335 protein-coding genes, 2 tRNA genes, 1 other RNA gene and 11 pseudogenes (1 of these 349 running past the window's edge) are annotated in these 383,333 nt (G+C 49.9%); 252 read left to right on the forward strand and 97 right to left on the reverse strand.

Going from position 1 to position 383,333, the window contains the following annotated elements:
• The 5 genes from ACX1DY_RS05000 to ACX1DY_RS05020 all read left to right on the forward strand — a co-directional run.
• Positions 1–609, forward strand: the 3' portion of a protein-coding gene (locus ACX1DY_RS05000; protein WP_458963095.1) for a deoxynucleoside kinase. Its footprint begins 15 nt before the window's first position; only the last 609 of its 624 coding nucleotides appear in the window; the start codon falls outside the window, past its left edge; it ends in the stop codon at positions 607–609.
• Positions 606–1,253, forward strand: coding sequence for a deoxynucleoside kinase (locus ACX1DY_RS05005; protein WP_458963096.1), 648 nt, complete (start codon positions 606–608; stop codon positions 1,251–1,253). Before ACX1DY_RS05000 ends, ACX1DY_RS05005 begins: the two co-directional genes overlap by 4 nt.
• A 129-nt stretch (positions 1,254–1,382) precedes the next feature.
• Positions 1,383–2,564 (forward strand): MalY/PatB family protein, encoded by a 1,182-nt coding sequence (locus ACX1DY_RS05010; RefSeq protein ID WP_458963097.1) that lies wholly within the window; start codon positions 1,383–1,385, stop codon positions 2,562–2,564.
• 27 nt (positions 2,565–2,591) lie between these two features.
• Positions 2,592–3,542 (forward strand): nucleoside hydrolase, encoded by a 951-nt coding sequence (locus ACX1DY_RS05015; protein ID WP_458963098.1) that lies wholly within the window; start codon positions 2,592–2,594, stop codon positions 3,540–3,542.
• A gap of 140 nt (positions 3,543–3,682) precedes the next feature.
• On the forward strand, positions 3,683–4,927 hold the full coding sequence (locus ACX1DY_RS05020) for a stalk domain-containing protein (RefSeq protein ID WP_458963099.1): 1,245 nt from the start codon (positions 3,683–3,685) through the stop codon (positions 4,925–4,927).
• 64 nt (positions 4,928–4,991) lie between these two features.
• On the opposite strand, the gene ACX1DY_RS05025 is transcribed toward ACX1DY_RS05020, so the two are convergent.
• Both ACX1DY_RS05025 and ACX1DY_RS05030 read right to left on the reverse strand, forming a co-directional pair.
• Positions 4,992–5,531 (reverse strand): GNAT family N-acetyltransferase, encoded by a 540-nt coding sequence (locus ACX1DY_RS05025; RefSeq protein WP_458963100.1) that lies wholly within the window; start codon positions 5,529–5,531, stop codon positions 4,992–4,994.
• 1 nt (position 5,532) lies between these two features.
• Entirely contained in the window at positions 5,533–6,342 is an 810-nt protein-coding gene (locus tag ACX1DY_RS05030) for a polysaccharide deacetylase family protein (RefSeq protein WP_458963101.1), read from the reverse strand.
• 195 nt (positions 6,343–6,537) lie between these two features.
• Between ACX1DY_RS05030 and ACX1DY_RS05035 the strand changes: the two genes are divergently transcribed.
• From ACX1DY_RS05035 to ACX1DY_RS05050, 4 genes are all read left to right on the forward strand, one after another.
• Entirely contained in the window at positions 6,538–7,491 is a 954-nt protein-coding gene (locus ACX1DY_RS05035) for a radical SAM protein (protein WP_458963102.1), read from the forward strand.
• A 188-nt stretch (positions 7,492–7,679) separates the two neighbouring features.
• Entirely contained in the window at positions 7,680–8,690 is a 1,011-nt protein-coding gene (locus tag ACX1DY_RS05040) for an L-rhamnose/proton symporter RhaT (RefSeq protein WP_458963103.1), read from the forward strand.
• 194 nt (positions 8,691–8,884) lie between these two features.
• Complete coding sequence (locus ACX1DY_RS05045; protein WP_458963104.1) at positions 8,885–10,918, forward strand: methyl-accepting chemotaxis protein; 2,034 nt, start codon at positions 8,885–8,887, stop codon at positions 10,916–10,918.
• Between the two features lie 293 nt (positions 10,919–11,211).
• Positions 11,212–12,696 (forward strand): Kelch repeat-containing protein, encoded by a 1,485-nt coding sequence (locus tag ACX1DY_RS05050; protein WP_458963105.1) that lies wholly within the window; start codon positions 11,212–11,214, stop codon positions 12,694–12,696.
• Positions 12,697–12,967: 271 nt separating this feature from the next.
• Here ACX1DY_RS05050 and ACX1DY_RS05055 read toward each other — a convergent pair whose 3' ends face one another.
• Positions 12,968–13,849, reverse strand: coding sequence for a hypothetical protein (locus ACX1DY_RS05055; RefSeq protein WP_458963106.1), 882 nt, complete (start codon positions 13,847–13,849; stop codon positions 12,968–12,970).
• Positions 13,850–14,080: 231 nt separating this feature from the next.
• Here ACX1DY_RS05055 and ACX1DY_RS05060 point away from each other — a divergent pair, with 231 nt between their 5' ends.
• The 7 genes from ACX1DY_RS05060 to ACX1DY_RS05090 all read left to right on the forward strand — a co-directional run bounded on the left by ACX1DY_RS05060 (position 14,081) and on the right by ACX1DY_RS05090 (position 22,648).
• A complete protein-coding gene (locus ACX1DY_RS05060) occupies positions 14,081–15,382 on the forward strand; it encodes a helix-turn-helix transcriptional regulator (RefSeq protein ID WP_458963107.1) in 1,302 nt (433 codons plus the stop codon).
• Between the two features lie 601 nt (positions 15,383–15,983).
• Positions 15,984–16,253 carry a CD3324 family protein gene (locus ACX1DY_RS05065; RefSeq protein ID WP_458963108.1) on the forward strand — a complete coding sequence of 90 codons (270 nt, stop codon included), beginning with the start codon at positions 15,984–15,986 and terminating at the stop codon, positions 16,251–16,253.
• 389 nt (positions 16,254–16,642) lie between these two features.
• Positions 16,643–17,479, forward strand: coding sequence for a BglG family transcription antiterminator LicT (licT, locus tag ACX1DY_RS05070; RefSeq protein WP_458963109.1), 837 nt, complete (start codon positions 16,643–16,645; stop codon positions 17,477–17,479).
• A gap of 120 nt (positions 17,480–17,599) precedes the next feature.
• Positions 17,600–19,501: a beta-glucoside-specific PTS transporter subunit IIABC gene (locus ACX1DY_RS05075; RefSeq protein WP_458963110.1), complete on the forward strand. Its 1,902-nt coding sequence runs from the start codon at positions 17,600–17,602 to the stop codon at positions 19,499–19,501.
• A 25-nt stretch (positions 19,502–19,526) separates the two neighbouring features.
• On the forward strand, positions 19,527–20,978 hold the full coding sequence (locus ACX1DY_RS05080) for a glycoside hydrolase family 1 protein (protein ID WP_458963111.1): 1,452 nt from the start codon (positions 19,527–19,529) through the stop codon (positions 20,976–20,978).
• Between the two features lie 497 nt (positions 20,979–21,475).
• Positions 21,476–22,297, forward strand: coding sequence for an Rpn family recombination-promoting nuclease/putative transposase (locus ACX1DY_RS05085; protein ID WP_458963424.1), 822 nt, complete (start codon positions 21,476–21,478; stop codon positions 22,295–22,297).
• Positions 22,298–22,396: 99 nt separating this feature from the next.
• Positions 22,397–22,648 (forward strand): hypothetical protein, encoded by a 252-nt coding sequence (locus ACX1DY_RS05090; protein ID WP_458963112.1) that lies wholly within the window; start codon positions 22,397–22,399, stop codon positions 22,646–22,648.
• Here ACX1DY_RS05090 and ACX1DY_RS05095 read toward each other — a convergent pair.
• Both ACX1DY_RS05095 and ACX1DY_RS05100 read right to left on the reverse strand, forming a co-directional pair.
• Entirely contained in the window at positions 22,611–23,093 is a 483-nt protein-coding gene (locus tag ACX1DY_RS05095; protein WP_458963113.1) for a hypothetical protein, read from the reverse strand. The genes ACX1DY_RS05090 and ACX1DY_RS05095 overlap by 38 nt on opposite strands.
• Positions 23,094–23,567: 474 nt before the next feature.
• A complete protein-coding gene (locus ACX1DY_RS05100; protein ID WP_458963114.1) occupies positions 23,568–24,842 on the reverse strand; it encodes a histidine--tRNA ligase in 1,275 nt (424 codons plus the stop codon).
• A gap of 18 nt (positions 24,843–24,860) precedes the next feature.
• Here ACX1DY_RS05100 and ACX1DY_RS05105 point away from each other — a divergent pair, with 18 nt between their 5' ends.
• From ACX1DY_RS05105 to ACX1DY_RS05120, 4 genes are all read left to right on the forward strand, one after another.
• On the forward strand, positions 24,861–25,082 hold the full coding sequence (locus ACX1DY_RS05105; RefSeq protein WP_458963115.1) for a hypothetical protein: 222 nt from the start codon (positions 24,861–24,863) through the stop codon (positions 25,080–25,082).
• Between the two features lie 61 nt (positions 25,083–25,143).
• Positions 25,144–25,797, forward strand: coding sequence for an HD domain-containing protein (locus tag ACX1DY_RS05110; RefSeq protein WP_458963116.1), 654 nt, complete (start codon positions 25,144–25,146; stop codon positions 25,795–25,797).
• 42 nt (positions 25,798–25,839) lie between these two features.
• The gene (locus ACX1DY_RS05115; protein WP_458963117.1) at positions 25,840–27,285 is read left to right on the forward strand and encodes a DEAD/DEAH box helicase; all 1,446 of its coding nucleotides are present in this window, start codon (positions 25,840–25,842) and stop codon (positions 27,283–27,285) included.
• Between the two features lie 49 nt (positions 27,286–27,334).
• Positions 27,335–28,525 (forward strand): M20 family metallopeptidase, encoded by a 1,191-nt coding sequence (locus ACX1DY_RS05120; protein WP_458963118.1) that lies wholly within the window; start codon positions 27,335–27,337, stop codon positions 28,523–28,525.
• A gap of 85 nt (positions 28,526–28,610) precedes the next feature.
• Here ACX1DY_RS05120 and ACX1DY_RS05125 read toward each other — a convergent pair.
• Positions 28,611–29,721: pseudogene (locus ACX1DY_RS05125) on the reverse strand (ABC transporter ATP-binding protein).
• Positions 29,722–29,836: 115 nt separating this feature from the next.
• On the opposite strand from ACX1DY_RS05125, the gene ACX1DY_RS05130 reads away from it, so the two are divergent.
• A complete protein-coding gene (locus tag ACX1DY_RS05130) occupies positions 29,837–29,938 on the forward strand; it encodes a YjcZ family sporulation protein (RefSeq protein ID WP_458963119.1) in 102 nt (33 codons plus the stop codon).
• 143 nt (positions 29,939–30,081) lie between these two features.
• The gene (locus ACX1DY_RS05135; RefSeq protein WP_458963120.1) at positions 30,082–31,311 is read left to right on the forward strand and encodes a CynX/NimT family MFS transporter; all 1,230 of its coding nucleotides are present in this window, start codon (positions 30,082–30,084) and stop codon (positions 31,309–31,311) included.
• Positions 31,312–31,353: 42 nt separating this feature from the next.
• Here the strand turns inward: ACX1DY_RS05135 and ACX1DY_RS05140 are convergent, their stop codons facing one another.
• Both ACX1DY_RS05140 and ACX1DY_RS05145 read right to left on the reverse strand, forming a co-directional pair.
• Complete coding sequence (locus ACX1DY_RS05140) at positions 31,354–31,971, reverse strand: LysE family translocator (protein ID WP_458963121.1); 618 nt, start codon at positions 31,969–31,971, stop codon at positions 31,354–31,356.
• Positions 31,968–32,435: an Lrp/AsnC family transcriptional regulator gene (locus ACX1DY_RS05145; protein ID WP_458963122.1), complete on the reverse strand. Its 468-nt coding sequence runs from the start codon at positions 32,433–32,435 to the stop codon at positions 31,968–31,970. Before ACX1DY_RS05145 ends, ACX1DY_RS05140 begins: the two co-directional genes overlap by 4 nt.
• A gap of 221 nt (positions 32,436–32,656) precedes the next feature.
• On the opposite strand from ACX1DY_RS05145, the gene ACX1DY_RS05150 reads away from it, so the two are divergent.
• Positions 32,657–32,740 (forward strand) — tRNA-Leu (locus ACX1DY_RS05150).
• Between the two features lie 116 nt (positions 32,741–32,856).
• Here ACX1DY_RS05150 and ACX1DY_RS05155 read toward each other — a convergent pair.
• Positions 32,857–34,014 (reverse strand): epoxide hydrolase family protein, encoded by a 1,158-nt coding sequence (locus ACX1DY_RS05155; protein WP_458963123.1) that lies wholly within the window; start codon positions 34,012–34,014, stop codon positions 32,857–32,859.
• A gap of 109 nt (positions 34,015–34,123) precedes the next feature.
• Here ACX1DY_RS05155 and ACX1DY_RS05160 point away from each other — a divergent pair, with 109 nt between their 5' ends.
• The 4 genes from ACX1DY_RS05160 (at position 34,124) to sigJ (ending at position 37,767) form a co-directional block, all read left to right on the forward strand.
• Positions 34,124–34,975, forward strand: a complete 852-nt coding sequence (locus ACX1DY_RS05160; RefSeq protein WP_458963124.1) for a helix-turn-helix domain-containing protein — start codon at positions 34,124–34,126, stop codon at positions 34,973–34,975.
• Positions 34,976–35,037: 62 nt separating this feature from the next.
• On the forward strand, positions 35,038–35,505 hold the full coding sequence (locus ACX1DY_RS05165) for a VOC family protein (RefSeq protein ID WP_458963125.1): 468 nt from the start codon (positions 35,038–35,040) through the stop codon (positions 35,503–35,505).
• A 179-nt stretch (positions 35,506–35,684) separates the two neighbouring features.
• A complete protein-coding gene (locus tag ACX1DY_RS05170) occupies positions 35,685–36,872 on the forward strand; it encodes an NAD(P)/FAD-dependent oxidoreductase (RefSeq protein WP_458963126.1) in 1,188 nt (395 codons plus the stop codon).
• A 34-nt stretch (positions 36,873–36,906) separates the two neighbouring features.
• Complete coding sequence (gene sigJ, locus ACX1DY_RS05175; protein ID WP_458963127.1) at positions 36,907–37,767, forward strand: RNA polymerase sigma factor SigJ; 861 nt, start codon at positions 36,907–36,909, stop codon at positions 37,765–37,767.
• 65 nt (positions 37,768–37,832) lie between these two features.
• On the opposite strand, the gene ACX1DY_RS05180 is transcribed toward sigJ, so the two are convergent.
• Entirely contained in the window at positions 37,833–38,606 is a 774-nt protein-coding gene (locus ACX1DY_RS05180; protein WP_458963128.1) for an alpha/beta fold hydrolase, read from the reverse strand.
• 177 nt (positions 38,607–38,783) lie between these two features.
• On the opposite strand from ACX1DY_RS05180, the gene ACX1DY_RS05185 reads away from it, so the two are divergent.
• From ACX1DY_RS05185 to ACX1DY_RS05210, 6 genes are all read left to right on the forward strand, one after another.
• Positions 38,784–41,126: a PAS domain S-box protein gene (locus ACX1DY_RS05185; protein ID WP_458963129.1), complete on the forward strand. Its 2,343-nt coding sequence runs from the start codon at positions 38,784–38,786 to the stop codon at positions 41,124–41,126.
• 128 nt (positions 41,127–41,254) lie between these two features.
• Positions 41,255–41,440, forward strand: a complete 186-nt coding sequence (locus ACX1DY_RS05190; RefSeq protein ID WP_458963130.1) for a DUF6954 family protein — start codon at positions 41,255–41,257, stop codon at positions 41,438–41,440.
• A 480-nt stretch (positions 41,441–41,920) separates the two neighbouring features.
• Positions 41,921–42,406, forward strand: a complete 486-nt coding sequence (locus ACX1DY_RS05195; RefSeq protein WP_458963131.1) for a GNAT family N-acetyltransferase — start codon at positions 41,921–41,923, stop codon at positions 42,404–42,406.
• A gap of 291 nt (positions 42,407–42,697) precedes the next feature.
• Complete coding sequence (locus tag ACX1DY_RS05200; RefSeq protein WP_458963132.1) at positions 42,698–43,150, forward strand: MarR family winged helix-turn-helix transcriptional regulator; 453 nt, start codon at positions 42,698–42,700, stop codon at positions 43,148–43,150.
• Positions 43,151–43,272: 122 nt separating this feature from the next.
• Entirely contained in the window at positions 43,273–44,166 is an 894-nt protein-coding gene (locus tag ACX1DY_RS05205) for a (Fe-S)-binding protein (RefSeq protein ID WP_458963133.1), read from the forward strand.
• A gap of 102 nt (positions 44,167–44,268) precedes the next feature.
• Complete coding sequence (locus ACX1DY_RS05210) at positions 44,269–44,661, forward strand: NusG domain II-containing protein (protein WP_458963425.1); 393 nt, start codon at positions 44,269–44,271, stop codon at positions 44,659–44,661.
• Here the strand turns inward: ACX1DY_RS05210 and ACX1DY_RS05215 are convergent.
• From ACX1DY_RS05215 to ACX1DY_RS05225, 3 genes are read right to left on the reverse strand one after another with little or no spacing between them, the layout of a single operon-like run.
• Positions 44,654–45,529, reverse strand: a complete 876-nt coding sequence (locus ACX1DY_RS05215) for a TIGR03943 family putative permease subunit (protein WP_458963134.1) — start codon at positions 45,527–45,529, stop codon at positions 44,654–44,656. The genes ACX1DY_RS05210 and ACX1DY_RS05215 overlap by 8 nt on opposite strands.
• A gap of 36 nt (positions 45,530–45,565) precedes the next feature.
• Positions 45,566–46,555 carry a permease gene (locus ACX1DY_RS05220; protein ID WP_458963135.1) on the reverse strand — a complete coding sequence of 330 codons (990 nt, stop codon included), beginning with the start codon at positions 46,553–46,555 and terminating at the stop codon, positions 45,566–45,568.
• Positions 46,556–46,591: 36 nt separating this feature from the next.
• Complete coding sequence (locus tag ACX1DY_RS05225; protein ID WP_458963136.1) at positions 46,592–47,623, reverse strand: CobW family GTP-binding protein; 1,032 nt, start codon at positions 47,621–47,623, stop codon at positions 46,592–46,594.
• 203 nt (positions 47,624–47,826) lie between these two features.
• Between ACX1DY_RS05225 and rpmG the strand changes: the two genes are divergently transcribed.
• From rpmG to ACX1DY_RS05265, 8 genes are all read left to right on the forward strand, one after another.
• Positions 47,827–47,976: a 50S ribosomal protein L33 gene (gene rpmG / locus ACX1DY_RS05230; RefSeq protein WP_458963137.1), complete on the forward strand. Its 150-nt coding sequence runs from the start codon at positions 47,827–47,829 to the stop codon at positions 47,974–47,976.
• Between the two features lie 54 nt (positions 47,977–48,030).
• Positions 48,031–49,239, forward strand: a complete 1,209-nt coding sequence (locus tag ACX1DY_RS05235) for a GTP-binding protein (RefSeq protein ID WP_458963138.1) — start codon at positions 48,031–48,033, stop codon at positions 49,237–49,239.
• Positions 49,240–49,245: 6 nt separating this feature from the next.
• Complete coding sequence (locus ACX1DY_RS05240; protein ID WP_458963139.1) at positions 49,246–49,953, forward strand: metal ABC transporter ATP-binding protein; 708 nt, start codon at positions 49,246–49,248, stop codon at positions 49,951–49,953.
• Positions 49,899–50,729, forward strand: a complete 831-nt coding sequence (locus ACX1DY_RS05245; protein ID WP_458963426.1) for a metal ABC transporter permease — start codon at positions 49,899–49,901, stop codon at positions 50,727–50,729. The genes ACX1DY_RS05240 and ACX1DY_RS05245 overlap by 55 nt, the downstream gene beginning before the upstream one ends.
• Before the next feature lie 21 nt (positions 50,730–50,750).
• On the forward strand, positions 50,751–51,788 hold the full coding sequence (locus ACX1DY_RS05250) for a metal ABC transporter substrate-binding protein (RefSeq protein WP_458963140.1): 1,038 nt from the start codon (positions 50,751–50,753) through the stop codon (positions 51,786–51,788).
• A 39-nt stretch (positions 51,789–51,827) separates the two neighbouring features.
• Entirely contained in the window at positions 51,828–52,097 is a 270-nt protein-coding gene (gene rpsN / locus ACX1DY_RS05255; protein WP_458963141.1) for a 30S ribosomal protein S14, read from the forward strand.
• A gap of 277 nt (positions 52,098–52,374) precedes the next feature.
• Positions 52,375–53,133 carry a GNAT family N-acetyltransferase gene (locus ACX1DY_RS05260; RefSeq protein WP_458963142.1) on the forward strand — a complete coding sequence of 253 codons (759 nt, stop codon included), beginning with the start codon at positions 52,375–52,377 and terminating at the stop codon, positions 53,131–53,133.
• A 228-nt stretch (positions 53,134–53,361) separates the two neighbouring features.
• Positions 53,362–53,985 carry a class I SAM-dependent methyltransferase gene (locus tag ACX1DY_RS05265; protein WP_458963143.1) on the forward strand — a complete coding sequence of 208 codons (624 nt, stop codon included), beginning with the start codon at positions 53,362–53,364 and terminating at the stop codon, positions 53,983–53,985.
• A 104-nt stretch (positions 53,986–54,089) separates the two neighbouring features.
• Here the strand turns inward: ACX1DY_RS05265 and ACX1DY_RS05270 are convergent, their stop codons facing one another.
• Positions 54,090–54,674 (reverse strand): helix-turn-helix domain-containing protein, encoded by a 585-nt coding sequence (locus tag ACX1DY_RS05270; RefSeq protein WP_458963144.1) that lies wholly within the window; start codon positions 54,672–54,674, stop codon positions 54,090–54,092.
• A gap of 198 nt (positions 54,675–54,872) precedes the next feature.
• Between ACX1DY_RS05270 and ACX1DY_RS05275 the strand changes: the two genes are divergently transcribed.
• The 10 genes from ACX1DY_RS05275 (at position 54,873) to ACX1DY_RS05320 (ending at position 61,622) form a co-directional block, all read left to right on the forward strand.
• A complete protein-coding gene (locus ACX1DY_RS05275; RefSeq protein ID WP_458963145.1) occupies positions 54,873–55,160 on the forward strand; it encodes a Dabb family protein in 288 nt (95 codons plus the stop codon).
• Between the two features lie 190 nt (positions 55,161–55,350).
• Positions 55,351–55,791 (forward strand): DUF86 domain-containing protein, encoded by a 441-nt coding sequence (locus ACX1DY_RS05280; protein WP_458963146.1) that lies wholly within the window; start codon positions 55,351–55,353, stop codon positions 55,789–55,791.
• Between the two features lie 54 nt (positions 55,792–55,845).
• Entirely contained in the window at positions 55,846–56,511 is a 666-nt protein-coding gene (locus ACX1DY_RS05285; RefSeq protein ID WP_458963147.1) for a helix-turn-helix transcriptional regulator, read from the forward strand.
• 98 nt (positions 56,512–56,609) lie between these two features.
• Complete coding sequence (locus ACX1DY_RS05290) at positions 56,610–57,071, forward strand: YtxH domain-containing protein (RefSeq protein WP_458963148.1); 462 nt, start codon at positions 56,610–56,612, stop codon at positions 57,069–57,071.
• 223 nt (positions 57,072–57,294) lie between these two features.
• Positions 57,295–58,101, forward strand: coding sequence for a glutamate racemase (gene racE / locus ACX1DY_RS05295; RefSeq protein WP_458963149.1), 807 nt, complete (start codon positions 57,295–57,297; stop codon positions 58,099–58,101).
• Positions 58,102–58,353: 252 nt separating this feature from the next.
• Complete coding sequence (locus ACX1DY_RS05300; RefSeq protein ID WP_458963150.1) at positions 58,354–59,562, forward strand: M14 family zinc carboxypeptidase; 1,209 nt, start codon at positions 58,354–58,356, stop codon at positions 59,560–59,562.
• Positions 59,563–59,676: 114 nt separating this feature from the next.
• Positions 59,677–59,928 (forward strand): hypothetical protein, encoded by a 252-nt coding sequence (locus tag ACX1DY_RS05305; RefSeq protein WP_458963151.1) that lies wholly within the window; start codon positions 59,677–59,679, stop codon positions 59,926–59,928.
• A 125-nt stretch (positions 59,929–60,053) separates the two neighbouring features.
• Positions 60,054–60,356, forward strand: a complete 303-nt coding sequence (locus tag ACX1DY_RS05310) for a HesB/IscA family protein (protein ID WP_019911862.1) — start codon at positions 60,054–60,056, stop codon at positions 60,354–60,356.
• Between the two features lie 41 nt (positions 60,357–60,397).
• A complete protein-coding gene (locus tag ACX1DY_RS05315) occupies positions 60,398–60,637 on the forward strand; it encodes a YuzB family protein (RefSeq protein WP_019911861.1) in 240 nt (79 codons plus the stop codon).
• Between the two features lie 160 nt (positions 60,638–60,797).
• Positions 60,798–61,622 carry an aldo/keto reductase gene (locus tag ACX1DY_RS05320; RefSeq protein WP_458963152.1) on the forward strand — a complete coding sequence of 275 codons (825 nt, stop codon included), beginning with the start codon at positions 60,798–60,800 and terminating at the stop codon, positions 61,620–61,622.
• Positions 61,623–61,708: 86 nt separating this feature from the next.
• Here the strand turns inward: ACX1DY_RS05320 and ACX1DY_RS05325 are convergent, their stop codons facing one another.
• Complete coding sequence (locus tag ACX1DY_RS05325; RefSeq protein ID WP_458963153.1) at positions 61,709–62,848, reverse strand: THUMP domain-containing class I SAM-dependent RNA methyltransferase; 1,140 nt, start codon at positions 62,846–62,848, stop codon at positions 61,709–61,711.
• Between the two features lie 185 nt (positions 62,849–63,033).
• Between ACX1DY_RS05325 and ACX1DY_RS05330 the strand changes: the two genes are divergently transcribed.
• On the forward strand, positions 63,034–63,663 hold the full coding sequence (locus ACX1DY_RS05330; RefSeq protein ID WP_458963154.1) for an O-methyltransferase: 630 nt from the start codon (positions 63,034–63,036) through the stop codon (positions 63,661–63,663).
• Positions 63,664–63,666: 3 nt separating this feature from the next.
• On the opposite strand, the gene ACX1DY_RS05335 is transcribed toward ACX1DY_RS05330, so the two are convergent.
• The gene (locus ACX1DY_RS05335; RefSeq protein ID WP_458963155.1) at positions 63,667–64,884 is read right to left on the reverse strand and encodes an MFS transporter; all 1,218 of its coding nucleotides are present in this window, start codon (positions 64,882–64,884) and stop codon (positions 63,667–63,669) included.
• 228 nt (positions 64,885–65,112) lie between these two features.
• Between ACX1DY_RS05335 and hemE the strand changes: the two genes are divergently transcribed.
• From hemE to ACX1DY_RS05390, 11 genes are all read left to right on the forward strand, one after another.
• Positions 65,113–66,165, forward strand: coding sequence for a uroporphyrinogen decarboxylase (hemE, locus tag ACX1DY_RS05340; RefSeq protein WP_458963156.1), 1,053 nt, complete (start codon positions 65,113–65,115; stop codon positions 66,163–66,165).
• 5 nt (positions 66,166–66,170) lie between these two features.
• Positions 66,171–67,127 (forward strand): ferrochelatase, encoded by a 957-nt coding sequence (hemH, locus tag ACX1DY_RS05345; protein WP_458963157.1) that lies wholly within the window; start codon positions 66,171–66,173, stop codon positions 67,125–67,127.
• Positions 67,124–68,602 carry a protoporphyrinogen oxidase gene (gene hemG / locus ACX1DY_RS05350; RefSeq protein WP_458963158.1) on the forward strand — a complete coding sequence of 493 codons (1,479 nt, stop codon included), beginning with the start codon at positions 67,124–67,126 and terminating at the stop codon, positions 68,600–68,602. The genes hemH and hemG overlap by 4 nt, the downstream gene beginning before the upstream one ends.
• 477 nt (positions 68,603–69,079) lie before the next feature.
• The gene (locus ACX1DY_RS05355) at positions 69,080–70,456 is read left to right on the forward strand and encodes a CapA family protein (protein ID WP_458963159.1); all 1,377 of its coding nucleotides are present in this window, start codon (positions 69,080–69,082) and stop codon (positions 70,454–70,456) included.
• A gap of 13 nt (positions 70,457–70,469) precedes the next feature.
• Entirely contained in the window at positions 70,470–71,201 is a 732-nt protein-coding gene (locus tag ACX1DY_RS05360; protein ID WP_458963427.1) for a glycerophosphodiester phosphodiesterase, read from the forward strand.
• Between the two features lie 38 nt (positions 71,202–71,239).
• Positions 71,240–71,863: a fumarylacetoacetate hydrolase family protein gene (locus tag ACX1DY_RS05365; RefSeq protein ID WP_458963160.1), complete on the forward strand. Its 624-nt coding sequence runs from the start codon at positions 71,240–71,242 to the stop codon at positions 71,861–71,863.
• A gap of 23 nt (positions 71,864–71,886) precedes the next feature.
• Positions 71,887–72,687 (forward strand): DUF92 domain-containing protein, encoded by an 801-nt coding sequence (locus ACX1DY_RS05370; RefSeq protein WP_458963428.1) that lies wholly within the window; start codon positions 71,887–71,889, stop codon positions 72,685–72,687.
• 72 nt (positions 72,688–72,759) lie between these two features.
• On the forward strand, positions 72,760–73,365 hold the full coding sequence (locus ACX1DY_RS05375) for a TetR/AcrR family transcriptional regulator (protein WP_458963161.1): 606 nt from the start codon (positions 72,760–72,762) through the stop codon (positions 73,363–73,365).
• A 48-nt stretch (positions 73,366–73,413) separates the two neighbouring features.
• Positions 73,414–75,351 carry an ABC-F family ATP-binding cassette domain-containing protein gene (locus tag ACX1DY_RS05380; protein ID WP_458963162.1) on the forward strand — a complete coding sequence of 646 codons (1,938 nt, stop codon included), beginning with the start codon at positions 73,414–73,416 and terminating at the stop codon, positions 75,349–75,351.
• Complete coding sequence (locus ACX1DY_RS05385) at positions 75,352–75,837, forward strand: tetratricopeptide repeat protein (RefSeq protein WP_458963163.1); 486 nt, start codon at positions 75,352–75,354, stop codon at positions 75,835–75,837.
• A 180-nt stretch (positions 75,838–76,017) separates the two neighbouring features.
• The gene (locus ACX1DY_RS05390; RefSeq protein ID WP_458963164.1) at positions 76,018–76,497 is read left to right on the forward strand and encodes a DL-endopeptidase inhibitor IseA family protein; all 480 of its coding nucleotides are present in this window, start codon (positions 76,018–76,020) and stop codon (positions 76,495–76,497) included.
• A gap of 88 nt (positions 76,498–76,585) precedes the next feature.
• Here ACX1DY_RS05390 and ACX1DY_RS05395 read toward each other — a convergent pair whose 3' ends face one another.
• The 6 genes from ACX1DY_RS05395 to ACX1DY_RS05420 form a co-directional block, all read right to left on the reverse strand.
• Positions 76,586–77,419 (reverse strand): hypothetical protein, encoded by an 834-nt coding sequence (locus ACX1DY_RS05395; protein WP_458963165.1) that lies wholly within the window; start codon positions 77,417–77,419, stop codon positions 76,586–76,588.
• Positions 77,403–78,446: a M42 family metallopeptidase gene (locus ACX1DY_RS05400; protein WP_458963166.1), complete on the reverse strand. Its 1,044-nt coding sequence runs from the start codon at positions 78,444–78,446 to the stop codon at positions 77,403–77,405. The genes ACX1DY_RS05395 and ACX1DY_RS05400 overlap by 17 nt, the downstream gene beginning before the upstream one ends.
• Positions 78,447–78,475: 29 nt before the next feature.
• Complete coding sequence (locus ACX1DY_RS05405) at positions 78,476–78,796, reverse strand: LapA family protein (protein ID WP_458963167.1); 321 nt, start codon at positions 78,794–78,796, stop codon at positions 78,476–78,478.
• An 85-nt stretch (positions 78,797–78,881) separates the two neighbouring features.
• Positions 78,882–80,672, reverse strand: coding sequence for an oligoendopeptidase F (gene pepF / locus ACX1DY_RS05410; protein WP_458963429.1), 1,791 nt, complete (start codon positions 80,670–80,672; stop codon positions 78,882–78,884).
• A gap of 303 nt (positions 80,673–80,975) precedes the next feature.
• Positions 80,976–81,146: a hypothetical protein gene (locus ACX1DY_RS05415; RefSeq protein ID WP_458963168.1), complete on the reverse strand. Its 171-nt coding sequence runs from the start codon at positions 81,144–81,146 to the stop codon at positions 80,976–80,978.
• 2 nt (positions 81,147–81,148) lie between these two features.
• Entirely contained in the window at positions 81,149–81,382 is a 234-nt protein-coding gene (locus tag ACX1DY_RS05420; RefSeq protein ID WP_458963169.1) for a hypothetical protein, read from the reverse strand.
• A gap of 172 nt (positions 81,383–81,554) precedes the next feature.
• On the opposite strand from ACX1DY_RS05420, the gene ACX1DY_RS05425 reads away from it, so the two are divergent.
• The gene (locus tag ACX1DY_RS05425; protein WP_019911834.1) at positions 81,555–81,752 is read left to right on the forward strand and encodes a cold shock domain-containing protein; all 198 of its coding nucleotides are present in this window, start codon (positions 81,555–81,557) and stop codon (positions 81,750–81,752) included.
• A 225-nt stretch (positions 81,753–81,977) separates the two neighbouring features.
• On the opposite strand, the gene ACX1DY_RS05430 is transcribed toward ACX1DY_RS05425, so the two are convergent.
• Positions 81,978–83,213, reverse strand: coding sequence for an MFS transporter (locus ACX1DY_RS05430; RefSeq protein ID WP_458963170.1), 1,236 nt, complete (start codon positions 83,211–83,213; stop codon positions 81,978–81,980).
• Positions 83,214–83,408: 195 nt separating this feature from the next.
• Between ACX1DY_RS05430 and ACX1DY_RS05435 the strand changes: the two genes are divergently transcribed.
• Together ACX1DY_RS05435 and pfkA are read left to right on the forward strand one after the other, a co-directional pair.
• Positions 83,409–84,491: a tetraprenyl-beta-curcumene synthase family protein gene (locus ACX1DY_RS05435; protein WP_458963430.1), complete on the forward strand. Its 1,083-nt coding sequence runs from the start codon at positions 83,409–83,411 to the stop codon at positions 84,489–84,491.
• A gap of 29 nt (positions 84,492–84,520) precedes the next feature.
• Positions 84,521–85,492: a 6-phosphofructokinase gene (gene pfkA, locus ACX1DY_RS05440; protein WP_458963171.1), complete on the forward strand. Its 972-nt coding sequence runs from the start codon at positions 84,521–84,523 to the stop codon at positions 85,490–85,492.
• An 89-nt stretch (positions 85,493–85,581) separates the two neighbouring features.
• On the opposite strand, the gene ACX1DY_RS05445 is transcribed toward pfkA, so the two are convergent.
• The 5 genes from ACX1DY_RS05445 to ACX1DY_RS05465 all read right to left on the reverse strand — a co-directional run bounded on the left by ACX1DY_RS05445 (position 85,582) and on the right by ACX1DY_RS05465 (position 89,722).
• On the reverse strand, positions 85,582–86,946 hold the full coding sequence (locus ACX1DY_RS05445) for an MATE family efflux transporter (protein WP_458963172.1): 1,365 nt from the start codon (positions 86,944–86,946) through the stop codon (positions 85,582–85,584).
• 123 nt (positions 86,947–87,069) lie between these two features.
• The gene (locus tag ACX1DY_RS05450) at positions 87,070–88,293 is read right to left on the reverse strand and encodes a putative glycoside hydrolase (protein WP_458963173.1); all 1,224 of its coding nucleotides are present in this window, start codon (positions 88,291–88,293) and stop codon (positions 87,070–87,072) included.
• On the reverse strand, positions 88,290–88,517 hold the full coding sequence (locus ACX1DY_RS05455) for a hypothetical protein (RefSeq protein WP_458963174.1): 228 nt from the start codon (positions 88,515–88,517) through the stop codon (positions 88,290–88,292). Before ACX1DY_RS05455 ends, ACX1DY_RS05450 begins: the two co-directional genes overlap by 4 nt.
• Before the next feature lie 11 nt (positions 88,518–88,528).
• Positions 88,529–88,717 (reverse strand): hypothetical protein, encoded by a 189-nt coding sequence (locus ACX1DY_RS05460; RefSeq protein WP_175374354.1) that lies wholly within the window; start codon positions 88,715–88,717, stop codon positions 88,529–88,531.
• A gap of 177 nt (positions 88,718–88,894) precedes the next feature.
• Positions 88,895–89,722: a YitT family protein gene (locus ACX1DY_RS05465; RefSeq protein WP_458963175.1), complete on the reverse strand. Its 828-nt coding sequence runs from the start codon at positions 89,720–89,722 to the stop codon at positions 88,895–88,897.
• A gap of 321 nt (positions 89,723–90,043) precedes the next feature.
• Between ACX1DY_RS05465 and ACX1DY_RS05470 the strand changes: the two genes are divergently transcribed.
• Positions 90,044–91,672 carry a DEAD/DEAH box helicase gene (locus ACX1DY_RS05470; RefSeq protein WP_458963176.1) on the forward strand — a complete coding sequence of 543 codons (1,629 nt, stop codon included), beginning with the start codon at positions 90,044–90,046 and terminating at the stop codon, positions 91,670–91,672.
• Positions 91,673–91,744: 72 nt separating this feature from the next.
• On the opposite strand, the gene ACX1DY_RS05475 is transcribed toward ACX1DY_RS05470, so the two are convergent.
• Positions 91,745–91,837 (reverse strand): YjcZ family sporulation protein, encoded by a 93-nt coding sequence (locus ACX1DY_RS05475; protein WP_232231484.1) that lies wholly within the window; start codon positions 91,835–91,837, stop codon positions 91,745–91,747.
• A gap of 178 nt (positions 91,838–92,015) precedes the next feature.
• Here ACX1DY_RS05475 and ACX1DY_RS05480 point away from each other — a divergent pair, with 178 nt between their 5' ends.
• From ACX1DY_RS05480 to ACX1DY_RS05490, 3 genes are all read left to right on the forward strand, one after another.
• Positions 92,016–92,828: a YesL family protein gene (locus ACX1DY_RS05480; protein ID WP_458963177.1), complete on the forward strand. Its 813-nt coding sequence runs from the start codon at positions 92,016–92,018 to the stop codon at positions 92,826–92,828.
• A gap of 104 nt (positions 92,829–92,932) precedes the next feature.
• A non-coding RNA gene (gene ssrS / locus ACX1DY_RS05485) (6S RNA) lies at positions 92,933–93,125 on the forward strand.
• Positions 93,126–93,287: 162 nt separating this feature from the next.
• The gene (locus ACX1DY_RS05490) at positions 93,288–93,677 is read left to right on the forward strand and encodes a DUF1499 domain-containing protein (RefSeq protein ID WP_019911819.1); all 390 of its coding nucleotides are present in this window, start codon (positions 93,288–93,290) and stop codon (positions 93,675–93,677) included.
• Between the two features lie 86 nt (positions 93,678–93,763).
• On the opposite strand, the gene tpx is transcribed toward ACX1DY_RS05490, so the two are convergent.
• Positions 93,764–94,282, reverse strand: a complete 519-nt coding sequence (tpx, locus tag ACX1DY_RS05495) for a thiol peroxidase (protein ID WP_458963178.1) — start codon at positions 94,280–94,282, stop codon at positions 93,764–93,766.
• Positions 94,283–94,398: 116 nt separating this feature from the next.
• On the opposite strand from tpx, the gene ACX1DY_RS05500 reads away from it, so the two are divergent.
• Complete coding sequence (locus ACX1DY_RS05500) at positions 94,399–95,025, forward strand: rhomboid family intramembrane serine protease (RefSeq protein WP_458963179.1); 627 nt, start codon at positions 94,399–94,401, stop codon at positions 95,023–95,025.
• Positions 95,026–95,038: 13 nt separating this feature from the next.
• Entirely contained in the window at positions 95,039–95,953 is a 915-nt protein-coding gene (locus ACX1DY_RS05505; protein WP_458963180.1) for a LysR family transcriptional regulator, read from the forward strand.
• A 37-nt stretch (positions 95,954–95,990) separates the two neighbouring features.
• Here ACX1DY_RS05505 and ACX1DY_RS05510 read toward each other — a convergent pair whose 3' ends face one another.
• Together ACX1DY_RS05510 and ACX1DY_RS05515 are read right to left on the reverse strand one after the other, a co-directional pair.
• The gene (locus ACX1DY_RS05510) at positions 95,991–96,668 is read right to left on the reverse strand and encodes a zinc metallopeptidase (protein WP_019911815.1); all 678 of its coding nucleotides are present in this window, start codon (positions 96,666–96,668) and stop codon (positions 95,991–95,993) included.
• Positions 96,669–96,700: 32 nt separating this feature from the next.
• Positions 96,701–97,132 carry a MerR family transcriptional regulator gene (locus ACX1DY_RS05515; RefSeq protein ID WP_458963181.1) on the reverse strand — a complete coding sequence of 144 codons (432 nt, stop codon included), beginning with the start codon at positions 97,130–97,132 and terminating at the stop codon, positions 96,701–96,703.
• 557 nt (positions 97,133–97,689) lie between these two features.
• On the opposite strand from ACX1DY_RS05515, the gene ACX1DY_RS05520 reads away from it, so the two are divergent.
• From ACX1DY_RS05520 to ACX1DY_RS05530, 3 genes are read left to right on the forward strand one after another with little or no spacing between them, the layout of a single operon-like run.
• Complete coding sequence (locus ACX1DY_RS05520) at positions 97,690–99,087, forward strand: ammonium transporter (protein WP_458963182.1); 1,398 nt, start codon at positions 97,690–97,692, stop codon at positions 99,085–99,087.
• Between the two features lie 24 nt (positions 99,088–99,111).
• Complete coding sequence (locus ACX1DY_RS05525) at positions 99,112–100,194, forward strand: DUF294 nucleotidyltransferase-like domain-containing protein (RefSeq protein ID WP_458963183.1); 1,083 nt, start codon at positions 99,112–99,114, stop codon at positions 100,192–100,194.
• Positions 100,191–100,940: an exonuclease domain-containing protein gene (locus ACX1DY_RS05530; protein ID WP_458963184.1), complete on the forward strand. Its 750-nt coding sequence runs from the start codon at positions 100,191–100,193 to the stop codon at positions 100,938–100,940. The genes ACX1DY_RS05525 and ACX1DY_RS05530 overlap by 4 nt, the downstream gene beginning before the upstream one ends.
• On the opposite strand, the gene ACX1DY_RS05535 is transcribed toward ACX1DY_RS05530, so the two are convergent.
• A complete protein-coding gene (locus ACX1DY_RS05535; protein WP_458963185.1) occupies positions 100,922–101,398 on the reverse strand; it encodes a M67 family metallopeptidase in 477 nt (158 codons plus the stop codon). The two genes, ACX1DY_RS05530 and ACX1DY_RS05535, sit on opposite strands and share 19 nt — an antisense overlap.
• Positions 101,399–101,543: 145 nt before the next feature.
• Between ACX1DY_RS05535 and ACX1DY_RS05540 the strand changes: the two genes are divergently transcribed.
• Positions 101,544–102,113: a TlpA family protein disulfide reductase gene (locus ACX1DY_RS05540; protein ID WP_458963186.1), complete on the forward strand. Its 570-nt coding sequence runs from the start codon at positions 101,544–101,546 to the stop codon at positions 102,111–102,113.
• Positions 102,114–102,215: 102 nt separating this feature from the next.
• On the opposite strand, the gene cimA is transcribed toward ACX1DY_RS05540, so the two are convergent.
• Complete coding sequence (gene cimA, locus ACX1DY_RS05545; protein ID WP_458963187.1) at positions 102,216–103,835, reverse strand: citramalate synthase; 1,620 nt, start codon at positions 103,833–103,835, stop codon at positions 102,216–102,218.
• Positions 103,836–103,947: 112 nt separating this feature from the next.
• Between cimA and ACX1DY_RS05550 the strand changes: the two genes are divergently transcribed.
• The 3 genes from ACX1DY_RS05550 (at position 103,948) to ACX1DY_RS05560 (ending at position 107,340) form a co-directional block, all read left to right on the forward strand.
• Positions 103,948–105,288 (forward strand): DNA polymerase IV, encoded by a 1,341-nt coding sequence (locus tag ACX1DY_RS05550; protein WP_458963188.1) that lies wholly within the window; start codon positions 103,948–103,950, stop codon positions 105,286–105,288.
• Positions 105,289–105,448: 160 nt separating this feature from the next.
• A complete protein-coding gene (locus tag ACX1DY_RS05555) occupies positions 105,449–105,691 on the forward strand; it encodes a ferredoxin (RefSeq protein WP_458963189.1) in 243 nt (80 codons plus the stop codon).
• Positions 105,692–105,879: 188 nt separating this feature from the next.
• Positions 105,880–107,340, forward strand: a complete 1,461-nt coding sequence (locus ACX1DY_RS05560; RefSeq protein ID WP_458963190.1) for a L,D-transpeptidase — start codon at positions 105,880–105,882, stop codon at positions 107,338–107,340.
• On the opposite strand, the gene ACX1DY_RS05565 is transcribed toward ACX1DY_RS05560, so the two are convergent.
• Complete coding sequence (locus ACX1DY_RS05565; RefSeq protein ID WP_458963191.1) at positions 107,337–107,474, reverse strand: hypothetical protein; 138 nt, start codon at positions 107,472–107,474, stop codon at positions 107,337–107,339. The two genes, ACX1DY_RS05560 and ACX1DY_RS05565, sit on opposite strands and share 4 nt — an antisense overlap.
• Positions 107,475–107,685: 211 nt before the next feature.
• On the opposite strand from ACX1DY_RS05565, the gene ACX1DY_RS05570 reads away from it, so the two are divergent.
• The 8 genes from ACX1DY_RS05570 (at position 107,686) to ACX1DY_RS05605 (ending at position 118,157) form a co-directional block, all read left to right on the forward strand.
• Positions 107,686–108,780: a quinone-dependent dihydroorotate dehydrogenase gene (locus ACX1DY_RS05570; RefSeq protein ID WP_458963192.1), complete on the forward strand. Its 1,095-nt coding sequence runs from the start codon at positions 107,686–107,688 to the stop codon at positions 108,778–108,780.
• 28 nt (positions 108,781–108,808) lie between these two features.
• Positions 108,809–109,621: a GTP pyrophosphokinase gene (locus ACX1DY_RS05575; RefSeq protein ID WP_458963193.1), complete on the forward strand. Its 813-nt coding sequence runs from the start codon at positions 108,809–108,811 to the stop codon at positions 109,619–109,621.
• Entirely contained in the window at positions 109,611–110,075 is a 465-nt protein-coding gene (locus ACX1DY_RS05580; protein WP_458963194.1) for a DUF309 domain-containing protein, read from the forward strand. Before ACX1DY_RS05575 ends, ACX1DY_RS05580 begins: the two co-directional genes overlap by 11 nt.
• A 57-nt stretch (positions 110,076–110,132) precedes the next feature.
• Positions 110,133–111,677 carry an RsmB/NOP family class I SAM-dependent RNA methyltransferase gene (locus ACX1DY_RS05585; protein WP_458963195.1) on the forward strand — a complete coding sequence of 515 codons (1,545 nt, stop codon included), beginning with the start codon at positions 110,133–110,135 and terminating at the stop codon, positions 111,675–111,677.
• Positions 111,678–111,680: 3 nt separating this feature from the next.
• A complete protein-coding gene (locus ACX1DY_RS05590; RefSeq protein WP_458963196.1) occupies positions 111,681–112,445 on the forward strand; it encodes a pseudouridine synthase in 765 nt (254 codons plus the stop codon).
• Between the two features lie 57 nt (positions 112,446–112,502).
• Positions 112,503–113,303 carry a Cof-type HAD-IIB family hydrolase gene (locus ACX1DY_RS05595; protein ID WP_458963197.1) on the forward strand — a complete coding sequence of 267 codons (801 nt, stop codon included), beginning with the start codon at positions 112,503–112,505 and terminating at the stop codon, positions 113,301–113,303.
• Positions 113,304–113,516: 213 nt separating this feature from the next.
• The gene (locus tag ACX1DY_RS05600; protein WP_458963198.1) at positions 113,517–117,680 is read left to right on the forward strand and encodes an HNH endonuclease signature motif containing protein; all 4,164 of its coding nucleotides are present in this window, start codon (positions 113,517–113,519) and stop codon (positions 117,678–117,680) included.
• A 21-nt stretch (positions 117,681–117,701) separates the two neighbouring features.
• On the forward strand, positions 117,702–118,157 hold the full coding sequence (locus tag ACX1DY_RS05605; RefSeq protein WP_458963199.1) for a YrhA family protein: 456 nt from the start codon (positions 117,702–117,704) through the stop codon (positions 118,155–118,157).
• Between the two features lie 163 nt (positions 118,158–118,320).
• Here the strand turns inward: ACX1DY_RS05605 and ACX1DY_RS05610 are convergent, their stop codons facing one another.
• Entirely contained in the window at positions 118,321–119,715 is a 1,395-nt protein-coding gene (locus ACX1DY_RS05610) for an RsmF rRNA methyltransferase first C-terminal domain-containing protein (protein ID WP_458963200.1), read from the reverse strand.
• Positions 119,716–119,903: 188 nt separating this feature from the next.
• Here ACX1DY_RS05610 and ACX1DY_RS05615 point away from each other — a divergent pair, with 188 nt between their 5' ends.
• Genes ACX1DY_RS05615 through ACX1DY_RS05625 form a run of 3 tightly spaced genes read left to right on the forward strand, consistent with a single transcriptional unit; the run spans position 119,904 to position 125,687 of the window.
• Entirely contained in the window at positions 119,904–121,040 is a 1,137-nt protein-coding gene (locus ACX1DY_RS05615; protein WP_458963201.1) for a glycosyltransferase family 4 protein, read from the forward strand.
• Between the two features lie 4 nt (positions 121,041–121,044).
• Positions 121,045–122,430 carry a metallophosphoesterase family protein gene (locus tag ACX1DY_RS05620; protein ID WP_458963202.1) on the forward strand — a complete coding sequence of 462 codons (1,386 nt, stop codon included), beginning with the start codon at positions 121,045–121,047 and terminating at the stop codon, positions 122,428–122,430.
• A complete protein-coding gene (locus tag ACX1DY_RS05625; protein ID WP_458963203.1) occupies positions 122,427–125,687 on the forward strand; it encodes an AAA family ATPase in 3,261 nt (1,086 codons plus the stop codon). The genes ACX1DY_RS05620 and ACX1DY_RS05625 overlap by 4 nt, the downstream gene beginning before the upstream one ends.
• A gap of 26 nt (positions 125,688–125,713) precedes the next feature.
• On the opposite strand, the gene ACX1DY_RS05630 is transcribed toward ACX1DY_RS05625, so the two are convergent.
• Entirely contained in the window at positions 125,714–126,832 is a 1,119-nt protein-coding gene (locus tag ACX1DY_RS05630) for a YkvI family membrane protein (protein ID WP_458963204.1), read from the reverse strand.
• A gap of 179 nt (positions 126,833–127,011) precedes the next feature.
• On the opposite strand from ACX1DY_RS05630, the gene ACX1DY_RS05635 reads away from it, so the two are divergent.
• The 3 genes from ACX1DY_RS05635 (at position 127,012) to ACX1DY_RS05645 (ending at position 128,345) form a co-directional block, all read left to right on the forward strand.
• A complete protein-coding gene (locus ACX1DY_RS05635) occupies positions 127,012–127,584 on the forward strand; it encodes a xanthine phosphoribosyltransferase (protein WP_458963205.1) in 573 nt (190 codons plus the stop codon).
• Between the two features lie 104 nt (positions 127,585–127,688).
• Positions 127,689–128,006 (forward strand): hypothetical protein, encoded by a 318-nt coding sequence (locus ACX1DY_RS05640; RefSeq protein WP_458963206.1) that lies wholly within the window; start codon positions 127,689–127,691, stop codon positions 128,004–128,006.
• Between the two features lie 120 nt (positions 128,007–128,126).
• Complete coding sequence (locus tag ACX1DY_RS05645; protein ID WP_458963207.1) at positions 128,127–128,345, forward strand: hypothetical protein; 219 nt, start codon at positions 128,127–128,129, stop codon at positions 128,343–128,345.
• Between the two features lie 62 nt (positions 128,346–128,407).
• Here ACX1DY_RS05645 and ACX1DY_RS05650 read toward each other — a convergent pair whose 3' ends face one another.
• A complete protein-coding gene (locus ACX1DY_RS05650; RefSeq protein ID WP_458963208.1) occupies positions 128,408–128,863 on the reverse strand; it encodes a hypothetical protein in 456 nt (151 codons plus the stop codon).
• Positions 128,864–129,040: 177 nt separating this feature from the next.
• Between ACX1DY_RS05650 and ACX1DY_RS05655 the strand changes: the two genes are divergently transcribed.
• Positions 129,041–129,124: transfer RNA gene (locus ACX1DY_RS05655), tRNA-Leu, on the forward strand.
• Between the two features lie 71 nt (positions 129,125–129,195).
• Here the strand turns inward: ACX1DY_RS05655 and ACX1DY_RS05660 are convergent.
• The gene (locus ACX1DY_RS05660; protein ID WP_458963209.1) at positions 129,196–131,100 is read right to left on the reverse strand and encodes a BglG family transcription antiterminator; all 1,905 of its coding nucleotides are present in this window, start codon (positions 131,098–131,100) and stop codon (positions 129,196–129,198) included.
• A 160-nt stretch (positions 131,101–131,260) separates the two neighbouring features.
• Here ACX1DY_RS05660 and ACX1DY_RS05665 point away from each other — a divergent pair, with 160 nt between their 5' ends.
• From ACX1DY_RS05665 to ptsP, 7 genes are read left to right on the forward strand one after another with little or no spacing between them, the layout of a single operon-like run.
• Positions 131,261–131,569, forward strand: a complete 309-nt coding sequence (locus ACX1DY_RS05665) for a PTS sugar transporter subunit IIB (protein WP_458963431.1) — start codon at positions 131,261–131,263, stop codon at positions 131,567–131,569.
• Positions 131,570–131,596: 27 nt separating this feature from the next.
• Entirely contained in the window at positions 131,597–132,814 is a 1,218-nt protein-coding gene (locus ACX1DY_RS05670; RefSeq protein WP_458963210.1) for a PTS sugar transporter subunit IIC, read from the forward strand.
• A 20-nt stretch (positions 132,815–132,834) separates the two neighbouring features.
• Positions 132,835–133,182, forward strand: coding sequence for a PTS lactose/cellobiose transporter subunit IIA (locus ACX1DY_RS05675; RefSeq protein WP_458963211.1), 348 nt, complete (start codon positions 132,835–132,837; stop codon positions 133,180–133,182).
• Positions 133,183–133,200: 18 nt separating this feature from the next.
• On the forward strand, positions 133,201–134,640 hold the full coding sequence (locus tag ACX1DY_RS05680) for a glycoside hydrolase family 1 protein (RefSeq protein ID WP_458963212.1): 1,440 nt from the start codon (positions 133,201–133,203) through the stop codon (positions 134,638–134,640).
• Positions 134,641–134,685: 45 nt separating this feature from the next.
• Positions 134,686–135,267, forward strand: a complete 582-nt coding sequence (locus ACX1DY_RS05685; protein ID WP_458963213.1) for a YczE/YyaS/YitT family protein — start codon at positions 134,686–134,688, stop codon at positions 135,265–135,267.
• Between the two features lie 18 nt (positions 135,268–135,285).
• Positions 135,286–135,567: a phosphocarrier protein HPr gene (locus ACX1DY_RS05690; RefSeq protein ID WP_458963214.1), complete on the forward strand. Its 282-nt coding sequence runs from the start codon at positions 135,286–135,288 to the stop codon at positions 135,565–135,567.
• Positions 135,552–137,273, forward strand: coding sequence for a phosphoenolpyruvate--protein phosphotransferase (ptsP, locus tag ACX1DY_RS05695; protein WP_458963215.1), 1,722 nt, complete (start codon positions 135,552–135,554; stop codon positions 137,271–137,273). Before ACX1DY_RS05690 ends, ptsP begins: the two co-directional genes overlap by 16 nt.
• A 27-nt stretch (positions 137,274–137,300) precedes the next feature.
• Here the strand turns inward: ptsP and ACX1DY_RS05700 are convergent.
• Positions 137,301–138,094, reverse strand: a pseudogene (locus ACX1DY_RS05700) (LysR family transcriptional regulator).
• Between the two features lie 129 nt (positions 138,095–138,223).
• On the opposite strand from ACX1DY_RS05700, the gene ACX1DY_RS05705 reads away from it, so the two are divergent.
• The 6 genes from ACX1DY_RS05705 to ACX1DY_RS05730 all read left to right on the forward strand — a co-directional run bounded on the left by ACX1DY_RS05705 (position 138,224) and on the right by ACX1DY_RS05730 (position 143,814).
• A complete protein-coding gene (locus tag ACX1DY_RS05705; protein ID WP_458963216.1) occupies positions 138,224–138,940 on the forward strand; it encodes a GDSL-type esterase/lipase family protein in 717 nt (238 codons plus the stop codon).
• A 143-nt stretch (positions 138,941–139,083) separates the two neighbouring features.
• On the forward strand, positions 139,084–139,968 hold the full coding sequence (locus tag ACX1DY_RS05710; protein ID WP_458963217.1) for a stalk domain-containing protein: 885 nt from the start codon (positions 139,084–139,086) through the stop codon (positions 139,966–139,968).
• Between the two features lie 172 nt (positions 139,969–140,140).
• Complete coding sequence (locus ACX1DY_RS05715) at positions 140,141–140,620, forward strand: RNA polymerase sigma factor (protein ID WP_458963218.1); 480 nt, start codon at positions 140,141–140,143, stop codon at positions 140,618–140,620.
• A complete protein-coding gene (locus ACX1DY_RS05720; RefSeq protein ID WP_458963219.1) occupies positions 140,610–141,254 on the forward strand; it encodes a DUF4367 domain-containing protein in 645 nt (214 codons plus the stop codon). The genes ACX1DY_RS05715 and ACX1DY_RS05720 overlap by 11 nt, the downstream gene beginning before the upstream one ends.
• Positions 141,255–141,371: 117 nt before the next feature.
• Entirely contained in the window at positions 141,372–142,280 is a 909-nt protein-coding gene (locus tag ACX1DY_RS05725; protein ID WP_458963220.1) for a GNAT family N-acetyltransferase, read from the forward strand.
• Between the two features lie 187 nt (positions 142,281–142,467).
• Positions 142,468–143,814 (forward strand): FAD-dependent oxidoreductase, encoded by a 1,347-nt coding sequence (locus ACX1DY_RS05730; protein WP_458963221.1) that lies wholly within the window; start codon positions 142,468–142,470, stop codon positions 143,812–143,814.
• A 3-nt stretch (positions 143,815–143,817) separates the two neighbouring features.
• Here ACX1DY_RS05730 and ACX1DY_RS05735 read toward each other — a convergent pair whose 3' ends face one another.
• Positions 143,818–144,657, reverse strand: a complete 840-nt coding sequence (locus ACX1DY_RS05735) for a YihY/virulence factor BrkB family protein (RefSeq protein WP_458963222.1) — start codon at positions 144,655–144,657, stop codon at positions 143,818–143,820.
• 147 nt (positions 144,658–144,804) lie between these two features.
• On the opposite strand from ACX1DY_RS05735, the gene ACX1DY_RS05740 reads away from it, so the two are divergent.
• The 3 genes from ACX1DY_RS05740 (at position 144,805) to ACX1DY_RS05750 (ending at position 147,854) form a co-directional block, all read left to right on the forward strand.
• Entirely contained in the window at positions 144,805–145,728 is a 924-nt protein-coding gene (locus ACX1DY_RS05740; protein ID WP_458963223.1) for a hypothetical protein, read from the forward strand.
• Positions 145,729–145,765: 37 nt separating this feature from the next.
• Positions 145,766–146,869, forward strand: a complete 1,104-nt coding sequence (locus ACX1DY_RS05745; RefSeq protein WP_458963224.1) for a glycerol dehydrogenase — start codon at positions 145,766–145,768, stop codon at positions 146,867–146,869.
• Between the two features lie 88 nt (positions 146,870–146,957).
• On the forward strand, positions 146,958–147,854 hold the full coding sequence (locus ACX1DY_RS05750) for a divergent polysaccharide deacetylase family protein (RefSeq protein WP_458963225.1): 897 nt from the start codon (positions 146,958–146,960) through the stop codon (positions 147,852–147,854).
• Here the strand turns inward: ACX1DY_RS05750 and ACX1DY_RS05755 are convergent.
• Positions 147,841–148,545, reverse strand: coding sequence for an N-acetylmuramoyl-L-alanine amidase (locus ACX1DY_RS05755; protein WP_458963432.1), 705 nt, complete (start codon positions 148,543–148,545; stop codon positions 147,841–147,843). The two genes, ACX1DY_RS05750 and ACX1DY_RS05755, sit on opposite strands and share 14 nt — an antisense overlap.
• Positions 148,546–148,833: 288 nt before the next feature.
• On the opposite strand from ACX1DY_RS05755, the gene ACX1DY_RS05760 reads away from it, so the two are divergent.
• Entirely contained in the window at positions 148,834–149,022 is a 189-nt protein-coding gene (locus ACX1DY_RS05760) for a YqzE family protein (protein WP_458963226.1), read from the forward strand.
• Between the two features lie 86 nt (positions 149,023–149,108).
• Here ACX1DY_RS05760 and ACX1DY_RS05765 read toward each other — a convergent pair whose 3' ends face one another.
• The 3 genes from ACX1DY_RS05765 to ACX1DY_RS05775 form a co-directional block, all read right to left on the reverse strand.
• On the reverse strand, positions 149,109–150,188 hold the full coding sequence (locus ACX1DY_RS05765) for a hypothetical protein (RefSeq protein WP_458963227.1): 1,080 nt from the start codon (positions 150,186–150,188) through the stop codon (positions 149,109–149,111).
• Between the two features lie 138 nt (positions 150,189–150,326).
• A complete protein-coding gene (locus ACX1DY_RS05770; protein ID WP_458963228.1) occupies positions 150,327–151,325 on the reverse strand; it encodes a YqhG family protein in 999 nt (332 codons plus the stop codon).
• Positions 151,322–153,067 (reverse strand): DEAD/DEAH box helicase, encoded by a 1,746-nt coding sequence (locus tag ACX1DY_RS05775; RefSeq protein ID WP_458963229.1) that lies wholly within the window; start codon positions 153,065–153,067, stop codon positions 151,322–151,324. The genes ACX1DY_RS05770 and ACX1DY_RS05775 overlap by 4 nt, the downstream gene beginning before the upstream one ends.
• 371 nt (positions 153,068–153,438) lie before the next feature.
• Here ACX1DY_RS05775 and ACX1DY_RS05780 point away from each other — a divergent pair, with 371 nt between their 5' ends.
• Positions 153,439–156,087: an adenosylcobalamin-dependent ribonucleoside-diphosphate reductase gene (locus ACX1DY_RS05780; RefSeq protein WP_458963230.1), complete on the forward strand. Its 2,649-nt coding sequence runs from the start codon at positions 153,439–153,441 to the stop codon at positions 156,085–156,087.
• Between the two features lie 721 nt (positions 156,088–156,808).
• Here ACX1DY_RS05780 and ACX1DY_RS05785 read toward each other — a convergent pair.
• Positions 156,809–156,958, reverse strand: coding sequence for a hypothetical protein (locus ACX1DY_RS05785; RefSeq protein WP_458963231.1), 150 nt, complete (start codon positions 156,956–156,958; stop codon positions 156,809–156,811).
• A gap of 1,101 nt (positions 156,959–158,059) precedes the next feature.
• On the opposite strand from ACX1DY_RS05785, the gene ACX1DY_RS05790 reads away from it, so the two are divergent.
• Positions 158,060–166,159 carry an S-layer homology domain-containing protein gene (locus ACX1DY_RS05790; RefSeq protein WP_458963232.1) on the forward strand — a complete coding sequence of 2,700 codons (8,100 nt, stop codon included), beginning with the start codon at positions 158,060–158,062 and terminating at the stop codon, positions 166,157–166,159.
• Positions 166,160–166,281: 122 nt separating this feature from the next.
• Here the strand turns inward: ACX1DY_RS05790 and ACX1DY_RS05795 are convergent.
• A pseudogene (locus ACX1DY_RS05795) lies at positions 166,282–166,566 on the reverse strand (transposase); the annotation flags it as partial.
• Positions 166,567–166,861: 295 nt separating this feature from the next.
• Here ACX1DY_RS05795 and ACX1DY_RS05800 point away from each other — a divergent pair.
• From ACX1DY_RS05800 to ACX1DY_RS05825, 6 genes are all read left to right on the forward strand, one after another.
• Entirely contained in the window at positions 166,862–167,899 is a 1,038-nt protein-coding gene (locus ACX1DY_RS05800; protein WP_458963233.1) for a LacI family DNA-binding transcriptional regulator, read from the forward strand.
• Between the two features lie 51 nt (positions 167,900–167,950).
• Positions 167,951–170,251: a helix-turn-helix domain-containing protein gene (locus ACX1DY_RS05805; RefSeq protein WP_458963234.1), complete on the forward strand. Its 2,301-nt coding sequence runs from the start codon at positions 167,951–167,953 to the stop codon at positions 170,249–170,251.
• Positions 170,252–170,477: 226 nt separating this feature from the next.
• A complete protein-coding gene (locus tag ACX1DY_RS05810) occupies positions 170,478–171,398 on the forward strand; it encodes an ABC transporter permease (RefSeq protein ID WP_458963235.1) in 921 nt (306 codons plus the stop codon).
• Positions 171,399–171,413: 15 nt separating this feature from the next.
• Positions 171,414–172,349: a carbohydrate ABC transporter permease gene (locus ACX1DY_RS05815; RefSeq protein WP_458963236.1), complete on the forward strand. Its 936-nt coding sequence runs from the start codon at positions 171,414–171,416 to the stop codon at positions 172,347–172,349.
• Between the two features lie 98 nt (positions 172,350–172,447).
• The gene (locus ACX1DY_RS05820; RefSeq protein ID WP_458963237.1) at positions 172,448–174,016 is read left to right on the forward strand and encodes an extracellular solute-binding protein; all 1,569 of its coding nucleotides are present in this window, start codon (positions 172,448–172,450) and stop codon (positions 174,014–174,016) included.
• 146 nt (positions 174,017–174,162) lie between these two features.
• A complete protein-coding gene (locus tag ACX1DY_RS05825; RefSeq protein WP_458963238.1) occupies positions 174,163–176,058 on the forward strand; it encodes an RICIN domain-containing protein in 1,896 nt (631 codons plus the stop codon).
• Positions 176,059–176,166: 108 nt separating this feature from the next.
• Here ACX1DY_RS05825 and ACX1DY_RS05830 read toward each other — a convergent pair.
• Positions 176,167–177,947 (reverse strand): annotated as a pseudogene (locus ACX1DY_RS05830) (alpha-mannosidase); the annotation flags it as partial.
• 119 nt (positions 177,948–178,066) lie between these two features.
• On the opposite strand from ACX1DY_RS05830, the gene ACX1DY_RS05835 reads away from it, so the two are divergent.
• Positions 178,067–179,665: a response regulator gene (locus tag ACX1DY_RS05835; RefSeq protein ID WP_458963239.1), complete on the forward strand. Its 1,599-nt coding sequence runs from the start codon at positions 178,067–178,069 to the stop codon at positions 179,663–179,665.
• A 275-nt stretch (positions 179,666–179,940) separates the two neighbouring features.
• Positions 179,941–180,534: a beta-1,3-glucanase family protein gene (locus ACX1DY_RS05840; RefSeq protein ID WP_458963240.1), complete on the forward strand. Its 594-nt coding sequence runs from the start codon at positions 179,941–179,943 to the stop codon at positions 180,532–180,534.
• Here the strand turns inward: ACX1DY_RS05840 and ACX1DY_RS05845 are convergent.
• A complete protein-coding gene (locus ACX1DY_RS05845; protein WP_458963241.1) occupies positions 180,511–180,942 on the reverse strand; it encodes a hypothetical protein in 432 nt (143 codons plus the stop codon). The genes ACX1DY_RS05840 and ACX1DY_RS05845 overlap by 24 nt on opposite strands.
• A gap of 78 nt (positions 180,943–181,020) precedes the next feature.
• On the opposite strand from ACX1DY_RS05845, the gene ACX1DY_RS05850 reads away from it, so the two are divergent.
• Positions 181,021–181,431, forward strand: a complete 411-nt coding sequence (locus ACX1DY_RS05850; protein ID WP_458963242.1) for a hypothetical protein — start codon at positions 181,021–181,023, stop codon at positions 181,429–181,431.
• A gap of 5 nt (positions 181,432–181,436) precedes the next feature.
• Positions 181,437–181,664 carry an S-layer homology domain-containing protein gene (locus ACX1DY_RS05855; RefSeq protein WP_458963243.1) on the forward strand — a complete coding sequence of 76 codons (228 nt, stop codon included), beginning with the start codon at positions 181,437–181,439 and terminating at the stop codon, positions 181,662–181,664.
• 296 nt (positions 181,665–181,960) lie between these two features.
• On the opposite strand, the gene ACX1DY_RS05860 is transcribed toward ACX1DY_RS05855, so the two are convergent.
• Positions 181,961–183,406 (reverse strand): cellulase family glycosylhydrolase, encoded by a 1,446-nt coding sequence (locus tag ACX1DY_RS05860; RefSeq protein ID WP_458963244.1) that lies wholly within the window; start codon positions 183,404–183,406, stop codon positions 181,961–181,963.
• A gap of 244 nt (positions 183,407–183,650) precedes the next feature.
• Here ACX1DY_RS05860 and ACX1DY_RS05865 point away from each other — a divergent pair, with 244 nt between their 5' ends.
• From ACX1DY_RS05865 to ACX1DY_RS05935, 15 genes and pseudogenes are all read left to right on the forward strand, one after another.
• Positions 183,651–185,414: a sensor histidine kinase gene (locus ACX1DY_RS05865; protein ID WP_458963245.1), complete on the forward strand. Its 1,764-nt coding sequence runs from the start codon at positions 183,651–183,653 to the stop codon at positions 185,412–185,414.
• Positions 185,407–187,020, forward strand: a complete 1,614-nt coding sequence (locus tag ACX1DY_RS05870) for a response regulator transcription factor (RefSeq protein WP_458963246.1) — start codon at positions 185,407–185,409, stop codon at positions 187,018–187,020. The genes ACX1DY_RS05865 and ACX1DY_RS05870 overlap by 8 nt, the downstream gene beginning before the upstream one ends.
• A gap of 359 nt (positions 187,021–187,379) precedes the next feature.
• Positions 187,380–188,054: an ABC transporter permease subunit gene (locus tag ACX1DY_RS05875; RefSeq protein ID WP_458963247.1), complete on the forward strand. Its 675-nt coding sequence runs from the start codon at positions 187,380–187,382 to the stop codon at positions 188,052–188,054.
• Between the two features lie 13 nt (positions 188,055–188,067).
• Complete coding sequence (locus tag ACX1DY_RS05880; protein WP_458963248.1) at positions 188,068–188,976, forward strand: carbohydrate ABC transporter permease; 909 nt, start codon at positions 188,068–188,070, stop codon at positions 188,974–188,976.
• An 87-nt stretch (positions 188,977–189,063) separates the two neighbouring features.
• Positions 189,064–190,635, forward strand: a complete 1,572-nt coding sequence (locus ACX1DY_RS05885; protein WP_458963249.1) for an ABC transporter substrate-binding protein — start codon at positions 189,064–189,066, stop codon at positions 190,633–190,635.
• Between the two features lie 255 nt (positions 190,636–190,890).
• Positions 190,891–192,156 carry an RICIN domain-containing protein gene (locus ACX1DY_RS05890; protein ID WP_458963250.1) on the forward strand — a complete coding sequence of 422 codons (1,266 nt, stop codon included), beginning with the start codon at positions 190,891–190,893 and terminating at the stop codon, positions 192,154–192,156.
• An 86-nt stretch (positions 192,157–192,242) separates the two neighbouring features.
• A complete protein-coding gene (locus ACX1DY_RS05895) occupies positions 192,243–192,545 on the forward strand; it encodes a hypothetical protein (RefSeq protein ID WP_458963251.1) in 303 nt (100 codons plus the stop codon).
• A gap of 170 nt (positions 192,546–192,715) precedes the next feature.
• Positions 192,716–192,826 (forward strand): annotated as a pseudogene (locus tag ACX1DY_RS05900) (sugar ABC transporter permease); the annotation flags it as partial.
• Between the two features lie 16 nt (positions 192,827–192,842).
• Positions 192,843–193,692, forward strand: a pseudogene (locus ACX1DY_RS05905) (carbohydrate ABC transporter permease).
• A 49-nt stretch (positions 193,693–193,741) separates the two neighbouring features.
• Positions 193,742–195,142, forward strand: a complete 1,401-nt coding sequence (locus ACX1DY_RS05910) for an ADP-ribosylglycohydrolase family protein (protein WP_458963252.1) — start codon at positions 193,742–193,744, stop codon at positions 195,140–195,142.
• Positions 195,143–195,393: 251 nt separating this feature from the next.
• A pseudogene (locus tag ACX1DY_RS05915) lies at positions 195,394–195,480 on the forward strand (hypothetical protein); the annotation flags it as partial.
• Positions 195,481–195,528: 48 nt separating this feature from the next.
• Positions 195,529–195,693, forward strand: a pseudogene (locus ACX1DY_RS05920) (IS5/IS1182 family transposase); the annotation flags it as partial.
• Positions 195,694–196,682: 989 nt separating this feature from the next.
• Positions 196,683–197,651: an NAD(P)H-dependent flavin oxidoreductase gene (locus ACX1DY_RS05925; RefSeq protein WP_458963253.1), complete on the forward strand. Its 969-nt coding sequence runs from the start codon at positions 196,683–196,685 to the stop codon at positions 197,649–197,651.
• Between the two features lie 14 nt (positions 197,652–197,665).
• Entirely contained in the window at positions 197,666–198,091 is a 426-nt protein-coding gene (locus ACX1DY_RS05930) for a MarR family winged helix-turn-helix transcriptional regulator (protein WP_458963254.1), read from the forward strand.
• Positions 198,092–198,143: 52 nt separating this feature from the next.
• Complete coding sequence (locus ACX1DY_RS05935) at positions 198,144–199,247, forward strand: Gfo/Idh/MocA family protein (protein WP_458963255.1); 1,104 nt, start codon at positions 198,144–198,146, stop codon at positions 199,245–199,247.
• Between the two features lie 84 nt (positions 199,248–199,331).
• On the opposite strand, the gene ACX1DY_RS05940 is transcribed toward ACX1DY_RS05935, so the two are convergent.
• Both ACX1DY_RS05940 and ACX1DY_RS05945 read right to left on the reverse strand, forming a co-directional pair.
• On the reverse strand, positions 199,332–199,676 hold the full coding sequence (locus ACX1DY_RS05940) for a winged helix-turn-helix transcriptional regulator (RefSeq protein ID WP_458963256.1): 345 nt from the start codon (positions 199,674–199,676) through the stop codon (positions 199,332–199,334).
• A gap of 330 nt (positions 199,677–200,006) precedes the next feature.
• Entirely contained in the window at positions 200,007–200,885 is an 879-nt protein-coding gene (locus tag ACX1DY_RS05945; RefSeq protein WP_458963257.1) for an ROK family protein, read from the reverse strand.
• A gap of 193 nt (positions 200,886–201,078) precedes the next feature.
• Between ACX1DY_RS05945 and ACX1DY_RS05950 the strand changes: the two genes are divergently transcribed.
• The 12 genes from ACX1DY_RS05950 (at position 201,079) to ACX1DY_RS06005 (ending at position 216,087) form a co-directional block, all read left to right on the forward strand.
• A complete protein-coding gene (locus ACX1DY_RS05950; protein ID WP_458963258.1) occupies positions 201,079–202,542 on the forward strand; it encodes a GH32 C-terminal domain-containing protein in 1,464 nt (487 codons plus the stop codon).
• 53 nt (positions 202,543–202,595) lie between these two features.
• On the forward strand, positions 202,596–203,930 hold the full coding sequence (locus ACX1DY_RS05955) for an ABC transporter substrate-binding protein (protein ID WP_458963259.1): 1,335 nt from the start codon (positions 202,596–202,598) through the stop codon (positions 203,928–203,930).
• Between the two features lie 91 nt (positions 203,931–204,021).
• Complete coding sequence (locus tag ACX1DY_RS05960) at positions 204,022–204,897, forward strand: carbohydrate ABC transporter permease (RefSeq protein WP_458963260.1); 876 nt, start codon at positions 204,022–204,024, stop codon at positions 204,895–204,897.
• Between the two features lies 1 nt (position 204,898).
• Positions 204,899–205,732 carry a carbohydrate ABC transporter permease gene (locus ACX1DY_RS05965; RefSeq protein WP_458963261.1) on the forward strand — a complete coding sequence of 278 codons (834 nt, stop codon included), beginning with the start codon at positions 204,899–204,901 and terminating at the stop codon, positions 205,730–205,732.
• Between the two features lie 14 nt (positions 205,733–205,746).
• Entirely contained in the window at positions 205,747–206,835 is a 1,089-nt protein-coding gene (locus ACX1DY_RS05970) for a glycoside hydrolase family 172 protein (protein ID WP_458963262.1), read from the forward strand.
• A 44-nt stretch (positions 206,836–206,879) separates the two neighbouring features.
• Positions 206,880–207,872 carry a LacI family DNA-binding transcriptional regulator gene (locus ACX1DY_RS05975; protein ID WP_458963263.1) on the forward strand — a complete coding sequence of 331 codons (993 nt, stop codon included), beginning with the start codon at positions 206,880–206,882 and terminating at the stop codon, positions 207,870–207,872.
• 168 nt (positions 207,873–208,040) lie between these two features.
• Positions 208,041–209,648 (forward strand): response regulator, encoded by a 1,608-nt coding sequence (locus ACX1DY_RS05980; protein WP_458963264.1) that lies wholly within the window; start codon positions 208,041–208,043, stop codon positions 209,646–209,648.
• 8 nt (positions 209,649–209,656) lie between these two features.
• Complete coding sequence (locus ACX1DY_RS05985; protein WP_458963265.1) at positions 209,657–211,444, forward strand: cache domain-containing sensor histidine kinase; 1,788 nt, start codon at positions 209,657–209,659, stop codon at positions 211,442–211,444.
• Between the two features lie 178 nt (positions 211,445–211,622).
• Positions 211,623–213,059, forward strand: a complete 1,437-nt coding sequence (locus ACX1DY_RS05990; protein ID WP_458963266.1) for an ABC transporter substrate-binding protein — start codon at positions 211,623–211,625, stop codon at positions 213,057–213,059.
• Positions 213,060–213,268: 209 nt separating this feature from the next.
• Positions 213,269–214,075, forward strand: a complete 807-nt coding sequence (locus tag ACX1DY_RS05995; protein ID WP_458963433.1) for a carbohydrate ABC transporter permease — start codon at positions 213,269–213,271, stop codon at positions 214,073–214,075.
• Positions 214,072–214,905: a carbohydrate ABC transporter permease gene (locus ACX1DY_RS06000; protein ID WP_458963267.1), complete on the forward strand. Its 834-nt coding sequence runs from the start codon at positions 214,072–214,074 to the stop codon at positions 214,903–214,905. The genes ACX1DY_RS05995 and ACX1DY_RS06000 overlap by 4 nt, the downstream gene beginning before the upstream one ends.
• A gap of 21 nt (positions 214,906–214,926) precedes the next feature.
• Entirely contained in the window at positions 214,927–216,087 is a 1,161-nt protein-coding gene (locus tag ACX1DY_RS06005) for a glycoside hydrolase family 172 protein (RefSeq protein WP_458963268.1), read from the forward strand.
• Between the two features lie 207 nt (positions 216,088–216,294).
• Here ACX1DY_RS06005 and ACX1DY_RS06010 read toward each other — a convergent pair whose 3' ends face one another.
• A complete protein-coding gene (locus tag ACX1DY_RS06010) occupies positions 216,295–217,269 on the reverse strand; it encodes a carbohydrate kinase family protein (protein WP_458963269.1) in 975 nt (324 codons plus the stop codon).
• 22 nt (positions 217,270–217,291) lie between these two features.
• The gene (locus tag ACX1DY_RS06015) at positions 217,292–218,335 is read right to left on the reverse strand and encodes a LacI family DNA-binding transcriptional regulator (protein WP_458963270.1); all 1,044 of its coding nucleotides are present in this window, start codon (positions 218,333–218,335) and stop codon (positions 217,292–217,294) included.
• A 422-nt stretch (positions 218,336–218,757) separates the two neighbouring features.
• On the opposite strand from ACX1DY_RS06015, the gene ACX1DY_RS06020 reads away from it, so the two are divergent.
• The 13 genes from ACX1DY_RS06020 (at position 218,758) to ACX1DY_RS06080 (ending at position 241,688) form a co-directional block, all read left to right on the forward strand.
• The gene (locus ACX1DY_RS06020) at positions 218,758–219,717 is read left to right on the forward strand and encodes an ABC transporter permease (protein ID WP_458963271.1); all 960 of its coding nucleotides are present in this window, start codon (positions 218,758–218,760) and stop codon (positions 219,715–219,717) included.
• Positions 219,718–219,731: 14 nt separating this feature from the next.
• Positions 219,732–220,613: a carbohydrate ABC transporter permease gene (locus ACX1DY_RS06025; RefSeq protein ID WP_458963272.1), complete on the forward strand. Its 882-nt coding sequence runs from the start codon at positions 219,732–219,734 to the stop codon at positions 220,611–220,613.
• Between the two features lie 20 nt (positions 220,614–220,633).
• Positions 220,634–222,253, forward strand: coding sequence for an ABC transporter substrate-binding protein (locus ACX1DY_RS06030; protein ID WP_458963273.1), 1,620 nt, complete (start codon positions 220,634–220,636; stop codon positions 222,251–222,253).
• 31 nt (positions 222,254–222,284) lie between these two features.
• Complete coding sequence (locus ACX1DY_RS06035) at positions 222,285–223,733, forward strand: glycoside hydrolase family 32 protein (protein ID WP_458963274.1); 1,449 nt, start codon at positions 222,285–222,287, stop codon at positions 223,731–223,733.
• A gap of 92 nt (positions 223,734–223,825) precedes the next feature.
• Positions 223,826–224,728, forward strand: coding sequence for an aldo/keto reductase (locus tag ACX1DY_RS06040; RefSeq protein ID WP_458963275.1), 903 nt, complete (start codon positions 223,826–223,828; stop codon positions 224,726–224,728).
• 141 nt (positions 224,729–224,869) lie between these two features.
• The gene (locus ACX1DY_RS06045; RefSeq protein WP_458963276.1) at positions 224,870–225,838 is read left to right on the forward strand and encodes a LacI family DNA-binding transcriptional regulator; all 969 of its coding nucleotides are present in this window, start codon (positions 224,870–224,872) and stop codon (positions 225,836–225,838) included.
• Between the two features lie 198 nt (positions 225,839–226,036).
• Positions 226,037–226,954 carry an ABC transporter permease gene (locus ACX1DY_RS06050; RefSeq protein ID WP_458963434.1) on the forward strand — a complete coding sequence of 306 codons (918 nt, stop codon included), beginning with the start codon at positions 226,037–226,039 and terminating at the stop codon, positions 226,952–226,954.
• Between the two features lie 13 nt (positions 226,955–226,967).
• A complete protein-coding gene (locus tag ACX1DY_RS06055) occupies positions 226,968–227,864 on the forward strand; it encodes a carbohydrate ABC transporter permease (RefSeq protein ID WP_458963277.1) in 897 nt (298 codons plus the stop codon).
• Positions 227,865–227,972: 108 nt separating this feature from the next.
• The gene (locus tag ACX1DY_RS06060; RefSeq protein WP_458963278.1) at positions 227,973–229,598 is read left to right on the forward strand and encodes an ABC transporter substrate-binding protein; all 1,626 of its coding nucleotides are present in this window, start codon (positions 227,973–227,975) and stop codon (positions 229,596–229,598) included.
• 23 nt (positions 229,599–229,621) lie between these two features.
• Positions 229,622–232,090, forward strand: a complete 2,469-nt coding sequence (locus ACX1DY_RS06065; RefSeq protein ID WP_458963279.1) for a PfkB family carbohydrate kinase — start codon at positions 229,622–229,624, stop codon at positions 232,088–232,090.
• Positions 232,087–234,366, forward strand: a complete 2,280-nt coding sequence (locus ACX1DY_RS06070) for a GH32 C-terminal domain-containing protein (protein WP_458963280.1) — start codon at positions 232,087–232,089, stop codon at positions 234,364–234,366. The genes ACX1DY_RS06065 and ACX1DY_RS06070 overlap by 4 nt, the downstream gene beginning before the upstream one ends.
• Before the next feature lie 119 nt (positions 234,367–234,485).
• The gene (locus tag ACX1DY_RS06075) at positions 234,486–240,242 is read left to right on the forward strand and encodes a GH32 C-terminal domain-containing protein (protein ID WP_458963281.1); all 5,757 of its coding nucleotides are present in this window, start codon (positions 234,486–234,488) and stop codon (positions 240,240–240,242) included.
• A 3-nt stretch (positions 240,243–240,245) separates the two neighbouring features.
• Entirely contained in the window at positions 240,246–241,688 is a 1,443-nt protein-coding gene (locus tag ACX1DY_RS06080) for a GH32 C-terminal domain-containing protein (protein ID WP_458963282.1), read from the forward strand.
• A gap of 124 nt (positions 241,689–241,812) precedes the next feature.
• Here the strand turns inward: ACX1DY_RS06080 and ACX1DY_RS06085 are convergent, their stop codons facing one another.
• On the reverse strand, positions 241,813–242,697 hold the full coding sequence (locus tag ACX1DY_RS06085; RefSeq protein WP_458963283.1) for a LysR family transcriptional regulator: 885 nt from the start codon (positions 242,695–242,697) through the stop codon (positions 241,813–241,815).
• 133 nt (positions 242,698–242,830) lie between these two features.
• Between ACX1DY_RS06085 and ACX1DY_RS06090 the strand changes: the two genes are divergently transcribed.
• From ACX1DY_RS06090 to ACX1DY_RS06100, 3 genes are read left to right on the forward strand one after another with little or no spacing between them, the layout of a single operon-like run.
• Entirely contained in the window at positions 242,831–243,676 is an 846-nt protein-coding gene (locus ACX1DY_RS06090) for an alpha/beta fold hydrolase (protein WP_458963284.1), read from the forward strand.
• Positions 243,677–243,700: 24 nt separating this feature from the next.
• Positions 243,701–244,489: a glutamate racemase gene (gene murI, locus ACX1DY_RS06095; RefSeq protein WP_458963285.1), complete on the forward strand. Its 789-nt coding sequence runs from the start codon at positions 243,701–243,703 to the stop codon at positions 244,487–244,489.
• A 57-nt stretch (positions 244,490–244,546) separates the two neighbouring features.
• Entirely contained in the window at positions 244,547–244,756 is a 210-nt protein-coding gene (locus ACX1DY_RS06100; RefSeq protein WP_458963286.1) for a hypothetical protein, read from the forward strand.
• Positions 244,757–245,070: 314 nt separating this feature from the next.
• Here ACX1DY_RS06100 and ACX1DY_RS06105 read toward each other — a convergent pair whose 3' ends face one another.
• The 4 genes from ACX1DY_RS06105 to ACX1DY_RS06120 form a co-directional block, all read right to left on the reverse strand.
• Complete coding sequence (locus ACX1DY_RS06105; protein ID WP_458963287.1) at positions 245,071–246,456, reverse strand: sugar porter family MFS transporter; 1,386 nt, start codon at positions 246,454–246,456, stop codon at positions 245,071–245,073.
• A gap of 202 nt (positions 246,457–246,658) precedes the next feature.
• Entirely contained in the window at positions 246,659–247,996 is a 1,338-nt protein-coding gene (locus tag ACX1DY_RS06110) for a response regulator (protein ID WP_458963288.1), read from the reverse strand.
• Positions 247,974–249,419, reverse strand: coding sequence for a sensor histidine kinase (locus ACX1DY_RS06115; RefSeq protein ID WP_458963289.1), 1,446 nt, complete (start codon positions 249,417–249,419; stop codon positions 247,974–247,976). Before ACX1DY_RS06115 ends, ACX1DY_RS06110 begins: the two co-directional genes overlap by 23 nt.
• Positions 249,416–250,411, reverse strand: a complete 996-nt coding sequence (locus ACX1DY_RS06120) for a sugar-binding protein (protein WP_458963290.1) — start codon at positions 250,409–250,411, stop codon at positions 249,416–249,418. Before ACX1DY_RS06120 ends, ACX1DY_RS06115 begins: the two co-directional genes overlap by 4 nt.
• Before the next feature lie 591 nt (positions 250,412–251,002).
• On the opposite strand from ACX1DY_RS06120, the pseudogene ACX1DY_RS06125 reads away from it, so the two are divergent.
• Positions 251,003–251,559: pseudogene (locus tag ACX1DY_RS06125) on the forward strand (LysE family translocator).
• Between the two features lie 25 nt (positions 251,560–251,584).
• Positions 251,585–251,965 (forward strand): AraC family ligand binding domain-containing protein, encoded by a 381-nt coding sequence (locus ACX1DY_RS06130; RefSeq protein WP_458963291.1) that lies wholly within the window; start codon positions 251,585–251,587, stop codon positions 251,963–251,965.
• 130 nt (positions 251,966–252,095) lie between these two features.
• On the opposite strand, the gene ACX1DY_RS06135 is transcribed toward ACX1DY_RS06130, so the two are convergent.
• The 4 genes from ACX1DY_RS06135 to ACX1DY_RS06150 all read right to left on the reverse strand — a co-directional run bounded on the left by ACX1DY_RS06135 (position 252,096) and on the right by ACX1DY_RS06150 (position 257,534).
• The gene (locus ACX1DY_RS06135; protein WP_458963292.1) at positions 252,096–253,856 is read right to left on the reverse strand and encodes an ABC transporter ATP-binding protein; all 1,761 of its coding nucleotides are present in this window, start codon (positions 253,854–253,856) and stop codon (positions 252,096–252,098) included.
• Positions 253,856–255,607, reverse strand: coding sequence for an ABC transporter ATP-binding protein (locus tag ACX1DY_RS06140; RefSeq protein ID WP_458963293.1), 1,752 nt, complete (start codon positions 255,605–255,607; stop codon positions 253,856–253,858). Before ACX1DY_RS06140 ends, ACX1DY_RS06135 begins: the two co-directional genes overlap by 1 nt.
• Before the next feature lie 200 nt (positions 255,608–255,807).
• Complete coding sequence (locus tag ACX1DY_RS06145) at positions 255,808–256,863, reverse strand: sensor histidine kinase (protein ID WP_458963294.1); 1,056 nt, start codon at positions 256,861–256,863, stop codon at positions 255,808–255,810.
• Positions 256,860–257,534, reverse strand: coding sequence for a response regulator transcription factor (locus tag ACX1DY_RS06150; RefSeq protein WP_458963295.1), 675 nt, complete (start codon positions 257,532–257,534; stop codon positions 256,860–256,862). Before ACX1DY_RS06150 ends, ACX1DY_RS06145 begins: the two co-directional genes overlap by 4 nt.
• 297 nt (positions 257,535–257,831) lie before the next feature.
• Here ACX1DY_RS06150 and ACX1DY_RS06155 point away from each other — a divergent pair, with 297 nt between their 5' ends.
• Both ACX1DY_RS06155 and ACX1DY_RS06160 read left to right on the forward strand, forming a co-directional pair.
• Complete coding sequence (locus ACX1DY_RS06155; protein ID WP_458963296.1) at positions 257,832–259,319, forward strand: DUF5605 domain-containing protein; 1,488 nt, start codon at positions 257,832–257,834, stop codon at positions 259,317–259,319.
• A gap of 242 nt (positions 259,320–259,561) precedes the next feature.
• A complete protein-coding gene (locus tag ACX1DY_RS06160; RefSeq protein ID WP_458963297.1) occupies positions 259,562–261,547 on the forward strand; it encodes a beta-galactosidase in 1,986 nt (661 codons plus the stop codon).
• A 92-nt stretch (positions 261,548–261,639) separates the two neighbouring features.
• On the opposite strand, the gene ACX1DY_RS06165 is transcribed toward ACX1DY_RS06160, so the two are convergent.
• Complete coding sequence (locus ACX1DY_RS06165) at positions 261,640–262,542, reverse strand: AraC family transcriptional regulator (RefSeq protein ID WP_458963298.1); 903 nt, start codon at positions 262,540–262,542, stop codon at positions 261,640–261,642.
• A gap of 104 nt (positions 262,543–262,646) precedes the next feature.
• Between ACX1DY_RS06165 and ACX1DY_RS06170 the strand changes: the two genes are divergently transcribed.
• Both ACX1DY_RS06170 and ACX1DY_RS06175 read left to right on the forward strand, forming a co-directional pair.
• On the forward strand, positions 262,647–265,310 hold the full coding sequence (locus tag ACX1DY_RS06170) for an alpha-L-rhamnosidase (protein ID WP_458963299.1): 2,664 nt from the start codon (positions 262,647–262,649) through the stop codon (positions 265,308–265,310).
• A complete protein-coding gene (locus tag ACX1DY_RS06175) occupies positions 265,307–265,798 on the forward strand; it encodes a GNAT family N-acetyltransferase (protein ID WP_458963300.1) in 492 nt (163 codons plus the stop codon). The genes ACX1DY_RS06170 and ACX1DY_RS06175 overlap by 4 nt, the downstream gene beginning before the upstream one ends.
• An 84-nt stretch (positions 265,799–265,882) precedes the next feature.
• Here the strand turns inward: ACX1DY_RS06175 and ACX1DY_RS06180 are convergent, their stop codons facing one another.
• A complete protein-coding gene (locus ACX1DY_RS06180) occupies positions 265,883–266,725 on the reverse strand; it encodes a YheC/YheD family protein (protein ID WP_458963301.1) in 843 nt (280 codons plus the stop codon).
• A 104-nt stretch (positions 266,726–266,829) separates the two neighbouring features.
• Here ACX1DY_RS06180 and sbnA point away from each other — a divergent pair, with 104 nt between their 5' ends.
• On the forward strand, positions 266,830–269,088 hold the full coding sequence (gene sbnA, locus ACX1DY_RS06185) for a 2,3-diaminopropionate biosynthesis protein SbnA (RefSeq protein WP_458963302.1): 2,259 nt from the start codon (positions 266,830–266,832) through the stop codon (positions 269,086–269,088).
• Between the two features lie 20 nt (positions 269,089–269,108).
• Positions 269,109–270,074 carry a 2,3-diaminopropionate biosynthesis protein SbnB gene (locus ACX1DY_RS06190; protein WP_458963303.1) on the forward strand — a complete coding sequence of 322 codons (966 nt, stop codon included), beginning with the start codon at positions 269,109–269,111 and terminating at the stop codon, positions 270,072–270,074.
• Positions 270,075–270,161: 87 nt separating this feature from the next.
• On the opposite strand, the gene ACX1DY_RS06195 is transcribed toward ACX1DY_RS06190, so the two are convergent.
• Positions 270,162–270,554: a RidA family protein gene (locus ACX1DY_RS06195; protein WP_458963304.1), complete on the reverse strand. Its 393-nt coding sequence runs from the start codon at positions 270,552–270,554 to the stop codon at positions 270,162–270,164.
• A gap of 104 nt (positions 270,555–270,658) precedes the next feature.
• Between ACX1DY_RS06195 and ACX1DY_RS06200 the strand changes: the two genes are divergently transcribed.
• Both ACX1DY_RS06200 and ACX1DY_RS06205 read left to right on the forward strand, forming a co-directional pair.
• The gene (locus ACX1DY_RS06200; protein ID WP_458963305.1) at positions 270,659–270,997 is read left to right on the forward strand and encodes a winged helix-turn-helix transcriptional regulator; all 339 of its coding nucleotides are present in this window, start codon (positions 270,659–270,661) and stop codon (positions 270,995–270,997) included.
• Positions 270,998–271,034: 37 nt separating this feature from the next.
• Positions 271,035–271,724, forward strand: coding sequence for an aspartate/glutamate racemase family protein (locus ACX1DY_RS06205; protein WP_458963306.1), 690 nt, complete (start codon positions 271,035–271,037; stop codon positions 271,722–271,724).
• A gap of 33 nt (positions 271,725–271,757) precedes the next feature.
• On the opposite strand, the gene ACX1DY_RS06210 is transcribed toward ACX1DY_RS06205, so the two are convergent.
• Both ACX1DY_RS06210 and ACX1DY_RS06215 read right to left on the reverse strand, forming a co-directional pair.
• On the reverse strand, positions 271,758–273,080 hold the full coding sequence (locus ACX1DY_RS06210) for a sugar phosphate nucleotidyltransferase (RefSeq protein ID WP_458963307.1): 1,323 nt from the start codon (positions 273,078–273,080) through the stop codon (positions 271,758–271,760).
• Positions 273,081–273,093: 13 nt separating this feature from the next.
• Positions 273,094–273,909 carry a DUF6492 family protein gene (locus tag ACX1DY_RS06215; RefSeq protein ID WP_458963308.1) on the reverse strand — a complete coding sequence of 272 codons (816 nt, stop codon included), beginning with the start codon at positions 273,907–273,909 and terminating at the stop codon, positions 273,094–273,096.
• Positions 273,910–274,401: 492 nt separating this feature from the next.
• On the opposite strand from ACX1DY_RS06215, the gene ACX1DY_RS06220 reads away from it, so the two are divergent.
• Genes ACX1DY_RS06220 through ACX1DY_RS06230 form a run of 3 tightly spaced genes read left to right on the forward strand, consistent with a single transcriptional unit; the run spans position 274,402 to position 276,839 of the window.
• Positions 274,402–274,875: a DUF6323 family protein gene (locus ACX1DY_RS06220; RefSeq protein ID WP_458963309.1), complete on the forward strand. Its 474-nt coding sequence runs from the start codon at positions 274,402–274,404 to the stop codon at positions 274,873–274,875.
• A complete protein-coding gene (locus ACX1DY_RS06225; protein ID WP_458963310.1) occupies positions 274,872–276,248 on the forward strand; it encodes a DUF6179 domain-containing protein in 1,377 nt (458 codons plus the stop codon). The genes ACX1DY_RS06220 and ACX1DY_RS06225 overlap by 4 nt, the downstream gene beginning before the upstream one ends.
• An 18-nt stretch (positions 276,249–276,266) precedes the next feature.
• Positions 276,267–276,839, forward strand: coding sequence for an AlkZ-related protein (locus tag ACX1DY_RS06230; protein ID WP_458963311.1), 573 nt, complete (start codon positions 276,267–276,269; stop codon positions 276,837–276,839).
• Between the two features lie 48 nt (positions 276,840–276,887).
• Here ACX1DY_RS06230 and ACX1DY_RS06235 read toward each other — a convergent pair.
• Positions 276,888–277,487, reverse strand: a pseudogene (locus tag ACX1DY_RS06235) (SDR family oxidoreductase); the annotation flags it as partial.
• An 18-nt stretch (positions 277,488–277,505) separates the two neighbouring features.
• Between ACX1DY_RS06235 and ACX1DY_RS06240 the strand changes: the two are divergent.
• A pseudogene (locus ACX1DY_RS06240) lies at positions 277,506–277,784 on the forward strand (winged helix-turn-helix transcriptional regulator); the annotation flags it as partial.
• A 51-nt stretch (positions 277,785–277,835) separates the two neighbouring features.
• Here ACX1DY_RS06240 and ACX1DY_RS06245 read toward each other — a convergent pair.
• The 6 genes from ACX1DY_RS06245 to ACX1DY_RS06270 form a co-directional block, all read right to left on the reverse strand.
• On the reverse strand, positions 277,836–278,627 hold the full coding sequence (locus ACX1DY_RS06245) for an energy-coupling factor transporter transmembrane component T family protein (RefSeq protein ID WP_458963312.1): 792 nt from the start codon (positions 278,625–278,627) through the stop codon (positions 277,836–277,838).
• 10 nt (positions 278,628–278,637) lie between these two features.
• Positions 278,638–279,519, reverse strand: a complete 882-nt coding sequence (locus ACX1DY_RS06250; RefSeq protein WP_458963313.1) for an ATP-binding cassette domain-containing protein — start codon at positions 279,517–279,519, stop codon at positions 278,638–278,640.
• On the reverse strand, positions 279,504–280,346 hold the full coding sequence (locus tag ACX1DY_RS06255; RefSeq protein WP_458963314.1) for an ATP-binding cassette domain-containing protein: 843 nt from the start codon (positions 280,344–280,346) through the stop codon (positions 279,504–279,506). The genes ACX1DY_RS06250 and ACX1DY_RS06255 overlap by 16 nt, the downstream gene beginning before the upstream one ends.
• Positions 280,343–280,855: a CD3072 family TudS-related putative desulfidase gene (locus tag ACX1DY_RS06260; RefSeq protein ID WP_458963315.1), complete on the reverse strand. Its 513-nt coding sequence runs from the start codon at positions 280,853–280,855 to the stop codon at positions 280,343–280,345. The genes ACX1DY_RS06255 and ACX1DY_RS06260 overlap by 4 nt, the downstream gene beginning before the upstream one ends.
• A complete protein-coding gene (locus ACX1DY_RS06265) occupies positions 280,845–281,423 on the reverse strand; it encodes a CD3073 family putative ECF transporter S component (protein ID WP_458963316.1) in 579 nt (192 codons plus the stop codon). The genes ACX1DY_RS06260 and ACX1DY_RS06265 overlap by 11 nt, the downstream gene beginning before the upstream one ends.
• 320 nt (positions 281,424–281,743) lie before the next feature.
• Complete coding sequence (locus ACX1DY_RS06270; RefSeq protein WP_458963317.1) at positions 281,744–282,337, reverse strand: TetR/AcrR family transcriptional regulator; 594 nt, start codon at positions 282,335–282,337, stop codon at positions 281,744–281,746.
• A 195-nt stretch (positions 282,338–282,532) separates the two neighbouring features.
• Between ACX1DY_RS06270 and ACX1DY_RS06275 the strand changes: the two genes are divergently transcribed.
• The 5 genes from ACX1DY_RS06275 to ACX1DY_RS06295 all read left to right on the forward strand — a co-directional run bounded on the left by ACX1DY_RS06275 (position 282,533) and on the right by ACX1DY_RS06295 (position 288,491).
• A complete protein-coding gene (locus tag ACX1DY_RS06275; protein ID WP_458963318.1) occupies positions 282,533–284,533 on the forward strand; it encodes an oxidoreductase in 2,001 nt (666 codons plus the stop codon).
• 311 nt (positions 284,534–284,844) lie between these two features.
• A complete protein-coding gene (locus ACX1DY_RS06280; RefSeq protein ID WP_458963319.1) occupies positions 284,845–285,267 on the forward strand; it encodes a MarR family winged helix-turn-helix transcriptional regulator in 423 nt (140 codons plus the stop codon).
• Positions 285,268–285,361: 94 nt separating this feature from the next.
• Complete coding sequence (locus ACX1DY_RS06285; RefSeq protein ID WP_458963320.1) at positions 285,362–285,943, forward strand: NAD(P)H-dependent oxidoreductase; 582 nt, start codon at positions 285,362–285,364, stop codon at positions 285,941–285,943.
• Positions 285,944–286,092: 149 nt separating this feature from the next.
• A complete protein-coding gene (locus ACX1DY_RS06290) occupies positions 286,093–286,452 on the forward strand; it encodes a hypothetical protein (protein ID WP_458963321.1) in 360 nt (119 codons plus the stop codon).
• 179 nt (positions 286,453–286,631) lie between these two features.
• Positions 286,632–288,491 (forward strand): LTA synthase family protein, encoded by a 1,860-nt coding sequence (locus ACX1DY_RS06295; RefSeq protein ID WP_458963322.1) that lies wholly within the window; start codon positions 286,632–286,634, stop codon positions 288,489–288,491.
• A 47-nt stretch (positions 288,492–288,538) separates the two neighbouring features.
• Here ACX1DY_RS06295 and ACX1DY_RS06300 read toward each other — a convergent pair whose 3' ends face one another.
• Both ACX1DY_RS06300 and ACX1DY_RS06305 read right to left on the reverse strand, forming a co-directional pair.
• Entirely contained in the window at positions 288,539–289,006 is a 468-nt protein-coding gene (locus tag ACX1DY_RS06300; RefSeq protein ID WP_458963323.1) for a MarR family winged helix-turn-helix transcriptional regulator, read from the reverse strand.
• 281 nt (positions 289,007–289,287) lie between these two features.
• Complete coding sequence (locus ACX1DY_RS06305; protein ID WP_458963324.1) at positions 289,288–290,058, reverse strand: DeoR/GlpR family DNA-binding transcription regulator; 771 nt, start codon at positions 290,056–290,058, stop codon at positions 289,288–289,290.
• Between the two features lie 221 nt (positions 290,059–290,279).
• Here ACX1DY_RS06305 and ACX1DY_RS06310 point away from each other — a divergent pair, with 221 nt between their 5' ends.
• Genes ACX1DY_RS06310 through ACX1DY_RS06325 form a run of 4 tightly spaced genes read left to right on the forward strand, consistent with a single transcriptional unit; the run spans position 290,280 to position 294,621 of the window.
• On the forward strand, positions 290,280–292,046 hold the full coding sequence (locus ACX1DY_RS06310; protein ID WP_458963325.1) for an L-fucose isomerase: 1,767 nt from the start codon (positions 290,280–290,282) through the stop codon (positions 292,044–292,046).
• Between the two features lie 31 nt (positions 292,047–292,077).
• The gene (locus ACX1DY_RS06315; protein WP_458963326.1) at positions 292,078–293,505 is read left to right on the forward strand and encodes a rhamnulokinase; all 1,428 of its coding nucleotides are present in this window, start codon (positions 292,078–292,080) and stop codon (positions 293,503–293,505) included.
• A gap of 19 nt (positions 293,506–293,524) precedes the next feature.
• Entirely contained in the window at positions 293,525–294,175 is a 651-nt protein-coding gene (locus tag ACX1DY_RS06320; protein ID WP_458963327.1) for a class II aldolase/adducin family protein, read from the forward strand.
• 14 nt (positions 294,176–294,189) lie between these two features.
• A complete protein-coding gene (locus tag ACX1DY_RS06325) occupies positions 294,190–294,621 on the forward strand; it encodes an RbsD/FucU family protein (protein ID WP_458963328.1) in 432 nt (143 codons plus the stop codon).
• Between the two features lie 115 nt (positions 294,622–294,736).
• Here the strand turns inward: ACX1DY_RS06325 and ACX1DY_RS06330 are convergent, their stop codons facing one another.
• Both ACX1DY_RS06330 and ACX1DY_RS06335 read right to left on the reverse strand, forming a co-directional pair.
• Positions 294,737–296,284 (reverse strand): serine hydrolase domain-containing protein, encoded by a 1,548-nt coding sequence (locus ACX1DY_RS06330; RefSeq protein WP_458963329.1) that lies wholly within the window; start codon positions 296,282–296,284, stop codon positions 294,737–294,739.
• A gap of 266 nt (positions 296,285–296,550) precedes the next feature.
• Positions 296,551–296,784, reverse strand: coding sequence for a ferredoxin (locus tag ACX1DY_RS06335; RefSeq protein WP_458963330.1), 234 nt, complete (start codon positions 296,782–296,784; stop codon positions 296,551–296,553).
• 299 nt (positions 296,785–297,083) lie between these two features.
• On the opposite strand from ACX1DY_RS06335, the gene ACX1DY_RS06340 reads away from it, so the two are divergent.
• On the forward strand, positions 297,084–298,130 hold the full coding sequence (locus tag ACX1DY_RS06340; RefSeq protein ID WP_458963331.1) for a Rieske 2Fe-2S domain-containing protein: 1,047 nt from the start codon (positions 297,084–297,086) through the stop codon (positions 298,128–298,130).
• Between the two features lie 313 nt (positions 298,131–298,443).
• Positions 298,444–299,352, forward strand: a complete 909-nt coding sequence (locus ACX1DY_RS06345) for a hypothetical protein (protein WP_458963332.1) — start codon at positions 298,444–298,446, stop codon at positions 299,350–299,352.
• Positions 299,353–299,406: 54 nt separating this feature from the next.
• Here ACX1DY_RS06345 and thiD read toward each other — a convergent pair whose 3' ends face one another.
• Entirely contained in the window at positions 299,407–300,219 is an 813-nt protein-coding gene (thiD, locus tag ACX1DY_RS06350) for a bifunctional hydroxymethylpyrimidine kinase/phosphomethylpyrimidine kinase (protein WP_458963333.1), read from the reverse strand.
• Between the two features lie 343 nt (positions 300,220–300,562).
• A complete protein-coding gene (locus ACX1DY_RS06355) occupies positions 300,563–301,324 on the reverse strand; it encodes an SGNH/GDSL hydrolase family protein (RefSeq protein WP_458963334.1) in 762 nt (253 codons plus the stop codon).
• 426 nt (positions 301,325–301,750) lie between these two features.
• Here ACX1DY_RS06355 and ACX1DY_RS06360 point away from each other — a divergent pair, with 426 nt between their 5' ends.
• A complete protein-coding gene (locus tag ACX1DY_RS06360; protein WP_458963335.1) occupies positions 301,751–302,257 on the forward strand; it encodes a DinB family protein in 507 nt (168 codons plus the stop codon).
• Here the strand turns inward: ACX1DY_RS06360 and ACX1DY_RS06365 are convergent.
• The gene (locus ACX1DY_RS06365) at positions 302,254–303,093 is read right to left on the reverse strand and encodes a sugar phosphate isomerase/epimerase family protein (RefSeq protein WP_458963336.1); all 840 of its coding nucleotides are present in this window, start codon (positions 303,091–303,093) and stop codon (positions 302,254–302,256) included. The genes ACX1DY_RS06360 and ACX1DY_RS06365 overlap by 4 nt on opposite strands.
• 91 nt (positions 303,094–303,184) lie before the next feature.
• On the opposite strand from ACX1DY_RS06365, the gene ACX1DY_RS06370 reads away from it, so the two are divergent.
• Positions 303,185–304,156 carry an acetylxylan esterase gene (locus tag ACX1DY_RS06370; protein ID WP_458963337.1) on the forward strand — a complete coding sequence of 324 codons (972 nt, stop codon included), beginning with the start codon at positions 303,185–303,187 and terminating at the stop codon, positions 304,154–304,156.
• A gap of 11 nt (positions 304,157–304,167) precedes the next feature.
• Here ACX1DY_RS06370 and ACX1DY_RS06375 read toward each other — a convergent pair whose 3' ends face one another.
• Positions 304,168–305,256, reverse strand: coding sequence for a low temperature requirement protein A (locus tag ACX1DY_RS06375; protein ID WP_458963338.1), 1,089 nt, complete (start codon positions 305,254–305,256; stop codon positions 304,168–304,170).
• Positions 305,257–305,393: 137 nt separating this feature from the next.
• Between ACX1DY_RS06375 and ACX1DY_RS06380 the strand changes: the two genes are divergently transcribed.
• The gene (locus tag ACX1DY_RS06380; RefSeq protein ID WP_458963339.1) at positions 305,394–305,771 is read left to right on the forward strand and encodes a YkvA family protein; all 378 of its coding nucleotides are present in this window, start codon (positions 305,394–305,396) and stop codon (positions 305,769–305,771) included.
• Positions 305,772–305,853: 82 nt separating this feature from the next.
• Here the strand turns inward: ACX1DY_RS06380 and ACX1DY_RS06385 are convergent, their stop codons facing one another.
• On the reverse strand, positions 305,854–306,249 hold the full coding sequence (locus ACX1DY_RS06385) for a winged helix-turn-helix transcriptional regulator (protein WP_458963340.1): 396 nt from the start codon (positions 306,247–306,249) through the stop codon (positions 305,854–305,856).
• Between the two features lie 145 nt (positions 306,250–306,394).
• On the opposite strand from ACX1DY_RS06385, the gene ACX1DY_RS06390 reads away from it, so the two are divergent.
• The 3 genes from ACX1DY_RS06390 (at position 306,395) to ACX1DY_RS06400 (ending at position 308,407) form a co-directional block, all read left to right on the forward strand.
• Complete coding sequence (locus tag ACX1DY_RS06390) at positions 306,395–307,066, forward strand: NAD(P)H-dependent oxidoreductase (protein WP_458963341.1); 672 nt, start codon at positions 306,395–306,397, stop codon at positions 307,064–307,066.
• A 232-nt stretch (positions 307,067–307,298) separates the two neighbouring features.
• Positions 307,299–307,721, forward strand: coding sequence for a CidA/LrgA family protein (locus ACX1DY_RS06395; RefSeq protein ID WP_458963342.1), 423 nt, complete (start codon positions 307,299–307,301; stop codon positions 307,719–307,721).
• The gene (locus ACX1DY_RS06400; protein WP_458963343.1) at positions 307,718–308,407 is read left to right on the forward strand and encodes an LrgB family protein; all 690 of its coding nucleotides are present in this window, start codon (positions 307,718–307,720) and stop codon (positions 308,405–308,407) included. Before ACX1DY_RS06395 ends, ACX1DY_RS06400 begins: the two co-directional genes overlap by 4 nt.
• A gap of 6 nt (positions 308,408–308,413) precedes the next feature.
• On the opposite strand, the gene arfA is transcribed toward ACX1DY_RS06400, so the two are convergent.
• Positions 308,414–309,922, reverse strand: coding sequence for an arabinosylfuranosidase ArfA (arfA, locus tag ACX1DY_RS06405; RefSeq protein ID WP_458963344.1), 1,509 nt, complete (start codon positions 309,920–309,922; stop codon positions 308,414–308,416).
• Between the two features lie 148 nt (positions 309,923–310,070).
• Here arfA and ACX1DY_RS06410 point away from each other — a divergent pair, with 148 nt between their 5' ends.
• From ACX1DY_RS06410 to ACX1DY_RS06450, 9 genes are all read left to right on the forward strand, one after another.
• Positions 310,071–310,973 (forward strand): ArsR/SmtB family transcription factor, encoded by a 903-nt coding sequence (locus ACX1DY_RS06410; protein WP_458963345.1) that lies wholly within the window; start codon positions 310,071–310,073, stop codon positions 310,971–310,973.
• A gap of 123 nt (positions 310,974–311,096) precedes the next feature.
• Positions 311,097–311,270 carry a hypothetical protein gene (locus ACX1DY_RS06415; RefSeq protein ID WP_458963346.1) on the forward strand — a complete coding sequence of 58 codons (174 nt, stop codon included), beginning with the start codon at positions 311,097–311,099 and terminating at the stop codon, positions 311,268–311,270.
• Positions 311,271–311,450: 180 nt separating this feature from the next.
• A complete protein-coding gene (locus tag ACX1DY_RS06420; protein ID WP_458963347.1) occupies positions 311,451–312,518 on the forward strand; it encodes an LLM class flavin-dependent oxidoreductase in 1,068 nt (355 codons plus the stop codon).
• Positions 312,519–312,666: 148 nt separating this feature from the next.
• Positions 312,667–312,852, forward strand: a complete 186-nt coding sequence (locus tag ACX1DY_RS06425; protein ID WP_458963348.1) for a hypothetical protein — start codon at positions 312,667–312,669, stop codon at positions 312,850–312,852.
• Between the two features lie 236 nt (positions 312,853–313,088).
• Positions 313,089–313,622: a putative ABC transporter permease gene (locus ACX1DY_RS06430; protein WP_458963349.1), complete on the forward strand. Its 534-nt coding sequence runs from the start codon at positions 313,089–313,091 to the stop codon at positions 313,620–313,622.
• A gap of 191 nt (positions 313,623–313,813) precedes the next feature.
• Positions 313,814–314,269 (forward strand): hypothetical protein, encoded by a 456-nt coding sequence (locus tag ACX1DY_RS06435; protein ID WP_458963350.1) that lies wholly within the window; start codon positions 313,814–313,816, stop codon positions 314,267–314,269.
• A gap of 45 nt (positions 314,270–314,314) precedes the next feature.
• Positions 314,315–314,788, forward strand: a complete 474-nt coding sequence (locus tag ACX1DY_RS06440; protein WP_458963351.1) for an NUDIX domain-containing protein — start codon at positions 314,315–314,317, stop codon at positions 314,786–314,788.
• A gap of 30 nt (positions 314,789–314,818) precedes the next feature.
• Positions 314,819–315,205 (forward strand): ribosomal maturation YjgA family protein, encoded by a 387-nt coding sequence (locus ACX1DY_RS06445; protein WP_458963352.1) that lies wholly within the window; start codon positions 314,819–314,821, stop codon positions 315,203–315,205.
• 185 nt (positions 315,206–315,390) lie between these two features.
• Positions 315,391–316,182: a lipid II flippase Amj family protein gene (locus tag ACX1DY_RS06450; protein WP_458963435.1), complete on the forward strand. Its 792-nt coding sequence runs from the start codon at positions 315,391–315,393 to the stop codon at positions 316,180–316,182.
• Positions 316,183–316,246: 64 nt separating this feature from the next.
• Here ACX1DY_RS06450 and ACX1DY_RS06455 read toward each other — a convergent pair whose 3' ends face one another.
• Positions 316,247–317,059, reverse strand: a complete 813-nt coding sequence (locus ACX1DY_RS06455) for a hypothetical protein (protein ID WP_458963353.1) — start codon at positions 317,057–317,059, stop codon at positions 316,247–316,249.
• Between the two features lie 263 nt (positions 317,060–317,322).
• Here ACX1DY_RS06455 and ACX1DY_RS06460 point away from each other — a divergent pair, with 263 nt between their 5' ends.
• The 15 genes from ACX1DY_RS06460 (at position 317,323) to ACX1DY_RS06530 (ending at position 331,507) form a co-directional block, all read left to right on the forward strand.
• Positions 317,323–318,324 carry a beta-ketoacyl-ACP synthase III gene (locus ACX1DY_RS06460; protein ID WP_458963354.1) on the forward strand — a complete coding sequence of 334 codons (1,002 nt, stop codon included), beginning with the start codon at positions 317,323–317,325 and terminating at the stop codon, positions 318,322–318,324.
• Complete coding sequence (locus ACX1DY_RS06465) at positions 318,314–319,549, forward strand: ATP-grasp domain-containing protein (RefSeq protein ID WP_458963355.1); 1,236 nt, start codon at positions 318,314–318,316, stop codon at positions 319,547–319,549. The genes ACX1DY_RS06460 and ACX1DY_RS06465 overlap by 11 nt, the downstream gene beginning before the upstream one ends.
• Positions 319,546–320,538 carry an NAD-dependent epimerase/dehydratase family protein gene (locus ACX1DY_RS06470; protein WP_458963356.1) on the forward strand — a complete coding sequence of 331 codons (993 nt, stop codon included), beginning with the start codon at positions 319,546–319,548 and terminating at the stop codon, positions 320,536–320,538. The genes ACX1DY_RS06465 and ACX1DY_RS06470 overlap by 4 nt, the downstream gene beginning before the upstream one ends.
• Positions 320,535–321,389 carry an MBL fold metallo-hydrolase gene (locus ACX1DY_RS06475; RefSeq protein ID WP_458963357.1) on the forward strand — a complete coding sequence of 285 codons (855 nt, stop codon included), beginning with the start codon at positions 320,535–320,537 and terminating at the stop codon, positions 321,387–321,389. Before ACX1DY_RS06470 ends, ACX1DY_RS06475 begins: the two co-directional genes overlap by 4 nt.
• On the forward strand, positions 321,386–322,702 hold the full coding sequence (locus ACX1DY_RS06480; RefSeq protein WP_458963358.1) for a F390 synthetase-related protein: 1,317 nt from the start codon (positions 321,386–321,388) through the stop codon (positions 322,700–322,702). The genes ACX1DY_RS06475 and ACX1DY_RS06480 overlap by 4 nt, the downstream gene beginning before the upstream one ends.
• A complete protein-coding gene (locus ACX1DY_RS06485; protein ID WP_458963359.1) occupies positions 322,699–323,841 on the forward strand; it encodes a GNAT family N-acetyltransferase in 1,143 nt (380 codons plus the stop codon). Before ACX1DY_RS06480 ends, ACX1DY_RS06485 begins: the two co-directional genes overlap by 4 nt.
• 68 nt (positions 323,842–323,909) lie before the next feature.
• Positions 323,910–324,776 carry an SDR family oxidoreductase gene (locus ACX1DY_RS06490; protein ID WP_458963360.1) on the forward strand — a complete coding sequence of 289 codons (867 nt, stop codon included), beginning with the start codon at positions 323,910–323,912 and terminating at the stop codon, positions 324,774–324,776.
• A gap of 139 nt (positions 324,777–324,915) precedes the next feature.
• A complete protein-coding gene (locus ACX1DY_RS06495) occupies positions 324,916–325,317 on the forward strand; it encodes a DUF4265 domain-containing protein (protein WP_458963361.1) in 402 nt (133 codons plus the stop codon).
• A 29-nt stretch (positions 325,318–325,346) separates the two neighbouring features.
• Positions 325,347–325,844: a signal peptidase I gene (gene lepB, locus ACX1DY_RS06500; RefSeq protein ID WP_458963362.1), complete on the forward strand. Its 498-nt coding sequence runs from the start codon at positions 325,347–325,349 to the stop codon at positions 325,842–325,844.
• Positions 325,845–325,896: 52 nt separating this feature from the next.
• On the forward strand, positions 325,897–326,361 hold the full coding sequence (locus ACX1DY_RS06505) for a hypothetical protein (RefSeq protein WP_458963363.1): 465 nt from the start codon (positions 325,897–325,899) through the stop codon (positions 326,359–326,361).
• 223 nt (positions 326,362–326,584) lie between these two features.
• Positions 326,585–327,619, forward strand: coding sequence for an HD-GYP domain-containing protein (locus ACX1DY_RS06510; RefSeq protein ID WP_458963364.1), 1,035 nt, complete (start codon positions 326,585–326,587; stop codon positions 327,617–327,619).
• Between the two features lie 286 nt (positions 327,620–327,905).
• A complete protein-coding gene (locus ACX1DY_RS06515; protein WP_458963365.1) occupies positions 327,906–328,643 on the forward strand; it encodes a GTP pyrophosphokinase in 738 nt (245 codons plus the stop codon).
• A 20-nt stretch (positions 328,644–328,663) separates the two neighbouring features.
• Positions 328,664–330,289 (forward strand): glycoside hydrolase family 9 protein, encoded by a 1,626-nt coding sequence (locus ACX1DY_RS06520; protein WP_458963366.1) that lies wholly within the window; start codon positions 328,664–328,666, stop codon positions 330,287–330,289.
• Positions 330,290–330,967, forward strand: a complete 678-nt coding sequence (locus tag ACX1DY_RS06525) for an HAD family hydrolase (protein WP_458963367.1) — start codon at positions 330,290–330,292, stop codon at positions 330,965–330,967. It abuts the gene before it with no gap.
• Positions 330,968–330,982: 15 nt separating this feature from the next.
• Positions 330,983–331,507: a YfiT family bacillithiol transferase gene (locus ACX1DY_RS06530; protein ID WP_458963368.1), complete on the forward strand. Its 525-nt coding sequence runs from the start codon at positions 330,983–330,985 to the stop codon at positions 331,505–331,507.
• Positions 331,508–331,590: 83 nt separating this feature from the next.
• Here ACX1DY_RS06530 and ACX1DY_RS06535 read toward each other — a convergent pair whose 3' ends face one another.
• Positions 331,591–332,454 (reverse strand): alpha/beta fold hydrolase, encoded by an 864-nt coding sequence (locus ACX1DY_RS06535; RefSeq protein WP_458963369.1) that lies wholly within the window; start codon positions 332,452–332,454, stop codon positions 331,591–331,593.
• Between the two features lie 163 nt (positions 332,455–332,617).
• On the opposite strand from ACX1DY_RS06535, the gene ACX1DY_RS06540 reads away from it, so the two are divergent.
• Positions 332,618–334,210 carry a sensor domain-containing diguanylate cyclase gene (locus ACX1DY_RS06540; protein WP_458963370.1) on the forward strand — a complete coding sequence of 531 codons (1,593 nt, stop codon included), beginning with the start codon at positions 332,618–332,620 and terminating at the stop codon, positions 334,208–334,210.
• 154 nt (positions 334,211–334,364) lie between these two features.
• Positions 334,365–335,105 (forward strand): cupin domain-containing protein, encoded by a 741-nt coding sequence (locus ACX1DY_RS06545; protein WP_458963371.1) that lies wholly within the window; start codon positions 334,365–334,367, stop codon positions 335,103–335,105.
• A 19-nt stretch (positions 335,106–335,124) separates the two neighbouring features.
• On the opposite strand, the gene ACX1DY_RS06550 is transcribed toward ACX1DY_RS06545, so the two are convergent.
• Positions 335,125–335,967 (reverse strand): SDR family NAD(P)-dependent oxidoreductase, encoded by an 843-nt coding sequence (locus tag ACX1DY_RS06550; RefSeq protein ID WP_458963372.1) that lies wholly within the window; start codon positions 335,965–335,967, stop codon positions 335,125–335,127.
• 193 nt (positions 335,968–336,160) lie between these two features.
• Positions 336,161–337,153 carry an acrylyl-CoA reductase family protein gene (locus ACX1DY_RS06555; RefSeq protein ID WP_458963373.1) on the reverse strand — a complete coding sequence of 331 codons (993 nt, stop codon included), beginning with the start codon at positions 337,151–337,153 and terminating at the stop codon, positions 336,161–336,163.
• Between the two features lie 123 nt (positions 337,154–337,276).
• Between ACX1DY_RS06555 and ACX1DY_RS06560 the strand changes: the two genes are divergently transcribed.
• The 10 genes from ACX1DY_RS06560 to ACX1DY_RS06605 all read left to right on the forward strand — a co-directional run bounded on the left by ACX1DY_RS06560 (position 337,277) and on the right by ACX1DY_RS06605 (position 349,428).
• Positions 337,277–337,873: a TetR/AcrR family transcriptional regulator gene (locus ACX1DY_RS06560; RefSeq protein ID WP_458963374.1), complete on the forward strand. Its 597-nt coding sequence runs from the start codon at positions 337,277–337,279 to the stop codon at positions 337,871–337,873.
• A gap of 122 nt (positions 337,874–337,995) precedes the next feature.
• Positions 337,996–339,405: a malic enzyme-like NAD(P)-binding protein gene (locus tag ACX1DY_RS06565; RefSeq protein ID WP_458963375.1), complete on the forward strand. Its 1,410-nt coding sequence runs from the start codon at positions 337,996–337,998 to the stop codon at positions 339,403–339,405.
• Positions 339,406–339,571: 166 nt separating this feature from the next.
• Positions 339,572–340,129 carry an AAA family ATPase gene (locus tag ACX1DY_RS06570; protein WP_458963376.1) on the forward strand — a complete coding sequence of 186 codons (558 nt, stop codon included), beginning with the start codon at positions 339,572–339,574 and terminating at the stop codon, positions 340,127–340,129.
• The gene (locus ACX1DY_RS06575) at positions 340,130–340,573 is read left to right on the forward strand and encodes a GNAT family N-acetyltransferase (protein WP_458963377.1); all 444 of its coding nucleotides are present in this window, start codon (positions 340,130–340,132) and stop codon (positions 340,571–340,573) included. It abuts the gene before it with no gap.
• 109 nt (positions 340,574–340,682) lie between these two features.
• Positions 340,683–342,290, forward strand: coding sequence for a DcuS/MalK family sensor histidine kinase (gene dcuS, locus ACX1DY_RS06580; RefSeq protein WP_458963378.1), 1,608 nt, complete (start codon positions 340,683–340,685; stop codon positions 342,288–342,290).
• Complete coding sequence (locus tag ACX1DY_RS06585; RefSeq protein ID WP_458963379.1) at positions 342,287–342,994, forward strand: response regulator; 708 nt, start codon at positions 342,287–342,289, stop codon at positions 342,992–342,994. The genes dcuS and ACX1DY_RS06585 overlap by 4 nt, the downstream gene beginning before the upstream one ends.
• Before the next feature lie 177 nt (positions 342,995–343,171).
• Positions 343,172–344,521 carry a 2-hydroxycarboxylate transporter family protein gene (locus ACX1DY_RS06590; RefSeq protein WP_458963380.1) on the forward strand — a complete coding sequence of 450 codons (1,350 nt, stop codon included), beginning with the start codon at positions 343,172–343,174 and terminating at the stop codon, positions 344,519–344,521.
• Positions 344,522–344,710: 189 nt separating this feature from the next.
• A complete protein-coding gene (locus tag ACX1DY_RS06595) occupies positions 344,711–345,892 on the forward strand; it encodes an NAD(P)-dependent malic enzyme (protein WP_458963381.1) in 1,182 nt (393 codons plus the stop codon).
• Between the two features lie 78 nt (positions 345,893–345,970).
• Positions 345,971–348,631, forward strand: coding sequence for a pyruvate, phosphate dikinase (gene ppdK / locus ACX1DY_RS06600; protein ID WP_458963382.1), 2,661 nt, complete (start codon positions 345,971–345,973; stop codon positions 348,629–348,631).
• Complete coding sequence (locus ACX1DY_RS06605; protein WP_458963383.1) at positions 348,628–349,428, forward strand: pyruvate, water dikinase regulatory protein; 801 nt, start codon at positions 348,628–348,630, stop codon at positions 349,426–349,428. Before ppdK ends, ACX1DY_RS06605 begins: the two co-directional genes overlap by 4 nt.
• Before the next feature lie 320 nt (positions 349,429–349,748).
• On the opposite strand, the gene ACX1DY_RS06610 is transcribed toward ACX1DY_RS06605, so the two are convergent.
• The 3 genes from ACX1DY_RS06610 to ACX1DY_RS06620 all read right to left on the reverse strand — a co-directional run bounded on the left by ACX1DY_RS06610 (position 349,749) and on the right by ACX1DY_RS06620 (position 352,467).
• Positions 349,749–350,552, reverse strand: coding sequence for an ABC transporter permease (locus ACX1DY_RS06610; RefSeq protein ID WP_458963384.1), 804 nt, complete (start codon positions 350,550–350,552; stop codon positions 349,749–349,751).
• Complete coding sequence (locus ACX1DY_RS06615) at positions 350,549–351,379, reverse strand: ABC transporter permease (RefSeq protein ID WP_458963385.1); 831 nt, start codon at positions 351,377–351,379, stop codon at positions 350,549–350,551. The genes ACX1DY_RS06610 and ACX1DY_RS06615 overlap by 4 nt, the downstream gene beginning before the upstream one ends.
• Positions 351,380–351,651: 272 nt before the next feature.
• Positions 351,652–352,467, reverse strand: a complete 816-nt coding sequence (locus tag ACX1DY_RS06620) for an ABC transporter ATP-binding protein (protein ID WP_458963386.1) — start codon at positions 352,465–352,467, stop codon at positions 351,652–351,654.
• 440 nt (positions 352,468–352,907) lie between these two features.
• Between ACX1DY_RS06620 and ACX1DY_RS06625 the strand changes: the two genes are divergently transcribed.
• Complete coding sequence (locus tag ACX1DY_RS06625; protein WP_458963387.1) at positions 352,908–353,390, forward strand: DinB family protein; 483 nt, start codon at positions 352,908–352,910, stop codon at positions 353,388–353,390.
• A 9-nt stretch (positions 353,391–353,399) separates the two neighbouring features.
• On the opposite strand, the gene ACX1DY_RS06630 is transcribed toward ACX1DY_RS06625, so the two are convergent.
• Entirely contained in the window at positions 353,400–355,073 is a 1,674-nt protein-coding gene (locus tag ACX1DY_RS06630) for an ABC transporter substrate-binding protein (RefSeq protein ID WP_458963388.1), read from the reverse strand.
• A 114-nt stretch (positions 355,074–355,187) separates the two neighbouring features.
• Between ACX1DY_RS06630 and ACX1DY_RS06635 the strand changes: the two genes are divergently transcribed.
• From ACX1DY_RS06635 to ACX1DY_RS06685, 11 genes are all read left to right on the forward strand, one after another.
• Positions 355,188–356,717, forward strand: coding sequence for a DUF4153 domain-containing protein (locus ACX1DY_RS06635; RefSeq protein WP_458963389.1), 1,530 nt, complete (start codon positions 355,188–355,190; stop codon positions 356,715–356,717).
• Between the two features lie 230 nt (positions 356,718–356,947).
• Positions 356,948–358,642, forward strand: coding sequence for a methyl-accepting chemotaxis protein (locus ACX1DY_RS06640; protein WP_458963390.1), 1,695 nt, complete (start codon positions 356,948–356,950; stop codon positions 358,640–358,642).
• A gap of 192 nt (positions 358,643–358,834) precedes the next feature.
• Entirely contained in the window at positions 358,835–359,419 is a 585-nt protein-coding gene (locus tag ACX1DY_RS06645) for a TetR/AcrR family transcriptional regulator (protein ID WP_458963391.1), read from the forward strand.
• A gap of 139 nt (positions 359,420–359,558) precedes the next feature.
• Entirely contained in the window at positions 359,559–360,047 is a 489-nt protein-coding gene (locus ACX1DY_RS06650; RefSeq protein WP_458963392.1) for a flavodoxin domain-containing protein, read from the forward strand.
• A 13-nt stretch (positions 360,048–360,060) separates the two neighbouring features.
• Positions 360,061–360,981 carry a cysteine synthase A gene (cysK, locus tag ACX1DY_RS06655; protein ID WP_458963393.1) on the forward strand — a complete coding sequence of 307 codons (921 nt, stop codon included), beginning with the start codon at positions 360,061–360,063 and terminating at the stop codon, positions 360,979–360,981.
• 21 nt (positions 360,982–361,002) lie between these two features.
• Positions 361,003–361,962, forward strand: a complete 960-nt coding sequence (locus ACX1DY_RS06660) for a hypothetical protein (protein ID WP_458963394.1) — start codon at positions 361,003–361,005, stop codon at positions 361,960–361,962.
• Positions 361,963–362,010: 48 nt separating this feature from the next.
• Positions 362,011–362,733 carry an amino acid ABC transporter ATP-binding protein gene (locus ACX1DY_RS06665; protein ID WP_458963436.1) on the forward strand — a complete coding sequence of 241 codons (723 nt, stop codon included), beginning with the start codon at positions 362,011–362,013 and terminating at the stop codon, positions 362,731–362,733.
• Positions 362,734–363,059: 326 nt separating this feature from the next.
• Entirely contained in the window at positions 363,060–363,884 is an 825-nt protein-coding gene (locus ACX1DY_RS06670; protein ID WP_458963395.1) for a sensor histidine kinase, read from the forward strand.
• On the forward strand, positions 363,881–364,546 hold the full coding sequence (locus ACX1DY_RS06675; protein ID WP_458963396.1) for a response regulator: 666 nt from the start codon (positions 363,881–363,883) through the stop codon (positions 364,544–364,546). The genes ACX1DY_RS06670 and ACX1DY_RS06675 overlap by 4 nt, the downstream gene beginning before the upstream one ends.
• A gap of 30 nt (positions 364,547–364,576) precedes the next feature.
• Positions 364,577–365,215 carry a YcnI family copper-binding membrane protein gene (locus tag ACX1DY_RS06680; RefSeq protein ID WP_458963397.1) on the forward strand — a complete coding sequence of 213 codons (639 nt, stop codon included), beginning with the start codon at positions 364,577–364,579 and terminating at the stop codon, positions 365,213–365,215.
• A 199-nt stretch (positions 365,216–365,414) separates the two neighbouring features.
• Positions 365,415–365,981: a hypothetical protein gene (locus ACX1DY_RS06685; RefSeq protein ID WP_458963398.1), complete on the forward strand. Its 567-nt coding sequence runs from the start codon at positions 365,415–365,417 to the stop codon at positions 365,979–365,981.
• A gap of 379 nt (positions 365,982–366,360) precedes the next feature.
• On the opposite strand, the gene ACX1DY_RS06690 is transcribed toward ACX1DY_RS06685, so the two are convergent.
• The 3 genes from ACX1DY_RS06690 to ACX1DY_RS06700 are packed head-to-tail and all read right to left on the reverse strand — an operon-like array spanning position 366,361 to position 368,907.
• A complete protein-coding gene (locus ACX1DY_RS06690; RefSeq protein ID WP_458963399.1) occupies positions 366,361–366,816 on the reverse strand; it encodes a hypothetical protein in 456 nt (151 codons plus the stop codon).
• Positions 366,817–366,866: 50 nt separating this feature from the next.
• A complete protein-coding gene (locus ACX1DY_RS06695) occupies positions 366,867–368,198 on the reverse strand; it encodes a sensor histidine kinase (RefSeq protein WP_458963400.1) in 1,332 nt (443 codons plus the stop codon).
• On the reverse strand, positions 368,173–368,907 hold the full coding sequence (locus ACX1DY_RS06700) for a LytR/AlgR family response regulator transcription factor (protein WP_458963401.1): 735 nt from the start codon (positions 368,905–368,907) through the stop codon (positions 368,173–368,175). Before ACX1DY_RS06700 ends, ACX1DY_RS06695 begins: the two co-directional genes overlap by 26 nt.
• A gap of 406 nt (positions 368,908–369,313) precedes the next feature.
• On the opposite strand from ACX1DY_RS06700, the gene ACX1DY_RS06705 reads away from it, so the two are divergent.
• Both ACX1DY_RS06705 and ACX1DY_RS06710 read left to right on the forward strand, forming a co-directional pair.
• Entirely contained in the window at positions 369,314–370,564 is a 1,251-nt protein-coding gene (locus ACX1DY_RS06705) for a purple acid phosphatase family protein (protein ID WP_458963402.1), read from the forward strand.
• Between the two features lie 201 nt (positions 370,565–370,765).
• The gene (locus tag ACX1DY_RS06710) at positions 370,766–374,434 is read left to right on the forward strand and encodes a X2-like carbohydrate binding domain-containing protein (protein ID WP_458963403.1); all 3,669 of its coding nucleotides are present in this window, start codon (positions 370,766–370,768) and stop codon (positions 374,432–374,434) included.
• A 174-nt stretch (positions 374,435–374,608) separates the two neighbouring features.
• Here ACX1DY_RS06710 and ACX1DY_RS06715 read toward each other — a convergent pair whose 3' ends face one another.
• Complete coding sequence (locus ACX1DY_RS06715) at positions 374,609–375,349, reverse strand: SDR family NAD(P)-dependent oxidoreductase (protein ID WP_458963404.1); 741 nt, start codon at positions 375,347–375,349, stop codon at positions 374,609–374,611.
• A gap of 364 nt (positions 375,350–375,713) precedes the next feature.
• Here ACX1DY_RS06715 and ACX1DY_RS06720 point away from each other — a divergent pair, with 364 nt between their 5' ends.
• From ACX1DY_RS06720 to ACX1DY_RS06740, 5 genes are all read left to right on the forward strand, one after another.
• Complete coding sequence (locus tag ACX1DY_RS06720) at positions 375,714–377,117, forward strand: transposase (RefSeq protein WP_458963405.1); 1,404 nt, start codon at positions 375,714–375,716, stop codon at positions 377,115–377,117.
• Between the two features lie 579 nt (positions 377,118–377,696).
• Positions 377,697–378,590: a LysR family transcriptional regulator gene (locus ACX1DY_RS06725; protein ID WP_458963437.1), complete on the forward strand. Its 894-nt coding sequence runs from the start codon at positions 377,697–377,699 to the stop codon at positions 378,588–378,590.
• Positions 378,591–378,720: 130 nt separating this feature from the next.
• Positions 378,721–379,659, forward strand: coding sequence for a bacteriophage abortive infection AbiH family protein (locus ACX1DY_RS06730; RefSeq protein WP_458963406.1), 939 nt, complete (start codon positions 378,721–378,723; stop codon positions 379,657–379,659).
• A gap of 565 nt (positions 379,660–380,224) precedes the next feature.
• Positions 380,225–380,848: a hypothetical protein gene (locus ACX1DY_RS06735; RefSeq protein ID WP_458963407.1), complete on the forward strand. Its 624-nt coding sequence runs from the start codon at positions 380,225–380,227 to the stop codon at positions 380,846–380,848.
• A gap of 118 nt (positions 380,849–380,966) precedes the next feature.
• The gene (locus tag ACX1DY_RS06740) at positions 380,967–383,156 is read left to right on the forward strand and encodes an alpha-galactosidase (RefSeq protein ID WP_458963408.1); all 2,190 of its coding nucleotides are present in this window, start codon (positions 380,967–380,969) and stop codon (positions 383,154–383,156) included.
• The last annotated feature ends 177 nt before the right edge of the window (positions 383,157–383,333 follow it).

The following is a 383,333-nucleotide window of genomic DNA, read 5'->3' on the forward strand; positions in this document are numbered from 1 at the left end:
TTTATTGCAGTGGAAGGCCCCATCGGAGCCGGCAAAACAACACTCGCCACCATGCTGGCGGAGGAGCTTAAGCTTCCGGTGATCAAAGAAATCGTAGAGGAAAATCCTTTTCTGGACAAGTTCTATCAGAATATGGACGACTGGAGCTTTCAACTGGAAATGTTTTTTCTCTGCAACCGCTACAAGCAGCTTGAGGATACCGTGAACCGGTACATAGATAAAGGGAAGCCGGTTATCTCGGATTATCATATTTATAAGAATCTGATCTTTGGCGAGCGTACACTGAAGGGAACAAAACGTGAGAAGTACCGGGAGATTTATCATGTGCTGACCGATGATCTGCCGAAGCCGGATATTATTCTCTACATTCGTGCGGATCTGGACACTCTGCTGAAGAGAATTGCCAAGCGCGGACGTACTTTTGAAGAAGATATTGCGCCAGCATATCTGCAGCAACTGATTGAGGATTATGACGAAGCGATGGCTTCGCTCGCTCTCACTGAGCCGTCTACGCGGATTGTCACCATTGATGGAAATCAGGTTGATTTTGTGGAGAACGTAGAAGACTTTACTGCAATCGCCGCACACTTAAAGGAGCTTATGAAATGAACCCATACAACATCCCGGATAATGCCATTATCACTGTAGCCGGAACGGTGGGTGTCGGAAAATCGACGCTGACCGCGGCCCTGGCGGAGCGCCTGAATTTCCAGACATCGCTGGAGCAGGTGGACCACAACCCGTATTTGGAAAAATTCTATCATGATTTCGAACGCTGGAGCTTCCATCTGCAAATCTACTTCCTGGCCGAACGTTTTAAGGAGCAGAAGAAGATGTTTGAGCTGGGCGGCGGTTTTGTGCAGGACCGTTCGATCTATGAGGACACCGGTATTTTCGCTAAAATGCATGCCGATCAAGGCACCATGTCCAAAACGGACTATGAGACCTACACCAGCCTGTACGAGGCTATGGTCATGACCCCGTATTTTCCTCATCCCGATGTGCTGATCTATATTGAAGGCAGCCTGCCGTCGATCCTCACCCGGATCAAAGAACGCGGACGCGAGATGGAAATTCAGACCGATGTGTCCTACTGGGAGCACATGCACGGGCGTTACTCGCAGTGGATCAATGAATTCAGCGCCTGTCCGGTGCTGCGGCTGAACATAGATGATTATGATGTAAACGATCCTGCATCCATGGCGGAAATTTTGAAGCAGGTGGGCGGGGCGATTGCGCAGGCAAAAAAATAAAATCAATTGGAGCGGCGCCTTGGGGCGCTGCTTTTTTGAAATGGCGTGCTGAAGCCGCTCAAGAAGGGTGCCGGCAGCGTCTCCCCGTGATACAATAATTGAACAAGCAGAAAGGATGGGTGAATTTAGTTGAAGTATGATTTTAACCGTGTCATTGACCGCCGCAATACCCGCTCTTACAAATGGGACCAGTCCGAGAAGCTGTTCGGGAACAAGGATATTCTGCCGCTTTGGGTAGCGGATATGGATTTTGAAAGCCCGCCCGCTGTGAAGGAGGCCATTCTGCGCCGGGTGCAGGAAGGCATTTACGGCTATAGTATTGCGAGTGAATCCTACAAGGAAGCCATTAAGGATTGGTACCGGAGACGCCATGATTGGGATATTCAAAAGGAATGGATCAGCGATTCGCCGGGGATCGTCACCTCGCTCAGCCTTTCAGTCGAGCTGTTCAGCAAGCCGGGGGATCAGGTGATTCTGCAGTCTCCGGTATATTATCCTTTCTATGATGTCATTCGGATGAATGACCGCAAGGTGGCTATCAATCCGCTGATTCTGGAAGAGGGCCGGTATGTTATGGACTATGCCCAGCTTGAGGAGCTGATGATCGGCGGAGCCAAGCTGCTGCTGCTATGCAATCCGCATAATCCGGGCGGAAGGGTGTGGGAGCGGGAAGAGCTGCTGCGGCTGGGAGATTTATGCCTGCGGTACGGTGTTACCGTCATCTCGGATGAAATCCATTGCGATATGATAATGCCGGGCCACAAGCACATTCCGTTCGCCTCCTTGTCAGAGGAGCTGTCGGATATTACCCTGACGACGCTTGCGGCTACCAAAACCTTCAATCTGCCCGGACTGCAAACCTCCTATATCGTCACCTCGAATCCGGCCTTGAAGCGTAAATTCGACCTGAAGCTGAAGACGCTGAGCCTGCACATGGCTGCTTTTTTTGCAGCGGAAGCGGTGGAGGCAGCCTACAATGAAGGTGAAGAGTGGCTGGACGAGCTTACACTGCATATCAGCGGAAATGCCGAATATGCCCTTGGCTATTTGGCAGAGCATCTGCCACAGGTAACGCCGATGAAACCTCAGGCCACCTACCTGCTGTGGGTGGATTGCCGGGCGCTTGGACTGGATAGCGATGGATTGAAAAAGCTGATGTACCGCGAGGCTCAAGTAGCCTTTAACGAAGGCTCTGTCTTCGGCACAGAGGGACAAGGCCATCTGCGGATCAATCTGGCTTGTCCGAGATCCATTCTGACGGAAGCGCTGGAGCGTTTCTGTAAGGCCGCTGCCCCTTATGCAGTGAAGTAAGAGTTCCGAGGAGTGGAGAACATATAGATGGCAGCAACCCGAATAATAATTGATTGCGATACCGGCATTGACGACGCCCTGGCCATTCTGTACGCTTTGCGTGCTCCGGGCGTTGTTGTGGAAGGTATTACAACGGTTTTTGGCAATATTGATGTCGCACAGGCGGCTGACAATACACTGCGGCTGCTGGCGCTGGCTAATCCGGGGTATGAGATCCCGGTCGCCATCGGCGCCTCAAAAGCGCTGGTCCGTGAGCTTACCGGCTTTTCGACCCATGTGCATGGTGAAAATGGCATCGGTGGCGTTCAGTTGCCACCGTCAAGCCAGCGTCCGGTCAGCGAGACGGCGGCTGAATTTATCGTGCGGCTGGCGAATGAGCAGCCCGGGGAGATTGTGCTGGTTACACTCGGCCGGTTGACCAATTTGTCGCTGGCGCTCGACCTGGACCCTGCGCTGACCGGAAAGCTCAAAAAGGTAGCCGTTATGGGCGGTACGATCTTTAAGCCCGGCAATGTAACCCCGGTAGCAGAGGCCAATATTTGGGGCGATCCGGAGGCGGCTGACCGGGTGTTCACCTCTGGACTGCCTGTGCTGATGGTCGGCCTGGACGTTACGCTTAAGACGCGTATTACTTCAGAGCATCTGGAGCTTCTCAAGCGTTTTGGACGGGAAGACTGCAAGGAAGTTATCGAATTCATGGACCAGTCGCTGGTGCATTATTTTAAATTCTACCGCGAAGCAAATTACCTTATTAACAGTGCACCCCTGCATGATCCGCTCGCGCTGATGGCCGCACTGCAGCCTGATCTGCTGACCTGGCGGCAAATGAAGGTCCGTGTGGAGCATCAGGGAGAACATACTGCGGGTATGGTGGTTGCGGATCTGCGGGCACAGCCCAAGATTGGCGAGTTCATTGAGGTAGCTGTGGATGTGGATGCCGAGCGGGCGGTTGGAGTCTTTTTGAGCGCGTTCATGTAAAATGCCAGGCTGGAGGATAGAAAGGGATTGCTCAATTGTGACAATCTATTAATTTGCTAATAATATCTAGTTTGGTAAAATGATAGAGGTATATGGTTGAGAGATTATTGATCTTATCCTACAGAATGGAGAATCGAAGCATGAAACGTTTTGCCAAAATAATATTATGCGCAGCAATTTCAGCAGCAGGCTTCTCGGCTCTTCCGGCCACCGGAGCACAGGCCGCAGCAGGCGGCGTCAGTATTGTGCTGGACGGCTACCCGCTGCCATTTCCGGTAGAACCGGCAGTGATGAGCGGAACTACGATGGTGCCGTTCCGGGCCATATCCGAAGCACTTGGTGTAAAAGTAGAATGGAATCAGACGGCCAAGCAAATCACCGCGACGAATACCGACGCTTCAGGCGCCAAGAAAGTCATACTTACCTTGGGCAGTACAAATGCATCGGTGAACGGCGCAGCCGTGAAGCTGGCTGTCCCGCCGCAGAATGTCAGAGGCACAACGATGATTCCGCTCAGCTTCTTCGGCCAGCAGTTCGGCGCAGGTGTGTCCTGGAATCAGTCTACCAAGACGGTATCCATCACTTCGCCGAAGAAGGACATTTATACGCTGGGCTTCTATGCACAGGGAGCGTACAGTGAGGTTTCGCTGATCCCGAATTTCGATGCGGTTGCCTTTGGCTGGAGCCGGATTGACCGCAGCGGACAATATACTACAGCCGGCACTGAATTCAGATGGCCGCAGGCTGCCGGTGAGGTTACGCCGGAATCCATTGTCCAGAATGCCGCAGCCGGGGGCACAGCCCCTTATCTGATGGTCTACTCCGGGGACAAGGAGCTGGAGCTGACCAAAAATGTCGAGGATCTGCAGCTTCAGCAGAAGACCATCGCCGGCATCGTCGATACCGCATCGCAGAAGGGATTTCAGGGTATTGCCCTTGATCTGGAAGGGTTAGGCATGACCGGGGACAAGAAGCTGGTGCAGAGCCAGTATAATACTTTTGTCAAGAATCTTGCCGTCAAAGCACGGGCTGCAAATCTGAAGCTTACCGTCATTCTCCATCCGCTTAATAGCTCCTATAAGGGGTACGATTACAAGACGCTGGGCTCTATCGCCGACGATCTGGTGATTATGGCCTACGCTTATGAGGGTGAGACCGGACCGGAGCCGATGAACAAAGTCGATGAATCCATCCGTCTTGCCCTGCAGCAGGTCAGCAAGGACAAGCTGATTCTCGGCATCTCGGTTTACAGCGAGAATGAGAGCTCCGTCAACGCCAAGATCGGGCTGGCCAAACGCTATGGCCTTAAGGGTATTGCGGTCTGGCGTCTGGGTCTGATCGGACAGCCGGTATTGAGCCAAATGGGAGAATCGATAGAGTTATAATTTTGTGTGTGCCGAAACAGGACAGGAGCCCCGATGGTGATGGGGCTCCTTCTTAATAATATGGCTATGATAAATCACTTTGATTGATATGAAATAAAACATGTTTGTTTAAAGGACTGCTTTTCTCAACTTTGGGGTGATTGAAGGTTTTAACAAAGCTCATACCAATTTTTATCATTACGTTTTTCGAAGGGTTATTAATATCGGCTGTAAAGCTATAGACGTCAGTTAATCCCAATTTGTTAAATCCATATTGTAAACAAGCTTCTGCTCCCTCAGTTGCATATCCTTTTCCCCAAGCCTCTTTTTTCAGCCGCCATCCAATTTCTATACAAGGTGTAAAATCAGCCTCGAAAGTTGCCCTATGAAATCCAATAAACCCTATAAACTCTTTATTTTCTTTTACTTCTACGGCATATAACCCAAACCCACATTCTTTAAACTCGGATACAATTGCTTTATAGAACACATTTGTTTCTTCGGTTGATAAGGTTTTAGGAAAATACGTCATAACCTCTTCGTCCGCATTTAGCCGGCTAAATGGCTCTAAGTCCGTTTCTTCCCAGTCGCGTAATCGCAATCTCGCTGTCTCTAAATATATCATACTATACCAGCTCCTTCAGCTCGCCCGGCTTGATCTCAACCGGTGACTGATCCACTGTGATCCAGACAGAGATGGCGCTCGGGTTGTGGACAATGGAACGGTCTGCCGAGAATTGCAGCCTGCCGAGGGCATTCTGATAGTCAATAATCTCCATATTGGTGGCGAACCAGATATCCTTCTGCGCGGACATCATGCGGCAAAAGCTCTCAATCTCATGCCAGTTGCCATGATTCTCAAATTCATAGCTGTGCCCCCATACGTACAGCAGTGACAGCTTTCTTTTCCAGGGCATGTCTCCCGTTAAGGCGATAAGTTGCTCGCCAGCCTTCAGCATGGCGTTGTGATGGCAGGTAGGATTCCACTCCAGCGGATGCTGCGGCATGGCAAAAGAACCGGTGGAATGGACAGTCCGGGAGTATTCGATCCCGAGAGCAGGCAGGAGCTTAGTGACTTCCTCACTGTAGCTGCCGTAAGGATAGGACATGCCGCGCACCGGATAGCCGCTTAAGTGCTCCAGCGCCCGCCGGTCATCCAGCACTTCATGAATGATAGCCTCTTTCGGCAGCTCATCCAGGAAGGGATGGGATACGGTGTGTACTGAAATCTCATGCCCTGCATAGAGCGACTTAACCTCTTTGGCAGAGACATATCCCTCCTGGTCCAGTATGCCGGAATTTAAGTGGAAGGTGGCTTTGATCCCGTATGCATTCAAGATGGAGACCAGCCGGATGTCATGGAGGGTGCCGTCATCGTAGCTCAGTGTAAGCGCTTTGAAGACTCCTCCGGGAAAACAGTTGAAGCGGATGTTCATATCTGTCCCTTCTTTCTGATAAAAGTACATAAATGATTCAGCAACAGGTTACTACCTGAGCCGCAAAAGTGCAACCTGCAATTGAAATGAGGGGGCATAACAACAAATGTCACATTAACCTGTGCCGCAACCCTTTATAATTTATAAGGTTACCCTTTAATCAGACTATTTTATTTTCAGGAGGACTACTAGAGCATGAGCATAAAATATAAATCATTGGAGCTGGACAAACCGCTGACTTATGACCTGGAAGGACTGGAGGTCGGGGTTACCTCGAACTGCAATTTCCGCTGTGATTACTGCTGCGCATATAACAGAAATGACGGCCAGAGTATCAAAGGCAAAGAGGTGATCCGAATTCTGGAGGATTTGCCTAATCTGAAGCGGGTTCGTCTTTCCGGCGGCGAAGTGACTCTTAAATTTGAGGACTGTGTAGAAATTGTAGCCTACTGTAAATCCCGGGGCATTCAGACCCAGCTCAACTCCAACGCCAGCCTGCTGAACGCCGATCGGATTGAGCAGCTGGAAGCGGCAGGACTGACCACGATTCATATTTCTTTCAATTTTACGAATGCCGAGGCCTTCTCGCGCTATTATAATATTCATACCAGCATCTATGACAAAATCAGAGAGAACATTACGATGTTCGCCAAAACAAGCGTGGATGTCGTGCTGGAGACGCTTCTGTTCAGCGAAACCCAGGACAACATGCAGGAAATTAGCGAGCATGTCTATGCAATGGGTGTGCGGACCCACGAGATTCAGAACAGCATCATCATGGGCCATACCGGCTGGAAAGCGATTGCTGCCCGTGAACAACTGAAGAATGCTGTAAACGAGCTGATTGCGAACAAAAAAGAGGATACAACGCTCTACTTCACCTGTATGGACCGCTTTATGGAGAAGCTTGGTTTCCAGGAGAAGCCTGGAGTCTACTTCCCGCATTGCATCGAAGGCAAGAAGCAGCTTCATCTGCACGGCAATGGTGATATCCTGATCTCCGAGCTGTGCCATCCGGTCATTATCGGCAATATCTATAACGGCACTTCGCTAAAAGATATCTACACCAACATGCCTGCACCGCTCTCGAAATTCCTTGAGAAGCAGCCTTGTCCTGCGCTTACCGCTTTGTTCCCGCAAGAAGATTAGCATATCAGCGGCAGACTATTCTGCTGAATAAGACCGTAGCCCAACCGCTGCGGTCTATTTTTCTGACATATTTCATCCCAAATTGAAAGTTTTCATGTATAATCATCACCATGTGCAGGTTAATAATGCAGAGCTAATCTGCGTGATAACAATATAGAAATTGACTAGAGGGCTGGGAGGATTTTGTAATGATTTACGGATTTTTGCTGTTATTGCTTGCTTGCTGCTTTCAGGGCAGCTTTGGACTGGGGATGAAGAAATACCAGCCATTCTCCTGGGAAGCCTTTTGGGCGATCTTCTCCTTGGTAGGGATTCTGATCATTCCGGCCTTGTGGACCTGGATTGAAGTGCCTGATTTCTTCAGCTATATCCGGCAGACGCCTTCAGATGTGCTCTGGACGGCTTCTTTTTGCGGCTTTCTGTGGGGCATCAGCTCCATTATGTTCGGCAAAGCCATTGACTCGATCGGTGTATCCCTTACATACGGTGTGAACATGGGAATATCGGCATCGCTGGGTTCATTGATTCCGCTGTTTATCTTCGGCAATATTCCGGCGGCAGGCTCTTTTACAGTGCTTCTAATTGGTACGGCGATCATGCTTACAGGTGTAGTTGTAATTACCAAGGCAGGATTGTTAAAAGAAAAGATTATCACTGCCTCCGGCCAGGGAAGCGGCACCGGCAGCAATCTGACCAAAGGCCTGATCATAGCTTCCGTAGCCGGACTGGGCTCAGCAGCAATGAATATCGGGTTCTCCTATGCGAATCAGACCGTAGATATAGCTGTTGCCGCTGGCACAGCCAAAATCAGCGCCAGCCTGATTTCCTGGGTAATAACCCTGTCGGGCGGCTTTGTCGCCAACTTCGTCTATGCGGTCATTCTGCTGATCAAGAACGGCACATATCGGGACTATGCCCTCAAAGGCGCGGGCACAGCGTATGGCAAAGCCCTGCTGACCGCAGCTATCTGGTATTTGGCGCTAGGCTTTTATGCCAAAGCAACGGCGCTTCTCGGACCGCTGGGCGCTGTAGTCGGCTGGCTGGCTTTTAACGGATTATCCTTGATCATCAGCAACGCGTGGGGCCTTAAGGACGGGGAATGGAAAGGGTTTGCCGCGCCCAAGAAGCTGCTGCTATGGGGGAATGTGATTCTGATTCTTTCCTGGGTCGTTGTGGGCATTGCCAACAGCATGGCCTAATCTGATCTTGTTTATGTCCCTTGATTTTAGATGAAATCTGAAATTTCGACAAAATCCGATATAATCCTACGAAATTCCCTACGACATCTTCACTGCTTGACAGGTAAATCCGATAATAATTGTAACAAATGTAACAGTGTTTATAAAAAACTAAGGATGCCTAGAGAGATCATGGCGGGAGGATGTAGGAGAAGATGAAGATTCGGATGAAGCTGTCGGTTATGCTGATCGCAGTTGTATTTATTTCTACGGCATTAATGGGGATTTTTACGTATAGCAAATCTACAGGCACTATCCTGGATCTAACTGAAACCTCAATGAAGCAGGTCAATACGAACAAAGCGCAGACCATTGGTGCGATGATTGACAAAGAGAAGCGGAGCATGGCGATTGTCGCCGATGATACGGAAATTGCTGAGCTGCTGCTAAAGGCCGGTAAAGGCGGAATAACTAGCGGAGACGCGCTTCAGGCTAAGATTAATGCCAAGCTTCAGGGACTGGTCAAAGATGCGGGCAATCTGGAACATATGTTAGTACTAGATATGAAAGGGGTTGGCGTGGCAGATAGCGATGTCAAGCTGGTGGGGACAGACTTCAGCGAGAGAAACTATACGAAAAATGTGCTCAAGACCAAGCAGCCTGTGATCAGCGAAACATTGAAATCCAAATCCACAGGTGCGTATGTGCTGGTATTTGCTCATCCTGTGACAAGCAATGGCAAGATGATTGGCTTCGTGGCTTCGGCTGTCAACGCGAACAGCATTATCAAATATTTGGCTGACGCCAAGGTGGCGAACGCCCCTTCCTCGTACGCCTATCTGGTGGATGAGACAGGGAATATAATCTATTCTCCAGATGAGAAGAAGATTGGTTCTCCGGTGGAGAATGCCCAGATCAAAGCTGTCGTGGAACGGGTGAAAGCCGGAGAGACGGTTGCTGACGGCAATGTTGAGTATAATTATAGAGGAACGGAGAAAAAAGCCGCCTATACCGTTCTGCCGGAGACGAGATGGACGCTGGTACTGACCGGGGATATCGACGAAGTCATGCAGCCGGTTCACAGCATGACGAATTATATCATTCTGCTGGGGCTGGGCAGCCTGCTGCTGACCTTGGTGATCGGGATTATGGTTGCTACACGCATCTCTTCGCCGATCATTAAGCTGACCGAGATGATCAACCGCACGGCGGAGCTGGATCTGAAATACGACTCGCAATATGAGTATCTCTTGAAGAACAAGGACGAGACCGGAACCATCGCCAAAGCCATGTTCCATACCCGCGCGGTGCTGAGAGAGACGGCAGGAAGCTTGTTAACGATCTCCTCCAAGGTGCTGGACAATGCGGTGACACTGGAAAAGCTCTCTGTTGACGTCCGGGAGAACGCACACGATAATTCGGCGACTACAGAGCAGCTATCGGCAGGCATGGAGGAGACGGCGGCATCAACGGAGGAAATGACAGCGGCAATTCATGAAATCGAGAACAATGTTCGCGTGATCTCCAGCCGGGTCAAGGAGGGAGCGGGTGTGTCCGGGCAGATCATAGAACGGGCACTGGTGCTGCAGCATGATGCTACCCAGTCTACGGACAACGCTAAGCGAATCTACGAATCGGTACGTGTGGAAATGGAGCAGGCTATCGAGCAGTCAGGCGCGATCAATGAAATTAACACCTTGGCCGACACGATTCTCTCCATCACCAGCCAGACCAATCTGCTCGCACTTAATGCGGCGATTGAAGCGGCGCGGGCAGGAGAGGCGGGCCGGGGCTTTGCGGTAGTGGCCGGTGAAATCCGCAAGCTGGCGGAGAGATCCTCCGAGACGGCGGCAGGTATTCAAGACGTCGTCAAGAATGTTTACTCTTCCGTCGAGCAGATGAAGGAACAGTCCGAGGCGCTGCTTGGCTTTATTGATCATAATGTTCTGAGTGACTTCGAACGTCTGACGGAGGTCAGCCAGCAGTATAACAGCGACGCTTCGACAATCAACGAGCTGATGAACCAGTTTGAAGAGGCGGCGGACCATCTGAATGAGACGATATCCGGCATTGCCACTGCAGTGAACGAGGTAGCAGCCACGATCAACGAAGGCGCCATCGGTGTGCAGGATATTGCCGAGAAAACGGCGGACATTGTCGAGAAGACCTTCCACGAAGCCGCAATGGCCGACGAAAATACCCAAAGCGCCAAAGAGCTGCAGACCTTGGTAGAAAAATTCAAAATCTAAGCCGCTTAATGCAATCTTTAGGCTGCGTTCATCTGCTTTTAAGCTTGGGGGTATATATTAATCTCATAACCCCCCTTTAATATATTCTTTGGCCCCGCCGGTTGTTGGCGGGGTTCTTTTTTTGTCTCAAGTATTTTATATAAATAATAGAATTCATTGAATGGGATAAAAAAGAAAAATATCTATATAAACACAAAATTGAAAATATAGAGATAATTGTTTTGACGATGGATGGAAAAATATGCAACTATGTATTGTGTTCACAATACATCACATAAGAAGGAGCTTTAATAATGAAATACTTAAAATCTGTAGTATTAGTTATTTTTTTGTGCCTTGTTTTAAATCCGAATTTTGCATCAGCAGCTACAGCTACATCAAAACCTGATACCTGGGTGAATAAAGCAAGTATGCCTTTTGGGATTAGAGATTTTGGCATTGCTGAAGTAAGTGGGAAGATTTATTTATTTGGCGGTTATTCTAACAATGGAAGCGGTAATGTATATAACAACAAAGTCATAAGCTATGATCCCGCAAGTGATACTTGGACAGATGTCGCACCTATGGCTACTCAAAATAGAACCCCATATGGTGGTGCTGCTACTGTGAACGGAAAAGTGTATGTTATTGGGAGTACTAATGGTGATCTCAGGTTGGTTGAAGAATTTGATCCTTCAACCAAGGTTTGGACAACAAAAGCCTCCATGCCAGCTCCTAATAGACTTTACAGTGGTGTGGCAGTGGTAAACAATAAAATTTATGTTGCAGGTGGTTCAAGTGCTAGCAATAAATTAGAAGAATATGATCCAGTTAATAATACTTGGACAACTAAAGCCGATATACCTACACCAACAAGTGCGGCTTCGGTTGTAAGTATTAATGGTAAAATACTGGTATTAGGTGGAAAAAATCAAGAGGGAAAATTACAAAAGATTGTTAACGAATATGATCCCTCTACAAATTCTTGGACAAGAAAAGCAGATATGCCTATTGAAACACAGGCGACTCAAGCCACCTCGCTTTATGGAAAAGTTTATATTATGGGTGGTGCAAGTCCTACAGATTACATATCCAGTGTTAATGAGTATGATCCTGCAACAGATAAATGGACTAGCCGAAAAAATATGTCAACTATAAGATTTGCAGGTGGGGCAGTTGCAGTGAACGGAAAGATTTACGCAATGGGAGGAGAAACGCCAGTAGGACAGTATTATCCTATTATTGAGGAATACACCTCACTTCAAGTGCCAAGCTCCATTTCTTTAACTGCATCGGGTGGGCAACAAGTAATTAACCTCAATTGGACTGCTGCAGATGGAGCGAGTGGCTACGAAGTTAAGCGTTCAACAACTACTGGAGGTCCTTATACAACTATTGCATCTAATGTGCAAGGGACCACATTTGCAGATAAAAATGTTGAAAATGGGAAGACGTATTATTATGTTGTCACTGTTAATACGTCATCCGGAGAAAATGGAACTTCTAACGAAGCGAATGCTACACCTCAAGGATCTACAACACCACCCACAAACGAAAATGGTCGAGCAATATTAGAGGTTACTTTAAATAATGGAATCCAAAAAGAATTTGATCTTTCAATGAGTGAAGTAGAGGCGTTTGTACGTTGGTACGAGGAAAAGGCTTCGGGTAATGGACCGGCGTCATTTGTAATTGATAAACACAGTAACAATAAAGGACCATTCAGCAGCCGCAAGGAATATGTAATCTTCGATAAAATACTAACCTTTAGTGTGGATGAATATACTGCAAAAGAATAGCATTTAAACATTGTTCCTTTCACGATAAATTGAATGTAACGGAAACACCGTACCCTGCCAGCATTGGCGGGGTATTTTACATAAGGGGGTGATCAATTGAGCAGTACATAATTGGTTCTATGGGCTAACACCGCTCTACTGGCCGCAGCACTAGATGGCTGAACAGCCTGGGATCCGTCTCCAGCAGCATAGGAGATATAACATAGAAAACCTCCTCAATCCAATTATAGCGTTTGGCTATAGTAGATTGAGGAGGTAAGTGTTGGGAAGGTTATTGTGTTACGGTATACTCACTTATTTCAAAGGTGAGGATTTTATCAAATATGACGTAATTTTTGCGCTTACTGAATGGGCCTTTATTGTTATTATGTTTATCAATTGCATACATACCTGGACCTCTACCAGCATCACGGGCATCGTACCAATTTACGAATGCTTCAACCTCGGACATTGGGAGATCATACTCTTTTTCTGTTCCGTTAACAAATGTAATCGTAAGTAGTGCTCGATCACCAGTTGGTTGTTCTGGTGTTGCTGTTGGTTTCGGAGTCGGAGTCGCTGACGGTGCTGGGGTTGCAGTCGGCACTGGAGTCGATGTTGCTGTCGGTGACGGAGTAGCAGTTGGTGAAGGTGTTGGTGTTAGTGTTGGTTTAGGTGTAGCTGACGGTGTTGGTGAAACAGTAGGCTTCGGTGTTAAGCTACCGAAAATATCAAAGTCATTGATTTTAATGGGGCCGCTACCAATATTCATCAGTGATACAAATTTTACTGATTTAGCTGAGAGCCCAACTTTATTTCCATTTGTATCATCAATAATTTTATGAGTCACAATATAATTACCATTAGGATCATGTAAAGATAAGGCTAAATTGGTCCCTTGCATAGAAATCTGATAAGAGTCTAGATCTACAGGAGTATCAAAAATGTACCATATAGTATAAGGATTTTGACCGGACGAATCAGGTAAAGAAAGTATCGTCGAATTATCTCCATCTGTAGCTACCTTAGTAGTTCCACCAGTATTTGAGTTAAGCCCTCTCCCCATGGTCATTGTTTTTCCATCTAAAAGCCCACCTTGATAGGCAAGGGCATTATGTAGAGGGAAAGCAGTGAAAATAAGTAAAAACATCAAAATAAATTTAATTTTTTTCATCGGATACACTCCTTATTATGTATTATCACTATTGACTTTACAAAACTTAACAAGGAATGTCTAAACAAATATGACTATATCTGCAATTAAGTGAGCGAATACAATTATTTTCTTTTTATGAAAATAAGCTCAACCAAACTATAGAAATTGTGAGTTGAGATCGAGGGGTTATTTTAGTTTTTTTGCCCATACTGATAGCAAAGACTTCAGTTGCTGGAGGTATGGACATTAATGTTTGAAATCATGCAGGTGGCTGACAAGAAGGGCAGCCGTAACAGTATTACAGCCACAATCTATCGGGAGGCTGCGGGCCTGCGGATTGTCCCGGAGGCGCCGAGCGGAAAGAGCGGGCAGCTTCGGCAGATGCAGGAGAGCTTTATGCTGCAAATGGTCAAGGATGAGTGCTATAGCCTGGCGGCCATGAAGAAGCGGTTGCAGCAGCTCCAATTGGCTCCGCTGGCGGAGGATGATCTGCGGCTGCAATTTGCGGCTGTGGAGATGAAGCTGCCAGCAGGAAGAATAGTGAACCGGCAGAAGCGCCGGGAATTGCTCCAGCTCGCTTTTCAAATGCTGTGCCGGGAGATGGCCGGCCACTGGAAAGGGATCTATCCATTCGGCGATGCTACCAATCCTGCGATGATGGTTTTCCTCGTCATTATGAAGCAGGGGCCGAAGCATGCCCGGAAATCGCAGTTGTTCGTAGAGGAGCTGCAGCGGAACATCGCAAGCTGCCTGAAGCTTGAGTGCGTAACGGGGATTGGCGAGGAAGTGAAGGGACTTAAGCGGCGGAAGAACGGCTTTGCCTCCTGCATGCTGTCCTGGAGCCGGAACGCCGTCTCCAAGGACAGGAATATGCCGGAGCTAACTCAGACCTTCACCCCGGAGATGGAGCGGAATCTTACGCAGGCGATTGAAAATTTCGATGCGGGCGCCTTGAGTCATCAGCTCGATGCCATGTTCAGCAGCCATGAAGAGGCACCGCTATCCTATTGTACCTTGCTGGCGTTGCGGCTGCTGCTCCTGCTCCACTCCATTGCCAGAAAGTTCGAGCCCCGCGGCTCCGCCTTGCAGAAATATTTGTGGAACTGCCAGAAGACCATAGCCGGTGAACAGTCCCGTGAAGGGATACGGAGGCAGATTGAAGAGCTTGTGCGGCTTGTTATGGAAGAAGTGAAGAAGATCCGCTGCTCTAGCGGTCCGCAGATGGCCGAGGCGGTCAGAAAATATGTGGAGGAGAACTTTTACTATGAGTTGACGTTTTCTACCCTGGCGGATAAGTTTCATCTGCAGGAGAGCGAACTGCCGGGCCTCTTCAAGCAGCATGTAGGCGTTGCCTTCAGCAATTATGTCACCAAACTGCGGATGGCCAAGGCCGAGCAATTGCTGCAAGAGAACGAACTGAGACTTGCCGATATCTCCATGCTCGCCGGTTATTCCAGCACCAGCCATTTCAGCGCCTCCTTCAAGAAATACAGCGGTACATGCCCCAAGGACTACCGGAAGCGGTATTGGGAGCGGCATGCTCAGGAATAGGGAGCTGCACCGTTGTTGGCTTTTTCCTGGACAAGAGGTTTTGTTCAAAATATAAGGATTTATATGTTTCACACCATAAATCATCCTTCTATTTCTCGCTGAAACGGATACCGTTTTTTTTAAGGACGGCGTAGCCGTTTCCACTTGCCTCCCCATTGATGCTACAATAGAAGAAACTTATTCCATGTAAAGGCTATATAAATTGAACTTTAGATTATCATATTGGGGTCTGGTCGTAACTGCGGGGAATGTTTGGACTTCCGGCCGCTGTTGTCTGCAGATTTCTTGATTACTACCGCTGTTCGCGGTGGAAATCCGCAGACAAAGGCGGTCGCTACCGCTCCTCCAGTTCCAAACTTCCCCTCCGCACTTCTACCCGTTTTATGCCTTCTTTATTTCAATTTATATAGACAAGGAAAGGAGGGTTTGCGATGACAAGATTAAAGATCTGCTCTATGCAAAGTCTATGGATGATGAACAACGGCGGTTGTTTGCATAGAGCTGGAAGCATGGTACCGCTCTAATTACTCACTGGAGAATCGCTGTTTAACCTGTAGACTTTGCTCCCTTAAAAAGTTCATTTATTTTAAGGAGCGGAGCTATGAAAAAATATATTAATGCAGATATCGTCTTGCCGGAAGAATTGCTTAAGGAAGTACAGAAATATATTCATGGCGGAATGCTCTATGTTCCGAGGCCGGAAGGCTTGCGGACCAAGTGGGGCGAGAACTCGGGCGGCAGAAAATATCTGACTGTCCGGAATAATGAAATTCGTCAGCAATATTCCATAGGTATCCCGGTTCAGCAGTTGGCAGAGCAATTTTGCTTGTCCTGCGACAGCATCAAAAAAATTGTATATGGTAAAAAATAGACGAAAAGCCACAGCGGAGCCTGCTCCAACGTGGCTTTTGCCGATTGATTTCACCTAAAAAAGAAAGCGCATACTTTTTTCTTGTCAAACGGCTGACTTCATGTTATTCTGACTTTGGGATTGTTACTGAAAAGGCAAAACCCAGGACATGTACTTGACATGTTTTGGGTTTTGCCTTTTTTTAATCCCAACTCTGGTGTCCTGTCTCGCGATAGATATTACGAAACGGAGTGGTTGATGAGTAAAACCGGCCCATATTGGAAACGCTTAAATTATGTGCGAAGCAATGACGAAAATTCTATCAGCAATGTTGTGATCCGTCTGAAATTTTTTCGTCCAGCGTCTTAATCCTAGTTATAACTTATTACGGGATGAAGGAGGGCAGTTGGATGATCATCAAGAAAATCTTTAACAATAACGCGATTGTCGCCAAAGATTCGCAGAAGCAAGAGCTTGTTGTTATGGGCCGTGGCATTGGATTCAAAAAAAGCATTGGCGATGAGGTCGAGGAGGGCTTAATTGAGAAGGTCTTCATCCTCAAACAAAAAGAAGCTTCGGAAAAATTCAAGCTGTTATTGGAAGATGTTCCCTCAGAGTATGTGTCGTTATGCTATGACATCATCGAGTATGGGAAAAACATGCTGGAGACGCCTTTGAGTGAGTATATATATGTTACTCTAACAGACCATATCAACAATACACTGAAAATGTACGATGAGGGGATTCGCAATCCCAATCCGTTAATTTGGGAGATCAAGAAATTGTATCCCAAAGAATTCAAAATTGGACTTAAGGCATTGGAATTTATTAATGACAGCGTAAATAAACAACTGACCGAAGATGAAGCAGGCAACATAGCCCTTCATTTGATCAATGCCCAAATCAACAGCCCGTATCATAAAATATCAGATATCGCAGGGCAGACCGAGAAAATTCAGGACATCCTGAACATTATCAAATACACGTATAATATAACGCTTGACGAACAATCCGTCAGCTTTGAACGATTTATTACTCATTTAAGATTTTTCTTTCAACGGATTCATCAGAAGAAGAAGATGGAGCTGGATGATGATTTTTTACTAAAGCAAGTCAAAGCCAAATACAAAAAAGCCTATAACTGCATGCTGAAGATAGAGAAGTATTTAAACACCGAATTGTCGGATGAAGAAAAGCTGTATTTAACCATTCATGTCCATCGGGTAACGGAAAAACAAATTGAATAAAAATTTTGGATTGTTACTGGTAAGGCAGGCGAGACCAAAATAGATAAGTACTCTTTTTGTAGTGCTATCTATTGGGTCTCGCCTTTTTTATAAGGAAAATTATATGAAGGAGCGATCAGCATGAAATACGAAAAGCTCGCCCAAGACATTATCAGCAATGTCGGTGGCAAGGAAAATGTAAACAGTCTGACGCATTGCATTACCCGCTTGCGTTTTAAATTAAATGATGAGAGCAAGGCTAACACGGAAATTCTGAAGAATATGGATGGGGTTGTGACGGTCGTACAGAGCGGCGGACAATATCAAGTCGTTATAGGCAACCATGTCCCTGAGGTCTATGCGGAGGTTGCGGCTGTAGGCGGATTCCAGACGGCATCTGCAGAACCATCCGATGAAAAAGTGGGATTGTTCAACAGATTCATTGATATCATTTCCGGTGTGTTCACCCCGACGCTTGGCGTATTGAGTGCAACAGGGATGATCAAAGGGTTCACCGCACTGTTCATCTCTCTGGGTGTACTGACCAATACTTCGGGCACTTATCAAATTCTGAATGCGATCGGGGACTGCTTGTTTTACTTCTTCCCGATATTCCTTGGATACACGTCCGCCAAAAAGTTCAATGCCAACATCTTTATAGGCATGGCTATCGGGGCAACGCTGGTCTATCCTACGTTCTCTGGATTAACCGCTGCAGGGAAGCCGTTATACACCTTATTTAGCGGGACTGTTATCGAATCGCCGGTATATTTAACTTTTCTCGGTATCCCGGTAATCCTGATGACTTATTCGTCAAGCGTTATTCCGATTATTCTGTCCACCTATGTAGGCAGCAAGATTGAAGGTTTCTTTAAAAAGATTATTCCAAGCGTAGTCAGAACCTTCCTGGTTCCCTTCTGCACCCTGCTGGTGATCGTCCCGCTTGCTCTAATCTTTATCGGACCTGTTGCAACCTGGGCAGGACAGCTTCTTGGCGCAGGTACTTTGTCTATCTATAATTTGAGCCCGGTTATTGCCGGGGTGCTGCTCGGCGCGTTCTGGCAGGTATTCGTTATCTTCGGCTTGCACTGGGGTTTTGTGCCGATTGCCATCAACAACCTGACCGTGCTTAAATTCGATCCGATTCTGGCCGGCGTATTCGGTGCTTCTTTTGCCCAGACAGGTGTAGTATTGGCGATTATGCTGCGGACCAAAAACATTAAATTGAAATCGCTTTCTATTCCGGCCGTGATTTCGGGTATCTTCGGGGTTACAGAGCCTGCCATCTACGGGATTACTCTGCCGCGTAAAAAACCGTTCATCCTAAGCTGTATAGCAGCTGCAGTCGGTGGCGGGATTATTGGAATCATGGGAACCAAAGGTTATATCCTGGGCGGTCTGGGTATCTTCGGAATCCCGAGCTATATCAGCCCGGAGGGAATGGACAGAGGCTTTTATGGTGCGATTATCGGGATTACGGTCAGCTTCGTGCTTGGCTTCCTGCTGATGTTCTTCGGCGGATTTAAGGATGATGAAGTCAAGGAAGACAACACAAAAGGCCAAGGCCATAGCGGCGAAACCATGGTGAAGCAGGAAACCGTAAGCAGTCCGTTAAAAGGTGAAGTAATCGCATTGTCTGACGTCAAGGATGAAGCATTCTCAACCGGCGCACTTGGCAAAGGGATTGCTATTGAACCTGCAGAAGGCAAGGTGTTTGCTCCGGTAGACGGGGTTTTAACCTCATTGTTCTCGTCCGGCCATGCCATAGGCATTACAAGCGACCACGGTGTGGACATTCTTATTCATGTGGGCAAGGACACGGTTAAATTGAAAGGCAAATATTTTACCCCCAAAGTCAAACAAGGCGATGCAGTGAAAAAAGGCGATTTGTTAATGGAATTTGATATGGAAGCCATTAAAGCGGCGGGCTACATTTTAACCACTCCAGTAATCGTTTCCAATTCGAATAATTACCTGGATGTGATTGAAACCGGGAAGAAAAACATTGGGTATAAGGAAGATTTATTAACGGTAATGATCTAGTTCACATATACGAGGAGGAATATTAATGAATGACGTAACCAAATTTCCGGAAGGATTTTTATGGGGAGGTGCAACGGCTGCTAATCAATTTGAGGGCGGCTATAATGAAGGCGGCAAAGGCCTCAGCACTGCGGATGTAATTACAGCCGGAACGCATACGACCCGGAGAAGAATTACACCTGAGCTGGAGCAGGGGGCGAACTATCCGAGCCACGAGGCTATTGACTTTTATCACCACTATAAAGAGGATATCGCGCTGTTCGCAGAAATGGGCTTCAAGGTCTTCCGGATGTCCCTGGCCTGGTCCAGAATATTCCCGAACGGGGACGATGCACAGCCGAATGAGGAAGGCCTGAAGTTCTATGACAACGTGTTTGCCGAGCTGAAAAAGCATAATATCGAGCCCTTAGTGACCATTTCCCATTACGAGGCCCCTTTCAATCTGGCGCAAAAATATAATGGCTGGTCGAACCGCAAGGTAGTGGATTTCTACGTTAACTATTGCGGGGTTATTTTCAACCGGTATAAGGATGTGGTCAAATATTGGCTGACCTTTAACGAAATTAACATTCTCACCATGCCGTTTGGATCATTTATGGCGGGAGCGATCATGCCGGAGGGCAACGCGGAGTTTGGCAATGCGGCGGGGGATGATGAGCAACAGCGTTATCAGGCTCTGCACCACCAGTTCCTGGCAAGCGCAAAGGCGGTAAAGCTGGGGCATGAGATCAATCCGGATTTTAAAATAGGCTGCATGATCGCTTATATGTGTTCCTACCCGCTGACCTGCAATCCTGAAGACATTCTGCTCGCGCAGCAAAAAGACAACTTATCGAATTACCTCTGTTCCGATGTTCAGGTGAGAGGTGCGTATCCCGGTTTCGCCAAACGGTATTTTATGGAAAAGGGCATTGAGCTGGTCATGGAAGACGGCGATGAGGAGATTTTGCGGGAGGGCTGTGTAGATTTCTACACCTTCAGCTACTATTCATCCACTTGCGTAAGTGCTGACCCGAATCAGGAGCAAATTGGCGGGAATTTATCCATGGGCTTGAAGAATCCTTATCTGAAGGCCAGCGCCTGGGAATGGCAGATTGATCCGAAGGGCTTGAGATGGTCCTTGAACAACATTTACAACCGGTATCAGATTCCATTAATGGTTGTGGAAAATGGCCTTGGCGCTGTAGATACCGTAGAAGAAGACGGCTCCATTAACGACGATTACCGGATTGATTACCTCAGACAGCATATTGAAGAAATGAAGGAAGCCATTGCAGATGGAGTAGACCTGGTGGGCTACACCCCTTGGGGATGTATCGACCTCGTAAGCGCCGGAACCGGCGAAATGAAGAAACGTTACGGCTTCATCTATGTGGATAAAGACAACGAAGGCAAAGGAACCCTGGCCAGATCGCGTAAGAAGAGCTTCTTCTGGTATAAGGGGGTTATTGGCAGTAACGGTGAGGTGTTGGAGTAGTAGTAGATCTTTCTACGAAAGAAACAGCCCCTCGCCATTGCAGTTCGTAAGAAAGAAAAAGAGCAGGGCTTCTCCCTCTACTGGGGAAGTTCTGCTCTTTGTTTTTGGTCTACTTCAGCATCACTATTCCATCTTACCGGAAATAATAAGTGCTTGAAATTAAATTCCGAGTTTTTGTATTCCTTAAAATAATAAATAAACTTTATCTATACGGGAGGTTGATGATTAAAGAAAAAAATGTCGAACATATTACTGTATTCTACAATATAGTTAGTTTTTCGACGAATTATCACCATTTTCAAAATTAAGGGAGTGTCATATGATTGTTGAGGAGTTCTTACGTGATTAACCTGAAGGGGAACCAGGAAACGCGTTCCAAGCAGCAATTGGATGTTTATGGTATCGTGAATTCGCCGTGCCTTAGCCAAGGTGAGTATATTCAATCGGAAAGGATAAAATGTTATAATGAAGATAATCAGGAATGGATTGAGTTGCTCATGCTTGAACTGCTTGATCCGCGTGTAGATGTTATTTTTAAACGAATATTCGGTAGTGAGCATAACAAGGATGTACTGCTGGCCTTTTTAAACAGCACATTCCGCGAGGCAGGTGAACCGCCGCTGACTGAAATTGTGTTGCTCAATCCGTACACCGAGCCAGATAGTCCGAATGATAAGCAGTCGATCATGGACATTAAGGCCAGGACAGCTAAGGGTGAACTGGTGAATATCGAAATGCAACTGTTCAACCCGTATCATATGGAAAAACGGACGTTGTTCTATTGGTCTGAAATGTACTATCATCAGATACCTAAAGGCGGCAATTACAACACATTAAAGAAATGTGTGACCATCAATATACTGAATTATTCATGTCTTCCTAATGACCGTTATCATAGTGTGTTTCATCTGCGAGAGGATCGCACCGGAATTCCGCTGCTAGATGACATTGAAATTCACATCATTGAGCTGACCAAGCTAAGTGAGCATGCGGCAGAGCTTGAAGATGGAGGGCTGGTGAACTGGCTACTGTTTTTAAAGGGAGTCGATAAATCGAATTGGGAGGTGCTGACGATGAAGGAGCCGATGCTGAAAAAAGCAATGGATACGCTGGAGTTTTTGAGCCAGGATACGGCAGCGCGCTTGGCTTATGATGCTCGAATGAAGGCACTGAGCGATGAGCATTCCCGTATCGAAGGAGCCAAGGCCGAAACAAGTAAAGAAATTGCCATCAGACTTTTGAATAGAGGTGTAGACTCGCAAACGGTTTCGGAATCAACCGGCTTATCTATTGAAGAAATTAAGGGATTGAGACAGTAAGCTAAAGCGAAGTGATTGCCTTATAAAAATTTACGCATCAAATTTCGACAGCCATAGGGCTGTCTTTCTTTTTGCTCAAAATTAGGTTAGGGGGGTGCTATGAGCTATGTGAGAAAGGGGAAGCAGCGGGGATTAAGGACGTACGCTCTAGCCCGCATACTCTCCCGGCATACCTTTGCCAAGCTGTATATTATGAATGAAGGTGATCCTTACAGCCTGCAGGATATTTTGGGACATACCTCGCAGGACATGGTCAAGAAATACGTGAATTTATGGCGGCCGGAGATGCGATCCAAGCATGCGAAATCGTCACCTATGAGGCGATTGTATAAGGAGAAATTATTGGATTGAAAAAGAGATGTTGCTCAGAGGAGGTGAAATTGTACCTTTCCCTTGGAAAAGCAAGCGGGCCTGAAGAACACGAAGGCCCACTGCGGTGCAAGGAGTGCGTCGAATTGTTTGATCCCTCCAATCCCTCGTTTTCGCTTAATAGAAAAACCAGGTCCCGTTTCATCTCTTCGAATTGATTAATGATCGTATTCAAGTTTTTTTCAATATTCTCCACCTGAATCGCATTGATCTTGCCGTGATTATAGGCAATAAGCCGTTCCAGTACGATGGTATAAGACCAACTTTCCCTATACCGATCTTCATTACGAATTGCAAAACCAATTGGCAACAAGTCGTTTCTCATGCCGAGTGTCAGCATGTTTGGGGATATACCCAGGTAATCTGCTGCAATTTTAATAGTAACTTTGGACATGTTTCTGATCTCTTCATCCGAATACTTCGCCATACGTTTAACCCCTTTATCAGGGCGTATTTCTTCCAGATTTATTATTGCTGGTTTCACCTTTATCATACTACATTGAAGTGCGCCGGGTAGTTGTTTTTGAGGGTTTGATTATACGTAACCTCTATCCTGAGGCAACAATAGATAGAAGGATATGATGCCATTACTGCCGAAATTTTATAAACGCGTCGATGACTGGAGATGGCATAAGGCAGGATATTAACAAGCCTATCGGCGCAAGAAATTCTATACTAATGAGGGAATGTGTGACGAGTATGAAATTGTTCGACATTATTCCGGATCGACTGTTTACGCTAGATTGAACTGATGTGAGTACTACATCGAGAATTTCATTGATGATGTTGTGTATTTGGAAGAGAAGCAGCAATGAAAGGATTCACAGTTCCTAGTATAGACAACCATCCACATTCTTCTGGGATGGTTGCCTTTTTAAAACAGTTCCAATGAGCAGCAGACTTACCCAGCAATCCGCCGGGCCGCCTCTTCCACTGTCACCAGATCTTCACTTTGCTGCAGCATATCCTTAAGCAGAAGCTTGCCGGCGGCGGCTTCATTCTCTCCAATAAGAAGAACATAACGGATGCCCTTCGCAGAAGCTGAAGCCAGCGTTTTCTTGAGCTTGCGCTTCCCGGTGTCTATGGCGGTGCGGATGCCTGCGGCACGAAGTGCGGCGGCTGCAGTTAGGGCCTGCTGCAGATATTCCCCAATGGGAATGACCAGCACGCCCGAAGCCTCCTCCCGGACAGGGCGCTCACCGAGCAAAGCCATGATCGACTCCATGCCGAAGGAAATGCCGACCGTAGGGTATTCAATGTCGTCTCGCCCAACCAGCTTTCCGATGATGGCGTCATATCTTCCACCGCCGCCCAGACTGGAGGTGTATACTCCTGAAGCGTCAAAGATTTCATAGACCGTTCCCGTGTAGAACGACAAGCCGCGTGACAGAAAAGGGTCGAAGACGCAGGTTCCGGCGAGCCCAATCTCTGTGATCAGCCGCTGCAAGTCCAGAACCTCCTGAGCGCCGGGCTTTCCGGCCAGTCCATACTTGTCAGCCAGCTCTTCAAACGACGGAGCATCCATGTCCAGCAATTCCTTAAGCGTATCTATGGCAGCCGAGGTCAGTCCTTTCTCGTTAAGCTCAGCCAGCACCCCGCTGCTGCCGATTTTGGCGAGCTTGTCGAGGCTCAGCATCACGGACAGGTGCTCCTCCGGAGGCACGCCTGCCGCTTCCAGAATTTCGCCTAAGAAACGCCGGTTGTTCCATTTCAGGATGATAGGAATCTCCAATCTGCGGAAGGCCTCTGCCGCGAGCATCATCAGCTCCGCTTCTCCTTGCGGGCCGGAAATGCCCACCATATCCGCGTCGCATTGCAGGAATTCGCGCAGACGGCCTTTTTTGACCGGACCATCCCGGAACACCTTTCCGATCTCGTAGCGCTTATAGGGGAATTCAATGCCCGGATTCAGAGCAATCACCTTGGCAAAAGGAATCGTGAGATCGTAGCGCAGCCCAAGCTGGCGTCCGCGCTGGTCAGTCAGCTGGTACATTTCACGGAGAATCTCATCTCCGCCGGCGTATTTAGAGGTCAACAGTTCCAATTCATTCAGCAGGGTTGTATCCATAGATTCAAAATCGTAGACCTCGAACAGCTCTGTCAGCGTGGAGCGGACTTTCTGGCGGATGGCCTGCTCCCGGCCGAAATAATCATAGGTTCCTTTAACGTTTTGCATGTTCAGCAGCTCCTTTGAATGGTTGATATGAAAAAATCTCCAAATAAAAAACGCGCCGGACCTCTTGGTCCCGCGCGCTTCAGTATGCTGCAGGGAGGTCAAACGCGAAATGCGTTAGCCCTCCCTGAGAAATGTTCAGGAGTGCTAACGCTGCTTGTGATGATGAAGCTGATTCAGTATGATGGTAATGCTGTTCATGCGAATCATATCCCTTCAAGGCTGGATTACAGCACATTATAGACGATTCGGAGAAGCCATGCAAGCTATGGAGCAATATCACACAATAAGGAGAGTGTTTTCCATGAATTCTACCCCAATCATTGCCGAAGCCGAAAGCTTCGCCAAAGAGCAATTAGGTCAGGACAAAACCGGCCATGACTGGTTCCACACGGACCGTGTGCGCAATATGGCGGCGTTGATCGCGGAGATGGAGCAGGCGGATGTTTTTATCTGCACAATAGCTGCTCTGCTGCATGATGTTGCCGACGAGAAGCTGAATCCTTCCAAGGAAGCGGGACTGCTCAAAGTACATAACTGGCTTGCGGAGCATTTGAGTGACGAGGGACAAATCAAGCATATTATGCAGATTATCGAAATGATGTCCTTCAGCGGCGGCGGGGGAGCACCGATGTCAACCCTGGAAGGACAGGTGGTGCAGGATGCTGACCGGCTGGATGCGCTGGGGGCGATAGGCATCACCAGAACGATGGTTTTTTCGGGAGCCAAGGGGCGTCCGGTGTATGACCCGGAGATTGCGCCGCGTGATGAAACCCTGCAGAAGGAGTACCGCGATTACTCCAAAGGAACGGCGGTCAATCATTTTTATGAGAAGCTGCTGAAGCTGAAGGACTTAATGAATACGCCTTACGGACGCAAGCTCGCGGAGGAACGGCATGATTTCATGCTGAATTTCCTGGAGCAATTTTATAAGGAATGGAATCAGGGCAGCCATTAGCTGCTATAATAAGGCAATGCATAAGACGGAAGGAACAACTACATGAGTGAATTACAATTCAGAGATTACGGGCTAAATGAAGAGATTATCCGGGCACTGGACGTGCTGAACTATCTGGAGCCCACCGAGGTGCAGAGCAAAGTTATCCCGGTAGCACTGAAAGGGCAGGATCTGATCGTCAAATCGCAGACCGGCAGCGGAAAAACTGCATCGTTCGGCATCCCGCTCTGCGAGCTGGTGGATTGGGAGGAGAACAAGCCGCAGGCTTTGGTGCTGACGCCGACACGCGAGCTGGCCGCACAGGTCAAAGAGGATATTACCAACATCGGACGGTTCAAGCGGATCAAGGCAGTCGCATTGTTCGGCAAGCAGCCGTTTGCCCCGCAGAAGATCGAGCTTAAGCAAAAAACACATGTCGTTGTAGGCACGCCGGGACGTGTGTTTGACCATATTGAGCGCGGCACGTTGCCGCTGAACCGAATCAAATACCTGGTGATTGATGAAGCGGATGAAATGCTGAGCATGGGGTTCATCGAGCAGATTGAGCAAATCATCCAGAAGCTGCCCCGGGAACGTGTAACGATGCTGTTCTCTGCTACGCTGCCGGATGCCGTGAAGAATTTGTGCCGCAAATATATGACGGAACCGGCGGACATTGAGATTGAAGCCAGCGGGTTGACGACGGCGACGATTGAGCATGCCTTGATCGAAGTCAGACAAGCCGCCAAGTTTGGTGTGCTTCTCGACCTGCTGACGGTAGAGAATCCGGAGAGCTGCATTATTTTTTGCCGGACGCAGGATCAGGTGAACGCGCTTTTCCGGGGCATGGCGGATCTGGAGTTTCCGGTGGACAAAATCCATGGAGGCATGATGCAGGACGAGCGGTTTGAGGTCATGAATGCTTTTAAAAGAGGCCAGTTCCGCTATCTGATCGCCACCGATGTAGCCGCGCGGGGCATTGATATTGAGAATATAACTCACGTGATCAACTACGATATTCCAATGGAAAAAGAGAGCTACGTGCACCGCACCGGACGTACCGCACGCGCAGGCAAAAGCGGTAAAGCGATCACACTCGCCACGCCGAATGAGCACAAATGGGTTCAGGACATTGAGAGCTATATCGGGTTCAGTCTCCCGGTGATGAAGGCTCCTTCGGAGGAAGCTGTGGCTTACGCCAAGCCTGCTTTTGAGGAGAAGCTGGGCATGCGGCAGGTCCGCAAGAAGGGCAAAACCGAGGTCATGAATCAGGATATTATGAAGCTGTACTTTAATGGAGGGAAGAAAAAGAAGCTGAGAGCCGTCGATTTCGTCGGCACAATTGCGAAGCTGGAAGGGATCACCGCTGAGGACATCGGGATTATCACGATTCAGGACAATGTGACTTACGTGGATATCCTGAACGGCAAGGGGGCGCTGGTGCTGCAGGCGATGAAGAACACCACTGTGAAGGGCAAGCTGCTGAAGGTACACATCGCGAAGAAATAAAGCGGCAGGAATTGCAAAGGAAACTTCGGACTACCGGGAGGTGTGCAAAATGAAGGATGTGAGCAGCCGGGAATTTGCCGTTCCCTTTTTGCAGCGTTTGATTGAGGTGGATACCTGTAATCCGCCGGGCAATGAGCACCATTTGTCAGTGCTTTTGCAGGATTTTTTGCGGGAGCTTGGTGTGGAGAGCAGCGTTACCGGAATTGAGCAGGGGCGGAGCAATCTGGAGGCCGTATTTCAAGGGAACGGGAGCAGGAAGCTGATGTTCTGCGGCCATCTGGACACCGTTAGCCCCTGGATTGCCGCCGCTGGAAGCTATTCTCCGCATGGAGCAGTGATCGTTGGCGGCCGGATGTATGGGCGGGGAACCTCCGATATGAAAAGCGGCCTCGCCGCCATGCTGCTCGCCGCAGCTTCGCTACACCAGGAAGGCATCCGGCTGGGCGGTGAACTGGTATTCCTGGCGACTGCGGGGGAAGAGGTCGATAGCTGCGGAGCTCGGATGTATGCCGGCCAGAACAGCCCGCTGGATCTGGACGGCATTGTGATCGGAGAGCCGACTGGCAGCCGGGTGGCGGTGGGCCACAAAGGGGCTTTGTGGCTACGGATAACGTTATTCGGGCGCAGCGCCCACGGCTCGATGCCGCAGCTTGGCCTGAATGCGGTGGAGGGGATGATGGAGGTGATTGCGCTGCTGCGCAGCCATGCGCTGGAATGGCAGGCCCATGATGCCGTGCTTGGCACAAGCAGCCTGTCGGTGAACAAGATAGAAGGCGGAGTGCAAACCAATGTCATCCCGGACCGCTGCACCATTGATGTGGATATCCGTACAGTTCCGCCGCTGCAGCATGCCTCGCTCCTTGAGGAGATTGAAGCCAGGCTGCAGCAAATTCAGCAGTTGCACCCCGGCTACAGGTATGAGTTGGAGCAATTGCTGGACCGCAGTGTGGTCTACACAGACCCCAGCCGGGAGCTGATTGCGACAGCGCTGGAGGTTGCCGCTTCGCTGGGAGGAACGGAACAATCCGAAGAAGAGGTCCGGGCGGTGCAGGGCGTTCCCTATTACACGGACGGCTCTGTGCTGCATGACAATGGCAGATTGCCCGTTCTGATCTATGGCCCCGGCGACCCCGCCTTGGCCCACCAGCCGGATGAATGGGTAGACATTGAAGCCTATCTGGCATCCATCAGCTTCTATAGAGAGCTTGCAATCCGGTTTCTGGGGACAGCAGAAGATTAAGGCCCATAGAGCATAGCAAAAAACCTTCCTCCATCCGCCTATGTTCATAAGGCGATCCAGCGGAAGGTTTTTTTTGCAACTTTACCTACGCATTGTATTGTGCTTGGTACAGGCGGCTGTAGGCGCCGCCGGTGTTAAGCAGCTCCTCGTGACGGCCCTCCTCGGAGATGCCTTCCTCATTCACGACAATGATCCGGTTGGCATTCTTGATCGTCGTAAGCCGGTGAGCGATCACAAGGGTCGTCCGGCCTACGGACAGCTCCGCCAGCGACTGCTGAATGGCCGCTTCTGTCTCTGTGTCCAGCGCCGAAGTGGCTTCATCCAGAATCAGTACCGGCGGATTCTTGAGGAACATACGGGCGATGGCAAGCCGCTGCTTTTGCCCGCCGGACAGCTTCACGCCGCGTTCCCCGATCACGGTGTCCATCCCGGCCGGCAGGCTGTTGATCAGCTCCTCCAGATGCGCGCGTCTCGCCGCTTCCCAGATTTCAGGAAGCTCCGCATCCAGCTTGCCGTAGGCGATATTCTCGCGGATAGCGCGCCGCAGATCATCACGACGATGGTAATCAGGCGGGTCATCATATAGCTGACCGACGAGCTTTTGGCCATCAGCTTATACGCCATCAGCTTGGTTTGACGGAACATTTGGTTATCGGCGGCAAACAGCTTTTTCTCATGCTCCTCATTGGCAAAAGATTGCACAACCCGGATTCCCCCGACATTATCCTCAATCCGGGCATTGAAGCTGCCTACATTGCCGAACAGCCGGCCATAGGTGGCGGTCATGCTGCGTCCGAAATAGATAATGATCCAGGCCATAACCGGAACAATAATAAAGGTGATCCGATATCATTCAGGTCATTGGTGATGCGTCCGATCAGATGACCGGTTTTGTTGTTGTCGAAGTATCGGAAGGACAGCTTCTGGATATGATCGAACATTTTTTTGCGCATATCGGTTTCAATATTGATCCCCAGCATATGTCCCCAATAGGTCACAATATATTGCATTGCTGTATTCAAGGCGTAAATCGCCATCAGCGCAATACAGGCAATCAGAATCAGCGGCCAGTCCTGTCCGGGCAGCAGATCATCAATGAACTTGTTGACGGCCACCGGAAAAGCCAGTTCGAGCAGCCCCGCACCCACAGCACAGGTGAAGTCGAGAAAGTTAAAGACGGGGAAGGTATTTGTCAACGGAAAGAAGTTTTAAATAGTACATTCTTCAGGCAGATTTTTGCTGCTTTACCCAATCCCAAGTACTCTTTTCAACATATCTTAGCTATATGCAAGTACAAAGGAGGAGTTAATCATGGGCGAAAATGTTGGAGCATTTGGCGGCTTTACTTCTGCTGGCGCTATTCTGGTTCTGTTCATCCTGCTCGTTATCATTACTAAGTCTTTCTGGGTATAAAACGGTTTTTTCCTGCAGACTGCCAGTCCTTTGGACTGGCGGTTTGTTGAAATATAAGACTTGGGTTCAAAATATTGTGCAATGCCGGGAGTGAAGGGATATAATTATTCAATGTGAATACATAGGTCACCAGGAGGAGCATCATGAAAGTAAAGCAACAAGAAGCACTTATTCAAAAGCTGGACAAGTCCCGGCCGGACTCCGGAGCCAGCCGCATTCTGCTTGGTGTAGGCATTATTTGTATTGCTGCGGCGCTGCGGGCTCCATTCACTTCCGTTGGCCCTCTGCTGGGAATGATCCGCGATGATCTGGGATTATCGGGCACACTCTCGGGAGCAATAACGACGCTGCCGCTATTGGCGTTTGCGCTGCTGTCGCCGTTTGCGCCACGGTTGGCCCGCCGATTTGGTACCGCGAACGTGCTTATGCTGGCTATGCTGGCATTGTCCCTGGGCATTCTGATCCGTTCGTCCTCGGGAGCGGCAATGCTGTTCCTGGGCACAGCAATGATTGGGCTGTCCATCGCTGTCTGCAATGTGCTGCTGCCGGGGCTGATCAAAGGCAGATTCCCCGAGCGCATCGGACTTATGACCGGGGTCTATACCGTCTCGATGAATTTATGTGCAGCCGCCGCCTCGGGTATCAGCGTTCCATTGGCGCAGCAGAGCGGATTCGGCTGGCGGGGCACACTTGCTATATGGTTTATCGTGGCTGCGCTGGCCACGCTGTTCTGGATTCCACAGCTGCGGAATCTGGCCCAAGACAGCGCTGCGGGCAAAGGTCATTCATCAGGTAAAATATGGCGCTCCCGGCTGGCCTGGCAGGTGACGCTGTTCATGGGTCTGCAATCATTGCTCTACTATGTGCTGATTGCCTGGTTTTCGGTAATTTTGGTCGAGAGGGGCATGTCCTCCAGCCAGGCCGGCTGGATTCTCTCGCTTATGCAACTGGCCCAGTTGCCGTTTACCTTTTTTGTACCGCTGTGGGCAGGCAAAATGAAGGACCAGCGACGTCTGGTGCTGGTTACCTCCATACTCTTCATTATTGGGATTCTCGGAGTCTGGCTTGGCACAAGCTCCTGGATGGCGGTTTGGGCCATCTGTATCGGCATTGCCGGGGGCTTCGCTTTTGGCCTTGTGATGATGTTCTTCAGCCTGCGCACCCGAAATGCCCAGGAAGCGAGCGAGCTGTCGGGGATGGCCCAATCTCTCGGGTACTTGCTGGCTGCGATGGGTCCCGCATTGTTCGGGCTTTTGCATGATGTGACTCACAGTTGGAATATTCCGCTGGCTTTATTGGCTGTGGCGAGCATTTTGCTTTTCGTAGTTGGACTTGGCGCGGGTAACGACCGTTTTGTAGATGATAAAAGATAAGCTTCGGTGCAGTTGTGAAGGGGAGTGTGCTTCGAATTCCGCTTACTCTCCAAGCCCGGTTAGTGCGGTGAAGATGCCGTACAGGCTGTACAGGATCAGGATGACCGATGAACAGAGGTTCAGCGAGCGGATGAAGGAAGCAGGAAGCTTGCCTCTGATCCAGAAAATTATGGTGCTAAGCAGCAGCCACCAGCAGCCGGAGCCAAGGGCGATGCCCGCAGGCAGAAACCAGGAACTGCCGATGGCAGTCCCCAGTGAAGCTGCGAGTGCCATGAAGCTCAGGATGGTAGACGGATTCGCCAAAGTCAGCAGGAAAGAAGAGGCCAGAGAATAGGAAACGCCGACGTGCATAGTTTCTGCGTTCGAGCTGGAACTGGCGGGCAGCAGGGCTCTTATGCCCAGATAGCCGAGGAACAGGCTGCCAAGCAGCCGGAGCGGCAGAGCATACATGGTGGTGAAATTATTCACGACCTTGAAGCTGGACACTGTCACCAAGGCATAAAACATGTCGGCAAGTGCAATCCCGAGGCCGGTGGCCAATCCGGCACGGAAGCCTTGCCGCAGGGTCCGGTTCATACAGAGCAGTGACATGGGGCCGACGGGAGCGGCTATGACGAAGCCGAAGCCAAAGCCGCTTAGCAGGGCTGACCAGACGATCATGGAGCATGCTCCACAGGCGGCAGCGGCACATTCGGAGTTTCCTTAACCGTCCCTAAAATAATGGTCGTGCGTGTCCGCACAATGCCGGGGAGACTCTTGAGCTGCTCGCTGATGATCCGGTCTAAATCGCGTGTTCCCCGGCAGCGCACCTTCAGCACATAATCGTCATCCCCAGCGGTATGATGGCATTCCTGGATCTCCGGCAGCATCTGCACCAGCTCCAGAAAAGCTTCACGGTGCGCAGGCCGCTCCAGCGAGACGGCAATGAGCGCTCCCAGCCCGCTGCCTGCGGATTCAGCGTCGATCAGAGCCGTATAGCCTTTGATCAGGCCCTGCTCTTCGAGCTTGCGCACGCGGTCCGCCGTTGCCGGTGAGGAGAGGCCCAGATGACCCGCCAGCTCGGCCCAGGTGATTCTCCCGTTCTCCATTAGTGCATTGAGAATCTTGTAATCAATGGCGTCCATTCTACTTCACCTTTCTTTGTTAAGTGTTACTCATAAAATACTTCATTTAATTAATTTGAACAAGTATTTTTATTTTGTTGAGAAAGTTGAATGGCAATAGACGCTTTATTAATTCCAGAGACTTCATACGGACAATACATTTTGAAAAAATCATTTGCAATTTGTAGCTAAAGAGAGTATAGTCTTATTTATAGTGATCAAATCGCTATGATACATAATATGCGGTCGTGGCGGAATTGGCAGACGCGCACGGTTCAGGTCCGTGTGGTAGCAATACCGTGGAGGTTCGAGTCCTCTCGACCGCATCATATCGTAAGCGAAAGGTTCTGGATCTGCTTTCATTGGCAGAGAAGGGACCTTTTTTTAATCTGTTGTTAAACATTTCTTGGATATGTTGTTACGATTCGCTTGATTGGCTTATTTAATTATTTTTCGGTCTAATAGGTCTGTAGAATGCGCGAATGTCATTGGCCAGCAGCTCGGGTTCTTCCATGGCTGTAAAATGCCCGCCGGAAGGCATAGCGGTCCAACGAGTTACATTCAGATTGCGCACAGTCCAGGATTTAGGGGGCAGCACGATATCCGCGGGAAATATGGCCATGCCTGTCGGAACTTCTATTCGACCTAGTGGTGGCAAGGAATGCGAATTTTCGTAATATATACGTGTTGATGATCCTATGGTGTTGGTTACCCAGTAGATCATAATATGGGTCAACAACTCATCCTCGCTGAATTTTTGCTGGAGGTCCCCCTTGCAATCACTCCATGCGCGAAATTTCTCAATGATCCAAGCGGCCAAACCTGCCGGCGAGTCGGAAAGTCCGTAAGCCAGAGTTTGAGGTTTGGTCGATTGAATGGACATATAGCCTCCCTCATGGGAAATCCACTCGGAAGCATTTTTCTTATATTGTCGTTCTTCTTCAGAAAATTCCAACTCATCATGTGAAGTCATGAGACTCCTTATTATGCCGACATCAGTTAGATGGATTCCAACTAATAGTTCAGGATAGTTTGCTGCCAGGTATCTTGTAACGCCGGAGCCGACATCACCACCTGCAGCAGCAAATTTTTTGTAGCCTAATTCTTTTGTCATTAGCTTAGCCCACATCTGAGAGATACGAAAATTGTTGGTGCCAGGTTGGAGAGGACTACTGGAAAATCCAAATCCGGGTAATGAAGGAACAATGACATCGAAAGAGTCCTCAGGATTACCTCCGTGACTGGCCGGATCCGTAAGGAGTGGAATGATTTTTTGATAACGAAGGTAACTGTCGGGCCATCCATGAGTAAGAATAATGGGTAGAGGGTCAGGTCCTTTGCCGCGCTCGTGTACGAAGTGCACATCTATTCCATCAATATTACAGCGAAACTGGGAAAAGCGGTTCAACTTGGATTCTTGTGCGCGCCAATCGTAATGATCTCTCCAATATGAAACGAGTGACTTTAAATAACTTAAATCTGTACCTCGCTCCCAATTCGAGCCTTCTAATTGATCGGGCCAACGGATGTGATGCAGTCTGTACTGTAGATCGTCAAGAATTTCATCGGAGACATGAATGTGAAAACGTTCAACAGTCATTATGATTTCCCCCTTTTTGTAGATTCACAATGTAATTATATCCTTTGAGCTTGTATGTTACACTGTCATATGTGAAGCAACCAACTACACTATTTGACAGGTGACCAATATGCCACAAATTGACCGATACAAAAAACGTGACGTGTATATAGAGTTTAATGCGTTGGAGAATTTTACGGACTTTCCTTATCATGAACGGTATACGCTAATTTTGATTACGTCTGGAAGTATAAAAGGGATATTGAACGAACGTCCGATAGCAATAAGCTCTCCTGGTGTTCTTTGCTTGGCTGAAGGCGATAAGGTGCAGATCCTTGAGAAGCTTAACGTGGCTGCACAATCCTTTTGTTTTCATCCCGAATTTCTTAACACGATAACGCTTGCCGAAACGGAGGAGCACTTTCCTATAGTTCCTAGAATACAAACGGGCCTTTCCCTTTTTCAAAGAGATTTGCATACGGGTGTGCCTCGTGTGACCGAGAAAGCATATCCGCTATTGTTTGAATGGTTTTTTGTGCTCGGCACAGAAGTTCAGGCGCAAAGTGATGCACTCTGGGTGTGCAGAATAAAAAAATACCTCATTCAAATTATGGGGTTGCTTGAGGAGCTGAGCCGAAACAGTGAACATTCACCTGTCGATGCGGTGTTAGATTATTTGCATACGAATTATTCGCGTAAGATTTTATTGGAAGATTTGACGAATTATGCTCATCTAAACCGTGTGACTTTGAATAAGATGTTTCAGGAAAGATGCGGGAATACTGCGATTGGTTACCTGCTTTCCTATCGCTTAAAGGTTGCGGGTGATCTTTTGACACATACAGATATGAACCTTAATGAAATAGCGCGCGCCACTGGATTTGAGTATGACACCTACTTCATCAAACAGTTTACAGTTAGAAAAGGGATATCACCGACGAGGTACCGAACTATCTCCCGTAAGTTGGCTACTGTCCAATAACAAAAAGCCTCCCATGCGAAGTAAAGTTAACAGAAAATTCATTTTTACTGAGGTGAAGCTCGATGATAAAAGGTTTGTTCGAAACCCATATCCATGTATCCGATTTAGAGAAATCGTCGGAATTTTACGGGAAGATATTGGGCATGCCGGTGGCCTATGAGGACGCAAGGCGCTGCCGATTCTTTTGGATCGGTGAGCCGAGAAAAGCGATGCTTGGCCTGTGGGAGAAAGCCCCGGATCAAATCGTCAGCCAGCATTTTGCATTTGAGACTACCGCAGCGGACATGGCCGGCATTGTTCCTTGGCTGAAAGAACGCGGCATCGCTGTACGCAACTTTTTAGATGATGGGTCAGAGGACCCTTTTGTATTCGGATGGATTCCCGCTGTTTCCATTTATTTTCGTGATCCTGATGGTCACTCGTTGGAGTTCATTGCCTTGTTACCCGATGAGCCGCAGCCGGAGCTTGGGGTAGTGGCTTGGGACGAATGGGAGAGAAGTCACGGAAGAAGCCTTTCTTTGAAAAAGTAATGTTCGTTTCCGCGTAAGTCACAAATTGACTGTATTTTTGGAAAAGAGGCTCGCAATTGCTTCGGCAGTTGCGGGCCTTTTGTGCGTGAGTTGCAGACTCTTAGAAGGCAGTGTCCACTGTGTCACATTTAAGCCCGCTACCTCGTTCTATGTACAAACCAACAGAAGGAGTGGCTAATATGAAAACTTTGACATGTGCCGTTATTGGTGCCGGGTATGCGGGAATTCACGCTGTAAAAGAAATCAATAAGCTGTTCAAGGATCAGGTGGACAAGCATCCGTTGCGGCTTATTCTGATTGACAAAAATCCTTACCATCTGCGCAAGGTACTGATGTTCAGGCCAGCAGCCACGGACGAGGAAATCCGAATCCCGCTGACCCGGCTATTCCCGGACGGAGTGGAATTGATACAGGCGACCGTTACAAAAATCGAAGATGCGAAGAAGCAGCTGCTATATCTGGATACTGCAGGAACGGAGCAGATGATGCCCTACGATATGCTCGTTGTAGCGGCGGGCAGCGTCATTCGGCAACCCGATCCGGAACAGGGCGGAATTGCGCTCGCATCGCTGGACAATGCGTTAAAGATTCGGAGTGCCTGGCTTGCCAATCTGAAGCAGGCTGCCACGGAAGACAACCCCAAAGAACGTGAACGGTTAATGAGCATCGCAATTGCAGGAGCAGGGATTAGCGGCATGGAAACCGCAGCGGAGCTGGCATATTATGCCCGCAAGGATGCGGAACTGCTGGGACTTGATCCACAAGCGGTGAAAATCGCTTTATACAATACACAACAGCGCCTTTTTCCAGATGGGCCTTCCAAGGTGGGAGTCAAATTGGAGCGTATCCTTCTCGGTGACGGAATTCAGGTTGTTCATGAAAGACGTGTCATCAAGGAAAAGGACGGAGAAGTCTGGTTGTCAAACGGAGAGAAGCGGCCTGCTGGCCTGTGTATCTGGTCGCTAGGTCTACAGCCCAATCCGATGTTAAGATCACTTGGTCTGCCGGTGACACCGGAGGGCTACACGATTGTCGATGCAAGTTATCGGGTGAGGGATATGCACGGCGTGTACAGCATTGGTGACTGTGCCAGGATTGTCGATCCGAACAGCGGACGTGCCGACGGCATGACCTGTAAGGAAGCGATTCCTCAAGCGGCAAATCTTGCTAAAATTCTGCTGGCGGACCTTGAAGGACGTCCGGCTCCTGTGCATGAGAGCTTCATGACACTGTTCTGTATCGGACTTGGGCCGGACAAAGGATTGACCTGGGTGAATAAATGGGGACTAGATATTGTCATTACAGGCAAGCTGGGCAGTAAAATAAAAAAGTATACCACGGACACAGCCAGTCTGCTGATAAAATAAACGACAGGTGAAGCCAGAAACGGAGGTGGTGAGGGTGGATAAATTATACAACCAGTATAAGGGGCTGCTGCTCACACTGGCCTATCAAATGACCGGTATATGGTCCGATGCGGAAGATGTTGTGCATGATGTCTTCCTGAAGGTCTATGATGTGAGCCCGGCTGGTCTAGCGGAGGAGCCGAAGGCGTATCTATGCAAAATGGTCGTCAATCGCTGCCGCGATCTCTACAAATCGGCGCGCAAACGACGGGAGCAGTATTTCGGGGAATGGCTTCCCGAACCAGTCCCCACTTCAGAAGATGGGCCGCTTGATTTTGTTGTGAGAGAGGAGCTGTTGTCTTATGCAACGCTGGTCTTGTTGGAGAAGCTGTCACCTGCTGAACGAGCGGTGTTTGTGCTGCGGGAGGCACTTAGCCTTGAATATGCCGGCATAGCCGAGATCATCAGCAGGAGCGAGGTCAATTGCCGAAAGCTGTTTAGCCGTGCGAAGGGGAAGATGAATATCAGCGATGAGAGGCCCGTTCATGTAGAATCTGCAAGAGAGGAGTGGGTCCGCCAATTCGTTGCAGCACTCGAAAAGGATGAGCTGGAGCAGGTCGTATCCATGCTGGCGAGCGATGTCGTGCTCATTTCGGACGGAGGCGGCAAGGTGTTCGCAGCCGTTCGCCCGATCGAATCCCGCGATGCTGTCTCCGGATTTTTGCTGGGTCTTACCCGTAAGGCGCTGTATTTCAAGGGCGACATCCAGTTGGAGCTAAGTGAGATCAACGGTCAGATCGGGCTTATCGTCCGCTCGGGGGAGCAAATAGACTCTGTCATCCTGCTAAACATCTCGAGCCGTTCGGTTCGCAATATTTATATGATCAGGAATCCCGATAAGCTAAGCCATTTTTAACTTGACTAACTTTTTGAGCTGAAAACAGGTTCTTGGAATGGCGGCTAAGCCAAGGAGCCTGTTTTTTATTTCTGGCAATGATGAATAAACTGCTTGATCAATTCGTTCAAGGGACCCGCAGCTTTAGTAGGTACCTGGTGTTTGGTATTTTTGATAAAAATCAGTTCACTCTTGGGCAAGCGTTCCTTCAGCAGACTGGCGTACGGATGGAACATGGTATCCTTTTCCCCATAAACGAGCAAAACGGGCTGAAGGATATTTCCCAATTGCGCCGTACAGTTATAGTGCAGACTGTATTGATAATATTGTCCGGCGTTTTTGGCGTTAGCTTTTCTGGCGTCCTTAAACAAGGACCGGAACAAAGCCAGCTTGGGCTTCGCTTGCCCCCAGGCCGTGGAGAGCGCAATTGCAGAGGTCGCGCCGATTCGGGACAAGAAGTGACCGCGCAATATTTTGTTTCTCAGCTTCTTATCGTTAACTTCCGACATCCCGCCAATGACAATGCCGCCGAGTGCCCGTTCAGGAAAGGTCAACATAAAATCGAGCACGACCCCGCCTCCGGTTGAATATCCGCATAAAAATGCTTTTTCAAGCTTCAAATGATCCATTAGCTGCCTGATATCCTCGGTGATTAACGGATAAGTAATTTCTTTCTTGGAAGCTTCACTTTGTCCGTGGCCGCGGATATCAAAAGTGATTAGCCGAAAATCCGCCGACAATTGCCTCTGATACTGAAAATTTAAGCTTGTCAATACCGGAGGATGGATGAATATGATCGCAGTTCCTTTTCCGCAATCCTGATAATGCATTAGATGTCCATTTATGCAGTTGTCGGGCATTAGAATTCACCTTTCTTAATTGCAGGATGTAGGCTTTGATTATGTAATCTTTATGTTGTGTACGATCCGGTCTCCTCATTCATGGAATAATGTGTGCTTAGACATAAGCATCTTTATCAAAAAAAATGTATACTAGTGTTAGTCTTAGTCCCCACTTTTACAGAGGAGGCTCTATCATTGACCGACACTATATATAAGCAGCTGTATTTGCGATCATCTATAGGTTACGCGGTAGTCTCCACGAAAGATGACACGATACTAATGGCAAATCCTGCACTTTGCACGATGCTTGGCTATACTGAAGCGGAGCTGACGGAGCTCCGTTACCCGGATATTGCTTACCCGGAAAATGAGCATGCGGAGGATCATGAGCTTACTGCGGAATATTTCCTGCGGAGTCCCGGCATGGCTGTAGATAAAGAAAAGCGGTTTGTACGCAAAGATGGCGGGATCATCTGGATAGCCTTGCGTATCTTTTTGACTTTCGACGAGTCAACAGGCGCTCCTGCCCATAGGATTGCGGAAATGACGGATATCACCGGACACAAGCAATATGAATTGAAGCTGCTGGAGAGCGAGAACTGTTACAAATCCTTGTTTGAGTATAACCCTTCGGCGATTTGCGCCATGGATCTGCAGGGGCAGGTTCAGTCGCTGAACGCCAGCCTGCAGCAGTTGACCGGTTATTCGCAGGAGAGCCTTCTGCAGTCCGGCTACAACGAGATTATTGATTCGGAGGAGCTGGAATTTGTAGAACGGCGTTTCGGGCTGGCTGCCGGCGGACAGGCCCAGACCTTCGAGAGCAGGCTGATTCACCGGGAAGGTTATCCGGTTGAGGTCAGTATGATCTATGTGCCTATCATGGTGAACAGCAAGGTTGCGGGTGTATTCGGCATTACTAGTGATATTACCGAGCGCAAGCGCCATCTGGAGCAGATAGAGAAGCTGAGCTACGAGCATGCACTTATATTGAATTCCGTCTCAGAAGGTATCTTTGGCATGAATCTTGAGGGTGAGATGATGTTTATTAATCCTGCGGCATCGACGATGCTTGGCTACGAGCCCGGCGAACTGGCAGGGAGCATCAAGCTGCATACGATTGAACAGACCTGGCTGAATGCCGAACCTTATGGCAGCGGACGGAGAACGTTGTCGGAGTCGCTGTCAGAGCATCTTTCCTATGAAGAGGAAGAAGGAATATTCTGGAGGCAGGATGGCTCCAGCTTCCTGGTCAAATACCGGATGTCGCCGCTGTTCGACAATGGGGAACGGAAGGGAGCCGTGGTTGTCTTCCGGGATATTACCGAGGAGAAGGCCGTTGTGCGCGCCAAAGAGTCTGCAGAGCAGGCAGACCGGGCCAAGTCGGAGTTCCTGGCCATTATGAGCCATGAGCTGCGCACACCGCTAAATGGCATCATCGGCATGGCCGATTTGCTCGACGGAACAGAGCTGGATGAAGAGCAGCAGTATTACACACAGATCATTAACAAAAGCAGTGAGGCCCTGATGCATATTTTGAATGAGGTTCTGGATTTCAGCAAGGTTGAGGCCGGCATGATGACGCTTGAGCTGCAGCCGGTTGATCTCCGCGAAGTGCTGCAGCATGTGACAGAGCTGTTTTATCCCAAGGTCAAGGAGAAGGGTCTCGTGCTGCACACCGATATGGCCCCTGATCTGCCGCCGCTTGTAGTGACGGATGAGACCAGACTGCGGCAAATTCTGGTGAACCTTCTCGGCAATGCGGTGAAATTCACCGATGAAGGAGAGATTAGCCTCTCGGTGATGCTGCAGTCTATTGCCGATAATGGCGATCTTGTTATCAAATTTACAGTTAGAGATACAGGAATTGGCATCGCTCAGGGCAGCCAGGGAATGCTCTTTCAATCCTTTTCCCAGTTGCATCCTTCGATCAACCGAAAATATGGCGGAACCGGTCTGGGTCTGGCGATCAGCAAGAAGCTGTCCGAGCTGCTTGGTGGAGGAATCGGCGTGGAGAGCTCTGAGGGGGAAGGGGCGGAATTTCATTTCACAATTCAGGTCTTCCTGCCCCATGCGGAGCCTGGAAAAGTGCAGGACTCCTTACCCGTTGGAGATATGCAGATTATGAAGAATACAATAGGGGCGGAATCCCTGGAAGGTGAATACGGCCCGCTGTCGATATTGATCGCCGAGGATCATCCGGTGAATTTGCAATTGCTGCAGGCCTATCTGAAACAGCATGGCTATTATGCCGATGTGGCTTTGAACGGGGAAATGGCAGTCGAGGCTGTACGCTCACGGCATTATGATATCATCTTCATGGATATTCAAATGCCGCTTATGGACGGTATTGAGGCTACCGAAAAAATCCGTGAGGAGATGGAGCTGTCTCCGGTTATCGTTGCCGTGACGGCTTTTGCCCGCAAAGAGGACATGGAGCTGTGCCGCAGAGCAGGGATGCAGGATTTCATTTCCAAGCCGGTGTCCCCGGGTGAAGTGGAGCGGGTGCTCAGAGAATGGTCGGTCGGCATCAGCAAGTAAAAATCACTCCGCTGGACATGAACTACTGACTATTCATCGCAAGCAAAGGCTATTCTGGAGTAGAGGGCTTCTACACCGGATAGCCTTTTAGCATTGGCGGGAACGGTGGCATGAAAGGAGGAGATGGAATGAAAGTCGCTCTGTATGTGCTGATCGCAATACTGTACATATTGAATACACTGTTCGGCCTGGGTCCGGTGCTGTTTGCCGACGGTTCCGCCAGGGAACGGCTGGTGACGTTTATCGCAGTTGTGTTGATTTATGCGGTGATTACTGTATGCCTGCGGATGCTTCTAAAGCGGCGGAAACGTTGACAAAGTCGCTGCAGCCGACTATATTTATATTAATCGTAATTATTACGAATATGAATCTGCATACGTTAAACTTGAAAATTTCATAAAAAAGGTAGGAGTGCGGAGGAGAAGTTTGGAACTGGAGGAGCGAATGCGTCCGCCTGAGAGCTTTCCGTAGGAAAGCTCGCTATCTGCAGCATAAGCTGTCTCCGGATTTCAACCGCTCTAAGCGGCTTGAATCAGGAAATCCGGAGACAACGGCGGCCGGAAGTCCAAATATTCACCGCTGTGGGGACAGATCCTTTTCTCTAAAAATTATAAATTCAAACTATATAAAAGTATAAGCTTTTAGGATTATAGCTGCAATTACAACCTATTCGGCAAGCCTGAATGAACGGCTGAAATGCCATTAATGTTGATCGGATGAGAACCCGGTGGTTATGATAGAGTACATCAGGAGCGGCATGCTAATGACATAGAATGGCTGGGAGGCTGAGCAAGTTGAAGATTAGATACATAGAGCGCAGAGACAATGCGGCGATTGAGCAGATTATCAGAGAATGCCTGATCGAATTCGGCGGCAACCGGGAAGGGTTGGCCTGGGCCGATGACAGCATGCATGACCTGTATCATTATTATAATAGTGCAGAGAACCGGGCTTACTGGATTGTTGAAGAAGACGGGGAAGTGCTGGGCGGCTGCGGAATTGCACCTTTTGCCGAATCGGACGGGATCTGTGAATTGCAGAAAATGTACCTGTCCTCAGGCATCCGCGGGCGGGGTGTTGCTGCTGAGCTGTTGCAGACGGCCTTGCAATTCGCCGCGCAGCATTACAGCCAGTGTTATCTGGAGACGCTGCAGACCATGCAGGCCGCCGGCCGGTTCTATGTTAAACACGGATTTCAGCTGCTGGATGCTCCGCTTGCGGGTTCAGAGCATTATGCCTGTGACGCGTGGTATACCCAAGAACTGTCCAATATAGAATGAACTTGAGTACGAATATACCGCAGCAGGCCCAGTCCTCCTTGAGTAATCAGGGAGGATTTTTGTCACATTCCAGAATAAACCATGGGGATTATAACACTCGGGTGTAAGCGCTGAACCTTACTTGATACCGGCCATGAATGGAATGGCTTAAGGGATTTTCCTTATTTTTTGAGTCAAACACTTTAAATGGAACTTCATTCATGACACAAGCGCCTGTGATAAATAGCTCTGACAAATCGGATCAAGTTTGAAATAGTGTACATACACGATATAACCGGAGGAGAACAATCTATGACAACTACCAAAGCCCAGTCTTCGCCCAAAATCCGCTTGGCTTCTGTCTGCAGCTGTATTAATCTGCGCAGAGCATCAACAGCGGTTACGGGATTATACGACAGATATCTTGCAGCCAGTGGTCTGAATATCAGCCAATTCTCATTATTGAAGCATATTTATTCGCTTGGACCGGCAAGTGTTAGCGATCTGGCTCTAGAGATGCGACTGGACCGGACAACTGTTGTCCGCAATCTGAAGGCGCTGGAGCAGATTGGCTACGTGAAGGATATTTCTCAACAAGGAAGCCGGAACCGCCTGTTAATTCTGACGGAGAGCGGTACAGCGAAATACATGACTGCCGGATGCGATTGGGAACAAGCACAGAGTTTTTTACAGGAGGCACTAGGTGAGGAAGACCTCGCGGCACTGACTGCGCTGTTATCCAAAGTAGAACAACTGATGTCTTGAACATAACTGCGTGGTTCATCAGTCCGTTTGCAACAGAAAGCGCACCTGCAGTTCTTTACAGCTTAATCGTGTATATACTCGGAAAATCTGCACACAAAAACAACTCTAAGGAGGAGAAGATCTTGAATTTGAACCACGCTAAAGTTAATGGAAGAACGGCTGATGAACTGAAGCAGCTAATTATTGCAGCGATGAAGTCTTTCGTGAAGGAAAGTCCGGTGAATTGGTCTGAGGCGCTTCAGGGACCTTATTATGATGAACCCATCGTTCAATTCGCGTCAGCAGATGATCCGTTATTCTGGGAATATAAAAGTATCATTGGTCCTGACCATGCAACGCCAAAGGAGGTTATAGAGCGTTCATATGGCCCTGGAAGCTACAATGGGGGTTCGGTGATTAGTGTCGTGCTGCCGATTCATGAAGCCATCCGCAAGGCTAACCGCCAGCAGAAGGACAGAGCTTCTAGAGAGTGGGCGCTGCTTCGTACGTTTGGGGATGAGTATTTTTTGCAGGCAGCCCGTGTCCATCTGACGGAATATCTGGAAAGTCTGGGCCACCTTGCGGTTGCCCCGTTGAATACGGACTGGTACAGCATTACCGGCACTGCAACAGGCCCGGTCTCTAATTGGTCGGAACGGCATATCGCTTATGCGGCTGGGCTGGGTACGTTCAGCATCAACGACGGGTTCATTACTGAGAAGGGAATTGCCATCCGCTTATTATCAGCAGTAACAGACGTACAGCTTGAGCCTGATCCCAGAACCGCAGCAAGCCATACGGGGAACTGCCTATTGTGCAGCAAAGGGAACTGCGGAGTTTGTATCACACGCTGCCCGGTGCAGGCCATCAGCAAAGACGGTCATGACAAAATTACCTGCATGAAATTTGTGTACGGCCAAGGCTCAAGGGACTGGGCGGTTGAGAGCGGCGGAGAGGCTAAATCGGGAGCCGGCTGCGGATTGTGCCAGACCAAGGTGCCATGCGAGAGCAGAAATCCGATGCGTAATGCCAGGTGAACAGCAGCGGCTGGAAGTCCAAACATTCCCCGCAGTCACGGTCGAAACCGATTTGATAATTTTTTTATTCTAGCCAGCGAGAAGGAGTCAACATTGGAAAAAATGAAACGAGGAGACTTTATTCTTATCCTGCTGGTATTGCTTGTGGCGGGCTCGATCTATGGGGTCAAATGGTATAACAACCACGATGAGCAATACGTACAGGGGAATTTGAAAGCGGTCATTACGGTAAACGGCAAAGAGTTCAAGACCGTAAACTTGACCAAGGAAGAGCAAACGATTCATGTTAAAACAAAGTTTGGACACAACATCCTGAAGGTGTACGACTACGGGATTCAAATGACTTATTCGGATGCGCCGCTCCCGATTGCGCTTAATATGGGGTTCATCTCCAGGCCAAAACAGCAGATTATTTGTGTTCCGGCCCGGCTGATGGTAGAGGTCTTCAACCCGCTCCCATCGGGCGGTGATGACGAGCTGGATGCGGTTATTTAGCCTGGAGCTTTTCTTGATGGATTGCCTCCCAGGCGGCTGTAGCGTCAGCATTGGTGTAAATGTAGGGCGTGGATGGCTGTGGAATGGGCGTGATCGACTCGGCAGTAATTTGCATGATTTCCTTGCCCTTGTATGGTGCGGCATGAAGCTTGCCCCGAACCTCAATCCAGGTATCGGCGGGCAGGCTTATTTGCGTGTGCGGGTCAAGCAGGATTCCAAAAGGCGCAGCATCAGCCGTGCAGCACTGCACCAGAAAACGGCCCACCGCATAAGCATTCTTCATATCCGCGCCGGATTCCTGGTACAAAAAGCCCGAGACGGCAATGCTTTTGCCCTCGAATTGTTTTTTATACAGGTCAATAGCCCCTAAGGTCTCGGAGAAAATCTCCGGGTACACGGTAATAACGGGCTGGGCATAGAGCTTGCCTGCCAGCTCCGCGAACTCTGCCTGATAGGGACTTTCGGCGGCGAATGCCGCACGGACAGCCTGCTCTGGATGGCTATAGGACAAAGCGATGCCTTTTCTGGCTGCCGCTGCGCTGCCGAGGGCGCGGTCAGGAAGCAGGAAGCCGAGCAGCAGCGGGAACAGAAATAGGCCGTACAGCACTGTACTGCCCAGCCCGGAACGGGGGAGGCGGTGCTCGCAGTCGCAGAGCAGACTGCTCTTGCCGAATACAGCCTGAATGCCGAGACTTAGCGCCATCAGCGTAAGCGGAATCGGGCAGAGCCTGATCCAGCGCGCCAGCTTGGGGGCGACATAATAATGCAAGGCGTCCTGCTCAACCAGATGCCCGATATAGAGCGCGAAGAGCAGCAGAAGGAGCGCCCTGCAAGCATAGTGCAGCCGGATGCTCCGGGAGTCATTCATGCGGGAACCTCCTGAAAGTTCATGAACAGGTCAGCGTCATAACCAGAATGAGGCCAGGACTGACCCGATAAATACAGCCGAGAAGATCAGGAAAAACAAATAAAGCGCAAATTTCGTCTTGAACAGCGAGAGCAGCATCAGCGAATTTTTGAAATCGAGCATCGGTCCGAGCACCACGAAGGCCAGCAGCGACCCTGAAGGGAAGGTATGCAAGAAGGTGGAGGCGACAAAGGCATCCGAGGTGGAGCATAGCGAGAGCACAAAGGCGAGTCCCATCATGAACAGGTAGGAGCCAAGCGGTTTTCCGCCGATGGCGGCCAGACTGCCTTGATCCATAAAGGTCTGGATACCGGAGGTGAGCAGACAGCCGATGATCAGATATTTGCCCATTTCAAAAAACTCGTCCGACGTATGCACGAAGACGGCAACCAGCCTGCCGCCGCGGGTGCTGCGGGCATGAGGTTCTCCGCTTTCACGTTCAATGGACAGTCTCAGCGGCGATTTGCGGACGGTGGCCCAGATTACAAGACCGATAAGCGCCGCAACCGCGAAGGCCAGTCCCATTCGTGCATATGCTAACTCGGGATGGGCGCGAAATGCCGTCATCGTCGCTCCATAGACGACTGGGTTCAGGATCGGACCGGATAAAATGAAGACGACCGCTACGTGCAGCGGCATTCCCTTGCGCATCAGCCGGCGGACCAGCGGAATCATCCCGCATTCACATACGGGGAAGAGGATGCCGAGCAGGCAGCCGAACAGAATCGCCGGGATGGGCCGGCGCGGAATCCAGCGGGAGATCAGCTCATCCGGCACAAACACTTGGAGCAGTGAGGAGAGCAGCGCACCCAGAAGCACAAAAGGCAAAGCCTCCAGCAAAATTCCGATGAAGGCTGTCTTGAATGTGTCGGTATACGAGTTGTCCAGAAGTTGCGGGTGATCCGGGAGCCAGAGGATGCCGATGGTAATCAGAAAAGCTGCGGGGAAGAGCAGCGGCAGTATTTTGATCGGATTAAAGGTTGTCAAGGCTTGGGTAGCTCCTTCCCGCAGCAGCGCGTACTGTTAGCTGAACAGGGCCGACCAGCGGTCTGCCAGCAGCTTCTCATCCAGATTCAGTCCGATGAACACCACATAAGGCTGGCCCGGATACCGTGACGCATCCCATGTACAGTGGCTTCCGGCGTATTGCACAAGCTGGACCGTCTCCTGTCCCGCTAACCGCACATGCCCTTTGGCCCTTAGCAGACTGTCTCCCCATCCGTGAAAAAAATCCTCCAGCTCTTCCCGGCCGATTCCGCCCTCCCCCTCTTGCGGGAAGGTCAACGTCACAGCCGATACCTGCGAATAAGAGGCCTGCTGTCTTAATTCCGGTTCCTGCACGGCAGTTGCACTCTGCGCATAGCTGCCGCCCATTCGCTTCAGCGGTGTGCCGCTTATGGCCCGGTTTCCGCGCTGCACGGCTGCTGCGCGGGGCTGACGGGGAACAACACCTGCCAGCAGCGGGGCGAGATTGATCTCGCTGTAGTGTGTAAATACAATCTCGGCCTCCGTGTTATGCTTGCTGATCATTTTTTCGATCCGCCATAAGGTATCCTGCTCGACGAGATCGCTTTTGTTGACAATAATCAGATCGGCGCTGGCAAGCTGCTTGCGCAGTGTCCGCACGAGCTGTCTGTCGGCAGAGAAGCGGCTGCTGTATTCCAGCGCGTTCTCCGCGTCCAGCAGCGTTATGGAATAATGCAGGGCCAGCCGCCCGCTGAGTGCGGGCTCCTGCAGTGTTTTGGCGATTTCTTCGGGATCGGCAACGCCGGTAAGCTCGATATAGATGATATCCGGCTGCCGTGCAAGCAGCGCGTTAAGGCTCCTCGGCAGCTCCTCCTTGCGGCTGCAGCAGACGCAGCCGTCCAGCAGCTTTTCCACACTTGTGCCGGTATGCTCCTGAAGAATATAGCCGTCCACGTCCCTTTTTCCCAACTCATTCATCACTACGCCGGGATTCAGCCCCCGTGCCTTGCTCTCCTTGAGCAGGGTGAGCAGCAGGGTTGTTTTACCGCTCCCCAGAAATCCGCCAAGTACAATTACCGGAATCTTCATTTCCCTCACTCCTACTCCCATCTTGCAATTGCAAGAATCATATTTTCATAATCCATCTATACGTAATGTCCGCGCCGGAAAGACCACAAATCTGAGAGAGCCTTAGATTTTTTTGGAGTGGTGCTGTTGACAACGGGCAGAGATAACATGTAGAATGTGTAAATCGTAAATATTACGATTAAACAAAAGGGAGCTGATCAATAGTGAGAGTAATCATTACACTCGCCTGTACGGAAACCGGTGACCGCAACTATACCACCACCAAGAATAAGAAGAACCAGCCCGGACGGATTGAGCTGAATAAATATTGTCCGCGACTGAAGCGGGTCACCTTGCACCGTGAAACCCGCTAAGCCCTTTGCCCGAAGTGCCAAATCAACAATTCCAAAAGCGTAAGGAGCAAACACATGAATAAAATTCCTGTCACCGTGCTCAGCGGTTATCTGGGCTCCGGCAAAACCACACTGCTTAATCACATTCTGCACAACCGCGACGGCCTGAAGGTAGCGGTGATTGTCAACGATATGAGCGAGGTCAATGTCGATGCCGGATTAGTCAAATCTGGAAATACACTTTCCCGGACAGAAGAAAAGCTTGTGGAAATGTCAAACGGCTGCATTTGCTGCACATTGCGCGATGATTTGCTGCGTGAGGTGAACAAGCTGGCGATGGAGGGCCGTTTCGATTACATCCTGATTGAGTCCTCCGGCATCAGCGAGCCTGTTCCGGTGGCGCAGACATTTACCTACGCGAATCCCGAGCTGGACATTGATCTCACTGAGCTGGCCAGACTTGACACTATGGTGACTGTAGTCGATGCCAACCGCTTCTGGCATGATTTCGCTTCAGGCGACAGTCTGCTTGACCGTAATGCGGTGGCCGGTGAAAATGATTTCCGCGATATTGTCGATCTGCTCATAGATCAGATCGAAACCTGTGACGTGCTGCTGCTGAATAAATGCGATCTGGTGGAGGAAAAGGAATTGAACAAGCTTGAGGCTGTGCTGCGCAGACTTCAGCCGGGTGCGAAAATCATCCGCACGGTGAAGGGTGTGGTTGATCCGAAGGAAATCCTGAACACCGGACTGTTCGATTTTGAGAAGACAAGCATGTCCTCCGGCTGGATTGCGGAGCTGAACAAGGAGGACCATACGCCGGAGACGGAGGAATTCGGCATCGGCTCGTTCGTCTACCGCCGAAGAACGCCGTTCCATCCGCAGCGGTTAAGCTTTTTCTTCAGCAATTGGCCGGAGGAGGTTGTCCGGGCCAAAGGGCTGGTCTGGCTGGCGGCAAGGGGCGATCTGGCCGCAACGATAAGCCAGGCGGGACCTTCCATCCAGTTCGGACCCGCCGGCTATTGGCTCGCCACGCTGCCGCGGGAGCAGCAGCTTAAAGTTCTGGAGAACGAGCCTGATGTCAAGGCCAGATGGGATGAACAGTGGGGCGACCGCCTGAATGAGGTCGTATTCATCGGAATTGGCATGAACAGGGCGGATATTGAAGCCAGACTGGACAGATGTCTGCTGACAGAGGAAGAGATGAAGCAGGACTATAATACCTTCAACAATCCGCTGCCGTGGCCTACGGAAGAGCTGCTGGCGGCTTCGCAGGAGTAAGGGGCCGTGATTTTGTCATCCATGCGGGATGTTGTGTTCGGGTACGGGAATGAGCCGGTCATTGACCGCCTTTCTCTGGATATTGAAGCCGGGCAGTTCATTGGGATCACCGGTCCGAACGGGGCGGCCAAAACGACACTGCTCAAGCTTTTGCTGGGCCTGCTCAAGCCGTGGAGCGGAACGGTCTCCCTGAACCGGGAGATCACTGGCGGCGGGAAGCTGGGCATCGGCTATGTTCCGCAGCAGGTGGCTTCGTTCAATGCCGGTTTTCCCAGCAAGGTGATCGAGCTGGTCCGTTCCGGCTGCTACTCGCGGCTGGGATGGTTCGGACGTTTCACGAAGGAGCAGGAAGAGCTAGTGGAGCAGAGCCTGCGGCAAGTGGAAATGTGGGAATACCGCAACCGCAGGATCGGCGAGCTGTCCGGCGGACAGAAGCAGCGCATCTGCATCGCGCGGGCGCTGGCCCAGCAGCCGCAGGTGCTGGTGCTTGATGAGCCGGCAACGGGCATGGATGCCCAGAGCCGCACCGGGTTCAACAAGCTGATGCGCCATTATGTCAGCGAGCACGGGCGGACGGTGATCATGGTTACACATGGTCTCGATGAGACAAAGCCCTATCTGGATACGGTGATTAGTCTGGAACGGGAAGAGCAGGAGGGCTGGAAATGCTTGGTTACGAATTCATGCAGCGCGCATTTTGGGCCGGAGGCCTGATTGGGATCATCGGTCCGCTGCTCGGCGTGTACCTGATGCTGCGGCGGCAGGTGCTGATGGCCGATACTCTGTCCCATGTGTCGCTTGCTGGAGTGGCGCTGGGTTCGGTACTGCAGCTTAATCCGGCACTCAGTGGTTTTGCCGTAGCGGTAACCGGAGGGATTGTGATCGAACAGCTTCGGCGCTCCTATCGTACATACAGCGAGCTTCCTGTAGCGATTATTATGACCTCCGGCCTGGCGCTTGCCGTCGTGCTGATGAGCCTGAAGCAGAATCTCAGCAAAAGCTTCAGCTCTTACCTCTTCGGCTCCATCGTCGCCGTCAGCGATACCCAGCTTAAGCTGATCGCTGCCGTAGCTGCTGCCGGTCTTATTTATTTCATTGTTTTTCGCCGGCCGCTCTATAGCCTTACCTTTGATGAAGAGACGGCCCGCATCGGCGGTGTGCATACAGGCCTGCTGTCCTTTTCATTTGCTGTGCTGACCGGCATGACTGTTGCCGCGGCAATGCCTGTTGTAGGCGTACTGCTGGTTTCCGCACTTATTGTGCTGCCGGCTTCAATCGCTCTGCGGATTGCCTCAGGTTTTACCGCTGCGATAGTGATTTCGGTCGGTGTTGGCCTCATCGGGGTATTTAGCGGCCTGACCGCTTCTTATTACATCAACACGCCTCCCGGGGGCACAATTGCCCTCATATTGCTGATTTTCCTGCTGATCGCCATTGCGGTACAGAAGCTGGTTGCGTTCAATTACCGCCGCCGCATTAAATCCATTTGAATAAAGGAGCAAAAAAATATAATGATACAACTCCGTATGCGTCACCTTGCCGCTCTGTCCCTGACCGCTATGCTTATAGTCGCTGGCTGCGGCAATAACAGCAATACTGCGGCTAATACGGGAGCCGCTCCCAGCGCCCCAGCCGCAACAGATGAGCCAGCTTCCGCTCCACCTGCAGACAGATTGGACATCAAGGTAAGCTTTTATCCTATGTATGAATTCACCTCCAAAATCGTCGGGGATCTGGCCGATGTGGAGACATTGATTCCGGCCGGAATCGAGCCGCATGATTGGGAGCCGACAGCGCAGGACATGGCTGAAATCTCCGCCGCTGATGTGCTGATCTACAACGGTGCCGGAATGGAAGGCTGGGCGCAGCAAGTGCTGGACAGCGCTTCCGGCAGCAAGCTGGTTGCTGTGGAAGCTAGTAAGGGCCTGAACATTATGGAAGGCGCGGAAGAGGAAGAAGTAGATCATGAACATGAGCATGAGCATAAGGAAGGCGGGCATGCCGAAGAGGGGCATGACCACGGCGGCCTGGACCCGCATGTCTGGCTTGACCCTGCTCTTGCGATCAAGGAGGTGCGCGCAATTGAAGCCGCTTTGTCCGCCGCTGATCCCGGGCATGCCGCTGCTTTTAAGGAGAACAGTGATGCATATGTAGCCGAGCTTGAGCAGCTCAACCAGGATTTCAAGGAGGGGCTGAAGGATACAAAGCGCAAGGACTTCATTACCCAACACGCGGCTTTCGGCTATCTGGCCCGGGAGTACGGCTTGACTCAGGTGCCGATTGCCGGACTCTCTCCCGAGCAGGAGCCTTCTGCAGCCAAGATGGCAGAGATCGTGAAATTCGCCAAGGAGCATGAGGTGAAGACGATCTTTTTCGAAACCCTGGTATCTTCGAGTGTTGCCGACACGATTGCCAAGGAAATTGGGTCCAAAGCGGCGGTTCTGAATCCAATTGAAGGTCTGACAGATAAGGACCGCAGCAGCAATCTTGATTATATCGGCATTATGCGCCAGAACCTGGAAGCACTTAAAACGGCTTTGAACGAATAGCAGTTGCTTATCCTATATCGAAAGAGGTGAATACTTAACATGGCGAAAAAATCAAAGGTCATCAAGGAACTGAAGCGGCAGGAGCTGGTTGCAGCTTACGCAGAGAAACGCCGCGAATTGAAGGCAAATGGGGATTATCTGGCTCTGCAGAAGCTCCCGCGCGATTCCTCGGCCACCCGTCTTAAAAACAGATGCTCCGTATCCGGCAGACCAAGAGGTTATTTAAGCAAATTCAAGGTTTCACGGATCGTATTCCGCGAGCTGGCGCTCAAGGGTCAAATACCCGGCATCACCAAAGCAAGCTGGTAAACCCGCCCCGCAAGCGGCACAAAATAAACGGCTGATTCTCTGAACTGCAGGGGATTGGCCGTTTTTGCTATGGGGTTAGTCTTTGCCTGAACCTGCGGAGTGAACTAATATAGTAGACAAGATTGCTCAAGCGCTAAAGGAGGGTCCTGATCATGAGTTACACCGATACGTTCATCCGCGTCGCCGAAGATTGTCCTGTCGAGACAGGAGTGGTTCCAGTGTCCGGCCGCCCGCTTGCTATGCGCAATAAACGAAGCTGAGAAGGAGATGGATGTTATTGCACAAGTCGATTGAAGAGCTCACACTGAACACTTGGCCTGCTGTGCAAAGTGTGCTTTTGGAGGGCTGGATTCTGCGCTTCGCTGCAGGCTACACCAAACGGGCGAATTCAGTCAGTCCGCTATACGGACCTGAAGGGCAAACCGCACTAGATGTAAAACACAAAATACTGCTCGCAGAGCAGTACTATGAAGCTGCCGGGCTAAAGCCTGTGTTCAAAATCACTCCGTTTGTCCAGCCCGCTAATCTCGACGGAATACTGGCAGAGCAGAGCTACAGTATAGTGGAGCCTTCATCGGTCAGGCTTCTGGATCTGCAGGAGCTCCCGCCTGTCCCCGGGCAGTATAGCGTCCAGATCGGGGAGGAGCTGACGGAGGACTGGCTGGCGGCATTTGCCGGAATGTCCGGGCTGTCCGCTGCTAATCGTGACACGCTGCGCAGAATGCTGTCCTCGTCCTGCTTGAAGATGGGGTATGCCCTTTTGCTGAAGGAAGGTACTCCTGCCGCCTGTGGGCTTGGCGTCATTCAGCACAGGCACATCGGTCTATATGATGTATGCACAGCTCCGGCGTTCCGGCGGCAAGGAATGGCGGAGGAAATGCTGCTGTCCCTGCTGCACTGGGCCAAAGATCAGGGCGCGGCGCAGTCCTTTCTACAGGTGGTGCAGACCAACAGCGGAGCCTCCGCATTATATGACAAGCTGGGTTATAAGGAGATTTATAAGTATTGGTATAGGGTTAGAAGCGTGGGAAACTAAAAGCTGAATTGAAGAACTATATAAAAGGCATAAGTGGCGGAGGGGAAGTTTGGAACTGGAGGAGCGAATGCGTCCGCCTTTATGTTTGGATTTCTACCGCGATCAGCGGTTCCAATCAGAGAAATCCAAACATAACAGCGGCCGGAAGTCCAAACATTCCCCGCAGTCACGACTAAAGCCGTTTAGGTAAATCTGTAATTCTGTTTATTATAGAAAGGAATGAGTCTTATGTCCGAATATTGGAGCGACAGATTTGCACGTGAAGGCATGATCTGGGGGGATCAGCCTAGTCCTACAGCCCTGCGGGCCCGGGAATGGTTTCTTGAACAGGGGGTGCAGTCCGTCCTGGTTCCGGGTGCGGGGTACGGCAGGAATACGAAGGTGTTCTCGTCCGATTTTGTGACTTATGGCATAGAACTAAGCGGTGCAGCCCTGGAGCTGGCAACAGAATGGGACTCTAAGACACTGTTCACAGAAGGATCGGCATTGGAACGTCAATTAGACTTCCAGGTGGATGCCGTCTATTGTTATGATGTGCTGCACTTGTTTCTTGCGGAAGAGCGGCGCAGTCTGATCGCTGCAAGCCTTGAACAGCTTCGCCCCGGTGGCCTGCTCTACTTCACCAGCTTCTCGGATGAAGACCCCAATAACGGCTGTGGAAGACAACTGGAGCAGGGGACGTATGAGTATAAGGAAGGAAAATACGCCCACTTTTTCAACGATGCTGATTTGAGGGCCCATTTTGCCGGAACCGATATTATCGGGACAGAGGTTTGGGAGGAGACTCTGCATAGTTTGCAGGGAGGAAGTCATAAATACATACTGAGAGAGATACGCGCGCGCAAGAGATAGTCATTGGGAGATAGGCCGGGAGCACCTCAATAGGCCCTCCTCAATTGCGAGAAGGGCCTTAAGTGGGGCACACGCGAATATCGTATGTACCTTGAGGATTTTGGTTAACGCAGCTCACAATCGGCGAACAGTATATTTCGCGGAATGTGGAAGAAATTCTCCGCCTTTTCCTGCAAAGCGAGCGTTGGCAGATGGCATTGGTGCAGCCATTTGCGGAAGGTTCCGGGATGGACACCTATCCAGATGCTGACATCCGTTACAGAGAAATCGTAGACCATACATAGCCCGGTTAGAATAACATTGCTATGCGGAGAATGCGCATTCGTTCTTTTCATGAAACGTGAGGGCGTCGGCTGGCATACAATCGGACTTTGCCGCAGGAGAGCCTCATTGAACAAGATGTGGGGCGGATAGCCAAGAATTCGGCATACCTTCTCCAGATTGGTTCTGGAAGGAATGCGGCCTTCGTACACCCAAGCGCTTACGCTGCGTGAAGATACGGAGAGCTCTTCCGCAAGCCGTGACAGCTTCATATCCTTGGCCATCAGGATGGCAAGCAGCACGCGGTTGCGGATCTGGCTTCTCTTCGGCTTGCGGAATCTTTTGACCCGAACGCCTTGTCCAAGATATTTGCGGTTGATCAGAGACCAGGCCTGGATTTTGTGTGGCTCTTGCTGATTCTTAGGCATAATTCCTCCGATTTACAGAATTGATAATGTGGTAAATGTTCTGGTTTGGCTTTATATGACTTTAACATTTTGATAATACGTTCGTCCAGATGAAATGCATGTAGCCTCCCCGAAGCTTAAGTTTCTTTCAGAAGTGGTGCGGGTATGATATATTTTTAGTAATCAATTTACATTATTCAGGAGCAGGGAGCGATATAGATGATCAAGCATATTGTATTCTTCAAATTAAAGGACCGTTCCCCGGAGCAAGTGGCGGCTACAGTGGCGGTGCTCCGGAACATGGAAGGCAAGATTCCGCAGCTCATCTCCATCGAGGTTGGTGCCGACATCGTTCATTCCGAGCGCTCTTTTGATATTGCTCTGGTGACGGTGGTAGCTTCAATGGACGATCTGCAGGCCTATCAGGTACACCCGGCGCATAAGGAAGTCATTGCCCATATCAATGAGGTCAAGGAGCTTTCGATTGCTGTTGATTACGAAATTTAGAGCCGGAAGTAGGGAAGAGCGGCAAGCGCTATCTTAACCGGAAGGTGTGAAGCATATGCGGGAGCTTGAATATCCGATGGAAGCACTAACCTACCTGGCCATATTTCTGGCAGCCTGCTTCATAATGCTGTTCTGGCTGAAACGCCGCGGCAAACGCGGAAAATAATGCTATTTTCTTGGAGGGTCAGTTGTGTATTATGTCAACCGGAAGCAAATTGAAAGTATACTGGGGCAGATTCCAGATATTAATACCGGGCTCCGCCAGGCGGCGGCCTCATGGGATGGAAGCACATTGATGGGCCTGGTGCAGGAACGCTGCCTGCATTTGGCGATAGAGGTCGTTACCGACGTAGGGAGTTGTCTGATTGACGGGTTCATTATGCGTGATGCCGGAAGCTATGAGGATATTATTTCCATTATCCATGAAGAGAAGGTTTTTGGCGGTAGCGGGCTTTATGGGCTGCTAACACAGCTTGTCGCTCTACGCAAGCCGCTCGTGCAGGAATATTATGCCTGGGAGCGCAGCCTGCTGCATCCGCTCACACTTGAGCTTCCCGGGGCGCTGGAGCAGTTCGCCGCAGAGGTGCACAGCTATTTGGAGCAGGAGCTGGGTGCAGAAGCTTCGCAATAATCTATTTTTTTTACAATGAAAAAGGCGTCAGCCGTGTAAGAGAGGAGGTCCATTATGGTGAAGAAGGGTCAGGAAAGCGGTTCAACAAGGCGCATGATAATGACGCTCCTGAAGATGAAAGGGCCGCTGACGATCGGCGCGCTCGCGGAGGAGCTGAAGATTACTGAAATGGGTGTCCGCCGTCATGTGCTGCAGCTGGAGCAGGAGTCCCTTGTCAAAACCAAGGTCGTTCGTCAGGCCATGGGACGCCCGCTGCATGTCTATTCACTGACCGAGCGTGCAGAAGACCATTTTCCGAAAAGCTATCATAATCTGGCGCTGGAGCTGCTGCGAGAGCTGGATCACGGCAGCGGTCTGGAGGCCGTCAACGTGCTGTTTGAAGGCCGGCGGAAGCGGATGCTTGCCCAGTATGCTCCGATGATGGAGCACCGCAATCTGGAAGAACGGGTGGCCGAGCTGTCCTCCATTCAGAATTCCGGGGGTTATATGGCAGAATGGAGTCAAGAAGAAGACGGCTCTTATACGATGCGCGAGTATAACTGTCCCATCCGCCAGGTGGCTTCCCAGTACCGCAAGGCATGTCAATGCGAGCAGCATTTATTTGAGGAACTACTTGATGCTAAAGTGACGCGCACGGAGTGCATGGCGGAAGGCGGCCAATGCTGCCGGTATGCCATTACACCCCGCAAGAAAGACAAAACTTCAGAATTGAGCCTTTAATCAGTCACAGGTCAAGCTCCCATTGCTTATGATATAGCAGAACTAGGCGATAGCCCGGGTGGCCGGGCAGAGATTCAATGAATCCAAAGGAGAGATGAATGATGAAAAAGGATACCAAAAGCCTGCTGTGGGGCGCACTGGTTGGCAGTGTGGTCGGTTCGGTGACAGCATTGCTGTTCGCCCCGAAGCCGGGTAAAGAGCTGCGCAAGGATATTGCGGAAGGTACTTCGGTTGCCGTTGATAAAGTGCAGGAAATTGCCAGCGCAACTGGCGAGAAGACCACGGAGCTGTATGGCAAAGCCAAAGACGCGGTGGGGTCAGTAGTTACCGAAGTTAAAGAATGGGGTAAGCACTACACTTCCTCCGATGAAATAGAACTGGTAACGGTTAGTGCAATTGCTGCTCCTGAAGCTGCGGAGTTGGATGAAGCCGGGGCGGAGGCCGAAGCTGATATTGTAGCTGAAGCTGAAGCGGATGCTGAAATCGGCACTGCAGCCGACGTGGAAGCCGTTTTGGAAGATGACACGCAGAATGACAAAGGCGGCAGCGGTATTCTGTAGGCTTACTGATGCTATTTTCCTAGAGCTATTTGCTCTTATAGGGTTTTCCGGCGAGAGCCGCTTTTCGCATTCTGGCGGGAGGCGGCTCTTGGCAGGAAAGAGCCCCGAAGCTTGAACTGTTGCGGCAAATGGAGTATTATCTGCAATTGGGGCTCAAATCCAGGTACATTTTGTTTTGGCCTTACATAAGCTACACAAAACAAGTAGAAGGAAGCGTGTGTTCGTGCAGCAAGCTATAGCGATACTAGACTCAGGTGTAGGGGGACTCACGGTTGTCAAGGAAGTAATGAGGCAGCTCCCTCGGGAAAAAATCATTTATTTCGGAGATACAGCAAGGGCACCGTACGGACCCCGTTCGACAGAGGAAGTGAAATTGTTCACCGAACAAATCGTGGACTATTTAATTCAATTTAATCCTAAAATGATCGTTATTGCCTGCAACACAGCAACAGCGGCCGCTCTCGATTATATTTCAGCCAAAGTATCCATTCCTGTCATTGGTGTGATTCATCCCGGAGCACGTGCGGCCATCAGTGCCACCAAAACCGGTCAGGTGGGAGTCATAGGCACGATAGGCACGATTAATAGCGGGGCTTATACCACTGCGCTCAAGCAGCTTTCCCCGTTTGTTCAGGTTGTCAGCCAGGCTTGTCCGGCGCTTGTTCCATATGTTGAGCAAGGCCTGTTCCGCACAGAAGAGAGCCACATCGCAGTAGCGGAGTCTTTGAACGGCATCAAATATGAGCCGATAGATACCTTGATCCTCGGCTGCACCCATTATCCTTTCCTGGTTGAGCCAATAGGGAAAGTGATGGGGCCTGGGGTCAAGCTGATCAGCTCAGCGGATGAAACTGCGCGGGAAATCAGCACAATTCTGTATGACAAAGGCAAGCTGGCGAGCGGAGATGAAAGTCCAATCCACCAATTTTTCTGCAGCGGAGATGCGGAGATGTTCCAGCGGATCGCCCGGGACTGGCTCGGAGAGCAGATCAAGCGTACGCCCGTAGTATGGCAGGTATCGTCATTGTAAAGCATGGCTATGGGTGAATTGAATAGGGACAAACCTCTAATTTCGGGAGATATTAGAACTGTAAAATAAGGCCGGGACAGCAATGCTCCGGTCTTTTAGTATTGTGCGGCAGCGGTCCGGCTCAATTCTTTCATGGTGGACAGAAGGGGCTGCATACAATAAGACCAGAGGGCTGTGTCCGGTTGTCTCCGCGGTAATGCCCGGCTGACGGCAGTGGATGACGGCGTACTTGAGGCCGAGAGGATGAGACATATGCAGCAATATATTGCCCGCAGGGGAGACACCGTCAGCCGGATTGCCGCAAAAGCCGGACTGACGCCGGAGCATGTTATTCAAGGAAACCCATGGGCGGGAAGGCAGCCTTACTTGTATCCGGGACAAATCCTGTTCCTGCCTTCCGCTCCACGCAAACGCTATGCTGTGCAGGAGGGTGACAATGCGGAGCTTGTTTCCGCCCTGTTTGGCGTGGATGTATGTGAGCTTGAGAGGCTAAATCCGGGCGTGACCTCGGCACACTGGTGCGCTCCCGGCAAAGTGCTGGTCATTCCTCCAGCCACCCCCCATTCAGTGGTGCACCTGCGCGGTGAATACGGGCCTAACGAGGTGGAGGAGGATATTGCAAAGTTAACCAGCCAATACCCCTTTATCCAAAAAGACAGCATCGGCACCAGTGTGCTGGGCAAGCCCCTTCATTTGCTGCGGATTGGCAATGGCCCCCGCCATCTTCATGTGAATGCTGCGCTGCATGCCAATGAATGGCTGACATCGCCTTGTCTGATGTCTTTTGTAGAGAAATATGCTGCGGCTTATGCCGAAGGCAAGGAGTGGAACGGTCACCATCCCGAAGAGTGGTATAGCGGCTGGACGTTATGGGCAGTGCCGATGGCCAACCCTGATGGGGTCGAACTGGTACAGGAAGGCGTGCTGTCCGGGCATCCCTGTTACGATGAGCTGATGAAATGGAACCACGGCCGGCGCAGCTTCCGGCACTGGAAGGCCAACATCCGGGGTGTGGATCTAGGGGACCAGTTCCCCGCCCACTGGGAAGAGGAACGGGCCCGGCGGGGTGTGGGGGAGCCTGGGCCGCGTGATTTCAGCGGGAGGGCGCCGCTCAGCGAGCCGGAAGCGGCAGCGCTTGTACGGCTGGCAGAAGAGGTTCCCGGCGATGCCGCCGTATCCCTGCATAGCCAGGGAGGCGAGATTTACTGGAATTATCGGGGTTATGAGCCGCCGGAGAGCAAGGCGCTTGCGGTCAGGCTGGCGGCGGCAAGCGGCTATCGGCCGGTGGAGCTGACCGGCAGCGACGCCGGTTACAAGGATTGGTTCATCCAGCGCTTCCGCAAGCCCGGCTTCACCGTGGAGCTGGGCAGCGGTAAGAATCCGCTGCCGCTGGCTGATTTTGAGGATGTGGCGCTGGATACCAGCCTTATTTTGGCGGCTATTCTTTCAAATTTCAAATGAAAATGAAACAATACCTGCAAATTTGCGTAATATAACAGCAAAGGGTATGGCCGCAGTTTTCTTTTAGAAGCTCTCAGCGGCTGTACCCTTTTCAAACTTTTGGGAGGGCCGTTAATGAAACTGAGAAAACTGCTGTCACTGAAGATGTGGTCCCGGCTTTTCCGCAATTCCTGGCAGTATGTCATATCGCCCGATGTTGCGCTAACGGACAAGCTGCTGTTCACAGTTCCGGTGCTGCTGTACTGGGTGCTGCCGGATTTTATGCCTTTTCTGCCGATTGACGATATTGGGGTAACAATGCTGCTGACGGGCTGGTTCGTATCACGGATGGACCGCAAATACCCGGCGCTGAGAGCCGGAAGATGAATATTTAGAGAATCTTTAGCGCGGCTGCAGCATCTATTTCACTAATATGGTTGCTTTTGCAGGCTCATTTCCTTAAAATGAATTATTGAGTATTTAAACTATAGATGCCTGGGAGATGGATAAGGATGAACGTCAAAATTACCCGCAATGCGGCTAAAGTGATAAAGAAAACAATGGAGCTTGAAGGCAACAGCGAGCTGAAGCTGCGCGTAGCCATTACGCATGCCCACGGCGATCATGCCCACTACGGCCTGGATTTGGACACGCCTAAAGAGAATGATGTGGTTGTTACGACAGACAAAGAGATTGATGTCATTCTTGACCCGAACCAGCCGCTGCTGGATGGTGTGAAGATTGATTACCTGTACTTCCCGGAAGAAGGCTTTGTTATCACTAATCCGTCAAAAGGAAATCATGGCGATCACTAAGCGTTCGCCTGATCTTTACGGACATAAAGAAGGGTTGCTTCATGGCTAACGATATACGGATTTGCGACGAATGTAATCATATCAAGATGAAAAGTATCCTGCCTAAGCTGCGCAAGATGGCGCCCGATGCCGAGATCAAGACCGGGTGCATCTCCTATTGCGGGCCTTGCGGCAAACGGCCGTTTGTGTATATAAATGGACGGTATGTCAGTGCTCCGACCGAGGATGAAGTGCTGGCGAAAGCTGAGGCTTTTGTCAAAAAGCCAGTCATCAAGGAATAATACTAACCTAGAGAAGTATCGCCTCCGCAATGGTTTGCGGGGGCTTTTTGCACGTTATAAGCCGTCTTCACTTGAGGGATGTCCGCATCTTCCAGCAACTACATGTTATAATGGAGCTGTTGTCGAAATTAGAGACCTACATAGGAGGTAGTGGAGCTAAATGAAGCATATTACCGATGGAACGATTTTGAATAACGGGATTGTCATGCCCCGTTTTGGACTGGGCACCTATAAAGCAGCAGGTGAAGAGGTCGCCAAAGCTGTAACTACTGCGCTCGAGCTGGGCTACCGCAGCATTGATACCGCAGCGCTTTATGGCAACGAAGAAGAGGTTGGGAGCTCGATAGCCGCCAGCGGCGTCGCACGGGACAGCCTGTTCGTAACGACCAAGGTATGGAATGCGGATCAGGGCTATGATCAGACGCTTAGAGCCTTCGATACCAGCTGCAAGAAGCTGGGCCTGGATATTATTGATCTGTACTTGATCCACTGGCCGGGCGTAGACAAATATAAAGATACCTGGCGTGCGCTGGAGCGGCTGTATACCGAAGGCCGAACCCGGGCTATCGGCGTCAGCAATTTTCAGATCCATCACCTGGAGGAATTACTTAAGGACAGTGAAATTGTACCTGCTGTGAATCAGGTAGAGCTGCATCCGCGGTTTATCCAGAAGGAGCTGCATGAGTACTGCGCCAGCCGCGGAATTCAGATTGAAGCCTGGGCTCCGCTGATGAAGGGCAGACTGCAGGATAACGAGCTGCTGCAGAGTATCGCTGGGAAGCACGGCAAGACGGTATCCCAGGTTATTTTACGATGGGGACTGCAGAATGACATCATAATTATTCCGAAATCGGTAACTGCATCGCGGATCAAGGAAAACAGTGAGATCTTCGATTTCGAGCTGTCGGCGGAGGAGCTTGCGGCGATAAGCGGACTCGATGCCGGGGAACGCGTTGGCTCCCACCCGGACAAGGTATTGTTCTAATTCATGCTCAAATTTCATTTACAAGCGTTATTTACAACAAATAGCCTTAAGCACTCACAGCAGCTGTGGGGCTTAAGGCTATTTGTTTATTGCGGATTGCGCGGAGGGAGCGGCCCGAGGTATTGATAATACTGGCACTCAATCCGTCCGTTGAACAGCTTGCGCCGTTTGTCCGCCTTGCGTCCGTAGAATTGCTCGAACTCCTTATACGGGCTGATGGCGAAAAAGGACCAGGTCGGCAGATATAGCATCATTTCGCCGAATTGGCGGGTGAGCTTCTCCACCTCTTTGTCGCTGCTGATCCGCTCCCCGTAGGGCGGATTCGTGATGATGCAGCCGTAATCGCCTTGCGGTCTGGCTTTGGCGGCAGCGATGGTCTGAAAGGTGATCTCACCGGAAAGTCCGGCGCTCTTCGCGTTGGCTTCAGCGATTTCAATCGCGGCAGGGTCGATGTCGCTGCCGGTAAGCTGCAGCGGGTAGTCGTCGCGCACGGCGTCGATGGCCTCCTCGCGGGCTTCTTCCCAGAGGCGCTTCGGGATTACGGGCCAATGCTCCGACGGGAACGAGCGCCGCAGGCCTGGCGCGATATTCCAGGCGATCATCGCCGCTTCAATAAGCAGCGTGCCGGAGCCGCAGCAAGGATCGTACAGCGGACGGTGGCCGTTCCAGCGGCTGAGCTGGATCAGCGCGGCGGCCATCGTTTCCTTCAGCGGCGCTTCCGTTGCCTGGCGGCGGTAACCGCGTTTGTGCAGCGCCGGGCCGGTAGTATCCAGTGTAATCAAGGCGATATCATTCAAAAGAATCACTTCCACAACATACCGGGGCCCGTTCTCCGGGAACCATTCGGTATGGTGCGAAAGCTTCAGCTTTTCAACAATGGCTTTCTTGACAATCCCCTGGCAGGCGGGTACGCTGGTAAGCTGGGATTTATGCGACCGTCCTTCCACCGGGAATTCTCCGTTCTCGGGAATCCAGTCCTGCCAGTCGATGGCTTTGACGCCCTCGAACAGCTCGTCGAAGGTTCTGGCCGGGAACTGGCCCATCTTCACCAATACACGGTCAGAGGTGCGCAGCCATAAATTGCAGCGGCAGATGTCGATGTAATCCCCGCTGAACAATACCCGGCCATTTTCGGTTGTAGTCTCATAACCCAGTTCATTTAATTCGCGTGCTACGACTGCCTCCAGCCCCATCGGGGCGGTGGCGATCAATTGTAATTTGCCCAAATGCTCTCAACTCCGTTTAACTTGTAGGTAAATATGAAAAGCCAGTACAATAAGTGAAGCAGTAATTCTAGTATGCCTAACTTGTATGGCTAACCTGAGCTCCGCTTTGACGGCGGCTTGTCTTTTCAAGTATAGGGGAATGCGGGACACAGCACAATGCCACTAATAATCAAAGGAGAATACCCATGCCTAATCAGGAAGAATACAGTGAGCAGCTTTACATAGAGGACGAGCTGCTTCTTAAGGTCAAACAAGCGATTATCGACAACCACATGCCGGAGGTTTCCATTGCACCGGGCTACGGGCGGCTGCTGACGATGCTGGTCAGAATGTCCCGCTCGGCTTCCATTCTGGAGATCGGGGCCCTTGGCGGGTACAGCGGCATTTGCCTGTGCCGCGGACTTGCGTCCGGCGGGCGGCTGACGTCGCTGGAGCTGAAGGCCGAATATGCGGAGCTTGCGCAGCGCCATCTGCAGCAGGCCGGCTTCGGCGAAGCTGTGGAATACAAGCTCGGCCCTGCGCTGGACAGCCTGAAGCTGCTGGAGGCGGAGGGCCGGAGGTTTGATTTCTTTTTTATCGACGCCGACAAGGAGAATTACCCGCATTATTTGGAATATGCGATCAGACTGGCTTCGCCGGGAGCGATTATCGCCGGGGATAACATTTTTCTGCGCGGACGGACACTCAACCTGGAGAAGAATGGGCCGGCCGTGCAAGCCATGCGGCGCTTCAATGAAATGATTGCCCATGATGAGCGGCTCATGACCACGCTGCTGCCCGCCTACGACGGTCTGGCATTGGCTATTGTAAAATAATTGCTAACGGAATAAACGCGGCGCATGCCCTTTATACAGCTTCAGCCGTACCCAGACCGTGTTGACCAGCAGGAAGCCGCCCGAAATCAGGAACAATCCTTCAATTCCGATGTATCCCGCTAAAAATCCGCCAATGACCGCTCCCAGCATGTTCCCGAGGGCCAGCATACTGCTGTTGAAGCCGAAAGCTCGGCTGTCTTTGCCTTCAGGGGTATAGGAGCGGATCAGGGCGTTGACGCTTGGCAGCAGACCTCCCATGAAGACCCCCATCAGAAAACGGACAACGATGAGCTGCCAGACACTCGTAACAAAGGCTTGGGGAATGATGAACACGGCAGCGCCGACCAGCGCGTAGGTCAAGATGCGGTGAGCGCCGACCTTGTCGCTAAGCTTGCCCAGCAGCGGAGAAGCCAGCATGTTGGAGATGCCGGTAACAGCGCTGACTACTCCGGCCCAGAAGGCGATGTCTGTCGCTGAGCCGTGCAGCTTTTCTACATACAGCGGAAGCAGAGTCATGGGGCTGATCATGGCAAACTGCAGGAGGAATGTTACCCCGAACAATGCCGGAAGCTGCGGGACCTTAGCCAGTTCCTTGAAGCCCTCCATTACGGAAACCTGCGGCGCCTTGGCGGCCTGGGTACGGTCGAACTTCTCCTTGACCAGGAACAGCGCCAGCAGGGAGGCTGCGAACAAGAGCGCACCCACGATATAAAAGATTGGGCGATACCCGATCCAGTCAGCCATCGCTCCGCCGATCAGCGGTCCAAGAATGGTTCCGGCGACTGAGCCGGACTGCATCAGCCCCATGGCAAAACCCATGCGCTCCTTTGGCGTATTGCCGGAGACGAGTGCGATGGAGGCCGGATTGAAGCCGGAGATCGTTCCGTTAAGCAGCCGGAGCAGCAGAAGCTGCATAGGCGTCTGTGCGAAGCCCATCATCACGATGACCAGCGCCATGCCGAAGCTGGAGCGAAGTAGCATAATTTTGCGCCCGTATTTGTCGGCCAGCTTGCCCCACAGCGGCTGAAACAGAAACGAGGTCAAAAAGTTTGCGGCAAAAATAAGTCCGGCCCATATCCCGAGCGAATTTCCTTGGACTCCCAGGTCTTTGGCCAGATATAAAGACAAGAATGGGGTAATCATAGTCATTCCGGCATTGACCAGAAACTGTCCGAACCAAAGCACAATGAGGTTGATTTTCCATGTCTCCCAATTCTTCAAAGTGCTTTCACTTCCTTTCAAGAAATTAAACGATCAAAAGTTCAAGAAAAAAGGCATTCTATCAGTATATCATATAATTTAGCTCACTCACTGCAACACTTGTCATAGTAATGTCATTGGATTGTCATTCCCTTGGCTTTCGCGGCGGTTGTTCCGAACTTTTAAAAAGAGCATAATAAGTGATAAGCGTTTACTTAATCAACTATCAAATCTAATGGAGATCTTATCATGACCTACAATGACACTTTTATCCGCGCATGCAAGAAGCAAGACACGGAGCATATTCCCGTATGGTACATGCGGCAAGCTGGTCGTTATGATCCCGAATACCGTAAAATCAAGGAAAATTACTCGCTGCTGGAGATCTGTGCGCAGCCGGAGCTTGCGGCAGAGGTTACTATGATGCCTGTCCGCAAGCTGGGGGTTGATGCAGCTATTCTGTACTCCGACATCATGAACCCGGTGGCTTCCCTTGGAGTGAAATTTGATATTGTCAAGAACATCGGTCCGGTTATCGAGAATCCGATCCGCACCGCAGCCGATGTGGACAGACTGAAGCCAATTGATGTTGAAGGCGACCTCGGCCACATTCTGAAGACGATTGCTATTCTCGACAAGGAGCTCGACGTGCCGCTGATTACTTTTGCCGGAGCGCCTTTTACGATTGCCAGCTATCTGATTGAAGGCCGGCCTTCGAAGAGCTATCACCGCACCAAGGAACTGATGTACAGCCAGCCCCAGGTCTGGCACAAGCTGATGGATAAGCTCGGTGATATGGTCATCGCCTATCTGCGCAGCCATGTCGTTAGCGGGGGCAAAGCCTTCCAGCTGTTCGATAGCTGGGTCGGTGCGCTTGCCCCCCGTGATTTCGAGCAATTTGTGCTGCCGACCATTTCCCGTATTTTTGCCGAGCTTTCGGATCTTAATGTGCCGAAGATTTATTTTCCCGGTGTAAGCTCTGGAGAGCTGCTGTCAAGCCTGACGAATCTTCAAGCTGATGTGATTGGCCTGGACTGGCGTGTGAGCCTCAGTGAAGGCAGACGCCGGACAGGCGGAGCTTTTGCCATTCAGGGCAACCTTGACCCTTATCTGCTGACTGCACCGATGGAGCTGCTGAAGGAACGGGCCAAAGAGCTGATTGATGAAGGCATTCAGGAGCCGGGCTACATATTTAATTTGGGGCATGGATTATTTCCTGAGGCTTCACTGGACACGCTAAGAGAGCTGACGGAGTATATACATGATTATTCGCGCGAAGCCCTTAAGAACAGAAAGGAATGAAAACCGTGAACACAAAAATTGGTGTACTCGTGATGTCGTACGGCACGCCTGAAAGTCTGGAGGGAGTGGAAGCCTACTACACCCATATCCGCCGCGGCAATCCGCCTTCCGCAGAGCAGCTTAAGGAGCTGAAGGACCGTTATGAGGCTATCGTCGGCGGTGTTTTTCCGCTGCGGGAGAACACGGACCGTCAAGTAGCGGCATTGCAGGCTGCGCTGAACAGCGGCCATAACGCAGAGGGTGTGGAATATGTCTGCTACCAGGGACTGAAGCACGCCCGCCCTTTTATTGAAGATGGTGTAGAGGCTATGCTGCAGGACGGCATTACCAAGGCTGTCGGCGTTGTGCTAGCCCCGCACTATTCCGTAATGAGTGTTGGCACCTATATCAAGCGTGCTCAGGAAAAAGCTGCAGCCAGCGGAGTTGAAATGACATTCGTGGAGAGCTACCACCTGCATCCAGAGCTGATTGATGTGCTCAGCCGCAGAGTGGCAGCGAAGCTGGACCTCTTTGAGGAAACGGGGGCGAAGCGCGAAGAGGTTCGGGTGCTGTTCAGTGCGCACAGCTTGCCTGAGCGGATTCTGTCCATGGGTGATCCGTACCGTGATCAGCTCCTGGCAACCTCTGAAGCCATTGCCAAGCAGGCGGGAGTAACCTCCTGGCAGTTCACCTGGCAGAGCGCGGGCCGGACAGCCGAGCCGTGGCTCGGTCCAGACATTCTTGAGACGCTCCGTGAGCTTAGTGAGTCACAGGTGAAATATGTCCTGGCAGCTCCAATCGGCTTCGTGTCAGACCATTTGGAGGTGCTGTACGACCTCGACATAGAAGCCCAGGCACTGGCCTCCGAGCTGGATCTGCGGCTGCTGCGGATTGATTCACTCAACAGCGATCCGGCATATATGTCGGTGCTCAGCGATGTGGTGCAAACTGCGGCAAAAGAGCTGAAGGTGAGCCAGTCATGACCGGTGCAGCCCGTAAGGTAGTGATAATCGGCGGTGGCCTCAGCGGCCTCAGCGCCGCTTTTTATGTCCGCAAATATTACCGGGAAGCCGGAATTCAGCCGGATATTGTCCTGGTTGAGAAGGACAAGTCACTTGGGGGCAAGATTGAGACGCTGCACCGTGAGGGCTTTGTGATCGAAAAGGGGCCGGACTCTTTTCTAGCCCGCAAAACAGCAATGAGCGACCTGGCCAAAGAGCTGGGGATTGACCATGAGCTAGTGACTACTAATCCGAATGCCAAGAAGACGTACATACTGCAGCGGGGCAAGCTGCATCCGATGCCGGCCGGTCTGGTGCTTGGTATTCCCACGGAGCTGAAGCCGTTTCTGAAGAGCGGCCTGGTTACATTCGGCGGCAAGCTGCGGGCAATGATGGATTTCGTGATTCCGCCGCGCCGCAGCTCCGAAGATGAATCGCTGGGTGAGCTGATCGAACGCCGCCTTGGTACCGAAGTGCTGGAGAATATGACGGAGCCGCTGCTGGCAGGCATTTATGCCGGCGACATGCGCAAGATCAGCCTTCAGGCCACTTTCCCGCAGTTCGGAGAGGTGGAGCGTAAATATGGAAGCCTGATCCGCGGTATGACTACAGGGCGCAAGCCGACTGAAACACACACCGGCACCAAAAAAAGCGCCTTTCTGACCTTCCGCAAAGGCTTGCAGAGTCTCGTGCAGGCTCTGATCCACGAGTTACATGATGTGGAGCAGCGGACCGGAACGGGTGTGAAGTCGTTGCATCTGCTGAGCGGTGCCGGAGCTGGCACATCGGCTTCGGCGGGCGGTACCTCCCCGCGCTATGAAGTGGAGCTGGATGACGGGGAACGGCTGCAGGCGGATGATGTGTACGTCACCGTACAGAATTTTGCCGCTGCCGGGCTGCTTCGTCCCCATGTGGATGTGTCGGCGCTGGACGCTGTGAACTATGTATCGGTGGCCAATGTGGTTATGGCCTTTGCCAAGAAGGACATTGTTACGGAATATGATGGTTCAGGTTTCCTGGTCCCGCGAAAAGAAGGCCGAAATATTACGGCATGTACCTGGACGTCTACCAAGTGGCTGCATACAAGCCCCGACGACAGGGTGCTGCTGCGCTGTTATGTCGGGCGTTCGGGGGATGAACAGAATGTCGGGCTCCCTGATGAGGCACTGGCGGGTCTGGTGCGCAAGGACCTGAAGGAGATTATGGGCATCAACGCTGACCCGTTGTTTACGGAGATTACCCGGCTGAAGCATTCCATGCCGCAGTATCCGGTAGGGCATCCGGCTGGTATTGCCGGACTGCGCAGCGAACTTGCCCGCAAGCTGCCGGGGGTGTACGCCTTCGGGGCCGGCTACGACGGAGTCGGCATGCCGGACTGCATCAAGCACGCCAAGCTGACGGCGGAGAGCGCAGCAGGCAGCCTCAGGCAGCAGAAGCCAGCGGCAGCACTGAAATAGAATTAACGGTGAAGCGGAGCAGGGTGCGCTTCATCGTTTTTTATTTAAATCTAAGGATTTATATGTTTCACGCCGCCATAAATCATCCTTCTATTTCTCGCTGAAACGGATACCGTCTTTTAAGGACGGCTTAGCCGTTTCCACTTGGCAACAACGGCAGAAATGCCGTTATGTAAGCTCGACTGGTTGATTGGTTCAGCAACAACGGCAGAAATGCCGTTATTGGAGCCCGACCGGTAAATTTGTTCAGCAACAACGGCAAAAATGCCGTTATTGAAGCCCGACCGGTAAATTTGTTCAGCAACAACGGCAGAAATGTCGTTATTGGAGCTCGAACCGGTAAATTTCTCCTTTCAAGCTCACCTCCAGTGAAAGTGTTCTGACTGATGTGCCGCTGATAACTGTCTATTTGGAGGAGGGAGTCCGACTTATGCTATAATAGAAACAATTTACGGGTAAAGGAGATTTGCGTGTACCATGTATCCGCCGCGATCACGTACCAGACAAAAGCAGAAGCGCAGAAGCAGACAAAGGCGCAGAACGGCTTGGATATGGTTGAATGTAAGTCTGCTATTATTGATTTCTGCTATGCTAGTCTATTATTTTATCGGCGATAACGGTAGAAGCGGCGAACTGCAGCCGCCAGCCGCCGAAGCGGTGAGCTCGCCTTCACCGGATAACGGGGCGGCTGGGCCAGAGGTCGCCACCGCTCAGCCTGAAGCTTCGGCAACCCCAACGCCGGAGTCTTCGCCAGAGCAAACACCAGAGCTCTCGCCATCCCCGGGGCCGGATAGCGTTTCAGAGACGCCGGAGGCCAGCAGCGTCCCTACGGATGATGCAGCCGCGAGCGGGGAGACAGATGCTAGTGGTATTGTTTCCGGATTGCCGAAGGACGCCGCAGGGAAGACGGTTAAGCTTAATTTTGCCGGAGATGTTATCTTTTCAGGTAAGGTTGGAGAACTGCTGGAGAAGAAAGGCTACGATTATTCTTACGCCGCTCTGGACGGGCTGTTCAAGCGGGATGATCTGACTATTCTCAATTTGGAGACTCCGATTACCACCGGCGGTGTTGGCGCCGCAGACAAGCAGTTTGTGTTCAAGGGAGCGCCGAAGGCGCTGGATTCATTGAAGGCAGCGGGCGTAGACGCGGTCAATCTGGCTAACAATCATACCCTTGACCAAGGGGAAGAGGGGCTGCTGGATACTCTTAGCCATCTGAGGAGCCGGAGCATTCCCTATGTAGGGGGCGGGGCGAATGCCACAGAAGCATACACTGCCAAGTATTTTGAACGCCAGGGTATCCGAATCGCCTTGCTCGGCTTCACGCGTGTGATGCCCCGCAGTGACTGGATGGCCGGAACGAACAAACCGGGGGTTGCCTCGGTTTATGACAGTGCAGAGGCATTAAAGGCCATCGCCGCAGCCAAGAAACAAGCCGACCTGGTGGTCGTAGTGGTGCATTGGGGCAAAGAGCGCATGGAGCAGTATGATAAGACCCAACAGGCGCTGGGCCACAGCTTTATTGATGCGGGAGCGGATCTGGTTATGGGCGGACATCCGCATGTGCTGCAGGGAATTGAGCCTTACAAGGGCAAGTGGATCGCTTATAGCACAGGGAATTTTATTTTTACGCGTTCCTCTGTTAAATCTACCTGGGAAACTGCTATATTTCAGGCAGAATGCAACATTACAGGCCAGTGCTCGCTGAAGCTGAATCCGATGGATGCCGAGCTGGGCCAGCCGGTGCCGATGAACGAGGTGGACGGACAGCTTTTGCTGCATAAGGTTGAAGCTCTGTCCTCGGGTCTGGTGAAGATCGGCAATGATGGCAGTGTTGTTCAAGCCGGTAAATAGAGGTGCTCTTATGATGAAAAATATGTGCGTTGCCCATCGCGGATTTTCCGGTAAAGCCCCGGAGAATACGCTCGCTGCGGTCCGCATGGCGATGGCTCTGCCGTTTGTCCGCTGGATAGAGATTGATGTGCAGCTTTCGAAGGACGGCGTGCCTGTAGTGATCCATGATTTTACGCTGGACCGGACGACCAACGGGCACGGCAAGGTGAAGGATATGGATTACGAGCATATCCGGCGCCTCGATGCGGGAAGCTGGAAAGGGCGCGCTTTTCGCGGAGAACGTGTTCCTTCGCTGGAAGAGGTGCTTGCGCTGGCCTCCGGCAGGCTGCACCTGAACATTGAACTGAAGACCAGCGGAGAGATGTATCCCGGCCTGGAGAAGGCGGTCATTGATCTTGTCAATTCGCTGGGCATGCGCGATAAGGTGGTGCTGACCTCATTCGATGCCGGAGCGCTGCAGCGGAGCAAAGAACTGGACTCCCGTTTTCAGACCGGACTGATCTACGACTCAAGAGGCGGTGATCCTGCGGGGAAGCTGCAGGAGCTTGGCTGCTCTATGTTGTCTATCAGCTTCGACCGGCTGGATTCGGCTCTGGCGAACCTGCTTGTCGGGCGGGAGATAAAAATTATGGCCTGGACGGTGAACAAAGCCAAGGATATGCGCCGTTTGGCCGAGATGTCTTCGGAAATAATGATTTGTACGAACCGTCCGGATATATGGGGCGATACGTTTCTGGAAGTCTAAATGAACTCTAAATCGACGGGAAAGAGAGCTGAAGAACAATGTGTGCTGATGTTAACAATATCTACTGCGTTGGACGCAACTATAGACAACATGCGGAGGAGCTGGGCAATAAGGTGCCGGTGGAGCCGCTGATCTTTCTGAAGCCATCCCATGCGGCAGTTCCCCTCGATAAGGCGGTCATTCAGCTCCCCAAGGATGCCGGGCTTATTCATTATGAAGGTGAGATTGTTCTGCGGATTGCGCGGGACTATGTGCCTGGAATGAGCGTGCAGGAGCTTGTGGACGTGATGGCACTCGGCCTCGATTTCACCCTTCGTGATGTGCATAATGATCTGCAGAAGAAAGGCCTGCCGTGGACGCCTGCAAAAGGGTTCAAGAACGCTGCCCCGCTGACTCCATACATTGCATTTCCCGAAACGGAAGAGCTGGAAGCTACAGATTTCACTGTGCGCAAGAACGGCGTGGAGGTGCAGCGCGGGAATGTGAAGAACATGATTTTTTCGCTGCAAAAAATTGTGGATTTCATTGCCTCCCGCTATGGACTCGGCAAAGATGATATCATTTATACCGGTACTCCTGCCGGAGTAGGTCCTGTTGTATCTGGTGATTCGTTTGAACTCTACTGGGGCGATACCCTGCTGGGTACTTGCCTGATCGGTTAGCGATGCCGGCGGTAATTGAAGTGCTGCGATGGGGGATCGGCTTCTGCGGCGCTCTGCTGGTAGCTGGGGCTGCTTACTATAAGCAGTCGCTCAGCTTCTCCGGCATGCTGGCGGCGATCGCGATGGGAACGATTTATTTCGGAGCAGGGAATGCCTTCTGGTTCGGTGTTCTGCTGCTGTTCTTCATCTCCTCCAGCCTGCTCTCGAAGCTTCACCATGAGAACAAGGCGGAGCTGGAAGCCACCTATGACAAAACAGGACGCCGGGACGCAGGCCAGGTCTTCGCTAACGGCGGCCTGGGCATGCTGCTGGTACTGCTGAACGCTATTTATCCCCTGGAGATATGGGGGTATTTGTTCATCGGCGTCATGGCTACCGTAACCTCAGATACGTGGGCAACGGAAATTGGCACGCTCGCCAAGAAGCCGCCCCGGTCCGTGCTAACGGGGCGGATATTACCGCCCGGCACCTCCGGCGGCGTTTCGCTGCCGGGAACCCTGGCCGCCGCTTGCGGCGGCGCCCTGATCGGCGCTGCCTCCTGGCTGCTGCGGGCAGCCTCAGGCATGCCGGACCATCCCTTCCTGCTGCTCACGCTGGCAGGACTCCTGGGCGGTCTCGCCGGCGCCTTCGCCGACTCAATCCTGGGCGCAACGGTACAGCGGATGAACCGCTGCACCGTGTGCGGCCGCGAGGTGGAGGCCTCGCGGCATTGCGGGCAGCCTACCGTGTACGCCCGGGGCTGGCGCTGGATGGACAATGACGCGGTGAACGCGGCCAGTTCAATCCTCGGCGGCGTTGTAGCCCTGCTGATCGGCAGTATTTGACGGCATCAGCCGCCAGGTTGTTTATGCATGCCGTTGTAAGATTAGACACACAATCTTTGAGGAGGTGAACCGGTGAGCGGTGCATCCATTCACAAGTATACAGCGATACTGGATGCCGCTTATGAGCTCTTCGGTTCAGGAGGCTTCTACGAAACGAAGATGTCCCAAGTGGCGGAACGTGCGGGTATTGCCAAGGGCACGATATATTTATATTTCAAGAATAAAGAAGACTTGTTCATGGCGGTCACACGCCGCGACTGTGAAGGCTTCCTTCAGCAGCTTGAGGGCAAGCTGCTCGCTTGCGGCAGCCTGACAGAGAAGCTGTCGGTGATTGCGGAGCATCATCTTTTCTATTATTATGAGCGCAAGCAGCATACGAAGCTTTTTTTTCGGGCGCCTAACAACAACCCGGAGCTGGTGGCCTACATGGCGTTGTTTATGGAAGAGTACATGCAGGCCGTGGTGAAAGTGCTGCTGGAAGGCGGGGCATCCGAGCCGGAGCTAATGGCGCAGTCGTACATTGGCATGCTGGACCGGCTCAAGATGGATATTTTGTTCGACCTCTCCTTTACGGAGGAGGATGCACACAAACGGGTGAAATTTGCAGCCGGCCTTTTTATCCGGGGGGCAATCGGCAGCCTGAACATGGTACTGGGAGATCAACCGGAGGAATCGTAAGCTGAAGTAGAATCCGGTTTCAAAATATAAGGCAAGCGAGGACAGAGCATGAATATTATGACCGTGGAACATCTTTCCAAAAGCTATGGGGAGAAAATATTGTTCCGTGATGCGTCGTTTGGCATGGATGACCGGGACAAGATCGGTGTCATCGGCGTGAACGGCACGGGTAAATCAACCTTTCTGAAGATTATCGCCGGGCTGGATTCTCCGGATGACGGGCAAATCGCCATCGGAAATGCGGTACGGGTGCAGTATCTGGCGCAGAATCCGCCGTATGAGCCGGATAATACCGTGCTGCAGCAGGTCTTCGCCGGAGACGAGCCAGAGCTTGCGACAATGCGGGAATACATGGAAACGATGTCTCTTCTGGAAAAAAGCCCAGGCAGCCCCGAGCTGGAGAGCAGGCTGGTGCGGATAGGGCAAGCCATCGACGCGGCAGGCACGTGGCAACTGGAGAGTGAAGCCAAAACGGTGCTGACGAAGCTCGGGATCACCCGGTTCGATGCACGGATGGAGACACTCTCAGGGGGCCAACGCAAGCGTGTGGCGTTAGCGGCGGCGCTGATCACACCGTCTGAGCTGCTTATTCTGGATGAGCCGACCAACCATATTGATACGGATTCCGTAGCCTGGCTAGAGCAATATTTGCAGAAACGGCGCGGCGCGCTGCTGATGGTAACGCATGACCGCTACTTCCTGGAACGGGTAGCCAGTGTCATGCTGGAGCTAGATGGCGGACAGTTGTACCGCTATGAAGCGAACTACTCGCGGTTTCTGGAGCTGAAGGCCGAACGCGAGGAACGTGAGGCTTCGGTGGAGCAGAAACGCAAAAATCTGCTGCGCACCGAGCTGGCCTGGATTCGGCGCGGGGCCAAAGCCCGCTCCACGAAGCAGAAGGCGAGAATCGACCGCTTTGAGAAGCTGAAGGAGAGCCAGGGACCTGCTTCGGCAAGCCAGCTGGATATTTCCGTGGCTTCAACACGTCTTGGCCGGAAAATCATCGAGCTCAAGGATCTGACCAAGGTGCTTGGCGGCCGGACGCTGATCAAGGATCTGACCTATATCGCTGTTCCGCAGGACCGGGTAGGGATTGTCGGTCCGAACGGGAGCGGCAAATCTACGCTGCTGAATCTGATTGCCGGCAAGCTTCAGCCGGATAGCGGTGAGGTTCAGCTTGGCGCTACCGTTAAGCTGGGGTACTTCACACAGGAGCACCAGGAGATGGATGATACCCAGCGGGTCATTGAGTACATTAAGGAGGAGGCAGAGATTATCCGCACAGCCGATGGCAGCGTCATTACAGCGGGCCAGATGCTGGAGCGGTTCCTGTTTCCGCCGGTGATGCAATGGACTCCAATCGCCAAGCTCTCGGGTGGCGAGAAAAGACGCTTGTATTTGCTGCGGGTGCTGATGGGTGCGCCCAATGTGCTGCTGTTGGATGAGCCGACCAACGATCTGGACATCAGCACGCTTGCCGTGCTGGAAGATTATCTTGAGGAGTTTCCCGGTGTTGTCTTCACCGTATCCCATGACCGGTTTTTCCTGGACCGGACCGTGGATAAGCTGATTGCTTTTGAGAATGGAAGCATCCGGCTCCATGTCGGCGACTACAGTGAATATGAGGAGTGGCTGGCCAAGAATGTTCCGGCCCGTGGCGGCGAAGCCGCCAAGGATGAGGGAACCGGCAAACGCGGCTCAACGCCAGAGCAGGGACAAAGTGCTGCGCCCGCACCTCCGTCCAGAGAGAAGCTGAAGTTCACCTTCAAGGAACAGCGGGAATTTGAGAGCATTGACGAGCAAATCGAACTGGCTGAGCAGCATCTTGCGGACATCAGCACACAGATGGAGGCGGCCTTTGCTGACTCCGTTAAGCTGCAGGAGCTGGTAGAACAGCAGCGGCAGGGAGAAGCGGAGCTGGAGCGCCTGATGGAGCGCTGGACGTATCTTAATGAGCTTGCAGAGAAGATTGCGGGGAAGGCTTAGATGGTTCATTCAATCGAAACTGCCGTCGCCCTGCGCAGTGCCGGTCAAGCCGAGGAAGCGAGAAGTCTGCTGCTTCGGCTTCTGGCAGAGGATGAAGGCAATGCGGAGCTGCATTATCAGCTTGCCTGGACCCATGATGTGCTGGGCCTGGAACGGGAGGCTGTTCCATATTATGAGCGCTCCCTGTCGCTTGGCCTGCCCCCGGAAGAGCGGATGGGTGCGCTGCTCGGACTTGGCAGTACCTACAGAACGCTGGGGGAATACGCTCAGTCAAGGAAGGTGCTGGAGCAGGGCATCGGCGAATTTCCGCAGAATAAGGAATTTGCTGTGTTCCTTGCCATGACACTGCATAACCTAGGCGAACACAGCGAAGCGATGAAGCTGCTGTTGACGCTGCTCGCAGAGACCTCCTCTGACGAAGGCATCGCCAGCTACCGAAAAGCTATTCTGTTCTACTCGGATAAGCTGGAGCAGGTGTGGAAGTAAATTACTCTCTTATTTGGTCATAACGGCTGTGCCATCCCTTAAAGGACGGCACAGCCGTTTTATGTTCTTGGTTCCCTTTCTACTGTTCCCTTTGCAACCCTACAATGAGTGTCTCCTCGTGGACTAGTACACAAGCGCATTACCAAGCTTGTAATACTATATTGCGAGGAGGAGATATTAATGGTGAGAGCAACCCAAACGGACAGTGAACTGAAAGCCTTCATTACCGCTGCGGAGAGGGTTTGGTTCGATGTGTATGATTCTGCTGATGAGAACAGGGTTATCACAGTGGACGGGGTAGAGTATAAGCGGCTGCCGCTGAAATTCAGCACAAGGGCCAAGGTGATCGCTTACTTCCGGAAATACTGGGGAATCGCGATGAGTGGCAGAATGTTCTGCAATCTGCAGACCGTTTCGAGGAACAATAGGCTTTACGTTATTGTAGGTGATACTGGCGTTATTCCCTTTGTTCCCTTGCGCATCAGAGTAACAGAGCGAAATGCTACGCGAATTAGGTTGACAGCCGTTCTCTCGGTGGATGGAATAGAGGAAGAAGACTCGGAGAGTGTCCACTATCTTATTGCCAAGTCGGGAACGACACTGCGGATTCTGAACAGGGATAAAAAAAATACCGATCCCCGGTATCAGACATGCGGCTAAGCGCATCTGTTGACCCCTTTTAATATTAGAAAAAGGGTACGGATTTCAGCGCAAGATCACTGAATCCGTACCCCATATAACCTACATCCTACGGCTGCTCCGCTCCCGCCACGGCAATCATCTGCACGACCGGGCGTGAATCGCCGGTCAGCACAGCCTCGTCGGCGTTCATCTGTGAGGAGCCGTCGCCGTCGAGAAAAATGCCTTCCCGCCCCTCGCCGGGGACGGTCTCCAGAACGGCTGTACGGAATTCCTCTGCCGTACAGCGCGCCTGCGTGACGATCAGCCACAGCTTCCCGTCCTGGGCGTAGACCAGCCCTGAGCGCATCCGCTGCTCGTCCGCAAAGGGAAGCTGCTCTGCGGCTGCAGCCGTCTGCCACAGCTCCTCGTGCTGCAGATTCATGCTGATACCGCCCTGCGCCCAGTAATGCCCGCGGTCACTGACCTCCAGCTCGTCTCCAGAGGAGACAACCTGTACCGATAATGTGCCGCTGGCTCCATCCCAAACGAGCGTTCCACGCGGATATTTAGCGTTGAACCAGCCAGAGCCATAAGCCCTTGGCGCTCCGTTCACCGGGCGGTCATTCATAATTGCCACCGACAGGAGGTCGCTGCCGTAGAAGAAGCCGCCGTTAATCCCGTATGCGGCAATAGGGCGCAGTGGCGTGCCGGCTTTGCGCAGCACGATGTCTTCCGGCGCGACCAGCATCATATGTAGCTTTGCCTTACTTGAGCTGTCCGCTTGCAAGTAGCTGTATTTGTGAGGCAGGCCGTCAAAGGCCTCTTTCTTATGCGAATGAGCCAGCATCACCACAGCTATGGTGATGGCTATCCCTAGCAGAACGGCTGCGGCAATCAGGTATGGCTTGCGCAGCCATTCCCGCCACTTTTTGCCGAAGCTGGCTTCAGTTCCCGCCCACATATGCGGCGAGCAGCTTCGCCGTGTTCAGCACGGCTTGCTTGTGGGTGCGCTCCATGGAGTGGGAGGCATGTACGCCCGGGCCGATCAGCGCGGCACGGATATTGTTCCCGCCCCGCAGCGCTGCGGAGGCATCGGAGCCATATTGCGGATAAATATCCACCGCAAAAGGAATCGCCAGCTTGTTCGCCAGCTCAATCAGTCGTCCCGTCATGGCGTAATCATATGGGCCGGAGGAATCCTTGGCGCAGATGGAGACATCGGTCTCCTTGCAGCTCAGATCATCGCCCATAGCGCCCATGTCGACGGCGATCATCTCACTGATCTCGCCAGGAATCCAGGCTGCGCCGTGACCTACTTCTTCATAATTGGAGATCAGCAGGGAGAGATTGTACAGCGGTTTCCAGCCTTCGCGCTTCATGCTTTCCAGCAGGCCGAGCAATGCGGCAACACTGGCCTTATCGTCGAGATGGCGCGACTTGATATAGCCGCTTGACGTAATCACTGCACGCGCATCGAAGGAGATGAAATCGCCGACAGAGATGCCGAGCTTCAGCACATCATCCTTGGTCGAGACCAGCTCGTCGATGCGGACCTCCATATTTTCCTCTGCCCGCTTGAAGTCCCGCGCATCCGCGTACACATGGACTGAAGGGTGGCTCGTCAGAATAGTGCCCGTGTAGGTTAAGCCAGAGCGGGTATGAATGACACAATACTCATTTTCGATGCTGTTCATCGCAAAGCCGCCGACTGAGGTCAGGCGCAGTGTACCGTTTGGCTTAATCGAACGCACCATGGCTCCGAGCGTATCCACATGGGCGCTGATGCCGATGGTTCGTGAAGGATCGAGGCCCGGAACGGTGAGGATAACCCCGCCCTTTTCGTTCCAGCTGAGTGGCACGTTCAGTGCCGCCGCCTCCTCAGCGACCAGACTCATGACTTGTGCTGTAAAGCCGCTGGGGCTGGGGGTATCGAGCAGTTTTTTTAGTATGGATAGAATGTACTCTTCATTAGGTTGAATGGTAAGCAAGGTATAGTCCTCCTGTTCTTTGTATACTCTTAGAGCTCAGGCAAGTTGTTTGAGGTAAGATTGTCCTTAAGGTTCGGCATGACATCCAAAGAATTACCCGCGTCACGGAGCTTGTTCAGCTCTGCCGTAAGCACTTTGATTTGCTTCTGCAGCTTGTATTGGCGGAAAATTCCGTAGGACCCGACAATAACACCGCCGATTAGCGCACAGCCGAGTATAACCAGAATCAGCGGAAGGCTGACTTGATCAAAATAAAAGTTAACCTGAACCGGATCTACATTGATAACTGCAAAAACGGCTGTCAGCAGGGCGAAGATCAGACCTAATATTAGTGACCATTGCAATTTCAAATAACTTCCTCCTCTGAACGTGGTGGCACTAGAAATCCCCTGCCCGCACCGGGCAGGGGACTACGGTAATACTATGCTTTATGCCTTATTTGGTCAACTGTTCCATCTGCTCAATCACGCTCTCAAACACACTCATAGCTTCACGAATCGGCTCAGGAGAGGACATGTCGACTCCCGCCTTGGATAGAATGTTGATCGAATAGTCGCTGCCGCCGCTTTTCAGGAAGCCGAGGTAACGGTCCACCGCCGGTTTGCCTTCCTCCAGAATCTGCTTGGCGAAGCTGGTTGCCGCCGAGAAGCCGGTAGCATATTTATAGACATAGAAGCTGTTGTAGAAATGCGGAATCCGCGCCCACTCCATCTCGATATCCTTATCCACAACCATATTCTTGCCATAATACTTGACGTTAAGGTCATAGTAGATGGACGAGAGATCCTGCGGAGTCAGCGATTCGCCGTCTTCGGCACGCTGGTGGATGATCTTCTCAAATTCGGCGAACATCGTTTGCCGGAACACGGTGGTACGGAATTGGTCGGCGTAATACGTGAGCAGATACATTTTTTCCTTCGGATCAGTTGACTTGTTCAGCAGATAATCCATCAGCAGCGCTTCGTTGGTCGTGGAAGCCACCTCTGCAAGGAAAATCGTGTACTGCGCATCCCGGTATTTCAACGCATTGTCAGAATAGTAGGAATGCAGGGCATGGCCCATTTCATGTGCCAGGGTGAACATGCTGTTCAGATTATCGTTGTGGTTGAGCAGCACATAAGGGTGAGTGCCGTAGGCTCCCCAGCTATAGGCGCCCGTGCGTTTGTTCTCATTTTCATAAATATCAATCCAGCCGTTGTCATAGCCCTCTTGAAGCACACCCAGATAATCTTCGCCGAGCGGCTTCAGACCTTCTTTGGTAATCTTCTTGGCTTCTTCAAAGGTAATGTCCAGCTTATATTCATCCACCAGCGGTGCGAACAGGTCATACATATGTAGCTCGTCGACGCCCAGCAGCTTCTGGCGCAGCTTCATGTAACGGTGCATCAGCGGCAGGCTCTCATGAATGGTGTCGATCAGGTTCGTGTACACTTCCTTAGGAATGTTGTCGCCATAGAGCGACATTTCCAGAACGGAAGGATATTTGCGCACACGCGAGTAAAATACATTCTTATTCACATTGGCGCTCAGTGTGGCGGCAATTGTGTTTTTTTGCTTGGCGTAAGTTTCATAGACCGCCTTAAAAGCATTCTTGCGAACCTCACGGTCCGGGCTCTCCAGGAACTGAATGTAGCTGCCGTGCGTCAGCTCCACTTCCTTGCCTTCCTCGTTCTTGATCTTAGGGAACTTCAGATCCGCATTGTTCAGCATGCCAAAGATCGTCTGCGGCGCTTGAGAGATATTGCCGACCTGTGCGAGCAGGGCTTCTTCCACTTTGGAGAGGACATGCGCTTTCTCACGCTTCATTTCCGTTAAGGTGAAGGTATAGTCCTTCAGGCCGGGATCAGCAATGAACTGGTCGAGCTTCTCATTGGGCAGAGCCAGAATTTCCGGTGTGACAAAAGAAAGGGCTTCCCCGGCTTCAACGCCAAGCTTTTTCGCTTTAGAGGAGAGGGCTTGGTAGACTGGTGCAGCCGTATCCTCATCCTGGCGCATATGCGCGTAAACATAGAGGCGTTCGGTCAGCAGGGACAGCTTATCATCCAGCTCAAAGCACTTCTTAAGCGCTTCAGGGGAGTCCAGCTTGCCCTGGAAGTCAGCGGCGCTCTTGATGAGCTCCTTTGCTTCCTTATATTCTGCATCCCATTGATCTTGTGAGGCAAACATGTCTTCAAGCTTCCAGCGGTTTTCGGCGGGCACTTCACTTCTTTTCAATAACTGTTCCATAGAAATCCTCCTCGGATGATGGGATGTAGTAGGCATAGTCTTCTGCGGTGCTGCTGACATTGCGAGATCGCCCGGCAGCAGGCTTAAGGCAAGCAGAAGCGGGAGGGACTTGGCGAAAAAGGACATTGACGGCAGCCTCCTGACATTTAAGGTCGGCTTAGTATGCCCTGCCAAATCCTGATTATTAAAAATATAAGAAAGTATAAGTTTCACCCTATACTTTATCCTTATATTTCTCGCTGAAACGGATGCCGTCCTTTTAAGGACGGCGTAGCCGTTTCTACTTGTCCAATGCCGCGGAAGTTATGCCAACAAGCTATAAATAATGAAGATAAAAGCCAAGGCGATCAATATGACCGCAGTCAGGGCCATCCCCCGCTTCAGGCGGGGAGGCACCTTGTCCTTGCCCATAATCAGAACTGCTCCGAGACAGAGAACGACAACTACGAAGATGGCCAGACTTTCGTTACCCATAGTTATACCTGCTTGAAGGCAGCCATGATGTTCTTGTACTCTTCCTCATTATCCTTATATGATTCTTTGTTGAAGCGGTTATTAACCCATTCCATCATGGCCGGACGGCTCATAAAGGTATGCGTTTCTTCTCCCCATTGATCGGAAATCTCGCGCAGGACAATATAACGGCCCTGAACCTCCACCGTCATCATATTCCATTTGTCCGTTTTGTATATTTCATGTTTTTTTATCATTATCATTACCACCCTGGCGATTTTTGGCTTTTGGGTCAATGATAACGCAGAGGGGAAGTGAAAAGCAAATATTATCACGCGCGAAGGGAAATGATGGATTGCTTTGCAGGCAGAGTTGGGGTATAATGTAAGCATACGTCATATATGGCGGTATTTTTAGGAGGTTGTTCATTTGAAAGGTACAGTAAAATGGTTTAACGCAGAAAAAGGTTATGGTTTTCTTCAAGTAGAAGGCGGCGAAGATGTATTCGTTCACTTCTCAGCAATTCAAGGTGACGGATTCAAGACTTTGGATGAAGGCCAAGCAGTAGAATTCGACATCACTGATGGTAACCGCGGTCCTCAAGCAGCTAACGTAGTTAAATTATAAGAAACGGCTGGACAGTTGTTCTGTCAGTCCCAATATATATTTGATATGGCAAGCACTTGAATGAGTGGTAACCAGTAATTCAAAGCACACAGTTCTTTCGGGAACTGTGTTTTTTTGTTTTGAAGCTGTACAAGCCAAGCCGATACGGCCGCTATCTGCTGTACTGGTGCAGATTGCAGCCGTGTCGACGGATATATTCAAGCTTAGCCCTGAAGACATCCCGGGCTAATTGCTCTTTTTGCGGAAATACCGCCCGGCCCCGATTCTGTTATCATCCAGCAAGTGCTTGGACAGAAAACCGACAAAGGCCAGCAGCGAAAAGCACATAGCCACGATGTAGAAAATTGTGCGTCCGGCATTCTCGTAGATCACCCCGCCGAATGTGCCGCTAAGCAGACCGGATGCGCTGGACCAGACGACAGTAAAGATCGCCATGCCTGTTGCCCGGAGATGATCGGGGATGATCCGCGTGATGTACCGGACAGCCGTCACATAATATGTGCCGAACGAAATGCTGTGCATAGCCTGTATGGCAATTACGGCAACCGGGTCATTAGCCAGGGACATGAACAGAAAGCGCAGAGCAAACATCAGGCTGGCAAAGGCGAGCAACGGCAGCTCTTTGAACTTATCTCCGTATTTGCTAAGTGCAAAAAAGACCGGAATTTCACTCAGTGCCGAAGCGAGCAGCGCCCAGCCGACTATCTCATCACCGGCGTGCATCTCTTTAAGGCTGATAGTAAGGAAGGCTTCGTTCATTCTATAGCCGACCGCAAGCACGAAAACGCTGCCGAAAAACCACAGTACTTCCTTTTGCAGCAAAATTTGCTTCAGCCCTTCGCCCTTGGGAGATTTGCCTGGGGCCTTGGGGGAGCTTGGCGCGTCACCTTCGGTCCGTTTGACATCCTTCAGTCCTAAAGTAATCAGCAGTGCGACTGCAACAATTACGATACAGACCGCAATGCTTGAGGATGTTCCTGCTGCTCGAAGCACATAACCAATGGTAAGCGCGAAAAAGGAGTAACCCAGCGAGCCGAATACACGGATGGTAATGAAATTACGCCCGTGGCGCTGGGCGATTTTGATTGCCATCGTATCTGCAAGAGGAAATATTGGATAATAGAAGAAATATAAAAGGGATAAAATAAGCATAACACTTGAAAAATCCTCAGCCCTTGCCAGCATAAAAGCGGTTACCAATTGTCCGGCCAGCAAAATAGCCATAATCTTCCTGATCGTGCCCAGCCTGTCGCTGATCATGCTCCAGAACAGATTGGACAGAATGGAAATCAGCGGTCCGATGGAATACAGGACGCCTACCTGCTGGTTGCTGAAGCCCAGATGAGTGTAAAATAGCGGAAAATATGAAACTACCAGCACGCTTGTGCCATAAACCGTGAACATAAAGGATCGCAGCCAGTTCTGATCGCTGTACTGGCCGCCGGTCCGTCCTGAATACATGAACCTGCACTCCTCCGAATATGAAATACGCCTAGTATATCACATAGAATAGAAGCTATGTTTGAGGAAAATGGCGTATTTCAGAATCTTTCACTGGTTTTGCGAAAGTGATTTTGTTGTTTGTACAAATGTGGGTGATCATATTATAATAAATGGTGATTTGGATAAGGAGACAACAATGTGGAGGCACTGTCATTGAATGAATTTGAGCAAGGCCGTTACCTTAGCCCTCGCGGCCCGATTGGGCTGATGAACAGGGTCTACAAGTACGTGCTGCCGGAAGTGCGGGAATGTCTACATTTCTGGCGTGAAGATGCGGAGGGGATTCCCGATCCCGAGCTACGGAAGCAAGCGCTTGCCAGCATTGAAACCAAACAGTTTCACTGCGAAGGCGGCGGGATCTATGCCGCCGGCAATTTGTCGATGAGACATATACTGATTCCGCTAATTGTTGCCTATCAAACGATCAGTGATTATCTGGACAACCTGTGTGACCGCAGTACTTCGCTTGACCCTGCCGACTTCAGGCTGCTGCATCAATCCATGCTGGATGCGATTAATCCCGAGGCTGAACTTGTCAATTATTATGCGCTGCGCAGCGAGCAGAACGACGGCGGATACTTGCACAGACTTGTCCGCAAATGTCAGGAGATGACCTCGCTTTTGCCGGGGTACGCTGCGGCTGCTGCAGAAATACATGATTTGGCTGTTCTGTATACGGATTTGCAGGTTTATAAGCACATCCGCCCAGAGCTCCGGGAAGCTGCCTTGAAGGAATGGTGGGAGGAGGAAGGGAAACGTGCTCCGCACCTGCAGTGGAATGAGTTTGCGGCCGCAACGGGTTCTACCCTGGGCGTATTTATGCTTTTTCTGGCTTCATGCGACCCCAAGCTGAGCACATCGGCATCGGCTTCGATTCGTGCTGCGTATTTTCCGCATCTTTGTGGACTGCACATTATGCTGGATTATCTGATTGACCAGGACGAAGACCGGGCTGGCGGAGACCTCAATTTCTGCAATTATTATGACAATACTGATACCATGCTGAATCGGATCGCTTCCATTGTGGAGTGGGCCCGCAGGGACGTCCAGAATCTTCCGGAGACCTCAATGCACCGCATGGTCATCGAGGGGCTGCTGGCACTTTATTTATCCGATCCAAAAGTCAGCGAACAGCGGGAGGTTCGCTCTGTATCCAAACGTCTGATGAGAAGAAGTCCGCTGACAAGACTGTTCTTCTTCGTGAACAGCCGCTGGATACGCAAGCATATGTATTAGATGCACAATTTTAAGGAGGAACAAACAGGATGGCAAACGTAAAAAAAATCGCAGTATTAACCAGTGGAGGAGATTCGCAGGGCATGAATGCCGCAGTTCGCGCTGTTGTGCGCAGTGCAATCTACTTTGGCATTGAAGTGTTTGGAATCCAGCGCGGATATCAAGGCCTGCTGAACCGGGACATCTTCCCGATGGATCTGCGCAGTGTCGGTGATATTATCCAGCGCGGGGGCACCATTCTTCAGTCTGCCCGCTGCCTGGAGTTCCAGACACCTGAAGGACAGCAAAAGGGTGCGGATATCCTGAATGAAATGGGTATCGACGGTTTGGTAGTTATCGGTGGAGACGGTTCTTACAAAGGCGCCAACAAACTCAGCAAGCTGGGCATCAACACCATGGCTCTGCCGGGTACCATTGATAACGATATTTCCTTCACGGACTACACCATTGGTTTTGATACTGCGGTAGGAGTCGTTGTTGATGCGATCAACAAGCTCCGTGATACAATGTCCTCCCATGAACGTTCATCCATCGTAGAGGTAATGGGACGCCACTGCGGAGACATCGCCCTCCATGCAGGCCTTGCTTCCGGAGCGGAAACGATTCTGGTGCCGGAAATGCCGTATGACTTGAACGAGGTAGCTGACCGTATGCGCGATAACTTTGCCAAAGGCAAACGCCACAGTATTGTTATTGTTGCTGAAGGCGTGGGTAAGGGTGAAGATGTGGCTCAGGCGCTGAAGGACCGCCACGCTTCTCTGGACGCGCGTGTTACCGTTCTGGGACATATTCAACGCGGAGGCACACCAACTCCAGGAGACCGCAATCTGGCCAGCCGCCTGGGTGACTTTGCCGTACGTTCGCTGATCGAAGGTCAGTCCGATAAAGCTTGCGGAATCATCAAGGGTGAATTGGTGCTCACGGATATCGACCTGGTTGTAAACACCAAAAAAGACTTTGACAAAGAGCTTTATGAATTGGCCTCCCGTCTTTCTCAATAAAATCGTTGCAGCCGTGTAGCTGCTTATGAAGGTCCACAAAAAAAGGAACAGTTGCGGAATGATCCGCGCTGTTCCTTTTTTTGTTGTTTTTAAACACTCTTTGACTTGAGGAGTGCATAACGCCGCTGCACCTTGACGAGCCGGGACAGGAGCAGAATGGCCCCTATGGCTAAACCTGTGATCAGTCCGATCCAGTAGCCGTAAGCTCCCAGATCTGTATAGGTAGCCAGCAAATAGCCTGTAGGAAGACCGATAACCCAATAGGCTGCAAAACAGATGATGAAGGCCGGATTTACATCCTTGTATCCCCGTAGTACCCCTTGTGTGGGGGTAGCGATGGCATCGGATATCTGGAAGAATATCGCATAGATCAGAAAATGCTGGATTAGTGCGATGACCTCAGGCTCATCCGAATACAGGCCGGCAACATGGTTCCCTGCGAACAGCAGGACCAGTGCTGTAGCCAGAGAGAGCACAGCAGCCGAGCCGATTCCCAAAATTCCGTATTGGCGGGCATCCTTTAATCTGCCGGACCCGCTCTCAAAGCCGACGAGTATCGTCAGGCTCATGCTGATGCTGAGCGGAATCATATACAGCGTTGAGGCGAAATTAATCGCTGCCTGGTGAGCGGCGATAGTCACCGTATCAAAGCGGCTCATGAGGAGCGTTACCGCCGAGAAAACCGCCGACTCGAAAAAGATAGAGAAGCCGATAGGCACACCGATTTTCAGCAGTTCTTTGAAGCTCTGCAAAGACATAGCGTAGAATCTGCGGAACAATTGCAGGCTTTTGAAGGGCTCATAGCGGTAAACAATGAGCAGTGATATGGCAAAAATCACCCAATAGGTTATAGCTGACGCCACTCCGGCCCCTACACCGCCAAGGCGGGGAAAGCCGAATTTTCCGAAGATAAGCAGATAGTTCAGCCCGACATTCACCGGTAGCGCGATCAGTGTAATGAGCATGGAGACACGTGTCTGTCCCAGCGCATCAATGCAACTGCGCACTACGGTATAGCCGAACAAGGGAATCACCCCAACCGAGATAGCACACAGGAAACGGAAGGCGATATCACGTACGTGCGGCTCTAAATTCATGAAGTTAAGCACAGGAGTTAGAGCGAAGCCTCCGATTACCAGTACAAGCACTGATACCAGCAGTGAGAGCCATATGCCCTGAGTCACCTGATAGGCCACATCCTTGTTCTTCCTGCTGCCGATAAGGTGGGAGACGATTGGTGTCATGCCCATAAGAATGCCGCTGAGGCCTGTCTGAATCGGAAACCACAGGCTGGTGCCAATGGCTACTCCTGCCAGATCGCTCGTACCATATTTGCCGGACATATTCGTATCGAAGAAGGTTATCGCTGACAATGCAATTTGTGTAATAAGAATGGGAATCAAAATATGCAGGAACTGCCCAGCTTTTTGCTTGATTGAATAAGTTTGTATCATTAGCGTATGCCTCGTTATCCATATTTTCTTTACTGGGGATAATCCCCAATAAAAAACCCAGCAAGACGCCGGGTCCTTATCAATTATATGATGATTATGCTAATGAGAGATAATTGCTGTAACCTATTTTTCGTAATCTACGCCTGATGTGTAGCGGTTGTTGGCGTTCCAGAGCAGATATTCATCGACTTTCTGCTCTTTCATGGCGCGGATCTGGTCTTCAACCTGCTGTTTGCCATATTTGACATAATGTCCGCTTCCAAGCCAGCTTGCGGTGAAGTCCTGAATCCAAGGCCGGATGATCGGCTTGCGGCTGCCTAGAGGGTTGAGCTTTTTGTGCGTATCGACCATAGAGCCTTTGATCGTTGCGTATGGATTTTTGTCGGGATCTTTTACATTAAACCACCCGGTTGAATAATGGCTCGGGTAGACCATAGGGCTGATGACATCGACATTCTTCGATATCTTCACGAAATCCTGGCCGATTCCCTCTGCAGCAGGGACAGAAGCGGCATAACCGAAGATGTCAACCGATACGCGGACACCGAGCGGGCCAAGCTCCGATCTGGCATATTTGACAAAATCGGAGATGATCTCGACGCGTGGACGGTCGCTTTTCGTATATTTCAGTGTATCTGCGCGTTTTTCGAAGCCTTCAGGGAAGCGGACATAATCGAATTGAATTTCTTTAAAGCCCAGCTTAACGGCTTCCTTGGCAATGTCTACATTGTATTTCCATACATTCTGATTATAAGGGTTAACGAAGCTGTCGCCGCCTTTATTGGTCCAGACAGAGCCGTTCGGATTTACAAAGGATAATTGCGGATTTTTCTTGGCAAGTACGGAGTCCTTAAAGACAACAATTCGCGCAATTGGATATACATTATGCGCCTTCAGACGTGCCATCAGCTTGTTGATATCTCCGATGAAGGGCTGTGGTTGGCCCATTTTCTGAAGCTCCGCGTTATCCGTTTTGTAGGTTATGTACCCGGCATCGTCCTTGATGTCAATGACCATGGAATTCAGCTCAGTTTTGTCGAGCAGGGCGAGCAGGGATTCCATCCGGGATCCTCCGGCACTGTACGCTGTTACGTATATGCCTTTAACCTTCGGGGCATCGGGCTGTGGATCGGTATAAGCGGTGTCCGTTCCCGGTGAGGCCCCGGTGCCCGGTGTGGTGCCCGGAGATGGTGCAGGTGCTGCTGTGCCAGAATTCTCGGTGTGTTGTGCGACAATGGGGGGATTCGAGGCAGATTGCAGTGCGGCTGCCACATCGGCGTCTTGCGCATTATGCTGAACGCCAACGCCCCCTAGAGCCATCATCAGTAAAGCCCAGGTGATGTTCATTCGTTATTCTCTCCCTTTATATACATTCCCGTTAAGTATAAAGGAACGGCAGCTTCCAAAAAGAACAGACTTGTAACAATCCCTGTAATTTTGACTGTAAAATACTGCTCTTGTTGTTTACGTACGGGATGTACAGATTTTTTAAAACTCTGCCTGAAAAAGTAAATGCCGCCTGGAGCCGGCGCGTGGCCGAATCCAAAGCGGCAACTATCCAAATCTGACATCTGGCGCTTGCTTAATGAAGATACGCAGAATTCTGATGCTCGCAAATGCTGTAATGGATGATATCCATGGCATCGGCAGGCTCCAGAATACTCAGACCGTCACGCAGAACGATTACGGAATTCAATTCGTCCTGTTTTAGAAAAGGCATCATATCCGGATACCATCTCATGACGATTGCTGACAGTTTTACCGTTTCCATTTCCACAAAAATCACCCTTTCCTTTTTCGAATCGAACTGAATTGAAATTCAAGGTCCACCCGGAAAACGAAGTGCTTGGAAAAAAGAGGGTAAATCACAATCTTCATGAAATTGTTAAGGGTCCTGCGTGGTTCTAATATATCATATATTCAATATATGCGCATTTCTTTTGAGGATTTACCTTTTGCGGAATGAGCCCATGACTCCGACCGTTTCCACAATATTGACAAAAGCCTGAGGATCGCTAGTTCTGATGATCCGCTTCAGCTCTGCAAGCTCATAACGGGTTGTTACTGTCATTAGCATGTCCCTTTCCACATGAGAATAAGCGCCCTCTGTCTTGATCTTTGTGACTCCGCGCTGTAGCCCGAGCAACTGCTGCAGCAGCTCGTCCGTCCTTGTAGTTACAATGTATACGGTAACTTTAATGTGACTGACGTGGATCAGATCAACAACCTTGCCGCTGACATAGATGGATATCATAGAAGCGAGCGCGAGGTTCCAGTTGTTGTCAAAATAAGCTGCGGCGAGAATTACAAGCCCGTTCAACCCCACCAGCACATTGCCGATGGGAAAGTCGCGGTAACGCGTGATAATGGAGCCAAGAATATCGAACCCGCCGGAAGAACCGCCTACCCGGAAGGATATTCCGGCGCCGACGCCCACAAGCACTCCCCCGAAGACGGAGGCCAGCAGCATATCCGATGCCACTGTAGCTGTGGGAATTAGTGCCATCAGCCAGGTAGTGGCGCCTACAGAGAGGATGCTGAGAGTGATAAATCTCCGGCCGAGCTGGAACCAGCCTGCCACCAGCAGAGGCACATTGAACAGCAGGTACAGCAGGCTGATATTAAACGGTGTAAAATAGCCCACCAGCATGGCGAGCCCGGATACCCCGCCACTGAGCAGCCTGTGGGGGATGAGGAACAGGTTAAAGCCGCAGGCTATCATCGCCGAACCGAAGATGACAGCCAGGTAATTTCCGATTAGTCTTAAGCTTGACAAGCAGGTTCACCTCTGTCTTTAAATGTAAATAATGAAAGAAAGGAATGTACTGGTATTCCTAAAGGGGTTTGTGATATAATGTATAGGATATTCTTGAGTAGGACGTTACAATGGTATTTTTGCATTGCTTAGAATGCGAAATTACAATTGTTCAGGCGGATATAATTGGCCTGATCTAAGGACAGCTTTTGGTCCCAAACGCGCACGTTAAACCATGCAGAGAATCCGGCATGATTGGACAGCCTATAAGTGTGTTTACCGCTACTTAAGAATACAGACAAGCATGTGGAATGTCCACTATATAGAAGGAGCATGAATAATTTGAAAACATTCGCAGAATTCGGCTTGGAGCCAAAAGTGCTACAAGCAATCTTGGAGCTTGGATTTGAGGAAGCAACACCTATTCAGGAGCAAGCCATCCCGATTGCTCTGACTGGATCGGACATGATCGGACAGGCACAGACCGGTACAGGTAAAACCGCAGCTTTCGGGATTCCCCTCATTTCCAAAATCGCCCGTGAAGAAGAAAAAATCCTTGCGCTGGTTATGACGCCTACACGCGAGCTGGCTATTCAGGTAGCTGAAGAAATCGGCAAGCTTACCCGCTTCAAGGGACTTCGTTCACTGGCCATTTACGGTGGGCAGGATATCGGCCGCCAAATCCGCGGACTGAAGAAGAAACCGCAAATCATTATTGGTACACCTGGACGCCTTCTCGACCACATTAACCGCAAAACCATCCGTCTTGATGACGTGCAGACCATTGTACTGGACGAAGCCGACGAAATGCTGGATATGGGCTTCATGGAAGACATCCAGACAATCCTCAAACTTGTACCGGAAGAACGCCAAACCATGCTGTTCTCAGCTACAATGCCTCCTAACATTCAACGTCTTGCCCAGCAGTTCCTGAAGAACCCGCAGCATGTTTCGGTTATCCCGAAACAAATCAGCGCACCTCTGATTGATCAGGCCTACATTGAAGTTCCTGAGCGCCAGAAGTTTGAAGCCCTGAGCCGTCTGATTGATATGGAATCCCCTGATTTGGCTATCGTATTCGGCCGTACCAAACGCCGGGTTGATGAGCTGGCTGAAGGCTTGCAAAAACGCGGCTATTCCGCAGACGGACTGCATGGCGACTTGTCCCAGAACCAGCGTGATGCGGTAATGCGCAAATTCCGCGACGGCAGCATTGATGTCCTGGTTGCTACTGACGTAGCGGCACGCGGACTCGACGTTTCCGGTGTGACTCACGTTATCAACTTTGACCTTCCGCAAGATCCGGAAAGCTATGTACACCGTATCGGCCGTACCGGCCGCGCGGGCAAGGAAGGTACCGCCTGGTCTTTCGTAACTCCACGCGAGATGGATCACCTGCATTTGATTGAGCGTGTTACCCGTCACCGCATTACACGCAAGCCGCTTCCGACAATGGCTGAGGCTATTGAAGGCAAGCAGCGCGTTACAGCCGAACGTTTGCTGGCAGTGGTTGAAGCCGGCGGTGAGCTGAACGAATACAAAGGCATCGCTATCCAGTTGCTTGAGCAATACGATTCGGTACAACTGCTGTCCGCAGCAATGAAGCTGCTTACTGGTGAAACCAAGGATGCCCAGGTTGAATTGACACCGGAAGATCCGATCCGTGTTAAACGCCGGGGCGGCAAAAATGATATCCGCAGCGGCCGCAAGCCTAACGGCGGATATGGCGGCAACCGCACAGGTTCCGGAGGCGGCGGATACCGTGGCAACCGTGACAACGCAAGCGGCGGCAGCCGTGGCGGTTATAGCAGCGGCTACGGCAGCGGAGGATACGGCGGCGGCTATAAAGGCAACCGTGATTCCGGAGCTGGCCGTGACGCCGGTGCCGGACGCAGCGGAGACCGCAAACCGTCTACACGTCCAAGCAGCACAAGCACGCGTCCTGCTAAGCGCGAAGATTACGACATTTAAGCAGCAGATTTGCTCATAAGGAGAAGACGAGTAACCGGATGGCGGTTCTCGTCTTCTTTTTTTACTTTCGTATTAGATAAATGTGCGGGTGATGATTACGAGCAGAATGAACAATACAAGGATAGTGCCGGTAGATGTAAACGGGTTGCAACAAGGATTGGACATTCGGTTAACCTCCTTTAGGTGAGTGGTTAGCGTGGTTACGATTCTAATATATGGACTCTCCGCTAAGTCTGCGTAGACAATAACCTAGTATTCGTCAACTTGGGCGCTGGAAAAGTCCGGGGCAAATAAGGTATAGTAAAGGTACGCAGTATGCGCGAGACAGACAGGAGGAAGGGAATTGGAGTTTAAAGGAGCAATGGGCGGTTTATACCGCATCACAGAGTGGATTTCACGCATCGCCTTCAGCAATATTTTGTGGGCGTTATGTTCGGTCCCGTTTCTGTTCATGGCAGTGATGAAGATGATTATGCTGGGTTCAGACGCAGGTGGGCCAAATGAGCAGATTACGCTCAACTGGGCGCTTGGCATTTTAGCGCCGTTCACTGTGTTTCCGGCAACAGCGGCGCTGTTTACAGTGGTCCGCAAATGGGTTATGGGCAATACGGATGTTAGTACGTTCCGCACTTTTTTTCAAGGGTACAAAGAGAACTATTTCAAAAGCATGCTCGGGGGGGTTATCTACACCTTACTGTTTGTCGTGATGTACGTTGATGTGACCGTATACATGACTCAGATGGCCAATTTTAAAATCGTCGGCATACTGATGCTGGTGCTGATGATTATTTTGTTCGTCTCCATGTTCAACTTCTTTTCGATTGTGGTCCATTACCAGATGACCTTCAAAGAAGTGGCGACCAATTCTATTCTGCTGACTATCGCCCGTCCGATCCGTGTGTTCTCCACTCTAATCGGCTCGGCGGTTCTTGCTTATATTGGTCTACGGTATTCGGTGCTGTATGTGATCTGTATTCCGACATTGATTGCTATGCTGGCCTTCTTTAACTTCTTTGCTACTTATAACAAGCTGCAGATGCAGGTTGAGAAGAAGAAGCAGGAAGAGGAGCTTGCCGCCCTGGAAGCCGCTGAGAAAGAGGCAAACGAGCAGCAGGACGAAGAGGATGACACGGATCAGGACCATAAGAAGATTTAACATAGGGGTAACACTGGCCGTCCATAGTGGGCGAAAATTGTAATCCGTTACTAATTAAAGCGCATACAGGTTTACTTTTTTGTCAAAAAGCAATATAATAGCTATAAATCCTGCGATGTGCGTTTACGGTTGCTCGTTGTTTTGAACCAATGATAATGTCTTGGGAGATCTATATGAAGCGCAGCTGAACAGCCCTGTCTATATGACTTGGGGAATTCAAAAACGACTTCTGCGGCCACCCACCTGCTATAGCAGGTTCAGAAGACACTGTAGCCGGACGGCATAGGCGGGTTTCAACTGTTTTTGACAAGGTGCCCTGTTTTCCCGCGTTGCTGCGGGTGCAGGGTACCTTTTTATGTATGGAGATCATTTGATAAAGTGAGCAATGCCCTTTTGTTCCGGGGATAAGAATGTTACACTTAAGGTAATGAACTTGGGATTTGAAGAGGGGGAAGTATTTTGTCGTTGAAAAGAACCTTGGTCGGTTTATTTCGCAGTCATGACGGAACAAGCGACCGTGCAAAAGATCCGGCATTAAAGACGCGTTATTACACTCTTTCAAGAGACAAGGCGTGGGAGGAAATATCCTCAACGCTGAAGAAGATTCCTGGATTCAAGGTGCTTCATGAGGTGCAGTCTGTCGGAGAAATTATTCTTGAGAAAAGAACCGGATTCGGCCGCACGCTGGATATCACCGTTTCTGTGCTGAATACTACGCCGGTGCGTTGCGCGATTGATATTTATTCCGCATCGAGAGGATCGCTTGGCGATCTTGGCGCTAACTACCGCGTCATTCAGCGTTTGTACCAGTCACTGGACAAGAAGCTGGGCAAATATAAGATCGACTAATATAAATTCATCCATAAGCAAAAAGCGGGAGAAGGAGGTCCTTCTGCCGCTTTTTTTCTCAGCATATATTTGGTTGGCTACAATAATTACAGTAGTTCCTTCACAGCGGCTATAGCAGCTTCATAGTTAGGATGCTCGGTCATTTCGGCTAAGTACTCGACATATGCCAGTGTGTTGTTCTTGTCCACTACAAAGATCGAGCGCATATCCAGACGGAATTCTTTGATCAGCACGCCATAGGCTTGTCCGAAAGATGCTGCTTTGTGGTCGGAAAGTGTAATGACACGATCAATGCCTGCGGCGCCGCACCAGCGGGCTTGGGCGAATGGCAGGTCCATGCTGATGGTGAGGATGACCACTTCATCTCCGAGCTCTGCTGCTTCAGTGTTGAAGCGGCGGGTCTGCGCATCGCATACACCGGTATCCAGAGAAGGTACAACGCTGATTAGCTTGATTTTACCGGCATAATCGCTAAGCGACGCGTCTTCCAGCAGATTCTTGCTCACCACGAAATCTGGCGCGGAATCACCGGCTTTCAGCTCTGGTCCTACGAGAGTGATGGGGCTACTTTTAAATGTGGCTGCGCCTGTTCTTTCTTGCGTCATTTCCTTGTTCCTCCTTGAATTGCATTATTGGATTCTTACTGCCAGAATAAATTATAATCTTTTTAGAAGCTTCGTGTCCAACCGGACAAGAACAAGATACATAAAGGGATGGTGCTATGATATTCATAAGGTATGAGAAATGGAAAGGGTACATTCGCTATTACCCGGTAACCTGTACTTTAATTCTGTTAAATGTAATCATGTTTATTGTGTTGACTGCGAACGGCGGCTCTACCAATCTGCAGACACTGCTGGATTACGGGGCTACTCTGAATGCGGGTCCCGAAAAAGATGAGCTGTGGCGTTATGTCGCTGCGACTTTTTTACATAACGGGTTTGCCCATTTATTCTTTAACTGCTTTGCATTATTGGTGTTTGCCCCGCCGCTTGAGCGGTTGATGGGCTGGTGGCGCTATGCGCTGCTCTATTTGGCCGGAGGGTTCATCGCTAATTATTTGGCGGTTGCAATCAGCAGCCGTTCGGTTGTTGACGTGGCTACAGTCTCCGTAGGCGCTTCTGGCGCAATCTACGCCATCTATGGTGCCTTTCTCTATATTGCCTTACTGCAGCGCGGGATGATGGATGAGGGCTCCCGCAAGACGTTGTACGGCCTTCTGGTGATGGGGGTTATTATGTCCTTTGCCACGCCAAATGTGAATTGGATGGCCCATCTCAGCGGACTCGGAGCAGGTTTTTTCCTCTATGGATTAATTATCCGTATATTCAAAAAAAGCCGACGATAAAGAGGGTGAAGATGTGGAGCTTAGACAGCTTCAGTATTTTTTGAAGGTTGCCCAAAAGGAACATGTTACAAGAGCTGCAGAAGAACTGCATGTAGCGCAGTCTGCGGTCAGCCGCCAGATTCATCAGCTCGAGCAGGAGCTTGGCGTAGATTTGTTCATGCAAAAAGGCCGCAACCTGCAGCTGACGCCGGTAGGACAGCTCTTTTGCAAAAGGGTCGAGTCCGTGCTGAAGGAGCTCGAGCGCTCTGTGGCGGAGGTGCATGAATTTCTGGACCCGGAGCGCGGCGAGATCCGTATCGGCTTTCCGCACAGCCTGGGGACTCATCTAATCCCTTCGATTGTTGCGGAATTCCGGCGCCATTACCCGCATGTCAAGTTTCGCTTTAAGCAGGGAGCATATCCCTCCTTGATTAAGGATGTGCTCTCAGGCGAAGTTGACCTCGCCTTCATCTCGCCTTTCCCGGAGAGTGCCGAGCATATCGCCGGAGATATTGTTATGACAGAGGAGCTATTCGCCATCCTTCCGCAGAATCATCCGCTGGCTGGTGAGAAGCTCATTCGCCTCGAGCAACTGCGCGACGAGAAATTTGTCTTGTTCAGCCAGGGATATTCCTTGAGGCCGATTGTATGGCAGGCCTGTGTGCAGGCTGGCTTTAAGCCGCAGATTGCCTTTGAAGGCGGGGAAACGGATACTATACGCGGCCTGGTTGCCGCAGGAATGGGAGTGAGTCTCCTTCCGGAAATGGCCTTGTATCAGACCAATCCGATGCAGCCGGCACAGGTGCGCGTTGTAGAACCTGCTGTAACAAGAACGGTGGGGCTTATTCACCGCAGCGACGGTAAGCTGCCGCTGGTGGCCCGTTCTTTTCGCACTTTCCTGTTAACCTATTTTAAAGACAGAAATAACAATACCCCGGTTGGCTCGTAGCCTTCCGGGGTATTGTTTATGCCTGCGGGTTGCAAGCTTAGTCACGGTTTCCAAGGAACATGGCAATCAAACGGATCAACTCAAGCAAGGAGACTAAGGCTGCAGCCACATAAGTCAAAGCTGCCGCATTCAGAACTTTGGCTACGCCGCGTTCTTCCTCGTTGCGAATGTAGCCTTGCTCCACCATCACCTGGCGCGCCCGGTTGCTTGCGTTGAATTCAACGGGGAGAGTCACAAGCTGGAAAGCCACGGCAGCCGAGAAGAAAATGATACCTAGACCGATAAGGTTAAGGGAGCTGAAGATGAAGCCGGCCAGCAGCATGAATGGCGCAACCCCGGAGGCGAAATTGACGACCGGGAACATCCGGTGGCGCAGAGTAAGCATTGGATAGTGTACCTTATGCTGAATCGCGTGGCCGACCTCGTGGCAGGCCACAGAGATGGCGGCTATAGAGCTTTCATAATACACTGGCTCTGACAAGCGCACAACCCGGTGAACGGGGTCGTAGTGGTCGGAGAGCGAGCCGCGTACTGGTTCGATTGGAACGTCACTAAGGCCGTTCGCATCAAGCATACGCCGGGCGGCATCGTAGCCGGTCATACCGCTCATGTTGGCTACCTTAGCCCATTTATTGAAGTTGCCCTTAACTCTGAATTGAGCCCATAAGGAGAATAGAAACGCAACAATTACTAACAGATACATCAAAGAATTCATATGTCATTCCTCCACTATAATTTACATGCAGTTTACATTGGCGGCCCCTGCATCAGCAGAAGCCGGATCGCTTCCATACAGGCAACTCCTTGTGGAAGCAGTGTAGCCAGCGCCCGTCTGGCTTGAACGGGCTTCAACCCGTTGATGATCGGTTCCAGCGCCTTCACCTCACGCTCAAGCCGCTGCATATGAATCTCAAGCTCGACCAGTTTGTCCGAAACATCAGTTTCAGGGGTAGCTGCATTCCACTTGCTCATCATGGATTTGATCTCTTCCAAAGTATATTTCTCTTGCTTTAATTGATTAATACGCTCCAAAGCAATCAGGGTTTCATGGCTGTACAGCCGATAATTCTTCATGCTTCTGGATTCTGGCGAAATCAGTCCCAGCTTGGTGTAGTAATCAATTGTCCGCTCACTGATGTGAGCGGCTTTGGCCAGCTCACCGATCCGGTACAAGTTCATATCCCCAAGTTATCTCACCTCGCTAACCGAAGCCGGTTCTGTTTCTGTACACCGTCTTCTTACTATATAAAATATGGAATATCTTAATGATACCAAATGACAAACCGTACAGTCAAACGTCACACTTACTTTTAGTATATGCTATGCGGTGAGCAAAGATGCTTCAAATCCTTTGTTCTTACAATAAGGATACACCCTTTAATCGTGAGACATCAAATACCTGAAAATACATAACATTAGATGTTATGTTTATTGAAGGAAGGTTTTTTTGATGCTGTTTTTCGATGAGTATTAATAAAAATTCATATAAATGAATTCAAAATATAGAAGCATATTGAATGCGTTCTCATATCTGAGAGCACTAAAAGCCTGTAAATCTGCGGGTTATCGGCAATTTTAGGGTGGCCAAGTTAAACTGTGAAGAAATCGTGCGCTTCCATAAATAAATTAAAGTATCCAAAAAAATAGTCTTGTCAATTTACCTGACTTCTGATTATAATGACATTAAGAGTTTCACGCTTTGTTAGAAAATATGACATTGGGGAGTGGGGTAAAGAATGAAGAAAAAGATGATAATGATGTTCCTGGCCATGATCACACTGATGGTCTACCCGGTTAGCGCCTTTGCTGCTGATGGTCCTGCGGCACCGGATTTGCAAATCGGATTGGATACGGCGTTCACCTTCCTGGCATTTATCTTAGTATTCTTTATGCAATCAGGGTTTGCAATGCTTGAAGCCGGATCAGTCCGGATGAAGAATGCCGGCCACGTAGCCGGTAAGACGGTGTTGACACTGGCTATTGCAAGTTTGTGCTTCTGGGCTCTTGGTTTCGGTCTTGGCTTCGGTAACGGTAATAGCTTCTTTGGAACTACGGGGTTTTTGTACGGTGGGGATACACAAGCTGCTTCATTCGATAATGCCCTAGGTTTCTCTGATGTAACTCTTAACGTTAAATTCTTGTTCCAAATGGCTTTTGCCGCAGTTTCCCTGGCTATCGTATCCGGTGGTATGGCTGAACGTGCGAAGCTGAGCGTATACATTGTCTTCGGTATTCTGTTCTCGGTAGTTATCTACCCTGTTGTAGCACACTGGGTATGGGGCGGAGGCTGGCTGGCCGAACTGAAAATGCAGGATTATGCTGGTTCGACGGTTGTCCATCTTACAGGTGCAACGGCGGCGGTTGTCGCAACCATCTTGCTCAAACCACGTCTCGGCAAGTTCAATAAAGAAGGCAAACCGGTTATTATTCCTGGTCATAACCAAGTATTCACTGTACTCGGTGTAATCATCCTCTGGTTCGGATGGTTCGGATTCAACCCGGGCAGCGCACTGTCTCCAATGGGAGGGTTCTTCGGGCACGTAGCTCTGACAACTAACATTGCGGCTGCCGCCGGCGGTCTGGCTGCCTTGATCGCTTCCTGGCTGTACTTTGGAAAGTCTGATATTCCGGCAATGCTTAACGGGGTCCTGGCTGCGCTCGTTGCTATCACTGGTGCCTGCGCATATGTAGAGCCTTGGGCTGCTATTATCATCGGTTTGGTTGCAGGAGCATTCACATTCATGACCTCGCAATGGCTGGAAAGAGCGGGTCTGGACGATCCAATCTATGCATTCTCTGTACACGGTATTGCAGGGATGTGGGGAGCATTGTCCACGGGTCTGTTCGCAGCACCTGATCTGATCACTAAGGGCGCTCTCGTCGGGGAAGCGGGTTTGTTCTACGGCGGCGGCTTCCACCAGCTTGGTGTTCAAGCACTTGGCGTAGCGGGAACCTTCGTATTCGTAGCGGTAATGTCCTTCATCATTCTGTATGTAATGAAGCTGGTCATAGGCCTGCGTGTAACAGAAGAGGAAGAATTGATGGGTCTGGATATCAGTGAACATGGTACTTACGGATATCCTGAGCAAATGAAGCTGATCGCAGATTCGGAATCCAAAGCCCATAAACTATAAAATTCTCGTTGGGAGGCGGACCGAGTGGCTCAGGTGGAATCGGCAGACTGGAACGAAGATAAAAGATATTTGTCCATCACAACAGCCGGTTCGCCGCAGGAGCTGAAGGCAAGGCGCAGTGCCTGCCAAGATGTACTGCTGGAGCAGTTAAACGTTATCCCGATCGAGGAATGGCTGTCCCGGGTCAATGCCATGCATGACCGGATTGCCGGGACAGCAGTCGGCATATGTGAGGCGCAGATGAAGAAGGCGGGCTACGGCCCGCCTCCCTGCGCCTATTCCTTTATTGTCTTCGGCAGTGCCGGAAGGCAGGAAGCTACGCTGTGGAGTGATCAGGATAATGGCCTAATTGTTGAAGGTGAACCGGATGGGCACAAAACAAGATATTTTGAGGCCTTCGGGGCAATGTTGTCCGATGTGCTTGAAGAAGCAGGCTATGAGAAATGTGAAGGTAAAGTGATGTGCTCAGAGCCGTTGTGGCGCAAAACAATGCCAGAATGGAAGCGGCAACTGGAAGGCTGGATGAGCCAACTGGAGTGGGAGCCGATCCGATATCTCATTATTGCTTCCGATATGCGTCATGTAGCCGGAAGTGCGGCGTTGTCCACGGAGTGGCGTGAAGCTTTTCATGCCGGATTCGTAAATAATGCGAAGCTGTCTACGGCAGTGCTCCGCAATACGGTCCGTCATAAAGCGACACTGAATCTGCTCGGGCAGGTACTTACGGAACGTTTTGGCGATTATGCCGGAGGATTTGATGTTAAATATGGTGTTTATATCCCGCTGGTTAATATTGTAAGGCATTTATCGTTACTGCACGGTGTCTGGGACAGCTCGACACTGAAGAGGCTTGAATTGCTGGCTGGGCTGAATGAGTATCAGCATCTTGAGGATATCCGCCGCGCCTTTTTAACTGCTCTGCGCATGCGTGTAAATACACCCTATACCGTTCAGGACGGCTTGTTATCCAGCAGTGACTACATTGCTGAAAGTGATCTGAAGAATAAGCAGCTCTTGTCTGAGCTGCGGGAAAGTCTGCTGCTTGTCAGGCGTCTGCACAAGGCCCTGCAGCGTCAGCTCCGTTCAGCGGAAAGGAGGCAGTCATGAAGGAGCCGAACAAAGGCGGAGGATTCTGGAACAACCTGAGACAGGGCGGAATGCCATCGGCCATCGCTTCCATGAGGGGCGGGGAATCGGCGCAGCAAACCGCACAGCAAATGGCGTTTATTCGCTCCCTTATGCGGGAGAAGCGGCGTCCTGAAGTACTGCATACCCCGCTATCTGAACTTGAGACCGTTATTTTCGATCTGGAAACTACAGGTTTTTCCCATCAGCATGGGGATGAGATTATATCTTTTGGCGCCATTAAGGTGGTGGGAGAGCAGATCAAGGAAGAGGAATGCTTCTACACTCTGGTGAACTGCCAGACAGCAATTCCAGAGGATATTACGAAGCTTACGGGAATTTCGGAAGAGATGACAGCAACAGCACCGTCCTTGATGGACGCACTGCATAATTTCATGTCATTTGTCGGCCAGCAGGTGCTGGTGGCACATGGCAGCAATCATGATAAGTCTTTCTTAAATGCGGCTCTGTGGAAAACCTCCAAGGTTCAGCTTACCCACAGAGTGCTGGATACAATCATGCTGGCCCGCTGGCTGGAGCCGCACCGCAGCAACTATACGCTGGATGAGCTGCTCGCCGTCCACGAAATTCCTATTCATGGCCGGCACAACGCGCTTGAGGATGCCAAAATGACGGCCAAATTATGGGTATCCTACATGCGTGAGATTTCTCAGAAACGACAGATAGAGACCCTGGGGGACCTGTACGCTTATTTAAGCAGACCATAGATTGGCGCATGCAGCAGCCTAAGGTTGAGCTTTCCGTTAGCTTCTGGCTGCCGGTCGATATAAAACCCATTCAAGCGCGGAAGTTCCTTGCTATTAGATCCGGGAGAACCGATCAGATACACCTTGAATTCGGAGCCTAGGGAAGGTAGGCCCTGAATATCGGCGGTGGAGGGCCAGGGGACTGAGTTTGGATGGGAATGAAACAAACCGATGGGGGCGGGATCGAGGAAGAGTGCTTTAACCCATTCCTGCGGATCGGGAACAAAGGCATGCAGCGGGTCAGGCGCTACGTTGCGCATGGGCACATAGTCGTCGATGCGCATGCCGCCCGCTGCGGCAGCACCCAGCAGTACTCCGCAGGCCTCCTGCGGATAACAGGATAGCAAGTGCTTCCCCAGCACAAGCTGTACGGAGGAACTCAGCGCTATGGGCTGGATTTTTCCCTGGAATGCTGTCATTTGTTCACCCCTCTCTCTTCATAGGGTTTCGTCTTTGGCGAAATCCTCTTTTTTATTCTTTTTTGCAGATAATGGATGGTTTGAAACAGAGGGTAATGGGGGTACAATAGGAGAAACCCATCCCATTTGCAAAGGATAAACCTCTATGAAAGCTGTGAATAAACGTAATTTAACGGTCCTGGCCGTTATTGTATTTTTGGTCTTTCTGGCGGTAGAGCATAGATTGAAGCCTGAGCCGGAGGCGGTTCCCGCAATTCAGCAGCAGCCAGCCTCGGAGCTTAAGAGCGGTACCGGTGAGGGTCTGCTGGCGCCGGCGTTCTCTATGCAGGATAAAGACGGCCACAGCTATAAGGTAGGCGGGACCAGGGAAAAGGCGGTCTTGCTTAACTTTTGGGCTTCCTGGTGCGACCCTTGCCAGAAGGAGGCGCCGGCTCTAAATGCGCTGGCACTGAAATACAAAAATGTGCTGGATATTTACGGAATTAACGTGACCAGTCAGGATTACAAGCCGAATGCGGAACGTTTTGTCAGAAAGTATATGCTGGCGTTTCCAATCATGTATGATCTTAAAGGCGAGGTGTTTGATAAATATAAAGGCGTGGTATTCCCCACCAATGTGCTGGTTGACAAAAATGGGGTAGTCGCCGAAGTGATTCTCGGTTTTCTGTCCCCTGATGAGCTGGAAAAGAAAATTATTGCCCTTACAGGCTCCTGATAAGCAGCAATTAAGCAATTACTGAAGCAAAGCCCCTCTGCATCACGGGAAGTTCCGGCTGCAGGGGGGCTTTGTTTAGTCTGGAAAAGGCGTGAGTCAGGATTAGTGATTCACAAGTCCGCGGGGTTCACTACTCTCTTCCTTGTCGTTCTCCAGCGATATTTGTCCAAGCAGGGCATAACGCATACTGTCGACCAGCGCTTCCCAGCTGGCTTCGATAACGTTGCTGGATACGCCGACGGTACTCCAGGTATCCTTGTAGTCTTTGGACTCAATCAATACGCGCACCTTCGCAGCGGTCTGATCCTTCTCATCCAGCACACGCACCTTGTAGTCGGAGAGATGCATATCCTTAAGCTGCGGAAAGTAGGTGAGCAGCGCCTTGCGCAGCGCGTTGTCGAGCGCATTAACTGGGCCGTTGCCTTCAGCAGCGGTATAGAGGTTCTGGCCGCCTACTCTTAGCTTAACGAACGCCTCGGAAACTACGGGGTGTCCGGCTGTTTTTTCTACAAGCATCTTGAAGGATTCGAAGGTGAACAGCTCGTTCATCTCTCCGGTTGCTTCGCGAAGCAGCAGCTCCAGGGAGGCATCGGCGCCTTCGAATTGGTAACCCTGATGCTCTAGAGTTTTGATTTTGTCGATCACCTTGCGGGCCTGCTCGCTGCTTGGGTCAAGGCTGAGCCCCATGTCCTGCGCTTTGGACAGAACATTGCTCTGTCCGGCCAGCTCGGATACGAGCACTCTTTGCTTGTTCCCGACCAGCTCCGGGGCAATATGCTCATAGGTGCGGGAATCGCGCAGGATTGCGGATACATGAATCCCGCCTTTGTGCGCAAAAGCGGCATTTCCAACATATGGCTGATTCACCGGCAGGTTCACATTGGCGACCTCGCTGATGAAATGGGCCGTATTCGTAAGCTGAGGTAACGAATCGCCAGGGATGCAGTGATACCCCATTTTGAGCTGCAGGGTGGGAATGATTGAGCACAGGTTGGCGTTCCCGCAGCGTTCGCCATAGCCGTTGATTGTGCCTTGAACCTGACGGACCCCAGCTCCGATTGCACTAAGCGTATTGGCGACCGCGAGCTCACAGTCGTTATGTGTATGAATGCCGAGTGAAGCTCCAGGGAGCTGAAGGGCAATGCCGGAGACAATCTCCTGAATTTCAAAAGGCAGAGTTCCGCCGTTGGTATCGCACATCACCAGCCAATCGGCACCTGCGCTACGGGCTGTCGCCAGCACGGCAGCAGCGTATTCGGCATTGTTCTTATAACCGTCGAAGAAATGCTCGGCATCAAAAATGACTTCAAGTCCCTTGCGTTTGAGGTAGGAGATGGATTCGCCGATCATGGCGAGGTTTTCTTCAAGTGTAGTCTGCAGCGCAGTATGCACATGGAAGTCCCATGATTTGCCGACCAGTGTGGCTGCGGGAACACCGGCGTCGATCATTCTTTGCAGGTTGTCGTCATGCTCGGTAATGGAGTTCTTGCGCCGGGTGCTGCCGAATGCGGTGATTTTGGCATTCAGATGCAGCTCCTTTACTCTTTTAAAAAACTCAATGTCTTTGTTGTTGCTTCCCGGGATGCCACCTTCAATATAGTGAACACCCAGATCATCGAGTTTCTTGGCAATTTTCAGCTTGTCATCCGCCGACAGACTGATACCTTCACCTTGGGTGCCGTCACGCAGCGTCGTATCGAAGATGGAAATGGACTTAGACATGAGAGTCCTCCTAAAAGTTTGAATTTTTATATTATAGCATTTTTACGCGGGAATGTAACAAAGAACTTTACAGCAGGCCAAGATTTGTTGACCTTCCGCCAGAGGAAGAGGTATGCTGAAATCAACACTTCGGAACCCTGAATATAAGAAGGTCGATATTGTGCAGAATGTGGATCAATATTATCCAACAAGCGGCAGGGTTATTTTGCATGTGGATATGAATGCTTTTTATTGCTCTGTGCATGAGGCGGAGGACCCTGATCAATACAAGGGAAAAGCAACAGCGGTTGCAGGCAGCGTGGAGCTGAGGCGGGGGATTATCGTTACCTGTTCCTATGCAGCGCGCAGGCAGGGGATTTCAACGGGAATGCAGGTGCAGAAGGCGTTGCGCCTTTGTCCTTCGCTTATTCTGATTAAGCCGGATTTCCATCTATACCGCAAGTATTCGACTGCGTTCATGCAAATTGCCTACAGCTATACACCGCTGCTCGAAGCCGTCTCGATCGACGAATGTTATCTCGATATTACCGGCTCACGCCAATTCGGGACACCGCTGGAAATCGCTGAAGCCATTCAGCGCCGGATTATGGAGGAACTCGGACTGCCCTGCTCCATCGGTATTGCACCCAATAAGCTGCTGGCCAAGATCGCATCTGATCTGAAGAAGCCTAACGGTATTACCGTACTGCGGCTGCGCGATGTGCCGGATGTCCTGTGGAACAAGCCCTGCAATGAAATGTTCGGTATTGGCGGCAAAACGGCGGAGAAGCTTCGAAGGCTGGGCATCTACAGTATTGGGCAGCTGGCCGCTGCGGAGGAGAGTATGCTGGTCGAGCATTTTGGCGTGATGGGCTCATGGCTGAAGCGGGCGGGCAACGGGATTGATCATGGTGAAGTGAACCCTGAACGGGAGCAGAGCAAGTCAATCGGGCATACGACGACACTGCCGCGCGATGTTGTCGGCTTAGCCGAGGCCCGGCCGATTCTGCTGAATCTCAGTGACCAGGTAGCGCGGCGGCTGAGAAAGCAAGGATTGGTGGCGGCGGGGGTACAGCTCACGATACGCACACCTGAAATGAAGACCATCACCCGCTCACGCCAGCTTGACGCTCCAACGGAAAATGCGGATGACATCTACAAGGCGGTCTGCGACCAATTTGCGCGGCACTGGAAGGGTGACAAGCCCATTCGCCTGCTGGGTGTAACTCTGCAGGGGCTGACCCCCAAAGAGGATTCTGCGATTCAACTGGATCTGTTCGATTACGAACGCCAGCCCAAGAAGGAGTCGCTCACCAAAGCGATGGACCTGCTGCGCAATAAATTCGGCGAGAATGCAGTTCTGACAGCAGGGATGCTCAGCGACAGCCATTCGGCGCGTCTGCGCAACCATAAGGAGCGCGGGACCTCCCTGCAGAAGGACAATCTCCATGAGGTTGACCCTGCTGATGACTGAATAGGCCGTTTTAGAATACGGCGGCAGTGAAGCTGCATATTGCGTCAATATTGGAAACGATCTGAAAACTCATTGAAATTGTATTCTATTTATATTAATATGAGAAAAATAACAGGCTGCTATTGCAGTGCTGTATTGTTCAACGGGAGGCAGAGGAAAAATGGCTAAATACACTTGGGTCGAAAAAGATACCTGCATCGCATGCGGTGCTTGTGGAGCGACGGCCCCTGATATTTATGATTATGATGATGAAGGCTTGGCAGAAGTGATCTATGAGAATGACAGCAACCGTGGTGTAACCGCGATTCCTGATGACTTGTTCGATGATCTGCAGGATGCTGCCGATGGATGCCCAACGGACTCCATCAAAATTGCGGATGCTCCTTTTAACAAAGAGGGTTAAGACCCTAAGGTATTCGTATCTGCGCAAAATATAGGATTGAATGAAGGGTGGAATCTCCCTTTAGGTCCTTATATTTCCATAAAGACATCTCTTTGCTGCGATAAATGCGGCTAGGGATGTCTTTTTTTGATGATTCAGCCGATATAAACTAATAAAGATTAAAAGTAATTCATAACCCGGAGGCCCCGATGAAAAACTCGCAGCATCTTAAAGCATATGTGCAGATGCACCCTGATAATAAGATGGCATGGTACTTGCTTGGTAAGGAATATTATAAGAACGGCCAGCATGGGAAGGCTAACTACTGCTTCAACCAGGCGGGCGGAGTATATGAAGCTTTCGAGCACAGCAAGGTTCCTGCGGAAATGCTGCGTGAGTATGAAGAAGGACTGCTCAATACAGCACGGCAGCGGCATGAGTCCAAGCTTAGAAGGCATAGGGTTATGCTCGTGCTTGTGCTGCTGTTGCTGCTGTTCATACCCTCGGCGATAGCCCCGGAAGGAAGTCCGGGTGAACCCGGCGAGGCGGCATCGGCGAATGCGGCCCTAGGGCTGGAAGACCCGGAGGCCCCGGTATCGGCACAGGAGTCGGCCCCGGCAGTGGAAGAAGAGAAGTCTTCAAAGCCCGCGGCAATGGGATTCACGGCGACAGGTGAAGACGCGGCTTCGGTGGGCCAGGCCTTGGCCAAGACGGTGCAGAGCGGGCAGGATACCTCCAGAACGGCTATACTGACCATGAAGCGGTCGGGACAATGGCTGCTCTGGAAGAAGAACCTGCCGCTTACCGCTACGATTGAGAGGGGCAAGGAAGGGAAGGTTGTATATCAGTCCTATGATCCGGTTGACTGTGCCTGCAAGCCGCCGGAAGCAGGCGGACTGAAGAAGCAGGCCGGATCATGGCAGAGCAGCCAGGAGGAGCTGGCTGTGCTCTGGAGCGCCATCCGCTCTTACAAGAACAGTAAAGGCGCGTTGCCGGAGTCACTGCAGGAGCTGACCAAGCCTTTCCCGGAGAATATTCTGGGCGGAACGACTCCGCTGATGAAAAAGAAGTTCGCTGCATTGCGCGCGGCGGCAGCTCCCCAGTCTCCAGAAGCTTCGGCAAAGCCTGCTGGGCCTGCGGCATCGGCTGTCCCGGCGGCGGGCCAGGGAAACGGCAGTGGGGCAGGTGCGTCCGGCGGCGGGAAATCAGCGGAGCAGCCTTTTTTTACAAGTCCGCTTAGGATTATTGTAGATAAACAAAAGCACCGTCTGGCAGTGATCAGCGGCAACATCATTCTGCGGAACTATGAGGTTGGGCTTGGAGGGGGCAGGACACCGGAAGGGGAGTTCGAAATCTCTGATAAGGTGGTCAATCCGAACGGGCGCGATAACGGGGAATTTGGCAGCCGCGGCATGCAGCTCTCGGATACCAACTATGCTATTCATGGTACGAATGAGCCGGACAGCATCGGCAAGGATGAGTCCAAGGGCTGTATCCGGATGAAACGCGAGGATGTGGAGGAGCTGTTCGCGATGGCGCCGATGGGAACGAAGGTCGAAATTACAAAAGGGGTTCTGCCTGATGAGCCGCTGCTTCCAGAGGAACGATTCCCGTCCGGTGCACCGCAAAATCAGACCAACCCCCACAAAGTCTACCATTGGCTGGATTAATTTCCTGCTACTATAAATAAAACAAGAATCAGAAGAACCAGGAGCACCAGACTGACACTGATCCATAGGATTGCTTTGCGGTTGACTTCTTCTTTCTTTTGCTGCAATGTGGGTGGCTTGCGTTTTGTGGACATATCGTTCATCCCTCTTTCTCTCTTAATCAATGATTACCCTTACATTGTAATGCGTTTACAAGAAAAATACTATACTCGGCGTTTCGCTCCGGAGCACTGCAGGGTAAAAAACTTTTCTTTTCCCCCGGAAACGGCTAAAATTAAGAAGAAACCTACAGAATCGGGGAGTTACCTGCATCACTTAAGGGTTCCCTTAGAAGGAGCGAGAACGGTGCTGTATCGACATTTAGGCAAACCTATTTTCTTTAAAATGGACCCGGAGAAAGCGCACCATCTCGTTGTCGGCGGACTGAACAAATCAAGTCTCGTGCCCGGCGGAAACGCTGCAATGCGCCTGATGTACGGCGTTCCCGAAACGGCCGATTTGGCAGTGGACCTGTTCGGACTGCATTTCCCGACTCCGGTGGGACTGGCTGCGGGCCTGGATAAAAATGCTGAAGCGGTGGGGGGCTTCTCCTCAATCGGATTTGGATTTATGGAAGTGGGCACGGTGACACCGAAGGGCCAGCCGGGCAACGACAGCCCGCGGTTATTCCGCCTTCTGCCTGACGAAGCGCTGATCAACCGGATGGGCTTCAATAATGAAGGCGCCGATGCGATGGCGCAGCGGCTGAAGGCGCTGGGGAAACGCCGGATTCCAGTGGCCGTGAACATCGGCCGCAACAAAACGACGCCAAACGAATCGGCGCATGAGGATTACCGCCAGTGTATCCGTACGCTATATCCGTACGGTGATTTTTTTGTGGTCAATATCAGCTCGCCGAATACGCCGGATCTGCGCAGTCTGCAGCACGGCAGCGAGCTGTCGAATTTGCTTGCACAGGTTAAGGAAGAAATGGAGCTTCAGCGTGTGCAGAGCGGTACCGCCAAAAGCCTGCTGGTCAAAATTGCTCCCGATGTCAGTGACGCCGAGCTGGAGTATATGGTACATACGCTCTCTGAAGCCGGAATGGACGGCGTGATTGCCACGAACACTACGCTTAACCGTGAAGGGCTGAAGAGCGACAAGGCAGGGGAGACAGGGGGCCTCAGCGGCAAGCCGCTGCGTGACCGTTCGACTGAAATTATCCGCAGAATCTACCGCCAGACTGGCGGCAAGCTGCCGATCATTGGTTCAGGCGGTATTTTTACCGCTCAGGACGCATATGACAAGATCCGGGCAGGCGCAAGCCTGGTCGAAATTTATACAGCTCTCATCTATGAAGGACCGGAGGTTAACCGCAGAGTGCACGCCGGACTACGGCAACTGCTGCGGCGCGACGGATTCTCTCATATCCTGGAAGCGGTGGGTGCTGATCATCACTGAAGGATGAATGGACAGGAGGACTAAGGCGATGGACGTCAGGGACTGGGGAACATTTTTGCTTCCATATGAACAGACAGTGGAAGAATTGAAGGTTAAATTCAAAACAATGCGCGCGGAGCTTAAGAAAAGAGAAGAGTACACACCAATCGAGTTCGTGACAGGACGCGTGAAGCGGCTCTCAAGCATTCTTGAGAAGGCTAAGCGCTTGAATGTAAAAATGGAGGATCTGGAAACGGGCATTGAGGATATCGCCGGCATTCGCATTATGTGCCAGTTCGTCGAGGATATCCGCAGAGTCGCGGAATATATCCGTGCCCGCAAGGACCTTGAAGTCCTCTACGAGAAGGACTACATTACGAATTATAAGGAAAGCGGCTACCGCAGCTTCCATATGATTATTAAATACCCGGTACAGACAGCCCTGGGACAAAAGATCGTGCTCGCCGAAATTCAGATCCGCACCTTGGCAATGAACTTCTGGGCAACGATTGAGCATTCCCTGAACTATAAATACCGTGAGAGTCTTCCGGATGAAATGCGCCTGCGGCTGAAAACAGCAGCGGAAGCCGCTTCGATTCTGGACAGCGAGATGTCCAGCATCCGTGATGAAATTCTGGATGCGCAAAAAACATTCGAGGATAATTCGAACACTACAACGCAGGTGCTGAAGTCGATTCATCAATTGTATTTCTATCACTTGGTCAATGAAGCCATCGAAAGCCAGGAGCGCTTTAATCAAATCTGGCAGGCGCAGGATATGGAAGCAATGAAAGCACTGCTGGAGCATGTGCGGGAGCTGCTCTCGAACGCCAAGAAGGACAGTCTGCCGGATGGCTTATGAACCGCTGTACCTGGCTTACCTGGTCTACTTCAACCGGGACAGGGATTATTTTGAATGCCATGAGGTGCTCGAAGAACTGTGGTTGGCAAAGGATCGCGATCCGCTCTACAAGGCTCTGCTTCAAGTAGCGGTAGGGCTGTATCATTTCCGCAATAACAATGTGCGCGGCGGCAGAATCATGCTGAACCAGGCGCATGAAGTGCTGCAGCGCTATCCCGCAGACGCACTCGGCATTGATCTTGCCAGGCTGGCAAGAGAGGCTCAGGAGTACGCCCGGAGTCTGGAGACCTATGCGGAGCAGCCGTTCGATTATTATGATCTGACGATTGTGCTTGTGGACCAGGGGCTGGCAGAGGAGGTTGCTGCTGCAGCGCTCGAGATTATACCCAGCAACCCGCAGCGGCGCGGTCCTCAGAGACCGGCAGCATCCCACCGCAAGCAAGGCATTGAATAGCAAGGCTACCACAGGAGCACCCTCAGGGGTGTTCCTTGATTATTGGAGGAAAGCACCATGGCGGCACAACTGCCCGGCTCTTTCATGCAGCGTATGAAAGAAATGCTGGGAACGGAATACGAGCAATTTGCGGATTCGTATAAGGAAACTCCCTATGGCGGAATTCGCGCCAACCTACTAAAAATTTCGGTAGAGGAGCTGCTGGCTCTCTCCCCTTTTACACTTGCGCCTATTCCCTGGTGCCCGTCAGGGTTCTATACGGAGGAAGGAGCAAGACCGGGCAAACATCCTTACTACCATGCCGGCCTGTATTATATTCAGGAGCCAAGCGCGATGGCCCCAGTGGAGCTGCTGGACGTGCAGCCAGGCGACCGCGTGCTGGATTTATGTGCGGCTCCGGGCGGCAAATCGACGCAGATTGCGGCCAAGCTGCAGGATGAGGGCCTTCTGGTCAGCAACGATCTTCACCCGGAGCGGACCAAAGCTCTGGCCAAAAATCTGGAGCTGTACGGCGTACGCAACGGAATAGTGCTTAATGAGAATCCCGGGCGGATCGCGGCGGCTTTTCCTGGATTTTTTGACCGTATTCTGATTGACGCGCCATGCTCAGGTGAAGGCATGTTCCGCAAGGATGAGGACATGGTGAAGCAGTGGGAGCCGGAAACACCGCTGAAATATGCCGCCATGCAGCGTGAAATTCTGGAATCGGCTGTAGCAGCGCTCAAACCGGGCGGCACTGTGGTGTATTCGACCTGCACCTTTGCCACTGAGGAGAATGAAGGGATTATCGGCGGGTTCCTGGACAAGCATCCAGAGTTTTCGCTTGTTCCTGTGGGCGGCACCGGTTCTTTTGCGCCTGGAATTGGCGGGCTTCCGGGCGCGGCCCGGCTGTGGCCGCATAAGGTCAAAGGCGAAGGGCATTTTATGGCTGTTCTCCGCCATGACGGCAGCGGCAGCTCTGACGGGGAGCATGCAGAGAGACTGGAGGAGGCTGGTCAGGAGCAGGCGCTGGCTATTTCTTCACGAAGCAAATCTGCCAAGCCTGCTTCCAGGTCAAATCCTGTGCGGGCGGAAGGCGGGCGCGGCGGTAAAGGCAGCCGATCTTCCGGCAAGTCCGGCGGGGGAGCCCTAGGCCGCCAGCTTCCGGGAGCAGGAGGAGAAGAAGCTGCAATGGCAGCGTATGAGGAATTCGCCAAAGACCAGCTCGGCTGGCAGCCCTCGGGATATCCGGTGCTGTTCGGCGATCATTTGTATATCTCCCCGCTGCCCAAGGCGGCACTGGACGGGCTGAAGACTATTCGCCCGGGCTGGTATGTTGGACATATCCGCAGCGGCAGATTTATTCCCGGGCATCCGCTTGCTACCGCGCTGCATCCGTCTGAAAGCATCCGCAGCCTCTCGTTGTCTAGCGCTGACGGTGAAGCAGTCTCCTATCTGAAGGGGGAGACTCTGTCCGTCCCTGAGGATCGCCTGTCCATACAACCGGGGAATCCCGCGAAGGGTTATGTCCTGGTCTGTATTGACGGTTATAGTGCAGGCTGGGCCAAATGGCAGGACGGTATGCTGAAGAATGAATATCCCGCAGGCTGGAGGTGGACATAAACTATGAGTGCATCAGGTAATTCTGCAAAAAAACAACGGATTGACAAGGTTCTGTCCCACATGGGCGTAGGCTCCCGCAGCGATATCCGCAAGCAGGCCAAGCAGGGGCTGATTACCGTGAACGGCGTTGTAGTCAAAGACAGCGGCTTCCATGTTGATCCCTACCTTGACAGGGTAGAGGTCAATGGCGAGCCTGTGTTATACCGTGAATTTATCTATCTGATGATGAATAAGCCTCCGGGTGTATTGTCTGCTACGGAAGACAAGCGGGACCGCACGGTGCTTGACCTGCTTAAGCGGGAATACGCGCAGTTCGAGCCATTTCCGGTCGGAAGACTGGACAAGGATACTGTGGGCTTATTGCTGTTGACCAATGATGGGCAGCTTGCCCATGAGCTGCTCTCGCCGCGCAAGCATGTACCAAAGACCTACGAGGCTACGGTCGAAGGCGAAGTCGATGCCGCCGATGTGGCTGCTTTTGCTGCCGGTGTGGAGCTTGACGACGGTTATGTGACTCTGCCCGCACAGCTAACCATCCTTGGCAGAGAACGGGGTACTGTGACCCTGTCGCAGATTTCGCTCACGATCACCGAAGGTAAATTCCATCAGGTGAAGCGGATGTTCCTGGCGGTGGGCAAGAAGGTGGTCTTTTTGAAGCGGGTAGCCATGGGTGGTCTTAAGCTGGATGAGAGCCTCACACTGGGCGCTTGCCGGGAGCTGACTGCCGAGGAGCTGAAGCTGCTGGGCGGCGGAGAAACGGAGCTTTAATAGAGAGATTTATGGAATGATTGTATACAGATAAAAGACAGACAAGGATGGTGGAGTATGAAATACAAGCTGATTGCACTGGATGTGGATGGAACGCTGTTGAACGACGATCACCAGCTCAGCTCCGAGAACAAGGAGGCAATTGCGGAGGTTACGCGGCAGGGCGGACTAATCGTTCTTTGCACGGGCCGCAGTCCGCAGAATTCAATTCCGTTCATGGAGGAGATGGGCCTGTCAGGGTATGTGCTGGGCCATAATGGAGCAGCTACGGTACGGGTGGAGGACCGCGAGGTACTGCATATTTACGGACTGGATGCGCGCGGGTTGGACCCTTACATCGAGTACTGCCGTGAGCGTGATATCCATTATGATATCAATACGGCTTTTGACATGTATGTAGATAATGTGGAGAACCTGACTGAAGAAGCCCTCTTTATGTATGAGCATTTCCGGGTTATGCCGGCGTCGCTTCCTGCATGGGAGGATTTCCGCGAACCGGTTGTTAAGTTAACGGTATTCACTAAGTCGGATGTTCTGGATGAAGCACAGCGCGAGTGGGCGACCTGGACGCAGCAGTATAATATTTTGCGCAGCGGCGAATTTTTTGTAGATTTCATGCATCCGGACGCCTCTAAGGGCAACGCGCTGATGAACCTGGCAACGCAGCTCGGAATCCCTCAGGAGGAGGTCTTGGCGATCGGGAATTATTATAACGATATTTCGATGCTAACCTATGCCGGTCTTGGCATTGCCATGGACAACTCCCCGCTTGAGGTGAAGGCGGCAGCGAACGTAATTACTGGCACTAATAATGACAATGGGGTGCGTGACGCACTGGTTAAGTATTGCTTATCGTGATACGGACAAACGGATGATGTACTGGTTGCAAAAGCATAGAATAGGGTCCTTAACGGCTCTGTTTTATGCTTTTTTGTGTTGAAGTCCGATTGTGTAATGATCCTGATTCGGTGAACATTTCCAATAAAAGGTTGTTTGTCCTATCCGGCTGTAAAAATCGCTGTAGAATTCACATCTTCTATAAGACCGATTTTTACAGAGGGGGGACCCAGCTTGCAGACTCAGGTAAAGGTGAGCAAGGAAAAGGAACAGACTTCCGTTCACCATAAACCATACAGCTATGAGCCAACGTATACGAAACCAGCGGCTGCACGGCAGCCGGACCCGGTGGAGATTATCCGGCGTATCCGCAAGAATCCGGCTTCGTTGACACGAGAGGATCAGATGGCGCTGAGGCGCATTCTAGGCAACCGCGCCGCCGTTCAATTGTTATCCGAGCTGAACAAGAACGGCAAGAAAGAGGAAAAGAAGGACGAGGCAGGCGGAAAGCAGGAGGGCAAGGGGTCTGAAGGTCAGGCGAAGGCCAGTGAGGGTCAGGAGGTTCAAGGGGGAGAGGCGGCTCAAGCTGCACAATCTGAACCTGAACAACCTGCACAGGCAGAAGAAGCACCAGTGGTTAAGGTGGAGCAGCGGGCGAGTGAGCCGCAGCCGCAGAGCCAAGGTATGGCACAGGCGGCGGTGAAACAGAGCGGTGCTATTGAGCAGCAGCCGAATCAGAAGGTGAAGACCAGTGACAGAATCAAAGGCTTTCTAAAGAAGAATCTGCTGGAAAGCTCTGTAATCGGGAAGACTTCGCCTGGCAGTGTAGGAGGCGCTGGGCCATTGAATGGGGAGGGTAAAGCAGCAGCACAGCAAAAGGAAGAATCGAGAGCCGCTTCGAGTGCGGAAGGCAGCGGGAAGGAATCGGAGGCAGAATCGGCTGAATCGCAGCTAGCGGACGGCAAGGTTGGAGAGGATGCCAAGGAGGGCAAAGGTGAAGGCGACAAAGGTAGCGAGGGCGTTAAGTCCGAGAAGGGAGCCCAGAAAGGCAAAGCTCCCAAAGGGGGCAAGGGTGCCAATGACACCCCGGAAAAAGCCGCGTCAAAGGAGCCTTCATTGGGAGCTGCCCTCGGCGCTATAGCCGGAGACGGCAAGGAAACCCCAGCCAAGGGCAAAAAGGTCAACATCCGCGGCGAAGATCCGGGGCAGATCCTGGACCAGCTGAACCATGTTCAGCCTACCCAGATGGGGGATGCCTATGCCCAGGCTGTTGACGTTTCCGCAGGAGCTTTTGCGAAGCAAAAGCAAAAGGCAAAGCAGTCTCTTCCGGTCATTCCCGCACCGACCGGACTGAAAGGGAAAGTGCTGAAAGCCCGGAGGAAGCCCGTGCCGCTGAAGCTTGCTGCTCCAGAGGGCTATAAGAGCGAAAAGTCCGGGGGAGCCGCTCCGGGGAACCTGGAACGGATGAACATCGGCTCTTCCGGCTCAGAGGGAAATCCCGAAGCCATTATGAGCGAAATCCGCTCCGCCGCTGCCCAGCCTCCAGGCATCAGCATGACCGGGGAAGCCGATCCTTCCCAAGTGGAGGGCTTTGGTCGGGAAGCCTCCCAGCAAGTAGGCGCAGCGAAGCAAGCGGAGATGGGTCAGATTAACAACCCGTTCGGTGAGAATGACATCTTCCCCGAACCGGATGGTTCGACCCTGAAGGCTGGCGCAGAGCTGCAAGGCGGTAACACTCCCGCTGCCAAAAAGCTGCCAGGTTTAGCGATCCCGGGAGAAATGACCGCAGGCCTTAACAAGTCGCTGGCCCCGGAGATGAACAAGCAGTTCGGGGTCAAGCAGGCCGAATACAGCAAGGAAAAAGAAAAATTCGACAGCAAAGTTACGCTTTCCAAAGCGGACAGCCAATCGCAAATCCAGAAAGCGGAAGCCGAAGCCAAGGAGCAGCAGCTCAGCCAGCAGGCCGGAGCCAAGGCCGAAGTGAATGCCCTTCGGGGCGAGTGGAAAAACGAACTGGATGCCGCCGAAGCTGACTATGCCGGACAAGCCGGAGTTGCAGCCCAGCAGAAAAAAAGCGAAATCAACACCGTACGGACCGAAAAAGAACGCGAAGCCCAAAAGCGGCAGTCCGAAGCCGAACAAGAAGCTACAACCGCCTACAGCAAAGCCAAAAAAGAGACCGACGGGAAACATGAAGAAGAAAAAGCCAAGGAAGAGAAAAAAGGCGGCTTCCTTGGCTGGGTGAAAGACAAACTCGAAGCAGTGGTTGAAGTTGTCAAGAAAGCCGTCAACTTCATTTTCGAGGGTCTGAGAAAAGCGGTTAAGTTTATTTTTGAAAAAGCGAAACAAGCTGTACTGGGCATCATCGAGCTGGGTCGCAGGCTGATCACGGACCTGATCAAAGGCCTGGGTACCCTCCTCAAAAAGCTGGTCTCGGTGGTCTTCGCCAAATTCCCGGGCATCGCGGCCAAGATTTGCGGCAAAATTGATGCTGTCGTGAACAAAGCAGTGAAAGTCGTCAACCAGCTCGCGCAGAAGCTCAAAACAAAAGTCACCCAGGTCATGGACTTCCTGGCAACCAAAGTGGATCAGGCCTTAGCTGTGGTGCAGAACTTCTACACCAAATTGATCTCCACTTTGGGCAACCTCCTGATCACTGTGTTCCTCGATGTGATGGAACGGATTGGGGCACTCGGTAAGGCGGCGAAGCGGTCCTTCAGCCATTTGGAAGGCAAGATGTGGGAATATCTGCTTGGTGTGGACATTTCAAAGCCGCTAGGCGCAAGTGCAGCAGAAGGCGGAGCAGAGCAAACCCAGGAAGCGGGAGAGCCGCAGCCGGAAGAGAAGCTTACCGCAGACGATATCGAAATGGAATCGGTGGAAGTGGGCGAAATGGACCCAGAGCTGGTCCAGGATATTAACCTCAAGGACGGCGAAACCAAGCAGCTGCCGGGCAGCAGCGATCCGCATACGATGGATAGCATTATGGCGGATTTTGATACCGGAAAAGCGGACCAAAGCCTCGGCGGCAAAATCGCAGATGGCGTGTCGCTGCGGGCAAACAATGCCAAAATGGTGTTTGACCAGATCAAAACATATGTAATAAAATGGATGAAGAGTAATGGATTGAAGCTTTTAGCGGCGGTCATCGGATTATTGGTGGGCGTAGTTGTCGCAGAGATTGTGACAGGTGGCGCGATTACGGCGGCACTTCCAGCGATTATACAGCTAGTGAGCTTGTATCTGCAAGCCGATGCGATTAAATCCGTGGCGCAGACTCTTGCCCAAGCCTCGGGCTATATCGGCACGTACCTGAGCCAAGGCTGGCAGAAGATGATCGAACCGGCGGCGATCGCGCTGGCAACAGCAATGGCGATGGGGCTGGTGGAACTGGCAATGGAGCTGGGCTTCAAGGGCCTTGGCAAGGGACTCAAGAAGGCCGGACAAGCCGTGAAGAAAGGCGCAGCAGCAACGGCTAGAGGTGTGAAGAAAGTAGCTGGCGTCGGAGCCAAGGGCATCAAGAGCCTGCTGAAAACCGGAGCAAAGCTGGCCTCCAAGAGCGGCAACATGATCATCCAGAGTGGCAAAATCGTAATCAAGAGCCTGCAAAAAGGGCTGATGAAGGGGACCAAGAAGCTCAAGGGCCTGCTTGACCGGATTCTTACGAAGTTCAAGTTCAAGAAGTTTAAGCTGGAGCGCAAGGGAAAACATATCCGACTGTATGGCGAGGTTAATCCTTGGGTATTGCTCGCAGACGGAACAATCGAAGAAGTCGATGAACAAAAACTGAAGCAGCTTGAACTTGATGGTAAGAAACCGATCACCCTTAGCAATGCTGAGCTAGAGAAACTCAATAAATTAGATAAGGATCAGCGGGCAAAGATCTCCAAGGGTGCGGATGGAGATAAGAGTAGGATAGATTTTGATAGTATTAAAGAACCGGGAGTAGCTGGTAATGATTTTGTAGGTACATTGAAGGGAGAACAAGTGACTCTTTCCGGTGTGAAGACAAAAGAAATAGTATATACGAAAAGACTTCCGGAGGATACGGCGCAACTTCGTAGAGAATTTGACAGTACTGTGAGAAAAAAATTCCTAAAAGAATTTGCGAATGATTCCGTTAAAATTGAGAAACTTGGTAAAGCAGGTCTATCAGAATCTGATATTGCAAGAATGAGGGATGGTTTTGTACCAAAAGGATGGCAAGTACATCATAAGTTACCATTAGATGCTGGTGGTACGAATTCACTTGATAATCTAATTTTAATTAAAAATGACCCCTACCATAAAGTGATCACAAATGCACAAAATGAACTAACAAGAGGTTTGGAGGCAGGACAAAGTAAAAAGATAAATTGGCCAATTCCAGAGGGGGATATTTATCCTCCAGGGGAATAATTTGATTAGGAGGGGTAAGTAATGATAGATAGTTTATTAATTGAAATTCAAAAAATTGAAGAACGATATGGGGGTAAGCTTAGAGAACCGGCAGCTAGTAAGGATCTCAAGAAGTTGGAAAAGGTTATTAAGGATAGATTCAATGGATTAATATTACCTAGCGAGTTCATTGAGTTTCTTACGAAAGTAAATGGACTGGATTTTAATGGATTGGTAATATACGGGGTTGATAATTTTTTATTGACTTCACAAAGTGAGGATGAAATAAATGGTTTTGTTGAAATGAATGACCTTTGGCATGAAAATGAATGGCAAAGAAAATTCGTTTTCTTTGGGGATTCAGAAATTGCTTGGTATTGTTACGATTTAACTGATGAAATTTTTTTGGAACTTGATAAACCATCCGGTACTAAAATGAACACTTTTATTAACTTTAATGATATGCTAGTGAATGCACTTGAAAATAGGCTGAGTTAACCTTTTAAATTTACTTGACACTTTTCTTTCGTAACCCAAGAAACCTTGAGTAGCTCTGTGCCACTCAAGGTTTCTTTTTCAGCAGAATTCAAGATGGTATAACGAGCCAGAGCGTTTATGCGCGGCGTTGCTGGGATTATGGAAGTACATGAAAGTCAGCAGTCTATTGCTCGTCAGTGAGGGATTTTTGAATCCGCAGGCCTTTGGGCAGGTGATTCTTGAGCTGTCCCGCGCTGGCCTTGCCCCAACTGACCGGCAAGCCGTGGACGGTTACCAGCGTCCAGCCTTGCAGCTGAGGCGGAACAGCCAGGCTCTCGCCGCGCAGCCAGGCCTGAATGTCCAGACTATCCGCTGCCAGATCATAGGTGCGTGCTGCCTGTTCGGGCTTAAGGGCCATGGCGAGGGCATGGGCCGGCTCGATCCGGTTTTTCTTCAAGTGAGCCACGTGCAGGCCCGCGCGCGGCACTTTCAGTCCTTCCAGCAGGCCGGTATGCAGACTGGCGCTAAATGCCTCCGGCAGCAGGTACAGGGATTCACCGAAGAGCAGAGGCACGCCCTGGCCGGTAAATCCGGGTAGCTCAGCGGCCGCCCAGCTCATAAATTGCTGATAGGCATCGCGGACGGTGGAAAGTGGCTTGGAAGCATTTTTGCCACGTCCGCTGCTGCGTTTGCTGCGGCTCTGCACGGCTTCCTCTGAGACGGCTTTGCGCAGCAGAGCGACAAAATGGCCTTCGCCTTTTTCCAAATGAGGCCAAAGGCGTTTCTCCGCAACCAGCTCCATATCGGGATAACTGTCCAAGAAACGCAGGATTGTTTCTTCATTTTCTGTACGGTTGAAGGTGCAGGTTGAGTAGGCGAGGCTGCCGCCCGGCTTCAGCATGAGGTAGGCATCCTGCAAAATGTCCCATTGTCTTGCCGCACACATCTTCACATGCTCAGGAGACCACTCGCCTATCGCTGCGGGGTCCTTGCGGAACATCCCTTCGCCGGAGCAAGGGGCATCCAGCATGATCCGGTCGAAGACCGCCGGGAACCGGCGTGATAAATCCCCCGGCGCCGCACTTGTAACAATCGCATGCGGGATGCCTAGACGCTCCACGTTTTCCGCCAGTATTTTGGCCCGCTCCGGGTGGATCTCATTGGCTATAAGCAAGCCTTCTCCCTTCATCAGGGCAGCGATATGCGTCGTTTTACCGCCTGGAGCGGCTGCAAGGTCAAGCACAGTTTCACCGGGAAGCGGCGCCAGCAGCTCGGCTGCGGACATTGCCGACGGTTCCTGAATATAATATAGTCCGGCAGCATGAAAGGCGTGGCGTCCGGGCCGGGCGGGTTCTTCATAGTAATATCCTGAGGGACACCAGGGCACGGGCGTAAGGCCGAACAGTGAGATTGCATGATCCGCCGCAGCCTGTCCTGCTGCCGAGGCGCTTTTTAAAGTGTTGAACCTCAGACCCTGGGTCCGCCGTGCATTATAGCTCTCCAGAAAAGCGTCCGCCTCTTGCCCCAGCAGCTCTCTAATTCGGGCAGTGTAAGCGGCGGGCAGCCGTTCTTCATTCATATGTCATTCTCCTCTTGTCAAAATCTAAGATAGGTGTTAAGGCTCTTCTTAGTTGCTGTTTCAGGTGGATACCGATAAAATCAAGGTAGGGTACCTAAGCGTACCTGTAAATTTATATGTACATATATAACTATATCATAATTGCCGGGTCGCACCGTATACAGGGCAATTATAAAGGGGATGTCCTTATGAACTTGCTGCAAGCGCTATTCTTCCCGCCGGAGCAGCCTGGTGGTGTATCTTCCATGATTCCGTATTTGCAGGAACGCTTTCGTTCGAGCCGCTGGGATATGGATTTGTTCTGGCTGCCCAAGCGGATTCGGGGCAAGGGGCGTGAAGAGATCGTATTTGAAACCTTTGACTGGACCCTATATGGCGAAAGTCCGGTTGTGCAGAAATATATTCAAACCTACAGGGATTATATATGGTGGACAAAACTTCGGATGAGCAAAAAATATGACCTGATCCATGCCCACCATCCGATTGCAGGTCTTGCGATGAAAAAAATTTATCCCGAGGTTCCGCTCATTCAGACACTGCATTCCAGCTACGAACGCGAGCTGATTCTCAATGGAGTGATTGCGGAGGATGGTCCGGAGCATCAGTTCCTCGTGTCGATCTACCGTGAGCTGGAGCATGTAAGCGAACGTCTGATGACGGTATCGCACTCTTTTGCCGAATATTTAGCTCCCTATATTGATCAGCCTTCGAGGATCGGAGTGATTCCGAACGGTTTTGACGAAAAAAGATTCAAGCCTGTGCCGCACGACAATGATATTCCGCAACTGGTTACAGTAACCCGTCTGGTTCCGGCTAAAGGCATCGACACGTTGTTCAAGGCATGTGCGGAGCTGAAAAAACGCAATCATGAATATGTGCTGCATATTATCGGAGATGGTCCTTCACGTGCGGAGCTGGAGCTGCTGGCTCAGAATCTTGGCATATATAATGAAACGATTTTTTATGGCTATACCCTGCACCCGGAAGAGTTTATGCCGTTCTTTGATATTTTTGTGCTCCCGTCCCGGGCGGAAGCCTTCGGATCAGTGTTCGCGGAAGCAGCACTTAGCTGTCTGGCGCTGGTTGGCACCAATGTAGGCGGGATTCCCGAGCAGATTGAAGATGGTGTAAACGGTCTGCTGGTTGAGCCCGACGATGAGCTGGCCCTAGCGGATGCCCTGGAGAAGGTGATCAGCGATCCTGGCTACCGCTACGAGCTGTCCCGTTCGGCTTGGGATAAGGCGAAAAGCCAGTATTCCCTGACGCGTGTAGCCAATGAGCTGAAAAAAACCTATCTGCAATACCAGCAGGGAATGAAAGGGTGAGGTTATGATTCCTTTTCGTTTCCTGCATGCTGCGGATCTGCATCTGGACAGCCGTTTTGCCGGACTGGTGCAGCTTCCGCAGGCCATACGCTCCTATTTGCGGGAGTCAACCTTCGCCGCCCTCGGGCGGCTTGTTGGCGTAGCTGTTCAGGAAGAGGTGGATTTTGTCGTCATCAGTGGCGACGTGTATGATGTCTCAGATGCTTCACTGCAGGGGCAGCTTCGTTTTCAGGAGGCGCTTCAGGAGCTGGGAAGACACGGCATTGCGGTATATCTGATTCACGGCAATCATGATCCGCTGGATGGGCCACGTCTGAATTCGGAACCTCCGGGGCATGTAACGGTATTCGGCAGCGGTGAGCCGGGACAGGCCATCGCTTGCCGCCGCTGCGATGGCCAGGAGGTGGCTGTGGTCAGCGGCATCTCCTATCCAACGGCCAAAGTTACGGAGAATACAGCGCTGCTCTTCAACCGTAGACCGGGCAGCAGTCTGTTCCATATCGCCTTGCTCCACGGCAATGTGGACGGAGACCTCCAGCATGAGACCTATTCACCCTGCACCCGCAGAGACTTGATCGGGCGGGGCTTTGACTACTGGGCGCTGGGACATATACATAAACGAAGTATTCTGCATGAGCGTCCGGCGATTGTATACCCGGGCAATATCCAGGGGCGCAGCGTCAAGGAAACAGGGCCGAAGGGCTGTTACATCGTGGATGTGGACAGCGAAGGCCGGACGGAGCTCCGGTTCCATGAGCTGGATTCTATCCGCTGGCAGGTTCGTGAGCTGTCCATTGAAGGCTTGGAGGATGAAGCGCAGTGGACGCAGTCTGTAGAGCAGGCCGTCGAAGAGATCAGGGATGAGCTTCCGCAGCTGATGTCTGTGGTGCGTTTCCGGCTTACGGGGCGCGGCGCTCTGCATAAGGTACTGGCCGAGAAAGGGGCGGCGGATGATCTGCTCGCCGAGCTGCAGCGGAGAGAGACGATTCGTGCAGAGCACTCAGACTATGCAGGTCTGGTCTGGACGGAAGGGTTCACGGTGGAAACTGGCCTCGCCATTGACCGGGAGCGGCTACTGCAGGAGGACAGCTTCCTTGGAGAAATGCTGCGGCTGGCCGGGCGAAGCGGACAATCGGCAGAGGAGCTGGAGGAGCTGATTGGCAGTGCGCTGAAGCCGCTGATGGAGAACCGGGAGCTGCGTCGTTTGCTCTCTGCGGCGGGAGAAGAGGAGAAGCTGGGCTGGCTAAGAAGTGCTGCTGAGCTTGGCATTACACTGCTTGGCGGAATGGATGAAAATGATGGGCTTGCAGGTGGCATGCTGCCGTCCGAAGCCGGAGGCCAGGATGCAAACGCTGAGGCGGTAACACCGGAGCGGGGGAGATCTGAATGAGAATTGAGGAGCTGCAGATTGGCGGTTTTGGCCGTCTGCATAATCGGGAGTTGAAGCTGGGCGAAGGGATCACCGTTCTTTATGGCCGCAATGAGGCCGGTAAAAGCACAACGCTGCAGTTCATCCGCGCCATGCTGTACGGAATTTCCAGCAGAGCTAACCCTGCGGAACGTTATGAGCCGTCACAGGGCGGGCAGCATGGGGGCATGCTGGTTGCGCGCGACCGCGAAGATGCGCTCTGGAGAATCCGCCGGTATGCGGCAGGAGGGGATACGCAGAACAGAGGCGAACGGCTGCAGATCACCGTCAGCTATCCGGTTGGAAGAACGGAGAAAGCGGATCAGGGCGAGATGGAGCGCCGTCTGCTGGGCGGGATTTCCCGCAGCATGTTCCGGCAGTTGTTTGCCGTATCGCTGGATGAGCTGCAAGAGCTTGGAACGCTGCAGTCCGAGGAAATGAGCAGCTACCTGTTCCATGCGGGCATGGGCGGAGGCGGTGAAATTTTGCGGGCGGAGCGCCGGCTGCTTCAGGATGCCGAGAAGCTGTACAAGCCCCGGGGTAAGGTGCAGGAGGCGGCAAAAATTCTCCAGACGATTGAAAAGCTGGAGAGGGAGGTCGCTGAGAGCCGGTCCTATTTACCAAGATATAATCTGAACACGGCGGCTCTTGAAGCTGCGGAGCGTGAGCTTGCAGGGCTGGAGGAGCGGCGCCGGAGCGAAGGAGAGCGGCTGGTCAAGCTGCGCAAGGCACAGGATATTCGCGGGCTGTGGCTGAAATGGACGGAAGCCCGGCTGGAGCTGGAGGGGCAGCCTGTTATTGATTCTTTTCCGGAGGATGGCGCCGCCCGCTGGCAGTTGCTCGAAGGAGAAGTCCGCAGTGCCGAAGGCGCGGTACATCGTCTGAAGCGGCAGCACAGCGAGCTTGCCGAAGGCCTGGCGCACAATCCGCCGAATCGGCTGCTGGAAGCGCAGGGGCCGCGGCTTGAAGCACTCGACCGCCGCCGCAGCAGCTATGAGGATAGACAGGTGGAACGTCAGCGGCTTACGGGAGAGCTTGCCGCGCTGGAGGGGCATCTGGAGCACGTGCTGCGGGGAATCGGCGCTGGATGGGGAGCTGCCGAGCTTACGGGCTTCTCCGGTGCGGCGGCAGACCGTGAAGCCGCTCGGCGTTTCGCTGCGGCCTTCGCCGGCTATGACCGCCGCATGGAGGCCCGTGAAGCGGAGCGGCAGAGCCTCCGCTCCCGCCTGGCCGCCGCCGCCGCTGCGCTGCAGGCGGCGGAGCGGGCACTGGCGCGCGAGCACGCCGCCAGCGCCGAAGACTTCGCGGGCCTGGCTGCGCGCAGCCCGCGTGAACTGCTGCAGCTCTGGGACGAGCTGCAGCAGGCTGCCGAGCGCTGGCGCGAAGCGCAGCTCGGCGAAGGGCCGCTGCGCGGCCGCGCAGCCGGCGGCGCCGGCAGCGACGGGCGCCGGGTGCTGCGCTACCGGCGCCTCCTGCTGGCGGGCGCAGCGCTTACGCTGCTGCTGCCGCCAGCGCTGTGGCTGACCGGCGCGCCGCCGGTCAGCGCCTGGGTCGCGCTCGGCCTGCTGGCCGCAGCCGACCTGGCCCTGTGGGCCGCCCTGGGCGCGGAGCGCAGGGCGGACGCTTCCCCGCCGGGGCACGGCGGGGAGGGCAGCGCAGCCGCAGCGGAGATGCTGCGGCTGCGAGGGCTGCTGCTCTCCGGGGCGGAGCCGGAGAGCGGGCTAAGCCGGCCGGGACGGAGGCCGGCGGGCCCCAGCCCTGACGCAAGCGGGCTGGAGGCCGGGATGAAGGAGCTTCGCAGGCTCATGGAAGCCTGGAGCGCCTGGCGGCAGCGCGTGGAACGGCTGGAGGCCCAGCAGGATGCCTGCCGGATGGAGCTGGATGCGCTGACGGGACAGGAGCGGGCGCTGGCCGGGGAATTGGAACGCGCCGAAAGCGAGTTCACAGAGCTGAACGGGCGCTACGAGGAGTGGCTGCAGCAGCACAAGCTGCCGGAAGGCTTGTCGCCGGAAGGATTGCCGGATATCTTCGTCCGGGTCGAGCAGGGCAACGAGCTGCTGCGCCGCAAGCATAAGCTTGCTTCGCGGCTTAAAGAACTGGAAGCAGAGTGCTCCGCCTATGAACACGAAGTACTGACATTGATGAATGAAGCCAGGGCGGAGCTGGAGGAAGCATCTGTTCTCCCGGCTTCAAGTGAATCTGCTGCAGCGAAGCAGCCGCAATCGGGGGTGCAGATGAGCATTCGGGACGAGGTGTCCCTGCTTAGCTGGCTGGAGCAGAGCAAGCGGGAGTGGGATCTGCTGCAGATTGAACTGCTGCGCCGGGAAGGGACCTCAGCACGGCTGCTGGAAGTGGAGGCAGAGCTTGCCGAGAGCAGCCGGGTGCTGGAGGAGCTGACTCAGCGCTGCCGCGAGCTGCTTGAGGAAGGTGGAGCAGAAGGCGGGGAGGAATTTCTGCGGCGGTCCGCGGCTGTACAATTGCGGACGGAACTGACGAGAGCGATCCGCCAGTGGGAGCTGGCCATGTTCGGAGGCTGGGAACATACAGGCGTCTCCGAGCTGCTGGCATTGCTGGAGCATCATGATGCTTATGCGCTGGAACAGGAGCGGAACGCTGCAGAGAATGCTGCAGCAGGCATTGAGGAGGAGCGGAATGCCCTGCTGGAGCACCGGGGCAAGCTGCTTAAGGAACGGGAGCATTTGACGGAACGCTGCAAGGAGGATTCGGTGCTCCAGCAATTGGAGGAGCAGCGGGCGGCGCTACGGATGATCGCGGGCCAGTATGCGGTAACCGCGTTGGCGGCGGAGCTTATGGGCAGAACGCGGCGCATTTACGAACAGGAGAAGCAGCCGCAGGTGCTGCTGCTGGCATCCAATTATTTTGCCAAGCTTACAGAAGGGGAATACCGGCGGGTAGTCATGACGCTTGGCCACAAAGAGCTTAAGGCGGAGCACAAGGATACAGGGCTGCTGGACAGCGGTCTGCTCAGCCGCGGGACGGCGGAGCAGCTCTACCTGGCGATCCGGCTGGCGCTCGCGGAGACAATGGCGCGGCAGGCCAAGCTGCCGCTGCTCTTTGACGACCTGTTCGTCAATTTTGATGAGCACCGTCTACATGCGGCGTTGTCCCTGCTGGGTGAACTGTCAGCCTCCCGGCAGATTGTGATGATGACCTGCCACAGACATGTAGCTGAAGCGGCGGCTCGAATGATTCCTGCAGCATCGGTCGTTTCCGTTTAAATTAGTTATCGCTGCCGCAGCAATCATCATCGCCTAATCCGAATTACAGGCTTCACAGCAGCGATAGTGATGCCTTTGCCTCCGGAACCGGGAGGATCGCCCTTGCGCGGAGGAGGCGACATCGGGGCACGCAGCAGCATTACTGCCCATACCAGCGACAGAGCGCCGAAGATTGGATAGAACACGCCAAGCAGCGAGCTGAAGCCGAACTGGCTGAAGAGATAGCAGATAAGCATCAGCAGCGGGGTTACAAGGACGGGAGCGATGGGCAGACGCTGCTGTAGCTGCACGCCGACACCATAAATATTCGCCACAAAGGTGCTGAAAATTTCCATAAATATGAGCAGCAGATAGATGAGCTGCACAATGGGGCCCAGGCGAAACGCGATGCTGCCCATTGGGATTTCGAACTGCAAAATTCCCGGCATTTGCGAGCTCATGGCAAAATGCGCGGCCAGCAGCATGAACCCAATCCCCACTCCGCCCAGAATGCCGCCCAACCAAAGCGGCTGTTCATCATCCGTATGCCGGGCCAGCGGCACCAATACGGCTTGGGCCATCCCGAGGTTGAAGGCGGTATAGAGCAAAGGGGACATCCAGGCATCAAAGATGTTGTGGTCTGTTCTTAAGAACAGAAAACGTTCCGCGCCCGGGACCCCGAGCGTATTAAAAGTAATAATTAGCGACAGAGTAAGCATTAAAGGGACGACAAGGCTGTTGATCTGCAGAATGCCGGAAATGCCGCGCTTCAGCAATAAGTAGGAGCCGAATATGGTCAGCAGCAATCCCGCCTGAAAGGGCAGCCTGAGACGCTCCTCAAAAATAGCACCGGCCCCTGCCAGCATAATGCTGGTGACGCCGATCAGGATAATCATCGTAAACAGGCTGATGATGCTTCCCGCACGTTCTCCAAAAAGATACCGGTTGAAATCCTCATAAGAATCCGCTTCAATGCGGCGGGCGATGACCATCATTTTCGTTCCCAGCCATATAAAAAGTACGCTTGAGAGCAGAATGGTCAGCACTGCCCAGTGCCCGTACCTGGTGAAGAAACGGAGGATTTCCTGGCCGGTGGCGAAACCGGCGCCTACTATGGTGCCAATATAGGTAAAGGCGATTTGCATGGTGCGGACACGGGATTTCATGACTCCCCTCCTAAAAGTGCTGCATTGATAAAAAAGGCGATGCTCAAAGGATAGCCTTGTGCAGTCCATATAGTACAGGTTATGATGATGAGCAGAGGGACATGACTTCTGCCTAATGCTTAAGTGGGGTTATTATAGTAGAACGTCTGAAATATAAAGGGTAATGGAGGTTCATAGCCATGGAATTATTGAAACAACGGATTTTGCAGGAAGGGGTCGTCGTTTCCGATCAGGTGCTGAAGCTGGATGCACTGCTCAACCACCAGGTAGACCCTGAGCTGACGATGGAAATGGGACGGGAGTTTGCCGGGAGATTTGCTGATGCTGGAGTAACACGGGTAGTTACCGTGGAATCCTCGGGTATTGCCGTGGCATTTGCCACCGCTTACGAGATGAAAGTGCCGCTTGTTTTTGCCCGCCGCAAAAAAACGCTGCTTGCCGATCCCGACGCCTTGTGCGAGAGAGTGCCTTCATTTACGAAGGGTATCGTTACAGATATCATGCTGTCCCGCCAGTACATTTCTCCGGACGATAAAGTCCTCTTTATCGACGACATTATCGCCAATGGGGATGCTGCGCGCGGCTTGATCAAAATCATCCAGCGCTCTGGCGCTGAACTGGTCGGACTGGGTGTGGTTGTGGAGAAAAGTTTCCAGGCCGGGGCAAGAACGATCAGGGAGCAGGGCATCCGGCTGGAGTCGCTTGTCAGAATTACGTCTCTTAGCGAAGGAACAATTGTCTTTGACAATTAAACAGTGACAAATACAGGAACGCAGCCTAATTTTGCAACAACTGCTTTTCACCCTATAACTTTTCCTTTATAATGGGTATCAGACATGAGAGAGGAGGCGTCACAATGGGGAAAGAACCGGTGACAGAGCAATTTTTTATTGATAAATTAACCGAGGCCAAGGATCATTTCGAGCGTGCGCTGGATTGCAAACATACGGAGTTCGACGATCTGTATCCCTATATGATTGAACATCCTCAGTTTTTCTGGTATAAACGTTATGTTGCTTGGTCGGAGCTTCTGACCATCACAAGTTTGTGTGAAGAGCTGTCCTTCAACTGGAGACAGAATTTCACGGATCATCAGGTGGAATACTTGGAAGAACGTGTGATGTCCGCTAAAGTTCTTGACTTCTGGTTTGAGAAGAATGAAGCGCTGATATAGGAACTTCATAAGATATACATTGATGTGATTGGCAAGCAATTAGACCCGAATGGTTTATCATTTGGGTCTTTTTCATGAGTGGAAAGGGTAGATTAAGTGTAGAAAGGAGACTTTGGACGCATGATCAGTGATGAACAGCTGGATGCTTACCGGATATCCGGAGAACGTATACGTGTTGTGCGTGACGGCTTGGAGAGCAATGATGTAAAAGGTATTGTCCTGGCCTGGGACGAGTCTCAGGTGATGATCCGCCGCCCTAATAAGCGGATAGTGAAGCTGGACCGCAACTATATATACCAGCCTTATACCGAGCCCAGACAAACCCCTGAGAATTTATAAAAAGCACAAGCAGCCCCGTCCGGTTATGGACGGGGCTACTGATCTATAGACGGCAACAGTTCTTAAATTGACAAAGCCATCTGTTCTGCCGTTTCTTCCCGGGGAATACTGTGAATCTCCGGGGACAAGCCGAGATAGGCGCGCATGCGCTGCATCATTTCATTGCGGAAGCCGGGCCACGGGATATTCATCTCACCGGTATATCCCCGGCAGGAATACTGGGCCTCTACGCCGCGTTGATCCTGGCGGACAGTGGTGATCTTCAGATTATGCGCGTTAAGCTCACGGGTGATCTCCTGCAGCATCAGCGAAGTTTTCTTCGTTGCACCGGATACCAGCTCCATGTATAGCTGAGGAGTCTTGAACAACCCGCTTTTGCCGATTACCCGGCAATCACGTTCAAATACTTTATGAATAAACGTTAGCAGCAGATAACTTCTGACAAGGGACATTTCGCTAGGGGTTATTTCTTCAGGGAGTGCTACAGAGTGTAGTGGATTTCTCTTGGTAGTCGCCACATAAATCACCTCATTTATAGTATGCGAACCTTTGTTCTTATTATACCCTGATTCCACAAATAAAAGCAATTATTATACAAAAAATTCATTTACATAAAATCATTATAAAAAGATTGACTTCACGATCTCATCGTGGTATGATCTATCTTGTGGCCGCGAAAATGGTCATCTAAATATGCGGTCGTGGCGGAATTGGCAGACGCGCACGGTTCAGGTCCGTGTGGTAGCAATACCGTGGAGGTTCGAGTCCTCTCGACCGCATCAGCTTTTCAATGAATGAGCTTCTGAATTTCCTTTGTTGGAGATTCAGAAGCTTTTTCGTTCTTATGGGATTATTCCCAGCAGGCGATTAGTTGATTGACAAAATCATCAAAGTGCTCCAGGGATGACAACAGATTCACATTTTTGTCGTCCGTTAATATGGTGGCGTGTGCATCGAATACGTCGCGGAATATTTTTCGATCCTCCCCGCTGACGGTGATTAACAAAACAATTTTCACGGTAGAATGATCCCACTTGATGCCATTTGGATTCAAATAAATGAACATGCCCGTTTTGCGGGATTCCATTTTGATCGCATGAGGAATAGCCACTTGTCCGAACGCGGTAGAGGACATCGCTTCCCGTTCCATAATTTTGGTGAAAAAATCTTCATCCGTATAACCGTCCCGGTTCATAATTTGACAGATAAACCGTAAAACCTCTTCTTTCCCGGACCTTGCCGTAGAGCTGCAGAAATGCCTTTCGTCCAAAAAAGATTGTAGATGGAGCTTAAATTGATTTTTCTTTTTTTGCTCTTTTAGCTCAAATATTTTGTTCGACACTTTCTCCCGGTCGCTTTCGACAAAAAACGGAGTAATTACGACATACGGGACTTCCGGAATTTTGTGCAATTGGGCGGAAGAAATAATAAAATCGCTGGATGCATGATTCAAATCGCTTTCGTCCGTGACAATTGAATGAATTGAAATATCGTCGCCAAAATACTGCTGCAATTTATTGATCATTTGCACATTCATGTTGTAGTAGAGCGGAAACAGCACCGTGCACGAAATTTTTATGTTCGATTGCCGCTGCAATTCAATGGCATACCCCAGGTGAAAAGCCAAATAAGCAATTTCATCGTCGCTGATCCTAAACCCGGTTTTTTCTGTAATCACATGGGAAGCGTGCACGGCACAATCGTAAATGAGCGGGCATTCCCTTTTGATCGTGTTCGTTAACGGATTTTTCGTTGAATGGTTGTTTTTTAAGCGCATCAGCAGGTTTTTTACATGCAGCGTAAAACGGGTAATAAAATCGGCATCGGCAATACTGATATAGTAATACTTATCCAAGTCGGAGGCGATTTCGCTGACCAAATCAATACAGTCTTTCCCGGCAATCTCTTTTAGGTCGCTGACTTCAATTTGCGTAAAGTTGACGTTTGTCCCATTGCACGTAATCAAGAGCGCCAAATCGGCGATTTCCTCTTCCGAGTATGACACATGAAAATAGGCTTCCAGTTTAAAGGCGATTTCCTTGGCGATTACATACGCGGTGTTGTCGGCATTATAATTTAAGGTCTTATTTAAAAACTGAAAATCATGCTTCATTCTGTCTAGCGCAATGGTGATATGGATGATCACATTGGTTAAATAAAAATCATTGGTGAAAAAGTGATGGGAAGAAAAGGCTTCAATAACGACTTTCCGAATGTAATCTACATTCAATTCATCATAAAACCTTTTAATTTTATCTATGTCGATAAAGCTTCCGTCGGCCTCCTCGTACAAAATGCTGCTCATTAGTTTACGCTTGTCCTTTTCATTGCCGCTCAAACTTAAGTGATCCTTAACTAAACTCAATTCCAGGTTATTTTTGGCAAGTTTTTCCTTAATCAGCTTTAAATCCAGCCTCAGCGTGGACTCGCTGATAAACAGGGCATCGCTTAAATCATAAATATATATAGGCTGATTGGTGTGCACCATTTTTTTCAGAATATAAGCGATTCTTTCAGATTGCGTTTGCGGGATCGCTCTTTGTTCGTTGGTCAGAAAAGTGTTTACCTGATCCGTATCGACTTTATAGCCTGTATTCGACGACAGGATTAACCCGCGTTGAAGCTGATTAATTTCGCTGATATAAGATTTGATGGTACGTTTGGACACGCCATACTTATCCGCCAAACTTTGCGACGAAATCCAATGGTTGCAGGAGCTTAAATATTGAATTAAATCAATATACTGTGTTTTCATAGGCGTTTCCCCACTTTAAAATGTTGCACCTAAGGGGTGCAGTTTTTTATTTGAGACCGGTTTTGGATTTGTAATATAGTTTGGTTGTAGCAATGACAGCGCTGTCACACCACGATTATAAAGAAAAGCGAGGAGGATTACCATGGCAAATGCAGGCGAAGTGCTTAACGTGTTACTAATCTGCGGGTCGGGAGCAAGCTCCGGCTTTATGGCTGCCAATATTCGCAAGGCCGCAAAAAAAAGAAACTTGAATATGGACATCAAAGCCAGAGGGGAAGCGGAAATCGAAAATTACATCCATGATATTGATGCTTTATTAGTCGGTCCCCACTTGGCATATATCATGGATGACATTAACGAGGTTACCAAGGATACCAATGTTAGAGTGCTCTTAATGAAGCCTTCTTATTATTCCACTTTGGATGGGGAAGCGGCCTTGGATGATTTGCTGAGTGAGTTGAAGAGCTAAAAAGGGGATGAAGAAATGAATAAATTAATGGAATGGCTCAAAAACGATTTCGCTCCGAAGATGAATAAAGTCAATAACAATGTATGGATCATCACGCTCAAGGATTCCGTTATGCAACTGTTGCCTTTCATTCTTCTGGGATCGGTATTTTGCCTGCTCACTATCCCCGGCGATATCTATCATATCAAAAACTACCCTAATTTCTGGGTTCCGTTCGGATGGACGATGGGTATGCTCTCGCTGCTGATTTCTTTCCTGATTCCGTTCAATTTGATGGAGAAAAAGAAGCTGAGAAAGCAACGCTTTATCGCCGGCTGCACCAGTTTGATTGTTTTCCTGATTATCATTACTCCTCAGGTCGTCAAAGACGGTACGGTTGGCTTTTCCCATAGTTCTTTGGGAAGCGGAGGCATGTTCGTTGCTATCATCGCCGCTATTTTCACCGGATATATCATGAGCCTGTTTGGAAAATTCTCTTTTTTCAAAGAAGATTCCGTCATTCCGGATTTTGTCAGAGCCTGGTTTGATTCCATGCTGCCCATCGGGATCACTTTGGTGATGGCTTGGGTGTTGGTTGATATCGTTCATGTTGATATATACAACATCATTTTAAATATTTTTATGCCTTTGGCGGGCGTGGTAGAGACGCCTTGGGGATTCATCCTGATTATATTTTTATACTGTTTCTTATATTCCATGGGGATCTCCAGCTGGGTGTTAACCCCTGTCACCAAACCGATTTTTCTGGCGGCCATTACCGCAAACGCGACCATGGGGGCGCATAATCTCGTAACGTCTGAAACGATTTTTTCGGCATACCTGTTTGCAGGCGGTGTGGGCTGTACGTTGCCCCTGGTTATTATGCATATGTTCTCTAAAAGCACCAAGCTAAAAGCGCTGGGCCGGGCAAGCTTTATACCCGCCATCTTTAATATCAACGAGCCTTTGGTGTTCGGTTCGATCGTATGGAACCCCCTATTGATGCTGCCGATGTGGATCATCGGGATCATCTTGCCGGCGCTCGCTTGGATAGGGACGAAAGTCATTCCTTTCGGCTCCATCCCGAAAGTGCTCTTCGATCTGTGGTACGTTCCTTTTCCGATCTCCACGTGGATTACGACAGGGACGGTCACAGGCATTATTTTGATGCTGATCTGCGTTGCGGTAGCTACGCTGATTTGGTACCCATTTTTCAAAACCTACGAAAAACAAGAGCTTGAAAAAGAATCGCCGCAAACCAATTAATCTGTTAAGGGGACTTTATTATGACATCGGAACAAGTGGCTCAAGAGGCGATGCAAATCATTTTGCACGCCGGGGAAGCAAGAAAGCATTGCACGGATGCGTTAAAGGACATTGAGAATAGCGACTTTGCCGGAGCGAAGGAGAAGATGAAATTAGCCAACGACGAAATTGTAATCGCCCATCGAGTGCAAACGAACTGCATCCAAAAGGAAACGGAAGGCGAACAAGGAGAGTACTCGGTCTTATTCGCCCATGCACAAGACACGCTTATGACGATTTATAGTGAAATTAATATTGCCAAGCGGTTAATCGACATTTTCGAGAGCTTTAATCAGAGGCTGACCCAATTAGAAATGATCAATAAATAAAGGGAGGAAGTAATCCAAATGAAAAATATTCCACCAGGATTTCCAGCCGATTTTTTATGGGGAGGAGCTATTGCTGCCAACCAGGCAGAAGGCGCTTACAATGTGGACGGAAAAGGGTTAAGCGTAGCAGATATTAATGAATATACGGCTGAAATTCCTTTAGATAAAAAGTACAATACAGAGCTGACTATGGACTATATTAAGGAAGCTATGCAGAATGAAGAGCGGATTTTTCCAAAACGTTGGGGAATCAATTTCTATCACACTTATAAAGAAGACTTGAAATTGCTCAGCGAGCTTGGACTGAAAACCTTTCGCACCTCGATCAATTGGACAAGAATTTTTCCGAACGGAGACGAAGAGCAGCCTAATGAAGAAGGCTTGAAATTTTATGATAACCTGATCGACGAAATCATAGCAAACGGGATGGAGCCGATGATCACCCTGTCCCATTACGAGATGCCGCTTCATTTAGCACTGGCTTATAAAGGCTGGTACTCCAGAGAAATGATCGAATTTTTTGTCCGCTTTAGCCAAGTGATTCTTGACCGGTACCATAAAAAGGTGAAATATTGGATTATTATTAATCAAATCAATTTAATTGTTCATGAATCCTTTAACCATCTGGGCATTGCGGAGGATGTAGTGGATGATTTAGCCTCCGCCAAATATCAGGGTGTGCATAATGAAATGGTAGCATGCGGTTTGGTTACGAAGTATGCCAAAAGCCTGGATTCCGACTTGCAAATCGGGATGATGCTCTGCGGGGGACCAGCCTATCCGGCTACCAGCAAACCGGAAGATGTATTCGCCACTGTTCGCAATAATCAAATGGAGTACTTTTTCTCCGATGTTTTAATGCGCGGATATTATCCTGGCTATGCTTTCCGTTACTTCCACGACAACAATATTACCGTTGAATTTGCGGAAGGCGACGAAGAAGCCTTGAGAAATACGGCTGACTTTATGTCATTTTCCTACTACTATACCCGCATTTTTGATGCAGAAAGCTTGAAAAACAAAACAGGACCTTACCGCAATTTTGAGCTTCCGGCCAATTCGTGGGGATGGACGATTGATCCTACCGGTCTTCGCACCATGCTTAACCTGTTCTATGACCGGTATCAGTGCCCTATTTATATCACGGAAAACGGGGTTGGCTACCATGACAAATTAGAAGAGAATGATTCGGTTCATGATCCTTATCGGGTTGACTATTACCGGGCTCATATCGAGCAAATGAAAGAAGCCATTAAGGATGGGGTAGATCTAAGAGGCTATTATGCTTGGGGGCCTATTGATATCATTAGCTGTTCTTCTTCGGAAATGAGCAAACGCTACGGATTTATTTACGTAGATCAGGATGATTACGGCAAGGGCAGCAAGAAGCGCTTGCGTAAGGACAGCTTTTATTGGATGCAGAAAGTAATCGCTTCCAATGGAGAAAACTTGGACTAAAGGATGCGTAAATACCCGATAACTATGACATTTGGCGGACGATTGGTGATTGTTGCCGTTGCTATAGGGTTAACCGCGCTGGCAGTCAATTTGTTTATCGAATGCAATATAGGGTCCGATACATTAACGGTTTTGTTGGATGGATTGCATAGAAGCACCGGAATGAGTGTAGGCTTGGCCAGCTTTTTAGTAAGTATTATTTTTCTGGCAGCGGGTCTTTGGCTAGACCGCCGCTCAATCGGTTTTTCTTCCATCATGTATTCCTTTTTGGTAGGGCCCTTCATAAATTGGATTCATCCGTTCATTGCCAATATGGAGCTGGCAGATTTACCGCTATTCAACAAAATCGTCATCGTCATCCTGGCTAACCTTTGTTTCTCCATCAGTTATGTATTGTTGATGAATTTCGGCGATGGTATGTATGCGATAGATGCGGTTTTGCGATATCTGGAGTCAAAATTCGGATTAAAGTATGCTTTTGCCAGAATCGGCGCAGATGCCGTCTTTTTAAGCAGCGGATTCTTGTTCGGCGGGATCGTGGGGATCGGAACAGTGATCGCTTTTGCATTAACGGGGCCGGGAACCGTAATGCTCCAAAAGATACCAATAAAGAGGAATTTTGCATAGAAAGAGGAGATAGAAACTATGGTGAAAAAAACATTTACAGTCATTGACGAGGTAGGCATTCACACGCGTCCGGCTTCTATCCTGGTTCAAGCCGCAGGCAGGTACAATGCGGAGGTGAACATTGAATATAACGGCCGGACCGTTAACCTGAAATCCATTGTGGGCGTGCTGTCTTTGGGGGTTCCGCAAGGAGCTCAAATTCAAATTGATGCGGCTGGTTCCGATGAGGATAAGGCGATCCAAGGGATTGAAGAAGCATTGAAAAAGGAAGGGCTCGGCGAACCATGCGAAATCATCTGAAAGGAATCGGCGCTTCAGCCGGTATAGCGATCGCCAAAGCCTACCGCCTGGAGGAGCCGGAGCTGCAAATCGTAAAAAAGAGCACCCGGGACAAGGATGCCGAAAAAAGGCGATTGGAGCAGGCTATCAGCCGCTCCAAAGCGGAGCTTGAAAAAATTACGGATTACGTAAACCGCGAGCTTGGCGCCGATAAAGCGGAAATTCTCGCTGCCCAGCTATTAGTGTTAAATGACCCGGAGCTGTTAAATCCGGTGTTCGAGCGGATAGGCACGGAAGGCGTAAATGCTGAATTTGCCTTAAAAGAATCAGCCGACAGATTTGTTTCCATGCTGGAAGCGATGGATAACGAATATATGCGGGAACGCGCCAAAGACATCCGCGATGTAACGAATCGGGTAACCGCCCATTTATTAGGTGTGCAAATTTCCGATCCCAGCTTGATTTCCGAAGAAGTTGTCATCATCGCCGGGGATTTAACACCTTCAGATACTGCGCAGTTAAATCGCCGATATGTGAAAGGGTTTACGACGGATATCGGCGGCCGCACCTCCCATTCGGCGATCATGGCCCGCACGATGGAAATCCCGGCTGTTGTCGGTACAAAAGAAGCTACGTCCAGGATTGAACACGGCGCCCTGGTCATTGTTGACGGATTAGAAGGCGAAGTCATTATCGACCCGTCACCAGAAACGCTTGCCCGATATGAAGCGAAAAAAGCAAAATACGAAACGCAAAAAGCGCAGTGGGCAAACCTGGTTCATGAGCCGACGGTAACGAAAGACGGCGTGCACGTCGAACTGGCCGCGAACATCGGTACGCCGGCTGACCTTACAAGTGTGCTGGAAAACGGAGGGGAAGCGGTCGGGCTTTACCGTACGGAGTTCCTTTATATGGGAAAAGACCGGCTACCGACAGAGGAAGAGCAATTTAACGCCTATAGAATCGTGCTTGAAAAAATGCAAGGAAAGCCGGTGGTGGTCCGTACTTTGGACATCGGCGGCGATAAGGAGCTGGCTTGCTTGAAGCTCCCCAAAGAAATGAATCCGTTTTTAGGCTTCAGAGCGATTCGTTTATGTCTGAATGATCAGGCTATTTTCCGTACACAATTACGCGCCCTATTGCGTGCCAGCGTCTATGGCAACTTGAAAATCATGTTTCCTATGATTGCGACGCTTTCTGAGTTTAGAGAAGCTAAGGCAATTACTTTAGAAGAAAAAGAAAAGCTTGCAAAAGAAAATATAAAAGTAGCGGAACAAATTGAAATCGGCATGATGGTGGAAATACCATCTACCGCTGTCATGGCCGATCAATTTGCCCAAGAAGTCGACTTTTTCAGCATTGGCACCAATGATTTGATCCAATATACCATGGCTGCCGATCGTATGAATGAACGCGTATCCTACTTGTATCAACCCTTTAACCCGGCGGTTTTGCGGCTGATATCCATGGTCATTGACGCAGCGCATAAAGAAGGAAAACGGGTTGGCATGTGCGGGGAAATGGCCGGCGATCCTCTGGCCATTCCTATATTGCTCGGCCTGGGGCTCGACGAGTTCTCCATGAGCGCAACCTCGATCCTTCCGGCACGCGCGCAAATCAAGGAGTTAGCCAGTGAGCAGGCAAAAAGCGTTAAAGATGCCGTCCTGTCCTTGAAAACGTCTGAAGAGGTCGTTGAGCTTGTAAAAAAGACATTTTATATTCCATAACTCTTATATGAAGACAGCTCCTCGAAGCTATAAGCTCCGGGGAGCTTTTTTGGTAACATCATTTGTACTAAGCTTAGAAAAATAGTCAACAGCAAACTGACGAAACAATCGCGCTGCCTGTGGCAGATAGCGTTCTACAGTATATGAGAGTGATATGGTTCTTTCACAAACAGGTTCTTCAATATGTAAAAGCTTCATAGAAGATCCCGTAGATCCTCCCCACGTAATTGCAGGCATAAATGCGATACCCTGTCCTGCTCTAATAAGACCACGAACAGTTGATGGATCGTCGCTTTCAAAAATAATATGAGGGGTAAATCCGGCATACTGGCAAAATCTATCAGTGACTTCCCGAAGACCCTGACCTGCTTTTAGGCTGATGAAATCCTCGCCTGCAACCTCACTTAGATGGATACTCGTACGTGTAGCAAGAGGATGTTCAACGGGAACTGCGAGAAAGATTTCTTCCTTTACAATAGGAATACTATTAGTACCTTCAAGCTTAATGGGGGATGAGGAAATACATAAGTCAAAATCTGGTTTGGTTATTGAACCGGGGAACCGGCTAAATCATTTAGTTCATTTTTGCCAGCTTCTATGGCAGTCAATGCTTGTTCTACTTTTTTTAAGAACGCTTTACCATATTGATTTAGCTGTATATACTTTCCGCGGCGGTCAAACAATAAAACTCCGAGTTCCTTTTCTAAAAGTGAAATAGTTTTACTAAGTGCCGGTTGAGGGATATGAAGTTCTTCGGCAGCCCGCGTTACGTGTTCATAACGGGCAACGGTTTGAAAATATTTAAGCTGTAATAATTCCATAATTAATCCTTTCATACATTCAAATGTATATATATTATATACAATTATATATTAGACGCTATATATTTCGGGCTTATAATAAAAATAAAGTAGCGAATTTCAGTCTATTGAAACGGAGTGATGATTGTTATGACAACAAACAGAATGGTGGAACTTTTACAAGATCCGGAAATTAAAGAAGCAATAGAACAAATGGAGTACAATAATTTCCTTGAATACAAGAAAGGTTTAATAAAGAAGTATAAGATGCGTAATCAGTATATTAAAAAGGGGCAGGTTTTATTTGTAGGTTCCTCCTTAATGGAGCATTTTCCTATAGATGAAATGCAGTCTGTTGTAGGCTTAGACCGTGTAATCTATAATCGTGGAATTGGCGGCATTACTACAAATGAACTGCTAACCATAATGGATGAGTGTATTTTTGATTTAGAACCATCAAAGATTTTTATTAATATTGGATCAAATGATATTGGTGGCGGTTTAGAGGACGGCAAAAAAGAAATATTACTAGAAAACTATAATGAAATTTTGAGTCAAATTAAAAAACAATTGCCTAAATGTGAAGTATATGTGATGGCTTATTATCCGGTAAATTCAAAGGGGGATTTTGGGTTAGAGCCGGAAAGCCAGAAAAACATGTTTGCTTCACGTAATAATGCCAATATTAGGATGGTAAATGAAGAAGTAAAAGCATTAGCTATGAAATTAGGGCTCAATTTTATTAACGCTAATGAAGGTTTGACAGATGATGAGGGGAATTTGAAAGCAGAGTTTACTGTGGAAGGCGTTCATATGTGGCCAAACGCATATTATGTCATTCTTGAGAATATGAAAAGGTATTTATGAGCTGGTGATCCCTTAATACACCATAATCCACAATGGGAAAAATATAGTCACAATTCAAGAGCTCATGCAACAATTCTCCCGCGCCAGTTGTATATAAAGTGCAGAACCGATTGAACGGTTCAAGATGAAGGGAGAACTTGACTATGAAAAAACTATCTACTACCATTGTGGCTTGTGCGCTTACGGTTGCAATGCCCATGTCCGCCCTGGCGGCTGGAGCAGCGGAGAACATGCTGATTGCCTCCCATCATGTATCCCAAGCTGCTGTACAACAAAAAGAAATCAAGATGCAGGCGAAGGTTATAAATAAAGTAGTTATGGTACCTGCACGGGCTGTTTTTGAGGCTCTTGGCTTTACGGTTACCTGGAATGCAAAAGAGAAGAAATTACATGCGGAAAATGGAGAAAGAGAGACTGACGTAGTGCTTGGGGACGACAATTACTTCGCCTACAGCACCAAATCCATTGGCATGACGGCTCCCGTTCCCCTCGGCGCCGCTCCCGTTAAAATCGGAGGCTCCATCTACGTGCCTGTGAAGCTGTTCAGCATTGTGCTTGGTAATCAAGCAAATCCGGTAGTTGTAAAGGGAGGAAAGATCATCGTTAACAGCGGCAGCAAGATGGAGAATACACAGATTCCGAACCCTTTTATAAACTATGATAGCGTAGATGCTGCAAGAAAGGCTGCAGGTGCAAATTTTGCAGTTCCTACCGAACTCCCCGAAAACTACAAGCAGGACGAAATCTCTGTGCTGGGCAGTACCCGAATGGCACAGATCGTCTATACGAACGGAGAAAATACTCTGTTCTACCGTGTATCGCAGGAAACCGGGGATATTAGCGGTGATTACAATGTCTATGATAGTATAAAGACAGTTGCCATCGGGAAGCTTCAGGTTACCCTGAAAGGTAACAAAGGGCTTGTCTCCGTCGCTTCATGGGAAGCGGATGGCTTTAATTACTGTTTGATGGCTGACAGCGCCCTTACCGCTGAACAAATGCAGAAGACTATTCTCAGCATTAAATAATACTATGACGAATAGCTTTGTACGGCTGCGACCGCCCTTAAAATGCATTAACGTGCTAGAATTTGTTGTCCGCTTCATTTTATCTTTAAGGCGTCTTTTGCTGGTTCCTCTACTCACGCTTCGCTATGAGTCAAGGCTTGATTCGGATAGGATACCGTTACAAGACCAAGAGATGAATCAGCAGTGGGCGGAGGCTGTACTGAAAGAACACGGGAATGCCATCCTGCGGCTCGCCCACTCCTATCTTCATAATATGGCGGACGCTGAGGACATGCTGCAGGAAGCACTTTTGCAAATGCTCAGGAAAGCGCCGGCTTTTGATAACCCGGACCACGAAAAAGCATGGCTGTTTCGGGTGACCATCAATCTTTGCAAAAACAAAATAAAATATAATCAGCGCCGCCGCTGGGAGGATCTGTCTGAATCCCTTGCTTGTGAGGTCCGTGAGGACCTCACATTTGTGTGGGAAGCTGTCAGCTCGCTGCCGGTTAAGTACCGTGAGGTAATACACCTGTTTTATCAAGAGGATCTGAGTACTGCCCAGATAGCCAGCCTGCTGAAAAAGCAGGATTCTACCATCCGTTCCTTGTTGCACCGGGCCAGATTGATTTTGAAGGAGCAATTGATGGAGGTGTATGACTTTGAAGAATAAGTATCAGCAGGTGCAAAGCTTGATTTCTGTAACCCCTGAGATAGAACAACGGATTTTAGCCCGCTTGGCACAGGCGGATCACAATATGTCCCGGCTAAGGAAGCCTGCTTTCTTTCGCTTTTCACGTAAGACCGTGATTTTTATTGCTGCTTGCTTTGCTCTCGTGATTTGTATTGTAGTAGCAGTGCCATCTCTAAAGACTCCAGAAATTTCGGCCCCTCCCGTAGAGAATAGCTCTCCATTCATAGACTATAAGAACCTGGCTGAGCTGTCCAATAGCCTTTCGTTCCCACTCTATGTGCCTGCTGATTTGCCTGAAGGCTATAAACTGGAGGCCATCTCTGCTTTATTCGGAGACACCGCCCAACTGAGCTACACGGACGGAACCAGCAAGATTACGTTTCGGATGAGAGAGGGCAAGGAGGATGTGAGCGGAGATTATAACAAATATGCTCAAGTCGAGGCTGTTCCTATGGACCGTGGAGAATTAACCCTGAAAGGCAGCAACGGACTCTTTTCAATCGTAACATGGGTAAAGGATGGCTATTCCTTCTCCATTTCAACCACCAAGCCCCTCTCAAGGGAGGTTATACTTAAGCTGGCGGAAGGCGTCACTCCATACTCTTCCAAATAAAAACCTGATTTGGTGGGCTGATCGATTCCAAAGAGGCAATTTGATATACCAGATCATCCGCTCTGCACTGTGATATAATAAAAGCTTATGAGAACTAACAGGAAGGATGGAGAGCAGATGAGGATTGAAACGTTAAGCAGTGAGCGGAAGGGCGAGTTTTTGGATTTTTGCCGGAAGCATCGTGCGGGCCTTGATGATTCCTTTCTAAATGAAGAGGATCTTGCCGGTTTTGACCTGTCGGAGGAGAACCCCACTTATGTTGCAAGAGATGCCTCAGGCGCACTGATTGGAGCAGCTTCGCTGATTCTGAATGACTATAGCCGCCGAGGGCGGCAGGCAAGGTTCAGGATTTTTTATGCGGATACCGACGATCGTACCATTTACCGGGAGCTCCTGCAGGCCATATTGCGGCATACGGAAGGCCTGGACAAGCTGAACATTTTTGTTCCAACCGTAAATACAGCGGTAATGGAAATCAAGCCTGATCTCGGTTTTGAGGTGGAGCGCTGTTCTTATTTGCTTGTAAGAGATGTACAGACATTGCCTGATTTCAGCCTGCCCGCCGGGTACGAGATAAGGCCGTTTCAGCCGGGAGCAGATGAAGCGGCCTGGTGCGAGATTAGGAATACCGGTTTTGCCAAGCTCATGGGGAGCGAAACACCGGTCACACCGGATATGGTTACTGGGATGATCTCAGGCCAGAGCTACATAGAAGGCGGGTTATTGATGCTGTACAATGGCGGTAAAGCCGTAGGCATCGTGCGGGGATCTGCGGATGAGTATGAAGGCTCCCCGATTATGAACATTGGGCCGCTGGCTCTTTTGCCGGAATATCAGGGAAAGGGTCTGGGAAGGATTTTGTTGAGGGCGGCACTGCGGTTCGCCAGTGACCATGCTTACACCCGGGTAATTCTATGTGTGAATGGGGAAAATGAGCGGGCCAAAGCGCTGTATATCGGAGAGGGCTTCAAGGAGTCCGAGGGGGCGGCCTGCTTCGCATACGATCTGACAGCTAGAGCGCAGTGAGGAGAACGTCCGGGAAACCGGGCGTTTTTTGCATTCTATTTTACGCACGGGATATAGCATTTTGCTGCAGCAGCAAGCATATATAGTTAGAATGCCGAATTTGGAGGTAGAAATTATTGTAGGCGGTGTAATTACTTTTAAGGAATGAATAGCTTTATTGCAAATAAATCTCTTGGGAGGGAAGCGCATGGGCAGCTACAGTATGAGCAGGGAAATTCCGCTTCAGGCTTCGTGGGATGTCATTGTTGTCGGGGGAGGACCGGCCGGATGTACCGCCGCCGCTGCGGCGGCGCGGGAAGGTGCAAGAACACTGCTCATTGAAGCAACGGGCAGCCTTGGCGGAATGGGGACGTCGGGACTTGTTCCGGCGTGGTGTCCTTTTTCGGATATGCAGACCATCATCTACAGAGGGCTGGCGGTGAAGGTATTTGAGGCCTTGAAGGCGCAGATGCCGCATGTCAGCAAGGAAGCGATGGACTGGGTGCCCATTGAACCGGAGAAGCTGAAGGTCGTCTACGATGAGCTGGTTCAGGAGGCAGGGGTTACGGTTCTGTTCATGACGCAGCTTGGAGCTGTAGATACGGATGAGGCGGGTAATGTAACGGCACTGATCACAGCCAGCAAAAGCGGTCTCCAGGCTCTGCAAGCCAAGGTATATATTGATTGTACGGGGGATGCTGATGTTGCCGCATGGGCGGGAGCGGAATACCTCAAGGGGGATGCTGAAACGGGCGAACTGATGCCCGCCACCCACTGCTTCACTTTGGGGAATGTGGATGAGTATGCGTATCATCATGGACCGATGCTGCACAACAACAATAAAACCAGTCCGATCTATGATATTCTCGCCTCTGGCCGCTATTCCTCAATCCCGGACTCACATATTTGCAACAATATCGTCGCGCCCAGAACAGTAGGGTTCAATGCCGGACATTTATGGGACGTGGACAATACAGAGGTGTTATCCATATCTGAAGCGCTGATGCAGGGCCGCAAGCTGGCCGCAGCCTATAGGGATGCACTTGCGGAATTTCTGCCCGCCGCCTACGGCAACTCATATGTAGCCAATACCGGGTCGTTGATGGGGGTCAGGGAGACACGGAGAATTGTAGGAGATTATGTGCTTAGCGTTGATGATTATGTCAGCCGCCGCAGCTTCGAAGATGAAATCTGCCGCAACAGCTATTTTATTGATATTCACGGGACGGAGAAGGAAGAGAAGCAGGCTGGCGGGAAGCCTGAGGTAATTAAGCGCTATGGCCCGGGCGAATCGCATGGCATTCCATACCGCTGTCTGACCCCCCGTTCGCTGAAAAATGTGCTCGTTGCCGGGCGCTCCATTTCCTGCGTGCGCGAGGTGCAGGGCAGCGTCAGAGTCATGCCGGTCTGTCTGGCGATGGGCGAGGCTGCCGGAATTGCCGCAGCCATGGCCGCCGTGCTCCCGGAGCATAATGTGCACGCCGTGGATATCCCTGCGCTGCGCAGACGCCTGCAGGAAGAAGGCGCGTATCTGCCGGATACGGAGGCTGAGTGAGAATTACGGCCGCTTCACAGCACGCTTCATCAGGATGGCATTGATCTCGCCGCCTGCCAGGATGATGATGGAGCTGATGTACAGCCAGATCAGCAGAACCATGACGCCGCCGAGGCTGCCGTAGGTTTTGGTGAAATCGCTGAACTGATTAACGTACAGGGAGAAGAGAATGGAGGTTGTGATCCAGCCGATGGTTGCAAACATCGCGCCGGGCATAACCTCTTTTAGCGTCAGCCTGCGGCTCGGAGCAATCCAGTACAGCAGGGTAAAGACCACGAACAGGACAAGCAGCGGGACGGCATATTGTAGCAGGTCCCATATTTTCTGGAGCCCGTAGGGAAGATCGGCCAGCAGAAATACCTTCGTCTTCAGCCAGGTGCCGAGTACGAGCAGCAGAATACTGAGCAGCACGACAAAGCCGATGATCAGCGTAGCCAGAAAAGCTATGCCCCGCACCTTCCAGAACGCCCTGTTCTCTTCAATATCATAGGCACGGTTAAGGCCTTTGATAATCGCATTGATTCCTTTGGAGGCGGCCCATAGTGTAGCCAGCATCCCGAAGGAGAGCAAAGCCTGACTCCGGCCCTCGGAAACGTCTTTTAGAATTTCTTCAATAATGGAAATGGCTTCAGCCGGCATGATTTGCTCCAGATCACGGATCTTATCCTCCAGCGAAATATTGGCATACCCGATCAGCGTCATAATAAAGATCAGAAAAGGGAACAGGGAAAGGATTAAATAGTAGGTTAGCTGCGCGCCGATTCCTTGTACATCATCGAGCTTGATTTTCAGGAACAATTGCTTCGAGAAGTCATACGTTCTCCTGAAGGCTGAATTCCTCATAAGTCCCTCCTCTGCTTTTCTATACCCCCGTTACTCAATAGCTTATGTTAAGCAGCAGGTTAAATCAATCATAGCAATCCAGGTGAGAGTCCTTTTTAATAAAAGTTAGCAAGAATATCAACCATTCCGTACCCGAGGAGAATGTTAATGAATGTATCGGAGCAGGATTTCAAAGCTATAAGAAACTGGGTCTATCGCAATGCCCGTCCGGTTGATCTGGCCAGATGGAAATTTCATTTCGAAGCAGGGCCGGTCTCTGCTGTGCTGGAAGCGTTAGCGGCGTATCAGAATGAGGATGGGGGATTCGCACATGCGCTGGAGGCCGATTCGTGGAACCCTTATTCTTCGCCGGTTCAGACAGCCAATGCCGTTGAGAAGCTGCTGGAGGTTCACTTTGAGGATGGAGCTCACCCAGTGGTTCAGGGGATTCTGAAATACTTGGATAGTGGAGCGGATATGGAAGGCGGCTCGTGGAACAATGTTGTGGAATCAAGCAACGGATATCCCCATGCTCCCTGGTGGCATACAAGCTCGAACAGCTCTGCCCGCAGCATCTTCAATCCAACGGCGATTCTGGCCGGATTCATTCTGAAATTTGCTGACAGCAGCAGCAGACTCTATGAGCGCGGAATGAGTATAGCCAGGGAATTAAGTGAGCTATTTCTGGCAAATTCAAATATTGAAATGCATCCGCTAAAGTGTGTCATTACGCTGCTGGATTGTATTGCGGAGACAGGCCTGCGGGAGACAATTCCTTATGTGGAGCTGCGAGAAGCTGCGACAAGGCAGATTACAGTGCTGCTACACCGGGAAGCCGGGAATTGGAGCGGATATAGCTGCAGACCTTCGTTTTTTATCAAATCACCGGAAAGCCCGGGTTATGAGGATAACGTTGATTTACTCCACCAAGAGCTGGATTATCTTCTGGCGGAACGGAACCCGGAGGGAATCTGGAATTTGACCTGGAGCTGGGGAGCCTATGAGCGGGAGTTCGCCATCAGCGAGAACTGGTGGAAGACTGAAATTACCATTGAGAAGCTGCTGCTACTGCGCGCTTTTGGACGTTTGTAACAGTGAACTGCATGAGTGGTAAAAGGAGGAGTTACATATGACGCAAATCATCAGCTCTCCGTCAAAGTATATTCAGGGCGGCGGCGAGATCAAGAGGCTTGGATTATACTGTTCACAAATGGGGGCGCAGGGGGCTTATGCCCTTATAGATCCGTTTATTCTCTCCCTCTACGGAGAGGAGATTACGCAGAGCTGTGAGCGATATTCCGCCCGGCTTGTGCAGCATGAATTCAGAGGAGAATGCTCCCTTGAGCAGGTCCGCAAAATTGTGGCTGATGTCGAAGCGGGCAGCATAGGCGTAATTGTGGGGATCGGCGGCGGCAAAACACTGGATACGGCCAAAGCCGTCAGCCACTTCGCGAACCTGCCGGTCATTCTCGTTCCTACCGTTGCTTCCACGGATGCGCCATGCAGCGCCTTATCTGTGCTGTATACGGAGGACGGCAGATTAGACCGCTACCTTCCCTTGCGGCGCAGCCCGGATGTCGTGATTGCGGACATCGATATTATTGCCAAGGCTCCGCCAAGACTGCTGGCTGCCGGGATGGGCGACGCCTTGTCCACGTATTATGAAGCCAGAGCCTGCCGCCGCTCCGGCGCGCTTACCCAGGCCGGGGGCAGCGGCTCCATCGCCGCCTTCGCCCTTGCCAAGGCTTGTCATGACACGCTGCTTGAGGACGGCGCAGAGGCGCTGCGGGATTGCCGGGAAGGCCGGGGTTCGGATGCTGTCGGGCGGATTGTTGAGGCCAATATTTATCTCAGCGGCATCGGCTTTGAGAGCGGAGGGCTGGCAGCGGCTCATGCGATTCATAACGGACTGACGCTGCTGGAGGAATGCCGCCATGTGCTGCACGGCGAGAAGGTCGCTTTCGCCACGCTGGCGCAGCTCATGCTGGAGCAAGCCCCGGCAGCGGAGATTGATACGGTTGTTGACTTTTGCCGGATGACAGGACTGCCGGTAACCTTAAGTGAAATGGGCCTGTCCGGCATTCCGCAGGAAAAACTCGCAGAGGTTGCTTCGGCAAGCTGTGCGAAGGAGGGGCCGATGTCGTGCATGCCATTTACTGTCTCGCCGCAGCAGGTACTGGAAGCGATACTTGCCGCAGATAAGCGGGGCGGCAGGGGGCCTGACGATTGTTAATTATTGCGTAGTCGCTGCCGTACATATTTATCCTTCGTGTTCCAAACAATGAGAACAATGGCTTACCAACACGAAGGAGGCGTTCCCTTTGAAGATTATTAAGAGAAATATACTTGTTGCAGCCGTGGTCGCCATCATGACCACGCTCGGCTTATCAGCGCCGCCCGCACTTGGCGCAGATATTGCTGCGCAAGGCTCCTATGGCAGCGGGACGACGCTGCAGGCAGAGCCGGCTCCGGGCAGCGGTACGCTCGAGCAGCCGGGGGAGAACGCTGCCTCCCGCAGCCGGGTAGCACTCATTATAGATGACTTCGGCAACGGCATGCGGGGTACAGAGGAGATGTTCGCGCTTCCGGTCAAATTTACCGTTGCGGTCATGCCATTCCTGCCTACGTCGGAGAAGGATGCGCGGCGTGCCCACGAGCGGGGGCTAGATGTGCTGGTGCATCTGCCGATGGAGCCGCGCCAGGGCAAACCGGAATGGCTGGGACCCGGAGCGATCCTGACCCGAATGAGCGATGCAGAGGTCCGACAGCGGGTGGAGGCGGCGCTGGACAATGTTCCGTTTGCCATCGGAATCAACAATCATATGGGCTCTAAGGTGACCGGAGACGAGCGGGTGATGGGCATTATTCTGGCCGTTTGCAAGGAGCGGGGGCTGTTCTTTGTGGACAGTCATACCAATTACCGCTCGATCGCCGGAAGAGTGGCCCGGGAGATGGGATTGCCTCCGGTCGAGAATCACATTTTCCTGGATGATGTTCATACGGCAAGCCATGTTGTGAAGCAAATGCGGCTGGTGAAGGAAAGAGCACTGAATCAAAAATACTGTGTAACGATTGGCCATGTCGGCATTCATGGCAAAGAGACCGCTGCAGGTATCCGCAGCGGCATTGCCGAACTAAAGAACAGCGTCGAATTTGTCGGAATCTCCGATTTGGTTAAAAACCAGTGGAAATGGAGCTCCCATGTCACACTTCCATAAGATACGCAGCAATGCCGCCCGCAATGGCTTCTGCGATCTCCTCTTGGCCCTTCGGACTGCACAGCTTTTCCCGGTCAGCCGGACTGCTGATGAATCCCGCCTCAACGATAACTGTTGTGGCGGTTATTTTGTTGAGCAGATAAAAGGGCTTGCCCGGCATGGAATCAGTCTTTACACCGTAAAGCTGATTGAGCTGGTCCTGAATCGAATGGGCAAGCAGGTAGCTGCGCCCTTCCTGGCGGTATAGGACTAGCGGTCCGTGTTTTGCCGGTGAACGGGCCCAATTTACATGAATGCTGACCACTACATTCGCAGGCAGCGTTTCCGCCAGCTCTTTGCGTTGGGCCAAGTCGCGCATATGACGTGAGGAGCTCCGCAGCCAGCGGTTATCGTCGCTTGGCGCATAGTCGCCGGTCCGGTTGAGGATGGCGTCAAAGCCGTCGCTGCGCAGCAGCAGGAACAAGCGGCGGGAGATGGCAAGCGTAATGTCCTTCTCCAGAATGGAGCCATGCGAGGTTCCGCCGTCAATTCCCCCATGTCCGGCATCTATAAGAATGATCCGCTGGTCATGGCCAAGCATTCGCTGGCGGTCCGGCTTTGTGCTATGATGTGACGGCTCTGCAGAGGTCTGTGCACCCGCAGTAGTGCCGGTCAGCAGGGACAGCAGCAGCCCGGAGGCAGACAGGAGCAGCCATAAACGGCGAAGCGGCCTGTCAGCTCCTGCGGCCGTCTTTTTATGGACGGCACAGATGTTTCTGCTTGAATGGATTAAGGTTCTCAAGTGAACGGCCTCCTTGTCCATGAATGGTCTTACAGCTTGTCTTCATTGAATTCTTTGTTAGAATGTACCGGAGCAGGCAATACTATGCGAATCGCAAATTCATAGTTTAGATCAAAGCGCAATGGAGCACACTAGAATCGTGGAGACTTAGAGCATAGCTGCGGGGATTTCTATTTGAGGGAACAGGAGGGACAAGGGATGGCTTCCGGTGGGGATGAACTGGTAAAATACATTACGGAGAAGGTAGTTGTCTATATGGAGGACCCGCGGGCCAGCCGGGAACGCAGGAAGGCCCGGAAGCAGCCGTGGGCAGAGAAATGGTTCGGCATGCTCCCGCTTAGCTGGTCCATCTGGCGCAGTCAGCGGACGCACAGCAACAAGAAATAGCTTCACGAAACAGCAAACAGCCTTCCCAGAGCCGTTAACACGGCAGTCCAGGAAGGCTGTTTGCATGTATGCATATATGTGGTGAGCTATTCCCGATTGGAACGGTCTGTCTTTGCTACAGTGGTGCTGGGGGCTGAACTGCCGGAAGACGGCACCTTGTGGAAAGTCCCATTCTCCAGCAGAGCCGCAAGAGGGAGATAACGCCTGCCCTCCGGCCCGGAAAGGGCGTACACGATAGCTGGGCGGCGGCCTTCGTCCTTGCTGCCGGAGGAGGTTAACTGCCAGCTCTGATAGCCCGTTACCATAAAAGGCGCACCTAGGGTGTCATTGCGGCCGGCAGCTTGGAAGGCAAGACTGCCGCTTGCAGCCAGCAAAGCTGCAATGCTGTCTCCGCTCACGGACTTCAGTGACGGTGCTGTGAGCCACAACAGGTCTGCATACGGATCATCCTGGCCTCCGCTCCGGTAAGCCGGAAGGGGTGAACGGCCTGTATCCAGGCTGGATAGAGATGAGGCTCCATCAAGCGTTCTCTTAAGGACCGCTTCCGCCTGGCTAGGGCTCCACGGCATAACCTGCAATACTGAAGCGTTGATATATAGTGTTGACTGGTCCATTGTTATTTTCCACAGCGGCAGCAGCGGAGCGTAGAGCGCTGTTAATTCAAGTTTTCCGGAATAATCGGATGGGATAAGTTCCTGCTGCACCAGAAACTGGCGCAGATCTTGCAGACTGTAAGGGAGACCGTAGCTTCCGGCCCCGTATTCGCTGAGCATATAACCGCCCTGTTCCGTTGCGGAGATGACGAGATACCCAATCCTCTGTTCCCCGTTCACCACATTAACCAGCCAGCTATGTGTCCCCGGACCCAAGGGGAAATATTCGGTTCCGGCATCTGCCCAGGCTGTAAAGGGAGCATCGGCTGAGAGCTTGCGGATGATGCGGCGGGTAAAGTCCTGCAGGGATTCAGGTGAAGGAACGGACTTCAGCGTGAGCAGGGGCAAATGATCCTTGGATACCGCCTGTGTGACCGTAACCTTGCTTCCGGTAGCGGCCAGCGCCGGAGGGAAAGCTGAGACAGCCGAGAATCCGACCAGTCCAAGACACAGACAGAGGACGAGACGCACACGCCGTCCGAAAATGTCCTTCTGCCTTGCTGTTATCTTCATGTGATCGCTCACCTTTCTTAATAATAGTACTGATGCTTATTGTAGAGGACAAGCCCTGAAAAGGCTGTTGCTTGCTGTCCGCCGCGGTGCGGGAAATTCACTGTTTTTTTGCCTGCTTTTAGCGAGCAGGGTCGCATCTTATGTGCTCCGCAGATGGAACAGGCCGTAGGTTACGGCAGAAACTGCAATTTGCGGTTCGTACTGCCAGGTTGTCTCTTTGCGGCGGCGGTTGTACTGCTCCTCTATAGCCAGCCGTTTCCCCTCATCCTGCTCCTTGAGCAGCTCCGCGTAGTAAATGTCCACAATCCCCAGCTCCAGCTCCAGCCGTTCGCGGGCTTCCTCGGCCCAGGTGTAGTCCATTAGCGCCAGCTTCGAGGTCAGATAGCCCTCCAGCCTCTCTGCTCCGGCAGCAACTGTCAGCTCCGAGGGCTGAATGTGAACATTCTCGGGCAGGCGGGGCGTCAGCTCCCGTGAGGCCAGCCTGGCTTCAAAGTCAGGGACAATCAGGCCGGTGGTGAGTGAGACACCGATATAATGCAGCTCCTCACGCTTCAGATCGCAGGTCATCTCCACCTTGTAGCAGACGCCGAGCCACGGCTCGTAGGCTGCCGAGAACAAGGTCAGCCGCTGCCTGCGCCCCGGGTCCTCGAAGAGCTGCAGGCATTTGCCCTCCTCCCGGGCTGCAGCCCAGATTTGCCGCAGCCGCTTGCTGCCATAAATGACATCCTCGCGCCTGATCATGCCCGGACCGATCCGCGGCAGCGCCGGAACGTTCCCGAAGTAACGGGCGAGGATGCTGTCCTGCGGATCAGTCGCACCCCCTGGCGGAGCCGCACCCCCTGGCGGAGCCGCGCCTGCTGGCGGCGCGCCGCCAGTCACACTGCCGCCAGGCACACCGCCGGCGGCCAGGCTGTCGTACTTCTCCGGCTCGAAGACGAACGTGAACGACAGCGTCTCAGGCTCTACGCCTGTACGCTCCACGAACCCCCAATAATAGGGCCGTTCGGTGAGCATCCGGTCAGCGCCCGGCGAGAGCTTCACCGTCACATGCAGCGGCGACGCTTCGATAATCGAGCATTCCGTCGCCTCCAGATAATCCATGACCTGCTTGCGTATCTCCTGCACAGATAGGCTCATAGCGCAGCTCCGCCCTCCTTCTGAATGCTGTGGGTCAGCTCGCTGAGCGATTCGCCGATGTGGTCCAGCCCGCTGCGCAGCTCCTCGTCACTTCGGGCTTCGAGCATGATTTTGTACAGGCTTTTCTCCAGAGACTCCTTCTTCTCGAAACGCTCCAGAATCACATCCAGCCCGCCGATGACCATCTCGAACATGTTGATCTTCTCATGCAGCAGGTGGAGGATATGCTCTTCAATCGTGCCTTCCGTCGAGAGGTTGTAGATCACCACATCGTTTTCCTGGCCCAGACGGTGCACCCGGCCAATCCGCTGCTCGACCCGCATCGGGTTCCAGGGCAGATCGAAATTGATCATATGGTGGCAGAACTGCAGGTTGATTCCCTCGCCGCCCGCTTCGGTTGCAATCATCACCTGGGCGCGTCCCCGGAAGAGGTCCATCATCCAATCCTTTTTACCCCGGTTCATCCCGCCGGAATAGGTGACGGACTGCAGTCCGTGCTCACGGAAATACTGCAGCAGGTATTCCTGAGTGGCCCGGTATTCGGTAAAAACGATCACCTTTTCGTTCATTTCACGAATCAGCTCCATCGTTTTTGCAGCTTTGGTATTTGTCTTGACCGTGCGGATGCTCTGCAGCAGGCCCATCATCTTGTCACGCTTCGGAGAATCTTCGGGAAGCTTCTTAATAAGGTTGACCAGGGTCACGAATACGGCATCCCGGCTACTGCAGACCTCGCGCTGAAGCGTAACCAGGGAAAGCATGCTGCTGAGATTGCCGCCCGCTTCCTCATATTGGTCTTTGACAAAGGCGGTAACGCCGTCATATAATACTTTCTCCTCGGGTGAGAGCGTGAGCGGAATATTGCGCACCTTGCGCTTCGTGAAGCTGACCGGACCTTCGCCGCGCCGGTTGCGGATCATAACCTTAGATAGCTCATCCCGGAGCTGGACCTCGTTCTTCGGCTGGCGTTTGTCAACCACGAAATTGGCGGCAAAATCCCCCTGATTCCCGAGCTGGCCCGGCTTCAGCAGCGTGATCAGATTGAACAGCTCGCCGAGGTCGTTCTGCACGGGAGTAGCGGTGAGCAGCAGGCAGTATTTTTTGCGGAGCTGCTGAACGAATTGGTAGTTGGTCGATTTCTTGTTCTTAAGCTTATGGGCCTCGTCGATAATCAGCATGTCATACTCATTGCTTAGCAGAGTTTCCTTATGCGGATCACGTTTGGCAGTATCCATGGAGGCGACCACAATGTCGTTGTCCCAGGAATACGCTTTTTTTTGTGCAACGGCGGAAATGCCGAACTTGGTATTTAGCTCCCGCACCCATTGCAGCACAAGGGAGGCAGGAACTAGGATCAGCACCTTGGTCACCAGCCCGCGCACCAGATATTCCTTGAGCACCAGCCCGGCTTCGATGGTTTTGCCAAGGCCGACCTCGTCGGCCAGAATGGCGCGGCCCGACATTTGGAACAGCACCTTATGTGCGGTATCAAGCTGGTGGGGGAGCGGGGATAACCCGGACAGATGCTTCATGCACTGCAGCTCATCAAAGCTGGTGACCAGAGCAGAGGCTTCGCCTTGAACGGCCAGCCGGGATAAACGCCAGTCTCCCCAAGGTCCCCCCTTGTCCAGCCTTGACTCTAAGTCATGCAGCCAGTTTCGTTCAAAAGACAGAGGAACAGGCAGCAGCGGGGCAGTAGGGATGCCTTCCTGCGGCAAGGAATTGCGGAATAATTGCGTCATGTAGCAGTCTCCTCCGGCGCTTGTTTCATATCGAAATACGTAGGAGTAGTATGCTCGTAAAAGAGAGAATTCATAACCTGCTATTTTCGGCCCCATGCTGTAAAATAACGAGCAAGAGGGAGTAAATGTGCCATCTTTTGCCGATATTTCGCCGAGATGCAGCATTTTTCGAAAAAGACCTTCCACACAATATGTGGTATAGTTGAAAAGCTGACTGACACAATATATTGTTACAAATGCTTGAAAACTTTGATTATACCGGGCATTTTCCGGTTGTTTTTTATTGACATTGAATACTTCAAGCGTACAAGGCAGCCAGCCTGTATTTCTTGAAAAGGAATTACATATCACAATACCGGGAGGTTTTTCTATTGAGTACAGAGGAACGCAAACAGCGTCTTGAAGGATTGAGCGAGAAAATATTTCTGGACCGCTACGCCTGGAAGGATGCCGACAGCAACAATGCGAAGGTTGGCGATGTGGTGCTTGTGCTGACGAAGGACGATCCTAAGTTTCCTACCAAGGAAGTAGGGGAGATCGTTGCACGCAGCGGCCGTACGGTTACGGTGAAGACACGCAGCGGAGAGCTTGTAGAATCGGATGTAGAAAAGCTGACGCTTAACATAGAGAAGACACCGGAGGAAATGTGGGACCGTCTCGCTTCCGCTATGGCTTCGGTAGAGAAAACACCTGAGCTTCAGGAAGAATGGACAGGCAAATTCCGTTCGATTCTCGATGACTGGAAGCTCGTTCCGGGCGGACGGATCGCCGCAGGCGCCGGGGCGAGTGAAGAACTGACCCTGTTCAACTGCTATGTCGTGCCTTCGCCAAAAGACAGCCGGGGCGGCATCATGCAAACCCTCTCGGAAATGACTGAGATCATGGCCCGCGGCGGCGGTGTCGGGATCAACCTGTCCTCGCTGCGTCCGCGCCGTGCCATCGTCAGAGGCGTCAACGGCTCGTCCAGCGGTTCTGTATCCTGGGGCGGACTGTTCAGCTACACCACCGGACTGATTGAGCAGGGCGGAAGCCGCCGTGGTGCGCTAATGCTGATGATCAATGACTGGCATCCCGATGTCGTCGATTTCATCACCGTGAAGCAGACGATGGGCCAGGTAACGAACGCCAACCTGTCGGTATGCGTAAGCAATTCTTTTATGAAGGCTGTGAAGGAGGATCTGGACTGGGAGCTGGTATTCCCGGATACCACAGACCCTGATTACGATACAGTGTGGGACGGAGACCTGGATAAATGGAAGGCGGCTGGCCGCGCAGTTATTCCGTACCGGACAGTCAAAGCCCGCGATGTCTGGCATACAATTATTGAATCGGCCTGGAAATCGGCTGAGCCGGGCGTTGTGTTCATGGAATACTACAATCAAATGTCCAATAGCTGGTACTTCAATCCGATCATCTGCACGAATCCATGCGGTGAGCAGGGGCTGCCGGGCTGGGGCGTGTGTAACCTGTCTGCCATCAACCTCTCCAAATTCTACGATGCAGAGAATCATGATGTGGATTGGGCCGATCTTGCCACAACCACCCGTTATTCCGTGCGGTTCCTGGACAATGTTATCGACAAGACACCTTACCACTTCCCGGAAAATGAAGCCAATCAGCGCAAGGAGCGCCGCGTAGGTCTCGGGACAATGGGCCTGGCCGAGCTGATGATCAAGCTGAACATCCGTTATGGCAGCCCGGAATCGCTGGAGTTCCTGGACAAGCTGTACGGCTTCATGGCCCGCGAAGCATATCTGGCTTCCTCTGAAATTGCCGGGGAGAAGGGCTCCTTCCAGGCGTTTGACACCGAGAAATACCTGCTGAGCGGATTCATGAAAAATATCGCCGAAACCTACCCTGAGGTGGGCGAATCTATCCGCAAGCACGGCATGCGCAACGTTACCGTTATTACCCAGGCGCCTACAGGCAGCACGGGTACAATGGTCGGCACATCGACCGGCATCGAGCCTTATTTTGCCTTCAAATATTTCCGTCAGAGCCGTCTTGGCTACGATGAGCAGTTCGTGCCGATTGCCCAGGAATGGCTGGAGGCCCATCCGGGTCAAGAGCTTCCCGAGTATTTCGTTACTTCAATGGATCTGTCCGCCAAGGATCATATTCGTGTGCAGGCTGCGATCCAGCGCTGGGTGGACAGCTCAATTTCCAAGACCGCGAACTGCCCGTCCGACTTCACCGTCGAAGAGACGGCAGAGCTGTACGAAATGGCCTTCGATCTGGGCTGCAAAGGCGTAACGATTTACCGTGACGGCAGCCGCGATGTACAGGTGCTCGAAACGTCGAAGAAGGAAGACAAGAAAGACGCTGCAGCAGCGGAAGCCGCAGCTCCGGTTGCTGAGCCTGCTGCTCCTGCTGTAACAGCAAGCGCGACAGCTCCTGCACCGCAAGCCATTGCCGCAGGCAGTGCAGACAAACAATACAAAAAACGCCCGCAGGTGCTGCGCGGCGCTACCTATAAGATCAATACACCATTCGGCATGGCGTATATCACCATCAATGATCTTGACGGCATTCCGGCCGAGATCTTCCTGAATGTCGGCAAGGCCGGCTCCGACGTCTTCGCTATGGCGGAAGCACTGGGCCGTGTCTGCTCGCTGTTCCTCCGCTACGGTGACCACGGCGAGAAGGTTGAGCTGCTGATCAAGCATCTCAAGGGCATCGGCGGCTCCGGCGCCATCGGCTTCGGCGCGAACCGCGTCGAGTCCATCGCCGACGCGGTGGCGAAGGCCCTCGAAACCCATGTGCAGAACAATGCACATGACGACCATGTGGCCGCTCCAATCGCGGCCACCCTGGAACTGGATTTGGGTGAGGCGCTGAGCGCCGAGCTGAAATCCAGCATCTCTGGCGCAGCGTCCACCGGCGACAGCCACGGCGGCCATGACGCTCACAGTCACGCCACCGCCTCCCGCGACCTCTGCCCATCCTGCGGCAGCGCCTCGCTGGTCAACATCGAAGGCTGCAAGACCTGCAGCAATTGCGGGTATAGCCGGTGCGGGTAAATAGTGATGGGAATGAATCAGTATAGTTGAGTGTGAGGGATCAAAGAAGCTGCAAAAATGACCACAAGTGATGATAATAGTGGCTCACAGAATGTGCTAATTTTAAAACTATTCATTTATTTGCATTAATATTCATTTAAGAATTAATATGCAAAATATTGTATGTATATTAGTTGTTTGTTGTGCCTGATCTATTTTTTGTTTTTTCGTTACCCCCAAATAAGAATTTGGATTGTCACAGCCTGAGCCTTTAATGGTTCAGGCTGCTTTTTTATTTTAAGACAATAGAGAAAATAAAGTATTTGACTGAAACATAAAGTATTAAGACTAAGGAAATAAAGTTGTAGACTGAAGCGGCTCCGAAATGGATAACTGCGTTTGAAAACCATCGCTGAACGTCGCTCCAATCCGATCGGTTTGAAGCCTTGTCCTGCCGCACTTGACCTGGCTTCTGACCCTTTCTTTTGCTCTTGTTCTTGTTTTAAATGTCTGCTCTTTCGGAATGGCTTATCATTTCAAACTTCTTGCTTTTTTTGAACGACTTCGGCAAAGAAGGAAAATCAGGTCAATGGGACCTATGGCCACTTTGCCGCAGCTCTTGGCAGCTTAGTGGCCATCGTTCGCTTGGTCCGTCCTTCTGAACGAGCCGGGGGATCCCAAATGTATCTTTTTATGAAGGACTAGAAAATAGTGGATATAGTATATTAATGATGATCAACTTTTAGTGGCTCTCCAGTTCTTTTATTCGTATTTCTAAGCTATTGTACTCGGCGTTTGAAGGAACATTGAGCTTATGAAGTTCCCGTTGGAGCCACACGTCCACGGCTTCTTTAAATGCCTGCTTCTGATTCTCTTGTTCATCTTTAGCCATGATCTGATGCTCATGTCCAATGTGTTTTCTTTGCTAACCGATAGGTCAACTCCTCCTCTTTGAAAAGTAATAAATCAGCAGGTTTCAACCTATTTAATAGTATTGCTTAACTTGATGAATGTGTCATATCAATGAAATATTGCAGATTTACTTATAAAATGTTTAAAAAAAGTTAATCCTTATAGAGTTTATGATTGATGCATGAATCTTTGCATGAAAGTAGCCTTAGGTTCTAACTAATGTGTCCGTACGAAAGGAATTTTATACCCATGGAGGGGTTGGGATGATGTATAAAGAAATATATGACCTTCACATGCAATTACTCTTGATCTATGAAAAAAATCGTAACTCCTCAAGTCCATATGAAAGAGAAATCAATTATTACAAGCGACAGTTCTACATTGCACAAGATATGGTTCAGAGAATTTTTGTGTTGAATCAGTTAATCATCCTTCATGAGAAGAGCAGAGCAGAACAGATAAAATGGTGTTCAAAAGAGTATTTTAATTGAAGTATGGCAGGGGATAATGAAAAGTAGAGTGTCACGAGAATTTGGTACGAAGATCATACGTGTAGATAAGAGAGATTTCGAGAAATTACTGAAAAAAAGAATATCGATCTTTGGAAGATAAAAACGTGGAAATCTCAGGTTCTAATTTTACTGAATTTGCACAAATGTACTTTATGCATAAATACTGCATAACTACAAATGTGTTTTTTTTCGCCCGAATCAGCCGAACCTATCATGAAATTATGAAGCGTAACCGGAAAATATAAGAATATAAACATCAAAGAAAGCGTTGACATCTTTAATAGAGTATTCATATAATAGGTTTGAAATCGATTTCATTTGCAACCTTATTCGCTTCAACTGGTTTATAAGGTTTTGAGAGTGGGAGGAATGAACAGGGGGGAATCTGTTTTTTTATATCGAAATGAAATCGATTTCAAGAAAATGAGAGTCCAATGGAGTCATGCTACATTGGATGACTTAGGCACTCAAACTTTTTATACGGTTGAGAGAGGGAGGAATGAAAAAATAATTCTGTTTTTTTTTAAAATGAAATCGATTTCAAATAAAGAGAGTCGAAAGGAGTATGTATGCAGTCCATAAGCAAATCGGTAAAGCGCAAGCGGGGGCATAACAAATATTTCGCGGCGGTCATGGCACTGGTCTTGCTGTTCCCGGTAGTATTCGGGGGAATAGCACGAGATACCGCTTACGCGCAGGAGACACCACCGCAGACACCGCCGCAGACGCAGACAGACAGCAAGTGGTATCAGAACTTTGAGCAGGCCGGGGAGGGGAAGACCTATGGGGTTTCTGCCGTCGGTACCTCATCAACAGCGTCGGTTACAGACCGGACACCGGGAGGCGGAAGTCGGGGAAGTGTGCGCCTGATCCAGACGAACGACAATAATCCCAGCGGCGGAGCCTGGAACACCGATATTTACGGATTCACGGTAACGCCGCAGAAGGACACAGTTACAGAAGGGACCTATTATGATGCTTCTGACTATAGCTATCTAAATTTTTACGTTCTAGACACCGATGTTCATAATCCGAATGTTGTCATCCGGGATGCAGACGGGAAAGAATGGAATGCCAATACAGACCAAACCCTGTCGGTGAAGGATCAGTGGACTAGGCTTTCGATTCCGCTGGATAAGACAAAACTCGATTTTTCGCGGATTGTCTCCATTTCGCTGGGCGAGTATTGGGGCTGGGGCAACATCTATTATTTTGACGAGATGTACTTTTCAAAATCTGCTGCCGCTCTACCGCCGACTTATCCGGATGATGGCAATGAGCCGTCGGCGCCTGTCATGTACCAGAGCTTCGAGCAACCCGGTAGTGATGGCAGCTATGGCTTGGCAGGTCTGGGAACCGCGACGGTCGCCCAGCGTGTCACTACGGATGCTGCTTATTCCTCAAGCTCCGGCAGTCTTAAAATGGTGCAGAATTCCTATACGGACGGGGAAGGGAAGGAACGGAACGAAGCCTGGAACACAGGCGTTTATGGAGCCGGAATTAAACCGGAAAGCTCGACTGTATCCGGTGCAACTTATATAGATGCTTCCCCTTTCAGTTATCTGTTGTTCTACGTTAAGGATACGACAGCCGCCGCCGGATCCAGTATACATGTTGTATTCAAGGACACCGAAGGCGGGGTCTGGGATACGGAAACAAGCGCAGCGGTCAAGACGCAGTCGAAGCAATGGGTAAAAATGACTGTGAAGTTGGACAAATCAAAAATTAATTTGTCCAGACTGCAGCAAATTGAGCTTGGGACGTACTGGGGTTACGGTAATGTGTACTACTACGATGATCTTTATCTGGCCCAGAACGAAACAGATGCTTCGCCTGCCGTTAAGCCAGAGCGCACGGCCTTGTTCAATGATTTCGAGAGCCAAACCGGCTACTCTGCAGGCAGCGCTACTACCGCCGAGACCTCAGCAGATATAGCCAACGCAGCGGGCATGGCCGGTGTCAAGGTCACGACTGTCAAAAATGACTGGCCTTATGCGGCTGGGAGTTACTTGAGCGTACAGCCCAAAGCAGGCGGGACGTTCGATGCGTCAGCTTATTCATATCTTGCTTTTTATCTGAAGGATACCCAGGGCAGCAATGGTGTGGAATTCCGTATCAAGGATGCCAACGGGGGCGTCTGGGACACGTGGGGAACCTCCAAATCGACCAAGAATAAATGGGTAAAGATGCAGCTTCCGCTGGAAGGAGCCTCGAAGATTGACCTGACAAAAATCGTATCCGTCGATATCGGCTTTTACAATGCCGGAGTGTATTATCTCGATGATATGTATTTTGCCATGGCCGAAGACGATGTACTGGCCGGCTTCATCAGCGGAACCCAGAATATCGGAGCGGTCTGGTATCAGAATTTCGAGACGAAAGGGCAGGACGGACAATACGGGATTACGGCAGGTACAGGGGTGAGCACCGCGCTCAGCATGGAGAAGTCAGCGAATGCATACAACTCTGCGAGCATTCGGGCTGTGCTGTCCCAGGATTCGACCAACCCTGCCATGAACGGCATAACCGTCAGACCGCAGGCGCTCGAAGAGTCTCCGGACAAGAACCAGCCTTACGACTATAAGGCGGAGTTCGACGCCACAAATTTCAGCCATCTGGTCTTTTATGTGTGGGATGAGCAGGGCGGTCAGACGCTGTCCGTACAGTTGAAGGATGCTGGCGGCAAAACGGTAGACTGGCAGACCGAAAAGACGACAGCAGCCGGCTGGAACCGGATCGTCATGCCTTTGGACAAGAGCCTGAACTTCCAATTTGCACGTCTAAGCACGGTGACGGTGACGCCCGGGAAAGCGGGGACCTATTATCTGGATGAGTTTTATTTCGCTAAAAAAGATAGCGCAGGTTTCCCGAATGCCGGCTTTACGCAATTAGTGCTGAAGGATGTGGACGGCGAAGCGATGCCTTATTCGGGCAGCCTGCCGTTGGGTTCTTTCGAGAAGCAGAAGGACAGAACGTACCTCTCCTTAAACGGGGACTGGAAAAAAGAAAGAACCACGCTGGATTCCAATCTGTCAGCAGCACCCCGGGACAGTGCCAGAACTGCCGGCCTTGAAGATGAGGCGGGCGGCAGACAGGAGACTGGCTACAACGATTCCGGCTGGGCCGGCAAGACGCTGCCTCTCCCGGAGGATGAGAGCACAGCTTACGAATCGCTGAGCGGACCGGAGAACAAGAGTGACAAGTCGGGTTATCAGGGCGGGGTATGGTACCGCAAGCATTTTGAGGTGAATAGCTCTCTTGCGGGGCAGCCTGCACAGCTTACTTTCCTCGGCGTCAACTATTTCGCGGATGTATGGATCAATGGCAAATATGCGGGCGGGCATCAAGGCGGTTACACGCCGTTTGCACTGGACGCATCCAATCTATTGAACTATGGCGGCGACAATGTGATCGCTGTGCGGGTTGACAATCCGAAATGGGACAAGTTTAATAACGGGGAAATCCTGCCGTACGCGACGTCCGACTGGTTCAACTACACAGGAATCCTGCGGGACGCCTACGTTGAATTTATGCCGGACACCTATGTGGTGCGCAGTGATGTGCGTACGCTGGATACGGATGGAGATCTGTCAGTCCGCACCTTTCTGAATCATACGGGTAAAACGGCGGAGCAGGTTCAGCTGTCCTATACAATCTATGAAGCGAAGATCGCAGAGAGTAACCGGCTCAGCGAATATGCGCAGGATCTGACGGGAACGGAAGCGACAGCGGCGCAAGGAAGCGCATTAACGGTTTCAGCCAACGGGCAGGCGGTACAAACGCTCAAGGTAAAAGTACCTAAACCAAAGCTGTGGAGTCCGTCTGAACCGAATCTGTATATTTTAAAGGTAGAGCAGAAGACCGGCGGAGCAGTAACCGACACCTTCTATACCCAGTTCGGTATCCGTACACTGGAAGCGGATGGTGTACAGCTTAAGCTGAACGGAGAGTTGGCCCCGTTCCTCACCGGGGTAGGTTATACGGAGGACAGCAGCGACAAAGGACCTTCACTGGATGATGCAACCCGGTACAGCGACCTGCAGAAGATCAAGGAGGAGCTGAAGGCTAATTTCGTCCGGACCGGGCATTTTCCGCACAGCCTGCCGACCTATCAATTTGCCGACCGGATCGGTCTGGCCATCTGGCAGGAAATTCCGGCCTATTGGTTCAGCGGAGAAGCCTTCGACCTGCAGCGTCAGCGGGGCCAGGCCAAGCAAATGATGGAGGAAATGATCTTCAGTAATTACAACCGACCTTCCGTCTGGTTTGACGGGGTCAGCAATGAGTCAGGCGGGCAGCTGGAGCGTGTCAACTTTATCCAAGAGCTGCGGGATGCTGCACATGCCATCGATGGAACAAGACTGGTCGGCCAGTCCGCCGTGGCGAATCCGTACAAAGGGGTGAGCGACCATTCGCATTCCCCGGCCGATATCATCGGAATGACCATGTATTTCGGCGCCTTTTACGGTGCAAATCCAGACTTGGAGACACAGGAGGAAATTGAGGCCATCCATGCACTGCATCCGGGTAAGCCGATTATTGCTACAGAGTACGGCTACTGGTCAGGGGATGAAACCGCCTCGGACACAAGGCAGACGACGCTGTTCACCGGTACGTTCAATGCATTTGCACGGACAGCTACACGGGCGGAGGACGGAACGCCGAACCCGGGCGGACTGTTGAGCGGTGCAGCCTGGTGGACTGCATATAACTGGTATACCAATATTACAGGCCTGCAAACGATGGGCTTGTATCATATGGACCGGACAACGCCGAAGCAGGTGAAGGATATTCTGGCCGAGCGGTATAACCGGTATAACCGGATTTCAGCCGGAACGCAGCCGAAGCCGGCCGGTATTTCGGCTTGGTTCCAGAGTTTTGAGTCAGGCCGGGGGTATTTATCTTCCTCCCCTCAGCTGCAGCTGGAATCAGCAGCAGACAGTGCGGCCGGCAACGGCACGAAGAGTCTCAAGATCACAGCGGGCTCCGGAGCGGACGGGACATATGCCGCATTTGTTCCGCAGGGCGGCGCGATCAACAGTGATCTGACAGGCTACAATTACCTGAACTTCTACGCCAAGGACAGCGTGGGGGACAGACCTCTTTCAGTTACGCTCGTGGATGCCGAGGGGCATTCCTGGACAACGGAAACGGATGGGAAGACGATGAAAAACGCATGGACACGGCTGAGTGTTCCGCTTCTGAAGTCGCAGGGCGTTCCACTGTCCAGCCGTCAGCTGAATACGCTGGCGATTACCCAGATCAGGATCGGCATGAACGCTTCTGAGCAGCTATGGGTCGACAACTTCTTCGCGGCAACCTACAAGACCGGCGTGGAGCCTGCTTCGTATCCTGTTGGTTCCAGCGGCTGGTTCCAATCCTTTGAGGAGCCAGATGTGCAGGTCGGCCAGGGTGTGAACGCCACCGCGGCGGTGGACCGGACCTTCGGGGTCAATCCTGGAGGAACAGGAAGTGTGAAGCTGGAAGTCACTGGAGACGCCGGCTCACCGGGAGCGGATAAGCAATCTGTCATCATTAAGCCACAGGGCGGCGCAGCTTCCATAGATGCTTCCGGCTTCAATTATCTGGCCTTCTATGTAAAGGATATGCAGGGATCGAACACTGTCCATGTTACCTTTGTGGATACGGACGGCACGGTTTCGGTGAACAACTGGACCGATGTCAGTTCAGTCAAGGGGCAGTGGACAAAAGTGTATCTTCCGCTGATGAAGACCTCTGCGGATATCAGCGGTCTGAAGGAAATCCGGTTGTCGGAGTGGAATCCCGGCACCTATTATTTTGACGATCTGTACTTCGCTGAGTATCCGTCGGATGAAATTCCCGCCACATACACGGAGAAGATTCCAGAGAAGAACCGCCCGGAAGGTCAAATCAAGGTAGCAGCGGTCGGAGATAGTATTACAGCGGGAGCCGGGCTGAAATATGCCGGGGTAACGAGTTATCCGGCACAGCTCCAGTCGCTGCTCGGCAGCAACTTTGCCGTCAAGAACTTCGGCGTCAGCGGCCGCACGCTGCAAAAGGACGGTGACGATCCGTACTGGAATGAAGCCGCATTTGCGGCCAGCAAGACCTATGCTCCTGACGTCGTGGTTATCCAGCTGGGTACCAATGATACGAAGGCCTGGAACTGGAAGGAGGGGCAGAATCACTTCCTGAGCGATTATACAGAGCTGATTCAATTGTATCAGGCACTGCCAAGTCATCCGAAGGTCTTTGTCAATCTGCCGCCGGCAATATTCAACGACGATCCGAACCAGGCTTATGGCATTGTCAACTCCGTCCTGCAAAACGGGGTCATTCCTCTGATCCGGAAGGCGGCCGAAGCGACAGGCGCAACCCTGATCGACGTGAACGCGGCCACAACCGGAAGCAGCAGCGACTTCCCGGATAAGATTCATCCGAATCCGAAAGGCGCCTGGACTTTAGCTGATACAGTGGCCAAAGCGATTCGGGGCAGACTTTTCAACATCGGGGATACGGAGGTCACCACCTGGAAAGACGGCAAGGCCGGTGCGTATTCGATTATGTATGATGATGGTATCTACGAATCTGATTTACGGTTTGCCGGATTGCATGAAAAATACAAGCTGAAAGGAACGCTCGCGCTGATCAGCGGCTGGATCGACAATGCCTATAATGACACTGGCGCTTCCACGGGCACCTGGGAGCAGTGGAAAGCGCTGCTGGATAAGGGGATTTTCGATGTAGCAAGCCATACGGTTACTCACCGCAATCTGACCACGCTCAGCGCGTCAGAGATGTCCTCTGAGTTCAAGGATTCTGTCGCCCGGATCAAGGAGAAGACCGGCTATAAGCCGGAATCGCTGGCGCTCCCGTACAATACGGGCAATGCAGCGGTTGCGGCAGAAGCAGCCAAGTATTTCGTTGCTGCACGCCAGGGAGGTAACAATGCCGGCAACGCCAGCAGCACAGAGCAGTATTACAATCTGAGCAGTACAATGGTTGAAAGTACGACAACAGCTGTCCAACTGGATGATTGGACCGACTTTGGTATCGCCAAGGGCAACTGGCTGATTCTGACCGGCCATGGCAATGATGGTGAAGGCTGGTCCTCACCTCCGCTCAGCCTGTATGACAACCATTACGGATATGTAGCCCAGCGGAAAGATGCTCTTTGGAACGGTACCTTTGCTGAGGTGGGCAAATATTTGCGTGAAAGACAGAACGCTACAACTAAGGTTACAAAAGCCGCTTCCGGTGCAATCGAGGTTAAGCTGGAGGGTACACTGGACCCGGCAGTTTACAATGAGCCGCTAACCCTGAGAACGAAGGTTCCGGCCGAGTGGAACGAGGTTACTCTCACAAGGGGAGCCACTTCTTATAACCTGAAGCCGGTCCGGGAAGGTGAAGGTACATTCGTCTATTACGAAGCCGTGCCTGGAACGCAAATGCTGGTTATCAGTAAGAAGGGAACGGACATTCCGACTCCGACTCCGACTCCCACTCCTGATGCCGGAACTCCCACACCGCCCCCTTCCGTTTCCGTAGCTGCAACAGACAGTACGAAGTCTGTTCTTGCTCCCGGCACAGAGGAGCTTACGAAGGCGCTCGCCGCCGCTCAGGCAGATGCCAATGGAGTGCGGACGCTTACGTTTAAGGCTGGATCAGCTGCGGGTAAAACAACATTCGAACTGCAGCTGCCTGCCTCATATCTGGCTTCGATGAAGCAGGTGCGGATCCAATTCATTACTCCTGCAGGAAGTCTGCTACTTCCGGGGGATATGTTTGCAGGTATGGCTAAAGACGCGAAGCAGATTGCTGTGTCCGTTAAGCTCGCGGATCTGTCCGGTGCGGATGGGGACGTCAAGCAGGCTGCGGGCAGCCGTCCGGTTGTCGAGCTGGGCGCAGCCGTGGACGGCAGCCCTGTCAGCTGGAAGAACAATCTAGCAGCGGTTACGTTCCGCACGCCTTACCAGCTTTCCGCCGCCGAAGCGCTCAACCCGTCTCAGCTGACGTTCTGGCAGATCGGGGCAAACGGCAAGGGACAGCCGGTAGTCAGCGGACGATATGACAGCACAGGCAGTGAGATGCAATTCACCACACATCACTTCAGCCGCTATGCCGTTGTTTCTGTAGCCAAGAGTTTCAGCGATCTGGGCCGCTACGACTGGGCGCAGGCAGCGGTGGAAGCTCTTGCCTCTAAGGGGGCTATCCAGGGAGTCTCAGAGCAATCGTATTCGCCTGCTCAAACGATTACCCGCGCAGATGCGGTGGTCATGATTATGCGGCTGTTTGATCTGCAGGCGCAAGCCTCCCATTCCTTTACGGATATAGCGCAGGCTGATTATTACTATGAAGATGTGAATGCTGCCCGGACATTGGGCATCGTTCGCGGTACGGGCAGTGATGAGTTCCGGCCGAAGCAGCCGGTAACCCGTCAGGAAATGATGTTGATGCTGGACAACGCCATGCTTGCGGCAGGCAAGGAGCACTCCGTGGGCAGCGGGGAGGTATTGCCGGAATTCAGGGATGCTTCTAAGGTATCCGCTTATGCCAGGGAAAGTGTAGCCCGTGCGGTTTCGGCTGGTTTGTTCCAGGGCTATAACGGTTACTTGCAGCCCGTTTCGCCGATCACAAGGGCGGAAGCTGCTGTCACGCTTTACCGGTTGTATGGAATCATGTATTAGTTGAATTGGCGGGCCGTTTCTGTGAATGTTTTGCGGTGACGGGTCACCTTCAAGTTTAAAAGCATAAAAGTTAATAAGAGCAGCACTCCTCCAGTTATTGGAGGAGCGCTGCTCTTATGTTTTTAGTCCATGGCTACTCGCTTCAATAGATTATGTGCAAGTGAAAGCCAACCGACTTCGAGCGTCATTTTGTCGATGCCCTGAAGCAGAAAACGCCGGAAGCCCCGGTTATTTTTTAGCTGTCCAAATATACTTTCCGGCGCCGTCATTCGACGTACCGCTAAGGCGTAGCCCTCTTCACTCCGCAACTGTTCCCGCTCTTGGTACTGTATCAATAGCCATTCCAGACGGATGACCAGCTCCCGATTTCCTGCCGCTTTCGTGCAACGCTCCGTTAGGGGGCAGCCGTTGGAAATGCAGCATTTTCCCGGCTGGGCACGTCCAGTACTCCATTTCCCGCTTAAACAGCGGAGAGGACGGAACGAATGTGGAAAAGCGGCAGCGGTCGCCTTTGTCCCCGGATTTTCACCGCTAAGAAGAATAAATAAAATCTGGAGACAACAGCGATTGGAACAACGGTCCGTTCACGGAGCGTCGACCCAAGTAGCTTACGTATCTCCTATGTATAAAAAAGGGCTGAAAGAAGGGAGCGAAAGGTTATTGAAATCGATTTCATTGATGTTATAATGGGTTTATCAAACCTTGAAAGTATGTGAACTGATGAAGGATAGCAAAATTATCGATGTTGCCCGGATTGCCAATGTCTCGCCTGCGACGGTATCCCGCGTATTAAACGGCAGTCCTCTGGTAACCAAGGAAACGCAAAATAAGGTATTGAAGGCCATTCAGGAATTGAATTACACACCGAACGCCATGGGCAAGCAACTCCGATCCCGAAAGACCATGACGCTCGGCGTCGTCGTACTCGATATCGGGATATCTTATCATGCCGAGATTATCAAGGGGATAGAACAAAAGGCAAACGCAATGAATTACAAAATCCTCATCTGCAACTCACAAAATGAGAAGATGAAGGAACTGGAGTATTTGTCGCTGCTTCAGAACCGGACTGTAGACGGCATTATCCTGGTGTCGCCAATGCTGAGCGACGGGGAGATCGCATCCTTCGCAGGTGAAGGCTATGCCATTGGGGTTATCGGACGGCGCCTTGGACATCTTAACATTCCTTGCTCCACTACGGATAACTGGAAAATCGGCCATGATGTTGTCATTCACCTGGCGGCAAACGGGCACCGGCGGATTGCTTTTCTGAACGGCTACGAGGACGCGCTTGACAGTATCGAGCGGCTGGAAGGGTTCAAGGCGGGGCTGGCTGAAGCGGGATTACCTTTTCTGCCAACACTGGTTGACAAAGGGGATTTCTCCGAAGATGGCGGATACGCGGCTTTCCGTCGTTTATGGGAAGAGAGCAGCGATTTTACCGCGGTATTTGCCGCCAATGACGAGATGGCACTCGGAGTATACAAAGCTTGCTCTGAATATGGCATTGCAATTCCGGACCGCATGGCGGTGGTGGGTGTCGACAATATCCGGATTACCGACTATGTATCGCCTAAGATTAGCTCCGTTGAACAGCCGCTGTACGAGTTGGGGGGGCTACTGGCGGACAAGGTTATCGATCAGATCAACGGTGATCTCCAGCCGGGTCAAAGGGATTTTGTGATCAATTCCAGGCTGATTATCAAAGGTTCTTCGCAAAAAGGGGCTGATTCGAAATGAATGCCTACTCACGCAGCTGAAACATCACTATCCTTTGAGGGGGGATCATACATGAAAATGCCGCACAGAAAAGTAGATCGCTACTTCGGGAAGTTTTTTTCTGTAATGGTAGTTACGATATTTCTGACTATTTCCATACTGTCCATCATTCTGTATATGAATTTTGAGAAAATTGCGCTCGGCCAATCCTACGATCAGACGATGGACAGTCTGGCGCAGACGACTCAGGAAGCCTCCGTGATGGCTGTGACCGCCGCCACGTTCGCCAAGCAGATTCACAGCGACCAGAATGTCGCCAATCTGCTTAATTTTCCCGACCTCAGCGCTCAGGACATCGATAGTTCCATCCGCCAGTTAACCAATTACCGTGAAACCTCGCCGTTTATCGATTCCATCTATGTTTATAATGCCGAGGCACGCACCTTCTATATCACTTCGGATATGAGCGTACCCTCGGTGTTCAGCGAGGCGGAATTTTACGACCAGGAGCTGAGCAGTATGCTCCAGCATGTGAATGATTACAAAACACTGATGCCGATTCCCCGTAAGCTGAAGATCGACGGGCTCGTTGGAAACATCGCTGAGCGGGAAAGAGATACGTATACTTTCTTGCTGTATGACACGCTCAGCAAGAAGCCGCGGAAGAATGCGGTTGTCGTCAACATCAAGGAGACGCAGCTGCAAAAACATATCGACGGTTCGCTGACGAATGATCCGACGAATACTTTTCTGATCGACGAGAACGGCACGCTTGTCACGAACAGCTGGAAGACGCCGATGCTCACCAACCTTAAGGGTACCCCGTATATTGACCGGATCTTGCGAGAACCGGAGGGTTCCGGGTATTTTGCCGCTGAGGTGGATCATGTCAAAAGTCTAGTCACCTACAGCAGTCCGGACTATCTGGGCTGGAGATATATCCGCATTGTGCCTTATTCAGTGATCAGCCGGAATATCGATAGTATGCGGATCAAGACGCTGATCGTTGCCGGGGCCATCCTGTTCGCCGGACTTGCGCTGTCCTCACTGCTGTCCCAGCGGATCTTCAGCGGGCTGAACCATAAGCTCTCCCGGCTGGGTAAGCTGGAAACAGAACAGCGGGAGAGCGTCCAGGCGATGCGCTCGGAATATCTCCGCAGCCTGTTGAATGGATATACACAGATGAACGCCGGGCATGCAGCCGCCCGGTTTGAACGGTACGGCATTCCGCTGGATCCTGCACAGCCGGTCCGTGTCCTGCTGATCTTGGTGGACGATCACCTGCTGTTCGTGAACCGGTACAAAGCGGAGGACCGCAAGCTGCTGCTCTACGGAGTGCTCAACATTGCCCAGGAGCTGTTCGCAGCCGCCGGTATTCCAGCCGCCGCGGCGGATATCGGGGATGAACAGGCGGCGGTGCTGCTTCAGATGTCCGGCGAGGCCGAAGGTGACCGGGAGCGGTGCAAAGATTATGCTGCTTGGATTCAAACTGCGGTCAGCGAATATTTAAAGCTGTCGGTTACGGTATCCTCCAGCCTGAGCGGTCCGGGGATCGAAGCGGTGCATGCCCTATATCAGCAAGCAGTGGAAGCCTCATACAGCTGGGTATTCAGCGGAGCCGGCAGCCATATCGAAGCCGAAGAGGTGGAACGGAACAAGACCAAACGTTATGAATATCCGCTGCAGAAAGAGAAGCAGATGATTGATGAGCTGATGCTGGGGCGGATAGCTGATGTAAGGCAGCTGTTCCGTGAGATCATTATAGATACGGCTGATTATACCTATATATCCTACCAGTTTGCTGTTTCACACCTGACCTTTGCGCTGCAGAACGCACTGCGGATTATCCGGCAGCATTCTCCATTGAACGAGGACTGGGAGTTCATTAACCTGCACCTGTATATGCCTCACTCCCGGGCAGAGACGATGGGGCAGTTCATTGAACGTTGTATGTCCCTGTTTGATCAGCTGGAGAATCAGATGAATGAACGGAAGAAGAGCCGGCAGGATGAATTGCCGTGCCGGATCAAAAAAATTCTCGATGAACGTTATGCCGATCCGAATCTGTCTCTGGACATGCTGGCAGACGAGCTCGGCATGTCCGCCACCTATCTCGGGCGCGTGTTCAAACAGCATACGCTGCAGACGATACTCGGTTATATTCAGGAGGTGCGGATGAGCAGAGTGCGCGAGCTGCTCCTGCATACGGATGCCCCTGTCGGAGAAATCGCAGAACGTGCCGGCTTCTCGAACAGCCCGTATTTTTTTAAAGCGTTCAAGAAGTACAACGGTGTAACGCCTGCGGAATACCGCAGAACGGGCCGGGACCGAGCGGATGAGGACGGTGTAGAGGCAGGCATTGCTGCTGAATAGACGGGAAGGCGTTCCATGGCGGAAAAATCGCATAGGAACGCCTTTTTTAACGGATTGAGGTAGCAATTAAGCAGTCAGTTGGGGAAAAATTAGTCTGCTTTTTAAGCGGAAAGTGAGTCATATCGCATATGGTAAGTTGCCCGGAAATAGTCTCTCTCCTAGTATAGAGTTTGTAGCCGGGAGTACCGGCGGAACATACACACAGAAGGAGAAGGAGGCCGATTCGATGTCCGGAAAGGGCGGGATCATCCGGGAGCTGCGTCAGAGCAAGACGCTTCTGCTAATGATTGCACCAACCATTGTGTTTTTCATTGTGTTTAGTTACATCCCGATGATAGGCGTATATTACGCCTTTACGAAGTTTGATTTTGACGGAGGGCTGTTTGGAAGCCAGTTTGTCGGGATGGAGAATTTTAAGTTCTTATTTAGTACTGGAGTGCTGTGGAATCTGACCAAGAATACCGTGCTGTATAATCTGGCGTTCATTTTACTGGGTAATATCATGCAGATTATTTGTGCCGTATTCCTTGCTCAGCTGTCCGGCAAGCTGTTTAAGAAGACAGCCCAGTCGCTGATGTTTCTTCCCTATTTTCTGTCCTGGGTGCTGGTAGGCGCGTTCGTCTATAACCTGTTCTCAGATCTTGGGGTAGTCAACAGCGTACTCAAGCAGCTTGGACTTCATTCCTATGATTTCTACCTGCATACGGCACCGTGGAAGTTCATTATTGTGTTCTTTAGTGTCTGGAAAGGACTTGGCTATGGTACTGTCATTTATTTGGCGGCCATTATGGCGATCAGCGATGAATATTACGAAGCAGCGAAAATCGACGGGGCGACTATCTTTCAGCAAATCCGCAATATTACGCTGCCGTTGCTGAAGCCTACATTCGTTCTGCTGATTCTGTTCAGTCTAGGCGGCATTATGAAGGGGCAATTCGATCTGTTCTATCAGATTATCGGCAACAACGGTATGCTCTACGATGCCACAGATATTATCGACACATTTGTGTTCCGTTCCCTGACAGTCAATTTTGACATTGGTATGGGTACGGCAGCCGGTCTGTATCAATCATTCTTCGGCTTTGCTTTAATCATGATTGTCAATTACATCATCCGTAAGACGAACAAGGACTACTCCTTGTTTTAGAAAGGAGGTATACGCATGAGTACCCAAGTCAAACAACTAGCCAAAGCGGATGCCTCCAAAGGCAGCCGGATCAAACAGGACAAGGAAACCATCGTTTTTAATATCATCGGCTACACGCTGTTGACACTCGTTTCACTGATCTGTCTCATCCCCTTCTGGCTAATCGTCGCCGGTTCTTTTACCGATGAGCTGGAGATTATCTCAAAAGGCTTTCAATTGTTCCCGGACACGGTTTCGTTCGAGGCGTATAAGTCTGTATTCAGTACGCCGGAGCAAATATACCGGGCTTATGGTGTAACGATCGGTGTGACCATCGCCGGTTCGCTGCTGGGCATTTTCCTGACCTCGATGGCAGGGTATGTCCTTTCCCGCAAGGATTTTGCGATGCGCAACGGGATTTCGTTCTTTATTTACTTCACGACGCTGTTCAGCGGCGGCCTGATTCCCTGGTATATTCTTATGACCAAAAATCTGGGGCTCAAAGACAGCTATTGGGCGCTGATTCTGCCTCCGCTGATGAGTGCCTGGAACATTATCCTGATGCGCAGCTTCATGAAGTCGATCCCTGAATCCATAGTAGAGTCCGCCAAAATTGATGGCGCCGGTGATTTCAAAATCTACCAGAGGCTGATTCTCCCGCTGTCAACGCCGGGACTGGCCACAATCGGGCTGTTTCTCGCACTCGGCTACTGGAACGACTGGTTCAATGCCAATATGTTCATTACAACGGATAGTAAATATCCGCTGCAATTCCTGCTCTATAAAATCCTGTCCAGCGCAGCGGTGCTGCAGACGAATAACGGGGCCTATCTGGCCGCTAATGTCGTGCCGCCGACAGAAACACTCAAAATGGCCGTTGCTGTGGTGGCGACAGGGCCAATTATCCTGCTGTATCCTTTCGTTCAGCGCTACTTCGTGAAAGGGCTTACGGTTGGAGCGGTCAAAGGTTAGAACCGGCTTGCCGGCTAACATAGTATTTTTTGTAAGTAATAAAGGGCAAGGTCAGACAGGCTCGAAGCATTTAGCACATTAATTGAGGAGGAATCAAGTTGGGAAAAATCAAAAAAAGATGGACGCTGCTCGTCTCGCTCTCCATGCTGGCATCGCTGCTGGCAGGCTGTGGCGGATCGAATAACAATGCGGCGGAAAAGAACAATCCGGATCCGACTGGAAGCAATGCCAGCCCTTCGGCAAGTGAGGCTACAGCAAAAAAGGTAAAGCTGACCTGGTATCTGGTCGGCGATACGCACAAGGATATGGACAAGGTGATGGCCGAATGGAACAAGATGCTGGAAAAAGATCTGAACACTACGGTCGATCTCAAGTTTACTACCTGGAACGACTGGCAGACTAAATATAATCTGCTGCTAACCTCCGGTGAGAAGATTGACATGATCTTCGCATCAAGCTGGGCAGATTTCTACAAGCTGTCCAAGCAGGGAGCGTTCCTGGATCTGACGAAGCTGCTCCCTGAATATGCGCCGGTAACCTGGGGCAATGTGCCGAAGGATGACTGGGGCTCCGTCACGGTCGGCGGCGGTATTTACGCAGTGCCGAATACGAATCCGGAATACACGCCATCCGGCTACGTCTACCGGGAGGACTGGCGCAAGGAATTGGGCCTGCCGGAGTTTTCCGACCTGAATTCGATTGAGGCTTACATGGATGCCGTGAAGACGAAGAAGCATGTTACCCCGATCAATGGCTTGGTCTATGATAACGTGAACGTCCTGTTCAAATCCTGGAATGATTTCCAGATGATTGGCGGAAACGAGCTGATTGCAGCCACTTCTTACGATACTCCGCGTGATATTCAAATCGTACCGTTTACCGACAAGTACGAAGCCTGGGTCAAGAAGATGAAGGAGTGGGCAGACAAGGGCTACTGGAACAAAAACTCGCTGTCCTCGAAGCAGGAAGCCGGCGATTTCATCAAGACCGGACAAGGAGCGATCTACTGGCGCAACCCGTCCAGCGCCGGGGGCTTTATTAATGAGGTGAAGGCCAAAAAACTGAATATGGATATCGGCTACTTCCCATTCACCCGATTCCACAATTATGTAATGCCGACACTGCCAAGCTCGAACGCGATGGCTATTCCGAAGAGCTCGGAGAATCCGGAACGCTCGCTGATGGTGCTCGACAAGCTTCGCAACGACCCTGTTTACTTTGATCTGATGACCTACGGGATCGAAGGCAAGCACTGGGCCAAGGGCAAAGACCCCAAATCGATTGTCATTCCGGCACCGGGTGTCGATCTTAATGTGACGCCTCGTTACGATATCGCAAGCTGGGGCTGGCGCTATGAGCCTAACATGCTGAAAGAAGAAGGAGGCTGGGACGGTCTCGATAAACTGAAGGAAGAATTCAAGCCAATCAGCAAGCCGGATATTTTCGGACCTATTTATATGGATTATGATCCGGTCAAAACCGAGCTTGCAGCAGTTAACCAGGTGTTTGAGCAATACGGCAAACCGCTGATGCTCGGACTGATACCTGATGTGGACGCTGCACTCAAGACCTACCGCGACAAGCTGAAAAAAGCCGGAATCGAAAAACTCCTGGCTTATGTAAAGGAACAATCGAATCAGTATTTTGACGAAAAAGGAATTAAATAAAACTTGGAATCATGAGGAACAGTGGCGGAGGCAATTTCGCCGCTGTTCCAGTTCATAATCAGAGAAGAAAGGGTCAAGTCATCCAAACTGTTAGCACTATAAGGGCATTTTGAGAAGTTCATATTATCCAGGGAGAGTGAACTGTTATGTCAATCAAAAAAATGCTGACTCTGGCAGTTGTTCTGGCTATTTCCGTGCCCATGGGGGCGGTGTCCTCACCGCAGCAGGCGCAGGCTGCAGGTGAAAACGTACAGGTATGGTTGTCCAATCCCAATACAAATACTTGGTTGGCAAGACAATCGGATGTCAGCTTCTCTGCATCCAGCGCAGGTGCCGACTATACGATTGCTGTCAATGAGGGAAGAACGTATCAGACGATGGACGGTTTCGGAGCTTCACTCACAGATTCATCCAGCTGGCTGCTGCAAAATAAACTGTCTGCAGCCAAAAGAACCGAGGTCATGAACCAGCTGTTCAGTGCCGGCGGCATCAACATCAGCGCCCTCCGCCAGCCGATCGGCGCGAGTGACTTCAACTGGGAAATGTGGACCTATGATGATACGTACGGGAACAGTGATGATATGAACCTGAGCGCTTTCTCCCTCTGGAGGGATGAAGCCTATATCCGCCCTATGCTAAATCAGGCCTATAACGTTAATCCGGGCAGGATCAAGCTGTTCGCCGCCCCATGGAGTCCTCCCGCCTGGATGAAGACGCAAAAAAGCCTCTACGGTGATACGGGCGGCACCCTGCGTACGGATAGCTATGATGCCTATGCCAATTATCTGGTTAAATATCTGCAGCAGTATGCCGCACTTGGAACGCCTGTCTATGCCCTCTCCCTGCAGAATGAACCGAAAAATGCCCCACACTATCCTGGACTGCAAATGTCAGCCAGTGAACAAAGCAATCTGATCAATGTGCTGGGCCTGAAGCTGGCACAGAACGGACTTAACACTCAAATTATGGCCTATGACCATAACTATAACGATATTAGCTATGCCAAGTCAGTGCTGGATTCTACCGCATCTGTCTATACGCAGGGCAGTGCTTTTCATTATTATTCAGCCCTCAGCCATTCCAACCTGACCACGCTGCATGACCTGTTTCCGACCAAACGGATCTGGTTCACGGAAGGCGGCAGCGGAACGTGGATTGGCGGCGGGACGAACGCAGGAATGTTCCAGGATCTGATGATGCATACGATCCGCTTCCCCAGAAACTGGGCAAAGTCCTATATCATGTGGAATGTCGCGCTGGATCAGAATGGCGGCCCTGCGCTCGCCGGAGTTGATACGGCCAACCGCGGCCTGCTGACCATCCGCTCTGACACTACGGACTCAGTTACCTACAATCCGCAATTTTACGGTTTGGGGCACAGCAGTAAATTTGTCGACCTGAATGCGTCCCGCATTGATTCGAATACGTTTGAGGACAGCATGGAAGACGTAGCCTATAAAAATCCGGACGGCACCATTGCGCTTGTGTTGTCCAACCGACTCTCCAGCACTAAGACCGTCAAGATTCAATGGAATTCCCAGTCCTTCACGTACACGGTTCCTGCCGGTGGTGCGATCACATTCAAATGGTCGTCTAACTCGGCCCCGGTGACCGGCGGCACCTATAAGATTTTGAGCAAAGCAAGCGAAATGGCCCTGGATGTGACTGATGGTTCTATGGAGAATGGCGCGCTTGTCCAGCAATGGGAATATGCAGGCGGAAATAACCAGCGGTGGACGATCAGCGATGCAGGAAGCGGGTATGTCAACATCGTTAACACAGCCAGCGGTAAAGGCCTGGATGTGATAAACGGCTTCACCGAGGATGGTGTGGGCGTTCAGCAGTGGGCGCTTACCGGTACAGGAGGATATAATCAGCAGTGGAAGCTTGAAGCAGTTGGCGGCGGCTATTATAAGGTTGTGAATAGACAAAGCGGCAAAGTGCTGGATATTCCAAGGTCTTCAACCATGAACGGTACCAAAATCCAGCAGTGGTCCTATTTCGGAGCGGACAATCAGCTATTCTTCTTTGTGGCACCGTAAGGTTTGATTTGTACGCCAAAAAGCCCGCACAAACGCGGGCTTTTTGGTGTGTGGTGCGCCCTGCATGGGCGATAACCTGGCGGTGAAAGTTCGTTACAGGCTTGACAGTTAGCGCCACAAGTCGATTTCAAAAGTCTTAATCTCATAAGGTTCAAGGACAAAGCAGATGCCAGCATCGTTATGCATTTCGCCATCTGATTGTTCCATCAGGTTCGTTTCTCTCCATCCATGAATCTGCAGACCGCTCGTTAGCTCCAGCGTGTTGGAGCTTCCGGAGTAATCGTGAATACGCACGATGATGCAGTCTGAATCCTCTGCTTTTTTGACTGCCGGGATCATAGCAGTATCGCCCGACAAGGCGAACATGGAGCGGCTTGGCTGTTCTGCATGCCCCTTCGTATAGCAAATTGGGGCATTCAGGAACCAGGCTTGCTTGACAGTCTGTCCGGCCAGCCAATCCCCTTGATGCGGATCAGGGGCTGCACCGCTTTTGATCAGCGACAGCCGCAGGACATTGTTTTTAATATCATAACCGTACTTGGAGTCGTGCAACAGGCTGACACCATACCCTTTGTCGGACAGATCAGCCCATTGATGCCCGACAGATTCGAAGCGCGCCCAATCCCAGCTCGTATTCCAATGTGTCGGCCGTTTCACGTTGCCGAACTGAATATCATAGGTTGCCTCTGTTGACCGGATGCCAACCGGATGGCTGAACAATCTCGAATCTCAGTCATTTTTTCCTGATAGAAGATATCAATATCCCAAGCTTCATGTGCCAGAGGCTTATCCTCAAACACCTGCAAAAGATTACCGTTAGCTCCTTTAGCCAGTACTTCCCGCCGTGCTGCTTTATCGTAAATGCGGGTTAACTGCCCGGCTTCGTTCCATGCCAATTGATAAAAAGGGGTTTCGATTCCACGTTCTGTATGGACGAATGGTGCCAGCCCGGAATGGACGGATTCGGCATCGTCATGAAAATGTATCGTTGTATACCCGAGCGAAGGTATATCTTTCACTTCAATATACCAAATGCCTGTATCCAGCTGTGCATTCAAGCGCAGCCCTGCATCGCTTAACCAGTAGCCCTGCTCCATCCCCGTAGAAGCGGGAATAGCCACAAGCTCTGTAATACACCATGGAGAGGAATTCCATACTGAGAAGCTGCCTGCTGTTATCCCAGTAGCGATCGCAGCCCGGGCTTGTGTGTCGATCTGACTGCCGATCTGCCACGCTTCTTCGTATTCGGCTCTGCTATCTTCGTACACCTCTTGGATGGAAGAGCCGGGAATGATGTCATGGAACTGATTGCGCAGAATGATTTTCCAGCCTGAAATCAGCGGTTTGGCTTGATACAGATTCCAGTCTTCCTGCAAAATGCTTTGCAGTGCATTCAGCCACTCGGCTTCACGATAGGCCAGATCGAGCTTACGGTTCATCTGTTTGTTGTAAGCTTGGCTGGTATACGTTCCGCGGTGATACTCCAGATACAATTCGCCGTCCCAGGTATGAATGTATGAACCGGTATCCGCCACCGTCTGCTGCAGCTTGTCGAAATAGGCATCCGCACGTCCGGTAGTTACCTTTGGGAGCCCGGGCAACTGATCCAGCCGCCGCCGCATCTCGAGCATTTCATGGTTCACGCCGCCACCGCCGTCACCATAGCCATAGGACAGCAGCAGTTCCTGATTCATCTCTTTGTCGCGGTAGGCATCCCATATTCCTTTGACCGTCTTGGGGATGATCTTCCCGTTATAGGTGTAGAACCATGACCCTGGCTCCGACCACGGTTCAGGTGTTGTGATGAAATGGGTCAATACCTCCGAACCGTCAATGCCGCGCCAATGGAACGTATCGAAAGGCATCCGGTTATACTGGTTCCAGCTGACGCAGAGAATTAAGATGTACTATGGAAGTGATTATGGCATTCACATTGAAAGCAAGGAAGACATATTCACCAGTGTAAGCATGAGGCTGCCTTATCTAATATTATCCGGAGGGCTTATTAATGATGAGAAAAGTGCTTATCGTTGACGATGAGAAAAATATCCGTCTCGGCCTTAGCGCCATGATCAACCGCGAATTTCCGGAAAGCTATGCGATTGAATTCGCCTGCAATGGGGAAGAGGCTTTGGCGCAGCTTGTTGGTAACAAGGTGGATATTGTAATCACGGATATCCGCATGCCCGTCATGGACGGAATAACACTGATTAACCGGATTCAGGAGATAGATTCGCGGCCTGTGGTCATTATTCTCAGCGGACATGATGACTTTCACTATGCGAAGGAAGCGATTCGCTGTGAGGTAAAGGAATACCTGTTGAAGCCGATCATCCGCGACGAACTGACTCGTACCATGCTCCGATTGGAGAAGGAGATCAAGCAGAAGGAGCAGCTGCATAAGCAATTGACGAGCTCCATGGAGCAACGTGAGGCTTTTCGGGAGAGCCAGCTTAGCTATATGTTCAGATCTCCTCATCTGGGTGAAGAGGAGCTGCGCGATAAATTGCTGGGAATAGGGATGGAATGGTTGGACGAGGGGTTTCAGATAGGCATACTTCAGTATAAGGGAACGAACCAGGGTGTGAGACATGCCGAATTTCAGTCACACATACTTTTGGTGATCGAGAACGCTCCTGAGTGCTGCCGGGCGAGGCACGCGCATGTTTGGGACAAAGAGAACCAACTGGTACTGATCGCTGAGCATAGGGGGCTTTTTCAGTATTTGGTAGAACGAATCGCCGGATCGGGGTATTTTATCTACAGTATGGGGTTGAGCGTTCCTGTCAGGGGTGCGGATTGTTTACATGTCGCATACCAGGAGGCACAGCAGGCGCTGAAGTATACGTTTTTACTGTCGTCTCCTGGCATGGTGCGGTTCGAAAGCATCAGCCAAAAGAGCAGCGAATTCGTCCTACCCATCGAGACGATCAAGAAAATCGCCAACATGCTTGGAACCGACCGCGATAAGGAGATGGCGGGACTGCTTATGGAGGTACTCGATATCAAGACCGTTACCCGGTTCGATATAGCTTACCTGGAAGGCGTGAGCCGGGCCTTGAACGAGCATGTTTTTGATAAAGCATTTCACGTGTATGGGGTCGAGTCTATAGAAATTTTGCGGCTATTCAAAAAGGTAGGGGGTATCTCGAACTTTACCTATTTTCACGACTATTTTCGCAGTGCGGAAGGCTTGCTGCACAGGCTGAACGAGTATGTTAGAAGCATGAAGTCGTTCCATATCGATCATAAAGAGATGAAGAAAGCCGTGCAGTATATGAAGGAGCACTATCACAAAGAAGATCTCAATATGGCGATCGTTTCGAATCATGTGTCGCTGAACTATTCGTATTTCAGCCAGGCGTTTAAGGAATATACAGGTGAAAGCTTCGTCAATTATTTGAAAAAGCTGCGCATCGACCGGGCACGTGAGCTGCTCGCCTCGACCGATCACAAAATTTACGAGATCAACAAAATGGCAGGCTTCGAGAACACGAAGCATTTTAGCCGCGTCTTCAAGGATATGGTAGGCATCAGCCCGCAGGAATACCGGGATCAGCAGCAGATGATGGGCTTATGGAATGATTGCAAGACCTACAGTCAGTAAAGAAGCTTGCTTCAGTAAGGCTACTGAAAAAATCCTGATGATGAGAAAAAGGCACGGTCACTCAAAGATATTGAGAAGACTTTGCCTTTTTCTATATAGCTCCGTATACAAATTGGAGGGCTATCACCTAAAAAAAGGAAACCCATATCTGAAATTTGAATCCTTACATAACCAGTAGGAAGGACGTACAATGAGAGTAATAAAAGTGCTTACAAAAATGATGGAGGTATTGCCAAGGTAAGTGCACTAAAATTAGTTTGATAAGGAGCGTGTTTATGTTTATTAAAAAGAGATTTAAACGCATTTCTATTGTTCTTTTGGCCATGATGATACTCATCCAAGTGATAGTTCCTTTGGCAAGTGTAAGTGCAGCGTCAGATTATGCGTTGGCTTCTGATCGGGCTTATACGTGGCTAAAGGCGCAGCAGGATTTAACAATAGGTATGGCAGGCGACGGTATGGTGGATAGTTTTGACGATTGGTGGGATATGGCGAATCGCAAACAAATTGCTTACACTTATGATCAGGGTGTAGCGGCGATTGCGTTCATGCTCAAGGGTGATCGTGTCAGAGCGGAAAAGGTTTTAACCAAAATGTCTCAATTTCAAGATGCAGACGGATCCTGGATTAACTCTTACTGGTGGAACAACGGTTTCGGTGAAGAAATCCGCAAACATGTTACAGATAGCAACTGGAACGTTGTTGGCAATTATTATCAAGCTGCTCCAGCCAACTACTATTCAAAATTTTGGCATACTTACGGTATTAATGGATTGGCCTATGGCTTTCCTTATGACGATGTCAACAATCAAGCCGCTTATCTGGAAATTGGCAATCCGAAAGGTTTAATTATTAGGGTTGGATGGTAATGCAGCATTACTTGGAGCTGATAACCCGAGTCTCTCTTTTTGTTGGAACGCTTCAGAGATAGGAATATGAATTCCTGCTTCTGACAAATCTTGATTCAAGAAGGTTGTACGTTGTTTTAAACAAGCAGGAATATGTATCGTTGTTCTGAGCGGTAAAAGGCTAGGCTCTTGGTGTTTAATACGAAAAGGGAGGAAATTTATGAGGAAGTGGAAACGCAAGTTATCCTTGCTGTCAGCAGGAATTATGATCAGCTCATCGTCCGGTGTAACGGAAGCCCGCTCAGCTTGTACCATTTGACCAACCTTTTCTTCCAATGACATTCTGGAGAGCAAATCGCTGACTCGCTCCTCTACCGGTTTTGAACTATTCCAATAGGAAGCGAGCTCCGAGGAAGTTGGATTGTTCACCTCGTCGGCTAATGCCGCTGTTACGGATAATGATTTTTGACGTACAGCAATATTAAAGCCATTCAGCTGGATACTGGCTTGGCAAACGTTACGATTAATCCGGAGCTGGTTAGCAAAAATGGCGGAACTGCTGCATCCATCATCCACCTTACTGTGGGAGCGGTAGATGCAGCTAATCTGCCGGCAACCGTTAAGGGGCAGTTGAATGGAAGAATGGTCTATGATTTCAACCTTCGCATTGACGAAAAGAAGATTAACAACCTTGACGGAAATAGCGTGCAAATAGGTATCCCATACAAAATGAAAGCAGGGGAAAAGCCGAACAACATCATCATCTATTACATCGATGATACGGGTAAGCTCGAAGTCGTGAAGAACGGTAAATATAACCCGGCAACAGGCAACGTTGAATTTATGGCAAAGCGCTTTAGCCGGTATGCGGCTGCCTATTCTTATGCCTCCTTTACCGACATACTCGCGAGGAAATAGCGGTAATGATTCACAGGATTAGCAAGCAATTGAACCTTCCGCTTGCTTCCGGCCATCTTTCTGCTGCCTTCACTGATCAATCTCAGATTGCTGCCTATGCGAAAGCAGCAGTGGATGCCATTAAAAGCGCAGGCATCATCAATGGTATGGAAGATGGAAGCTTCGCACCAAAGAACCATGCTTCGAGAGCGCAGGCTGCAACCATGATCTTCAGATTGTTCCTTCAATCTTAATCCGCAATCATAGTAGATAAAACAAAACATCGTCATTTTCTTGGTTAATAAAACCAAAAAGATGATGGTGTTTTGTTATACCAACCTAAATGGGTATACCTGTAGTGCAATCAGTCAATCGGCGTTTCAGGCAATTACCAGAATGTAAAAAAGATCACCATCCATCTGGCCAAGCTGGCCGGATGGGGCGATCTTCTTTTTGTAAAACTTAATAAGTTTCAAGATTTGAGAACATTTGTACGCAATTGTTCGTTTTACAGTTTTAGCACAATGATCCTGACTTAATAGCTACAAGACTAATTTAATTGATACAGGTTCCACTTTTGTGCATTCGTGCCGTTGTCATCCCAAATTTGAACGTTCGTACCGTTCGCAGTGCCTGCAGAGTCTACATCCAAAGCTTTGCCGTTATTACTCAATTTATAAGCGCTTCCAACTTTGGTAATACTCCACTTCTGATTGGTTCCGTCGCCATAGCTCCATATTTGTACATTCGAGCCGTTTGCTGTACCCCAATTAGCTACATCCAAACCTTTACCACTGTTGACATTAATGACTTTATACAAACCGCCGCCAACATCGGTAATTACCCACTGCTGAGCACCAGTTCCGTTATCGTCCCAGATCTGTACATTAGTGCCGTCTGCAGTGCCAGCAGCTGCTACATCCAATGCTTTACCGCTGCCTACGTTAACCAGTTTGTAGGTTTTGCCTGAAACGATGCCATCGCTTGGAGGTTGGTTTCCAGACTTCATCTGATCTCTTACAAATTTGCCTGATGCCGTTAACTGCGCATCTGACCATCCGCCAGATGGGCCGGCACCTGGCATCAGTGCAGCGGATGCTTCCGTTTTATCGGCTAAAGACCAGTTGGCCCAGCTAAGCTTCCTGTCTTTCATAAAGTCCGTCCAGACCTTGGATTCGGCAAGGAATGGGCCGCCGTCGCCGGAGGCGTCACTTGTTCCCCACTCTGTGATGAAGACTGCCACACCTTTGCTTCTCGCATAATCGATACGATCTCTCAGCCATTGTCCGTGAGTTCCAGCGTAGAAGTGCGTTGTATACATGATGTTGCTATAGGAGAGCGGATTGTTCGCCGCATCATGCACATCCTGGCTCCACGTACCGGTTCCTACAATGATAATATTGTTCGGAGCAATGGAACGGATAACCGGAATGACTTCCTCTGCATAAGGCTTAATTTTATCATTCCACGTGGTGGCAGACCCATTCGGCTCATTGCAGATTTCATAAATCACGTTTGGATAATCCTTATACAAGTTGGCCATTTCACTAAAAAAGCCCTTTGCTTGTTGTTTATAGACGTTCGGATCTTGCTCACCCAACACATGCCAGTCGATGATGACATAGATGCCAAGATCAACCGCAGCCTGTACGACTTCTTTCACTTTGTTTTTTTGGCCAGGATCGTTGATATATCCGCCATCTTGCGTAAACATGGCCGCGCGGAATAAAGTCATTCCCCAGTTGTCTCTTAACCATTTCATACTATTGTAGTTCGCATACTGTCCGAACCACTGCAATCCATGGGAGCTCATCCCCTTTAATTGGATGGCTTGTCCCGCTTGATTGACCAATTGGCTTCCGGATACTCTCAATTGGCCGTTTTGGGATACGACCGTGCCAGTTTCCGCATTTGCCCTATCTGCTGGAACTAAAGTTACCGCTAGCATAAAGGTGATAACAAATGTGCATAGGATTGAAATCATTCTCTTCAGCATGTAAGTAATACCTCCTCAAAATGGTTAGTCTGATTCTCGGCTCTTACTCTGACAGCTTTCCTTTTCTAATCGCTCACCTCCTTCCTTAGTACGTATTTTTATTTTATCGATCCAAACTAAGGAACCTCTATCCGAAACGTGACACCTTAAACACTTTAATGACCTGTTTCAAGTAGAATGCACAGCATATGGAGAGAAAAGTAACAGAAGTGTTAGCTAGATATCAGAAACGAGGTATCATGCCATGAATTTTAAAAACTCAGTCAGATTCAAAATTGTGAGCGGATTCATATTAATTGCAGCTCCTCTTGTACTTTTTTTGTACTACAATAACATGTACTCGATGAATGTAGTCCGCGATCAAATTTCGCTGAATTATAGTAAGTTGCTCACCCATTACGTGAATGAAATGGATAACACGTTGAAGGAATTCGATTACTATTTTTTTCGGTTGGAAAGCGATCCTGAAATTGTTTCCATGCAAACGAATAGACCTTCTACGGATGATTATGTTTTAGCCAAACAAAAGGTATATAACAAATTTATGACTGATATTGGATATTACAATATGATTAATACTTTTTTCGTTTACTCCAAATTAAACGATGACCTGATGATCGTGACTCAGGAAAGCGGACATTTTCATGAGAGATACAAGACCATACAGAACTACCTTTCGCAAGCCTTAGATGAAATGGAACCCCACATGGGTAATGCTTGGCAGATCGTTCAATCGGATGAGCCCAATTTTCTCGTACAAATGAAGGATTTGGGCTCTGAAATGTACGCTGGCTGCCTTATCAATCTGGATAGTCTCGCGAAGCGACTCAGTGCATGGGATGTGGGCGAAGGCGGTGGAACGATGATCGTTTCAGACATCGGACAGCCCCTAACTGGACATTACTTCCAGATGCAAAATGATGCCGAGATGAAGAAGCACTTGAAACCTGCCAAAAAGGTGTACCAAATCACTCGAGACGAATCAAGCAATAAGGAAATCTTAGTGGTAAGCGAATCCTCCCAGTACGCGAAAATTCATTATCTTGTATTCGTTGCCGAGCAGAATATCCTGCAAAATTTGCCTTATTTACATAAGGCTATTTACTTTCTCCCACTTGTAGTCGCTTTGGTACTGGTGCTTTATCTTGTTTTTCTGCAAAAAATCTTTTTTAGACCGATGGGATTACTGATTCAAGGCATGAGGAAAATCGGGCGAGGTCAATTCGGTGTCCGCCTGAACGAAAGCAACTCAACCGAATTTGCGTTTCTGATTTCCACATTCAATGATATGGCCCAGCAAATTGAACATTTGAAGATTTCCGTTTATGAGGAGAAAATCAGAGTTCAGCAAGAGGAGTTCAAACATCTTCAGGTGCAAATTAATCCACACTTTTATATGAACTGTTTGAACATCATCTATAATTTGGGAGCGCTAAAAGACTATAAATCCGTACAGAAGATGGCGCTTCATCTTGCAGACTATTTTCGGAATCTCATTCACACTGACCGTACCTCTGTATCACTTGCAGATGAAATCCAGCACATCTCCAATTATTTAGAAATTCAGGTCATGAGATACCCCGATAGCCTGACTTTTGCCATAGGCATTGGGGAAACGTATCGAGATTATCAACTGCCTCCATTGACGATTCAGCCTTTTGTGGAAAACGCAGTCATCCATGGTTACCAAAAGAATTCTGAATGTTTTCTAGTGGAAATTGAGGCGTTTCCTGACCCGGATGATCCGGAACATTACTTTATTGTCGCTATTTCCGATAACGGGAAAGGATTTACGCCGGAAATGCTGTACGAGTTGAGTTCGGAATACTACGCCAATCAGGCGGAAGACGGACATTTGGGAATTTGGAACGTGCTTCGCAGGCTTCGAATGGGATATGGCGGCACGGCAAAGATCCAATTCGTTAATAAGGAACGATCGGGCGCCGAAGTCCGCATCTATTTCCCGCTTCAACATCATTTTAGACAGGGAGATGGTTCAAATGTATAACCTGCTTGTGGTGGATGACGAGAAATTAGCCGTTCAAGGTATTACGCAAGGAATCGATTGGTCTGACCTGCCGTTTATGCACATCTATGAGGCCTTCGATACGGAAGAAGCCAAGCAAATTATGAAGTCAAACAAAATTGAAATCATGATTTCTGATATTGAGATGCCAGGTGCAAGCGGCTTAAAGTTGCTGGAATGGGTAAAGGAACATTCTCCGTTTACGGAAACCATTTTCTTGACAGGGCACGCTAATTTTTCATACGCACAAAAAGCGATTCAACTTGGAAGCTTTAATTATTTGTTAAAACCGGTAGACCATGATCAGCTAAAAGAGATCGTCAAGAAAGCGGTTCGCAAAATTCAATCCGTGCAACAACAACTGGACTTTAACAAGACTTATGAAACTTATTACAATCATTGGATCAATCAACTGCCCATCCTTGTAGAACGGTTTTGGCAGGATGTAATAAGCGGCAAAATCCCCTTAACACAAGAAAGGCTGCACACTGCTTTCCAGATTTACAACATTCCGCTGGACGCACAGAGCCAAGTTATTCCTATTTTGATCAGTGTGGAACAATGGAGAGCAGAATTGAACGCAAGAGATGAGGAAATTATGGAATACGCCTTGCGCAAGGCAGGAGCGGAAATGATTCTTCAAGATGACCCCGGCTGTGTAATTCCGGACCAAAGTGGCTTCAACCTGGTGCTCATGTATATGCATAATGACGCTCCTAATGCTACGGAATTATACAGGAGATGCACCGAATACATTCAGGCTTGCAATCGTTTTTTTTACTGCGATTTATCGTGTTACATCGGGGAAATGGCCCCGGTACCCGAAATCAATCAAGTCCTGGGCACGCTACTCGGGATGGAACGGAATAATGTAACGAGAATCAATTGCGTTATGAATCTGCAGACCAGTGATGAGCAAAAAGGGAGCTTGCCGTCCTTTCCTTTGATTTCCGATTGGTTTTTGCTCTATGAACTGGGTAAACGAAATGAACTGCTCAGCCGAATTCATGAGAGCTCAGGTCGGATGCAAGAAAGCGGTGTACGTTCGGAATCGCTGGAAGCTTTATATTACGGATTGATCCATATGGTTTATTATGTTGCTCATAAGAAGGGCCTGCCGATTCAGAAAATGTTTCCTAACGGAGAGTTGCAGGATGTAGGAACTGCTACTCGTTCTCTAAACCAACTTCGAAGTTGGGCTATTCGTGTTGTATCGACGGGTCTGGAGTATATGAACAAGCATAATCAGGATGTTTCAGCAGTTATCGCGAAAGTCAGAAATTTTATGGATGATCATCTTCATGAAGAAGTGAATAGGGAGGATATTGCTGCTTTCGTCTACCTGAATCCCGCGTATTTGTCCCGCCTCTTTAAAAAAGAAACAGGACTCTCCATTTCTGAATACATGCTAAATATTAGAATAGACAAAGCCAAAAAACTGCTCGTGGGAACGGGAGATAAAATAAGCCATATTGCTGAAGTCACAGGCTATAGTCATTTCTCGCATTTTGCCAAAATGTTCAAAAGAGTGACAGGCATTTCTCCCCAAGAATACCGAAAAAAATTTCAGACTAACATGTCACAATAGTGTTTATATAGTCATTTATCGGATAGAGCAGCCCCCCCTCCCAAATAAGTAATATAAAGATATTGAGAGGAATCAACAGAGAGGGGAAGACAGAACAAAATGGTTTATTCAACCAGATTTTCGGCGAATCGGCAACACAACGGGAAAGCATCAGGACCTACGCCCGCATTTTTCAAGACAGTACGCAAATATTGGCTTTTCTATATGATGATGTTACCTGCAAGCCTTGTTCTGATCATTAATAACTATATTCCAAGGGAATTCTCCAAAGTCCCTGGATCGGCCTGCAAAATTTTGAGTTCTTGTTCTCAACGGAAACCGCTTGGACCATCACTCGAAATACCATCTGTTATAACGCCGTGTTTATTGTACTGAATCTGATTGTAGCCGTTGCTTTCTCTATTATGTTCAATGAAATGCGTAGCAGATTTCTTTCTAGATTTCATCAAAATACAATGTTTCTTCCATTTTTCTTGTCCATGATCGTTGTCAGCTATTTGGTCTACGCTTTTCTTGGACAAGATCACGTTTTTTTAAACACGGTTGTTTTTCCAAAATTGGGGATTGAGCCCATCGAATGGTACTCCGATCCGAAATATTGGCCATTCATATTGCCGATCGTAAACATTTGGAAAAACATCGGCTATTATACCGTCATTTACATGGCGGCTATCATCGGAATTGACAACGATTATTATGAAGCGGCGCTTATTGATGGCGCATCGAAATGGCAGCAAATCAAGAACATTATGATTCCTCTGATCGTACCCGTAATGATCGTGATGACCTTATTGCAAATCGGAAGAATTTTTTATGCGGATTTTGGTTTGTTCTTTCAAGTTACGAGGAATGCCGGGGCGCTTTATTCTTCCACGCAAGTGATTGATACATACGTTTATCAAACGTTTTTGTCAATGGGCGATATCGGGATGTCATCTGCGGCGGGATTATTTCAATCGGTCGTAGGATTTGTCCTTGTTCTGGGTTCAAACCTGTTTGTACGGCGTGTCAGTAAAGAGAACGCATTGTTTTGAGGAGGTGATTAGGGTGAAGAAGCACAGGCCAAATGAAATATCAAACACAGCTAATTTTATCATTAACTTAATTTTCTGGCTGAATACGGCGGCATGTATTTTACCGCTTCTGCTAGTGGTCATCGTTTCCTTTTCCGATGAAAAAAACATTTTGATACACGGCTATAACTTTATACCCGATTCCTTCAGTCTTTCCGCTTATCATTTCTTGTTTAAGGACTGGGAGCAAATCGTGCGATCATTTGGGGTTTCCATTTTCGTTACGATAGTCGGTACAGCAATCAGCGTAATCATCATGGCGATGTACGCTTACCCAATTTCACGCAGCGATTTTCTACATAAGAACGTGTTTTCCTTCTTTATGTTTTTCACGATGTTGTTTAACGGCGGCCTTGTTCCGTGGTATTTGGTCTATTCACAAATGCTGGATTTGAAAAATACGTTGGCAGCTCTGATCTTGCCTCTTCTGGTATCCGCGTTTTTTGTACTGCTTCTGCGGACATTTTTTGCGGGTACGATACCGCCTGCTCTGGTTGAATCGGCCAAGATTGATGGAGCCAGTGAGTTGCGCATATTTGCTCAAATCATTTTACCACTTTCGTTGCCTGTACTAGCGACCGTTGCCCTGTTTCAAACTTTAAATTACTGGAATGATTGGTTTATGAGCCTAGTCTTTATTACCGGCAGTAAAAATGTGAATTTGCAGTATTTGATGTATAAAACCATGCTTGATATCCAGTTCCTTACCACAAACACGCAGGCCTTACAGGCAATTAACCAATCGGGAGGCGTGCTGAATTTTCCGACGGAGACGGTGCGTATGGCAATGGCGGTTTTGGGAATCGGTCCGATTGTGTTCGCTTATCTGTTTTTCCAGAAATATTTTGTCAAAGGATTAAGGGTAGGCGCCGTAAAAGGGTGATAGATCCCGTTTGCCATGACGAGTAAGCTATAACCGCATCGTTCGGTTAAGCATAAATCGAAATACGAATAGGGAGGGTTCAACTCAATGAAAGCTGTAAGAAGAAACGTTCTTGTGTTACTCATGCTCTTACTATCCTTAACTTTATTCCTGGGGGGATGTGGATTATCTAGGGGCTATGGCAGCGAACAAGGGGTAGTAAAACCAGAAGCCAGCAGCAATACAGGCAGTGACAGTAAACCCGTTACAGATCAGAAACCGTATAAATTAAAATTGGTTTATCCCGGAAGCCTTCAACCGGACCAAGCCAAAGTCGAAGAAGCGATGAACAAGATTTTGCAGCCCAAAATCAATGCAACGATCGAACTGATGCCGATCGACTGGGGACAATGGGATAATAAAGCAAACCTAATGATCGCTTCCCGCGAAAAATTCGACATCCTTTTCACCGCTCAATGGAACGGGCATGCCGTCAATGTATCGAAAGGCGCGTTTCTTCCGCTTAATGATGATAAACTTGATAAATACGGAAATTTATTAAAAAAATACGGGCAAGGCATTCTCGACTCTTTGAACCCAACGTTCCTGGAAGGCGCCAAAATTAACGGAAAAAACTATGCCGTGCCGACGAATAAGGAACTGGCTGCTCAAGGGGGAGTCATCTACCGCTCGGATATTGCCAAAGAGCTAGGTCTGGATATGGCCAAAGTGAAGACGATCCAGGATCTTGAACCGATTTTTTCCGCTATCAAAGCGAAGAAGCCTGATATGACTCCATTGTTCCTTAGACAAGGAGACTCTTTCAACGCACATTACATTTTGCAAACCGACGCTCTTGGAGATGCTACAATTCCCGGTGTCATTCTGAAAGATCAAGATAGCGCGAAAGTAGTGAAAATTAGCGATCTTGATCGATATAATGAAACTTTAAAAATAACTCGTGATTATATGAAAAAAGGCTATGTCAACAAAGATGCGGCCACAACTTCGCTAGGCACAGGGGATGCTTTAAAGGCAGGCAACGTTTTCATGATCGTCTCATCTTTGAAACCAGGCAAAGATGCAGAGATGGCGAATGGCATCAACATGCAGGGCAAGCTCAAGCAAATCGAAATGACGGCCAAAACCGTTTCAACTGGGGAAACCGCAGGTTCCATGCTTGGAATTTCCACCACATCGGATGATCCGGCCCGTGCTATGATGTTTATCAATTTGCTGCATACGGATAAAGCATTGAACAACTTGCTTAACTTTGGGATTGAGGGCGTACATTATCAAAAGGTTTCCGAGAACATTATTAAAGCAACAGACGCTTCAAAGAATTACAACCCCGGCGCTTCTTGGATGTTCGGCAACCAGTTCTTAAACTATATCTGGGATACTGAGGATCCGCAAAAGTGGGATAAATTCAAAGAGTTTAACAAAGATGCTAAAAAATCCCCTGCATTAGGTTTTACCTTTAATGCTGAACCTGTTAAGACAGAAGTCGCAGCGCTTGTCAACGTAGGTAAAGAATATGATCCTGCACTTGATACCGGTTCCGTGGATTTGGAGAAGGTTCTACCAAAATATTTGGAAAAGCTGAAAGCGGCTGGTTTAGACAAAATATTGGCAGAAAAGCAAAAACAGCTCGATGCTTTCCTTGCAAGCAAGAAATAGGGGAAGAATATAAAAAACGGCAAAGTTGCAAGATTAATAGCTATGCCGTTTTTTATAGTATAAATGTTCATCAGGAAAGTAAAACCTGAAAAAAGTACAACATGACCTGAAAAAACGCGCCTAACATTTTAGCATCCGCTCGCTTAAAATGAGTTCAAGGAAGAGGTGGAACCAGCCGAAAGGGGGTGTTGCAACTATATATTCATATTGAAATATGGAGAATGGCGATTCATTTATGAAAAAGGAGGACATTCCATGATGAAATTGAAAATGATGTTTCTTCGCACTTTCGTATTGCTTATGCTATTCAGCCTGCTCTTGACACCGCTTTCTTCGATTAAGGCTGCGACAACTTGGAACTTGGTCTGGAGTGATGAATTTAATGGGAATTCCGGTACCGCGCCGGATGCTGGTAAATGGGATTATAATATCGGAGGTGACGGCTGGGGCAACAATGAATCACAGTACTATACAAACAGAAGAGACAATTCCTATTTGGATGGTAACGGTAATTTAATCATAAAAGCAATCAAAGAAAATTATGGTGGGAAATCTTATACTTCCGCACGATTGCTGACAAGCGGAAGATTCTCGCAAACATACGGCAAGTTTGAGGCACGTATTAAATTACCGTATGGCAAAGGGATCTGGCCCGCGTTCTGGGTACTTGGCGAAGATCCAAATTCAACGGGTTGGCCTAACAGGGGAGAGATTGACATTATGGAGAATCTGGGTCATGACTCTTCTACAGTTTACGGCACAGCGCATGGCACAGGCTATTCCGGTTCGGGTGGCATCGGCAAACCTTACACACTGCCGAACGGACAACAGTTCAAGGACGCGTTCCACGTTTTCTCCATAGAATGGGAACCGACACAAATTCGCTGGTACGTAGATGGCAATCTTTATCATACCTTTAACAAAAGCAGTCTTAGTTCAGGTCAAACTTGGGTATTCGATCATCCTTTTTTTATCATCATGAATCTGGCAGTAGGTGGGGAATGGCCGGGGTACCCGGATGCGAGTACGACGTTTCCACAAACGATGATGGTCGATTATGTTCGGGTCTATAAGGCTGGCTCAACGCCAGTAGAACCCGGAGCTGTGTATAAGCTGATTAATATGAACAGCGGTAAAGCGCTTGATATATATGCTGCTGGCACAACGGACGCTACAAATGTGCAGATCTATACGGATAACAATACGGCGGCTCAAAAATGGCAATTATTCACTAACGCGGACGGGAGCTTCAAGTTAATCAACCCAAACAGCGGTAAAGCATTGGACGTCGATGGCGCAGGAGTAACGGATGGCACCAATGTTCAGATATGGACGGATAATGGAACAGCTGCACAAAAATGGAGCATTTTAGATAATGGCGATGGCAGCTTCAAGCTGATAAACGTAGGAAGCGGGAAAGCACTAGACGTTAGCTCTGCCGGGACCGCCAATGGAACGAATGTGCAAATATGGTCTGATAACGGAACTAATGCCCAGAAGTGGAGATTAATTAAACTGTAGCCTGCTGCTGAATCGGGAACAAAGGTGAGAAAGAAAATCCCGATGGTAACGGAAAGGCAGACACGGTCGGAATCTCGGGTCCGCAATTGGGCGGCAAGATCAAAGCGGATTTTATTAATCCGAATAGCAACAACTATGGGTTTGACCCTATTTTTGCTGCATTCCATTCCTACCCGGGATATTGGCTAAAGGGTACTGATGGCAAAGCAACATATGGTTCCATACAGCCTGAAACGAAACAAGCGCTCTCCAAGCTTCGTGATTTCTATGCAAAAGGTTTAATTGATAAGGAAATGAGCATTCGCAAGGACGCACAGGAACTAATCAAGAATGGAACCGCGGGCATTTATTTTGGTGTATGTATCGCGATGAATCGAAATTCGACGTGAACGTTGCAATTAGTAATTATCCATTGCGCCCGGTCTTTGCCTCGATGGATGTTATGGATGTTACTTATAAAATGATGAAAGAAGTTTTAGCGGGCACCAAAAAGCCGGAAGAATTAAACCTTCCCGGATATAACTTATACGATATTCAATATTGGAACCCGAATGCAGATCAGTACGGATTGGCAACAGCAATGGGATTGTTAAAATCTGTTATTAGCTTTACTTTAATTACAACCTCCTACTTCTTGGCAGCTAAGTTTGCAAATTATCGTATTTTTTAAAGGAGCATTCATTACTATGGTTATAGAAAAAACACTGGGCTCCAAAGTATTTGATGTGTTGCTTGTCGTGTTCCTGGTTGGCACCGCGCTTTTGTGTGTTCTTCCATTATGGTACACGCTTGTGATCTCATTAAGTGAGAAATACGGCCGCTTCCTCGGGTCAAGTTGGATTATGGCCGGTGGGGTTTAATATCAACTCGTATCAAGAAATTATGAGCGACAGCAAATTCTTTCATTAGTTCTGGATTTCAATTCAGCGTGTTGTATTAGGATCTAGTCTTAATTTTGTAATCATCATTCTCACGGGCTATCCGCTATCCAAAACTACGAAAGATTTGCCCTTTCGGAATGTATTCATGTGGATTTTGGTTTTTCAGACTGTTAAATCACTCGGATTGATCAATAATATCTGGGCTCTTGTGTTAGGGCATAGTGTTCCGGTCTTTAGTGTTATTCTCGTCATTAACTATTTCCGCAATCTGCCTAAAGAGTTAGAAGAGGCAGCGTTAGTGGATGGAGCAAGCCCATGGTATATGCTTGTTAAAATATTTATTCCTCTTGCTGTGCCGGTACTGGCTACGGTTACTTTATTCAGCATAGTCCATCATTGGAATGAGTTTTTTAACGGTCTCGTTCTGATGACTAGTGCCGATCATTATCCGCTGCAGACCTATATTCAACAATTGGTCGTCATCATTGATGCGCAAACCATGACTGCAGAACAAATTCAAAAGATGAGTGAGCTTTCCAACCAGACATTGAACGTAGCCAAAATCTTCATTGCGATGATTCCCGTTTTAGTCATTTATCCATTTTTGCAAAGATTTTTTATCCATGGGATTACGTTAGGATCTGTTAAGGAATAACCATGATTTGGATATCCTCTGGTAAGTCGCACATTAGAAAGGAGATAACATGCTGCCATCACTCACTTACCTTAAACGTCAATTAGAGGGAATTTTACGCAACAAATTTGAGCAGGGTCATCAAACCTCAGGTTATTTGGCCAAGTTGGAACTGCTTCCCGCAAGCTACGATGTCTATATGGAATTCGCTCATAGCTTGGCTGCCATTCCAATGAGAGATAATTGGCCTTACTATGAGCCGAATGATTTAGAGGAGATATGGTGGGAATGTGATCCGGATCGACCGCTCGGTCAGGTTGGAATACTTAATTTAAAGGACAGCGCGAAACGGGTAGAGGCTGCATTTCTTGCGTCGGTTTGCGGTTCAATGTTGGGTAAGCCGATTGAGGTAAACCCCAGCTTGTCGGAATTGCGTCAAGCCATGGATTCCGTAGGGAAATGGCCACTGGACGATTACATATCTGATGATATTCTCCGTTCTTTAGGCCGTCGTCATTGGTCGTGGTATGAAACGACTTGGGGGCGGATACGTTATGCAGTACCTGACGATGATATCAATTACACCTTAATGGGAATGATGGTGCTAGAGCAATTCGGTACTGGTTTTACGAAAAGAAATTTAAGAGATTTATGGATCAATCATATTCCGATCAGTACAACTTGGGGTCCGGAGCGGGCCATTCTGCTTCGATCTGGAATTAGCTACTTGGAATATGATAAGGACGTATTCGATCATTCTGATATCGAGGCGTGGCCCGATTTCATGGTACAGGACACGGAACTATGCGGGGCGGCGATTCGTGCAGATGCTTACGGCTATGCCTGCCCAGGCCAGCCAGCTCTTGCTGCAGAGCTGGCTTGGCGGGATGCAAGTTTTACACATCGCCGGACCGGAATCTATGCTACGATGTTCATTGCGGCTGCGATTTCACTCGCGCAGGTCCTGCGCGATCCGGTTGAAATAATTCGTACTGCACTGCAATTCGTACCTAAACGGAGCCGCTTCTATGAGAGCACCAAGGATTGCCTACAGATGGTCGCAGATGCAGATAACTGGTTGGAAGCCTATGAACTCATAAACCAGAAGTATGCAAATTATTCCCATTGCCAGGTTTATCAAGAAATAGGCAATTTGATTAATACATTTCGATTTTCTGACAATGTTGGGGACGGGATATGCAAACAAGTGATGCAAGGCAACGATACCGATAGCTTTGGGGCTACAGCGGGTTCCCTGTTAGGAGTATATTTTGGCCCTGGCAGCTTGGAAACAAGATGGCTTGAACCTTTCCAAGATCGGATTTATACGGGGCTATCTTATTTTAATGAGCAAAAGCTATCCCGTTTGGCTGAACGAATGGGGCGATTGCCGGAGTTGCTATTCACTGGTGAACATCAAATTCAACCAAGCGAACTTTATGTCAACGAGAATACGGATTCCTGCTTTTGAAATAGTTTGCTTTGGCTGCGTGTCCCCCGAAAACCGTCATTGGCAGCTATTCACTGGTTGGCGATATTATCAACTATAGAAATACCATAAACTATAATAAACTTATCCCACGAGAAGACGATACGAGATACGAAATGATCAATGGGATCAAATAAAAAAATTATTTCTTCCTGAGCGAAAGCGCCAAGATGGACGAATTGCCTAAGATAACTGAATGATGCTGGAACGACATACTTTAGGTCTCAAGATCAGGAGCTCCGAGACGTGACCTAGCCGAACATTATGGTTCATGTAAAACGGTATACACTCGCTTTCACCCTTGGCAGATTGCAGGCATATGGGATGAAATTCTGGAACATGTGTCCGTTTTCCTGCTTTTGAATATTGATACCACTACCGTACGCTTCCACCACATGGCGCAGGCTCAAAAGGGGGGCAGCAATTTCAGGCTATCGGACTTCCCAGAGGCGGAATAACGACCAAAAATCCATGCCGTTGTAGATGCGCTTGGTAATCCGTTGCGCTTTGAGCTGACTACTGGCAAAGCCACAACTGCGTGAAAGGCTATGTAAGGATTCAGTTCTAGTACTTGTTATCCTCGCGATAGCTTTAGTAATTCTAGTAATTGAAAATCTGCACAATTCTTCGATTCAATAACTGGTAGGCTGAAAGTTATAGTTTTAATAGTCGTTCTCTTTGGATTAGTTCTTAAAGTAGTTTTAGGGTTTAAAGAATTGTAGATTCTCTCATTCTTCAAAAATAGTCAATCGGCTCTTATACAGACCTTGTTTTCTTGTGAATTAATAATAAAAAATGCTTACCGTTGGATTTTCTACGGTAAGCATTTTTTAATGTGTTTAATACGAATAAAGGGAAATAGAATGGAATATTGGTGAATATACATTTCCTTGTATAAATATACATTTCACCTTTTACGGATTTCTCATCAATTCTGAAAAACAGATCTTCTTCAGTAAATCTGGGTATAGAATTCTCAATAATTATGAAAATGGATCCTTATAAATCGAGGTTTTTCCGATGCTATTTTCTCAATAATTATGACACCACACAAGATAGGTGCATGCTGAAAAAGCCGAGAAGCCTTCTAATAAGGGTGATCGGCTTTTTTAGTGTTAACGTCCAAGATGCTTGGTTGGAAACTTTTACTTTGGGTTAAATTCGTATGACCAGGTGTAACTAATATTCAATTAATGTCCCATTATTTCTCGCTCCCTTCCCTAAGTACAAAAAAATGTACTATGTCCATTTAGATTGCCCTCTTTGCAAATGACTATAATGACTTTATGATTATTTCAACAAACCAAAACACAAAAGGATATGTCCTTTTTGGTTTAATATTTAGCAAGCTAAATAAGTCAAAACCTGAACTCTCGATTTTAGACTTTGTACATGTCGGCAGGGTTTCCGGAACGGGTGGCTGGACTATGTGGGCGTACTTTAAAGAAACTCATCCGTTTAGCCATATTAATCCCCCTGGAGATAAATCGCTGGTTCCATAGAACAAGAGGAGAAATTATCGATGAAAAACCGAATTACACAACTTCTGGGAATAGAGCATCCAATTATTTCAGCTGCGATGACATGGGTTACATCGGCGGAATTTGTTGCTGCAGTATCAAATGCAGGTGGAATGGGCGTATTGGGACCCAATGCAGGCCAAACAGAAAAAGCGACGAGTGCGGAAGATATGGCAGATCGCTTAACCAAAGAGATTCGCAAGGTTAAAGCATTAACGAATAAACCATTTGCAGTAAATTACATCTTTCCAATGGGGGGAGCTACAGAGGACCCGTTTACGAATGCAGTATTTGATGTGTTGGTTAAAGAAAATGTGAAACATGTTATCGCGATTGGACAGAATGTTGTAAAACGTGAACTGAAACGACTTAAAGAACATGGAATTATTGTAATTTACAGAGACTTGAGTCCTACAGTAGAAAAGCTAATAGATGCTGAGAAAACAGGCGTGGATGCGCTTATCGTTACAGGTTATGAGGCTGGCGGTCATATGAGTGATTATAAAATTAGTACACTTTCCCTTGTTCCGCAAATCACTTCCCGTTTGAAGATTCCGGTTATTGCCGCCGGAGGAATTATAGATGGCCGGGGAGCAAAAGCCGCATTTTCTATGGGAGCAGAAGGTGTGTATATGGGGACAAGGTTTATAGCGACCAAAGAAAATCCGGCTAGCATGGAAACAAAGCAGGCTATCATCAAGGTGAAAAGTGAAGAGTTTATTGAATTTAAATCAGGTACAGGACATTTGAGAACTATTCCAACCGAAGCGGGCAAAAAGGCGTTAGAACTTATTAACCAGGGGAAGCATGCAGAGGCATACAAATATTATGGAGAAGGATTCAAGATTGGAATGTTAGATGGTGATCTGATTAATGGGACCATTAGTGTATCTGAATCAGCTGGTGGTATTCAACAAATTCTAACGTGTCAAGAAGTGATAGAAGAAATTGTTGAAGCAATTAATATTTAGGGGCTGATTAATTAATGTCAGATCAAGTGGATTGTAATATCCGTCAATCGTTAGATCGAATCTCCTCGCAAATGCGTCGGAATTACAGCGAATCTCTAAGAGAACTTAACCTATATGTAGGTCAGGATAATTTACTGTATCGTTTGTGGTTAGGCGATGGGGTTACACAAATGCAGTTATGTGATCATTTAAAATGTGAACCGCCTACCGTAACGAATATGGTTAAGTCACTCGAACAGAACGGATTTATATATCGTAAACGTGATGAACAAGATGCAAGGATTATGCGTATTTATTTAACGGACAAAGGCAAAGAATTAGAAGGACCAGTTGATATTAAATGGAGAGAGCAGCAGGATAAATTGCTACATTCCATTTCTACAGAGGATCGGATGATATTAAGGCAGCTAATGCAAATAATGGAGAGTAATCTATCTTGATTTTTCAATGATTAAAGGAGTTTTACAAAATTCAAAATAAGGAGATGTTCATGTGAGTGGTAAAATTCGTACAGGCATTATAGGTGGGTCCATTAATAATGGATGGGCAAGCGGCACTCATATACCAGCTATTGAACATCTGGATGAATTTGAGCTTACAGCAGTTGCGACGAGCAGTATACAGAGTGCGATGAAGAGCGCTGAGGCTTTTGGTGCAAATCATGGCTTTGATAAAATGGAGGAACTGGCTCAACATCCTGAGGTAGACATGATAGTTGTCAGCATCAACGTCAAAGAACATTACAATGCAATAAAAGCTGTTGTTTCTGCCGGCAAACCGATTTATTGTGAGTGGCCCCTGGCCTCAAACACAGCTGAAGCGCTCGAGATGCAGGAGTGGGTGGCATCCCGGCAATTGCCGAATGCGATTGGTTTGCAGGCCAGACAGGCCCCTGCCATCAATTATGTGAAAGATCTATTGACAGAAGGATATGTCGGAAAAGTCCTGTCCGCAAATTTAAAGCTCTCTATTGATGGAATGGGCGGAGTGGCAGACAAGGCTACGGCGTACTTATTCGATCGGAAGATTGGGGGGAACCTGCTTACTATTGTAGGCGGCCATAATCTGGATGCCTTTACCTATATTCTAGGAGAGTTTAAAGAGCTTTCAGCTGTCACAGCGCAGCAATTCCCTGTAGTGGAACTTGTTGATACCGGAGAGGTCATTGAAAAAACGACAGATGATCAAATCCTGATTACAGGAAAATTGACAAGCGGCGCAGCAGCCAGCGTTCATATACAAGGGGGAGTGAAGCACCAAACGGGGCTTACGCTTGAAATCTATGGAGATAAGGGAACAATTATTTTGAATGCGCCTGCCTCTGTTCAATTTGGATCCCACCGGTTAAGGGGTGCAGGATCTGGTGATAATGAGCTTCATGAATTAATAATTCCTGATTCGTATTACCTGGTACCGGATTCTCTTAAAAATGACCCAGGGTTTATTCTAAATATTGCTCAAGCTTACAGGAAATTTTACCAAGATATCAAAGAAGGAACGTCCTTAACACCAAATTTTGCGGAGGGGGTAAAACTTCATCGGTTACTTGATGCAGTTGAAAAAGCAGCACAGACCGGTGAACGCCAGTATCTATAAGCTTTTTAAGGGTATTTTTGAAGGAAATATATTGAGCTCTGATGGATGCAGGGAAGTGACAATAAGTTCCAGAATGTACGACACTCAGCCGTATTCTTTACCGAAGTTCTCCATTTTCTCAAGGATCGGAAGTAGCTTGATTCCCTTATCTGTTAACGAATACTCTACTCGCGGAGGGACTTCAGGGTAAACATCACGTTTAATAACTTCATCGGCTTCCAACTCTTTAAGCTGCTTTGTGAGGGAGCCTTGTGATAAACCACCAAGAAATTTTTTTATATCCGTATAGCGACGTGTTTCTCCTTTTAAGTACCATAATATAAAGTATTTCCAACGTCCTGAAAGAACATTTTGGGTAAAGGCTATCGCGTACATATCCCGTTTTTCATCCATAAACTCTTTATCAAATCCTTCATTACAGACTCTCATTGATATCACTCCCAATCCAAAGGAACAAAAGACATTTATTTAGTAGGCTAAATATTATTATAACATAAAAGATGATTAACTCTAAGGGGCATTATTATGCATCTCGTGGTCCTTTGCCAATCCCCCCCTCTGAACAAGGACAGCCCGTCATTTCTCAAACTGGGGGAGGGAACGGCGAAGACAATTTATGAGAGTTAATCCTGAGGAGATTCCAAGCAAGGTTAGTTATCTTGGTTCCATGAGCTGCTGAGACAAGGGCTATCCATTCGTTCTTTCACAGATCAACCACTGGATTTTCTGTGTAGAAAATTCCTCCTCATAGAGGGTTCTTCAGTCCTGCAGAGCCTTTATCCCCAGCGCCAGAGCACCGCATAAGCCCGCATTATCCCCCAGGCCAGGAGGGACAATATAAGTATCCATTGCCTCCATGATTTCAGGCGCTGCAACATACCCGTTCAGGGCCTTGCGGACTTCGCTGCGGATTAGAGGAAACAGGTGCTCCTGATGCATTACGCCTCCGCCCAGAATCACACGCTTCGGAGACAACAGAAGGATCACGCCGGCGATGGCTTGGCCCAAATAATAGGCCTCCATTTCCCAGGCCGGATGGCCCGCCGGCAGCGAAGAGCCTTTGACGCCCCAGCGTTTCTCGATGGCCGGTCCTGCTGCCAAGCCTTCCAGACAGTCGCCATGGTATGGACATAGGCCTTCGAAATTATCCTCTGCATGCCGCCGGGTCAGCACATGGCCGCCTTCGGGATGAACAAGCCCGTGGATCAGTCTGCCCTCTGCATACACGCCCACTCCGACACCTGTCCCGATTGTAAAATAGACGCAGCTGTCCAATCCTTGAGCCGCGCCCCATCTGACTTCACCAAAGGCAGCAGCATTCACATCCGTATCGAACCCGATCGGCACAGGGAAATGCCGTTTCATAACCCCGACGAAGTCGAATCCTCCCCAGCCTGGCTTGGGCGTAGTGGTCACATGCCCGTACAAGGGGCTGGAAAGATTCAAATTCACCGGCCCGAACGATCCGATCCCAATAGCCTCAACAACCCCTGTATCTTTGAAATAAGCAATTGCCTGCTGCATGGTCTCCTCCGGAGTCTCTGTCGGAAAGCTGATCCGGTCCAGAATTTCTCCTTCCTCATTACCTACTCCGCAGATGAATTTGGTACCGCCTGCTTCAATCGCCCCAATGATCATTTTATGTTCTCCTCCTGGCAGGAAAGGGTAGCCCTTCCCATTTTATTTATTGGTAAACGTTTTACTTAATTTAATTTTACTCAGTATGTTATATACCTATAATCTCACTATACAAATAAATGTAACCGTTGACAAGAATAAAAATTATGTTACTATATGTTTGTAAAACGTTTTACTAATGGAGATGATGCTGATGAGAAAAGTATTCTACAGACCTGCGAATGGCTGGGTTGGTGATGTGATTCCGTTTTATGACAATGGGGAGTACAAGCTCTACTATCTTCACGATGAGAGAGTGGGGGGGGATTACGGCAACCATACCTCATGGAATTTGCTGGCCACCAGAAATGGGCTTGACTTTGAGGATTATGGAGAGGTTCTTCCGAACGGAGATGAAAGCGCTCTAGACCGGAATGCGTACACCGGCTCTGTCATCAAGGACAAGGAAGGCGTGTACCATCTTTTCTACACGGGACATAACCCGAACCCTGCGTTTTGCAAGGAGGGTAAGCCCTTACAGGTTGTGCTGCGGGCGACTGGTACTGACGGGATTCATTGGACGAAGGATAGCAGCTTCAAGCTTTACGGGGATGAAGTGATTTACGAGCAATATGATTGGCGTGATCCCTTTGTGTTCTTCAACGAAGAGAAGCAGGAATACTGGATGCTGGTCACTTCGAGAGAAATGAACTCCTCCGAGAAAAGAGGCGGGTGCATAGCACTTCTGACTTCGGATGACCTGCTGAACTGGAAATACCGTGAACCCTTCTACAGCCCGGACAAGTACATCACGATGGAATGTCCTGATTATTTCAAGATGGGGGAATGGCACTACCTGGTCTACTCCACCTTCAGTGAGAAGTTCGTCACCCATTATAAAAAGAGCAAAACGATCGATGGCCTGTACACCTCACCGGCGTTGGACACTTTTGACGGCAGAGGATTTTATGCAGCCAAAACAGCCTCGGACGGAGGGAAACGGTACGCTTTCGGCTGGGTTCCATCGAAGAAGGGCTCGAATGATTACGGGGATTGGGAGTGGGCAGGCACTCTGGTTGTCCATGAGCTGCACCAGAACGAGCAGGGAGAGCTGCTGGTGAGAATGCCGTCTTCCATCTATGGACATTTTAATAGGGAAGAACAAATTTTGCTGAAATCGGAGAAAAATTGCATTCAGCAGGAGAACAGGCTGCAGCTCTCTTCTCCGGATGGACTGGCTTATAGTGTGCTTAACCCATTGCCTGCTCAGGTCATGCTTGAAGCATCCTTTGCGGATTGGAAGCATGTGAAGGACTTTGGCATCGCAGTTCGCACAGACAAGGCGCTGGATAATGGTTATTTCATCAAATTTGATCCTTTTCACAACCGGATAACCTTTGATATGTGGCCAAGAAGGGAACCGGGATTCTTTCAATGGCAAATTGCCGGGGACAAGCCGCAAATGATTGAGCTGGAGCGTCCGTTTGATTTTGGAAGCCACAGCCGGATCCATTTCCAGCTGATATTGGAGGAAGATATCCTATGCCTCTATGTCAATAATGAAGTTGCAATGACTACACGGATCTATAACTTCAAAGACGGCCATTTTGGATTTTTTGCCAATGAGGGTGCTGTAAGCGTTCAGGACATTACCCTAAAAACGGCTGCAGAGCTTTGATCACAGGATGGTTTCACGGCACTTATAAGATAAATATATTGGAGGGGTTTAAAATGACAAAGAAAATGTCAAAGGTGTTCACTGGGCTTGCAGCTTTCTCCTTGGCCGGGGCCGCTCTGGCGGGCTGCGGCAGCTCCGCAGGCAACAATAGCCCGGACCAGGCCGGTGCCTCGAATGCGCCTAAGGAGCAAACCGTGACCTGGCTCTCGGCCAGACCGGAGAACGGGGCCATTATCCAGACGGTTAAGGAGCTTGCTGACAGGTTCGCCGCCGATCATCCCGGCTTTAAGCTGGACCTTCAGGTGACGGCGGACAGACCCTCTTATCTGACCAAGCTGAGAACGCTGGTTGCCTCGGGGCAGATGCCGGATTTCATTGACAGTGATGCCGACCCTTTTGCCCAGGAGCTTGTAAATGCGGGCTTGCTGGTGGACATGAAGAAATTCCTAAAGGATGAGGGGCTGTACGATAAGTTTTATGAGCCTGCGCTGAAATATCAGGAGCTGCCGGATGGAAGCCTGTATCTCCTGCCGATGGAATACCACATGGAAATGACCTGGTATAACAAAAAAATCTTTGCCGACAACAACCTTACGGTACCTAAAACCCTTGATGATCTGCTCGCAGTAAGCAAAGCGCTCAAAGACAAGGGGATTACGCCTATCGCAGTAGACGGCGTTGATGTGTGGCCGGTATTGCGTTATGCGGCAATGTACCCGTTCCGGACCACAGGCAATCAGTTCATCCGGGATTTGAGCCAGGGCAAAGCCAAAATGTCCGATGCGGCAGGCATGCAGGCGGCTAACTTCGCTTCGCAAATCGGAAAATACTTTCAGGATGGATTCGCTACAACCGATTATACGACAGCCAAGAATCTGTTCTTGAACGGACAGGCTGCCATGTACAACATGGGGACTTGGGAAATACCGTCCTTCGTGGAAGACAGCCTGCCGGAAGGACTCAAGGGCAATGTAGATTATTTCTATCTGCCGACAACAAGCAATGCGGTTACACCGGATAATGAATTCTTCGGCAACAGCGGGATCGGACTCGGAGCTTCAGCGAAAACGTTCGATGGACTGCCTAAGGAGTTCCTCAGCTATGTGCTGAAAAATTACAGCGACGTCTATGTGGCCAAACAACAAATGTCTCCGCTTAAGTTCACCATTGCTGACGAGTCCAAATTCTCTGCGCTGTTCCTGCGGATCAAAAAGGATATGGACAACTATGGCTCAGAGTTCGCTAAGCCTTGGGATACACTGCTTGATCCGAACACCAACTCGGTGATGAGCGACTTGATAACCAAACTGACCATGGGCTTTATGACTCCAGAGGATTTTGCCAAACAGATTGATGAGGCCATTGCCAAAAACACAGCCAGCAAATAAAATCCGGGCCTGATAAACCTCCGTCCGGTCCTTAAGGGCCGGGTGGAGATCTTCAACCAATAGTGTGATTACAGAAGCGGGGTGACTCTATATGAATGTGCTTAAAGACAAAAAAGCGTGGCTGATTTTCATTTTGCCGGCTTTGATATTTTATCTGGGAACGGTCTTTGTCCCTATTATCCAGTCCCTGAAGTACGGGTTTCAGCAATGGAATGGCATTCAGGAGCCGCGCTACATCGGCTTTGATAATTATATCGCGATGTTCAAAGATTCGTATTTCTGGAATTCTGTACAAAACAATCTGGTCTATGTAGTGATTGTGGTATTTATGCAGGTGTTCATCGGCTTATTTTTTGCCCTGATGCTTTCCTATGTCACCAAAGGCGCAGGAATCCTCAGAACGCTATATTATCTGCCGGCGGTTGTTGTAACCGTAGCTATTGCGCAAATGTTCCGTAATTTCTACTCCCTTCAGCCGCTCGGTCTGCTGAATATGTTCCTGGACTGGGTGGGGCTCAGCCATCTTCAGACCGCCTGGCTCTCCAATCCACATACAGCATTAATCGCCGTATCCATCCCTGAGGGGTGGCGGTTTATCGGGATGTATATGGTTATCTTTTATGCGGCGCTGATTGCGATCCCCAAAGAAATCGAAGAAGCGGCTACGATTGACGGTGTAAGCGGCTGGCAGCTGATTCGTTATATTAAGCTTCCGAGCATCATGCATGTGCTGAGCCTGTCTTTGATTATGTGTACCACAGGGGCTCTGCGGGGCTTCGATATTCCTTACATTATCGGTGTGCCGGGGTCGGCCACAGAACTGGTTACTACCTACATGTATAAGCAAGCGTTCTCCACCATCCAGTATGGATACGGAAGTGCGATTGCCGTCTTCATCGTTATCGAAAGTCTGCTCGCGGTACTGATCATCCGGGCTATTTTTAATTCAAGGAAAGGGGATGCCTGACATGCTGGCGAAGAAAAAGCTCTCCTCTTCTCTTTTATATATCCTGGTCATTGCGATTCTGCTGATTCAAATCTACCCCGTAGTCTGGCTGATGCTGTCCAGCTTCAAATCGAGCATTGAGCTGACTACACAGCCGTTTGCAATGCCTTCGTCCTGGTCGTTTGAGAATTATGCCAGTGTATTCCGGGAGAGCAGCCTGCTGGTGTATATCAAGAATACGGCCATTGTGACCTTTGCCTGCCTGGCATTGATCATCTTCCTAAGCGCGACTGCAGGCTTTGCCCTGGTCAAAATGATCAACCGGCTGAATTCGAAGCTGTTGCTGTTTTTTACGATCGGCATTATGATTCCGATTCAGGTTACACTGATTCCGCTCTTCATTATGTACAAAGATTACGGACTTCTAAATTCGTATCCGGCACTGATCCTGCCGCAGGTTGGTTTTGCGCTGCCCTTGTCCATTCTGATCTTCACCAGCTTCTACCGGTATGTGCCGGGTGAGCTTATTGAGGCTGCGGTGATCGACGGCTGCAACATCTATCAGGTATTCTTCCGGATTATTTCGCCGCTTACTATCAATACAACCATTACGGTGGCATCGATTAACTTCATCTTTATCTGGAATGATTTCGTGTTCTCCAATACGTTCACAAATGATAAAGCGTACAAGACGATTGCCGTCGGGCTGCAGGAATTTATCGGTGCCTTTGGGGCTACAGATTGGGGCCAGACCTTTGCAGCAATCAGCATCAGCATTATTCCCATTATTGTTACGTACTTGTTCCTAAATAAATATGTGATGGCCGGTGTGTCGGACGGTGCAGTCAAAGGATAAGGAGAAGATAAACCATGCAATCAATGAATCAGCTGTTTGGCAGAATGAAAGGCAAGAGCAGAGCGATTACAGCGGAGAATCCGCGAGGTCTTAAGGGGCAAGGCGGCCAGGCGGAAGGCCCACTGGGTGTTGCCCGCAAAGGCAAGGCGTTCATCCCGCTCGCGCAGGGAGAAACCGCAACGCTTGTTGATATTGAAGGACCGGGAATCATTCAGCATATCTGGATGACCGTTACTGATAAGACTGAATCGGGCTGGTTCGTCCTCCGTGATCTGGTGCTGCGCATGTACTGGGATAATGAAGAACAACCATCCGTTGAAGTGCCGCTGGGCGATTTCTTCTGCAACGGCTTTGGAGCGCGGGCGGTTGTCAATTCACTGCCGGTAGTCGTTAATCCGGTCGGCGGCATGAACAGCTACTTCGCTATGCCTTTCCGCCAAGCTGCCAGAGTAACCATTACGAATGAGCATCCGCAGAGCATTGAGGCGTTTTTCTATCAATTTGACTATACACTGGTTGATGAATTGGATGAGGATACCGAGTATTTTCATGCCCAGTACCGCAGAGAAAATCCCACTGTCCTGAGGCAGGATTATACTCTGATTGATGGAATTAAAGGAAGAGGCAAATATATCGGCACCTATATGTCCTGGACTTCTCTATCCCGTTATTGGTATGGTGAAGGAGAAGTGAAATTCTATATTGACGGCGACCGGGATTGGCCGACGATTTGCGGTACCGGGACAGAGGATTATTTCGGCGGTGCCTGGGGTTTTGTGAAATATGACAACGGAAACCCGGTGCAGGAGCAGACGTACTCAACCCCATTTATGGGTTTCCCTTATTTTGCAACGAGGGACAATACCCGGTCCCATATTTATGACGGTGCGGCTTGCCCGATGCGGGGCTTCTACCGCTGGCATATCCTTGATCCGATTCTGTTCGAAGAGGACCTGAAGGTGACTGTACAGCAAATAGGACATGACGGCCAAGCCTTATTTGAACGCAGCGACGATATCAGCTCGATCAGCTACTGGTATCAGACTGAGCCGCATCAGGCGTTTCCGGAATTTCCGGCAGTGATGGACAGACGTCCGCGGTAAGCGCGGGGGTACAGGGTCCAAGTAAATTCGCAGAGGTGCAGCAAATGGCAAAACAAAGAGTTACCTTAGTACAGGTCGCCAAAGATGCAGGCGTGTCGCCGGCAACGGTCTCTCATTTCATGAATGGCAATTTTCACCGGATGAGACCGGAGACCCGGGAGAAAATAAGCGACTCGATTACGAAGCTCGGGTACCAGGCAAACCCTGTTGCCAAAAGCCTGATTACCGGCAAAATGTATACCATCGGCCTCGTTCTGTCAAACAGCACTTATGATGGATATTTCGAAGATTTATATTTCCTGCACTTTGCCAAGGTGCTGAAGCAGCAGCTGAAGACTATGGGCTACAAGCTGATCCTCCTGGACTTTGATGAGATCTTCATGAATATCCAGATGGTGGATGGAATTATTGTAAAAGCGACCCTGGAGACGGAGAAGTTCATGCCAAGGCTCATGGATCTCAACGTTCCGGTCATCACCATCGGACGGCATAATTTATCCTACGGGGCGCATATCGTCCGGGTGAACGATTATCAGTGCGGCCAGACGGGAGTGGACCATTTAATGTCCCGGGGGTATCAGAAAATTATTATTCTGACCTATCCGCATGGCCAGGTTCCCGGATTCGACGACCGGTTGAACGGTGCCTCCCAGTCTATGCAGGAGAAGGGCAATCTCACAACGGTCATTACCGGAGATATGACAGAAAGCTTCGGATATGAAACGGTGATGCAGCTGCACAAAAATGGCCAACTGCCGCAGGCGTTGTTCTGCCTGAACGATATCTCTGCTATTGGGGTGCTGAAGGCCTGCAAGGATCTGAACCTATCCGTACCGGAGAACCTAGCAGTACTCGGTGTGGATGACATGCCGACCGTATCGGAGCTGCTCAGTCTATCAACGATCCGGCATCCGATCAACGAGCTGGCACTGAATGCCTCGGAGCTAATGATTCAATCTGTTGAAACGAAGGGGGAGCCTGCCCAGCCTGTTGACCGGATGTTCCCCATTGAACTGATGGCAAGGCATACCAGCTGAGCAAGGATACAAGAAAGAAGTGCATGAGGATTAGGGAGAGGAGAGGCTGTCGAGAGGTTTTCGGCAGTCTTTTTCTAAATATAGGAAAAACCTGAAGATTGACAGGCGCAGCAGGCTGCCTTACTATCTTACTTACAATTTGGTTGTTCTGAGAGAGGAGAGAAAGCGATGTACAACGTGCTCGTCGCCGATGATGAACCGCGCCACCGCCGGGGCATTGCGGACATGATTAAGCAGCTCAGGCCGGAATACCGGATTTTCATGGTGAAGGATGGTTTGGAAGCGCTGCGCATCATCGAAGATAACCGGATCGATATTATTCTCACAGATATCCGAATGCCCAATATGGATGGGTTGACCTTGATTGAACAAATGGAGAGCCGCAGAGAGCTGGTCAAAATCGTGATTCTCAGCGTCTACGGAAATTTTGAATATGCAAGACAGGCCTTACAGCTCGGAGCCTTCGATTATCTGCTGAAGCCGCTGGCATTCCAGGAGCTTTCCGGGATCCTGGACAAGCTCGATACGGCGCTGGAGAAAGAACGGCTGAGTCTTCAGGATGGCGCGGTTCTCCGTCAGCGGCTTAGCTCGGCGGCTCCGGTCTATGAGCAGCATTTGCTCAGCCGGTGGATGCGTTCAGCTTCAAGCGAGGAGGAGCTTCAGGAAATCCGCAACCTTTTTCCCGCCGTCAGCGGAGGTTTCGTTATGCTGGCCAAGTTTCAGAAGAGGGAGGTCGCAGAGCTCTATACGCTTGAGGATTTCGAGGAGCTCAAGACCAGCGTGAAAAACTGGATGAAGGAAATCTATCTGACAGTGGGTCCTTCGCTTTCCTTCAACCTCGAAGGTGCAGACCCGATAATCGGGTCCATCGTGACCTCGGTCCATTCTCTGGAATGGCTGATGAAGCGGGATATGGAGCAGTTCCGGCAATTCATCCGCCAGGTCCGGGACGAATTTGGCCTGACCTTGACTCTGGGTGCAGGGAACTGGGTGGCAGATCTGTACAGTGAGACTCCGAAGTCTTTCGAGCAGGCGCAGAAAGCGCTGGAGTACACCTTTTACACGGGGGAAGGCCAGCTTGTCCTCTTTGATGAAATCGCTTACAATCCGGATAAACCAAGTCTGAAGATGGTTCCTGCTGATACAGGCATGACTGAAGCCTTGGCGCGTCTGGACAGGGATACAGTGGCCCAGGCTCTAAAGGCGCTGATTGAAAGACTGCTTGAAGGAGACTGCCCGTCCCCGACCCATCTCAAAGACTGTATCTTGTACGCTCTGGTTAATGAAGTTAAAGGAAGCGAACTGTTTCTCCGCCAGGAGGAAGTGAGCAACTTCATTTCAGAGATGGAATTTCAGATTCCCTCCTGTGAAAGTCTGGACGAAGTCGAGAAGCGGGCAGTTTTTTATCTGCACCGGATTATGGACAGCATCGAGGAGCGCAAGGAGAACAAAAACGGGCGGACAATCAGCCTGTGCAAGGCATTTCTGGAGGCCCATTATATGGAGGACCTGTCGCTGGAGTATGTCGCCCGGCAATTTTTTTTCAGCCCCGCTTATTTCAGCAGCTTTTTTAAACAGCATACCTCCATGACCTTCACCGAATATTTGCTGCGCCTGCGTATGGACAAAGCCAAGGAACTGCTGCAGGAGGGGGACCGGAAAATCTCGGCCATTGCCTTAAGTGTTGGATTTCGGGATGCCGGATATTTTACCAGAGTATTCAAGCGGGAAACCGGACTGTCACCGGAGGAATTCCGGAAGAAAGATGTACTGTAGGTGGAACCATGAGGCTGAAAAATAAGCTGGTCCTGTCCTATATTGTACTGATTACGCTCCCGCTCACGATCCTCGGCTTTGGTTATTATTATGCGAGCAAGGAGATTATGCTGAAGCTGGCCCGTGACAACGTCAGTGAGATTGTGCTGAAGAACAACCAGATCATCAATGAACGCCTGAAAATTATTCAGGATGACAGCCTCTCGCTGATGGTGGAATGCGAGCTGTATCAGATTTTTGACGGGCGCGGACCGGCAGGGGGGCAGCAGCTGCTGGAGACCAATAAAAAAGTGACAAAGATTCTCGGGCGGTACTTTTCGCAATCTGCCGATCTGTACTCCGCTGAACTGGTCACGCATGCGTTCGTGTATGGAAGCAAGATCAAGAACACTTATCCGCCGGATCATTTCTACAACTCGGAGTTGTACCGGCGCGCGGCCGAGGGGAAAGGCCGGATTGCCTGGGTGCCCACGTATGATTATACCCGGATGCATGCGCTGCCTGAGCTTGCGGGAACTGACATCGATTACCGTTATATTTTCTCGGCTGTCCGGCAGATCAACCCCTCCTGTGTCCGGAATGACGTCATTGTCCGGGCAAGCAAAGGGTCTGAGAAACCGGTTCTGGTGATGAATTTCAAGGATGACGTGTATGCCAATATATTCAGGGATAGCATTCCGATTCAGGGATCGGTATTCCTGGTGGCCAGTGAGGACGGCACGATGATCTCCCATCAGGATAAAACGCGCCTGGGGACCGTGGAATCCGCAGCCTGGCTGAAAGAGCTGCGCAGCAAGGGCAGCGGAACGGCTTATGTGACTGTCGGCGGGAGGCGGATGATCGCTTGCTTTGCCCTGTCTCCGGTGAACAACTGGCTATCTGTTGTGCTGATTCCTCCAGGTGCATTGACTCATGATATTGCAGATACCATCTTGTTTTTTATTATGGCGCTGGGCACACCGCTGCTTGCCCTTTCGCTTCTGTTCGCCTATCTGATATCGGCGCGTATTTCTTCTCCGGTAAGCAAGCTGCTGCTGGCCATCAAGCGGGTAGGCGGCGGGGATTTCAATGCGCAGATCAAGGTAGAGGGCAGGGATGAGCTGGGGCATGTGCTGATGAAGTTCAACAGCATGAATGAGCGGGTCAGGGAACTGATCAATGAGAATTATGTGGTCAAGCTGCGGGAGCGGGAGACGGAAATTCTCGCGCTGAATATTCAGCTTAATCCCCATTTTCTATATAACACACTGAATATTATTAACTGGATGGCTGTATATGGAGAGAAGGAGAAGGTCAGCAGTATGCTGATCAGCTTGTCCCGGATGCTGCATTACACTACAGACAACCGGAGAGACCTGATGCTTCTGAGAGAGGATATTGCCTGGCTTCAGGATTATATAGTGATTATGGCCAACCGCTTCGAGCACAAATTCCGCGTGGATTTCGATATAGAAGCTGATCTGCTGGAAGTGAGCGTGCCCAAGCTGTTCCTGCAGCCGCTGGTGGAGAACGCCATTATTCATGGTTTTCGAAATATGGAGAACGGCGGGTTGATCACCATTTACGGACAGCGGCAGGGGGATGATATCCGGTTCTGTGTAGAGGACAACGGCAGCGGAATCGAGCCGGAGCGTCTGGAACAGCTGTTGAAGGAAGACAGTGGCAACATCGGTCTCAAAAATGTGGATAAACGGATAAAGCTGCTGTATGGCAGTAAACACGGCATAGCGATTGAGTCTGTCTCTGAATTCGGAACCCGGGTGGAACTGGTTATACCGTATCCCGGATCAGAGTGAAGGGCCGCATCCAAAAGTGCTGCACCCCCGGCCAATGGCTTGCGGGGTTATCTTTTTATATTTGACCGTAAAATCGTACAGAAAACGAAAGATCGTACAATAGGCATTTGCAGCGGTCCCATTTACACTGGAATTAGGCGGCTGCAGCGCTTACATTCGAATCAAGGGGGATCAACAAATGAGCAAGCATACCGGCAGAACCAAGCTGATGTTACTCTTCCTAATGATAATTGCGTTAATTGTAACCGCTTGCGGGACGGGCGGGAACAATGGGGATACGACGACGGATACAAGCAAAGGAATTAACCAGAAGGGAAACAGTCCCGCTGCTGGAGAAACCGGCTCGGCCGCAGGGGAAAAGGTTACACTTAAATTCACGTTCTGGGGCAGCCCGCAGGAGAAGCAGGCGGTGGAGGATGCTATTAAGGCTTTTGAAGCGAAGAACCCTAATGTCACGATTGATTCCATCCATATTCCGGGCACAGATTTTTTACAGAAGCTGAATGCAATGATTGCCGGGAATGAAGCACCGGACCTGAGCTACTCTGCTGCATGGAAGCTGAAGATGGGTGAAGAAGGCCTGATCTATAATTTCTTCGATTTGATGAAAGATGATCCCAGCATCAAAAAGGAGGATTATCTCCAGTACGCCTGGTGGAATTGGGATACGGATAAAAGTGCCGGGCCTTATCAGGCCTCCGTCGTTCCTTCCCTGATGTACAATGCGGATCTGTTCAAGGAAGCGGGGGTAGAGTTACCGCCGACCAAAGCGGAAGAAGCCTGGCAATGGGATGAATTCGTGGAAACAGCCAAGAAGCTCACGCTTGACCGGAGCGGCAAGCATCCCGATGATCCGGGATTTGATCCCAAGAACATCAAGCAATATGGTGTGAAGTTCAGCCTAAGCTGGCTCTCCTACATGCCGCTGGTACTGTCCAACGGCGGGGATTATTTGACAAAGGACGGCAAGGAGTTCGGGCTTTCCAAGCCTGAAGCTACTGAAGCCATCCAGAAGATCGCTGATCTGATCAATGTATACCATGTTGCTCCTTCACCGGTTCAAGCCAGCAGCATTCCGGCACCGGCAACTGCGCTCCAGTCCAGAAAGGTTGCTATGGTTATCGATGGAAGCTGGAACCATCTGGATCTGAGCAAAGCCAATATCAACTGGGGAGTCGGTGTGCTGCCGGTTCTGAAGGACTACAAAACCTTCTTCCTCGGAGGTTCCCTGATTATCTTCAAGAGCTCCAAGCATCCGAAGGAAGCCTGGGAATTCTCTAAATTCCTGACGGATCCGCAGAATGTGCTGGAGCTTCATCAGGGGCTCTGGATGCCGCAGCTGAAGCAATGGTATGAAGATCCGAAGCTGATCGACAGTTGGGCCAACGAGAAGCTTCCGGGCCGCCCGGCCGGGTTCCAGGATGCCGTTATGCGTTCCACTTACGAACATGCTGAGCCTTCGGCAGAGAATAATGTCAGAAACTTTGTGGAGATTGACGCTGCGGTAACGGCGGGGCTGGACCAGGTATGGCTCGGCACTAAGACCGCCGCAGAGGCAATGAAAGAAGTAGAAGCCAAAGTGAAGCCGCTGGTCAAGGGAACGTATTTGAAATAACGGGCTTTGCCGGAAGGCGGCTCTGCCGGATTCGCGGGCAGAGCCGCTGCCGGCAAAGCCCGAAGAGAGGAAGCATGTGTATGGAACCCGTCCCTTCCCTGAGCATAAGCCGTCCGAAGACGAAGCGCAGCTCCTACAGGAATGAGCTGTACGGCATTCTGTTTGCCCTCCCGGCTATTCTTGGGCTGCTGATTTTTACGCTGGGTCCCATGATCTACAGCCTGTATATGAGCTTTACCGACTACTCTGGGTCCAATTCGCCAACCTTTATTGGTCTGGACAATTACACCAGAATGTTCAGCGGAGAAGACCAGTATTTTTACAAATCTCTTGGGGTTACTCTGTACTTTGTGGTGCTTAGTGTGCCAACCGGCATTATTTATTCCTTTCTCCTGGCCATTCTTCTGAACCGGAACATTAAGGGGAAAGCCATTTTCCGGACTGTCTTCTATCTGCCGTCCATTGTGCCGATTATTGCGATTTCGTTCATTTGGCTGTGGCTCCTGAATCCCGATTTGGGGCTTGCCAACGAGCTGCTCCGCGCCATCGGGCTCCCCGGCAGCCAATGGATCTTTGGAGAGAAATCCGTCGTTCCCTCGCTGGCGCTGATGAACCTGTGGACAACGGGAGGGACGATGATTATCTTCCTGGCCGGCCTGCAGGATATTCCCCGCTCACTGTATGAGGCGATTGAAATAGATGGGGGCTCGAAGCTTCATAAGCTGCGGAATATTACGATTCCCATGATGACGCCGACGATCTTTTTCAACTTGATTATGGGTATCATTAACGGGTTTCAGGTGTTTTCCCAAGCCTATGTCATGACTAGCGGCGGACCCAACAATGCCAGCTTGTTCTATGTCTTCTACCTGTACCGGGAGGCCTTTCAGTTCTCACGGATGGGAAGCGCGAGCGCCATTGCCTGGGTGCTGTTCATCATCATTATGCTGTTGACCTATATGGTCTTCAAGACATCAAGAAAATGGGTGTATTACGAGGGGGATGAAGCCAGATGAGGACAAGGGCATGGGTTGAGAAGGGATTGGTATATTTGGTGCTTGTGGCCGGAGGCCTCTTCAGTCTGCTGCCGCTGATCTGGCTCATCCGCAGCTCCCTGATGGATATGGGGCAAATTTTTGAGCTGCCGCCCATATGGATACCCGATCCCTTCCGGTTTGGCAATTTCAGTGAAGCGCTGACCATTCTGCCATTTGGCCGTTACTTTATCAATACAACAGTTATTGTGATTTTTACGATGCTAGGTGTTCTTGTGACCTGCTCCATCAGCGCGTACAGCTTTGCCCGCATGTCCTGGAGAGGCCGGAACCTTGTCTTCGGCCTGCTCTTGTCCAGCATGATGCTTCCCTATGCGGTTACGCTGATTCCGACCTTTGTCGGCTGGAGCAAGCTGGGATTAACCAATTCCTTCATACCGCTGATTGCACCGGCCTGGTTCGGTGGAGGCGCGTTCAATATCTTCCTATTACGCCAGTTCTATCTGAGTATTCCCCGCGATCTCGACGAGGCGGCTTACGTGGACGGTGCAAGCCATTGGCGTATTTTTATCTCCATTATCATTCCCCTGACGCGGCCCGCGTTGGTCGTTGTAGGCCTGTTCACCTTTTTGGCTTCCTGGAATGACTTTCTGGGACCGCTAGTCTATCTGAACAGCGAGTCTAAATATACGCTAGCGCTTGGTTTGCAGCAATTTAAAGGCATGTACGCCGCGGAATGGCATCTGATGATGGCTGCGGCTACGGTGGTGCTGGCTCCGGCGATAGTCGTCTTTTTTATCGGGCAGAGGTACTTTATCGAGGGCATTACACTTACAGGCATCAAAGCATGAATACCTAAGGAGTGAGGATCTGTGTTGAAATCATTATATTTGCGCAAGGAAGGGCTGTCCCGCAGACTGTCCAGCTGGGATCAGACTGGGGGCAACCGGGATTTCATCGTTATCGGAGCCGGCCAAACGGCAGCCATCGCTGAAATTGAAGGCTCGGGTATCATCCAGCATATATGGATGACGATAGCGGCTAAGAATAAATATGCGTTCCGCAAAGTGCTGATCCGCATGTTCTGGGATGGAGAGGAGGAGCCCAGTGTGGAATCGCCAGTAGGCGATTTCTTCGGGGTTGGTCACGGGGTAGCCAGCCACTATGTTTCCATGCCGCTGAATATGATTACGACCCAGGGGGTGATTGAAGACAAAGCGGCGATGAACTGTTTTTTTGAAATGCCGTTCCGCAGCAGCGCGCGGATAGAGATTATTAATGAATGTGAAGATGAAATGGTCCTCTATTTCTATGTCGATTATGTGGAGAAGCCGATTCCGGAGGACAGCTTCTACTTTCATGCTTCCTGGCGCCGGGAGAATCCTACACACGGGACGGTCGACTTGGCGGCCTTGAAGCTGGAGCATGACGGGCAGGACAAGGCCAATTATGCCGACCAGAAAGTATATGAGCTTAAGAACCTGACGGGTGACGATAACTATGTGCTTATGGATGCCGTGGGTGAAGGGCACTACGTCGGCTGTAATCTCAGTATTGATCATTTGAATCCGATGCCGGGCTTCAGCTGGCCGGGAGAAGGGGATGATATGTTCTTCATCGACGGCGAACCGTGGCCGCCCCGCCTGCACGGCACAGGTACGGAGGATTATTTCTGTGCGGCCTGGGGCTACCCATCCGGTAAATATGACAGCCCGTATCACGGGGTATCCCTGTATGCGCCGATCCGCGGGAACGGTGATGCCTGGAGAGAGAGCAATACTATCCTGTTCAATGACTACTCCGGCAAAATCACACAGTACCGTTTCCATATAGCAGATCCGATCATCTTCCGGGAGTCTCTGCGCTTCAGTATTGAGCATGGTCATGGGAACTCCCAGTCCAATGATTATTCTTCAGTGGCCTACTGGTATCAGCGCGAGCCCCACAAGTCTTTCCCCGAGATGCTGCCTGTAACCTTACGATTACCGATACCCGAAAAGGATAGTGCGAAGCGGTTCTACCAAACCTTCTGATCCGATATCGTAGAAGAGGTGGTCCGCAAATTATAAACAGCACATCTCTAGAGTTTTTGGAGATGTGCTGTTTCAGTACGCCCAGCATGGGCGTCCTCTCTAGGAGATAGATGAGGGGAACCGTACCATAAGTGATGGCAAGTTTTTTGAAGAAAAGCTCGCAGGAGCCTGCAGTTATTCTCCGTTTATATTTGAGTGATAAACTAATTAGGACCGATCTGCAAAAGCTCTAACTTCCTGTAGTGTCGGCAAGGCAGCAATCGCTCCGACTTTAGTGCAGACGATGGCTCCGACCCGATTGGCAAGGGTGACGAATTCTTCAAGCTGCTGCGTGTTGGAGCTAAATGATTTAGGTTCACTCAATTGGCTGATCTGGTATAACATTGCTCCGACGAAGGCATCTCCGGCACCGGTAGAGTCGATTGATTTGATAGCAATGCTGCCAATTAGCGAACGATAGCCTCTGCTTGAAATGAGGGTTCCTTCTTTTCCCAGGGTAACTGCGACCGTTTTGGCACCCAAATTATGCAATAGATCCAGTGAAGCATTGCGGTCAGGCTGCCCTGTAATGAGACTTAATTCCTCTTCGCTTACTTTTACAAAATCCGCATTGTGTATTCCTTTTCTGGACAGCTCTATAAATTCCTCCAGCCGGTCTTTCCAAAGATCCCCCCGGTAGTTGGGATCAAAAGAGGTGAATTGCCCTGAAGCCTTTGCTTCATCTAATAAAGTCAAATACGCTTCGCGGAAAGGATCGGCGAGCAAAGCCGTTGCCGAACCAAAATGCAGAATGGAAGCCATTGAGATCCAGTCTCTATCTATATCCTGCAGGCTCAGTTGCTGGTCAGCTCCGCGGTTGAATACGAAGTCGCGTTCACCACTTGCGGCAAGGGAGACAAAGGCCAGGGTGGTCGGCGTTGTCGGGTCCAACAGGAGCATAGTCGTATCCACAAGCTGCTCCTCCAGAATTTGCTTCAGGTACAAACCAAAAGGATCAGCTCCGACTTTGCCCAGAAATGCCGCTTTTCCTCCAAGCTTGGTGACGGCTGCACTCACATTGGCTGGAGCACCACCAGCCTGTTTTGAGAAATGCTGGCCCTTGACAAGATTGACATCAATATCTGTACAGAAAAAATCAATGAGCAGTTCGCCCACGCACAGAACAGTTCGTTCATTTTTCATTTTGTTCCACCTTTGAACAGATTTATTTTAGAACAGGCGTGGAGTCACGGAATATAATATCCGTTGCAACATGAGTCACCTGGTATGGCTTGGTGTTGTCTTTGATTCTGGACAATAGCATTTCCGCTGAAATAATCCCCATTTGACTGCTGTAAATATGCACAGTTGTAAGGTGGGGTTCGACGACCCGCGATTCTGAAGCATCATCAAATCCGCAGACAGCAACATCCTCCGGCACATTAATCCCTTTGTTCTTTAGAGATTTCATCATGCTGATGGCAATGAAATCATTGGCACAGATAAAGACGGAGGGCCGCTCTTCCAAGGCATCCAACTGATGCTCCATCCAGTTCTCCTCCATGTTGAAGTTCTGGTCTGGCGCTACAATATTATGGGCTGGATTCATGGGAATTCCAGCTTCTACTAGTGCCCTGTTAAACCCGATCCAGCGTTCATTGAAGCTTTTGCAGTGATTGTAATCGCCTACAAAACCGAAACTGGCGTATCCGTGATCTATCAGTTTCCGGGTTACTAAGTATGTGCTGTGTTCATTTTCCATCAGAACCAGATCGGACTTCAATTCCGGATAGACCATATCCACAGCGCAGTCAATAAAAATAGTCGGAATGTCAAGATCCGTGATCAGCTTGCTATAAGACTTATTGAACATTTCGATACAGATGATACCACTAACATTCGAAGGTTCGAAATTACCAGGTAGGGACATGTTTTTGATATCATTTTCACGGACAAAAAAGATGGATAAAGTGTAGCCCTCGGTACTGATTTTCTTCTCCAGCCCGCTAATCAGCAGGGAACCAAAGTGAGACCCGTTGGGCAGATTACATGTCAGAAGTGCAATATTGCCTTGCTTTTCAGAGGAGCTGCTGACTGTTTCCATATACGAAAATTGTTTGTATTTAAGTTCCGCCGCTTTTTTTATCACCTTGTCCCTAGTAGCAGCAGGAATACTCTCTACTCCGTTCAATGCTTTGGATGCGGTATTCCTGGATATCCCCAAGGCATCCGCAATGTCCTGAATTGTAATCTTTGGCTTTCTCGTCATAATGCCCCACCTTGTTTCCCGAATTAAGATTATTCATATCTATAAATATATAACACTTTTTTGTTTTTAACAATCGACTTTTTGCAAATGAACAATATTATAGTGCATTTGTATTTTATTTATGTGCATTTTAGAAGGTTTTTTGTGTAAAATGTTACACTTTATCTTAATGAATGTATTCGATTTGAATTTTTTTGTCCTTGATGTATTGACTTATACAATTGTCATCTGATAAATTGTAATGGCAAATGGTGTTCAAATGTAAAATGAAAACCTATTCAAATTTTGCGAAATGTAAACTGATTATTGTGTTGGAGGTGGGGATACTATCCGTAAGCTTTTGCGGAAATATGTCAACGTGAGGACATACACGGTTAATTACTGACAGGATGATAAGCCGTGAACAGTAAGGAGGAAAAAGATTGGCAAACTCGATCGTGCAACAAAGGGGAGTCAAGGCTGCAGAAACCAACAAACGAAAATCTTGGCTGCATTACATGGCTCGAAATTACACATTGTATTTATTTTTGGCACCAGCCATAATCCTTACCGTGATTTTTAAGTACGTGCCGATGTACGGCGCTATTATTTCCTTTAAAAATTTCAGTCCCAGAAAAGGTATTATGGGCAGCGATTGGGTTGGATTTGAACATTTTCAGCGTTTTCTCTCATCGCCAAATTTTTATGACATTCTAATGAATACGCTTAAATTAAGCGCTTACGGCCTTATACTGGGTTTCCCGGTACCAATCATTCTGGCTTTGATGCTTAATCTAGTCAGAGGAGCGAAGCTCAAGAAGAATATCCAGCTCATCTTATATGCGCCTAACTTTATCTCGGTGGTGGTGGTTGCAGGGATGCTGTTTGTTTTCTTGTCTCCGACTGGTGTGGTGAACGCCATGATTACCACCTTTACCGGTAAGCCGATCTCCTTTATGACTGATCCCGCTTACTTCCGTACAGTGTATATATTGTCGGGAATATGGCAAACCGCCGGCTGGTCGTCGATTATTTATGTGGCTACGCTATCCAATGTAGATCCGCAGCTGCATGATGCGGCAACAATGGATGGTGCTTCCTTGCTGAAGCGAATTCGTCATATTGATCTGCCGGCGCTCAAACCTGTAATGGCTGTCCTGTTCATACTTGCTGCAGGGGGCATCATGTCGATCGGCTACGAAAAAGCGTTCCTGATGCAAACGGCCCTCAACACTCCAGCCTCAGAAATCATCGCCACTTATGTGTATAAGGTGGGGCTGCAATCCGGCGATTATGCGTATTCAACGGCAATCGGGCTATTTAATTCTGTAATTAATGTAGTCCTGCTTGTTTTTGTGAATGCCGTCGTCAAGAGATTGAACGAAGGGGAAGGGCTGTATTAAAGAAGGAGGCATTTATGGATATTCATCATACCGGGAAAGACCGGATTTTACTTGTCATCAATTATATTCTGCTTGGTTTGTTTATTGTCGTAATTCTGTTTCCCCTGGTATATGTGGTGCTGGCGTCCTTTTTGACCCCCAACACTCTGATTACCAAAGGGCTGGCGCTTGCTCCCTCCGACTGGACAGTCACGGGCTATGTAAAAATTCTGAACAACAGTGCAATGATCCGCGGTTTTTTCAATGCTATTTTTTATTCGGCGGCTTTTGCGCTGGCGACCGTATTTTTCTCGGTTTTTGCGGCCTATCCGCTGTCTCTTGAAGGACTGGTAGGGAAACGACCCATAATGATCTTTTTCCTGATTACGATGTTTTTCGGGGGCGGACTGATCCCGACCTATCTGGTTATTAAGGATTTAGGCATGCTGAATACGGTGTGGGCGATTATATTGCCTGGTTCGATCAGCGTGTTCAATATAATTTTGGCAAAAACCTATTTCCAGGGACTTCCCAAGGAACTATTCCAGGCGGCGAGCATCGACGGTGCTTCCGAGCTTGGCATTTTCTTCAAAATTGTTCTGCCGCTGTCGAAGCCGATTATCTTTGTTCTGGCCTTATACGCTTTCGTTGGGCAGTGGAACTCTTATTTCGACGCAATGATCTATCTTGAGGATTCCAAGCTGTTTCCGCTTCAACTGGTGCTGCGCTCTATTCTGATACAGAATCAGGTTCAGCCCGGGATGATAGCCGATGCGCTGGCGCAGGCAGAGTTGAAGAAGCTCTCTGAAATGATTAAATACTCTTCTATTGTCATATCAAGCCTGCCTTTGATTGTCATGTATCCTTTCTTCCAGAAGTATTTCGAAAAAGGCGCCATGGTCGGTTCGATCAAATAATAAGTTGGGGGAATATAGAGATGAAAAAAACATTGCAAACCATGTCCGTATTGGCACTCTCCGCATCACTGCTTGCCGGTTGCGGCGGCGGGAACAGCAATTCTGCTGCCTCTGAAGATTACAAGCTGGAAAATGTGACACTGCCGCTTAAGGAAAAGGTGACTCTTCGTTTTATGACCCAAAGCTCGCCACTCGCACCGGCTAATCCGAATGACAAGCTGATCTACAAGAGACTGGAAGAGAAGACTGGTGTTCATATCGATTTTACCAACTATACCTCAGATTCCTGGGTGGAAAAAAGAAACCTTGCTGTGGCCAGCGGTGATCTTCCCGATGCCATTATGGATGCCGGTTATTCCGACTATGATCTGCTGAACCTGGGCCAGGATGGAACCATTATCCCGCTAGAGGAACTGATTGACAAATATATGCCGAATCTGCAGAAGGTATTGCAGGCAGCACCTGAGTACAGATCCATGATGACTGCACAGGATGGGCATATTTATGCTTTTCCCTGGATTGAAGAATTGGGAGCCGGAAAGGAAAGCATTCACTCTGTAAACGACATGCCCTGGATTAATGTAGAGTGGCTGAAAAAGCTGGGGCTGAAAATGCCGAAAACCACCGAGGATTTGAAAAAAGTTCTGCTTGCCTTTAAAAATGACGACCCTAATGGCAATGGCCAGGCAGATGAAATTCCATTGTCATTTGTGCTGAATAACGGAAATGAGGATCTGAATTTTCTGTTTGGATCTTTCGGTCTTGGGGACAACGGCGACCATACTGTAGTAACCAATGATGGCAAAGTGGTCTTCACCGCCGATCAGGACGGATATAAAGAAGGAATTAAATACCTCAATGAGCTGTATAAGCTTAATTTGATCGATGAGGAGTCTTTCGAACAGGATTACAATACGTACCTGGCCAAAGGCCAAAATGAAAGATATGGCCTCTACTTCCAGTGGGATAAGGCGAATATTTCAGGGGATAACGACAAATATGAGCTGATGAACCCGCTCGCAGGACCAAGCGGTGAAGTCAATGTGACCCGGACGAACAATCTCGGCTTTGACCGGGGGCGAATGGTTATTACCAGCGACAACAAAAATCTGGAGCTTACGGCGAAATGGATTGACCAATTGTATGATCCCATCCAATCCGTACAGGACAACTGGGGCACCTATGGTGACGAAACCCAGCAGAACATTTTTGAGTACGACGAAGCCAAGCATATGCTAAAGCATCTTCCGCTTAAGGGAACGGCCCCTGTAGAGTTGCGGCAAAAAACGAATATCGGCGGTCCATTGGCTATCTTAGATGAGTATTACGGGAAATTTACGACCAAGCCAGATGATGCGGTAGGCCGTCTGAATCTCATGAAGGAAAGACTCGTTCCTTATATGAAGGCTGAGCATAATTACCCGAAAGTCTTCTTCTCACTGGAGGATCAGAAACAAATCTCCACACTGGAAACCGATTTGTTTGCTTATGTTAACCGTAAACGTGCGGAATGGATCAAAACGGGGAAAGTAGAAGAAGAATGGGCGGAATATAAAGCGGAACTGTCCAGACTGGGACTGGACAAATGGCTGGAAATCAAACAAAAGGGTTACGACAGCTATATGAAAGACCAAGGCTGAGTAATATAAAAATATAAAAGGTGGTAATGGAGTGGAAATTTTAGAAAAAGCTAAGCATAGGCCCGTACTGCACTTTTCTCCGGCACAGAACTGGATAAATGACCCGAATGGATTAATCTATTTTGAAGGAGAGTATCATTTATTTTATCAGTATCATCCTTTCTCTGCCTTATGGGGCCCCATGCACTGGGGGCATGCCGTCAGCAAGGATTTGATCAAGTGGGAAGAGCTGGGCATCGCACTGTATCCCGATCATAACGGGACGGCTTTCTCCGGGAGTGCCGTGGTGGACTGGAATAATACCTCCGGTTTTTTCCCGGAGAAGCCGGGGATTGTAGCGATTTACACCAGTCATTTGGATGGAACCTCTACTACCCCGGTTATTCAAAGCCAAAGCCTGGCTTACAGCCATGATAAGGGAAGAACCTGGATTAAATATGAAGGCAATCCGGTGCTGGGGCATCCGTCCAAGCCTGATTTCCGTGATCCCAAGGTATTCTGGTCCGAACGCTTCAGCAAGTGGATTATGGTCCTTGCTACAGACCAGACGATCACGATTTATTCTTCCGGAAATTTGAGAGAGTGGGAGCTGGAGAGCGAGTTCGGCGATGGAGTGGGATCACATGAAGCGGTATGGGAATGTCCTGATTTATTCGAACTTCCGGTAGAAGGGACAGAGGAACGGAGATGGGTGCTCCTGGTCAGTATTGGCGACAATGACCAATTGAATCACGGATCACGGACGCAGTATTTCATCGGTTCCTTTGATGGATCTGTCTTTACACCAGAGCACAATGATATCCGGTGGCTGGATTACGGCAGAGATAACTATGCGGGGGTCAGCTTCTCCGATATTCCAAACGAAGACGGAAGAAGAATCTATCTCGGCTGGATGAGCAACTGGCGGTACGCCAGGGAGACACCAACCCCGGGATGGCGGGGGGCGATGACCATTCCCAGATCGCTCATGCTCCGTGAAGAAGAAGGCAAGATCCGGATCCGTCAGCAGCCTGTCGGGGAGCTGGTGCGATACTTGAACGAAAAGGTGACTTTGCCAGATCCACTGCTCAAACAGGGCAACAGTTATGACGTTAAGGTTGATGCTTCGGTTATCGAGCTGAATATTAGCCTAGAACGATGTGAAGCGAAGGAATTCGGACTTATTATCAACCATACCGATGCAGAGAAGACGGTTATTGCCTATTCATCTGACGAGGATGCACTTTCGCTGCACAGAGATCAGTCGGGAGAAACCGGATTTTCAGACCTGTTCATCAATCTGCAGATTTCCGAAAAGATCGGCACTCTCCGTAATCTGCGTGTACTCCTGGATTCCTGTTCAGTTGAGGTGTTTGCGAACGATGGCATGACTGCGATAACGAGCCTAGTATTCCCGGCAGAATTTTGCCAAAGCCTATCCTTTTATGCTGCGGATGGCGACGTTCAATTGCGGGACAGCTATATTTTATTATCGAAATAATCATTCTTTTGATGTATCAGACGGGGGCGGTGCCCCCGTCTTTTCACAATCTGACAACGGCAGGTATTCTGATTAGAAGGCGGGTGACCCAGATGAAAGTCCATTTAAACAAACAGCTTTCAATCTCTAAGATAGTTATCGGGTGCATGAGGATGAACGACTGGAAATTAAGCACTATGGAAATTGTTCAGTTCATAGAGTGGTGCATAGAACGAGGGATTACAACCTTTGATCATGCAGATATTTACGGAGGTGATCACAGAAACGAGGAGCTGTTTGGAGAGGCGCTGCGCATGCAACCATCTCTACGGGAGAAGATCCAAATCGTTACCAAGTGCGACATCTGTGTTCCGAATGCCAAGTATCCAGGCATCAAAACTCGCTTCTTCAACACGGATATACAATATATTTTGGCACAGGTAAATGAATCACTGGATAAGCTTCACTGCGATTATGTCGATATTCTACTGATTCATATGTTTGACCTGTTAATCGATCCGTCCGAGCTTAATGAAACACTCCAACAGCTTAGAAATGAGGGGAAAGTCAAGTATTTTGGCTTATCCAACCATAATCCCCTTGAATTTGAGACTCTGCAGAAGTATTCCGACATTCAATTTGTCACGAACCAATTCATGCTAAATCCTCTTGGCATTGAAAATTATCTCAATGGCACAATGACGCATTGCCTCAAAGCAGGCATTTCTCCGATGATTTGGTCGCCATTAGCAGGAGGGAGAATTTTTAAACCGGGCAATCCGAAAGAGGAGAGCATGAAGAACGTTCTGGAGGTCATCCGGCAGGAACTTAAACTGGAACATCTCGACGAAGTCGTGTATAAATGGATTTTCAGACACTCGTCAAACCCCGCTATAGTACTGGGAACCGGGAAAAAGGAACGCATAGAACGGGCCATCCGATCGACTGGCGGAGAGGAAATGACTCGTGAACAATGGTACAGAATCCTTATAGAAGCAGGGTATAAGTTGTGGTAATACAAGAACACTACAGCACGTCTCTAGAGTTTTTGGAGATGTGCTGTTTTAATATTTTATTTGAAACGTTTCCAAAAAAGATATTGAAACGTTTCCAAATTGGTGCTATTATAATTTTCGTAGAGAGTTCGGGGGTGTTAAATGACAAGCATTAAAGATGTAGCTGGCTTAGCCGGCGTTGCTGTAGGAACCGTGTCCAGAGTCATTAACAACTCTGGTGCTGTAAAACCCAAGACACGCAAAAAAGTAGAGGAAGCCATAAAAGAACTGAATTATTTTCCTAATGAGGTGGCCCGTAATTTCAAGATGCAAAAATCCAAGATGGTAGCTCTGCTGCTTCCAAGCATCTGGAATCCATTCTTTTCTGAATTGGCTTATTACATTGAGGATGAATTGGACCGGGAAGGCTTTAAGCTTATGTTATGCAATAGTGGCGGCAAACCCGAAAAGGAGCTGTATTATCTGGAAATGCTCCGGCAGAACAAAGTGGCTGGTATTGTTGGCATAACCTACAACGATATCGAGAATAATGTGAGCAACGACATTCCGATTGTAAGCATCGACAGACATTTTAACAAGAAGATTACCTGTGTGACCTCAGATAATTATGAGGGAGGACGTCTTGCTTTAAGGGAGCTTGTGAAAGCGGGGGCCAGGAAGCCGGCTTTTATGGGAAGTGTCACTTCTGTTTTTAGCGAAACCATGAACCGGAGACAAGGATTCATTCATGAAGCGGAAGCTTTGGGTATCGATTATGTGATCTACGAGAAGCCGGATCCAATAGTGGATGACAATGCTTATTTTAATGAGTTCCTTAACAAGCATGACGATGTGGATGGCATTTTTGCTATTACCGATATGCTGGCAGCCAACTATATAGACAGAGCACGCAAGCAGGGCATTCGTGTTCCAGAAGATGTGAAGGTCGTAGGTTATGACGGCATTCAGGATAATTCTTATTTTCATCCTATCCTATCAACGATCAGGCAGCCGGTGGAAGAGATGGCACGCATGACCATCAGACTGCTCTTTAACAAGATCGATGGCATACCTTTAGATAAGCAAGTGTATCGTATCCCTGTTATATTCAAGCAAGGTGAAACGACATGATCCCATTTGGATCGGAAAACTTCAGCGCATCCTGTGTATGAAATCTACTAACTGATGTTTTTCATTCAAAATTGGAAACGTTTCAAAAATAATCAGGTTTTTCTTAACCTAAATTGGAAACGTTTCAAATTGACTGATTACTTTACATTGAAAGGGAGTATAAGAGTGAATTCAAGAACCAGCGTGGCGGATCATTCCATGATCAAACCCAATCGCAAACGATGGAGCCGGGTCAAACGCGACTACGAGCTGTATCTGTTTTTGCTGCCGATCATTATTCTGTATCTCGTATTTAAGTACTATCCGATGTACGGGGTGCAAATTGCTTTTAAGGATTTCTCGCCAAGTCAGGGGATCTGGGGAAGTGAATGGGTAGGATTTCAGCACTTTAGAGATTTTTTCAATTCCTATAACTTCTGGACTATCATTACGAATACGCTTTCCCTCAGTTTTCTTTCGTTGTTGTTTGGCTTCCCTGCTCCGATCATCATCGCCATTATGCTGAATCAGATGCTGGGCAAGTCCTATAAGAAATTTGTGCAGACAGTGATCTATGCTCCGCACTTTATATCTACCGTTGTGCTGGTCGGCATGCTTAATGTTTTTTTGTCGCCAAACAGCGGAATTGTGAATCACGTCATTACCTTGTTCGGAGGAGATCCCATTCTGTTTATGGCCGACGCAGGCTGGTTCCGTCCTCTGTATATATTATCAGGGGTTTGGCAAGAAACGGGCTTCGCCACCATTATTTATCTTGCTGCTCTTGCGGGAGTCAACCCTGAACTGCACGAAGCTGCAATTATGGATGGGGCGAGCAAATGGAAACGTGTATGGTATGTGGATATTCCAAGCATTTTGCCGACAATCGTCATCCTGCTGATTCTCGCCCTCGGCAACATTATGAGCATCGGCTTTGAAAAGGCGTTCCTTATGCAGAGTGATCTGAACTACGCCACCTCCAATATTATCCCTACTTATGTGTATGAAATGGGGATTCAGAAGGCCCAGTACAGCTTTTCTACGGCAATCGGCCTATTTAACTCCCTTATCAATATTATCCTGATTTTCACTGTTAACCGGATTGCCAAAAAGATGACAGAAACCAGTCTGTGGTAAGGAGGAGTTTATTTTGAATCAATTATTGAAGCGAAAGAGCAGAGGGGATATATGGTTTGACATCATCAACTATATTCTGTTGACCATCATTATGCTGCTCGTATTATACCCGTTGTATTTTGTCTTGGTTGCATCATTCAGTGACCCCAATTATATCTACTCCGGTGAAGTTTGGCTGTTTCCGAAAGGATTCACGCTGGATGGTTATGAGCGGATTTTTAGTGACTCCTCCATATGGATTGGGTATGCCAATTCGATTTTATACGCGACTCTAGGAACATTAATTGGAGTAGCTGTGACTGTATTTGCGGCCTACCCGTTAGCCCGTAAGGATCTGGCCGGGAAGTCTGTGATTATGTGGTTTTTGCTGGTCACTATGTTTTTTAGCGGCGGGTTGATTCCAACTTATTTGCTGATTAAGGATCTTCACTTGCTGAATACGATGTGGGCTCTTGTCATTCCAGGGGCAGGCGGTGTATTCAACGTCATCATTGTAAGAACCTTTTTTCAGTCATCCATACCGGATGAGATGTGGGAAGCGGCCTCTATTGATGGATGCTCCAACACCAGATTCTTCTGGAGCATTGTGCTGCCTTTGTCCAAGTCGATCCTGGCAGTAATGGTGCTGTATCATGTTGTCGGCTTCTGGAATGGTTTCTTCGACGCTTTGATCTACCTGAACGATGAGAGCAAGTACCCGCTGCAATTGGTGCTTCGCAACATTCTTGTCCAGAATCAGGTCAACGCCGGCATGATGATCGATGTGGAATCCTATGCAGCCAAGATGCGCGTTACAGAACTGATCAAATACGGTGTCATCATGGTATCCAGTCTGCCGCTGCTCATATTGTATCCTTTCCTGCAGAAGTACTTTGTTAAAGGTGTAATGATCGGCTCGATCAAGGGATGATACGGGGCAGGGGCTTGAAAGGGGGGATGTACAGGATCAGATGAATACTGAGGAAATGCAATATATGATTTTCGCTTGTGGAACGAAATAAGGGGAGGTTATGTACTAATGAAATCATTATTCAAAAATGCGGGGATTCTGGTGCTGGCCGGAGCGTTTGCGCTAAGCGGATGTTCGGGAAACGGTAACGGGTCAAAGAATCAGGCGGAGAATCCTGATCAAAAAGCCAATTTCAACAAAACCGGTCTTCCCATTGTTAACGAAGCAGTGTCCTTAAGAATGGTATCCCCGAAGGCTGCATTGGCACCGGAGTACTCAGAGATGGAAATCTTCAAGCGGCTGGAAAAGGAAACCAACGTGAAGATTAACTGGGAGAACATCCCTGACACCGATTATACAGAAAAGAAAAACCTGCTGCTCGCGAGCGGTGATTTGCCGGATGCCTTTTATGCAGCTGGATTTACCGATTACGAGCTGATCAATTACGGTAAAGACGGGACCATTATTCCGCTGGAGGAATTAATTGATCAATATGCGCCTAATTTGAAAGCGCTTCTCGACCGCCGGCCTGATATCAAATCATCGATCACAGCACCGGATGGACACATCTACGGGCTGCCATCCTTTGAAGAGAATAACCTGGGAACCAACCCCTTCTTTCACGTTATCAATAAAAGCTGGCTAGATAAGCTGGGTTTGAAAGTGCCGCAAACGCTGGATGAATACACGGAAGCGCTGCTTGCCTTTAAAACAAAGGATCCAAACGGCAACGGCAAGCAGGATGAAATCCCGTTAAGCTTTATGCACATGCAGTGGTGTATGGATATTGCCGGACTTTTCGGGGCATTTGGACTTCCGGATAACCTGGAACATCGGGTCGTCCGCGATGGAAAAGTTATTTTTACTGCGACTCAGCCTGAATATAAGGAAGCTTTGAATTATTTCCATGAGAAATGGTATAAGCAGGGTCTGATTGATCCGGAATCCTTCACTCAGGACGCAGCACAGTATTTGGCCAAAGGAAAAACGACAGATGAGACGCTCGGATCTTATGTCTGGTGGGAAGTCGAAGAAGTTGTCGGAACCGAACGTGCCAAGGACTATGTTCTGCTGTCCCCGCTGAAAGGACCGAATGGGAAGCAAACAATTGGACGCGCCAATGGCGGGGGTCCGGGACGCGGGGCTTTTGTGATTACCAAAGCGAACAGCAATCCGGAAATCACAATGCGTTGGATCGATCAGCAGTATGAACCTTATATGGCTGCTCAAATCCACTGGGGTCCACTGGATGTAGTATTCAAAAAAGACGAAAACGGGAAATTGGTGAACCTGCCGCTTCCTGAAGGAGCCTCTGCTGGTGAGTTCCGTCAAAAAGTTGCTCCAGGAGCGGGCGGACCCGGTGTTATTACTATAGAAGATCTGGGGAAAGTTGTAGATCTGGAGCCGCGGGCCCAGCAGCGTGCTAAAGATCTGAAGCAATACTACGATCCATACATGGAAAAGGAAAACTATCCGAGTATCTTCTTTGGGCCAGAGGAACTGGACAAAATCAATAAGATAGAACCTGAACTGATTAAGTATGTAAATACCCAAAGAGGAAAGTTCATTGTGGATGGCAGTACAGATGCGGAATGGGACAACTATCTGAAGACACTGGACAAAATGGGCCTGAAGGAACTAATGGAAATTTATCAGACCGGTCTGGATCGTTATAACGCAAATCTGAAAAAATAAATAAACATAGGTGGGGAGAAACTGTGCTTGATGTTATCGCCATAGGGGAAGTATTGATAGACTTTACTCCGGCAGGGCGTTCAGCCGGGGGGAACGAGCAGTTTGAATGCAATCCGGGAGGGGCTCCGGCTAACGTAGCCGCTGCACTATCCCGCTTGGGCGCCAAATCGGCACTCATCAGCAAGGTCGGGGAGGATCAATTCGGTTCCTTGCTGCACCGAACACTGCTAAGCAGCGGTGTTGATGTATCTGAAGTATCTTTCACAAATGAAGCGAGTACAACGCTGGCCTTTGTCCATCTGGATGACAATGGAGACAGATCGTTCAGCTTCTTCCGGAAGCCGGGAGCAGATACCTTCCTGCACTCGAAGGATGTTCCGCTGGGCCGGATTGAAACCTGCAAGGCGCTGCATTTTGGCTCATTGTCCATGACCCATGAACCAGCCCGTACCGCAACCAGGGCGGCAGTTCTCAAAGCCAAGGAAGCAGGAGTGTTGCTCTCGTTCGATCCGAATATCCGGTTTGCGTTATGGGAGAGCAAGGAGGAAGCAAAGCAGAATATACTTTGGGGCATGAATTATGCCGATATCCTAAAAATTTCGGATGATGAGCTTTCTTTTATCACAGGTACCAGCGATGTTGAGAAAGGTTCACTGGAACTGGTGCAGCAATTTGATATTAAACTAGTCGTCGTCACTTTAGCGGAAAAAGGCTGCTATTACCGTTTGAATGGTCAGGATGGATATGTGCCGGGATTTAAGGTCAAGGTCATCGACACGACAGGTGCCGGTGATGCTTTTCTCGGCTGCTTGTTATATAAGATTCTGGAAAACGAAAGTTCTCTGCAGGATCTAACCGGCCAGCAAATGATTAGCATGCTGACCTTTGCCAATGCCGGTGGAGCGTTAGTTGCAACACGGAAAGGGGCTCTCGGGTCTATGCCGACGGCAGATGAGATTAACCAGATGATAGAGTACGATCAACAGTATAATGCCGATCGTTTCAGACCGGGGTTTCATTTCTCACCTCCCTCCAACTGGGCGAATGATCCCAACGGATTAGTCTACTATGAAGGAAGCTATCATCTCTTTTATCAGAATCATCCTTACAGTAATAAATGGGGGCCGATGCACTGGGGTCATGCTGTAAGCAAGGACCTGGTTCACTGGGAGCACGCACCTATTGCTTTATTTCCGGATGAGCATGGAGCTATTTTTTCCGGCTGCTGTGTAGTGGACTGGAAGAATAGCAGCGGATTATTTGAAGATTCCCATGGACTCGTCGCGATCTTTACCCATGCGGACACACATCCGGAGACCGGTCAGCCGCGCCAGCGTCAGAGTCTGGCTTACAGCAGCGATAAAGGCCAGACCTGGCACAAATATGACGGAAATCCGGTGCTCGCTGAGGATGAGCTGATAGACTTCCGGGACCCGAAGGTGTTCTGGCATACGCAAAGTGAGCGATGGATTATGGTTATTGTCGCGGGAGACCACGCCCGGTTCTATGCATCCGGCAATTTGCGTGAATGGTCGCTGACGGGTGAATTCGGCAGAGAAGAAGGCTCACACGACGGTGTTTGGGAATGCCCTGATCTGTTTCAGCTGCCGGTGGATGACACCGGTCGTTCCAAATGGGTGCTCATCATTAGCATCGGGGATAATCCCGATCGTCCGGAAGGATCACGTACGCAATATTTCATTGGAGAGTTCGATGGAAATACGTTCATTAATGACAATTCGGCTGATCATATCCTATGGCTGGATTATGGCAGAGACAACTACGCGGGAGTTACCTGGTCGGATATTCCGGAGCAGGACGGACGCCGCGTGATCATCGGGTGGATGAGCAACTGGAAGTATGCCAACGAGACGCCTACCGGTTCCTGGAGAGGCGCAATGACCCTGCCCCGCGCCTTGTCTCTAACCTGCAAGGACGGAAGTGTAGTGCTGACTCAAATGCCGGTCCGTGAAATAGAACAGCTGCGCAAAGAATCTATGAGCTGGATGGATGTCACAGTTACGCCAGAGACCCCGTTCATACAGAAGACGAATCATGATCTGATAGAGATTGAAGCAGAGGTGGATGTTCTGTCCGGTGACGAGGTGCAAATTCATCTAAAGTCCTCCAGACAGAGCGAGATTGTTATCGGATATGACTCTGCTGAGGGGTGGCTGTTCACCGACCGTTTGAAATCAGGTGTAACTGATTTCCACCCATTGTTCGCGAGCCTGCATGGTGCCAGCTTGGCTGCGGTGAATGGACAGCTCAAGCTGAAGGTCTGGCTGGACCGCAATGCGGTAGAGGTGTATGCGGATAATGGTTTGGTTGTGCTGACCGATCAAATTTTCCCGGACGCTCCGGTTGAGAATATCCGGATAAGTACAAAATCAGGACAGGTTGTCCTGAACTCGCTTCAGATCCATACTTTGGACGCTATTCACAGTCCGGGTGGTAACACAGGGCAGACAGCAGGGAGGAATGAGGCATGAGCAGCCAAGCGGGCAACCGGGGGCTAATGATGCACTGGGCTTTTGATGAAGGAACCGGGGCAACTGCTCTGGAGAGCGTAACCAAGACGCTGGATGATGTCCAGTACGTATTTAACCAAGCGGAGTTCACTGAACCTTGTACTCCGTCATGGAGACAGGGGATAACGGGAAGCGGGCTCCTCTTCGATGGTTACTCGACATACATCGCACATCCCGTTCACGGGGAAGAGCTAAATGGAGAGCCGGAATTTCTATCGGCACTCAGTATCGGGGTATGGGTTGCCCCGCGCACCTATGAATGGGGATATGAAGGCAAGCTGGCCGCCATAGTGAACCGGCACAATAAGGAGGTCAAGCAGGGTTATCTGCTTGGCATGTTCCGTCACGGCTCCTGGTCCTTCCAAATTGGACTAGAGGGAGGAGACTGGAAGGAAATCTGGTCACCGGACGGCTATGAACTGCCTAAGAATGAGTGGTCTTATGTGAACGCTGTGTTCGATGGGAACGAGGGTGAAATCAAGCTGTTTCTGAACGGCAGCCTAATTGATTCGGCTGCTGTGCCCCGCGGTTCCCGCCTGGCTGAGGCGGTGGGCACAGATCTGCTCATCGGCAGGAACAATCACAGCAGTAAGCTTGCGGATGTGTTCAGCCTTCACATGTTCAGCGGAATCATGGATGAGCTGAAGATTTATAACCGCGCCCTGAGTAATGAGGAAGTGGCCGCTTCTTATCAGGAGGTGCTGGGTTCCGTTCCTGGAGGCGTCCGGCCGGAACTGAAATATGATGACATCAAGCTGGATCGTACTCCCTTGCTGGCGGACCGGCACAGACCGCAATATCATGTCAGCCCGCCGGCCCATTGGATGAATGAGCCTCATGCGCCGGTCTATTTTGACGGACACTATCATTTGTTCTATCAGCACAACCCGCAAGGGCCATTCTTTCATCATATCCATTGGGGACATTGGGTGAGTAAGGACCTTGTACATTGGCGTGATCTTCCTGTAGCCCTTGCGCCTGAGAAGGATCAGCTCGCGCCGGACGGAATTTGGTCGGGAAGCGCAACTTATGATGCAGACGGCCTTCCTGTCCTGTTCTTTACAGCGGGCAATGACAGTGCTTCACCGAATCAGAGCGTGGCGCTAGCCAGAAGCACTTATTCCGAAGATGGAGACCCTGATCTGGTTAGGTGGATCAAACATCCGGAGCCGCTGATCGTACAGCAGAAGGGAATGGGTGCATTCGGGGATTTCCGGGACCCGTTCATCTGGAAGGATGAGGACGGCTGGTATGCCCTGGTTGGATCGGGAATTGAAGGGGAAGGCGGAACAGCGCTGGCATTTGTATCAGAAGATATGTTGAATTGGACGTACAAAGGGCCTTTTTATCAGGCGGATATTCAGAAATTCCCGTATCTTGGACCTATTTGGGAGCTTCCTGTCCTTCTTCCTCTTGGTACCGACAAGCAGGGCGATTACAAGCATCTTCTGCTGGTCAGCCCTGTTGGAGCAGGCGCGGATGTAGAGGTGTTCTACTGGATCGGACAGCTTGACAAGCACAATCTATCATTCATCCCGGATCAAGAGGAACCTCAATTGGTTGATGTCGGCGACTTCCATTTTACAGGTCCAAGTGGAATGGTTGATCCTGTGACGGGCAGAAAAATCATTTTTACGATAGCGCAAGGTGACCGTACATCCGAACTGGAGTACCAGTCGGGCTGGGCTCATAACGGCGGCCTGCCGTTAAGCGTGTATTTGAGAGAGGATGGACGGCTGGGTATCGAGCCGATTCAGGAGCTTCAATCGCTGCGCGGCGAGAAGAAGCTATCGCTTCGTGACAAGTCATTAGCTGAAGCAAATAACCTTCTCAAGGATGTTCAAGGCGATATGCTCGAGATTCAATTAGAACTGGAGCCGGGGAGTACCATGGAGCTCGGGATCAAAGTCCGGTGTACGCCGGATGGAGAGGAAGAAACGCTGCTGTATTATGACTGGAATGAATCCATGCTCCTGGTCGATCGGACGAAGACGACACTGCATCCGGGAGAAAAGTGCAGAGGAAAACAGGGCGGCATGCTGGAGTTATCAGGAGAGAATCTGAAGCTGCACATCTATTTGGACCGCTCCATGGTCGAAGCCTATGCCAACGGGTTGAAAAGCCTGACGACCCGGGTATATCCAAGCCGTAAGGATGCCTTGGGGCTTGAGCTCTGGGGAGATGGCAAGTCATTGGTGAAGTCTATGGAAATATGGGATATGAAGTCTATTTGGTAACGCGGGGCGCCTAGGCGCTCCTTACCCCATGGATAAAATAAAACCTCAAATAAGTTAACTACTAATTGGAAGCGCTTCAATTTATCAAGTGAATAAAAAGTGATGAAGGAGGCTTGTTAATGAGGAATGCCAAAAGTATTAAATCTTGGATATCCAGAATGGTTGCAGGGGTTATGGTTCTTCAGCTTGTGGCTCCAGGGATCCAAGGCGCAGCTGCAGCTGGAATTAAAATGGAAGGCGGGGAAGCTTCTGCTCCAATCGCAGACCTGGGATTGTCTGTTACGGATGCAGTCTATCAGATTCCCCGGGTTGAAGCGAAATCGTCCGTTACGGATGCAGTTTATGAAATTGTAAATCCGGGATTTGAAACAGGAGACTTGACTGGCTGGACCGTTATCAAAGGGAACGCGTTTGGTCCGAATAGCGTATCCGGGGATTCCACTTGGTGGGCAGAACAAATTCCGTATAACCAGGAAGGGACTTATCATTTAAACGGCTGGAAGTATGATGAGGCTGCGACAGGAGTGCTCCGGTCCAGCACCTTCGAGCTGGGAGGCAGTGGTTGGATCAGCTTTAAGCTTGGCGGTGCAAAAAATCAAGATAAGGTATATGTAAATATCGTGGAAGCGGATACGGGTCAAGTGATTGCCCGGTATGGCAATGGCGCCTTCGCAGACGTAGGCTTTCCGAATCCTGCTCAGGGCATGCGGCTTGCCAACATGGAGCAGTATAAGGCAAATCTATCTGATTATTTAGGCAAGAAGCTGTATGTAGAGATCGTAGATAATGCATCCTCAGACTGGGGATTGATTTTTGCAGATGCTTTCTTTATGTATCATGAATCAGAGCCTGCCGGAGGCATCATTGCCACGGATATCAAGCCGGATTACAAGCGCTACCAAATAAAAAATCCAAGCTTTGAAACCGGGGATCTGGCCGGATGGACCGTTGTGGAAGGTGAGGCATTTGGGCCAGACAGTGTATCAGACGAAACCACCTGGTGGGCGGAGCAAATTCCGTATAACCAGGAAGGCGCTTATCATCTAAACGGCTGGAAGTACGACGAAGCGGCGACCGGGGTGCTTCGATCCAGCACCTTTGAGTTAGGGGGAACGGGCTGGATCACCTTCAGACTGGGCGGAGGCAAGCATACGGATCAGGCATATGTGAGCATTAGTGATGCGGATACGGGAAACCTGATTGCCAGATATGGCAACAGCGAATTTAACGATTCCGGATTCCCGGACCCGGCACAGGGGATGAGACTCGCGAATATGCAAGAGTATAAAGCCGACCTGTCCAAGTATATAGGCAAAAAACTATATATAGAGATCGTCGACCATGCAGTCTCGGATTGGGGTGTGATTTTTGCGGATGCCTTCAATACGTTCAATGAAATTGTACCGGATGAGGGGGTCATGGCTGAAAACATCATTCCAACCGAAATCGCAAACCGCGGGTTTGAGACGGGCACCCTTGAGGGATGGACGGCCACGGGAGATGCCTTTCAAGTGACCGATCAAGCAGCCGCTGGTAAAGAAGGCAGCTTCTATGCCAAATCTACCGTGGAAGGAGAAGGCTCAATTACTTCCAGCGCCTTTACCCTTCAGGGGAACGGGACGATTACCTTTTCCATTTTGGATATTGTACAACCTGAGAATGCCTATGTTGCACTATATGATGCAAGCACAAATGAATTGCTTAAACAAACCGGCAATGTCAGTGCAAATGAGAAGATTTCCTGGAATGTATATGAACACTACAATAAGAGGCTCTATATCAAGGTAGTCGATCAGTCAAATCAGTCTGGTATTTCCGTTGATGCTTTTCAGGCAAACAGTACGGGAAACATCTTCTATATGAATTTTGATGAAGGCGCGGGCAAGAAGGCGCTTGAGCAAGTAAGCAATCTTGAACACGAGGTAAACTATGTGTTTAATAGCGCCAGGTACATGGACTCCAAAGATCCGAGATGGACTCCGAACGGAGTAAAGGGCGGCGCCCTGCTGTTTGACGGTTATTCGAATGATATTGAGGTTAACGCGAAGGATACCATTCCCGTAAGCGACGCGCTGACGATCGAAGCCTGGGTGGCTCCGCGCAGCTATGAATGGGGAGACGGCAATAAGCTGTCTGCCATTGTGAATCAGTCTGATCAGGATAAGGCTGAAGGCTTCGCGCTTGGCATGTACCGGCATGGCACATGGTCATTTCAGGCCGGAATCGGCGGACAGTGGATTCAGGTAGGGGTTAATGACCATCCGCTTGAGAAATACAAGTGGAATTATATTGCCGCCACTTTCGACAAGGGAGCCGGGAAGATTAGGCTGTACCTGAACGGAGAGGAAGTAGCTTCACAGGCAACCCCGCTCAATGTTCCGATCACATCATCTACAGCAAGCCTGATTATCGGGAAAAACAATAAACCCGTAGAGCTGGCCGGCCTGTTCTCTTACAATATGTTCAGCGGACTCATCGATGAAGTGAAACTACAGAACAAAGCGCTCACGGATCAGGAGATCCTTGCTGAATATGAGAGTGTAAAGACGCTTCACGGCGGCACGATTCCGGAAATTCCAAACGGCGATATTGATGAGGACCCCAGTGTATTCGACGGTGATCAGCACCGTCCGCAGTACCATGCGATGCCTCCACAAAATTGGATGAATGAAGCGCATGCACCGATTTATTATAACGGCAAATATCATTTATTTTATCAGCATAACCCGCAAGGTCCATACTGGCATCAAATCCACTGGGGACATTGGGTGAGCGACGATATGGTGCATTGGGAAAATGTGAGACCTGCGCTTGCACCTGAGGCGGGTACCCTTGATCCGGATGGCACATGGTCAGGCAGTGCAGCATATGACCGCGACGGAAATCCTGTTCTGTTTTACACCGCTGGTAATGACTCTCTGTCTCCGAACCAAAGAACAGGGCTGGCAACGCCGGCCGATCTGTCGGACCCTAACTTGGAGAAATGGGAGAAATACCCTGAACCGATTACAGAGCAGAATGGAAACGGGATTCATAACGAGTTCAGAGACCCGTTTGTATGGTATGACAAAGAGACGGACAAGTGGTATCAGCTAGTAACCTCTGGTCTTAAAGACTTCAGCAGCGGTACAGCTTTGGTATATGTATCCGACGATATGTACAACTGGGAGTATAAGGGGCCATTATACGTCAGTGACAGAAGCTTATACCCTGAGCTTGGCACGGTATGGGAACTGCCAGTGCTGCTGCCGTTAGGCAAGGATAGCACGGGCAAGCAAAAGTATATCTTTATGATCAATCCGCATGAGAAACCGGAGCAAGTTCCGCCGGCGAACGATGTGCAAAGAGATGTTGAGGTCTTTTATTGGATTGGAACCTGGGACCGGGATAACTTTAAATTTATACCCGATCAGGATGCGCCTTCCAAAATGGATGTGGGCGACGGCTATTTAACCGCAGAGAGCGGTATGGTCACCCCTGACGGAAGAACGGTTGTGTTCTCCATGGTACAGAATGTAAGAACACCGCAGGCTGAATACCAAGCCGGATGGGCCCATAATCTGGCACTGCCGGTTTCCTTGAGCCTGGATGAGCACGATGAATTGCGCATTGAGCCGATTCAAGAATTGCAGAGTCTGCGGGGTGCTAAATTGGTTGATTTTGCCGACAAAAATCTGCAGGCTGCCAATCAATTGATCCAGAATGTCAAAGGCGACATGCTGGAGATTGTGATGGAGATCGATCCGGGCGAAGCCCAGAAATTCGGTCTTAAGGTGCGGCGCTCCGATAACGGCCAGGAGGAAACACTGATTTACTATGACAAGACCGACAAGACATTCAATGTGGACCGGACCAAGAGCAGCATCGACCCGGATGTCCGGGTGGATGGTATTCAGGGCGGATATGTAGATCTGAACGGAGAAAATCTGAAGCTGCATATTTTCCTGGACCGCTCGGTAGTCGAAGCCTTTGCCAATAATAAGAAAAAACTGACCACACGTGTCTACGTAGGAAGATACGATTCATTGGGCCTCAAGGTATGGGCCGACAACGATATTACAGTCAAGTCCATGGAAGTATGGAATATGAATGCCTTGACGGGTGAACCGGCAGCTCCGGTCGATGTTCCTGACAACTGGGACAACTCCGTATACACCGATATTACGGATCTGCCTAACCATGATTTTGCTACAGGTGATTTAACAGGCTGGATTACTGAAGGAGACGCCTTCCAGGATGTCCATGTGACTGATACCCAGTTTTTCTGGGAGACGATCTACTTCAATCCGTCGCATAAAATTCCGGGTGGCTATCATTTGTGGGGCTTCAACGAGCAAGCCGGAGGTGACAGCTTAACGGGAACGCTGAAATCGCAGAAATTCATTCTTGGCGGGAATGGCAAGATCAACTTCCTGGTCAGCGGCGGGCGTGATATCGATAAGCTGTATGTTGCGCTGGTCCGGGCATCAGACGGTAAAGAGCTATTTAAAGAGACCGCCACTAATTATGAGGAGTATCAGCGGAAGATCTGGGATGCATCGCAGTATATCGGCCAAGAGCTTTACATCAAGGTGGTTGACCAATCCACGGGCGGTTTCGGACATATTAACGTCGATGATTTCAATGTACCGGTTAAGTTGCAGAATCCGACGAATCCGAATAACCCGACCGATCCAACCGATCCAACCGATCCGGCCGGTCCGACTGACCCAAACGGTCCAAGCGATCCGATTGCTACAGCCGCTCCAACCAGTCCTCCAAGTCAGCCTGTGATTTCGGCAAGCAAACCGGAGAGTCAGAGCAGCTTGTCATTCGAGATGGCAAAGGGAGAGCGGCAGGTGCTGTTCCCTGTGACCACATCTGCAAATGACGGCAAGAATGCCCTGAAGATTAAAAACACAGATGTGGAAATCGAAGTCCCCGCAGAAGTATTAAAGGAATTGCAGGCACAGGTTACGGGCAGCGAGTTAGAACATGCGAAGATCTCTTTTGAAATGGAAACTTTATCTTCAGAGCAAAGCAAAGAACGGGTTGCACAAGCCGGGCAAAAGAATCAGGCAGCTATCTCTGCGGCTGGAGAGGTCTACGACTTCAAGTTGTCCATTGTGAAGCCTGATGGAACGAAACTGACGCTTGAGAAGTTCTCCAAACCCGTCTCAATCAGACTGACTGCACAGGAGAATTCCCAACAAGATCTGACGGGCATTTATTACATCGCTGATGACGGAAGACTAGAGTATATGGGTGGAATCTTTGCGGGCAGTAAATGGACAGCGAATGTGAGCCACTTCAGTAAGTTTGCCGTCCTTACTTATGACAAATCGTTTGAAGATGTTAATGCCTCCTATTGGGCCTATGACGTAATTAAAAGGATGGCCGCGCAGCAAATTGTCTTAGGTGTGAGTGAAACGGCATTCGCCCCAAAGCAAAAGGTGAGCAGGGCTGAATTCGCTGCCTTGATCACCCGTGCACTCGGAATAACAGCGAAGAACTCAGCCGCATTCAAGGATGTAGATTCAACAAAATGGTATGCTGCTTCCATTGCCGCAGCATACGAAGCGGGAATTGTAACCGGAAGAAGTATAGACACCTTTGTACCGGAGCAAAACATAAGCCGTGAAGAAATGGCAGCTATGATGTACAAAGCGTATCTATTCCATGCAGGACAAAATGCTGCCGTCAATCGCCAGAGTGACTTTAAGGATGCTGGTACGATCAGCGGCTGGGCTGCAAATGCAGTCGCTGGCGTACAGGAGCTAGGATTAATCAGCGGGCGCGGGAACCAATTATTCATGCCGCATGAATATGTTAACCGTGCTGAGAGTGCACAAGTCATCTCGCTATTGCTTAGCCACTTAGAACAACGGGAGGAATAGTTAATGAAAGAATTTTTTTATCGTCCGCATAATGCTTGGGTAGGGGATGTTATTCCCTATTACGAAGATGGAGAGTTTAAGCTGTTCTATCTGCACGGGTGGAGAGACAACTACCGGGAAGGTCTTGATCATGGCTGGCATTTGCTTGGCACGAAGGATTTCGTGAATTACAGGGAAGATGGAGCTTGCAGGATCGAAGGCGGAACCGGCCATATTCTCAAAGTGGACGATGTCTATCATATGTTCTATTGTATCTTTCCCGAAGGGAAACAGTTCGCCTGCCATGCCATCAGCAAGGATCTGCGAACATGGGAGCCGATTCCTGAAGACACTTTTGGTCCGGATGGTGAAATTTATGAGCTGGCGGACTGGCGCGATCCCTTTGTATTCTGGAATGAAGAAGAGGGACAATACTGGATGCTGATCGCAGCACTGGCAAAAGGACCGACGAACCGGAAAGGCTGCACCGGTCTACTGTCGTCCAAGGATCTCAAGCATTGGGAGTACCGTGAGCCGCTGTACGCACCGAACCTGCATGTGGGAGCGCATGAATGCCCGGACTTATTCCGGATGGGGGACTGGTGGTACCTCATCTATTCTTCTTATACGGGGCGTTTCGGCACATTTTACCGGATGAGCCAATCTTTAAACGGGCCTTGGATTACTCCGCAGGAAGAGGCTTTTGATGGACGTGCTTATTATGCGGCCAAGTCGGTGTCCGATGGACAGAAACGTTATCTGTTCGGCTGGAATCCGACGAAAGATGACGATCTGTTCGGCTGGAACCCGCCCAAAGCTTCAGGCAAAGACTATGACACATGGGATTGGGGCGGCAATATGATTGTACATGAAATTATTCAACGTCCGGATGGAACACTTGGTGTGAACGTACCCGAAACGGTTAACTCTGCCTTTACCGAACAGTTACCCACAAATTTTGAGGGAATTGCAGGAGATTGGTCGATCACGGACGATGTGCTGCTCTGTGAATCTCCTTATGCTTTTGCAGGTTGTATCACACAGGAGGAACTGCCCGATCAGTGCAAGATTTCTACAACCGTACGTTTCTCGGGATCAACCCAGGGTCTAGGGTTCATGCTTCGGGCAGGCGAAAGTCTTGATTTTGCCTACTATATCACGCTTGAGCCCCAGCGCAGCCGAATTACCTTCCGTGGGCCAATTATGCAATCTGAAGAGGGAGGTAAAACCTTCCCTTATGATGTGGAGCTGGAACGCCCGCTCAAGCTGCTGCCGGAACAGGAATATGAGCTGAAGGTGTTTATTGACGGCACGATTTGCGAAATTTATGTCGGCGGAGATGTGGCGATGAGTGCCAGAATGTACGACATTCAGCAAGGAAAGCTTGCTATATTCGTCAGTCAGGGGGCAGCAGAATTCCATAGGGTGAAGATTGAAACTTTGGGAGCCGGTCAGGCTCTACAATAAGTGCAGGAAATGAGTGCATCCGGTTAACTTCATACTTTTCATGTTCATTTTAAGAACAGCCATTTGAATAGGGTGGTTGTTCTTTTCTTATAGATAAGGGGGGATGCGGGCTCTCATTCGTGGTCTAATGATCTTGAGTGAAGCTGAACCTCTGTTTTGAAATTCGGATAAATTCGGATATAGCTGCAGTTTCATAAGTATCTTTACGACGTATGAATAGAGTCGGGGTTTTATAGAACTCTTCCGAGATTTCTTGAGATCGCAAGTTATATTGAACCATGGCTCTTTCAACCACTGAGCGAGGTAACAGGGATACCCCGAGACCAGCATGAATACATCCAAGGATTCCTTCCAATGTTCCAAACTCCATGATCTTAGCAGGAATAATTCCTTGCAAATGTAACCAATCCTCGAGTTTTCGCCGGTATGAACACCCAACACGAAATACCAATAAAGTCAGATTTCGCAATTGTTCAGCCTGGTCAATTGAGGGGAATTGTCCTCCCGATATGAACGCAAGTTCCTCAACCCCTATCTCTGTAATATCGAGCTCAGCATGATCAACTGGCGCAGCTACGAAAGCTCCGTCCAACTCGTATTTCAACACTAAATGGATGAGTTCTTCCGTCGTTCCAGTTTTTAATGCCAAATCCACCTCTGGATAAGATTTATGATAATCGGTGAGTATAGACGGTAGCCGAATCGCTGCTGTGGTTTCGAGCGATCCGATCCGAAGCGGCCCTCTTGGGATTGAGTTATCTGCCACGACCCGTTCCGCCTCTTGAGTAAGAAAGACAATTTTCTCAGCATAGGACTTGAGTGTTTCTCCTGATGTTGTAAGCCGAACCCCTTGCCGCCCACGACGAAATAGCGCTGTTTTCAGTTCCTTTTCAAGCTGCTGGATACGGATGCTTATACTCGACTGAACATATTCCATTTTTTCGGCTGCTTTGGTAATGCTTCCTTCGTTCGCAACTGCGAGGAAAATCTGCAAGTCCCGGATGTCCACCGTCATTCCTCCATTTTAGTATTGATAATTTTGATGTTACCAATCGCATTAATTCATTTTACACGATATTTGTGAGAAGTTACAATTAGTTCAGTAAGCGACAGGTCTTATAAAGAAAACAGGAGGTTACAGTATGACGACATATCATTCATTAGAGATAGAAGGATTGAATGTATTTTATCGTAAGGCTGGTAATCCCAACAGGCCAGCAATTTTATTACTTCATGGCTTTCCATCCGCAAGTCATATGTTTAGAGAGCTAATACTTATTTTAGAAAAAGATTACTATTTAATTGCTCCTGATTATCCGGGGTTCGGGAATTCCTCATCCCCTGACAGAGAAGATTTCCAGTATACATTTGACCATATTACTGAAATTATCGAAGCTTTTATCGATAAACTAGGGCTTGTTAAATATGCGTTATACGTCTTTGACTACGGAGCCCCTATTGGCTTTCGTATAGCCATGCACCATCCAGAACGTGTAACAGCAATAATAAGCCAGAATGGCAACATTTATCGTGAAGGACTAGGGGGAAAATGGGCGGCACGAGAAGATTATTGGCATTATCCTACACAAGAAAAAAGAGAAAGTTATAGGACAGCATTTGCGCCTGACACGATCAAGAACCAATATGTTGATGGAACAAAGGAAAGCCAAGTTTCCCCAGATGGCTATACTCTTGATATTGCTTATATGTCCCGGCCGGGAAATGATGAGAAACAATTGGATTTGATTTTTGATTACCAAAATAATGTAAAAATGTACCCGGACTTTCAAAAGTATCTCCGTGAATATCAGCCACCCTTATTGGCAGTGTGGGGTAAAAATGATGTTTCATTTATTCCGGCTGGTGCTGAAGCTTTTAAGAAAGATTTACCTAAAGCCGAGATTCATTTATTGGATACTGGGCACTTTGCATTGGAAACACATGCATATGAAATTGGAGAACTAATGTTGAATTATTTGAAAAAATAATGGAATTCGAGGTGGATAATAGAAATGCAAATAGGTTTTTTTGATTCTGGAATTGGAGGCATTACTGTATTGCATGATACATTAAAAGTTTTACCTAATGAAGATTATTTATATTACGCAGATACATTAAATGTTCCATATGGGCACAAAACGAAAGATGACGTTAAAAAGTATGTTTTAAATGCTATAGAATTTATTACCCAGCAAAAAGTAAAAGCGATAGTAATTGCTTGCAATACTGCCACAAGTGCAGCAATCGGAGAAATAAGGGCAAAATACAGTATTCCAATCATTGGTATGGAGCCTGCTGTAAAACCAGCTGTTACAACAAAAAAAAATATAGATAAACGAATTTTGGTAACTGCTACTGCTTTGACTCTAAAGGAAGAAAGACTTCAAAATCTTATTACTGAATTAGATAACGAACATGTTGTTGATTTATTACCGCTTCCGAAATTAGTTCAGTTTGCAGAAAGTTTTGAGTTTAACGAGCAAATAGTGCTGTCTTATCTTCAAGAACAATTATCTATATATGATTTAAGTAAGTATGAAACTATTGTTTTAGGATGTACTCACTTTTCTTACTATAGAGATATATTTAGAAAACTATTTTCATCGGATGTTAATATAATTGATGGGAATAATGGTACTGCAAAAAATTTAAAAAAAGTATTGGAAGAAATGAATTCTTTAAATGAAGGCAACGGCAATATTTCTTTCTATTGTTCAGGAGTCAAAGTCGAGGATAAGGCTAAATTAAATGAGTTTAATAAACTGTTCAAAAGATTGGATGCTATTAAAGAATATAATTAAACGTCTGAGATTGGGAATGGAGTATTTGAGATTTCTGATGGTGATAAGATCCAACTAATGACAGAGGAAAAAGTAGTAGTGGATTTTAAAATAACCTCGGATTATCCAGCCATATTTAAGCTTAACGATGAAGTCATTGAATCACACCCAACGGCAACTAACGAAAGCGTCCAGTGGATTTCATTCTACCCTGCAGAAACAGAAACGAATGTAGAGATTGATATTAATGGTGAGGTGCATAATTTCTTTTTCATTCTGATTGACTGAAATGAAACACTACCCCTTATTACATAAGGGTTTTTAACAGCGAATTCTCATTTAAAATGAAAAATCACAAATGTGGTGGATCACCAAAGCTGCTAAAACGACCATGAAAGCTGCGAAAAGTGGCTGATGAAAAGAGAAAAAATCATCTTATATTCGTAATCAAAACCACCCGTAGAACGGGTGGTTTTGATTTTCTCGGAGCTACTGGATGTTTCCTGGTGCGGCGACTGTGCAGCAGGGTCGGCAGAGCGGATCATACAGCGACAGGATAGCACTCCTAGGGGTTCCGGATATTGCAGTCACGCATTGTTACATTATAAAGAGCGTTCAATCATTTTCGTGACTTGTTTTAGTTGTTTTTTTTCAGAATGAGCTGCCATTTCTATTTCGATTTGTTCCAAAGTGCGGCCTTTCGTCTCTACAACTACAAACCGTATAAAGAGTAATCCCAGAATGCAAATGACACCAAACGCTGAAAAAATAATCCCAAAACTGAACTTATCAGCAAGAAGAGGGAATACAAGTCCAATTAATAGTGAACCAGTCCAATTGAAGGCTGATGAGATTCCCCCTCCGATTCCGCGCACTGAGAGCGGGAAAATTTCTCCGACAATAATCCAGGTAAGCGGTGCCCAAGAAAATGCATAGCAAAGAATGTAGCAGCAGAGGGCGATTAATGTAATCCAGTTGAGCATACCGTCATTGACTCCGAACTTGCCAAGAATAGCCGGTGTAAAGAAGGAAAGCGCCATACCTGCGCTGCCGATCGTAAGGATTGTACGGCGGTTGAATTTATCGACAAATTGCAAAAAGATAAGAGTTGTTACCACAAAGATTACACCTACAACCACCGTAAATCCGGCAGCTAACTGCGATGACAAACCGACGTTACGCGCAATACTTGTGGCATAATATACGATTGAGTTAGCGCCTTGGATTTGCTGAAAAGTCGCCATGCCAACCCCTATGATTAACGCCATTCGAAACTTCTTATGGAATAATTGAGATATCCCCGTTTTTTCATGATCGGCAACGTTTTCAATTTCAGATATCTCTGCATTTATTTCGTCATCTGAACTGCGGAGAGAAGTTAGTACCTCGCGTGCTTGTTGGCTCATTCCGTTTTTAATTAAGTACCTTGGTGATTCCGGGAGTTTGAGCATACCCAAATATAAAATGATAGCAAAGAGTGCGGCACTACCGAGCATTAACCGCCAGCTGTTTGGTATTGGTTCGAAAATGAATGCCACAATATAACTTAACAACATTCCAATTACAATCATTAATTGGTTTAAACCGGACAACTTACCACGCATATTCGCCGGTGCGATTTCGGACATGTACGCAGGAACCAAAGAAGAAGCTGTACCGACTGCAACTCCTAAGAAGATACGCGCAATTGTCAATGTGATTTCGTCCGGGGCAACTGCTGAACCGACGGCTCCGATAAAGAAAATCGTCGAGGAAATTAAAATCAGTTTCCTGCGTCCGAACTTATCCCCTAATAATCCGCTTAATATAGAGCCGATAATCGCTCCACCCATTAAAGAAGAAACAACGATTCCTATCCATAGGGAACTTAAATTAAAGTCGCTTTTGATGTGTCCTTCTGCACCGGCAATAATACCGATATCGTAACCAAATAAAATGCCGGCAAACGAACCGAAGAAAAAGATAAACTTGCTTGATACTCTAGTCATTTACTCCCAACCCCTTCTTAATAACAGATCACATAAGATCTTCAAAAAGAAGTATAGCATGCGTCAGCTAAAGGGAGATTAGGAACCGTCTTCACTAATTTGTGCTATTTCCGCACTATTTCAACCTTCGCTATGATTAGAAGAAAGTTAAAGCCTGGAGTAGCATTTTCTTGTTTACTGATATCAAAAAAATCCATCCGTGCTATTTTTGATCCTTGTACGAAGTAGGTGCCAAGCCAGTGATTTTTTTAAAGACACGACTGAAATAGTTGGGATCTTTGTAACCAACTTCAAAGCTTATTTCCTTCAAGGATAATTGTCCAGCCTTAATCAAAGAGATGGCTTTTTCAATACGAAGGCGGGTAACATAGTCGATAAAGCTTTCACCGCATTGCTGTTTAAAAATCTTACTGAAATAATGGGGGTTCAAGTGAACGAAATCAGCCACAACTTCCAGAGACAATTCGTCCGATAACTTTTCCGAAATATATTGTCTGGCCCTATCTAGTACAGTTAGGGTTTGCTCCACGCGTTGCTCGCGCATCCGCTGCAAAGCGAATGTGACATAGGATTGTTGGGTTTGATTGTTTACTATATCGTCTGTACCGAAAGAATAAGGTTGGGAGTCACGTTGTTTTAAGTCATCGAAATGACATGCCTTATCCAATTTATTCAACATAGTGGAGGCGAATACTGCTTCAAAATAGGATTTGCGGAACCCTTCGGTTCTGCTGTGTGTTGATCCAATCCCGATGGATACTTTCAGACCTAAGTGCTGCTCTATAATTCCGTACAGTTGCTCGGCCAGTTGCTTCGTCTTCTGGTACCAGTTAGTTTCACTGACGGAAGTAGGTTTGTGTAAAAAAATGACCATATGCTGGTTGATCAGTGAGCTGACAATAGAGTCAGGACTGTGGGATTTGACAAAGCTCCGGAGATAATCATAGATCTTGTTTTTTTTCTGCATATAGGCTTCACCATGAAAAGCGGCGACTATTGCACAACCGCGGGTAAGGGGGATGTCGAGCCATTCCGACAGCTGATCAGCGTTTGTATCCACTGTTTGGTCAAGCATGAGCATTAATGCCAATTCATTTTCAGCAAGCGGAAGAAGCTGAGAAACTTTATGTCGCATTTCCAGTTCCTGCATTCTTAAGTGGTTTTCCTGCTCAATTTCATTCAGTAGCCGTTGAAAAACTTCGATGAGCTGTTCCCGTTTGGCGGGCTTTAAAAAGTACTCTTTTGCACCTAGAGAAAGAGCTTCTTGTGCATAAGTGAAATAGTCGTATGCGGTTAATACAATGAATTTTGTATTGGGGAGCCGGCGTTTCATCTCCCTTAAAGCCTCTAGCCCACCGATGCCGGGCATGTTGATATCCATTATGGCAATATGGGGACGATGCTCTTCAGCAAACTCGATTGCCATCCTGCCGTTAGAAGCATGAATAATGTGGAAAATTCCAGGCATCGACCGTTCAACAATACATTCTAGGCCTTCCCGTTCAAGTGGTTCGTCATCAGCGATCAACAATCGGTACATTTGAGTACTCTCCTTCTGTTTTGGTTGGAATCCGTATGAGGATTGAAGTACCTCTACCGGGTCTGCTTTCAATTTCGATAAGATCATCTCTTTCATAGAAAAGCTGTAGTCTTCTGAATACATTGCTTGTACCAATACCAGTGGAGTTTTTATGGTCGGTTTCTGCTTCGAAATGTAGAAGCGAGAGCCGTGTCTCCTCCGGCATACCGACTCCATTATCTGTCAAGACAATACACACTCCTTCGGAGGTGCTTTGGATTAAAAGACGGATAACAGCTCCATGTTCCATACTTGCAACACCATGAAGAAAAGCATTTTCGACCAGCGGCTGGAGCGTGAGAGCTGGAATTGCCACATGCAACGCGGAAGCATCAGTGTCAATTTCAAACGAGATGCGATCACGAAAACGGGTCATCTGAATTGTGATATATTCCTTAATATGAGCAATCTCTTCCTGCAAGGTAACTGGTTTATCTAGCTTTTGCAAGCTGTATCGCAGTAGATTGGAAAGGGAGATGATCAGATCACTTGTTTTCTCTGCTCCTTCCAGAAAAGCCAGCTTGGACAGCACATTTAAAGTATTGAACAAAAAGTGAGGGTTGATTTGGCTCTGAAGTGCCTGAAGTTCCAGTTCCTTCACAATGCGTTGCATTTCCAGGCTCTTTTTGTCTTTTTCGATCAACTCGTTTAGATCAGCAGACATTTGTTGGATGGCATAAGACAGCAGTCCTAACTCATCTTCTTTATGCGGTTCCGGCTCTATCCTGAGATCTCCTTTAGCTATTTTTTTTGCCATGCTGACCAGTCTGCTTACCGGACCAGTGATGCCCCGTGAAACCCAAACAGCAAGCAAAACGCCCATGAGTGTGCTCATTCCGAACAGTGCGATACCGCGCCGATTCATGCGCTCATTTTCAGCTCTGATATTTTCGATGATAGGACCATAAAAAGTAAGCTCCGAATGAACCAATTGTTGGCCGGTTTCACGAATATAACTAACTGTTTTTTCGGTCTCCATATAATAATCGAATGCAGATTGAAGCTCTCCGGACTGTGCTGCCGCAACCGCTGAATGTTTTTGTTCCAGCAATGTTGCCAGTAAATTAATGTAGCTCTCCGGGTCAAATGAATGAGTGGGGGAGGCAAGTTTGGGCATTTTTTCGATTTGATTGTGCAATGTTATTAATTGATTCCCGGCCGTATCAATCCCTTCAGTATCCGCAGAATTGACCAGATAAGCATAAAGCAGCCGGAGGTTGCTATCAGCCGACTCGGTGGTTCTTTCAATCAGCAGGACGCGTTCCATCATTTCATCATAACTTGCCTGTACTATTTTCCCACTTTGAAACACGAAGTAAGCAACGGAATTAGCAAGGACAACGAGGAGAGGGATGAAGATTAACAGCTTCATGCGTATCGTCATTTTCCGATCACCCCAGTTTCACTACTAGAAGAAGGGACACTAAGCACGGATGTTTCAGTAAAAGTTAGACTTGGGGGCTTGATCCCCTGCAAGTATTTATGAAGTAGTTCAACTGCTTTTAAGCCCATTTCCACAGGTTGCTGGACTATTGTTAATTTAATTTCCCCCGCTTGGACTGCTTCAACCGTTTCGGTTTTATCATCAAAAGCGAAAATCTCCAGCCCTGTTGGCCGGATCCTTTGTACCGCTTTCAGTATGCCAAGACCGTCAGAAGAACTGAACCCGACCATATACCCAATTTGCGGATAACGGGAAAGCATGTTTTGCGCCACTCGTGCAGCTTGGAGCATCGAAATGTTGGAGGATGCTACTTCAATGATCTGAAGTCCTGGGTACTGACTTATGACCGAGCGAAAGCCTTGAAGCCTTAACCTCTGATTCTCAACTTGTTCGTTACTAATCAGGACTCCGATGCGACCCTGTTGCCCGGATGCTTTTACCACCAATTCGCCCATTTGTTTACCGGCGCCCAGATTGTCTGTTCCTACATAAGCCAACCTTTTCGAACCAGGCTCATCTGTATCCACAGTAATAACAGGGATACCCAAGTCTGTCGCTTTGCTGATTAATTGGCGGTATTCCGGATCATTAATTCCTTGAATCAGGATAGCATCGGCTTTGGCTGAGATAGCTTTATCTAGTAATCTGATTTGCTCGGCGGGATTTATGCGGTCTGGTCCGATATACTCCAGCTCCATTCCGTAAGCGATTGCAGCCTTGCGTGCCCCTTGCTCGATTGCTCGCCATGAATAATTCTCAAGTTCTTGAGAAATTAGCACGATGTGAATCGGGTCGGTTCCGGTCGATGAATGAGTCTGTAACGGTTTAACAAGATTATGAATCTTTAGCAACGAGCTGCTAAATTGCAGCAACAGCAACGTAAACATAACAATGATCAGGACAATAGCGAATGTCCATTTGCGGGTTTTCATACAGTGCTCCTTCAATTAACAATAATAATATTGCCCATTATACATTAATAGACTGAAGCAGGAAATCGCGATGCTTTTAATTTATGTAAGCAATTGAGTGCTGATGCGGGAGAGCGAACTTAAAACAACTGCGTACAACATTTATTTATAGGATTGGGTCTATTAATGATATAGCTACGCATCTTTGACTATGGGCGATCCCGAGCTATATAGAACACGGGGGAGAAGCTATTATCGGGACGCTGCTTTCAATTACTTACGGCAAGCAGTACCTGAATTCGTCAATATGCAAATCGTGGAGATTCACGAATAGCAGAGCAGAGAGAAAGCCGAGGAATGTTTTTGGAATTGGATAAAGCTTGATTGCCCAGTACCACTACATGCAAGATTTTAGTGGAATAGTTGTAGATGATGTACTAAGTTTTGAAAAATATTCAGTCTCACGATAGATGGTTAAGCTAACGAAAACGTTAGTATGCGAATGATCTAGTTGAAATAGGATTTTAACCAGTATCAATTTCTGCAATAATATACTATAGCCCCTCCAAACGAAGATGTAATATATGAGAATAACCGGAAAGAGAGGTTCTCATGGATACTACATCTTTTTTGATTTACTGCGTTAGACCTACGAATATCGTCATATTGTCTACTGTGAATAATCTTGGAGCGAAAAAAGCGATGGAATATACGTATGGGGCAACGATTGGTTTTGGCCTGTTGCTGGTTATTTCCGCTATGTTGAATACGATCCTCATCTCGCTCATGCCGAAAATAATTATTGTGATGCAGATCATCGGAAGCTGTTATATGCTCTATCTTGGTTACCTGATTTACAAAATGGATGTATCAAACCCGGGTGATAAGCAAACAGCTACCTTTTTGTCAGGCTTCCTTATGCAGTTTCTTAATCCAAAGGTAGTTCTGTTCACATTAACTGTAATTCCGACTTTTATTATGCACGGCTATAACTCAAGCACTGCGATGATATTAAGTATTATAGCGATTACAATAATTGGCTTTCTGGCATTTATTACATGGGTGCTATTCGGTACGATCTTCAAAGCGTTTTTACAGAAGCATAACAGTCGGTTAATGTAGTAATGGCGCTATCTCTTATTTACGCTGCTATCATGATTTGGATGTAGGGAAGCTTATGAAGAGGTGAATGGAATGAACAAATTTATATATAAAAAATCGGCCGGCATTACCGCATTGTCAGCAACGATGACTGATTTTACGTATAAAAAGCATTCTCATCAGGAGTATGCCATAGGAGTTACGTTACGCGGGATTCAAAAGTATAACCTGGCAGGCAGTTTACAATTATCCTATCAGAACGGTGTTATGCTCTTTAATCCGGAACAGGCCCATGATGGAATGGCACATGATATGACGGGTCTGGATTATGTCATGCTTTATATCGAGCCTCAATTGCTTGATATTTATTCAGCAGTTGCTGCCTGCGGTTTTGTTGACCTAACCCATTTGAACAAGCACTTTAAGGGTGTATATGGAACAACAGCATTTGAATATATGTCGCTTATAAATTAAGAAGTTGAAGCATTTCATGAGTTCATCATGAGCAGCCAGCCCAGAATAATTCCTGGGCTGGCTGCTCTTTTACATGTTTGCTGAAGGAAGCCTCTTTTTGGTGATGTCCAATGTGATTTCGTTCAGTGCTTTAAGAAGCCTGCTCGAATTGGCTGTTATATAGCTCGGCGTAGAAGCCGTTTTTGGCCAGCAGCTCGCTGTGGCTGCCGCTCTCCAGAATGTCGCCGTCCTTCAGCACGAGAATGACATCGGCATTCTTGATGGTCGAGAGCCGGTGGGCGATGACGAAGGAGGTTCGGCCTTCCATGAGCCGGTCCATCGCCTGCTGGATCAGCAGCTCTGTCCGGGTATCGACCGAGCTGGTCGCCTCGTCGAGAATGAGCATCGGCGCATTTTTGAGCATCGCGCGGGCAATGGTGAGCTGCTGCTTTTGTCCGGCTGACAAATTGACTTTGTCGTTCAATACTGTATCGTAACCGGCGCTCAAGGTCTGGATGAAATGGTGCAGGCCCACCGACTTGCAGGCATCCTGAATCTCCTGATCGGTAATACCGGTCTGGTTATACACCAGATTCTCGCGGATTGTACCATCAAACAGCCAGGTGTCCTGCAGCACCATACAGAACTGGTCATGGATATTCTCCCGGGTCAGGCTGCTGATCGGAGTATCGTCGATGTAAATCTCGCCGCCGGTCAGTTCATTGAAACGGATGAGCAGATTGACGAGCGTCGTTTTGCCGGCGCCGGTAGGGCCGACAATGGCGATTTTTTGACCCGGCTGAACCTCGGTGGAGAAGTCCTTGATGACCGGTTTGTCCGTACCCTCATAGGTAAATTTCACGTGTTCGAATTTCACTCTGCCGGTTGCGGCTTCCAGTCGTACCGTCTTCTGGCTCTCATCGTCCATTTCCTCAGCTTCCAGGAATTCAAAGACGCGTTTGCCGGCCGCTGAAGCGGATTGCAAGCTCTGCGCAGCCTGGGCAATCTGCGAGAGCGGCTGGGTAAAGAACCGGACGTACATCATGAAAGCGACGATGACCCCGAAGGAAATGTCTCCGTTCGACGCCAGTATAGCACCAACCACACAGACGGCCACAAAGCCCAAATTCCCGATAAACATCATAATCGGCATCATCAGACCGGAGAGGAACTGGGCCTTGAATGCACTGTTTTTCAGGTTTCCGTTCAAATCTTCAAATGCGCCGCGCATCTGCGCTTCGGCATTGTAGGCTTTTACAACGGTATGTCCGGTGTAGACTTCTTCCACATGACCGTTGATCTTACCCAAGTATTCTTGCTGGCTCTGAAAATACTTCTGGGATTGCTTCATAATAACCATCATCAGACCGAAGCCAATGACCGTCGCGACAACTGCTGTAACGGTCATGATCCAATTCGTCTTGAGCATCATGACGATCGACCCGATGAACAGCGAGATCGCGGTGACCAGCATACCTACGCTCTGATTCATCGCTTGCCCGATGGTATCCACATCATTGGTTACCCGGGAAAGAATATCGCCGGTCGTCGATTTATTGTAGTAGGAGATCGGGAGTCTGTTCATTTTGTGGGCCAGATCGGCTCTTAAACGTTTGGAGACTTTCTGCGTCACATTTGCCATAATGAGTCCCTGTGTTAGAGACAGTAGAGCGCTGATCCCATAGATAATGATTAGGTAAAATCCGATAGAAGCCACTGCATCCAAGTCGATTCCGGTGGCGATGCCCTTGGTAATCAGGTCGGTCATCTCCGAGAGCTGATCCGGACCGAGCAGGGTAAGCACTGTCCCGATAGCTGCACTGATTACGGCTATGAGTACTACTGGAATATATTTGCGGCAATAACGGAGAAGCTTGCTCCAGGTGCCGGGTTGTTTGTTGTTTGCAGACATTATGCCAACTCCTCCTTAGACAGCTGCGAATAAGCAATTTCTTGATAGACGCTGCAGTTGTCCATTAATTCCTCATGTGTGCCTATGCCGGCAATGCGGCCGTCTTCCAGCACGATGATCTTATCCGCATCCTTAATGGTACCGATCCGCTGGGCGACAATCAGCATCGTGGTTCCGTGGGAGCCTTTTTTCAACTCGCTGCGCAGTTTGCGGTCCGTTTTATAATCCAGCGCGGAGAAGGAATCGTCGAAGATCAGAATTTCCGGACGGCGGGCGACGGCCCGGGCGATGGACAGCCTTTGCTTCTGGCCGCCGGACAGATTGGAACCACCCTGAGCAATGTGCGCATCATAGCTGCCATCCATTTTCTCTACGAAATCTGAAGCCTGGGAAGTATATACGGCGTCCACCACTTCAGCGGAAATGTCACTGCCGTTGTCGCCGAAGGCGATATTGGACGATACTGTCCCGCCGAACAGCACTGCTTTTTGCGAGACATAACCCATCTTGTTGCGGAGCGCGCTCTGTTCGTACTCATTAACGTTCATCCCGTCGACGAGCACCTCACCATCGGTTGCATCATAGAAGCGGGGGATCAGGTTGACAACGGTGCTTTTGCCGCAGCCGGTCGAGCCGATGAAGGCGACGGTTTCGCCTTTGCTCGCGGTAAAGCTGATATCTTTAATGACATAATCATCTGCATCGGGATATTTAAAGCTGACATTTCTGAATTCCACCTCACCGGCAAGCTTGGAAGGCGAAGCGGTCAGCGATCCGTTCGTCAGTCTTGGCTTGGTATCCAGCACTTCGTTGATCCGTTTGGCCGCGACATGGGCGCGGGGCATCAGAATGAAGATCATAATCAGCATCATAAAGGCCATAACCACCTGAATCGCATAGGACGAGAAAATGATCATGTTGGAGAATGTACCCATTTTGTCAGCCATATTGGCAGATTGGATCAGTCCCGCGCCTACCCAATAAATTGCAAGGCTCAGCCCGCTCATAATCATGGTGATGCTTGGCATAAGTACCGCCAGTACACTGTTCGCGAACAGGTTCGTCCGGGTGAGATCATCATTAGCTCCGCTGAACTTATCCTCCTGATAGCCTTCCGCATTATAAGCACGGATAACGCGCAGTCCGGTCAGATTCTCTCTGGATACCCGGTTCAGGTTATCGGTCAGCTGCTGCAGCTTCTGGAACTTCGGCAGCACGAGCACGACACAGATCCCGACGATCAGGATAAGCACTCCGACGGCAATACCGGTCGTCAGCGACCATTGCCAGCTCTTGCCGGTAATCTTCAGCAGTGCCCACACTGCAAGGATCGGGGCTTTCACCAGCAACTGCAGACCGATAACAATCAGCATCTGCACCTGGGTAATATCGTTGGTCGAACGGGTAATCAGGCTGGCTGTCGAGAAGCTGTTGATCTCCTCCATGGAGAAGGACTGCACCTTATCGAACAGCTTGGAGCGCAGCCGGGCCGAGAAGTTGGCCGCGATCCGGGCCGCGATGCCGGCAACAACAATCGAGGTCGCCAGACTGCCGAGCGCACACAGCAGCATCCAGCCGCCGGTAGCCATAATCTCGCTCATTTCGCTTCCCGGTGTCTGAACCAGCCGGGTAATTTCACTCATATAATCGGGTAATTCGAGATCGAGCCATACCTGGGCAACGATAAAAAGGATGCTGACGCCGAAGAGAGCCCATTCCTTCGGGTTTAAGTACTTGAGTATTTTGACCATAAGTCTGACTCCTTTGTGTGATGATGTATGTATGGTACCGGAACAACATAAACTGAAAGTTAACTTTTCTGAAAAATAGAAAAAGCTTTGAAAAAACCTCGCGGTTCTTTCAAAGCTTTGTTTAATTTATATGTTTCTGGGGTCCCCGCAAAGTACCTGACAAGGCTTCGAAGCCAAAGCCTCACTTTGTGGGGTTATTTTTATGCTCCAGACGGCAATGTGACGATAAATGCTGTTCCTTCGGAAGGTGTGCTCTCGCAAGCAACCTTGCCGCCGTGCAGGCTAATGATTTGCTGTACGATGGTCAGGCCGAGTCCATTGCCGGCTGCCGAGTGGGACGTATCCGCCTGGTAGAATTTATCGAAGATTCTGGGGACGGCCTCCGGATCAATCCCGCTGCCGGTGTCACGGAACACCACCTCCAGCGATTCTGCCGTCCGTTTCATCCCGATAGTGATTGTTCCATGCTCCGGTGTGAACTTGACCGCATTATCCAGCAGATTAAGCCAGACCTGATTGAGCAGCTCTTTATTGCCGGATAGGGAATAATCATGCAGGGTGAGATCGAGCGATACATGTTTTTTTTCGATTTTGGCGGCCAGCAGCAGCACACACTGGCGGATCTGTTCTCCGATATTCACTTTTTGCTTATCTGTCAGAATAGTCTGTGTCTCAATCTTCGACAGCTCCAGCACATTTGAGGCCAAGGAGGCCAGTCTGGCGGATTCCTCAATGACGATATCCAGATATTCATTCCGTTCTTCTCTGGAGAGGTCGTCATGCTTCAGGATTTCGGCAAAGCCTTTGATTGAGACAATCGGTGTCTTGAATTCATGGGAGAAATTGTTCACGAAATCGGTACGCAATATCTCAATACCGCCGAGCTCCTCGGCCATCCGGTTAAAATTCTCAGACAGAATCCGGTACTCAGGGGGACTCTTCAAATACAGGCGCGTGGAGAAATCGCCGGCGGCCAGCCGCTTGGTTGCATCAATAAACTCCCGGATCGACTGAACCATTTTGCGGCTGGCTAAGCCGGAGATCGCGGTTCCGATAATGATGCAGGATAACAAAATCATGATGGGCAGCACAATTCCGCCCTGGGCGATTTCATTATTCAGCAGCCCGAAGAAATGGGCCAGAAAGAACAATATACCGGTGATCACAACGGTGATTAGGAAAATAACGCATACCATCAGTGAAAATAGGAACGGCAGGGTGATTTTCTCTTTGATTCTTGCACCCAATCTGCTCATGGATTCCGCACCGCCTTATAGCCGAGGCCGCGGACAGACACCAGTTCGAATTCGGGATACCCTTCGAACCGCTTCCGCAGACGGTTGATATGCACATTGACCGTGGTGTCCGTGCTCTCACTTTGCATCCCCCAGATTTCGTCCATCAGTTGGATACGGGTGAAGATGCGGTCCGGGTAGGACAGCAGCTTATACAGCAGGTAGAACTCTTTTTGCGGAAGGGTCTGCTTCTCCTCGTCCCGTGTAACCGTCAAGGCATCATGGTCCAGAATCACCTTGCCTACAACCAGCTTACGGGCACTTGCGATCTGGGAACGGCGAAGCAAGGCCTGAATCCGCAGCAGCATTTCCTCGGTATCAATCGGCTTCGTCATATAATCGTCGGTCCCGAGGCGGAAGCCCTTCTTTTTATCCTCAGGAAGATGCTTGGCTGTAGCCATCAGAATGGGAATCTGGTTGCCGGCATCCCGGAGCTCCTTGGCGAACTCATACCCGTCCATATTCGGCATCATAATATCAAGAATGATCAGGTCGATATGCTGCTGTTCGAGCACCTCCATTGCCCGTACCCCGTCTTCGGCGGTGGACACCAGGTAACCTTCACGTTTCAGCACGGCTTCAAGCAGTCTTCTGGCATGCCGGTCATCTTCTGCAACCAGTATATGGATCATCGCTTTCACTCCAATGGTGTGGTCATTTGATGGTAGAACATCTAACCCTATCATAACCATCCTGAAAAGGATTAGGCAAGAAATGTACTTTTGTTTAGTAAGTTTAGTTTGAAGGTAGAATCTTTCTGTTCCTTGGGCTTTTGTTCATTATATTATAACTGTATTGACGATGTATTTAAGTTGATGTAGGATTTGAATGAGTAAAAAAGTGGTAAATGTTCGTTGAAATTTAGTTTGTGTTTAGCTTAATTATTGGTCTTTCATAATTTTCAAGAATAATAGGAAGGAGATTATGTTGTGGCTTATAAAACACAAGAAAACATTTCCGCTGTGATCCCAGAGAAGGTGTCTAAGTGGGGAGTATGTGAAATTGTACTGCATGGAGGGCCCGTACAAGGCAATCCATTTGTGGACGTTTCGTTGAACGCAGAATTTACTTTTGGAGAACGCTCCATTCAAACCTCTGGGTTCTATGATGGAGAAGGTGTGTATTGCATCAGATTCATGCCGGACAGCGAAGGGAAGTGGTTGTTCAGAACAAACAGCACAGAACATTCTCTTCATGGAATCGAAGGCGTATTCGAATGTGTAGCTGCAAAGACAGGAAACCACGGACCGGTCCGGGTAAAAAATACTTTTCATTTTGCTTATGAGGACGGAACACGTTATCTGCCAGTCGGCACAACTTGCTACGCATGGATCCATCAGGGAGAAGCCATGGAGCAGCAAACATTGGCAACCTTGAAAGCGAATCCATTTAACAAATTGAGAATGTGTGTATTCCCTAAATCATATTCATATAACACCAATGAGCCGGTCTACTTTCCGTTTGAAGGTTCGCTTGAGCAGGGCTGGGACTATAGCAGGTTTAATCCGGGGTTTTTTAGGCATTTGGAGGAAAGGATTGCCGATCTCGGCGAGCTTGGTATTGAAGCAGACCTGATTCTATTCCATCCCTACGACCGCTGGGGATTCGCTGAAATGGGCAAGGATGCAGACGATCTATACCTACGGTACATTGTAGCAAGACTTTCTGCGTATCGCCATATTTGGTGGTCTCTTGCTAATGAATACGATTTTATGAGGACCAAAAACCTTGATGACTGGGAGCGGTTCGCTCAAATTGTAACGGACAACGATCCTTATGGCCATCTGATATCTAACCACAATGGTTCAATAGTTTATGATTTTCACAAACCGTGGGTTACTCATTGCAGTATTCAGCGTGTTGACGTATACAAGACGGCCGAGAATACAGACGAATGGAGAAAACAATGGAATAAGCCGATAGTTATCGACGAATGTGCATACGAAGGCAATCTGGAGTACGGTTGGGGAAACATTACCGGGCAAGAAATGGTCCGGCGCTTCTGGGAAGGCTTCGTTCGCGGAGGATATGTCGGACATGGTGAAACTTATCTGCATCCAGAGGACAAAATATGGTGGGCCAAAGGCGGTCAACTCTACGGAACCAGTCCTGCGCGTATTGCGTTTTTACGCCGTGTAATGGAAGAGGGACCGGCAGAGGGCTTGAACCCGTTGCCTTCCGATTGGGATTTGCCCTGTGCAGGGATTGAAGATGAATACTATCTGTTTTATTTCGGATTCAATCAGCCAAAGTTCCGTGAGTTCAAGATGAAACCAAACATCCGCTTTAAGGTTGAACTGCTCGATACCTGGAACATGACTGTGGAGAGGTTGGAGGATAGCTATGAAGGCACTTTCCAGATCGCTCTGCCTGAGCGGACTTACATGGCTGTGAGAATGACAGCAATTCCTATATAAAAACTAAAGAAAAAATAAAAAGGGCAGAAGTGACGGGAGGGGAAGTTTGGATACTTACGGAGCGAATGCGTCCGCCTTTGTCTACGGATTTCATCCGCGAAGAGTATAAATGACCTGAATCTATTGGATATGTTCTTCAGATAAGGGCATCGACTTGTTAAAAATTCCCCTATATAATGACTGTGAATTTGCTTGGGCATGCAGTTTTATTCTGAGTTTTTATGGGAGGAGCAAAGCAGAGGATGACATTATCTTTGGCAGGTACATTCCGTAGCGTTCCCGAAGGGATCAGAATTACAACATTTGCGGAGGATCATTTTCAGATTGAAACAACTCCGGAGGGGGGCGGCGCAGCTCTCGATTTATCGCAGTATGCACCGGGTATTTGGAAGGACTATGAATATTTGACCGCAGATATTTACCATGAATGCCACGATGTACTGGTTATCATTTTCAATTTTCGGGATACTGCCGGGCGCTCTGTTTCGGTTCATTACGGCGTTCTTCCTCGTGTAACAACGCGATTGTGCTTGCCGCTGAAGGCTTTAAATGGTGAAAAGCTATTTTTGGACCGTTATCCCGGCGTGCTGCAATCACTACTCAGGGGAGATTCCTTTGTGGACCGCAGCCGGATTGAAGGACTCTCGGTCTGTACGATTCCTTCGGTTACCGATAGGCGGTTCGAAGTATCGGGGCTGCGGCTGACACGGGAAGAGCCGGAGTTCAAGTATACTCCCAGCCAATATATTGATGAGCTGGGGCAGCTCTCCTGGAAGGAGTGGCAGGGAAAAACGAAGTCTGCCGAAGAAATGATAGCTGCATTAAATGAGGAGCTTGCCAGGGCGCGGCAAGGGGAGGGAAATCCCGATTGGCCTAACGGCAGCTATGGCGGCTGGAAGAAGCTGCAATTTGCGGCTACCGGGTATTTTCGGACCGAGTTCGATGGAGCGAACTGGTGGTTTGTTGACCCGGATGGATACGCTTTATTCAGCGCCGGGATGGACTGCGTCGGGCCTTCTTCCGAGCTGCAGGTAACGGGAATGGAGCATTTGCTGCCCGTGCTTCCTGAGCGGGAAGGGCCGTTTAAGGATGCGTGGAGCAAGAGCGGATACTCGCCCTTTATCGCCAACATGATCCGCACGTTCGGGGAGCGGTGGCGGGAATGCTGGAGGGAATTGACGGAGCAGCGATTGAAGGAGTGGGGCATCAACACGATTGGAAACTGGTCCGATCCGGATTTTATCTCCAGCTCCAAGCTTCCGTATGTTTATCCGATGCACAGCTTTCCTTCGACGAAAGAGGCAATTTATCGCGATTTCCCGGACGTCTTCAGCCCCGGATACGAGGAGAGTGCGGCGGAGTTCGCTAAGCAATTGGTTGCGCTTAAGGAAGACAAGAGACTGGTGGGCTATTTCATGCGGAACGAACCGCAGTGGGCTTTCGTTGACGGACTGAATTTGACGGAGGAGATGCTGCGCAGCCCCGTTCCGTACGCGTCCAAATACCGACTAATTGCCTGGCTCGAAGATAAGTATGGAACAGTCGAGCGCTGGAACACGGCTTGGGAATCCTCGTTTGATAATTTCCAGGACCTCTTGGATAACCAAAAAGCATCGGCAGAAGGTAATGAGGAGCGAGGGAACGATTTTACGTTATTCAACCGGATGATGATCAGGCGTTATGTAGAAATTCCTGCAAGGGCTTGCAAAGCTGTTGATCCCCGGCATTTGAATCTGGGTATGCGCTACGCCTGGATTTCCAATGAAGATCTACTGGAAGGCTGCGAAGCCTTCGATGTATTCAGCATCAATTGCTATCAGCTTCAACCGGACCGGGAGCTTATCGAGCGTATCAGCAGGAGGCTTAAGCGACCGGTGATGATTGGGGAATTTCACTTCGGAGCTGCAGATTCCGGCTTGCCGGCTTATGGTATCCGGGCAGTGACTACCCAGCAGGACCGGGGGCTCGCTTACCGCTATTACGTAGAACAAGCTGCTGCAATACCAAGTCTGATCGGTGTTCATTATTTTCAGCTTAACGATCAGACGGTACTGGGGCGTTTTGACGGGGAGAATTATCAGATCGGGGCAGTTGATGTCTGCCAGCGGCCATATCAGCCTTTGGTGGAACAGATGATCATCGCTCATCGGAACATGTATGAAGTCCGGTCCGGCCGGATGGAACCGATCGCTCAGGCGCCTGAGGAAATACCAAGAACCGGTTTCTAGACCGCTAATAGAAGGAACAGAAAAGCCGTCACTAGCGGACCAATGGCACGCTGGCGACGGCTTTCTCTTTTGCTTAGAATGCACTATATATTTCACCTTCCATGTAATTTCTTATAATCACTTGGAGTCTTACCGGTAAGTTTCTTGAATACCTCATTGAAATGTTTAATGTCTTTATAGCCTACCTGCCCAGCGACAACAATAATTTTGTTGTCCGTATGTGTAAGCAAATTGCAGGCCTCTTCAATTCGCAGCTTCTGAACATACTCTGAAATTGTCATGCCCGTATGATCCTTGAACAGCCTGCAGAAATAAGTAGGACTCAGGAACGAATGAGAGGCAAGCTCGTTAAGCTTTGTGCTTATTGTGTAATTTGCTTTCAGGTATTGGATGGATTTTTCTATAAGCTTGGCATGATGTGACATTCTGCTGTTATCGGTCTTGTACGATTTTTTTAAAGAACGAAAGATTGTAATAAGCAATTCCATAAGGTATGCTCTGAGAATTTCAATATATCCGTCCTCTTGATTCGTGAATTCTACTAGCATTTTCTTATAAATTGCCTCTATAGCCAAGTTTTCTCCGCCTAATATTTTTAGATCATCAATACTGTCAGCTTCTAAAGAAAAAATAGAACGAAAGGAGAGATAGTGGATAACGTCGCTGAAATCCTTATAATCATTAAGATTAACATCAATAAAATCCGGCTTGAATACACAGTTATAGACTTGTAAGGGGGGCGCACCAGGAGAATCAATGGATCTGAATTCGTGTGGGGTCTGGTAGTTGATCAGAAACAAATCGCCCTTGCAGACTTCATACTTGTTATCCCCAAGAATATGTATGCCTGATCCAGAGGCCACATATGAAATTTCGATAAAGTCATGAACATGTAAGTGTGGTTCCGAGCTCTCACTAAATAAGTTGAGAAATATAGAATTGCCGTTATTAAAAAATCGCTCGCCGGAATCACGGTAAATAGCAGCGTTATTCATAAAATTCACCCCATACAATTATAATATGCCCCCAAGAAATTGAAAATATGAAGCAGGTATACTCTGGATATGCGGTAAATTCTTTTTCAAAGAGGAGAGTTTAAATGAAAATAGCTTCTATGAAATGCAACCGTATCGTAAATCCATTAGGGTATAACCTTAACAAACCCCGCCTAAGCTGGGTGACGGAGGCTGAGGGGGCAACCATCCAAAAGGCTTGCCAAGTAGAAGTGGCATATGACGGGGAATTCTTAAACATCGTGCATGACAGCGGCGTTCGAGAGGATATTGATAGTATCGGTTATACGCTGGAAATGAAATTAGAGCCTTGTACCAGATATTACTGGAGGGTGCATGTATGGACGGATATCGGTGATATTATTAGTTCTGCTGCATGGTTTGAGACCTCTAAGCTGGAACAGCCCTGGTCAGGCCAATGGATCACCCCGGACTGGGAGGATAAAGCCGTCCATCCCCTTTTGAGAAAACGTTTCAGTATTAGCGGAGAGATCGCCCAGGCAAATCTTTATGTATGCGGATTAGGGTTATATGAGGTTGAAATTAACGGCGGGCGGGTCGGGGACGAATACTTAACGCCTTATTGCAACAGCTATAATCACTGGATTCAATACCAGACCTTTGATGTTACATCTCTAATAACCAAGGGGAACAATGCCGTAGGTGCTATGCTCGGTAATGGCTGGTACAAGGGACGTTTTGGCTTTCAAGGCGAAGAGGGGAGTCATTACGGGGACAGCTTTGCTTTTCTCTGCGAGCTAGTTGTCCGGTATACGGACGGGAGCACGGATATCATATCCACTGATAGAAGCTGGAAAGCTGCGCCATCCCATGTTCTTGACAGTAATATTTATGATGGCGAGATTCAGGATGCTAATAAATATGATGAAGCTTGGTCAACCGCTTTACTCAATGACGACAACTGGTCAGGAGTGCGTCCTATTGACATTGATTTCAATCTTCTCGAAGCGCGAAGAAGTATTCCAGTGCGGATCAAGGAAAAGCTGAAGCCTGTCGACGTTATTTATACGCCCAAAGGCGAGATTGTGCTTGATATGGGTCAGAATATGGTAGGCTGGGTTAGCTTTGACAATAGTGCTCCCAAGGGCCACACCATAACTCTCCATTACGGTGAAGAAATGCAAGAAGGTAGCTTCTACAGGGAGAATCTCCGTACAGCCAAAGCGGAGTTCAAATATACCTCCAATGGGCAGCCGGGTGAAGTGCAGCCACATTTTACATTCTACGGTTTCAGGTACGTGAAGGTAGAGGGATGGCTTGGGGATGTAAGAGCGGAGGATTTCACCGGCAACGTTGTTTACTCCGATTTGGAACGGGCGGGGCATATAGAAACGTCTAATCCGATGGTGAACCGGCTGATTTTGAATGCGTTATGGGGACAAAAAGGGAATTTTCTTGACGTTCCAACCGATTGTCCGCAGCGCGATGAACGGATGGGGTGGACAGGGGATGCTCAGATGTTCTCGGGAACCGCGTGCTTTAACATGGATTCGGATGCTTTTTTTCACAAATATCTGTATGATCTGGCCAAAGAACAGTCCGGTATGGGCGGGGTCGTACCTCATGTGATCCCAAGCTTCGGAATGAACAGGACAGGGGAAAATAATTTTTTGTCCGGCGGCTCCAGCGCATGGTCGGAAGCAGCGACAGTCATTCCTTGGAATTTGTATCTTCATTATGGCGACAAAGCGATTTTGGAGCAGCAGCTAGACAGTATGAAGGATTATGTTGACTACATTAGGGGGCTGGATGATGGCGGCAGGCTGTGGAATACAGGCTTCCACTTTGGGGATTGGCTGGCCCTCGATGGCAAAGGGGAATTTGATGTATTTGGCGGAACACCAACCGACATTATTGCAACTGCATATTACGCCTATTCATCGGAACTGGTAGCAAAAGCCGCTAAGGTTCTGGGCAAAGAAGCTATATTCAATGAATATCAGCAGCTTTCAAATGAGGTGAAGGAAGCCTTTTGCGAGGAGTTTCTGACAACGAGAGGGCGTCTGGTGGCAGAAACACAAACAGCCTGTATCCTTGCTCTGTTTATGGACCTCGTTCCAGAGAAGCACCGGGAAAGAATTGTAGAATCACTCAGGAAAAATCTGGAGAGTAACAAGAACTATTTAAGCACAGGTTTCGTCGGAACGCCATATATTTGCCGGGTGCTGTCCGAGCATGGGCATAATGATCTGGCCTATCAACTGCTGCTTAATGAAGAATTTCCAAGCTGGTTATATGAGGTCAAATTAGGGGCTACAACGATATGGGAAAGATGGAACTCTCTGCTTCCAGATGGAAGGTTTGGTGAGCTTGGCATGAATTCATTGAACCACTATACGTACGGCTCCATTGTTGAATGGATGTACCGGAATATGTGCGGACTAAATCCTATAGAGGAATTTCCGGGCTTCAGAAAAATACGGCTGGCGCCGCAGCCCAACCGTCTTCTGAGTTATGCAAAGGCATCTCTCAATACGGCTGTTGGGCTGTATGAGAGCGGCTGGAGCTATGAGGAGTATGGCCTGCGTTATCAGTTCCGCATTCCATTCAATGCTGAAGCCGATCTGGTGATTCGGGATACGGATGTTAAGCGCGTTACGGTAAATGGTACAGCTCTTGAGAATTCGAGCCTGAATTATACGGAAGCGGAAGATCATGTTATGATCGTACTTAAGACTGGCTTCTACGAGATCATCTGTCAGGGAGATACGAAGGAGGACAGACAATGAAGGAAATAATGGCATCCAGAAAAATGCGGGAAGATGAATTTATGGAGTACCAGGAGACAATAGCCGTCCAATATGAGAAGGAGCTGGTACAGTCTGGAATAACTAATGCTGAGGAAGCAAGAAATCTGGCTCTGTCTGAAATAGCTAAATTATTGCCGGATGGAGTACACACCAAAGGTCATCATCTAGACATTATGGTCAATGCTGCGGATGAAGAGGTTGGATTCCTATGGTACGGAAAGAGAAGGATACTGGAGATGGATGTGTCATTCATTTATGACATCATAGTTTATGATTCCTTTCGCAGAGCAGGCTATGGTACAAAAATGATTAATTTCATGGGAGATCTGATGAAGAAAGAAGGAGTAAATAAAATTGTTTTGAATGTATTTTCGAATAATAAAGCAGCAAACGCTCTATATGAAAGCATGAACTTTGAGATCCTTGCCGAGGAAAGCGGACAAAAAGTGATGATTAAAAATTTGTAGAGTACGGCGTAAATAGCCGGCAAAGCAGCGAGCCCGTGGTCATTGGGAGCCTCGCTGCTTGTTGCTCTTGTTACCTGCGGCTGATTACACCACACCCTTCTTTGCCTTCATGCACTTAAGATTGTAAGTCCGGCCGTAGGCTTTACCATATCTGACAATTCGGTCAATCATACTGTGGTCCTTCAGCTTCGTAAACGGGCAGGGGTCGGGGGCTGTATTTACTTCCAGAATCCAGGGCTTCAGGCGCTGGTCCAAGGCGATGTCTACACCGATTTCCTGAAGGCCCGGATAGGTGGCGCTTAACTGCTGGGCTGACTTTACACCGATTTCTTTTATTGCCGTGATCAAATCTTCGCGCTCCTCTGCGCTTGTGTAGGTGCTAAGCAATTCCTCAACCGGATAAATCGTCCCCCCTTGGCTTCCGTTGGTAACCACCTTGCGAGGATGCGCCACGCGTCCTGCAACTCCCGTAGCTTCCCATTGCTTCTTAGGATTGCGCTGCACCATCACCCGGATATCGGAGGGACGTCCATCGTAACCCAGCAGCCGGATACCTTTTTGGACTAAATACGATTTCCCCAGAGTTTCCCTCAAGATTGCACGATAAGCCGTGTCGTAATCAGAGAATTTGTGCACCTGCGTACCCGCCTGATAGCGGTATTGCATCTGTTTCTTCCGGCGGGCAGGATCACTGCTCCCCTTGCTGTTCACGCCGACGCTGGCCGTTTTTTCAACCCGAATCACGCCCTGGCCCAAAGATCCGCAGCATGGCTTAATGTACACCATCTTATATTTTTGCAGCATCTCATGCAGTACGCTCTTATTCATTCTTTTCGTTGTGGGGATATGCCTCTTCAGCTCCTGGCTTCCAGCCAGCACCCTTGTTTTCGTCAGCTTATTGGATATGCGCCTGATCTGCTTCTTCACTTTATCCCTCCGTGCCAAAGGATCTATAGGCTATATTACGAGAATGGCCCAGTTTTTGATTGGGCAGCCGCCCAGTAATCGAACACACCGAAAGAATGTTACATATGCTTATTATGGGTGTTTATCTATATAAGCCGCGGCAAGCGGCAGAGCAGGAGGCGGCAATGATGCTGCTGGACGAATTGCAGGATAAGGTGCTGGAGGTCATCGGGGGTTATCCTTGGTACAAGGGGCTGATCGGCGGTGAGAAAACGAGTTACAGCCTACAGGACCTGCCGCTTATGACGTCAAAAATACTGGAAACCTATTATTACACGAGGCCAGCCGACCCTTCATTGGCCGTATACAGGACATCGGGTACAAGCTCGGGCCGCCGAAAATCCATATTCTACTCCAAGGAAGACGACAGGCACTACATTGATATCAAAATAAAGCTGTTCGGTAAGCTTCTGGCGGGAAGCGGCTGCACAAGAGCTGTGGCGGATATGGGGACCGGACATGCAGCGAACACTGCGTTAACCATATTTGAACGGCTTGGCCTGGAAAATAGTGCAATTCCCTTTGAGCTGCCCATCGAACAGCACATTGAACGGTTGCAAGCCTTTCAGCCGGATCTGCTGTACACGATGCCTTCCATCCTTGACCATATCGTATACGCTGCGGGTAATCCGCGTGCCTTCGGCATCCGCAAAATCATTCTGGTCGGGGAAATCGCCACGCCAGAGTGGCAGCGCAATATGGCCCGCCTGTTCGGTCTGGAGCCGCGCGATATCATCGACACGTATGGCTCCATTGAAGTCGGCACGATTGCTTATTACTCGCATGAGCTTGGCAGGTATATTTTTGCCGATGGAATTTATGCGGAAGGGATCGGGACACAGGAGTTAGATGAGGATTTGCGGCCGCTAGGTGCAGATGAAAGCATTCTGGTGCTTACCTCGAACGTCCGCAAGATGCTGCCTGCCATCCGTTTCGTTACCTATGACGTCGTGAGGGATTTCAGGCCCGTGATGATAGGCGGGGTAGAAAAGATGAGCTTTAAGTCCATTGTCAAACGGGTAGGCCGGGAGTTGAAGCACGGGGAAAAGATCAGCCTGTACGATATCGAACAGGTTGTATACCGCCATCTTGAGGATGCGATCATCCGGGTTAATGTAAGGAACAATGCGCTGACTGTCTATATCAAAAGCAAATCTGCAGCAGACGCCACTGTTCAGGCAATCAGGCAGGAAATCAGGGAATGCATTCCGGAAATCGGCATGATGATCCAGAATCATTTGCTGAACGATATTGAGGTTATAATCGCTGCCGAAGATGAGCCGCTGGACAGCGGGCAGGTGAAGAACAAAAAGCTATATTACCAGAAAGCTAAAGACAGGGCAGAGCTGAATCTGGATGAAGGCATTGTATCAACCATCGGAAATACGCCCTTAATCAAGCTGGGCAAGCTGTTCCAGACGAGCGGGCTTGAGGTCCACGCCAAAATGGAGCTGCTGAACCCTGGGGGAAGTGCGAAAGACCGTCCTGCCCTGCGGATGATTGAGGAGGCGTGGAAGGAAGGAGCCATAGGACCGGGTACGACTATCATTGAATCGAGTTCGGGAAATATGGCGATTAGTCTGGCTATGATTTGCAAATATGCGGGGCTGCGTTTTATCAGCGTGGTTGACCCCAGAACAACGGAAACGAATCTGCAAATCCTGAAGGCTTTGGACGCAACAATCGACTATGTTGCAGATCCCGACCCTGACACCGGCGAGTTTTTGCCTGCCAGATTGAAACGCGTGCAGCAGCTCCTCACGGAAATACCGGGCAGCTTCTGGCCGAACCAATATGCGAACCCTAACAATTATCTGTCCCATTACCATACAACCATGAAGGAAATCGTGACTGAGCTTGGCCGGGTAGATTATTTGTTTTGCAGCGTCAGTACGTGCGGTACGATTCGGGGTCTGGCGGAATACGCAAGGGATCACGGGCTGGGGACCAAGATCGTAGCCGTCGATGCGGAGGGAAGCGCCATTTTTGGCGGAAATAAGGGACAGCGGCGGTTCCCGGGACTGGGTGCCGGTATCGTGCCGCCCTTCTGCAGAAGAGATCTGATCGACCGTATCGTGCATGTCTCGGATTTAGATATTGTAAAAGGCTGTCAGGCGCTCTTGCGGAGCGAAGCAATCCTGGCCGGGGCATCCTCCGGCGGGATTATTGCCGCAGTTAAGCATATGGAGCAGGAAATACCTTCGGGCTCTGTCTGCGCAGTCATTCTGCATGACAAGGGGGAGCGTTACCTCGATACGGTATATTCGGACTCATGGGTTCAGAGCCAGTTCGGCGGGGAGCTTGCGGCTAAAGGGCTTGCCTGAGGACAAAAGGAGAGAGCGGCATGCTGTACTTAAACGACCGGGACATCCGGGCAGTGGGTTTTGATTGGCCTGCCCTTGTGGATTCGGTAGAATCTGCGGTGCGAATTCTTGATTCAGGTGATTATGCACAGCCGATAAAACCTTACCTAAGATATAAAAATCTTCAAAACCGCATTATTGCAATGCCCGCATATATCGGGGGAGACGTGAGTGCAGCCGGAATCAAGTGGATTTCCAGCTTCCCGGGCAATCTAAAGTCCGGTCTTCCCCGCGCGCATAGCATCATCGTATTGAATGATCCCGTTACGGGCGAGCCTTCGGCCGTCCTGAATTCGCCCGTTCCCAGCATCGTCAGGACCGCTTCCATCAGCGGACTGATGATCCGCCACTTTATGGAGACCCGTCCACTGGAGCGGATTCAGCTCGGCATTATCGGCTGGGGCCCGATTGGGCAGCATCATCTGCAAATGGCTGCAGCTCTGTATGGAGAGCGAATCGAACGTATTCGTATATTCGATATAAGGGGAGTTGATTTGTCAGAAGCCCCGCCTCTTTACAGGGACAGGATGGAAGCAGCAGAGACGTGGGCGGATGTATATCAGCATTCCAATATCTTCATTACGTGTACCGTATCGGATTACCGCTATATTGATCTTCCCCCTGCAAAAGGCAGTCTGCTGCTGAATGTTTCATTGCGTGATTTTAAGCCGGAGGCGCTGACTTCAGTGAAGGCCATCATCGTTGATGATTGGGATGAAGTGTGCCGCGAAAATACGGACATCGAGCGGCTCCATCTGGAACAGGGGCTTACCCGTGCCGGCACCCGAATGCTTACCGATGTCGTCTCCCGCCGCAGCCTGACTGAATTCACTGCGGATGAGCCGGTCTTTTTCTGCCCGATGGGGATGGCCGTCTTCGATATCGCTATTGCGGTATACTACGTGAAGATTGCAAGGGAAAAAGAAATTGGGGCCGAGCTTGTGTAAGGAGGAGGAAACTGGTTCATAAAACATCGAAAACCCGCCCTGTGAGCGGGTTTTTCTTTGTGAAGGCTATTTCCCGTGGTGGCCGATTTAGCCAGTGTGTGCGACGGCGCGGATTTCAATCAGTTGATGCGGGAACGCCAGACCCGGCACGCCGATGAGGGTGGCGGCCGACCGATGGTCACCCGCATACTCCTTGTATAGCGCGATGAATTGCTCGAAATGCTCTTGCGGGTTTGTCAGAAAGACCTCCATCTCAGCGATGTTGGATCTCGTGACACCAAATCCCGCCAATACGCGATCGAGATTTTCCAGCGTCTGGCGGGCCTGTACCTCGAAATCGCCTTCGCCAACAAATGCGCCCTGCATATCGTGGGAGAATTGTCCCGAAATGTAGATGTTGCCGTTGACGCTGTAGCCTTGGGTGACGCCGAAGGCTTCTTCCCATGGAACACCATGATTGTAGATTTTAGTAGTAGTCATTTTTTTCTCTCCTTTTCTTCAAAGTAAGGCTAGTATAAAATGAACGTAAATAAATGAGTAGTACGCACTTTTTTGATAGGTACTACCCGAAAGGATAGTGTAACATGAGTATAGCTGACTATAAGAAAGCTAAAAGTATTCAAGAAACACCCTTTGGTTACACGTTGTCAGTTATCGGAGGTAAATGGAAAATGGTTATTCTGTACCTCCTGGCAGAAAACCAGCCGGTTCGCTTTAATGATCTGAAAAGACAAATAGGAGCGATTACTTTTAAAACACTCAGTTCACAACTAAAAGAATTGGAAGCGGATGGTCTGGTAAAACGGAAAGAGTACCCTCAAGTTCCCCCTAAAGTCGAGTACAGTCTCACAGCTAAAGCGGACACACTATTGCCGGTTCTGGAGAAATTATGTGAGTGGGGCGAAAAAAACCAAAATAATTAATCCAGTATGTTTAAACATAGAAAGGATCTGGGTAAGGATGATTGGAATTTTAGCAGGTATGGGACCCAAATCTACAGGACCTTTTGTCGATATGGTGGTGGAGCAATGCCAGAAGATATATGGCGCCAAGCATGACATGGATTTTCCCCACATGATGATCTATTCATGTCCTACACCTTTTTACATGGACAGGCCAGTCGATCATGCGGCTATGGAAAAGGCTATTATTGACGGTGCCCAGAAGCTGGAGAGCACGGGTGTAGATTTTATCGCAATTCCTTGCAATACAGCACATTTGTATTATGACAATATAAATAATTCCGTTTCTGTGCCTGTGTTAAATATAGTGGATGAGACCATTCTGAGGCTGCCGAAGACTGCTGAAAAGGTTGCGCTGTTAGCTACACCCGCCACGGTTCAATCCGGCATTTATCAAAAAAGTCTGGAAAACCTTGGTTTTGATTGTCTCCACCAGGATCACTGGCAACAATGGGTGAATGCCATTATTACCAACATAAAAACAGGTGAAATACAAGAAGCAAATGTGTTATGGCAACGTTTGTATTCGGAGCTGGTGAATAAGGCAGACGCAGCTATACTTGCATGTACTGACTTAAATGTAGTTGCAAAAGGTACTGCAGAAGAACTTGTCCTGATTGACTCGTCAGAGTGTCTGGCACAAGCTGTGGTGAAAAGGTATGTACATGCAAAAGAAGAGGGCGAATAACGTCCTCCTCTTTACTTTGGGTATTAAAAGAACTCATGAACTGTAAATCCGTTCCTCATCCTCATCTTCGAGCGTCCGCACCTCGATCAATTTCATAGCTGTAAAAGCCTTAATTCCATGCCGGTCTCCCCTGGCTATTGTAAATATTCCGCCTGTCTGTGCTGCGGCGGGCAGTCCGTTCAGAACGGCTTCTCCTTGACCGGACAAGATGATCCAGCTCTTGCCGGAATGCTCACAGAGCATCTCGGGCAAGTCATGGTTCGGCAGCAGGGACAATGAAATTGTAAGCACAAGCTTCGAACCGTCCAAGGTCCGGTCCAGGACGGTAAAACTTCCCCACTCGGGTTCCCCGTATCTCGGTTCCCCTGCAGCATTCTGCAGGATTTCTTTTATCGCGTTCGCTTCGCCTTTACCGGCAATCAGAATCCCCTCGGGACTCCCTACGGCAACTATGCCGGATACACCGATTACATGCAGCGGAATGTTCAATTCATTGACAATATGGGTATGCTGGCATGCTCCCCAAATTCCCCCGGCTCCAATCACCGGCTCTGGGATCTGGGCGGTCAGCGTTTCCCAGCTACCCAGATCCAGCCACTCGCCTTCATGCCGCAGCATGACGGCTTTGCTGCTGCGCTCAGCGACTTCCTTGTCAAAGCTGCGGACCGGGAATTCGGGATACAGCTCTGTAAATGCGGCGAGTTCAGCAGGCAGCCCCATTTGCTGCACATGCGACAGCATAAAGCTCAGCCGAAAAGCAAAAACTCCGCAGTTCCACAGCGCATGCTCACGGATCAATTCCTCAGCTCTGGAGATGTCTGGCTTCTCTTCAAAAGAAATGACCGGGGAATAGGCTTCGTTTGCTCCCTTCCCCGGAACAATATAGCCGTACTGGTCCGATGGATGGGTGGGCCTTGTCCCAAGCAACACAAGCTCGGCCTGGGAGGCGGCTAAAATATCAGTGAATTGATGAAATAACCGGAAGAAGCCGTCATCTGCAAACATATCGGCCGGGGCTACGCATATCGTGTCTTCCGGCTTCGCCTTCCCTGTGGAATACAAATAGAGGGCACCTAGCGCTGCTGCAGTGAATGTGCCGCGCTTATGTGGCTCCCCAATCACTGGATATCCATTCCGGGTATGCCGCCGCGTCAGGCCTATTTGCTCCTGGTGTGTGACGAACAACGCGGATTCACCGAGACCGGCGTGATCGAGCTGGCGGCATACCCGTCCGATCATCGACTCCGTGCCTCCGCCCGGTGCAGGCAGCAGATTTAGAAACATCTTGGAACGGATACGTCCTGACAGCGGCCACAGCCGCTGGCCGGAACCGCCGCATAGAAGAATGGTATGCAAGGCTGTTGCCTCCTTATCGCTTGGCCGGAATGGAGTATCCCTTTCGCTGATGGAACGAAAGCGAGCGGTAGGTACGGGCCAGCTTTTGAATATGCTCTTTACCCAGGGCGGCCGCCGAGGTTTTCAGCGATTTATTATTGGCGTTTCTGAGCAGCACCGAGCCGCTGTTCCCGCTGTACACATAATTGGCATACGTCTCAAATTCGGAGAAGCCGAACTGCTTCCGCTTGTCGATGCTGCGGAGAATGGCGGAATGCCACGATACCCCGTGCCGGGCTTCTATTTTTCTTTTAAGTCCGGCCAGCTTTGCTTTTTCAAACAGCATGTAATGGGTGACAAAGGATTTGGGAGAAGGGGCGGCAGTACCCAGCAGCTTCCGGTAGGTGCGGAAATATTCCGGCTGGCTCCAGTTGCGGCAGTAAAAGATGCTTTTCCCCCCGGAACGGAACCGGTGAGGCCGAATCAGCACTGTGTCGGCATCAATGACGAGAAAAAAGCTCTCCCGGCAGATATGATCACCATTCATCTTGAGCAGCTGCTGATACAGCCAGCCGGAGCGGTTCCAGCGGGAGGAGGAATAGTGGATGTCTTTTTTGGTAAACGGCAGTACGGTGGTTTCATTGACAAAAACACAGCCTTTACGTGAGCACAGATTTCTGATCCGGCTGCTGTTCGGCGAGACAATATAGATGTTGCTGATGGGATGGCGGACATGGCGGCGAAGACTGTCTATCACATGGGGGAGGGTGGCCAGATCTTTTTCAATAGCCGGGATAAGGATGTCTATGGGAGGTCCGCTGTTCGTTAAGCCTGCTGAAGTAGCTGACATAAGATCATCTCCGTGCACAAATTGACATATAGGGCGTCTGCATTAATGTATGTCGGGTAATCGCTTTATGACCGGGCAGAGGCCACGGTAAAGCCAATCTTCCTGCTCTGGCAAATGAACGCAAAAAAACTCCAATCCAATTGACATGGACGGAGTTAACGACTAAAATATGTATGCAAAAACTAATTTAAATATTATAACACAAAACAAAGAAAAAGTCAAGGATTATTTTCTGCATAAGTTGGACTAAAGAAAATATAAAAGGGCGGAAGTGACGGAGGGGAAGTTTGGATACTTACGGAGCGTCAGCGTCCGCCTGAGAGCTTTCCGTAGGAAAGCTGGCATCGTAAGCATAGGCTATGTTTGGATTTCTACCGCGATCAGCGGTTCCAGTCAGAGAAATCCAAACATAACAGCGGCCGGAAGTCCAAACATTCCCCGCAGTTACGACCAGACCCTATTATGAAAAAAATGAATGGGAGTGGATGCCTCATGTATTTGCCACGTTTGTTCAGCTCTTTGAACGTATCTATGAAGGAGCACTACATGACCGAATTGCTGGAATTGAACGAGAGAACCAGGGCATACGGACTGACTCTGACCCCGCAGGATATTGAGGTAATGATGGCGGCGAGAAATGAGGTCTTGTCCAGCTACGGTCGCGTGGAGCTTGGCATTGAAGTGACCAAGGGACTTATCGAGAGTTTCTCGGAGTCTGCGTTCATCCAGCAGGAGAATTATGCGGATACCCTGAATGAGCTGCATGAGATTTTTTATGTTCTGAAGAGTGAAACAGAAGACAGAATCAGCGATACGGAGCTTCTCCACAGGATGAAGGAATTGTTCGAGGAGGATTGCGAAGGCTCGCTCGACTTGCTCAAAGGCAAGCTTGAAGAGGAGGCCGAAGGGTTCAGGAGAGAATTGCTGAAGAACGAGTTAGATTTTGAAGGAGAGGATGACAATTGAGATTGCAGCGGAATCAATATACAGTCTCTTTAATGAACGAAGGCTTGCGGACCGGGCTGCTGTCGACCCGGGAAGTGCTGCACATTCAGAGCGGGTTTATGCAGATTTTGCAGGAGCTGATTCGTAAATACACCCGGGGCGAGAGCACTTCAGTTACCACGGAAACAGCGGAAAGCCTGCTGCATTCCATTATGTATGCGGCAGATGCTTATCTGTTCAGCTTGGGGGAGGCAAAGCAGGCGATCACGTCTCTCCAGACGATGGATGTCCGTCAAATCTATGAACGGGGCGTAGACAAGGTAAGCCAATGTTTTGAAGAAACGAAGCAGCTCTATAAAGAAATCATGGCCCATAAGCTGGAAGTTCCAATTGATGCGTATAACATGACTCTGGATGAGTCTCTGCCTGTCTTTTTCAGAAAATACGGTATCCTCTTCGATGCCCACAATTCAATGGCGAGTATTGATTACCCGCTGGCTGTCGATGATATGCGGCTGCAGGGAGTTTTCTATCTCAGGCAGTATCTGGAGCGGCTGAAGCTGGAGAACGGGTTTTGCGCAATGTTTGATCAAGGGGAGCTGCTTGAATTGCTGGCCTGCTTCGGACAAGAATGCCGGTTCAATTACCGGATCGAGCTGTTCAATATGTTTGAGCTGGTGCTGAATAATGCGGTATTCTCAGTTCTATCAGGGGGAAAGCCAGATAACGTCAGAATATCAGGGATTCAGTTCAAGCGGCTGGAAGAGCAATTCATGAACCTTACTGCTCCGCAAATCAGCGCCGTCATTTCCGGGGCGATGGAGAGACTTCAGCAAGAACTTCCGATTCAGCAGCAACTTAAGGAGTATATGGACTGTTGCCGGGAAAACCTCGTTCAGCGTATAGCAAATGCCGCACAGCATGGCAGCTTGCAGGCCGTCATTATTACGGAAAGGGAGATAGAGGCGAAGCCCGGTGTGATCTTCTTCAGCGAAGAAGACAGAATGAGCGATGTAGAGTTAAGAAGACTGCTTCACGAGATTCTGGCCTGCGAAGTGAAGGAGGACAAGATCAGGCTGATTCTATCGAGCTTCTCTTCCTTTCATGACTTTCTCGATATGCTTGAAGCAGACTGCTTGTACGGGGAAGAATATGATGCCCTCTTCGATGCGTTTGGCGATCTGGAGCTGGCGATTCTGGCGAAAATCGTATTCTATGAAGAGCTGCGCAGCGAGTCGCTGGATTTGCCGTCCATTTTATTATTGGAAAATGAGTATCCGGTGGAATGGCAGATAGAGTTTGTCCGCTGTCTTCAGGGCATGAGCCGGGAGCGGCTGCAGACGGTCTGGAAGGTTATGGGGGAACAGGATTATGAGAAACTGACATTTTATTGATTGGAAAGGAGACCGGGTATGCAGGAAGCTCTAGCATCGGAATTATTGGCTGCTGCATTTGGGCGTTACGGATTGCTTGTTGTTAATGAACATCCTGATCTGCCAAGTGTGATTGGAGCAGAAGGAGACTGGCAAGCTTTAATGGGGCTGCTGGAAGCCCGTCAGGTGTTCTATAGTAAAATCTGCAAAAACAGAGTGACCTATCTGAACAAGGAGCTTTATTTTCATCTGAAGCCTTTTCGCCAGAAGAAGATTTTTACGGAGACCGAGAGAAGAATCTATGATTTCCTGGATGAGGCCGGCGAAGCTGAAAAAGATGAAATTATCTCTGTTCTTATGCTAAGCAAAGCTTCCTGCAATGCCGCTATGGACGAATTAACAAAAAGTCTGGATGTTACTGCAACTCGGCCGGGAAGAACGCTGAATTCAACGTGGAGCACTTTAGTCTGGGGGACAAGCCGCCGCTGGGAAGAAGGACTTCTGGAAGAACCCAACTCTTATTCAAAAGAAGAGAGTGTTCATTATATACGCGAGCGGTTAAAGGGTATTTTGTCCGAGAAACAAATCGCACAAATATTGAAGCCAGAATAATCAACATGAACTGCCGGGCTGTTCAGGCAGAAGATGTATTTAAGCTGCTTAGCGCAAAATATAGCCGCCATCCGGGAACAGTGTGCTTCCGGTGGTGTAGCTGTTGGTCATCAAATAAATCGCTGTATGTGCGGCTTCAGCTGCTTGCCCCACCCTGCCAAGAAGATTCATGTCAGTGTATTCGTCATATGATTTATCTCTGACTGTCTGGGCTGCCCCCTCCCAATTAAAGGAGGTGAGGATCGTGCCAGGTGAGATTACATTAACCCGAACGCGAGCCAATTCTACAGCTAATGCTTTACCTAGACTTTCAATGGCTCCATTGCAGGCAGCATAGGAAGCTCCATCAGCCAGAGGCCGTTGACCAAACGCGCCGGACATCAGCACAATAGAGCCACTACGGTTAATAAAAGGAACGGCGTATTTTACAGCGTTATATTGAGGCCAGAACTTGGCATTAAAGCAGCTGTGCGCAACTTCAGTGCTGGATGTAATCGGACCTCTGACATAAGAGGCACCTGGTGTAAATAAATGATCGAATGCTCCTATACTCTCGAAAAAAGTCTTCAGTTCAAGTTCATTTTGATTATTGAGCGGATAAATTTGGACTGATTCGAAACCAAGGGAGTGCTGAGCCTTATCCAATTTATCCTTTGAACGACCGGTAAGCCGCTAATATTATTTATCTTGCTGATTGACGGAACGAAAAGATTCGGTGAACTAAAGCGTCTTATACCGGATGTCTCACAGGGGACGCTGGCGAAGCAGCTCCGTGAATTGGAGGAGGACCAGCTCATTAACCGTGTTGTCTTTCAGGAAATACCTCCCAAAGTAGAGTACAGCATTTCAGAGCATGGAAAAACACTGACTGCCGTTTTGGATAGCATGTGTGGCTGGGGCAGGCAGCATCTGGATTATCAAAAACAACAGGAAGAGTTGGCTTAACAAAAAAAGAGCGGATATCCAGTTGACCTGGACCCGCTCTTTTTTTGTCTGCTACCAAACGGCCAGAAACAATAAATTGCATATCGCAAGGGTAAAAACTGCATAATCACTGAAGCGAAAACGGTAAAGGCGGATCGGAGTTCTTCCCTCATCCCCTTGGTAGCAGCGGGATTCCATCGCTACGGCCAATTCCTTCGCTCTAAGAATGGACATTACAAATAGCGGCATCAACATGGGCAGCACTCCGTGGAATCTGGAGGCTATGCCTTTGCGGTGAAATCCGCCTCCCCGGGCAAGCTGAGCTTTGCGGATTTTATCAAATTCTTCAATGAGAATAGGGAGGAACCGCAGGGCGATAGAGAACATCAGCACCGCTTCGTGTACGGGCAAACGCCATTTTTTTAGTGGATTCAATAAAATTTCCATGCCCTCGGCTAAAATAACCGGCGAGGTTGTCCGCACCAGCAGCGACAGCAGCAGGACAATACCTGCGATCTGCTCACACATCATCAATCCGTTAATCAGACCTTGGGGAGAGAAATGAAGCCAGCCCCAGGTAATTAATTCTTCACCAGGAGCAGATAAAAGAATGGCCTGATAGATCATTGTTGAGGCGAAAAAAAGCGTCAATGATAATAGAGTGAATGCAAGTACACGCCAGGACAGCTTGGCTACCCCCCACAGAATCACTAAAACTAGCAGTTGCGCTGTTTTTAGCTCCGGGCTACGGGTTAGAAGCATAGCTGCACCGAAGAATAGTACAACCAGAATTTTCATGCGCGGGTCCCAGCGTTCCAGCCACGAATTCCTTTTTTGATACAGTAAAAAACTATTGCCGGACATATATTTTCCCTCACTTGTAGTTAGCTAGTGTATGTTGTTCCTGCCAGCGGGCAATGATCGCATTAGCTGCTTCCCTGTAAGAAAGCGGTTTGACCTCTTGAACGGCACCAAGCTCCCGCAGCAACCGGTTTACGGCAAGAGCCGGAGGCTCCTCCCATCCAAAAGACTCAAGGAGCTGCGGCCGTGACAGCAATTCAGAAGGCGCTCCGTCTGCCAGAAACCGCCCATCCTTAAGCGTAATCAACCGTGAAGCATGCTCCAGAATTTCATCAAGCTGATGGCTCACCCACATGATTGTTATCCCGCGTTCCCGGTTCAGCTTGTGCAGCAGTTCGAAGAGAGCGGTGCGGGACTGCAAATCTAACCCGGCAGTCGGTTCATCAAGGATTAGAACATCCGGCTCCAGCACAACGACCCCTGCAATGGCAACCCGCCGTTTTTCTCCGCCGCTCAGCTCAAAGGGACTGCGATCCTTGAACGCCTCGTAATTCAACTGGACGGATTCCATCGCCGCGCGTATTCTAGCCTCTTGAACTTCTGCTGGAAGCTTCGCGCTCTTAAGACCGAAGGCAATATCGTCGAAGACTGTAGTCGAGAAGAGCTGATGTTCCGGATACTGAAAAATAAACCCGATCCTGTCAAACAGCGCTGGCTGCTTCGAAGCATAGGGGTCAATGCCATCCAAAAGAACCGTGCCTTCTGAAGGGGAGAGGAAGCCCTTTAACAGCTGGAGAAAGGTCGATTTGCCGGAGCCGGATTTACCGGCGATTGCCAGAAGCTCCCCGCTCTCAATGCTAAGCTGAAGCTTCTCTAGCACCAGCGGGCCGGCTAATGGCTTGTTCTTGCGGCGTTTGCTATAGGAAAAAGAAACATCATTTAATTGGATCTGCATAATAGCCCTCGCAATTCCTGTTCATTGGTTACAGAGGATACAGGGATACCCTCCTGCCGTAAGATTCCGGCAAGCGCATGGTAGTAAGGCAGCTCCAGCCCGCAATCATGCAAAAGCTGGGTTTCCTTCTCCAATTTTGCAGGTGCTCCAGTTGTGACGATTTCACCCTCCCTGAACAGCACCCAGCGGTTGGCTTCGATTACTTCCTCCAAGTGATGCGTAATATAGATCAGCGTAAAGGGGAATTTCTCTCTTACCTGATGCAGAGTCTCTACGAACTGGCGTCTGGCAACCGGGTCCAGCATAGAGGTGGCTTCATCAAGGATGAGATAGCGGGGGGCGAGCGCTAATACGGAGGCTAGTGCAAGCTTTTGTTTTTCCCCGCCTGACAGCTGGGTGACTGGCCGTTCTTCGTCAGCTTCTAAACCAACGAGGCGAATAGCCCAGGCAATCCGGTTCTGTATATCGTTTTGCGGCCAGCCAATGTTGGATAGTCCAAAAGCAATATCCTCGCCTACAGTGATCCCGACCTGCTGATTCTCCGGATTTTGAAACACGATTTGTACCGCTCGCCGTATAGCAGGAATAGAGCTGTGTTCACTTGTGGGATGCCCTTCAACAGACACCTTTCCATCGGTCGGAAGCTCTATTCCATTGAGCAAACGCGATAGTGAAGATTTACCCGAGCCATTGCGTCCCAGAAAAGCTACAAATTCACCGGGAAGGAGCTCAAGGGTAATATTGGACAATGCCGGCTGTTGGCCGGCATTGTCTGTTTTTTCATCAGGTTCATTATAGTGAAAGGTCACGTCAGAAATATTAATCATGAAGTAATCTCTCCCTTGGGAAGATTTGCGGGACCAATCGGGCCGTACACACTTTTGGTGTCAGCAGGATCAAAGTTTCCATCTGCGGTATTGGGAATTTGCCAGAAAAAATCAATGGTCACGCCTTCCTCAGCAGCGAGCTTCAAGAAATCGCGGATGAACACTCCTTTGCCCGGATCGCAGGAGGGACTGCCTGAGATTCCGAGACCGCCTACGATAGAATATCCGTGATCCTGATAGGTCTTCAATTGTTCTATGACGGGAAGCAATATTTTACGGTTATGAGTGCTAAACTCCGGTGTATCATATTCCTCTACAGTCATTGGAGGACGTTCGGGCCCAAGAAAGGTGAATTCAGGACAAGGCAGCTGAAACAGCCCATATCCTTGCTCGTAGCTCCAATCGACGGCCGCTTTCATTACGCCTGGACTACGAGCCTCACCTTCCACCACAGCATTCTGATTAATGACGCAGTGGGAGGCCACAATAATTTTTTTGCTACGCTGCATGGGATTCCTTCTTTTTGATTGATGGACGTTTGATCAGGGATTGCGGCAGGTTTTTGACGATATAGTATACAAGCAGGGTGGATAAAGTTTTATCAATTAGATTCTCCCCAAGGCGCGGCAGGAAGGCGGCTGCGAACAAGCTGGTTCCTGCTTTCTTGAGCCATAACACGGCAACGTCCTGGACGCCGCCGGTTAAGCCGCCGAACAGCCCTATGGCAATGACCGATCCAACTGCAGGGCAGAGAATACCAAGGATAATTCCGGAGAGAAGGGCGGTGGAGAAGCGGAGACCGTTCTTACGGGCAGCATAACCGACGACCAAACCAACAATGATATTCACAAGAGCAAAAGGAATTGCGGTGTAACCCGAGGTAACGCCAAGCACCAGGTTGGTCAGAAGGCCGACCAGAGCTCCCCAGAGCGGGCCAAAAATAGCAGCGATGAATATGGTGCCTACTGTATCAAGAAAAAGGAAAGGGATTTTTAAATTACTGACAACTGTACCTGCAATAACATTAATGGCAATGGCAAGTGCTCCCAGTGTAATGATGAGCGTTTTTCGATTCACGATGGTGTTCCTCCTAAGGATTCATAATTTGTGATAGTCTGCTGAATGAAGCGTTCAACTGAAAAATATGAATCCGACTCCCCCTTTGTACATAACGAGCGATCACAAATAGAGCCTTTAATAGTTCCATGTGAATGCTACAGACGAATAAATAATAACCCTAGTAATTGCATTGGAATTATTGTTTATTATTGTAGCCGCATTTTGTTAGAAGTCAATAGCTTAATCATTTCTTTTTAAATATTAATTGAGACGCAAAAAGGGCTGCCGAGACTTTCTCGACAGCCAGGGGGCCAGAAGCATTGCTTATGGGGGTTCCTCTACGAATGGACAAAAATAACTACCAAACGGGCCATATACTCTTCCATCTTCTGCTTGAGGTCATAGCTGCCGTCATGCAGGCACCAGTTATAAATAACCCCGCGCGCTGCAATAAATAGATACTCCGTCATATCCTCCGCAGACATATCCCGAACTAATTGTCCGCTGGCCTGCCCTTTTTCAAGCAAAGCCTGAAGGACATTCTGCATGTAACGCCCCTTGGCGATGAACAGCTTATTATTGCAGGTATAGAGCTGCTTCATCGTTTCAATGCCAATGTTCAAATTGTACTCGGCATAAATTTTGAAGTAATCAATAATATCGCTACAAATCGAAGCCGAGGGCTCCAAATCCCTGAATTTCTGATCAAAATAACCGTCTGCCTGCTCGTACATTTCAACGAGGATGTCGCTTTTGGTGGAGAAATAGTTATAAAAAGAACCGACGGAAACTCCGGCTTCACTGCAAATCTCAGCGATTGTGATCTTTTCGAGGGATTGCTGCTTCATCAGCTTGACGGCACTCTCGAACAGGTTGCTTTTGGTCTGGATGCTTTGCAATTGACGTGAGGTTAACGTTTTTTTCTTGGGCATTTCAATACGCTCCATCTGTATAATATCCTCTTAATTTAGGCTTTCGGATTCCTTTTGTCAATTGAAAAGAGAGTGTATTTTGCTGACTAAGTGAAAATAATCACATTATTTGTCGAGTCATGCTTTTATAATGAACGTATTCAGTGAATACGTTCATTTAAATTGCAAACCTATACTACTTTAGGAGGACTTCAAGTGAAGGATAACCACAAAATTCTATTTGAACCCTTTAAAATCGGCAAGCTCGAATTAAAAAACAGATTTGTGATGGCCCCGATGGGACCCGGCGGACTGTGCAATGCGGACGGAACGTTCAATGAACGCGGCGTAGAGTACTACGTGGAACGGGCCAAGGGGGGAACAGGGCTGTTAATGACCGGCGTAACGATGGTCGAGAATGAGATTGAGAAATGCGCTCTGCCTTCCATGCCTTGTCCAACGCTCAATCCTTATCATTTTATTAAGACAGGCAAGATGATGACCGAGCGGATTCATGCTTACGGGGCTAAGATTTTTCTGCAATTGTCTGCAGGCTTTGGACGTGTGAGTATTCCTTCTATAGTAGGCAAAACCGCAGTTGCCCCTTCGCCGATTCCGCACCGCTGGCTGCCTGGTGTGACCTGCCGGGAGCTGACGGTTGAAGAGATTCACACTTATGTGCGAAAATTCGCCGAATCCGCAGCGATTGCCAAAAAAGCGGGCTTTGACGGGATTGAGGTTCATGCGGTGCATGAAGGCTACCTGCTTGACCAATTTGCCATCTCTTTCTTTAATCAGCGGACCGATGAATATGGCGGAAGCCTGAGAAACCGTCTGCGTTTTGCCATTGAAGTCGTTCAGGCGATCAAGGCGGAATGCGGCCAGGACTATCCGGTATCGCTGCGTTACAGCATCAAGAGCTTCATCAAGGATTGGCGCCAAGGCGGACTTCCGGGTGAGGAGTTCACCGAGCAGGGGCGGGATATTGAGGAAGGCATCGAAGCGGCATTAATTCTGGAGGAAGCCGGATATGATGCGTTTAACGGTGATGTAGGCTCTTACGATTCCTGGTATTGGGCACATCCTCCAATGTATCAGGAGAAGGGCTTGTACCTGCCGTACAACAAGATTCTCAAAAGCATTCTCAGAGTTCCCGTAATTACTGCCGGAAGACTGGATGATCCCGACCGGGCCAGCAAGGCAATTCTTGACGGAGCTACCGATATGATTGCACTGGGCCGGCCGTTGCTGGCGGATGCGGATATCCCGAACAAGATCAAAGCGGGCCAGATCGAGCGCATTCGTCCGTGCCTCTCCTGTCAGGAGGGTTGTATGGGCAGATTGGCGTCCTTTGCGGCCATATCCTGCGCCGTGAATCCGGCCTGCGGCCGTGAGAAGGATTATGCCATTGGCAAGGCGGAGCTGCCGAAGCGCGTGCTGATTGTCGGCGGCGGTCCGGCAGGCTGCGAGGCGGCCCGTGTGGCTGCGCTTCGCGGACACCAGGTCACGCTGCATGAGAAAAACAGCCGTCTTGGCGGCAATTTGATTGCCGGCGGTGTGCCGGAATTCAAGGAAGATGACCATTTGCTCGCTGACTGGTATGGCGTAGAATTGAATGCGCTGAAGGTTGAGCTTCATCTTAACAGCGAAGTGACCAGAGACACGATCCTTAGCAGCGGCGCCGACGCCGTGATTTTTGCCACCGGATCATCTCCGAAAAGCTTCCATATCGGCACATCCGCCAATGTCTATACTGCCGAAGAGGTCCTGCTTGGACAAAAGGATGCCGGGAACTCCACAATCATCATCGGCGGAGGACTGGTAGGCTGCGAGACCGCATTATGGCTGGCGGATCAGGGCAAAAAAGTGACGCTGGTAGAAGTGCAGGATGACATTCTGACCGTCGGCGGCCCACTGTGCCATGCCAATGAGGATATGCTCCGTGACCTAGTTGCCTTTAAAGACATAGATCTACTTACAACTACTGTAGTGGCCGGGGCGAATGATCAGGGCTTTGTGCTGAAAAATAAAGCCGGCGAGGAAAAAGTGCTTGCGGCGGATTCAGCAATTCTTGCGGTAGGCTACTCGCCTCAGAAGAAATTGTACGAGGAGATCAGTAGTGAGCTTCCGGAAACGTATCTGCTGGGAGATGCCAAGCAAGTCCAGAACATCATGTATGCGGTGTGGGATGCTTATGAGGTGGTGAAGAATATATAAGCTGAACGTTAGAGAATATATATCGGGATTTGGTCGTGACTACAGGGAATGTTTGGACTTCCGGCCGCTGTTATGTTTGGATTTCCTGATTTAAACCGCTGGCCGCGGTAGAAATCCAAACATAAAGGCGGACGCTATCGCTCCTCCAGTTCCAAACTTCCCCTCCGCACTCCTACCCTTTTATGGGTTTCACAAGTTCAGCTTATATAAGAAGAGATGGAGTAATGGCAGGCTGCCTTTATGCAAAAAGGCAGCCTGATCCGTTTAAATTCAAGCTTGCATTTGCATAGATATCTATGTATAATGAGCTCATGCTTAATTATAACGCTTTATCATTGATCAGCAAGATTCGCACCGAAGCGTATAAGCTGATCGTTTCTGAGCTTGAGAAACATGGTGTCGAAGGGATTGTTCCTTCACATGGCGATGTGCTTATCTTTCTGTATGAGCAGGATGGCCTGTCTGTCAAGGAGCTTGCGAGCAAGGTTCACCTTACACAGCCTACAGTGACTGTTCTGATCAACAAGCTGGAGAAGCTGGGGTATGTGTACAGAATAAAGAGCGGGGAGGATAGCAGAATTACTCTTGTAAAGCTTACGAATAAAGGCATTGCGCTGCAGCCGGCCTTTCGGGAAATATCGGATAAGCTGAATGATGCCATTTATGGCGGTCTAAATCCCGCACAGCGGGAGGATCTTGAGTTTTTGTTGGAGCATATCTATAGAAGATTTTAAAAAAAAGTTTTTAATTTTTTTTGAATAATTATATAGATATCTATTAATTATAAACAAGATGAGATTCAATCAAATTATATCGGAGGTAATAACCATGAAACATTTAATCGTGTATGCCCATCCTAGTGCTGAGAGCTTTAACCATGCCATTCTGGAGACAACGGTTCAAGCGCTGAAGAAAAAAGGGCATGAAGTTGTAGTACGTGATTTGTACGCTCTTGATTTCCAGCCGGTGCTGAAGCCGGAGGATACGGCAGCAATGCGTAGCGGACAGACTCCTGCAGATATCCTTACGGAACAAAAGTTTATTTCTGATGCAGATGTCGTGACCTTTATTTACCCGATCTGGTGGACAGGGCTTCCTGCGATTCTCAAAGGTTATGTTGACCGGGTATTTGCTTACGGATTCGCATATGCCTATGGGGAAGCCGGGATTGACAAGCTGCTAAAGGGCAAAAAAGGATTTATCATCAATACACACGGAACTCCAAAAGAAATCTACGATCAGATCGGCATGAGCGCCGCGCTCAAAATGACATCTGATACCGGCATTTTTGACTTTACAGGAATTGAACCAGTGGATCATTTGCTGTTCGGCAATATTCCTTCGGTTGGACAGGCTGCTCTTGATGAAATCCTGGTCCAGGTTGAAGAAAAAGTGACAGCTTTATTCTAACCCAAAGCTTATTTTTTATCGGCCCTGCCGTTGTCCGAGAGACAGCGGCAGGGTTTTGATTAATTTCCTGTTTTTCTCAATTAAATGGAATAAATAACCGATATAAAGGATAGCATCATTGTTTCTAAACTATACTTGGAGGAATCTACATGCCCTACACTATGGAAGTAAGCGTTCCAAAGAATCAAGTAGTTGTCAAAGCCTTCGGCCTTACCGCAGAAGATGTTCCATCCTACATAGCTGATTTTGAAAATGCGATGAAAAAGCTGAAACCAGGGTTCACCGGAGTAACCGATGTTACCGGGTCCAAATCCATTCTTACGCCTGAGGTTGCCGCTATGCTTGCACCTACAGGAGAGGTAGCAGTTGCTCATGGAGTCGCCGGATGGGTTTATGTAGCAGATTCACCGGTATGGAAAATGCAGATGAAGAGACTGTTCGGCAATTTTGCAGTGCATTATCCAACTTATGAAGAAGCGGATGCCTATCTGCAAAGCCTGACTAAATAATTCATATTTCCTAAGTGAAGGTCCTGCGGGGCTTTCACTTTTTTTTGCTGCGCGCATATAAGATGGAATGTGTTACTATGCTTTAAAATAGGTTGATAACCTATGTACTTTGTGCTTTAATGCAGTAGTAGCACGGATGCGGGCGGCTGTTATTTTTTTGAAAGGAAATGAATTGTTTCATGAAGAGATCATTGAAAAGCATTTTAAATAGGCCGATTTTATTGTTTAGTTTTGTGCTGCTGCTGAAAAGCGCTGTGGCCTGGTTTGTTGTTTTTAACGACGGCCCAAATTGGAGCATGCTGTACACGGAAATTCCTTTTTTCATCATTGTATTCAGCCTGATTGAATGGCTCTCCTCCAAGCGGAAGATTCTGTATTATATGATTGCCAACTTGTTTATTACGATTATTTATTTTTCCGTTCTGATGTATTACAAGTACTATGGCGTTATTGCTACTTATCATGCTTTGCAGCAGGCGGATAAAGTCACGAAGGTCGGAGAGAGCACGTATTCCCTGATCACGCCGTATTATCTGTTTATTTTTGTGGATATTGTCTTCTTCCTGTTTCTTATGTTCCGTCCTAAATACATTGCCAAATGGAAGGAAAGGGGCTTGTACCGTATGAGCCGGCCGGTCCTGATTACCGTTGCCGTTGCTTCATTCGCGCTGTGTATCTTCAACATCTGGCCCAATCGTGCGAGCATGAACGAGATCAAGAAGGCGGAGAGCATGGGGATCTTGAATTATGAGGTCTATACGCTGTTTGCGGACAGCACAGAGAAGGAAGAAATCATTGACAGCAAAGAGATTACGCAGCAGGCCGTGGATAAGCTCAAAGGCGTCCAAACCCGACAGTCACCGCAATACTTCGGAGTTGACCAAGGGAAAAATCTGATCGTAGTGCAGATGGAATCATTCCAGAACTTCTTGATTGGACTCACGATAGACGGACAGGAGATTACCCCGAATATTAACAAGCTGGCCAAAAGCAATACGTATTTCAACAATTTCTATACCAATGCGGGCCAGGGCACTACCTCAGATGCTGAGTTTGTGGTGAATTCTTCTTTTTATGTGCCCAAAAACGAGCCAGCTACCTCTTCATCCTATATGAAAAAAGCTGTGCCCAGCTTGTCGAGACTGCTGAGTGAGAAGGGATATTTTACTGCTACCTTTCATACCAACAGTGTGGAATTCTGGAACCGCAGGGCGTTGTACAAGGCACTAGGCTTTGACAAATATTATGACCAGACCTTCTATGGTGACGATGATCATATTGCGTTCGGTTCCTCGGATGAAGTGCTGTTCAAGAAGACGGTACCGGAGCTGTCCGCACTCGATGCCAAGGATAAGCCTTTCTATGCAATGGTGATTTCCATGAGTGCCCATCATCCGTTCCGGTTGCCGGAGGAGAAATTCAAGATGAAGCTGCCGGAGCGTTACGAAGGAACACTGCTCGGCGACTACATCCAGTCCCAGAATTATGCGGACTATGCAATGGGGCAATTTCTGGATGAGCTGAAAGAGAGCGGGCTATGGGATGATAGCCTGATTGTGTTTTACGGGGATCACCAGGGGGTGCCGATGTATACCCTTGGCAACGATGAGAAGAAATTGCTGCAAGAGCTGGTCGGGCATGAGTATGGCTACACCGACATGTTCAACATTCCGTTTATTGTCCATTCGCCAAGCGGGGCGCTGCCTGCCGTGATGGAGCAGACGGGCGGACAGATTGATATTCTGCCGACGGTAGCCAATTTGCTGGGAGTCCCGCTGCAGAATCAACTGCATTTCGGTGAGGATCTTATGAATACGCAGACGAATCTGATTCCCTTCAGACATTTTCTGCCGACAGGGTCCTTCGTGAACAACACAAGTATTTATTTGCCGGGGAATGATTACGAGGATGGCAGCAACTACAGACTGAGCGATAATGCGGAAGTCAAAGACGGTTCCACCAAAGCGCAGTTCGAAGCCGCCGAGCGGCTGCTGGGCATGTCGAACAGTTATCTGCTGCAACTGCCGGAAGGGCAGTAATCTGAAACAGTAAGTATGGGGGAGACCCTATGCCTACTGTTTTTTTGTTAAAATTCATCAACCTGTCCATTTAGCTCTTCGAAATAGTGATAGACCCCGTTCAGAATATCTACTAGAGCGTCGCTCTGCTCCTTGCCTAGATAATCAATCATGCCCTTGAACGTATCGCGGATTCTGGCAACGGCTGTATCGGCAAAACGTTCTCCCTTGTCCGTTAATGTAATGCCGCTGACTCTCTTATCCTGTGGATCGCTGGAGCGGATGACATAACCTTGCGCCAGCAGGCTGTTCACCATTTGGGTGATGGTGGGGGAAGTGACTTTGTGCATCTTGCTGATGTCCGAGACCGTGAGCACCTGCTTGCCTGACTTCTCCGTACCCATTCTGATCGTCACCAGCACGCGTATTTCACTGGGCTTCAGCGGGGAGGTATTTGGCTTTTGCCAGTTAATCTTGGAGAATTGCTGAAATACCTCCATTAAGTCGTCTACTTTCTCATATCTGTCTTCGTTCATGTGTACACCCCATAGGCTTATTTAGCCTAATTATAGTCCAGACCGTGAAATAAAAGAAAGGAAGGGACAGGAAGTGCCTGATAACTAAACCAAAAACAGTTGAGTAAGCGTATACAAATAGTTTTGTGCTAATCAAGTTTCTTGAAAACAGCCCATACAAGCAGAATCAGGCATACGCCTAGCGCAATGAGAACGAACGGAAACCACACCGGTGCGGAAGCTGCGGTTAGATTGATCGAGCCCATCCCAGGATTCACCTCCTTTCTTGTAGGGATTATGGCTTATTCTGCGGGGTTGTAGAGAAGTGACGTCTGGTATTTGTTCAAAAAAGTGATCCATTCCTCCGAAGGCTTCTCGTCCGTGACAAGGTAATCAATCTCGTCAAAGCCGAACAGTCTGATAAAGGCGATCCGGTCAAACTTGGAATGGTCAGCCAGGAGAACGGCTTTGCTCGCCTGCTGGCGCATCAGAATCTTGAGCTCGCTTTCGGCTTCGTTGGAATCGCTCAGCCCGCCCGTCATTGAGAGCGCCTTGCAGCTGAACAGCGCGACGTCTACATTGTATCTCTGAATGGTATGGGAAGCGCTCGGTCCGACAAAGGAGTTGGTCTCTGCTCCCAGCACTCCGCCGGTGGAAATCAGCTTATGCCCGGAATGCTGGAACTCGGACAGGACGACAAGCGAGTTCGTGATGATCGTCAGATTTTTTTTGGCTTCGGTGATTTTCTTCAGGGCTTCAAAGGCTGTAGAACTGGTATCTGTCATCAGACTGTCCCCGTCATTGATCAGCTCCAGGACGTTTGCGGCAATATTCCGTTTTCCTTCAATATGGACTGCATGTCTATGGGAGTAGGAGGGGTCTTCATTGGTGTGGACGTTCAAGACAGCACCGCCGTAGCTTTTTTTGGCAATGCCTTCTTTGTCGAGCTTCTCCAGGTCTCTGCGGATGGTCTCCTCGGAAACGGCGAAATCCTGGGCCAAATTGGCGACATGGACTTTCTTGTTGCGGTACAGCTTGTTGATAATGAGCTCACGGCGTTCAAATGCTCTCACTGAGGCGGCCTCCTTGCTATAACATATCTGTGTTCTTATTCTACTATAACTTCAGAGATAAATAAAAGTACAATCCACAAATAAACCACATTATTTTTATAAAACCACACTTTTTATTCATATTGATGTGGATTTATGTTGACATTAGATTATTTTGATTTTATGATGAAACTTATGGAAGCGCTTATATTGTTCTTATCATACGGAGGAGGTTGTATGGCATGACAACTCATTATCCCAAAATCGGAATCCGCCCTACGATTGACGGGAGACGCCGCGGCGTGCGTGAATCGCTTGAAGCTCAAACGATGGGTATGGCTGAACGGGTCGCAGTCTTTCTGCAGGCGAATCTGCGTTACCCGGATGGTTCGCCCGTAGAATGTGTGATTGCAGATTCCACCATCGGCGGTGTGAAGGAAGCTTCGGCCGCGCAGGCTAAGTTCTCGAGTGCAGGTGTAGGCGTGTCGATCACTGTGACGCCTTGCTGGTGTTATGGCTCGGAGACGATGGATATGGATGCCACGATTCCCCATGCGGTGTGGGGTTTTAATGGTACGGAAAGACCTGGCGCCGTGTATCTTGCCGCTGTGCTGTCGGCGTATGCCCAGAAGGGCATTCCGGCCTTTGGGATCTATGGGGAGGATGTACAGGATTCGGGAAGCGAAGACATCCCTGCTGATGTTCAGACCAAGCTGCTGCGGTTCGCCAGGTCGGCGCTGGCGGTTGCTCTGATGAAGGGAACCTCCTATCTGTCGATGGGTTCGGTATCCATGGGGATCGCCGGTTCGATTGTGAACGACCAGTTCTTTCAGGAGTACCTGGGCATGCGCAATGAATATATTGATATGTCTGAGTTCGTCCGCCGCTTCGAAGAGGGGATCTATGATCAAGAAGAATTTAAGCGCGCGCTGAAATGGACGAAGGAGAACTGCCGGCTGGGACCTGACAATAATCCGGCGCATCTGCAGGTCAGTGATGAAGTGAAGGAATCCCAGTGGGAGACCTGTGTCAAGATGGCGCTTATCGGCCGTGACCTGATGGCTGGCAATCCGGTGCTGGCGGAGCTTGGATTTGAAGAAGAAGCCCAGGGCCACAATGCGCTTGCCGCAGGCTTCCAGGGGCAGCGCCAATGGACGGACCACTTCCCGAACGGTGATTTCATGGAGACGATCCTGAATTCCTCCTTCGATTGGAACGGAAAACGGGCTCCTTATATTCTCGCAACGGAGAATGACAGCCTGAACGGCGTGACGATGCTGTTCAATTATCTGCTGACGAATACGGCGCAGATCTTCGCCGATGTCCGCACTTACTGGAGTCCGTCTGCCGTGAAGCGTGTCACCGGCTATGAGCTTGAGGGCCAGGCGGCGGGCGGTCTGCTCCATCTGATCAACTCCGGCTCCGCCGCGTTGGATGGCACCGGCGAGCAGACGGCGGATGGCAAGCCTGCCATCAAACCGTTCTGGGAGATTACGGACGATGAGGTGGAAGCCACCCTGAAGGCTGTAGAGTTCCGGCCGGCTTCACAGGAATACTTCCGCGGCGGCGGCTTCTCCACCGACTATCTGACCAAAGGCGGCATGCCTGTGACAATGGCCCGCCTCAATCTGGTCAAAGGGCTGGGACCGGTCCTGCAAATGGTGGAAGGCTACACGGTGGAGCTGCCCGAAGCGGTGCACCGCACCTTGGACGAACGCACCGACCCAACCTGGCCGACGACCTGGTTCGCACCAAATCTTACCGGAGCCGGCTCGTTCAGCTCAGTATATGACGTAATGAACAATTGGGGAGCCAATCACGGCGCCATCAGCTATGGGCATATCGGGGCCGATCTGATAACACTGGCTTCGATGCTGCGCATTCCTGTAAGCATGCACAACGTTGAGGAATCGCGGATTTTCAGACCGCGCGTCTGGTCGCTGTTCGGCACGGAGAGTCTCGAAGCTGCCGATTACCGGGCCTGCCGCAATTTCGGACCGCTGTATTAATACTAATCTATGAAGCGGGCAGGTGCATGCAATGAGTAAGCTGATAAGGCTGCTCGCCGTGGATCTGGGGGCAAGCTCGGGAAGAGTGATGCTGGGAACCTATGACGGCAGCTCGATTGTTACAGAAGAGCTTCACCGATTTGACAATACGCCGGTCCAGGAGGGCGGACATTTGTATTGGAACGTCCCGGTGCTGCTGCAGGAGATCAAACATGGCATGAAACTGGCGCTCCAGACTCACGGTGAAATTGCCAGCATTAGTGTGGATACCTGGGGTGTAGATTACGGCTATATTGATCATGCCGGACAACTGCTGAACGCCCCTCATCACTACAGGGATCAACGAATGAGCACCCACCGGGCGAGGCTGGAGGAGCTGCTGCCGCCGGAGGAGCAATTCCGTCTGACGGGGAATCAGCCGGATCTGATCAACACGGTATATCAGTTATATGCGGATTTCCAGGAGGATAGCCAGCTTCAGGAAACTGTCGATAAACTGCTGATGATGCCGGATTTGTTCCTCTACTTGTTATCGGGAACGGCTTCCGCCGAGCGAACCATTCTAAGCACAAGCGGTCTGCTTGACGCCGGTTCGGGTGAACCCTCCACCGAGGTATTCAGCAGGCTCGGAATTCCTCTCGGCTTGATCCCGGACCAGGTGCCGGCGGGAACTGTCATCGGCTCTTTGCTGCCGGAGCTTTGCAGTGAGCTTGGCTGCGGACCGGTCCATGTGATCGCTGGAGCATCCCATGATACGGCTTCAGCCGTTGCCTCTATCCCATATACAGACAAGGGCAGTGCGGCATTTATCAGCTCTGGTACCTGGTCTTTGGTTGGGATGGAGACGAAGGCGCCGGTCCTGGACCGGCAATGCCTTGGCTACGGCTTCACCAATGAGAGCTGCTACGGCGGCAGCAACCGGCTGCTGAAGAATATTACGGGTCTCTGGCTGCTGCAGGAGACCCGCAGGGTGTGGGCTGAAGCCGGGGAGGCGCTCAGCTACGGAGAGCTGACTGCGCTTGCCGAGAATGAGGGGCCGTCAAAGTCTTTTATTGATCCTGACGATCCGCTGTTCCGTACACCGGGAGATATGCCGGGTCGCATTGCCGAATACTGCCGGAGGACAGGACAGCGGGTGCCGGAATCCAAAGGGGCGATTGTCCGGGTTATTCTGGACAGTCTTGCAAAGTCCTATGCTGCGGCGCTTAAGGGACTTGAAGACATTTCGGGCAAGAGGGTCCGCGTCGTCCATATGGTCGGAGGGGGCATTCAGAACCGGCTGCTCTGCCAACTGACGGCGGATGCCACAGGGAAGAAGGTTATTGCCGGTCCTGTCGAAGCGAGTGCGCTTGGCAATCTGCTGGTGCAGCTGGCCGCCTTGGGCGAGCTGGATTTCAGCCAGGCCGCAGCGGTAGTCGCCACATCCGAAGCCTTAAGCCTGTATCGGCCGAATAAATGAAAACAGAGGAGAGTAAATCATGGATGAGCTGGAAAAGAAGCTGCGTCTGCAAATTTGTGATATCGGCAGAAATCTGTTCAACAAGGATTATATCGCCGCGAACGACGGCAACATTTCCGCACGTTTGAGCGCAAATGAGGTGCTGGCCACTCCGACTGGAGTCAGCAAAGGTTATTTGGAGCCGCACATGCTGGTCAAAGTCAATCTTGTGGGAGAGATTCTGGAAGCCCATGAAGGCTACAGACCTTCAACAGAAGTGAAGATGCATCTGCGGATTTACCGCGAGCTGCCTGAGATGAACGGGGTTGTCCATGCCCACCCGCCGTTTGGCACCGCCTTTGCTATTAAAGGGGAAGCGCTCGATAAAATGATGATGCCTGAATCCGTCATCGCCATGGGCGATATTCCGCTCGCGAAATACGGCACGCCATCTACGGAGGAGGTTCCCGATTCCATTATGCCGTTCCTGGGCAAGAAGACAGCCGTGCTGCTGGAAAGTCATGGCGCGTTGTCCTGGGGCAAGGACGTCATGGGCGCTTATATGAATATGGAGCGGCTGGAGTACACGGCGAAGCTTACCTTCCTGACCCGCATGATTGACGGAGAACGGGAGCTGCCGCCGAAACGGATCGAAGAGCTGGTTGCGCTGAGATCCTTCTACGGAATGTAAGGGGGAGAATTGCCATGCTGAACAAAATCCCCAAGCTGCTCTCTCCCGAGCTGGTGAAGACGATGATGGAGATGGGGCATGGCGATGAGCTTGTGCTCGCCGATGCCAACTACCCCGGACATGCGCTGCACTCCAGGGTGATCCGCTGTGACGGCATTGGGATTCCGGAGCTGCTGGAAGCGATCCTGGAGCTGCTTCCGCTGGATCATTATGCGGAGCATCAGGCCGCTCTGATGAGCGTTGTTCCCGGAGATCCGGTAGTACCCGTAATATGGGATACCTACATGGAAATTATCGCCGGACATGATCCCAAAGCGGTGATAGCCCATGAAGCGCGCTTCGACTTCTATACCCGCTCCAAAAGCGCCTATGCAATCGTAGTCACTGGCGAAGAAGCGCTGTACGGCAATATTATACTCAAAAAAGGTGTGATCAAAAGCGTTTGACCGCTTTGATCTGGAGTCTGAATTTTCGGGAGGGCCAGAAGCTGCCATGAAATGGCTGCTTGGGCCCCCTCGTTTTTTGAGCAAGATGGATGTAATCAGTCTGACGCATTGAGTCTTAAGAGATCGTATCAGATGTATCGGCTGAGCGTTTGCGCGGTGTCTTCTGCTTCGGAAAGAACCCGGCGATGAACAAGGTGATATGCCAGGCGAAGACCCAGAGCACGGTGTTCTTCAGGCCGGCCGAAAGTCCGAGAATGCTCCAGGAGTAAGAAGTCAGGAACAGAAGAGTACCTGTTGCTGTAAGCAAGACGACACGAATTCCGAGCCAGAGGTATGGCTGCCGGTTATGCTTGGTTATGAACACCCGTCTTCCTTTTAGCAGCCGGAGAACCCAGACAAGCACATATATACCAAGCAGCGCTGCAACAGCGTATGCGATGTAGGCGTTAGTCTTGCGTGCAGCATCAAGCGCGTCATATCCATCCGGTACGGAGCCGGTCAGCGACTGAACCCAAGCATGGTAAATGTCCTGCCGCAGGTCGATGCCGTTCTCGCTGTTCGTCAGAATCACGAGGCCATCCCCGGTCTTCGGGACGAAGCCGTAAAAGCTGTGAAATCCCCGGTTATCCCCCGGATGATACAGCATGATCTGGCCGCTGGACAGGGTTCTTGTGAAAATACCCAAACCATTATCAGCCAGAACCGGTGTCTGCATCTCTTGTATAAGCGGCTTTGAGATCACACTGCTGCCAGCCAGCGGTTCATTTTTCCCACCCATGCTGGCCATAATCAATTTCATCAGATCAGTGGAAGTGGTAGATAGGCCAGCGGCGGCTTTTTCAGTAAAATGATAATCCGGCAGCGTCTGTCCGAAGTAACCGTATCCTTTTGCCATCAGAGGGTTGGCGGTGGTGTCCCCGAAGGTGCTGGCATTCATTCCTAACGGCTTCAGCACCTGCTGATCCATATACTGTTCAAAAGGCAGGCCGGTGACCTCCTCAATCACTAGCTGCAATAGCGTATATCCCGCACCGGAATAGACTGCCTCCGTTCCGGGAGCAGCGGCCAGCTTCACCGGATCATTGGACCATCCGGCCCCTGATAAGGATTCCTCCAGCGTCGGCAGCGGCTCTCCCGGAGCGGAGCCAAGATAACCTTGGTGTGCGGGCAGGCCGGCGGTATGGCTGAGCAATCTCCTGAGAGTGACCCCACTTTCATCAAATTCAGAGCTTGGCAGCTTCCAGCGCGTTAAATATTTCGTGACGGAATCATCGAGCGATACCTGTCCTTCTTCAGCGAGATGAAGAATACCCCATGCGGTCAGACTCTTGGAGATTGAACCTGCCTGGAACCGTGTATCGTTGTTCACGGGCTCACCGCTCTTAGTATCGGCTACCCCGTAATTAAGCGAGTAAGCCTCTTGCCCGTTATGTACCAAGCCCACTGCCACTCCGGGAACATCGTAGGTCTCCTGCCACTCGGGCACTTTGCGGTCCAGCAGCAGCTTGAATTCCCCGATATTTCCGGGAGATGAAATTTTAGCAGACGCTGGACTCCCTGCCTCCGCACTCACACTACTGGATAGGCCTGAAACCGCCAAACCTGCGGCAATCGTACATAAGGCTATAATGCGGTAAAATGCTGTTTTTTTGCTGGATTTCATGTGTTTGGACTCCTTTGATCTTCATTCATATAAGCAATAAATACAGCGTAGTCCATATGTAGTTAATCTCCCATAGATTTAGCTTACGATAAGCTTTAATTTTCCTTAAAGGAATCTTACAGCGCTGTAAGGTGTCTAGTGAACGTCCGGGCAGTACTGAGTAGTGGATCTGGAAGCAATCACTGCCGAACGAAAAAGAAGAGGAGAATCTACAGCCGCAAGGCCGGGAGTCTCCTCTTTTTTTGAAGATATAGCAGTATTGAACTTCAGGCAAACGGGGCAGCGGCAAGCTGGATGCAGTGGGTAGGACAACTGTCGAAGGCCTCCTGCAATTCTTCCAGCATGTCCTCGCTGATAGCTGTAACCCCCCGGTTATTATCACCCTCATAGATCACGCCGGCGATTCCGTTGTTATCCAGATCGAAAATGTCCGGGGCTGCAGAGCTGCAAGCACCACAAGCGATACAGGAATCCTGGTCGACACTGGCAAATTGACTCATGATTCTCTCTCCTTTTTAAATTTGATAAGTTACGAAAATGATGATTTCATGATAGTGTATGTCTCTTGGAATGGATAATATGCTTCTTCATATAGGCTTATTCATGTGTTATTGTACATTCACAAATGTTATGATGCATAACATTAATACGTTATTTTTAGTCGGATGAACAAAAACAAACGATTCGCGATTGATTTTTACAGTAAAATGATATTAAAATACACGCAACAAGTTATATAATCTAACATATAATTCACTACCTTTATGGAGATTAGAGTGAGTGGAGAGGTGGAACGAACATGATAGAGGAAAAGAAGATACCGGCACAAGAGCTCGAGCTTCCCCGTGACTGCACGTTCTCCCCTGAGGACTGGCGGGTGCTGGCTGAATATTGGTACCCTGTAGCGATTGCAGACGAGGTGCAGGACAAACCGCTTGCGGTGAAGCTGCTGGATATGAAGCTGGTGTGCTACCGCAGTGAAGGCAAGGTGGTTGTTGCGCGTGATCTGTGTTTCCACCGGGGAGCGCCGCTGAGCAAAGGCTGGGTGGAGAATGGTGAAATTGTCTGCCCGTACCACGGCTTCCGCTATAACTGTGAAGGCAAATGTACAGCCGTTCCTGCGCATCCCAGCTCCAAAATTTCACCCAAACTGAAGCTGATCGTCTATCCTGCTGTTGAGCGTTATGGCCTGATCTGGACCTGCCTGGGGTCAGCACCGGAGCAAATTCCGGCCTTTCCCGGCTGGGATGATCCGGATTATATTAATATTTTGCCGCCGAGCTTCGATATTGCCGGTTCGTCCGGCCGCCAAATGGAAGGCTTCCTGGATGTCTCACATTTCGCTTATGTGCATACGGCGACCTTCGGCGACCGCAACAATACGGAGGTTCCGCAATACAAGGTAAGACGCGAGGGCGACGAGCTGGTGGCCGAATACTGGAGCACAGTCAGCAATTACGGCAAAGGCCAGGAGAATCCGGCGCCAGAGGGCTTTATGTGGCTGCGCGAGTTCCGTGTGTTTCCTCCGTTTGCGGCTTCGCTTACGGTATATTTTCCGGATGAGGGAAGGCTCAAAATTCTCAACTGCGCTTCTCCGGTCTCCGCCCGCTACACTCGGCTGTTCTGCCCGATCTCCAGAAACTTCGACAAAAGTGCGCCGGTGGAGGATACGATCAGGTTCAATCTGCAGGTCTTTGGGGAAGACGCCGAAATGGTGGAATCGCAGACTCCAGAGGACTTGCCGCTGGATTTGCAGGCTGAAGCCCATATTCCGGCAGACCGCACCTCCATTGCATACCGCCAGCTTCTTACCGAACTGGGGCTGGGACGGTCTTATACTTCATAGAAGCTGGACTCATTAATAAGAGCTGCAGCTATCATATTCCTTCTTGTGTTTGTTCCTGCAGGAGCATACGCAAGGAGGTTTTTTGCTTTTACCAATGGTGTAGAGGGCATGTCTTGGCGGAAAGTTGCAATTCACTGCTTTTTCTTCTACTTTTAAAAGAAAGAGAATACTAGCCAGCAGACTTATCTGCCCGACTGGAGAATATGGGTGCAACTCTGATAAAATAGGAATAAGAGAAGGCACCAACAAAATCCAAGACTGATCCGGCAACGGCGCTAAGCAGGGCGGGCATCATACCAAAGGAGACTTTATTGTGAATGAGAAACTGAAGCAAGCCTATGAAAGGTTAGGGCTTTCTGAAACCGTAACCAGAGAGGAACTCGACAAGCGTTTTGATCTGCTGCTGAAACGGCGCCGTTCGCTGAAGAGTGAAACGGAAATAGCAGCCTATGAAGAAGAGTTCCAAGCAATCAAACTTATTCTGGATTCAAGAGATCAGCAGGAGATTCAGGAGGCGGAGGACCAGCGGCTGGCCAAATACGGCAGCTTTGCCGGTGGAGCGCGCAAATGGGAACGCTTTATGCGGCTCTACAAGACACATGTCATCATCGGTATCATCGCTGTAATTGTGCTCATTGCCGGCGGCAACGCACTGTATAACAATTGGCAGCATAAAAAATACTTGGCCTCGTTGCCCCCGATAGATGCGAAGATCATGTTCATCGGCAATTTCGGGGTGAAGGACCCGAACGGCAAGACGGATGATCTGAACAAGGCGATTCTTGCAGAATACCCGCAGTGGAAACGGGTGGACAGCAGCATTGTCTACCTTCCCAAAACAGGGGCGGGCGCAGATACACTCGATATGAACTATATGCAAAAGGCAGTCGTCGAGCTGGCGGCGAATTCGCCGGATATTCTCATTCTGGATGAAGCCACGCTTGAATGGATCGGCGGACAGGACGGGTTTCAGAATCTCGAACCGATTTTGAAGGATGGCAAGATTTCAAGCAGTGATACCCGTCTGAAGTGGGGGACGGATGGAGAGAGTGGCCAGAAAGAGCTGTACGCCGTGGACATTACGGACTCGAAGTTTGTATCTGGTTTGCCGATCAACCGTAATACTCAGTCTGTCGAGATCGGAGTTCTGGGCGGGGAAGAGCAGAAGGTCAAGATGTTTGATTTCGTAAAGCATATTGCTGAGGAGTCAGCAGGAAAGTGAAAAATGGCGGAACGGAGGGCAATGCCTCTTCGTCCCGCCATTTTTTGATAGTGCCTACTGCTCCAAGCGGTAGCCGCCGTGGAACACAGGGCCGACATATTGGTTGAAGGCATAACCGCTGCGAATCGCTGCGGAGACGAAATCCTTCGCCTTGGCTACGGCTTCATTCACAGAAAGGCCATTAGCCAATCCGCCTGTGATGGCAGCGGCAAAGGTGCAGCCCGCTCCGTGGTTGTAGGCCGGTTCGATTTTGGCTGTTTCCAGAACGGTGTATTCGGATCCGTCGAAGAACACGTCGATGGCCTTATCGCCGCCGAGCGCCTTGCCGCCCTTTACGACAACATTTTGTGTGCCGAGCAGATGGATCAGTCGCGCCGCTTCCTTCATTTCTTCAATTGAAGAGAGCTTGCCCAGCCCGGAAAGCACGCCTGCTTCGAACAAGTTAGGGGTGACCACAGTGGCCAGCGGCAGCAGCAGATCGCGGATTGCATTGGCACTCTCCGGATTCAGTACTTCGTCTTCCCCTTTGCAGACCATGACCGGATCAATGACAACATTGGTCTGCTGATTGTCTTTAATTGCTTTTTCCGCGACATGGACGATATCTACGCTACCCAGCATGCCGGTCTTCATAGCATCGACAGGACCGCCAGCGAACACGGTTTTCAGTTGCTCAGCTACAATTGCCGCATCAATCGGATAGACGTTGTGATGCCAGCCGTTATCCGGGTCCATCGTAACGATAGTGGTTAAAGCGCTGAAACCATAGGTGCCATACTCCTCAAAAGTTTTCAGATCAGCCTGGATGCCGGCGCCTCCGCTGGAGTCACTTCCGGCAATCGTTAAGGTTTTGATGATTTTTGACAAAGTGAACGTCCCCTTCTTTGTATATAAATAGATATTGCCTGATTCGAAAGGAATCATTTTAAACACTACGATATTATAACAAAAATCACTGCTGCCGTCCGCAAAATAACCCCATAAAGTGAAGACATCGCTTAGAGGGCTACTTGTAAATATAAGAATTTATATGTTTCACACTATAAATTATCCTTATATTTCTCGCTGAAACGGATACCGTCCTTATAAGGACGGCGTAGCCGTTTCCACTTGTTCCGCTTCATTATCATGAGAATAGGCCTGCGCGCATCATCGGATATGCCGCAGGCCTTCAATATGTTCCTTCTGATTATCCCCGTTATTTGTGAATTCAGTGGCTATGTAGAGCCTGTCCTGGGCTGTCCAACAGCAGATGGGGTTCGGTGCTGCGAAGGAAATCCAGCACCTTGTCAAAGATAATGCGGTGGCCTTCCTTATTCGGGTGGATGCCGTCACGGCAAATAAACTGCGTGTAGTCCGGATGCTGGAGAAATGCGCCCCGGACATCAATGATCTTGGTTCTGGTGGTCTCCGCGACCTTGATAATGGTGGAGTTGTATCTTTCCTGCCACCAGTAAATTTTGGTCACACTGCCGAGAAACTTCATAATGTTGACTTCCGAGGCAGGATTATTTCCACTGACCCACTTGAAATAGTTGTCCGCATTCAGCGGAGGAAGACTCATCAGAATGGGGGTTATCCCCTGGTTCTTCAGGAAATCAATCATATCGAGCAGCATGCGTTCGAATGCCGGAAACGCGGTCTTCGGATTATGCTCTGCCTCCGGGTCGTTCGCAATCTCCTCCCAGTGGAAATCACAGTCATTTCCCCCGTATTCAATCAGCACCACATCCGGCTTCTCCTTCAGCACATCACGCTTAAGATTGCCGAAGCCCTTGAGCAGGGTGTTGCCAAATCTTGCAGTGTTGCGCAGCGCTCCCTTCAGCTTCCCTTGCAGCAGAGAGACATAGTTATCCTCCAGAATAACATATTTGCTTCTGGCTTCGTCGTAGACCACACCTTTCGAGATGGAGTCGCCGCTGACCATATATTTAAGCCCAAACTCTGCATTTACCGAACGTTTTTCGTTCATATGCATTGCTTCACCTCCGATATCTGTATTGTACTTTATTTTAGTGTAAACCTTCACGAAGGCATTGCCTATGTATAAATGTCACGGTTATATCTGCTGTTCATTCAGTAGATGGCTGTATAAGTTGAACTTAAAAAAACATAAAAAGGGCGGAAGTAGCGGAGGGGAAGTTTGGAACTGGAGGAGCGAATGCGTCCGCCTTTGTCTGCGGATTTCAACCGCGAACAGCGGTATAAATCAAGAAATCTGCAGACAACAGCGGCCGGAAGTCCAAACATTCCCCGCAGTTACGACCAGACCCCAATATGAAAATCTAAAGTTCAACCTATATAAGTTGAACAAGAATGTGAGATATAACTTACAGCCTTGCAGTGATATGATAAATAGGAAAAGACACTCCAATATACCGGCAGAGGAGGAAATAGAATGAGTGAGATTATCACGGAATGCATGAGAAGACTGGATCAATCGCTGGGCTATTTGGAGCTGGCTGTCGGGCGGCTGCCGGAAGAGAAGGTGTGGTTCCGTCCCAGGGAGAAAATGAATGCAATCGGCAATCTGTGTCTGCATCTGGCCGGGAATGAATACCAGCATTTGGTCAGCGCCATTGGTAATCGGTCAGCAGAGAGGGATAGACCTGCGGAGTTCCTGACCAGGGGAGGGTATACGGCAGAGGAGCTGCTGGAACAGCTAAGACAGGTGAGAGCAGAGAGCTGGTCCGTAGTCCGTAACCTGACTGCAGGAGATTTGGAGCGGGTGGTTACTGTGCATTACCCTGAGAATTCGGGTGTTGCCAGCTATAACTGGAGCATCCAGAAGATTCTGATCGGTACGGCAGAGCATTATGCCTACCATACCGGCCAGATTGTATACGCCGCCAAATGGCTGCAGGAAGAAGATGTTCATTTACTGAACTGGAAGCACTACAACTAATTGCTGCACAGGTTTTTCATCAGGGCAACTGTCTCTTTGACATCAGGACCGGTAATATCCTCAAGCGATACGTCGATCATCGGCTTGTGGGTCTGAAGCTTCTTCAGGAAGTCGGCGGTGTGGAACAGTCCCTGGCCGGCTTTGCCGTGACGGAACCCGCTTCCTTCGGCATAGATACCCTTAAGGTGTGCCAGAATGATCCGTTCGCCGAACAGGCTGAAGGCATCGTCTACAATTTCATCCTGTAAGTGAACCTGATCTCCGATCAAGTTGCATGGATCGAATACCACACCGATGGAGCTGGAAGGTACTTCATCCAGAATACGGCGCATTTTTGCCGGTGTGGACAGAGTATGGGTGCTGACGCCCTCAAGACCCAGAAGAACGCCCCATTTCTCGGCTTCTTCAGCTAATTCCTCAACCGTGGCCTTGAGCGTGTCCCAGCCGAGTTCTTCATACCGGGAAGGCTCAAGCTCTTTATAGGTAGTTAAATTCCCGGTCTCTGTTGCCACCATCGGCGCACCGAATTGCCGGGCATAACGCAAATGCTCCTTGAATCGCTTAATCTCCTGCCGGCGGACCGCCGGATCGGGATGAATAGGATTGATGTAGCAGCCGAGCACACCGATGCGGATGCCTGCTTTGTCAAACTGCTCGCCGATATAGTTAGCCAAGCCGGGACTGAGCTTGCCGGTTGAGGTGTCAATATCCTGTATAGCTTTGGACAAGGCGAGTTGTACGAAATCAATTCCGTAGTCCTGAAGAGCGGCAGTCAGCTCTTTAAGCGGTAAACAGCCTGCGGTGTGTGCTAAGGTTCCGTAACGAATAATGAACATCTCCTTTTGAAATCTATGGATTTGTATTAATATTAATAGCGCTTACAATGATATGCAATGATAAAGAGCTTAAGAAATAGGAGTGTATGAGATGAATACGATTGAGCAACGCAAGCAGGAGCTTCAGAACTGCCGTCCGGAACCCACATTGGATATGGAGACGGTCAACAATTACTGGGATAGCATTCTTGAGGAATATGGGAACAGACCCCTGGAATGGGTTTCTGTTCCCGAAGTTACGCCATATCCGGGAATGCAGGTAAGCAAAATCAGCTTCAAGGGCTTCGATGAAACCACAGTCCATGCCTGGTATATCCAGCCCTCACTCCCTGCGTCCGGCGGAGAGCTGCGGCCTTGTATCGTGACCTTCCCCGGTTACACCGGAGATAGGGGATATCCGGAAAGATACGCTTCCTGGGTGCTGCTCGGGTATGCTGTTCTGGCTGTAGATGTGCGGGGACAGCTTGGTGAGACCGGCAACCGGCTGCCTCACGAAAGCGGTGTAACCCGGGGCTGGATTACCCAGGGGCTTCTGGACAAGGAACGCTCCTATTACATGGCTGTGGCGATAGATACTGTCCGGGCTATAGATACTGCTGCAGAGCTGCCGGGAGTGGACCCGTCACGTATCGCCGTCACCGGTGCCAGCCAGGGCGGGGGGCTTGCACTGCTGGCCGGCGCACTGAATCCGCGTGTCGCGGCGGTTGCCGCCGATATCCCCAATCTCTGCCGGCTGGACTTTGGCGTGCTGAATTCAAGCAGCTCGCTAACGGAGATCGCCGACTACGTGAAACGCTATCCGGAGCATCTGGAGCAGGTACTGCATAATCTTGCTTATTTTGACATCGTGAATCTGGCCCCTCGCATTACAGTTCCTGTATTGATGTCTGTCGGCTGGAAGGATACGGTGTGTATGCCTGAAACGGTCTATGCCGCATATAACCGCATTGAGTCGCCCAAGCTGATGCTGGATTACCCTTTTTCCGGGCATGAGGTCAGTGAGTACCATCAGCGGCAGAAGGTGCTGTTCCTGCAGAGACATTTGGAATCAGCCGGGCACTAGCTTAGTGGCGGTCAAGTTGTGATTTTGGCATAAGCGGCAAAGAACAGCGCCAGCTCTCCCATGATGAGCACATTCGGTACATGAACCACCATATTCAGAATGTAAAAGAAGGCCAGCATCGCCGTCAGCAGCGCTAAATGGAGGACTCCAAGTCTATGCTGCTTGTGCCTGTAAATATGGAACACCCAGGTTGTAGAAGCGAAGTAGAGTAGAACGGCACCGAAGATTAGATTGACCATCAGTGCATAGTGAAGCTGATTTAGAAATAACAGTTGGATTGAAGCGGCGAGCATGCACAGCGACAAAAAGATGAACAGATGGCCGTAGATAATCGTCTGCCCGGCGGTTTGGATGTTTTTGTCCACCTTTTTCTCCAGGTTGTCATAATATTGCCACCACATTGCGATGATCAGGACGAAGGTCAGGGCTGCGAATCCCACAGACTGCCAGGTCCAGGAGCTGGACTGCAGCACGGCAAGGATGCTGACAACGGATTCCCCAAGCAGAATCAGCGCGAACAAAGAGAAACGTTCCAGCAGATGGTGTGTATTAGTTGGAGATTTCACCAGGATTTTTCTGCCGGTCAGCGGAATCGTAATGTCCAAGGCAATCCCAGCGTACAGCACCGCATATCGGACCCAGGAATCAAAGAACAGGGAGCAAGCGGAGATCGCGAGGCCGATCCAGAAGCGTGTGCCTAGATAATGGGCGGTGGCCCGCATGTGTCCGGTTTCTTTGGAGTGCACGTAATGATATTGAACTGCAGTCATAGCCCGAAGCCCGATATACCCGATCAGAAATGAATAATAATTGGCATCAAAATCCACAGACAGACTGGCGGTCATGATCAGCACAAAAAACAATTGGACGATCAGAAATATCCGGTGCGAAGCAATATCCTGTCCAAAGCGGTTGACAAAAAGCGTCTGACCGACCCAGGCCCACCAAATGGGGATGAAAATCAGCACAAATTTGCCCAGTGTCTGGAGGGAAATGGCCCAGTCTTCCACGTGCAGCAGCACATGGCTTGCTTTGGAAACTGCGGCTACAAAGAGCAAATCATAAAAGAGCTCCAGCCAGGTTACTTTTTTTACAATCATATGCCATACCCCTTTGCCATTAGATGATTTCATGCTTATAGTCTGTTTACCCAGAGCAGCCGGGGTTATATGATATAATAAAGGTTATTTTCTGCTTACCGCAAGACATTTATAAGTTTTTGGGGAGGGATTGCAGGGTGGAGAAGGGCGGAGAGAGTGTTCCGGCAGAAACCGTTGTAGAGAATTTTAGATACAGTAAGCAGAATGAAGAGCTGGTGAAAAAGAGCTTCTGGAGCAAAACCAAGAAATTTGCCGGGAAAATACCTTTTACCAAAGATGCCGTGGCGATGTATTACTGTGCGGTTGACGCCAAAACCCCGCTCTGGGCGAAAGGCATTGCCTTCGGAGCGCTGGCCTATTTCATTTCTCCAATCGACGCCATTCCAGATGCGCTGATCGGCCTGGGGTTCACGGATGACGCGGCTATTATTGCCGCAGGCGTAAGAGCGATAGCCGGTCAGGTGACCGATGAGCACCGGCAGAAGTCGGAGGCATTTTTCGGGCAGGAGCAATAAGCAAAAAAGGTGCAGCATGTGCTACACCATACATTTTCCGCTATAGGGCAGCTTTCCTTGGAAGGCTGTTTTTTTGTGTATCTTATACTTGTGGAGACAAGGAGGCTGACTCCTCCTGGGGCTGGCGAAGCTGGTTCTGCTTATATTCCTCACCCCAGTCCCTCATCAGCTTAATGATGGGAATTAGCGTCTTGCCGAACTCGGTTAGTGAATATTCGACCTTTGGAGGGACCTGCTGGTAGACCTCACGGTGGATCACCCCATCCTCTTCCAGCTCGCGGAGCTGCAAAGTCAGCATGCGCTGGGTAATTCCCGGACAGATCCGGCGGAATTCATTGAAGCGTTTTTTGTCCTCCATCAAGTGGTATAAAAGCACACCCTTCCATTTGCCCCCGATCACGTCGAGCGTGAACTCTACGGGACAAGCTGTTCCCATATCATCCGGGCACTCGCCAAACCCGCCTTTTCTATTGCGCATAACAGCCAAACTCCTTCAGTATCAATTTGTATACTACATTACATTAATGTGCGTACTTTAAAACCCTGCATATATACTCTAATATTAATCTCGCAAGCAAGACATAGTCAAACCAAATGATGTATATACGAAAGGGAGTATGGATATGGAAACAGCAACAGTAAAAAATGAAATTTTGGCGGCTTATCAGTTCAGACATGCCACTAAAGAATTCGACGCCAGCCGCAAGATCAGCAGCGAGGACTTTCAGTTTATTCTGGAAACCGGACGGCTGTCACCAAGCTCCTTCGGGTTTGAGCCTTGGCGGTTTGTGGTGGTGCAGAATCCGCAGGTCCGCGAGAAGCTGCGCCCGTTTACCTGGGGAGCGCAAAAGCAGCTGCCGACGGCAAGCCACTTCGTGCTGATTCTCTCCAGATTGCCTAAGGATATGGCCGCCGGATCGGAATACATTCAAGGGATGATGAAGGATGTGCAGAATCTGCCGCCTGAGGTTGCCGAGGAGAGACGAAACTTTTACGCAGCCTTCCTGAAATCGGATTTCGGACTGGATGGCAATGAGCGGGCGATGTTCGAGTGGGGTGCACGCCAGACTTACCTGGCCCTTGGCAATATGATGACCGCCGCCGCTCAGATCGGGATTGATTCCTGCCCGATTGAAGGCTTCAATAAACAGCAAATCGAAGAGATACTGGCTGCGGAAGGCATTATGGACCCTGACCATTTCGGAATCGCTTGTATGGTGGCCTTCGGTTACCGTCTCAATGAACCACGCGGCAAAACACGGCGCAGTGCTGATCAGGTTGTGCAGTGGGTGTAAGGCAGCCGGAGATAACGGTATGATGAAGGAAGATTATTGAAAAAACGGCTCTGCTGGCAGCGGCGTTGTGGAAACACAGCGAGCTTGCCGGCAGAGCCGTTTTTGTGTGAATGCAGAAAATACATAAAAGCTTCGAAAAAGAATTGAAAACTTGCTGAAAGTTCTGCTAGTCTAGTAGAGTCGATGTTTTTAAATAGAATTGTTATTTCAAGATTGAAGGGATTCCTGCAGCATGAAAATCATTCGTATCATTGCCGAAGTTGGCGTACTGTACGCATTCTATCTTGCCGGAGAATATCTGCAAAAGCTGCTGCATCTTCCAATTCCGGGCAGCATTGTCGGACTTCTGCTTCTCTTTATTTTATTGCTGCTGAAGATTGTGCCGGTGAAGCTGATCGAGAATGGCTCGAACTTTATACTCGCCTATCTTCCGATGTTCTTCATTCCGGCAACCGCCGGGATTATGAATCACCTGGACATTTTCAGCGGCAGAGGGCTGCTGCTCATTGGCATATTGGTTGTAAGCAGCGTATTGACCATGGTTGTGACGGCCCATTCCAGTGAGTGGATCGCGCGTCGCAGCGCAGGACGCAAAGCGGGACTCAGTGACCACGCCAAAATCAGTGCCGTACCCGGGAAGGGGACTGAAGCATGAGAATCCTGCTTGCTGTAGGCTTCGTCCTGATGAACGTTGCCATCTATCTGTTCATGTCCATGCTGTACAGACGGTTTCGTCTGCCTGTGCTTTTGCCGGCGCTGACCGCGACCTTTACCGTAGTGGTGCTGCTGCTCGGATTCGATATTTCTTATGACACCTACATGATCGGCGGCGAATGGATCAACCGTCTGCTGGGACCGGCAGTGGTGTCGCTTGCGTATCCGCTGTACAAACAGCGCCATGTGCTGTGGCAGAACCTGCCCGCTATCCTCGGAGGCACGGTCACCGGGCTGCTCGTCGGGATGTTCAGCGGGCTGCTGCTGGCGGCCGGGCTTGGCTTTTCCAAGATGTACGTGCTCTCAATACTGCCCAAATCCATTACCACTGCCGTGGCAATCCAGATTTCCAGCAACCTTGGGGGGAACTCGTCCCTAACCTCTGTATTCGTAATGGTTGCCGGATTCACTGGAGCGATTGGCGGGCCTTATATTATCAAGCTGTTCAGAATCCGCAGTGAATCCGGCATTGGCATCGGTCTGGGAACTGCCTCTCACGCCCTTGGCACAGCCAAAGCGCTGGAATACGGCGAACGGTCCGTCTCTATGAGCTCCGTAGCAATGACAGTCTGCGCCATCGTGGGTTCCATTGTCGGTCCAATCGTCGCTTGGATCATGTACCACTAAATCAACTTAGTTCTCCACCCGCAGCCGGATAACATTCCAGGACGCTTTGGACAACAGGGCGGTGATGCGGCCACCCTCTGCTGAAGCTGTTCCGCGGTTGTGCGGGAGGACTGCCCCCGGGTTGGACTTAGTGTTTGCTGCCTGAAGATCTTCATGATCCATGACGGTATGCTGAATGACGGTAGTTTTCCCGAAGCTGCGCAGATCCACGGAAAGCTCCATCCCTTCGCTTAAATGACGGTTTACCGCAAAGACGGTGATCTCGCCAAGCTCCTCGTTATACACACTCACTGCTTCCAGGTAAGGAACATCGGTGAAATCCTTGGAATCATATTTCGGGCTGGAAATGAGCGGATGCAGTACTGTTCCCCGGCCATAAAGCGAAGCATGCATGTAAGGGTAGTAAGTGGTCTGGAGCCACAATGGGCCGCCATTCTCAGTCATAATCGGCGCAATGGTGTTGATCAGCTGGGCAAGACAAGCCATCTTCACCCGGTCCGCGTGCTTCAGCAGGCTGATCAGGCAGCAGCCCACAACCAGCGCATCCTCCATATTGTAGACATCCTCGAATTCCGGCGGCGCAATCTGCCAATGTGTGTCCATACGGCTTGACCCCTGCGACTTCCACACATTCCACTCATCCAGTGACAGATAGATTTTCTTTTTGCTCTTCTTTTTGGCTTTGATATAATCGCAAATCGCTGCCACACTGTCGATGAACTGGTCCAAATCCAGTGATTTGGCTAGAAAATTAGGCGTGTCTCCCACGTTGTTGTTGTAGTAGGTATGCAGAGACAGGAAATCTACATTGTCATAAGTCAAATCCAGTACGGTAGCTTCCCATTCGGCAAAAGTGCTCATGTCGCTGCCCGAGCTTCCACATGCAACCAGTTCCAGTGACGGGTCCACCCAGCGCATCGCTTTGGCGGTTTCATTGGCTAGCCGTCCGTATTCTACAGCGGTTTTGGCTCCGATCTGCCACGGGCCGTCCATCTCATTGCCCAGGCACCAGGTCTTGAATTTATGCGGAGCCTCTACGCCGTGGGATCTCCGCAGGTCACTCCAGTAAGAGCCGGAGGGGTGGTTGCAGTATTCAACCAGATTTCTGGCGGCATCAATGCCGCGTGTTCCAAGATTGACTGCCATCATAACCTCTGAACCGGCCAGCTTGGCCCATTCAGCGAACTCGTTCGTGCCTACCTGATTCGTTTCTGTCGTCCACCAGGCTAATTCCAGAGTACGCTTGCGTTCCGACTGAGGGCCGACGCCGTCTTCCCAGTTATAGCCGGAGACAAAATTGCCGCCGGGATAGCGGATGATTGGAACATTCAGTGCCCGCACCGCTTCAAGAACGTCTTTGCGGAATCCGTTCTCGTCAGCGGTAGGATGCCCGGGTTCATATATTCCGCCATACACAGCCCGGCCCAAATGCTCAATGAATGAACCGTATAGTCGAGGGTCCACCTCGGCCAGCTTGAAGTCTTTGTCAACAATCATGGATGCTTTAATAGTCATAGAAGAGTCGCTCCTTTGGTGAATTAATATATATCCTAATTGAACGCTTCGTTTTCTGATTACATCATACGAATCATCTGCTATACTTAGCAATATAAAAATTGAGGATTAATATAATTGCTAATTCTTATGAATCTGGAGGATACAGATGTACTTAACAACGGATTCGGAGTCGCTTAAGGTGTATGAAGCTTTGGCCAGCGAGGTCAGGCTGCGGATTATTGATCTGCTTAGCGAGCGGGAGATGCATATCAAGGAGCTTGCCTCCAGCCTTTATCTGAGCAGCGCCATCGTCAGCTCACATGTCGCTAAGCTGCAGAGGGCCGGCATCGTCAGCTCACAAATGAGAAGAATTGATGGCGGAACCTATAAATACTGTTCGTTATCCGCCAATTTTTTGCAAATTAAGCTCTCGGGTTCACATGGCATTTCCAGAAAAGTAGTCGAGGTATCCGTGCCGGTCGGACAATATACGGATCTGCAGGCCTCACCTACCTGCGGGATAGCCACAACGGAGAAGCTGATCGGCTACTATGATGATCCGCGCTATTTTCTGGACCCGGAGCGGGTGGATGCCGGGATTCTCTGGTTTGCCAAGGGTTACGTTGAATACAAGGTTCCCAATTATCTTTTCAAGGATCAGACGGTTCAGGAGATCGAAGTCTCAATGGAGATCGGATCAGAAGCCCCGAGTGTGAATGAGAAATGGCCTTCAGATATCGCGTTTACCTTGAACGGGGTCGAGTTGGGGAAGTGGACAAGCCCCGGTGACTTTGGCGTAATGAGAGGGCGCTTGACCCCGGCCTGGCTGGATTCAGATGTGAATCAGTACGGCCTGCTCAAGGTACTGCGGATTAACAGCGGCGGAACGTATATTGACGGACAGCAGATTTCAGCGGTAACTCTGGACGATGTGGGCTGGCAGCAGGACCAGTGGAGCTTCCGTTTCACAGCAGAGGACACCACCCGCAGACGGGGCGGATTGACCCTGTTCGGCCGCGGTTTTGGCAATTATGAGCAGGACATTGTATTTAGGGTATATTATTGTTAAAAAATGATGTGATTATAAGCCGAAATCCATAACCTCTGCGAAAGATGTTTGCAAAGCAGGCTGGCGGGCAACTCTAACTATGTAACCTATAACCTGCATAGCGCGCAAAAAGGAGGATTTCACATGGCAGATCATATCGGGAACGAAGCGGACATCCGCAACAAGCCAAATAAAGCCGGAGATTCGCTCGCAGAACGCAAAAAGATGGAGAATGGCGTAGACGTTGAGCCGGAGGCTGACGACTGGGTATCCAAACCGGCGGAATCCGCCCATCCAGACCCGCTTCCCAAGAATTAGAGCTGAATTTGCAGGCTGGCAGACTATCCTTTGGGTAGTCTGTTTTTGCGTCTGGCAGCGTATCAGGAGCCTATTCAAAATTCCAATTAAAAGGCAAGAAATCTCTATTAGACAGCGCCCAGGATCGGGGATTAAAGTTAATAAAACCTGTTACCCAAAGGCTTGAAAGGAGAATGCCGAATGAAATTTGCATTATTTAGTCTTATAGCGAATACTTCTAACGCAGTGACAGGAGAAGTGCTTACCACGCAGCAGAAGTTTCAAAATGTGCTTAATCAGGCTGTGTTGGCCGAGAAGCTTGCCTTTGACGCTTATGGCGTAGGCGAGAGGCATGGGGCTCCCTTCCTGTCCTCGTCGCCTCCGCTGGTGCTGACCGCCATCGCCGCCAGAACCTCCCGCATTCGCTTGATTACTACGGTAACCGTATTGAGTGTCCTTGATCCGGTACGGGTAGCCGAAGATTATGCGACGCTTGACCATATTTCCGGGGGGCGTCTGGAGATGATCATCGGCAAAGGCAATGATCCCCGGCATTATCCGCTCTTTGGCATAACCGAGGAGGAACAATGGGAATCGCTGGCCGAGCGCTACGGGCTGCTTAAGCGGCTCTGGACAGAGGAAAATGTAAGCTGGGAGGGACGCTACCGCCCGGCTCTGCACAACGTCACTACGCAGCCAAGACCTTTTCAGAGCTTCATTCCGGTATGGCATGGCAGCGCATCGAGTCTGCTGTCTACAGAGCTGGCAGCCAGATACGGCGAACCCCTTTTCTCCTCCAATAGCTTCCATCCACAGGCCAAATATAAGGCGCTAATTGATCATTATCGCGAGCGCTTAGCGTTCTACGGTCATGATCCGAAGAGTGCGGTTGTTGGCTCAGGGGCCGGCAGCTTGTATTTGGCGGATACCACCGAGGAGGCTGTGAGGCGTTATCGTCCCTACTACAATGCGTTTCAAGCAACGGATTCAGCCAAGCATAATCAATCGCCCTTCAGGGATCTGGAGGATAATATTGCAAATGGTCCTGCACTTGTCGGCAGCGCGGAGTCCGTGATTGAGAAAATATTGGATTACCACAAGGCCTTTGGCCATGAAGTGTTGAGCATCAGCGTGGACGGTCTGACAGAGGCGGAGCAGCGCGAGCAGTTGGAGCGTTTTGCGGCAGAGGTTATTCCGGTGCTTAAACGGGAAATTCCGAGCAAGGTCTGGGAGAGCAAGGCGCTGACCGTTCCTCAAATTGTGCATTAACTGATTCATTTCCCGGCTTTCCATGTTGAGAACGGTTTAGCAATTATTGTATACTTGAGCCACGTACAACCTGATCATGCCGTCATTCTCCAGTTCATTGCAGATTTCACAGGTCTCAAGCAATCCATATTGCGGGGAGGAATCCTAGATGCGAAGTCGGAATGAGAACGGCCGGTACCGGCACAAACGAGGTGACGCTCTGGTGGGCAACCTTGAGAAAAAGTACGGCTCGGACTTTGGCGTACGCAGCGACATGAAGCTGGAAACGCTGAGGAAGCAGCATGACGGCCAGTCGTTGACGCAACTGCTCAAGGAACAGCAGAATAAAAGCTAATATACGGGAAGCGCTGCTACAGGCTCCCAGGATTATGGCATAACCTGCGGGTTATGTTTTTTTTGCTGATCATTAGATTTCATGTCCTGCACAAAGGGTAACCAATAATTTCCTTCATAGTTTCCGCCCAAACTAGGCATACTAGCTCCCAATAATATCTGTTGTAAAAGATTAGCAGGAGGGGGCGGAACAAAATTTCAATCACACAATTGCTTTCGCTGGGGCATCACACTGCTGTGGGTGTGACGGGAGAATATTTCTTTTACTTTATGCTGTACTCTTTTCTTGGATGGGTGCTGGAGGGCAGCTACAACCTGTACAGCGTGGGAACCTTCCGGAAGGAAGGGTTTCTGAAAGGGCCGTTCAAGCCGATGTACGGCTTCGCCCCGCTGCTGCTGCTGCTGGCTGCCAAGGATCTGGGGCTTCCATTTCCGCTTATCGTGGCGCTTGCCTTAATCATTCCTTCCGCCGTTGAGTATGTCAGCGGATGGCTGCTGAAGGCGGCATTTCACAAGCAATGGTGGAACTACTCAGAACTGCCTTATCAGATGCAGGGTCATATTTGTCTTAAGTTCTCTTTGTACTGGTGGGGACTGGCGCTTGCCTGCATTTATGGACTGCATCCGCTCATAGAAATGCTGTATAAGCAGGTTGAGCCGTTGCGGCTGCTGGTGCTGCCGCTGGTGGCGCTGATATTCACGGCCGACCTGCTCTGGACCTGCCGGACCCGGCGGCGCGGCCTAAAGGGGCTGGAGCTGCGGGAAGGCTAGGGCTAGAACAAGTACGTTAGAGGGCCAGAGCGAGTATTTTAGATGAAAGAGCATACGGTAGATCAAGGGACATCTTCAGGCCAATGAGCCGGGGATGTCTCTTTGTTATTTTTGGCGGACAAGGAATAGATGCTGATAATGTCAAATATAGTGAGAGGAGTTGACGCAAAGTAGGCATCCCGGGAGGAATTATGAGAGGGTTTTGGAAGAAAAGCACTGTTGTCATTATTCTGGAAGCATTCATTATTGGCCTATTGACGGGCCTGCTGGTGCTGGCAGCCAATAAGGGTGAAGCCAGGGATCAGCCGGATTTGATCACGCATTTCGATCAGACCGATTTGGACAGAATCAAAGAAATGATTGCGAGATTTGGCGGCGGCAGAGGCGATAACCTAACCATGATTCAGTGGGGAGTTGACAGCGGGCCGTTCATTCATGACTTATACAGTGACGGCAGAGTGATCCGTTGGACGGTGGACAATACCAGAGACGGCATGTCGTCCAACACGGGAAAGACCGAATATGTCTGTAGGGCAATGAGGCTTGATGAGACAGTAGAATTTTACAGTGTTGAGTTGTCCAATTGCGAGGGTTACGCGAAGGATGAGACAATCAGCTTGATTTCGTTCCGTAAGGACGCGCTATAAGATCGTTGAAAAGTGCTGCAATACTACAAAAAACAGGAGGGTGTCATGCCAATATCCGAATATTATCGCGGGCTGCGGGAGAAGGCTGGAAGTGAGATGCTGATGGTGCCGTCTGTGGCGGCGGTGATCAGGAATGAGGAGGGCGGGATTCTCCTGCTTCGCAATGGCGGGGAACAGCTATGGGGACTTCCTGCTGGCGCAATTGAACCGGGGGAGAAGCCGTCACGGGCGCTGCGCCGGGAGGTTTTTGAAGAGACAGGTCTGATGGTGAATCCGAAGCGGATTATCGGGGTGTTCGGCGGAGAGAAGTATGCTTACGAGTACAGCAATGGCGACCGGGTGCAATATACAGTTATTGTGTTTGCATGCACGATTGTCAAAGGAACCCCACGGAGCGTGGACGGTGAGGCGGAGGAATTCAGGTTTTTTGACAAAGAGGAGCTGCCGGAGCTTACCATCCCGTATCCCCGGGAGATTTTTATGCAGGATTCCGATACGGACCCGGCGATCTTCGAGTAAACTTAACACCACGATATGGGAGCGACCAACATGAGAGCCAAAATGATATATTGCTGCGCTGTGCTCATAGCCATCGTCCTGGGTCTCAGCTCTAGAGCTTTCGGAGACCGGCTGCCACCGTTTGTCGCAAGCCATTTAGGGGACGCGCTATGGGCGGCGATGGTTTATTTTGCCTTCAGGGTGCTGCTCACCCGCCGGGCTTTGGGGCTGTCGCTTGTGCTGAGTCTGAGCTTCAGCTATGGCATTGAGTTCAGCCAGCTCTATCAAACAGACTGGATCAACGGGCTGCGCTCTAATGCAGCGGGAGGGCTGATCCTGGGAAAAGGTTTTTTGTGGATCGACCTGCTCCGCTACACAGTGGGGATAGGGCTCGCTTATGGTCTGGACAACGGTTGCCTATCCAAAATAAGGAACTGATGGAGCTGGAATTGCTTAAAGGCATTAGGAATACACAATTCTATAAATCTTACAAAATTGCTTCTGGATTATACAGGTCAAAGAATATATATTAAGTGAGGTGATCTGCGGTTTGTAAGAAAATGGATGATTGAAGCTGCATATCTCAAATGCTGCCTGACTTGGAGATGAATGCGTTAATGACAATGACAAACAGTTTAATCGTAGTGTGCCTGCTGACGATGATCATTCATACGGCCGAGACGTTATCATATTCAGTACGTTTTGCCGGAGTGAGGCTGAACAAGATCGCTATTGCTTTATCGCTGACCGGAATTATCGTGCTGGTGTCGAGAACGGCAAATATGGTGCAGGCACCGCTGACGGCGAAATTTGTGGACTTTGCCAAAACAGACGCCAGCTTCCCGCTGCTCAACTATTTGCGGATCATTATGCTGTCCTCGTCCTTGGGGACTTTAATTGCCATTGCTGTGTTTCCCACCTTTGTAGGCCTGTTCGGAAGAATCATCTCCAAGCTGGAGATTGAAGGCTCCATACCCAAGCTGCTGACCAGCGTAACTATCGGCCAGCTTAAGAATACCCGCAAGTATATCCGCAAACCCAGATTGAAGCTGCACAGCTTCCGGTACCTGGGTATTCCGAAACGGTTCATTGTAATGAACATCTTCGTTACCGGGTTCTACACGGTAGGTGTATTGTCCTCGCTCTATGCGGCGCACTTAATGCCTCAGTTCAGCACGACCGCCTCCCAGGCGTCAGGGATGATTAACGGGGTAGCTACGATACTGCTGACCGTCTTCATTGACCCGCAGCTTGGAGTGATTACTCACAAAGCCACTGAAAATGCGGAATACCGTGACCAGCTCGGCAAAATATATGTCCTGTTAATGGGTTCCCGATTTTTGGGGACATTGCTGGGCCAGCTCGTGCTTGTCCCTGCAGCATATGCAATCTGCTGGCTGGTGCAGTTGATCTGAAGATTACATACATACAGAAGTTACCTGGATTGAAACGGGGTATCAAGCCATGGCAGCAGAAGCTTTATTTCGGTAGTTTGGATTCTGCCGACCGGAGCGCCAGGGTGATCTTCTGCTCCCAGCTATAGCTCATCTGACCCAGGGTGCGGATCTCGCCCATCTTGGCATATGACAATTTCATCGCGGTAGCCGCAGTAATGGCATCACCGGCTTGAACCGCGGCTTTATAGCGTTTGTCGGCCTTCGCACGTTCGGTCTGTGCAGCGCTGACCAGTTTGTTCTGGGCGGTTATCTGCTTCTTAAGACTCGCTATGGGAGCAAGCGCATCCTTGGCAGGTTTTGTCTTGGCTGCGGCTGCGGCGCGTGCTGCAGCCAGCAGGGTATTCTTCGTCTTCACCTCGGCCCGGGCTGCGGCTGCAGCCGCCTTCAGTTTGTTGCGCTTGATCTCCAGCAGGGTAGCGGATTTCAGATTACCCGCTTTACGGGCAGCAGCAATCTGCTTGCCAAGCGAGCCATATTCCTCAAGAAGCGGAGCATGCTTGTTCTTCATGGCTGCGGCCTCCGCCTTCAACCGGGTCAGCAGGGAAGCATCCGTTGCCTGCAGCTTCAGGTTGATTGCGGCAAGATCCGCATTGTTCTGCTTGCGGAGCGTCCCCGTCCGCAGGTTCTCGGACTTCAGGGTATTCTGCAGAACGGTATAATCGTTGTAAAGGGCATGGATATCATCCAGTGCGGAATCCCAGTCTGCTGCGGCTGCTGCTTGAGGGGCATGTCCTGCCCATAATGCCAGCAGAAGCAGCCACACCAGCCATCTGCTGTAAAAGCTTGTGCAACACAGCCTTGCTGAAATTTTTCTTACCCCTGTACGTTTATTCATTTCCTCCAGCTCCTGTCATAAAATTCGCCAACAGGCACAAAAAAAGCACCTCGAAGGAAGGCGTAAATGCCTGTCCTGCGAGGTGCTTCTCCCGCTTGGCGTGTGTAATTGTAAATCCAATATAGCTTGAAATTAATGGATAGTCAAGAACGAAAAAGAACATTAGTTCTATTTATGTGACAGTTTTTTCTTGTTTTAATGTAACTCTACTAAAAAATCTAGTAGAATAGTTCTATAGTTTACAATACAGGGAGATGACAGAAGTGCAGCTTAGACATGTGAAAATCATGGGTACAGGAAAATATTTGCCAAGCAGAAAGGTGACCGATGAGGAACTGGATGCTGCACTTGGCACATTTCCAGGATGGGTTAACAAAGTGACCGGTGTGGGTGTGCGTCATTATGCCGGAGAGCATGAGACCGCATCTTTTATGGGAGCGAGAGCGGCTGAAGCGGCGCTTGCCGCCGCAGGCCTGAGCTTTGCCGACATAGATTGTCTGGTCTGTACCAGCGGAACCAAGGAGCAGCCTTTGCCGAGCACAGCCGTATTTATACAACAGGCTATGGGACAGGAGAATTCCGGGGTGCCTGCCTTCGATATCGACTCAACCTGTCTCAGCTTTCTGGTAGGCCTTGATGTCATGTCATATATGATAGAAGCCGGGAGATACCGCAATGTGCTGCTTGTAGCAACGGAAATTGCCTCGGTCGGACTGAACCTGCAGGATAAGGAGAGTACGGCGCTGTTCGGCGACGGAGCCGCAGCGGTTATCATTGGCCCGTCAGCAGCCGGAGAAGCCTCCCGGATTGTGCATGCTTCCTTGAAAACATACAGCAGCGGAGCGCGGTACTCGGAAATTGCCGGCGGCGGCACAAGGCTTCATGCGAAGAATTTCAGCAAGGAGAATGCTGTACCTTATTTATTTCATATGGATGGACAAGCAATCTTCAGAAAGGCTTCGAAGCTGCTTCCGGACTTCATTCGTGAAATGCTGGAGCAGACAGGCACGGCAATGGAGGATTTCCGGCTTGTTGTGCCTCATCAGGGGAGCGCGATGGCGATGCGGCTGCTCCGCAACAAGCTGGGCATTGCCGAAGACAGGTTTCTTGATAATACGCCGGGCCACGGCAACACCATTGCTGCGTCGATCCCGATGGGACTTCATGAAGCCATTCTGCAGGGCAGGGTCCGCCGTGGGGACCGCGTACTGCTCATTGGCACGGCAGCAGGGCTCTCCCTGGGAGGCATGATTATTGACTACTGATCCAATAGCAATAGGCGTTCCGCAGGTCCAGAACATACTGATTACTGGCGGGAGGGCGCCTGTAGCCCTTGAGCTGTCGCGCATGCTTAAGGCAGAGGGCTGCCAAGTATTTGTGGCGGAAAGCGCGGAATATCATCTCTGCCGTGTCTCCGCTGCGGTTGAGCGCAGCTTCCGGGTCCCGTCTCCGCGGCATAGCCCCGTAGCCTATATTGAGCAGTTAGCCAAGCTGGTTGAGGAACTGCGCATTGATATATTAATCCCTTTGTGCGAGGAGATTTTCTATATCGCAGCAGGAATTGACAGGCTTGGCGGCTGCCAGGTGCTGGCAGCAGGAGCGGAGCTGCTGACCCGTTTGCATCACAAGGGTGAGTTTATCACCTGGGCCAGCGGGCTTGGATTTGCAGTCCCTGAGACAAAGCTGATCCGCAGTGCAGAGGAATGGAGGCTCATTGCGGAGAAAGCTGCCCGAAACGATGAGGCCCTGGTATTTAAACCGGCCTATTCCCGTTTTGCGTCCAGAGTGATCCTGCCCCGTAAGGCTTCTGGGGGAAAACCCGCAAGAACCTTCGCAATAAGCGAGGCGCCTGCCGGTCTCTCATTAGCCGCACCTTGGGTGGCACAGCAATACATCCAAGGTGAAGCGGTATGCACCTATAGCATTGTGCATCAAGGCACAGTTGTCGCGCATGCCGCCTACGGCAGCCGGTACCGGACAGGCAAGGCGGGCGCCAGTGTATATTTCGAGCATTTGGAACACCCGGATGCCTTCGCATGGGTAAGACATTTCACTGATGCTATCTGCTTCACCGGCCAGATCGGATTCGATTTCATTGAAGCCGGGGATGGAACCTTGTATCCGATTGAATGCAACCCGCGCGCCACAAGCGGTATCCACTTGTTTGCCCCTGAGGATGGGCTTGTCCAGGCGCTGCTTCATCCCGAAGCTCTGGTGCGCTCCGGCACAGTGTGCATCCCCCGTTCAGGACGAAAGGCGATGCTCATGCTCCCGATGCTCGCCTGCGGCCTGCAGCCTGGTCCGGGAGGCCTGCGCAAGTGGCTGCAGGCGCTGCGCGAGGCGGAGGATGTGATAACCCGTAAGGATGAGCCGTATCTTTTCCGCGAGCAGCTTCGTGTAGTATATAACGCCCACAGGCTTGCCCGGCGCAAACATATTTCAATTACTGAAGCTCTGACTGAAGATATAGAATGGAATGGTGAGCCATGACCAAGGCATTGGTAACGGGAGCAACCGGCTTTCTGGGCCGGCATACGGCGCGAAGGCTGGTAAAGCTGGGCTGGGAGGTATATGGGCTTGGGCGCAGTCTGGAGGCTGGAGTACAGCTCGAAAGGGAAGGCACGTTTTTTGTAGGGGCGGACTTGCGCAATGCCGAAGCGGTATCCCGTGCTTGCAAAGGAATGGATGTTGTATTCCACTGTGCGGCGCTCTCGTCTCCCTGGGGGAAATACAGTGAGTTCTACGGGTGCAATGTCGAAGGTACACGCCATATTGTGGAGGGCTGCTTGCAGCATGGCGTTGAACGGCTGATTCATATCTCCACCCCGAGCATCTATTCCAGCCGGTCTAGCCACATAGACATTCGGGAAGCGGACCCGCTTCCTCAGAAGCCGGCTAATAGCTATGCTGCAACAAAGCTTCTGGCGGAGCGGGTGGTAGAGCAGGCGGCAAAGGCGGGCCTGACGGCATTTATGCTCCGTCCAAGAGCCATATTCGGCCCGATGGACAATGCGCTGTTTCCGCGGCTCCTTGAGGCCAATAAGGCCAAAGGTGTGCCGCTTCTGGATGGCGGAGGAGCGCTGATTGATCTCACCTGCGTGGATAATGTGGTCGATGCCATGCTGCTCTGCTGCACCGCTCCGCCCCAAGCGGCCGGGCGGGCCTATAATATCTCTAATGGCGAGCCAGTTATGTTCAAGGAGCTGCTTGCCCGGCTGTTTGCCAAGCTTAATATTCCGCTGCGCACCAGGAGAATTCCTTACCGGACCGCCTATGCCGCAGCAGGACTGTTGGAAGGGATACATAAGCTGTTGCCCTTCCTTGGGGAGCCGATACTTACCCGCTATTCCGCGTCAGCGCTGGGTATTTCCCAGACGCTGGACATTTCGCTGGCCCGGGAAATGCTTGGCTATCGGCCCCGTGTAACTATAGACGAAGGTATTGAATCTTTTGCGGAGTGGTGGAGGGAACAGAGATGATTACTTCAATACCGGTATCAGTATCCATATTATCGGCAGGGTACTGCGTACATCCTGAACTGCTGACGCTGCGCGGCGGCACATATAGGCCTGTGGCTTTCCCGGCGGGATATGCCCTGCTGAGACATCCGCAGCATGGTCCGATTCTGTTCGATACAGGCTACAGTGTCCGCTTCTTCAAGGAGACGGCGCAGCTTCCGGCCTCACTCTACCGCCATATCACACCTGTGGTATTCAAGGATGAAGAAAGCGCCGTTAACTGTCTGCGTGAAGCCGGGATTGCGCCGGAGGAGGTTCGTTATATCATCCTGTCGCACTTTCATGCTGATCATATCGGCGGTGTCCGGGATTTTCCCCAGGCGAGGTTTATCTATCTGCGGAAGTCTTATGATGCTGTGCGCGGGCTTGGGCCGATCAAAGCGGTGCGGGCAGGATTTCTGCCCGGGCTGCTGCCGGAGGACTTCACCTCCCGTTCTTTGCCCGTGGACGAGTACTCGGCCATGAGGCGGCTAGACGCCGCCCTTCCGTTCGAGACAGCCTATGATCTGCTCGGAGACGGCAGTCTGCTGGCTGTGGAAATGTCCGGCCATGCTGCCGGGATGATCGGCCTGTTCGTATCCACCGGCGAGCATGACTATCTGCTGTGCGCGGATACGGTATGGTCCAGCCGGGCCTTCCGCGAGAACCGCAGGCCGCATCCCGCAGCAGGACTCATTATGTCTGATAGGAAGGAATACAGACTTAATTTTGAACGCCTGCGCCAGATTCATGAGAAGCTTCCAGAGCTGAGAATCGTACCAAGCCACTGCCGCGAGGCGCTTGCCGCTTGGGGAACCGGTGGTGTGAAATGAGCCGGATTATGCGAACCGTCTATTATTATTTCCTGACGAAATGGGGACACCGCTGGAAGAACCGGGCTGAGCTGGAGGAGTGGCAGGAGCAGCGCATCCGCCGTCATGTGGAGCATATCCGCCAGAGGTCGCCGTTTTACCGGGAGCTGTGGACGGGTATTCCTGACGAGCAGTGGCGGCGTTTTCCGGTTATTGAGAAAACGCTGATGATGGAGCATTTTGATACGCTGAACACTGCCGGAATTACCAAGGAGAAGGCTTTTGCCGAAGCCTATGAGGCCGAGAACAGCCGGGATTTCAAGCCTACGCTTGAGGGCATTACTGTGGGCTTGTCCTCGGGAACATCGGGCAGCCGCGGCATATTTCTCGTAGATGAAGAGGAGCAGGCAGCCTGGACCGGAACGGTGCTGGCGAAGCTGCTGCCGGGAGGGCTGTGGAAGCGTGCGCGGATCGCTTTTTTTCTGCGGGCAAACAGCAACCTTTATGAGTCTGTCCGACAAGGACGGCTGCAATTTCAGTATTTCGACCTGCTGGAGCCGCTGGATCAGCTTGTGGCCCGAATGGAGCAGTATTGTCCGGATATCTGGATTGCTCCGCCCTCCATGCTCCGTCTGCTCACTGAGGCCCGGCAGTCGGGCAGCCTGACGGTGCAGCCGCGCCGGATTATTGCAGTCGCAGAGGTTCTGGACCCGCTGGACCGGCAGCAGATTGAGGACACTTTCTTACAGACCGTACACCAGGCTTATCAGTGCACAGAGGGTTTTCTCGGCTCCACCTGCGAATGCGGCACACTGCATCTTAATGAGGATATTGTTCATATTGAAAAAGAGTATCTCGACCAGGCATCGCGGCGCTTCGTGCCGATTGTGACTGATTTCTCCAGATCAGTCCAGCCCATTATCCGCTACCGGCTGAACGATATTTTGACCGAGGCGGCTGAGCCCTGTCCCTGCGGGTCCCTGTTTACGGCAATTGAACGGATCGAAGGCCGCTGCGATGATATCCTGTATGTGCCGCATGCCGAAGATGGACGGCTGGTGACGCTGTTCCCCGATTTTATCACCCGTGCTGTGCTGGCGGCTTCACCTGATATGGAGCACTATCGCGTGATACAGCGCAGCCCGCTCGATATGGAGATTTCGTACCGCACACGGCAGGGCAGCACAGAGGATACAGAGTCCTTGATTGCGGCGGAGCTGTCGCGGCTGTTCAACCGGCTGGGCTGCATTCCGCCGAAGCTTACGTTCACCGCATACAGCTTCATACCCGGCACCACGAAGCTGCGCCGGGTGGAGAGGGGCTGGAAGCTGTGAAGATCAGGATCGTTCAATATGACCGGGAGCATATCGGAGAGCTGGAATGGCCTGATACGGAATACGGCCGCTATGCGCGGCAATATATTTTACCGCTGATGGAGCATCCGCCAGAACATTTCATTGCCAACGTGCGTACAACAGTCAAGGTGGTTGTGGTCGAGGGGATTCCTGTCCCCATTACAGTCAATGCTGCGGATTATGCCAATTCTTATGTATGCTCGCCGTATACGCACTATGTCAGCTATGCGCGAGAGGAGCTGATCTTGCTGAACAACCGGCCGCTTCAGGCGGCGCTTTCCTGCTTGCTGTATGGAGTGGGCGCTCTGTTCAGAAGAGCACGGTTCAACAAGGTGGTTCAGGTCAACAATTGGCTGCTGTCTACGAATCTGCATCCTGCTGTGAGCCCTGACCAGATGATGGAGGTGCTAGATTTCCTTCGGCGCGAGTATCCAGGTTATACTATTCTATATCGGTCACTTAGTAGGGAGACATCCGGTACTATGATAGAAGCGTTAAGAGAGTATGGCTGCAAGCTGGTGCCCAGCCGCCAGATTTATTTGCTGCAGCACCCCACCGGCTCCAAGGCCAGGTGGCTGGTGAAGCGGGACCGGGCTTTGCTGGATAAGCATGGCTACACGGTTCAGGACCAAGGCGAAATCACAGCGGAGGATATTCCCCGGATTGTGGAGCTGTACGAGCTGCTGTATATACATAAATATTCGCTTCATAACCCGCAGTTTACAGAGGCTTTTATCCGGCTGGCGCTGGAGCAGCGGACACTGCACATATACGGGCTGCGCAAAAATGGCAGGCTCGACGCGGTGCTTGGCTTTTACAGCCGGGAGGGCGTGATGACAGCGCCGCTCTTTGGCTACGACACGGCACTTCCCCAGCCGCTTGGCCTTTACCGGATGCTGTCCGCTGTACTGATTGATATTGCGGAAAGGGATGGGCTATTGCTGCACGAGAGCTCAGGTGTGGGACAATTCAAACGCAACCGGGGAGCCGTGGCGGCTACCGAGCTGTCGGCTGTGTATGACAAAGGCACTTCCTGGCTGAACCGCAGCGGCTGGTCATTTCTGGAGCTGCTGCTGCGCCGGATCGGCATGCCTTTGATCCAAAAGCTGAAGCTGTAATTCAAAGGCGGCATGCATATACTCACAAAGCTAACGTGTGCTCTACCCAATCTATTAGGAGGTGCAGCGTGAACACTGAATACGGGCAGAATGCTGATCGAATCGCCCTCATTACCGGAACCTCCAGCGGCTTCGGGCTGCTGACCGCGCTTGCTCTGGCAGGCAAAGGCTACAAGGTTGTAGCTACCATGCGGGATTTAAGCCGCCAAGGGGAGCTGATCCGCCAGGCCGAACAGACTGGTGTCAGCGGACAGATTCAATTAATGACCCTGGATGTGACGGATGCAGCTTCAATAGATTCTGCTGTGGCTTCAATCATCGAGAGCTTTGGCAGAATTGATGTGCTGGTGAACAACGCCGGATTTGCCGTAGGCGGCTATGTGGAGGAAGTAAGCATGGACGAATGGCGGCGGCAGATGGAGACGAACTTTTTCGGACTGGTTGCGGTGACCAAGGCGGTGCTTCCTGTCATGCGCAGCCAGCGCGAGGGCTTGATCATCAACGTCAGCAGCGTCAGCGGGTTGAACGGGTTTCCCGGCTACGGTCCGTATGCGGCTTCCAAGTTTGCGGTGGAGGGCTTCAGTGAAAGCCTGCGTCATGAGCTGCTGTCTTTTGGCATCCGTGTTGTGCTGGTGGAGCCGGCTTCCTTCCGTACGCCGATTTGGGGCAAAGGGCTGGAAGGGATGCATACTAGCGCAGATTCCCCGTATCGGGAAAAGCTGGAGGAAGTGCTTACGTATTCCCGGCGAAGCGCCGAGACCGCACCAGATCCTATCCGGGTTGCCGAGCTGATTGCGCGGATTACGGAGATGAAGGCACCCAAGCTGCGTTATCCCGTAGGCAAAGGCTCGCGTCTCTTAATGATCGGCAAAGCCCTGCTGCCCTGGAAGACGCTGGAAGGAATTATCGCCAGGTCGCTGAAAGGGATGAAATAGAACAAGGTGATTATTTTAAAATATAAGGATTTATATGTTTTACGCCATAAATCATCCTTCTATTTCTCGCTGAAACGGCACCGTCCTTTTAAGGACGGCGTAACCGTTTTAACTTACCAAAAGGATGGGAGGTGTCCCTATGCCGGGTACGGTAGGACTGCATATTTGTTTTGATGAGCAAGGACGCGAAATAGAGATTCTGGATGTGACTCCGGTTGCACAGGATAAATACCGCATTGAAGAAACGCCAATTTTTAACCCGGGCATTGCCCTTGGGGACATTATCAGAGTCAAAGAAAAGCAAGGGATTGCTTATTATGTGGAAACGGTGCAGAAATCGGGATATCTGAGATATGCCTGGCTCCTGAGCAAGGAAGCGGCAGGCTCGCAGGAGATTCAGGAGTTTAAGCAGCGCGTCAGGGAGCATGACGGGAAATGTGAGCAGATTTTTGGCGGCTTGCTTGTCATCCATCTTCCCAAGCACTCCGCAGTGGATGCGGAAGCCGAAATGGCCCAGATTATTAAACAATTTGATATCTAATACTTGAATGACCGAGAGGTGGCAGAAGGATGAAAAAATTTCTGAAGCAATGGGTGCCAAGCATAGCAATCGGTATTATTTTGTCTTTGTTTATCCGCACATATGTGGCTGAAGCGATGAGAGTTCCAACCGGATCAATGATTCCGACCATACAGATCAACGACCGCCTGGTGGTGGAGAAGATGCTCTGGCTGACGACGCTGAAGCATGGCGACATTGTAGTGTTCAATCCGCCTGTAGCTGGCGAAGAGCAGAAAAGATATGTGAAACGGCTGATCGGGCTGCCGGGAGACACCGTTGAAATCAAAGACGGAGCCTTGTACAGAAACGATGATAAGATTGATGAGCCTTACCTTCAGGAACCGATGAACTATACCTTTGGGCCGGTCACCGTTCCGGCAGACCATTATTTTTTTCTCGGCGACAACCGGAATACGAGCTATGACGCCCATATGTGGAACACTCCGTTTGTAGCCAAGGATAAGCTGATCGGCAAAGTTCTGCTCGACGTCAACGATCTTTTCTGAAAAATAGGATAGTCTATCGCTATATCATTCCGATTTGTGAAAGGAATCTGCCATGCAGGACAATTTACCTGTATCCAGAATCAAGACGCCGCTTGCTGTCCGTTCGATGCTAACCATAGTCTTTGTCATCATCATTCAAATTCCAACGTTAGTGGACAGTTTGAGAAATCAGGCCCATCCACATACTTTGACGAGATATTTTATGATCTTTTGGATTGTTGTCTGCACTGCTATCCTGGTGTTCCTGCTCTGCAATGCTCTGCGGAAAGCGGCTGAAATCAAGTGGGGAGCAGGTTTACTGATAATCCGAAATGAAGCCATCCCGGCGAATAAGATTCAATCCATCCACATTGACGGTTCACTTGTGGGAATTAAGCTCATAGGCAAACGAATTGTACCGCTCCGTCTCTGTTTCCGCTTCATAGATGATAGAGAGCAGTCGATGAAGCAGTTAGGCCGCTGGGCGTCAGAGAACGGAATCAAGCTCGATTACGGATTGTTTATGAAATGGATGTAGAGAAACCGCATTGTAATACTCCAAAATACCTTTATCTGAAGCGCGGCCAATACTGTAAATTGCCTGCATGCAGTAAGGCGAGAGTCTAAAGTTGGAGATTCAATATACCTAGGTGCAGGCAGTGAATGTGACTTTAACCATATTGTGACTTTGCAGGCTTTTGGCTATGATCAAATAAAGCTAGAGGAAACATTATTTCTGTACATAAAAGGGGTGCTGATACTTGAAAGTACATGTCACTGATCTCAAACACGGCGACTGTCTTCTGACAGACACTTTCAATAGTGTAGGACTGCATGTTCTTCCTAAGAGAACAGTTGTGCAGCGCGAGGAAATCACCATCCTGATGCGGCACAAGATTGAATATGTGGATATCGAACCGCGTAAAGTGCTGCATGAAGATAACGGCAGTGGTCTGAGCCACAGTCTGAATGACAATTTTGACAATGCTATTCAGAACTACGAATCGATATTCCTGGAAGCCTTGGCCCAAGGCAGCTTTACCCAATCCATGGTGGATGACACGCTGGAGCCGCTGCTGGAATCGCTGGATGAGCAAAAGGATGTTGTGTCTTTGCTGCTCCTGCTGGAACGTGATGACATTGATACATACCACCACTCATTGCAAGTGGGTTTGCTGTCGTATTACATAGCTGCATGGCTCGGCCATTCCAAGGAAGACCGGTATCAGATCAGCCGTGCCGGCTACCTGCATGATATCGGCAAAAGCCAGGTTCCTGCGTCCATTTTGAACAAGCCTGGAATCTTAACGGCTGACGAAGTGGAAGAAATGAAACGCCATACCTCCTACGGCTACGATATTATCCGCGGCTCGAAGATGGATGAGAATACGGCATTGGTAGCGCTCCAGCATCATGAGTTTGAGGATGGGACCGGCTATCCGAACAAGATCGGCAAAAGTGACATTCATCCGTTCACCGAAATTGTGGCCGTAGCGAACATCTACATGGGACTGACAACCTCCAGACCGAATCAGCCGAAGCAAGGGTTGGTTTCCGTTCTGCGCAAGGTGCATGAAATGGGCTTTGGCAAGCTGAACGGGACAGTTGTCCAAGCGCTAACCGGACATCTGCTGCCTGGTTTTGTCGGTAAAAGCGTACAGCTCAGCAACGGGGAAATTGGCACTATTGTAATGAACAACCCGCTGGACATGTTCAAGCCGCTTGTTAAGGTAGACAATGTGTTCAGAGATTTATCCCGCGAGCGCGGTTTGTCCGTAGAAGAAGTGTTCATGTAAGCAGGAACATTAATTTAGTGATTTAAGATCAGGTTATCTCATCTGTCCGGAAACGGACGGTGAGGTAACCTTTTTTATAAATATAAGAAAGTTTAAGTTGCACACTATACTTTATCCTTATATTTCTCGCTAAAACGGATACCTGAAAGCGATACGCAGTATCGCTGCTTCGGAAGCATAGGCTCCCTTTAAGGACGGCGTAGCCGTTTCTGCTTGATGGGTGAAATTTGAAATCCGTTAGTAGATTGGCTATGATTAATGAGAGATTAGGATAGGAGAAATGATTATGAGCAGCGAAACCCAGATCGAGAAAATCAAGCAGATCAAATATGAACTCACCCGTTTTATGATGATTTATAAGTTCGCCCTTGAGGAAATGGAGACCAAGATCGAAATTCTAAAGCAGGAATTCCAGATGCTCCATGATTATAGCCCTATAGAACATACGAAATCACGGATAAAGTCACCTGAGAGCATTATGAATAAAATGCTGCGCAAGAACAGCGAGATTTCCCTTCCCGCCATCAGAGCGAGTATTAAGGATATCGCGGGGCTGCGGATTACCTGCTCTTTTATCTCGGATATCTACTATGTCAGTGCAATGCTGCAGAAGCAGGATGATCTGAAGATTCTCAGCGTGAAGGACTATATCAAGAATCCCAAGCCCAATGGCTATCAGAGCCTGCATTTGCTGGTGGAGGTTCCGGTATTTCTGTCCGACTGTCAGGAGCATGTATGCGTAGAAGTGCAAATCCGTACAATTGCTATGGATTTCTGGGCCAGCCTGGAGCATAAAATTTTCTATAAATACAGCCAGGCGGTTCCCGAGCATCTGACCCGGGAATTGAAAAATGCCGCCGACAGAGCCTATGAGCTGGACCTGCAGATGGAGCGCCTGCACCGTGAAATTAAGGAGATCAAGGATGCCCAGGAGGATGATTCCGATGAAGAGCTGCGCAGGATCATTATCAACAACCAGCAGTTTCACCTGCCGGCCAATTTCATTAAATTGCTTGGAGAGTAGAAAATAGGGAGAGATGGTGGATGAGCGTACATAATGCCCGGCAGATTGCTGTGAATCAGGTCGGCTACCCCACAGAAGGCACAAAAATCGCTTTGTTCAGCGGTGAGGGGCATGATTTTCGTGTTATTAACGAAAAGACGGGGGCCGTGGTCTATACTGGACAATCCGGGGCCGCTACTTTGGACAAGCCCAGCGGTGCCAGTGTACATGCCGCTGATTTCTCTGAGCTGAATACAGCCGGAAGCTACCGCATTGAAGGAGACAATGGCGCAACATCCGCTTCCTTTGTCATTGCCGACAAACCTTACGGGGAGCTGCAGCAGGGACTTTTGAAAGCCTTTTATTATTTCCGCTGCGGTGTCGAACTGACCGCGCAATATGCCGGTCCCTGGGCGCATGGGGCGTGCCATACCGCAGAAGGAACCGTGTACGGACACCCGGAGCTGAAGCTGGATAGCTGCGGAGGCTGGCATGATGCAGGAGATTATGGTAAGTACTCCGGTCCTGGAGCGAAGACTGTTGCGGATTTGCTGCTCGCCTATGAGCTGTATCCGGCGGCGTTTGCCGCCCCGGTTCCTCTGCCGGAAAGTGACGGGACAACCCCGGATGTTCTTCTGGAATGTAAGGTTGAGCTGGACTGGCTGTTCAAAATGCAGGAAGCGGGGACCGGCGGTGTATATCATAAGCTGACCACACTGAATTTCCCGGGCCTTGATGTCATGCCGGAGGACGATACGGCTGAGCTGTATTTCTCGCCGGTATCTGCAGCCGCTACAGGGGATTTTGCCGGAGTTATGGCGATGGCAGCAAGAGTCTATGCGCCGTTTGACCCGGCGTATGCACAGAAATGTCTTGCTGCGGCGTCTGTTGCCTGGGGCTGGCTGGAGCGGCATCCCGAGGAGCCTGGGTTCACCAATCCGTCGGGAATTACCACGGGTGAATACGGAGATGAGTGTGATCACGACGAACGCTTCTGGGCTGCGGCGGAGCTGTACCGGACTACGGGCGAAGAGATTTACCATCAGGCAGTTCAGTTGCTGGTTCAGCGGCCATTTCCGAAATACAGCTTTGGCTGGGCGGATATGGGGGGCTACGGTACACTCGCTTATCTGTTGACCGGGGAAGAACGGACAGAGCCAGCCTTGTATGCTTCACTGAAGCAGGGACTGCTGGCAGAAGCTGACCGTCTGGTCCGGCAGAGCCGGGAGGATGGATACCGCATTTCTTTGCTGGAAGAGGATTATATCTGGGGCAGCAATATGCTGATACTTAACAATGCCATGCTGCTGCTGGCAGCGGAGCATTTCAGCGGGGAAGCGGCTTTTGCCGCCTGCGCTCTGGATCATTTGCATTACCTGATGGGGCGTAATGTGCTGGATATCAGTTATGTAACGGGGTTCGGAGACCGTCCGGTCATGCACCCGCATCACCGTCCATCCGTGGGCGACGGTGTGGCCGATCCGGTGCCGGGGCTGGTGTCCGGCGGGCCTGACCGTGGCCTGCACGACGAATATGTCGTGGAGCATTTGCAGGGCAAGCCTGCCGCACAATGCTTTGCCGACCACGATCTCAGCTATTCCACGAATGAGGTTACGATTTACTGGAATTCACCGGCTGTGTTTGTGGCAGCGAGGTTTAATGCGTAAATGAAGAACTATAAAGTGATCAGTCTGGATATGTTTCAGACACTCGTGAATGTTCAGGATCGGACAGGCTATGTGTGGAGGCGGATTTTGCTGGAGGATTACAGCGATGAGCGGGCTTTGGAGCTTGGTGGACTGCTGCTGAGCCATTATCATACCCAGGCAGAAGCGATTCGTGCTGCTGGTGGCTTTTGTACCACCAAAGAAATATACCGTCGCGGGTTCGAGCAGGTTTTCCAGCAGCATGCTGTGAATTTCGACGACTTGAAGGCTGTGGATATTTTATTCGCCGAGCACCGGCAGTCCACCTTGTATGAAGAGACAGAGCGGTTCCTGCGGCGGATTACCGGGGGAGAATACGAGGTCTGCATTGTCAGTGATACGGATATGCTGATGCTGCCGGATTTTTACAAGGACTATCCTATTAGGCTGTTCTCTTCTGAAGAATACCAATCCTACAAAAATGACGGCCTGAACAGAATGTTCAGCGAGGTTATAGCCTTTTACGGCGTGAAGCCTGGAGAGATTATCCATATCGGCGACTCCGCCTCAGATGTGCTGGGAGCGGCCAGAGCGGGCATGAAGACCTGTTGGCTGAACCGGGACGGAGCCGAATGGAAGCATGAAGTTAAGCCGGATTATACGGTCAGCGACCTAGACGAATTCTACGCCATCCTGTAGAGACTGGAGAAGAACATGGATCAATTACGCTATCCGATAGGTCCCTTCAAAAGCGCAGGCCCGCAGACGGCCGAGGAGCGGAAGATGAGCATTGAAGAACTGCGTGCGATGGCGGCACGGTTAAGAAGGATCATTGAGCCGCTCACCGAGGAGCAGTTGAACACTCCCTACCGTCCAGGCGGCTGGAGCGTCAAGCAGGTGGTGCATCATCTCGCCGACAACAACATGAATGCCTATCTGCGTTTCAGACGGGGATTGACCGAAGAGGCGCCGGGAATTCCTTCTTATAGGGAGGATTTATGGGCTGAGCTGAGCGATTACAGCAGTGAACCGGTTGAAACCTCGCTTCTATTACTGGAGAATCTTAACCGGAGATTCGTTACTTTGCTCAGTTCACTGGAAGATGCGCAGTATAGCAGAACCTTTGTAAGCCTGATGCTGGGAACAATGACTCTGGATACGGCGCTGCAAAGATACAACTGGCATAACCGGCATCATCTTGCCCAGATTACTTCACTGATTGAGCGCAGCGGCTGGTAAGTGTTACGGGCAATAAGAAGAGCAAGCGGATTCGGGACAGGTCCCGCCGTTTGCTCTTATTCATGTCCTGCTGCGCAAAGACCTTAGTCGCGGCTGGCCTGGACAATTTTATCGGCAATCTCTTGAGGTCGTGTATGAGGGGTTGTCATGTGATCGCCTGTGCCTTCGATGAACCGGTAAACACCTAAATGGCTTGATTGTCCGGGATGCCAGCCGTAAGGCGGGATTTGCGGCATTGCAATATCCTCTGTCAGATAAAGATAGCTCTTTGGCGTCGGCAGACTGTAAAATTTCTTCAGATCGAGCTTCTCGAACAGCGGCCCTCCCGGTTCAGGAATAACCTTCTTGTACAGCGCTTGCGCCTGCTCAAGTGTGGCTGTATTTACAAAGGTATCCCGGAAAAGATTAAAGGGGAGCATGATTGTATTGTTCCCGGAAGCCTTGAGCAACTGGGCGAACACCTCTTTTGCCGGAGCGGGGAACTGGTCTGCCGCACTTTGCCCGTCCGGCACGACGAAGGCGTCAAAAAACACCAGACGTTTCAGCCGGTCCGGTACCTGCTCAGCCGTTTTTTGAATCACCGTACCTCCAAAGCTGTGCCCAACCAGGATAATATCGTGCAGATCCTTCTGCTTGATGAAATCAACGACCGATTTCGTCTCCTGCGCGTGGGTTACGTTTTTGTTCTGATCCGCGCCGTGTCCGGCGTATTCAGGTGTGTACACGGTATGCCCCATTTTGCGGAGCTCGGCGGCAATTTCATCCCAGAAGCTGGCATCAACCCAGGCTCCATGCACCAGTACAAAGGTGAGCGCCCCGGGATTTGCCGGCTTGCCTTTTACAGCAGCTTCAACTCCTGACGCATGGACAGGCTGCCCAGCCCACAGAATCAACAGCGCCATGAGCATGGCGAGGGCCGGTATTGCTTTGTTTTTTATCCACATCATGTTCCAAATAAGCCTCCTAAGAATTGGGTTGGTTAAACCAATAGTTGAATTCTGCCCCAAAGAAGGATGAATGATGTGTGGATTCTGCATCTCAATCGTTTATAATTATAAATTAGATACACCTGTTGGCAGCTGCTGCCCAGTAACACGAGGAGGTTAAGTAATGCCTAGACCGGGAGGAGCAGGACTCTTATCCGAAAAGAAGAAGCTCAGTCTTACCGCGCTGCTGATCGGTCTGGTAACACTGGTGGTTCTCCTGACATCTACGATCCTGCTTACCGCTTCATATCAATCGAAAAAAAGATCATTGATCAAAACAACGCTGAATCTGAACCTTGTCAATGCCGAAAGAATGAGCCAAACGATGGATTCTCTCTTCCGCTCCATGCGCAGCTCCCTTGAATTCAGCGCGTATAGACTGTCGCACGGAGTGAAGCCTGAAGAAATTAATAATTATCTTGAGTTAATGCGCAACAGCAGCAACTATTTTAATTCGATTCTCCTGGTAGGTGAAAATGGCATTATCCGCAACACCTCACCGGCAACACTTGGACTAGCCGGCAAAAAAGTTGATTCTCCGTGGGCGCTCGAAGCGTTGCGCCTGAAGAGCCCCTATCTTTCCGAACCCTATACAGCCCCCTCTACCGGCAGAATGATTGTGTTCATGAGTGAGCCGCTGTACGACAAAGACCAGCATTATCTGGGGCAGCTTGGCGGAACAATCTATCTGCAGAATCATAATATCCTGAATATGATTTTTGGCGGCAATAACGATGTTGATGCTGAAGGCTCCTATTATTACATTGTGAGCGCTGACGGGCATTTGCTGTTTCACCCTGATAAAGAGCGCATTAATGAGGATGTCAGTGCAAACAAGGTTGTGCAAGAATTGATTGAAGGAAAAAGCGGACAAATGCAGGCGGTGAATGTTCGAGGCATCCCGATGCTGGCCGGTTATTCCAAAGTTACGTCGAATGGCTGGGGAGTTGTGGTGGTTTCGCCTGTGAGCGTCATCCAGGATGAATTACAGAGCCACCTCCGCATAACAATCGCCTATACCATAATTCCTTTTGTGATCCTGCTGCTGCTTGTGATTCTGCTGGCTCATCAATTGGCCAAGCCGTTCGTGATGCTAGCGGACCTGATGAGCAGGGTAGGCAAAGAAAAAATGGAGCTTCCTGAGCTAAAGCCGCATTGGAATCGGGAAGCAGACCTGCTGACCCAAGCGGTTGCCATTGCCTGGAGTGATGTTCAGAAGCAGACGAGCCAACTGACCCAGGAAGCGATGACGGATCTTCTGACCGGACTTGCGAACCGGAGATCGGTTGAAGTCACGATGAATCAATGGATCGCCGCACAGTTTTCCTTCTCTGTCATTGCGCTGGATGTGGACAAGTTCAAATTCGTGAATGACACTTATGGCCATCTTGCAGGGGATGAGGTATTGAAGCAGGTAGCCGGAATCCTGACGTCTAGCGTTCGCCCAGGCGATGTCTGCTGCCGTTACGGCGGGGAGGAGTTCGTGGTGCTGCTTCCGCGCACCAAAGCTGCAGATGCGTATCTCGTTGCGGAGCGAATTCGCAAAACGCTGGAAGGAAGTGCCGGTCCGCTGGCGATGAAGGTTACTTCATCGCAGGGAATTGCGCATTTTCCTACCCACGGAAATTCCCGCGAGGAGCTGCTGGAGCAGGCGGACCAGGCCATGTATATGGCCAAGGGCATGGGCAGGAACCGGACGGTCATTGCTGGTGATTAGGACTTAGGTGCATCTTCCCTTGTGGAGGATGCTTTTTTTTTGGGACAAGGCCGGAAGAAAAAATCATTCACCTGGGCATGAGCGGATACATATCCTATCGTAGAACGAGAATAAGGTTTTTGCAGAAGGGATGGATTGCCCGGTGACTTTATATATGGATTACAAATCACCCAATACACAGTTTGCTTTTGATGTGAACAGCAATACAACGTTTCGGAAGGATGCCTGCAATTATATCAATACGTTATCGGTTAATGAGCTCAACACGCTGGAGAATACATCCCTGCTTGATATTTTTCTCAGCAAATCCAATGTGGTTGAACCGCATTATCATCAAAATGCCGCCGAACTGGTCTATTGCATCTCCGGCGAGGCTGTAGTCTCATTGATCAACCCGTTTACGAATGAGCTGCTGCATTTCCCCATCTGCCCTGGACAAGTGGCGAATGTGCCGCAGGGCTGGTGGCATTATGAGGTTGCCACTGTAGACTGCACCCATTTGCTGGCGATTTTCAATGCTCCAGTTCCTGAGGTCATTCTAGGCTCGGATCTGCTGACCCTTACACCAACGAATGTTCTTGCGCACACCTATTGTCTGAATGAGGCCAAAGTGAAGGATACGCTGGCTCCAGTGCAGCCCGGCACGTTTATTGGACCGCCTGCGGACTGCTGCAAACCCGGCAAGACTGCAGGGGCAAATGCCGAACATCCTAATTCTATGCCTCCATATATGTATCCGCAGTCGCCGCAGATGCTCCAGTCCTACGGTTACCAGCCAGCTGATCCCTCGCCGGGCTATTATGGTCAGCCGTATGTCCAGCAGTACCGGCAACAGCCCTATGTTCAGCCCTATCCCGGTACGCAGACTTCAGTCGATCCCTCCGGTAATATATAGGAGTAAACCGTAACTACTATTACTTACAATTGCTTTGATCTAATGATACAGGTTGCTTTCCATCAATGTCTGTGTAGCCATAATCAATGGCAATTTGTGCGGCAGTCATTTTGGAACCACTTTTGTTCAAAATATTCTTATCAGAAGCCAATGCTACAATTGCCATACCTATGAATTCAGGAGATTCAGAATTGCTTAAATTAAAATATTCTGATGCTTTTAAAACAGACTCAGTTCTAACAAGTCCAGGGTAGATTGTAACTACACTGATATTATTTTCTTTCAATTCATATGCCATAGTTTCTGTTAATTTATTGGTTGCTGATTTCGCCATTCCATAAGAAACTCCCATATCATTTCTTTCTGCCGCCCAAAAAGAAATATTTACAATTAATCCAGTTTTATTTTTTATCATATGTGGAATAGAATAACAACTTGTAACAAAATGTGCCCTAACACCAGATGTAAACATTTTATCAAAGCGACTTAATGGAGCAGTCCAAAACCCATTCTCTGTCCAAAATGGTGTTCCATCATTATAGTATTCATACCCACCCCATACATTATTTACAAGGATATCAATTTTCCCTTGTTCTGCAATTATCCTCTCTATCACAGCTTTGGTTTGTTCATCATCAGTGTGGTCGCATTTAATCCCATATCCAATACCATTATTATCCCGTATCTCTTTTTCAGTTGATGAAATACATCCACCGAGATTGACTGCACCTTGGTATTCAAATTCTGTTCTTCCAGTAAAATAAACGATTGCACCAGCCTTCGCAAGAGCTATCACAATTCCTTTGCCTATACCTCTGGTTGCTCCTGTTACCAATACTACTTTTCCGTTAATCTTTTGCATAAAATTAAATCCCTCCTATTGAAATTCGAGTTTTCATTATGCGAAGGAACATATGTTCTATAGTAGTATAACATATCTTGTAAATAAACATCCTATTTACGAAAACCACTTTGATAAAAAATAGCCACCCAGGGATGCTCCTGGGTGGCTAAGTACTGATTAATAATTGTCGGGTGGAGTACTTAATCTTGTTTTAAGACAGACGGACAAGCACCCGCCCTCTTGTACCCGACTTAAGAATATCCTCCAGAGCAGATGGCAGCTCAGACAAGGGGATCTCACGGTCTACAAGAGCTTCGAGTGAATCAGGCTTCAGATCCGTAGCCATCCGCCCCCAAATTTTCATCCGCAGCTCCATAGGACAGGAAACGGAATCAATGCCAAGCAGATTTACACCGCGCAGGATAAAAGGAAGCACAGTCGTCGGAACCGCTGTTCCGGCGGTTAGACCGCTGGCGGCAACCGAGCCGCCATAGGCGATCTTGCTCAGCACCGCCGCAAGCGGAGCACCGCCAACAGAATCAACAGCCGCCTGCCATAGCTGCTTGTCGAGCGGCTTGCCTGCACCGCCGCTGACGTCCTCGCGGGAGAGGACCTCGGCAGCGCCCAAAGCCTGCAAATAACCGGCTTCTTCTGTTCTGCCGGTGCTGGCGGCCACGTGGTAGCCTTTCTTGGCGAGCATTGCGACTGCCGAGCCGCCGACGCCGCCAGTCGCACCGGTAACGAGCACTTTGCCTTTATCCGGCGCGGCCCCGTGATCCTCCAGCGCCTGAATGGACAAGGCGGCGGTGAAGCCGGCTGTGCCGTAGATCATCGCCTCCCTCAGCGTAAGCCCTTCCGGCAGAGGGACGACCCATTCCGCAGGTATCCGTGCGTATTCGCTGAAGCCGCCGAAATGGGACACGCCGATGCCGTAGCTGGTGGCGATTACTGACTGTCCTTCGTGAAACCGTGGATCGGCAGAGGATACAACGGTTCCCGACAAATCAATTCCCGGAATAAAGGGATAATTGCGCAGGATGTTTCCGTTCGGGATGCTCGCTAATCCGTCCTTATAGTTGACACTGGAATAGGCAACCTGGATTAATACTTCTCCGGCGGGCAATTCCGCTAACGTTACAGGCTTAACTGCAACGGAAAAGGTCTCGGATTTGTCCACGACCAAAGCTTGAAAATGTTCTGGCATAGAAGATTCTCCTTTTTAACGGCTATAATATTTGTAGCTAAGTTATATAATATTTATTCTGACCGGTCAACTTTTTATTGTCCATGATATAATATACATTATTTCTTTAAAAGTGGAGGCCCTATGGTTCGTTACAAGAAATCCGAGGAGAAACGCAAACAGATTCTATTCGCTGCTTTTCAGGCATTATCCGAGCTTGGATATGATTCCGTGACCCTGCAGACGATTGCCGATCATGCCGGGGTCAGCAAGGGCGTTGTGCATTATTATTTTGACAATAAGGAAGCGGTGCTTGTGGAGCTGCTGGAATGGCTGACCGGCAAAATATCGGCCAAAGAGCAGGCGGCGGTTCAGGAGCAGCAGACAGCAGCCGGCAAGCTTACTGCGTATATCGACTCCGTTTTTGCCGGACCGGCAAAGAACCGTTCTTTTTACCGGGTGTACCTGGATTTCCTGTCCAGAGCGAGCCGGATTCCGGTGTACCGGGAGATTAACCAGCGTTTCTACGACAACTGCGCACGGATAAGCACGGAGGTGCTGACAGCGGGCCAGCAGGAGGGGGTCTTCGCCAAAGAGCTGTCCCCGGACACCACCGCGCCCGTGATCCGCGCGATTATCGACGGCTGCCTGATTCAGTGGCTGATGACCGACAATGACGATTTGCATGCTGTATTTAAGGAGTCTTGTTATGCTGCGGTTATGAAAATGCTTAGTGTGTGAAGAACGCCTGATCCAAGCTGGATACCTAAGTGTGCAGGTTGGCTGCTAGAGATACGATTATGTATAAATTGTGAACTGTAGTATATTGAATATAGAACGGTCTGATGAAAGGGGCTTGCTCTATGTCAATTGCGACAACGATGATTATCCGGCTGGAAATCCGCAAGTCGGTTGCGGCCTTTGGCGATGTGGTGTCGAAGCTGGCAGCCGTCGGAGGTGATATTGTGGCCATAGACGTAATCCGTGCAGGTAAGGATGTGACGACACGGGATATTACGGTTAACGTCCAGGATGCCGCAAACGAAAAGATTGTCACGGTACTCACGGCTATGACGGGGATTAAGGTAATCAATGTATCGGACCGGACCTTTCTGGCGCACATCGGCGGGAAAATTGAAGTTACACCCAAGATGCCGATCAAAAACCGTGAGGACCTGTCACTGGTATACACGCCCGGTGTGGCCCGCGTATGTATGGCGATTGCCGAGGACCCGGGAAAAGCCTATTCGCTTACGATGAAAAGAAATACAGTGGCTGTTGTTACCGATGGAACCGCTGTGCTGGGTCTGGGCGATATCGGGCCGGAGGCGGCAATGCCGGTGATGGAGGGCAAGGCAATGCTGTTCAAGCAATTGGCCGATATCGATGCTTTTCCCCTGTGTCTGAATACCAAAGATCCGGAGGAAATCATCCGCATTGTGAAAGCGGTTTCTGCTGGTTTTGGCGGGATCAATCTTGAAGATATCAGCTCACCACGCTGCTTTGAAATTGAGCGGCGGCTGTCTGCCGAGCTGGATATTCCAGTATTTCATGACGATCAGCACGGGACTGCGGTTGTCGCTTTAGCCGGTCTATTAAATGCCCTCAAAGTGGTGAACAAAGCTATAGAGACATGCCGAATCGTCGTTGTCGGCGTTGGAGCTGCGGGAGTTTCCATCTGCCGTTTGCTGCTGGCGGCGGGGGCGCAGAAGATTTATGCCGTTGACCGGGAGGGTATTCTCAGCAGTAGGCAAGCTTACGATAATGCCGAGTGGAGCTGGCTAGCCGGGGCAACTAACCCCGAAGGGCTGACAGGAGGGTTGACCGAAGCTATTCGGGAGGCAGATGTGTTCATTGGAGTTTCCAGCGGTGGCATATTGAGTATCAGTCAGCTCCAGAGCATGGCGAAGGGCAACATTGTGTTTGCCATGGCCAACCCCATCCCCGAGATTGAACCGGAGCTGGCTGAACCTTATGTCCGTGTGCTGGCAACCGGAAGAAGCGATTATATGAACCAGATTAATAATGTGCTGTGTTTTCCGGGTATTTTTCGCGGTGCACTGGATTGCCGGGCGAAGGAGGTAAACCTGGAAATGAAGCTGGCAGCAGCGCAAGCGATCGCCTCGGTTGTCCACCCGGACGAACTGAATGAGCAGTATATCATCCCGAGTATTTTTAACGAAAAGGTGGTTGAACAGGTGCGCAAGGCTGTCATTCATGCTGCAATTGCAACGGATGTAGCCCGGCGGATTCCACCGGATATATCCGAATGAACCTATAAACAGATAAGACAAATGAACCTGCGGCCACCCGGCTTGCGGGTCTTTGCTTTTCGATGCTTCCCGCTGACGGAACAGCAAAGTGAAAAGTGTTGCTGTACCTTTGGAACTTAAAAATATACAATGGGCTGTAACTATTGCATTTCTTGGGGGAGGAGCCATGTACAGCAGAATTCATATTCTTGGAGCTTCAGGAGCTGGGACAAGTACACTGGGCCGGGCTTTAGCGGGCAGGCTGTCATATGCGCATTTGGATAGTGACGATTATTTTTGGAAGCATAAATATACGGAGCAAACAGAAATTACAGAGAGGCTAAGCAGAATCAAGCATGATTTGGACACCCGGGAGCCGTGGATTTTGTCCGGTGCGGTCTGCGGCTGGGGAGATGGGCTGCGTTCCAGCTTTGACCTGGTGGTATTTCTGTGGATTCCTCCGGAGATTCGCCTGGCGCGTTTGAGAGCAAGGGAGTACGGGCGGTATGGGAAGGAAATTCTGCCGGGTGGAAGCCAGTTCGAGGCTACGCAGGCTTTTATGGAATGGGCGGCTTTATATGAGACAGCGGGGCCTGAGGTGAGAAGCCGGGTGCTGCATGAGGAATGGATGTCCGGCCTTGAGTGTCCTGTGCTGAGACTTGAAGACGATTTGACCGTTGAGGAGCGCGTTCAAGCGGTGCTGACGGAAATGTCTACAACCAACCAGAAAGCGAGACGAACATAAATGGTAATCATTAAAGAAATCGAAGCGGATTCACTAGCCGCATTGAACATGCTGTACGAAGAACTTACGGGCAGACTCACAGATCCCCAGAAGCTGGAGGCGGCGTTTCAGACAATCAAGGCGGACAGCCGGTACATATTGTTGGGTGCTTTTGTAGAGGGGGAGCTGCTGGGTTCAATGATGGGAATTGTCTGTCAGGATCTCGTCGGTGATTGCCGCCCGTTTATGGTGATAGAAAATGTGGTCGTCTCCTCCCGGGCGCGCCGTCAGGGGTTAGGTAAAAAGCTGATGACCGCCCTTGAAGAGATCGCTCACGAAAGAGATTGTTACTATATCATCTTTGTTTCCGGTGAGAAACGGAAGGAAGCGCATGTCTTTTATGAGGCAATGGGCTACCGTGAAGAAAAAGTGGAGGGCTACCGCAAGCATTTAAGCTCGCATTAACACGCCTGCAATTCTTACTACCCTGTACCCGCACAAAATGTGTGTGTAATCACGGCTACCGCTTCCTTGTACAGGTTAGAATAATGGGGCATTCCCGGAGGGTTTTCAGGTGAAAATTGGAAGATATACATTTAGGCTGCGAACAACAATTACGTTGATGATCTGTGCAGTGCTTGTTTTAATGCTGCTGGTGGTCTATGTGCTATTTGGGATGAAGGTCTCCTCGCAGACTCAAGCCGCGCTGGAGCAAAAGGCAGTCACCTTGTCCCGTACGCTGTCCCGCACACCGCTGATTATTGAATCCCTGACGAATTCACACACCTCACCCGAATTGCAAAGCTACACCGAGGACATTCGGACGTTGAACCATGTGGAGTTTGTGGTTGTCATGAATATGAAGGCAATCCGTTTGTCCCATCCGGACAAGGCAAAAATCGGGAAGCATTTCAGCGGCGGCGATGAAGCGGCAGTTCTGCAGGGACAGGAGAGCATATCTGAAGCTGAGGGATCTATGGGTGAGTCCGTGAGAGCGTTCTCGCCTGTATTCGCCGCAAGCGGGGAGCAGGTGGGGGCGGTGGCGGTAGGAATCTCATTAGGAAAAGTTAAGCTTGCCGTAAAAGAGAACGAGAGCATTCTGTATTGGGGAATTCTTATCGGCAGTGTGATCGGTGCTGCGGGAGCATACCTGCTGGCCCGTACCATCAAAAAGCTGATGTTTGGCATGGAGCCTGCGGCTATTGCCAAGCTGCTTGAGGAGCGGAGCTCCATGCTTCAATCTCTGCGGGAGGGGGTCATCGCAGTTGATCAACACTCCCGTATCACCTTGATCAATAGGGAAGCCAAGCGGTTGCTTGCTGTAATGGGCCTGCAGGAGGAGCCGCTTGAACAGCCGGTGGAGAAATATTGGCCCCTGCTGCGGATGAATCATGTCCTTGAGACCGGCGATGCCATCCAGGATCTTGAAGTGGAGCATAACGGGGTCACTGTACTCGCAAATGTTGTGCCTATCCGTGTAAACGGTACAGTAGAGGGGGCCATCGCCACGTTCCGCGACAAGACGGAGATCAGTCTGCTGATGGAACGTCTCACTGGCATTTCTCAGTATGCCGAAGCCTTGCGTGCTCAGGCGCATGAGTTCATGAATAAGCTGCATGTCATTCTGGGATTAAACCATATGCGCCGGTATGATCGTCTGGAGGAGTACATTACCAGTACGGTCACCACGACACAGACGGAGATGGGAGCTGTTGTCAGACAAATAAAAGACCCTGTAATGGCTGGATTCCTGCTGGGCAAGCTGAGCCGGGCCAGAGAAGCAGGCATTCGGCTGATGCTGCTTGAGGATGGAGTTCTGCCGGAGCCGAGCGATCCGGAGCAATCCCGCCAGCTGATCACGATTGTGGGCAATCTGCTGGATAATGCGATGGAAGCGCCCGAAGGGACGGGAAGCAAATGTATTCACGTCGGTTTTCAGTTTCAGGATAATACGCTTATTGTTACTGTCAGTGATAACGGCAGCGGCGTACCTCCTGAGTGTGAGCCATTTATATTTCATCAGGGCTATTCGACAAAAGGAAATGACCGGGGCATCGGCTTGTACCTGGTTGAGAGGAGTCTTAAAAAAATGGGCGGTACGATTGTATGCGAAACAGGCAAAGGAGAAGGAACCCGGTTCACAGTTAGTTTACCTTATCAAGCGAAGAGTGATGGACAATGATAAACGTACTGATCGTAGAAGACGATCCGATGGTAGCAGAGATGAACAAATTCTATCTGGAACAGGTGGAGGGCTTCCGGTGCGCAGGTTGGGCCAGATCCGCAGACGAGGCTATGGATCAATTGGCGGAGCGGTCCTTTGAGCTGATCCTGCTGGATATTTACATGAAGGAGAGCAACGGCCTTGAGCTGCTGTCATCTATCCGCAGGAGCAGTATCCGAATAGATGTCATTGTTATTTCAGCCGCCAGTGATAAAGACAGCATCCGGGATGCGCTCCAGAACGGCGCTGTAGATTACCTTATCAAGCCGTTTGAGTTCGAACGCTTGCGTGCCGCGCTGTCGGCTTACAGGGAGCAGCATTATCTGTTCCGCAGCCATGATTCGCTGGACCAGTCTGAACTCGACAAGCTGACCGGCTACAGGAAAGGGGAGTCTGCGGCCCAGGAATTATCAAAGGGTTTTACCCGCAATACACTTCGGGCTGTCTGGAAAGCGGTGGAGACCTGCAATGCAGCTAGCTTCTCTACCGAAGAGATTGCGGCGTTAACCGGAATTTCGCGTGTTTCGGTTGGCAAATACCTTGCCGGACTGGTGGACATGGGGGCTCTTGATTGTGATATTACCTATGGCACCGTAGGAAGACCTGTACAGCGATACCGGATATCTCCCCGGGGAAGCTCAGTAATTTCTAAATTCATATAACCTTAGGGGCCGCAGACCGTCAATTCCTGATTTTAGGGAGTTGGCGGTTTTTGCATGTCTATTTTGATAGCGCTTACTTTAATAATTTACATAATTCAATCAATATTTACGGAAAAACAAAAGCGCTTTCATTTGCGCTACTATAGGGCTGTAGACGAAATTAGGAGGTAATGCATAATGCAAAAAGTGGTTCAACCCCCTGCCGCGGAAAGGGACACAAGCACGTCCTTTACGGCAAACGAAGGATTTCTGCAGAAGCTGAAACAACTAAAGGTAGGTGTCATTCCCCTTCCGCTTTACGTAATTATAGCTCTTATTATTTATGCAGCAGCAGTAACCGGGAACCTTCCCAACGACATGATCGGCGGATTTGCAGTGATTATGGTTCTGGGAATCCTGCTGAGTGACCTGGGCTTCAAGCTTCCGATTCTCAAAAGCATTGGCGGTCCCGCCATCCTGGCTCTGATGGTTCCCTCGTTCATGGTGTTCTGGAATGTCATCAGCCCGGATGCGCTCGCCTCAGTCAAAACATTGATGAAAACCTCAAACTTTCTGTACCTGTACATCTCCTGTCTGGTAGCCGGCAGTATACTGGGCATGAATCGGAAGACCCTGATCAACGGTGTTGTGAGAATTTTCATTCCGATGGTGGTCGGGACCGTAGCCGCGATTGGAGCGGGTATCGCCGTTGGGCTGATGTTCGGCTACAGTCTGCATCACACGATCTTTTACATTATTGTTCCAATCATCTGCGGGGGGATCGGCGAAGGTATTCTTCCGCTGTCCATTGCTTACTCCCAAATTGTTGGCGGAGAATCGGGAGCCTTTGTTGCGCAAATGATTCCGGCTGCCATTATCGGGAACATTGTGGCGATCATTGGAGCCGGACTGCTTAAGAAGCTGGGTGAAAAGAAAACATCCTACTCAGGCAACGGCATGCTGGTGAAGGAGAAGGATGGAGAGAAGCTTGGCGGAGGAAGCTATGAGGATAAGCCGGTGGTATTCCCGCTCATGGGCGCCGGATTATTGGTAGCCTGCGGATTGTTCATCTTTGGCAGCCTTGCTTCGAAGGTTGTAGGCATTCCCGGACCTATCCTGATGATCTTCACTGCGGCGTTGATCAAATGCTTCAAGGCGATGCCGGAAAAAATTGAGCAAGGCGCGTTCCAAATGTACAAATTCGTCTCCACCAGTCTGACCTGGCCGCTTATGGTGGGGCTTGGCATGCTGTACGTACCGCTTAACGACGTGGCTGCCATCATCTCCATTCCATATATTCTGACCTGTGCGTCGGTTATTGTAGCGATGATTATCTCCGGCTTCTATGTCGGCAGGCTCATTCGAATGTATCCGGTTGAAGCTGCCATTGTGACAGGCTGCCGGGGGGGACTGGGCGGAACCGGTGACGTGGCAATCCTGTCTGCAGCCGGGCGTATGGAGCTGATGCCTTTCGCCCAGATCTCCACACGCATTGGAGGAGCAGTTACGGTTATACTTGCGACGCTGCTGCTATCGGTGTGGCATTAACAATTATTAGCAGGAAAAAGTGCTTTTTACGGAGGAGAAGAGGAGATGTTGTGTCCATTAATGATCTGAAGCACATCAGTATCCCGATTAGGATTTTATATCCTTGCTAGAGTACTTTTTTCAGTGATATGATTCAAATTATTGAAACGGAATGAAAAAAACGCATTTCAGTTAGCAGGAGGAAAAATGATGACAATTATGGATGAAGTTATGGATGAAGTTATGGGGCTGCATCTGGGAGGCAAACTTTCAACCGGGCTGAAAAAACCGATTCAGTCGATGGAGGATCTCTCCAAAGTGTATACGCCTGGTGTCGCCAGAGTATGCCAAGCCATCGCTGGAAATGAAGATTTAGCCTATGAATATACAATTAAGAAGAACATGGTTGCTGTTGTCAGCGATGGCACTGCCGTGCTTGGTCTCGGCGACATTGGTCCAAAGGCTGCAATGCCGGTTATGGAGGGCAAAGCTGTGTTGTTCAAACAATTTGCTGGCGTGGATGCTTTTCCAATTTGCCTGGACTCGAAGGACACGGAAGAGATTATTACCATTATTAAAGCGCTCGCGCCTACATTCGGCGGCATTAATCTGGAGGATATCTCCTCCCCGCGCTGCTTCGAGATCGAAGCAAGGTTGAAGAAGGAGCTGGATATTCCGGTCTTTCACGATGATCAGCACGGGACGGCAATCGTAGTGCTGGCGGGAATTCTGAATGCGCTCAAGGTCTGCAAGAAAGACATCAAAACCGCGAAGATCGTAGTGAACGGTATTGGAGCAGCCGGTATAGCCGTATCCAAGATGCTGCTGCATGCCGGAGCCGTGAATCTGATCGGTGTGGACCGTCAGGGGGCGATCAGCCGGACTGTGGAATACGACAAGACGCATTGGAGTGAATTTGCACAGATTACGAATCCGAATCTGGAAACGGGCTCACTGTCCGAGGTTATCAAAGGCGCCGATGTCTTTATCGGAGTTTCTGCACCGGGAATCCTGAAGCTCAGCGATGTGCAAAGTATGGCCGCCGACCCGATTGTGTTTGCGATGGCGAATCCTACACCTGAGATTGATCCTGAAATTGCTGCGCCTTACGTCAAGGTCATGGCGACCGGACGCTCTGATTATCCGAACCAGATCAATAACGTCCTTTGCTTCCCGGGAATATTCCGCGGAGCGCTTGACTGCGGGGCTACGGAGATCAATGAGGATATGAAGCTGGCGGCAGCCGAAGCAATCTCTTCAGTAATTCCTGCAAGCGAGCTGCGAACAGACTATATTATGCCCGATGCGTTCGACACACGTGTAGTGGAGCGTATCCGTGAAGCTGTGATCCGGGCTGCGGTCAATAGCGGTGTGGCGAGAATAATTAAATAGAGACTCCAGTCAGCTTAGATAAATAGAGAGAATACAAAAAATATAAAATGATGTCGGTGATTAAATAGGGGGCAAAGTATGAAGTCAGCGAAGAGTGTATACCGTTTTGATGAAGGTTCTTTATCGATGAAGGCTTTGCTTGGGGGAAAAGGGGCCAATTTGGCGGAGATGACCAGACTTGGCCTTCCCATCCCTGCCGGATTTACGGTTACTACGGAAGTCTGTGCAAGGTATCAGGCCAGCGGCAACCTGTCCGAAGAGACATTTGAGGAGATTTGCGCCGTACTCAGCGATTTGGAGAATAAGCAGTCGGCATGGTTTGGACACTCTGATAGTCCATTGCTGGTGTCTGTCCGTTCAGGCTCGGTAACGTCGATGCCGGGAATGATGGACACAATTCTGAACTTGGGTCTGAACGATTTCACGGTTCAAGGACTTGCCGAGCAAACAGGCAATGAAAGATTTGCATACGATTGCTACCGCAGGTTCATCCAAATGTTCGGAGAAGTGGTACTGGGCATCCCGGCCCTTCATTTTGAGCATGCCCTTGAGCAAATGAAGAAAGATGAGAACTGCACCAGTGATCAGGAGGTAAATGCGGAGCAATGGAAAAAGCTTGTTCTGCGTTACCACTGGCTGGTTGAAGCACAGACAGGCAAGGCGTTTCCGCAGGATGTATATGTGCAGCTCAGAATGGCGGTTGGCGCAGTATTCAAAAGCTGGAACAATGTCCGCGCCAAAGTGTACCGGAAATTATACAATATTCCTAATGAGCAGGGAACGGCTGTCACTGTACAGGCTATGGTATTCGGCAACCGGGGCGATGACTCTGGGACAGGCGTGCTTTTCACAAGAAACCCTTCCACTGGCGACAAAGAAATATACGGTGAATATTTAATGAATGCCCAGGGAGAGGATGTAGTGGCCGGAGTCCGCACACCGCGCAGTATTATTGAGCTGAAGGAGGATTTGCCGGAGATCTATGCCCAGCTGGCTGCTGTTGCAGAACAATTGGAAGCGCATTATCTGGATATGCAGGATATTGAATTTACCGTCGAGAACAGGCAATTGTATGTGCTGCAGACCCGCAGCGGCAAACGTACCGCACAAGCTGCGGTTAAAATCGCTGTCGCTTTGGTTGAAGAGGGACTTCTGACAAAGGAAGCGGCGGTTAGCCGGATTGAAGCGGGACATCTGGATCAGCTGCTGCACCGCTCAATTGACCGGCAGGCGCAGCTTCAGGTTATTGCCACAGGTCTGCCGGCTTCACCTGGAGCGGCATCCGGTGTCATCGCACTGGATGCGCAAACTGCGGAAAGCTTGGCGCGTGAAGGAAAGAAAGCCCTTCTGGTCAGTCTGGAAACCTCCCCTGAGGACATTCAAGGCATTCTTGCTGCCCAGGGGATATTGACAGGAAGAGGAGGAATGACCAGCCACGCAGCGGTTGTAGCCAGAGGTATGGGCAAGCCTTGTGTCTGTGGCTGCGACGGCTTGTCCATAGATCTGGAGCATCGCTCAGTGACTGTAGGCGGTCTAACCTTCCACGAAGGAGACAGCCTTTCCATTGATGGAGCAACAGGCCAGGTTTTCTCAGGGATTGTATCCCTTACGGAGCCGGGGATCACACCGGAGCTGCTGACGCTGCTGGAATACGCCGACGAGATCCGTGAGCTGAAAATATACAGCAATGCTGATACACCCGCAGATGCCGCTAAAGCGCGTGAATGGGGTGCAGAAGGGATCGGTCTATGCCGGACGGAGCATATGTTTTTCTCGGATATCCGGCTGCCGGTTGTGCAAGCCATGATCCTTGCGGGCAGCAAGGAGGAAAGAATTCAAGAGCTGAGCAAAATCATGCCTATGCAGCAAGCAGACTTCGAGGCGATCTTCGAAGCGATGGATGGATTGCCGGTTACAATCCGATTGCTGGACCCTCCACTGCATGAGTTTTTGCCTAATCAGGAGCATCTGGTGAAGCAGATCCGTGAATTGGAGACCGCAGGGGCAGGGGCTGATGATGAGCGCGAGCGGCTTAAGGCTACTCTGGCCAAAGTCCGTACTCTTCAGGAGCGCAATCCAATGCTGGGGCTTCGCGGCTGCCGTCTTGGCGTTCTTTTTCCGGAAATATACGATATGCAGATTGAAGCGATCTTCAAAGCGGCCAAGGCGGTTCTTGGGAGAAGAATCGAGGTACGCCCGGATATTATGATCCCATTGGTGGGGCATGCCAATGAGCTTCAGACCCTTAGAAAACTGGTGGATGATGTGGCAAGACAAGTGCTTTTTGGAGAGCATAAGGACCTTCAGTACAAGGTTGGAACCATGATTGAAGTGCCAAGAGCGGCTATCGTTGCCGATAAAATTGCTGAACATGCGGATTTCTTCTCCTTTGGCACCAACGATCTGACCCAAATGACCTTCGGCTACAGCCGGGACGATGCGGAAGAGAAATTCTTGAACAGCTATCTGGAGCAGCAGATTTTGCCGTCCAATCCGTTTCAAAGTCTGGATGAAGAAGGCGTAGGCGAGCTTATTAAATGGGCTGTAGCCAAGGGCAAGTCGAAGAAATCCTTCCTCAAGACCGGAATTTGCGGTGAGCATGGCGGAGATATGCAGTCCATCGTCTTTTGCCAGCAGGCCGGACTGGATTATATCAGCTGCTCCCCGTATAGAGTTCCTTATGCCCGGATTGCGGCTGCGCAGGCAGTGCTTGCTTCCCGGAAAGCGGAATCGCAATGATGACGCCGCAGGAGATTTATGTCTGCTCTGATTCTGTCGGGGAAACCGGAGATACGGTTATAAAAGCGGCTTTGCGGCAGTTTGACATTCGGGCAGTGGGGATCAAGCATTTCCGGCGTATCTCAAGCGAGCAGGAAATCCGGGAAATTGTGGAGCTTGCCGCACTGTCGCAATCCATCATTGTGTACACCCTTGTGGAGACGTCATTGCGGGAGGCCATTCAGCTTCAGAGCGCGTATCATCATGTTCAAGCCGTAGATATTATGGGACCTGTCATTGAAGCCATCAGTGGCGCTTTTCATAATCCTCCGCTGCTTAGACCTGGCCGCCGCCATGAGCTGGATGCAGCGTATTACAGCAGAATTGAAGCGATAGAGTTCGCTGTAAAATATGATGACGGGCGTGACGCGCGCGGAATAGGGCTGGCAGATATTGTGCTCATTGGCGTGTCGAGAACCTCCAAAACACCGCTGAGCATGTATCTGGCATATAAAGGCTACAAGGTGGCCAACTGGCCGTTAACCCTGCATGCCCCGACGCCTCCAGAGATGATGAAGATCCCGCGAAATCGTATATTCGGGCTGACGATGGATTTGGAAGCACTGATTAGAATCCGTACAGAGCGGCTGCGGGCGCTTGGCCTGGGTACGCATGCAGGCTATGCCTCCGAGCTGCAGGTTCTTGAGGAATCTATCCATGCAGATAGCCTTATGAAGCAGCTCGGCTGCGCAGTAATTGACGTGACAAACAGATCCATTGAGGAATCGGCCGGACTGATCCTCGAATCCATTCAGTAATACACGCCCTCTATTTGCCAAAAGACAGCATTCGCTCGTGTGGAGCAGATGCTGTCTTTTGCTTTTCGTATGTTGTGTTTGATAGCTATTTCCGTTGAACTATAGATTTTCATATTGAGGTCTGGTCGTAACTGCGGGGAATGTTTGGACTTCCGGCCGCTGTTGTCTGCAGATTTCTTGATTTATACCGCTTTTCGCGGTTGAAATCCGCAGACAAAGGCGGGCGCTATCGCTCCTCCAGTTCCAAACTTCCCCTCCGTCACTTCTGCCCTTTTATATTTTCTTTAGTTCAAATGATATGACCATCTCGGCAGCAGAAGTCAGCTTCCCGTGCTTTTATAATGTCTGACGCCAATGCGCCAGACGAGCAGGGAAAAGCCCAGAAAGACAGCCCCGGCAGGAAGCGCCATAAGCCCCAGCCATTTCGGATATCCCCAGCCGCAAATGGTGGCTGCGGGATAGAAGCTGATGAACAGGATAGGCAGCACGAAGCTGAACATGGACTTCAGCGCCTTCGGCATGTACGGCTCCGGGCAGCGGGTGATTTGATAGCTGGCATTGGTCAGGATATAGATCCAGTCCAGGCCTTTGATGGTAAAGAAGGCGAGCCCAGAAGTAAGCACGAACACTCCGCAGTACAAGAGGCAGCCTCCTGCCAGCGCCATAAGCAGAATTCCAATCTTCGCGGGTGTAAGGGAAATGCCGAGCTCCGAGAGCGCCCAGAAGACTGCGCAGATTCCTGTAATGGGGCGGACCGCACGGTGAAGATGAAACCGTGAGGCTGCAACCTGGACGAACAAAGAACGGGGGCGGAGCAGCAGCCTGTCGAAGTCACCCGAACGCAGCATCTGCCACGGGAAATAATCAAAGCCGCGGCAGAAGCTCTCCGCGAGTCCGAAGGAGGCTATCGCCAATGCATAGACCAGAATAATATGCGCGACGGTCCACTCCCCGATGTTGCCAAAGCGGGAGAAGAGAAGCACTGTAGAGATTGGGTCCGAGATGACAACAACAAGCACCTGGATCAGCATCAGCCACCAGCCCTTGTATTCCATGCCCGACAGCAGATGCATCCGCAAATATTTGAAATAGATTTTGCCTTCGGCGAGCATATTTCGGTTCAACCTCCCTGCACGATGATGCTTTTTAGTTTATGGTTCATGATGAACCGTCCGGCCACAATGAAGATGGTACTCCACAGCATTTGCATGCCAATTCCGGGCAGGGCCTCCGAGGGAGGAAGGCTTCCTATATATAGCTGCAACGGGATATCGGCGAACCCGCCAAAAGGCTGAAGATAAAGAAAGGTCTGCATAAAATCGGGCCAAAGTCTGAGCGGAAGATATGTCCCGGATAAAATACCGCTGAGCAGCAGCAGAATATATGTTGGCCCGTCGCCCCATGTTACATTTAAGCGTATGGTAGTCACAAACATGGCAAACGCGGAGCACAGAACAAAAGCCATCACAACCGACAGAAGGAAACAGAAAAAGCCAAGGGCAGAAGCAGGGCTGCCCAGCGCGTAGCCGGCAGGCATTAGCAGTCCGACAGCAATGGTTGCCAGGCTGCGGACCCAGGAGGTTCCAAGCTTGCCTGCCGAGCTTTTGACGAACCAGTGCGTATACAGATTCATCGGACGGCACAGTTCCACGCCAACATCGCCGTTGTTGATTTTGCCCATAATCTCGCTGTCAATGCTCATCGTCTGCAATACAAACAGCCCTTGGGCCAGCCACACATAGGATATTGTTTGCGTGAGGCTTAAGCCGTTGTTATTCCACGCCCCGTTATCGCTGTATGTATAAAACACGGTAAACAGCACGCATTCCAGCAATCCCCAGAACACGCTGACAAACACACCTGATATCGCGGAGACACGGTACTGCAGCCCTTCGGCCATACGAATGCGGAAAAGCGAGCCGCAGGCCCTGCAGGTATTTCTGAAGTTCATTTCACACCTCCTAAAAGTTTTGCGAGCATAGGCCTCACTGAAATACTTCGAGCAAAACTGACTTCGTAAGCATATGCTTAAGTTTTGCGAGCATAGGCCTCACTGAAATACTTCGAGCAAAACTCGCTTCGTAAGCATACGCTTAAGTTTTGCGAGCATAGGCCTCACTGAAATACTTCGAGCAAAACTCGCTTCGTAAGCATACGCTTAAGTTTTGCGAGCATAGGCCTCACTGAAATACTTCGAGCAAAACTCGCTTCGTAAGCATATGCTTATACCAGCGACAAGTCGTTGTACATAGCGGCAATCATTGCATCGGTATTCACCTTCATGATCACCTCAGGCGCATATTTATCCTGCAGCCCGGCGAGCTGACCATCATACAGAAGCTGCCCGTGTCCAATGACCATCACCCGCTCGCAGAGCGCTTCAATGTCGTCCATATCATGGGTGGTCAGCACCATCGTTACGCCGTATTTGCGGTTTTCCTCCTTAAGAAAATTGCGCAGCGCAAGCTTGGATACCGCATCGAGGCCGATGGTCGGTTCATCCAGGAATAGGATTTTCGGCCGGTGCAGTAGGGCGGCTACAAGCTCGCAGCGCATCCGCTGTCCCAGCGACAATTGTCTTACAGGTGTTTTTAAAAGCGTTTCCACACCAAGGGTCGCCGTCAGTTCAGATAGCCTTGCTCTGTAATCTCCAGGGGGGATGGCGTAAATATCCTTAAGCACATCAAAAGAATCCGACACCGGCACATCCCACCAAAGCTGTGAACGCTGTCCGAAGACAACGCCGATTTTCGACACATGCTCCACCCGGTTCTTCCACGGAACCTTGCCCATAATTGTGCATTCGCCGCTGTCCGGTGTGAGGATGCCGCTCATCACCTTGACCGTGGTGGATTTGCCGGCCCCGTTCGGGCCGATATAGCCCACAAGCTCGCCTTCGGCAATTTCAAAACCTATCCCGCCGAGCGCCTCCACCTGAGTCACGTTGCGCATAAAAGCGCCCTTCAGCAGACCCCATTTTCCTTCGGGCCGTTTGTACACCTTAAAGCTTTTTCGGATATCATGTAGTCTAATTTGCATCAACAGCACCTCCTTCGTGCAGAAGATCATAACACTAATCTGTAGAGTAGATAAAATGGCATTAAGCTTGCCCCTCATCCTTGAACGCTGCCCGAAAAGGGTCGAACATTTATTTTCTTCATTTTCCATAAAAATGCTTGCTATCTTGACATTTCCGTGCTATATTAATTTTATAGTTAGCGCAAGTAAATAGGATTGTTTTTTTACATATGTATCTCATAATTGACTTTAGGTACCGGTGAATATTTCACCGGTATTTTTGCGTTTATTAATGGATGCTATATAGCTTTCGCATGTGCCCTCATGCCTGCTTTCCGCAAACAAATATAATCATCTTTTCCATCAACAGCCCCCGCCTTGGTGTGATAGACTGGAAAAAAGTATGGTCAGTTTAGCATTTACCGTATACTTTTTAACTCATAAACGTTAAGGAGGATTTCATGCAGACCTTATTTCGTTATAACTGGATGGTACGCGAGGAATGGTACAAATGGTGTGAGGAGCTGCCGGAGGAAGAACTGCTGAAGCCGCGTGTGGGCGGGGTTGGCGGGATTCTAAAGACACTTTTCCACATCGCCGATGTGGAGTGGAGCTGGATCATGGTGATGGAGGGTAAGCCTGACTTTCAGGAGGATTTCGCTGAGTTCAGTAGCCTGCAGAAGGTTAGAGAGCTGGATGCCCGCTTCCGGCCAGAGGTGGAGCAGTTTGTGCTGGCCTGGAATGATGGGCTGGAGCGGAATATATTGATGAATGAACGGAGAGATGGAACAGTGGTGGCCGATACCTGGGGCGAGATTATGCGCCATATCATCGCCCATGAGATTCATCATGCGGGTCAGTTGTCTGTTTGGGCCAGAGAGGTCGGCAAGCAGCCGCCTTCCGCCAATCTGATTGGCCGGGGGCTTGCGGATATTCAGCTATAGCCGGAGCTGCTACATGCCGCGCGGAAACCACAGATGGCGCAGATCGACCCAGCCCTGGCTGTTGAAGGTGACGCCGCGCACGGAAGGCAGATAAGCAGTCTCGGCTGGCTTTTCGTACAAAATATGCAGTTGATGCTCACGTGTCAGCCTGTCCTCAATGCGCTTGAAGCCCTCGGCTCTTGCCAGGGGATCAGGCTCACGCGTGATTAGGTTCAGCATGCCCTCAATATCGGCCCGGGTACGCGGCTCGATGTGCTGGGACAACGTCAGATACAGATCGAACAGCCGAAGCTGCTCATCCTGATCCCGGAGCAGGGAGAAGACGATAAGATCGGACTCCAGGCGGATGGGGCCTTTGAATTCTTCAGGTGAGACGGACTGGACATTGCAAGCATAACCATGCTGTACCAGCCGCTCCGCAATATGATCGGCATCGGCGGCATACTGCGGAATTGTGGCAATTTGCAAGGTAACGGAGGAGCCTGCGGCAGCCCTCGGGTGAGCGCACATCGCTTCATCCAGACAAGACAAAATATCCGCCCGGAGCAGAGGATCGTTCAGCGGTCCTTTTTTCTTTGTGTTGCAGGTGACAAATTTGCGGACAGAGGATTCGGAATGGATCCGGCTCCAGATCGTTCCGTCTTCAAGTGAAGGATTCGGGATGACATGGAAGGCTGGGCCAGTATCCGGCAGTGTGGAGTCCACTCCAAGCGGCACATGGAGGATTTCCACCCGGTCCAGATGGGCCCGTCCCTGAAAATAATAAGGGAACACCTCCAGCACGCAGAGCTCCTCGCTCATCTCCACCACCTTGAAGGGACCGGTGCCTACCGGCCTGCGTCCAAAGGCAGCTTCGCCGATGGACTCCAGATCTCTCGGAACAATGGCCGCCCGGCTGGTGCACAGAAACGGGAGAAACAGCTCGTTCGGCTTCCGCAGCAGAATGCGGACGGTGGAAGGATTCAGTGCCTCTACCTCCGCAATTTCCTTGAAAATAGAGCTGTACAGCGTCCGCTGCGAGGTCAACATCAGCCGCTCGAATGAATAGACCACATCCTCCCCGGACAGCACCTTTCCATGATGGAACAGCACCTCTTTGCGCAGATGAAAGGTCCAGGCCGTGCGGCTGCTGTCCGTTTCCCAGGCGTGGGCGAGGCCGGGAACGATCCGGCCCCGTTCGCCGCTGCGGCTTACCAGACCATCAAACACATGGCTTGATACAAACGATTCGGCCAGCAGATTCATGTACAAAGGATCAAAGGTATGGAGCTGCTGAGTAACCGGAAGCCGGAGCGTATCAATCTGCTTGTCGCTGCGGATTTCGGAATGATGCCCGAAATAGGCCAGCAGCCAGCCCTGAAGCGTATCCTGGAGCGAGGAGGAGCGGGCGTGCCCGCGGATTCCCTCTATAGCGCTGCTGATCTCCTTGCTGCTGATGGCCTGCATCATGGATTCGAGGGCGATGTCCTCCGCACTCGCCAGAAAGACCAGCGTCGAGCGTTTTCCCCGCCCCCGGCTGGGCGTCCAGGCGATCCAGCCCTGTGCGGCCATTTTATTGATAATATGCAGGGCATTGCGGTGGGTGCATTCCAGTGTCAGCGCCAGTTCATCCAGGGTAACCGAGATTTCGGCCGCCCCGCCATAATGTGAATGGAGCTTGAGAAATTGACTGTGCAGCTTCATTAGCTAAGGCCTCCTCGTGCAAAATAGGAAATAATCCGCGTTTTCTTTCTCTTTTTTTTCTTATTTTATCAGCTAAAATCAGGATAAGATAGTAAGAAGATGGGGGTATTTACCATGAGTGATCAAGCGGTACCAAAACCGGAACGGGCTATCCAGGCCTTAGTGGCTGCATTTCTGCTGGCAATCGTCCACCAGTACCTGTTCTATGGTAAGATGGCGGGAATTTCATTGCCGATCTTCGTATGTCTGTTCTATGCTTATATGCTCTATTTTGCCAAAGACAAGCTGCGCAAGCCTACAGCATTCAGCTATGTCTGGCTGGGGGCGGTGTTTCTGCTCTCCCTAACGTATGTGCTGTTTGCCAACTGGATTTTCTTCGGGCTGAATTCGCTGGTTCTGCCGGCGCTAATCTTATTACATATGACCTACATGCTTAGCTACAAGCAGCCGTCATGGAGCGGATTCGGGCTGATCGGCGCGGCGCTGGAGCATTTTTTTACCCAAGGCTTGCGGCACTGGGCTACCGTCTTCAAGATCATCCGCAAACCCGGCAGTAAGATGGAGGACGAACGCAAGCGGGTGCTGTACAAAGTGCTGATCGGGCTGGGGATTTCTTTTCCGCTGCTGGTCGTTGTAATGTCATTGCTCTCCTCGGCGGACGGTGTGTTCCATCAGATGCTGGCGGAGCTTCCGCAATATTTGGAACGGATTTCTTTTGGCGAAGGTTTCGCACGGGTATTGTGGATTGTTCTCCTTGGCATGGGAATGTTCGGCTTTGTCTGGGGTTTCGTGGATCATAAGGTGTATGAGTGGAACCCGAAGCCGATGCTGAATATGGAAGGCGGGCCTGCGGTGGAGCCGGTTTCCGATCTGTTCCCTGACCCCTTGTCGCTGCGGGTAGATCCGGTAATCATCACTACGATCCTAACGGTAATCAATACGGTGTATGTGTTGTTCGTAAGCGTGCAGTTCTCCTACCTGTTCGGTGCCTGGGAGGGGATACTGCCGGAGGGAAGCACGTATGCCGATTATGCGCGGAGCGGTTTTGTGGAGCTGATTGTGGTGACCTCGATCAATTTCGCCATTCTGCTGCTATCGCTGCACTCGGTAGGGGAGAAGAAAGGCCTGCTGCCAAAAACAGTGAATTTCCTGCTCTATATCCTCGTGCTCTGCTCTATGGTCATGCTGTACTCCGCCTATTCCCGGCTGACGCTGTACGAAGAAGCCTATGGATACACGTATATTCGTTTCCTGGTGCATGCCTTTATGGTTTTCCTTGGGCTGCTGCTCGTGATTGCCGCGGTGCGGATCAGTAAGGTAAGGTTCCCGCTCGCCAAATGTTACATTCTGCTTGGGCTGCTGTCCTATGTGCTGATCAACTTTATCGGGATGGATGCCATTATCGCGGAACAAAATATCCAGCGGTACGAGGCAAGCGGCAAGCTGGATACGAGTTATTTGGAGAGGCTGTCACCGGACGTTGTACCGAAGCTGATTGCCTTCAGCAAGCAGGAGAACGGCAAGCTGGACGCCATTCTGCACAATAAGCGCGAGGATTATGCGCAAGTCACACGAAAGTGGCCTTCCTTCAATCTGGCAAAGTTTCGCGCGGAGCGGGCCCTGGATCAATATTTTGCAAAATAGCTGCTGTCATTAGGCAACGGAAGACCGTCTATTCCTGCTTTGGCCGGAAGGACGGTCTTTTTGGCGTGGTGTGGCCGTTTGCAGCAGGCTGCTCCTCCAGTTCAAATGCTCGCCTTGTACTTTCAGCGAATGCTCAGTTTAACTTCAGATGAATTTAAGCCTTCTGCAGTAGGATGAAAGCACTAGAAGCACAGGAGTCACAGAATACATACAGATCTGGAGGAATACATATGTTTACAAAAATACGCGCCAAAATCCTGTTCGGCTTCGCCGCAGTTATTGTTGTGTTTATCGCTGCCATTGCCGGAAACACGCTCTTCCAGGGCAAGGTCACCATGCTGAGCGATGAGATTAACCGCAACTACAGCAAGCTGTCGCTGGTGCAGGAGCTGACAGACAAGATCCGCACGGCGGATGGCCTGGCTGCAAGATATGTGATGAGCAATACGGATGAGGAAAGAAAGACATATCTCACCGGCTACGAGGCCAAGGCTCCTGAGATTACCGAGGCGATTGCGGAGCTTAAGAAGACCGGGCTTAATGACGCGGAGCTGTCCGGGCTTACTACGCTGGAGAGTGAATGGAGCAATTATCTCACGGTGCTGGAGAGCGCTTTTGCCAAGGCCAAAGCAGGGGAATTCCCGAATGCGCAAAAAGAGTTCACCAACCTTTCGCTGGATAAAATCATTGAGTCCCAGTTGGTTTTTGAAAATGTGCTCAGTGAAGAAATTCAGAAGGAGCAGACCCAGGCGGCCAGTCACCGTAACTCGGCGATGGCTATCAGCTTTGGCGTGACAGGACTGTCGGTGCTGCTGGCTGCAGTCATTGCGCTGCTCCTGTCGGCACGAATTGTGAAGCCGCTCCGCAGTGTGAATGAGCAGCTGCAGGAAATTGCCGAAGGGGACGCGGATCTGACCCGCAAGCTTAGTGTGCGGACGAAGGATGAGATTGGCGAGCTAGCCCGTAACTTCAACAAAATGACGGACAATCTCGCCGCGCTGATCGGACAGGTGAACCAGTCGGCAAGCGGTCTCGCGGCTTCCTCCATCAAGCTTACCTCCGAGAGCGGCGTCACCGCCGAAGCTACGGAAAAGATTGCCGGCATTATGGGCGAGGTTGCTTCCGGCAATGACCGGCAGATGAATGATTTGCAGACGAATATGACAACGATTGTGGAGATGTCCATCGGCATCCAGCAGATTGCCTCCAGCGTGCAGGATATTTCGGAAGCTTCACTGCGTTCAAGTGAGTTCGCCCTTGCCGGTGATGTGTCTCTCCAGGCTGCAGTCAGCCAGATGGACTCGATTAACCGCTCGATTCAGTCTTTGTCTGAACAGGTGCTTGGCTTCGTGGACCGTTCACGTGAAATCGGCAGCATTGTTGATGTTATAAAAGGCATTGCCTCGCAGACCAACATGCTGGCGCTTAACGCAACAATCGAAGCGGCGCGGGCCGGAGAGCAGGGCCGGGGGTTTGCCGTGGTGGCCGATCAGGTCCGCAAGCTGGCGGAGCAATCCGGTGAATCGGCTAGTCTCATCGCCGTGATGGCAGCGGGCATTCAATCCGATGCCGATGATGCGGTGAAGATCATGAAGAACAGCATGAGCGAGGTGCAGGGCGGCACAAGGATCATTGAAGAAGCCGGACGTTCCTTCGGCGAGATTCGCATCTCCATAGATGCCCTGGCCGGTCAGGTGCAGGAGGTATCGGGAGCAGTGGAAGAGATTACAGCGGCAACCGAAGAAATTGTGGAATCCATCCGTACGGTTACGCAAATCTCTGAAACAACGGCATCGAGCACACAGCAGGTCGCCGCCGCTTCACAGGAGCAGATGGCCTCGGTGGAACAAATCGCTTCTTCGGCCGGCGCGCTGAGCTCACTGGCTCAAGGGCTGCAGGGGCTGGTAGCCAGATTTAACGTGTAGCCTAATAGGAAAATTGGCCCTGCCGGAGACGGCGGGGCTTTCTTTTGTCTATAGGACGGCGCAGCCGTGTCCACTTGTTCACACACAATGGTTGTCTTTGTCTGCCCGCCTGTAGATTGAAAGGACAAAGCTGCTGTGCTACAATATGAATGAATTATAATGCATTCATTCACAAAGACGGGGTTGATAGCTATGGAAGATAAAAAAACGGAGCTTTTCAAATGCGGGAAAGAGCTGTTCAGCTCTAAAGGCTTTAAGGACACCAATGTCTCCGACATTACCAAGATGGCAGGGATGGCGGTAGGCACATTTTATAATTATTACGCCTCGAAAGAGAAGCTCTTTATGGAGATTTATTTGAAAGAAAATGAAAAGCTGAAGCAGCACATTATGGAGACGGTTAACCCTGACGAGGAGCCCCTGAAATTGCTCAAAGAAGTATTGGCGCTGAATTATAACGGCATGATTTCGAATCCCATATTGAAGGAATGGTATAACAGGGAGCTTTTCAGCAAGCTGGAGAAGGAGTTTTATGAAAAAGGCGGTATCGAGAGCGTTGATGAATTTACGAATAGCGCTGCAGCCGAGCTGATCAAAAAATGGAAATCTGAAGGGAAAATAAGAAGGGATCTGGACGATGATCTTATCCTTGCCCTCTTAAATTCCATACCCTATATAGATATACATAAGGAGCAGATTGGCATTCAGCATTTCCCGCAGATCATGGATTATTTAGTGGAATTTGTGATGAAGGGCCTGACGGATATTCCGCAATAAAATGAATGCATGTTAAATACACTGAAAAAATGCGGGTGAGTACAATTTTGCTTCACGCGCATTATTTTTTTATCAAAATGAATGAATTTACTTATGTTCATTCATATGATGATTATATATTGAAGAGAGAGGTGCAATTATGAAAACATTGATTATTTACAAATCGGTCCACAAAATGAACACCGCAAAAATCGCAGAGGTTATGGCGCTGGCCATGAACGCAGACATCGCCAAGGTGGAGGACGTCCGGCCGGAAGTGTTGGCCAAATATGATCTGATCGGTTTTGGTTCAGGCATTTATGCTTCCAAGCTCCATAAGAAGATTTTCAAATTCATCCGGAAGATGCCTCCGACGGACAAGAAGGTATTCATTTTTTGCACATCAGGCTCAGGTGAATTTAAAAAGAAAGAGCTGATTACAGAGAAGCTTACGATGAAAGGCTGTACCATCATCGGCGAATTCTACTGTCCCGGGGAATTCAGCCCCTTTGGATTCAACATGGATAAAAAGGGACATCCCGATGAAAATGACCTGGAACGTGCGCGTGTGTTCGCGAAGAGTCTGCTGGAGAATCGACAAGAGCCGGTCCTCAGCGCTACAATGGATGTTAAGCTGCATAAGAAATGAGGAGGCTCTTTCCATGTCATCGCTAGTAGTCAACAATATTACGGAATTGATCGGTGATACGCCAGTGGTCCGTTTGAACCGTCTGACCGGCCCGCAGGATGCCGAGCTGTATGTGAAGCTGGAAATGTTCAACCCCAGTGGCAGCGTAAAAGACCGTGCGGCCTACAATCTGATCCGCCAAGCGGAGCTTGCGGGACTGCTCAAACCCGGCGGAACGATTATTGAGCCTACGAGCGGCAATACCGGCATCGGGCTGGCCATGAATGCCGCAGCCAAGGGCTACAAGGCCATACTTGTTATGCCGGATAATATGACGAAGGAACGGATCAATATTTTGAAGGCGTACGGCGCTGAAGTGGTGCTGACTCCGGCAGCGGAGCGGATGCCCGGGGCCATAGCCAAGGCTCTGGAGCTTGGCAAGGAAATCGCGGGCAGCTTTATTCCCCAGCAGTTCGAGAACCCGGCCAACCCGGACATTCACCGGACAACAACAGCGCTGGAGATTCTGGAGCAGATGGACGGACGGCTGGATGTGTTCGTTGCCACTTCGGGAACCGGGGGAACCATTACGGGAACCGGAGAGGTGCTGCGCCGGGAGCTGCCGGACATCCGTATTGTGGTTGTGGAGCCGCAAGGCTCGCCGGTGCTCTCCGGCGGCCAGCCCGGACCGCATAAGCTGGTTGGAACCAGCCCGGGATTTGTGCCCGCGATTCTGAATACTGAGGTCTATGATGAAATTGTCCAGGTCGCAGATGAGGACGCTCTCGAAATGGTTCGAGTGCTAGCCAGTACGGAAGGGCTGTTGATCGGACCTTCCGGCGGTGCGGCGGTATGGACGGCGCTGCAGGAAGCGCGGAGGCTGGGCAGTGGCAAGCGGGTCCTCTGCATTGCCCCCGATACGGGTGAACGTTATCTTAGCATGGGGATTTTCTAACTTGGGAGTGGAGGGAATTGAATGCTGAGGCGATTAGGGACTTTAATGGCGGTGCTCGTGCTGCTGTCAGGATGCTCCTCACAGCGTGGGAATGCTGAGGAAGGGGGCAAGCCTACCGCTTCGCCGTCTGCCGAAGTGCAGGCCACGCCGTCTCCGGCGGCAACGTCTGACCCCGGCGGCAGCAGTGAGCCGGTAGCCTCGGCAGCGCCGGTGGCTTATCTGGATACCGCCAAGCTGACATCCAGCTTTGGATTTGCCGACGGCACCGGCAAGCATATTCTTGCCACAGCGGAGAATGAAGGAGAGCTGGAACGGATGAAATCGCTGAATACGGCTGTCGGCAATAACGGCCAGACTCTTGCGGTAAAGTTCGAGAAATGGCAGCATGGAACTGCTAACAGCAACGGCAGAGATATGGCGAATAATTTCGCCAATCTGTCCGGATATGTTTTTACGGTTCAGGAAGGCAGCGCCTTGACGGATCAGACCTATTACCTGGCTGACTCCGCTGAATTTAATCTCCAGTCATTGCTGGCCGTTAAGCCGGCAAGCGGAGAGCAGCAGCTTGGGGCGGATGACCCTGTGCGGAAAGACATTGCTGCGCTTAAGCAGCGGGATATTCAGTCGATCTGGAAGCTTGCGGATCTGCCGGAAGAGCGGCAGCTCTATCTGGTTCAGTTCGTGAGACTGGATAAGGATATGCTGTTCAGTCTCGCTTTGCAGGAAGGTACGGAGCTTAGCTTTATGGATTATCCCGCTGAAATCAAGGATGATGCATATTCAGTATGGCGCGTGGATGATGGCGGCGAGGTGACCCCGGATATGTTCTCTCTGTTGTTTGCCGCCAAGACGGCAAGCGGGCTGGCACTTGGTTTGGAATGGTGGGGAGCGGAGGGTGTGAATTCCTTCTTCCTGCTCCAGCAAGGAAAGAGTTTCAAGGAAATGGATATTCAATATAGCCGGTATACCTCACCGATATAGGGAATATTGGGTGCGGCTTGCGGCAGAGCTTGGGAGTAATTCTGCTGGATTGTTGTAGAGCTGGATCACATTGACCTGACGATTCAAAAAGGCGATGTAGTCGCGGTAATCGGTTCGTCGGGCGCCGGCAAATCCACGCTGCTGAGATCCATCAACCTGCTTGAAGTGCCGGATGAAGGAACCATTACGATTGACGAGCTGACGGTGAACATTGCCAAGAAAACCAAAGCGGATGTACTGGAGCTAAGGAAAAGTACGGCGATGGTATTTCAGCAGTTCAATCTGTTTCGGCTGAAGACGGCGCTGGAGAACGTTATGGAAGGCTTAATTGTGGTCAAAAAAATACCGAAGGAGCAGGCGCGCCAAATCGCCGCCGGGAAGCTTGCAAGAGTTGGTCTGTCAGATAGGGCGGATCATTATCCCAAGCAACTGTCCGGCGGACAGCAGCAGCGGGTTGCGATTGCCAGGGCGCTTGCTATGCAGCCGAAAATTCTTTTGTTCGATGAGCCTACTTCTGCACTGGACCCGGAGCTTGTCGGCGAGGTGCTGGATACGATCAAGAAGGCGGCGGAAGAAGGCAACACGATGCTGCTGGTCTCCCACGAAATGAATTTCGTCCGTAAAGTGGCTACCAGGGTTCTGTTTCTGGATCAGGGCGTTATTGTGGAAGACGGGACGCCGAATGAAGTATTCTCAAAGCCGAAATCCGAACGGACCAAGCAATTTCTGGCGAATTATTACCGGGACCAGGAACCGGAATTTGCAATTTAGAAGAAAAGAGAGGATTATTCCTAAATAGGGAATAGTCCTCTTTTTTTGAAATAGAAGAATTTATATGTTTCACGCTATAAATTATCCTTCTATTTCTCGCTGAAACGGATACCTGAAAGCGATACGGAGTATCGCTGCTTCGGAAGCATAGGCTTCTTTTAAGGACGGCGTAGCCGTTTCCACTTACTGTGGAAATTTTAAATACTTAATTTTGTAACATTTATCGGTTGCCTATAGCCCGAAAGAGTCATGTGGGTATTGCTGCGGTAATGATATTGTAAATATTAGGATTTTGGGAGGGGACAGCAACGTATACGAGAATCAAAGTGCTTATCCTGCTGCTGCCTACAGTAATGGTCGGGATTTGGGAGGTTGTGCGCCATCAGTTCCTGATGCCCTATATCTCTATGGATATGGGCAATTACTTGACGCCTGTGCTTGTGTTTCTGTTCAGCATCGTACTGCTGGTGCCGCTGTTCACAATGATGGAACGGAACGGGCGGGAGCTGGAGCAGGAGCGGGCGCAGAAGACGGCAATGGAAGCGAGAGACACGCTGGCAAAAGAGCTGCATGATGGAATGGCGCAATCATTATTCCTGCTCTCTGTGCGGATTGAGCGTCTGGAGCAGAGCCGCAAGAACGGTGAGATCAGCGCGGACAGCATTGACCAGATCAAAAAAACCGTGCATGAGGTCAACCGTTATGTCCGTGAGGCCATATCCAATCTCAAGGTTCCCGTTTCCGGCCAGCAGCCGTTTTCGCTTGCGCAGTCGGTTCAGGAGCAGCTCACGCATATTGCCAGAGAGGTTTCGATTGATGTTCTGCTTGACTGGAAGCTGCCGGAGGAGGCCCTAAGTCCCGCAGAACAGGCAGAGCTGCTGGCCTGCATCCGCGAGGCGATGATTAATGTACGCAAGCACACCCGGGCGGGCAAGGTAGCTATTTCCGGTCTGGGCAGCGCAGAGCAGTGGGGGGTTGCTATTACCGACGACGGTGCAGGGATTGAGCATGAGGACCCTTTTGCGGTGAGCGGCAGCTATGGGCTGCGGATTATGAAGGAACGTGCTGAAGGTATGGGCTGGCTCCTGGCGCTGAAGTCAGGCGAGTATGGGACTCTTATAGAGATTACAAAAGGGGGAAGCTCCATATGAACCGCTGCCGGGTACTCGTAGTCGATGATCATGCCCATGCCCGTGAGGCGATGTGCGAAATTTTGGCGATGGATGAGCGTTTTGAGGTGATTGGCGCAGTGGAGAGCGGCGCCGAGGCGATTGTCTGGACCGGGCAGTGGATGCCTGATCTGATTCTAATCGATATCGGAATGCCGGGAATGGACGGTCTGGAGACGACCAAGCGGATCAAACAGGAATACCCCTATGTCAAAATCGTCATCGTGACGGTGTCGGACGAAATTTCCAATTTGTTCGAAGCGCTGAAGCAAGGCGCGCAGGGCTATCTGCTGAAGAATTTGGCTCCTTCAACCTGGATCGAATACTTGCAGGCGATTGTCAGTGAGGAGGTTCCACTGAGCCGGGAGCTGGCTTTTCAGATTCTGAAGGAATTTGCGCTCACCTCTGTCAAGGAAGAGCGGGAAGCATTGACGGTGCGGGAGAAGGAAATACTGGGCTGTGTATCCTCCGGCTCCACCAACAAGGAGATCGCAGCTAGCCTGGGCATCTCCGAGCATACGGTCAAAAACCATCTCAAGAATATTCTGCAAAAGCTCCAGCTCCAGAACCGCACTCAGCTTACACGATACGCTCTGGAGCAGGGACTTGCTTCGCGGGGACGGGACTTCCCGGGGAAAAGATAAAGACAAAAATATACGTAAATGAGGGGTAACATGAACCAACTGCTTCGCAAATTAATGACACTCGCTGCTCCGGCAGCGGCACTTCTGCTGGTGCTCGCCACTATGGCCAGCGCGCATGTAACGGTCAGTCCGGCTGAGTCGGCCACCGGTGCATGGGAGACCTATACACTCAAAGTGCCTTCGGAGAAGGATGCTGCCACTATACAGGTTGACCTGCGCATCCCGGAGGGAGCGGAGTTCAAGCAATACGAGGCGGCACCAGGCTGGGACGTTACCATAGAAGGCAACAAAGTAAGCTGGATCGCTAACGGCAAGGGCATCCAGGCCGGACAGTTCCAGCGCTTCTACTTCACTGCCAAAAACCCGGACGCTGCCGGCGAGCTTGCCTGGAACGCCTATCAGCATTATGCCGATGGCAGCGTAGTCCAGTGGTCCGGTGAGGAAGGCTCAGAAACACCGCATTCCATCACGGAGATCGTGCAGGCGGCTGGGGGAGACAGCCATGCTCACGGTTCGATGGATGATCATAGTTCGATGAACATGGGGGCGGAAACAGATAAAGCGCAGGAGAAGCCTGCAACCCCGGCAGCCGTCTATGTGGCACTGGGAGTATCCATCCTGTCGCTGCTGCTGTCGATTGCCGGTTTGTTCCGCAGTCCGCATGCCTGATACGGGAAAAAGGTGAATCGTTCACATGATAGGAGGGTGTTCCGGGAGCCATTCATGGCAATTGGGACACTCTTTCCTGTCCTTAGGAGTTAATTATGGAGGATTATGTAAAAGGATAGCGAATATAACTCTATTAAGCCGGGCACTTTTTACAAGCATTTTATATGCTTTTTACAAGCCTATAAGGAGGACGAAGATCATGGCGCTTCAAGCGGAAACTCTGGTAGAAGAATGGCTGAACAAGAAGGGGTATTTTACCATCCGGGGTATTAGAGAGAAGCTGAACGAAATTGACTTTCTTGCCGTCCGCAACAATGGAGATGAGGGCTGGGAGTACATTCATTGCGAGGTGCAGGTCAGCGTACGGCCGGTGGCGTACATCAGCAAGCTGACGAAATCGCAGATGGAGAAGCTGGGAGCGAAGTCGAAGACCAGTGCTAAAGTGAGAAACTCTGAGAGCATCAAGGACAGTGTGAAGGCCTGGGTCGAAATCAAATACACCTCGGATAAAAAGAAGAAATTGCGGGACACGCTGGCCGGCGGTGCAGATTGGCAATATTGGTTCGTGCATGGCAAAGTGAAGGATACACGTGAGCTGGACTGCATCCGTGAAGAGGGAGTGAAGCTGATCGCGATCAAGGATGTCCTTCAGGAGCTCACACAAAACAACACAGATCACAGCTTCTCGGCAGCTTCGGCCGGGGACCTGGTGGAGCTGATAAATCTTCTGAACGCGGAAGAGCCATTGGCGGAGGAGGAGGCGTGATGATCCGCGGAACTATATGTAGATGCGTGCAATGATAATACTTGTAAAATAGCCTCGGACGATATGAGCGTCCGAGGCTATTAGTACTGCATTTAGGCTGCTGTGCTAGAGGTATTTGCGTAGGGGTTCGTCGTATCAATCCTCCTGATCCTTAACGAGGGACGGACCGTAAAGCCTTTACTTTCCCGAAAGGGATACATTTAGCTGGGCTAACAGACCGTAACGCGCTTATCGCCTCTTCGGCAGGTATATTTAGGGTGAATGTCCGCACTTAAAGGCTCTGGAGTCCGTTCACCTGCGGAAAAATGACTTCCAGTAGAAATAAGAGCGGCTGAGTCCGTTACAACTCTTCCGATCAGGAGATGATTCTGACGATCTACTAGAGCGATCTGTCATCCGGCGAGTTTTTCTTGGAAGCGTCTTTGTCCATCTGAGACGGGTTAAAAGAGACAACAGCTTCGCCCTTTTCATTCCGGGACACACTGTAGGTTCCTGCAGACGGCTGCCGGGGCTGGCCATTACTGCTCACATATTCATCAACTTGACGGGAGGCTGAGGACGCTTGTTGATTTTCCGCCTGATCCTTCGGTGCCTCCTCAGAGGTTGAAGCCTTTGCTCTCAACTGTTGGATTTTCTTATCCAAATCCTTGATCTTTTTATCTATGGAATCATAAGTTTGGCTTTGTTTTAATGAAAACGGGCTTTTTTCTTTCTGCTTTTCCTGCTCAAGCTGTGCTTTCTGCTGCTCCAATGCTTTAATATCCTGCTCAACGTTTTTTGAACCGCCCCCGATTGGTTTTTGCGGAGCGTGGGCCCCAATACTACTGACATTCATATGTAAAACCTCCTTTTATCTTTGAAAACACACTTAGCATAATCAGCAGCTTATGTCATTTCAATAGATTTGGAATCAGATGCTGTCTGAGTGTAGTGGAATGATAAAAGGACATTCAATTTATACATTTGAGGGGTGCTTTCTACGCTGACCGCTCCATTATACTTTTCAGCGACAGCCCGAATGTTTCGCAGGCCAATGCCGGAGCCTCTGGCGTGTGTACTTTCCCCGTTGCAGCTATTTTCAATTTCGATCATAAAAAAATCCCCTTTTTGAACCGCATAAATAATTATGTATTGGTCCGATCCTTCAGTGGGGGTACAGGCTTTTATGGCATTATCAACGGCGTTTGAAAAAATGATGCACAGATCCATCTCATCTATTGCGTCTCCGGAGGGAATCTTCATGGTGCAGTCTACGCGGATGCCTTTTTGCTGCGCCAGCCCTAATTTGCTAGATAACAGCATATCAATGACCATGTTTCCAGTTTGGCAGGGGAAGGAAAACGTATCTGAGGCCATTTCCAGCTTATTTAAGTATTCCGACGCCTTTTCATTTTCTCCTGTTTTTAAAAGCCCGCGCAGCACCGTCCAGTGACTTTTGATGTCATGCCGAAAAGCTCGGGTCTGCTCATACCGGGTTTGTACCTCCTGCATATAATCCTTTTGCGTATCCACCTGTTGCTCTAACAGTGTGTTTCGCATTTGCAGTTCAAAGGCCTCAGATAGTTTCTGATAGGCAAAAAGCACGGCTAACAGACAAACAAAAGCCGCAATTTGGATGAGTAGCATTTCCCAATCATTTATGCTTGAGAAAAGGCGGGCTCCGTTTCGGTTGAAAGCGGCGGTAGTCATAAAAACATACTGCACAACAAGCAAAACAAACAGGATTGGCAGTAACAGAATCAGTACATACGGATTCATGGGAGTTTTTCTCAGGTCAAATGACTTTACTACATACCGGTAACAAAATGTTATTGCAAGCAAGTTGCATATTAGTAAAACAGCATTCATATACGGGGAAAATGCATAAATGATGCTGGATAAGGATTGGAAAATACCGTTTACCACCTGCATCATACTTATGGTCAATATGGCTGTAATTGCTGATAAAGCCGGAGTACATCGCAAAATAAGACACCCGAATCCGAATAGTGCGGCCAGCTCTAAAATAGTCGAGTTCGGAAACGATACGCGCAGTTGTATTTCTGTGGCATACAAAAAATACATCATTAATACATATGTGAAATAGTGAACCCATTTCAAACTTTTATTGATAAATTTTCCGAAAAAATTAATCTCAAGCCAAGCTAAGCTGCCGTTCAAAATACAAAAATAGAAGAAGAAATCAAACCATTTATTTGGTAGGTTGAACATTTCCATAATATCTTCGTTCTTCTTTCATATAGTTTAAAACTGCCTTTGCAAAATCTTGCTGCCGAAGCCTTGAAATCGGAAGATTATCTCCATTCTCTAATCTTGCCGTTCCATGTTCATAGCTGCAAACGTACTGAAGGTTAACCAAATAACTGCGATGACATCTGAAGAAAAAGGGTTTTAGCTGTTTTTCCAATTCTTCTATTTTGAAATAGTATTCAATTACCGTTTGCTTGGTATGAACAACAATTTTTCTGTTAATGGCCTCGCAGTATAAAATATCTGAAAATCGGATGGATTTGCACCAGGCTCCTGTTTGAATAGTCAAGCTGTGTTTTCTTCGGTCCTCTATGTAATGAAAAATACGGTCCATTGTCCGTATGAAACGGTTATCGTCTATCGGTTTTAATAAGTAGTCCGATGCTTCCACCGTGAAAGCGTCAAACACATATTCCTTCAACACGGTGACAAAAACAAGCATACTCTCTGAACCTGCCTGCCGTAATTGTTGCGCTGCTTCCATACCGGTGATGCCGCCCATTTGTATGTCAAGGAAAATAATATCGAAGGATTCCTTGCTATCAAGCAGCGCTTCAGCATGTGAAAAAGGGAAGACCTGACTGGAATAATTGGTATTTTTCATATAAGTAGCGATTTTATTTGTTAATTCGGACAGCATGATATGCTCATCATCACAGACAGCAATACTAATCAAGGATTTCATCTCCACTGTACATCGGATTTCAATTCAAGCATACAGATATCTAGCATACAGATATCAACGTACCGATGCAATCGGAATGATGTGAAATGCAGTTTTATGATCATCAAATGCAAAAGCGCACGCGAAGAGCATTAATTAAAATGAAAGGAGCCTCAGATGGTTCTCTGAGGCTTCTTTGCATAAATGAGATTGAATTATTGCAGCTATTTTGGGGTCTGGTCGTAACTGCGGGGAATGTTTGAACTTCCGGCCGCTGTTATGATTGAATTTCCTAATTTAAACCGCTGATCGCGGTATAACAAATAACGTGACATGTTAGCTTTCTGGTGAAGCCGATTTGACTTCTGTCTTGGTAAGAGAGTATCTTATAACGAAAACAGATTATGGAAGGAGCAGTATGAAGGATTTGAAGATCCTCTTCATCATAGGAATTATTGTCATCGTACTTATTGTGCTGGCGCTGGGCGTGGAGCGGCTCAGACCGAAACAGGCGGAAGTCGCTGCCTCTTCGGGCATGCCGTACGATTTGGTTACTACCTTCAAGGGTGACACCGGAACGAGCCGGGCCTTCACCTGGTTTACTGCAGATCCCGGCGCTGCCGGATGGCTTGAGGTTGTAAAGGGCGGGGCAGCAGCTTTTGCAGGAGGAATTCCGCTTAAGGCTGAGGCCGTAAATACAGTCATCCAGACAGATGCCGGTGCAAGAGGTGTACATAAGGCGGAAATATCGGGGCTTGAGCCGGGAACCCTGTATTCTTACAGAGTGGGCAGCGGAGCGGAAGGGGAATGGAGTGATGTCGCCGAGTTCAGAACAGCGGAAGCGGGCAGCGGCAAGGTGACGTTAATTAACGTGACTGATTCGCAGGGAGTTACTTCTGCTGACTTCAAGCTATGGGGCAAGACGCTGGACAAGGCGTTTCAGACCTTCCCGGCTGCGCAGTTTATCGTGCATAACGGTGACCTGACGGAGGAGCCGGAGAAGTCAGCAGGCTGGGACCAGTTCTTCGGGAATGCACAGAGATGGACCACAGGCGTTCCGCTCATGCCGGTTACGGGCAATCATGATGAGGTGGATGGAGACGCAGCGGGCTATACCTCGCATTTTAATCTGCCGGACAACGGGGCGAAAGGTTCCATAGCAGGAACCTCGTATTCTTTTGACTATGGCGTTGTCCATGTGGCTGTGCTGAATACGGAGAGCAATCTGAAGCAGCAGGCCGAGTGGCTGAAGAAGGACCTTGCGGGCACGGATAAGAAGTGGAAAATCGTAGCGATGCACCGTCCTGCCTATGGCGGGAACACCTACAAGAAGGTGGAGGATTGGACGGAGATTTTTGACAAATATCAGGTGGATTTGGTGCTGCAGGGACACAACCATGAATATTCCAGATCCTATCCGCTGTATGGCGGGAAAATCGTTCCCGAACAAAAGAATTCGGGCAGCGTCCGAAGAGGTACGGTGTATGTAGTCACCAACGCTTCCGGCGCAAAGTTTAACGAGAAGAAAAACGATCAGTTCTACCATAAGGTTCACTTCCAGAACAACAAGCAAATGTTCGCCGGAATAACCGTAAGCGGCAATACGCTAACCTATCAGGCCTATGCTGTAGACGGCAGTAAGCTGGATGAGTTTGTGCTCCGTCATTAACCCTGACAAGACTCTTCTGAAAGGATGCAGAAGGGTCTTTTTTGGATGATAATATACTAATTTGTAATAAATAGTGTGAAAATGGTACGTAAACAGGTGACGATTTTCTCAAAAAAACAACTATTTTCCCTCACAAATTATAATATTTTCCAATTAAACTGTAAGCGTTACCAGAAAAACAAAATATAGGAGGCGTAAAACGTGAATCGTAAACGTATCCGCAAAATGGGACTAGCTATCCTGCTCGCCGCTATGACAAGCTCATTGTTCACTGCTTTTCCAGCGACAACCCGCGCAGCCGCAAGCGAAGCCTACAACTGGAAAAGTGTCGTCACCGGTGCGGGCGGAGGGTTTGTACCCGGTATTATTTTTAATCAGACCGAACCCAATCTCATCTATGCGCGGACAGACATCGGCGGAGCATACCGCTGGAATCAAGCTACCAGCAGCTGGATATCCATCAGTGATGCGGTAGGCTGGATAGACTGGAACAAGAACGGTGTCGATGCGCTGGCTACCGATCCCGTAGATCCGGACAAGGTATACATGGCTACAGGAACCTATACCAACAGCTGGGATACCAACGGGCAGATCATGCGCTCCAGTGACCGGGGAAACACCTGGCAATCTACCCCGCTGCCGTTCAAGGTAGGGGGCAACATGCCCGGCCGGTCAGCCGGCGAACGCCTCGTTATTGACCCGAACAAGAATAATATCCTCTTTTTCGGAGCACGCAGCGGCAATGGATTATGGAAGAGCACAGACTCTGGAGTGACCTGGTCGAAGGTAAGCTCCTTCACGAATGTGGGTACCTATGTTCAGAACCCGAACATTGAGTATGGTAGTGACATAGTGGGATTATCCTGGATTACATTTGATAAGACAACAGGAACTCCCGGCCATGCGACCCAAACGATCTACGTCGGCGTTGCAGATACGGCAAACAGCGTCTATCGAAGCACCGACGGCGGAGCGACATGGTCGGCAGTTCCCGGACAGCCTACCGGCTATCTTCCTCATCATGGCGAGCTCTCTTCCACAGGAGATCTATATATTACCTACAGTAATGGAGTAGGGCCGTATGACGGCAGCAAAGGCCAGGTATGGAAACTAAACACAGCCAGCGGTGCCTGGACGAACATCAGCCCAACCAGCGGTACGGATAACTGGTATGGCTTTGGCGGACTGGCGCTGGATGCCCAGCATCCGAATACGCTTATGGTAGCCAGCTTTAATGCCTGGTGGCCGGACGAGGTGATCTTCCGCAGCACGGACGGCGGTGCGACCTGGAGCCGGATCTGGGATTGGGGTTTCTACCCTGAACGTAACTATAAATTCAATTTGGACATCAGCGCAGCGCCTTGGCTCGATCATGGAGTGACAAACCCTACTTCCATTGATCCGTCGCCTAAGCTCGGCTGGATGATGGGTGATCTGGAGATTGACCCGTTCAATTCGGATCGTATGATGTACGGAACTGGAGCTACAATCTACGGATCTAATAATTTGACCTCCTGGGATACAGGCGGCAAGGTTAATATCTCTGTTATGGCCAAAGGCGTAGAGGAAACAGCCGTGCTTGGCCTGATTAGTCCCCCGTCGGGAACGGCCCACCTGATCACGGCGCTTGGCGACGTCTCCGGCTTCCGGTATGAGGATCTGACACAGGCACCGGTCAAGTTCCAGACCAGTCCGTCATGGGCGACTACGACAGGCATTGACTATGCGGAACTTAGTCCTTCATATGTGGTGCGGGTAGGCGGGGCCGATAAGGAAAAAACACCGAGCATGAAGTCGATTGGTATCTCCAATGACGGCGGAGTGAGCTGGTATATGCCTAATGGCGAGCCTTCGAACGGCGCAAAGACCACCGCAGGGCAAGGACAGGTTGCAGTCTCTGCCAGCGGCAACTCCATTCTGTGGAGCACCTCGGATATCGGTGTCTATTATTCCAAGACCACCGGCAACTCATGGACAGCGAGCACCGGAGTTCCTGCAGGTGCCAAAATAGCCTCTGACCGGGTGAACGCGAATAAATTCTATGCGTTCTATGCCGGAATCTTCTATGTCAGTGTGGATGGCGGGGCTACTTTCAGTGCTACAGCGGCAACTGGACTGCCAACCGACAGTGTAGACGGATTGCAGCCGAGTAACGCCCAGGTCAGCATGAAAGCCGTTCCCGGAATTGAAGGAGATATTTGGTTTGCTGGCGGTAATACAATTGAAAATAAATATGGCATATGGCACTCTACCAATTCAGGGGCAAGCTTCACCAAGCTGACGAATGTCCAAGAAGCCGATCTGATTGGCTTCGGTATGGCCGCCCCAGGCAAGACCTATATGGCGCTGTATACGGTTGCCAAAATCGACGGAGTCAGAGGGGTCTTCCGTTCAGATGATGCAGGCGCATCGTGGGTGCGCATCAATGATGATGCCCATCAATATGCCAAAATCAACATGGCAATTACCGGTGATCCACGAATTTACGGACGGGTCTATCTTGGCACGAACGGCCGCGGGACGCTGTACGCTGACCCGGTAAATGCGCCTACCACTGGCGCTTCGATCACACCAACCACCGCCAGCTTTGACAAGAAGACCGCGAATCAGGCAGATATCGCCGTTACCATGACTTTGAACGGCAATACGCTCAGCTCGATCAAGAATGGAGCCGCAACCCTAACAGCGGGAACGGATTATACTGTCAGCGGGACAACCGTTACCATTAAGAAAGCCTATCTGGCAGCACAAGCCGTGGGTACGACCACGCTGAGCTTCAATTTCAGTGCAGGAGCGGCACAATCGCTGGCTGTTACTGTCACGGATACAACGGGAGTGGCAAACTCAGCGATCACACCGGTTACCGCCAGCTTCGATAAGAAAACCGCGAATCAGGCGGATATTCCAGTCACGTTGACCTTGAATGGTAATACCTTAAGCTCGATCAAGAACGGAGCGGCAACCCTGACGGCTGGAACGGATTATACCGTAAGCGGCACGACCGTAACACTCAAGAAGGAATATCTGGCTGCCCAGGCGGTAGGTACAACTACCTTGAGCTTCAACTTCAGCGCCGGAGCTGCGGCTTCACTTGCCGTTACTGTTGTTGATACTACCGCAGCAGCAAATTCGGCCATCACGCCGACCACCGCCAGCTTCGATAAGAAAACCGCGAATCAGGCGGATATTCCAGTCACGCTGACCTTGAATGGTAATACTTTAAGCTCGATCAAGAATGGAGCGGCAGCCCTGACGGCCGGAACGGATTATACCGTCAGTGGCACAACCGTAACACTCAAGAAGGAATATTTGGCCGCGCAAGCGGTAGGTACGACTACCTTGAGCTTCAACTTCAGCGCCGGAGCTGCGGCTTCACTTGCCGTCACTATTGCAGATACAACTGCCGCACCGGCAGGTGCGATTAAGGTGCAGATGTTCAACGTCAACCAAGCCGCATCTGTACAAGCCATCAATCCAAAACTCAAGCTGGTCAACACAGGAACAAGCAGCATCTCGTTGTCAGACGTGAAAATAAGATACTATTACACGATTGATGGCGAGCAGACACAGAACTTCTTCTGTGACTGGTCCCAGGTTGGCAGCGAGAATGTGACCGGCACTTTTGTCAAAATGCCGGCTGCAAAGACAGGGGCGGATTATTATGTGGAAATTGGCTTTACAAGTGCCGCTGGCTCACTGGCCGCCGGTGCAAGCATTGATATCCAGATGCGGGCAGTGAAATCGAACTGGACCACTTACACGCAGACAGACGACTATTCCTTCGACCCGAAGGATAACAATTATGCAGACTGGGGCAAGGCTCCGGCCTATATTGCCGGCAGCCTTGTATGGGGGAATGAACCTTCATAATGTAAAGGGGGAGGCAATTTGAACGAGGGGTGTCCCAAAAAGCCATCAAGTGGCTTGGGACCCCCCTCGTTTTTTGCGCAAGATATACGTAAGCGCTTGGTGAGGACGCTCCGCGAACGCATCGTTGTTTCAATCGCGACAGTCTTTTACATCCAGGTAGAAGGAGGTACAGTATTACAGTGTTTGCCCGCTGTCCACTGTAATGATCTGTCCGGTAATAGCCTCCTGCTCTAGAGCGTAGCAAATGGACCGGGCAATATCCTCCGGCGTGGCGATGCGCTGCAGCAGCAGATTCGGGGCGAGCTGGCGCATTTGCTCTTCGCGGCCCGCCCACCATCTGGTGGCGACAGCACCCGGTGCTATGCAGTTGACGCGGATGTCCGGGGCCAGCGCGCGGGCCAGGGATTTGGTCAGCCCATGCACAGCGGCTTTGGATACCGCGTAGGGAAGAGAGGAGCCTGCTCCGGTAGTTCCGGCAATGCTGCCGAGATTGAGGATGGCGCCTTGCTTGTTCTTTTTCATATATGGCGCCACTGCCCGGGCGCAAAAGAACATACCTTTGACATTCACATCAAACAAATCATCCCATACCTCCTCCGTGGCTGCTTCCAGATCACTCATGGGAAGATGCTTCGTAATACTGGCATTATTCACGAGCAGATCAATAGTCCCAAAGCTTCCGGCGATCTGTTCTGTCATATTCCGCACTTCAGTATCCTTAGACACGTCGGCGCGTACTGCAATAGCCTGCCCTCCCCGATCAATGATCATCTGGACCGTTTCCAGTGCCTCCGTCTCCGAACGGGAATAGTTAACGGCGACGATAGCTCCGCGATTAGCCAGCTCGAGACTGGTTGCCCGGCCAATGCCGGTGCCTCCACCAGTTACTAGTGCCACTTTGCCTGACAATTCCATGCCCATTCACTCCTTGATTGAATTATTGTGCTTATTTCGAGATCAGCCGAAAGCCTTCTGTTGCACTTTCTGCAGCAGATCCTCTCTGAATCGGCCGGAAAACAGAATCTATTGCATTCTGTGCAGCCGAATTGAGCCGAAAACCTGCTTTTGGCCCGTAGTACAGAAATCTAATGTACGAAAGAGACAATTTCATAATTCAAAACCCTTGCTATGACTGGTTTTTTTGAGCATAGAAAAAGGAGTACCTCCCCAAATTCTCGAAGATATAGGCGACGAAACCAACATCCGAGAAAGAAGAGAGGTAATCCCTATCTATTCTATTCGACAAGAAGAGCTGTTTTCCTTTGAGGATTTGCTCCTTATGCGCCCGGAAGATAAATACAGTCAAATCTTTGAACACTTAAACCTTGCCACGGTTCTGCACGCCCTTCGAAAGAAGAACAACCGTGGTCGGCCGGAAGAACTAAACGTCCCTGCCATGATCTACTCGCTGCTCATCGCTAAAATGGAAGGCATAGAGTTTGTTTCTGCATTGATCCGGCGTCTTAAGCACAGCGAGGAGTTTCGAGCACAGTGCCGCTTTACCGGCTCCAACAGCATCCCAAGTCCGGCCTCGTACACCCGTTTGATTCATGCGCTTGAGCAGACAAGTATGCTTGAGAAACTGCAGGATACCTTGGTGCTGTCTGCCATGGAAGAAGGCTTTGTTACCGGTACACATCTCGCCGTTGATTCCTCCATTGTGGAGGCTTGGGATTGCCAATTTAGCGAAAATGCGTCCAAACGCCGCGCGGCCCGCCGTGCCAAAAAGTCAAGCGATGCTCCGGTGGCCCAGCAACTGCAGTTAGAACTCACCGAGCCGGAGCCCCAGTCCGTGAACGAGCCGCTCAAGAAACCCGTTTACCCGCGTGGACGTCCTTCTGCTGAAGAAAAGGAACGCCGGCGCCAAGAACGCGAAGCCTATGAAAAGACCCTGGGACCCTTTGAGAAAACCATTGAAGCGATGCTGCCTTACACGTATGACGAACTCCTTGCAGCGCTACCCCGGCATGCTGCACGTTGTGACAAGAAAAATGCGAAGGGCAGACTCACCAGTTATTACGGTTTTAAGGCGAATTTGCTGGTCGATACGGACTGTCAGTATATGCTTAGCGGCATATGGAGTTCGGCGAATTTGAATGACCAGCGCATGGCCGTCCTACTCCTTAAAGGTCTGCGCCTAAAGTTTCCTGCACTGAAAGTGAAACATGTCTTGGGTGACAAAGGGTATGACAGCTCGGCCATTTACCAGTTGATTCATTCGTTAGGAGCCTATCCTATAATTAAAATGATTCACCACAAAAAACCGCCCGAGGGGATGAACCAGGACTACACTCCCATGTGCTCGCAGGGCCATGCCTACCGCTACGACAGTTTTGATGCCAAGTACGAAACCCTGCGGTATACCAAGCCTAGCCAGTGCAAGGACTGTCCGCTTTCCGGTTCTGACTGCCAAAAGGTTTTTAAAATCCGCATAAAAACGGATTTGCGTAAGCATACCTATCCAGCAAGAGGCAGTGAGAGCTTTACGCAGCTGTATAATAAGCGAACGGCTGTGGAGCGTGTTTTTGCATATCTCAAAGAGTATTTTGGCATGAAGCGCACACGTCACCGCGGCGTCCGTGCAAGCGTCGATTTCCAGCTCAGTACGTTGGCCTACAATCTCAGTAAGTTTGCACTAGACAAGTTGAACAAGCAGTTGAGCAAATCCCAGCAAGTTGCCTGATTTTTTTTAAAAAAATGACCGCGATTTTTGGCCGAGTACGCTATTCAGCAAACTGAATTATGAAATTGACTCCGAAATACAGCAGAAGGCCATTCATCACAGAATAATGGATTTTCTATTGCAGAAAGTGCAATCACGCCCCGACTTCCATATACTCCAATGACCGTTAATCATCTTCTGATGGTGCCGTGAAGTAAAGCGTGGCCAGCTACATAGAGTATTTTATTAAGTTTCTTCGATTTTGTATAATTGAATGTATTGAAGGATATGTTCAATTATTTTGAATTGATACTATATAAGTTGATCATAAAATCATAAAAAAGGTAGGAGTGCGGAGGGGAAGTTTGGAACTGGAGGAGCGAACGCGACCGCCTAAAAGCTTTCCGTAGGAAAGCTGGCATCGTAAGCATAAGCTGTCTGCGGATTTCCACCGCGAGAGCGGTATATAATCAAGAAATCTGCAGACAACAGCGGCCGGAAGTCCAAACATTCCCCGCAGTTACGACCAAACCCTAATATGAAAATCTAAAGTTCAACTTATGCTGCAACAAAACTTGAAGCAGAGAGAAGGGAACTATTCTGGACCTGAAAACATTAAAAACCTTTCACGCCATCATCCGTACCGGAAGCTTCAACCGTGCGGCGGAAGAGCTGAATTATGCCCAGTCAACGGTCACGATGCAAATTCAGAAGCTGGAAGCGGGCCTTGGGGTTGAGCTGCTTGAACGCGCCAAAGGCATCAGCTTGACTGAAGCCGGACGCTTGTTCTACGAACAGAGTCTGCGCATTGTGAAGGATATGGAACGGCTGCAGAGCAGCCTGGCCGACTTGAAATCAGGTGAAGCAGGGAGTGTGCGTATAGGTGCAACCGACCCTACAGCCAGCTACCGGCTGCCTGTAATTTTGCGCAAATTCATGTCTCAGTTTCCCAAAATGGAGCTGTCCGTAGATATATCCGGTACGGGTGCGCTGTGTGAGCGGCTGCTTCATGGAGAGCTGGATCTTGTGCTGTGCTCGGCCCCGGAGCTGGGAAAGGAGCTGCATTTTGAGCCGCTGTTCACGGAGCCGTTCGTGCTGTTAATGCCTGAGGAGCATCCTCTTGCCTCAGAGGTGAAGATCACTGCAGACCATCTACGTGGACACCGCCTGCTGATTACTGCACCCCATTGCCCTTACCGCAAAAAACTCGAAAGCGTGCTGCAGGAATCTGCTGGCCCGCCGCTGGATACGATGGAAATCGGCAGTATGTCCGCCTTGAAATTCTACGTGGAGAGCGGGCTCGGAATCGCGCTTGTGCCGGAGGTTACACTTCATCCCGTACCAACCGGAACTATATTCCGTAAGCTGGAGGGACAAGCTGTGGATATGACCTGCGGCATAGCCTGCCGAATGGCTGATTACCCCTTGAATTCAGCCAGCCGGAGCCTGTATCAATTTCTGAAGCAGGAGCTGGCGGAGCTCCCTCTCCTCTAAATAGTTGGTGAATGTTGACAAAAGGAGAAGACGAGATTATATTGATATTAACAACAAGATAATAACATATTAATAATAAGATAAATTAGATCTGTATAACCCCCTAATATTGTGGAAAGAAGGAGCTGCGATGGCCAAGCTGTTTATTGTGGGAAATGGATTTGATTTGGCGCACAGAATGAAGACATCCTATGAGCATTTCCATCAATACCTGAAAGAAGAGTATCCTGAGTCGGATGGCGACAATTTTACAGTACCCGAAAGTACAACCATGCCCCGTGGAGATGAGGTATATGACGATGTTGACACGGTATCCTACTTGCTTCGGCTAATATCCAATGTCGAGCCTGAGGCGGATAAATGGAGTGATCTTGAGACTTCATTGGGTGTTTTGGACCTTAGCGAATGGATTGATAGTATTGAAGAGCAGCTGGATGAAGACGGAGATCCGGATTATAGCAAGAATGCATTCAACATTGAAGATTTGGTCAATAGTCTGATTGAACCCACCCGGCGCATTACTGATTATTTTACCGATTGGATAGATACGATTGAGGATATTGAAGAAATTTCAAGTAAAGATGATTTTGCCGCACTTATTAATACAGAAGACGATCATTTTCTGACGTTCAACTACACGAGAACCTTGGAAATCCTGTATCGGGCCAAAAATGTCTGTCATATCCACGGCGAGCAAGGAGGTGACCTGCTGTTTGGACATGGCAATGATGAAGATTATTATGAGACCAATATGGAGATGTATACGGGTTCAGAAGAAGGACTGCAGGAAATTCAGAAGCTGCTCCGGAAAAATACCGCTGGCGCCATGCTGAAGCACAAGCATTTTTTTGAGGGGCTTACATCCTCCGTTGACAGTATCTATTCATTCGGATTTTCCTTCGCGGAGGTTGATAAAATCTATATTGAAGAGATCTGCAAAAGGGTGGACACAGCGAAGATCACCTGGTACCTAAATGATTTCGAAAGCCCTGACAAGCGGGCAGAATACCAGGAGATGATTAGAAGGTGTAAGTTCCGCGGGGATTTCAGCACTTATCATATCTCTTAAAATGGGTCCCAAACACACATAAACCTCTATTATTGATTATTCATCAATAATAGAGGTCTATGCTGTAACCACTATACCCATGTTCTTCTCAGACTCCTTATCCTATCCTTTGTACTCAGCCGGGTAGAAATCGGTCCGAGGCGGCAGTAGATTTGCCTATCCTGCCCGTTAAATCTTCTCTAATTCATCCCCTGGTAACGATTGGATTGATGTTTCAACATTTGAGCTTTAGGAAGCCCGCACCATTTCGTTCCGGGATGGATTGAAAGCTTTACCGACAGGATCAAAGATATAGTCTCAATCTCAGGGAGTACATCTGCCAAAGTGACCCCGCGAAGCGATTGTAGCTGCCCGCCGTTGTTCCTTTCTGCAGTGTATGGTTCCTTGAGTTGATACCTGAATTATACCCCCGGACAGCGGATTAGTAAAAAGGCGAATACTTTAAATTTGGGTCTATTTTTGATTGCATTCTAATGTAAGCGCTATTATTCGCCTGATTACTTGGTTTTTTGTTGTATAATTTCGTATAGTCTAAGGTGAAAGAATAGCAGAAGGGGGAAGAGCTATGAAGCTGTTTCAGCTAAAGACACAGCCGCTCTGCATTGAGCGGATACAAGAGTTCCTTCAGGATAACTATGTCTGCATCGGATATACGGGCATCGGTGATCTGGATAACGTGGACAGGGAGGAAATCCGCAGAAGGCTGGTTCAGAGCGGTGCGGTTCAGGGGCGGGAGCTGGAAGCAAATCTGGAGAGTCTGGAGCTTTTTGTACATAGCATGCAGGATGGGGATTACGTGCTGGTCGCGGATGAACAGTGGGCGTATTTGGGCGACCTGGGTGATTATTTCTATGATGAGGCTTCTGACAATGCCGGGGATGGACGCTGCCACCGGCGGGGGGTGACCTGGCTGAAGAGTGTACCCATTGCTGAGCTTAATCATTCTGTGCGGGAGTGGGTGGCGGGTGAGGCGCTTGTCTCGCAGTACACAGGGCCGCTGCCAAGGGCAAATCTTGATTTATGGATTGCAGGCTTAACGGCGGAGGGCAATATGAATGGGGACAAGGCAGGAAAAGTGGATGATGAGACATTAGCCGAAGCGCTCGCTGTTCTTAAGTCCGCTCTGTATAGCGAGGATATTGAACGCCGGGAACGGGCCGCGATTGCGATCCTGCAATATGCCAAATGATTTCTCCGCATAGATGAAATAAAAGCGATTTCACTATATACTGAGCATATACTAACAAAACTGAGTTTTGTAGAGAAAATTCATGTAGCTTATGCTAACAAAATCTTAGGAGGAACAAATGGGCATTCAATATTTTTCTGAGGAACGTATCTTTCATATTCAGAGCAGCGCAACCAGCTATGTTATTCAATTGCTGCCGACCGGCATTCCGGCACATGTATATTGGGGCAGGAAAATCCGTGCAACCGGATTGTCCGCCATTCTGCAGCGCACGGAGCGGTGCTCCTTCTCGCCAAGCCCTTTTCCGGAGGATATGTCGATCTCGTATGACACAATTGCCCAGGAATATCCATCGTACGGAGCAGGGGATTTCCGCCATCCGGCCTATCAAATCCAAGCTGCGGATGGAACGACGGCTTCTGAGGCAGTGTACGACAAGCACCGTATCTATAAAGGCAAATCCGCGCTTGAAGGACTTCCGGCCACTTATACAGAGCATGAGGACGAGGCCGAAACGCTGGAGCTGGAGCTGCTTGATGCTGTTGCCGGATTGCGGATTATTCTGAGCTACACTGTATTTGGCGAACTGAATGCGATTACGCGTTCTGTGCGTTTTGTGAACGAAGGTGCAGGTTCGCTGAAGCTGCTGCGCGGACTCAGCATGAGTGTAGACCTGCGCGATTCCAGCTATGACCTGCTGCACCTGTCAGGCTCATGGGCACGGGAACGTTATGTGGAGCGCAGAGCGCTTGCTCCTGGCATGCAGGGCATTGAGAGCCGCCGGGGCGCGAGCAGCCATGCCCACAATCCGTTCCTTGCCCTGCTCTCCAAAGGGGCGGATGAAGATCACGGAGAGGTGTACGGGGTCAGTCTCGTCTACAGCGGCAGCTTCACCGCCCAAGCCGAGGTGGAGCCGTACAAGACCACCCGCTTGTCCATCGGGATGAATCCTTTTGACTTCAGCTGGCTGCTGGAGCCGGGCCAGTCGTTCCAGACCCCGGAAGCGGTGCTGGTCTTCTCGGCGGACGGTCTTGGTGCGATGTCCAGAACCTATCACAAGCTGTATCGCACGCGTCTGGCCCGTGGATCCTACCGCGATCGTACACGTCCAGTGCTGGTAAATAACTGGGAAGCCACGTATTTCGATTTTACCGCTGACAAGATTGAAGATATTGCCCGGGCAGGCAGTGAGCTTGGCATGGAGCTGTTCGTACTGGATGACGGCTGGTTCGGACACCGCGATGATGACCGCAGCTCGCTTGGCGACTGGTTTGTTGATCCTAAGAAGCTGCCTAAGGGTCTGGCGGATTTGGCTGCGCGGGTGAATAAGCTGGATATGCAGTTTGGCCTGTGGTTTGAGCCGGAGATGATCTCCCCGGACAGTGAGCTGTACCGCCAGCATCCCGATTGGTGCCTGCATGTGCCGCAGCGCCGCAGAACGCTGGCCCGGATGCAGCTTGTGCTGGATTTCTCGCGGGAGGATGTCTGCCGGGCGATTGGCGACCGGATTGCGGATGTGCTGCACAGCGCGCCGATTACCTATGTGAAATGGGATATGAACCGCAATATGACCGAAATCGGGTCTGCACTGCTGCCGCCGGAGAGACAACGGGAAACAGCTCACCGTTACATGCTGGGCCTCTACAGTGTGCTTGAGCGAATTACCTCGGAATTCCCGGAGGTGCTGTTCGAGAGCTGCTCCGGCGGCGGCGGACGGTTCGATCCGGGCATGCTCTATTATATGCCGCAGACCTGGACAAGCGACAATACCGATGCCGTCAGCAGGCTCAAAATCCAGTACGGAACAAGCATTGTCTATCCGCTGAGCGCGATGGGCAGCCATGTGTCGGCAGTGCCGAACCACCAGGTTCACCGCAATACTTCGCTTGAGCTGCGCGGTCATGTGGCCATGTCGGGCAATTTCGGCTATGAGCTGGATCTGACGAAATTTTCGGTAGAAGAGAAGGCAACGGTGAAGGAGCAGGTGGCGCTGTATAAAGAGCTGCGTCCGCTTGTGCAGTTCGGAGAGCAGTACAGATTGCAGAGCCCTTTTGAAGGCAATGAGACGGCGTGGCTGATTGCCGCCGAGGATAAATCCGAGGCTGTGGTCGTATATGCCCGCACGCTGGCCCAGCCTAATGATGCTCTACATTTTCTGCGCCTCAAGGGTCTTGATCCAGAGGCCGATTACCAGTGGCTTGAAGACGGCGGCGTATATGGCGGGGACCATCTCATGTATGCGGGGCTGCCGCTGCCTGCGCTGCACGGAGATTTCCAAAGCGTTCTGTGGCGCTTCCGCAAAATATAGATCGTTATCAACTGAAAAAGGGGGTGTCTCAAAAGCCATGAAATGGCTGCTTGAGGCCCCCCTCGTTTTTGAGTTAGAGATACGTTAGCTCGTGGTGAGGACGCTCCGCGAACGGACCGTTGTTCCAATCGCTGTGCTCTCCAGATTTTTTTCATTCCCCTTAGCGGTGAAAATCCG

This window comes from Paenibacillus sp. BAC0078, assembly GCF_054483875.1.

What these genes read in the sequence shown, in the direction of transcription:
- ACX1DY_RS05005 (WP_458963096.1), top strand. Translation starts at nt 606, where the DNA reads ATGAACCCATACAACATCCCGGATAATGCCATTATCACTGTAGCCGGA.
- ACX1DY_RS05015 (WP_458963098.1), top strand. Translation starts at nt 2,592, where the DNA reads ATGGCAGCAACCCGAATAATAATTGATTGCGATACCGGCATTGACGAC.
- ACX1DY_RS05020 (WP_458963099.1), top strand. Translation starts at nt 3,683, where the DNA reads ATGAAACGTTTTGCCAAAATAATATTATGCGCAGCAATTTCAGCAGCA.
- ACX1DY_RS05025 (WP_458963100.1), bottom strand. Translation starts at nt 5,531, where the DNA reads ATGATATATTTAGAGACAGCGAGATTGCGATTACGCGACTGGGAAGAA.
- ACX1DY_RS05030 (WP_458963101.1), bottom strand. Translation starts at nt 6,342, where the DNA reads ATGAACATCCGCTTCAACTGTTTTCCCGGAGGAGTCTTCAAAGCGCTT.
- ACX1DY_RS05035 (WP_458963102.1), top strand. Translation starts at nt 6,538, where the DNA reads ATGAGCATAAAATATAAATCATTGGAGCTGGACAAACCGCTGACTTAT.
- ACX1DY_RS05040 (WP_458963103.1), top strand. Translation starts at nt 7,680, where the DNA reads ATGATTTACGGATTTTTGCTGTTATTGCTTGCTTGCTGCTTTCAGGGC.
- ACX1DY_RS05045 (WP_458963104.1), top strand. Translation starts at nt 8,885, where the DNA reads ATGAAGATTCGGATGAAGCTGTCGGTTATGCTGATCGCAGTTGTATTT.
- ACX1DY_RS05050 (WP_458963105.1), top strand. Translation starts at nt 11,212, where the DNA reads ATGAAATACTTAAAATCTGTAGTATTAGTTATTTTTTTGTGCCTTGTT.
- ACX1DY_RS05055 (WP_458963106.1), bottom strand. Translation starts at nt 13,849, where the DNA reads ATGAAAAAAATTAAATTTATTTTGATGTTTTTACTTATTTTCACTGCT.
- ACX1DY_RS05060 (WP_458963107.1), top strand. Translation starts at nt 14,081, where the DNA reads ATGTTTGAAATCATGCAGGTGGCTGACAAGAAGGGCAGCCGTAACAGT.
- ACX1DY_RS05065 (WP_458963108.1), top strand. Translation starts at nt 15,984, where the DNA reads ATGAAAAAATATATTAATGCAGATATCGTCTTGCCGGAAGAATTGCTT.
- licT (WP_458963109.1), top strand. Translation starts at nt 16,643, where the DNA reads ATGATCATCAAGAAAATCTTTAACAATAACGCGATTGTCGCCAAAGAT.
- ACX1DY_RS05075 (WP_458963110.1), top strand. Translation starts at nt 17,600, where the DNA reads ATGAAATACGAAAAGCTCGCCCAAGACATTATCAGCAATGTCGGTGGC.
- ACX1DY_RS05080 (WP_458963111.1), top strand. Translation starts at nt 19,527, where the DNA reads ATGAATGACGTAACCAAATTTCCGGAAGGATTTTTATGGGGAGGTGCA.
- ACX1DY_RS05085 (WP_458963424.1), top strand. Translation starts at nt 21,476, where the DNA reads ATGCTTGAACTGCTTGATCCGCGTGTAGATGTTATTTTTAAACGAATA.
- ACX1DY_RS05090 (WP_458963112.1), top strand. Translation starts at nt 22,397, where the DNA reads ATGAGCTATGTGAGAAAGGGGAAGCAGCGGGGATTAAGGACGTACGCT.
- ACX1DY_RS05095 (WP_458963113.1), bottom strand. Translation starts at nt 23,093, where the DNA reads ATGGCGAAGTATTCGGATGAAGAGATCAGAAACATGTCCAAAGTTACT.
- ACX1DY_RS05100 (WP_458963114.1), bottom strand. Translation starts at nt 24,842, where the DNA reads ATGCAAAACGTTAAAGGAACCTATGATTATTTCGGCCGGGAGCAGGCC.
- ACX1DY_RS05105 (WP_458963115.1), top strand. Translation starts at nt 24,861, where the DNA reads ATGGTTGATATGAAAAAATCTCCAAATAAAAAACGCGCCGGACCTCTT.
- ACX1DY_RS05110 (WP_458963116.1), top strand. Translation starts at nt 25,144, where the DNA reads ATGAATTCTACCCCAATCATTGCCGAAGCCGAAAGCTTCGCCAAAGAG.
- ACX1DY_RS05115 (WP_458963117.1), top strand. Translation starts at nt 25,840, where the DNA reads ATGAGTGAATTACAATTCAGAGATTACGGGCTAAATGAAGAGATTATC.
- ACX1DY_RS05120 (WP_458963118.1), top strand. Translation starts at nt 27,335, where the DNA reads ATGAAGGATGTGAGCAGCCGGGAATTTGCCGTTCCCTTTTTGCAGCGT.
- ACX1DY_RS05130 (WP_458963119.1), top strand. Translation starts at nt 29,837, where the DNA reads ATGGGCGAAAATGTTGGAGCATTTGGCGGCTTTACTTCTGCTGGCGCT.
- ACX1DY_RS05135 (WP_458963120.1), top strand. Translation starts at nt 30,082, where the DNA reads ATGAAAGTAAAGCAACAAGAAGCACTTATTCAAAAGCTGGACAAGTCC.
- ACX1DY_RS05140 (WP_458963121.1), bottom strand. Translation starts at nt 31,971, where the DNA reads ATGATCGTCTGGTCAGCCCTGCTAAGCGGCTTTGGCTTCGGCTTCGTC.
- ACX1DY_RS05145 (WP_458963122.1), bottom strand. Translation starts at nt 32,435, where the DNA reads ATGGACGCCATTGATTACAAGATTCTCAATGCACTAATGGAGAACGGG.
- ACX1DY_RS05155 (WP_458963123.1), bottom strand. Translation starts at nt 34,014, where the DNA reads ATGACTGTTGAACGTTTTCACATTCATGTCTCCGATGAAATTCTTGAC.
- ACX1DY_RS05160 (WP_458963124.1), top strand. Translation starts at nt 34,124, where the DNA reads ATGCCACAAATTGACCGATACAAAAAACGTGACGTGTATATAGAGTTT.
- ACX1DY_RS05165 (WP_458963125.1), top strand. Translation starts at nt 35,038, where the DNA reads ATGATAAAAGGTTTGTTCGAAACCCATATCCATGTATCCGATTTAGAG.
- ACX1DY_RS05170 (WP_458963126.1), top strand. Translation starts at nt 35,685, where the DNA reads ATGAAAACTTTGACATGTGCCGTTATTGGTGCCGGGTATGCGGGAATT.
- ACX1DY_RS05180 (WP_458963128.1), bottom strand. Translation starts at nt 38,606, where the DNA reads ATGCCCGACAACTGCATAAATGGACATCTAATGCATTATCAGGATTGC.
- ACX1DY_RS05190 (WP_458963130.1), top strand. Translation starts at nt 41,255, where the DNA reads ATGAAAGTCGCTCTGTATGTGCTGATCGCAATACTGTACATATTGAAT.
- ACX1DY_RS05200 (WP_458963132.1), top strand. Translation starts at nt 42,698, where the DNA reads ATGACAACTACCAAAGCCCAGTCTTCGCCCAAAATCCGCTTGGCTTCT.
- ACX1DY_RS05210 (WP_458963425.1), top strand. Translation starts at nt 44,269, where the DNA reads ATGAAACGAGGAGACTTTATTCTTATCCTGCTGGTATTGCTTGTGGCG.
- ACX1DY_RS05215 (WP_458963134.1), bottom strand. Translation starts at nt 45,529, where the DNA reads ATGAATGACTCCCGGAGCATCCGGCTGCACTATGCTTGCAGGGCGCTC.
- ACX1DY_RS05225 (WP_458963136.1), bottom strand. Translation starts at nt 47,623, where the DNA reads ATGAAGATTCCGGTAATTGTACTTGGCGGATTTCTGGGGAGCGGTAAA.
- ACX1DY_RS05235 (WP_458963138.1), top strand. Translation starts at nt 48,031, where the DNA reads ATGAATAAAATTCCTGTCACCGTGCTCAGCGGTTATCTGGGCTCCGGC.
- ACX1DY_RS05250 (WP_458963140.1), top strand. Translation starts at nt 50,751, where the DNA reads ATGATACAACTCCGTATGCGTCACCTTGCCGCTCTGTCCCTGACCGCT.
- rpsN (WP_458963141.1), top strand. Translation starts at nt 51,828, where the DNA reads ATGGCGAAAAAATCAAAGGTCATCAAGGAACTGAAGCGGCAGGAGCTG.
- ACX1DY_RS05265 (WP_458963143.1), top strand. Translation starts at nt 53,362, where the DNA reads ATGTCCGAATATTGGAGCGACAGATTTGCACGTGAAGGCATGATCTGG.
- ACX1DY_RS05270 (WP_458963144.1), bottom strand. Translation starts at nt 54,674, where the DNA reads ATGCCTAAGAATCAGCAAGAGCCACACAAAATCCAGGCCTGGTCTCTG.
- ACX1DY_RS05275 (WP_458963145.1), top strand. Translation starts at nt 54,873, where the DNA reads ATGATCAAGCATATTGTATTCTTCAAATTAAAGGACCGTTCCCCGGAG.
- ACX1DY_RS05285 (WP_458963147.1), top strand. Translation starts at nt 55,846, where the DNA reads ATGGTGAAGAAGGGTCAGGAAAGCGGTTCAACAAGGCGCATGATAATG.
- ACX1DY_RS05290 (WP_458963148.1), top strand. Translation starts at nt 56,610, where the DNA reads ATGATGAAAAAGGATACCAAAAGCCTGCTGTGGGGCGCACTGGTTGGC.
- ACX1DY_RS05300 (WP_458963150.1), top strand. Translation starts at nt 58,354, where the DNA reads ATGCAGCAATATATTGCCCGCAGGGGAGACACCGTCAGCCGGATTGCC.
- ACX1DY_RS05305 (WP_458963151.1), top strand. Translation starts at nt 59,677, where the DNA reads ATGAAACTGAGAAAACTGCTGTCACTGAAGATGTGGTCCCGGCTTTTC.
- ACX1DY_RS05310 (WP_019911862.1), top strand. Translation starts at nt 60,054, where the DNA reads ATGAACGTCAAAATTACCCGCAATGCGGCTAAAGTGATAAAGAAAACA.
- ACX1DY_RS05315 (WP_019911861.1), top strand. Translation starts at nt 60,398, where the DNA reads ATGGCTAACGATATACGGATTTGCGACGAATGTAATCATATCAAGATG.
- ACX1DY_RS05320 (WP_458963152.1), top strand. Translation starts at nt 60,798, where the DNA reads ATGAAGCATATTACCGATGGAACGATTTTGAATAACGGGATTGTCATG.
- ACX1DY_RS05330 (WP_458963154.1), top strand. Translation starts at nt 63,034, where the DNA reads ATGCCTAATCAGGAAGAATACAGTGAGCAGCTTTACATAGAGGACGAG.
- hemE (WP_458963156.1), top strand. Translation starts at nt 65,113, where the DNA reads ATGACCTACAATGACACTTTTATCCGCGCATGCAAGAAGCAAGACACG.
- hemG (WP_458963158.1), top strand. Translation starts at nt 67,124, where the DNA reads ATGACCGGTGCAGCCCGTAAGGTAGTGATAATCGGCGGTGGCCTCAGC.
- ACX1DY_RS05355 (WP_458963159.1), top strand. Translation starts at nt 69,080, where the DNA reads ATGTATCCGCCGCGATCACGTACCAGACAAAAGCAGAAGCGCAGAAGC.
- ACX1DY_RS05360 (WP_458963427.1), top strand. Translation starts at nt 70,470, where the DNA reads ATGAAAAATATGTGCGTTGCCCATCGCGGATTTTCCGGTAAAGCCCCG.
- ACX1DY_RS05365 (WP_458963160.1), top strand. Translation starts at nt 71,240, where the DNA reads ATGTGTGCTGATGTTAACAATATCTACTGCGTTGGACGCAACTATAGA.
- ACX1DY_RS05380 (WP_458963162.1), top strand. Translation starts at nt 73,414, where the DNA reads ATGAATATTATGACCGTGGAACATCTTTCCAAAAGCTATGGGGAGAAA.
- ACX1DY_RS05385 (WP_458963163.1), top strand. Translation starts at nt 75,352, where the DNA reads ATGGTTCATTCAATCGAAACTGCCGTCGCCCTGCGCAGTGCCGGTCAA.
- ACX1DY_RS05390 (WP_458963164.1), top strand. Translation starts at nt 76,018, where the DNA reads ATGGTGAGAGCAACCCAAACGGACAGTGAACTGAAAGCCTTCATTACC.
- ACX1DY_RS05395 (WP_458963165.1), bottom strand. Translation starts at nt 77,419, where the DNA reads ATGTGGGCGGGAACTGAAGCCAGCTTCGGCAAAAAGTGGCGGGAATGG.
- pepF (WP_458963429.1), bottom strand. Translation starts at nt 80,672, where the DNA reads ATGGAACAGTTATTGAAAAGAAGTGAAGTGCCCGCCGAAAACCGCTGG.
- ACX1DY_RS05415 (WP_458963168.1), bottom strand. Translation starts at nt 81,146, where the DNA reads ATGGGTAACGAAAGTCTGGCCATCTTCGTAGTTGTCGTTCTCTGTCTC.
- ACX1DY_RS05420 (WP_458963169.1), bottom strand. Translation starts at nt 81,382, where the DNA reads ATGATAAAAAAACATGAAATATACAAAACGGACAAATGGAATATGATG.
- ACX1DY_RS05430 (WP_458963170.1), bottom strand. Translation starts at nt 83,213, where the DNA reads ATGTATTCAGGACGGACCGGCGGCCAGTACAGCGATCAGAACTGGCTG.
- pfkA (WP_458963171.1), top strand. Translation starts at nt 84,521, where the DNA reads ATGGCAAACGTAAAAAAAATCGCAGTATTAACCAGTGGAGGAGATTCG.
- ACX1DY_RS05445 (WP_458963172.1), bottom strand. Translation starts at nt 86,946, where the DNA reads ATGATACAAACTTATTCAATCAAGCAAAAAGCTGGGCAGTTCCTGCAT.
- ACX1DY_RS05450 (WP_458963173.1), bottom strand. Translation starts at nt 88,293, where the DNA reads ATGAACATCACCTGGGCTTTACTGATGATGGCTCTAGGGGGCGTTGGC.
- ACX1DY_RS05455 (WP_458963174.1), bottom strand. Translation starts at nt 88,517, where the DNA reads ATGTCAGATTTGGATAGTTGCCGCTTTGGATTCGGCCACGCGCCGGCT.
- ACX1DY_RS05460 (WP_175374354.1), bottom strand. Translation starts at nt 88,717, where the DNA reads ATGGAAACGGTAAAACTGTCAGCAATCGTCATGAGATGGTATCCGGAT.
- ACX1DY_RS05475 (WP_232231484.1), bottom strand. Translation starts at nt 91,837, where the DNA reads ATGTCCAATCCTTGTTGCAACCCGTTTACATCTACCGGCACTATCCTT.
- tpx (WP_458963178.1), bottom strand. Translation starts at nt 94,282, where the DNA reads ATGACGCAAGAAAGAACAGGCGCAGCCACATTTAAAAGTAGCCCCATC.
- ACX1DY_RS05500 (WP_458963179.1), top strand. Translation starts at nt 94,399, where the DNA reads ATGATATTCATAAGGTATGAGAAATGGAAAGGGTACATTCGCTATTAC.
- ACX1DY_RS05510 (WP_019911815.1), bottom strand. Translation starts at nt 96,668, where the DNA reads ATGAATTCTTTGATGTATCTGTTAGTAATTGTTGCGTTTCTATTCTCC.
- ACX1DY_RS05515 (WP_458963181.1), bottom strand. Translation starts at nt 97,132, where the DNA reads ATGAACTTGTACCGGATCGGTGAGCTGGCCAAAGCCGCTCACATCAGT.
- ACX1DY_RS05520 (WP_458963182.1), top strand. Translation starts at nt 97,690, where the DNA reads ATGAAGAAAAAGATGATAATGATGTTCCTGGCCATGATCACACTGATG.
- ACX1DY_RS05530 (WP_458963184.1), top strand. Translation starts at nt 100,191, where the DNA reads ATGAAGGAGCCGAACAAAGGCGGAGGATTCTGGAACAACCTGAGACAG.
- ACX1DY_RS05535 (WP_458963185.1), bottom strand. Translation starts at nt 101,398, where the DNA reads ATGACAGCATTCCAGGGAAAAATCCAGCCCATAGCGCTGAGTTCCTCC.
- ACX1DY_RS05540 (WP_458963186.1), top strand. Translation starts at nt 101,544, where the DNA reads ATGAAAGCTGTGAATAAACGTAATTTAACGGTCCTGGCCGTTATTGTA.
- cimA (WP_458963187.1), bottom strand. Translation starts at nt 103,835, where the DNA reads ATGTCTAAGTCCATTTCCATCTTCGATACGACGCTGCGTGACGGCACC.
- ACX1DY_RS05550 (WP_458963188.1), top strand. Translation starts at nt 103,948, where the DNA reads ATGCTGAAATCAACACTTCGGAACCCTGAATATAAGAAGGTCGATATT.
- ACX1DY_RS05555 (WP_458963189.1), top strand. Translation starts at nt 105,449, where the DNA reads ATGGCTAAATACACTTGGGTCGAAAAAGATACCTGCATCGCATGCGGT.
- ACX1DY_RS05560 (WP_458963190.1), top strand. Translation starts at nt 105,880, where the DNA reads ATGAAAAACTCGCAGCATCTTAAAGCATATGTGCAGATGCACCCTGAT.
- ACX1DY_RS05565 (WP_458963191.1), bottom strand. Translation starts at nt 107,474, where the DNA reads ATGTCCACAAAACGCAAGCCACCCACATTGCAGCAAAAGAAAGAAGAA.
- ACX1DY_RS05575 (WP_458963193.1), top strand. Translation starts at nt 108,809, where the DNA reads ATGGACGTCAGGGACTGGGGAACATTTTTGCTTCCATATGAACAGACA.
- ACX1DY_RS05580 (WP_458963194.1), top strand. Translation starts at nt 109,611, where the DNA reads ATGGCTTATGAACCGCTGTACCTGGCTTACCTGGTCTACTTCAACCGG.
- ACX1DY_RS05585 (WP_458963195.1), top strand. Translation starts at nt 110,133, where the DNA reads ATGGCGGCACAACTGCCCGGCTCTTTCATGCAGCGTATGAAAGAAATG.
- ACX1DY_RS05590 (WP_458963196.1), top strand. Translation starts at nt 111,681, where the DNA reads ATGAGTGCATCAGGTAATTCTGCAAAAAAACAACGGATTGACAAGGTT.
- ACX1DY_RS05595 (WP_458963197.1), top strand. Translation starts at nt 112,503, where the DNA reads ATGAAATACAAGCTGATTGCACTGGATGTGGATGGAACGCTGTTGAAC.
- ACX1DY_RS05605 (WP_458963199.1), top strand. Translation starts at nt 117,702, where the DNA reads ATGATAGATAGTTTATTAATTGAAATTCAAAAAATTGAAGAACGATAT.
- ACX1DY_RS05610 (WP_458963200.1), bottom strand. Translation starts at nt 119,715, where the DNA reads ATGAATGAAGAACGGCTGCCCGCCGCTTACACTGCCCGAATTAGAGAG.
- ACX1DY_RS05615 (WP_458963201.1), top strand. Translation starts at nt 119,904, where the DNA reads ATGAACTTGCTGCAAGCGCTATTCTTCCCGCCGGAGCAGCCTGGTGGT.
- ACX1DY_RS05620 (WP_458963202.1), top strand. Translation starts at nt 121,045, where the DNA reads ATGATTCCTTTTCGTTTCCTGCATGCTGCGGATCTGCATCTGGACAGC.
- ACX1DY_RS05625 (WP_458963203.1), top strand. Translation starts at nt 122,427, where the DNA reads ATGAGAATTGAGGAGCTGCAGATTGGCGGTTTTGGCCGTCTGCATAAT.
- ACX1DY_RS05630 (WP_458963204.1), bottom strand. Translation starts at nt 126,832, where the DNA reads ATGAAATCCCGTGTCCGCACCATGCAAATCGCCTTTACCTATATTGGC.
- ACX1DY_RS05635 (WP_458963205.1), top strand. Translation starts at nt 127,012, where the DNA reads ATGGAATTATTGAAACAACGGATTTTGCAGGAAGGGGTCGTCGTTTCC.
- ACX1DY_RS05640 (WP_458963206.1), top strand. Translation starts at nt 127,689, where the DNA reads ATGGGGAAAGAACCGGTGACAGAGCAATTTTTTATTGATAAATTAACC.
- ACX1DY_RS05645 (WP_458963207.1), top strand. Translation starts at nt 128,127, where the DNA reads ATGATCAGTGATGAACAGCTGGATGCTTACCGGATATCCGGAGAACGT.
- ACX1DY_RS05660 (WP_458963209.1), bottom strand. Translation starts at nt 131,100, where the DNA reads ATGAAAACACAGTATATTGATTTAATTCAATATTTAAGCTCCTGCAAC.
- ACX1DY_RS05670 (WP_458963210.1), top strand. Translation starts at nt 131,597, where the DNA reads ATGGAATGGCTCAAAAACGATTTCGCTCCGAAGATGAATAAAGTCAAT.
- ACX1DY_RS05675 (WP_458963211.1), top strand. Translation starts at nt 132,835, where the DNA reads ATGACATCGGAACAAGTGGCTCAAGAGGCGATGCAAATCATTTTGCAC.
- ACX1DY_RS05680 (WP_458963212.1), top strand. Translation starts at nt 133,201, where the DNA reads ATGAAAAATATTCCACCAGGATTTCCAGCCGATTTTTTATGGGGAGGA.
- ACX1DY_RS05690 (WP_458963214.1), top strand. Translation starts at nt 135,286, where the DNA reads ATGGTGAAAAAAACATTTACAGTCATTGACGAGGTAGGCATTCACACG.
- ptsP (WP_458963215.1), top strand. Translation starts at nt 135,552, where the DNA reads ATGCGAAATCATCTGAAAGGAATCGGCGCTTCAGCCGGTATAGCGATC.
- ACX1DY_RS05705 (WP_458963216.1), top strand. Translation starts at nt 138,224, where the DNA reads ATGACAACAAACAGAATGGTGGAACTTTTACAAGATCCGGAAATTAAA.
- ACX1DY_RS05710 (WP_458963217.1), top strand. Translation starts at nt 139,084, where the DNA reads ATGAAAAAACTATCTACTACCATTGTGGCTTGTGCGCTTACGGTTGCA.
- ACX1DY_RS05715 (WP_458963218.1), top strand. Translation starts at nt 140,141, where the DNA reads ATGAATCAGCAGTGGGCGGAGGCTGTACTGAAAGAACACGGGAATGCC.
- ACX1DY_RS05725 (WP_458963220.1), top strand. Translation starts at nt 141,372, where the DNA reads ATGAGGATTGAAACGTTAAGCAGTGAGCGGAAGGGCGAGTTTTTGGAT.
- ACX1DY_RS05730 (WP_458963221.1), top strand. Translation starts at nt 142,468, where the DNA reads ATGGGCAGCTACAGTATGAGCAGGGAAATTCCGCTTCAGGCTTCGTGG.
- ACX1DY_RS05735 (WP_458963222.1), bottom strand. Translation starts at nt 144,657, where the DNA reads ATGAGGAATTCAGCCTTCAGGAGAACGTATGACTTCTCGAAGCAATTG.
- ACX1DY_RS05740 (WP_458963223.1), top strand. Translation starts at nt 144,805, where the DNA reads ATGAATGTATCGGAGCAGGATTTCAAAGCTATAAGAAACTGGGTCTAT.
- ACX1DY_RS05745 (WP_458963224.1), top strand. Translation starts at nt 145,766, where the DNA reads ATGACGCAAATCATCAGCTCTCCGTCAAAGTATATTCAGGGCGGCGGC.
- ACX1DY_RS05760 (WP_458963226.1), top strand. Translation starts at nt 148,834, where the DNA reads ATGGCTTCCGGTGGGGATGAACTGGTAAAATACATTACGGAGAAGGTA.
- ACX1DY_RS05765 (WP_458963227.1), bottom strand. Translation starts at nt 150,188, where the DNA reads ATGAAGATAACAGCAAGGCAGAAGGACATTTTCGGACGGCGTGTGCGT.
- ACX1DY_RS05770 (WP_458963228.1), bottom strand. Translation starts at nt 151,325, where the DNA reads ATGAGCCTATCTGTGCAGGAGATACGCAAGCAGGTCATGGATTATCTG.
- ACX1DY_RS05775 (WP_458963229.1), bottom strand. Translation starts at nt 153,067, where the DNA reads ATGACGCAATTATTCCGCAATTCCTTGCCGCAGGAAGGCATCCCTACT.
- ACX1DY_RS05785 (WP_458963231.1), bottom strand. Translation starts at nt 156,958, where the DNA reads ATGGCTAAAGATGAACAAGAGAATCAGAAGCAGGCATTTAAAGAAGCC.
- ACX1DY_RS05790 (WP_458963232.1), top strand. Translation starts at nt 158,060, where the DNA reads ATGCAGTCCATAAGCAAATCGGTAAAGCGCAAGCGGGGGCATAACAAA.
- ACX1DY_RS05805 (WP_458963234.1), top strand. Translation starts at nt 167,951, where the DNA reads ATGAAAATGCCGCACAGAAAAGTAGATCGCTACTTCGGGAAGTTTTTT.
- ACX1DY_RS05810 (WP_458963235.1), top strand. Translation starts at nt 170,478, where the DNA reads ATGTCCGGAAAGGGCGGGATCATCCGGGAGCTGCGTCAGAGCAAGACG.
- ACX1DY_RS05815 (WP_458963236.1), top strand. Translation starts at nt 171,414, where the DNA reads ATGAGTACCCAAGTCAAACAACTAGCCAAAGCGGATGCCTCCAAAGGC.
- ACX1DY_RS05825 (WP_458963238.1), top strand. Translation starts at nt 174,163, where the DNA reads ATGTCAATCAAAAAAATGCTGACTCTGGCAGTTGTTCTGGCTATTTCC.
- ACX1DY_RS05835 (WP_458963239.1), top strand. Translation starts at nt 178,067, where the DNA reads ATGATGAGAAAAGTGCTTATCGTTGACGATGAGAAAAATATCCGTCTC.
- ACX1DY_RS05840 (WP_458963240.1), top strand. Translation starts at nt 179,941, where the DNA reads ATGTTTATTAAAAAGAGATTTAAACGCATTTCTATTGTTCTTTTGGCC.
- ACX1DY_RS05855 (WP_458963243.1), top strand. Translation starts at nt 181,437, where the DNA reads ATGATTCACAGGATTAGCAAGCAATTGAACCTTCCGCTTGCTTCCGGC.
- ACX1DY_RS05860 (WP_458963244.1), bottom strand. Translation starts at nt 183,406, where the DNA reads ATGCTGAAGAGAATGATTTCAATCCTATGCACATTTGTTATCACCTTT.
- ACX1DY_RS05865 (WP_458963245.1), top strand. Translation starts at nt 183,651, where the DNA reads ATGAATTTTAAAAACTCAGTCAGATTCAAAATTGTGAGCGGATTCATA.
- ACX1DY_RS05870 (WP_458963246.1), top strand. Translation starts at nt 185,407, where the DNA reads ATGTATAACCTGCTTGTGGTGGATGACGAGAAATTAGCCGTTCAAGGT.
- ACX1DY_RS05885 (WP_458963249.1), top strand. Translation starts at nt 189,064, where the DNA reads ATGAAAGCTGTAAGAAGAAACGTTCTTGTGTTACTCATGCTCTTACTA.
- ACX1DY_RS05890 (WP_458963250.1), top strand. Translation starts at nt 190,891, where the DNA reads ATGATGAAATTGAAAATGATGTTTCTTCGCACTTTCGTATTGCTTATG.
- ACX1DY_RS05910 (WP_458963252.1), top strand. Translation starts at nt 193,742, where the DNA reads ATGCTGCCATCACTCACTTACCTTAAACGTCAATTAGAGGGAATTTTA.
- ACX1DY_RS05925 (WP_458963253.1), top strand. Translation starts at nt 196,683, where the DNA reads ATGAAAAACCGAATTACACAACTTCTGGGAATAGAGCATCCAATTATT.
- ACX1DY_RS05930 (WP_458963254.1), top strand. Translation starts at nt 197,666, where the DNA reads ATGTCAGATCAAGTGGATTGTAATATCCGTCAATCGTTAGATCGAATC.
- ACX1DY_RS05940 (WP_458963256.1), bottom strand. Translation starts at nt 199,676, where the DNA reads ATGAGAGTCTGTAATGAAGGATTTGATAAAGAGTTTATGGATGAAAAA.
- ACX1DY_RS05945 (WP_458963257.1), bottom strand. Translation starts at nt 200,885, where the DNA reads ATGATCATTGGGGCGATTGAAGCAGGCGGTACCAAATTCATCTGCGGA.
- ACX1DY_RS05950 (WP_458963258.1), top strand. Translation starts at nt 201,079, where the DNA reads ATGAGAAAAGTATTCTACAGACCTGCGAATGGCTGGGTTGGTGATGTG.
- ACX1DY_RS05955 (WP_458963259.1), top strand. Translation starts at nt 202,596, where the DNA reads ATGACAAAGAAAATGTCAAAGGTGTTCACTGGGCTTGCAGCTTTCTCC.
- ACX1DY_RS05960 (WP_458963260.1), top strand. Translation starts at nt 204,022, where the DNA reads ATGAATGTGCTTAAAGACAAAAAAGCGTGGCTGATTTTCATTTTGCCG.
- ACX1DY_RS05965 (WP_458963261.1), top strand. Translation starts at nt 204,899, where the DNA reads ATGCTGGCGAAGAAAAAGCTCTCCTCTTCTCTTTTATATATCCTGGTC.
- ACX1DY_RS05970 (WP_458963262.1), top strand. Translation starts at nt 205,747, where the DNA reads ATGCAATCAATGAATCAGCTGTTTGGCAGAATGAAAGGCAAGAGCAGA.
- ACX1DY_RS05975 (WP_458963263.1), top strand. Translation starts at nt 206,880, where the DNA reads ATGGCAAAACAAAGAGTTACCTTAGTACAGGTCGCCAAAGATGCAGGC.
- ACX1DY_RS05980 (WP_458963264.1), top strand. Translation starts at nt 208,041, where the DNA reads ATGTACAACGTGCTCGTCGCCGATGATGAACCGCGCCACCGCCGGGGC.
- ACX1DY_RS05985 (WP_458963265.1), top strand. Translation starts at nt 209,657, where the DNA reads ATGAGGCTGAAAAATAAGCTGGTCCTGTCCTATATTGTACTGATTACG.
- ACX1DY_RS05990 (WP_458963266.1), top strand. Translation starts at nt 211,623, where the DNA reads ATGAGCAAGCATACCGGCAGAACCAAGCTGATGTTACTCTTCCTAATG.
- ACX1DY_RS05995 (WP_458963433.1), top strand. Translation starts at nt 213,269, where the DNA reads ATGATCTACAGCCTGTATATGAGCTTTACCGACTACTCTGGGTCCAAT.
- ACX1DY_RS06000 (WP_458963267.1), top strand. Translation starts at nt 214,072, where the DNA reads ATGAGGACAAGGGCATGGGTTGAGAAGGGATTGGTATATTTGGTGCTT.
- ACX1DY_RS06010 (WP_458963269.1), bottom strand. Translation starts at nt 217,269, where the DNA reads ATGAAAAATGAACGAACTGTTCTGTGCGTGGGCGAACTGCTCATTGAT.
- ACX1DY_RS06015 (WP_458963270.1), bottom strand. Translation starts at nt 218,335, where the DNA reads ATGACGAGAAAGCCAAAGATTACAATTCAGGACATTGCGGATGCCTTG.
- ACX1DY_RS06025 (WP_458963272.1), top strand. Translation starts at nt 219,732, where the DNA reads ATGGATATTCATCATACCGGGAAAGACCGGATTTTACTTGTCATCAAT.
- ACX1DY_RS06030 (WP_458963273.1), top strand. Translation starts at nt 220,634, where the DNA reads ATGAAAAAAACATTGCAAACCATGTCCGTATTGGCACTCTCCGCATCA.
- ACX1DY_RS06040 (WP_458963275.1), top strand. Translation starts at nt 223,826, where the DNA reads ATGAAAGTCCATTTAAACAAACAGCTTTCAATCTCTAAGATAGTTATC.
- ACX1DY_RS06045 (WP_458963276.1), top strand. Translation starts at nt 224,870, where the DNA reads ATGACAAGCATTAAAGATGTAGCTGGCTTAGCCGGCGTTGCTGTAGGA.
- ACX1DY_RS06050 (WP_458963434.1), top strand. Translation starts at nt 226,037, where the DNA reads ATGATCAAACCCAATCGCAAACGATGGAGCCGGGTCAAACGCGACTAC.
- ACX1DY_RS06060 (WP_458963278.1), top strand. Translation starts at nt 227,973, where the DNA reads ATGAAATCATTATTCAAAAATGCGGGGATTCTGGTGCTGGCCGGAGCG.
- ACX1DY_RS06070 (WP_458963280.1), top strand. Translation starts at nt 232,087, where the DNA reads ATGAGCAGCCAAGCGGGCAACCGGGGGCTAATGATGCACTGGGCTTTT.
- ACX1DY_RS06075 (WP_458963281.1), top strand. Translation starts at nt 234,486, where the DNA reads ATGAGGAATGCCAAAAGTATTAAATCTTGGATATCCAGAATGGTTGCA.
- ACX1DY_RS06080 (WP_458963282.1), top strand. Translation starts at nt 240,246, where the DNA reads ATGAAAGAATTTTTTTATCGTCCGCATAATGCTTGGGTAGGGGATGTT.
- ACX1DY_RS06090 (WP_458963284.1), top strand. Translation starts at nt 242,831, where the DNA reads ATGACGACATATCATTCATTAGAGATAGAAGGATTGAATGTATTTTAT.
- murI (WP_458963285.1), top strand. Translation starts at nt 243,701, where the DNA reads ATGCAAATAGGTTTTTTTGATTCTGGAATTGGAGGCATTACTGTATTG.
- ACX1DY_RS06100 (WP_458963286.1), top strand. Translation starts at nt 244,547, where the DNA reads ATGACAGAGGAAAAAGTAGTAGTGGATTTTAAAATAACCTCGGATTAT.
- ACX1DY_RS06105 (WP_458963287.1), bottom strand. Translation starts at nt 246,456, where the DNA reads ATGACTAGAGTATCAAGCAAGTTTATCTTTTTCTTCGGTTCGTTTGCC.
- ACX1DY_RS06110 (WP_458963288.1), bottom strand. Translation starts at nt 247,996, where the DNA reads ATGTACCGATTGTTGATCGCTGATGACGAACCACTTGAACGGGAAGGC.
- ACX1DY_RS06115 (WP_458963289.1), bottom strand. Translation starts at nt 249,419, where the DNA reads ATGACGATACGCATGAAGCTGTTAATCTTCATCCCTCTCCTCGTTGTC.
- ACX1DY_RS06120 (WP_458963290.1), bottom strand. Translation starts at nt 250,411, where the DNA reads ATGAAAACCCGCAAATGGACATTCGCTATTGTCCTGATCATTGTTATG.
- ACX1DY_RS06130 (WP_458963291.1), top strand. Translation starts at nt 251,585, where the DNA reads ATGAACAAATTTATATATAAAAAATCGGCCGGCATTACCGCATTGTCA.
- ACX1DY_RS06135 (WP_458963292.1), bottom strand. Translation starts at nt 253,856, where the DNA reads ATGTCTGCAAACAACAAACAACCCGGCACCTGGAGCAAGCTTCTCCGT.
- ACX1DY_RS06140 (WP_458963293.1), bottom strand. Translation starts at nt 255,607, where the DNA reads ATGGTCAAAATACTCAAGTACTTAAACCCGAAGGAATGGGCTCTCTTC.
- ACX1DY_RS06145 (WP_458963294.1), bottom strand. Translation starts at nt 256,863, where the DNA reads ATGAGCAGATTGGGTGCAAGAATCAAAGAGAAAATCACCCTGCCGTTC.
- ACX1DY_RS06150 (WP_458963295.1), bottom strand. Translation starts at nt 257,534, where the DNA reads ATGATCCATATACTGGTTGCAGAAGATGACCGGCATGCCAGAAGACTG.
- ACX1DY_RS06160 (WP_458963297.1), top strand. Translation starts at nt 259,562, where the DNA reads ATGACATTATCTTTGGCAGGTACATTCCGTAGCGTTCCCGAAGGGATC.
- ACX1DY_RS06165 (WP_458963298.1), bottom strand. Translation starts at nt 262,542, where the DNA reads ATGAATAACGCTGCTATTTACCGTGATTCCGGCGAGCGATTTTTTAAT.
- ACX1DY_RS06170 (WP_458963299.1), top strand. Translation starts at nt 262,647, where the DNA reads ATGAAAATAGCTTCTATGAAATGCAACCGTATCGTAAATCCATTAGGG.
- ACX1DY_RS06175 (WP_458963300.1), top strand. Translation starts at nt 265,307, where the DNA reads ATGAAGGAAATAATGGCATCCAGAAAAATGCGGGAAGATGAATTTATG.
- sbnA (WP_458963302.1), top strand. Translation starts at nt 266,830, where the DNA reads ATGCTTATTATGGGTGTTTATCTATATAAGCCGCGGCAAGCGGCAGAG.
- ACX1DY_RS06190 (WP_458963303.1), top strand. Translation starts at nt 269,109, where the DNA reads ATGCTGTACTTAAACGACCGGGACATCCGGGCAGTGGGTTTTGATTGG.
- ACX1DY_RS06195 (WP_458963304.1), bottom strand. Translation starts at nt 270,554, where the DNA reads ATGACTACTACTAAAATCTACAATCATGGTGTTCCATGGGAAGAAGCC.
- ACX1DY_RS06200 (WP_458963305.1), top strand. Translation starts at nt 270,659, where the DNA reads ATGAGTATAGCTGACTATAAGAAAGCTAAAAGTATTCAAGAAACACCC.
- ACX1DY_RS06205 (WP_458963306.1), top strand. Translation starts at nt 271,035, where the DNA reads ATGATTGGAATTTTAGCAGGTATGGGACCCAAATCTACAGGACCTTTT.
- ACX1DY_RS06215 (WP_458963308.1), bottom strand. Translation starts at nt 273,909, where the DNA reads ATGTCAGCTACTTCAGCAGGCTTAACGAACAGCGGACCTCCCATAGAC.
- ACX1DY_RS06220 (WP_458963309.1), top strand. Translation starts at nt 274,402, where the DNA reads ATGTATTTGCCACGTTTGTTCAGCTCTTTGAACGTATCTATGAAGGAG.
- ACX1DY_RS06230 (WP_458963311.1), top strand. Translation starts at nt 276,267, where the DNA reads ATGCAGGAAGCTCTAGCATCGGAATTATTGGCTGCTGCATTTGGGCGT.
- ACX1DY_RS06245 (WP_458963312.1), bottom strand. Translation starts at nt 278,627, where the DNA reads ATGTCCGGCAATAGTTTTTTACTGTATCAAAAAAGGAATTCGTGGCTG.
- ACX1DY_RS06250 (WP_458963313.1), bottom strand. Translation starts at nt 279,519, where the DNA reads ATGCAGATCCAATTAAATGATGTTTCTTTTTCCTATAGCAAACGCCGC.
- ACX1DY_RS06255 (WP_458963314.1), bottom strand. Translation starts at nt 280,346, where the DNA reads ATGATTAATATTTCTGACGTGACCTTTCACTATAATGAACCTGATGAA.
- ACX1DY_RS06260 (WP_458963315.1), bottom strand. Translation starts at nt 280,855, where the DNA reads ATGCAGCGTAGCAAAAAAATTATTGTGGCCTCCCACTGCGTCATTAAT.
- ACX1DY_RS06270 (WP_458963317.1), bottom strand. Translation starts at nt 282,337, where the DNA reads ATGCCCAAGAAAAAAACGTTAACCTCACGTCAATTGCAAAGCATCCAG.
- ACX1DY_RS06280 (WP_458963319.1), top strand. Translation starts at nt 284,845, where the DNA reads ATGCTTAATTATAACGCTTTATCATTGATCAGCAAGATTCGCACCGAA.
- ACX1DY_RS06285 (WP_458963320.1), top strand. Translation starts at nt 285,362, where the DNA reads ATGAAACATTTAATCGTGTATGCCCATCCTAGTGCTGAGAGCTTTAAC.
- ACX1DY_RS06290 (WP_458963321.1), top strand. Translation starts at nt 286,093, where the DNA reads ATGCCCTACACTATGGAAGTAAGCGTTCCAAAGAATCAAGTAGTTGTC.
- ACX1DY_RS06295 (WP_458963322.1), top strand. Translation starts at nt 286,632, where the DNA reads ATGAAGAGATCATTGAAAAGCATTTTAAATAGGCCGATTTTATTGTTT.
- ACX1DY_RS06300 (WP_458963323.1), bottom strand. Translation starts at nt 289,006, where the DNA reads ATGAACGAAGACAGATATGAGAAAGTAGACGACTTAATGGAGGTATTT.
- ACX1DY_RS06310 (WP_458963325.1), top strand. Translation starts at nt 290,280, where the DNA reads ATGACAACTCATTATCCCAAAATCGGAATCCGCCCTACGATTGACGGG.
- ACX1DY_RS06315 (WP_458963326.1), top strand. Translation starts at nt 292,078, where the DNA reads ATGAGTAAGCTGATAAGGCTGCTCGCCGTGGATCTGGGGGCAAGCTCG.
- ACX1DY_RS06320 (WP_458963327.1), top strand. Translation starts at nt 293,525, where the DNA reads ATGGATGAGCTGGAAAAGAAGCTGCGTCTGCAAATTTGTGATATCGGC.
- ACX1DY_RS06325 (WP_458963328.1), top strand. Translation starts at nt 294,190, where the DNA reads ATGCTGAACAAAATCCCCAAGCTGCTCTCTCCCGAGCTGGTGAAGACG.
- ACX1DY_RS06330 (WP_458963329.1), bottom strand. Translation starts at nt 296,284, where the DNA reads ATGAAATCCAGCAAAAAAACAGCATTTTACCGCATTATAGCCTTATGT.
- ACX1DY_RS06335 (WP_458963330.1), bottom strand. Translation starts at nt 296,784, where the DNA reads ATGAGTCAATTTGCCAGTGTCGACCAGGATTCCTGTATCGCTTGTGGT.
- ACX1DY_RS06340 (WP_458963331.1), top strand. Translation starts at nt 297,084, where the DNA reads ATGATAGAGGAAAAGAAGATACCGGCACAAGAGCTCGAGCTTCCCCGT.
- ACX1DY_RS06355 (WP_458963334.1), bottom strand. Translation starts at nt 301,324, where the DNA reads ATGAACGAAAAACGTTCGGTAAATGCAGAGTTTGGGCTTAAATATATG.
- ACX1DY_RS06360 (WP_458963335.1), top strand. Translation starts at nt 301,751, where the DNA reads ATGAGTGAGATTATCACGGAATGCATGAGAAGACTGGATCAATCGCTG.
- ACX1DY_RS06365 (WP_458963336.1), bottom strand. Translation starts at nt 303,093, where the DNA reads ATGTTCATTATTCGTTACGGAACCTTAGCACACACCGCAGGCTGTTTA.
- ACX1DY_RS06370 (WP_458963337.1), top strand. Translation starts at nt 303,185, where the DNA reads ATGAATACGATTGAGCAACGCAAGCAGGAGCTTCAGAACTGCCGTCCG.
- ACX1DY_RS06375 (WP_458963338.1), bottom strand. Translation starts at nt 305,256, where the DNA reads ATGATTGTAAAAAAAGTAACCTGGCTGGAGCTCTTTTATGATTTGCTC.
- ACX1DY_RS06385 (WP_458963340.1), bottom strand. Translation starts at nt 306,249, where the DNA reads ATGCGCAATAGAAAAGGCGGGTTTGGCGAGTGCCCGGATGATATGGGA.
- ACX1DY_RS06390 (WP_458963341.1), top strand. Translation starts at nt 306,395, where the DNA reads ATGGAAACAGCAACAGTAAAAAATGAAATTTTGGCGGCTTATCAGTTC.
- ACX1DY_RS06395 (WP_458963342.1), top strand. Translation starts at nt 307,299, where the DNA reads ATGAAAATCATTCGTATCATTGCCGAAGTTGGCGTACTGTACGCATTC.
- ACX1DY_RS06400 (WP_458963343.1), top strand. Translation starts at nt 307,718, where the DNA reads ATGAGAATCCTGCTTGCTGTAGGCTTCGTCCTGATGAACGTTGCCATC.
- arfA (WP_458963344.1), bottom strand. Translation starts at nt 309,922, where the DNA reads ATGACTATTAAAGCATCCATGATTGTTGACAAAGACTTCAAGCTGGCC.
- ACX1DY_RS06410 (WP_458963345.1), top strand. Translation starts at nt 310,071, where the DNA reads ATGTACTTAACAACGGATTCGGAGTCGCTTAAGGTGTATGAAGCTTTG.
- ACX1DY_RS06415 (WP_458963346.1), top strand. Translation starts at nt 311,097, where the DNA reads ATGGCAGATCATATCGGGAACGAAGCGGACATCCGCAACAAGCCAAAT.
- ACX1DY_RS06420 (WP_458963347.1), top strand. Translation starts at nt 311,451, where the DNA reads ATGAAATTTGCATTATTTAGTCTTATAGCGAATACTTCTAACGCAGTG.
- ACX1DY_RS06425 (WP_458963348.1), top strand. Translation starts at nt 312,667, where the DNA reads ATGCGAAGTCGGAATGAGAACGGCCGGTACCGGCACAAACGAGGTGAC.
- ACX1DY_RS06435 (WP_458963350.1), top strand. Translation starts at nt 313,814, where the DNA reads ATGAGAGGGTTTTGGAAGAAAAGCACTGTTGTCATTATTCTGGAAGCA.
- ACX1DY_RS06440 (WP_458963351.1), top strand. Translation starts at nt 314,315, where the DNA reads ATGCCAATATCCGAATATTATCGCGGGCTGCGGGAGAAGGCTGGAAGT.
- ACX1DY_RS06445 (WP_458963352.1), top strand. Translation starts at nt 314,819, where the DNA reads ATGAGAGCCAAAATGATATATTGCTGCGCTGTGCTCATAGCCATCGTC.
- ACX1DY_RS06450 (WP_458963435.1), top strand. Translation starts at nt 315,391, where the DNA reads ATGACAAACAGTTTAATCGTAGTGTGCCTGCTGACGATGATCATTCAT.
- ACX1DY_RS06455 (WP_458963353.1), bottom strand. Translation starts at nt 317,059, where the DNA reads ATGAATAAACGTACAGGGGTAAGAAAAATTTCAGCAAGGCTGTGTTGC.
- ACX1DY_RS06470 (WP_458963356.1), top strand. Translation starts at nt 319,546, where the DNA reads ATGACCAAGGCATTGGTAACGGGAGCAACCGGCTTTCTGGGCCGGCAT.
- ACX1DY_RS06475 (WP_458963357.1), top strand. Translation starts at nt 320,535, where the DNA reads ATGATTACTTCAATACCGGTATCAGTATCCATATTATCGGCAGGGTAC.
- ACX1DY_RS06480 (WP_458963358.1), top strand. Translation starts at nt 321,386, where the DNA reads ATGAGCCGGATTATGCGAACCGTCTATTATTATTTCCTGACGAAATGG.
- ACX1DY_RS06495 (WP_458963361.1), top strand. Translation starts at nt 324,916, where the DNA reads ATGCCGGGTACGGTAGGACTGCATATTTGTTTTGATGAGCAAGGACGC.
- lepB (WP_458963362.1), top strand. Translation starts at nt 325,347, where the DNA reads ATGAAAAAATTTCTGAAGCAATGGGTGCCAAGCATAGCAATCGGTATT.
- ACX1DY_RS06505 (WP_458963363.1), top strand. Translation starts at nt 325,897, where the DNA reads ATGCAGGACAATTTACCTGTATCCAGAATCAAGACGCCGCTTGCTGTC.
- ACX1DY_RS06515 (WP_458963365.1), top strand. Translation starts at nt 327,906, where the DNA reads ATGAGCAGCGAAACCCAGATCGAGAAAATCAAGCAGATCAAATATGAA.
- ACX1DY_RS06520 (WP_458963366.1), top strand. Translation starts at nt 328,664, where the DNA reads ATGAGCGTACATAATGCCCGGCAGATTGCTGTGAATCAGGTCGGCTAC.
- ACX1DY_RS06525 (WP_458963367.1), top strand. Translation starts at nt 330,290, where the DNA reads ATGAAGAACTATAAAGTGATCAGTCTGGATATGTTTCAGACACTCGTG.
- ACX1DY_RS06530 (WP_458963368.1), top strand. Translation starts at nt 330,983, where the DNA reads ATGGATCAATTACGCTATCCGATAGGTCCCTTCAAAAGCGCAGGCCCG.
- ACX1DY_RS06535 (WP_458963369.1), bottom strand. Translation starts at nt 332,454, where the DNA reads ATGATGTGGATAAAAAACAAAGCAATACCGGCCCTCGCCATGCTCATG.
- ACX1DY_RS06540 (WP_458963370.1), top strand. Translation starts at nt 332,618, where the DNA reads ATGCCTAGACCGGGAGGAGCAGGACTCTTATCCGAAAAGAAGAAGCTC.
- ACX1DY_RS06545 (WP_458963371.1), top strand. Translation starts at nt 334,365, where the DNA reads ATGGATTACAAATCACCCAATACACAGTTTGCTTTTGATGTGAACAGC.
- ACX1DY_RS06550 (WP_458963372.1), bottom strand. Translation starts at nt 335,967, where the DNA reads ATGCAAAAGATTAACGGAAAAGTAGTATTGGTAACAGGAGCAACCAGA.
- ACX1DY_RS06555 (WP_458963373.1), bottom strand. Translation starts at nt 337,153, where the DNA reads ATGCCAGAACATTTTCAAGCTTTGGTCGTGGACAAATCCGAGACCTTT.
- ACX1DY_RS06560 (WP_458963374.1), top strand. Translation starts at nt 337,277, where the DNA reads ATGGTTCGTTACAAGAAATCCGAGGAGAAACGCAAACAGATTCTATTC.
- ACX1DY_RS06565 (WP_458963375.1), top strand. Translation starts at nt 337,996, where the DNA reads ATGTCAATTGCGACAACGATGATTATCCGGCTGGAAATCCGCAAGTCG.
- ACX1DY_RS06570 (WP_458963376.1), top strand. Translation starts at nt 339,572, where the DNA reads ATGTACAGCAGAATTCATATTCTTGGAGCTTCAGGAGCTGGGACAAGT.
- ACX1DY_RS06575 (WP_458963377.1), top strand. Translation starts at nt 340,130, where the DNA reads ATGGTAATCATTAAAGAAATCGAAGCGGATTCACTAGCCGCATTGAAC.
- ACX1DY_RS06585 (WP_458963379.1), top strand. Translation starts at nt 342,287, where the DNA reads ATGATAAACGTACTGATCGTAGAAGACGATCCGATGGTAGCAGAGATG.
- ACX1DY_RS06590 (WP_458963380.1), top strand. Translation starts at nt 343,172, where the DNA reads ATGCAAAAAGTGGTTCAACCCCCTGCCGCGGAAAGGGACACAAGCACG.
- ACX1DY_RS06595 (WP_458963381.1), top strand. Translation starts at nt 344,711, where the DNA reads ATGACAATTATGGATGAAGTTATGGATGAAGTTATGGGGCTGCATCTG.
- ppdK (WP_458963382.1), top strand. Translation starts at nt 345,971, where the DNA reads ATGAAGTCAGCGAAGAGTGTATACCGTTTTGATGAAGGTTCTTTATCG.
- ACX1DY_RS06605 (WP_458963383.1), top strand. Translation starts at nt 348,628, where the DNA reads ATGATGACGCCGCAGGAGATTTATGTCTGCTCTGATTCTGTCGGGGAA.
- ACX1DY_RS06615 (WP_458963385.1), bottom strand. Translation starts at nt 351,379, where the DNA reads ATGAACTTCAGAAATACCTGCAGGGCCTGCGGCTCGCTTTTCCGCATT.
- ACX1DY_RS06620 (WP_458963386.1), bottom strand. Translation starts at nt 352,467, where the DNA reads ATGCAAATTAGACTACATGATATCCGAAAAAGCTTTAAGGTGTACAAA.
- ACX1DY_RS06625 (WP_458963387.1), top strand. Translation starts at nt 352,908, where the DNA reads ATGCAGACCTTATTTCGTTATAACTGGATGGTACGCGAGGAATGGTAC.
- ACX1DY_RS06630 (WP_458963388.1), bottom strand. Translation starts at nt 355,073, where the DNA reads ATGAAGCTGCACAGTCAATTTCTCAAGCTCCATTCACATTATGGCGGG.
- ACX1DY_RS06635 (WP_458963389.1), top strand. Translation starts at nt 355,188, where the DNA reads ATGAGTGATCAAGCGGTACCAAAACCGGAACGGGCTATCCAGGCCTTA.
- ACX1DY_RS06640 (WP_458963390.1), top strand. Translation starts at nt 356,948, where the DNA reads ATGTTTACAAAAATACGCGCCAAAATCCTGTTCGGCTTCGCCGCAGTT.
- ACX1DY_RS06645 (WP_458963391.1), top strand. Translation starts at nt 358,835, where the DNA reads ATGGAAGATAAAAAAACGGAGCTTTTCAAATGCGGGAAAGAGCTGTTC.
- ACX1DY_RS06650 (WP_458963392.1), top strand. Translation starts at nt 359,559, where the DNA reads ATGAAAACATTGATTATTTACAAATCGGTCCACAAAATGAACACCGCA.
- cysK (WP_458963393.1), top strand. Translation starts at nt 360,061, where the DNA reads ATGTCATCGCTAGTAGTCAACAATATTACGGAATTGATCGGTGATACG.
- ACX1DY_RS06660 (WP_458963394.1), top strand. Translation starts at nt 361,003, where the DNA reads ATGCTGAGGCGATTAGGGACTTTAATGGCGGTGCTCGTGCTGCTGTCA.
- ACX1DY_RS06675 (WP_458963396.1), top strand. Translation starts at nt 363,881, where the DNA reads ATGAACCGCTGCCGGGTACTCGTAGTCGATGATCATGCCCATGCCCGT.
- ACX1DY_RS06680 (WP_458963397.1), top strand. Translation starts at nt 364,577, where the DNA reads ATGAACCAACTGCTTCGCAAATTAATGACACTCGCTGCTCCGGCAGCG.
- ACX1DY_RS06685 (WP_458963398.1), top strand. Translation starts at nt 365,415, where the DNA reads ATGGCGCTTCAAGCGGAAACTCTGGTAGAAGAATGGCTGAACAAGAAG.
- ACX1DY_RS06690 (WP_458963399.1), bottom strand. Translation starts at nt 366,816, where the DNA reads ATGAATGTCAGTAGTATTGGGGCCCACGCTCCGCAAAAACCAATCGGG.
- ACX1DY_RS06695 (WP_458963400.1), bottom strand. Translation starts at nt 368,198, where the DNA reads ATGGAAATGTTCAACCTACCAAATAAATGGTTTGATTTCTTCTTCTAT.
- ACX1DY_RS06705 (WP_458963402.1), top strand. Translation starts at nt 369,314, where the DNA reads ATGAAGGATTTGAAGATCCTCTTCATCATAGGAATTATTGTCATCGTA.
- ACX1DY_RS06715 (WP_458963404.1), bottom strand. Translation starts at nt 375,349, where the DNA reads ATGGAATTGTCAGGCAAAGTGGCACTAGTAACTGGTGGAGGCACCGGC.
- ACX1DY_RS06720 (WP_458963405.1), top strand. Translation starts at nt 375,714, where the DNA reads ATGCGCCCGGAAGATAAATACAGTCAAATCTTTGAACACTTAAACCTT.
- ACX1DY_RS06730 (WP_458963406.1), top strand. Translation starts at nt 378,721, where the DNA reads ATGGCCAAGCTGTTTATTGTGGGAAATGGATTTGATTTGGCGCACAGA.
- ACX1DY_RS06735 (WP_458963407.1), top strand. Translation starts at nt 380,225, where the DNA reads ATGAAGCTGTTTCAGCTAAAGACACAGCCGCTCTGCATTGAGCGGATA.
- ACX1DY_RS06740 (WP_458963408.1), top strand. Translation starts at nt 380,967, where the DNA reads ATGGGCATTCAATATTTTTCTGAGGAACGTATCTTTCATATTCAGAGC.